This is a genomic window from Algoriphagus sp. Y33 (assembly GCF_014838715.1).
Lineage (GTDB): Bacteria > Bacteroidota > Bacteroidia > Cytophagales > Cyclobacteriaceae > Algoriphagus.
In genome coordinates this window covers 3,516,739-3,978,111 of the sequence record NZ_CP061947.1, presented here as the reverse complement: position 1 = coordinate 3,978,111, position 461,373 = coordinate 3,516,739, and the positions used below count along the sequence as shown (strand labels likewise).

Here is a 461,373-nt window from a genome sequence, read left to right as displayed (position 1 = left end):
GGGAATACTCAAGTGCCTCCTGATGCATACCTAGTTTTTCGTAAGCGCTGGATACTAGGGAGGTGGCCCGTTCTTTGTCCCAGAAGGCATTGACAAGTTCTGCATATTGATATGCTTTCAGACCATAATCCAGTGCTTCTTGTGGTCTTGTTTCGGCAAGGGCGATTAAACCCAGACCTGTGTTGGAAAAAGTCTTTTCCCAATTGTTTGGGGTCGGATTTTCCCTTATTACCTGCAGAAATAGTTTTTTAGCTTCCTCCAAATTTCCCAGATCAAACTGGATTTGACCTTGCCTGTTGAGATTCATGAACCGGGTGGGTGTTTCCGGATAAGAGGCGGTTACATGGATGCCAAGCTTGAGGCTTTCCAATGCTTCTTGGAATCTTCCGGATTCCGACAGCGAAATTCCCTTGTTCAGATAGTTGGCTCCCAGTGCTAAACTATCGCCCAGCTGACTGTTGATTTCGATACATTTTTGGAAAATCTCCACTGCTTGACCATAGCTGTGTTGACTGAGATAGATCAGACCACGGCCGTTCAGTGCTAAAACCTTCTGGGTGAGGTCATTTTCCGACTTGAGCATGGTGATCGCAAGGGTGTAATTTCTCAGAGAAGCGGCATAGTCACCTTTGATGTAATATAGTGCACCAAGCTGATTGGCGACCATGGCCAGCTGTAAGTTGGTCAAATCGGGAAGGTTTTCGGCCCGGTTGACCAGAGCCTTGGCACTGTCCCAGTTCACATATCGTAGCTGCCATGCCTTATTGATGAGGGTATCAAATACTTCTTTCCCGTTGGAATTTAATTTTTGAGAATAGATCGTGGAATTCATCCCAAGCCAGAACAAGATAGTCAGGACAAGCTGAACACGATGAAAATTGGAAATCAAGGTTAAAGCGTTTTAAGAGTCACATGAAAGATAGATGGCTATGGATTAAAATAAAAGACCTGAAAACTGTTTTTTTTTTCGGGTTATGATATTGGCAGGGGATGCTGAAAGGAGATTGGAATGAAAGACTGGAATGACTATTCCTCATTACTGCTAACTCATCCAAAGTTTAAAATTTTGGATGAGTTTACTTCTACGGGCAACTGGATTTTAGTTTATGGGACTGGACCTGATAGGTTTTCAAAACCTATCAGGTCTTTTAGTTAAGATAAAGTTGGAAAGACGCTGGGTGACCGAATTCTAGGGGAAAGTGACCGAAATCTAGGTTTTGGTTCTTTAATAATAAATTTTTGAGCAGATTTAGTTAAGCTTTTAAACAATATAATTATGGACTTAGCGAAAAAGTATGTAAAATCTATCTCTCGCAAATTTCAAAAACTTCCCATTTACTATCCGGGAACCAAAGTAGAAGTTGGGGATATAATCTCATTTGGTAAAAACATTGGAGGTGGTCCAAAAAAACCATTTGGAGAAAATGTTGGGATTTTTGGGAACGTAGTTAAAGACACAGAATTTGGTAATCAGATTGAAGTAGAGTATGGAGCATTAGATCGATTTTATCAATTTGTGTCGGAGAACGAAGTAAGTGTTCAAGCTGGAGGTACTGCTGAACTACCTGATTTAGCAAAAGGGGAGTTTAAATTTTCCTTTAATAAGGAAGGTGCAATAGTTATCATTGCCAGCGGAGTTGAATTAGTTAGGATGAGTAATTTATCTCAGCTTAAGCGAGTGATTAATGAAGCTACTGAATTGTTAAATTGGAGAGAATATTACATAGTCTCAGGAGTGGAAATAGCTGGGACTGCTATAGTTTACCAATCACAGTCTAAAAGCGGAGAGCTTGTATTAAAAGCCAATACGGAGAATATTGAACTTTTTGGCGAAGATATAGCTGGCATCGATGCAGGAATGGATATTCAAATTAAATGGAGTACTGATAACTCATTTGTTATACCTGACGCTAAGAATATGACATTATTTATGAAGCTAATCAGAGTGAAAAGCAATGGTGCGTTAGTTGGGTTTAACAAAGCCAAAGGATTAGGAGGCGTTGATGGAGGTGAATTAGAGTTAGAAGAATTCAATATAGAGGATTTGTAACTACTCAGGTACTTTTTACTTAACCACGGTTTTTAGGTGTTTCCATTTCGGAAAAGTTTAAAATCTCTATGAATTTGCCTATAGCAACTTCAAGCAAAATAGCTATTCCTGATACTTTCCAGATTGGCATCTAAATAATTCCAAGTAAAAATTGATGATATTCATATACAATATCAATCCAGAATCATGCCCCAGTCTCGGATGGGCATGGTTCATTTTTAAGATTTCCTTGACTAACTTTTCTAAAGTTCGAAACTTTGGAAAAGTTAGTCAGTTAGATAAAGACAAAAACCTGGTAGGTCTTCTTTTCAATCTTTCCCCCTAAACATCTCCTCCGTATAGTCCAACAACTCGATCCCCCCAATTTTCCCATGACCTGGTATGACTATGGCTGTTTCAGGAAATGTTGTTTTTACTTTTCTGACGGTACTCGACCAAGCAGCGACATTGGCATCTCCAAGGTAGCCATTGCCAGCGCCAAGTTCCTTGATCATACATCCGCCGAACAACACATGGTCTGAAGAAACATATGCCACGAAATTATCCTTGGTATGCCCTTCCCCTAAAAATTTGTTGATCACCGTAGTAGTTCCGGCCTGCAGCTTCATTTTCTTTTTGAAGCCATTTTCAGGAGTGGGGTACCCTGCGGTTTTTGCCAATTTAATCGTCTTGTAGGAGGCGTAGGAAGGTATTCCCTTAGCATGAAATTCATTCAGCCCGCCTAGACAGTCCCAGTGGAAGTGTGTAGCCACCACTCCTTTTACGCTTGTTTGTTGATCGTTCTCAAGCCAATCCAGCAGTTCCGCACTAGCCTCCTCATTTGCCGGAGTGTCAAAAACCAATGCTTCTCCATCATTGATAACTATCATGCCATTGCAACTCACTTTTCCAAAATCATCTGTATTCAGGTAGCTGATATGGACGAAGGTATTTGGACTGATTTGCTCGATCTGTAAAGTTTCGGAATTGTACACCAATTCAATTTCTTGGCTTAAGGCTGAGTGGTGTTGGATAGTGAAAAAAAGTAAGGTGATAAATGCAAAGGGTTTCATGGAATGTGATGTTGGAAAGAAGAGATATTAATGGTCTTTCCTTCAAAACAAAATCCCGGCCTATTTTCATAAACCGGGATTTCTAGTTGTCTTTTATTGAAAAAAATTATATGATTATCCGCTTTTCTACAAGTAAGGAAGCAAAAGCGACATAAGCTTTGGTAAACTTTAGTGATGAAGGCTACTTCGGTTATCCGTCATTGGTCTTCCAGCCAATAAAGCAAGGGAAATATGGCTACTGGAATCATTGCGGATAATCACAAATAATTATTTTCTCAACGTCTCCAGATAGCTAACCAGATCTACCAATTCAGTTTCCGATAGCGGGAATTTTGGCATCAGGGATTCATCTAGCTGGGTTACGCTTTCTACATCCACCAATTTGTAGATCTTTTGCTCGGCAGTGCCTACTAACTTCACTACGAGATCATTCTCTGTCTTGGAGTTTACGATACAGGTGAATTCAGTACCGTCTTTCATTTTTACAAGCTGAGTTTCGTAGCCAAAGCCCATGCCTTCCGATGGGTTGATGATAGCATTGAAGAGTCCTTCTTTGGAAAGTTTATCACCGATTTCAGTTAGTCCGGGTCCAAAATCAATGCCTTTGTCTCCTATCTTGTGACAGGCGAGACAGTAGCTATTCGCAAGGATAAGCCCTTTCTCCACATCTCCCTGCAGATTGAGAAGCTTAGGCAAATCAACGGTTGAGTCTTGCGTAGCATTGCCAAATTTCTCGTTTGCCTCGGCCCGGATGTTTCCATTCCAAGAAGAAAGAAGAATTTTTTGGGCAATGGGTAGCATGTCTGCGGGGATTTTATCTGCTTTTGTGAGTTCCCATAGGTAGGGCTCAGAATTGTAACCCTTAGCAGCTTCCATGGCGGCAGTTCTTACTTCCAGAGATTTGGATTCGTCCAGATAGATCCCTGACAGCGATTTTGCCATGGTTTCATTGTCAATGGTTCCAAATTTCCTGATAGCCAGAATTGATTTTTCCTGATCAGGATTCCCAAAAGATTTCTCTATGTCAGTCATCCCGTATAGGGAAGCATAGATGTTTGCGGCCATCTGGGAATACTGATTGTCTTCCGATTGGTAAACAAGCTTTTGAATTCTGTCTTTTTGGTCTACCAAACCGTATTTGCTTACGATATCCATGAAATCCCTATCATCAGCAATACTTCCTGCAGTTTGCCTTGCCAGCGAAAGTATTTGCTGATCCGGATTCTCAGGATCAAAGTTGATCTGTCTCAATATGATTAGCTGATCTTCTTCGGGAGCATTTGCCAGTAGCGATTTTAAGGTTTCATTCTTTGAAGCAGGAGATTGGAAGTCCAAAGCTCTGTAGTAAGCCTGATTGTTCCTTCCCGGTTGAGTAAGGATGATTTTGCCAAGCAATTCAGCTGTATTTGATGCACGGGATCTCCATACGATGTCTTTGGCTTCTTGCGAGCTGATCCAGTTTTGTCCTTGGGTTTCTAGGTATTTTGGCAAATACTCGTCCCAGAAGCCTTCTGCTGCAATTCCCAAAGCTTCCAAGTACCAGCGGTCTCCACTTTCGTATCCGGCTGCAAGTTTCAGCCATACTTCAGGGGTAACTTTATACCTCATAGCCAAAGCTACTTCTCTGCGAACTTGAGCCGATTCGTCACCTGCCATTTCCAGCAAGGAAGAGACATCACTCATCTTATTGTTTCTGTAAGCACGTATAGCAGCCACCCGGATATTTTCATCGGTATCAGAGGCTGCGGTTTTGATGTATTCATTGCCATTGGGCAGTTTTGTCAGTACCCAGAATGCCCTAGCTCTCATGCGGCTGTCTCCTTCAGTGTAGAGTTGTTCCAGTGCATCTTTTGCTTCGTTGCCTTTATTTACCAATGCCATAAATGCCTTGAAATGTGTGGCACGATTTGGGTTTTGAAGTAAATTGATCAAAGAAGAAATACTGGAATAATCGGGCTTGCTTGGGTTGTAATCAACCCCTTTTGGTGCAAGTCGATAAACTCTTCCCTTGTCCAGATCCCCCATCGCATGGCCACCAACTCCCGGATCATACCAGTCGGAAATAAATAAAGAGCCATCAGGAGCAACTGTAACATCGGAGGGTCTAAACCAATTGTCCCGCGGGTTTCCATCAAGAAGATTGATGATTTTCGCATTGAATCCTGCCCCAGAAGGAATCGTAGGATAAGCTCTCACGATATTTGGACCAGCGTCCGAATGGATAACTTGGTTCTGATATTCCTCAGGAAGTAATTTTCCTTCATATACTAAAATACCTGTAGGCGATCCTGCGTAAGTTTGGAGTAAGTTTGGAACTACTCCGGGATCATTCAAGTGCCAATGTTGCTCATAGACTGAGTCCTCCATGTTGATCCTTCTGGCTCTCCAGTCGGCTCCTGTCATTTCATCTTTGAAGCCATAGTTACCATAATCCATCACATAGTTGATTCTTGTACTTCGATTGCCATCGTCATCGTTGTCAGATTGCCACATTCTGCCATAGCTATCGGTTGCTACTTCGTAGTTGTTTCTAAAATTCCAAGCCAAGACTTCTGTATCCGAGCCGTCCGGATTCATGCGAAAAACCATCCCTTCACGATAGGGCTGCGTCTCACTATTTACAGGTCTGCCGAGTGGATCCAATATCGGAGATCCGTCGGCATGGCGGATGCCTTTTCCTTCATTTCCATAATTAAAATACAGTTTCCCATCCGGGCCAAAAGTAAATGCATGCATGCCGTGATCATGTTGGACTCCACCAACTCCTTCGAATAGAATTTCTTTCTTCTCGGGGATATCATCTCCATCCCTATCGGTAAATACATATACGTAAGGACTTACAGATACATATATTTTATCGCCAAAGACAGCGATACCCAATGCCGCATTGATATCATTTCCCTGATAGAAAACTTTGGATTCATCGGCAACTCCATCGCCGTCGGTGTCTTCCATGATTAGGATTCTGTCTCCTTCCGCTTTAGTGGGGTTGCGGGGGTTAAGTGATGTTCTGTAATTGTATGCTTCCACGATCCATACACGTCCCCGGTCATCTATGTCCATATTGGTAGGATTTGACATCATGGGTTCGGAGGCAAAAAGTGTAAGCTCCAGTCGATCGTCTGTTACGATTATTCCATCCAAGGCATGTTCAGGGGCTCTTTTTTGCTCATCACTGAGTTTGGCGTATTCTTCATCTGTGAGCAGTTCAGGTTTTTTCTCACAGGAAAAAAGTAAAAATCCCAGCAAACTGAGAAGCGTAAATTTCTTAAACATAGGAAGAGAGGTTAATAGGGTTTGAAAAACTAACCATCAAATTAAGAAAAAGTCTGGGAAAGTGGTGTAGATGTTGGGGGTGAAACAGGGAAATCGTCTCTAAAAATCCAATTACCCTGATCCTTCAAGAGTTCATCCCTCAGTTGTTTAGTTGGTTTATGGCCGGTTTCCTTGCGAACTATTGAAGGGTTGGAGCAGAAGTAATTTTCCTGAGCTATGAAATTGCTGGAATTGACTGGTTGCTATCCCAATAGTTAACGTGGAAGAATTGCTGGTTTCGAAGTTTTAAATGCAAAAAAAAGCAGCCTGCAGGCTGCTTTTTTTAGATTAATGTGCTGCGGCAACAGCTGGTTTTTTACCTTTCTGCCAAAAGTAGAATATCGTGAATAGCACGATTAAAATAATTGGAAACAGCATCATTTTTTGAAGAGTGTCCTGTCCTGTAGCAAGTTGTAATGCTTCGCCAGTAAGTCCTTTTGCTGTGTTTTCAATTGTCGAATTATCAATCCAGTTTCCAATAACAGGTTGGAAAAAACCAGATGAGAACATTCCTACTGCACCGATGACAGACATCCCTAATGCACTGCTCAATGGAACCCGCTGAGCAACGGCTCCGACCATGACTGGCCAGAAATAAGCATATCCCAAAGCATAGATAATGGCTGCTGCGTAGGCAACCGGCCCGGTCACTACACTGAATAAATAAATACCTAAAGCTGCAAAAATAGCTCCGAATAGTAGAACCCCTGTTTGACCAAGCCTAGAGACGACTGGTCCTGCGAAAAATCTTAAAACTGTTACCAAACCAGCTGTTAGAGCCAAAATAATCATAGGATCGGCTCCACTGCTGCCAAGAATAACTTCAACCCACTGCCCTGGACCAAACTCTGAAATAGCGGTAAGAGCCATGCAAACAATTAGGAAGACGTAAAGAGGTGACATCATCGCTTTTAGATTGCTACCCAAAGACGTTGCTTCTTTAGCACTTGGTTCTGGGAACTTTTTGCCTAGAAATAAAACAAAATAGGTGATGGCTGGAATCATAATTACGCCCATTTGAGCTTGCCATCCCAAATCCAAATTAGTCATTAACTTTGAAATTAATGCCCCCATCACAATCCCTCCAGGGAACCACATGTGGAATCTGTTAAGCATTTTATCCATCTTTTCTCCAGAAAACATATCAGCAATCATTGGGTTGCAAGCTGCTTCTGTACAGCCCGTCCCCAGACCTATGCATAACATGGAAATGAGTAGTCCCACATAGCCGCCTGCGAAAATAGTTAGTAGTACACCAAGAGTATGGGCAACGAAAGCAACCTTCATTATGTTTTTTGGGCCAATTGAATGGTAAAATAATCCCCCAATGATCATTGAAATAGGAAAACCGTAGAACCACATAGAATTTATGTGTCCAAGCTGCTCACCTGATAAATCGAATTCGGATCCAAGTTGCGAAAGAATCCCAGCTCTGATAGAGAAGGATAATCCAGTGGTAATCAATGCAAAGCAGCTTCCGTTGAAGAGCGCACTTTTGTTAATGGTTTGAGTCATATGGATAGGTTTTTGAATTTTGGGTTGTGAATGAATAATTCCAAAGGTGGAAAAATAGGAAAAATATCGCATTCAACTTTCCCGCTGATAAAAAATGTTCTGCGGAATTACCCGTTTATTCCAAAACCAAAAGGGATCCGGTGACTTTTTCATCCAAACCATATTCAGGGTTTTTCAAAATTAGAACCACAGCATAGGTTCCTTGCGGAACAGGTTTTCCGTTAATTGCTCCATCCCAGATTAGTATAGGGGATTGAAAGCCTATTTCAGTTTCTAGGTCATGATGAATCAACTCTCCTGTTGAGTTGAACACATACAGTTCGGCCTCGGATACTCCTTCACTGACAGTTACCCTAAAATCCCGGTTTTGATCACCGACTATCATTGCATTTGGAAATACGTAATCAACATCGCAAACATCATAGACCCTGAATTCCTCAGTGTAAATACATCCTTCCACAGAAAGCACGGTCAATTCATAACGTCCTGCTTGGGATGGATTGAAAGTTTGGTCAGTGCCCACTATTACATCCCCCGTAAGGTAACGCCAGGTGTAAGACTCATACTCTCCTGCGCCAATTGCAGGAATCCCGTTTCCTTTTGAACAAAATGGGTAAGAGTCTTCCATATCCGGTCTAGGGGTAGATACGCTAGCTTCAATGGGAATATGGACACGTGCGATTTCACAGCGGTCACCCGATTGCTTGTCGCGATAAAGTATCGCTTCATAAATCCCTTCACGATCATCAGATAGTTCATATAGACCGGTCCCCTCAGCCAATTTTTCATTACTCCCGTCTTCCAAAAATAAAAACCACTCAATCCATGTAACTTGATCTTCATTTTCGGAAACCTCCAGGTTTAGGAAATATACGCCGCACTCCTCTTCAGAACTCAGTTCGGCAGGCACGTTTAAAATGGGCTGGGTAAACTGAATGTCGAGCGGGGCAGGGTGACACGCAGCCATTCCCCTAGGCTGGACTGTCAACTGATATACTTCCCCAAATTCAGCCGGAAGAAATTCCTGTGAACGTCCCACAATTTCACCGGAGGAGCTGTTATACCATCGGAATATGGCATCTTCACTACTTAGGTTTTCCACTGTTGCGCTCCATCTTTGACCTCCTGCACAGTTTTCTTCTACAACTTCGTAATCAAAGATCACCTGACTGTCCAGTACATCAAGGGTGAATTCTCTGACCACAGCACAGTAATCGCTATCTGGATCTATAGGTTCAATATATAAGCTATGTAGGCCTTCTTGAGAGACAGCAAGTGATCCTCCGGAACTTGCCGTAAGGTCTGTTCCGTCTGGTTGAGTTAATGTGAAGATAAGACCTATGTCGGATTGTAAATCCAAGTCATAGGTCTCACAAATATTAATGACTTCAGGAAGGTAGAAAGGAACATCTCTTCGCCTATCTATTTGAAAGGTTTTGATCAGAGGATGGCATTCATTGCCATCATGCTCGAAATCAAAGAAATAGATTCCACCAGGGAGATCGTCGACAGTAAGGAAATCGCCATCCTCTATTCTCCCATAAATAGAAATGCCGCTATTTCCGGAAAGTATTCGATATTCTCCGGTGACATCCCCATTTGGAAAAGTGATTTCTACTTTCCCCACATTGGTGCCGTTCAAAATGCATTCTTCTTTGTAAGGTACTATTTCTGTTTCGTCAAGTGAGGCCGAAAGGTTCAATGCATGGAAAGAAAATCCCTCACATTCAGTATTAGCAGCTTCAATGGTATAGACTCCAGCTTCAAGATCAGGGACGGTGATTTCTGCTCCCGCAGGCTGTGCCCCCAAATCGAGATTTAGTTCTGAAACCCTCAAAGCGATCAAATCTTTCTCCACTATAATTTTAAAAGATCCGTCATTTGCTCCACACACTGTAGGACGTATTATGTCCGCCGTTTCTAATTTAGGGCCTTCCTTTACCCTTACTGTAGTGATCCTTTCAGAAGGGCATGAGTAATCCGGGTCGTTTGCGATAAAGCCTATTTCATAGACGCCGGACTCAGTGAATTGTGTATTGCCAAGGGTAACTGCATAGCTGCTTCCTAACTCTATTTTATCAGCCTCTCCCTGAAGTCTATACCACCATCTTCCACTGATGGGCGTATCCAGTCCTATCCTGACAGTTTCTTCTTCACAGATTTCTTCGTTGTTTTGGACAAACCGAAAATCTACCGGCGGACCAACATAAGTAGAGGCAGTTGCTTGACAAACTGCATTTGAACCCGTTGGTGTTAGTCTAACGTAATAAAATCCTTCATCATTTGGAATAAACTCATTTCCCGTACTGCCCACGCCTACCTTTACGACAGATGAAAATTCCTCATCTCTTGCCCAAGTGAATTCATATTTCCCTAGGTCAGAATCAGAAGAATCCATGGCCTGCAAAGTGGGGATGTTTTCCCCACATACAAGGTAATCAGGTTTAAGGATAATAGTTGGTCCCGAGGACACTTCTACTGCAATACTAGTTGTCGTGGGTGGGGCTGTCGGATTAAGCCGTTCTTCCAAGATTACTTGGTAGGTGCCTGTCTTAGTATATCTAATCTGAATCGTGCTTATACTGCCTGCTCCTCCCTTGGCTACGGTGGTGGTATTCCCATCAGGCTCCTGTAGTAGCCATGTATATTCTCCTGACGACGGAGAAGAGATGCTATAATCACCGATTGCTAAGCCTAGAACAAGACATAGGTCAGTAGGGCCGGTGAATTCCGCGGCGTTAATTGTAGAATAGGTAGTTTCGGGTTTAATTGGGTTTTTTACATACCCCCAGGTGAGCAGTGGGGGAAGAGTAAAGAAAATCCAACTCAAAATCATCCAAATATTCCTTTTGGGAAATTGGCAATAGGGTTTCAATGAAATCAAATTAGGGTGCGTACAAAGATAACAATACCTGTCGTCAATGGATTGGTATTAGGACGGTCGGTCAAAAAATGTTCCAAACCAGTTTGGTATTTGTCTAGGCTGCTAATCTATGATCAGTATCGAGCCAAATTCGGACTTAGAGATGTTTTTGGAATGATTCTTATAGTTCACCCGTAGTGCATAGCTTCCATTGGGGATAGTTTTTCCATTATATGTTCCATCCCAGGTACAAGTGTATTCTTCAGAGATTAGATTGCTTTGACTGCATTGGAAAATCACTTGGCCCCATTTGTTGAGTATTACCAAGTCTAGTTCATCAATAAGATAATTAGTGTAAATCAAAAATTCTTTGTCAGGATTTCCGGGCTGAACAGCATTGGGATATATTACCTTAAGGTCACATTCTTCCTCAGTGGTGAAATCCGCCTGATAAGCACAGCCTTCTTCACTGAAAACTATTAGCCGATAATCTCCCACCGAAAGTGGCTTGAACCCGGGGGCGGTAGATATAAGTTGGTTTTCAAAATACCACTCGTAGACAGAAAAAGAGCCTGGATTAATCGTGGGAGCTATTTCGTATTTAGGACAGATCTGATAGGTTTCCTCTACACTGGGACGGAGGGTGTCAGCGCTTCTTAGAAGGAGTACTTTATCCAGACCAAGGCTGCATGGGATTTGGTTGAATAAGCGTACTTCATACGTGCCTTCGTTGACGGCTGAAATTTCTTCTTTATTACGTTCTTCTACCAATTCTGATTGCCTACCCTCAGGAGAGGTATACCACCATTCTATTGTAGCGACAGAGCTGAAGTCAGCCTCGGCGCGAATATTAGCAGAGGGAGCATCCGGACATAGAGGGTCTGCTATCAATGTTACATCCACAGCAAATACAGGCGGTGCTATTTCAAAAGGAATTGGACTGATGTGACAGGGGATGACACCTGAAGGTTGCACCTCCAATGTATACACTCCCGGAATAGTTACGGTCAAAAACTCTCCACTTCCCACTTCATTTCCTTGTTCGTCTTTCCACGAAATTTCTACTTCTTCTAGGGGATAATTACTGATCGATGCTTGATATATTTTACTGCCATCGCAAAATTCTTCAGTGAGTATTGGTTGAAAATCAACAGCATCAGCCAATGTGACGGTAAGTTCTTTTTGCTCGGGACAATAAGTGGGTGGGCTATTTGTGTCAAAGGCCAGAAAAGTATAAATCCCAGCTTGGTCTAGGGTGATGGGTTGCCCTGAAGACCTTTCCAAAACATCCCCCGATGGGGTTGTTATAAAAAACTCCAGCTCCCGGTCGGTATCCGGTGTGAGCTCGTGAAAGTCGCAAATATTCAGTAACTCAGGGATATCAAAGGCAACTTTCTCAGGGGTCAGATCCAGATGGAAAGTAACTCTTCCAAGCTCACAATTCTTGTTGATAGCAGTGTTGACATTATACACTGAAGCCTCATAAATCCCTCCGATTCTTGTGGTTATTTCCCATTGGTTATCAAAATCCAATTCCACTATTTCTCCGGCGGCATTAAATCTCCGCCATTTAATAGTCGTAACTGCTTCAGGGGAAGTGGTGGTTAATTCAACAATGGCTTCAGGGCCAAATTCACAAAGCAAAGTGGATGTAATTGACGCCTCAACGGAAAGTACCGGGGGATCTACTTTAAATCCCTTAGGACTTATAGGGCATGCTTCGCTTTCTTTTGGCTGTACCTCCAATGAGAAAGTGCCTACTGAGGTAGGGGCGAGGAGCAATTGGCTTCCCGTTCCGATAAGGTCTCCCTGTTCATTTCTCCAATAATAGTTGACTGATGAGGGATCCGCATTGCTGATTTCCGCTCCGTATATCCTGTTGCCGATGATACAATCTTCGTCTTGGAGAACAGGTTCGAATAAAACCGGTTCTGTTGTTTTTATTTCAAATGTCTTTAGGCGGGGGCATATCTCATTTTGATCGGGAAGAATGCCAATTATGGTATACTCACCCGCTTCCGTAATGGTGAATGATTCTCCTGCATTTTTTATTGTTTTTTCTCCGGAAGGAGCTGTGAGTGTGAATAAAAGGTTTTCTTCAGTTTCAGGTATAAAATTGAAAGTTTGGCATATCGTCAATTCTTCAGGAACAGAAAAGTTTGTCTGGGGAATGGCAGGAATTTCTATGAAACTACTGCTGGGAAGGTCACAATCATTTTCATTTCTGATTTCAAAGAAATATTTTCCCCCGCCAAGTTCAATTGTGAAGGGGTTTTGGGAAGGCAATTCCGTATTTCTGATTTCATCACCACGCTCATTTAAGATGCGGTAAAATCCTGTGGTTGCTCCATTCAGTAGGTTTACATCAAAAAAACCGGGTTGTTTTCCGGTATCAGTACACGATTCAGGAATTATATTTTCTATAGAGAATTCCAAAGCTGATGGAGGATTTTGTAAGGGAACTACAGTTCCCATAGAGCTTACACATCCATTTAAGATGGTGGATAAGGTATACGCTCCTGACTTTAACCCGGGAATAACGATGGTTTCTCCGGAATTGTATGGACCGAAACTTAGCCCTAGACTTTCTATGCTCAGTTGTTCTATGTCGGTTTCGGCTAAGAGTGTTAATTCGCCATCAGGTACAAGGCATTCGCTCGCATTTGTGGTAGCGATTAGGGATAGTTTCGGTTCTGCATAAAAGTCAAAAAAGGCCGACAGTTCTGGAGAACAAGAAGGATTTCCGGCGTTGTTTATGATTAATGTTACTTCATAGGTTCCGTACATGCTGAGGTCCATTTGGGGAATAACGGTCAAATCAGAGCCTGTTGTTATCGGAGTTGGGTCCGTTGCTCCCGGAAATGTAAGAAACCATTGACCTGAGGTCGGTGGGACTGTCTCAAATATAATTTCACTGTCATAGCAGAGAACAGAAGAACTTTGGGAAAGTGATATAGATCCCTGAATAGATACTTCGGTGTCAAAAGAAGTTTCACATCCCCGAACCCCTTCAGAATCAGTGAAATAAAATTTCACGGTGTATTTACCTGCAGAATCTACTGTTAAATCATTGGCGGAACCGATAATATTTCCTGATTCATCTGTCCATTCAAATGTGTAACCGGAAAAATCCGGGCTGGATGGAGAAATAGCCTGTAAATCCAATGTCTGCTCACCGCAGAGCTGATAGTTCCTTTCTAAAGTAAGGATAGGGCCTTGGATTACTGCTACTTCCTTTTCAATAGATCCCTGAGAAATTCCACCCCGTTGTATCTCAAGTTGGATCTTATGAACTCCCAATAATTCGAAAGTGTACTCGATTGTCGGGAAATCTCCAAAGGCTCTTGTAAAAAGTTCGCGGCCATCAGGGGCTATGATCGTCCATTTGTAGACATCTCTTCCCGGCTCTCCTGCTCCTGAGAAAGTTCCCCTTACACTCCCAAAAACATTGCAAAGCCTATCCGGACCAATTAGATCTGGCTCATTTGGTGATAACCGCGTATCAACTGAAGTATACGTATTCCTGTAAATGTGATCCAATGATGCATCAGCAACAAAAAACACAAATAAGAACAGCATGGCTACTGCCACTGTTTTTAGTGAAGCTGGGGTCAAAATAGGCGTTATAAACTTTTATTAACTACCCCTAAGTTACAATTTTATATAGGTGAAAAAACAGTTCTTTTGTTTAAGTCCCAGTGAACAAGTGGTTTGTGCTATCACCTCACGAAAACCCAATTGTTTTCATCACTTAATTTCTCGGAATATTCATATCCGGCCTCATTGAATGTCTTTAATTGTAAAGGATCTGTAATTTTATTTTTGATGGCGAAATTGCTCATCATGCCTCTGGCTTGCTTGGCAAAGAAGCCAATTATTTTGTAGCTATCGTCTTTAAATTCCTTGAATTCGATGTTGATCAACGGAGTTTTTAAGGTTTTCAGATGAACAGCCTTGAAGTATTCTTGAGAAGCAAGGTTGATTATGGGTTGGTTATTTGCTGCCTCATTGATGGCTTTTGCGATTTTCTTATCCCAAAATTCATAGAGGTTCTTACCTTTTCTGTTTTTCAGTTTGATGCCCATTTCAAGACGGTAAGGTTGGATCAAATCCAAAGGTTTCAGCAATCCATATAAGCCTGAGAGGATTCTTAGGTGGTTCTGGGCAAAATCAAAATCCTCCTTTGAATAGGCATCTACATCAATTTTGGTATATACGTCTCCTTTGAAGGCCAAGATGGCTTGTTTTGCATTTTCGCTCGTAAAATCCTTTTGAAAATTCTTAAAGCGCTCATCATTCAACTCAGCCAAATTATCAGAGATATGCATCAGTTCACTGATTTCCTTGGCAGACTTCTTTTTCATGATTCTTACCAGCGTATGCGTGTCATTCTGGAAGTCAGGTTGGGTAGATTCTGCGAAATTTGGGGTGCTGTAATCCAGCGTTTTCGCCGGTGAAATAAGGATTAGCATGAGGAGATTTTCTTTTGAAAGTAGTTTGTGTTCGCTCGTGACTTCGTTGGGCCTAGCAAAGGAAGGAAAGTCAAGATTACGTTTTCAAGAGCATGGCGTATGACTACTGAATTACTGTAATTGCTTTGGTTAATTTCTCTCTTTTGTTTTGGTTTTCACTGGTAAACTTCACTACTACGGCATATGTTCCATTTGGCACAAATTCTCCTCTAACTTGACCATCCCAAGGACAAAAGGCTTGATTGGGTTCAATGTTTTCATGGGTACAATAGAAGATGAGCTCACCCCAGCGGTTATAGATATAGACTTCGATATCATCTATGTATTCGTTTGCATAGAGGATAAAATTCCTGTTTGGGTCATTTAATACCACACCATTCGGGAAGATGATTTTCAAGGAACAATCCTCCACCACCTCAATAGTTGAAATGTATTCGCAGCCCAAATTATCAGAAACAGTGAGTTCATAGATTCCCCCTTCATTTGGAGTGAATACAGACTCTTGTGATACTTCCACACCATTTAATTTCCAGGAATAATTATCGTAGGTACCTGGATTTATGGACTGAGTGACTCCTTCAATAGCACATATAGTGAAACCTTCAGGCACTACTGGTGGGATTATGATGGATTTGGCCACCACACCGTTGGCACGGCCAAGATCACAGCCAGCACTACTTCTCAGCAGTACTTCGTAAGTTCCTTCCTGCGACACTTCGATAATAGGCCCATTAAAAGATGGAATTCGTGTTCGCGTGCCATTTACCACAGAATACCATTCGAAATCAGCTACATTGGTCAGATCCGCATCTACCGTAATCGTCGTGCTTGTCTGATCTACGCAGAATGGAACAATATCAAGACTGACATCAACCCGCTCTGAGATGATTTCAGCTGTAAATTCCTTTTTGTCCACCGGGCATAGCCCACCCGCTAAAGGCTGAACTTCCAAGGTATAATCTCCTGCTATGCTTGGAACAAAAGTTTGTCTTCTTCCCACGATTATCCCTTGTTCATTTTTCCAAAGGAAAAGCACATCAGCAGGATCTGCGTTGTCTAGAATTGCTTCATATTGCACTCCTACCTGACAATCTACGATGGGAGGTGATACTTCGAAATCTATGGACTGTGTAATGTTTGCATTAATGATGATTTCCCGTGGGCAGTTCTCTCCGGTTGGATCCATTCCCCGTACTGTGTAAGTGTCAGATTCAGTGATGGTGAATTCTCCATTTGTATCCGGAGTAATGACAGTTCCGGAAGAATTAGCCATTGTGTAATTCAATTCATCAGGAGACGTAGGGGCAAAAGTGAAGTTTCCGCAGGCTGTAAAGTCTGTGGGCACGGAGAAGACCACCTCGAATTTCTGGGCAATGGTGTAAACCGTAGGGGCTGGAATGGCGCAGCCATTAAGATCCGTGACTTCAACAGCATATTCTCCATGAGGAAGAGCTAATTCTACCAGAATTTGGCTATCAAAATCTCTTGAGAAAACCCGTCCGTCGCCTTGTCTTATTGCAGTGAAGGTTCCCGATTGAGGAGAAGAAGTGAAGTTGATAGAAATCAACCCATCTTCTACCCCGGAAGCGCCGCATACCTCATCGGAAGTGGTGACTGTGTATTCAAATCCTGTTGGAGGATCGTTGTTTTCGACAGTTGCGGTTGCCGTATAAAAACAGCCGGTACTATTTTCTGCTTCGATCACGTAAAGACCGGGAAGTAAATCCGGGACGGATAGCACATCCCCTTGATTTACATTAGTAAAGCTTATTCCTTCGTCTAGGACAGTGACAAGACTGGCCTGCGATTGCATCGTGATTTCAAAAGATCCGTCGGCAGTTGCACAATCTTCCGCAGCATTACTTTGAACCGTGAAAAGTGGCAATTCATTGACCAGCAAATCTAATTTTTTCTCAACCGCACACCCATCCAAAATCGGATCTTCCGTAACAAAGATAATTTCATATTGTCCGGGGCCAGGCAACTCATTAATCCAAAGTTCCAATTCAAAGAACTCACCAAGAGGTACTCTATCGGGGTCGCCATTTAACTCATAGAACCATTCGCCACTGATTGGGGTGTCGGGTGCAAAGATTACTGAAGTTTCTTCATAGCACACTTCCTCGGCTGTTTGCGTAAGTTCAAATTCAAATGCAGGTCCCACAAAGATTTCTGCTGTAGCCGGACAGGTTTCGTACAATTCAGCTTCTTCTTCCGACAGACCTTCAGGAAGTCGATAGCTTACAGTTACTGTATATATACTTTCTTCATCTACTGTGATTTCATTTGAATTTTCATCACCAAAAACTTGTCCGGCGGCATTGGTCCATTCAAAATCATATAATCCCTCTGTAGGATCATATCCATCAATGGCAGTAAGGGTAACTGGATTACCCGAACAAAGTGTCGCATCATCGACTAAGGTCAGCTCAGGCGGAGCTTCTACCAAAATCTCAGTGCTTGCCTCAAAATAGGTGGCGTCACCACATCTATCCACACGAAGTTCTACAAGATAGTTGCCTGGACTATTGAAAATCTGATCTAGATTCTGGAATTCTTCTCCGGGTCCGCCAAAGTTGTTTTGGATTACTGTGCCGTCGTCTAAATTGGTAATAGTCCAGAAATAGCTGTCTATATCAGGTTCACCACCACCTTCGAGTAGTGCTCCTGCTCCCGATTCCGGATCTAGACAAAGTCTGGCAGGAGCAGCTAGACTGGGTTCCGGTATGGAGCTTCCGGAATTCTGCACAAAGGATGGAAGTCCCAAATTGGACGTTCCAGGCATGGCATCGACTCCATCCTGCGTGAAGGTACTCTCAGAATTACAACCCGACCCTACATTGATTTGCCCAATTCTATTGTCTCCAACTACGGCCACATAGATTTGACCGTCTGGGCCAATCTGTAGGGCTCCTATGTTAGTAGGGACATTGCTTAGTGTGTTTTTATTGTCGAGTATACAGGTTTCTATCTCCGCTCTGGTACTAGCGTCTTCAAAGCATGAAGGACAGACGGCTGCATCAGGGTCATCACTTTCGCTGGCTTTAATGATAAATTCTTCTATTCCAGGCCCTCCATTTATGTAAGATACCAGAACTCGCTCCCCATCCTCCGAAAACTCCAATCCGTACACTTCTCCATCACAGCCCAAGTCAAGACGGGCATATTCACTCATTTCCCCGGTAGCACTGTCAAAATCGAAGATCTCAACCTTGTTACAGCCACCTTCAGAGATCGTCACTGCCAGTTGGTCTCCATCCGAATTGAATTTCATCGCACCCACACCTGAATTAAATCCATGACCGCTGCCTACTGAGCTGAGCACGGGCTGTCCAATACCATTTTCAGAAACGGGATAAGCCCTGAAGGTATTATTACCCAATTCGTGATACATTACCCAGGTGGTGTCTCCGGCATCCAGTGCTGCAGTATGCTCAGTGGATGGACTGAAGAGGAAATTGTCCTTGGTGACCACATTGCCTACTCCTGTTGGATTTTCGGATTTGATATCAACAAGTGAATACTTAGCTTCATTGTTTCCGTTTGCAGATACTTGCGAAGTAAACAGGTAAAAGAGCGTCTCTTCTCCGGGCACGGGTACGGCGAGCACACTTTGGCTGCTTGAATTGTCTCCGCCAATGTCATTGCCATTCTCCATCAAGTTCTCATTGAGATCCCAGACAGATTGTCCGTCTGTAAAGAAAAGTACCTGTCCGTCCTGCCCGGAAATTGTCGTGGTCCCTGCGGGGATGTTTTGTGGGTGGGGAGAGGCTATAGGCCTTGGAGTAGGGGCGTCGGGGTCATCTGGATCAGGATTGAAGTCGAGCCCGGCACCATCTCCAAAGTACCATATATTATTCGTCTGGTCATCCACATCCCACATTTTTACCCGGATCTCAGCATATGCGTAGCAAGATGAGCCCGGTTCACGGACCAAAGCCCAATATAGTCCAGGGCTACAGACTTGATTTGTCCCTTTTGGTCCCCAGCCTTCATCCCGCTTGTTAGACCAGAAATATTCGTAATTGTCATCTCCTCCCTGGCCTCCACCTACACCGCCTCCACCTCCCGGAGCTCCGCCTTCACCGTCCCCACCTTGATCTTGGGCGGTGAGCAACGGGGCTATATCAAGGCAAGTTTCACAGAGTGTGGTGTCTTGGGGAGAAAAATTTGCTTCTAGATTATTTTCCGTCAACGTGATAGTTTTGTTGACGGTTTTGGTTTCGCCATCTGCAAACGTCACCGTTAAGGTTACATTGACACTTTCACCGGCAGCGGCGTCTGCCGGAATTAAAAAATGTTCCTGAAAATAATCTGCAGGAAGCGCATTCCCCGTAGAGTCAGTGAGCGGAGGATCAAATTCCCAAGCAAAGCTTACAGGTCTATAATTTTCAGGTGTTAATTCGGAAGTAAGCTGAACAGGATTATTGGCGCAAGGTTCTTCGGGAGACCATGTGAAATCGACCGTAGGGTCTATATCCGCATTTGGGGCAAAGGTGGGAAATACCGTGCCGCAGAAATCAGTTCCATTGAATGGATCTTCTTCGACTTCCAATAAATCTGCGTCTTCTTCATCCGGATTCGTAACCCTCCCCAGTAGCTGAGGTCCGCCTGCCACTTCTTCGTATAGGTAATAGAGACTTCCGTCCGGTCCGACTTTGAGGTCATGCACAACGGAAATTCCTGAAGGTGGAGTGCCTGAGCCCTCGATTGGTATTGCTTCCGGAGTGGCTGAAAGATCATCGGTTCGTACTCTAAACAAGTCATTCCCTGCCGAATAGTAGATGTATTCTCCATCCGGTGAAAATTCAGCCCCCCCATAAGCTCCTGCCCCTGTAGATTGGGCGAGGGGAGTAGGTGATCCAAATGTACCTCCACCCGTATCAAAGTCCATGACTAGAATAGGATCGCTTTCAGACTCAGGAACAATAATCAGTTGATTATTTTCTTCATTAAATACAATTTTTTTTGGTGTTCCGGAGATGGTTTGATTGTCAGTATTTGTGAAGTTACCCTCGCCTGAGCCAATACTTCTGGAAACTAAATTTCCATTATCAAAACTTATCAAATAGGAAGGTGAAGCTGAGGTTTTTACAACCAACACTACGCCGGAACCATTTCCGATCACATTGTCCTTGGAGGTGATTTCACCCAAAGGTCTTTCATTTCCGGAAGCTTGCCCGGGAGCATTCATATCCACCACAGCATACTGCAGATCCCCGCCCAAGGAAAGGTAAAAGATGTAGAAGAGTTTAACGCCATCGGGATCATATTCTAAGAATCCCGTCGCAACTTGCTGGAAACCATCGATATTTCCATTCAGCCCTGAGCCTACACCCTGAATGGGATTTTGGCTGAAATCATAAACCAGCTCTCCATTCGTGAGAAAAAAGGGCTGTCCTGTAATAGGATCAATCGCAAGAGCAGAATTGTTTTCTGTGAAGACAATCGAGCCCGGAATTGACTGGACTGTAGCGGTATTGCCTTTACCGAAGGACAGGTAATTGTTTTCAGTCGCTCCGTCACAATAGCCAAAAATCCACTCGTTGTCATTAAATCCTTGAGAATAGACCGAAGAATTAAATACAAAAGTTGTAAATAGTAGGGTAATTGTAAAAATATAGGGTAACCTTATGGAATTAGGGCTGCTTTTCATAATTTTCGAACCGCTTCTTGAACTACATACGATCTGTACCGTTAAGAAGCTACTGAATATTCAAAATTAACGAACAAATACTTGCTACGGTCTCTGGTTTACGTTGTTTTTCTTTGCGTGGTTGGACTATTTTTTGGATCCGGTGCCTATGCGCAGGATCCGCAATATAGCCAATATTATGCTGCACCCCTTTACTTAAACCCGGCTTTTGCAGGATCTGAGTTGACAGGGAGAGTTGGTTTCAATTATAGAAATCAATGGCCGAGCATAGATGCACAATTCACGACATTTTCTGCATACTATGATACGTACCTGAATGATTACAACTCTGGGATTGGGATAATGGTTATGCAAGATACCGAAGGAGCATCCAAGCTTCGCTCTACCACTATTTCAGCCATTTATTCTTACGAGTTGAAATTGGGAGAAAATGCATATTTCCGTCCCGGATTTCAGGCAAGTTATATTCGTAGAGAAATTGGTTTTTATGAAAATTTGATTTTTGCAAATCAAATCAATCCGGATGATCCCTTTGGTCCCATTTTCCCAGGCTCAGATATCCCGGGTTTGGGAGATCCTGTAAACATGCTTTCGCTTTCCTTTGGAGGATTGTTTTTCACAAAGGATTTTTGGATAGGAGGATCTGCACATCATGTGAATCAGCCCAATCAGTCTTTTATTGATGGAGACAGCCCGTTGCCGGTGAAGTTTTCAGCACATGCAGGATACAGAATTTCCTTGGGTGAGGGGGCTATGAGACAGGATTTTACCCACCAGCGTAGACAGCGTTACCTCACACCCACCGTAAACTATAAAAAGCAAGGTCCTTTTGAGCAGCTGGACGTAGGAGCTTATTTTTATGTGGAACCAATTGTTTTTGGACTTTGGTATCGTGGACTTCCTTACAAAAAGGTGGAGGAACAGAGTAACCGTGATGCTATTGTTATGATGGTGGGGCTCAACTTACTTAGTGGGCTCAATGTAGGCTATAGCTTTGACTACACTGTTTCACAGCTGGGGATTCAATCAGGAGGAGCCCATGAATTGAGTTTGTCTTGGACTTTACCAAACAACCAGCAGGGGCAGCCAAGAAGAAGAGATACCTTGCTTCCTTGTCCTAAATTTTAATATAAATCCCGCAAAGGCGCAGCGGCGCAATTGGGACTTTATTACCCCTTGATATTTTTCCGAACATCAGGGCTTTGCTGATTTAGATGTCAGAGAGACTTTAGAATTCCTTTTTGTAACTTTCTGTGCTTTTGAAAAGCTGCGCCTTAGTGACTTTGCGGGAGAAATTACCACTCCGCCCCCACCATAAATGATAACCACAAAAAAGCTGAAACGGTCTCCCATTTCAGCTCTTAACTTCAAACTTGGCGTTTTCTTACAGTGTATAAAACTCTTCCCATCCTTTTCTCGGAACTTCGCCACCTAGCAATTGGTTTGCCAGCGGGTTATTCGTGATTTGCTGAGTTTCCCTATCGAATTTCAACGTTGTATTCAACTGTTGAGCTAGGACGCCGAGACAGAAAACTTGGCTTAGAGGTCCGGCTATTTCAAATCGTGAACGGGTTTCTTCTTCACCTTTACACCCTTTTAAGAAATTTGCAAAGTGATTCGAAGGGCTTTCCGGTACTTCAGGAAGTCTGCTTTCCATGGCTTTGGCTTTTTCCTCCCCTATTATCGAAAGTGTGCTGCCATGAGACCCACCTTTAAAAGTTAGATCTTTGCCGTAAATGATTTTACCGGGATTTAGTTTTGCAGGCTGTATCTGACCCGTGCTGGCAGCAGGTATATCTGCATCCAATTCTGATACGCCGTAGTCTTCAGGCACAGGAGGGATATTGTCCACTCCGTCGTACCATGTCAATGTCAAAGCGGGCATATCTCCACGTTCAGGGAATTTGAAAGCAAGCGTAGAGGACATTGGGAAAAAGAAAGGATTGTGCCCTTTCAACATCACAGGATCTACCTCGTATGGCAATCCCAAATCTAAAAATCTATGTGCAGTATCCATTGTGTGCGCTCCCCAGTCGCCTAAAGCTCCCATTCCGAAATCATACCAGCATCTCCATTGTCCATTGATAAAATCCTTGTTATAGTCGTGCTTACTTCTCGTAGTCAGCCAAGCGTTCCAGTCCAATGTGGAAGGGATAGCTTCTGCTTTAGGAAAGCTTTGCATATTTACATCCCAACCATGCCATCTTCTGGGGCTATTCATATGTGCCGTTACTGCGGTTACATCTTTGATGATACCAGCCTCTTTCCATGCTTTGAATTGGAAATAGTTGGCTTCAGAGTGTCCCTGATTTCCCATTTGGGTGACTACATTATGTCTTTTGGCGCAGTCCATCATGAGTGAGACTTCATTGAAAGTACGGGCCATAGGTTTTTCTGTATAAACATGCTTGCCTTCTGACATCGCCAGCATGGTGATGGGAAAATGCGAGAAATCGGGCGTTCCTACGGTAATTGCTTCGAACCCATTTCCAAACTCATCAAACATTTTTCTAAAGTCCTGGAATCGCTTGGCATTCGGGAATTTGTTCATGATCTCAGTAGTATGCGGAGCTCCCATGTCCACATCACAAAGTGCCACGATATTGCAAAGACCGGTATCATAAAGTGCATTGATGATCTGAGCTCCTCTGTTTCCAATGCCACAGCATGCAAGGTTTACTTTATCACTTGGAGCAACGTGTCCCATGGATTTGCCTAAAACTGATGAGGGAATAATAGAAATCCCACTTAGCCCGAAAGCGGCAAGTGAGCCTGTTTTGAGAAAGTTTCTTCTGTCCTTTTGCATAGTATAAAGATTATTTGGGGAGTACAATTTAATTTTGAGTGATAAAGTAGGGATTTTTTATGGCTAGTCTTTTTATTTTTCTGCTAAACGGTTAAAGAATTAACGGAATCGATACCGAAAGAGAAATTTGACCACAGGACGAAAACCCTTAAAAGTTTTACTATTTTCCGCCTTCATTCTCTAACAACCATGAACAAATACTTCCTTAAGAAAACTGTATTTTTATTGATTTTGATTGTGCTAGGTTTAATCCCTTACGTTTCAGCCCAAAATGGCAAAACCTTCCTACAGTTTGTAGGTGAAGAGGGTTCCGGTAAAGGCAAGCATGTAGTGCTCATCTCCGGGGATGATGAGTATAGATCTGAAGAATCTATGCCGATGATGGCAAAACTCCTTTCAACTCATTATGGATTTAATACCACAGTATTGTTCCCCATCGAGCCGGAAACAGGCGATATTGTTCCAAGCCATCAAACCAATATTCCTGGATTGGAGTTTTTGGAAAATGCTGACTTGGTCATCATGCTGATCCGTTTTCGGGATTTGCCTTTAGAACAGATGAAATATTTGGACAATTATTTTAAATCAGGTAAACCTTTCATTGCTCTTCGTACATCGACCCATCCTTTCTCAATCAAAGACAAAAATTCTCCCTTTGCCAAATGGACTTGGAACAGTGAAGTTCCAGGTTGGGAAGGTGGATTTGGTCAGCAGATCATAGGAGAAACATGGGTAGCGCATCACGGTATCCACAAATCCGAAGGAACGCGCGCTTTGATAGACGGCGTAAACCGTGATGCCGATCATCCGATTTTGCGGGGTGTGGATGATATCTGGGCACCTACGGACGTGTATTCCATCAAAAATTTGCCTGCTGAAGCAAATGTTTTAATATATGGACAATCTACCGCCGGAATGACTCCTGAGGCTCCACTGATGTGGGATAAATCGATTATGCCTATTGCCTGGACGAAGGACTATTCGCTGGATGGTGGTAAAACAGGCAAAGTGTTGGGAAGTACCTTGGGGTCATCGATTGACTTCCAGGTGGAGGATATGCGCCGCCTGGTCGTGAATGCTTCTTTTTGGCTGCTTGATATGCCGGAGTCGGTGACAGCTGACATGAATGTGGATATTGTAGGCGAATATAAGCCTACAATGTTTGGGTTTGATAGCTTTCGAAAAGGAATGAAAGTGAGTGATTTTAAATAAAAAATTCCATAGATGAGAGTCTGCCAAACTTTGATTGGACTGTCCGTCTGTGGTCTGTGAACGAAAAAAATGAACAAAATAGGATTTAACGTGCTGGCATGGTCAGCGGAGATGTCGGAAGAGTTGTTGCCTGTTCTCGATCGCTTGAAAAAGATCGGATACGACGGAGCGGAGTTTTTTATTGGCGGGTCACCTGAGGAATCGTTCAAGTTGGTAGGCAGGCACTGTGCAGACATAGGCCTTGAAGTCACTGCGGTGACGGTGATGGGGGCTGAGCAAAACCCAATTTCTCCCGATGCAAAAATTCGGGCGGCGGCTAGGAAGCAACTTAAATGGGTGATCGACCGGGCGGCGGATTTGAATGCCCAAGTCCTTTGCGGGCCATTCCATTCGGGATTTACGGTTTTTGCATCTCGTGAACCTATGGAAGAAGAGTACAATTGGTCAGCTGAATACCTGCATACGATGGGTGATTACGCCTTGCAAGCAGGAGTTCTGTTGACTCCCGAGGCACTGAACAGATTCGAGTGCTACCTTTGCAATACCATGGAACAACTTTCTTACTTACTGGAGAAAGCAGATCACCCGAATGTCCGGGCAATGTTTGATACGCACCATGCGAATATCGAGGAGAAGAGTCTGGGTGAGGCGATTAAATTTATTGCACCGCAATTGGGACATTTCCATATCTCCGAGAATGACCGTGGGACTCCGGGGTCCGGTCATGTGAATTTTGACGAGACATTCAAAGCACTGGCTGACGTTCAATATAAAGGCTGGTTGACCATTGAAGGCTTTACCAGAAATGATCCCGCATTTGCAAATTCCATAGGTGTGTGGAGAAATTTTTCCGAACCTTGGGATATGGCAGAGAAGGGATATGGGTTGATCCGCTCAATGGGGGAGAAGTATGGATTGTAATAGACACAAGAGTATCAAGAATGGGATAAAAAGAACCATAAACATCAATACAAAAATGGTCTTTGTCCCAGGAAGACCATTTTTATTAATATATATATATCCGCTTTTTTGCCGCTAAAGAGATTAAAGCAAAAAAGGATTTGGTCATCACTAGCATTGAGGCTACTTCGGTCACCCGCCTTCGGTCATCTAACTGGATGAGCAAAGAAATTGTGGCTACTGCCATCATTGCGGATAATCATATTTATTTATCTTAATTCCATGATTACACTCACTCGCACTGATTCTTCCAATCCCGATTTTATGGCCTTGGTAAAGCTTCTGGATGCCTATTTAGCAGAAAAAGACGGGCAAGCCCACGAGTATTACAATCAATTTAATACCATTGATATGCTGAAAAATGTGGTCGTTGGCTATGAAAATGATATTCCCGTGACCTGTGGGGCAATCAAGGAATTTGATTCTGATACCATGGAAGTAAAACGCATGTTTACCAAGCCTGAGTTCAGGGGCAATGGATTGGCTTCAGGAGTGTTGTCGGAACTTGAGGATTGGGCCGCTGAACTAGGTTATGAAAAATGTATACTCGAAACTGGCAAGAGGCAAGTGGAGGCAGTCGCGTTATATAAAAAGAAAGGCTACGCTACTATCCCGAATTATGCACAATACATTGGAATTGAGAATAGTGTGTGTTTTGAAAAAGTTTTGAAATGAGCTGTTGTCCGCAGATTTTCGCAGATCTTTTAAAGAAGTGTAATCCGGATTGGATGATTGAAATCAAAATCGGCGGTAATCAGCGTGGATTTTCAGCGTAAATCAGCGGGAAATTTTTGCTTCAATCAGTGATTTACTCCAAAATCTTAATGCCCACAGCTTCGACACCGGGTAATTGATCTTGGCGCATATACTGTAGAAGCATAACGCTTTTAGTCTTAGTGTCAAATAGGAAAGGAAGTGTATCATAGCGAGTGTATGAGCTTCCAAATCCACCTCCAAGAGGTTCTCCTGATTTAGGGTCAAATAATGTAATGTTTATCAATCGGTTGTCTAAAATTACGCCTGATGAGTCTTTACTAATGATTTTTAGGTAACAGTTGGAGAAGGAGTATTCCTCATTAAACTTTATTGCTACCAGATCAGGAGAATTGATCAGTTTCACATCACTAAGGTCGAAAACAAGACTGTCGTTTATACTCCAATTGTGATTTGGCAGACTGTGAAATTCTTCATAAATCCGCCCATTTGTACATGCCCCGAATAGGAGCGGCAGTAATACAAATAGGCAGTGCTTTACCTTAATCATTTCCGGATTTATTTGGATTTGGGCCTTCGTTTTTCCGTGGCGGAAATTTCTTTTTTCCCTGAGGTTTCGGTTGAGTGTCTCCTGTATTTATATTTCCGTTATTAGTGCCATTGCCTTTTGGTTTTTGAACGTTTTGTCTTTTAGGAGAGCCATTTTGAACTTTTGGGGATTGATTCTGCGGAGAAGAAGCCTGCCCGGCATTTGCTTCTGGATTTCTTGGTTTGTTTCTGTTTTTGTTGTTTCTGCGCTTTTTCGGTTGTTCTCCCGCTGGCCTTTGATTTTGAGGAGTATTTTGCTGAGCCTCAGGTTTATTTTGTTTTTTAGCTGGTTTATTGGTGTCTTGCTGGTTTCTGTTTCCTCCTGCGTTTTTGTTTTGCGGACGAGGTTTTTTCTTACGTTTAGGGCTGGTATTGGCAAATTTCTTATCCAAAAGTTCCAATTCTCTCGTTGACTTGGCGGCCAGATCTTCAATTTCTGAAGCTTCATTATACTGCAGAGTGAAGACCTTTTGGCCTTTTTCATTGATAGCCTGAATCTCTTTCACCCGATCGCAAGTGATACTGTGCCAGTCGTTGTCGTTGTTATAGCTGAACCACATCAGCTTTCGGAAGATATCAGTTTTTTGCAGTTTGGCAGGACCGGATTCTGTCTGAAGCGGACGGTCAACGGACGGGATGTCTTTGATTGCATCCATGTAAGTGTCCAATTCATAATTAAGGCAGCATTTCAGCCTACCGCATTGTCCGCTCAGTTTTCCCGGATTTAGGGAAAGGTTCTGGTATCTGGCTGCGGAAGTACTTACATTTTTGAAGTCTACCAGCCATGTAGAACAACATAACTCTCTTCCACAAACTCCTATTCCTCCAAGTCTTCCCGCTTCTTGGCGGAGGCTGATTTGGCGCATTTCTACTCGGATTCTGAATTCTCCTGCGAGCACCTTGATCAATTCCCGGAAATCAACGCGGTCATCTGCAGAGTAATAAAAAGTAGCTTTGGAATTATCTGCCTGATATTCTATGTCAGACATTTTCATTTTAAGTCCAAGTTCATCTACAATCTGCCGGCATCTATATAGGGTAGGGATTTCTCTGTTTTGAGCCTCTCCCCATTTTTCCATATCCTTTTGATTGGCGATACGGTATATTCTCAGGATTTCATCATCGTCTCTGATTTTTCTTTTCTGCATTTGAAGACGAACGAGTTCACCTTGCAGTGATACATAGCCGATGTGATGTCCACTGGGAACATCCACCACTACGGGATCACCGGTGTTTAGGGAAAGAAAATCCACATTTCTATAGTAATCTTTTCTTCCTCCTTTGAATTTTACTTCCACAATGTCAAAGTTGTCTACCTCGGGAATTCCCATGTGAGATAGCCAGTCGAAGACATTCATTTTATTACAATCACTCGTGCCGCAAGTGCCGTTACTTTGGCAGCCTCCGGTACCTCCTGTGGAGGTCGAGCATGTGCTACATCCAGACATAATATATAGACAGGGCGAGAGCCCCGGATAGTTTTGGGTTTATTTACATTAAGTTGAGGATATCCATCCCGATATCCTTGCGGTAGTACGCTTGATCCCATTGGATCCCTTTCACGGTGGTAAAGGCATTGCTCAATGCTTCTTGCAATGATTCCCCTGTGCCGGTCACGGCGATCACCCGACCTCCTTGATTGACTAGTTCTCCATTTTCATTTCGGCCTGTTCCTGCATGGAAAATTTCAGCACCGATTGAGGAATCGGGTAAGGAAATGATTTTTCCTTTTTCATAAGATCCCGGATATCCCCCGCTGACCATCACTACTGTAGTAGCATAGCCGGGAGAGATTTTTAATTCATAAGAATCCAGTGTTCCTGTTCCTATGCCATAAAGCAACGCCAAGAAATCACTTTCAATTCTAGGAAGAACGGCTTCTGTTTCCGGATCACCCATTCGCACATTGTATTCAATTACTTGAGGTTCGCCGTCCTTATTCATCAGTCCAATGAACAAAAACCCCTTATAAGGAATGCCTTCCTTGGCTAGGCCCTCTACGGTTGGCCTCACCACCTTTTCTTCCACGTTAGCCATAAAGGCCTCATCAGCGAAAATAACGGGGCTCACAGCCCCCATTCCTCCTGTATTCAGTCCTGTGTCGCCTTCTCCTATGCGTTTATAGTCTTTCGCCTCCGGTAAAATCTTATAGTTCTTTCCATCTGTGGCTACGAAAACAGAAAGTTCGATTCCTGTCAGGAATTCTTCGATTACGACTTTGGAGGACGCTTCTCCGAATTTCTGATCCAAAAGCATTTCCTTCAAAGAAGTTTTTGCTTCTTCCAAAGTCAGGCAAATAAGCACTCCTTTACCCGCAGCAAGTCCATCTGCTTTTAATACTATTGGGAGGTTTTGGGTATCCAAATAAGCTAATCCTGCATCCAACTGATCTGCAGTGAAAGTCTCGTAAGCTGCGGTAGGAACGTTGTTCCGCTGCATAAAACGCTTAGAAAAGTCCTTGCTTCCTTCCAAGGTCGCACCAAGCTGAGATGGGCCTACAACAGGAAGATTAGCTGTTTCGGGTTGGGCTTGAAGGAAATCTACGATTCCTTTAACCAAGGGCTCTTCCGGTCCTATGACTAGCAGGTCGATGCTTTTAGAGATGATAAAGTCATGGATTGCCTCAAAATCAGTGATATTGATCCTGACATTGGTAGCGATGTTTTCTGTGCCGGCATTGCCGGGTGCTACGTATAGATGGGTACAATCTTTACTTTGTACAATTTTCCAGGCGAAAGCATGTTCTCTGCCTCCGCTTCCTAATAAGAGTATATTCATTGACTCAGTTCAAGTTAATTAGCATGCTCTGAGATGAATTTGATTCGATAGACCCGCAATTCATCTTCTGCAAAATCTTCATCCTCCAATTCTTCGAGTGCTGCTTTGATTTGATCACTAGTAGCATTCATGAAATAGTCGTGGAGCATATCCTCCCTTTCTTCATCCATGATGTTTTCTATGTAGTAATCTATATTTAGTTTTGTTCCGCTATAAATGATCTGCTCGATTTCATGAAGCAGTTCACTCATACTCATGTTGAGGTTTTCTGCTACCTCATCCAAGCCTACCTTGCGGTCGATTTGCTGGATTATAGAAATTTTTACTTTAGACCTAGTCCCTGACGATTTCACTACTACGTCTGAGGCGGTCTCGATCTCATTCTCCTCTACGTAGTTTGCAATTAATTTCAGGAATGAAGCCCCGAATTTAATGACTTTTCCCATACCCACGCCAATGATTTGCGCAAGCTCTTCCCGGGAGGTTGGATATACTGTTGCCATTTCTTCCAATGAAGGATCTTGGAAGATAACATAAGGAGGAAGTCCTTTTGAGCGGGCTACCTTTTTCCGTTCGGCTTTTAGCAGCTCAAATAGTTTTTCATCATAAGCGATACCGGTGCTAATATCTATCTCAGTCTGTCCTGTTTGTACTTCTGCGGCGAAATCGTGGTCATGATGGAGCTCAAGTTCAAACGGGGAGCTCAGAAAATCTTTACCCTTAGGCGTGATCTTGAGCACACCGTAGTTTTCGATGTCCTTATCGAGCATGTTCAGAATCATTACCTGGCGGATCACACCTATCCATGTCTTTTCCGAGGTCATTTTACCTTTCCCAAAAACCGGTAATTTATCATGGGAATAGCTCAGTACGTAATCTGTTGATTCTCCTACGATGACTTTCACCAGATGGTCTAGTCCGAAGCGTTGATTGGTTTGTTGGGCCGCTTCCAGAACAGTAAGTACCATGTCCATTCCCTTGAAGGTCTCGCGAACCCGCTTACAGTTGTCGCAAAAGCCACAATCGTCATTCATCGTCTCGCCGAAGTAATTCAGAATAAATTTCCTTCTGCACACACCTGTCTCGGAGTAGGCTGCCATTTCCTGCAAGAGAATTTTGGCATTTTCCCGTTCAGTGACCGGTTTGTCCTTATTGAACTTATCCAACTTTATGATGTCTTCATATCTGTAAAACATGAGACAATGCCCCTCTAATCCATCGCGGCCGGCACGTCCGGTTTCCTGATAGTATCCTTCCAGAGATTTTGGTACATCATAATGGATTACATAACGGACATCCGGTTTATCTATTCCCATTCCAAATGCAATAGTAGCCACAATCACATCCAGTTCTTCATTAAGAAAATCATCCTGCGTCTTGATTCTAACAGAGGAATCCAGCCCCGCATGATATGGGGCGGCATTGACTTGGTTAACCTTCAGTAGTTGTGCTATTTCTTCTACTTTTTTGCGGCTCAGGCAATAGATGATTCCGGATTTTCCCTTGTGCCCTTTGATGAACTTGATCAGATCTTTCTTCGAATCGTTCTTTACTTTCGGGCGGATCTCATAGAAAAGATTGGTTCTGTTGAAGGAGGATTTGAACAGGTCTGCCTCTTCCATCTGGAGATTGCGCTGAATGTCCTGCTGTACTTTTGGAGTAGCGGTGGCGGTCAGTGCTATTATCGGTAGATTGGGAGCGATCTGGGCAATTATCGATTTAATCCTTCTGTATTCCGGCCGGAAATCATGTCCCCATTCGGAGATGCAGTGCGCTTCATCAATTGCCACAAAGCTAAGTTCTGCGGATTTCAGGAACTCGACATTCTCTTCCTTGGTCAAAGATTCAGGTGCTACATATAGAAGTTTCGTTTTCTTGTTGAGCACTTCACTCTTCACTCTTGTAGCCTCCGATTTATTCAAGGTTGAGTTCAGAAAGTGGGCATTGATCCCAAGTGCCTGCAACTGATCCACCTGATTTTTCATCAAAGCTATTAAAGGAGAGATTACTATCGCAGTGCCATCCTTGATTACGGCAGGCAATTGATAGCATAAAGATTTGCCGGCACCCGTAGGCATTATGACGAATGTATTTCGCTTACTAAGCAAATTGTCAACGATCAACTCCTGGTTTCCCCGGAATTGACTGAATCCAAAGATTTTTTTGAGCTCTGCTTTTACTTTTTCTTCCACTTGTTAAGGGGCTAAGAGGGTAACTAAAGCCTGTAAACAGGAATGATTTATTACATTTATACCCAGGTTCAAAATTAGTTATAAACCCAGGTAAAATTGAATTTAGCTAAAAATATTAGAAATACAGCCACAAGGGTATTGCAAAACGAGGCTCAGGCCGTGTTAAATCTTGTGGATTTTTTGGATGGCGATTTTGAAGCCTGTGTAGAGCACATTTTGGTTTCCAAAGGCAGGGTGGTAATTACCGGTGTGGGCAAGAGTGCAATCATTGCCAATAAGATTGTCGCTACCTTAAATTCAACGGGGACTCCAGCATTGTTTATGCACGCAGCGGATGCAATCCACGGTGATTTGGGGATGATATTGGAAGATGATATAGTCATTTGCATTTCCAAGAGTGGCAATACGCCGGAGATTAAGGTTTTGGTTCCGCTGCTCAAAAGATTGGGATCCAAACTTGTGGCTTTGGTGAGTAATACCAAAAGCTTCTTGGCTGAGAATTCGGATTATGTATTGAATGCCACTATCAGTGAGGAGGCATGTCCCAACAATCTGGCACCCACTACAAGCACTACAGCACATTTGGCACTTGGAGATGCCTTAGCAGTTTGCCTTCTTGAAGCAAGAGGATTCACTTCTGAGGATTTTGCCAAGTACCATCCGGGCGGGTCATTGGGCAAGCAGTTGTATCTGAGAGTCGGAGATGTGCTGGGTGGGGGAGAAATACCTCTTGTGGACGAAAACGCAGGATTGGCTGAGGTGATACTTGAAATATCAGGAAAAAGACTAGGTGCTACTTCCGTGGTAGATGCGAAAGGGAAGCTGAAAGGGATTATTACGGATGGAGATTTGCGGAGAATGCTTCAAAAATCACTTGATATTCAATATCTTAAGGCTTCAGATATTATGAGCATAAATCCGAAGTCAATTTCAACCCAAGAATACGCCATTCGCGCATTAAATATGATGAAAAATCATAATATCACTCAACTAGTGGCAATGAATGGGGATAAAATCGCCGGTTTTGTCCATATTCATGAATTGATGAAAGAAGGAATCGTTTAATTTTTGGCATGCACAATAAACCCTATATTCTAATAATGGCCGGTGGTATCGGCTCTCGATTTTGGCCATATAGTCGTAGAAAACGCCCCAAGCAATTTCTGGATATACTAGGTACAGGACGCTCACTCTTGCAAATGACGTTTGATCGGTTCACCGAAATTGCCGAGCCGGAGCAGTTTGTAGTCATTACTTATCGGAAATACCTCGCCCTTGTCAAAGAGCAGCTGCCTGAGCTGAAGGATCATCAGATTCTTACCGAGCCGATGCGGAAAAATACTGCTCCCTGTATTGCATATGCTACCTATAGCATTCATTCCAAAGATCCAAACGCTGTGATTATCGTAACTCCGGCAGATCACCTGATTTTGCAGGAAAAGAAATTTACCAAGACACTTACGAAAGCTATTGAGGCTGCCGATGACGGAAAATTAATCACGCTTGGGATCAAGCCGAATAGGCCCGAGACGGGCTATGGCTACATACAGTATATAGAAACGGCCGAGACTCATGCATTCAGGGTCAAAACATTTATTGAAAAACCAAATCCAAAACTGGCAAGAACATTTTTGGAAAGCGGAGATTTTGTGTGGAATTCAGGGATGTTTGTCTGGAAAGCGGAGAGTCTGATTCAGGCTTTTGAAGAACATATGCCGGACATGGCGGAGTTGTTCGAAGAGGGGAGAGATGTTTTTGGTACAGCAGAAGAAGCCGGGTTTGTGGCCACTGCCTATGCCCAAATGAAAAATATCTCGATTGATTATGGGATCATGGAAAAATCAAGTCAGGTTTATGTGATTCTTGGGGATTTCGGATGGTCAGATTTGGGCTCATGGAATAGCCTATATGATATGAGAGATAAGGATGAAAACAACAATGTGGTGGAGGCAAATGCAATCCTCTACGACACTGAAAGTAGCTACATCAAAGTAAGCGGAAATAAGCTGGTGGTAGTTCAAGGTCTACAGAACTATCTTGTGAATGAGACGGATAATGTGCTGTTGATCTGCAAACTTGACGCTGAGAAAAAATTCCGTGAATTTGTGTCAAACGCAAAAAAGAAAGGAGAAGACTTTATATAATGGTGGCGAGTAGTCGAGAATCCATAGTCCATAGTTAAAAGGCCGCAGACCACGGGCCACCGCTCATTGGCAGTATACCCGGGACTGACCGCACACTCCTTTGGTAAGGTGCATTAAAACTTCTTGCTACCGGCCGGAAGCTTCTTTGGTGAAACACAACAACACACTAACTTGTACGACTGCAACTGACCACCAATCACTATCCGCTAACCCTACGACAACCCTTGTGTTCTCTGCCTGATCGCTTCGTAAATAGCTACACCGGCCGATACAGACACATTGAGGCTTTCAATTCTTCCTGCCATGGGGATTTTGACTTTTTCATCTACAATCCCCATCAGCTCAGTAGAAATCCCATCTTCCTCTGATCCCATTACCATAGCCACAGGAACAGATAAGTCGGTATCATACATTGTTTTGTCTGTCTTTTCGGTGATGGCTACCAAGACCAAGCCCGATTTTTGAAGATCTCTACAGGTGTAAAAAAGGTTTCTTACCCTTACCACAGGAAGGAAATTCAATGCCCCCACAGAAGTTTTGATAGCGTCAGAATTGATCTGGGCACTTCCTTTTTCCGGGATTACTATAGCATCTACGCCTGCGCATTCCGCTGTTCTGGCGATAGCTCCAAAGTTTCTTACATCAGTGATCCTGTCAAGAATCAATATTAGAGGAGCCTTTCCTAAGTTAAAGCAGCTTTCGATCACGTGATCCAAAGACGCATATTCTATGGAAGACATCTGGGCTACTACGCCCTGATGGTTTTTACGCGTGATTCTGTTGAGTTTTGCATCAGGAACGCGGACTACAGGGATTTTTTCGTCTTTGCAAAGCTTGATCAGTTCCTTGATCAAATCATTGTTGATTTCCTTCTGGACCAACACCTTGTCAATGTCTTTGCCTGCGTGGATAGATTCCATCACCGCTCTTGTGCCAAAAATAAAGTCTTTTTCGTGTTCGCCTTTTTCAATCAAAAAGCCATCTTTCCGCTTCTCCATATGGATATGTTTTTGAACCAAACCGGCTGATAAGCCCGCGAGCGGTTCAAGGTGTAATAGTGTGGGCTAAGTATGTTTTTAACCCGTGCAAAGGTAAAGCGAATTCTTGAACTCTCGTTGGTTCCTCCATAACTCCATTCTTCCCGGTCTAAATAAAAATTAACTTCCTCGGGAGGTCCCATCACCACATAGACCATGCCTTTGTCTGTTTTCCAGCCTTCTTTGAAGTCTGTAAATAAAATATTGGCGAATTCTATCTGCCGAAAATACTCGCGGATAAGCTCTTTGGCTGTATCAGGATTTCTGGTAAGCCCGATCCAATAGGCATCCAACGCTTTCTTTTTGTCTTCAGCAGACTTTAGATTTTCGTGTTCTTTTCGTGTAGAAATATAAGTAACCATGTCTACCATTTCGTCCCAGTCTCTTACTTTCGGGAAGGCTTCGTGGGTTGTCCTTAACAAAAGACCTGAGCTGGCTGCGGTATCACTCTGGATGAAATAGTACCCGATTTGGTCAAAGGATTTGGGGATGTTTTCCAAGAAATCGCCTTCATCTATGACTTGTAGCTCTCTGGGAACAGCCGCTGGCTTGGTCTCCATCGGAGGATAGGGCACTTCCAATGTGACAGGGTAATAGAAGCTATGAAGATTTGGCCCCCCGTTTGACTTAAACAGTAATGATTCTCCTACGTTGAGGTAGTTTTGATCAAAGGACACATTGTTTGCATAATAGGCACCGAAGTTTGCTTGATCGAAGATGTAGCTGCTTTTGATGTCCGTGGAATAGTAATATTCGTCACCCTGTCTGGTGTCCAAGGCTGAAAATAATGCGATGGACGTTTCGGTGTTGCCCGGTATCTCAATTGTTTTTTCGAATACCCAATGTCTGTCCGTATCATATTTCAGATCATCCGAGGTCAAAATTGTAGTATTATCTGATAAAATTTCCTCATTGTAACTGCCTAAGATGGAATAGGTAAAGCTAAAGGAATTAAAATCCGGGCTTTCTTCGATTTTTTCTGCCTGAAATTGCAGGGTAAAACTCGTCTCAGATTCTTTGATAGGGATGACTTTAAGTGAAAGTCTAGAGTATCTTGAATAGCGAAGTGTCTGATTTAGACTGCTTAGTGTTTTTTGAGCAAAGATGGGTATTGCAGTTCCTGCAAAGAGAAACAAAAAAATCAGGAGTCGGCTTGTTTTACAGTTCATCGGGTATTGATCTCGGGTTTTCAAAATTAACCTTACTTTTGCCAAAATAGTAAATTTTTGTATGGCTACCTATACAACGGAAATCGCCTCTGACAAGTTGGTCAGTGACAATCCTATTCATCAACGCTTACTGAAAGCATACATTGCTGCTCAGCCTTGGATTTCCGGAAAATTGCTGGAATTAGGCTGTGGCGAGGGCCGTGGAGTGCAGACTCTTTTGCCTTTGGCTGAAAGTTATTTGGGGGTGGATAAAATTCAGGAAGTTATCGACGGGCTGAAAGTGAGATACCCCACAGTTGATTTTCAGCAAGCAGTGATTCCACCATTTAAAGGGATAGCTGACAGCTCATTTGATACGATTGTGAGTTTTCAGGTGATTGAACATATTCCAAATGACCGATTGTTTTTGGAAGAAATCTATCGTGTGCTGAAGCCGGGCGGAAAAGCTGTGATTTCCACCCCGAATATCAACCATACACTTTCTCGAAATCCCTGGCATGAGCGTGAATACACTCCGCAGCAGTTGATTGATTTGTGTTCTTCTATTTTTGACACGGTGGAGGCAAAAGGAGTGGGAGGAAATGAAAAAGTATGGGCTTATCATGAAGCCAACAGAAAATCCGTGCAGAAAATCATGCGCTTTGACATTTTTGATCTGCAGCACAAACTGCCTGCATCAATCCTGAGAATGCCTTATGAGATTCTAAATCGTATGAACAGAAACAAGCTTCATCAGCAGCAAGGCAAAAGCGTGGTAGATATTACGCATGAAGATTACCCAATTGTTGATGATCCTGCCAAAGGGCTGGACTTGTTTTATATTCTGAGGAAGGAATAAGTGTTATGCTAAGCATGAAAAGTGCCTGAAAAACCTAGCAGGGTTTGGGTAAAACACTAAATTCTTTTATTCAAAAAATGCTGCTTTGATCCCTGAGATAATCATGTTGGTGCCGATGATGGCAATGATCAATCCCATGATCTTTCCGATCACCACAATCAGGTTTTTCCCTAATCTCTTCACAATTTGATCCCCCAATTCAAAGGCTATGTGGGTCATTAAACACAACACTGCAAACACGGCGATAACTATTATAATATTAAGGTAATTGCCCTGTGAGGCAAAATTCATCGCAGTTACTATCGTCCCCGGGCCTGCAAGGATAGGGATCGCAAGTGGTGAAATTGCGATATTCTCGTCAGTTTCAGGCTCTTTGATGTGTTTGACGCTTGATTTTTTGGATTGAAGCATCTCGAAGCCCACAAAGAAAATCAATATTCCGCCGGTGATTTTGAACGCAGGAATGGTTATGCCAAAGATTTCAAAAATAAATTTTCCCAAGACCACAAAAACCACCACAATCACAAAAGCCGTAAACGTTGCTCTTTTGCTGATGCTTCTTTTGGTGGCTTTGTCCAGATCATCTGTCAGTGAGGCAAAAATAGGCACGTTTGCAATCGGATTCATGATCGCAAAAAATCCTGTAAAAACTGATAGGGTAAAAGCTAGGAGGTTATCCATGAATAGCTATTAAGCTTTTGAATTAAAGAGGAATTGCGAAGGTATCAAAATCCTCAGCGTGAAAGAAAGGAACCGGTACTTTATCATTTTAAGAACACTCCGCAGATATATACGCTGTTTGCCGTATGGTGCGAAAATAAAGACCAGACTACTTTTGAGCGTATTATTAATCTTCAAGACGATGAAAACTTATTACACTCCGGGTTGCGCTTTGTTTTTGGGAGTAGTGCTTTTTTTTTCTGCATGTAGCTCCGATGAGGACATAGCTCCCCAGTCAACTACTCAATCCAGTCCTATGCCAAATGCTCCGGGGGATGCCAATGCTGTCTTGGCTGCAGTGATCTCTTATTCTGATTTGCCAGACGCCATGCCTAGTGTGCCTGGAGTGGTAGGTTTAGCTATAGATGTGGCTTCGGGCTCATTTTTCAATGGTGCCATAGGCAGCGATCTGGTTAATGTAGGAGAAGTAAAACTCAATTCTAAAGCACTTCAGATACCCGGAGGCAACGCATACATCAATGACCCCACTGATTTTTCTTATTCGCTGGCAGCCGGCCAAACCAACACGTGGCAAGTAGCAGGTGGGAGTGGATTTGATGGATTCACCCATGCTACAGTGAAGAAAATGCCTTCGCAGGTAAAATTTTCATCTTCGGTAGGTACCAGTTTCAGCAAAGGATCGGATGTGACGTTGACGATTGAGGCAGTGACCTCCAATACCGATAATATACTTTGGGTGATTTCTGATGGGAAAACGACCGTTACTAAAGAATCAAAAACTGCCTCTGTAACTTTTTCCTCATCAGAGTTAAGCGGTCTGAATGCAACCTCTACAGGTTTGGTACAGGCAGCAAGCTACAATGCTGAGGAAAAATCTTTTAGCGGAAAAAAAGTTTACTTTATCAACGAGACCGTCCATACTAAAATCATAGAGATTAACTAGCAAATTGTGTGATTGCATATACGGGATGGCTGGCGTGCCAAAAACACCTGAGTCTTGTGAGCTTTAAAAAAACGGTAGGAGATGTTCCACAGGCTTTTTTCTGAAAGTATCTGAGTGGTTCCGCTGACCTAAGTTGATACAGAAAAGCACGTCGATCTCCTATAATGGCTCAATTATTTCATGCCCGCCTGTGAATTCTTAATTCATTATTGGTTTTTATTTCTTCCTTTTCCTAAAAATCCGCTTAAATGGCACTATGGTCTGCCCTATAAAATCCTCAGGAAATTTTTCCTCGTCCGGCAGTCCTACGAGAAGATTTTCATCATCCGAAGGCCAGTAATTTGTCCGAAAAAGGAAATCCCAAAGACTCAGAGAAATCCCGTAATTGAATCCATGTGGGTGACTTTCAGGCAATTCTCTCGCATGGTGCCAAAGGTGCATTTGAGGTCCATTTATGATGTATTTGAAAGGGCCCAGCGGAATTTTCAGATTAGCATGGCCTAGTTGGCCGAGAACGAGCGTAAAGATGTGGACAATGAAAAAGTCCGTGATTCCAAAACCGATCATCGCCAGGGGTATGTATTCAAGTGTACGGTAAAGTATGTTTTCCATCCAGTGATAGCGGAGTAGGGCGGCGAATCCCATCTCACGGGTGCTATGATGGACTTTATGAAATTCCCACATCCACCCTACATGATGATACATGCGATGAATCGCCCACTGCATAAAGTCTCTGACTATGAATATAATCACCAGCTGAACCCATCCCGGAAGCTGATCTACTTTAACGGCAACAGTGTTTGTGATGCCGAATAAGCCAAGAAAGTCGTTGAAAGCTTCCACTGCCACCATAGACAAGGCATTATAGGCGACAAGTGCAAAAAGGAAGTAATTCCAGAAAAGATAGAAGATATCCAGCCAGAAATGCTCTCGAAGTACAGGCTGGTTTTTTCTCCACGGAAAAAGAACCTCCAGCCCATAAATTGCCAAAGAGACTCCCACAAGCCAATAGAAGTAATTGTGCCAACTTGGATTGAGGATTTCTCCAATAAAGTAATTCCAATAGCCGTAATAGCCGTCCGAAATTGCTTTGATGTATTTTTCCATGGGACAAAGATGGAGAATTAGTATTAGTGGGTTCGTGATTTTTGTCGCAATTACTAATGTAAGAAGTATGATACTTACTCTTGCCTTTTGATCAAACGTGTCGACAGGATCATAATATTTTCCAGTGGTCTATCCTGTTGATTGGTTTTGGATTCGGCTATTTTGTCCACGACATCCATACCTGAAATCACCTCGCCAAACACCGTGTAATTCTGATCCAAATGAGCAGCTCCTCCTACTGTTTTATATGCTTCCCGATGTGATTCAGGATAGCTGTATGGAACCATTTGCTTTTGCTCAATTTCTGTTAAGGAATCTAATTTACTTTTAATCCCTTTAATAGCTTCTTTATCAGTTGGATTACGATTTTTCAGTAATTCCTGATACGTAGTGAAAATTGATTTATTTGCAGGATTGTTGATGACATGATTGTAAGCGAGCATGTTATTAATGCGCTTTTCTGCGACTGCTAATGTACTATCTGTGTACGTCCGTCCCTGTACGATGTAGAACTGAATGAAACTTCCGTTTTGCTCTGGGTTCTCGTCATCGCCTTCCCTTGCTGCACCGAGTGCCCCTCTCTTATGAAAATGTGTGTCAGTGATCTCAGCAGGTACTACCTCTGGAAACTCAAGCAGCTTTCTCTTTTTCTTAAATGCGTCTATGTCATTTGCTTCCCCAGCCTGAATCATAAATTTTTCAATCACACGATGAAAAAGTATGCTGTCATTGTCATATATACCTTCTTTGACTAATTTGAGGAAATTATTGCGGCTTAGGGGCGTGTCATCATAGAGTCTCAAAACTATAGATCCCTTATTCGTGACTAGTTCTATGTCTTTCTGTAGGTCTTTTTTGCTCACGTTGGATTTGCTGAGCGAATGGCAGCTGCCCAAAAAGAGAACTAATGAAATTGTGTATAAAGTTTTCTTCATTTGAAGGTGGAATTTGATGGAAATTACTGAATTGTGGATTCGGGCAAAAGTTCACTTCATTTTTTCTAAGTAAATTCCAACTCGAATTTTAAATTAACCCAGATCATATTTTCCCAATGACCCTAGAACATTACCGTGAGTATTGCCTTGCAAAACCTGGAGTGACCGAAGACACGCCTTTTGATCAGGATGCACTTTGCTTTCGGGTAGGCAAGAAGATTTTTTCGATCTGCTCCATTTCAGAGTTTCAGTACATCAATCTCAAATGTGATCCCGAGCGGGCAGTGGAATTAAGAGAACAGTACGATGGAATAACGCCGGGCTATCATATGAACAAGAAGCAATGGAATTCGGTGAGTACAACTGGGAATGTGCCTGATCGATTGATCCTAGAATTGGTGGATCATTCTTACGAACTTATCTTTGGCAGCTTGACCAAAAAACTGCAAGCTGAAATTCGCCCATGAGTTATTTTTCCATCTCCAATGTTTCTAAATCCTACGACGATCTAGCTGCTCTGCATACCTTTTCCTTGGAATTGGCACAGGGTGAATTTCTTGCCATTGTAGGAGAAAGCGGATCAGGGAAAAGTACGCTGCTGAAAATAATGGCCGGACTGGAAGCTCAGGATGCGGGAGAAGTTTTCTTGGAAGGGAACCCTATTTTGAATCCGAACCAGAAAATTGTTTCAGGTTACGATGAAATCAGACTGATTCATCAAAACTTCCATTTGTATCCCAATTCCACTGTGGAGGAGAATATCTCGAGGCAATTGCTTCATTACGAGAAAACCTATGCGAAAAGTAGAGTAGAACACCTACTTCAGCTTCTTGGCCTGAAAGCTTTTCGAGATCGATATCCCCGTCAGCTTTCCGGAGGACAGAAACAAAAAGTGGCAATAGGAAAAGCAATGGCCGTGGAGCCTGATATTTTATTGCTAGACGAGCCCTTTTCTTCACTTGACACCATCCAGACCCATCATTTGATTTCTGAATTGAAAGAAATATTTCTGGACACAGGAACCACAGTGATTTTTGTGACACACGATTTGGACGATGCTCTGAGATTGACAGATAACCTGATTATTCTGCAAAAAGGGAAAGTTGTCCAAAAAGGTACTTCCAGACAGCTCTGTGAGAAGCCCAAAAGTAAGTATGTGGCGCAACTATTTAGCCCTATTAACAAACTTCCCGACCAAAAAAATAGCTATATCAGACCTGCAGATGTGAAGCTGAAGACGAAAGGAGGAATATTGGCCCATGTGATGGATTCCCGTTTTCTGGTACATTATAATTCTCTTCAGGTGAAGCTCAAAGAAAGTGGCATCACTTGGGAAGTAGATGATCCTCATCGAAAATATGAGAAGGGGGACCGTGTTTATCTGAGTTGGGAGGATTCAAGCGTGATGGGTTTTTAACTGCTTTTTTCCGTGTCAAAAAAAAGAAATATACCGCTGACCATTCTCTATGAAATCAAACTGACCATTAACCAGGGAGTGCTTTGGATATGGATCAAGTTGGGTTTAGTAAAGTCGTTGTTGATAATTCCATATGAGGGTTTTGGAAATGAAAAAGAAATACTTTTGGTAGGGAGGGTAATTCGGGATAACAGAATCGGCGCATCGGATCCCGAAGATACTGTCTGGCGGAATATTGGAAGAATGCGTAGGAGATTTATGAGTGTGGTGATCCCGGGAGTGAAAGTGAAAGCAGAATTTCAGGGGGAAGAATATGTTGCAACGACTGATGAAGAAGGCTATTTTGAATTTGAAATTCGACCCAAAAAGCCTATTCAAGCTCATGTCCGATGGCAGCAGGTAGCGTTGACCTTGGTAGATCGGGTGATTGGAAATCAAGGGGATGTCAAAGCTTTTGGCGATGTGTTTTTGCCGGTTGGGAATTTAGATTATGGTATTATATCCGATGTAGACGACACGATTATTCCTACGGGAGCGATGCGGATGATGGAAATGCTTAAAACCACTTTTGCGAAGAATGCTCATACCCGGGTACCATTTCCTGGAGTTGCGGCTTTTTACAAAGCACTGCAAAAAGGTACTGATGGAATCGAGAGTAATCCATTTTTTTACGTGTCCAGCAGTCCATGGAATCTATACGATTTTCTCCATGAGTTGCTTCAGATTCATCATATTCCCAAAGGACCATTGATGCTTCGTGATATCGGTTTGTCCCGGACTCAGCTTATTTCAGGAAGTCACTCTGAACATAAATTGGAACAAATCCGCCATATACTTTCCACTTATTCCGGGTTGCCGTTTATACTTATCGGAGATAGTGGACAAGAAGATCCTGCGATTTACCTTGAGGTAGTCCGTGAGTTTCCGGGAAGGATTTTGATGATTTTTATCCGGGATGTGCATGCATCTAGACATGCTTACGCAGAGAAAATAAGTGAAGAATCGAAGGAGCTGGGAGTGGAAATGCTGCTGGTGAAAGATACACTGGAAGCCTCCAGGTTTGCATTTGGCAAAGGATGGATTTTGGAAGAGGATATGGGGGGAATAGCCGAGGAAAAAGTTAAAAATGAGGCGGATAGTGAAGGAGATTTGCTCAAATTGAGTAACTAGGGCATGCCTAACCGCTGTCGTTACTGAAAGTCCTAAATAGTTTCCGCAGATTAACAAAGAAAGAGACGCGGATCTCCGCAGATTCCTTGCCCATGTAAAGGAAGTTTCCCTTTCATATTCGTTTATAAAGTCTTAATTCGTAAAAGTTTTTTTATGATAAAAGCGGTAAAGAATTAGATTCCTTACCGCTTTCACAGCTTGTTTTTCACTGGTATTTATTCCTCATGCTGTGTACCGCCCTCGCCATGAACGTGACCATGCGAAAGCTCATCTGCGGTAGCCTCCCTGACTTCTTCGACATTTCCCTCAAAATGCAAGTCAAAACCCACCAGAGGATGGTTAAAATCCAGCACGATTTCTTCCCCCAGATCTTTTATGATTTTTGCTTGCATAGGATATCCGTCTTCATCCATCAAAGGCAAAAAGTTGCCTTCTTGGAGCATTTCGGGGTTGAAACCATTTTCTCCTGAAAACTGTGACTTAGGAAGATTGACTATGAGGTCCTCATCCATTGTTCCATAAGCTTCAGCCACTGGGATCACAAAAGAAAAGTCCTCGCCCTGTTCTTTTCCAAGAAGCAATTCCTCAAATTTTCCGGGAAGATCACTTGCCCCAAAGAGAAAGTAAAAAGGATCTTCTGAATCACGGATTTCTACGCTGAATGGTGCTGATTCTATTTCATCAGCCTCTTTGCCTACTTTGAGTTCGTATGTAAGTCCGACGACTGTGTTTTCTGCTATTTTCATATTCTTTTTTATCTGTTTTTTATAATTAAAAGGGGTATCACCATACTAGTGTAGTGTTAACCAAAACCTGTCAGGTTTACACCATCGATTCTTGATGAATAAGTGGGGTTTTACGGTTCTAGTATCAAAACCTGACAGATTTATCCAGCACTTTTTACACTTAACATAACACTAGCGTTCGGTTTTGTTGAAGATTCGCACCGGTCACCTTGCCATTGATTCAAAGAAATTCAGGTTACTGCACTTATTTACGATAATTATATTACTTGGTAATTCTGTATCTTAATCTGATACCAATTCGCTCTTTCAGGATTTTCCAGTTAGTTCTCGGAGTGGATTTTAAGAGTGGTTTTATTGCTCTAAACACAAAGTACTGATAATCTTTCTCTTCGAAAAAAACCGGATAAGTATCCATTCTCTCAAGATAAAAGCCATTGGAAGTGATACTTTTTATCAGGTCACCCGAATCCAATGGCTGATCGATAACCTGTAACTTTTCAGGTTCATTTTCTACCATCCATTGCAAATATCTTGGCGCAGGGATATGGATGAGCATCACCGAGTCTTGATGGGCATGCTTGTGAATAGTGCGAAAAAGGCGGCTATACTGATCTTCAGAGAGGTGTTCCATAATATCAGGAAACACGAAAAAGTCAAAGGTTTTTCCGTGCTTATCAAAATCATACATGTCCGAAACTTCGAATTTCAGATTGGATTGGTCTTTCCAGAGTGCCTTGGCTTTTTTAATGCTTTCAGAAGAAATATCCACAGCAAGTACCTCGCCTTTCTTTACCTGATTGGCAAGCAAATGACTTAGGGTTCCTATCCCACAACCCACTTCCAGAATACTATGACCGGTGTTTAACCCAGCCTGTTTCACTTTGTCCAAGATATTTAAGTAACGGGAATTTATCCCGGACATATCCTGATTCCCGGAGAATTGATCGTAAACACTGAAGATATTATCCTTACTCTCTTCCATTCCTTTCCTTAATCGTGAAAAACACACCTGCAATCAACGACAATACGATTAGGTATTGAAAAATGATCATAGGGGTTTTGGTGGCGGTGTAGCTTTTTGGTTCGAACTTGAAAATGATCTCATGAGTTCCTTCAGGCACTATCAATCCGCGGAGCAGGTAATCTGCCCGTAAGATTTCCGTCTCCTTTCCATCTATGGTGGCAGTCCATCCCACAGGATAATAGATTTCTGAAAAGACTGCCAGCCCTTCTTTGCTTATCTCTGCGATATATTTCAATTCATTGGGAGTATAAGAGGTATGGGTTATTTGACCACTTCCGGCACTCACCTGACCAAATTCCGAAGTGTTCACAGTTGCCTGAGTTTTGGTGTCAATTCTCCCCAATTCATCCATTTCTTCTTGATTGGTCTGCACGGATACTATTTGGGAAGGAACCCAAGCTGGACCGTTGGCTTCCGGGTTTTCAAAAACTGAATTTGCGGCAGTTCCTGCGATAACATATTTTGTATTCATCATATTAATAGTCTGAATACCCTCAAAATCAAAATCGCCTTCCTGTGCTTTTTTTACAAAATCATTTAATTCAAAGTTCAATCTATTGTCCAGTAAATCCTGATACCTACGCATTTTGGCACCATGATATCCGCCAAGGCTATGGAAGCGGTAGGGGGATTTTCCGGATGCTGTCAATGACTCTGTTAGATCAAGTACCCTGAAATAACTTTTATCGTTGGCTATTTCCATGTCTGCGGGAGTTTCGGCGAAATAGCTTCGGGAAGGATTTCCCTGAAAGGAATCATCATTCAAGTAGTGCTTATTTACTGTCCATAGATCAATTGTAACCAAAGAGAAAATTCCTATTCCCAAGATGAAGTCTGAGATTTTGTCTTTCAGGGCAAAGTATATCAAGGCAAAAGATGCTGCCACAAAAGCCAGGCTTCTCCAAGCACTTGCCGAGAGCATGGATTTCCTGTCTTGGCGAATCGCATTGATCAGCCAATCAGGCAAGCCTGCATCAGCTGCTCCTTCAAATCTGAATATGCCTGCACCGATAGCAAGCAAAAACAATAATCCACCTACTACCGCACCGGATATGTAAAGCGGTTTGAAATCCTTGCTTCGATACAGTCTTTCCAAAGATATAGCCGCTAAAGCAGGAATGGCAAATAGCGTCATGCCCAGAGCCATGGACACTGCCCGAAACTTATTATACCCCGGAAGAATGTCAAAAAGCAAGTAGTTGAACCAACTCAGGTTTTTTCCCCAAGAAAGCATAAGGGAAAGAATAATGATAGCTCCGAATGTATAAAGACTCTCTTTTGGCGCAGCCCAGATTCCAATGAATGCTAGGAAAACCAAGATGACTCCCCCGTAAATCGGGCCTCCTGTAAATGGCTGATCGCCCCAATAGGTAGGAGCTCCCTGCAAGAACCCGTTGATTTGAGCCGGGTCGAGTCCATTGCTCCGCAGCGCTTTTTCGGAAGCGGTATTTTTTCCGAGTGGGGTGCTGCTTCCTCCTCCGTAGAAATTTGGAACCAAAAAAGTAAGCGTCTCCAATTTGCCGTTTGACCAGGAGAATGCATAATCCTTGTCCAAGCCTGCTGAGGCAGATTCTAATGTAGCATTGCCCCTAGTCGAATAGGGGGCATATTCCATGGCGGTAGCTATTCTTCCAATATTCCCTCCTACAGCCAATACCGCCCCCAGAATCAAGAAAGCGATCGTTTTACCCAGTTGTGCAACTGATTCTTTTTTCCAGTCAAAGACAATTCTAACAGCGACATAAATCACCGAAATAATCAAAGTGTAGTAGGTGATCTGAACGTGGTTGAATTTCAATTGTAGGAGGAGACCAAGAGCAAGTATTCCCGCTCCAAGCAACCGCTTCTTTTTGAAAGCCAAGTGTATTCCGAGCAAAATCACAGGAATAAGGTTTACTGCCCATATTTTGGCATTATGACCCGCTGCCAAACTGAGGAGATTATAAGAACTCATGGAGAAGGCGACACTGGCTATGATGGCAAATACAGGTCTGACACCAAAAGTGAGCATCAATGCATACATGGCGACCATGCCTAAGAATAGACTGTTTACAGGATGGGGAAGGCCTAGGGTGATAATAGAAAGCAACGATGTGGTGATGTCGCCTGCAAATTCCAAGCTGACAAAATAGGCCGGCATTCCGCCAAAAACACTGTTTGTCCAAAGCGCTTCTTCTCCAGTAGCTTCCCTGTAGTCCAAAGCTTCGGTGGCAGATCCTTCCCATTTTAGGATATCACCCTGCATGATCACCTGGTCCTGAAGTACTACAGGAGCGAAATAAACGACTACGATGGCATAGAAAATAGCAATTCCCACTAAATGGGGGAGTACGTCTTTTTTGAAATTCAGCTGCATGAAAAGAGTTTTTCTTTGGAAAATTGATGGGGATGCAAATTAGGGATTTATGGGCAAACCCCCATCGATAAAAATAGGGAGACTCTGGCTGGAATAGATGCAAGACTCCTTTCTATCACTGATGAAAATCATTACTTTTGCACCAAATAGCCACATAAGGAATGTTTGATAATTTAAGTTTAAAATTGGACCGGGCTTTCAAAACGCTGAAAGGAACCGGGAAAATCACGGAAATAAACGTAGCAACGACTGTCAAAGAGATCAGAAGAGCTTTGATCGATGCCGATGTTAACTATAAAGTAGCCAAAGAAGTCACTGATACCATCAAGACAGAGGCGCTTGGCCGTGATGTCTTAATCTCTGTTTCTCCCGGTCAACTACTGATAAAAATAACCCAGGAAGAGCTGACCAAGCTTATGGGGGGCAAGAAAGAGGATATCAAAATATCCGGCGACCCATCGATTATTTTGATTTCAGGTCTTCAAGGTTCCGGTAAAACCACTTTTACTGGAAAGCTTGGCGCGCACTTAAAGAAGCAAGGAAGGCAGGTATTACTGGTGGCTTGTGATATTTACAGACCTGCGGCGATCGATCAGTTGAAAGTTTTGGGTGAGCAGATCGGCGTAGAAGTATATGCTGAACCTGAGAATAAGAATGCGTTGGATATTGCCAACAATGCGATTGCTTATGCAAAAAAGACCGGCAAGAAAACGGTGGTAGTCGATACAGCAGGGCGTTTGGCGGTGGATGACGTGATGATGAATGAGATCGAGGGGCTGAAAAAAGCCTTGAATCCTTCGGAGACGCTTTTTGTGGTTGATTCCATGACCGGCCAGGATGCGGTGAATACTGCGAAGACCTTCGATGAGCGATTGGATTTTGATGGAGTGGTATTGACCAAACTTGATGGTGATACACGGGGTGGTGCTGCGATTTCTATCCGTCATGTAGTGAATAAGCCGATTAAGTTTATTTCCACTGGGGAAAAAATGGAAGATCTGGACGTGTTTCACCCGGATCGTATGGCTCAGCGAATCCTGGGAATGGGTGACGTGATTTCCTTGGTGGAGAGAGCACAGCAGTCCTTTGACGAGGATGAAGCCAAGCGGATCAATTCCAAGATCCGCTCCAATAATTTTAATTTTGATGATTTTCTTTCTCAGCTGGAACAGGTCAAGAAAATGGGGAATATCAAGGATTTGCTTGGAATGATACCCGGGATGGGCAAGGCAATGAAAGGGTTGGATATTGATGATGATTCTTTTAAACCAATCGAGGCGATCATCAGATCCATGACACCTGCTGAGCGTGAGCATCCTGATCTGATCGATGGAAGTAGAAGAAGGAGACTTGCGGCGGGTTCTGGAAGGACGATCGTGGAGGTCAACAATCTGATGAAGCAATTTGCAGATATGCGCAAGATGATGAAGCAAATGAACAAGATGGGGGGAGCCAAAGCGGCCATGGGCAAGATGCTGCCACAAGGAAAAGGAGGAAGAAGATAGAAATACGAACCCGGTCGCAAGATCGGGTTTTTTTAAGAAGTAATTAACCACGGGAGCATGCAGAATTACGTTTAAGACACAGATTGGCGATAGTTGTCAAACAATTCTTTTAAATTATGTCATCGAGATGTCAGATACTGGTAAAGAGGCTAGTCAAGTTTGGGACTGCAATCACTTTTTATTCAAGTTCGGTTTCGATTAGACCCGCTTCTCCTGAAGCTGGCTTCGGTTTAGCGTCGCCAAACATTTTTTGGAAAACATAAGTCCCTTACAGTAGCGTTTCGAAGATGCCTGACGTAGGGTTTAAGAATTAGTTTTATTCTATTGTTGTTGAAATCGTCAAAATTTTATTTTCACTTTAATTCATTTGTCCTATGAAACCAAAGCTATTACCGTTACTTGCTATTCTTTTGGTGTTTTTTAGCTGCAATGACGTAACGGAAGTCTCTCCTAACATTAGGATCTCGGGAGTATATGAATCCACAAGAGAAGCTGCATTAGGGGATGGAGAAACCAAGTATGATTTGGTGGATAAGTTGATATTCAAGGCAGATGGCACATTTACAGGCGAAAATATCACCCTAAGTGGTGGTACGGATGAAATCTTAGGGTATAGAGCCGTATACAGTGGTACTTACACAGTCTCTGAACAAAAAGTAGCGATTACCTATGAAGACCCTCTTGAAATAAATATGAGGGATATTTATTATATCCCCAAAGATGCTTTGACTCTCATGGAAGGGGTGAGCTATTCTTTGGAATATGCCGTTTCGGATAGTTATTCACGCTTATCTATCATCTGCCCTGAATTTGCTAAGTGTGCACCGCCGGTACCTTATATTAAGGTCGATTAGGCCATTTACTTCGTGTAAGGTTTCGGTTTTCTAAAGCCTGATATAAGTTACTTTTTATAACAAATTCACTTATTTTTGAAAACTAAACTACTAACAATAGTCGCTTTGGCAATACTGATTTTTAGCTTAGAGTTTGATAAGCGTGAGACTAATCAATTCATCCACCTACTCATAAACTCCAGGAAAATATCCTTGTAATTATCGCTTACAGTAATATGATTTTTGCCGATTTGAATTACATTTTTGGACACAGAGTCTATATGGTTCAGTGCCACTATATAAGAACGATGTACCCTCATAAACTTATCTGAAGGAAGCAATTCTTCCATATTTTTTAAGCTGGTCAGAGAGAGAACAGGGTTGGGTTTGGAAAGCAGATGTACCTTGACATAGTCCTTATAGGCTTCCACATAGGCAATATCCTTTAGCATTACTTTGACGAGTTGGTACTCTACCTTTAGAAATATATACTCTTGGGATGTAGGATCTACCGGTATTGGCTCAGGTTTGGTTTGGGCCTGTTTTTCGAAGTATGAAAATGCTTTGGTAGCGGCATTCAAAAAGTCTTCGTAGCTGTAAGGCTTGAGCAGGTAATCGAGGGCTTCTACCTTATATCCTTCGATTGCAAACTGATGGTAGGCTGTCGCAAAAATAATTCGGGTTTTATCGGAATTTTTCTTGCCGTCCAGCACCCTAGCGAGCTCCATCCCTGACAAGTCAGGCATCTGAATATCCATAAAGGCAAGTTGTACCTCATTTTGATTAATAAAGCCCAGAGCTTCAATGGCGTTGGAAAACTTGCCGATTAGATTTAGAAAGGAGGTTTGTTCGATGAACTTACTTAGTAGTTCCAGCGCAAGTGGCTCATCATCTATGGCAACGCAGTTGAGTTTCATGTGATTATATTTTGTCTATCAAAGGCCACATGGAATCTCGCATGCATTATAATCCTCCCAGTGTGTCCCTTGCGTCATGCTCGATTTCATTCCAGATTGATCGTAAGATTTACCCAATACTCCTGTTTGGCTTCGTCTTTACCAAATTTCAGGCGATGTTTATTTGGATAGAGCAGGCTTAGTCTTCGTTGAGTATTGATCAACCCAATCCCGTTTTCCTTTGCTTCGGGACTGTCAGAATATACAGGGAAAATATGGTTGCGAGTTTCGAAGAACACGGTTTTCCCCATGACTTCCAGTTTAATGAGAATTTCACTTTGCTGCTGACTACTTACCCCGTGTTTGAATGTGTTCTCCATAAATGGGAGCAAAAGCATAGGGGCGATCACCAGATCATCTTTTGGTTCGTCTATGTCAATATTGAGCGTGACTTTTTCGGTCAGTCTCATTTTCATCAATTCTATGTAATCATTTATGAAACTGACCTCCCGACTGAGCAGGGTCTCATTTTTCTGATTTTCATATAACACATAGCGCATCATTCGGGATAGCTTCAAAAGTGCCTCTTGCGCTTTTTTCACATCCAAATTTGTTAGTGCGTAGATGTTGTTGAGGGTGTTGAAAAAGAAATGTGGATTAATCTGGGCTTTTAGGTAGGAGAGTTCGGTGTTAATTCTTTGTTGGTCCAGTTCTCTTCTGAGTGTTTCATCTTTTTGCCATTTCTGCACGGAAGCCACCGAGGTGCTAATTCCAATGGTCAGCAGATAAAGCGTCACATTGAAGATATCGCCATAAATTCTCCGTGGCTTTGGAGTATATGGTTCATCAGGATTGAATGCTTTATGTATCAATTCAGGCAGATTTAGAAAGTTTTCGGCATACACGAGTATCCCTACAAAAAGAACTCCACCCAGAGTGATTGTCAATAGATACACGGCGAGTTTTCCCTGCAACAAGACCTTGGGTACAAACCAAAGCATATTTACATAAAATATACACATAAGCAGCACCGCCATGAATACTTGCTTTATCCAGAATTCTATCGGGATGTCAATTCTCCAAGAGAGTGGGGAAAGCAACAGAAGCACCGTGCTTAACATCGCCCAGCCAAGAATATGGACTAGAATTGAAACTCTCCTTTTGGGACTTAGATTGATCATAAATCTGATTTTCAGTATCCAAACTAACGCAAAGCACACCTTTATATGAAATTAAATCTGCGAATAGGGCGATTGTGACTACCAATGTCCTAATCCGGCTGATGTATTGACTCGCCGATCAATTGTAGGATTTAATCCGGTGAAAGAGGGGGTTTGTCGATGAAACTACCCCAGCCGTCTATTTAAGGAAAAACTGCGGAACAAACCCTGTTGCTTTGGGGTATCAAATAGCACGAGGCCTACAAATTCAAATCTGTCGGTGATCAGAAAAGTGACTTCCTGGGTTTAGTGGTCATTTTCCATTCACCAGTCCAAGAGTAACAATCTACTAAAAATGAAAAAATTATTTAACATTATCGCAGTTCTTCTCCTGATTAGCACAAGTGGCGTTATAGCCCAGCAGAATGTAGGGAAAGCGAACAGTACTGCTAAAATCGTGGGTATCGCCAAAGATATGAAGACGGGGGATCCTGTTCCTTACGCTACGGCTGCTCTCTATGTGGCTGGAAGTGACTCCAATGTTGCAGGAGGTGTAGCTGACGGCGACGGACAGTTTTTTATCACGGGAATGGAGCCTGGGACTTATGATTTGAAACTTAGTTTTTTGGGTTTCGAGACTACAGTGATAAAGGATATCCAGATTGTCAGCAAGACAGGGGAAGTTAATATTGGAGAAATCGAAATGACTGACGAGGGTCTGGCTCTGGAAGAAGTCACTGTACAGGGACAGCGTGAATTGATCGAAGAACGTGTGGATCGTACGATCTACAAAGCAGAAAATGACAAGACCACAGCCGGGGGTGACGGAACTGACGTGCTGAGAAGAGTGCCAATGCTATCTGTGGATTTGGACGGCAACGTATCCATGAGAGGGAGTAGTAATATTACCGTTTTGATTGATGGCAGGCCTTCTGCTATCGCGGCAAGCAGCATTACAGATGCTTTGAAGCAGATTCCTGCAGATGAAATTAAATCTGTAGAAGTAATTACTTCCCCTTCCGCAAAGTATGATGCTGAAGGTACCTCTGGGGTGATTAATATCATTACCAAAAAGAATAACTTACAGGGTATGTCTGCCAATATCCGTACAGGGACCGGGTTGAGAGGTTCTGATTTTGGATTAAATGCCAGTGCGAGAAAAGGTAAATTCGGGTTTACGTTGGGTGGTTTTGGGAGAGCTGGATATAATATCAAGGGAAGCTTCGAAAACAAGCAGGTAATTACAAACACAGACGGGAGTAGTTCTACTGTACTTCAGAGTTCAGACACTAAGAGTAACCAACTTTTTGGGAGGTATAATTTTGGAGCTGATTATGAAATTGATCAATACAATTTCTTGACGGCCGCGGTGAATTTTGGCATCAGAAACAGAAGTAGCTTGGAGCAGAACTTCCTTACTCAGACCCTCCGAGAGGGTACTTTATTAAGCAGTTCATTGCAGGATAGAGACACCAAAGACAATTCAAATTCCATAGATATAAGTTTGAACTACACAAAGACTTTTGAAAAGAAAGGTAAAGAGATTGCTTTGTTGACTTTGTATAGTAGAAATAATGGTGAGAACTCTTTCGTAAATACACTTTTTGAAGAAGATATGTCCACTATTGATTCCCGTTTGAAAAACGACAACCCTAGTAAAAATGAAGAATACACGGTGCAACTTGACTTTGTGGAGCCATTAGGGAAAGATGGGAATTCAATTTTGGAATACGGAGCTAAAAACATTTTAAGAAAAGCATACTCTGACTTCACCTATTTTCAGGCGGAAGGAGCAGACGGATCATATGTGGAAAATCCGGATCCTACCTTAAGCAACGAATTCAGTTATGATCAGAATGTAACTGCCGGTTATGTGTCATACACGACGACCCTATTTAAAAATTATACCATCAAGCCCGGTATCAGATACGAATACACAACGATCAACGCTGATTTCAAAACTGAGTCTGCTGTGGATATTCCTTCTTATGGCACGTTCGTTCCAAGTTTAAACTTGAGTAGAAAGCTTGCAAATGGTAATTTGATCAAAGGTTCTTATAACCGGAGAATTTCCCGTCCCTCTCTTAGATACCTGAATCCAAACCTTGATAAATCAAATGGTAATCAACTGACTCAAGGTAACCCGGAACTGGATCCTGAATATACAGATAACTATGAGTTGGGATACAGTACTTTCTTCAAAAGCACTATGATCAGCTTCAGCGGTTTCTTTAGAAATACCACAGGATCTATCCAAGCCGTGAGAACAATTCAAGAGGATGATATTATTTATACCACGTATGACAATATCGGTCATGAGCGAGCTGTGGGTACGAATATCTTTACCAATATCAGCATAAGCAATAAACTCTCATTGAACGGTAGTATGGATTTATATTATTCAATGCTGGATAACGGCCTCACGGATCCCAATTTCGCAGCCTCAAATGAGGGAGTTGTAATCAGTGGCCGTCTATTCGGTAACTATTCACTTCCTAAAGATTGGCAAGTTCAAGTGTTTACTTTTGCCAGAGGCCGCCAAGTTCAGTTACAGGGTTCTTCCGGGGGATTTGCAGCCTATGGGATGGGAATCAATAAGCAGTTTGATGAGAAAAGAGGAACCATAGGATTTGGTGCTGACAACTTCCTTTCCAAAGAGTTTAAAGTTAGAAACGAGATCATTACCCCCACAATCGTGCAGAATAGTACGAATGCAATGAGAAATATGAATTTCAAAATCAACTTCAGCTATAGAATAGGTAAGATGAGCATGGACCAAAAACCTAGAAGGAAAAAATCAGTCACTAACGATGACCTGAAAGAAGGCGGCAGTGAAGCTGAGATGCAACAAAATAAATAATTAAAGTAAATAGTAGATTGGGTTACAAGAGAAAAACCTGTCCTTGTTTGGGGACGGGCTTTTTTTATGCTTTCATTTTTCTACCACAATGATCACAGAGAGTGCTGCTTAAAATCTGCTTTACAGTATAGAATTAACGGGCTGAAAACCTTAACTATCTAAGCCCTGCCCATAATCGACAAGAGGATTCCACTGATTGCCCTGGACCGTGGACATGACACTTGGTTCTTGATTCTCGACTCGAATGTCTTGTATCTGGATACTTGCTGCTACTAATAGAAAAGCCCGGATTCATTTCAATGAATCCGGGCTTTTCTATGACTTAAGAATAATTAATCTTTATAGCAGACTTTCTTGATTGCGTCTACAGTTCTCTTCACATTAGGCAAAGTAGCCTCAATGTAAGCTGGAGAGTAGCTTAACGGAATATCCATAGAATTCACACGGATTATAGGTGAGTCTAGGTAGTCAAACGCATAGCGCTGAAAGTGATAAGTCAATTCAGAAGAAATACCTGCGATAGGATTGGCTTCTTCTACGATCACTACACGGTTGGTTTTCTTCACAGACTCCATACAAGTAGCGTAATCAATAGGTCTCACAGTTCGTAGGTCAATTACCTCAGCTTCTATGCCTTCTTTTGCCATTTCTTCGGCAGCCTGTAGAGCTACTTTCATCATTTTACCGAATGAAATAACAGTGACATCTTTTCCTTTTCTTTTTACATCCGCAACACCGATTGGCAGAAGATATTCTCCTTCAGGTACTTCACCTTTATCAGAATACATTACCTCAGATTCCATGAAGATGATCGGATCAGGATCTCGGATAGCTGCTTTCATCAGGCCTTTGGCATCGTAAGGATTAGAAGGGACGACAACTTTCAGCCCCGGGGTATTTGCAAACCAATTTTCGAAATTAGAAGAGTGGGTAGCTCCCAATTGGCCTGCATTTCCCGTAGGACCTCTGAATACGACAGGAACGCTGTACGCTCCGCCGGACATGGCAAGCATTTTCGCGGCGGAATTGATAATCTGATCTATTGCAACTAAAGAGAAGTTGAAAGTCATGAACTCGACAATGGGCTTGAGGCCGTTCATTGCGGCGCCTACAGCTAATCCGGAAAATCCGAGCTCGGCAATGGGTGTGTCATAGACACGGTCCGGTCCGAATTCATCCAACATTCCTTGGGATACTTTGTAAGCTCCATTATATTCAGCAACTTCTTCGCCCATCAGGAAAACGTCTTTATCACGTCTCATTTCTTCGGACATTGCCTCTCTTAGGGCTTCTCGAAACTGTATTTCTCTCATTAGTTTATGACAAAATTTTGGCTCGTAAAAATAGAAAGGAATTGGCCAAAACCAAAAATTAAGGCCGTTTTATCCCCAATTGATTAATCCAAATATACTGTTTTTGAATTGACGAACTCCAAAATTCCATATCTGCCCAGTTCTCTTCCGAATCCTGTTTTTTCTGTTCCCCCAAAGGGAAGATCGGGATTGGAAGCTACCATGGCATTGATAAGCACGGCTCCACACTTGATTTTCCCGGCAATTTTCTCAGTTTTCTGCATGTCTTCGGTCCAAATGGAAGCTCCTAGACCAAACTCAGAATCATTTGCCAAAGCAATTGCATCCGTTTCGTCGTTTACTCTAAAGAGCGTTGCCGCAGGGCCAATGAACCTGAGCTAAGCTTTTCTTCAATTTCATTTTCCGTTAAAGGATTGTACTCTGCAAGAATTCCCCTCAATAGGGATTGACTGATTTTATTAGTGTCATTTTTCTATGGTTTTCCCAGCTTCTATCCAAGAATCAATTCCACCCTCAAGGGAGTAAATGTGGGTAAATCCTGCCTCCTTCATCAATAGGGATGCGTCGGCGGATCTAATTCCAGCTTTGCAATAGAGCAGGTAAGTTCTGTTTTTGTCAAGTTTTGCAATTTTCCTTTTAAAATTGTCATTTTTAAAATCAATGTTTTGAGCATTTAATATGCTTCCAGCGGCTACTTCCTCCGGTGTGCGAACATCAATTATCCGTACTGCGCCTTTGTTTTTCGCCAGTTCTTCAAACTCCGTTACACTAATTGTATTTGAATCAGAAGATTGGGCTAATACGAAATCAATCTTAATCATAGCCAAACTAAATACCAGAAAAAGAATTTTTTGAAATTTCATGGTTGTGGTGTTTGATGTGAATAATAGCTAATCCATATTGGAATGAAAATTTAGCAAAATTAAGTTCAAATGCCTACCAAGATTGCCCTTATCTCTGATTCTCATAATTATGTTGACCACAAAACGCTCGCCTATCTGGAAGAAGTGGATGAAATCTGGCATGCCGGAGATATCGGAAGTTTTGAAGTGATGGAGGCTTTGCCCTCAGGTAAGCGTATACGGGCAGTTTATGGGAATATTGATGATGTGACTATGCAGCAGTCATATCCGGAATGGCAAGAGTTCACGCTGGAAGGAGTGAAGGTATTAATGACGCACATCGGAGGGAAACCTCCCCGCTACGCCACTGGCATCAAAACCAAAATTAAAGAATCAGCCCCAAATCTTTTCATCTGTGGGCATTCCCATATTTGCAAAGTGGAATTTGATAAGGCAATGAATTGCCTTTATATGAACCCGGGAGCTATCGGGCAGCATGGCTTTCATGTGATGCGGACGATGCTGTTATTTGATTTGGAAGCAGGTCAGGTAAAAAATCTCCGGGTGGTGGAGCTGGGGAAGCGGGGTAAGGTGGGTTGATTTTTACCGCTAAATAGTCAGTTTAATATCTTGTAATAGGTAGAATGTAAAAAGAGTTGCAGTTTTCAGTCTCAGGCAGATTTGGAAATGACCTAAAGGCCGTGGTTTGTGAAGACACAAACCACTTGAATTTTCGATTTTTTTGTAAAAGATTTGGGACTCCAGTGTTCAATCATGAAATCATTTCTAATGTCTTTTCTCTCATGTCTAACATCTCAAAAAACAAACAAAAAAGGCGATCAGATGACCGCCTTCAATGTTTTTACAGAGGTAAAGATTATTTCGAGAAAGACTTCTTAAGCTCTTCAACGTCCACGTTTCTGATTACAGGCTGAGCAGACAATTGCTTGATCTTAATCACACGTGTGGTCTGAGATTGTCTTTTTCTTTTAAGTTTTCTCTTCAGTGTAGTAACTGCCATGGTCGTATATTTTTTTAATAGTATTGTTTCGAAACGAGTTGCAAAAGTAAATAAACATTTCATTTTAGCCTAAATTATTTTGCGATTTAATTCTTTCACACGCACGATATCAGGATGCGTTTCCTTTTTTTTGAATAAATTTGGCAGCTAATCACCAAAAAACAAGCTATGCAAAAGCCAAGTCTGCCAAAAGGAACCCGGGATTTCGGAACTATCCAGATGGCCAGAAGGAATTATATCCTAGATACAATCAAGGACACTTTTCAACTTTTTGGCTATAATCAGATTGAGACTCCGGCGATGGAGAACCTCAGCACGCTAACCGGTAAATATGGGGATGAGGGGGATCAGTTGCTTTTTAAGATTTTGAACAGTGGGGATTTCTTGAAGAATGTAGCTGAAAATGATTTGCAGAATGGCTATAAACAAACCCTTACAAAGGTCTCGGAAAAGGGCCTACGCTATGATTTGACTGTTCCTTTTGCCCGCTTTGTGGTGATGAACAGGAATGAGTTGACTTTTCCGTTCAAGCGCTTTCAGATTCAGCCGGTTTGGCGTGCAGATAGACCTCAGAAGGGAAGATACCGCGAGTTCTATCAGTGTGATGCAGATGTGGTAGGTACAGACAGTCTACTTTGCGAAGCGGAAATTATTCTGATGATCCGATCTGTTTTTGACAAATTGAAGCTGAATGATTTCAGTATCAAGCTGAACAATCGAAAAATTCTCACAGGGATTTCTGAAGCTATAGGGGAGGCTGGGAAAGAAGGCCCTCTATGCGTCGCCATAGATAAACTGGACAAAATCGGCTGGGAGAAAGTAAAAGAAGAATTAGGAGAGCGGGGCTTCGCCTCCGATTCTGTAGAAAAACTAACTCCATTGGTTACTTTGGAAGCTGATCAACTAGGAAAGTTGGCATTTCTTAAAAAGTTCTTGGCCAACAGTGAAATCGGACTTCAGGGGGTAAGCGAACTGGAAGAGGTGCTTCAAATCTTAACGGAAATGGGAGAAGATCTGGATTTTGTAGAGCTGGATATTATGCTGGCCCGTGGATTATCCTATTATACTGGAGCGATCTTCGAAGTAAAAGTAAACCATGTGTCCATTGGATCCGTGAGTGGAGGAGGGCGATATGATAATTTGACGGGAGTTTTTGGGCTTTCGGGAATGTCAGGGGTTGGGTTCTCCTTTGGAGTAGATCGTTTGTACGATGTGCTGGAGGAGTTGGACTTGTTTCCTGAAGACAGCTTTCAGAGCACTAAAATTCTTTTGACGCATTTTGATCAGAAGGCATTTGTATATTCGTTGAGCTTGTTGAAGAAGTTCAGGGCAGTGGGAATCAAAGCGGAACTTTATCCTGATCTCAGTAAAATGAAAAAACAACTGGATTTTGCTTCTAAGAAAGCCATTCCATTTGTAGGTATTTGTGGTGATGCAGAGATTGAGTCTAATGTAATAGCCTTAAAAAATCTGGAAACAGGAGTTCAAGAATCCCTAAGTTTGGAGGAAGTAATTGCGCGTTTAAAGTAAATTAGAAAATGTGTTTGCACTTATGCCAGTAGGGATTTTAAAGCTCCAAAATAGATGGTAAACTTAAGAATTGAGGCTGTTTAGGTCTGCCGCACCTATCGTCAGGCAGGTGGCTTTGATCTCCTTTCCAATCCAGGCAAAGAAAATAACCTCAATTGTAACATCGCAGATAACCATAGTTAAAAATAAAAAGATCTTAATTCGAAATATATGTTTGATATCATGGGCATGATGGGCAAAGTGAAAGAAGCCCAGGCAAAAATTAAAGAGACACAGGCTAAACTTGTACACTTGACGGCGACTGGTGAATCGGGAGCCGGAATGGTGAAAGTTACTGTAAATGGGGATAGAAAAGTCATGAGCATTGAGTTTGATGATTCTCTGCTCTCTCCCAAAGACAAAGAAATGCTGAGCGACTTGATCGTGGCGGCCACCAATATTGCGATGACCGCAATCGAGGTGAAAATCAAAGCTGAGATGAAAGCGGCTACAGAAGGTATGATCCCGAATATCCCGGGGATGGATCTAGGCGGAATGTTTGGATGAAGGCCTGCGCCATCGTCATACTGAATTACAATGGGGAAGAAATGCTAAAGACATTTCTTCCTTCAGTTTGTACGCATAGTAGCTATGACGTCTGGGTGATAGATAATGCAAGTACTGACAGCTCAGTAGATTTTTTGAAAGAGAAATATCCTCGCATTCGGCTGATTGAACTCAGTGGGAATTTTGGCTATGCCGGAGGATACAATAGTGGACTTGCTTATATAAGAGGCGAATACAATTATTATATTCTGCTCAATTCCGATGTAGAAGTGACTGCTGGGTGGGATTCTCTTCTGATCGAATGGATGGAATCCCACCCCGATTATGCTGCGCTTCAGCCTAAGATCCTTTCTTGGAAGCAGAAGAGCTTATTTGACCATGCAGGAGCTGGAGGTGGGTTTTTGGATGCGTATGGGTACCCCTATTGCAGGGGCAGAGTCTGGGATTCTATAGAAGAAGATCTGGGAAATTACAATGATTCCATCGACGTAGATTGGGCTTCGGGTGCATGTATGGTAGTGAATGCTACAGTATTCCATGAATTGTCCGGTTTCGACTCAGCTTTTTTTGCCCATATGGAGGAAATAGACCTCTGTTGGCGGATGCGGAAATCGGGATGGAAAATAGCTTATGAAGGATCAGTGGAGGTATATCATCTCGGTGGAGCTACACTGGATAGAGCTAGTCCTAAGAAAATGTATTTGAATATCAGAAACAGTCTCAGTATGATATATAAAAACGAGACCTCCCCCGGATTTACCCGGATTTTTCTGGTCAAATCTTTGTTGGAGCATTTGGCAGCGTTGAGCTTTGTGATTCAAGGGAAAAAGGAATTTTCGAAGGCAGTATTAGACGCTTATAGAGACTTTAAATCAAAAAAGAGTTCTATTGAGAAATTCCAACCTGAAACGGATGGAAGAGTAGAGGTAAAAAGAAAAGGAAAAGTAGCCTTGGTCTTTTGGAACTGGAAAATATTGGGTAAAAAGAGCTACGATCAGCTTTAGTCAAAAAGTACAGGATTGTTCTTTTTTCTAAAGAACTTTCTGATTTTCATAGTCATTGCCATACTCACGTAGAGGATTACAGGTGAACCCATTGTAACAAAGGAGGCATAAATAAAGAATAAACGGATGCTGTCAATAGGGAAGTTGAGTTTTTCACCTAAGCGTGAGCAAACCCCAAATGCTCTTTCTTCGAAGAATATTTTCAGCTTTTCCATGGTAATAGGCGAGTTTGTTACGGTGAATTTAAGAAAAAAGTCTTTAGAATTAATAAATAATAATGGTAGACCAATTGTTTAAGAAAAAACCTGTTTTGTTTTTTGTCCTGTTATTGCCGCTTATATGCAGCTCAATAATAATGCCCGAGACTGATTTTTTGAATGATTCCAAAGTGATTCCGGGTAAGCTTGAGTTTTACAGAGATTCGGTAAGGTTCGAAGTTACAGGAAGTATTCCTGTAGAGTCAGCGTTTAGCCCGAGGAATCCGAAGATCAACCTGCTTTTAAAATCTTCGGAGAATTCAATACTCTTCGAAGATATCAAGCTGACCAAAAAAGTTGCCGCATATGAATACAAGAAATCTTTTGTGTTGGCTTATGAGCCTTGGATGGAAGGAGCATTTCTGGAGGTCCAGTTTTTCCAAGGAAGAAAAACACAGCTAGTGCCTTCACAGAAAAAGATACTTGCCAGGGGGATTATCACTACTCCTTTGCTGGCGAAAATAGGAAAAGTAAATCCGGATGAGCCGATTCCACAGGTAGGATTATTTATTTCTACAGGAGTTATGGATGCTGATCTTTCCCGAATGGGGGAATTTCTGATCAGATTTGACGAGGGGTCTTCATCTGTGAAAATGGATGCTTCGAATAAGGGGGAAATTGCTGATTTAAAAACATTTTTGACTGAAAATTCGGCTGTAATATCTTTTAGAATAACAGGTACGCAGTCTCCGGAAAGCTCAGAAGGTAAAACAAGCAAATTGGGAATGGACCGGGCAGAAGCGGTAAGGCGTATGCTTGAGGATTCTAATGTTTTACTTCGAGATAGTTTGACAGAAGTAAACTCAAGATGGAATGATTGGTTTGACCTTAGACTACAACTTCGAGAATATGAAAAACTTTCCACCCAAAGAAAAGATCAATATTATGCTGTGTTGGCAGATGGGGCCGACTATCAGTCCCAAACTCAGGCATTGAAAAAGATCCCGGGGTTCAATCAAGTAGCGCGTGATCTATTTCCTAGTCTGAGATCGGTCAAAATCGAAGTGGTGGCAAAGCCTCTCCCAGGTCTTAATCAAGCTCAGGCAGCTTTGCTTCGCCAGGCATTGAATGAAAATACTGCAAGCTCTGATCTTGATATGGCTGACTGGGCTATCGCAGGCGAGGCCTCCCCCAGGCTTGAAGATAAGGCAAAAATCTACAGTAAAATGACTGAGTTGTTTAGATCCGTGGTACCCTACAATAATCTGGCGGTGGTGAAGATGCGGATGGCTCAGCGCACACTTGATCAGGCGACCAAAGATTTGCTATGGAAGGAAGCCAATGAGTTGCTTTATCAGGCATCCAAAATAGCCACTGATCCTTATGTACTGCATAATCAAGGACAGATTCTGGTTTTACAAGGGAAAATGTGGGAGGCTTATAAGAAGCTATCTGACGCTTCTGTACTTACACGGAATCAGGATTTTTTGAAATACAATGAAAGTTTGAGAGGAGCACTGGATATCATGAGAGGTGATTACAAACTGGCAGCACTACGTTTTGATTACCCCTATTCTGAGGCAAAGGATTTTTTCAATAAAGGCTTAGCTTACTTTTTATCCAAGGACTATGCAAATGCCAGCTTGTCATTTGAGGAATCGGTAATGGCCGGAAGGAATTATGGATACGGTTTCTACGGGCTAGCGATGGTGGCTGCCGAAAGCGGCCAAACAGAGATTGCTTTATTGCAATTGGACAAGGCAATTCATGCGAGCGAATTAATTTATCAAAAAGCATTGGTAGATCCGATTTTTGAAGAAATCAGGTCATCTGATGAGTTTTTCCAAATATTTAGATCTTCTGTTAACAGAAATGAAAAATAACCCAGGATTCATTGATTTTTCAAAGAAATTTTAAAGCGAAAAATATTGGATATGAATTGTATGATTTTTGGTAAACCCGTTAATTGCACTAAATTGGCATCGTATTAATGGTTAAAGCTGTGGATTAGTGCAGTGCTTCTTGCAAAATTCGGAATTTTATTTTTGCCTTTGAATTTGAATTTTGTTTGAGAATATTTAACATTGGTGCTTTAGTGCAATTACCGTAACCCAAAATATTTGCCTATGACCTATTCTACTTAGAAGTAGTGTGCCCACCCATCCATGCAGCATCACTTACAGATGCTCTCAAACCTAAAGGTTTCTCAATTAGCTGGTTTTTGAAAAAGCCACGGTATAGTACAGAAGTATCCTGTAGATCAGGAGATTATCTTTTGCTACTAGTTTGAGTAATGTCGCAATCGATTGCGATGACACATTAAGAATGACAAGTTTTGAAATTAATCTTGTTACCCAATCTATCTATATTTATGAAAAATATTTACAAAAATCTAAGTGCATTATTTCTGCTCTTAGTCCTTACCGGTGCGGCTGCCTTTGCGCAAAAAACCGTGACCGGGACAGTGCTGGATGAGTATGATATGGGACTTCCCGGGGTTTCAGTCCTGGTGAAAGGAACTGCTACCGGTACAGCTACAGATATTGACGGGAAGTTCTCCCTCAATGTGCCGAATGATGATGCCGTTCTGGTTTTCTCATTTATCGGCTACAGCAAAATAGAGCAAGCAGTTGGAAATAGGAGCGTCGTTGATATTAAAATGGCTCCTGATGAAAGAACACTAACCGAGATGGTAGTAACGGGTTACTCCATTGACAGTAGAAGAGAGACTACAGGTGCTATAGCCACGGTAGATTCCAAAGATTTGGCAGTAATTCCCACCGGTAACGTGGAACAGGCTCTTCAAGGCCGTGTTTCTGGGGTTACGGTAATTACCAACGGTCAGCCGGGAACAACTTCAATTATTCGAGTGCGTGGTTTTGGAGCCTTTGGAGGTAACGAACCGTTATACGTTGTCGATGGAGTTCCTGTACAATCTACGGATTTCCTTAATCCGGATGACATAGAATCCACTACCGTGTTGAAAGATGCTGCGGCAGCTTCCATCTATGGAGCTAGGGCGGCAAGTGGTGTGATTATCTACACGACCAAGAGGGGTAGAAGAGGAAACCAGAAGCTCAGAGTGGATTACAATGGGATGTATGGTATTACAACGCCCGGTAAAGGAATCGATATGATGAGTCCTCAGGATCAGGCAGAATATACCTGGTTGGCAGAGAGAAATGCAGCAGCGGCTGAAGGAAGGGAAACTAAATTTGACCATCCCCAATTCGGGACTGGTGAAACGCCGGTATTGCCATATTACATTAGAGTTGGGGGAGAAGGTGGAGTTGCAGGTCCATTCTCACCAGATAGACTGGCTGAGGAGGCTGCCAAGTATAATGTAGACTATAGTAAAGGTGATATTTATCAAATAGTTAGAGCAGCTACAGGAGAAGGAACAGATTGGTTTAAAGCGATTACACGAAATGCGCCATTGAATCGCCACTCATTGGGGATCAATGGAGGTTCTGAATTCAGCAGATTCTTTGTAGGATTGGGCATTCAGGATCAGGCAGGTATTTTATTGAACAACACGCTTCGTAGAATAACTTTTAGAGCCAATTCTGAGTTTGATGTGACTAAACGAATCAGAATAGGAGAAAATTTTCAAGCTACTTATAGAAGAGCGCTTGGCATAAGTGGGGGAGTTGGTGGACAAGGTGTGTCAAGGGATGAAAACTCAATTTTAGGGGCCTTTCGTATGTCCACTATAATTCCTGTCTACGATGAGTTTGGCGGATATGCCGGTACAGCTGCCCAAGGGTTTAACAACCCAAGAAATCCAGTGGCAGAGCGTGATGCGTTGAAAGACAACAGAAATTTCAATGCGAATATTTTTGGAAACGTATACCTGGAAGCGGACATTATTGATGATTTGACTTTTAGGACTTCAATTGGAGGTCGTTATGATAACTACTATTCCTATAACTATTCGAGACACCAGTACGAGAATCTAGAGAATAATTCTGCCTTTGGGTATAATGAGGGGTCGGGATATGAGTTTGCATGGACCTTTACGAATACACTAGCTTACAAAAAGACATTTGATAAGCATGCGTTTGATTTCTTGGCTGGAATGGAATCTTTGAATGATGGTTCAGGTAGAAATATGTTGGCTTCGGGTCAGAATCCATTTAGTGAAAATCCAGACTTTATTACAATAACCAATTTACCGGTTTCTAGCAGAATCGTTAACTCAAGTCTGTATAAGGGAGTGAACTTCTATTCAATATTTGGAAGGCTAAATTATACTTACAATGACAAATACTTGTTTAGTGCGGTCGTTAGACGCGATGGATCGTCTAGATTTGGTGTGAATAATAGATACGGTGTGTTCCCTGCATTCTCGGCCGCATGGAGGATTTCGTCGGAAGGATTTATGTCCAACTTCACCTGGATGGACGAATTGAAAATTCGAGGTGGCTGGGGACAAATGGGTAACTCCAATAACGTAGATCCAAATAATCAATATACCCTTTTTGGTGGTAATGTAGGAGCATCCTCCTATGATATCACAGGATCCAATTCTGGGGCTTTGATTGGTTACAGAAGGACTAGGATTGGTAACGCTGATGCGAAATGGGAAACCGCAGTTACTCAAAACATTGGTTTTGATGGTACCTTCTTTAATGGTCGTATGGATGTGATTTTCGACTTATGGCAGAAGGATACTAAGGATTTATTGTTTCAACTTCCACTGCCTTCCACTGCAGGGTATGATGCAGCCCCTCCGGCGATAAATGTAGGTGAAATGGTAAACAAGGGAGTGGATCTTCTAGTAGCTTTTAGAGGAAATCTTACCTCAGACTTCACTTATGATGTCTCTCTTAATGGTTCATTGTTGAAGAATGAAATTGTTTCCTTGGCTCCCGATGTAACAATAATCACCTCTGCGAATCCTGATTTTAGAGGTATTCAGCCAATCCGAAATATGGTTGGTGAATCCCTTTCTTCTTTCTTTGGATATGAGGTAGAAGGGTTATTCAGTTCAGCTGAAGATGTAGCCAATCATGCTACTCAAGACGGGGCTGCTCCTGGTAGATTTAAGTATAGGGATATCAATAACGATGGTGTAATTAATGCAGAAGATAGAAAAACACTTGGTTCCCCAATTCCTACTTTCACAGGCGGAATGAACTTCACTCTTGGATACAAAGGGTTTGATCTTTCAGCTTATGTTTATACTTCTATTGGAAATGAGATTTGGAACCAGTCAAAATGGTTTACTGATTTCTATTCTACGTTTGAAGGGGCGGCAACTTCTGAACGCCTCAAAGATGCCTGGACTCCCCAGAATCTGAATGCCACTATTCCAATCGTAGAAAAGGCGGCAAACTTCTCTACTTCTAGTGTGGGTAATTCATTCTATGTAGAGGACGGTTCATATTTGAGGTTACAGAATGTGACCATCGGTTATACGCTTCCCGCTTCCTTATTAGAAAGATGGAGATTGGAACGTCTGAGAGTATTTGCCTCTGCAAATAACTTATTCACCATTACCGGTTACGAAGGGCTCGATCCTGCAGTGGGTGGTGATGCCGATTTGACCTTTGGTATCGATGTAGGAAACTATCCGGTTACCCGTGGGTATACTTTCGGTGTGAACTTAAGCTTTTAAGCTCACTCGTAGAATTAGAATCGTGTTATAGAAACTATAATTGATTAAAACACATGAAAAATATAAAAATAAAAGTCGGTGCTCTGATTGCCTCCACTATTTTGATGGTAGCGGTGAGCTGTAGCGATGATTTTCTGGAAGTTACTCCAACAGGGGAATTAACCCAACCTCAAGCAACTAGCTTGGCCGGTTTCGAGGCGTCACTAATCGCAGTGTATTCTCAGGTAAATGGTAGAGCCAATAGAATGGCTTCTCCTTCCAACTGGGTTTGGGGTAGTATTAGAGGCGGTGATGCTAATAAGGGTACTGATCCCGGGGATTTCAACACAATCAATCCAATCCAGAGATTTGAGACAGATGCGACAAACCAGAATCTCTTGGATAGCTGGAATGGTAATTATGAAGGGATCGCCCGGGCAAACAATGTGTTGAGACTAATGGCGGGGAGAGGTGATGATGTAACTGAGGAAGATGTCCAAAGGATTGCTTCCCAGACACGATTTCTTCGAGGCCATTACTATTTTCAATTGAAAAGAAATTTTGAAAACATCCCTTATGTAGATGAGACAGTAGATTACAAAGATGGATTGGAAGATGTAGTCAACAATGTAGATACATGGCCAATGATCGAGGCTGACTTCCAATTTGCTGTAGATAATTTACCTGAAACCCAGTCTGAGGTAGGCAGGGTGAACTCTTGGGCAGCCAAAGCCTATCTGGCTAAAGTTTACCTATATCAGAATAAGTTTTCTGAGGCAAAAGCTCTTTTCGATGATATTATTGCAAATGGTGTAACTAGTAGTGGTGAGAAATATGGTTTACTGGATAACTACGGGAATCTTTTTAGAGGAGAGTACGATAATAATCTGGAGTCTGTTTGGTCATATCAGTCCGCTGCGGGTACAGGTTCGGTAAACAATGCGAATCCGGAGTTTGATTTGAATAATCCATACAACTCTGCTGCACCGGGTGTCTGCTGTGGGTTCTTTGCTCCAAGTTTCACCTTTGTAAATTCCTTTAGAACAGATGCTAATGGTCTTCCATTATTGGACGGATCTTATAATTCTTCTGCTAATAGTGTGAAGAATGACATGGGGATAGCGGCAAACGCTGCCTATACCATTGATCAGGGACCAATCGATCCCAGGGTAGATCACACTGCCGGTAGAAGAGGTATTCCTTATATTGATTGGCAAGATCATCCTGGCCAATCATGGATAAGACAACAGTCTTTCTCGGGTCCTTATTCGGTGAAAAAGTTTGTTTATTCTAGAACTGAAGTAGGTTCTTTTCAGGATAACAGTAGCTGGACTCCCGGCTATACAGGGATCAACTTCAATATTATTCGTTTTGCAGATGTATTGCTCATGGCTGCTGAAGCAGAAATAGAAACCGGTGGACTCGAAAAAGCGAGAGAATATGTAAATATGGTAAGAACAAGAGCTATGAATTCCGAAGTGATGAAGTTGGATGGCTCAGGTCCTGCAGCTAATTACCAAATTGGTCTCTATACTACGCCTTGGTCAGATCCTAATGCTGCCAGAACTGCTGTTCGCTTTGAAAGAAAGCTGGAATTGGGAATGGAAGGTCATAGGTTTTATGATTTGATAAGATGGGGTATCGCTTCCGAAGAATTAAATGCCTACTTATCCTATGATGGTGCTCTTCTTCTGAATGCTCTTGGCGGTGCGACTTACACAGAGAAGCATGCAATTTTGCCTATTCCTCAGAACCAAATTGATTTGGTGGGTACTGACAAATTGATCCAGAACCCTGGGTTCTAATAAGTGGATTTTTATTGATTTAAAAGAGGCTGCTTCACTTTTGTGTAGTAGCCTCTTTTTTTAGATAGGCAGGATTAATATTCTGTAGAGTTTCGCTTGGGTGATGAGTCGGTTTTTTGAGTTAATTGCAAGTGTATCCTACATGCGTTTTTTGCCTAGAATATTATCTTCCGTTGCGATAAAAAGTCAGAAACCCACTCTCAAAGCAACTGCAAAGATCTCATTTGTAAAGAGGAACTTTAACGACCACATACGCATCTGTACTTTTAGAATTGTTGGAAAGCAAATTGGTCAAAACTGATCCAGAGCCGAATAGCACAGGACCTGTTCTCAGGCCAATTCCCCAAGCTACTCTTGAATCGTATTGTCTCACACTCAGAGGGCTGTAGATACTAATCCATCTTTTTTCAAACCGGGGAGTAAGCGTAAAGGAATTAATAAGTTTGTTGACAGGGATTTCAGCGTTGCTTTTAACAGAAACAGCTCCTTGTGCGCTTACAAAGAATTTTCCGTTGATGTTATAATCTGCAAAAAACTGAACGGAAGTGGGAAGCCTCATTTTTGTTTTTCCGGTGACTTGGGAACTACTAAAATTGTCTTCAAGGATTTCTTCAAGATTCTTGTAATCAAATTGACTGATATCGATGGAACCGTCCGTGGCATAAGTGCTCTGATTTGTTCCCCCATAGTTTATTGCACCGATATCCATTACAGATACCCCCAATTTGAATTTGTAGGGATAATAATACGTATTGACATTTTGTTCCTTGAATTCATAGGCGAGTCCTATGTCTGCACCAAACCCGGATTTGATGTCTGAGAAGGTAATGTGATCCGAGTCAAACCCTGAAGTGTAACCGTAGTTTAAGATCCCTGAGGTGGTCAAAAGATTGGATTCACTGTCAAACTGGGCATTTAGCAGTTGACTGGATCCATAAGTGCTCCCGGCTCCGACAAGATACTTTAACGTTACACCACCATTGAGCGCATGTGTATCATTAGCCATAATCAACCTGCCATAAGTGGCGCCTATCTCAGCCCATGCATGGACCAGTCCCGAGGCATCTTCCATTGTGACATTGAAGTTGGTCTTACCATTATAATCGAGGTTAACGAGCTCATAGAGATCTCCTCCAAGATTGGTAATATTGAAGAATGCCCTAGCCCGGGTAGTGAAAGCAAAGCTGTTTTTTTGATCTAAGTTAAATAAAGCGGATGGCCCCAGAATGTCTGCATTCCCAAAGAAATTATTGTGGTTGGAAGGGTTATCTCCCCTTGATTTAATCTGAAATCCATTGCTGAAACTTTCCAGATTGCGTAGATCTACACTGAGATAATCACTTCCCACAAATGCACTGGCAGAGAATAAGTTGATGTCCCATCTCATTTTTGAACCTACAGTATTGGCAGGATTGAGCAACAGGGAATGAACCCCCGCATGATTGTCAACAATACCTCCTATATAAGTTTGTCCATTAGCAGTGGTATTAATAAACCCAACAAGCAGAAGGCAGGAAAATAGATAGCTTGGGAATCTGTTCATTGTGATCTAGTCAGGTTTGAGTGCTCCATCGTCTAAAGCAGTAATAGACGGGCTAAGGATACAATGGAATCCAATTCAATTAGTATTCCAAAAGTCGGGACAGTTTCTCTTTAAACCGGTCAATGGGCAGAAACTGTTTTTCGAGAGTAGGGGCAAAAGGGACAGGGGTATCCAAACTGCCCTCCCGCATCACGGGAGCATCCAGATACTCAAAACAATGCTCCGAAATCCAAGCGCAAATCTCAGCGCCAATTCCACCCGTCAGGCAATCTTCATGAAGGAAAATCACCTTGCCTGTCTTCTTTACAGTTTCCATTACGGATTCTTTGTCCCATGGCAAAAGTGTTCTTAAGTCTAATATATCAGCTGAAATAGCCAAATCCTTCACGGCACTAACCGCCCAGTGCACGCCCATTCCATAAGTGATGATAGAAAGTTTATCCCCTACTTGGGACAAAGCCGCTTTGCCAACCTCTATCGTATAATAGTCGTCAGGAATCTCTGCTGAGATGGAGCGATACATTGCTTTATGTTCAAAATACAGATAAGGATTAGGGTCTTCGAAAGCGGCATTCAACAAGCCTTTGGCATCGTATGGATTTGAGGGATAGACGATTTTTAGTCCGGGCGTATGGAAAAACCAAGCTTCGTTGGATTGGGAATGAAAAGGTCCTGCAGCCATGCCTGCACCTGTGGGCATTCTGACCACGATGTCAGCATTTTGGCCCCAGCGATAATGAATTTTGGCTAGATTATTCACGATCTGGTTGAAGCCTATACTTACGAAGTCTGCAAACTGCATCTCGACCATGGATTTATATCCTTTGATAGAAAGTCCCAGTCCTGCTCCTAGAATAGCACTTTCACAAAGCGGGGTGTTTCGCACACGATCTGCTCCGAATTTTGCTTTGAAGCCATCTGTAATCTTAAAAACACCTCCATATTCCCCTATATCCTGACCCATTAGAATAAGGTTTGGATACTTTTCCATTGATTGCCACAAGCCGTCTGAGATTGCATCTACCATCCGTTTCTCAGCATTAATTCCATTTTCTGATGGGTGCTTTACCTGCTGCGAAAATGGCGCATAAACATCCACTTGTTCTGCTTCTATATTTGGAGAGATTACTTCTTCTGCAAAAGCAATATCCAAGGCATCATTGATGGTGTTTTTAACTTTTTTGTTTATTGCATTTTTAGTCTCTTGATCTAAAATTCCCGCTTTTTCCAAATAGTGCTCATAATTTGCCATTGGGTCTAATTTCCCCCAATTGTCCATAAGCTGCTGTGGGACGTATTTTGTTCCGGAAGCTTCCTCATGTCCCCGCATTCGAAAAGTGAGGGCTTCCACTAGAATCGGACGGGGGTTGTGACGGATATCTTCAGCCAGTTTTTTGATGGTTTCATAGACCTCCAAGACATTGTTTCCCTGAATTCGAACTGCTTCCATTCCGTATCCTGGACCTTTGTCGGTGAAATGCGTAAATGCAAACTGCTCTTTGCTGGGAGTGGAAAGTCCATAGCCGTTATGTTCCACCACAAAAATTACAGGAAGTTTCCATACAGCAGCTACATTCAAACCCTCATGGAAATCCCCTTCTGAGCTTGCTCCATCTCCTGAAAAGACGACTGTAACCTTCTTTTCTTCAGAAAGTCTGTGTGCCAACGCAATCCCGTCCGCAATTGCAAGTTGCGGTCCCAAATGCGAGATCATTCCTACTATATGGTGAGCAATGGACCCAAAATGGAAGGAGCGGTCACGGCCTTTTGTAAATCCTGAAAGTCTTCCTTGAAATTGGGAAAAAAGCCGCTCCAGTGGAATATTTCTTCCTGTGAAGATTCCCAGATTCCGATGCATTGGAAGGATAAATTCGTCTTTTTGGATGGCATGTACTACTCCAATGGAAATTGCTTCCTGTCCCCAGCCACTAAACCATTTTGAAATCCGCCCTTGACGGAGCAGAATTAGCATTTTCTCCTCTATACGACGAGGTAGTAAAAGTGATTCATACAGATCCAGCAGTGTTTTGTCAGAAAGATTCTTACGATCAAAAATGAGTGTCTGTAAGGTGGTTTCCATAGCATGGGGATTTCTATTCTAAGATACGGGAAGCGGAGAAAAAGGCAAATGTAGCTTCCTGCAAAATGGCCCCGATATGAATCGGGGCGAAAAATAAATGCAAGGAGTTAAAAAGTTTGCTGTACGTCTCAAAAGTAGAAAAAAGAGATATACACAACCCGTGAAGCGAGTTAAGCTTAGTTTAACAATGTGCTATGAGAAATGATCTTTAGATAATATTAGCTCCCATATAGGAAAAATCAGGAGACAACATATTGATTTCCAAGTATAAAATGTGTGTAATTACTGTCGGACAGGGAAATACAAAGAAATCTCAGTGCCTTTCCCTACACTGCTTTTGGCTGTGATATATCCTTTGTGGTTTACCATTATTTTTTTGCACAGTGCAAGCCCTATTCCAGATCCACTATACTCGGTGGATAGATGAAGGCGGGTGAAAACGTTGAAGATGGACTCTGAATATTTCTGATCAAATCCGATTCCGTTGTCTTTGACCGAAACCACATAGTACAGTTCATCCAGCTCGGTGGGATATGACACAGGGTGTTTTTGAGCAGAAATTTCAATTATAGGATTTTCGTGTGCTTTTGCGTATTTTATTGAATTGGAAATCAGATTTGAAAAAAGTTGCTGGAGAAAAAACGGTACCCCCATGACCTCAGGTAAGTCACCAACTTTAATTTTTGTAGATGTATTGCCTTCAGTAAGCTGATTAGCAACTTGTTTTGCCAGAGTATTCAGATCTGTACGTTTGAAGTCTTCATCAGAGTACTTCAGTCGTGTGTATTTCAAAATATCCTGAAGTAAGGTTCGCATTCTTCCAGCGGACAGATTTAAACGTTTGAGGGAGTGATGGACACTGTCGGATACATCCTCTTCAGAAAGCAAGTGAGAGGAAATCAGCTGCATTTTGCGTAGAGGCTCTTGTAAATCATGGGAACTTATCCAATTCATGTTTTCTAACTCTACATTGGCTTCTTTCAGCATTTCACTAAGCTTTCGATATTTTTTTTCCTCTTGAGTGATCCTGATAAGGCTGAGCTGTCGCTGTAGGCTATTGGCATAGGCTGCTGCAGTCTCCAGTTCGGGCTGTAGCCAAGGTTTACTGGTGCACTCTACTATTTCTTTCCACAGTTTAAATGAATTTCTCGGAGAAAGACCTTTTTTGTCCAAGATAATGGACTTGCTAGGGTCTCCTGCCCAGTTTACTTCGGTTTTGGTTTCTGGACGGTACCAGATAATGCAATCATTGCTGTCAATATCCAGAGAATGATAGATTGCTCCTGCAATTTTTTCACATAATCCCCTGTAGTCTGGCAGCATATCCATTAATTTCCCCGTCGAAAAATTAGTGCGACCCCACTTGTCTGCAAAGTGATTGGAAAGGAATTTCACTTCTTTTTTAGAAGGAGTTATTCCATTTAAATAAACCTTTCCTTCATAGACCAGTGAAACACCGCTTGCATTGCATAGTGACAATAGTTCTGGCTGCTTGACGAGCTCCGCAAATGAATTGGGATCTTCCGAAATGTTAAAGGTGTCTATCTTGTCAAAAGCTGCATTGACTTTTTTCGTTACCTCGTATTCTTCATTAGCTTGTCTTACATCGATCTGAGAAGTTATGAAATGGCCTTGCAGCTGAGCTACAAGTCTGAGTTCAGGAGTTAGGTTTTTAGGAGAATAATGGTGGCATGCGATCAGGCCCCATAGTTTCTGCTTGTAGATTAGGGAAATGGTCAGAGTAGCTCCCACCCCCATATTATGCAGGTATTTTACATGTATAGGGGAGGTGCTTCGCAAAATAGAAAGCCCTAAATCAAGGATTTTATCGTGTTGATCATCTACAGTAAAAATAGGTACGGGAGTATAATCAACATCGGTGATAATCCTAAGAAGGTTTTTCATGTAAAGATCCCTAGCCTGAGGAGGAATATCCGTATGGGGATAGTGAAGACCCAAAAAAGGCTCTAAGTCTTCCCTGCAGCTTTCGGCAAATACCTCTCCATTGTAATTATCGTCAAAGCGGTAAATCATCACACGGTCATAGCCGGTTACTTCTCTTGTTCCTTTGGCTACAAGGTTGCACAGATCCCTAAGGCTCTGTGTGGTATGCATATATGAGAGGAATTGAGAAGTATGGTCGTAGACCTCATTTGCTTCTTTGGGTTTGGTTGTTACAGGCTCGGCTTCTACAATATAAATTGAGTTGCTCTTATGCACTGTGCATAGAAAATCACGATCAAGAAGTCTGATTTTCAGTAAGAGGGAAGACAACATTTTGTCTTGGGAAATGTATTCTAGCAAATCTTTCTTCGCCTGTGCTCCAAAAATAGAATCGAAGGAGTGGCCAAGAATTTCTACGTAAGAAATGCCTATGAATTCAGTTGTGTTTGCACTGCAATAATCAATCAAAAGTGAATTTTCCTTCAAACCGATCAAAAAGCCATGAGGCTGTATGCTTCCAGGTATGTGGATAGGCTCCTGTTCACAATTGGTCAGGTTGACTATTTCCCTATTTACAATATCCTTTAACTTCATAAAATCTACCTGCCTTTGCTGATGGTAAAGTGCGTTTTGATAATGGCGAACGTATAATTGGCTCCTTCAATTATTTCATTACCGTTGTTGTGTGTTTTTTCGTAGGCTAAAAGCTCAATTAAAAAATTTTTCCAAAATAGACCGGTGAATTCTCCATATCCTGCAAAATAAGTTGCCCCCATTTCGGAAGAGTACCCTAGGGTTTTTTGGATATGCTTGCTGATTATTTTTCCGCCGATTGTAGAACCCTCAATTACGTAAAGTATTCCCATCGCAAAACCGGTTGGAATTTCCATTTTAAGATCTTTCAAAACTTTGGCATGGGTGGATTTATCAAAACCCAATGCTCTAAGATCCTGAGTAATTAAATGCCTTTTTCTACGCTTATCCAAATCCTTCACTACATGTTTGACAAGCGGAAAAATCTCTGTTTCCACGTCATTGATCACATCACACATAAGATCAAGGTATTTCAAATAATCCTTAGTTGTGACTTCGGCTTTGAGAATGGATTTAGAAATAGGGAGATTTTCCAACTCCCGGTGTAAGTGAGAGGTGTTTTGTTTTAATTTTTGTGCGAAAGAAGGAGAGGAAATAGCCAGACTCATCAAAAGAATGATTAATTGTTGTCATACAAGTAGTTACTTCGGTCTGCGATGAAACTATCCCAGTTGATTTGAAGGGTGTACTCTATAGACTTTCTTAATAGCTTGAAGTTTTCAGCTTTGGGAACATAGTAATTTGCACCCAATTCTTTGGTTTTCAATACAATGGATTCATCTCGCGTAGTGGAGAACATGACTATTGGTAAGCTGGAAAATTTTTCTGATTTCCTTAAAGTTTGTAAGACCTCCAAGCCACTCATTCCCGGCATATTGATGTCCAAGAAAACCATGTGTGGATTTGGAGGAGGATTGTTAAGTGCATGGAGCAATTGGCTTCCACTCATATGGGTGATCACTGCATAGTCCTCACTGATCATGCTGACGATTGTCTTGAAAAATTCCAAGTCATCAATGTCATCATCTGTGTAAAATATCGTCAACTTTTCGTTCATAAATAAAATTTACTGTACTCAACGCATTGTACAGTCATACAAATATATTGGAATAATTGCTGAAAATCTTTCGGGATTTGACCGATGGTTTTCTATTGGTTTTAAGATACAAGAATTAAATTCTTCTGTAAAATCTAAGGTTTATCCAAATGTTGAAAAATCTAAAATAAAAGTGAATCTTCATTGGCTTTATGATCCCTGCTTATCAGCATAGCCAAATACCTTCTGAAGCAATATGGTGCTTCTGGCGGCAGCATTTTCCCTGATTTTCAATTCTTCTTTTGCAATTTCATAGAATAAACCATCTATCGCTTTTTGAGTCACAAAGTTTGATAGATCAGCCTCAATCGGGGTCATAAGCGGTATTTTATTATATCTACCAATCACATCACTCCAGTATCTGGTAGCACCCACCTTCGTTAAACTGCTTTCAATGATGGGTTTGAATTTGCCTTCCAAAGAAGTGGTGGTTTTGTTCTGAAAGTATTTTGTGGCGGCATTATCAGAACCTAGTAGAATGTTTTTCACATCAGCAATGCTCATGTCTTTGATAGCTGCTACGAATATCGGTTTTGCCTCGATGGCGGCATCCTCTGCTGCCCGGTTTACGCTTGTGATCACTTGATCACAAAGACTCCCAAGTCCAAGAGAACGAAGTGTGCTTTCTACTTTTTTTGCCTCTTCGGGAAATACTATCTTGATAGCCAAATTTCCAAGGTATCCATCTTCTTTGGACAGACGATCTGAAGCATAGCTGGCTCCGTATTCCAAGGCTTGCTTCAATCCCGAATTGATTTCTGAATCAGTGGGCGTTCCTAGGTTCAATGAGCTTCCCAGTTGACTTAGTGTATCACAACTTCCCAGCAGTAAGGCACAGACTAAAGTAAATGTGATGGAGATTTTTTTGAATGTGCTGTTTTCTGATTTCATTGGAAACGACTTGAGTGTTTTTGAAACCAATCAACAATGGTGCCTCAATTCAGTTTCAATGGGATTTCAATGGGAGGAATTTATAGCTAAGGCTACGCTTTTTTTTCATTTTCATCAATAAAACTAGATATTTTATTGGGATATGGTAATTATTCGTTAAAATAGATGATAAAGTGTTAACGTGATGAATCTAAGACTTAATTCGGAATTCGGTACGCTCAAAGCTGTTTTGATGCATAGGCCGGGAAAGGAAATAGACAGACTTACTCCTTATAACAAGGAGTTTTTATTGTTTGATGATGTTCCTTATCTCGAAGCTTTGCAGCGGGAGCATGATGCTTTTTCCAACTTGATCAAGGAATCCACAGGGGCAAAGGTCTATCAGTTGAGGGAGTTGCTTATCCGGGTATTGTATGATCATCGTATTTTGCTTCAATTGATGAGGGAGTCACTGAAAAGATCAGGGATGGTTCATTTGGCAGAAGATATTCTGGAGCGGTATTCTACGGCTGAGTGTGCGGGGATTTTGACTGCTGGGCTTAAGGTTCACGAACTCCGGAGAAAACTACCGAAACTGGATGTGGGTGAGCTAATGGAGTTTGCCTTTGTGATATCGCCTTGTCCCAATTTATACTTTCAGCGTGATCCTATGGCTTTGACTCCGGGTGGTATTATTTTTTCAAGTATGCGGATGGAAGGCAGGCAGCGGGAGGCGGATTTGCTTCGGACTATTTTTGAAAATCACCTTGATTTCAAGGATAATATCAATCAACTTTATCCAGTACTTGGCCATGATAATCCACCAAGTATAGAAGGTGGTGATGTGATAATTTTATCCCATAAGGCGGTAGCAATAGGGAATTCGGAACGGACTGATGAAAAGGCTATCTATCATGCTGCCAAAGCAATGCTTTCCGAAGGAACAGTAGAGCGGGTGTATGAGGTTCACCTACCTCAAAAGCGCCAGTTTATGCACTTGGATACGGTATTTACGATTTTGGATGAGAATCTGGTACTGACCTATCCCGATGCTATGAATGCGGTGTTGCAGACATCGCTGTATACGCTGAAAGAGATCAAAGATGATAAAGTCCATATCAAACGGGAGGTTTTGAAAGAATCACTGCTTACCGTTCTGGAGCGGGAGATTCCGCACCTGGAGATCCTGCACACTGCCGCCGGCAATCCTGATTATGCCATGCGTGAGCAGTGGTTTGACGGTGCAAATGTCTTTGCAATTGGTCCACGAAGGGTAATCTCTTATAACAGAAATATTCACACGAATCGGGCTTTGCGAAATATGGGAGTAGAGGTATTGGAAATCCCATCCTCTGAGCTGTCCCGTGGTCTGGGGGGGCCGAGATGTATGACTATGCCTATAAGCAGGTCTAGAGTTTAGAGATTTCGGATTATGGATTTGGGATTTCGGGTTTGCGAAGCCCATACTTACCTCAAACAAGAATGGTAATTTATGGATTGAAAAAAAACTGTCTATAAGCTTATTTTAGTATAGTCTTTCACATTTCTTACACTTCTATTTTTCCTTTTATCAATTTTTATCTCCACAATCAAAACAACAAAATCAAACCATACTTAAAGCCTGGTACAAAAAATCCTCAATCCGAATTCAAAAACCTGAAATCGTGATTAGTTGTCGAAAAACGATCTTCTCCTGGATACTTTAAGATCCTGAAGAATAGTTGATTTCACACGTATATCAATATTATAAGAAGTGAATGCACCAAAAGGAACCCAATTGACATTCATCTGCCAGCAATGAAGATCTCTGGCGATACCGATCATCGTCTGGGTGAGCTTTTTCGTTTGTGCATCGAAACCTGTATTGAAATTGATTTTCCACTTTTCTGATAGGGAAAAATCCCCGTTCATACTGACTGTTTGGGTGATGTTTTGACTTCCGGATACGGGGTTGCTGTAAGAAAGCACATAACCGAATGAGACGTTCCAGGGGATGTTCCAGTCGATGTATTGGCTGGGATCGGTAGCAATTCTATTAATTTCACTTTCCACAAACTCATTCATTACTCCGCCCTGCTGCATAAATTGATTGGTGAGCTCGTCTCTTACCTCTCCTTGGTTTTGTGCGCTGTTGGGATTTATGGAGGCATTCATATTCAGTGAAGCACTTCTGATAGTCCCCAGTCCTTGTCCGTTTTTCCAAGCGAATTTATTGATCGATCTGGTTGTTTCTGTTCCGCTTGTATTGGTGTAGGCTCCCGTAGCGTAAGGATCCAGTGTAGAACTCATGTTAACGGATAATTTTCTGTTGAAAAAGCTGGTCCGTGCACTGATCCGTATCGGTGCAAGGTTAAAAGAATCGGCGGCAAAATTGTAGCTGGAATTCAAATCGATATTTTCCAAGAGTGGGATTTTCTTGGTGGAATTTTCTCCGGTAGAATCATTTTTGTCGAGAATTTTTGCTTCCAAGACGCTACGGATACTGAAACTCATAGCTCTGCTTTCCCCCAATGGAGCCCCGCTATAGGAGAAGCCTTGGTGTCTCGACATCAAACGAGTATCTCCTTCATCATTGATCTGTACCTCTTGATAATAGCCGAATGAGGATGTTGAGAAATCCGGTGAATAGTTAAAGCTTAGAGAGGGTTGTATGTGCTGGCGTATAGTTTGGATCTTCCCCTTTTTGAAATTGAAAAAACCATAGATGTTGGTGTTCATACTGAAAGAAGTAGAATAAAATGTCACGCGGTTAAATCCGTCTTCCAGAATTTTATCCACCCGCTGTTCTTCAGGATTGTAGAAATAATTGATCCTTTTGAGATACCATAGCTCAGTTAAACTGGCGGAAGCTGTTCCTGTAAAGTATTTGAACAGTTTGAAGTTAGAACTTACAGGGATTCTATTTCTCGCCCCATTGGTGGCATTTTGTAATAGATAGCCAAAGTTGGATGGTGTGAACGGAACCAAATCCGGAGCGTCAGTATTGTCTACTAAGTCAGGGTCTACACCAAACTCCTGTGTGACCTTGTTTGTGACTGAGTTTTGAAGGTCAAAATTATACGCCACATTCAGGGTTTTCAGTGGTTCGAATTTTACATTCTTAAATGGACTTTGCCTATTCATGTTTAGGCTCATTGTCGGCAAACTGAGCTGCACCTCTCCTGTCTGCACACTTTGGGAGTGTCGCATACTTGCTCCAAAGGAGAACGGAGTGCCAGTGAATGTTTTGCTATAGTTGATATTCGAAGACAAGTCTGCAGTGACGTTATTCGCAAAATTATTCGGGTTGACTATGTTGTTGAAATAACTGGTGGATCCGGCATTGACAGAAGCAGAGAATCTACTATTTCCGCGTGATTCCGGGTTGTGCGACCACTGGATTCGGAACGTATTATAGTCTACCGGATTCAGCTCTGTCTCCGGAGACCTGAATTTTTGAAAATCAATATTGAAAGAACCTCCAAATCTATAACGCTTTTTGTAGGCCGCCTGTGATTTGAGTCCCCATCCTCCGTTGGAGAAAACATCTCCTGTTACACGTGCATGGATATAATCACTGATGGCAAAATAATAGCCTAAATCACGAAGGTATAGTCCTCTTTTTTGCTCTTGGCCGTAAGAGGGAAAGATCAATCCTGACGCTTTTTCCTCAGGTGTATTGGGGATGATTCCGAACGGTAAACCTAGAGGTGTGGGAATGCCATTGAAATAAAGATTGAAAGGTCCTGAGACCACCTGTCCGCCTTCGACGGACTTGATTTTATTGGAAGAAATATGCCAGTGTGGTGTAGTAAGTTTACAGGTGGTATAGTAGCCATGATCCATATAGATGCTGCCGTCTTGGGTTTTTTTAATGGTTTCGCCCCGAAGAATACCATCTTGCTGCTCTGTGACCACATCTTTGATTATGGCTTTCTGTGTTTTGAAATTATACCGCATTTCCTTGCGGATTTCATAAGAAGAAGGGCCATCCTTGAAGAATGGATTTCCTGTCACATTTCCCAAGCTATCAGTGACCCCGGAAGCATATAGCTCGGAGTTTTTCCAGTCAATAACGATTAGATCTGCCTCCAGCCTCATAGTGCCATACTCAAACCATGCTTGGTTGTAGAGGTACACTTTGTTCTGTGTGAAATCAGAAACAATACTATCTTCACCGTAATAAGTAATATCTGTAGAAATATCACTCCTGGGCATCATTTTTGTCGAGTCAGATACCGCTAGCGAATCAGTAGGGTTTGGGATAGTATCCAAGGCTATCAATTGTTGCGAAGGAGACATCAGCGTATCCGGGAGAATTATAGGCTTTTCTCGGGGAGGACGGACAGGGTTTTGAGCAGTCGCCACCATCGGAACAACCAACAGCACCAAAAAACAAAATAAAAAGAGCCTGAATCCCTGCACTGTTGCTTACGCTTTATTTAATTTGAGTGAAATTTCGTGTAAAGTTAATTTTATTGCCCTCATGGAACGGTCCAAAAACAAAAAAATTCTTCTTAGTCTGATTTTATGCATTCCCTTTGTATTCGGCGGATTCATCACCAACGAAACAATGATGCCGAAGTTTCGGATGAAAAAAATTGTTCTTGATGCAGGACACGGTGGTAGAGATCCGGGGAATTTAGGTTCAAGATCTAAGGAAAAAGACATTAATCTAGCTGTAACTCTGTTAGTTGGAAAATACATTAAGGAAAATCTGCCGGATGTAGAAGTGGTATATACCAGAAAAGACGACAGCTTTCCAACGCTAAAAGATCGGCCAATGATTGCAAATAAAAACAAAGCAGATCTTTTTGTTTCTATTCATTCGAATTCTGCTGCAAATAAAACCGCTTATGGTACCGAAACATTTGTCATGGGAACCAAGCATTTTGAGTCCAACTTTGATATTGTAAAGCGGGAAAACTCGGTTATTCTCTTGGAGGATAATTACCAAGAAAACTACGAAGGATTCGATCCGTCTTCTCCAGAATCCTACATGATGTTCAATTTGATGTCAAAAGTTCATTTCGAAAACTCAGTATCTCTTGCTGATAATATCGAGACCCAGTTTAGAAGTCGGGTGGGCCGTAAAAGCAGGGGAGTTAAACAGGGGCCGTTCTACGTTCTCTGGACTCCATCCATGCCTTCTGTTTTGGTGGAGTTGGGTTTTCTGTCCAATACCACCGAGGAGAAATTCTTAATGAGCCAAGAAGGCAAAGAATACATGGCATCTGCCATCTATAGATCTATCCGGGATTATAAGGAATCTATCGAAGCCAACTAATTTCCGGCTTTTTAAGTAATAATGTAGCCCTTTTCCGATTCAGGAGAGGGCTTTTTTGTGGGGTAGTTACCCTGGTGATTTCAGAGCAAGCAATTATTCATCCTGTATGCCACTCAAAGGCCTCTTCAAATCGATTGCCATCTTGAGTTAAAATCGAATCTGTCTCATTCCTATCGTTTTCAAATCTATCAGAAGCAAGGTGTTGACTTGTTCAAATTGTCCCATGATCAACTGAGTCACAAAATCACACATATACAATCCCACAATTCCCGGTACATAGCCCATCACACCATTTTCCGAGCAGCTCGGCACATCTTCAGCATTTGGCGGTTCGGGGAATAAATCCCGTAAGTGCTTGCCCCCTTTATAATTAAATACCGCTACTTGCCCCTGATACCCTAAGATACTGCCATAAACCAAGGGTTTTCCCATCTTCACGCAGGTGTCGTTTACAATGTATCGTGTCAGAAAATTGTCACAGCCATCCACGATGAAGTCGTAATCACTAAAAATTTGCTTGGCATTTTCTTCCGACAGCAATTCGGGATAGGTAGTTATAGATACATAGGGATTTTGTTTTACTAATTTTTCCTTAGTGACATCCACTTTTAACCGTCCGGCATCTTCAGGCGAAAATAAAATCTGACGGTGGAGATTTGATATTTCAACTACATCAAAATCAACAATTCCTAGGGTTCCTACTCCCATCGAAGTTAAGTACTGAAGTAGTGGTGCACCCAAACCTCCGGCACCGATGACAAGTATCTTTGCTTCTTTCAGCATTGTTTGCCCAGCCAAGCCCACATCCTCCAGCATCACTTGTTTATTGTAGCGATTGAATTCTTCTCTGCTAAGCATAGTGTTCACTGAATTTTCGGTCCCAGTCTTTATGAACGGCCTCGTATCCCCTGGCTTTGATCAATTCCACTATCTCCTGAACCGGACGATCATCGGAAATCTCAAACTGCTCCAGAGATTCAGGTTCTACGGAGTAACCCCCAGGATTTGTTTTTGATCCGGCACTCATGGACGTGACTCCAAGTGGAATAATATTATTCCTGAAGTGCTCCGATTCTCTGGTAGAAATTGACAGTTCCACATCCTCGTTGAATAGGCGGTAAGCCGTCAGTAATTGCACCAAGTGTCTGTCTGTTACGATCACGTTGGGTTCAATAATTCCCTCAGCAGGACGCATTCTCGGGAAGGAAATCGAGTATTTTGTTTTCCAGAATTTCTTTTCCAGGTAATCCAAATGAGCGGCACAGTAAAAGGAATCAACCCGCCAATCTTCCAATCCTAATAATACCCCCAATCCGATTTTGTGAATTTCCGCCTCGCCGATTCTATCGGGTGTCTCCAAGCGGTAATCGAAATTCGATTTTTTTCCTTTCGTGTGGTAATTTTTGTATACTTCCTTATGATACGTTTCCTGATAAACCAACACGGAGTAAACACCGGAATCGTGTGCTTGTCTGTATTCTTCCACACTTAAGGGCTGAAATTCTATCGAAATATTGGCAAAATTGGGCTTGATAAGCTTGATCGCTTGTAAGAAATAATTGATGTTTACCGTATGGTTCGCCTCACCCGTGACCAGTAGGATATGGTTAAATCCCTCTTTCTTTATCGCTTCAATTTCCTTTTTGATTTCATCATCGGAGAGGGTCTTGCGTTTCACTTTATTGGTCAGACTGAATCCGCAGTAGGTGCAGATATTATTGCACTCGTTGCTCAAATACATGGGGGCATAGAGCTGTATCGTTTTTCCATAACGCTTCTGTGTCAGTGCACTCGATTTGGCTGCCATCTGCTCCAAATAAGGTTCTGCAGCAGGGGAGACCAATGCCTTAAAATCTTCCAACGATAATTTCGAAGCGTGCAAAGCGTGAAGCACATCTTTCTCTGTCTTGGAATAAATCGATTCCTTCACCTCATCCCAAGAGAGGGAGTTGAATATGTCTACAAAGCTACCCATTCAAAAAAGACGTTAAGGGGCTTGATGCAATCGCTGAAGATTGGATCTTTCCCAATTTCGATTCATAGGCCAATCGGCCCGCAATTACCGCCATTTTGAAAGCTGCGGCCATGTCTGTCGGATTTCCCGCTACTGCGATTGCAGTGTTTACCAGAACGGCATCCACACCCAGCTCCATGGCTTTGGCTGCATCAGAGGGAGCTCCGATTCCTGCATCCACAATCACGGGAACCCGACTTTGCCCGATTATGATTTCCAGAAAATCTATTGTTCTAAGTCCTTTATTGGTGCCAATCGGCGAACCTAAAGGCATCACTGCCGCAGTGCCTGCATCTTCCAATAGCTTGCATAAAACCGGGTCAGCATGTATGTAAGGAAGTACAATAAAGCCCAGTTTCGCCAATTCTTCCGTTGCTTTCAAGGTTTCTATCGGGTCGGGCAGCAAGTATTTTGGATCAGGATGAATTTCCAGTTTCAGCCAATTCGTCTCCAATGCTTCCCGGGCCAACTGAGCCGCAAAAATAGCTTCTTTCGCATTTCGTGCGCCGGAAGTGTTGGGCAGTAAATTGACAGACTTGGGTAAATGACCCAAAATCGAGTCAGTATCGGTTTCCAAATCAATTCTTTTCAGTGCTACTGTTACCAGTTCAGAACCTGAATTGATAATGGCATTCTGCATTTCTAAAGGTGAACCAAACTTTCCCGTTCCCAAAAAAAGGCGTGAGTTAAATTCCTTGTCTGCGATTTTAAGCGGGTTCATAGAGTATCTTATTAATGCGTTCCACAATTTCTTTTTTATGCATTGAGTTGGCTAAAATCCCCGATAAAGCAATTCCGCTGAGTCCCGTCTCTAGAATGAGGGAGATGTCTTCCAACTGAATTCCACCAATTGCCAAGATGGGCGTTTTCCTTTGCTCCTCATTCAATCGGTTGATCAGGCTTCTGTAACCTTCCAATCCGAGTATTGGACTCAGTTTTTCTTTTGTCGTGGTGAATCTGTAGGGACCTAGCCCTATGTAATTGCAGCCTTCTTCTATTCTTTGTACTACATCTTCCACTGTATTGGCGGTTCCGCCTATGATTTTGTCCTTACCTAATATCAACCGCGCTTCTATAATGGCCGTGTCTGCCAATCCCAGATGAACTCCATCAGCATTGATTTTTTTTGCGAGATTCACGTTGTCGTTCAAGATGAAAGTTGCTCCGGATTGGGCGCACAACGATTGTATTTCCAGTGCTGTTTCCTCTACAATTTCATCCGGAAAATTCTTCATGCGCAACTGAATCCATTTGCCTCCTGCAATCAATACCTCTTTGCAGTTATTGAGGTGTTCTTCAGGTGTTTGACCTTGTGATATGAATTGAAATCTATACATGATGATATCCCAATAAGGTGTGATTACTGTTCAAAACTTTTTCCAAATAGGCTTTTCCTCTCCGGCACGACTCTTCCAGAGAAAATTCCAGAGCCAGATTGGACGCTATAGCGGCAGATAAGACACATCCTGTCCCATGCTTGCTGTTTGTACTTTCCTTTGTCGGCAAAAACTCAGTGACCTGTTTGTTTTCATATAAATAATCGACGCCTTTTTTAGTTATATGATGTCCTCCTTTCAGGAAAACTGTGCAGTACTTTACCAATTCGCTTGCGGCATTTTCCTCTGTTTCCTCTCCTGATATCCATTTCACTTCTTCCAGATTTGGAGTAATCAGGTAGCATTTTTGCAAACTTTTGTAAAAGCGTTCTCTCGATGAAAAATCAAACAAGTCAAATCCTGCAGATGCTCTAAACACCGGGTCTACGACAATTCTTATCCCGGGATAATGTGTGCTCAGAAAGCTTACGATCTTACCTAAATAGTCCACATTGGGCAAAATCCCTGTCTTAATTACCGTGACGGGATACTTTGACAATAAGACCTCAAGTGCAATCAACACATCCGCTACTTTCTCCCAGCGCATAGCCAGAAAGCTGTCTTCCGTTTGTAGGGTAATTCCCGAGCAAATAGCCAGACCATACACTTTGTGCTGCTCAAACGTTTTGATGTCCGCCGTTAATCCGGCACCTCCGCTTGGGTCAAAACCTGCAATTGTCAATACATAAGGTCTATTGTTTTGCATTTTTATGAAAGTGTAATGGTTCCCGCAGATAAGTGCTGAAAAGGACGCTGATCTCAGCTGATCTTACCAATTGAAATAGCTCTTTCATCTCAGTTTGTAAAGGTTAATTCGTAGGTGTTATTCTGAAAGCCTAGTTTAAAACCGCAGTGGGCACTGTGGTTGCGCGGAGGCCACAGTTCAGGAATAATTTCCTTGGCAATGCCCAAGCTTGTCAGACTGACCTGCCAGTCTGCCGAAGGCATGAAAGTCGTAGTCTTATTTCCCAAGCCCACTTTCATCTACTTTTGAGATAGCCAAATTCCTAAGTATTTTTTCAAATGCGTCTACTTTATTCCCGCTTTGCCAGATTGTGCCGCAAAGTGCTACTCCATCAAATCCCTTTTCCAAGAGCGAAGCTGCGTTTGTTTGCGTAATTCCTCCAATTCCAATCAACTTTGCTGACCTGCATTTTCCAAAGTAAGGTTTTGTGTACTTTTCAGGTTTGTAACCGGGTTTGGAAATGCTTTCAAAAACAGGCCCGAAGAATGCGTAGCGAAATACCTGATTCAAGCTCTGAAACGCTTCCGGAGAATGTACAGAGGTGGAATAAACCAACTCCGTATTTTCCATTCTCCGATAGTCATTTGCTGTCAGTTTCATCCGATCCGATTCCTTGAAATGGATTCTATGTATGCCAAATTCTCGTGCCAACTGATGATGACTGTGAAGCACTACTCGCGGACGATATTCCTCCAAAATCGCTGTTAACATAGTTCTGAGCTCTCCTTCTCCGGCTTCTGGTTTGCGCAAATGAAATAACTTCAATCCTGCGGCAAATAATTGGTTAATTACCGCAGGTTCATTTTCGAGCATTTCAGGACTGGAGACAACTAGCAGCATTAGGAATAAATTTCCCTGCCTTTTTCCTTAAATTCTTCCGACTTCTCAAACATCCCCGCTTCTGCGTCATTACGAATCTCCTGACTGATTTTCATAGAGCAGAATTTCGGTCCGCACATCGAGCAGAAGTGGGCGACTTTTGCGCCTTCAGCAGGAAGAGTTTCATCGTGAAATTCACGTGCTGTGTCCGGATCCAACGATAGGTTGAACTGGTCTTCCCATCTGAATTCGAAGCGGGCTTTGCTCAAGGCATTATCCCGGTATTGAGCACCGGGGTGTCCTTTTGCCAAATCCGCTGCGTGCGCAGCCAGTTTATAGGTAATTACTCCAGTTTTCACATCTTCCCTGTTTGGCAAGCCTAAATGCTCTTTTGGTGTGACGTAGCACAGCATCGCAGTACCAAACCAGCCAATCATCGCAGCTCCGATTGCCGAAGTGATGTGGTCATAACCTGGTGCTATATCAGTAGTCAAAGGTCCTAAAGTGTAGAAAGGCGCTTCGTGACATTCTCTCAATTGCTTGTCCATGTTTTCTTTGATCATGTGCATCGGTACATGGCCGGGACCTTCTATCATCACCTGCACATCGTGCTTCCAAGCGATTTTTGTCAGTTCGCCCAATGTTTCCAACTCGGCAAATTGTGCCGCATCGTTTGCATCGGCGATCGAGCCCGGACGCAGACCATCTCCAAGAGAGAAAGCCACATCGTATGCCTTCATGATTTCACAAATGTCCTCGAAATGCGTGTAAAGGAAATTTTCTTTGTGATGTGAAAGACACCATTTTGCCATAATCGAACCGCCACGGGAGACGATTCCCGTCATTCGCTTGGCCGTCAATGGGATGTATCGCAAAAGCACACCCGCATGAATGGTGAAATACGATACGCCTTGCTCGGCTTGTTCGATCAACGTATCTCTGAAAATTTCCCATGTCAGGTCTTCTGCTTTACCTTTTACTTTTTCAAGTGCCTGATAAATCGGAACAGTTCCTATCGGAACGGGTGAGTTGCGGATAATCCATTCTCTTGTCTCATGAATGTTGTCCCCGGTAGACAAATCCATAATAGTGTCCGCTCCCCAGCGGCAAGCCCACACGGCCTTCTCTACTTCTTCTTCAATAGATGAAGTCACGGCACTGTTACCGATATTTGCATTTACTTTCACCAAGAAATTACGTCCTATAATCATGGGCTCACTTTCCGGGTGGTTGATGTTATTTGGGATAATGGCTCTTCCCTCTGCTATTTCATCGCGTACGAATTCAGGTGTAATGAGATTTTTAGGAGTATTCGCAGCGAAACTTTCGCCTATATGCTGCGCGCACATTGTATCGTATTCGCCGTTCCATTGCGCTTTCAAATCTTCTATCCGTTGATTTTCGCGAATGGCAATATATTCCATTTCAGGTGTGATAATTCCTTTTTTGGCATAGTGCAACTGTGACACATTTGCACCGTTTTTCGCCCGCAGAGGTTTTGCAATATGCTCAAAACGCAAATGTTCCAGCGAACTGTCGTTCAATCGTTCCTGTCCGTAATCTGAAGTGGAGGATTCCAGACGCTCCACATCCCCGCGGTCAAGAATCCACTGCTCTCGGATACGCGGCAAACCTTTTTTGATATCGATTACCGCATTTTCATCCGTATAGGGTCCACTTGCGTCATATACTGTTACCGGTGGATTCTTCATTGTTCCTCCGCTGAACAACTTCGTGGGCGAGACCGCAATTTCACGCATCGCTACTTTGATATCGTGGATTTTTCCCGGTACATACACTTTTTTAGAGCCGCTTATAGGTCCTTTTGAAATACTGCCCTGCATGGGTGATTTGTCTTTTTTGCTCATAACTTACCCTCCTTGAGTTGCTTTGATGATCAATAAATTATCGTTTGCTTTTAAGTAGGTCTTCGCCCACTCTGTCTTGGGGACAATGGTTTCATTGATTGCCACAGCAATACCATTTTGTTTTTCGCCTATCTGACGAAAAACAAAGTCTGAAACCGATGTTTCTTCCTGTACCTCCTGAGTCTGATTGTTATATGTTATCTCCATCCTGTAAAAATTATATACTTCAGGGGAGACACAGCACGTGTATCACTTAGCTTTTTCCTTCGGCAGTACTAACTGCATCAGGTTCAAAGGGTATAATCTCAGTCCTTACTGTATTCAGTGAGGACACCCCTAAAGTTTTCCCAAGCTACAAATAAATTGTGAGAGTGGGAAAAAAGAAGGGATGTTTTGTGAATCTCTAGTTCAGGTTTTTGTTGGGGAATATGGGATATCCCAGTTGCTTCGTGGACTTTCTGCAGTATGTTTTTCCGCACCTCATTACCCATAGCTTAGGGCGTACTATAGACTAATCACCAATCTTTGAATACTGTAACTGTCTATTTGTCCATAGCGACCGGTTACTCAAAATTTTTTTCCTATTACTGTAGCGAATGGGATAAGCTATCCGTCAGGGTAAAAAAGCATTATGAAGACACTTCTTCGAATCTACTTGATTTTGATATTTGCCGGTAGCGCTATGGAAGCCGGATCAGAGAATGATTCAATCAACTCGGGATTTTCGACAGAAGCATCTAATTTTGCTGCAAATTCCGGCTATAACCAGAACCAAAAAGGGACAATGACCAATTGTATTAACTTGGCTATTCCGGTAGATTACAAAGATGTGAGGGGGACTGGTGTAAAGCAAAAGCCCTGAGTAGGTTGCTTATGACGAGATGAAACATGAATAACTAACTAGTGAGAATTCCGACTCCAACATGGAAGTCGTAAACCATAGATTAATAGGTTTGAATTGAATTGGACTGATCAGGAGTTGATCGAAGGTTGCAAACGACGATCAGCTAAGCACGAAGAGGTGTTTTATAAAAAATACTATGGCTATGTCATGGGGATCAGTCTGTCCTATTCCAAGGACAGAGCACTGGCCGATGAAATCACGAACGACTCCTTTATGAAGTTTTTCGGGTCTATTAAGAAATTTGATGATTTCCAGTCTGTGAAGGCTTGGCTTCGCCGTATCACCGTAAATACCGCTATAGACTATTTCCGAAAGCAGAAGAAGTTTCAGAATCAAACCGATGTGACTGAGGATCCCGGGGTTTTCCATGAAATGAGTGCGCTTCAAGATCTGGCATTTCAGGATATTATCAATCTTATCAATCAGTTACAGGAGGATCATAAAATGGTTTTCAATCTCTATGAAATTGAAGGCTACAGCCACAAGGAAATTGGCGAGAAGCTTAGCTTGTCAGAAAGCTCATCAAGAGTCTATCTCGCCCGGGCGAAGACGCAGCTCCGTAAATTAGTCTCATTACACTTGAAAGAATATGAAGGAAGATAAGCTGGATAAAGAAATTGCTGCTTCCCTTAAAAAGAAGTTAGCAGAGGCTTCTGTGCCTTACCAATTGGGTGCATGGGAAGCTTTTCAGAAAAAACGCGCATTGCGCAAACGTAAAACTATTGCCTATTGGGCGAGCGGGGTCGCTGCGTCCCTGGTACTTTTGGCAGTGGGATTGAATTCTGTTGATTTCTCAGGAAATGAACATCCTGAGTATAGGGAAATTCAGATGGCAGAAAGTATCGGGAATGCCTCTGAAAATGAGGTAGAAGAAATTACTATAACTGAAAAAGAGGCTATTGCGGAAAATTCTCCTGTCGGGACGGAAGTAGATCAAAAGTCAAGTGAAAGTGCTTCTGATACCAAAGCAATTACTAAAGCTGAGAAAAATCAAAGCTCTCGACCTGCTCCTGCTGATACTAAAACTTTGGCTTTTGTTCCTGATCCTACACTAGAGGAAGTAGAAAAAACAGCTAAGACGGAAACGGTAAATGCATTGCCGGAATTGCAGGTGCTTTCTACCGAAAAACCGGTAGGACTGGTTCCAAAAAGCGAAATCATTCAAAATCCTCCCCTGATTGCCAAAGTGGAAGAAAAGGAACTCCTGCCATTGATTGAGAAACCCATAGAAAAGACACCGGCGGTGGTTGAAGTAGAAGAAACTGTGAAACCTATAATGCCTCTGGCTCCTCCAGAATTAGAGAAGGAAAGATTTGTCGCTGAAAATGATTTTCCTGTTATTCCAAAGGATAAAGCTACAGTTGGACTGGGTATGGGCTTATCTCCCGGTTTCGGGGCAATCCAAAGCGATAACCAAGTGGCTACGGCTTCCACGATTGGATTGGGCATGCTGGTGGATGTCAATCTTCCCGGCAAGTTTACTCTTGGATCGGGACTGGGACTAAACTACCTCAACCAAAATGCAAAGCAGGAAAGTACAGTGATGGCATTTGGAAATACATACCCCCAAACTGAGAAACTGGAAGTTCGTCAGATGCAGGTAGAGCTACCTGTATTTGTCAAGTATCCCCTGACCAGAAGCAATTCCATATCCATTCAGGCCGGATTTTCAAACTTCTATGCTTTAAACGAAACTGCCAGCCAAGAGAATACTGTAGAACGTCAGATGGCTGTGTATAATAGTGATGCATCTGGTTTTTCGTCAGTTACCCTGAAGCAGCAGGCTGTAACGGAAAGTGCTACACTTGAACCCAAGAATGGTAGATTCTATCCATTTGCCACATTGAATTTCGGATTGAATCTTCGTGTTCTGGAGACCAAAGGAGCGAACTACGTGATTATGCCTTTTTACAATTATCAGGTAAGACAAGTCTCAGGTTATGGTGATACGTATGGCTTGTTTGGAGCGAGCTTTAAGGTGAGTTTTGGAGGAGGAGAGAAGTAGGCAGGAATGGTCAGTCACAGTTATCAGCGTCCAGTCATAGTAGGCATTGATTAATTCTCGGTCAAAGTTTACAGTAGTAAGGACTCAGTGGCTGCCATTCTGAGCACTCACCCTACCGTAGATGGGGCCGAGCTTGAGGGTTGTGGTTTTTCATTTTTAGACATTGATTGTATTTGATGCTGCTTCTCCGGAAGCAGTACCGTGGTTTGTGTCTCCCAGGTCATTTTAAATAAATCAATTTTGGCGTTGCCTCCCTACAGGATCTGGCGGAGCCTTCTAGCCGGTAGAACGAAAAGATAGGAATACAGGCATCATTACAGATAACCGTAAAAGTAAAATGACAATCAGGGATATTCAAAAAATAGCTGAAGAGCATGGATTGCTTCTTATGGCTTCTTTGCAGTAGAAACACAAGATAAAACCCATATTAAGGGAGCTAAAGCGCAACTTGGAGTAGGGTCATAGTAAAAGTTGTCAGGGATATTTTTTTGATAAGTTTATGGCCTGTGTAGAGATATCCTATGGTTCGAGAAATTGGAAGATTGTTGAAAAATGGCCAAATTATACCATTAGAATCTGATACAGAACTTATAACCTCTCTTTGCCATGCTTCAAAATTCTAATGTGTTCAGCAGTTACTCCGTAAATGATATTCCAAAAGCCACATCTTTCTATCAGGATATTCTTGGTTTGGATGTGACAGAAGATGAAATGGGGTTTCTTTCTCTTCACTTTAGCGGTGGAGGTAATGTCATTATTTATCCCAAAGCCAATCATACATCTGCTACATTTACTGTGCTGAATTTCTCTGTAGATGATATTGATCAGACAGTGGATGAGCTGATTGCGAAAGGGGTAAAGTTTGAACAGTACTCAGACCCTATCCAAACCGATGATAAGGGAATCTGCCGTGAAGGTGGCGGTCCATTTATCGCTTGGTTTAAGGATCCTGCAGGGAATATTTTGTCGGTGCTTCAGGAGGAAGTGTAAGTTGATTGATCTTAGAACTGTCGTAGAAAAGCTTCATCGAGCTGTCCCGGAGTTGGGTAAAGTAGGTTTGTCTTTTGGCAGTCAAGCAAAATTGGTATAAGAGTTTGAATTAAATCCTGCGTCTCCAGAAGCAGGATAACACTTAACGGAAAAGCCATTCCAGTGACAGGTACGGCAGCGAAGGAATCACTCATCCTAAAAGTTAAACGTAGGTATCACTTTGTCATCTGCATTTCCCTTCGTGTTCCCAAGTTGCTAAAACAAAAAAAATCCCAATCTAATCAGATCGGGACTTTGCATTGTGAAAGTTGGATTACCTATTGGTTTATATCAGCTCCTTCTAAGAGTTTTATTGCAAATAATCAATAGTGTATGTAGTTGGTCAGTAATTGCAAATCAAGTTTTTTGGCATTTTCAGTTGATTCCTCATATCCTCTTAATATCAAGGTGTAAACCCTGTTGCCTCTAAGTTCTACCCTGGTAGCTGTAGCTAGGGTTTCTCCAGTGCTGGAAACAACTGTTAAATCATAAATCTGCGCATCCAAACCTTCAAACTCTGAATTGGATTTGAAAGTCAAATCATCAAAGACCGGAGTTTCGCTATCATCGATCAACAGGGATACTGCTCCCGCGTCAGGCGAAAGATTTATCATTCTGATTTGGGCTTCGTCAGAAGAGGTCTCAGACCAGTTGTCATCAACCAAAACAGCATCCAACTCACCTGCATCCTCAACCATAAACATGGAGTAAACTGAATCTACTTTGATTTCAAATTCTTTTTCCAAAAGAGAAGTTACAGAATTGCCCTGAGCAAATTTAAACAGCCTCTTTCCTGGGTAGAAGCTGGTGTAAGCCAAGGCTTCGGAATATTTCAATGGGGAGTTGTTAACCTGATTTTGGTCAGCAAAGACGACAACTCCAGCGTTGTTTGGTGCACCATTGTAAATAGAAATAACGCCTGCAGGCGGATAATTGTTCTGAAGACTGTCGTCGTTATCCAAGCATCCGGTTAATCCCAAAGTACCTGCTAGCAATGCAACAGAAGCTAGGGATTTAAGATTCTTCATTGCAAATGAATTTACACTCATCATATGTATTTGTTGGTTTTAGTTTTTAATTTTCACCAAGACGCATGACAAGATTTATTCGCTACATAGAGAATTAAAATTTCTTAACAAGAATGGTCTGAGTCACACAGACCACGGTTCCGTGTAATTAGTACTGCTCCCAGAAATTTGGAGGCGTGATTCCCAATGCACGGAGATATACATATCCCTGACCACGGTGGTGTACCTCATTGTCAATAATATAAAATAGCGTACTGTACCCTGTCCCTTCATATTGACCGAATGCTACTGTTTCCTGCTGGAATCTCTCCATAGGAATGGCTTTCCAATAATGCTCGATCTTGCCTGTAGCTTCATCCCAGGTGGCCAAAAGTGCAGCTTTTGTTGTCAGGTCAGTTTTCTCTTCGTCAAATGCTTCCCATTCATTCGTGGCCAGACCCTGTGCAGTAGGTGCCGCCATAGCCAGCATTTCTTTGATCAGCTTTGCAAAAGGACGCATGCCACCTATACTGAATTCAAAAAGATCTTTTTCGGGAAAAGCCTCTAAAACTTTTCGTGTGAGCTTGCGATGCCCTTGCCAGTGAGTCAAAAGCTGATCTTTGTTAATGATTTGAGCGGTTGTTGATGATGTTGTAGTTTCCATTGTGTTTGTGTTTTGTTTTTGAATACCCAAATAAACTTACACACAGTGTCAACCCTATGTCAGTAGGATTTTGGGATTTTAAAGTTTTTTTGAATTTTTTCAAGTTTCTTTACTTCTATATTTTTTCCTCCTGTTTCCATGAATAGAATAGACCGACTTACAGCGATTCTTACACATCTTCAATCTAAGCGGACAGTACGTGCATCAGAACTTGCAGAGCGCTTTAGCGTGAGTTTGCGCACCATATACCGGGACGTGAGGTCTCTGGAAGAATCCGGCGTGCCGGTCATCGGAGAGGCTGGACAGGGATATTCCCTGGTGGAAGGATACAGACTTCCTCCGATTATGTTCAGCAGAGAGGAAGCATTAGCTCTTTTGGTTGCTGACAAGCTGGTTGAAAAACTACTGGATGAGCAAAGCAGTAAATTCTTTAAAGAAGCCCTGATCAAAATTAAGGCTGTGTTGAAATCCACAGAGAAAGATTTATTGGTGGAAGTGCAGGATACCATCAAGATTTTGAAGTCAGGTTCTTTCCAGTCTATAAATAAATCCAGTAAGGCTTTTCAAGTAATCCTTCAGGCTATTTCGGAGAAAAAGATATTGGCAAGTACCTATATAACTTTTGATCCGCAGCGGAAATCAGATCGAGAGCTTGAGCCCATAGGCTTATATCATTCCTACGAGCAATGGTATTTATTGGCCTTTTGCCGTTTGAGAAATGATTATCGCACATTTAGACTGGATAGGTTTAGCAAACTTCACATTACGGATATTTCCTATTCTACAGTGAAGCATCCTTCTCTACAATCGTATTTGGACAAAATAGCGAGCGAACAAAAACTTCATCAAATTATTTTAGAAGTACCGGATGGCTCTTTGAAATACCTCGCCAACTCAAAATACAACAATGGATTTGTGTCGGAAGAAAGGGTTGGGGATAAGACCGAGATGACTTTTATGAATTCCTCCATTGAGGGATTTGTACGCTGGGTGATAGCACTCGGTGATATTGTGGTAGTCAAACGGCCGACGGAGCTACAACATCGATTAGCTCAGTTGCTGGAAGATATTAGAGAAATGCAGGGGTAAAGAATACTCCAAATAGCTTCAAACTAACGGGGAATTATTTCCCCATTTCACGGAAACTGGACTCATAATGGATGTATACTTGAGACTTTTTATGTTGAGACTGTTCCGGAACAGTCGTAGAAAACCTGTTGGGATAAAGAGGGGAGTTGCCTTGGGAGATTTCTCGAAAGCAGGGAAATACTAAGTTTTTGACTTTCTAAGGGGATATTTTAGGAGAAATCAATCGGGAGAATGTGCAGATTCTAAGCTGAGATGAATAACTTTATGTTCAGATTTTATCCTGATTATCGATGGAATGGCATTTGAGGCTAATAATAAAAATCACAAACATCAAAAACCGAAAATTATGAATGTAAAAATATTGAGCACAGCTGCTGCAGCATTACTGATAGCGGTAAGCTGCCAGCCGAAAAGTACCGAAAATGAAGAAGTAGTGGTGGAAGATATGGAAGTGACCGCTCCGGCCACCATTTCTATAGAGAAATTCGAAGATTCACCGGCTTATTCAAGTTCCACTTTGAAAATGACGAAACCTGCCAATACCACCATTGCAAAAGCGGGGGAAGTTGACTTTGCTTTTCAAGTGGGAGATTATGAGCTTGGAGCGCAAACTGAGAAGAACGGAGTGGCAAGCATGTTAGCCAATTCCGGTGATGGTCAGCATATTCATTTTATCTTGGATAATATGCCTTATTCTGCTCATTATGAGCCGGGATTTAAAAGAGAAATGCCTGAAGGAACACATTATCTAGTGGCATTTTTGAGTAGATCATACCATGAGTCGGTTAAAAATGAAAACTCATTCATCGCAGAAAAGATAGTCGTGGGTAACGCGACTGATGATATGAATGTGGATTTTGATCAGCCAACGATGATCTATAGTCGTCCAAAAGGTGAGTATAGCGGAAAAGACACAGAGAACTTGTTACTTGACTTCTTCTTGCTAAACACTACCCTTTCTGAAAATGGAAATAAAGTAAGGGCTACAATTAACGGTCAGGAGTTTATGATCACTGAATGGGCACCTTATGTAATCAAAGGTCTTCCGAAAGGTGAAGTGACTGTGAAATTGGAGTTGCTTGATGCTGACGGAAACTTGATCCCAGGTGGTTTTAACGATGTAACCAGAACAGTGACTTTGAAGGACTAATCAAAAAGTATTACCAATAAATTTAAAACTCCGTGTGATTGATTTCGCACGGAGTTTTTTTGTCATATTTCTCGCAGTGGTGTGGCGGTGCAACGCTTGATTTTACTAAATATTAATTTCTCATTCTCCAGAAGCGAGGCAAAGAAAATCACTTGAATTAATTAGTAGGAAAATATTCAGCAACAAGCGACTTCATTTTATCCAAAGTCTCTGGCATAGATAGCTCGCTCATACCACCTGCAGCGTTGGCATGTCCGCCTCCATCAAAATGGACAGCAGCCAATTCATTGACTGGATTTTCTTTTCCTTTCGATCTAAAGGATATTTTGATGATTCCATCTCGCTCAGAAAGCACAATTGCGGCTTTTATCCCTTTTATAGATAATGCCAGATTGGCCAGACTATCTGTATCACCTTTTTTGTAGTCGTACTTTTCCAACTCTTCTTTAGTCAGAGAAATAATAGCTACAGCATTTTCATCCAAAATCTCCATTTTCTGGCTCATGGCAAAACCTTGGAGACGAAGACGGCTGACGGTATTCGTATCATTCAGCAATTCATGAATCAAGTGATGTTTTACTCCTGCAGCAAGCAATTTTGCCAGTACCTCGTGTGTTCGGGGTTTTACTGAGTTGAATCGAAAGCTGCCTGTATCAGTGAGAATTCCCAAATATAAGGGAGTTCCTATCTTTTCATCCAACAATGCGCTGTTTCCGGATTGCCCGATCAATTCTGCAATCAACTCAGCGGTGGAGGATGCAGAAGTTTCAGAGACCGTAATTGAAGAAAAATCCTGAGGGTCAAGATGATGGTCTATCATGATTTTGGGGCAGGTGGAAGCCTCAAGCAAGCTCTGCATTTCCTTGCCGACACGGTCGGTAGAATTATAATCGAGGCAGAAGATCAGATCAGACTCCATAAAAGCTTCGGCTACTTTTTCAGGTTCCTGATCCATGACGGTGATCGGGGACAGATCCAGGAAGTCCAAAAAGTCGGGAGCTTTATCAGGATGGCAAATCATTGCCTTTTTCCCAAGTTTTTCTATAAAATGTAATAGCCCCAAGGAGGATCCGACAGAGTCACCGTCGGCAGATTTGTGAGCAGTAATGAGAATATTAGAGGCCGATAGAATGGCGGCTTCAATTTGTTTGTAAGTATTCATGAAGGGGATTTTGCTGAGAAATTATGCTTGAATCAAAAATTAATAAAATGCGAGGCGGTGATTCTAATCGCAAAGGAACAAAAGAGAATAAGTAATTAAGTTGATATTGGTTTTTAATTTATTCACTATGGTCTATAATACAGACATCGGGATTTTGTAATTACGTGAACTTTTAATCACGCAACTCCGCCCTTTTCTCCTCAATTTCTTTTGCTAAAATCGCATTTATATCAGTTTTGGTGCCAAGTAGTAAATGGATGATTGTTCCATGTTCTCTGGCATTGGGGTCGGTGATGGTTCCTATTTCTTCTGACTTTTCGAAAAATGAGATTTCCCGGTCACTGATTCCATCTGAAGGTTCGCGTACAAGAATAAGATTCTTTATTTCCCGACTTAGATCGATCCAATTGACGTAATCGGCATTCAAAGTGACTGCCCTTAATCCTGTGGTTTTGGTGTAAAAGTTGATTGCTCCCGCCTGTCCATAGTTGTCACAGATGATCAGGGTATACTCGTTTTGCGGAGCTTTTGAATAAGCCAGATCTGCTTTCTCTGCCAACTCTTTCCAGCCCAGCATATCAGCAAAATCCTGCGGGATTTCGTGATTCTTTCCATCTTCCCAACGGTTTTGCATTAGATCAGGATGGCGACTTTGGACTTCTTTGAGGTATTGAGGACTTCCGATAGGATATGTCATCGGGGCAGCGAGGATAAATAACCCTATAGGGATAATCATTGCGATCGGCTTTAGATACTTCCTCCAGTTTTTAGAAAGCAAATGAGATAAATATATTGCCCCAAATGCAAAGTGAATAGGGTAGAGACCTATGGCATAATAGTTCTTGGCCTGAAAATAAGTGAAAATTGCAAGTGTGAAAATCGTGGACCAGAAGAAAACCTGATACTTGTGGAATTGAGGAAATCTGAAGTATGAAATCAATGCCAGGACCAACACGAAACCGGATCCGAAAAAGAAGAAGAATTGGTAGGTGAGGAAATCCAAGCGATTTACATGTACCAATTGATGTTGGCTCAGCATGCGCATGTGCCATAGAACCGGAAAGCCGTTTTGCCATTGCCAGATCAGATTTGGCAGAGCGATCAGTAAAGCCAAACCAAAAGCGGCGTATAAATGAGGGTTTTTGAAAATCTTCCGCTCTGAAGTAATCAGGAGCGCAGGCAATAAGCCCAGGACTTGAAATGCAATATTGTATTTGTTTAGTATGCCAAAACCCAGCCCAACACCCAACCAATACAGCCATTTGCTTTTGCCGGACTGGATGTAACAAAGCAAAGAGAAATACACAAAAGTCCAAGCCAATATGTCAAAAGAATTGGGTTGAAAAAGGATGTTTAGTCGAGCCAGAGCCGAAAATATCAGGCAAATGGCAGCCAAGGACTGTGCATACAAATTACCGCCAAGTCTTTCTATCGCTTTCCAAACCAAGGCAATAGTCAGTGCTCCGAAAAGAGCAGGAAAGAATTTGACCCAAAATTCGGTATACCCAAGTAGATAAATCAAATAGGAGAACCAGGAAGTAACTGGCGGCACCGAGATATAACCCCAAGCCAGATGATGCACCTGATCTAGGTGGAGGTATTCATCTCTATGCAGGTCGTAGCCGGAGTCTACAAGCAGGTATTGGAGTACGAATTTGATCAGTATGAATCCGAGTAACACTAGGTTCTGTTGCTTCATTGGGATTTTCAAAAATAGGTCAGATTGATTTTATTGGTTATTGTTTTATATGTATATCCACTTTTCTACCAGTAAGCAGATAAAAGCGTCATAGGATTAAATAAAACACTAGTTTTCAATGTGCCGCTTCGGCCTGCCCTCTGTGGTGTAACATCCGTCTTCCCTCCTGTAAACCAGAGAGAATGTAGCTAATGGCATCATTACGGATAATCATATTTTTTTAATACCCTTGTCGAATTGATAGAAGTTGGGCTGTTGTATATTGAATTTGTTGTTTTGAGATGACAAAACGTGATCTGTGGAGACACAGACACACGGTGTGGGGCATGGATCTGTGCGATACAAACCAGGGTGACAGATTACGATGATGGTGCGTGGCAAGGCCTACATTTCTATTGCTTTCTTTATCCCTTTGGGTTGTTTCTTATTAAAATCAAAGAAAGTAATGCTACAATTGTTGGAATAATAAGTACCGAGGGGATCAGAGATGAAAGCCTAAATAGCCCCGCTTGGACAATATTCGAAGTTTTCATTTTCTCTAGTGTATCAGTAATTTCTTCTTGTGGTACGTTAGCTGTGGTCAGCTCTATTCCTTCAAATCCAGCACGGAGATAAACCAATCTGGATTAATGTAGTGATGGTAGACGAATAAATAAGGATCATAAATGAGATAGGAAATTGCTCCCACGAAAACGGCAATTCCAATTCTTTGAATGATCAAAACTTTGTAGGAATTCGTTTCCTGTTTAATTGCCCAAAAGATCATAGCAATAGGAAGTAGTATAATTGCCATGTCAAAGTATTGCCCAATGCTCAGATAGGTTGTATCTAATTTGGTGAGCCACATTAAGGTTGTATAGAGACAAAAAGCGAGTCCCATTAGTACTCCTTGCTTGAAGGTTGATTTGAGAAAAGAGGTGTTTTTCATGCTGTCTATATTAGCTTATATACGTTGTTATTTATTTTATTAAGGTCAAAAGGGTTCATAACCGTGGTCTTGTTCATAGGATAGGTCTGTGCGACACAGACCACGGTGGAGGAGAGTACGGAACATGACTTTATCCTTAGGGTTTGCTTAACCATGCTATACTACTTTCGGACATTTTCTTATAGTCATGCCCTACGTTTGGCACGGTGTCTATTTTCCAGTTGAAATCAAGGTTGATGGCACTGGCATATTTCTCACTGGCACTGTAAAAATTGGCTCCTCTTTCCAGTCTATTTCCTCCTTGATTCATGGCAAGGTCTGTCCTGGTGAATGTGCCTAGCTTTGGGTCGCTGTCCAGTTCCCCGGTAAGTATGATCAGTTTTTTTTCAAAAGCTTTGCGAATAAGTTCTTCCCCATCCTCCAAGTTTTTGATCCCATAAGGGTATTTCAGGTTGCTGTTTGGGAAAGTATATAAGCCGGCATTTGCAGCTATAGCGGTATGTATTCTTGAGTCGGGCATAAGTATTACCATACGATGGACGAATTGGCCTCCCGCTGAGTGACCAAAAATGTCATAGGTGCTATTGCTAATCGCATTGGTTGTTTTGATGTGGTCAAAAATATTCTCGATCACAGTGAACGCCCATTTTTCCTCCCCGTTTTTTGTCCCAAAAAATGTGAAAAGATTTCCGTCTTGATAGTCGTTGGTTGTGTAAGTTGAAAACCTATTTTCAAACTCAGGAGCAATCACAAGGAGATTGTTTTTTTCTGCCATGTCTGTCCAAGCGGCGAGGTAATCTTCCGCGTTTCTTCCGCCTCCATGCATGACAAAAACGATCTTGTCTTGATCTCTCCAGTTTTTGGGCTTATACGTCCAGACTTTGATTGACTTCTTCTTGGAGTCTTTGTGGGCATACATCACAAAGGAATCCTCCCCGTTGTTTAATGCTTTTGGTGTTGAAACCGGGGGACCTTTAGGGATCACATAGAGGTAGATGTACCCTGATAAAGAAATAAGTATGAGTAGAGCAAGACCGTAAAGTAGTGTCTTTTTTAAAGTTCTTAAGGTTTTGTTTAGTGATGGCAGTGACATGTGGAATAATTGAGATTTTATGGATCGAAGAATTGTATACTGGTTTTTTCAGATTATCCGCAATGATGCCTGTTACCTAAGTTGACTCATTGTGGTCTGTCTCCATAGGCCAATTTTGTGATTTTGTCAAAACCGGTCTCAGTATAGGTCTGTGCGGCACATATCACTTAACAGGAAAGATTATCCATTAAATATCAGCTTAAACGTGGTTCCTTCACCCTGCGTGGAGCGGACTTGGATATTGCCTTTGTGGCGACGCATGATTTGCTTGGAAAGGCTTAGCCCAATTCCCGAGCCTTTGGATTTGGTGGTAAAGAAGGGGATGAAAATTTTGCTTAAAGCTTCCTCTTCTATACCCTTTCCCGTATCTGCCACTTCCAATATTATCTTTCCTGCCTCATCGATAAAAGCGCGGAGGATTATTCGTTTTACTTTGGAATCCTCTACTGCCTGAATGGCATTTTGGGTGAGATTGATCAGAACCTGCTCGATCTGGGTTTGGTCTCCGAATAGGATAAGTTCTTTAGGATTGATTTCCTTAATCAGTTCGATTTGGAAATTTTCAAGTTGATTTTGTAGCAAAACTTCAAGCTGGTGGAAAAGTTTTGCGATAGCAATACTGCTGAACTTCGGTGCGGGAATATGTGCCAAACTTCTAAAATCTGACACAAAACTGATCAAGCCCTGACTGCGTTTTTCTATCGTACTGATCCCCATCAAATAGTCCTCCATGTCTTGTGGGCTGATTTGCTCCACATTGTCTATTTTGCTTTCTATTTCTCCTTGTATAGTTCCCGCCAGAGAAGAAATAGGCGCAATAGAATTCATGATTTCATGGGTAAGGATTTTCACGAGGTTTTGCCACGCCTCCATTTCCTTTTCCTCAAGTTCGGACTGTATATTCTGTAGGGATACCAATTTGAATTTCTCCCCACGCATCAGCAGTTCGATTACATAGACTGAAATCTGCATGATTCCGTCGGGATGGGCGATCTTGATCAGTTCACTTCCGCCTGTTCTCAGGTCATTGATTGCTAAATGCAATTCCTTGTTGATCTTTTCGATTTCCCCGATGTTTTTCAATTCTTCCACATCGAGAATCCGTTTTGCCGCGGTGTTGGCAATCTGTATGCTTCCGTCTTCGCCAAACGTAATTAGTCCTATGCTGAGGTGTTTGAATACAGATCTGAAATACTGATAGTTGGCTTCTTTTTCCGCTTGGTCTTCTTTTAGCTTTGCGAGAATCGCATTGAATTCTATATGCAGATCGTCTGTCTCTGTACCGTCAAATTTGACCGGATAAAGCTGCGAGTACTTATCCTGCTTGATATTGTCCAGGAAAACACGCACTTTTTTGAATGAACCTTCAGAATACCGCAACAGGTAAATAATTTGAAAAACCACCAAAACGAGTAGCAGGGAGATCATAAAGACTCCCCAACTGGCTATGATGGCATTGGAAAGAAGAAAGAGAGAAGCTGCCAAAAAGGCGATTCTCCCAAGTAAGCCAACTTTATAGTCCATATTTTTCCAGCCTTCTGTATAAGGAGGCTCTGGTCAGTCCGAGTTCCTTAGCTGCTTTAGAGATATTTCCTCCATTTTTGTCAATTGCCCGCTGGATCGTGTTGCGTTCCATATCATCTAGATTAAGCGTCACTGAGGTGGGGGCTTTGTCCGATGCCGGCTTGGCAGAGAGGAAGAAAAAGTCCCGTGAATCCAGCACCTCGCCTTCAGCCATAATGATTGCCCGCTCGATGGCATGCTGAAGTTCACGGATATTGCCGGGCCATGCATAATGTTGTAAAAGGTCCATGCCGGCGGTAGTGAATCCTGTGAAGTTTTTGCGATATTTCTGACTGTAGCTTTTAAGGAAATGATTTGCCAACACAGGAATGTCATCTTGTCTTTCTCGAAGAGGAGGAAGGAAAATCTCTACTGTGTTGATTCTATACAACAAATCCTGACGGAAGGTGTTGTCTGCAATGCTCTCGTGAAGTGGCATATTGGTGGCGCAGATCAGTCGAATATCTACTGGAATGGCTTTGTTTGTTCCAATTCTGGTTACTTCTCTTCTCTGAAGAACTGTCAACAGTTTTGACTGAAGAGGAAGGGATAGGTTTCCTATCTCATCCAAAAACAAAGAGCCTTTGTCAGCTATTTCAAATCTCCCCGAGCGATCATCTTTGGCATCGGTAAACGCTCCTTTTTTATGGCCAAATAGTTCAGATTCAAACAAAGTTTCTGTGATAGCACCCATATCTACCCCTACAAAAATCTCATCTTTTCGAAGCGATCTGTCATGAATAGCACGTGCGATAAGCTCTTTCCCTGTTCCATTTTCTCCCAAAATCAACACATTGGCGTCTGTCTGGGCTACTTTGTCGATGATTGAGAAGATGTTTTTCATGGAAGCACTTTGTCCGATGATGTCGGTGTAAGGCTTTTTCATGTCAGTCTGCAGCTGCTTTTGCTTCTTTTGTAGCTTGTCGACTTCATTGTAGCTTTCTTTTAGTCTGATAGCTGCAGATAGTGTGGCGATCAATTTCTCATTCTGCCATGGCTTCAGGATAAAGTCGGTAGCGCCTTCTTTCAATGCCTGCACGGCCATTTCCACGTCGCCAAAGGCGGTGATCAGGATAACTACTGCCTTGGGATCTATCTCTTTTATTTGCTTAAGCCAGTGAAAGCCTTCTTTTCCTGAGGTGGTATCCTCGCGGAAATTCATGTCCAAAAGGATTACATCGTAATTATTGTTATTGATCAAAAAAGGAATTCTACGGGGATCCTTTTCTATCATGACTTCTTTTGCGTGCTTTTTGAGAAGCATTTTGGCGGCAAAGAGTAAGTCTTCATTATCATCTATGATAAGAATCTTGCCTAAATCTTGAGTTTCCATGGTTAATTATTTGGTGTTCATAAGGGGAAAATGATGCCAACTCTAATATAGGCTCATATAATGGGTTTTGGTGTTAAAAATGTCCAATTATGTACACTTTCATATTGAAATCGGACATAATTTCACGGATTTTCATCCCTAATAGATTTTTGTACCTTTGTACTTTACTAAATAAAAAGACTATGCAAGCTAAAAAAGGAGATGCAGTTCAAGTGCATTATACCGGTAAATTAGAAGATGGAAGTGTATTTGACTCTTCGGCAAATCGCGAACCGCTAGGATTTACCTTAGGCGATGGAAATATGATTAAAGGCTTTGATACGGCTGTTGACGGAATGACCTTAGGCGACAAGGTGACAGTGACGATCCCTGCTGCTGAGGCTTATGGTGAGCGCAGAGATGATATGATGATCGAAGTGCCGATAGAGCAAGTTCCTGCTGATATCAAACCTGAAATTGGGATGACATTGACTCTTCAGGGAGGCAATGGACAGCCTATGCCGGTGGTTGTAGTGGATGTGGATGCAGAAAAGATCACATTGGATGCCAATCATCAGCTGGCAGGAAAAGATCTAATCTTTGACATTGAGTTGGTGAAAGTCAACTAATTGAACTTAACCTATATAATTCGAAGGGCTGTTTCAGAGATGGAGCAGCCTTTTTTCGTTATTGCAGTTGGCAAGATAGCATTCAATAACGTCGCCTTGAAATAATTCACTTCAAAGACTTCAGCCAAAGTGGGGTGGAGAAAAGTTTTAACTTGTCTTTAGATACAATGGCCAGCTCCTCTTGCCCGACTTGAAGGTAAGATGCTTCTGAATCATCGAGTTGGGCAAGAGTGCTGATTTCGTCAGAGGAAAGGGAGAAGGCTCTTAGCCTGTTTCCATCAAGCCAAAGCAAATGGTCTTTGTAATAGCAAAGTCTGGCAATGCCCGTCAAGTTTATTTTCCGCATCAGGTTGGCTTGATTGTCAAAGATAAAAATGCCTGTATCCGGGACATTCATAAATAGGCGATTCTTGAATTCTCTGATTTCTGTCACTTCCAGGTTGTCAGTATCCAACACCAAATTCAAGGGTTGTGACTGAATTACTAGGTTTCTACGATAGTCTATTGATTTGAGGCTTAAATCCGATTCGTCCCAAACCCATAACACATTGTTGTTTCCTAGAGTGGCAGCTTTGGCAAGGCTGACATCAGAACGTATAAAGTCGTCTTCTGCCAAAGTTTTCAAAAAACGATCCAGTATTCTATACTGCTGAAGATCTACCGAAAAGCTGAAAATATTCACCGTCCAGGCAGCTTCTAATTGGTTTAATCTTCCTTGACGGGAAGGAGAGAATAAATTGAGTTGCTTTCCTGACGGACTGAAAAGGTAAATGTCTCCGGAAGTATTGCTGATGAATAGTTGTCCCTTTGTGTCAAAGGAAACCAAGTCAAGATTGTCAAGGGAAATTTCAGTCAGGGAAGCTCCTAATTTAGCTACAGTCTGAGCGTATGTTGCTAATGGTAGAATCAAAGCCAAAAACAATCCGAATACCTTCATCCTTTGAAGGTAATTAACTCAGCCTTACGCCCGTCGAAGGCCAGGTAAGTGTTTTGCGTAACCCACTCACCAAGGTTGAAATAGGCCGAATTTTCACCTACTTCCAATTCCAGTGGGAGGTGCCTATGACCGAAAATATAGAAGTCGTGATGTTTTTTTACTTCCAGTTCCTTGCAATAAGCCCAAAGCCACTCATCATCACCAAGAAAGTGACTTTCATCTTTTTCTATGTTGGTAATACGGCTATGTCCCGACCAGGCTTTTGCGAGTTTCATTCCCAAGTCCGGATGAAACCATCGGAATAGCCATTGTGATACGGGGTTCGTAAATACTTTCTTGAGCACCTTGTAAGAATTGTCGCCGGGTCCCAGGCCATCTCCATGTCCTACCAAAATTGATTTACCTTCGACTTTCAGTTCAATAGGATGGGTATAGACAGGTATACCAAGCTCTACTGTGAAGTAGTCTTTCATCCACAGATCATGATTTCCAGTAAAAAAAACAATTGGTATACCTTGCTCTCTGAGCTGATGGATTTTTGAAATAAACGGGATAAAGCCTTTGGGTATTACCTGTCCATATTCAAACCAAAAGTCAAAGATGTCACCGACTAAAAAAATTGCAGCAGCATTCGTGGCTACGGAATCCAGCCAACGGATGATTCTTTTTTCCCTGATCTTGCTTTCTGTTTCATTTGGAGCTCCAAGATGAAAATCTGATGCGAAATAGAGTTTTTTCCCATTTAGAGGAAAATCCAGAGGGGTTGATTGCATGACTAAAGATAGATGGGCAGACAAAAATAAAAAAGCCCCGAATCATTCGGGGCTTTCATTATTAGATTTGATTATCTGAATTCGGCGCCGGAATGGGATCTACAAGCGGATCAGATGATTCAGGTTTAGTTTCTTCATCTTTGGATATCAATTCCGGTTCTTTTAACCCATCCTTTTTGTTGGTAAATGCCTGATAGGTTGTCTCTTTGTCAAAAGGTCTTTTGCCTATCAACCGTTCCAAATCAGCTTGAAATAGAATTTCTTTTTCTAAAAGCTCCTTAGCCAATATATCCAGCTCTTTGATTCGATGGGTGAGCAATTCCTTCGTTCTCTCATAGGCAGACTGAATTAGTTTTCGGACTTCTTCGTCGATTACTTCTGCAGTAGTTTCCGAATAAGGCTTGGTCATTTTATAGCCATCCCCCTTAGAATCGTAGAAGGAGACATTCCCTATTTTGTCGTTCATTCCATATACGGAAACGATGGAGTAGGCAAGTTTAGTGACGCGCTCCAGATCGCTCAAAGCTCCGGTAGAAATTTTCTTGAAGATGATTTCTTCAGCCGCACGGCCACCTAGTGTCATGCACATCTCATCCATCAGCTGCTCAGTTTGGTATAGAAACTGTTCTTTTGGAAGGTACTGTGCGTAGCCCAAGGCAGCTACCCCCCGTGGAACTATACTTACTTTGACCAATGGGTCAGCATGTTCTAAGAACCAGCCTGCTACTGCATGTCCTGCTTCATGGAAGGCTACAATCTTTTTCTCTTCAGGAGAAATTATTTTGTTTTTCTTTTCAAGGCCACCGATAACTCTATCGACTGCATCTTGGAAATCCTGCATATCTACTGCAGTCTTATTTCTTCTTGCCGCTATCAAAGCAGCCTCGTTACATACGTTCGCAATTTCAGCACCGGCGAAACCGGGGGTCTGCGCAGCACATTTTTTAGGGTCTACATCATCTGCTGTCTTGATAGGCTTTAAGTGAACTTTGAAAATTGCTTCACGGCCGTTGATATCAGGCTTGTCGATTGATATCTGTCTGTCAAAACGTCCAGGTCTAAGCAAAGCACTATCCAGAACATCCGGCCGGTTGGTGGCAGCCACTACAATTACCCCTGTGTCGGTACCGAAACCGTCCATTTCTACCAAAAGAGAGTTGAGTGTATTTTCTCTTTCGTCATTGGAACCTGGCATTTGACCCTTGCCTCTTGATCTGCCTATGGCATCGATCTCATCTATGAAAATAATACAAGGTGCTTTCTCTTTGGCTTGTTTGAAGAGATCACGGACCCTTGCTGCACCTACGCCTACAAACATTTCTACAAAATCAGAACCTGATAGGGTAAAGAAAGGCACACCTGCTTCTCCGGCTACAGCCTTTGCTAACAAAGTTTTACCGGTTCCAGGAGGGCCTACCAGCAATGCTCCTTTGGGGATTTTACCGCCAAGCTTGGTGAATTTTCCCGGGTTTTTAAGAAATTCAACAATTTCCTGGACTTCTTCTTTTGCCTCGTCAAGTCCTGCCACATTGTCAAAAGTGATTTTGACTTTGTTTTCAGCATCAAACAGTTGGGCTTTGGATTTGCCTACATTGAATATCTGTCCTCCGGGTCCTGAAGGTCCTGCCATACGGCGCATCATAAACCAGAAGAGTACAAACAGCAATATCAAGAAACCAAAACTGCTGAAGTAGCTACCCCAGTTTTCTTCTGTTGCCACGGATAATTCGATCCTGTCCTCTTGGGGCACTTGCTCTTTCAAGGTGTCAAAATCCTGCGCAAACTTGTCGACGGATGCTACCTCAAATGAATAGTGCGGACCCTGTGGGTTAAAAAAAGTGGAATTAGATTCCAGCTCCGTTTTGTATTTGTCTGTGGATAAAGCAGAAGACTTAAGGGTCACATCCACCCGTTCCATATTTTTCACCATGGTCACTTTAGAAACGTCTCCAGCCAGATACATGTCCTCAAATCTCTTTTGAGTAATATCAACGACTGCATTTCTGTTTTGCACCCAGGTAAGTCCAAGAAGAACAGCTACCGCAGCTATAATCAGCCATAGCTGAATATTGGGCTTTTGGGGTGTCTTTGGTGCAAATTTTTTGTTTTTATTCTTAATGTCGCTCATTTCTTATAAGGGTAATTTCATAAACTTAAGGTAAAACGGATAGTGAAGCTGAAAGTTCGGGGCTTTTATCCAATTTTGGTGACTTTAGCATCTCCCCACAGTTCTTCTAGTCCATAATAAGTTCTCTTTTCTCTAAGGAAAATATGCGCAACTACGTTCACGTAATCTACCAAGATCCACTGGCGGCTGCTTTTTCCTTCACTTTTCCATGGGTTTCCCTGACCGCTTTTTATCATCTCTTCTTCGATAGAATCTGCGATCGCATCGAGTTGCGTGTCAGAATTACCTGAGCAAATAACAAAAAAATCCGTTATTGTATTTTTTATGTTCCTAAGATCCATCAATACTATGTCTGAGGCTTTTTTCTCTTCCATTCCTTTGATGATTACTTTGCTCAGCTCTTCTGCTGTCATATTATTCATTTATTTTTGCAATGTCACGGATAAAAATATCCTTTTTCGACGAATTCAAAATTTATGTATAAAATTCTTGCCAATACGATTTTTTTAGGGAAAGATGTTCATTTTCTGCCAGAGTGTCACTCGACTAATGACATTGCTTTGAAATTGGTCAGGCAAAGTCAGGCATCAGAAGGCAGTGTAGTCATCTGCGGACACCAGACTAGAGGGAAAGGTCAACGAGGTAATTTGTGGTATTCGCAGGCTGGACAAAACCTGACGTTCTCCCTGGTGTTAAAACCTGATTTTTTGGATATTTCTGAGCAGTTTTATTTGAATATGGCTGTGTCAAACAGTATCAGGAGATTGCTTCAGGAGTACGTTCCAAATTTGAAGGTGAAATGGCCCAATGACTTGATTATCCCAGAGTTTGGGAAGATTGGAGGCATTTTGATCGAAAACACATTTTCGGGCAAAGAATGGGAATACGCTGTAGTGGGAATTGGATTAAATATCAATCAGCTTGATTTTGAATCGGCAACAGCCGCTTCCATCAGGTCAATCACAGGAAGTTACTTCGAATTGGAAGAGTTGTTCCGCCTCTTGATTACACAACTAGAGCAAGGGTATATTCAGTTGAAAAAAGGGAAGTGGAATGAAATCAAATCGGAATATCTGATGCATTTATACAGGATGGATTCTTGGGCAAATTATTCGGCTAAAGGAGAACAATTTTGGGGAAAAATAGTTGGAATAAGTGCAGAAGGTAAGCTGCAAGTAGAATTGGAAAAAGGTGAAATGGTGCTGTATGGCCTGAAGGAGATCGTCTTTGTGTAGTTGTTCATTATTTTAGATTCCAAATTTTATACGATACCTTTGCGGAGGTTTTTAGTGAGAAAAATATATTAACTAACAATATTATGTCAGAAACTACATCTGAAAAGTACGTTCAATACAAGGTAAAAGATATTTCTCTGGCTGAGTGGGGAAGAAAAGAAATTAAATTGGCGGAAGCTGAAATGCCGGGTCTGATGGCTCTTCGTGAAGAATACGGTACTACGCAGCCGCTGAGAGGAGCAAGAATTGCTGGATGTCTTCACATGACCATCCAAACAGCTGTTTTGATCGAGACATTGGTGGCTCTTGGAGCAGAAGTGACTTGGTCATCATGTAATATTTTTTCTACTCAGGATCATGCAGCTGCTGCTATTGCAGCTGCAGGCATTTCTGTTTACGCCTGGAAAGGATTGAATGAGAAAGATTTTGATTGGTGTATCGAGCAGACCTTGTTTTTCGGTGAAGATCGCCGGCCTTTAAACATGATCTTGGATGATGGCGGTGACTTGACCAATATGGTTTTGGATCAATATCCTGAATTGGTTGCAGGGATCAAAGGACTTTCTGAAGAGACCACTACCGGAGTTCATAGACTTTACGAAAGAATGAAAAACGGCACACTTCCTATGCCTGCCATCAACGTAAATGATTCGGTGACGAAGTCAAAATTTGATAATAAATATGGCTGTAAAGAGTCGCTCGTAGATGCAATAAGAAGAGCTACCGATGTGATGATGGCAGGTAAAGTGGCCGTAGTAGGCGGCTATGGTGACGTAGGGAAAGGTTCTGCCGCTTCTTTAAGAGGTGCCGGTGCCAGAGTAATCGTCACTGAAATCGACCCAATCTGTGCGCTTCAGGCAGCTATGGATGGCTTTGCTGTGAAGAAAATGATAGATGCTGTAAAAGAAGCCGATATTGTAGTCACTGCGACGGGCAATAAAAATATCATTACGGAGGAGCATTTTAGATTGATGAGAGACAAAACTATCGTTTGTAACATCGGACATTTCGACAATGAAATCGATATGGCTTGGTTGAATAGCGCATATGGCAATACTAAAATAGAGATTAAACCTCAGGTAGATCTTTATAACATTGACGGTAACGAGATTATCCTGCTTGCTGAAGGCCGCTTGGTGAACTTGGGTTGTGCAACAGGTCATCCATCATTTGTGATGTCAAATTCCTTTACGAACCAAACATTGGCTCAATTGGAGCTTTGGAACAACACCGACGAGTATAAGCCTGGAGTTTATGTCCTGCCAAAACATCTGGATGAAAAAGTAGCGGCTTTGCACCTTGCCAAATTGGGTGTTGACCTTGAAGAGCTTTCGCAGGAGCAAGCCGAATACATTGGAGTTACAGTGGATGGTCCATTTAAGCCTGATTATTACAGGTATTAATTGAGAGAAATATAAGCAGAGCCCCGATTTAATCGGGGCTTTTTTATTGTTATTCTGTGGGGTTTAGCAGCAATTTTTTTCCATCGGGCAAAGTTGCATTTGCAGCTACTTTACAATCCTCAACCAGCGGCTCGTAAGCTACCCTATAGGTGACCTGAGAGTTTTCCTTTCGGGATATAGACCAATTTTCCATTCCCGCACGCGGAAGGATTTCGTTTTGGGTATAGCAGGAAATAACATGCGTTATTGGCGTCTCCATTGTTATTTCAAAATCCCGTCCTGTCGCATTTATACCTTGGATCCTTCCCATAGAAGTGAGGCTTGAAAGGGACTCCACAAATACCAGGGAGTCGGCTGATAGGGAGTCAATTTCCAGCGTGTCGCTTAGAAAGGTTTTTGCATGGATGAATTTCCCTGAAAACACAGTGCTTAGCCCATTCTCTGATCTTTCTATGATTTCTGTGAATTCTTCTGAAACTTGGATTGAATCATCACTGGAATAAGTTCGTGTTCCTTCAATTGATTTGGTCCCGAAATAATAACCATCGTATTCCATGACCCATCTCTTGGCCGGACTAAGCAAGGTGGTGTCAAATTTGATGATCAGCTTTCCTTTTCTGTCATATGCTCCCGTTTGGCTGCATTCTGTGCTTGAGGAGAATTGTAAGGTGACTTCTCTGGCCGCTTCATCCAAGAAAATATCTGGACAGCTGGGCAGTCTTGCCAACCCGACTGTGTCCATTTGTAGGTATTCTTCCCAAGAGATCATTGCAAAATACAAACTCTCATTCCAATCGGTAGAAATACTGAACAGCTGAGCCGCCTCAGTGGGGAGATCTGTCTGAATTACTTTGTCTTCATCCTCACTACAACCCATCAAGATTGGTAGCAGAACGATAAGTCCGAAAATTGATTTTCTCATTAGGCAGCAGTTCAAAATAATAGCACTGGTTTGGCATTCTTCCTTCAATTACCAAGCCGAAATAACTATCTTCACAATCAACGATAGACCGCAAATTTATGATTTTAGCAGAAGGTATGTTTAAACCAGGGGCACTGAAAGGTAAAAATATTGTAATAACCGGCGGTGGGACGGGGCTGGGAAGATCGATGGGAGAATATTTTTTGGAGTTGGGGGCCAACTTGGTGATTACTTCCCGTAAACTTGATGTACTGGAAGAAACCGCAAAAGAAATGATGGCTGCGAAGGGAGGGAAGGTAATTCCACTAGCCTGTGATGTAAGAGAGATAACGCAGGTAGAAACCATGTGGAAAGATGCCACAGATCAGTTAGGGGGAATTCACGTGGTGTTGAATAACGCAGCAGGGAATTTTATCAGTCCTACCGAAAGGCTTTCTACCAATGCGTTTAATACTGTGCTGGATATTGTATTGAAAGGCACTTCTCAAGTTACACTTACGGCTGGTAAAGACTGGATTGCAAAGAAGCAGCCAGGTACTTTTCTCAATATTGTGACTACGTATGCGTGGACAGGTTCCGGGTATGTCGTTCCTTCAGCTGCTGCAAAAGCCGGCGTTTTGGCGATGACGAGATCACTGGCAGTAGAATGGGCTAAATACGGCATTCGCTCCAATGCGATTGCCCCCGGGCCATTTCCCACTGAAGGAGCGTGGAGTCGACTGTTGCCGGGAGATTTAATAAAGAAATTTGATCCTGCAAATAAGGTGCCTTTGGGCAGAGTAGGAGAGCATCAGGAGCTTGCAAATCTTGCTGCTTATCTCGTTTCGGATTATTCCGCCTATGTCAATGGAGAAGTCATGACCATAGATGGTGGAGAATGGCTTAAAGGTGCCGGAGAATTCAATAATCTGGATCAGATACCTGAAGAGATGTGGGACATGATGGAAGCTTCAAGAGGAAAAAAAGCATGAGCCCCAACCTGATTTGGGGTTATCTTAAGGCTAAATGGAAAATCAGGAAACTTTGAACCCGGATTTTGCATTAGGTTTCATTAAGAGACCATTAATTGCACTAAAATCAGGCTGTTTGGAGACTGACTCCGCCGCGGCGGATATGGTGAAGTCGAAAATTGCAACACAGTGACTGATTTTGAAGCAATTATTGGCAGCAATAACTTGTACGCCGTGATGTAGAAATGCTAATGCATAATGCGGGTTGAATCCATTTCACAAACTGGAAGTACTCTTTTCGTTCAAAAAATCATTTTCTAATGACATGTTTTTTTGAACGGATTCTTTGATGCTTTTCTTTAGTGATTGATCCAGTAATTTTGTTTCATTTTTGATTAACTGGACAAGACGGTTGGATTCGGCGTTTTGGGGTTCGCTTTCTAGGATATCTACAATTCCAAGAATATTGGCAACTCTTGCACGAAGTGTATGGGATTGCTCGAAAGCTAGTTCCTTAAGAAAATAATGATGTTCTTTCACCCAAATCTCTTGTTTTTTTCTGTCTGAAATATCCAAAATACATCCCAATATTTTGGTAGGATGACCTTCAGTTGACCATTCGATAGTTTTACCAAAACCCAAAGCCCATATGGTTTGGTCAGTTTTTCTGTTTATTCTGAATTCCCTTTTGAACGGGGTGTTGCCGGAGGACTTGAAATGATTTCCAAGGTCATGTAGCAGATAAGTATAGTCTTCAGGATGTATATGCTTATCCCATGAAATAAGCGTAGTTCCTGCCAATTCATCTTGTGTATAGCCTAAAATTTGTCCAAAACCCTGACTGATTTTGTCGCTCTTCTTAGCCAGATCAAATTCCCAAAAACCAAGTAATTTATCTTCTAATATACTGTCTATAATTTCCTTTCCTTCACTGGTGTCACTTTCAAAAAAATTACCTAAGCCTAAACTATAGGGCATTGGTGAAGGGTCCGGATGACCTATCCCTAGACAGATGTCAAATTCTTCTGTAAGAAAAAAAAACTCCCATTTGGTGTTTACTAAATCACCTTCGGAGGATGTTTTTTTTTGTAGGGACACTGTGAAAGATTTGGATGAATTTCTCCAAGCTTTAATACGTTTATTTTCATATATCTCCCAATTGGAAGCTTCAAAGCAGTCGGAGAAATAAATTGTCTTCTCTTTGTTTTCAAAGAAAGTAGGAGGTTGTCCGAAGCTTGGGTGTGGGCTAAGAATCTTACCTGTATTGTCAATAGTGACTTGCAGGTAGTAATCAGATACAACCGCTAGGTGACTTAGTGCCTGAATTGCATCATGGTAGTTCATTAGGCAAATTTAATGATATTTGTTGATTATGGCATAAAATGCATAATAGTAGATTCAAAGCACTAAAAAATAAACATGAAACCGAGTTTTTTTTAATTTATGCACAGGATAATACCTAGGCAGAAGATGTGGATAAAGAATTGTATCTATGTGAGATGTCTACTCGGATTCCACTCCACAGAATGCGTTATACTTTGACTTACAGTTCTTTCTGGGGATGGTCTTCCATAGGTATTGAATTACTATAACTTCTGACAAAGGGAAGATGTTCGGTTTGCAATAATACGGTATATGATGAAATACAGAAAGGCCGCAATTGCGGCCTTTCATTTTTCTTATTTGATGTAAGTCTATTCTTCGTTCTGAGTTACTTCCGATACAGGTCTGAAGTTGCCTTCGGGCAACTGTTCAGCTATCTCATCCCGCTCAAATGGGAATACTTCGACAATCGGGCTTTCCACTATATCAGGTACTCGGAAGCTTACCAGCATATTGCCTAGACTTTCCTGAATTCTGTCGTAAGCTTCCTTGACATCATTTGCAGTGACTATCATATATTGTGTGACTTTTTTCTCTTTTCCACTTTCTCCGTCTGCCACCATGTACGATATCTTGCACTTATGCCAGATATCGGCATCTTCATAAAAGAATACATCAACAATATTGCTTTTGCTGATACCTGTAACTTGGAAATCTCCCCTAATCTGAGAGGCAAGTCTATCATAAAGGATCGCCTCTGCTTCGGTAAAGGATACCGCATCCACTAGGTATTGCTCAGAAATATTCTTTAGCAATCCTTGTTCATTTTCTTTTGCGTACTTGACTTTGCACAAAAACCAGGTTCTCATATCTATCTATTTGAATTTCGAAGGTAAAATTTATCCTTAGAAGGACAAGCCAATTTCCGACCAAAGAAATTTATGAACTACTGCGAATAAGAGTAAGTGTCTGGTAGTCAATCTGATTTATTTGAAGATAAATTGGACTTGGAAATTGAGGTTGCCAAAGACTTCCTGAATTGTGGGGAGTAAAAGAAAAGCAGTAAATTATCGCAAAACCATTTACATGAGGGATAAAATCTGGTACAGCTTTCCGGTACAATTGTTTCTGCTTCACTTGCGAAAAAACCTGGGACTAACCCTTATTTGGATAGCTCTGATGGGGGTTATTTTGGAATATTTCGGAGTTGTATTGGGAATTCCATTTCTTTTCCTTGATCCTGAATATTTACATCAGGTTTCATGGGTTAGTTTTTTCTTGATGGGGGTTGGGTTTGCTATTTTGACCATGGGCTTTCACATGTCCACCTATATTATGGAGGGCAGACATTTTCCGTTTTTGGCTGTTCTAAACAGACCTTTCATTCATTATTGTGTGAACAATGGACTTATCCCATCGATTTTCTATGCAGTCTACATCGTTAGATTTATAAGTTTTCAGCTAGACAATAACCCTTCAAATGATTGGGAGGTGTTGGTTTATTTCCTTGGTTTTTTTGGAGGAGGAGTGATTACTTATACAGTGATATTTGGGTATTTTTCGCTGACAAACAAGGATTTTTTTATTCTTTTTGCAGGGACTGTAGATAAAAGACTCCGTAAAGTCAGGCTGACTAGAGCGAATGTGATTAGCCAATACAAGGATTTAAAAACCCAAAAATACAAGGTGCTTTACTACCTGAACATTCGCCTTCGGCCCGAGAAAGTAAGGCCGGATATTTCCCGGTTTGAAGGGACTAAGTTGCTACGGGTTTTTGATCAGAATCACTTGAACCTGTTTGTCATACAGTTAGTATTAATTCTGTTTGTCTTGTTTTTGGGGTTTTTCAAAGAGAACCCATATCTCCAGTTGCCGGCAGCGATGAGTGCCACCCTGCTGTTTGCCATTCTGGTTATGCTGGTGGGTGCGGTAAGTTTTTGGCTTAGGAGGTGGTCGACCTTCACTGTATTTGCTTTTCTGGTTTTGGCCAATTATTTCAGCAATTTCAATTTCCTTAATCGTCCTCACGGGGCCTATGGATTGGATTATACCGTTCCTCCAGCCACTTACAGTCTTGCTCGTATGGATTCTCTTTTGACTCCGGATATTGTAAACAAGGATAAGGATAATGTGCTGAATATTTTGGAAAATTGGAAAGCGAAATTTCCTGACGAGATTAAACCAAAACTAGTGATGGTTGCGGCCAGTGGAGGTGGACAGCGGGCGGCACTATGGACAGTCAAAGTTCTACAAAGTATATATACTATTGAGGATGGAGAGGTTTTAAAACACACTGAGCTTTTTACGGGGGCTTCCGGAGGAGTTTTGGGAGAAGCATTTTTCAGGGAAATCTACTTAAGGTCCCTAACGGATGCTTCGGTAAATCCTCTAGATGAAAAGTATCTTGATCAAATCTCCGCTGACAATCTCAACCCTATTATTTTCACCTTGCTGGTGAATGACTTGTTTATCCGCAATCAAAATTTTCATTACAATGGAAATAAGTATCTTAAGGATAGGGGATTTGCTTTTGAGAATCAACTGAATCAAAATACCCAAGGAGTCCTGGAAAAGCCGATTTCTGCTTATAAAGAACCGGAATTTTCAGGTAGTATTCCTTTGCTTCCCGTCACTACGTTGATTACAAATGATGGTAGAAAACTGGTGATATCTCCTCATTCGATGTCGTTTTTTGGGACTTCCATGCTAGGAAAGTTGGGTACGGATGAAAAGAAGCAAACGATAGATTTTCTTAGATTTTTTGAAGCACATGACTCCAAAAATTTACGGTTCCTTACCGCATTGAGAATGAGTGCTACTTTTCCTTTCGTTACTCCCAATATTCAGCTGCCCACCCAGCCAATTATGGAAACTATGGATACGGGTTTGTCTGATAATTTTGGGATTCAGGATGCACTGAGATTTATGTACGTGTTTCAGTCATGGATCAATGAAAATACGGCCGGAGTGGTTTTGATTACAATTAGAGATTCAGAGAAAGTGACTGAAATAGCACCGAGTTTTCCTCCTAGAATTTTCGAGAAAATTTTCACTCCATTGAAGAATATTTATGCTAACTGGGATAATGTGCAGACGATACAGAATGAGGTGCTTTTCAATTACATGGCTGAGTCTATGCCTTTCGATCTGGAGAGGATAGAGTTTGAGTATGCGCCGGAAAAGGTGCAGGTGGGAGAACTAACGGGAAGTCAAGAGACCATGCAACGTGCATCTTTGAATTGGCGACTGACTTCGAGGGAGAAAAAATCAATTCTGGAAAGCGTTTATACACTCAAAAATCAAAGTTCGCTGAGGCGATTGGAGGAGCTTTTTACCAAAAAACAGCCTATTGAAGAGGAGAGCATAATGTCAACAGAAGAAAATGCTCAATAAGTAATCCTTCGACTTCGCCCAGAGTGGCTAGGACTGAGATGTTGGATGTACCGAGTGTGAGTGACAGTAGGGAGAGGATGTAAAGTCTCAATAAGCAAAACCCCATTTTTTATAGATAAAGTGCATCAGCCAAGCAGGGCCGATCAACAGAAATTGAAGGTCTCTGAGGAAAGTGGGTTTTTTGCCTTCAATTTTATGTCCATAAAACTGCAAGACCCAAGACAGTAAAAAAATCCCGAGGCTTAACATCCAGAGCTTGCCGGGAAAATATAAGTTAATGAAATTAGCCGCAGCCAGACATAGGGAGGAGAAGAGAAACATTCCCAAGGTAAGCGGTGTGGAGAGCATGAGGTAATAGATCAATACCAAAGCCAAAACTACTGTGGCCCAATTGGCAAAATTGCCGAGGAACGGCATTAGCTCTGGAAGAGGGCCGCGAGGGATGCTGAAAATCAGTCCTACAATACTGAAGAAAATTGCAGGTACACAGAACCAGTGAATTAGCTTATTTGTCATGTTTTGATGACTTAGCCCGTATTCATGGAATAATGCGTCAATTTTTCTCATGGTATATTGGGATTATATCTCTTAAATTTATTTAAAATACTAAATCTATTTTAATTCCTTTTCAAAATTCCCTGGAAAGGGACATTCCATATGGATAAGGGCAACATCTATTTTCGACTGATTGACGCTAGACTACTTCCGGGAGGCGCGGAGAATGTGGATTTTGAAGGAGAAAAAAGCATGGAGTTTAAAGTAAATCCTAAAATAAATCTCATCTGGAAGCACTTACAAAACAGATGATCTTTCTTGGAATATCTATTGTTTGGGATACTGAATGGACTGGTATTATGGCTTTTGGCAAAATAAAATCTCCAATTATTCAGCAAGTAGGCGTTAAAACAGCGGCTGGGGTACGTCTTGGCGAAATGGGGTGTGCAATAGGTTGGCAGGTAGGGAAGGAGCTCTCAGTACTTTTGTCCAAGATGTAATTAATAATTTTTCATTAGATTCAAGTCCTTAACTCACCAAACCCCGATTAATGCAAGGTTTTAAACGTTCTCCAAAAGTTTTTGACGCACTGATTCCGTTGGTTTTTTTGATTGTACTCTTGGTATTGAATATACAAGTATTCGGTACAGATGGTCTTTCGGGCTCCAACCAGATCGTACTTATCCTTTCCTCTATGGTGGCTGCTGTGGTGGCAATATTTCGTTTAGGGTTTAATTGGGAGACACTGCAAGATGGGATTATTAAAAGCATCAGTGCGGCGATGTCCAGTATTTTGATTCTATTTCTAATTGGTGCTCTTGCGGGAACTTGGTTGCTAAGCGGTATTGTGCCGGCTATGATATATTATGGTCTTCAAATTCTTAACCCGACGATATTCTTGGTGGCGGCATGTATTGTCAGCGCTATCGTTTCCGTAGCCACAGGAAGTAGCTGGACCACCGTGGCGACGGTGGGTGTCGCTTTGTTAGGGATAGGAAAAGCATTGGGTTTTGAAGAAGGAATAATAGCGGGAGCGATTATCTCCGGGGCTTATTTTGGGGACAAAATGTCACCGCTTTCTGATACAACTAACCTTGCTCCCGCTATGGCAGGTACGGACTTGTTTACCCATATCCGTTATATGGCGAAGACTACTGTTCCTTCTATTTCTATTACGCTTATCATTTTCGTAGTGATCGGCATGAATTATGAGACAAATGGCACTGTAGATGATGTACAGGTTATTTCAGATGTAATATCGGAGAAATTCAATGTGACCGGTTGGTTATTTATTGTTCCGATACTAGTCATTGTGATGATTGTGAGGAAAGTGCCCGCTATTCCTGCTTTGCTTACAGGAGCTCTTCTGGGAGGGGTTTTTGCATTGTTTTTCCAGCCTGATATCATTCGCCTGATTGCCGATGAAAACGCATCTTATGCTTATCAGAGTTTCAAAGCTGTAATGATGTCGCTCTATGGAGAAATAAGTATTTCTACTACCAATGACGTGGTCAACGAATTGCTGGTAACCAGTGGTATGGGAGGGATGATGAATACAATTTGGCTGATCATCGCAGCAATGGTTTTTGGAGGAATTATGGAAGAAAGCGGCATGCTGAGAGTCCTTGCAGAAGCGGTGATTCAGAAAGTGCACAGTATTGGTTCATTGATAGCATCCACAGTCGCTACCTGTGTGTTTTTTAATATCACTACTTCAGATCAATACTTGGCTATTCTAGTTCCTGGTAGGATGTACGCAGATGTGTATAAAAAACGGGGGTTAGCACCTGAAAACCTCAGTAGAACTTTAGAAGATTCGGGAACAGTGACGTCGGTTTTAGTTCCTTGGAATACATGTGGTGCTACACAGGCTTCAGTGTTAGGTGTGGCTACTTTGACATACGCACCTTATTGCTTTTTTAATATTATTAGTCCCTTTATGACCATTCTCTATGGCTATTTCAAAATCGGGATTACCTATTACGACGATGTAGAAGACGAAGAAAAGTTGGTATGATTCCATTTAAGATTACAAAAGAAGAAGTAAACGCCCTTCCGCTGGGACAGTTTGAGGGAGAAATGTTTTTAATAGAGAAACTTGAGGATGTGGAGGAGGTTGCTGAATTCCTTGTCCAGCAGCGAGTAATTGGATTTGATACTGAAACTAAGCCCGCTTTTCAAAAAGGGGTAATAAACCAGGTGTCCTTACTCCAGCTTTCTACATCCACACAAGCGTTTCTCTTTCGGTTAAATAAAATTGGTTTTCCTGATTCTATTCGGAATATTCTTGAAAAAGAGAGTATAGTGAAAGTTGGTGCTGCAGTTCATGATGATATCAAAGGACTGGCAAAGCTTACGGATTCTTTCTATGCCAATTCATTTTTCGATCTGAATGATGAGCTGAAAAGAGTCGGTTTTATGAATATTGGAGTGCGAAATCTCTGTGCTATGGTTCTTGGCATCCGTATTTCCAAGTCTGAGCAAGTTTCTAACTGGGAAGCGGAAGTGTTAACCATCAAGCAGCAGCGGTACGCTGCTACCGACGCTTGGGGATGCCTGGAGATTTTCAAAAAGCTGAGAACTGAGGGCTATTTGGATGAATTGTTTATGCGTTAGTCAACTGAAGCCCCTCAATCTCTTCAAGTGAATTGACGATTAGTTCTTGAATCCCTTTTCTGAATTCCAATTGCATTTGGCAATCCAGCGTCATTTCCTGGGTAATAATCTTTAGGTCATAAGTTTTGATAAGTTTCATTACATCATTCATCACAGGATATGGGAAATGAATGGCAACTGAAGCTTTAACCTGCTCTTCAATAATCTCATTTTCCTCGATTGCCATAGCGGCAGAGGTTTTATAGGCTTGGATCAAACCGCTTATTCCGAGTTTCGTTCCACCAAAGTAGCGGACTACTACAATTAGAATATTGGTCAGGTTATTGGATCTAATCTGGCCCAAAATAGGATCTCCTGCGGAATGATTCGGTTCTCCATCATCGTTTGCTCTAAATTGCTCTCCGTCTTTCCCCAGCGTCCATGCGAAGCAATGATGCCTGGCGTCAAAGTGTTTTTTTCTTAGGCCACCCAAACGGGATTTGATTTCCTCTTCATTTCTCACCGGAAAGGAATAATAGTGAAACTTGCTGCTTCTGTCTTTGTAAAGACCTTCGCTGGTCCTGGAAACAGTAAAAAATGTGTCGTCAAGTGCAGAGAGTTCGCCGAAGTCCGGCATAGATTTGTTGGTGTTTGTTGAATAGCGAATTTAGAAAATTAACAAATGGGTAACAGTTTATCCATTCGAATTATCTTAATTTTAGCTAATGGAAATTAGAAGAAATGCCTGAATCAATTACTGCGCAAGCACCTTATATGTTTACTCTTCCCGGAAATTCCACTGAAACAGGAAATCTTCACTTTTGGGAGAATCTGATTCTTTTTCCGGATGGGATCCAGCGGTGTTTTTGGATTTCAAATGTAAAGGAAGGAGAAAGCCGGGGCAATCACGCCCACTGGAAAGAATCCCAGGTAATCGTGGCTGTAGCAGGTAAGCTTCAGCTGGAAATTCATTCTGCCTTGGGAGGTGTTTTTTATTTTGAACTTGATTCGCCGGAGAAGGGGGTTTATATTCCACCGCTAAATTGGTTAGTTGCCAGATTTTCGCCCAACTCGGTATTGCTGGGGATGTCGGATCGGGCCTTTTCAGAAGATGATTATATCAGAGACCTAGACTATTTTGGAAAGCTTCAAGAAAGATATAAGTGAACACCACGAGCTTCGGGTGGTTTCAGCCTTGAAAGAGGATAAGGACTATTTTTTGAGCAATACTCCAAGTGATGCATATCAGGATCAACTGGATTTTATTTGGGAGAAAAAGCAGAAACCTAAAGCAATAATCACTTTCGCAATTTCAAAGAGAGGTGAAGCCGTATCGCTTCCGCAATCACCTTTTGGTGGTCTTTGGATACATGACGGATTGAGCTCCGCTTCTTTGGAAGCTTTTATATTGGCGATAGTCGAAGAAATGAATCATCGCAGTGTCCACACAATTTCTATCACCCAGTCACCCAAACCTTATGAACCTCAGGTTGATTTGATAAACTATCTTTTATTTAAAAGTGGTTTTGAACATAAGAAAGTATTAAGTCATCATGTTTTTATCGGGAAAAAGAAAATTAAGAAACTTGTGCAAAAGGAGTCAATGAAGATTCAAAAGAAAAGCAAGAGTTCCGGTTTGAAAACCAGCCATTCTTCCATTTCCAACTTTGGCTTTTTGAAAGAAATAAGGTCTTGGAATGCTCAAAAGGGCTATGAGGTTGCGATTGATGAAAATAGAATTGTACAGCAAGTTTCAGAATATCCGGATAGGTATTTTTTGATTACTTTAAGTAAGGATGGTCAAGCCATTGGGTATTCTCTTTGTGTCAAGCTCACGAGCGATTCCCTTTATTATTTTCTGTCTGCGATCAATCCCAAAATCCCTGTAAAGATCGGTGGTGAGTTGATCTTAAATGAGCTTTTCCAATTAGCGGTTGAGCAAAAAGTAAGTTTTATAGACCTTGGCTCGTCAGATCTCGAGGAAGGAGCAAATCACAGCTTAATGTTCTTCAAGTCGCGTTTCTCAAATGATATCTGCAATAAGATCACTTGGGATAAGAAGCTTTAGTATGAAGTCTAACGATAGAGTTACTGTTGTTTGTATTGCTTTCAACCATGAAAAATGGATCGAGAAGGCACTGGTAAGTGTACTGTTACAAGATTACCGGCATAAGGAATTAATTATTGTAGACAATGGAAGTAAGGACCAGACTTCGTTTATCATCAAGGAATGGGTGGGAAATAATGATGATAAACTTCCTGTCAAAGCTATTTACAAGAGCGTTTCCGATCCTTATTGTCAGTTGTTTAATGAAATTCTAAATCAGGTTGACAGCCAATTTGTAGTTGATCTTTCAGGTGATGACTTTCTGTATGCCAATCATCTGTTGCTTTCGATTGAAAAACTACATCAAATCCCTGATGCAGCGTTTGTGTTCTCTGACGCTGTTATTTTGGATGAGTATGGGCAGGAGAGTATATTTTACAAACCTGCGGATTATAAGGATTTAGAAGAGAAAATTTCGACTGATAAGCTGTACGAAACGCTAATTAGGAGAAGTTGTATTTCTGCTCCTACAATGGTTTTCGAGACCGCTATTCTCAAGCAAGTAGGAGGATACGATGCTACACTTTCCTATGAGGATTTTGATATTCAATTGAGACTGGCTAGAAGTTATCGTGTAGCTTTTTCGACTCACATCGGTGTCTTAAAAAGGAAACATGGGGATTCTCTGTCTGCAAACCAATATCGCCGGTACCGGTCCCAGATGCTTCCAAGTACACTTAGAATTTGTGAGAAAATCAAAGAAATGAACAAAAGTGCGGAAGAAAATGATGCGCTTTCGGAACGTATCATTTATGAATTGAAGCATGCACTATGGTCTGCTAATTTTCAGGTGGCAAAAGGCTTTGTAAAACTTGCCAAAGAAATCAATATGAAAGGTGTTGAGTTTAGTTTGTATAAACTTTGGCTGTTTTTCCGGTTAGATATCTCTTGGCTTTATGTTAAGCTCACATGATTAGCCGATGATTACTTCAATGAACGGCGGATTTGAAAAGTATTTTTGTCCAATATGAAGCATGTCCTTTGCTGTAAATTCCTTAAGATAAGCAAGCTTCTCAGTGTAATAGTCGAAATCCATTCCTGAATGATGTACGGATTTGAACCGATCTATCAAATCAAATGCAGTGCTGAACTGTTTCAGCATCTGGCCGATCAAATAATTTCTGACCACTTCAAGCTCATCTGCATCGATTTCCACTTGAGTCAGCACTTGGATTTCGTGGTAAATTTCCTTGACTACGGAAGGATAAAATGCTTTTTGTACATCGGCAGCTATTACCCAGTAATTAGAGTCACCGATTTCGGTAAGAGAGGAGTAGATTCCGTATGTGTGACCTTTGTCTTCGCGAATATTCTTGATAAGGCGAGAACCAAAATATCCTCCTAGAATTGTGTTAAAGACACTGAGTGCAATAAAGTCAGGATGGGCTTTTGGGATAGACCAACCACCTATTCGGACACTACTTTGTACGGACTTTTCTTTGGGCTCTGTTACAGCCAAAAGCGTATTTATATCGGGTAGAAGTACGGAGTCTGAGACAGTCCTGTTGGGCAATAGGCTGAATTGTTCGCATAGATGTTCCAGCTCAGCGGAATCGAAATTCCCTGAGACGAAAATCTCCAAATCCTGCCAAAGTAATGTCTCGTAATAAGAGATCAACTGATCCCTTGTAACCGTGTCTACGTGGGTTTCGTTGATTTCCGCCCCATATGGATGGCTGGCTCCGAAAAGGCATTTTCTAAATACTTGGCTAGCTCGGGAAGATGTTTTTTCTTTTTCAAGCTGAATACTGAGCTTTCGCTGTGATTTACGCTTTTCCAGCATGTCTTCAGGAAAACTGGCTTTAGTAAATAAAGAGATAAATACTTCCAGTACCTTAGAAAGGTGTTTTTTTGTAGACAAAAGCCCAAGTCCTTCATAAGAGAACGTCAAATAGGGATAAACTTCCGCAGCATAGAAATCAAAAAACTCGGCGATTTCTCCCGCATCTTTTTCGGCTGTGCCTTCCTGTACCATTTGGAGAGTGAAGGAAGGCACAAGCGTTTTCCCTAAGGGAAGAGAAGCTCGTTGACCTTTGCAGAGCACATCGATCTTGACCGCATCCAAACCAGGTGTAGGAATGTAAAAGAACTTTGCTCCGTTTGAAAGCTTGAATTTCCAAGGAGGCAATAGTTCAAAATCCTCAGGAACGTTGAATTCCGGAGCCTTTGACCTGTCTAAAATCATGTCTAATTAGGGATATCGTACATTAAAGAGAACCGTAAAGTCTCCGCAAGGGGGTGATTTTGTGTTTGGGGAACTAAGTAGGAGAAGTCAAATCCAAGTTTTTTCAGGTCGAACCCAACACCCATGGTAAAGTACTTTCTTCCACCCTTGCTGGGGTTTTCATAAAAGTAACCTGTGCGAAGAGCAAGCTTGTCATTGTAGTTGTATTCAACACCAAAGGAGATCATGATTTCTTTTATTTCTTCAGAAAATCCACCGGGAGCATCGCCAAAAGAGCCGAACATTCCTGAAAGCAGCGGGCGATTTGGATCTTTTCCATCACCGGGTCTTATGATAGGGTTGCCGTTATCGTCTATTTCCAATGTCCCATCTTCATTTGTTGCATAGATGGGCGGGGTAGGGACGAGTAGCTTATTTAGATCTAAAGCGAACGTCAGACTATTCACTTCGTCTAAATCAATGGCATAGGCCATTCCTACTTTCAGATTCGTGGGGATGTAATCCAGATCATCTGCAGAATTATAGGTTATTTTAGGCCCAATGTTCGTGATACTCACCCCCCAGGAGAAATTTGCATCTTTCCTCCCGGCGAAAACGGGCTTGGAGTAAAAAAGGCCTATATCTGTTCCCACACTGATTCCAGGCTTTGCTTCACTACCGCCTACCGAAGAGATATTCCCTGATAGATTAGAATGTATGAACCGCGCAGAGATACCCAGCCCTAAGTAGGAAGAAAGCTTTCTGGAATAGGTTCCGCCTATCGCAATGTCGCGGGGATTAAATTCCCCCAGTGAATTTCCTCTTCCATCAGTCAGCTGAATGTCGCCCATATTAAAATACCGGAGGTCAAAACCAAATGCCGAGACTTCATCAATTCTAAAAAATCCGGTCAGATAACTCAATGACATGTCGTTGACCAGCTTCCCGAGCCAGGGGGAGTAAGAAAGGGAAAAGCCCATTTGATCTTCTACGAAGGCCAGTTTTCCGGCATTCCAATGCGCCGAACTTGCATCCGGAGAGGTTGCCACACCGGCATCCCCCATGCCTGAATGTCTGGAGTCGGGAGCGAAATTCAAAAATGGTACAGCAGTAGTGATTACTCTTCGATTCTTATCCTGACCGGAGAGAATAGTGCTGTTCTGTGCGTATGCAGATAAAGTAGCCAGGGTAAAAACCGCAACGAGTAAGTTTTTCCTATTTATTGTGGCTATTTTTTTCATTGAATCACGATTAGTCCGCTCACTGAATCTGTTGAATTATCTAGTTCTGACTGAAGCGATAATTTGTAAATATAAGTTCCTTTTGCTGGATATTTGGTTTGGTTCTGCAAAAAAAACCAAGACAAATCCCCGATGTGAGCATCAGTTTTGACTAAACGCTCCTGTTCCATAAATAGTATCTTGCCGTCTGTTTGGTAAATAGCAAGTGTAAGAAGCAAGTTTTCTCCCGACCGATTGTGCTCAAGCTCGAAATGACTTTCAATTTGGGTGGGGTTTGGATAAGTCTTGTAATTTAGTATTCTTAACTTACCGCTCCCTTTTACGGTTATTTTCTGATTGAACACGCTTCCGTTACCCAAGTTATCCCAAGCCCGTATAGTTACCAAATTCTCGCCTTCTTTTAATCCGGTTAGTCTGAAATTCACTTTCCCTGATGTGAAAGAGCTGTTTTTTGCCACAAAATAGTTGCTCAATTGAGTCAACTGGCCTCCATTTAACTGGATAGTCAAACTTTCTGATGGTAGTAAGTCGGAAACATTTATTCCACTCGAATCCGAGAAAGATGCCGCCATGGCGATCGAGGTTGAAGGAAATATAAACGGGGTTTCTTCTTTCCCTTCAAAAACAGCAGTTATTTCAGGCCCCTCCATGTCTTCTGGAGGATTATCAGAAGTTCCCCCTATAGTAGGCGTATCAAAACCAAATGCCTCCCACACCATGTCTTGGCTTTCACCCATAATTCGAACCCTGCCCTCCCCAAATTCCGGATTTAGGTTTTTTGGGATGATCATCTTACCCTTGAGCAGCCCTGAGACGATTTTTCCCGTTCCTTTGAAAAGCAGTGTTTTCTCTTCTTTAAACTCCACCGGGTTACTTTCATCACCCAAGGTTTTGCTCGATGCAGGCTTGTCAAGTAGTTCAATTGTGTAAATTCCATTGAAATTGGTTGCAACTCCCCCTGTGCTGGGGTTTATCACTTCTGCTTCGAATTCTATCACTTGAAGAGCTGAAAGCGTATCCAAGGGTTTCTCATTTTTCGAATCCTTGAATGAATTGATTTTTATTTGAAACTCAGGAGCCGCCAGTTTCATACTGGGATCAGCCAACAGACTGAAATTCCGATTAAGTGAGCCGTTTTGACTTCTATTTTTAGTATTTCTGAAAATGCTCCCAAGATCTTGGGATTGTTCATTTTGAGGTCTAAACACTTCTGCTATAAAAGCCTCATTCAAGGAAAAATTCACACTGCTGAATACAGGTCTTCCGGTGCTTAGAAGACCTATGGCGCCTTTGCTTGGGGCGATTAACAATTCCTCGGCCGCAGATCGCAAAAAAGGACTGTCATGTCGGCCAAACTCGCAAGTAGCAGTCACCCAAAGTGCCAATTGGGTTTGATCAGCCCAGTTTACAATATCTGAAACCTGAAAAACTTCTTCAGCCGTCAGAGTGGTTTCGTTTCCGTGACCGATATAGTTCAGGAGTAATGTCCCGGTGTCCAGTGTTTCCTCCAGTGCAGATTTTGCTTGCGGGGAGAACTGTCTTTCTCCCGTTTTCTCTTGTGTGTAGCTGTCTAGGTATATTTTTTTTTGCTTGTATTCTTTGTGATTATTGGTTAGGTAATTGGCATGTGCTTCTGAATCACGTAAGTGGATATTGTTGTCACCGTCATCTGCAAATAATGTTACCGTTTTTTTCCAGTCGCCTGGGCTGGAATAGCTTTCGTAGTTTATAATCTTGTCTACGACTATTCTTGCTTCTTGAGCATTGATCACGGGCAATCTCCCAACGCCGATTTGCATCTCTTCATCTCCCTCACGGTTTTCTTTCCATTCTCCTTGACCAAATTCCAGCAGGGAGAAATAGTCATCTGAACTGAAGGATGTTAAAGGGTTTAGACTGTTTCTACTGGTATAAATAGGTACAAGATTTGGTCTGCCTCCCAATATTCCTTTATAGTCAAATGTCCCTTTTCCAAGGAATAAGACATTTTGAATGTTTTTCCCTTCATGATAATGCCAGGCTATCAAATTGCGAATGGCGGTAAGGTCTGGGTTGCCATAGCCGAATGCATCGTAGATGTCTTCGAGATAGTAGACCTCTGTGTATATTCCCATTCCGATTTTATGAAGCCTAAGCCTCTCAGCAGAATTGCTTAGAAGTCGAGGAGCAACTATAAGCAATTCAGGCCATGAGGATTGGTTTCGAAGGTCAAGATTCGCCGGTTCCAATTCGCGGATTTCCATTACTTCTTCCTCGCGAAAAACAATCAACTTCTGTCCATGGAGAATTGATCCTGTACTCAAATCAAAGGCTTTTGGAGCATAAAAATCACTTACTTCCCAAGCTGACTGGCCAGCCAAAGGAGGAATGGAGATTGAAGAAAAATGACTGGACGAATAAATACCATCTTCAAGCGAATGACTAGAATAGGGAACCCCGATCCCGATGTATTCAAAGTATCCCGCATCATTGGCACTGGATGCTTGGAATGAGATTCTTAACCGTTCTATTTTATTTCCATCTGGAGAAAAGGTTTCGTTCACATTGACTTCTTCACCTTTGACCCCATAGGTACTTCCGGGTATTCCGGATATAGAACGCTCAGTGACGGTCAAGTCATCCACCGCTAAAGTGATTTTGGCAGTTGAGCTTGACCTTCCCATTAATTTTCCTGCTATTTTCCATTCATAGATCGTATTCGTCTTCAGTGGAAATGCATATCCTCGGGTTACCCCTGGCGCTACTGCCCGCGAATACCAAGCTCGTCCTGAATTAAGGATGTTGTTTTCATCCTCTTTCAGCCAATGCCATTGATATAGTATAGTTGGTGCCAAAATGCCGGATTGACCAGTGATAATTGGAATTCTCTTTGGGTTTTGGGAGGTTCCAACCAAAAAACTTATTGAGTCTACGTGTTGATGTGGATGATATTCAGTGCCGTTTTCATTAAAAGTATATCTGTGAGGAGATGAGACATAAAAATATAAGTGCCCGTCTTTTTCCAACCCCGGAATCTCCTGCAGGTTTAAATTTTCGGGTTTCAAGAGTTGAGGTAGCATTCCCGGGTATCCATAGATAGCTAGTTTACTCAGGGTATTTATACCCAGCTTTTGAGCTTGGGCCGAAGTGATTTTATAAATGCCTTCTTCGGCTACTTTGAATTTGAAAAATGAATTTTGACCAGAAGCAGATGCAATCAGCATAAAACTGAAAATAAGAGACCATAGAAGCTTGGAGGCCAGGTGTTTCATTCTGAACTGATGCTGTTTTCTACGATAGACAAGCCAAGGTATGTTAGGATTACCAAAGGGATTCCTGCCATCCCAAAAAGTAGAATTAAAAGTAGACCAATGGCTAAAAGGGCATACCGGAATTTATTTTCTATCAGGGAATAAGACTTGAATTTGAGTGCAATTAATGGAAGTTCAATTAGTAAAAGTACGGCAAATACCCAAGCAATTCCAACTAGGAAAAACGGAGAGGTAAGCCAAGTTCCTATCCAAGGCCATTGGATGGCAAGGTAGGGCAGGGTACTGATAAACAGTGCGTTTGCGGGAGTAGGCAAACCGATGAACTTATCACTTTGTCTTGTGTCCAAATTGAATTTGGCTAGGCGTACAGCAGACAATAGAGGGACAATTAAGGTGAGATACGGAAGCCATTCAATCCGGGTACCTACTTTTGCCATCTGAAAAAGTATCATCCCCGGAAGTACGCCAAAGGACACTAAATCAGCCAGTGAATCCAATTGCTTACCGATTTCACTTTGCACTTTCAATATTCTGGCCGCAAAGCCATCAATAAAATCAAAAACTGCAGCCAGAATAATGAAATAGGCACCTGAAATTATGTTTCCATTGATTACCCAAATAATTCCGACCACTCCGGAAAGCAAGTTGAGAAGGGTGACCGAATTTGGGATATGGGGTTTGATTTTCAAAGTCTTGCGTTTTTACCCACGAATGGGTTGTGAGTTTTTTCGAAGGCTATGGTAGTTTCAGGGCCATGTCCGGGGTAGACAACGGTTTCTTCCGGCAGTGTGAAAAGCTCTGATTTGATCTTGCTCAAGAGTAACTTATGGTCTCCCCCCGGTAAATCGGTTCGGCCAATACTACCTCTGAATAGGGTGTCTCCTGCTACGCATTGGTGCGAAGCCTCATGGTAAAAGACTACGTGGCCGGGTGCATGTCCCGGGACGAAGATGATTTTTAATTCCTCATCCCCGACTTTGATGTTTTCTCCTTCGACCAAATATCCGTCTGCCTCACTGGTTTCGTAGCCTACAAAACCATAATTAGGAGCATAAACTTCCACTGCTTTCAGCACAGCTGCTTCTTCTTTGTGTATGAGAAGTTCTACTCCGAAAGTTTTTTTTGCCCAGGCATTTCCCAGTACATGGTCTACATGACAGTGGGTATTGAGTAGTTGGGTAACCCATATCTTTTTTTCAGTCACAAAATCCAGGAGCTCTTTTCGCTCAGCGAGATCAAAGCAACCCGGATCAATCAAAGTCCCCGTACCTTTTTCATCATATAATAGATAGGTGTTTTCTTGAAAAGGGTTGAATGTAAAAGACTTAATATGCAGCATGGGAAATGTATGTCGGTATTGGAACAAAATAAGGAATTAAACCTTTATTTTGGACTATGGAAATTGATTTTTTGCTCATTGGACAGGGACTTGCCGGGACAGCACTGGCTTATAGGCTGAAGCAAGCTGGTAAGAAAATCAGGATAATTGATCAACCGGGTGCTAATAATTCGAGCAGAATTGCGGCGGGACTTTTTAATCCTGTGACAGGCAGGAAGATGGTGAAAACTTGGAAAGCCGATGCGCTTTTCCCTGTGATTAATCCTTTCTATCAGGAAATGGAAAGCGTTACCGGGAGCAGATTTCTAACAGAAATAGCAATATATAGACCTTTCCTGACAATAGAAGAGCAGAATGAATGGATGGGGCACAGTGCAGATCCCGGCTTTACAGCCTATATGAAAAAGATTTATTCCGAAAGTCAATCCGGCTTTCTCAAAGATCCTTATGGAGGGGTCATGCTACACAATTCAGGTTGGTTGAATATCAATAAGCTACTTGATGCGATGACTTCGTACTTTAAAGAAGAATTGATTTTGGGGAAATTTGACGAAAACTTACTTTCATGTGAGGATGATTATTGGTCTTATAGAGAACTGAAGGCGAAAGCAATAGTGTATTGTAACGGCTTGGGGGCTATGAATTCCAGATTCTTCAATTTCCTTCCGTTTGCGCCTGTGAAAGGAGAGATTTTGGAAGTTAAACAAGAATTTACTCCCGATTACATTGTGAACCGGGGTGTTTTTAGAGTTCATTTAGGTAATGGGATCCATAGGGTCGGATCCACCTACACAAAGCATGATTTGGACGTAGGCGCCACGGATTCTGCCAAAACCGAGATTTTGGAGAAGTTGACAGATTTGGTTCGGTTGCCGGTAGAAAAAATTATCAGTCACAAGACCGGGATTAGACCTGCTACTAGAGATAGAAAACCTTTTTTGGGAAAACATCCTACCGAGGAAAGCGTTTATATATTCAATGGTTTTGGAGCGAAGGGAGTGTCATTAATTCCTTATTTTAGTGAACTAATGGTGGAACATTTACTAAATGGAAATGCTATTGACTCCGAAGTGGGCATAGCTCGTTATTTTAATTATATTTAAAGACATCTTTCAGCAAATCGAATGCGATATCACCTTTTCCGAATTTTAATTTTTGCTGGCTTATGGTTGAATTCATTTTTTGCCCTTGCCCAGTTTGATCAGGAGCGTTTTGGGAAAAACAGAATTCAGCACAAGCAATTTGAATGGTATTTGTATACTTCAAATAATTTTGAGGTATACTATTATGACCGTGGAGGAGCCAATGCCAAAATGGCTATTGATTATCTGGAGAGTGAGTTCAATCGACTCACACAGATGATAGGCTATGTTGCTTATACTAAGCCTAAAATTTACATTTATAACTCTCCCGAGGAGCTCCTGCAGAGTAATATCAATCTCAATAAGGAAGAGTATAATGAGCAGGGACAAACAAATTTCAATAGGCTATTGGCTGAGGTTGCCTACAAAGGAGAGGTTGACTTATTTAAAGAAGATTTAATCTACGGTACTGTAAAGGTAATCATTGAAGAGATGCTTTATGGCTCATCTGTTTCTGATGCATTTCAGTCCAATCTAACCAATAGCTTCCCGGAATGGTACGTGGATGGTATCGCATTGTATTTGGCGAAAGGGTGGAGCCGTGAGATGGATGATTTTGTGCGGCATTATTTCGAGGAGGATCAAACTCCAAAGATCCTTAAGCTTAAGGAAAAGGAAGCTGCTTTGGCGGGGCAGTCCGTTTGGAATTACATAGCCGAAAGATATGGAAGAAGGTATGTTTCGAGTATTCTAAACCTTTCCCGAATAAATAGAAACGAGGAAAACAGCATTGCAAATACTGTTGGGCTGAATTACAAAACCTTTACAGAGGACTGGAAAAAGTTTTATTCTGACATCAATAAGCAAGTTTCATCGACCTTTAGAGATCCAAATAAAGATGCTTCCGTAGCACAAACATCCCCCAAGTTTATAGGTGCAATAAATGACATCAAGTTTAGTCCAGACGGGTTGAATTTGGCTTATGTGATTAATAATGCAGGTAAGTATAAAGTTCAGGTAAGGGAATTGAGTACGGGCAGAGAACAAACAATTTTTACAGGTGGCACTTCTCTCCAAGATCAGGAAGCTAATTTCACTTCTCCCATAATAGCGTGGAGAGATTCGGCAAACATCGCCATTGCCTCATTCAAAAGGGGATTCACTACACTGAGATTGAGGTCTCTCGATGGTTCTAATGTGGATAAGATTTTCTTAAGAAACATCACCCAGATCCTCAGTCTGGACTTTAATAGTACAGGCAAAAATATGGTGCTTTCGGCTATATCAAACGGTAAGTCTGATATTTATACGCTTAATGCCAGAGGTGCAGGAAGAAGGCTGACAAACGATTCCTTTGATGAATTGACACCTGTTTTTTTAAACGATTCTACCATTATATACTCATCAAACGCGACAAATCTACCTGATTCTCTAATGGGAAAAAATTTGGAATTGGGTTCCTTGCCCAATTACTATAACCTCTATATGGTGCAGGTGACTGATACTATAGTCACAAAGCAGCTGACCAATTCGAACAGTAAAAATATTAGACCGAGGAAGGTAAACAGCAACACAATTGTTTACCTCAGCGATCTGAGTGGGATAAATAACCTCATGCGTATGAGTATTGGAAATCAGGTCTCCAACCAAATCTCTGCCTATAATAAAAGTTTAGAAGCTTTTGATGTCAATAGCAGAATGAATAGAATGGCTTATTCTGTACGTGATGGGAGGGAAAGTTATTTGGTAGTAGAGGGGTTATCCATTTCAGATCAGTTTACGCCCAGTACTCCAAGAATACAGCTCGAGCAAGCGAAGAGCCTAAACGAAAGAATGGCCGCAAGAAGGTTGCTGGAAGAAAAAGAAGCTAAGGAAAATCTTCCGCAGGTCAATCGGGAGCAGAGCCCTTCCACCCAGCCGTTGATACAGATGGACACTACTACAGAAAATGCCACATCATCCATTGACATCAAACGACTGAGCTTTGAGTCTAAAAATGGGATCGATACCGATAATTATACCTTTGACACACTACCAAGCAATCTTAATTCTCCTGCCCCTATCACTGCTGAATCCTCTACCACTTTGCTGGAAACTTTTAGAAAGCAGAGTCTAACAAAGCGAGTTACAGGCCCTAGACAAATGGAACCGCAGTTTTTTATCAATAATATCAATACCCGGTTTGTTGTGGATCCTTTGCGAGGCTTTGGAATTGGCCTTACGGGAAAAATGACGGACTTGCTTGATAATCATTCATTTCAAGGTGGAGTAATGACTACGCTTGACTTTAGGTCAGGTGGAGACATATTTTTTGAATATGAATATCTGAAAAGCAGAGTGGACTTCAGAGGAAGGTTTGATCGCAAAACCATTCGAATTTCTGAAGGAGATATTACATTTCAGAAGTATGTGCTTACCAAGGTAGAAGCAGGATTTTCTTATCCATTGAATGCCAACGCTAGATTTTCCCTTTCGCCTTTTGTGGCAAAAACCCAGTATTTTAACCTCAATCCCGACTCTCTAATTAATGGTCAAGATCCCGATCAAAATCGTTTTGATGTCAACTATTTGGGCGGAAAAGCAGAGTTCGTTTATGATCGTACGCAGCCCTTGGGACTCTATTCACAGACTGGGTTCAAAGGAAAAATTGGTTATGTACAGTATCAGTCCTTCGGTCAGAAGGAGCGCTCATTTAGCAACCTTTATTTGGATTTGAGAGAGTACAAAACAATCCATAAGAATATTGTCCTCGCCGCACGTCTATATGCAGGATCTTTTATGGGGAACAATCCTCAGACATATATGGTGGGAGGCATGGATAATTGGCTTTTCAACGAGTTTTACCGCCCACCATCCAACAGGCCCGAGGCTTCCCCGCTCAGAAACCCTACCGGCGCAGAAAATTCCAATATTCTCTTTGCAGACTTTGTGGATCTAAGAGGATATGATTACGATGAGATCCGAGGTAGAAATGTAGTCACTTTTACGACCGAGTTAAGAATCCCTGTATTCTCTTACCTGACTAGAGGTAATATAACTTCTAATTTCATCCGAAATTTTCAATTGGTGGGTTTTTATGACATAGGGTCAGCCTGGAATGATTCGGCACCATGGGAGCGTGTAAACGATCAAAATACTGAGGTGATCAATACAGAAGGCTCTCCTTTCACTATTGTGCTAAATAATTTCAATAATCCTTGGTTACAAAGTTATGGAGCAGGGTTAAGAACAGTTTTGCTTAACTATTATGTCAAGCTTGATGTGGCTAGGCCAATCCGAAATTATGTAGCGGAAGACTTAAAGTTCTATGTAACTTTGGGCTACAATTTCTAACTATAAATTTTATTATGATCAAATCAATGACCGGCTTCGGAAATGCCGGGTTTGAAGATGAGCGGATGGTGATCCAAGTGGAGGTGCGAACACTCAATTCAAAGTTTTTGGATCTTTCCGTTCGTAGCCCCAGACAGTTTAATGATAAAGAGCAAGAAATCAGAAATCTGGTTCAGTCTATTTTAGATCGTGGTAAAGTGAGCATTTCTATTGACTTTCAATCTAAGGGATCTGCCGAAATGCCGGTTAGTATTAATGAAGATTTGTTTAACTTGTTTTACAGAAAGTACAAAGAACTTGCGGATAGTGTAAAGGATAATTCCCAGGATATTTTCAAGCTGGCTCTGCAAGCTCCAAGTGTAATCACCCAACTGACCGGTGAGCAAAGAGATGATCAGGCGGATTGGGAAGAAATCAAAAAAGTGCTTACAGTGGCACTTAATAAATGTGATTCTTTCAGACGGGATGAGGGGAATTCTCTGGAAGAAAAACTTCAGGGAAATATCAAAGCAATAGCCAGTGGTTTAAGTAAAATTGAGGCAGAGGAAGGAGCTAGAAAAGATAGAATCAAACAAAAGATCAGAAACCATTTCAGCGAGTGGCTTGACGAGAATTCATTTGATGCCAATCGCTTCGAACAGGAGTTAATCTATTATTTCGAAAAGTTGGATATTACCGAGGAGATCGTTAGGCTAGACACTCATTTGAAGTATTTCTCCACCTGCCTGAGCGAAGAAACCAGTCAAGGTAAAAAGCTGGGATTTATTAGTCAGGAAATAGGCAGGGAGATCAACACCATAGGATCTAAGGCTAATGATGCCGCTATGCAGAAACATGTGATACTGATGAAGGATGAGCTGGAAAAAGTGAAGGAACAAGCATTGAATGTTTTATAGTAAGGGGCCAAACAGCCCCTTACTTTTCAGTAGTATTGTTGCTAATTCAGACGAAAACGAATCGGCATAGTCATACGGGATCTTACTGGCTTTCCACCAATTCTTCCGGGAGTCCAGTTGGGGGAGTTTTGTATGACTTCTTTTGCTACTTCATCACATCCACCCCCAATTGTACGTACTAGCTCTATGTCCTGAATTGATCCATCTGTGTTGACTACAAAGCGGACTATCACCATTCCTTCTATCCCCAGTCTTTTTGCTTGAGAAGGATAGCTAAGGTTCTTGTTAAGGTATGCATACCAAGCATCCATCCCGCCTTTAAACGTCGCCTGAACATCTACAAAATCTTTGATCTCATCCACCGTTTCAACTATTGGAGGATTGGATATTTCTACTTCTGGGATAATAGTCACCTCTGAAGTGTTTATATCTAGTGTTGGACTTGTGAAATTGTCAATTACAATATCATCGGGCTTGATATTTATCTCGATAGGAACCTGAGGTGGAGGCGGGGGTGGGGTGTGAATGGTGATGGGAATATCAATATCGACCCAATCATCTTTCATTCTGTCGAATGTCTTAATACTACCTTGATCTTTGGCTTTCCATTCGAAAGCTAGCAAAACTGCACCGAGACTGGCTGCCAGTCCCAAGTTAAACAAAGTACCTGACCATCTTTTTAGATCAGACGTTGAACTTTTTTTGTGTTCCATGAGTGTAATGTTAGAGGTTAGAAAAAACTGCTCAAATAATTTACACTACTTAACTCATTGATACTAATGTGATAACACTATTTAACTAAGCTGAAAGTTGTTAAGAGTTGGGGCAAAAAAAAAGACCCGATTTCTCGGGTCTGTATGATTAGCCAAGTTTGAACCTAATCGGAAGTCTCATACGAGTACGTACTGCACGTCCACGTTGTTTTCCAGGTTCCCACTTAGGAGCGTTCTTCACTACTCTTATTGCCTCTTCATCGCATCCTCCACCGATTCCCCTCAAAACATCAACGTCTTGAATAGAACCATCTGTGTTTACTACGAAAACTACGATTACTGTTCCTTCAATACCCATTCTTCTTGCCTGAGTAGGATATTTTAGATTATCGCTGAGGTATTTGTTCCATCCCGACATCCCTCCCGGAGGGTTGGGCTGGGTTTCTACTACGTCAAAGATAGCATCTACTTTTTCTTCTACAGGAGCTTCAGCGATTACCACTTCTTTGATTACAGTAGTTTCTTTTACATCGACATCAAAGTTTACTTCGATTTTCTCCTCGATTTCTACTTCATCAGGAATTTCCTTGATGACAGGGAGCTCTACAGGTGGCGGCGGTGGTGGCGGTGGCTGCTCTGTGATCGGAATATCTAGCAATTCTTCGAAGTTGTCAGTTACTTGACCAAGGTCTTTCAATGAACCATCGTCAAATGATTTCCATTCGAAGGCAGCAAGGGTCGCACCTACAGCTACTGCCAAACCTAGATTCAGGAACATTCCTGACTTTTTGGTTAGATCAGCGCTGGGAGTCTTTTTTGCTTCCATGATAAGTTTGGTTTATAAAGGTTAATTTTTCTTCTACTTCAGACTAACAATTGTAATAATTAATAGGCACTAATCCAAGCCAATGTTGGTGGTAGGAATCTTAAAATATGCTAATAAACCTACAGCTCCACCTATTTCATTGACAATCATGTCTATATAGTCGAATGAACGGAAGGGGATAAACAGCTGAGCGGTTTCCAAAACTATTCCTGCGGCTACACCGAAAATCAGATAGTTCACAAGAACTCTCCCTCTCACACCCGTCACAAGGGCTCTTTTTACTCCGACTCCACACCAAAGGAAACTTAAGAGGCCGAAACACACTAAGTGAATTAGCTTATCCTCGAAATTAAATGAAGGAGCGGGAAAATTATTTCCCGGAGTCAACATAGCACCGACTATGAAAAGTAGCCACACTACTGCAAGTCCTAATCTCAAAATCGATAACTTATGCTCCTACCAACTCTGCGTATTCTGCTGCAGACAACAAATCGGAAGGGATATCACCTGTAACTTGCACTTTGATCATCCAGCCTTTTTCATAAGGTGACTCATTTACCAGTTCTGGGGAATCTTCCAAATCAGGATTCACTTCTAGAATTTCACCTGAAACAGGCATGAATAAATCAGAAACGGTCTTTACTGCTTCTACAGATCCAAAAACTTCGTTGGTATCCAGTGCTTCGCCCGTAGTCTCTACTTCTACATATACGATATCACCAAGTTCACCCGCGGCAAATTCAGTGATTCCAATAGTTGCAACATCACCGTCAAATTTAACCCATTCGTGGTCTTTGGTGTACTTTAATTCTTGAGGAAAATCCATAGTTGTGAATAGTTATATAGGAGTCAAAATTAATAGGAATCACACAAGGATAAAATCTATTGGCCTAAATTAAATCGAAGCTGGCCTCCAAAAGCCGTGGAAGTTCGCTTGTAGGCAGTTGTTACTCTTGGGTCATTGATAGTTCTGTCGAAATATAGGGTCAGATTTAGATTTTGATTAATCAGGTAGGAGACGGTTGGTCTAAAAGAAATATTCAAGTTTCCACTGGTAATGGTACTCCCTTCCTCGATCTTTCGCTGGATTTGTGTAGTGCTGACTACCTTAGAGTCCAACTTGAACTGCAAGTCATTTTTTAAAACAGTTTGTTTTCCCTGAAATTTGAAAGGGACTTTTACACCGGCTTTGGTATAACCCAGGGTTAAGCCAAAATCATTGCTTTTCTGCTCTGTTACCTGTGAGTTGGAGAAATTCAGGCCAAGATTTCGTTCTTTATTGTATAGGATGGAAATATTTAATCTGTCTTTTGTCAAGAGGTCAAGCCCTATCAATGGAGAAAATCGCTCTGTAAGCACGACCTGATTAAGGACATAAATTGGTATGTACATCCCTTCCTCATTTACTTCAGTGGGCCTGGAGATTTGCTGAAGGCTATTATATAGTTCTAAGCCTTGCCGGTATTGCAGTGAGTTGGAAAAATTGCTCACATCATATTTAGAAGTGTACATATGTGTGATGTTGATACTGCTGAAGACCTCGCTGAGGGCTTTAATCCTAGAAAGCCCACGATAATCCAAGCGCCAGTTTGGTAATGGTATTTTTGGGAAAGGATTCATGTCGAAAGTGGCTGCATCCTTTCCTCGATAGGCAGCAAGGAAGGCTGGTATCAACACATCTTGGCCATTGATGCTATATTCTCCGCCTGCATCCCTCGCATCAAGCCTACTTTTAATAATAGCTCTATTATTTTCAAAATCATTGAAAAGAGGAGAAGAATTATCAAAGCGGTCTTTGCTAAAGGTAGTCCCTATCATAATCGTGGAAATGCTATAGGAACCCAGTCTATTGGGACTTATAGACTCGTAAACCCCTGGGTTATCGATAGAATTTCTGAAAATTTCCTGATAATCGCCCACTTCCCGTTTAGTTGCGTTTAATGTGATCTTAAAGTCTTGGAATGGTTCTACCAAACTACCAAACGTCATATTTGTAACACGTGTCTGTTTGAAAGTTTGCGTGAGTTCACTGCTAGGTGCCATTATTCCTGCCTGCGCAAATTCATTTCTTATTCCCGGATCCTGGCTTCCCAATAAAAAAGCCAAACCGGGGTTGTCAAAAGCTCTATCCATTCCCAAAAGCCCTGTATTTGGCATGTATCCAGGCAGAAAAGTGCCTTCAATTTTCCCATAGTTGAAGCTGATCTCTTTTACCATCATAAGCATTTTCAGCACCTTATTGGTGAAAGGTGTCCCGATAGTGTCTTCTGCCTGTATCGATGTTCTTCCCGGAATACTTGGTCGTTTTGGGGCATTTAGCGCCGCCAGCTTTTTACTTTTATTATAGAGTCTTATCAGGTCAAATTTTCCGTTGAGAGACTGGTCACGGGTGTTTTGGATCGAATTGCCCAGCGTATCTCTTTGGCCAATCGCGCCGGTGAGCCACGTATACGTGGCAATGTATTTATACTCCGCTCTTATCCAGTCGGTAAGCGGGGATTTATCCAGCGGTAGTGTATAGTTAAGGTTAATAGAATGGTTGTAATTAGTGCGTCGACCAAATCGCCATGCGTTATACCTTACCGAATCGGATTTTTGCTCCGTATCCAGATCACCTTGGGGTTCGTCTACTACTGCCATTACACTTCCTGTATAATCAACCCGTAGATTTTTTGTCAAATCCCAGTTCACGGTATAAAAGCGATTTATAAAGAAGCTTTTCTGGAAAAGCGGATCAACGCCGGTAGTGGTTAATTGATCATTTCTGTATTGGGATCTCATGTGCTTTCGATCTACGTCCAATCTAGCCAATACTAGTGTAGGGGATAGGTTGAGGTTGAAATCCTTGATCAATTTCAAATGAGGGGAATCCAGAAATCCTGAGTTTTTAAATGGCTCAATAGTAAGCGGTTTTGGCTGAAAGCTGTATGTGACGTTGCCGCGATAGGTCTTGTAGGTGTAATCTTCGATTTGGGCACTTGTTTGACTCATTAGCCCAAAAGCATATGAGAAGGAGAAATTGCTTAAATCGTAAAAATTACTTTTTGATTCAGGGTTGGTTTTTATCTTTCGTACATTGTTGAAACTTATGTTTTTACGGTTTATTTGATCCATAGTGATTTTCCTGTAAGCATCTTTTTCATCCTGAGTGTCGAATTTCTGAAGAGCTATTTCAAAGGGCACATCGGGATTTAAAGGATCGTACTCAGGTTTGGTCGTACTGTTTTCAAGCGAGAAGTACATAGGAATACTTACGCCCAAGGCTTCAGGAAGAAGCTTGTGAATGTCCACATTGGTGGAGATATCATACTGGGTGGTTGATTCTCTCGCCCGTTGGGACAGCCTGGTTTCCAATCCTCCAAAACCTATTGAGTTGTGGCTGATGGATCCTGAGACTACAGCTACATCGGCGATTTTTACATTCATAAGTGCATTGGCTGCCCATCCGTTTGATTTGGTGAAGCCCGTCACTCTAAGTTCATTAGCCCATATACAGATGCTCCTGCTTCCACCTCCGTTTGTGCCGGGATTTCTTACCCCGATCATGGAAGATTGGGATTGATTCAATTCCGGGCGTCCGACTACAGTTACCTTGTATCGACCCACTTGTTGTGAAAATGGGATATTGAGTGATACTTTTTGGTTGTCACGGGCTACTTTTACTCCTACCACATCTTGGATTGCAATGTCGATTTCATTTGTCTCAGGCCAGATTTGATCCGGATCTCGCGTGCCTTTTGGCGTGATCATAAGAGGAACTTCGATCTCGTAATAGTTATCAGTATAGTCTGTACCTAATCGTAGGAATGCCGTGATTTCCCCATCCATTGCATCTTCACTGTCTGCGTGCAAAAACATTTTGATCCGTTCGAACTGCACCAAATCCAAAGTAACATTTTTGAAAACAGCTCTGGCATCTTTGGGTCCGAGATCTTCTACACAAACTCGAAGAGATTGCTCGTTCAGTCTCCGTTCTACTGTAGATGTATTGTCTCGATCCCGGAATATCCCCGGAGGAAGTACATATGGGCTTTCTGTAGCACTTCCCTGGCTATTCTCTTCAATACTTACCACATCTACGGTTACATTTGAATTGTCCGGTTCCGGGATTTCGAAAAGGCCTTTTTCGAAAAGGGATTCCTGAAAAACTCTCCACTGACTGCCGACCATGCGAAAGTTGGCCATTCTAAGTACTACCGGCTGTTCGAAATCAGTTAGATAGGTTCTGATCCATCGTATGGATTTGAAACCTGAGATATCTCCTTCTATACGGTCTGGCTGACGGACAGGAATACGGAATAAATACCAATCCACATTTTCTCCGCCTTCGTTGTGAGTGGTTTTGTCCACGATGTAATTTTGACCTACTACCATACTTCCCGGCTTCAATTCCATTTCGTAGGAATAGTAGTTTTCCAGTTCGTTGATGGTATTGTCATTGTTCAAGTCTTCGTTGTCAGGAGTGTTTGACCCAGAGGGAGTATATGGAAGGTTTTCATTGGCTGTCACGGGGGTGTTGCCTTCCAATCCGTTATACTTTTTATACCGCTCTAGAATTTTGACATTATTTTGATCAAACCCTTCATCTAGATAGTATTTGAATAAATCTCCGGAAACATCTTCTAGAATTTGATTTCTGGCCGTAGCGTTTACATTCAGACGATCTAAGTATCGGGAACGGAAAAAAGTAGCTTCATCTTCATTCTTCAACCCATCCAAACCGACATCTTGATTTTGTCGAGAAGTTTCCGAATTGTCAAAGGCAGGCAATAAGAATTGCTCACGGGTAATTCTTCCCCATTCATTTTGACCGGTTTCGGCAGGGTCTCCATTAGCTGGAAGCCCGTTTTCGAAGGAATGGCGACCATCTTTCATCAGATCTTCCGAAATGTCTCCCAGATTGATGAATAACTTACCTCCCGTTGTATTGTTTTGATTGAATATCCCATCGAGTACCCGTCCATTTTCTCCCTCTATAAATGGATCCATCAACCAGAATTCTAGATACTCTATATTGGTACGGTCAAAATCAACTTCTGTAGTAATCGCTCTGGTTACCCCACCGTAGTTGTTTTTTGGATTTGGAAGTAAACCGTCAGTAGTCAGATTTGTGTTATAATTGTACATGCCCCGCTCGCTGGGAAAGTAAGCCAGTTCAAAAAGAGGTTCAGGTGTGACGATCACATCCCTGTCTTGCTGTGGGAAAATTTCCTGAGGCACTACACGCCTGACATAATGGTTTCTCCTGTCCTCCCTGGTAATATTGGAGGGGACACCAGGTCCATTTTCTCTATAGAAAATATTGTCAATATTGTACCATGCCACCCGTGCTCTTCGATAAGCTGCTCCGAGGTTGTCTTCAGTCTGGTTACTCAAGTCAAATCTGTTGTCAGAGGTCTGCGGTGTAGAGGCAAGTTTCCAGTTTTGATTGGCGGCTCCTCCCAAATTGTATGGTGTAATTGCTGCCTCGAAATCATCAATATAGGAAGCTTGGTCTCCATTTACCCGATTGGATGTTCCCGGAATAAGATGTGCAAATTCCCCGCTGATCTGCACAAGGGAAGTTTCCTTGGTGCTGGTAAAGGGAAGAGCATCTGCCATTTTGGTTAGCCACCTCGATTCATCACTGAAATTCCCGTCCAATCCCCATAGGCTATTTCTTAAGGTTTCATTCCCGGTGGCAATTCGGGTGACGTTAGGCCTTTCATTTAAATAAAGGAATGTACCACCGATATTGAACTTGTCATTGAACAAATAATCAAGTCTGGTTCCCAGTAAACTTCGGGTTTGGAAGGAAACCAAATCTGCTTTTTCAAAACTCACATTGATTTGTTTCCCGGACTGGAGTATTGCATCATTGATGATGACAAGTCTCCCCACATTATAGTCTACTGTGAAGTCAACACCTTCAGTCAGTGGGATATTTCCAGCTTGAACTATCACAGAACCGGGAGAGATATTGAGTCCAGGTAATTGGATTTCGCTGGCAGAACCGGCTGTCAATCTGCCCTTAATAAAATATTTGTTGAGCCTGGTGACAAGTTCAGCATCTGCTTGGGTTGTCTTGTATAGTGTATCGTAGACGTATTTGTCTTTCAGAACTACTTCTCCGGGTTGGAAATACTTTTCAAGGTTGGACCCAAAGGGCTCTAAAACCGGGAATACCAATAGACCTCTGTTTGTGAGTATGGTGAGCCCTTCCACAAAGTCAAAATTCCCATCAGGGGCGGGATCATTTTGCGGATTGAGATTATCCAGTCCAGTGAGCCGGATCAATGGCTTGTCTTTTAGCCCTGTACCCTCCAGAAGCGAAGGGTTGTCGAGACCGGTTCTGTCATCCCTATAGATTACCTGAAGCTGAAAACCATCCCGCATAATTTGATTCGCATTCAGGTTATAGACGTTTTTCATCATCAGATCCCAAGTAGGAACCCGGGTGTTGATTCGGGCAGGCCGAAGAAGCTTCATGAAAATCATTTCATCTTCTTGTCTGTTTTGATAATCTTCTGTCAATTCTCCGACTTTATACACTTGGCCATTGTATGTGTATTCATAGGAGACGGCAAGCACTTCATCATTTTGTAGTCTTCTGAAAAGAGACAAATAGCCAAGCTGCGGGTTGAAAAAATATTCTGTTTGATCCAATTTCCTTGCCCCGTTGATTTGCTCAAAGTCAACTCCTTTTCTGAGCCCCAAGCTTGACTCCATTGACCGTGATCCGGTATCAAAAGGTCGGAAGGCAGGATTGTTGGATATGTTCGAATATAGACTATTGGCGGAGTTCCCTGCGGGAGCCGAAGGGTTTCCCGAGCCAATATTTGGGTTGGTAGGATTGTAGATCACCCTCCCCTCACCCAGATCCATGAACGCGACAAAGTTCCTAAGTGTCTCTGTGTTTGCTGCCCGGTTCATGATGTAAACCTCAATTCTAGTCACGTTCACCCCCGAAAGAACCTGTGGAAGCCCTCTCAGCCATCTTTCATAATTGTCACGGAAGAAGTGTCCAATAAAGAAATGTCGATTTTCATCATATTTCGAAGCCTGGATGTCAAATGATCTGCCCTGACCGTTGGCATCGATTGTTAGATTATCCCTTCGGCCCCGCTGGGTAGAAGCTACGGCTGTCACTCCCAATTTTCCAAATTTGAGCTGCGTTTTGACGCCAAAAAGATTCTGAGCTCCTTGTATCAACCTATTTTGTACAGGCATACTTACGTTACCGATTTCAATGGACTGGATAATGTCCTCTTCAAACCCGTTGAATTCGAGTTTCATTTGGTTTTGAAAGTCGAAAGAATTATTTGAGTCGAAATTAGCTCCGATCTTCACTTTTTCTCCCAGAGACCCGTTTACCGCCATTTGGATCTGTTGGTCAAAGTTGAACCCACCGTTTCGTTGCTGCCTTATAGGTAGAGTAGGATTGTCTACCCGCCTGAAGATAGCTCCGAAGTCAAGGTTTACGTAGCCTGATGGTGTGATATTTATCTCACTTCCTCCAAAGAGCCTATCTAGGGTGGGGCTAATAGTAAGTGGAGGAATCAAACCTCTTCCTTCTACTGCGCTTTCACCGTCGCCCCCACGGGCCCTGCTCCTCCAGTAGTCTTGTCTGACTTTGTATTCCTGAATTTTGGAGAACTCCTCAAAATCATATTCTTGCTCATTACCAACCCGTATGGTGTCTATCTGATCGACGACGTTATAGCGGAGTGTTGAGTCCACTTTTACTTTTATATTTTGGGTAATGGGATTGGCTTGGAAAAATGGTGCCTGAGACTGTAAAAAAGGATTTCGTGTAGGGAATAGAGGATTCGTCCTCAGATTTTGCCAGAGCAAATATGAGGGGGTTAGCCTCCTTCGATTCAAAGAATCAATCCGGGACTGAACACTGTCAGGATTGGTTTGTTGAGCCTCAGAAGTGGAATAGGCAAACAGAAGGCCACAAAGGATAATTAATTGAGGCCAACTATTGAGAAACCTCCTCCGAAAAAAAGTCAGTAAACTCCAAAAGTTCAATACAACTTAAAATTATGATGTCTTTAAAGATGCTTTAATTAAATCTTCTAATGAAATTTCTCCCGTGGTTTTTTTGAGGACCGTTGTTATATTTTTTTCTGCAGCGGCTTTTGGGAAACCAAGCGTAATAAGTGCTTGTAACGCCTCCTCACGTATTTTATTGTCTGATTTCAAGAAACCAAATGAGACGGTGTTCGCATCAACCCCACCTTTCCCTACTTTGTCTTTTAGCTCTAAAATAATTCTTTGGGCAGTTTTTGCTCCTATCCCTTTTACATGCTGGATAGTAGCTACATCGCCTGCAAGAATGGCTTGCTCTATTTCGGATGAACTTAGTGATGAAAGAATCATTAAGCCGGTGCTTGGTCCTACTCCGTTGATAGAAAGTAACATTAAAAATAAACGCTTTTCGTTGGCTTGCTTAAATCCAAAAAGTGTGTGTGCGTCTTCTTTGATATGAAGGAAGGTGAGGAGCTTTATCTGCTCCTCATCCTTGATTTCAGTATATGTCTGAAGAGAAATCTTCACATGATACCCTATTCCGTTTACATCTATGATGACGTAAGTAGGATCTTTGAAAACCAATTTTCCCTGTAGATAATCGATCATAAGGTGTTTGCGGATTGGGCATCTACTACAGCTACAGCTACCATGTTTACTATTTCCCGAATAGAACTACCCAGCTGAAGTATATGTACCGGCTTGTTCATTCCCAGCAAAATTGGGCCTATCGCTTCAGAGTTCCCTAATTCGGCAAGAAGCTTATATGCGATGTTGCCCGAACTCAAATCCGGGAAGATCAAAGTGTTTGCTCTTTTATTGATAAGCTTAGAGAATGGATACATTTCGCGCTGAATGTCTTCATTTATTGCAACATTTGCCTGCATTTCTCCTTCTATCACCAAATCCGGATATTTTTTCTGAGCAATAGCCGTTGCTTTGGCCATCTTGCCGGGAATATCTCCTTTTGCCGAGCCAAAGTTGGAATAGGAAAGAACAGCAATCCGGGGTTCCATATTAAAGAACCTCACCGCGTCTGCCGTCAAACCAATGATTTCTACCAATTCTTCCGCAGTGGGATTAAGGTTTACAGTGGCATCGGCAAAGAAATATGGGCCTTTTGGGGTATTCATAATGTACATACCCGCCACACGATTCACCCCTGGCTTCACTCCAATTGTTTGAAGGGAAGGCAAAATAGTTTTAGGATAATCCCGCGTAAGCCCGGAAATAAACGCATCTGCAGCGCCTGATTCCACCATCAATGCACCGAAGTAATTTCTCTGAGTGACTAATCGGGCAGCATCACCTGCGGTCATTCCTTTTCTTTGACGTTTCTGGAAAAGCATACTTGCGAATTTCTTCAGCAGGTCTTTTTCTTCCATAGGATCAATAATGATTACATTGGATAGATCCAATGCATTGTCCTTTATTAGTGATAATATCTTCTCTCTGTTACCCAGAAGTATCGGTTCTCCTATTTTTTCATCACGGATGATTTGCGCTGCCTTGAGGATTTTTCTATTATCTGCCTCCGCAAACACGACACGTTTAGGGTCTTTTTTAGCTCTGGCTATGACTACAGACATCAATCTCTGGTCAATACCAATTCTCTCTTGAAGTTCTAATTCGTAAGCGTCCCAGTCTTGTATTGGGTATTTTGCTACGCCTGAATCCATCGCAGCTTTTGCCACAGCAGGAGCTATAGTTGTTATCAGTCGGGGATCCAGAGGTTTTGGGATAAGGTATAATCTGCCAAATCCCAGCTTATCTTCACCATATGCTTTATTGACTATATCAGGAACCGGCTCTTTTGCAAGTTTGGCTATGGCTTGGGCTGCGGCGAGTTTCATCTCCTCATTGATAGCTGTAGCCCGTACGTCCAGTGCTCCACGGAAAATATAAGGGAAACCGAGCACATTGTTCACTTGATTGGGATGATCAGATCTGCCTGTGGCCATGATCAAGTCTTCCCGTGCTGCTACTGCTAAATCATACGAAATTTCAGGATCAGGATTTGCCAAGGCAAAAACAATCGGATTCGGTGCCATTAGCATAAGCTGATCCTGGGTCACTATATTGCCGGCAGAGAGCCCCAAAAAAACATCAGCGTCTTTCAAAGCATCTGTAAGGGTGTAAAGATCTCTATCAGTACAGAATTCTCTTCTGATGTCGTCTAGATCGGTTCGGTCTGATCGAAGGATTCCTACTATGTCTACCAGGACAATGTTTTCTCTTTTGATGCCGAGGGAAATATAGAAGCGGGTACAAGAAATTGCAGCGGCTCCGGCACCGTTCACTACCAATTTGATCTTGGAGATGTCTTTTCCCACCAGTTCTAGGGCATTTAACAGTGCCGCTCCTGAAATAATTGCCGTACCGTGCTGGTCATCATGCATGACCGGGATATTCATTTCCTTTTTGAGCGCAGCTTCGATTTCAAAACATTCAGGCGCTTTGATATCTTCAAGATTTATCCCGCCAAAAGTAGGCTCAAGGGATTTTATTGTCTGAATTAATTTTTTTGGATCTTTTTCATTGATCTCAATATCGAAAACGTCTATCCCTGCAAATTTCTTGAAAAGAACTCCTTTTCCTTCCATCACCGGTTTGGACGCTTCAGGTCCAATATCTCCAAGACCCAGCACTGCCGTCCCATTAGAAATCACTCCAACCAAATTTCCTTTGGCTGTGTATTTATAGACATTTTCTACATCTGTCGCAATTTCCTTGCAGGGCTCAGCTACTCCAGGAGAGTATGCAAGGGCAAGATCCATCTGACTGGAAAGCGGCTTGGTGGGATTTACTTCAATTTTGCCCGGAGAGCCCTGCGTATGATAATTAAGTGCGTCTTCCTTGCGGATTTTGATTGCCATAAAAAGCTAATATAATTTGGGTTTTAGGCCCCCTGGTCATTCTTCCAACTCACGTTAGTGTTGAGAAGAATAGTCTCGATTTCACGAAGGGCATCTCTGTGTACTTCATTTGGATAAAATACGAAGCCTTCAATGTAATAAAGTTTTCCTTTTTTCTGATCAACCATCAGGTAACCCAGATAAGATCCTCCCATGCTTGTGTTGTTGGTTTTCCAGGAACCTCTCATTTCTGTGGTAAAATTATCATTAATCACCATGTTTCTGAAAACCGGAGGGATTTGTTTTTCAGAAACCACATAAGAAGTGGGGTCTTCAGGGTCACCAAAGATATGTTGCTTTGTGATAGAGTCTCTGAGTTTGAGTATGTTCTCGGGGAAAGTTTGTTCCTCAGAAGTGTAATCTGTCTCGTAGAAAAACAAGCTGATGTCAGCTCTTTTTTCGCTTGGAGTGATCTGTCTTACCCAAAGAAAATCATCTTCTGATTTTGCTACTTGATAGGAGGCAGGCACATTTATTTCAATCTCTAGATTTTCTTTTGCTTCGAAAGCTGCCGCCGAGTTTTTTCTGGCAAGAATTACTTTCTCCAATCTGCCTCTTTCTCTTACTTCGAATAGGTTCTGTAGGCGGTTTCTGTTTTTCTTGAGATTTTCGACCAACTGACCTTCTGTGTTTCCAAATAGATACAATACTTCCTGACCGATCGCATATTCATCTTCCATTCTCAGGGAATAAATATTGGGGTCATTCATTGCCTTTTCTTTCGATTCCTTGGAGAACTGTGCGTTGATCACTTGACTGGCGGAGCCTTTGTCATCAAAAGTAGTGACATATATCAGGTTGGTAGACATTTTGAGCATACGGGTCATCGCCCTGGGATCAACGGTATTTATCTTGAATTTTGCTTCTGAGCGAATCATTCCGGGAATATCGGATTCGAAAATCTCTTTTAATTCTTCTCCGACAGGTCCTGCCCATTTTGCGGAATCTATTACAAGGATGATCTCCCCGATAGAACCTCTTGCTTTTGGCTTGGAGCTGTCCACAGCCGTTCCATCAGTTTCGCAGGAAATAAGGGTAATGCCTATAACTAAGGTTATGAGAAAGGATGAAAGCGTTTTCATTTTTGATTGTTTGGTTCTTGGATAAGGTCAAATTAATGACATAACAACACATATCCTTATTTAGGATTGAATATTGCCATTAGTTAAAAAAAATTAACAAAATGAGAATTGATCCAGTCTGAATTAGCCGATTATGAGTCTCTGGCCAGGCTTGATGTTATTCGAATTAAGATTGTTCAATCGCTTAATTTGCTCCACGGTCAGGCCTTCATGTTTTTTGGAAATAACCCACAAGGAATCTCCAGGTTGGACGATGTAAGTGGTTTGCCCGGAAGAGTTTGTTTGGGTAGAGGCAATGTTTTCTGATATTCCTGAGTTGATCCTTAGTGTTTGGCCGACTCGAATCAGATTAGAGGAGAGGTTATTCCATGATTTGATCTGAGTGACTGTGACACCATGACGACGGGCTATCGATCCCAGCACGTCTCCAGATCTTACCTTATAGGTAGTGCCATTTTGTTTGATTTCCTGTGCCAGTGCTTCTACAGACTGCACTTGTACATTTGACGCTAGCAATACAGTTGGCGCATTATTTAGGGAGTCACTTAGCCAAGCCAGATTTTTTTTGATGTAAGGCACTTTCGATTTGGGGATGCGAAGTGCCATGTTTCTATTACTTTCAGGAAGTTTTTTATTCTTTATAGCGGGATTTAAAGTTTCCAGATCTGATACACACAGGTTGGTGAGCTCTGCAAGTTTGTCCAAACTAAGTGCTCTGTCAAAACGGATTTTTTCATATTCCACCACATATGTAGGATCTTCGGGATGGAAATTATGCTCTTCAAGATGATTTAGTATATAAAGCATCGCCTGTACCTGCGGGACATAGCTTCGTGTTTCCCTTGGCAGGTAGTTGTAAATTCCCCAGAAGGTGTTTTTTCCCCCTGATCTTCGAATGGCTTTTCTTACATTACCGGGGCCGCAATTATAAGCAGCCATAGCTACTTCCCAATCTCCAAACATTCTATGAAGTGATTTCAGGTATTTTGCAGCGGCCTCCGTAGAGAGTTCGGGATCCATTCTATCATCTACCTCATTATTGGTGTTCATACCATACATCCTGCCTGTAGCGGGCATAAACTGCCAAAGCCCCATCGCCCCAACTCTTGAGCGGATTTGGGGATCAAGCCCGGATTCTATGATGGATAGATATTTGATCTCTAACGGCATATCATGCTTTGCCATAGTTTCATCAAACATGGGAAAGAACATCTCCTTACGAGCCAAGACCATTTTGGTATAGTCTCTATTTCTTACCGTGAAGTATTGGATAAAAGAAAAAATGCGGTCATTCAGCTCAAAGGACATTTCATGATCCATCGCTTTGACGCGGCGGTTAATGTCTTCATATGTGAAATCCGGAATGTATTCGTAATGATAATTTGGCAAAACTTCTTCGTCAAGCAAGGGAGCATCAGCTACCGCCCCATCATCCTGACAAAAGGCTTCGGACAGAGGAATCAGACATGTGACAAGCGCAAGTGTGAAGATTCTGTACAAAGTTCTTTTCATTGGAATAATGGGTTTTATGATGTCAATTCGGTTAGGTAATTACTGAAAGCATACAATTCGGCTTCTTTGAACGAGTTGCAGATCACTTGTAATCCTATAGGCATTCCTTGCTTATCTTTGCCGTTTGGCAATGAAATAGAAGGCACTCCTGATACCGATGCCTGTACTGTGAAGAGATCTTCCAGATACATTGCTACCGGATCGCCACTATGCTCGCCAAACTTAAACGCTGTAGATGGTGTAGTCGGCATAATAATGTAGTCAAAATCATTCAAAAGATTTTCAGTGAAGTCTTTAATTAATCTTCTGACTTTCTGTGCTTTGGTAAAATATGCATCGTAATAGCTTGCACTGAGCACAAATGTGCCAAGCATGATTCTACGCTTTACTTCCTCTCCGAATCCCTCACTTCTAGTCAGCTTATACATGCTTTCTAGGTTGTGCGCGTTTGGCGTACGGTATCCATATTTCACACCATCAAATCGGGACAAGTTAGAACTTGCTTCTGCAGTGGTCAGAATGTAATAGGTTGGGAGAATAAAGTCCAGCAATGGGAAGCTTACTTCTTCTACCGTATGACCCTCTGACTTCAATTTTTCCAAAACAGCTAATGTGTTGGCTTTAATCTCTAGCTGGAGCGCAGGAGATTCTATTGTTTCCTTAAGGTAAGCAACTTTTGCTTTTTTGTCAAAATGTAACAATTGACTATAGGGCAATACTGATTTTCTAGAGGATGTGCTGTCATATTCATCATGACCAGCCATAATTTCCATCACGAGCGCATTGTCTTTTACTGTATGGGAAAATACGCCAATACAATCAAAAGAAGAGGCATAGGCAATTAGACCCCAGCGTGAAACGCGGGAATAGGTTGGTTTCATCCCAATCACACCCGTAAAGGCAGCAGGCTGCCTGACTGATCCACCGGTGTCTGTACCCAAAGAAGTTGTGCAGAGATTTGCCTGAACTGCCACTGCTGACCCTCCGGAAGATCCTCCGGGTACTCTGGATTCATCTGCCGCATTCAGCACTTTGCCGTGGACAGAATTCTCATTGGAACTGCCCATTCCGAATTCATCACAATTTAATCTTCCGATGATGATCGCATCCTCATCCAGCAATCGTTGAATGGCAGTAGTAGTGAATTGAGATTCGAAACCTTCGAGGATTTTTGAGGAAGCGTTTGCCTCATGGCCGGTATAGCAAAGTACGTCTTTAATGCCAATTACCATCCCGGCAAGCTTACCGGCATTTCCCTTGGCCAACTTCTCGTCTATAAGATCAGCTTGAACCAATGCGGATTGCTCGTAAACTTCGACGAAGGCGTTGAGATGCGCCTTCGTCTGAATGTTTTTCAAATAATATTGGACTATCGCCCGACAGTCAGTTTCCTTCTTTTCGAGCGATTTTTTGATTTCGTCGAATGAGATGAATTTTTCCAATTTATTGGCTTAAGAGATTACTTTTTCTTGTCGTCTTTCAGTCCCTCTTCCAGGTCGTTCTGAATGTCCTTGGTAGCATCTTTGAATTCTCTGATACCACGTCCAAGGCCACGAGCCAATTCAGGTATTCTTTTAGCACCAAACAGTAGAAGGACGACCAATACGATCAGTACGATCGAGCCACCGCCCATGTTTTGAATGAAACCTAATGTAGTCATGATGGTGTGTGTTTAAGGGTAAATGAGGTTACAAAGATATAACTGTGATCCGCTTACACAAAGTTCAACGGAAAAGCAGTCCATCTTTTTTATGAATATACGCAATTCTCAACTATTTGGATGTAAGCCAGGCAGAAGGATTCATAACAGTCAGCCCTTTCCAGGTCTGAAAATGTACTTCCGCTTCGCCATTAGCTCCTGTTGCTACCTGACCAATTACGTCTTTTGCACTGACAGTCTGACCCGATTTTACAGTAATGGTTTTCAACTTACTATACATGGTATAATACTCCCCATGTTTGATAATTACCGTTCCGCCAAAACCGGGCATTGTGGTGATTTTGGTGACTGTACCATCGAATACCGCCCTCACCGAAGAGTTTGGCTGAGTTCGGATATCCAGCCCGTCACTTTCCATAGTAATCCCTTTGAGCGTAGGGTGCGGATAAGTGCCATATCCCTGTGCCACAAATCCTGTTTCCACAGGCCAAGGCAATTTACCTTTGTTGCCGGCAAATGAATTGGACAAGGCTGCTACTTCAGGAGTCATCGGCATACTACTGCCTGATGATTTGGTAGCAGTACTGTTTTCTTTTTTTGCTGCAGCTTCCGCCCGTCTAATTTCATCTTCGATTACCTGCTTGATCATTCTGTTCAGTTGATCCTGTTGCTTTTTGGTTGCGGTAATCTGTTTTTTGATGTCTTTCTCCTTGCTCGTGAGCGTATTTACCAGTCCCTCTTGCTCCCGTTTCATCTTATCCAGTTGGGCGCGTTCCTTTTGCTCCTCGACAAGTACTTTTTCTTTTTCGATTTTTTTCTCATCCAATAAAACGCGCTGATCTTTAAGTTCAATACTTAGTTTTTCGATTTGAGCAGCTTGCTGTTTGCGACTATCGGTGTATTGTTTTAGATACATTAATCTGGAATAGAGCTGGTTAAAGTTTGCCGAACTAAAAACAAATGAAACGATAGAAAGCCCTCTGTTTAGTTTGGAAGCATTGTAGATCATTCTGCCGTATTCGGCTTTCAGCTCTTTCAGCTGACTCTCCAGACTTGTGATTTTTGATTCAGTCTCCTTGATCTCTTGATTGATTAGCTTTACTTCCCTATCTAGGGTGTTGACCAGTCTTGTTTGAGTCTGGAACTGCCTTGTTACTGCGTTTAATTCACCTATTGTACTTTTCTTAGTTGCGGTGGTCTGCTTAAGAATTTTGTCGAATTCCAGTAATCTAGCCTGTACTTCAGCTTTTTCTTTCTCAAGTTGCTCTCGGGTTTTCTTAGTTTGTGCAGAAAGATCAGCTGCCGAAAAAAATATCAATCCAATCAGAAGGCTAAATGGAATAAAGTATTTGCGAAACATGCAGTTCAAAATTTGAAGGGGAAGCTGAGTGGTTCGGAGTGGGGATCTACAGCTGTCCACTCCACATGGATGATGGTATTCTGTCCACCTTCAGGTAGCTGGTAGGCCAGTTTATAGAGGACTTCAAAAGGGAAAGGATTGGAGTCCACTTCCTGAAAAGTAGCATAGCTTGCCAATAGTGATCCCCGATCATCAAGTGAATTGCTCACCAACTCGGTGACTTTTCTGTAATTGACGTCGACTTTGGAGAAGTATCGGACTTTGTCCCGAACCTGAGTCAGTTCAAATGATTTACCTACACGTACTAATCTGTCTTTGTAGTCTACTTCGTGAGGAGGGTTGGCGAAAAGTACGTTTTGAAAAGTCTCAAGGGATAATTTCAGGCCATAGATTGATTCAAATTCTTTGAATGTTAGGTTTATCTCCTCTTTGCCGATTCGGTCTTTGATTTGGATTTTATCCTCTGTGATCAAGCCGCGTACTGCCTCCATTCCCATACCGGGAGAAATAATGAACCATAGCACAGAATCTTTCTTTGCACGTAGGTTCAAGCTGCCCCTGGTGATTTTACCGGATTCTTCTTCGATGATTACTTTGGCTTTGGCACTCATAAACCCATAGTCTGTATAGACTGGTGAAAAACCCTCCATCTTTCCATCTGCCTGATAGACGACCGTCTTTTTAGAGCAGGAGAGTAGAAGGCCTAGGCCGAAGACAAGCGCGATTCCTGCAAAAAATTTATTCATGGTATTTTCCTTCTTTTATTTTTTGTGAAAGTTTATCAGAGGCTTCAGGACTTCCTTCTGCTTTTTTCCAATAACTCAACGCTTCGTTCTTTTTGCCCAGGTGAAACAAGATGTCTCCATAATGTTCAAGCATTACCCCACTAGGCTTGGTCTCGTGCTTTAATGCCAAGTCCATAAATTTCTTGGCACCTTCATAATCTTCCATCTGAAAAAGAACCCAAGCGTGTGTATCAAGGAAAGTGCCATTTTCGGGAAATCTCTTGACAACTTTATCAGACATTGTCTTTGCTTTGTCCAGATTCTTTTTTTCCAGAGAAAGGAAATAGGAATAATTGTTCAGCACTTGCTCGTCATTAGGATTAAGTTCCAGTGCTTTGTCAAAATTTAGAAAAGCTTCTTCCTTATCTCCCAAATTATACAATGAATTACCCAAAGCCCCAAAGGCTACTTGATTCAATTGTGGGTTTTTGTTTGAGTTCAGTTCTATGGCTTTTTTGAGAGAAATGACAGCTTCTTCGTCTTTCTTTTGTGCGGATTTCACTACCCCGTCGTAAAACCAGAATTCCGGGTTTTGTGGGAATTCGTCAACTCCTAGAATTGTGAATTTCTCCAGTTCTCTGAAATCTGCATCTTCTCCGAAAGACCCTAAAATCACTTGCTCGAGCATTTTGGGGTTCTTAGGGTCAAGTAAAAGTGATTTTTTGAAATATTCTATACCTTCGCTTAGGTTTTGCTCTTGCATTTTACGCTCCCCAAGAGCAGCATAAATCGTTGCATTCTCTGGACTTGTCGTAGTCATAAGCGTCTCTAGGCTATCAAGCAATGTCTCTCGTTCTCGAGTTTTTATTTCAGTTAACTGGCTGATAAAAGCCTTTGATTTGACTTCAGGATCAAGATCTGCACTGGCAAATGCCGCATAGAGATGGTGGTTTGACTCGTCGATATTTCCCTTGTCTTTTAGTAATGTGTGAGCTGCCATCTGCAATTCAGGTTGATTTGGATATTTTTTGATTTCTCCAAATACCAACTCCAATGCCTGGTCTATCCTATTGTTGTTATATAAAATCTCTACCAGATTCATTACATAGGCAGGGGTGCCCGGTCTAGCTTCCACCAGTTTTTTACCTTCTGCAATAGCTTGACTAAGGTTGTTTTTATTTAAATAAATCCGCTGTTTTTGCAGTGTGATTGGCTCCATCACTCCATAGTAATCTTCAGCTCTGTCCAGCACAATCAAAGCCTTGTCCATCTCCCCTGCATTCAGATAGATAGAGGCAAGATCCAAGTTGTACTGCTGATTGTTTTCACCATCAGCAGTTAGTTTTTCCAGTATATCAGCAGCTTTGAGTGGTTGCTTGAGATTCGTATATATCTCTGCTAGCATCAAGGAGTAGTACTTATTGTCAGCATCGAGTTCCGCTGCTTTGGTGGCAAAGGGCATCGCTTTTTCAGGTTGGTTTGCTTTGACCAGCACCTCGGCTATTTTGTAATGGATGGCAGGTTCTTCGGGGGAGAAATCCCGTGCTTTTTGAAAGTAGAAAAATGCTTTTTCTAAATCATCGAGAACGAGGTTTTTCTCACCCTCTATGAAATAACGGGACCCTTGCGATTTGTTTGATTGAGCTGTACGCTCTTTCTTCGAGAGCTTACCTTGGGCAAAACTTGCTGCGGAGCCTAGGGCGGCTACGAGAAATATAAGGAGTATTCTTTTGAATTTCACGGGAAATAGAGACTTCGGCTTGAATTCACAAACATAATGCCTTTTATGCAATAAGGCTTTGCTTGTCGATGGGAATGAGATAGAGTTATTCTTCTTGCTAACGAGAGTACGTACTAAAATGATCCCCGGTTGATGAAAATTAAGATTACATTTTTTTGCGTTTGGGCAAATAAGAAATGATTTGATCTTTTTCGAGCAAGAATATAAGTCCGAGATAAAGTAGAATAAGACTGTTTTTCAGGAAGAAATTCAGAATTGGAATCCCTAGATCAAGGTAAAATCCCAAATAGCTGAGTGCAAAGGAAATAAGTAGGTAGATAAGTCCTTTTGCTATTTTATAAGGGATAGGATAGTGTTTTTGTCCGTAAAGAAAACAAAGCACACACATCACCAGGTAACAGGTGATCGTGCTGAGAGCGCCGCCCATGTACCCCCAGATCGGTACAAATACAACGATTATCGCCACGGTGATTATTGCGCCAATTAATGTGATCCAAAAACTGTATTTGGTCTGATCCGTGATTTTAAACCAAATAGAAAGGTTGAAATAAATGCCTAGAAGTAAGTATCCCATCAAGAGTGTAGGGACAATAAACAGTCCTTCTTCGTAGCCGGCTTGTCTCAAAAACATTGGTCCCAACCAGTTCAGGTTTACCGAAATGGCAATCATAAGTACCGAGCAAAAAACAATAAATGCATGCATCACCTTTGCGTATAGCATCGGAGAATTCTTGTCGGCTGATTGCTTGAAAAAGAACGGTTCGGCAGCATATTTAAATGCCTGAATCACCAAGTTCATCAGGATGGCAAGTCTAAAGTTAGCTCCGAACACACCTCCCGCTTCCCGGGCACTAAGTCCGGCATAGAAATTTGGAGGGAGCACGTATTCAAATAGAAATCTGGAAAACAACTCATTGGTCACCCCTGCCAATCCCATAAATAGCAGTGGGACGGAATAGATCCACATGGGTTTGATGATATCAGCTTCCAGTTTGAACTGGAAGAACCCGGCTTTCCACCAAACGAATGGGATGATTAATCCATTCGCAAAAAGGTTTGAAAGTAGAATGTATTCCACTCCCCAATCTGATCTGTATCCTAGAAAATATTCTGAAATCACTCCTGTGGAAATCAAATAGGGAAACCCTATGATCAGTAGAAGGTTGAAAAATATATTCAGTAGAATGTTAAAGATTTTGGCACCGGCAAAAATCAGCGCTTTGTTTTCCAGCCGTAGCTTGGCAAATGGGATTGCCAACACTGCATCAAAAGATAGTATTAAAGCAGTCCATCTGAATAAATAGGCCTGACCAGGATAATCCAGCCATTCGGCAAGTGAAGGAGCGAGCAAATACAACCCGGAACCCAAAATCAGGGTGCTTGTAATCAATAAGGATTGGGTAGAATTGTAAACCTTTGTAGGGTCTAGGTTTTTGCCTGTGGCAAATCTGAAAAAAGCTGTCTCCATCCCGTACGTGAAGACAATATTCATAAACCCGATCAGTGCATAAATACTTGTGAATGAACCTAAAGCCTCTTTGCTGAGGTATTGGGTGTACACGATGATCAACAAAAAATTGATAGATCTACCGAGGATACTACTCAGTCCATAAACTGCGGTTTGTCCGGCTAGTTTTTTGAAATTACCCATTCAGTGAAAAGGAGGCTATTCTCCTTTGAAATGCGGCTGTCTTTTTTCCAGAAAAGCAGAAGTTCCTTCTTTATAATCTCCCGATTTCACACATCTGGCAAAGCTGTTTGCTTCCGTCTGAAATCCATTTTCGTCAGACACGTAAACAGAGTTGACGCAGTCTATAATCATACCGATAGCGAGAGGTGCCTTGCTAAGAATTTTGGCGATGATTTCTTCGGCTTTTCCCAAAGCTTCTTCTTTGGTAGGAAGCACATAATTAACAAGTCCTAAGACCTTAGCTTCTTCTGCTCCGATCATGTCACCGGTCATCATTAATTCATTGGCTTTTCCTCTGCCGATTAGGATAGTTAAGCGTTGAGTTCCCCCATAGCCGGGAATGATTCCCAGGTTGACTTCCGGCTGCCCAAATTTCGCATTGGCAGTTGCGATTCTAATATGACATGCCATAGCCAGTTCGCAGCCTCCGCCAAGCGTATAGCCATTATTCACCGCGATCACAGGCTTATGGCAATTTTCTATCATGTTGAAAATTTCCTGTCCGTTCTCAGCGAATTTTCGGGCATTAACTTCATTTAGAGAAGCTATCTCACTAATATCGGCACCAGCCACAAAAGCTTTTTCTCCAGACCCTGTGATGATTACAGCTTTAATCTCCTTATTGTCTGAAACCTCCTCAAAAATCGACTTTAACTCCTTCAACGTATCAAAATTCAGCGCATTCATTTTGTCTTCTCTATTGATGGTAAGGTGGAGCACTCCATTCTTTACATCAGTTAGGATATTTTTGAAATCAGCCATAGTTCATCGTTGAGTATAAAACAAATATACAAGCAGGGTATTCAATCCCAAACTGAGTACCCGAAAAATGATGAGCCTAAGGTAATGGATTATTGCCCCTTTTGTAATTTAAGTATGGATAATGTGGATTTTGTCCCAAGTCAAAAAACTGCTTCCACATTTTTATTTACTTTTGTTCAAAATCGAATTTCAACTAAATCCGCTATAATAATATGTCTTCCAAAAGAAAAATTACGGTTGCCTATGGTGATGGGATCGGTCCCGAAATCATGAAGGCAACTTTGGCGATCCTAGAAGCAGCCGGTGCTCAACTCGAATATGATGTAATCGAAATCGGAGAACAAGTGTATCTGAAAGGTATCAGTTCAGGAATGGAGCCGAATGCATTCGAATCGCTAAGAGAAACGAAAATTTTCCTGAAGGCACCTATCACTACTCCTCAGGGTGGTGGTTTTAAATCGCTGAATGTTACGACCCGCACTTCTTTTGGTTTGTACGCAAACGTGAGGCCTTGTAAGGCTTTTTCGCCATTCATCAAGACGCATTTTCCGAAGACAGATCTGGTGATCATCCGTGAGAATGAAGAAGATCTTTATGCAGGAATAGAGCATAGACAGACGCAAGAGGTTTTTCAGTCGTTGAAATTGATTTCAAAGCCGGGCTCTGAGAAGATTATTCGATATGCATTTGAGTACGCAAAAAAATACGGTCGTAAGAAAGTGACCTGCATGACCAAAGACAACATCATGAAGTTGGCAGATGGTCTTTTCCATAAGACATTTGATGAGATATCTAAGGAATATCCTGAAATCAAAGCTGACCATAAAATCATCGATATTGGAACTGCTCTAATAGCAGATAGACCGGAGACATTTGATGTGATCGTGACTTTGAACCTTTATGGTGATATTATTTCTGATGTGGCAGCTCAGGTTACGGGTTCTGTGGGGCTTGGCGGATCTGCCAATGTGGGTGAAGAAGTAGCGATGTTTGAAGCTATTCATGGCTCAGCTCCTGATATCACAGGGTTGGGCATTGCAAATCCATCAGGCTTGCTCAATGGAGCGATCATGATGCTTGTTCATATTGGTCAGCCGGAAGTTGCTGAGAAAATTTCCAATGCGTGGATGAAGACTTTGGAAGACGGAATCCATACAGGCGATATCTATCAGGAAGGACTTTCTACTAAGAAGGTTGGTACTGAAGAGTTTGCTAATGCAGTGATTGAAAGAATTGGTCAACTTCCTTCTACGATGGTTCCGGCTGAATTTGATAAGGACACCACTCCAATGAATGTGTTTGTATCTCCAGTGACTAAAGCTAAAAAAGAGCTAATCGGCGTGGACGTGTTTGTAGATTGGGATGAGCCGGGAAGAGATCCCCAGGTGCTGGGCGAAAAACTTCGCAAGGCGAATGCTGATGGATTGCAATTGACTTTGATCACCAACAGAGGAATTAAAGTTTTTCCTGACGGCATGCGTGAGTCTTTCTGTACGGATCACTGGAGATGTAGATTCCAGACTCCCGAGCAATCCACAATTTCACACGCTCAGATCCGTGAGTTATTGAAGCAAGTAGAAGAACTGGGATTCGATTTTATTAAGACTGAAAACTTATACTCCTTCGACGGTGTGAGAGGCTACTCACTGGCACAGGGTGAATAAGAAAATTAGAAATTGAGAAGGAGGCTGTCTCATAACTCATAATTGACACATTGAGTGAAGTCGAAATGGGTTTAATTGCACATAAAAGGCTTCGGCTTCGCTCAGTCTGACAAGAAAACATGATTATGAGACAGTCTCTTTTCATGTATAAATAGATACCACGATGGACCCGGAGTTTTATGCTATGTTATGCATAAAAATTACCGGGTAAACCTGTCAGGTTTTGCTATTAGAACCGTAATAATCTGCTTATTTATCAAAAATCAATGGTGTAAACTTGACAGGTTTTGGTTGACACTCTCTATTCAGCCCCGCTTTCCCCTTTCATCCCCTTTCTGAAGGCTCGTTAATTAATGTTCTTTTTAGAAGTTTGATTTTATGGCCGACTACTTGGTACTTTGTACTTAGTACATTGTGCCCAAATTATGTCCAAAAGAGTTCTAATCATTACCTATTATTGGCCGCCAAGCGGAGGTTCCGGCGTACAGCGCTGGCTGAAGTTTGCCAAATATCTACCTGAAGCAGGTTGGGAGCCGGTGATTTTTACACCGGAAAATCCTGATTTTGACCTTAAAGACGAAAGCCTGGAAAAGGAAATTTCTCCTAATCTGGAGGTAATGAAATTCCCGATCTGGGAACCTTATCAACTTTTGGATAGGCTCCGGGGGAAAAAAGAATCGCATCCGGGAAGGGTGCTGGAGCAAAAAAAACACAGTTTTCTAGAAAGGGCAGCAATCTGGCTGCGGGCGAATTTGCTGGTTCCTGATCCCCGGGTTTTTTGGGTCAAACCTTCAGTCAAATTCTTGACTGAATTAGTGGAAAAAGGACAGTTCCAGGCGGTAATTACTACAGGACCGCCGCACTCCATGCATTTGATTGGGAGAGAATTGAAGCGAAAAACGAATGTTTTTTGGCTTGCTGATTTTCGGGATCCCTGGTCACAATGGGAATTTTTGGATAAACTTCCCATGCAGAATCAAGTGCTGGAAAGGCATAGAAAACTAGAGATGCAGGTATTGGGTGAGGCGGATGTTGTGACCACTATTTCTCCTACATTTCAGCATGATTTAGAGCAGTTAGCTCACCGGAAAATCGAAATACTGACCAATGGCTTTGATTTGGCTGATATTCCACATGACTTTTCTGTGGAAGAAAAAAAAGCGGGCAGTCTGCATTTGGTGTATAGCGGGATCATCGATTCGATCAGAAATCCCATGCCTTTGCTGAATGCAATGAAGGAAGAGTTTTCGATGGAGAAAGGAGAAGTGCACTTTACTTTTGTAGGGCGGGTGAGTGATCAAGTGCGTGAGCAGATTGCTGCGGATTCTTGGCTTTCCTCCCATGTGATTTTGGCGGGATATGTGTCACATCAGGAGGTTTTCCGGTTTTACGAGAAAGCTGATGCCCTGGCTTTGATTCTCACCAATACTAAAAATGCAAAAGGGAACATCCCCGGAAAGCTATTCGAGTATATGGCGACCTCCTTGCCGATTCTGGCTTTGGGAGATCCTGAAGGTGATTCTGCCATGATTTTGGAAGAATCAGGAGCTGGTGAAGTTTTGTCTCATTCGGATCATGTAGCTATTCAAGTCAGCTTGAGGGAGTTGTTTGAGCGGGGAGGAAAAGCTGTTTCGGCAACTGGAATTGAGCACTATTCGCGAAGAAATTTAAGTATTCAATTGGCCAAATTGCTGGATGAGGGTTCCGTTTCTTGATTTGAAAAGAATGGATTCTGAGCTGAAAAATGCTTTGAAATCTAAGTTTTCGGAAATGCTTGACCTAGGTGTTTTTTCCGGCGGAGAGGAAGTGAAGTCACTTGAGTCTAGAATTTCAACTTACCTCAACTCTCCATTTTCTATTGCCTGTGCCAATGGTACAGATGCAATGGAGCTTGCTTTGAGGGCATTGCAAATCGGCTCAGGGGATGAGGTTATCGTTCCTGCGATGACTTGGGTATCCACTGCCGAGGCAGTAGCTATGGTGGGAGCAAAACCGATTTTCTGGGATACGGATGCGAATGGACTATTGGCTGCAGATTGGGGAGAAGCAATAACCCAGAACACGAAGGCAGTCATGCCAGTTCATCTGTACGGTAAAATGGTGGATATGGGAAATCTGATGGCTAAAGCAAAGAAGTATAAACTCTTTGTGATCGAAGACGGAGCCCAGTCTTTTGGTTCTTTTCAAAACAATAAAGCTGCGGGTACTTTTGGAGATGTGGGATGCCTGAGTTTTTATCCTACTAAAAATCTCGGTGCGTTGGGAGAAGCGGGAATGTGCCTGACAGACTCACTTGAACTCACCGAACGAATTAGACAGCTACTTAATCATGGGCAGAAAGTTCGTGATGAACATGAATTGGTAGGAAGAAATAGCAGAATCGATTCTATACAAGCAGGGTTTCTAACTGTTTATATGGACAGGTTTGTTTCATTCCAAAAGTTTCGAAAAAGGCTTGCAGGGATGTACCTTGAGGCGTTGGGGGATCTGGACGGCTTGAGATTGCCGGCCGGTATTTTGGGAAAAGATCATAATGCCCATCTCTTTGTAGTGCAAACTCCCAAAAGAAATGAATTGAAAGAGTTTTTATCCAAGCAAGGAGTAGGTACAGCCATTCATTACCCCCTCAGCTTACCAGAGATGACGGAGTTTTCCTGTCAGGGAAATTTTAGAAATGCCGGAATTCTAAGTGCTCAAGGACTTTCTTTGCCACTAAATCCTTGGATGAGAGAAGAAGAAATAGAATTTGTTAGTGGAAAAGTGAGGCAGTTCTTTCTATCGCATTAAGTGATACTGTTGGGGAAGTCTGATTTGGAGGGGTTCAAAAGCTCTCGATAAATGTTTTTTTGCCTATTTTACCCTATGACTTGGACTCAAGACCCCATTTACATTAGTGGAATGCTCTGCATGTTTGTACTGCTGTCTGTTTGGCTGGCAAAATTCAAAGGTTGGAAAATAGTGGGCATGCCTATATTGGTGATAGTAATTACGGCTATTGCAGCCAACTTCGGTATTATCCCTACTGCGACGGGAGGTAATCCTGTTTATGTGGGGATATTTAAGTGTTTGGCACCTATGGGGATTTTCATTGCCTTGCTGGAGGTAGATCTCAAAAGCCTCAAAAAAGCTGGAATGCCGATTTTGCTTATGTTTGGCATTGGTGCGGTGGGGACAATTATCGGAGTACTGGTCGCTTGGTATCTAGTGAAGCCGGCAGTAGAAATTGGGCCGATGGCAAATGCAGTAGCAGGAATGTACACCGGTACTTATATAGGTGGAAGTATCAATTTCAATGCGATCGCCTTGAGCTATCAAGTTAACGAGAATGCAGACTTGTTTGCAGCCACCACTGTGGTAGATAACCTCATAGGAACACCTTGGATTATTGCTACACTAATTTTGCCGAAGTATTTGCAGACTTTTTTGCCCAGAAAGAAATTGCTTCCGTCGGGAAATGCGGGTCAAAAAATTAAAACCAACGAATCTGTAAGTATAGCTGGCTTGGCAAGTATTTTGGGCTTGGCATTTCTGGCTATGGCAGTTTCAAAATTAACCTCGCAGTTTTTTCCGCAGATTCCCGAGATACTTACACTCACCACCATTGCGTTGATTTTGGCCCAAATACGGTTACTGAAGAAACTGGAGGGTACGCACACAATTGGTTTTTTCCTTATCTTACTTTTCCTGTCGGCTATTGGGACACTGTGTGATTTGGGTACATTGGTGGGACTGGGCGATCTTGCAGGAGTGTTGTTTTTGTTTGTTTCAGTACTGGTATTGATTCATGGACTGGTGATTTTTGGACTTGGAGCATTATTCCGGATCGATTGGGATGTTATTGCGGTGGCGTCTCAGGCAAATGTTGGAGGAAACACTACCGCATTGGCAGCAGCTGAAAGCTTGAACCGCCCTGATTTGTTGATTCCAGGAGTTTTGGTGGGAAGTTTGGGAAATGCTTTGGGAACCTACGGCGGTTTTTTTATTGCTGGTATACTGGGGTAATACTGTTTTATAATAGTTGGTTGATTGCTTCTGTGAGATATTTAAAGTAAGTTTTTGATATAATATAAAAAACTTACTACCTTAAAATCGAATTTTACAGGAATAAAATTTTGTATATGAGTAGCAAGGTTGATCTATTTATTTCAGGAAGTCCGAAAACCACTTCCGGTTCATGTTCGGACGAGAGAGCTTTGTGGCAAAGTTTGATAAAGGGCAATGATCTGGCTTTTTCCAATTTGTATCAGCGCTTTTCCAACTTGCTTTTTAATTATGGTATGCATTTTTGCTACAATCGGGAATTGGTCAAAGACTGTATTCAGGAGTTGTTTACCACTATTTGGAATAGAAGAGAATCACTGTCGGAAGTGGAGTCAGTTAAGTATTACCTGTTTAAGTCATTTCGAAATCTACTTATCCAGCATATCAATAGGGATAGAAAGCTCTTCACTGATTTGGATGAAGGTCAGGAGTCGCGGGCTTTTGAAGCGTCGATTGAAGACGGCTTGGTTTCTCTCGATTATGCAAAGGAAAATGAGAGGAAAGTCACCGATGCACTTACAAAAATTTCAAAAAGACAGCGGGAAATTGTAGTGCTCAAGTATTTCAATGAGCTGAGTTATTCAGAAATAGCGGGCCTAATGTCAATTACCCCTGCTTCTGCCCATAATCTTCTTTCAAAAGCATTACAATGTATGAGAGTTGTGATGAAAGCTTTGTCGTTAGTTTCTTTTCTCAATTATTACTTTTAATTTTTTATGTATATCCGCTTTTCTGCCAGTAAAGAGACTAAAGCATTATAGGATTTGGAAAACACTAGTGCCGAGGCCACTTCGGTCTTCTGTCATCGGTTTTCCTGTCGTTACACCAAAGAAAATGAGGCTACTGGCATCATTGCGGATAATCATATAATTTTTTATGGGTATGGGCGCAATGATGCCGGCAGGTATGTTTCTTTTACTGGGCGCATGCCTATAGGCAAGGAATGCGGAAGACCCTACCCAGGTGGGGCAGGCCGAAGTGGTGTTGATGTTTGCGTTTCCTGAACCTTACAATGCTTTATCCTAGGGGTTGGTATAAAAATGGAAACACCTATTTTTATTCAATAATACCTTGTTAATCAGAGTTTTAATTGGTTATTTTTTTGCCTTTACTTAATTTTTCCCAAAAAAGATTAAAAAAAATGATGAGGTTTTGATGCTGTGATACTCTTATAGGTATTAACCAAAAGAGTTGCAGTGAATCATCAACCTACCGATTACGATAATTTTTCGACAGATGACTTTGTCATGGATCCGTTTTTCAAAGAATGGGTGCTCTTTTCAGATCCGGTTCATGAAGAGTTTTGGACTATTTGGAAAGATGCTAACCCATCCAAAATAAAATTGCTGGAAGAAGCAAAAAGATTGGTTTTGACTCTTGAGAAGTCAAAGTTTGAAATGAATTCAGATGAATTGCATGCAGTGTGGGATGCTGTACAAGCTGATATTAAAAATCCCCGAAGGATTCTTAAACCATCATCCCGAAGGAAGAAATTTTGGCCTCTAACCTCTGTGGCTGCGTCTATTGTTTTCGCCTTCCTTGTCTGGTATTGGTATGAGTTGCCAAGGGAAATAGAATATCAAACTGCTTATGGAGAAACCAAAGAAATCATGCTGCCTGACAGTTCCATTGTAATCTTGAATTCTAATTCCAGATTGGCTTTTGTTAATGATTGGGAAGACCAAACCGCCAGAGAAATCAGGATCGAAGGAGAAGCATTTTTTAGTGTGGTTCATAAAACAGATCATCAACCTTTCAAAGTATTTAGCTCACAAAATGTGGCTATAGAAGTTCTGGGGACAGAATTTAATGTCTATAACCGATCGCAGGAGACAGAGGTGGTGCTGGCTTCCGGGCTGGTGACCCTGAGCTTTCCTGTGAAAGAAAAAGAGGGCAAAATCCTGATGAGTCCAGGAGAATTGGTAGAATTTAAAGAGAGTAAGTTTCAGCGTAAGAAAGTAAATACCACACACTACACTTCGTGGAAAGACAAAGTGTTCCACTTGGATGAGACCAGCTTGGAAGAGATTATAAAGATGGCCAGAAATAATTACGGGATTGATATTGACGTGCAAGATCATGAAGTGCTAAAACTAACAGCATCAGGCTCTATGCCGCTTAGTGATGCGGCAAGTTTTATGTCGCAGATTTCCAAAATATTCAATGTTGAAATAGTAGACGAGCACAATAAGTACCTGATTAAATAACCCAAAATGAAGTATTCCCCAAATAACCTGAACCCTGTTTACAATGAGAAAGTTTGTACTATTAGTATGTATAAGCTATTCGATTTCTTGGTTTGCATCAGCGCAAGTCGAGGGTTTGATAGCTTCGGAAAAACACCTAGATACCTCTACATCTAGATATGATAACAGGGACCTAAAAGAGGTCCTTACCCAATTCGAGAACAAATTCAATGTCTCGATAGCTTACAAGGATGAATTGGTACAATCAAAAAAGATCAAATCATCAAAATCTTCCTTTAATACAGTGGAGGAAGGGTTAAAAGTAGTTTTGAAAGAAACTGGTCTCAGCTACGAGAAGGCAGGTGAGAATTTTTATGTGATATTCCAAAATAGGTCTAACCAATCCGTTAAAGGAGCTGATTTGAGATTTATTCAAACAGCTTCGCTGGCACCATCTTCGGAAGGGAGAATTTCCACGTCTGAGGCAACTATAGCCAGAAGTGTGAATTCTATAAATGACAGACGTAGAGTTCAAATCACTGGCAAGGTGACGGATGAAAATGGCGTGGGGTTTCCGGGAGTAAATGTATTGCTGAAAGGAACTTCCGTAGGTACTGTCACCGACAACAACGGAAATTATTCCATCAACGCAGAAAATGAATCTTCCGTCTTGGTTTTTTCATTTGTAGGCTACCTCAATCAGGAAATTACAGTTGGCAACAGATCCGTGGTTGACCTGACAATGAAAGTAGATGAAAGTGACTTGGAAGAAGTAGTCGTTACCGCCTTGGGAATAGAAAAATCTGCCAAAAGCCTCGGTTATGCTACCTCCACAGTGAAATCAGATGAGCTAACTGTAAATAGAACCCCCAATGTGATGAATGCCCTTCAGGGTAAAGTAGCAGGAGTATCTATCTCTGCACTGGGTTCCGGACCCGGGGGCACTTCAAAAATCCGTATCAGGGGACAATCATCTATTTCAGGGCAAAACAACCCGTTGATAGTGGTTAATGGAGTTCCTATTGACAACACAAATTTTGGTTCCAATCCTGGCAATGGTGCTTCTGATAGCAGTATAGGAGTGCGGGGCGGAGGAGGAAACACCTCTGATGGCGGAGATGGGCTTTCCAGTATCAATCCCGATGATGTAGAATCCATGACGATTCTAAAAGGAGCTGCAGCGGCGGCATTATATGGTTCCCGTGCCAAAGACGGGGTAGTAATGATTACTACCAAAAGCAAGAATGACACGCGGGGAATCGGGATTACCTATAATCTGAATTATACAAATGAGGCACCTTTGGATTTTACCGACTATCAATATGAATACGGTCAAGGTGAACAAGGTGTAAGGCCAACCACCCCAAATCCGACTTCAGGGCAATGGTCATTCGGAGAGAGGTTCCAGCCCGGAATGACACAAATGTTGTTTGACGGCGTGACGGTTCCTTACCAGCCTGTAAGGGGAATTATCAATGATTTTTTTCGCAACGGGCAAAATGTGACAAATTCAATAACCCTGGCAACCTCTACTGAAAAAGGCGGGCTTAGTCTATCCTTTTCGGATCTAAACAGCAAGGGGATCGTACCCAACAATACCTTTAATAGAAAGACAATAAACCTGGGCTTTGGCTATGATTTGACACCTAAATTTAGCTTTAAGGGCAATTTTAACTACTCTGTAGAGGAGAACAAAAACCCGCCAAACATCGGTGAGCAAGACAATACAATTCCTGTGGCTCTTTACAGCATGGCTAATTCTATGCCGCTGAACGTACTGGATGAAAATAAGTATGATGCAAATGGGGACGAAGCTGTTTACTCAAGATTTCGTAACCGGACCAACCCATACTTTACCCTGGCAGAGCAATTTCAGAATATTAAACGGGATAGGATTTTCGGAAATATAGCTGTGAAATATGACATTCTTCCTTGGTTGTTTATCCAAGGAAGAGTGGGAGAGGATTATTGGTCACGTGATCAGGATTACAATAATTTTCCTACAGGTCAAGCTTCCAGGGCGGCTGCGCCTGCAGGATTTGTCAACGGTATGTACACTCAGGAATCCAGGCGATTCCGTGAGATCAATACGGATTTTCTTGTTAATGTGAATCATAAATTTGGTGATTATACACTGAATGCAAATTTTGGTGGAAACCATATGCAGCGTCGTTCCGATCGCAACAGTGTACAGGTTACAGATTTTGTTGTAAGGGGATTGTATACCGTGCAGAATGGAAGGGCCAAGGATCCTCTTTATGATTTGAATGAGCGTGCGGTAAATTCCCTCTATGGTTCGGCAGAATTCTCATTTAAGGATATGCTGTTTTTGACAGGGACTTTGCGAAATGATTGGTTTTCTACACTTTCCAAAGAAAACAGGAGCATTATTTATCCTTCAGTATCTGCAAGTTGGGTGTTCACGGAAAATACGGGAACAACGGGCTGGTTGAACTTCGGCAAGTTGAGGGCAGCTTACGCGGAGGTGGGAAGTGATGCAGACGTGGGAGCATACTCAAATGTGCTTTTCTATGGTATCAACAACAACCTTTTCGATGGACAGCCTGTCGGAGGTCCAAACGGCACCAACCTTCCCAACCCAAATTTGCGGCCTATGAGAATCGGAGAAGCAGAAATAGGTTTCGAGCTGAGTATGTTCCAAGGCAGAGTGAATCTTGATATGGCTGCTTATAGAAAACTTACTACAGACCAGATAGTAAGTGCTCAGATTTCAGACGCGTCGGGCTTTGTGAATACATCTATCAATAGTGGTCAAAGTGAAAATAAAGGAGTGGAAATGCTGCTCACCCTGGTACCCGTCGAAAACGAAAAGTTCACTTGGGAATTTACCACAAATGCGGCATACAATAAGACAGAGGTGCTCAGCTTATTGACAGACACTCCTGGAGAGCGAATCACAGTTGGCACACATGTTTTCAATGGGGAGCTGAGACAAATCGTGGGAATGGAAATGGGGCAAGTTGCGGGATTCGGCTTCAAGCGGGATGCGCAGGGACGTCAGGTTTTTGGTGGAAATGGTATTCCACTTCGTACAGATGACTTGGTGAATTTTGGCTCTGCATTACCTAATTGGGTGGGGGGATTCAATAACTCATTCAATTATAAAGGAGTGATGCTTTCCTTTCTGATTGACTTCAAGCTAGGAAATACCATGCTTTCCGGTACTAATTTCAATGCGACCAGACATGGTCTTCATAAGATGACTCTGGAAGGAAGAGAAGGAGGAGTGATCGGCGTAGGTGTCAATGAAGCCGGCGAGACAAACACAGTCGTAGCACCCGTCCAATCCTATTGGGAGGTCGTAAGGTCTCAAGCCTTGGTGGAGCCGGTGATTTATAATGGTGGTTATTGGAAGCTTCGGCAAATTACGCTGGGCTATGATTTTACGAAACATCTGCCCGAAAAACAGCCGTTCAAGTCGGTTAAACTAAATTTTGTGGCAAATAACGTCTTTATGATCAAGAAATGGGTTGACAATATCGATCCGGAGTCTTTCGGGTATTCTTCAGACAACTTAGTAGGCTTGGAGTCCACTGGCCTTCCGTCTACGAGAGGTTTAGGTTTCAATCTTAATGTCAAATTCTAAGCTATACAGACATGCAAAAGATCATCAATTATATATTCATACTAGTAGTATTGGTTTATTCATCGGGATGCGACAATAACTTTGATGAACTCAATACCAATAAAGTCAGTGCAACTTCAATTGATCCGGTATTTCAACTGAATGCCGCGATTGTAGGCTGTGCATACCCGAATGGAAGTTTAGTCTATGATATTGGGATTGTTCAGCAGATAGTCACCCCTAATTCAGGGCTGGTCTCAGGAGCCAATTACAACCAAGATAACAGAACCTTGACTCAGGAACTGTGGCAGGGATATTATAGAAACGTGATCAAAAATACACGTGATGTAATCAACCAGACAGAAGATAACCCTTCCCGGGCCAATCTTAAGAATATGACCAGAATTGTTCAAGCATTTGCGTTTATGGTGCTGACGGATGATTATGGGAGTATTCCGTATTTCGAAGGAGGCAAAGGCTATTCAGATCAGATTTACCTGCCTGTGTATGATTCTCAGGAAGCTATTTACGAGGATTTGATCAAAGAATTGACTGAAGCTACTGCAGCTTTGGATCTTTCCGGAACTATGGAATCTGCTGATATTCTCTACGGAGGTGATTTGAACAAATGGAAGAGTTTTGGTTATTCACTGCTTCTGAGAGCAGGGATGCGGCTGAGCAAAGTAGATCCCGTCACAGCTGCCCAAGTGGTACAGGTAGCCGTGCAGGGGGGAGTTATTTTGACAAATGACGATAACGCCAAAATCAACCATGACCCAAACTACACCAATCCCATCGGTAATTTCCTGAATGCAACTGAAGCTTCCAATTTCTACTTAACGGAACCATTTGTAGACTATCTGCGAAACAGGAATGATCCACGTCTTTCTGCAATTGCAGTAACTTATGTAGGTGCCAAATCAGGTCCGGAGCAGACAGCCGCCAATGAAACCTATGATGCAAGTATCCATGTGGGAATGCCCATGGGGAACGATAATGCAGGAGCTGTAAGTGCTGCTTCGGCATTGGGATTGGCCAGTTTTTACGAATTTGCGCAAGCAGATAGAAGACGGGTGACCAAAAATACTGCACCAAACTTTCTTGTTACTGCTTCGCAAAATTATTTGCTTATGGCAGAAGCAAGAGAAAGGGGCTGGATCAGCAGCGGATCGGTGGAAGAGTACTACAATGCCGGAGTCCGTGCCCATATGAATCAGCTTGGTACGGTGGATGAAGGATCTGTCATTTCCACTTCTGAAATAGATCAATATCTCGAGCAAAATCCCTTCGAAGCGTCTATGGCAATGGAGCAGATCAACACGCAATATTGGATCTCCAGCTTTCTGAATGGTCCAGAAGCTTTTGCTAACTTCAGGAGATCGGGCTATCCGGAATTGACTCCAAATCCATATCCTGGAAGGGACGTGGAATTTATCAATCGATTAACTTATCCGAATTCTGAAATTTCTGTGAATTCCGAAAATGTCCAAGCTGCTATTTCAGCTCAGGGAGCTGATAACCTTGAGACCAAAGTTTGGTGGGATAAATAGAAACATAACCGGGTCTGGAAAACCCAGACTCGGTTTTTTAGATTTTAGTTATATTCCAAGATGAACAAATCATATCTAACCCTATTGTTTCTATTCTTAGTTGTAATAGAATCTTTTTCTCAGCAAATTTCCAAAGAAGAAATGCTCTTTCTCACCCAAGAATGGAAAGGAGAAAGATTTGAAGATGGTCGCCCTAAAGTGTCTGATGACCTATTGAAGCGAATGAAAATCGTTACCCATGACGAAGCATGGGCAGTGATGAAAAATGCAGGCTACAAATACCAATATGCAGATGGATGGGAGATGATCAATCCTGACAGCATTATGGTGGGAAGGGCTTTGACAGCCACTTTTATGCCTGGCAGGCCAGATATCCATGGAGCCATAGATGCCCGTGGAAAAGCTGAAGGAAAGAAAGGACAGAATGTTTGGCCAGTGGATTTATTGGTAGAAGGAGATGTATATGTTGCCGACCAGTTCGGGATTCATGATGGAGGTCCTACTATCGGCGATAATGTAGGCAATGCGATTTATGCCAATTCAGGCAATGGAATAGTTTATAATGGAGCTATCAGGGATATCGCCGGACTCAAAGAAATCGGAGGCTTCACCTCCTATTACCGTACATATCATCCTTCCCATCATAACCAACCTAGAGATTTAAATACCATGCTGATCGGTATCAATAAACCTACAAAAATCGGACAAGCTACAGTGATGGCAGGTGATGTGGTTTTAGGTCGTGACGGTGCAGTTTCGTTTATCCCCGCTCATCTAGTCGAGCAGGTAGTAGTTACCTCTGAGGTAGTTCGGTTGAGGGATATGTTTGGGCATGAGCGAATCCGTGAAGGAAAATATACTGCCGGTGATATCGATACCAGGTGGTCTGATGAAATAGAAAAAGACTTTTCTCAGTGGCTTGAAGCCCATATTGACGAATTGCCTATAGCAAGGGAGCAGATTCAAGAAATACTCAAAAACAGAACCTGGTAACTAATTAAAAATCTGATAAACCTATGAAACCTAAAAATACAAGAAGATCATTTCTTCAAAAAAGTGCTGTAGCCGGACTGACCGGCGCTGGCTTATTGGGGACTTTTGGCGGTTTAAATGAAGCAGTGGCACGACAAAATCCCTACTCTAATCCTTCAGATCTAAAAATTACGGATGTAAAGTGTGCCTATGTGCGGGGTGCAGTCTATGTAAAAATATATACCGATCAGGACGTTTGGGGATGTGGTGAAGCAGTAGATGCTATCCAAGGTACCTATTACATGATTCAGCGCATGGGGAGACAGCTTAGGGGGCAAAACCCACTAAATCCCAATCGACTAGCAGAGCAAATCCGCAAAGGAGCTTTTTTTGGTGGTGCACAATCCGGAGTATTTGTGGCTGTTTTGACAGCGATTGAAACAGCCCTTTGGGATATTACCGGAAAAGTATTTAACGTTCCTGTTTACCAATTGCTGGGAGGGAAATTCAGAGATAAAATCCGGGTCTATTGCGATACAGCACTTTATACGTCTACCAATCCTACTCCGGATGATTATGCCGCTGCTGCAAAGAATGCCGTCTCCCGGGGATATAACGCAGTAAAATTTGATGTAGATGATGCAAGAGATCCTAATAAATATGACCGATACAACTGGACAGCGAGTCCGGCAGAAATAGACAGAATGTACAATGCCATAGCGGCAGTGAGGGAAGAGGTGGGACCCAATATAGATATCTGTGTAGATATGCACGGGAGATATGACGCAATAACCGGAATGAAGATGGCGAAAGCTTACGAGCCTCTGAATTTGATGTTTTTAGAAGAACCAATACCTGCTGATAATCCGGAAATGTATAAGCATATTACCCAAGAGACTAGCACTCCGATCTGTGCCGGCGAAAATATCTACCTAGCCTACGGATTTACAAAACTATTGTCGGATGGAGCCTTGAATATCATTATGCCCGATCTGCAGAAGGCAGGGGGATTAGGAGAAGGTCAGCGCATTGCCAATTTGGCCAATCTTCATTATGTGCCTTTTTCTCCTCATATGGTGGCTTCTTTTTTAGGCGCTATGGCGAGTTGCCATGTATGTGCGTCGGTGCCAAACTTCCAGATTATGGAATGGCAAATCTATATGGACACCGACGATCTCTGGAAAGATATCGTGACCTACGATGGCCCGAAAACTGAAAATAGCTTCATCACTCTTTCTGAGAAGCCTGGAATCGGAGTGGAAATCAATGAGGAAGGAATGAAAAAACACGCAGTTCCGGGGATTCCTTTTTTTGAATAATGCCGGGGTACTTCACCGTCATAAACCAGAATTAATGGTAAGGATGACCATATAACATAGAAAGAGGGTCGTTTCAATTGAAAGTCCCAACCTTATTATAACTAAAAAAACAGCACCTTGAGTAAATCGATAAACCCTGGCCAAATAACTATGAATATCTTTTATCTTGAATTTAAAGCTTTGCGTGGGACGCATGCCTTAGCGAGTATACTTGCTGTGATCCTTTTTGTAGTGGGTGGAAGTGCTACAGCACAACATGTGGGAGCTTCCCCGGAATACATCAAAGCCCTCACCGCAGATTGGACGGGGGAGCGTTTTCAAGACGGCAGACCCAAGGTCTCAGATTCCATTCTTGAACGATTGAAAAACATCTCCATCGAAGAGGCTTGGGGCGTGCTTAGAAACAAAGGCTATCAAAACCAATATGAAGGGGACTGGCAAATCATGCTTCCTGAGGAAGCAATGACCGGTCGTGTAGTTACAGCTCAATACATGCCCCTAAGACCTGATTTGGAGAAGCAAGTTAAAGACCAGGGAGTAGAAAAAGAAGGTAGATCCCCAAAAGGAGGGACTAACTCCTGGCCAATTGATATCCTTACCAATGGAGATGTATATGTGGCCGATGGGTATGGAAAGATAGTGGACGGAACTTTGATCGGTGATAATCTCGGAAATGCGATCTACGCCAAATCCCAGCGGGGAGTAATTTTCAATGGCTCGGTTCGTGATCAGGAAGGGCTCTCTGCAATCGAAGGTTTCAATGCCTGGATGAAAGGCCAAGATCCTTCCTACATCCAGCAAATGATGCTTACGTCCATTAATTCTCCGATTCGCATAGGGAGAGCAACAGTACTTCCGGGTGATGTGGTGTTGGCGAAGAAATACGGAGTGATTTTTATTCCTGCCTATCTGGTGGAGGAACTGGTGTTGACATCCGAAGTGACTGGATTAAGAGATGAATTCGGGCATCAAAGACTTCGGGAAGGAAAGTATCTGGCTGGTCAGATAGACAGTCAGTGGACAGAGGAGATCAAAAAGGATTTTCTGGACTGGTTGAATAATTACCCCGGAAAACTTCCAATGACTAAGGAAGAATTGGACGATTATCTGAAAGAAAGAAATTATTGAGGTTGGATGATAGTTCACCAAACTTATTTTCAACTAGTGTTATGTTAAGTGTAAAAAGTACCGGATAAACCTGTCAGGTTTTGCTATTTAGAACCATAAGAAGCTACTTATTCATCAAAAATCCATGGTGTAAACCTGACGGATCTTGGGTAATACTACACGAGTTATAATATGATTATTTGCGATTAAACTGATAATAAACAATAACCCAATCTACTATGAAAAGCACGCTTAAAGATCTGATAGAAAAAAACAAAACAAGAGAACAGCAGTATACCGCGCAGAGGCAAGCAGAAATTGACAATCCATTTACAAAGGACAACAGGAGGGATTTTTTGAAGAAAACAGCACTGGGAGGATTGAGTTTGACAGCACTCATGGGGCTAAGCATTGAAGATACCATGGCCGAAACGACCAAAAATTTGCGTAGAGCTTCTGCACCGTCTGATCTGAAAATTACGGATATGAGATACGCCCATACTGCGGTAATGGGAGGTACAGCCATTTTGCGTATTGATACCAATCAAGGTATTTACGGACTGGGAGAAGTACGTGACGGTGCAGATCCAACGTATGCTTTGATGCTGAAAAGCCGTATTCTTGGGGAGAATCCATGTAACGTGGAGAAAATTTTTAAGATTATCAAGCAGTTTGGCGGTCAGTCCCGCCAAGCCGGAGGGGTTTGTGGAGTAGAGATGGCGTTATGGGATCTTTGTGGAAAAGCCTATAATGTGCCAGCCTGGCAACTGCTGGGTGGGAGATATAGGGATTCTGTGAGGCTATATGCCGATACGCCGGAAGCAAGTTCTCCGGAAGAGCAAAGGAAACTTATCAAATACAGAACTGAGGAGCAGGGATATACGTGGTTGAAGATGGATGTTTCGATTGGGGAGATTATGGATATCCCAGGCTGTATTGTGAATCCTGAGATTTTCAAGCAAGGGAAAAGCCAGTGGCAGGGAGGCTATATGTCCTATGCAAATACAGCACATCCATTTACAGGTGTACAGATTACAGAAAAAGGTCTTGACGAGCTTGCAAAAATCGTGGATAATGTGAGAAGTATGGTAGGGTATGATATTCCGATATCAACAGATCACTATGGACACTTTGACTTGAACAATTGTATCCGGCTAGGCCAAGCACTTGATAAATATCGTCTGGCATGGTTGGAAGACATGGTTCCTTGGCAGATGTGGCAGCAGCACAAGACTATCACGGATGCACTGAACACTCCTACGACTACCGGTGAAGACATCTATCTACTGGAATATTTCAAAGACCTCATCGATAATCATGCTGTAGATATTGTACATCCGGATTTGGCATCCTCAGGCGGTCTTTTGGAGACAAAGAGAATCGCGGATTATGCGGAAGAAAAAGGAATTGGTATGGCTATGCACCAGGCCGGTACCCCTGTTTCATTTATGGCAAATGTGCATTGTGCAGCCGCGACACAGAATTTTCTTGCGTTAGAGCACCATTCGGTAGATATACCTTGGTGGGAGGATATGGTGACGATGACAGGTGGAGGCAAGATGATTGACAAAGGATATGCACCGGTTCCATTGGATGCTCCAGGGTTAGGAATCGAGCTGAATGAAGAAGTGGTGAAAGCGCATTTGCATAAGTCTGATAGTTCTTTTTTCGCTCCTACAGAGATGTGGAATGAAAAGCGCTCTCATGACCGAACTTACAGTTAAGACACCTATTTTACCTATTGATATACCCGAGAGCTAGTTGAAAAACCTGTTTTCGGGTTGTTTTCATTCGTCCTCACCCAAAATCCAACAATGTTTAATCCAACAATTACTAAAATACTTTCAGCTGTCACCGGTGTAATGTTCTTTGCTGCACTAGGCATTAGTCTTTTTTTAGGTATTGCACATGCAGGACTGCTATGGATTGGCTTTTTCTTTTGCTGCGCCATTACATTTTTGGGAAGTCCGAAATTAAAAGGCTATGCTTACTCCATGATGATCTTTGGGTCTGTGGCACTTGCACTTTATTTTCCGCATTATTTCATTGAGTACGGAAGCTTCAAGTTTAGTGGTTTGATAGTTCCATTGATCCAGATAATTATGTTTGGAATGGGGACTTCTATGAGCATCAAAGATTTTCTCGGAGTAGTCAAAATGCCCAAAGGGGTGCTCATAGGTGTGCTTTGCCAATTTTCCATAATGCCTTTTATTGGGTATTCGCTAGCAAATATGAGTGGCTTTTCGCCGGAAATAGCTGCCGGGATTATTCTTATCGGCTGTTCTCCAAGTGGAATGGCTTCCAATGTAATGAGCTACCTTGCTAGGGCGAATCTTGCTCTTTCTATTACCGTGACCTCAGTCACCACTTTGTTGGCACCTTTCGTCACTCCGTTTTTGATGGGATGGCTTGCGGGGGAATTTGTGGCAATTGACGTTCTGGATATGATGTTTAGCATTGTGAAAATGGTGATTATACCTATAGGTGCGGGGCTGATTTTCAATTATTTCTTGCAAGGCAAAGCCAAATGGCTGGATGATCTGATGCCGATAATTTCTATGGCAGCTATAGCCCTTATTCTTATAGTGATAGTAGCTGCCGGCAGGGATAGTTTATTGGAGATAGGCCCACTGCTGATTATTCTGGTGGTAATTCACAACCTTGCAGGATATACTCTGGGGTATTGGGCGAGCAGGTTGCTGAGGCTCAATGAAAAAGACTGTAGAACTATTGCGATAGAGGTGGGAATGCAGAATGGGGGATTGGCTTCAGGTATCGCCAAGGAAATGGGTAAAATAGCTACTGTGGGTCTGGCTCCTGCTGTTTTTGGCCCTTTGATGAATGTGACCGGTTCTTTGCTCGCTTCCTATTGGCACAAAAAGCCTATCAAGGGAGAGGATATAAAATGAATTAACTGTCTTGCTAACCCAATCATTTCTATAAAAAAAACAGACTTCCTCAATTAAGGGAAGTCTGTTTTCCGTATAACACAAACCATTATGAAACTATGAGCGGATTGATAATTGATCTTCTGCCTAGTGTAAAATCAGGAGCTATTGATAACTTCTTTTTATGCTACCAAATCAGTTTAGTTCGTAAGCAGCAGGGTTAGTTTTCTTTATTGTTTTTCTGTAATAGGGTTGCTTTTTATGAAGCAAATAATTCATCTTGGTTCGGTAGAAATCGTACCCTATCACGATCAATAAAAAGAAGCATACAATGTAAAATACGTTATAGGCGATGGTCAAATAGATGTATCCTGCACATATACCGCCTGCAAGATAGGAACCCATAATTGCAAGCAACAATTTCCACTTGCTCCGGAGTGCCGGGTTTTTCCGGTTTTCCTCTTTGGTGAAAAGCGATACAAGTATTCCCAGATCAGTAGTAAGGCCGGTGAGGTGAGTTGTCTTGACTGCTGAGTTGGAAATGGTAGCTGTAAGCCCGTTTTGAATTCCCATGGCAAAGAGCATCGTGCTCACCATCAGTTCGGTTTCCAACAGGGTCTCTTTATAATAGAATTGTATATAAGTGCCTACCGCGAGCAGACAAATTATCTCTATAACCAGGGGTAATGAATGAGCGAGGTATGCATTACGGTCTCGGAAATTGATCACAATTATGTTTGAAACGAAATTTCCGAAGAAAAAAAGAAAGATCCAGCCTAAAACCACAAGTGCCTGATACCAGTTGCCATGGGAAATTTCCTGGGCGAGAATGGCATAATGCCCGGTTACATTAGAGGTGAACGCAAAGAAAATAATCACAGAAATCACGTTTACCATGCCTGCCGAGAAGGCGGTAAGCGAGCCAAGTTGGACATTCTCTTTGTTGGTTCTATCGATATGTTTGCTAATCATGTTTTTTTAAGCATTGATTCTTTCGAATGTCATTTTCACTATACCGCGTACCTGCATGTCAAAATTGAAGAATAAGACCATTTTATCTGAACTGAGTTCTTGTATTTGGTAATGTTCAATTATGTTCTTTTCCCCGTTGAGTTGAAGTATATTTCCCCTCCCTTTAAGCGTCCAATGCAGCGATTTGGAAGAATTATTGCCTTTCATTTCCAGGGTTTCGTCTGATACAAACTTCCATATTTCGGCTTCATGGATGATCAGATTCTTACTGATTTGACCTTTGATATGGTCTGTAAGCATGTAATCGAAACGATCACTTTTGAAGCCTAACGTATCCATTTTTTCGTATTCCCATGATACTTCTTTCCACTCCCCGATGATGTTTGTTTCCGGGCTTTCCAAAAAAGAAAGAAGGGTAAAGTATACTCCTATCAATAAGGTGAACGAGATAGGATACATTAGCTTAGGTTTCATCGTTTAATGGGCGACTTGTCCGTGATTGAAGAACAATGCAGCAAGTTCATCCTGACCGCTTTCTTGGCTGATAGAGGGAACGGCTTCCCAGTTGACTTCTGTAACATTCAGCTTACTCTTGATGAAGTAAGGTGTAAGGTCAAAGCTGTTGCTGCTTTTAAGCTTGAATTTGTAGTTTTTTGAGAGGTAAATCCCTTGGACGTTGTTGGCTTCCAGATAATTTTCAAATGCATTCTGGTTGGTTCCGCTAAAAATATCGATAGACATCTTTTCAATGATACCTTCATATCTCCCTAGCAGTAATTTGCAACTAGCCTTGAAGTCCGGAGTTTCTAATTTGTCTAATAATTTGCTTTTGGAGTAGAAGAGCAAATCAGAAATGGAGCTGGACATCCAGTACCCATGTACCAGAATTAAAGTAATCCTTTCGTTGTTGTCAAGTGCTTTTTGAAGTGCTATTTTGGCTAGGTTGAGAGATTTTACTGTAAAGTCGGTTGGTATTAAAATAGTCTTCGACATAATTCCTGTTATTTGTTGTGAACAGTGGTGAAATTATATCTGACTTATTAGAATGAAGTAAGGACGAGATTAAGATGTGATTAGAATCTGTGGCCTGAGATTAGAATGTGATTAGAGAACGAAATTCCCTTTTGGCAACCGGATTTCCACGGTGGTTCCCTCATCAAGAATAGAGTTTATTCTTAATTCTCCATCGTGGATACGGACAATGTTTCTGGCAAGTGGAAGGCCAATACCATATCCCTCGTAATTTTTGGTATTAGAAGCCCTGAAATACGGATCAAAAATATATTCCTTTTCTCCGGGAGGAATACCTATTCCGTTGTCCTTTATGATCACTATGATCTCACCATCGACTACTGCCAACGCAATATTTACTTGTTTGCCATCAGAGTATTTGCAGGCATTCAGTACAATATTAGACACTGCTAAGTGGAGTAGCTGTTCATTTCCCAAGACTTTGAGCAACAGGGGGTTTTCTGGCAATAGGCTAAAGTCCAAACTGATTTTACTCTTAAATTGGATTTTTTCCACGGTTTCTTTTACATCCAAAATCAATTGGTCCATTCGTACTTTACCGAACTTCTGCCGCTTTCCGTCAAATCCGGTTTGGGCAAGCAGCAACAATGCCTGAACTTTTTTCTGGAGTTTTTCTGCTTCTCCCAATATCGCGTGAAGTGATTCTATGTATTCCTCAGGCTTTCTGAGTTTCGAAAGAGAGACATCCGCCTCGCCAATAATGGAGGTGAGCGGTGTGTTTAACTCGTGAGAGGCGTTGCTGATAAAATTTTTCTGCGTCTCAAAAGAGGTTTCCAGTCTGTTCAGCATATCGTTGAACGTTTTGGCCAGCTCCCGTACAGAGTCATTACTTTTAGGGACTTCCAGTCTCAGGTGAAGATTTTCGGAACCTATCTTTTTGGTTTTTTGGATGATGCTCTGTATTGGTTCGATGATTTTCCTCGAAAACATCACCGTGAATAATACGATCAAAAGAAAAGCAATGGCTAAGGAGGTGAAAATGAGATTCCTTAAATAAGCAATGTGGTGGGTGATGAAATAATTTTCAGCAGAGATAATAACCAGATGATTTTTTTGATCGGGAGTCATGTACAAAGTGCCATAGTAAAATGTTTCTTGATGGCTATAGGTAGCGATACCTTTTTCCACTGCTTCTACTAGAAAAGACTGGTTATACTCATTGAGCCGCGAGTCCCTGACCACGTTTTTGGTGTCAATATTTTCTAAGATTAGGAGTTTTTCATTTGCTAGAGGTTCAAGATAATCTTGTCGCAACTGTTGGACGACATCGCTGCCATTTTGTTTTTCCAGTTCGATTTTAGCTGTTGCAATAGCCCGTATTTCCAGTCTTTTATAAAAATCAGTAAATGCAAATCTTGAAATGGAATAGTAGATAAAACCACTGAACAACAGTGTGTAACCGAGAAAGGCAGTAAGCAGTATATAGATTATTTTATTTTGGAGTTTCATTAATACTCTTTTAGTACATAGCCCATTCCTATTACTGTGTGAATAAGTTTTTGATCTCCGTATTTATCCAGTTTCTTCCGTAGATAATTTACATACACATCGACTACATTAGTTCCCATGTCAAAATTAACCCCCCAGACTTCATGAAGCATATCTACTCTTGTCAGCACCTTTCGGGGGTTTTTCAAAAACATTAGCAAGAGGCGAAACTCGGTAGAAGTAAGAGAAACTTCGTTTTCATTTCGATAAACAGACTTTTCCGTATCGTCCAAAATCAGATCGGCAAACTGGTAAATGTCATGGTCTTGCCTATCGGCTTCTTCCACTTTGCCACCCCGCCTCATCAGAGTTTTGATTCGTGCCAGCAGCTCGATGAACTTAAACGGCTTCACAAGGTAATCATCAGCTCCTGATTCCAGTCCGATCACCACATTTTCTGTGCTCCCCATGGCTGTGAGAAATAAGATAGGTACGTATGTATCCTGCTCTCTGACTTGACGGCAAACTTCCAGTCCATTGACGACCGGCAGCATAATATCTAAAATCAACAAATCGAACGGATTGCTGAAAGCAAGCTGAAGGCCTGTCTTTCCATCCATTGCAACTGTGACGTCAAAGCCATTTTCACTCAACCCTTTGTTGATAAAGCTACAGACTCTCGGGTCGTCTTCTACTAATAGTATTTTTTTCAAAAGAATCTAATTTGAATGGATGGGGTTAGGGTAATTTATACGCTTGCCGTGCAATAAGTTTCCACTGTCCCTTTTCTTTTTGCCATACCAGTATTACGCCGATTTTTATGGAGTTTGAGATGCCTCCATCGAGCACATCGGCGGCTAGATTATGTCGGACTATTGCAATATCTTTCGATACTTGGATCGTTTGATCTTGAAAATCAACTGTGGCAAAATCGGATGTTCCGCTGACCAACGCTTCGATAAACTGGGCTTGGCTTTCCATTTTTCCGCTTGAGTGTCCGTAGCTAAGACTTGGTGAACTGAGCTCGCTCAGACTTTCCTCAGTGGGATCAATTAATGCCAGGCGGAGTTTTTCAACTTGGGAGGCAACTTCTTTATCTGTCTGTGCAAAGACAAAAGTAGCGCAGAGAAAAAGAGATAGAGTTAACAGGGTTTTCATGGGTTTTTTTGAGCTTTTGACCAAAAGAGAGATACCTCAGCATCTATCGCTGATGTGATTTTTAAGTTACTAAAAATGATGCATAGAAGTGCTTTCAATGTTAGAAATAAGAATAATTATCCAGAGACGGAGTTAGAATTACTACCGCCTTTTAGGCATATTCAAATTTGTATACATCCGCTTTTCTGTAAGTAAAGGAGCAAAAGCAATATAGGACTTGGTAAACTATAGATTTTGGCCGCTTCGCACTGCCTCGCCGGGGCGGGGCTCCTGCCATCCCCGCCTGTCGGGCAAGGGTCTTCTAGCCAGATTAACAAAGCAACTAAGGTAACTGGCATCATTGCTGAAAAGCATCTTCACCAAAGGAGCAGACAGCATTCTTATTTCTCCTGAATAATGGTAAAAACATTTCTTTCTTTTACACCTTTCACCTCGTGCTCCACCATCACAGGAATGTCGTAGGTGTCAAATTCTTTAAGATGCAGTGTTTCTCCATTGATGAAAAATGCTAGTTCACCTTGGAGTACGGTTAATAAAGATGGGCTATTTGCAGTATGCTTTTTTAGGATTTGGTTATGGATCAGTCCAATGGCAAAATAGTTGGTTTTGTCTGTCCGCTGGATCGGGCAGACTGATGGGCGATCATTATGGAAGGACAAGTTCTTGAGGATATTCATAATTATTTGGGTTTAAGATTTTGTAAGCTACTCATCCATAAGGTAACCAAAGTTCTAAGGAATTGCTCTTAAGATTTAAAGAAATTCAGCTCAAAAAAGCTATTTCAATGCGGGGTATTTTTCCTTTTGAGAACTTATAAAAGGAATCTTTGGAGCAAGGAGATATCCTGTCATGCATGCAAAAAGTATAGGTGTGAAGTAGTTGAAGCCGGTAAGGGTAGCCAATAAGATAGTCGTACTCATTGGGTTCAGGTGACGCATGCGTTGATTCCTGCTAGATTGGTTTGCCCAAATGGCTTAATCTTATTCAGCAGGGCTCTATGTGAATCAGTACATTACCAAGTTCGGGAATTACTTTGCAAAGTTTGTCTTTCAATTCATGAGAAATGGCGTGTCCTTCGGTCACAGTAAGTTCTCCAGGAACCAGTGCGTGCAAATCGACGTAATATTCCATTCCGGCTTTGCGGATATAGCATTTTTCTGTGCCTTTCACTCCGGGGACGGTCAAAGAAACCTGTCGGATTTGTTCTGTTAGTTCCTCATAATTGTTCTCGTCCATGACTTCGCCTAGCGCAGGACGAAAGATTTTGTAGCAGTTGAAAAGAATGAAAGCTACAGCGAATAAAGCAGCATAGTCATCTGCTGATTCAAATCCTTCTCCGCCGAAAATTGCAATCGTAATGCCTATAAAAGCGGCAACGGATGTAATGGCATCGCTGCGGTGATGCCAAGCTTCTGCCTTAAGAGAACTGCTTTTCAGTTTTTTACTCCGTGACATTACCACCTGAAAAGAGATTTCTTTCCAGGTAATGATCCCCGCAAGAACGATCAATGTAAAAGGTTTGGGTGTCTCGTGCGGAGAGATGATATGTAGAAAAGCCTGCCAAGCGATAGTACCTGCCGAGATGATTAGAAATACTACCACCAAAAATGTCATCAGCGGCTCGGCTTTTCCATGACCATAGGGATGATTATCATCAGCCGGTCTTGAAGAGTATTTCAATCCGAAGAGAACCAGCAAAGAAGCGAATACATCAACCACGGACTCTATTCCATCCGCGATCAGCGCATATGAATTGCCTAGTATGCCTGCGAGAAATTTGATCGCTGCCAGAATAACATTTCCCAGCATGCTGAAAATAACCGTTCGGATCGCAAGATTTGAATTGCTCATGGATTGCACTTGTGAGAGAATGGCAAAAGTAGGGATTATTCCTTTCCGAATGTGAAGCTAGTCAGAAGGGGGTTTCCGGTCTTTTGCCTAACTATGTAACTAATGGATCCCCTTTATCAAACATTTATATCTCTTAAGAGAAATGTGGATTATATACTTTTAGAGGTGTAAACTCATTGCCATACAGTTCTCAGGAAGATTCCCAACTCTTGTCGATCACCGGTAATCAAAATTGGACTATTGAAATAGAAGAGTCTTGGATTACTGCCAATCCAGTCTCCGGTTCTGGAAATGCTCAGATCACACTAACTGTAAAAGCAAACAGCCTGGATGAGACTCGAGCTGCTTTGATACGGGTAAGATTCGGAGCCATCGCTCAAATAATTACTGTCAATCAGTCCTGTAGTCTTAACTAAAATGAAAAGAGGCTGTCTCATAGGTAGGGACAGTCTCTGGTTTATACGGGGAGGGATCTGACTCAATTTCAGAATTTTCAATTCTCAGGTCTCTCATTTTAGTTTATAAGTTTTAGGAGGCAAAAACCTCGGTGTTTGGCTTGCGACTGATGGTACCGGGTAATTGCTGGTCCATCTTGAGCACCATAAATCCTCCAAATGCACACACACCCATTCCGATAACCATCGGTAATGCAGTGCTGGCATGAAACAAACTTACGATGGCAGTTACGATTCCTCCTATAGCCATTCTCATACTTCCTAGCATTGCAGACGCCGATCCGGCATTTCTAGAGAATGGAGCCATGGAAAGCGCAGTAGTATTGGGTCCATTTAGTCCATGTGCGGTTAGGAAAATAAACATAACCGCTATCAGTGAATACACATTGAACAGATTGAAATAAACACCCACAATTAAGAGTAATCCCATGAAGCTCTGGTAGTGCAGGGAGAAATTAATGATCTGCTGAGAAGAAAAGCGCTTTAATAGGATATGGTTCAGTTGAGTCGAACCTATCATGGCAAAGGCCAGAATAGCGAAGATCCACCCAAATTGATGCTCACTTAACCCATATAAGTTCATAAATACGTCTGCAGAACTGGCGATATAGGCAAATGGTGCGGCTCCGGCAATTCCTCCGGCAAGCATATAAACCAAGAACTGACGATTCTCAAGAACTTTGAGGTAGCTTTTCCAAACCTGTTTGGGTTTTAAAGAGACCTCCCTGTCAGGAAGTGCTCCCGCAGGAAGTATGATTACAGTAGCTATCCAAATGATAGCAGTCAAAGCAGCCAGAATAATAAAAACCCAGTGCCAGTCATACGCCGCAGTCACAAATCCACCCAAAGCAGGAGCTATCATAGGGGAAACTGCTATTACCAATACAAGCAAAGACATGGCTTGTGCGGTCTTCTCTACAGGGAAAATATCGCGGACGATTGCTTGCGCAGATACCATTCCCGCGCATCCGCCTACTGCCTGCAAAAATCTCATGAAGATAAGGTTCTCCACCGACTGCGATACCGCGCAGCCGATAGACGCTAGGATATAAATAGCCAGTCCTGCGTACAGTGGCTTTTTGCGTCCGTACTTATCCAAAAGAGGTCCATAGAAAAGTTGACCTATCGCAATGCCTACCAAATAGGCAGTTAGGGAAAGCTGGATATTCGAAATAGGAGTATTCAAGGATTTGGCCATCTCAGGAAAACCCGGAAGGTACATATCGATTGAAAATGGTGAGATTGTGCACAATGCTCCCAATACAAGGACAATCTTAAAGTATTCTGCTTTGCTGTATCTCTTTTCCACCCTAAAAATAGTTTGACCTGAAAATTCGCTATCTGGAGTAAACAGGCTTGTCTGTTAATGAGTTCGTAAATATCGGCTTAATTTTTTATGAAATAATTAGGCTACTTTAGAATGTGTTGAAGATTCATTAATAGTCTTATTTTTTATTCGAAAAGTAAATCGATTAAATCTGATGATTTTGGATGAAGGAAAAATTGCCAAAGAATAGATTTTTCGGAGTATTACGCCCTTTTTCTCTTGGAATTAAAATTCAATCTCATCAATACTTCTCAGCTGCACATGCTTTTTCATTTTCTTTTGGATGATTTTGAAGTGATGCAACTCCTCTTCAGAGACCAAAGATATCGCTTCGCCCGTTGCTCCCGCACGTCCGGTTCTACCGATTCTATGCACATAGTCTTTGGGAGATCTTGGAAGTTCATAATTGATCACCAATGGCAAAAACTTGATATCTATACCTCTTGCAGCCAAATCAGTGGCCACCAGCACCCTGGTTTTGCCGGACTTAAATCTATGCAGTGCCTCGGTTCTTGCTCCCTGACTCTTGTCACCGTGAAAAGCCAGTGCATCAATTCCGTTTTTGCCGAGCTTGGTGACGATATTATTAGCCGCCCGGATAGATGAGGCAAATACCAAAATCTGGGACCAGTCACCTGAATTAATCAAATAGCGGAGGAACGGGCCTTTTTGCTCCATAGGAACGCGGTACGCATACTGCTCTATAAGATCCGGAGAAATAGTATCAGGCTCTGCGGCAATCAGGACAGGATCGTGCAGCATTTCATTGATTAATCCTTCTACAGACTCTTCTGCAGTCGCTGAGAAAAGAATGTTTTGTCGCTTTTTGGGAAGTTTTTCCAAGATTTGGTCTACCTCTTCTTTGAATCCCATATTCAAAACCTTATCCGCTTCATCCAATACAAGGATTTCTACCTGATTTAGATTTAGGGAATTTTTGGAGAGCAAATCCAGTAATCGACCGGGAGTAGCAACCAAAATATCTGTTCCATAGATTTTCATCATCTGCGGATTGATAGAAACACCGCCATATACAGCCAAGGCTTTCACTTTTCTTGTCAGAAATCGAGCAAAATTCTCCGTTACTTCAGCCACTTGACTTGCCAGCTCACGTGTGGGCACCAACACCAAAATCGGAATCATACGTCCTTTATTTACGTCTTTTTCCTGAAGTCTCTGAAGGATGGGCAGGATGTAGGAGGCTGTCTTTCCAGAACCGGTAGGCGCTATTCCGAGTACGTCTTTCTTCTGCAAAATAGCCGGGATTGCTTCTATCTGTATAGGGTATGGACTATCGTAGTCTGCCTTTTTTATAGCATCAAGCAATTGCTTGGAAAGTCCGAGTTCTGAAAAGTTCATGCGTACGTATTTATTCGCAAAGTTAAGGCTTGGAAGTTATTATTGAACTTTTTCGGTAATCTTCATGCCAGGCGTTCCGGCATAGAAGACTATGATCTCAGCATCCTCATCGCCCATATTTCTCCCCAAATGCTTTTTATTCACCACTTCTATGATAGGATCTCCGGCTTTGAGCGTGAGTTCATTGCCATCTTCGTCGATTACAAATAATTCTCCTTTCAGCAATACGCCGGCATTGATTACCGGATGATAATGCAGTGGGAGTTCGGCATGGGCAGGGATGGTGATTTTTAGAATTGAAATTTTGGGTTTGGAATTGGGATAATGAGGCAAAGAATCTCCATTCCAGGCAAGTTCGGATTCTATGAGCGTGACGGAGGTCGGCGAAGCTGCTTCCAGCACTTCTTTTTTAAAGGCATAGAATGAGAAAAGAAGCAGAATAGCGGCAAGAAGACTGTTTTTTAGCATAAGATGATAAGTTGAATATTGCAATGAATATAGTGATTCTGAAAGCATCTACAGTTAAATGGAAAGATGGTAGAATGCTCATATTGTTAAATTCAAGTTTGTGTATAAGCCGAATATGTTTCAAATTGTACTGACCTTTTTAAGTTTGCCAAAATTGTAGTGGTTAGCTTAAGTAGAGGAAATTGCGCAAACCCAAAATTCCGAGTTATAGTATGTCGATTACCCGTAGTATTCCTTACTTTTTAATAGTAATAGTAATGGCGGCATGTGCCAAAATAGTGATCGAAGATCCATCCAATCCCTCACCAGCAAGATCAGCTGAGGAAGAATTGGAAACTTTTGAACTGGAAGAGGGATTCAAAATCCAATTGGTAGCCGCAGAACCCATGGTGCAGGATCCTGTTTTTATCACGTTCGATGAAGATGCCCGACTTTGGGTGATAGAGATGCGCGGATTTATGACTGATACATTGGGCTCTGAGGAAGATAAACCGATAGGCAGGATTTCAGTGCTGGAGGATGAAAATGGAGATGGTTTGATGGATAAAAGTACTGTCTACCTTGATAGCTTGGTGATGCCGCGGGCAATTGGGTTTTTTGCAGATGGAGTGCTTGTCTCTGAAAACAGTGCGCTGTGGATTACGAAAGATCTCAATGGAGACCTCCGTGCTGATACAAAAGTTTTGCTCGATTCGACCTATGCTTCTTCGGGAAATCCCGAACATTCCGATAATGGTTTGCTGAGAAACGTAGACAACTGGTACTACAATGCAAAGTCCAAAATCAGGTACAAATATAAGGACGGCAAATGGATTAGAGAAGAGACCGAGTTTCGTGGCCAATGGGGAATCAGTCAAGATGATCAGGGCAGATTGTATTACAATTACAATTGGTCTCAGCTTCACGCTGATCTGGTGCCTCCAAATTATCTTTCCAGAAATCCAAATCACAGTTCTTCTACAGGGATAGATTATGGAGTGGCACAGGATCGAAGAGTTTATCCAATCCACCCCACTCCGGCAGTGAATAGAGGATACATCCCCGGCGTTTTAGATGAAAGCCAAAGATTGATGGAATTCACGGCAGCCTGCTCCCCCTTGATTTTCAGAAGCACACTTTTTCCTGAAGAGTATTACGGAAATGCCTTTGTGGCAGAGCCTGCAGGCAATTTGGTCAAAAGAAATGTCTTGACAGAAAGTGGTACAACTATTTCGGGTATGGATCCAAATCCAGGAAGTGAGTTTATGGCATCCTCAGATGAGCGGTTTCGTCCTTCTGATTTTGCTGTTGGGCCTGACGGAGCTTTGTATATAGCGGATATGTATCGAGGATTGATTCAGCATAAAGAGTATCTCACTCCTTACTTGAGTGAGCAGACAGTGGGAAGAGGACTGCATATGCCGATTCACTTGGGTAGGATATGGAGGATTGTTCCTGAGGGGAAAAATACCAGAAAAACACCAAAACTTTCAAAAGCCGATAACCATGAATTGATCGCATTGCTTTCGGATGAGGACGGCTGGTATCGGGACATGGCTCAGCGTCTGTTGGTAGAACGAAATGACAAAAGCGTGAAAGATGCTCTGATACAAGTGATATCGGATCCAAAAGGGAATGAGATGGCAAGATTTCATGCGCTTTGGACGTTGGAAGGACTGGATTTGCTCACAGAGGATTTGCTTTTTTCAGTTCTCGATAATTCTTCCGGCTTGATACAAAGTACAGTACTTAGATTGGCAGAACCATTTGCCCAAAATTCTCCATCTACCCGGTCTAAGCTTGCTCAACTTATGAAAGATGCTGCTCCTGTTGCTTCGCCTAAAGAAACGCTGCAGCTTGCATTGAGCGCATATGTGCTAGAGGCTGAGGAAAATGGAAATATCCTTTCCTATATTTTCCAAAAACATGGCTCCGATCCTCTGATTCGGGATGCGATGATGAGCAGTTTGGCAGATAGGGAATACGCTTTTCTGCAAAAGCTTTGGACTTCTTCTGATTGGGAAAAGCAGGATCAGATCAAGGAGATTTTTCTGGAGACTCTAGCCACGGCAATTCTTAAAAAAGGATCTTCTCCTGAAGTCAACGGGCTTTTGACGATGGCCGATGCAAAAGAATTGGGATGGAAAGAAAACATTTTGATTTCAGGAATGTCTATTCAGGCTGCAAATCTGCAAGAGAAGGAGCCGATAGTGCTGGAAACCGAGCCTTCGCTTTTCAAACGCACCGATCTTCCCATCGATAAAAATCGCTTGGATAGGATGATGCGGATATTCTCCTGGCCGGGTTTTGTCCCTTCTAAGGTGGTAGTCTCTGAAAATCAATTGGATGATAGGGGGATGCAGCAATTTGCTCAGGGCAGACAGAAATACTTGGTAACGTGTGCGGGGTGTCACAGCTCCGATGGAGCGGGAGCTAATAGAATGGGACCGCCATTGGTGGGCTCAGAGTGGGTGCTGGGAGATGAGCGGAGGCTTGCGATGATCTTGCTGCATGGATTGGAGGGGCCGGTGGAAGTGGCTGGGAAAACTTATGATGCACCTGATATCCTTCCTGTGATGCCTGCGCATTCTACGATGGATGATGCGAGCATTGCAGCGATTTTGACTTACATCCGAAATGAATGGGGTAATCAAGCTCCACTAATATCTAGCCGTACTATCAGCAAAACACGGGTTTCAACTCAGGGAAGAGTGTATCCATGGAAAGCCGCTGAACTGAATGAGTACATAGAGTCTTTGCCGGAAGGTGAGTCACAAAAACCTTAGCCTATGAATTCGATTTTCCCTCAGCACAAAAGCATCCAAAGTCTTTCGGGAAGAAGGAGCTTTCTGAAAACAGCGGGGCTGGGAGCTCTTGCAATGACTTTTCCCTTACCTCTATTTCCTAAGAATTTGGTGGATACTCCCATGGGAATAGTAGTTCATTCCTATGCGGCGAGATGGCATTCAGATGTTCCAAGTGAAAAATATCCGGGGATCGAAAATGCGCTGGGTTTACTGGAGCATTGTAAAGAGATAGGTGCGGGAGGTGTGCAAACCGTGGTGAATGGCTGGTCTAAAGATTTTGCAAAGAAAGTTAGAGACGTGCGGGAAAAATTCGGTATGTACTTAGAAGGAAGCATTGCATTGCCTAAATCTCAAGATGAGCTTCCGAAATTTGAAACTGATGTTTTGGCTGCCCGGGAAGCAGGAGCGACAATTCTAAGGACAGCATGTCTCAGTGGACGACGCTACGTGGACTTTACTGTGCTTGAGGATTTCAATAAATTCAAACTGAATGCAATTCGATCCATTGAACTTGCAGAGCCTGTGGTGCGAAAGCATAAGATGAAGCTTGCAGTAGAAAACCATAAAGACTGGACTTCCGCAGAACTAGAATCAATTGTCTTAAATCTTGGAAGTGAATGGGTGGGAGTGACGTTGGATTTTGGGAATAATATTTCATTCTTGGAGCATCCTATGAGAGTAATAGAGACATTGGCTCCCTATGCATTTTCTACCCATGTGAAGGATATGGGGGTGAAGCATTATCAAGATGGTTTTTTGCTTTCTGAAGTTCCGCTTGGCGAGGGGATTGTGGATCTGAAATCTGCGGTTGCACTTTGCAAAAAACATAATCCCGGGATCAATTTCAGCCTAGAAATGATCACAAGGAATCCGCTGGAAATCCCCTGTATGAAGGATGGTTATTGGACTACTTTCGAGCACTTGACCGGATTGGACGTGTACAGAATGCAGCGAATGATTGAAGAAAATCTGTTCGAAGGAGAGCTGCCAAAAATCACAGGATTAAGTAAAGAAAAGCAATTGGCTTTTGAAGAACAGAACGTAGTAGCCTGTCTTGATTATAGCCGTATTTCACTTGGGTTGTAGCCATGAATTTTCCGAAAATCAAACTTTTAACCTATAAACAATCAACCTCTTAACCCCTCTAACCATGTCTGAAAAACTCCCCGGAATCAAACTTTTTGACCTGACCGGAAAAGCAGCAATAATCACAGGAGGCTCCAAAGGCCTTGGATTGGCGATGGCCGAAGGACTTGCCTCAGCCGGTGCAAGTGTGATGCTGGTAAGCAGAAATCTGTCTGAAGGCGATGAATCCGCCAAGAGAATTGCAGAAGTCTATGGAGTAAAAGCAATCGCCTTTGAGGCGGATGTAGTGAATAAAGACCAGATAGAAGCTATGGCTAAAGCAGCTTTTGATGCGTTCGGAAAGATAGATGTGCTAATCAACAGTGCAGGGATTAATATTCGCGGCGCGATCGATGAATTGCAGCTGGAAGAGTTCAGCAAAGTGATGGAAATCAACGTGACGGGAACATGGCTATGCTGTAAAGCAGTGACGCCTTATATGAAGGAAGCAGGCCGGGGAAGCATTATCAATCTGGCGAGCACGTTGGGATTGGTGGGTCTGTCCAATAGAACACCGTATGCATCCAGCAAGGGTGCAGTAGTTCAGATGACCAGAGCTTTGGGGTTGGAATTCGCTCCGTTTAATATCACGGTGAATGCGATTTGTCCGGGACCTTTTTTGACGGAAATGAACCTGCCGATAGCCGATACAGAGGAAGGGAAGAAGTTTGTGGTAGGTGCTACAGCTCTGGGCAGATGGGGAAGATTGGAAGAAATCCAGGGAGCGGCAATCTACCTGGCTTCAGATGCCGGAACTTATATGGTAGGATCCATGCTGACCGTGGATGGAGGCTGGACGGCGAGATGATTGTTATCGGGCTCTGACAAAATGGTTTTGTACGACTTTGTCTAAAAATCGGGTTGACCTGACGCATTCAAAAACCAGTTGCTGCGGCAATTCACCAAACATAGGAATGCCCGATCCCAATAACACCGGAATAGTAGTAATGATCATTTCGTCAATTAGGTCTTCTTTTAGAAAGCTTTGAATAGTTTTACCTCCATCGATATAGAGGTTGTGAAAACCTTTGCCATGAATTTGGGAAAGTACTTCCGGGATGCTTCCATTGACCGGAAATGCCTTTTCTTGTAGTTTTTCCGGAATCTCTGCAAGAGAATTACTCCAAACAAAAACAGGCTTGTTATAAAACCATTCTCCTTCAAAACCCGCTACAACTTTAAATGTGTTTCTTCCCATCAGCAGTGCATCGATGCGGGAGGTAAACTCATTAAATCCGGTATCGATATGATCAATTTCAGGAAAGGTGGAAAGCCAGTCTAGTTCATCGTTTTCCCCGGCTATGAAACCATCTAGGCTGGTGGCAATAAAAACACTGTTTTTCATGTGATTATAATTTGGTTTCCTAAAAGTATGATCAACTCACCAAAGTTTTCTTAAGCTAAAATTTTCCTGGACAATGATTGTCTGAATAGTTCTGCAGGATCTTCAAAATATTTCTTAAAGCCACACTTCATCAATTACTGACTAAATCGAAGAAATATATCTTTTCTGCAAATGTGTTTGCCGGCACTCACCAAAACAACGTAATCCTACAGAGGATTATGTATATCCGCTATTCTACCAGAAAAATCCTAAAAGCATCAAAAGATTCGGAAAACTCTAGCATTGTGCTACTTCTGTCTTCGGTCATCGGTCTTCAAGCCATTAAGTCCAAAAGATGATATAGCTACCGGTATGCGATATGAAAAAGGGGACAATCTTATTTCCTAACATGTTTAACTACCAGCTTCCTCCGCCTCCACCGCCGAAACCACCTCCGGAAAATCCACCGCCCCCGCCGCCGGAGCTTCCCGAACTTGAAGGTGAACTCACCATCGTGGATTGGGTTGATTTGATGGAGCTATTGAAGGATTTGGAGAAATGAGCCATAGTCATCATTCTCCCTGTGGAGGAGTAATACCAAGTCGGTGGCTCAATATTTAGCGAATCGAATTTTTTTGCCCATTTGTCAAACATTCCAAATGCCAATGCATAGCCCATGGTAGATTCGAAGTAGGAAGGATCTTCTTTGAGAAGCATTTTCAATTTGTTTTCTTCAGCTACTTTTATGAATTGTTTGAAACCTTTCAATTCAGACAATATCGCAGTTCCCTCCTTATTCTTCTTGATCATAAACTGATTCATTATCAATAGGAAGATCAAAGATACCCCAACTGAAATGGCAGCGATAATCCCCCATAAAAAGAGAAAGCTTGGGATCAGAATAAACATCAACAAAACCAGGCCCACTGCTGTGTAGATCATGATTTTTTTGGACTTGTTCACATAGTAGATCTGGGCGGCATCCTTGAGCGTTACTTTGGCTTTGCTCATCGTAGTATAAAACTTGTCTTTTAAGCTGCTTACCAATACTTCCGATCCGCGCCCAAACAGCCCATCGAAAAGCTGACGCTGATACAATGGGAAATCTGCATCAAGTTCTTTCAATTTGGTGAGCTTGGTGTCATCTTTAGCAAACCATCCTTTTTTATCGATTTCTTCAATTGTCATATAGCCTTGCGAAGCCCAAAATGGAATTAAAGAAATAAGGTCGTTGGTGTCGCCCGAATCGTCTATCAAGAAGCCAACCATCGCAGGATCCATCCCTTTGGGTGGGTAATAGCTGGTTGTTCTGGTGACAGGGTCGTCCTTTCCGTGCTTTTTCCAGATAGCATAAAACGTAAAGAATAGCAGTACAAGAATAATTGTCCAGCCGTAATCAGTCCAAAACGGCCAAAAAGGTTTGATTTCTTTGATGCTTCCCACAGGCAATTTCAACAGAACAGTTAAAGCTTCTCCACCGGAAGAAACCACACCGGGGTTGCTTGTCCCGGAATATAAACCTTCGAAATAAGTAGTTTGAAAGTCTGTTGTAGGGATATCTGAGCCAACAGCACCTGAATATAAGTAGTAATCTCCCTCATCTAAGGATATCCCATCCGGCAAGTGAATTTTGAAATCTATTGCATGAAAAGGAGCATGCCAGTCACTTGGCTTTATATTCCAATAGAATTGTATGGCTTCCCTTTCATGAAGGAATGCATTCTCCACTCTATACCTGATTTCATAGTATTGCGGACCTTTCAAGGTCACATTTGCATCGCCTATTTTGATCCGCACATTTGTGGACATTTTCTGACCAAATGAAGAGGGGGCTTCAAACTTATACCCGGGAACCTCAATATTGCTTAGCTTGATTTTACGCTTTTCTAGCTCTCCGTTTTCATTTTGTAAATCATAGGAAGTCCGAATGTCCCGATAGATTCCATGCTTCGGAACTTCAAAATTAAGATTGTATTTTTCTACTACGTCAAAGTATCCGTCCTGATGAATGGTAATATCCACAGAATAGGACGTGACGCTAAAATCTTGGGCAAATACCTCTAATTGCACAGAAAACAAGAAAAATAGAATTGCAATTTTTTTCATGTGTTTACGATTGATTTTTATTAGCCACTCCGATTAGTCGGAGAAGGCTATTGGATCTCGCTTGGTAATAATCATTCCTCTTCCGAAGCAAGTTCAGGACAAGTTGCGTGTTACATTTTACATGTCTGTCTGTCAGCCATGCTCGATTTCCCAATAGTTTGCAGGGCTGCAAAGCTTAGCCGGTAGTAAGGTTTTTGAATTTTCAATCAGGAAAAACTCACTTTTACATTTTCACGACTCTCCGGTTCCGCCTCGAAATAATCAAAATGTTTATAGTTGAACATTCCTGCAAAAATCACCCCGGGGAAACTCTCCCCGTAGGTATTGTTTTCTCTCACAGTACCATTATAGTAGCGTCTGGCCCGCTCTAAGTTTTCTTCGATCTCATTTAACTTATCCTGAAGTTGTAAGAAATTAGTGTTTGCTTTCAGGTCAGGATAAGCCTCGCTTAAAGCAAAGATGCTTCGGAGAGTTTGTTGTAGTTGATTTTCTGCCTGGATTTGGGAGTTGATATCATCAGAAGGCACCGCTATTGCTGCATTTCTAGCTTGGATGACGGCTTCCAGCGTTTCTTTTTCATGGCTTGCATAGCCTTTTACGGTTTCTACAAGGTTTGGGATAAGGTCATAGCGCCGCTTGAGCGCAACATCTATATTGCTCCACGCGTCTTTGACCGTGTTTTTGTTTTTTACAAAGCTGTTGAAGATACCCACTAGAATAACTCCCAGCAGCAGAATGATTCCAATAACTATGAGAAGTGCCACCATAATAAATTGTTTTTAGTGTTAGATATGGAGAATAATATCAAAAAAAGGGATTACAATCCTGTTTACTCATTTTCCAATGAATTAACATTTTCAAAATACCACCTTTTATTGAAAACTCAAGAAACCGGGAAAGTTGTCGAGAGAGAAAGCATAGATTTCCTATGGAGATTTGAGTGATATTAAGTATTTTGAAAGTTGACAGTACTCCGAAGAATTGATGTGCTCAATTGTATTTCTGAAAGAGTCATAGTTTTTATCAATAGAATTTTAGATTACATAAATAATCGTCTTCGTAATTTAGCTTTCGAGAAAAATTAAAAACAAACCCTAATCATATGGATAACAAAGAAAACGGACACGACTATACAGATTCGGTATGGGACGTGAACGAAAGTGAAGCAAAATGCCCTTTTACAAGTGGAGAAATTCACAAGACGGCAGGTGGTGGAACCAAAAACCGCGACTGGTGGCCAAACATGTTGAACCTAAATATTCTGCGCCAGAATTCCTCAAAATCCAATCCAATGGATCCTGATTTTAACTATGCAGAGGAGTTCAAAAAATTGGATTTGGCTGCAGTGAAAAAAGATCTTGCGGATTTGATGACTGATTCTCAGGATTGGTGGCCGGCTGATTTTGGCCATTACGGCCCATTTTTTATCCGAATGGCTTGGCATAGTGCAGGTACTTATCGTATCGCAGATGGTCGTGGCGGTGGAGGATCAGGATCTCAGCGTTTTGCACCGCTGAATAGCTGGCCTGATAATGCCAATTTAGATAAGGCACGATACCTACTTTGGCCAATCAAACAAAAATATGGAAGAAGGCTTTCTTGGGCGGACTTATTGATTTTGGCAGGAAATGTCTCTTTGGAAACAATGGGATTGAAAACATTCGGTTTTGCCGGCGGACGTGAGGATGTATGGGAGCCGGAAGAGGATATCTACTGGGGATCTGAGGGAGAATGGCTTGGAGATCAAGAAAGGTATGCTGGGAGTGAAGATCGGGTATTGGAGAATCCACTGGGGGCATCTCATATGGGCCTGATCTATGTGAATCCGGAGGGACCTAAGGGACAGCCTGATCCAATAGGAGCGGCACATGATATCCGTGAGACCTTTGGTCGAATGGCTATGAATGATGAAGAGACTGTGGCTCTTATAGCCGGAGGTCACACCTTCGGAAAGACTCACGGTGCAGCGGATCCCGGTGTGTACGTAGGGCATGAGCCAGAAGGAGCCGATATAGAAGAAATGGGTTTAGGCTGGAAAAACACCTTTGGAAAAGGCCATTCAGGTGATACAATTACTTCAGGACTTGAGGTGACTTGGACTTCTACTCCCACCAAATGGAGCAACGGTTTCTTTGAGAATCTATTTGGATTTGAGTGGGAACTGACCAAAAGCCCTGCGGGAGCGCATCAATGGACTCCTAAAGGCGGTGGGGGAGCAGGCACAGTTCCTGATGCTCACGATCCGGCCAAAAGACATGCTCCGGCTATGCTTACTACAGATCTTGCGCTAAAAGAAGATCCGGCTTATGCGAAGATTTCAAGACGGTTTTTTGAAAATCCTGATGAGTTCGCTGATGCTTTTTCCAGAGCATGGTTTAAATTGACTCACCGGGATATGGGGCCTATCCAGCGTTATTTGGGTCCTGAAGTGCCTACTGAGGAACTGATCTGGCAGGACCCGATTCCTGCTGTAAATCACGAATTGGTAAATGACCAAGATATTGCATCATTGAAAGCTAAGGTGTTGGATTCGGGACTTTCTGTTTCTGAATTGGTTAGCACAGCATGGGCTTCGGCTTCTACTTTCCGCGGATCTGATATGCGTGGAGGTGCTAATGGAGCTAGAATCAGGCTTTCTCCGCAGAAATATTGGGAAGTAAACAATCCGTCTCAACTTGGAAAAGTGATCGATAAACTGGAAGCTGTTCAGAAGGAATTTAACGCAGCGCAATCCGGCGGCAAGCAGATTTCTTTGGCCGATATGATTGTGTTGGCAGGATGTGCAGGAGTAGAGAAAGCTGCTAAGAATGCAGGCAAAGACATCACTGTACCTTTCACACCGGGCAGAGCTGATGCCAGTCAAGCCCAGACAGATGTGGCTTCATTTGCTGCTATGGAGCCTGCGGCTGATGGTTTCAGAAATTATTATCGACCTAAGCATAAAGCCTCAGCTGAGGAAATGCTGGTGGATCGTGCGCAATTGCTCAAGTTAACTCCTCCTGAAATGACGGTACTGGTTGGTGGATTGCGAGTATTGGAAACCAATTATGACAATTCCAAGCATGGTGTGTTCACAGCGACTCCGGGAGCCCTGACCAACGACTTCTTTGTGAATGTTTTGGATATGGGCACAACTTGGAAAGCTGCTGATAGTGGACAGCATGCATTTTTAGGGTCAGATCGAAAAACCGGTCAAGTCAAATGGACAGGAACCCGGGCTGATCTGATCTTTGGCTCTAACTCAGAACTTCGGGCTCTGTCAGAAGTTTATGCCAGTGCCGATGCTCAGGAGAAATTCCTGAAGGATTTCGTGGCAGCTTGGGATAAAGTGATGATGCTTGACCGCTACGATCTCGCTTAATCTTAAATATTCAAGTGAATTGAAAGGGTGACCCGCAGACGGGTCACCTTTTTTAATGTGTTTGAGAAGGGGTGAAATAAGTTGAATAGCTCACTTAATAGACGGTGTGTTAGGCTACTTATTCACGTGGTTTTAATTAACCTAATCCTTAAGCCATCCTGCTATGCTCCTGCGCTCACGTGTAAAGGAAGGATTCACTTCATGCTCCATCTCATCGCTTTTAAAAAACACCATTCTTCCTCCGATGGGAATAATGTCTTTTTGGGCATTTCCTTCAGGATACAAGGAAAGCATCCCTCCGTCTTCCGTTTGCCAGTCTTGGTTTAAAAAGAGTACGATGGAAAATTTTCTCCCCTTTTCATTTTTGAATTGATCCAAGTGTCTTTTATAGAAGCTCTTTTGCTCATAATTCGCATAGTGGCTTTCAAAACTCTTAATGGATGTAAAACAAGTTTTATTCAGGTGTGAAATAAAGTTGCCCACTTTTTTCAAATAGACCATTTCAAATTGATTGACACTTTTCTCGTCTATCCATTTGATTTTATCCCCGCGGATAAGGGTGTTCTGCTTATAGTCTTTCTGACTGCCTGTGCCTGCCATTTGCAGGTTTCCGGCTTGATTTGCATCCCGGATGTTTTCTCCCAGACCAGCGACAGTATTGGGGGGTACAAAATCATCACAACAGCCATATTTATTGTCTATAAGACCTTGAATCATTTCTTCGAACTGATTTTTCTCGTCTTTTTCCTCCTGATCCTTGTCCATTTTGGTAGTAAGAACCTAGCTGTAGTTATTTACCGTTAGGGTTTTACACAAGAAGATCATTCTTTGGTTCATTCTTTCATTTTATTTTTAGAGGGCAAAATTGAAAGGAGAAAAATGATTGCCAGTTTAAAAGAAAGAAGAATAAAGTCGGTTGGGATAATTGGTTTTGCCCCTATTTTATCCAGAGATCAATTGGAGAGTTTATTGTCAAAATCCGGAGTGATTAGCTTTCTGGCCTCTTTCGCGTCAATGTAATCTTCCAAACCTCTCATTGAAATGACTTTAAAGCCATTGGAGGCAAGATAGGTTAGGTACTCTTCGAAAAGTTCGGGAGGAGTATTCACCCAGGGATGTTCTAGATCAGGAACGCCATGGATAGTCAAAATGACAATTTTCCCGTTTTTAGCCTGCTCAAAGGCTGCGATTATTTCAGCTTTGTTTGTTCCATCCGTCGCCCAACTTGGAATCAGATAGGGATGGTCTCTCAACGGATCATAAGCTCTGCTTCCTCCCGCACGTGCGAAAACGTATTCTTTTTCCTCCAAAAAGTCTAAAGCTTGAGCATTCAACCCATACCCGGGATAAGCAAAGTTATGGGGTTTTGCGATTCCGAGAGAATCACACTTTTCCTCGATGTAATCGAGCTGTTCGTTAAATTCTGCTTGGGTCAATTTACTTACATTGGCATGGGTATAGGTGTGGTTTGCCACTTCAAACCCCATTTTGTCCAGGGCTTGGATCTGTCTCCAGTTCATATACAAACTACTGTCTGCGTAATTGGGCTGAAACTCACAGACAAAGAAAGTCGCACCAAAGCCGAATTTATCCAGCAAGGGAGCTGACACAGCATACTGACTTGCCGGTGCATCGTCAAAGGTGAGAACGATCAGTTTATCCGGAATCGGCTTTTTTAGGATTTGGGCAGAGGAAATGGATGAATGTAAAATTAAGCAAAGAAGTAAAACAGGAAATTTCATAAGGAATATCTTTCAATCTTGCTTTGTCTTTTGGTGATAGACAATTACCCCGCCACCAGCGTAATCAAATAAATCACAGATATCGCAGTCACTGACATGATCAGCGTGCCTATACTGTGTGTCTGATTACCTTGCTTGATGGATAGGCCCGAAAGCTGCGTGACAGCCCAGAAGAAACTGTCATTGGCATGGGAGATGGCCATGGCACCGGCACCTGTGGCCAAGACGGCAAAAACACGCATGGTTTCAGAATCCAAGCCAAGACTGCCTAACAAGGGTGCGATAATCGAAGCAGTGGTAATCATTGCTACTGTGGATGAGCCTTGGGCGGTTTTCAGTGCAAAAGCGATCAGAAAAGGAAGAAAAATCCCCCAGCTCGCACCGCTCATGCTGTTGCTGACCATGTCGCCGATCCCCGAGTTTTGCAGCATTTTCCCAAAAACTCCCCCCGCACCCGTAATCAAAATGACCGGTGCAGCAATCAAAATCGCTTCGCCGATCCAACCCGAGGAAGAAAGCAGTTTGGCATCGAATTTCTTCGGTAAGGTAAAGGCCATGAATGAGCCTAATAGCAAGGCAATCACCGGACTTCCTGCAAATTGGATAAAGGTATAAAAAGTGCCTTCGCCAAATGGTTTGGTCGGATAGTTGGAGATGGAAGCAACAATGATAAGAATCAGGGGAACGACAATCGGTAGAAAAGAGGAAAATACAGTTGGCCTATTTTGAATTTTTATTTCCTCGGTTTTAGCGGCGAATGTAGGCTTCAAAGGAATTTTATAGACAACTTTTTTGATGAAATAATAGCTTGGAATAAGGGTCGTCAAACTTACGATAAGGCCATAAAATATGATCATCCCAAGATCAGCTTCGTAGATTCCTGCTGTAGCGATGGGGCCGGGAGTAGGAGGGACAAGTGAGTGAGAAGCAGTTGCTCCCAAAGCCAATGCAATTGTGGTGGCAGCATAGGGGACTTTTCCTTTCAGCGAAAGTGATTTGCTGATCGGATTCATCATAATAAAAGTGCTGTCTCCAAAAACAGGGATAGAAAGGATGTACCCGGAAATCATCATGGCAAGTGTAACTGATTTCTCTCCGATCCAAGAAAGAATTTTCTCAGCGATGACTATGGCTCCACCGGTTTTTTCGAGAAATGTACCCATCATCACACCGAGAAGTATCAATAAGCCTATGCTGCCCAAAACTCCACCAAAACCTTCAGATATGGACTTTAAAATCAATTCTCCAGACATGCCGGATAGTAGTCCGTACAGTATGGCACCACAGAATAGTGCAAGAAAGGGGTGGATGTCGAATTTGACAATGGCAATAAGAATCAGGGCTAAGGCAAAAAAGATAATCAGTAATAGAAGCATTTTGGGTTAGGTTGGGTTTGAAAGAATAACTCGAAATAAACAACTTATCAAGTCTTCAACCTAAAAATTAGGGAAAAAAAGGGAATATTAATGCCTGAGGGTAAATTAGCTTCCCAATTGTTTGTTGAGTGGTTTTTAAACGGTTGAATATTCGGTGTTCTAGCCATTTCAAGACTCTTTGTTTCAGCTAAACTAGATGTATGCGTCTATTTTTAATATTCAGTCTGCTGATAATCTTATCGTGGTGTTAAAAACTTTTGCAAAGCTCTGAACTTTGGAAAAGTTAGTGGGTTTAATGCCTTTACTCATTAAAAAAAGGCTTCATTTCATTATGGATATTTTCACGCAGAGCTTTCAGTTTTACTGCGTATTCCTCTAGTTTCTTTTCTTGGTCAGTTTGTGGGATCCATGGTTTCACTTTCTTGGGTGATCCATTTTCATCCACGGATACGAAGATGATGATACAGTGGGTTTTCTTCTCAAATTCCTGATGTCCAAAATCTCTGGAATATACTTCCACCATGATGTGTATACTGGAGCTTCCTGTGTAAATGACTTGGGAATCTACTTTTATTACTTCCCCGATGTTGATAGGCTTGTAGAAGCGGATACCGCCTACATAGACCGTCACACAATAGCTCTCTGACCAAGTCCTAGCGCAGGTATAAGCGGCCTGATCTATCCATTTCATCACCACTCCCCCATGTACTTTTCCGCCGAAATTGATGTCGGATGGTTCGCTGATAAACTGAAATGAGGTTTTGTGTGAGGTGTCCATAGGTTTGATAAGTTTGTAAAGAATGCTAAGCTAAGGGATATTTTGGGGTTTTTGCAGGAATTGGATGAGGTTGAGATTCGATTATTAGGAATTTTGGTATTGCACCCTGATTACATTTTTACCCCCTTAATTAACCAAATGGATGTATTTTTTGCGTTCCTCATCCTTGAAGAAATCTGCTACATCTTGCTCATTTTCGAATTCCACCACGTGTATTTCATAAGGCATTTCTATATTTTGCTCGATAATGTTTTCAGAACTAGGTCTATATTTGAGTAGCAGTTTGCCCTTATGTTTTGCGATACAAAGGGATGGCAACTGCTTCAAACTCTAAAAAGCTTGCTTCCTGACCGTCCAGAATGTAAATAAGTTGAGTAAAATAAATCATAGCTACCCGGCAGTTAAGGAGTTGGTTACTTACCTATGTTTTGGCTAGATTTTAGGAGCTAGAATTGATAAATGAGCTTAATAAAAATCTCTTTTTTGGTGGAATAGCTTTGCTGCTAGAAGCAATTTTCAAGAGGTTCTGATTTTTATCTTTAGCAAAAACCAATCGGAATAAATCAGCGACGGAGAGACTTAACGTAGGTCGCTCAACTAGAATGAATTCATCATCAATGTCTACATATCCCTCTTCCAAAATACTGAGATAGGTTCCGCCAAAGCCATGTTGGATAAATTGTTTGATGACATGTTGAGTCCCAAACTTATGACCGAATTTATAGCAAGGTTCCCGGTATTGAGAAACCTGCACCAAGGTTTCGCCAACTTTATAAATGTCGCCTAAGTAAACTTCATTTTCATCAAATCCGGAAACGGTCAGATTCTCACCAAACATTCCCCAGGACCAATCCAGGTCTGGATACAGCTCTTTCCAATAAGGATATTGCTCCGCGGAAAAGATATAGCAAGCCTTATAATATCCTCCGTGATTTAGTCTGTTGGAGACTTCATCATTGATGACATCGTTTTTAGTCAAATAGATCGGTTTGCCTGTGGGCTTTTTATAAATCCCCGTTGTCTCTTCTTTTCCATTCCAGATGAAAGAAGTAGGCTTTCCAAGATTTGTAGAGATGATTTTCATGAGTTTTTCGAGCATTCTAATGAATGCTATATTTTGTGCTTATACCGAAGATTATTTCTGTTTTTCTTTTCAATTTAAGATTTTCTACAAATCACATCCTGAAATAGCTCATGATTTTGGAATTGTACTTTACTGAATTTGGAGTTGATATTTATAAATGTTGGCTTATATCTTGGCTAGATTGTCTATGTGCCGGTTAAATGCTGCCTTCCTAAAGCAACTTTGGAAAGATTCATGATTAAATGCGAAAATCTTTGGACCGGAAAATTCATCTTATAGGGTTGAATTACTTTTTAAGATACATTTCTGGAGATAGTACTGCCAGTTCACTTTTCTTATAATCCTTTATATTTCGAGTTAAAAGGATTGGAATATCTCCTTGATTTTGTGCAACACAATTTTGTAAAGCATCTTCAAAATCTTTGAATTTTGAATTTAAAGCTGCCATAACTACCTCCTTGTTCATTGTAGCGATCTCCAAAATACTTAAAAGCTGTTTCAGTTTATCTATGATTACCTCATGTTTGGCTGTTCTGCTCAGTAGGTAATAGACGTTGGAAATGATGACGGGTGTGGTGTAGCCAATTAGTTGCTTTGACTCACAAAGAACAAATATCTCCGTGGCAAATTGAGCAAATGGTTCTCGGTCAAAGAAAAAATCCAGAATCACATCCGGGTCAATAAGTACCTTGTCCATTTATAAATGCTTTTCTTCCAGGACTTTTTTCAACTCTTCTTTGTAATCAAAGTCTTCGGGCATTTTAAAAGAGCCCTTCAGAAACTTGACAATAGGTGTAAGTTTAGGTTTGTCTTCATCCCTATTTTCCTGGGTAAGGCTTTTCAAGTAATTTTCAATGATACCAGAAAGGCTACGGTTTTTCTCTTTTGCGTATTCCTTGGCTTTTTGAATTACATCCTGTTCAATGGTTAAGGTGAGTTTAGTATTCATAAGCTTTTTTTTCAAATTTAAGAAAAAACACCACACGTGTGTAATGTAAGTTTCTCATACGTGTTCCAAAAAAAATATTAGAATTGATTTTTGAGTTTATCTTATCAAACGACTGATGTGCTTGTTGCTCGGTTTTGTGGCAAGGGAAGTCCTTTCCACACTTTTAGTCCAAATAGGGTTGAGTGATTAGTTTACAATAATTCCACACTGCTTTTTCATTTTCCGGTGAATAATATTTCATACTCGGTCTTGCAATTTTTTTGTTGGAAAAGTATTTCCCTGAAATGTGTTCGACCTCCTTTGCAGTAGCTAAATAAATTGTGTTTTCAGCTCCTTTCTCAGGCGAAATGGCAAATAACATGGAAATGTTAAATAGTAGATCCACGACGAACCCTTTCTTCGCTCTTTGCCCAAAGGCTGTTTTGATCGTACCTGGATGTAAGGAATTTGCCGTGATATTGGACATTCCATTAGTTTTAAGTTCCGTTGCCAAACGTTGCGTGACCCAGATCAGGTATAATTTGGACAGTCCGTAGGCATTGCCAAATGAGTATTTTTTGGTTGATTGGATATCATCCAAATCCGGCGTTCCGCTCATGGTGTGTGCTCCAGAAGAAACGTTTATAATTCTTGCCGCTGGACTTTTGGCTAGGACTTCTAGCAGCAATTGAGTCAGGAGAAATGGTGAAAATAAATTGAGTGCCATTGTCTTTTCAAAACCTTCCTGAGTCGTTTCTCTCTCTTTACCGAAAATTGCACCTGCGTTGTTGATCAACACATCCAAACGCTTATGTTTTTTCTTGAACGATTCTGCCAGTTGGCTGACTTCCGACAGCAACAACAAATCAGCGATGACATAATCAATCGTGTCGTTGCCTGTTTCGGACTTTATTTCTTCACATATGGAGGCTGTTTTTTCCTTGTCCCGACCGTGTATGATTACGGTATGCCCTAGCTTTGCCAGAGCTTTTGCGGTTACTTTTCCTATCCCTCCCGTACTGCCTGTAATCAATATTGTTTTCCTGTCCATCCTGTAATTTAGCAGAATATTTCAGGTGATTATCCTAAGATTTTATCAAATAAATCATGTGCTTGCTTCTCAGCTTGGGCCGAAAGAGCAGTTTTCTCTGTTTTGAGCTCTTTTGCCCAATCCAGATACTTTTTGGAAACTACCTCCTTGGTGCCTAGAAAATGGGTCAGGGACTGAAGCGAAAGATGGTTGGAATACCAGGGTTTCAGATTGTTTTTCAGTGCCTCGATTTCTCCGTGTATTCCTGCCACGAATATAGAGTTGAACCCCATTTGAATCAGGGTGTTTTCCAGCATTATAATGGTGCGCAAGCCTTCAAATGTATCTTTCAACGCTTTGCTGTCCATGCTTCCTTTATGGTCTAACGCAAAGAATTCCAACTCCTCCTGAATAATCTGATTTACCGCAGTATTAATAGTCAGTGCTTTGATGCCCCGGCTGGCATTCATGGCTTTTTGATGAAATTCATCCCAACTTTTCAGCGTGCTTCCGACGATCAGATCGAACGCTTCTGCGTATAGTTTCTTTTTGTATTTGTCCAGATGAATACGATACCCGTTGTATTTGATGCCTAAAACTAATTCACGGTTATTCAGGCTTTTCTCTGCGAGTTTGAAATGGTGGATTTTGCGCAAGCTTCTCTTCATCAGCTTGAAGTCCGAGAAAATATTGAAATTCAAGCCTTCAATATCAAAATGAACTTTCGCCATCAAGTCGGCATACAGTTCCAGAAAGTCCATTTTACCGAGGAGTTCTATGGCTTTTTTTGATTTGATCTGCTTTCCCAAAGTCAGAAAAAGTGCCTTTGCCTCTTGATGTTGTGATTCAAAAAGCTGAAAGACAGGGGATACTTTTGCCTGCATAGATTAGGTGATTCTGACCAAGGTAGCACCGTAGCCCCACTGATCTTTTTGAGTATCCTGAAAGTACTTAATATTTTGGAGTTGACTGAGGCGCTTGTGAATTTCTTTGCGAAGTACTCCATTTCCAATGCCGTGGATAAACGTAATCTCATCCATCCCGGAGGCCATAGCCTGATCCAGATTTCTGTCAAATGTCTCCAGCTGCACACGAAGCATCTCCGAATTGCTCATTCCTTTGGAATCAGTCACCAGTTTTTCGATATGTAGATCGATGGATCTGGCAGGTTTTACAGCTTTGGGAACCTCAGATTTTGGGGTTATTTCTCCCAATTCCTGATTGAGAGCCCGAATGTCGAGTTCCTTGGTAGTTTGCTCCAGCGCAAAAATATAGGCGGTTTTGTCCAGTCGGGGAGCTTTGCTCAGATGCTTGAAAAACTGGGTGGGTTTCATCTTCAATTGCCGCTCAAAAGCGGGAATGGCCTTTTCCAGTTGATTGTGAATTGGGATAAACCGGAGCAGAAAAGCTGGCCACTCGTCCATTTCCTTTAGTAATCTATCATCAAATTTCTTCGCTTCCCCCGGATTGAGGGTGGTGGCAAGCAAGGTGCGATGATTGTCACCAAACACTTCTGATACATGGGACAAATATGCCTGACGGCTGTCATTGATCAAATAGAGGCTGAGACTTTGGTCGTTGATAGGAAGAAAGGTGAGGTATAGTCCTTGGTCCTTTGGCCCGGAGATGGGGATGGGCGTATCTATATCCTTTTCTTCTACAGGCTTTTCTCCAAAGTGGCTCTTCTCAGTTTGGTGAATGAGTACCACTTCTGATTTCAATGCCGGGATGATAAATCCGTCCTCGATTTCTATCTGTATTCTACCACTTGAGGAAATTTTGCGGATAATTCCCTCTTCCTTTCCGTGAAGTAGTCTTACTCGGTCTCCGATATTCATTGATTCAGGGCTGTTTTGTAGGTGTCGATTGCACGTTGCCTTGCAAATTTATGATCTACGACCGGTTTTGGGTACTTATCTGAGTTTATTTCAGGAATCCATTTTTTGATGTACTTCCAGTTCTTGTCAAATTTCTCCTGCTGGGAAGCAGGATTGAACACCCGGAAGTAGGGTTGGGCATCTGTGCCCGTGCCTGCAGCCCATTGCCAGCCTCCATTATTTGAAGCCAATTCATAGTCTAGCAGCTTCTCTGCAAAATAAGCCTCACCCCAGCGCCAGTCGATCAATAGGTGCTTGGTAAGAAAGGAAGCGACGACCATCCGAACGCGATTATGCATGTAGCCCGTAGCATTGAGCTCTCTCATACCTGCGTCTACGATAGGATAACCGGTTTTGCCTTTGCACCAAGCTGCAAATTCCTCTTCGTTGTTTCTCCATGGGATACGGTCATAGGCTGGCTTGAATGCATGATCGACTACTTGGGGATTGAATGCCAAAATCATCATGTAAAATTCCCGCCAGATTAGTTCATTGAGGAAGGTGGTGTTAAGCGCTGCTGCTTTTATCGCAAGTTTCCGGATGGAAATAGTACCAAACCGCAAATGGATTCCCAGTCGTGACGTGCCGTTTTTGGCTGGGAAATCACGGGTTTCGCTGTAGTGAGCAATGATTTCTTCGTCCGCGGTCTTGGAAGGGATAGTGATGTCGCTTTTGGCAAATCCCATTTCTTTCAATGAAGGGATTTCAAAAGGACTGCTTTGCATTAGATTCTTCCAATGCATGGGTTTAAAATCCTCCAGGTTTGAAGGATCAAACTTGCTCAGCCATACTCTGCTGAACGGGGTGAACACTTTATAGAATTCTCCTGAGCCATTTAAGATTTCGCCGGGCTCGAAGATCAGCTGGTCTTTGAACAAACGTAATGGTATATCTTGCTGATTTAATACTCTCGCTACCTTTTCATCACGGCTTTTGGCATAAGGTTCATAATCCCTGTTTGTGAAAACTGATAGGATTTTGTAAGTGTCAAGTAGTTCTTTGAAAACAGCCTCCGGATCCCCATAGCGGACTAAAATGGAAGAACTATGATCACCCAATTTTTGGTGAAGTTTGCAGACTTGCTCATGGATAAATTCCACTCTGGCATCCTGTTTATTCTCTAGTTTATCGAGTATATTTCTGTCAAAAATGAAAAGAGGTAACACATTTTCATTCTGTTTCAGTGCTTGATAAAAACCGTGATTATCATCAAACCTTAGGTCTCTTCGAAACCAAAAAATGCTGACTTTTTGCATATAACTTTTATAGAAGTAAGCTTAAAAACAGAACAATTGTTTTAAATCTCTCCTTGCTTGAGCATTTTGATTTTTCGTTCCTGATCCAGCGAGTCTAGTCTTTCTTCTATATTATCCAGCGGGATAGGCTTCCATTCCTCTTTATTTTCAAACTGGTAGCGAAGAAAATCGTCTTGATCATTTATGATCAATTTTTCATTTTTCTTTCTGGTTATTTTTTTGAAAAGCTCAGAGAATGAATTGAAAGAAACACTTTGTGACAAGGCTACCCCGTAAGTGGCGACGTTTTTGGAAAGAGAAAGCGAGGTAAAAGTGTTAAAATTATTCCTATTGAAAATCCGGATTCTATAAACTCCGTCTTCTGTAAGCATATATTCTGCCTGCCAATCACCTATGATGGAAGATGCATTGGCGGTGCCCTGATTGTCAGTAAATCCACCATCCCTTGATACGCGAAGTCGACCGTCAAGGAAAGTATAAGCTACACTCAGTTGGAACGTCTCCAGTGCATTTTGATCCAGAGTAGCCACATCCAGGTCGACTTCCAGATTTTTGTCTACCTGACCAAGAAAGCTGTTAAGCTGGGTAGAAAGCAATTGCCCCAAACTTGAAGAGATAGTGGACACGCCTGAAAATTGCCCTTCCGGCGAGAATGAACGGGTCATAATCACTGAAAAAACCTGTCTGTTCATTTCCTGCTCATCATTCGCTATTTTATTTTGGAAAGAGGAAATGGTCGTCTGGGTTTCTCCGCTGGAAGGAAATTCGGTGAAGTCAAAACCAAAATTAATTTCTGGGGAAAGCAATTGACCATCCAGATTCAGCAATACTTTGACAGGGTATCTTCGGCTGGCATTTGTACTTTGGTTGTCTGCGGTTACCGTATTCACCAACAGCGGCTGTAGGGATACACTTTCGGTGTATTCAGCCGAAATGTCCATTACTCCTGCATAGGGATCTCCATACCACGTAATTCTACCACCGGGCTTTATGCTGAATTGCTTTTTTACCACGTTATAGAGGGAGAAGTTATACTTTCCCTCCGTGATTTCGTAGGTGCCGTCTAGTGTAAAATTTCCTTGAGTATCCACATTCATGGTCAATACGCCACGACCTCTTCCTGTGATTCCTTCCTCAGTCCGTGGGTCAATAATGATTTCAGCATAAGCATCAGGGGTGATGTCAAGGACGAAATTCATTCGCACATTCTTAATTTCCAGCCTATTTACCTCCTCGGCAATTTGTTTGATTCTTACGGTGTCTTGGATGTTGATCATATGAATGAAATCCTCCTGAGCTTGGGTGTTGTCACTGCTCAGGGGAATATAAATTCTGGTGTTGGGTTGACTGGTAGCCCGGGCGTTGATATCCATATTGGTAGGGGTACCTACCACTTCTGCCGTTCCTGTGACAAAGGCAGTCCCATAAAACGTCTCATTATCCTTGTCCGTGGTGTTCATAACCTGAAGATTGGCCATGTTGGCTTTGATATCCAATCGGATGTTTTCAAATCCCTGATGAGTTATTCCGCCGGTGACAGTCGCAGTATTCCCAAAGAGATCTTTGAGTTCCATCTGCTGAAAACTGACTTGAGTGGGCCTAAAGAGAATGTCTCCATTGAGTAAATAGGTCGTTTTGAGGTAGTTTACAGTAAGCTTTCCATTGTTTAATCTTCCTGTTCCCTCTACTTTAGGTTCAGCCATTGTGCCGCCCAAATCCATTTTTCCTGAAACAGTACCGCCCATATTTGACACGTAATTAGACAAAAAAGGCTCTAGAATCACCAAGCTAGCATCGCTCAGTGCGGCATCCATATGAATCTCCTGATTTTCGTTAAGTATGTAACCGCCTAGATTGATAGTTTCTTTGCCCTCAATGACATTGATCAGAGATACTTGCAATTGTGTAGAGTCCAAATTTGCCTTCAGATTCATATCCCCGATTGGGAACTGATTTATGGAGACCTTACTTAGGTTGAAATCACCACGCATCAGAGTTTGGTCAAGCAGATGATCAAAGGAGATCAAGCCATTTGCTGTGCCGTCAAAGTTTTGGGGGAAAAGCGTATTAAGCAGGTCTACATTTACGTCGTTTACAGTCAGGTTCAGTTGATCCTCGGGCTGGTTACCGGCATTTCCCTGAAGTGAGATGGATTGATTCTCGTTGAAAAGCTTAAGACCGTCCACCTGTATCGACCCAGGAGTAATTGTGATCAGGTTCAGCGAATCAAATTTCCATTCTCTATCCAGAAGTTTCAGCGATGAAGGCTCAAAGACAAGTTGCGTGTTTTGGGGGGCAAAACGAGCCGTAGCATTGATTCTAGCTGAACTTTGGGTAGAGTCCTGATCTAGGCTAAAGTCAATATTCATATCGTCCTTGTCCCATATTGCCTCAAATCCAAAGTTGGTAAACTGAAGTGATTTGCCGATTTCCTGCGTTTTGGAATATACGTAGAAGGAAGCTAATATATCCGGACTGTTGATGAGTTTGGAGGTGTTGAAGTCAATATTGATGTTTTGAGCTGAATTACCCTGGAATTTCAGTGTGTCAATACTTGTGAAAAAGTTAAATACGGTGTTTTCCTGCGTTTGATAGAATGCACCTTCCAAAACCATGTTTTTTGAAAGGCTGAGATCCGGCTCTAAAAGTTGGACAATCGGATTGATGTTGATCAGCCGAAGGTTGAGGTCGAGATTGTAGATTTCCGAGAAATTTCTTTCAAGATCTGCTATAGGCTGTTCTTCATTTAGGATAATTGCGATATACTGTTTGGTTAGAATATTCAGATCTCTTCCCATTTGCTGGAGGTTAAACTGTCCTGAAGCGGCGGCGACCAGGTAGTCGGAATTAATAGACATGGTGCGCGTGCCCCCGGCAAAAAGAGATTGAAAATTAAAATCCCCCAGCTCCAAAAATCTGTCTTCATAGCCCACTTTGATGTTTCGGAATCTGGCTATTCCCTGAATGTCATCCAGTTCGATTCCTTTGACGTCAATATCCAGATTTCCGCTGAGGAAGGTGGCCTTATCCGTGAAATTCATCCGGTCCAGAAATGCAGTATCAATTTGCAGGCTCATTCGCACGGAATCAGTAGCTTCACGAAGGTTTAATTCTCCATTTGCATTGATTTTAAAATTCGGGTCATTTACTCTAATATTCCCTTTGAAAAGATCCCGTCCATAGGTTGCGTCAGTTTTGATGCCGGTGTAGACGTAGTTTTTTAAGCCAAATCTTGAGACGTCCGCATTTACATCGATCAGTAGGTTGTCAATAGAGTTTCCTGTTGTATTTACGCGGCCTTTTAAGCTTATTTTTTGTAATAATTCCCTTCTTTCAGCTATAATTCCCAAGTCAAGATTAGTTGTGGTTAAGTTGGAAACTGTAGTAGGTAACCCATCTACAAGGTCAAAACTCACTCTGCCACTAATGTCTCCAATGGATGTTTTGAATTCTCCATTGGTATCAAATCTGTGCAAATAGCCTGCGAAATCAGCAGTTAGACGGACGGTGTTGAATTTGTTGATTTCCTTGGAAATATTGCTTGGTAAATAAGGGGCTAGATCATTCGCAAAAATGGTCGAGTTTTTAAGAGAGAGATTAATGTACGTTTCATTGATATCGGGCAAACCATCCAGCCTAAAAGCTCCGAAGATTGCCGTTTTTTCTCCAAGTCTTATCAGAAGCTCCTCCGAACGCATATCCGATACAGGACCTGCTACTTTTCCCGATAGATAGATTTCATCGTCAATATCCGGAAGAGAAGGTGCGAAAAGCTTAAGATCTCCCAAGTCAAGCTTGGTTTCGGTTAAATTGGTAATGATTACTACTTCTTCCACGAAATTGGAAAACGCAGCAGGAGTGGCATATTCAAACCGCAGAAAATTTTTGATATGACTGTTGGCAGATTTCAGACTTAGCTTGTCAAATTCCATAAATTCACGGGCATAGGTCATATCAGTTTTGAGCTCCATGATCTCAAACCCTGAAGTCAGTTCTGTCCCTGTTAGCATTTCTACATCAGCCCCGATCTCAGAACCTTCCAGATAAAAGTCAGAGGCATTCAAAGTAATATTTGAAAAACGAAGCTTATTATAATTCAGTCCTTTGGTGATTGCGTCTGTGATCTCATTGACGATAAAGATCTCGGAATTTCTCAATTCCACCGAGTTAATCCGAAACTGAGTGGGTTTGTTGCTCTTACTTTTCGTGCTGAACATATTGGCCAATTCCTCTACCCACATATTGATATTCATGGCCGAATCACCCTCATGAGTGAGCATATGGAGCTTCGCATTCTCCATCCGCACGGCGTTTATGGTGGTGACTCCGGGAGGGAATAAAGAGAGCAATTCAAAATCAGCATGTATTTTTTTCGCCCCAATCATTAGGCTGTCCCGATGATCCCGGATGATGACATTGTCTAATTCCAAGGCATCCCACCACGTAAGTTTGATCTTTCCAATATCTGTATGAAAAGATGAATTGTTATTGAGAATACTTGTTACAGTGTTGATTACCTTATTTTGCACCCAGGTGATCTGGAGACTCAGAGCCACCACTATAAAAAACATCACCAATGAAAAGACGATCCATAGCAACACCCGAAACGCTTTGTGCAAAAAATCCGTAACTTTCGCGTTCTTTTCCAATGGGTACCAACGATATCTTTATTCTAGCAATTGAATCCTCGTGTGACGAGACCTCTGCGGCTGTTATAGCTGACGGCAAAGTACTTAATAATATTGTCGCCACGCAATCTGTTCACGAAAAATATGGAGGGGTAGTTCCTGAGCTTGCATCCCGGGCACATCAGGAAAATCTCATCCCAGTGGTGCAGGAGGCTATTTTGTCATCGGGGATTTCCAAAGACCGGCTTTCGGCAGTAGCTTTCACGCGGGGCCCCGGATTAATGGGGTCTCTTCTGGTAGGTGTAAGCTTTGCCAAGGCATTTGCATTTGCGAGAAACATTCCATTGATTGAGGTGAATCATATGAATGCGCATATTTTGGCACACTTCATAGAAGATCCGAAACCGAAGTTTCCATTTATTTGCCTGACTGTGAGCGGGGGACACACACAGTTGGTCTTGGTTCAGGATTATTTGGAAATGAAAGTGATAGGAGAGACCCAGGACGATGCCGTAGGTGAGGCTTTTGATAAAACTGCAAAACTGCTGGGTTTACCATACCCTGGAGGTCCGCTTATTGACAAATATGCCAAAGATGGTGATCCGAAAGCATTCCAATTTCCGATTACCCGGATGCCCGGATTGAATTATTCCTTTAGCGGGATAAAAACTGCGGTTCTGTATTTCCTTAGAGACGAGCTGAAGGGGAATCCGAAATTTATTGAAGAGAACCTGGCGGATCTTTGCGCAAGCATTCAGTATTCTCTTGTGGAGATGCTTTTGATCAAGCTGAAAGCCGCAGTAAAGGAGTATGGTGTGAAGGAAATTGCAATTGCGGGAGGTGTATCGGCCAACTCAGGATTAAGGGATACCCTTTCTGAACTGGCAGCTCAGAAAGGATGGAATCTGTACATTCCAAAATTCGAGTACTGCACAGACAACGCAGCCATGATCGCCATGGCAGCACATTATAAATACCTGAAAGGAGAATTCTCATCCATGGATGTCACTCCTCTCGCAAAAATGAAAATCTAAGCATGGCTAAGGATAATAAGTTTGACAAAGTCATCAACATAAAAAACAGAAAGGCAAGTTTTCAGTTTGAATTTGTAGATACTTATGTAGCAGGAATGGTGCTAAAAGGAACTGAGATCAAGTCCATCCGTGAAGCAAAAGTATCACTGACTGAAGCGTTCTGCATTTTTTTGGACGGACAACTATACGTGCGACAGATGCATATCGCCCCATATTCCATGGCAGCGAGTTATAATCATGTCGCAATTCGCGATAGAAAGTTATTGATGAGCAAGAAGGAACTCGAAAAATTGGAAACTAAGTCTCAGGAAAAAGGGCTGACTATCATTCCTGTTCGTATATTTATCAATGACCGGGGGATGGCAAAAATGGAGATAGCGCTAGGCCGGGGCAAGAAATCACACGATAAAAGACAGGATCTGAAGGAAAAAGATGCAAAAAGAGAAATCCGGCGAATGGCCTTTGATTGATGCTTTTGGGATATGTAGACAAACTATCCTTCCACTTTACCGCAGACCTACTTTTGATTCTGCACAGGTCACACAGTTACTTTTTGGAGAGTGTTATCAGACTACAGCTATGACGCCCGACCGGCAATGGTTCAAAATACTGCACGAAGATACAGGACTGCAAGGTTGGATTGCCGGCCGTGCACTCAAGGAAATTCCCCAAACTGACTATTACAAATACCTCAACACGGACTTTCAGATTGTCACCAGTCCTATAGCTGCCATAGAATACCTTGGGACAAATCTATATTTGCTTCCGGGAAGCAGGCTCCACTTCTCTGATTTGGAGCTTTTTAATTGGCAGGATAACATAGGATTCACAGGGGCTGTCCGTAGTCATGCGCTGAGAGCCGACAGGAAGGAGCTGATCGATATTGCAATCAACTATGTCAATGCACCTTTTCAGGCAGGAGGGAGAAGTATAGTGGGATTGGACGGGCGGCAAGGTTTTGAATTGATTTTTGGTATAGCGGGCTATTCTTGGAAGTCAGGCGAAATTCCGGGCAGAAAAATTGAACCCGAGCTCATATTGCCGGGTGATTTATTTATTTTCAGGGAACTGGAAAGGAAGCAGGTCAACTATGCCTTGTATCTTGGAGCTGATGAAGTATTTTGGATGGATAATAGAATTAAAGTGACGGATTTGAGTGAATGGGAAGCCTTCCTACGGAGTAGTAGGGATAAACAGGTAGAATTGGAAACCCGAATGATTATAAGTTAAACTATGGAAAAGCGGGTATTGGTGTTGAATATGGATCATTCTCCCGTGGCGGTAGTTTCGCCACAAAAAGCCATCGTCCTACTTTTAATGGAAAAGGCAAATTGCTTGTCTGTGTATGATTTACTTCAGATACGTACTGTCAGCCGCAGCTTTGAATATCCTGCTGTGATCTGCCTGAATCATTATAAAAACATTCCCTATCGTGGAGTACTTCTCAACCGGATAAATCTTTTTAGAAGAGATCATGGTGAATGTCAGTATTGTGGAAGCAAGAGACAGTTGACCATAGATCATGTGGTACCGCGGTCCAAGGGTGGAAAATCCAGCTGGACCAATTTGACCACAGCCTGTCATAGGTGCAATGTACTGAAGGGTGATAAAAGTCCGGAGCAAGTTGGGCTTACTATAAAGACTAAACCTTTTAAGCCATCTTTAGCCTATTTTTTGTCAGAATATGCCGAAAAGCAGGCAGAAGAATGGCTGCCGTTTTTGAATTCCAAGATGCTTCAGGGCTGAAGGCTCCCAAGATTAACATTTATCTTTTCCGGCAAAATAATTGCCTGAACCTGTGTATGATTCTTTCCATTATCCCTTCTCTTTTATTTGTGTTTGTTCTTCAAACCAGTCAAATCAGTTTTCAGCAACTATTAGGCTCTTGGCAACTGGTACACTTTGACGCGATGGATCAGTTGAGGAATTCTCCCCAGTACCAGAATTCAAATTCAGCCATGCGTGAGGGACTGGAATATAAAATCCAAAACCGGCTTGAAAATACCGTGTATAATTTTATTCCCGGAGACAGTCTGAGATTTACAGATTATGTGAGGCAGGAAGTAGTACAGAAGAAGGCCAAAATAGAAATCAGCAGTGATAATATAGTGACTATTCATGCGGGAGCAGAAACCAGACAAGCCAAAATTGTTCAGTTTGATGATGATCGCATGGTGCTGGAGCCAATCAGTGATAAGCCTGGAGCCGGCAAGTTGGTTTTCAAAAGGATTAAATAGAAAAGTAGCAATCAATCACCAATAGAAAATTAGCTGTCAGGCTCAACTGATGGCTTATTTTTTGCCAGTTGAGATGTAACCGGCTGTGCGTGAGAATGAAATCGCGCTTAATTTTATTGCTGGTTTTGGGGTTGACATTCCCCAAGGTAATTCTTTCATGCCACGATGGTTGTACCAAAAAGGGGGATAGGCACATTGTGGGAGGTTGGTATGGTTTTTTAGGACTAGTTACCGAACCATCAACCAATTTAATTATGTTACGCTGGATTTTAATTTTCTTAGTAATCGCACTTATTGCCGCGGTTTTGGGCTTTGGAGGAATAGCTGCCGGGGCAGCTTCTATTGCCCAAATCATCTTCTACATTTTCTTGGTTTTGCTAGTGATCTCGCTGGTAATGCATCTCTTAAAGAGAACATGATTTAGTAGGATAGCATACAGGCGATCAACAGTCACGTTAGTCGCACAGTTCTAATGAATAGGATCTGTGCGACTTTCAGAAAAAGTTTTCGTGAATTAGGGTTTCCGGTCTCGGCTAGGCAGGCTACTCTTTTGAAAAATTTGAACTTTGTCGGAAATTATTTTCAGACTGTATTTTCCTTGAAACCCTCCCTGTCCACTGTGGTTGAACCCAGATTTTGCATTAGGTTTCGTTAAGAGACCATTAATTGCAATAAAATCAGGCTGTTTGGAGACTGAGGCATAGCACCGCTATGGTGAAGTCGAAAACTGCAACGCAGTGACTGATTTTGAAGCAATTATGGTCGCAATAGAAATGCTAATGCATGATGCGGGTTAAAAACTAGACTTTAAAAAATATCTCCAGTCTCCCCATGAATAAAGAGCCTTTTCCCACAGTTGAAAGACAGTATAATTCTAAACGAGGTTTAATTTTAGACAGCTTGTTGCAGGGTTTTTTAATTCTGCTTCCACTTACCATAATTTTAATCCTTCTTTCAATTGTATTCAATTTTATTTTTGGAATTGTAGCTCCCCTAAGCGCAGCTTTGGATCCGGGTGCTGATGACCCCCATTGGTTGATCAATCTGCTTTCACTAGCTATCTTCTGTACATTTATTTTCTTGATAGGCCTACTCGTTCGTAATAAAGTAGGAAAAGTTTATTTCAAAAGTTTTGAGAAGAAATACCTTACCAGAATTCCACTTTATAATTTAATTCACCAGACAGTATATCAGTTTGTAGGTTTGAAAAAACTTCCTTTTTCTGAAGTTGTGCTTTTGGATCCATTTAGATCAGGAACCATGATGACAGGTTTTATTACAGATCAAATTGGTGAAAAACTCTACACCGTTTTTGTACCTACCGCTCCAAACCCCACAAATGGAAATATTTACCATGTACCGAAAGAGCTAATAACATTTTTGAGTGTAAGTACGCAGGATGCCATGCGGACAGTAATGGGGATGGGTACAGGCACCGCCGGGATACTGGCGGGATTGGATCTTTCGGATATTCGTGCTGATGGCAGTCTACAGGAAATAGAAAAAAGTAAACTAGTGGATGATAATATGGATGGAATGCGCCCCCTTTCCAGCTAGAAATTTTTCCGATAGCATGTACTGTTATTACATGCAAGAGAAGTCTTATCCTGCTTTTCCATAAGCTGGGGCTAATTAGAATATTCACACCTGATAGTGAGGCTCAACCATAATTTTTTTCTTGTTTCTTACAAGACTATCGGAGATAGGAAATAAGGCTTGAATGCAAAGAGACTATCCTTACGAGTAGTTAGAGTCACTTTGATTTTAGGTAAAAGTAAAAAGTGCTTAATGGGATGATACAAATTTCAACCCGATTATGGATCCAATCAATGTGGCCATAAAAAACAACCGCCAGAATTCCGCTGACTCTCTAAATACGAAAATACCCACCAAGGCTGTACCTACCGCGCCTATTCCCGTCCAGACTGCATAAGCAGTTCCAATGGGGAGAGTTTGAGTAGCTTTGATCAGTAGAAGCATGCTTATAGCCAGACAAATGATAAAGCCGGTATACCAGCCATACACTGCCGTTCCTGTGGCATGCTTTGCCTTGCCTAGACATGATGCGAATCCTACTTCAAATAATCCACCGATGATCAATAATATCCAGTTCATAGAGTTAATATCGTATTAAACCACGGAGACAACAAAATCTTCACGAAGTCCGTAATGATGTTATTTATCATGAAAGAGATTTAATATTCAATCACAAGGCTAATTTAGTCTGCTCCCTCAACAGTCGAAAACTCTTTCTGTGCCAGATGCAGTCTCCATATTCTTCAATTCCTGACCTATGAGCTTTGGTAGGATAGCCGGCATTGCGTTCCCATGCGTAATGTGGGTATTCTTCTGCCAGCTTTTCCATGAATTTGTCCCGGTGAACTTTTGCCAAAATCGAAGCTGCTGCGATACTGAAATATTTTCCATCGCCTTTGATCACGCAGGTATGTGGGATCGTTAACTGGGATTTCCACCGGTTGCCATCGATCAATAGATGTTCAGGTAATACGCCTAGACCTTGTACCGCCCGGGTCATTGCAAGAAAGGAAGCATTCAGAATGTTGATCTTGTCTATTTCCACCACACTCGCTTCAGCGATTTGCCAAGCTAAGGCTTTGTCTTTGATCTCTTCGATCAGCTCTTCCCGTTGTTTTTTGCGCAGCTTCTTTGAGTCATTGATCCAGGGGTTGGCATAGTCGGTGGGTAAAATCACTGCCGCCGCGACTACTGGGCCAGCCAGACAGCCTCGCCCAACTTCGTCACATCCGGCTTCTATTCTATTAGCTTCTAAAAAGGGTTTTAGAATCATGATCCTTGTCTTCTCTGATTTTATAAAACTTGTGAATCATCTCTGCTACTAATCCTGTCCAACCTGTCTGGTGGGATGCACCCAAGCCTGCGCCGCTGTCTCCATGAAAATACTCATAGAAGAGAATGTAATCTTTGAAGTGCGGGTCTTCCTGATATTTTTTATGACTGGCTCCGTACACAGGTCTGTTACCATTTTCGTCTTTCATGAATATCCGCATGCATCGTAGTGAGAGTTCTTTGGCGATGATATCCATCGTCATGTATTTGCCCGAACCTGTAGGATACTCGATGGAGAAATCCCCTCCATAGTAAAAGTCAAATTTCTTTAAGGATTCGATGAGCAGGAAATTTATGGGAAACCAAATTGGCCCCCGCCAGTTGGAATTTCCTCCAAACATCACCGTGTCGGATTCCCCAGGCGTGTATTTCACGGATAGTATTTCCTCCCCGATTTTCATGGAATAAGGGTTTTTCTCGTGATATTTGGAAAGCGATCTGATTCCATAATCACTTAAGAATTCGTCCGAATCCAACATTTTTTGCAGCACGCTTTTCATTCTGTGCCCTCTCAAAAGAGAAAATAATCTGCGTTTGTCGTAGCCAGGCTGGATCCAGCTAGATACAAGTGCGGCCAACTTTGGCTTTTCCCGAAGGAAAAAATCCAATCGTTTCTTAAACTCCGGGAGATTTGCAAAAAGATCTTCCCGAATTGGTTCCACGGCAAAAAGTGGAATCAAACCGACAATAGAACGCACCTTCATTTTGCTGGATTCTTTGCCCGGAATATGAAAAACATCGTAGAAGAAATTGTCCTCATCATCCCACAGAGAAATATGTTCTTCGGAGATATTGCTCATGGCACCTGCGATGTATAGGAAGTGCTCCAGAAACTTAGTGGCAGTGAATTGATAGACGGTATTGAATTCGCACAAATCCAGGGAAATTCTCAGGAGATTCAGAGAGAACATAGCCATCCATGAGGTAGCATCGGCCTGCTCTAATTTGCCGTGGTATTTCTGTGCATGGCTTCTGTCAAATACCGAAATATTATCCAGTCCCAGAAAACCTCCTTCAAAGATGTTTTTGCCATCACTATCTTTCTGATTCACCCACCAGGTAAAGTTGATCATCAATTTATGAAGAGCACGCTCGAGAAATTCATGATCACCTACACCGTTATTGGCTTTTTTGTCAATCTGGTAAATTCGCTGAACAGCATACGCGTGAACAGGGGGGTTCACATCGGAAAAATTCCACTCGTAGGCCGGAATCTGACCATTGGGATGCATATACCATTCGTTTAGTAAGACGAGAAGTTGATTCTTGGCGAACTCAGGATCTATCCTTGCAATTGGGATGGCATGAAACGCCAAATCCCATGCCGCATACCAAGGGTATTCCCACTTATCAGGCATGGAGATAATATCATAATTCTGCAAGTGTCTCCAATTGCTGTTTCTCCCTTTTTTTCGCTCTACGGGAGGTTTGTATCGACCTGGGTCACCCTCCAGCCATCGTTCCACATCATAATAATAAAATTGCTTGGACCACATCATACCTGCATAAGCCTGACGCTGTATATTCTCTAAATCCGCATCGGTGACTCTTTCCTGGATATTGGCATAGAATTCATCTGCTTCCTTTTTGCGTTGCTCCAGACAGGTGTCACAGATTTCAAGTGTGTCATCTTCTACTTGATGCTGCATTCGGAGTTTTACCTGTCTGCTTTCACCTGCTGGGATAGTGATTTCATAGATTGCGGCGGCTTTCGTGCCTTTGTTGGCAGGATTGAGATGACTGGAATCACCATGAACTACAAAGTCATTGATTGCATCTTTGAGGAATTTTTTCTCATTGCCAATGTTGTATATTCTTTCTCTGTTAGTCTCGTTATCGCAAAATTTCAGATCGGGATTTCCATCAAAAGTAATGGAATAATTGCCTGATTTTGGATTAAAAGCTTTGATAGTATTGGTGTCTGTTTTAGATAGCTTGGGCATAAATGGCTCGTGACCTGTAAACCAGGTCTTGCGGAACCATAACGTAGGCATTACCCAAATTTTAGCTTCCTCAGGGCCACGGTTATGGATCGTCGCTACCGCAATGATGTCTTCCACATCCTGCTTTGCATATTCGATGAAGATGTCAAAGTATTTATCCTCGTCAAATATCCCGGTGTCTATCAGTTCAAATTCAGGATCTAGTTTGCCTCTTCTGCTGTTTTCTTGCAAAAGATTCTGGTAGGGGAATTCTGCTTGAGGATACTTATAGAGCATCTTCATGTAGCTATGTGTGGGCGTAGAATCTAGGTAGTAATAGATTTCCTTTACATCCTCACCATGATTTCCTTGATTTCCTGTCAAGCCATAGAGGCGCTCTTTTATAAAAGGATCTTTTCCGTTCCAAAATGCCCAGGATAGACAAAATTTCTGCTTATAATCCGAAATGCCACCAATTCCTTCCTCGCCCCATCGATAAGCTTTACTCCGGGCATCGTCATGAGTCACATTTTCCCAGGCCGATCCATCGGGACTATAATCTTCTCTTACCGTTCCCCATTGTCTTTCAGTGAGATAAGGTCCCCACTTCTTCCAATGTTTGATGTGATTTCTATCTTCTTGTAATCGTATATTCTCAGCTGACATGTAATTCTATATAGGGCAATCTTCGAAATTATCAATTTCTATTAATTATAGCTCGAAAAACCGAGATCCGTTTAGAGATTCTGTGGTTAATTTTATGATTTGTTAATTAAACACCATTTCTGTTCAATTGTTGATGACTCTGTGAATCAAGGTTTTTTGAAAGTCTGAAATAATTCCTCAAGAGTCAGCGTAGAAAAGGATGCAGATCTCCAATGATCTCACCATTAAAAGTAGCCCTTTCATCTCTGTCTGTGAAGTTTTAATGCATGCAAGCTTTTTCTGGAAGTCTTTGTTGATCGCACAGAGATTTTTTACAAGGGATTCGATTTGCGCTTTTATTAGCCCTGTTTTTCTGTTTTCAGCTATCCTATTTCTATAGAGACGGGACTAGAAACGGGATTTTTGACACTTTATGATAGTTAGAGAGGACCTAGTTGAATGAATGGCTTCTTTTAATCACGTTCTAATTCACACTTGATGTTCCCGGATCTTACTGTGCTCTTCCCACAATTTACAGAAAATAACCCAAAATTTTTGATCTACACTTGTAGATGTAGTTTATTGTTCTACATTTGTAGATGTAATTTAACTCAAAGGTAATGAAACTATCTAGGGCAGAGGAAGAACTGATGAATCATTTGTGGAGAATGAAGCGGGCTTTTATGAAAGATCTGATGGATGCATATCCTAATCCTAAGCCGGCATCCACCACAATCTCCACGTTGTTGAAACGAATGCAGGATAAGGACTTTGTGGGCTATGAGGCCAGGGGGAAATTGCGGGAATATTTTCCGCTGGTTTCTAAAGAAAATTATTTTTCCAAGCATCTGAAAGGCTTGATCAAAAACTTCTTTAATGATTCACCGGCACAGTTTGCCTCCTTTTTCACCAAAAAGACAGAACTCTCTGAAGAGGAATTATTAGCTCTTAAAAATATTATTGAAGACCAGTTAAATCAGAAAAAATGATAGCCTACCTTCTGAAAGCCATAGCTTGCTTGCTTATTCTGCTTCTTGTGCACCGATTGCTTTTGCAGCGTGAAGCAATGCACAGGTTCAATAGATTTTTCCTGCTGTTTTCTGTGGTAGTGTCCTTTCTTGTTCCGGTTTTTACGATTGAAGTGCCCGAGACAGTAAAAGAAGCAATTCTGGAAGAGTCAGCTCAGGTGAATGCGGGGGAATATTACACTGAGTCTATTAGCTCCACGCACATAGAGGAAACACCAGTCTTTACTGAAAGAGAAGAAGTCCAATCTGAATTGGACCGGAAATACCTATTGATTGGTGTTTACAGTCTGATTTCGTTGATTTTTTTGTTTCGTTTTGTCCGGAATATCACCATTCTTATCAACCGGATTCAGAGAAATGTAAAGATTATTTATAGAGGGCAAACTCTAGTTTTGCTCCAAGAAGAGTCGCTCCCTTATTCCTTTCTGAAATACATTTTCGTAGCTGAGTCGGATCTTTCAAGCGGAAAGTTTACCGAGGCTATTTTCGATCACGAACGTACGCATGTAGAGGAAAAGCATAGCTGGGATATCCTATTTATTGAAGCATTGATGGTGCCGCTGTGGTTTCATCCCGGGCTTTATTGGGCGAAGGCAAGCATCAAACTCAATCATGAATTTATAGCAGATAAAGTGGCATTGCGCACTACTTCACTGGAAAAATACGAGAGCCAACTGCTGGCAATGATGCTTTCCGGCCAAAAGTATGGTTTGGTAAGCAGTTTGAATTTTTCATTAACCAAAAAACGATTTGAAATGATGAAGAGAAAAACAAAGAATTTGAATACGTGGATCAAGGTGATTGCTTTGGTTCCGGTGCTGGGAGCGTTGGTTTACGTTTTTAGTGAAAGAGTGACGGCAAAAGCTGATGGCACAATCCTGGAGAGTGAGGTTTATGTAAACAATTCAAATCTAAGTTATTTAGAAGAAATGGATTTTGACTTGACCTTTACGCTAAGACCAAATGGTGAAATTCTTTATAAAAGTGAAATGTATGATCTAGCAACTGTAAAGGAGTTGATTCTTGAGACAGAAACCTCATTGGATGCTGTAAAGATTAACTTGGTGACGGATCCAGGGATTTCAATGGGAGATCTGAGCGATTTTCAGGAAGTATTAAGGGAATTGGATATCCGTAAAATTCACTTTGTTTCCAACGATCAGGAAGTAAATGATGATTCAAAAGGTAAGTATGATGAATCCGATAGTTATCGAATAGCAGGTGCAGCCCAAGTGAATGGAAGTATAGTCGCTCAGCCTGAGGAGAAGGAAGAATATTACAGAAATGCTTCTATTTTTGTCGAAGATGAATCAGGTAATTTAAAACCAAAAGCTTACAAAGGATTGACTGAAATCGAAAAGTCTTTTTTGCATAATCCTCCAAAATCTCCGAAGAGAAACTCACCTTCATTAAGTGAATTCGAGGCATGGAAAAACTCAGATGATTTTGCCCTTTGGTTTGATGGTAAGGTTATTCCTAATTCTAAGTTGGAAGACTTGAATATTTCTGACATAGTTTTTTTTCATGATAGTTATGTACACAAAAATGCCCGTTCCGAAAGATTCCCTCAGGAGCATCAGGTGAATATATATAGTGAAGAGGCTTATGAGAGGACGTATGGTTCGAAATCCAATTTTGGCAAACCGTTCACTCCAGCTCACAAACTATATATATATCCTGCAGCTAGGAGAGTGAATGCGGGTAAGCCTTGGGCGAAAAAAGAAAAAGAGCCTATTTCTCAAATGATCAATCCCTTTGCATCGTATGATAGCTATGTAAAAGAAATGAATGACTATAAATCCAGTCTCGATCAAGGGGCACATTTCATCAGAAAAAAAGAAGATGAGCAAAACCAACTGATGTCTCGGTTTTTGGACTTATCAGGCAAATACCTTAGGCTTTCTGAGTCCGAAAAACGACAGATAGGTAAGCCAAAGCATCCTTATGCTCCTTATTTGAAGCTTGAACAGAATGGAAAGGTGATTTACAAAATGTGGGAAAACCTCACCGAATCAGAGAAATTACAATTTCCTACTCCTCATTCTATAACAGGGAGATCAAAGAAATTGTTGGCTTATGACAGGCAATTGAATGCTTACGAATTGAACAGGAACGACGGAGAGCATTATATTAACAAATCGAGCTGGAAACAGCATTTGAGCATGGACCAGTACCGGCAGGTTCAAAAGCAATATGCCCTTTTGCCCTTGGAGGAAAAACAACAGACAGCAGCCCCCACTCATCCATACTCTCCTTATGTAAGAATATCAAAAAATGGCTTGGATTCTTTCAAATTAGCCAAAGACCTTACTGAAGAAGAAAGGCAGAACTTGGGTTGCTGATTTGGTTAAAACCAACTTATGGGAGATTATTAGTAATCTTAAGAAAGTGGCAGGGTTAAGATAAAATCCCGCTCAGTTATTTTTGTTTCGGGGATTAGCTGTAGGAGTGCTTCAGGCCATGTTTCTATCCAGGGCTGAATAGAATTCCCAGTATTAAATTGCGCTTGGATTAGGTTTTCAAGCTTTGAGAAATCAAAGTTGTCCGAGGCTATTCCGGCTCCTGAATGTGCCGTGTCCACGGCATTGCAAGCCTGTTCATATTGTCCTTGTAAGGGAATTACCATTACGGGTTTTCCAAGATACATTGCTTCGCAAATGGATTCAAAACCTGCAGTACTTACAAGACCTTTGCAGGCAGCCATGTCTCGAAGAAAATTCTTGTCATGAACTCTATGGAAGCTCAGGTTTGGTAAGGGATGCTCAGTCTCAGCCGCATCTTTTTTATCCCAATATGCCCGTATTTTAAGATGGGGATTTGACTTAGCGTAAGAGAGAACTTCGGTGCCGTAGCCACTATTGACTATGTAGGTAAGGAAAAAGTCACCTGACATGGGCTTCATGTTTTTTACTTCCTCTCTCAGCAGCGGAGGCATTACGGTAATTTTGTCTGTAGACTTTAACTCATAAAATGAAAGCGCAAGTTTTTCAGTTGCTCCCAAAGCAGTTATTCGGGTATTGAGCTTGAAAAAGAACTTATTTAACCCTTTCGCAGGAGCAAATTTGAACTCAGGATGATAGATTAAATACTGATGGCCGATAACCCAATAAGTGGCACGGGGACGGAAAAAGGCGTTGTAAACACCTCCCAATAAGTCATAAAAATTCAAAATGATATCAGGAGTTTCATCCGTGACTATTTTGTCGATTTGATGAAGACTTCGCCAAAAGGTACCTGACTTTGCAAAGTTTGTTCGGATGGTTTTACTGATTAAGATTGTTTTATCATCCTTATCGCAGGCAAAATTGGGGCTGTCCACTAGATGAACCGGTACTGATATTTCTCGGGAGAAAAACTCGGGAATAGTCCTTCGTTTGCTTTTTCCCAAAATAACTCCAGCTAATTCATGACCTTGTTTTCTTAGCATTTGGGAGAATGCGATGGCTTGAGTCATATGACCGCGCCCTTCGCCTTGGACGATAAAGAGAAATTTCATATGATTAAAATTTGTTTTTCAGAGGTCATATGGAATCTCGCCATGATAATCATCCGGTGTGCGACGTTCTTCGTCATGCTCGATTTCATCTGTTTATATTTTTTTTCAATGGTCATATGGAATCTCGCATAGCAGATAATCATTCCTCCTCGTGTCGGTTATGTCATGCTCGATTTCATTGGATGGAAGTAATGGACGGCGATTCCAAATCATCAGTTGGCTTGGTAAAGGAAACCTCTCTCATACGCACCATTGTAGTCTCCTGTTTGCCGATGAAAAATTGCTGTAGACTATCGTCATAAGCTTCTTTGAAATTGATTTCATTGTAGTAGATAAGCTGCCAATTCCCTTCGTGGTCTTCTGCCAGTGCACTCATGGTCTCCACCCAGTCACCCGAATTCAAGTATTGAATACCGTCTATTACCCTGTTTTCGGGTTTGTGAATGTGTCCGCAGATGATTCCGTCACAACCCTTAGCTTTAGCCATTTTTGCCAGTTCTTCCTCATATTGGTCGATGTAGGAAACGGCGGACTTGACTTTGCCTTTAACATATTGTGAGAGAGAAAAATAAGGGAGCCCGCGTTTAATCCGATAATGGTTGACCACACTATTCAGCCATAGCAAAAAAGTATAGCCAATATCTCCCAAGTAGGCTATCCAGCGAAGGTTGGTAGTGATGCTGTCAAACACGTCACCGTGAGTGATGAAGTATTTTTTACCATGGCTTTCATAGATCATGTCTTTTTGGATCGAGAGGTTCCCCATTTGAAATGGAAGAATCTGATCCAGAAAATCATCGTGGTTGCCACGTAAGTAGTATACCTTAGTACTGTGGTTCTCAATCATTTTCAGAATTCTGTTGAAAAAGCGGGTATGCTTCCTTTTCCAGGAGCCTGACTTTTTGAGCTGCCAGCCGTCGATGATATCACCGTTCAGGATGAGATTCTCACAGTTATACTGCTTAAGAAACCGAGCGATTTCTTTGGCTTTGGAGCCTTTGGTACCCAAATGTACATCGGATACTACTATCGTTTTGAATTGGGTTTTCACAATACTGGTTTTGATGGAAAGTTAAAACCTCCATTTGAACTCATTATCAGTGCATTATTAATAAAATAGTAAAAATACCTAAGTTTTGAGTCCCAATGTAATCTCAGTGTTAAGATGATATGAAAAAGGCCGTTCTGTAGCTTTTGCTACGACTGAGAAGATGGCATCTAACCTAAAAGGGATGAAAAATACAGCATCGCATTATATTCCTTGAAGTTCAGGAGGTAGTTTTTATCTTGTAAAATCAAGCGGTTATTTAGTCGGGAAAAGAAAATATAAATCACATGGAAAATTCAAACTCAGTTTTTTGGGAACGGTATCATAAAGCACCAATTGTGGGGATTATACGGGGTCAATCGTTTGATGCAGTGCTGGAAATAGCTCAGGTATATGGGGAGGCTGGCCTGACAACATTGGAAATCACGATGAATACGGAGGGAGCAGCTTCAATGATTTCTGCCTTGAGGAGTAAATTCCCCTCACTGAATATAGGAGCAGGGACGGTATGTGATTTGGAAGATCATCGGGAAGCACTTGATGCAGGAGCGCAGTTTATCGTAACGCCTATTATTGACGAGCTGGTAATTGAGCATGCGGTACATGAGAATATTCCGATTTTTCCGGGAGCATATTCTCCTACGGAAATATATAAAGCATGGTCGCTGGGAGCTTCAGCTGTCAAGGTGTTTCCTGCCACACAATTGGGGGTGGAGTTTATCAAGGATATACTAGGCCCTTTAGATCAAATCAAATTGCTTCCTACAGGCGGAATATCCAAGTTTAATATCAGATCGTTTTTTGAGGCAGGTGCATTTGGAGTGGGGATGGGCAGCTCTTTAATAGATAAAAAAATGGTGGAAGAGGGAGATTTTATGAGTTTAAAAAAGCACTTTGGGAATATCAGGGCCGAGATAGCTGGGTTTTGCGAATAATTCTGAGAATCAGACTGTAATTATCCTAAGCATAGCTATTAGAAAGTCTGAAAAGGGAAAATAATAACATTGGCACCCCAACCGAATTGCCTTCAGAATGTAGCCACAAGATTATCATCCTCCATCTAGCTTGGGGTCTGCGTAAGCATTTTGGGGGTAATGTCAGTCAGTGGTTTTCGAAGCTCTCCGTAACGCATTATTTGCTTCCTATGGAGATACCATATAATTCTTCCTTTGTATTTTCCACCAATTCGTCTAAATGCATAATCTTCTGAACAAATTGGAGTCTGCATATTTATATAATAATCTGATAATAACAGGCTAATTAAAACTGGACCTGAATTCCAACGGCGACATGTTAGTTTTATTCTTAAACAATTTATTGAACGACTGCGGATATTCGAAGCCCAGGTGATACGCCACTTCGCTCACCTGCATATTGGTAGTTGTCAGGAGCTCTTTGGCCTTGTCAATCAATTTGGCGTGGATGTGTTGCTGGGCGGTCTGGCCGGTGATAGCGCGTAGCATATCGCTTAAATAATCCGCCGAAACGTTAAGTACCCTTGCAACGTATTGTACGGTAGGTATGCCGTTTCGTGCCAGTTGCTGATCGTTAAAATGCTTTTCCAATAAGTTTTCCAACCGTATCAATATCTCATCGTTCGCTACTTTACGGGTAATGAACTGCCTGGCGTAAAAACGGTTGGCGTATTGCAGCAGCACTTCTATCTGTGCGATCATTACATCCCTGCTAAAACCGTCAATGCTGGTCTGGTACTCCCTATCAATGTTGCTGAACAATCCTTCAATGACCGTTTCTTCATCATCCGATAAATGCAGTGCTTCATTGAGTTCATAAGAGAAAAAATGATAGGTTCTGATCTTAGCGGCAAGCGGCGTATTAGCGATAAAGTCGGGGTGAAACATGAGCGTCATCCCGCCGGGTGGTTTGGAACCGGGATTCAGCTTCATCAGCAGTTGATTAGGTGCAATGAAAGCCATCATGCCCTCATCAAAATCATAATGCCGCTGGCCATACCTAAGTTTACCGTCATAGTCCTTTTTCAGCGAGATGCAGTAAAAGTTCAGCGTGAAATGTTGCAATTCCACTAAGCTATCATAACGGGTGTGTTCATGCCTGAAAACACTAATCATCGGATGCTTTGGCTTGGGCAAACCGAGCAGCCAGTGCTGCTCGGATATAGAATTAATGAGATGCGGCTGTTTCACTTATTTGAATTTACAGGGTTTTCATATCTATGACAAAGCGGTATTTGACATCGCCTTTCTGCATGCGTTCGTAAGCGGTATGGATATCTTTGATGTCGATCAATTCAATATCAGAAACAATAGTATGCTCGGCGCAAAAATCCAGCATTTGTTGAGTTTCTGACAAGCCGCCCGCACCCGAGCCGGCAATCACCTTATTACCTACAGCCAGCGAGAACGAAGCTACTTCCCAGGGCTTCGACGGCAGGCCTACATTAATATAAACGCCGTTGGTTTTAAGCATATTGAGGTACGGATTAATGTCGCTATTGCTGGCTACAGTGTCCAGTACAAAGTCAAAGCTTTTGAATGCAGCCTTCATTTGTGCCTCATCTTTGGAGATAATGAAATGTTGTGCGCCCAGTTCTATGGCTGCGGCCTCCTTGTTTGGTGATGTGCTGATCACTGTAACTTCAGCACCTAATGTGTGACCGAATTTAACACCCATATGCCCTAAGCCGCCCAGGCCAACAACCGCCAGTTTATGCCCTTTACCTACGTTCCACTTTTTCAATGGTGAAAAGGTAGTGATACCGGCGCATAATAACGGTGCTACTGCCGCCAAGTCCAGTTTTTCCGAGATGTGGTGAACGAAATCTTCATGGGCCACTATCGAATCGGAATAGCCACCATATGCCGGCAAGCCGTCATGCCCCAAGTTGTTGTAGGTTTGTACCGGTGCTACGGTGCAAAATTGTTCCTGTCCGTTCCGGCAGTCCTCGCATTCGCGGCAGGAATCCACAATAACTCCTACACCACCAAGGTCACCCAAGCTGAACTTTGTAACGTGTGCTCCTACTGCGATGATCCTCCCGACGATCTCGTGACCGGGAACCATCGGAAAAATACCTTGAAACCATTCGTTGCGGGTTAAATGAATATCGGTATGGCAAACGCCACAATACAGGATCTCGATCTGTACATCGTGTGCACCTAAGTCGCGTCTTTCAAATTGCCAGGGTGCTAAGGGGCTTTCTGCCGATTGCGCTGCATATCCTTTTGTCAGTGTCATCATTTACATTTTTTATGGCATAAAAGTAGGCTCTTTGGTGCAAGCGGACTTATCCAAATCAGGGAATGGTGTGTCCGGTATTATTCATCACCCCTCTCACTGGCCAGCGCCAGGTCTTTCTGCGCATCAAGTGCCTCCAACCTGGAAACCAATGCTGTCCGCATATCACGGTAGGCATCACCGCCCAGTGCCAAGCGCAGTGGTGCCGGCGAAGTTTCCACGCTGTCGATCATCGCTTGTACCGACTTATCTACATCGCCTTTTATCGGGAATGTTCCTGCGGCAATGGCGCGTCTTACGTCACCGGCCGGTGTGTTCTCGTACGCTTCCATGGCAGGTGCGGTCGTCATGCCCGCGCCAAATGAGGTATGATGTGCGCCGGGTTCAACAATGGTAACACCAATGTTCAACGGTGCGAGTTCCTTGGTGATGGTGTCGCAGAAACCTTCAACAGCCCATTTGGTAGTGTGATAATATCCAAAGTTAGGATACGTAGTTTGCCCGCCTGCTGATGAAAGTTGCAGGATTCGGCCATGACCCTGCTTTCTAAAGTATGGCAATGCGGCACGGATGACCTGGATAGAGCCGATAACGTTCGTATTGATCTGATGGACAATTTGCTCGTCGCTGGCCTCTTCTACTGAGCAGAATAAGGCATATCCTGCATTGTTGACCACGACATCTATTTGTCCCAAATCTGTAAATGCCTGATTGATCACTGTTTTGATAGCCGCAGTATCAGTTACATCCAGTACGGCTACCCATAAATTTTCAGGATAGGTTTTTTTCAATTTATCCAAGGCATCGGGCTTGCGAACAGTAGCCACAACGCGATCGCCTTTTGCCAGTAACTTTTCGGTAAGTACTCTGCCCAGACCGGTAGATGTTCCGGTTATCAACCATGTTTTCATAGTGTATCGTTTAATTATTTACAATACAAAATTAGGTGCTAAAACACCTGTTTTTTTAACCATGGGCAAACCAATACCGACCTTAATCAAACAGCTGCCGCAATGAAGATGGGGACTGGCCCGAATAAGCCCGGAATGCTCTGGCAAAATGTGTGGGCTCTTCAAACCCGAGGCTATTACTGATCTGGCTGATGGCCCAGTTGGAATGGACCAGTAAGGCACGGGCCTCAAGCATCAGCCTTTCATTGATAAGTTGCGTGGTAGTCTTTCCTGTGGCTTCTTTTAATGCCCGGTTAAGGGAGTTAGTATGCACAGCCAGTTTTTCTGCAAATTGCTGCGGAGTGCGTAAGCTGACCTGCTGGTTGGGGTAAGCCAGTGGAAACTGACCAGCCAGTAAAGATTTAAAGGAATTGGCCAGGCGTGCTGATGCGGCGGAGTTTTTATTCTCTGGCTCGGGTAGCAACTTTAGTGCACCATGGATGCATTCCAGCACGTATAGGAATAAAAGGTCATACTTATATGCGTAGGTAGACGCTTGCTCGTGGAGCATTTTTTGGAACAGGCCGCTAAAATGCAATTCGTCAGATTTGTTCAGTTTAAAGACAGATTGTGTTTCTCCGTTGAATACTGCCCAATCTGCAGGGCGCAGGTGCGTGTGCAGCGGCAAGAAATCTTCCGTAAACATACAGGCGTAGCCGCTGCAAATGCCTTCATGTACCTCCCAACGGTACGGAACTTCACGGTTGGTAAAAACCAGCGCCCATTCATCTCCCTTCAACCGGTATTCTGTTCCCTGGTAAAAATAAGAGGTGTTGCCGGTTACTAAAGATATTTTGTAAAAGTCTTTCCGGCTGTAAGAAGCGGTCGCTGCCAAACTTTCCGCCGAAAATTCCTCAAGCCTTACAGCCGCAAAATAGCCTGCGGAAGGGTCTTTGGATTCCAATACATCAGGAGCGAAAATATGGATAGGTTGATTAATTATCATACTTGACGTTAATTAAGTTGTTTTGCCTTAAAGTACTAAAATAGAATTGTCTAACTATTTGTCAATAGTTAGTTTATCCGGCGTTGTATTAATTATAGTAGATACGCAGACGGTATATTCTAATGTATAAAAGTAGTCGAAAAACTTTGGTTACATTGGCGGTGGATGATACATTTAATGTTCGCAGTTAGCAGCCATTGTCATAGTAAACTAAACCTGCTCCTGTTTTCTCAGCTAGTAAAACCCGGACATTCTAAGCTGACTTTTAAGCATAAGCAATAGAGCGGAGCCTGAATGAATTTTTCTTTCAGCTTAACTAATTTACATTAGTGGAAGCAATGCGGCTTTTTAGATTGTTCGCTATCCAAGATATACCGCTTGATAAGCTTACGACATTTTTATGTAGCAGATCATGCTTAGCAGTTCGGCAAACCCGATGAACCGGCTACAGCCATTTGGTTACAAGTTCAGGCATTATAGTTACAAAATACTTGGATCCTGTCATGATCTTTGCCCTATAAATTATAAGAAATGGATACTGCTTTGATTACCTTGATCCCCAATTTGGTGATCGCAGCAAGCTCCGCCAGTACCTTTAACAAACGGATGAACAAAAAAGGTTAAGCTTATGAAGAATAATAGCAGGCCGCATTTACATATCGATTCATTAGCTGAATTACATACACAGTTAGGCTTTGCCAAACCGAAACACCCGCTGTTTACTGTTCTCCAATTTAAGGATTTTCCGGCTATCGAGCTTGAGGACGGTGTGAAGGTCAGTGCAGATTTTTATCAGATAACTTTTAAAAAGGGCTGCTGTAATAAAATGATTTAGGGCCAGTCTGAGTTCGGTTTTGACGAAGGAGTCCTGTCTTTTTTCGCCCCCAAACAACTTTTGTTAAGGCCGGTGAAGTGATCCCGCCCTAAGGGTTTTTAATGCTGGTCCATCCTGATTATATTAAGGGAACCTCGCTGCAGGCCAAGATCAGGTCGTAAAGTTTTTTTGAATATGCGGTAACGGAATCTTTGATCCTGTCTGAGGAGGAGGCATTCATAGAGCATGTTTTCAAGCAGATTGAAAAGGAGGCCTAAAGGCCTTAGACATGCATAGGCAGGAAGTGATCATTTCCAGCCTCGAATTAGTGCTGAGCTATGCTGACCGTTTTTATTCGAGGCAGTTCCTGACGGGCAAATCAAAGTACAATACCCTGCTTACCAAATTTGATAAGTACCTCGACGATCTGATACATACTGATGCCATCCCGGAGCAGGGTGTGCCTAACGTAGGGGCAATAGCAGCCAAATTCAACCTTACCCTTAAATATTTCAGCGACCTGATCAGGCAGCATACCAGCACATTCAGGATAAGCTGATCGAAGCCGCAAAAGAAAAATTATCCGGCACAGCATTATCCGTCAGCGAAATTGCCTTTCTCCCCGGCTTTGAACACTCTCAGTCATTCAGCAGGCTTTTTAAGTTAAAAACCAACTTTACACCAATAGAATATCGGGGAACGTTGAACTGATCAATGCAGTATCAGTATACGTGGTGCTATTGCGGCCTCAGATCTCCGTATGCTTTAACCCGGATTCTGCATTAGGTTTCGTTAAGAGACCATTAATTGTAATAAAATCAGGCTGTTTGAAGACTGAGTCCACCGCGGCGGATATGGTGAAGTCGAAAATTGCAACGAAGTGACTGATTTTGAAGCAATTATTGGTGGCAATAACTTGTACGCCGTGGCGTAGAAATGCTAATGCATAATGCGGGTTTAACAACAGCAGCAAAACAAAAAACGGCAGTAGCCCTTGCCACTGCCGTTACATTATATTTGCTGCGTTTATAATAATTCACCCATACCGAACACCGTCAACCCTTTGGCAAACTGTTCGGCTATGGCCTGGTTGGCGGCTTCAATGTATTGGCCGGTTATGGGGTCCACCACGGTGCGTAATGGCCGGGTTCCTTTTGAGGCACTGATCAGTTTTACAACGGCATCGGCAACATCTTGCGGGTTAGGGGTCTTAGCCTGCATCTCTCCGCCCAAAGCGGTTACCATTTTGTTAGGGATATCGGCAATGGCACCATACCCCTCAATTACCCCCTGGTCAGATGCGGGATTGTTCTTTTGCTGCATTTCGGTAGGGAAAGCACCCGGCTCAACAATAGCCACATCAATGCCCAAACGTTTCACCTCATAATGCAGGCCCTCGCTGATCCCTTCCAATGCAAACTTTGAGGCTGCATAAATGGTAGCGAACGGGAATGATACGCGCCCGAAGCCGCTGGTCACGTTAATAATCAGTCCATCGGCCTGTTTACGCATGGCGGGCAGTACCTGTTTAATCATTCGCCAAGGGGCATAAACGTTTATATCGAATGTAGTGTGCACATCGACTGTGGTAAAACTCTCGGCCACACCGGACATGGCGTAACCGGCGTTGTTCACCAGTACATCAATAGCTCCTTCTTTGGCCAAAATAGTATCGACGGCCTGCTGCACACTCTCGTCGTCGGTCAGGGCAACGTCCAAAACGGTCACGTTTGCAATGGCAGCAAGGGCTTTGGCTTTATCGGCGTTACGGCCCCCGGTATCGCGCATCGTGGCGTATACGTGGTGTCCTAAGGCGGCAACACTGTGGGCGGTAAGCCAGCCAAAACCACTATTTGTTCCGGTTATTAATACGATCTTTTTGCTCATCTTTTTTAGTTGTTTAAATGAATAAGCAAAAGTTGAAAATGGCAACAAAAAAACATTTACCAAATGGTAAAAAGCACCGTTAACGGATGTTGCGGCGTATTCGGCTGAGCGATTGCTGTGTGATGCCCAGGTATGAGGCCACGTGCGAAAGCGGGATGCGGTTGATAAGGTTAGGAAACGCCTCAATGAATGACAGGTACCGGGTAGTGGCATCTTCAGACACCAGCGGACTGCGGCGCTCCATAGCCAGTGTCAGGCACTTTTTTACCATGTTGGCCTTCATCATTTCCCACCCCACAATGGTATCGGATATATCGTCCCAGTCTTTTTTGGTAAACACGAGCACCTTGCAGTCCGTAACGGCCTGTACGTATTCGGAGGCTGCGATCTGCGATTCAAATTTTTCGTTATCCACTACAAAATTGCCTTCGTCCACAAAATAATTGGTGACCTCTCCGCCTTTGTTGTTATAATAACAGAAGCGGAAAACACCTTCCAGCACAAATGCCACGTAACGGGGCACCTTCCCGGCTTCCGAGAGGTAATCATCTTTTTTGAATTCGAGCGTTTGAACCTTGCTCAGCAAAAATTCGATCTGCTGTTTATTAAGGTCACCAAATTGCAGGATAAAATTTATAAGCCCTTCCATCACATAAAGATAGTGCACATCGTAAAACAGTCATTTACCATTTGGTAAAAATGAGGTGAGGGGGCATAAGCACTCAAAGCCCCTGAGATATTCAGGAGCTTTCTGTATGGTGCTGGGGAGATGACGTGTCTTTTAGTTATATTGGCTTAGAGAAGACGCCCGCCTTTTTGCTGTAATTCCGGCGTGATCGGTTAAAAGAAAGCAAATTGTCAGAGCAGGTTTTCCTGCACCGCCTGATGGACTGTTCTTACCGACGCCTGAAAGCCTAAATTGCGGGCCAGAGATGCATCGACATGCAGATGCCATGGGTTCACCAGAGGCTCTGAAGATGAGGTCATTGGTTCACCAACAAGCTGCAGTAGCTCGTATAGTGTCGTTGGGGCCTCATCTGCGATATTGACCATCCTGCCGTCCATAATCCCTTGCAGGGCCATCACCATAGCTGTGTATATATCGCGATGGTGGATGGTGCTCATCCGCATAGCCGGATGAAATTTAGCAACGACTACATGCTTAGGCAATTCTTCCAGGTGGCCGTCACCATCCCCATAAACAAATGGGAAGCGGAGAACCGACCAATTCAATCCGCTTTCACGTAACTCCTTTTCTGCAGCCACTTTGCTGGCCGGATAGGCATGTTGCGGGCTGAGCATATCATCCTCCCGCCCGGGATGGGGGTTGGTCGCATCATATACATTACTGGTACTTGCCAATATGAAGCGGGCATCCGGGGAGTTGCGTTTTACGGCATCAATGAGGTTTTGCGTGCCCTCCAAATTACTTTTCCAGATCAGATCCGTGTCCGGTGACCGGAACACGGCTGCCAGGTGAATGATGGCTATCGCATCTTTTACCGCTTTTTCCAGCGTTGCGGGATTAAACAAGTCCCCTTCTATAGCTGCTACTCCGGCAGGGGCTTCCTTGCCACGTACCAGTGCAGAACAATCATATCCTGCTTCAACAAGGCGGGGCAAAAGCCTTGAACCTACTAAGCCGGTTGCGCCGGTTACCAAAATTTTACCAAATTGTCTGTCCATAATTAAATTATTTTAGACAAAGGTGGTGCTAATATAATAGTATGGTTCGGACAAAAACCGCTTTTACAAGGACAAATCTTGGTAGAAGCCGGCTATCGTTTTACCGGTTACTTTTTTGAATAAACGCGAAAAATAGCCGGGGTCATTGAAACCGAGCTCAAATGCCAGTTCCTTTACAGATGTTTTTTGGTTATGATAGATTCTACGCCTTGCCTCAATGATCAATCGGTCAGTGATGAATTCCTTAGGCGAAACGCCGGAATGCTTCTTTACGATCCTATACAAACAATCCGTGCTTACGGCCAGCTTTTCTGCGATCTCCGTTATGGCAGGTTGCTCAGTAAGGTTATCTTCCACAAATAGCTTGAATCCTAAAAACTTATCAAGGCCTTCTGGCGTAGGCTTTTTATCTATTACAAAATAAGCGGCGTTTATTTCTGTAAGCAGGCTGTTCAGGTAAGCCAAGATCAGTTCCGGATTAGTATCGGCAGTACGCAGCAGGTCATTTAAGGTTTTAAATGTAGTACAAAGCCTAGGTGCAGCATCGGGCGGAAAGCTTATTTTCTGCCGGTTCAGGGGGTTGAGCAAAAATGGGAATTTTCTCGGCAATCGCGAAAGGCACTCATCGTCAAAGCCCAGTTTATAATAGTCTGCACCATGGTCGCTTCTAGCCAGTTGCCTAATCTGATGGGGTAAGGCAAAGAAAAGCTCATTTTTACCTACTCTGATAGTTTCCCCATCGATAACCTCCTGACTGTTCCCTTCCAGCAAGAAAAGAAAGAAATAATAGGGCAGCCGTTGGGAAGGACCGTATTGAGCCGTGGACTCTGGCGACACATGCCCGAACTCCGGAGAAACGATGCGTATAGAGACCCCTTTGTTTTGACTCAGATTTTCGGGAAAAGTGTTACTTCGCATAACTTTTAGCGATCATACTAAGCGAAGTTAACCAATTAGTCTTTATTTAAAAGTAAGTCTGGGACTATCCCAAACTCTTTTTTGAAGGCCACAGAAAAATGAGACAAAGATTCAAAACCGAGTTTACGATAAATGTCTGAAGGCTTCCGGTCCAGTCTTCCTCTGTATAAGGCATACTTTATATTGGAGCCAACCCCCACTGCTATTTGCCCGTGACCCGGTCGGTTATTTTTGTGATTGATATGCGAAGGCAAAAGCAAGGGCAGCGAATGGGCTACTCTTGCGTGGGGTGCTAGAAGCTTGTGAGTGCTGCGATGAGGGAGCGGAGAGATCAGGTGGAGGTGCGGGGGCACGATTAAAAAAGGGGCTGTCAACCCCTTGATTTCATTTTACCAGTTGTGATAATTTATGCTTTGCCCGGTTATTCATAAACCACTCAGGAAAGATATTGTCTAAAATAAGTTGGTTTTCTCCATCGGCAACAGGGAAAGCTTAGCATAACTTTCGTTGATTTTACTACAACGACCATTGTTTTGATTACTTCCACGCCTCATACGCTTTCCATCTTTGCTGTGTAAATAATTCATTAATTAAAAACATAAAAAAATGGACACTAAAAAAGTATGGCTTGTAACAGGAGCATCAAAAGGATTGGGATTATCCTTAGTGAAAAGACTGTTAAACGAAGGCTACAAAGTAGCTGCAACCTCCAGAACTGTTGAAAGTCTGGAAAAAGAAGTAGGGATATCTGCAAATTTTCTTCCTTTGGAAGTAAATGTAACGGATGAGCAAAGTGTGAGAAATGCCATTTCAAAAGCCATTGGGACATTTGGTGGCATTGATGTTGTCGTAAACAATGCAGGCTATGGACAGCTAGGCACTTTGGAAGAATTGAGCGACAGAGAAGCCCGCCAAAATTTTGACACCAATGTGTTTGGTTTGCTGAACGTGATGAGAAATGTACTTCCTCACTTACGCAACAAAAAATCAGGACACATTATCAATATTTCTTCCATTGCAGGATTTTTGGGTGCATTCCCGGGTTGGGGAATTTACAACGCCACAAAATTTGCCGTTGCAGGTTTAACCGAAGCATTTTCGGCAGAAGCAACATCGTTGGGAATTAAAGCAACCATTGTTTACCCGGGGTATTTCAAAACAAACTTTCTTCTACAAGGTTCACTTCGTCTTGCCGAAAATCCGATTGCTGAGTACAAAGCAGCAAGAGACCTGGAAGTGGTACACGATACACAAATTATCGGCAAGCAACCAGGCGACCCGGAAAAAGCAGCGCTTGCTTTCATTCAGTTAGCAGAAAGCGAAAATCCACCTTTACACTTCTTTATGGGTAGTGACTCCTTAGGAATGGCAAATTCCAAAATTGGCATTTTGCAAAATGAGTTGAGTGCTAATGAAGCATTAAGCAAATCAACTGATTTTTAAATTCTACAACTAAAAAGAGATAGAGTGATTAATGTTCTATCTCTTTTTTTAAATTTGAACAGGGGATGAAAAGTAAAAAGAGCATATATAAATTCGATACCATTAGTGAATTTCACAAAATGAGTGGCTTACCGAAACCCGAACACCCATTGGTGAGTTTGGTAGATTATGGTTTGGTGGAATATCGGACCGATGAAAAGGAAATCAGCTGGGTACAAAATTTTTATACAATCGGACTAAAAAGAAACATTCAAGGTAAATTCCGCTACGGGCAACAACAGTATGATTTTGATGAGGGATTATTATCATTTGTATCATCAGGTCAGTTAGTACATCTTACCGTTGAAAAGCCAAGAGTAAAACCAACGGGTTTTCTTCTACTCATTCACCCCGATTTTGTTTGGAAAACATCTTTGGCGAAGAACATAAAACAATACGATTTTTTTGGCTATGCTGTAAATGAAGCCCTTTTTCTTTCAGAAAAGGAAGAAACCGTTATAACAGACATCTTTTTGAATATCCAAAGGGAATATCATTCCAATATTGATAAATTCAGCCAAAATATTATCACAGCACAAATAGAACTGCTTCTTAATTATTGCGAACGGTTTTATCAACGCCAATTCATAACAAGAAAGAAAAGCAGTCATCAGATCCTTGAAAGAGTAGAAAATATACTTGATGATTATTTTGCCAACGACAATCTACTAGAGAAAGGGTTGCCCACCGCTCAATACATTGCAGGTTCGCTAAATGTATCGCCCAACTATTTGGGAAGCTTGCTCAAAACATTGACAGGACAAACTACACAGCAGCACATTCACAACAAACTGATTGAAAAAGCAAAAGAAAGGTTATCAACGACTGACTTGACTGTTAGTGAAATTGCATACGATTTAGGTTTTGAACACCCTCAATCATTCAGCAAGTTATTTAAGACAAAAACTAACCAAAGTCCATTAGAGTTTAGAGCTTCGTTTAACTGATAAGCATTTTTTACACAATATTCGGCTTTTTTGTTACGAGCAGCCGGCTTATCCTTTTTTCCTTTGTGAATTTAATTTTAAAAGGATAAAAATAAATTATACACTAATAACGGGTGCCAGTGTCGGCATAGGCGTAGCTACTGCCAGAGAGTTTGCAGGTAATTATTCACTCAAAACGATACGATATGAGAATACTTATGCTGCGGATGTTTCGGCTGTACTCGACCGCATGATGCAGCATAATCCCGATAAGGTTTTCTGGGGCAAAAAGCAGGGAATGGTTCGGCTGGGCCTGGGGCTGTGGCGGAAAAAGGAGGTTTGCTGTTTTTGCTGCTGGCAGTTGATAACAACAGTACAGTGGACTACCTCTCCGAAAATTGGAATTTCACCGTGCAGGACAAACGGCAGCCCAAGCGTACCGCAATAAGGAGCTTAGGTATGGATCCTGTTTCCTCAACTTCTTTTGATGGAGTACCGGGAAAATCCGCTTCCATGGCTGTCTTTGCATTCCCTGGATTCACCATATCCGATGCCAAGAAGTTCAAAATCCAGGTTTTTGAAAAGAACGGAGACCGCAATCCTGGGCTTGAGATTTCGGGAAGGGAATTGCTAAAGGCTGAACCTATACTGATTTCAAACCAAAAATAAACTCAATTATGACATTAAAGGAAAATCTTATGAAATCGAGCATGTCGAGAGCGACACACACTGGGATGATTATAAGCCATGCGAGATTCCATATGACCATTGAAAATCAACTTATAAACAGATGAAATCGAGCATGTCGAAGACGACACACAGTGGGATGATTATAAACCGTGCGAGATTCCATGTGGCCAATAGAAAACAATTATAAACACATGAAATTAGCTTACAACATCAGGTTGAGGAGTGCTTGATTTTTTTCTCATAATCGGATTCAAGGTTGAAATTTAATTTTTTTCTCAAAAATCACAAAGATTTTTATTGCTGATAATCAGTTATTTACAAATTTGATGAGATTTAGTTGAATTTTTAAGCACACCACTTTTTTCGCCGAATATATACTTAAATAATCCGTTTGAATGCCGATGAAAAATTCGGTGAGACTTGCAATACCCGATATAGGGTATTTTTTATTTAAGAATAAAAAATGTAAGATGCGCCCCATTCTTTAATTGACGTTGCATGGCAAAGGGATATTGTATTTTTGTATTGATTTTTTTCCTGTTTTTCGAAAGCTTAGCTCAGATCACACCGGAAAAGACAACAATTGGGCCAATAAAAACTGTCCCCGGCTTGTTGGATACCATTCAACCCACGCCGGAAAAAACCGACTCAACACAATCCTTTTTCGGGAAAGGGGAGTCGGCTGTCCCTGCCAAACTGCAATTCCATTTTATCCGATACCGATCAGTTCAACAAACGGATTATAGAAAAGTAATCCCTTATCCATCCAAGTATGTTGTTATATAATCGAAGGAAAAGCATTCAGCTTTTTTTAATGTTGACTTTTTTGATCCAGATAGGGTCACCCCAAGTTTTTACCCTGACAGCAGAGGCTTCTTCACCTGCCTTTGGCAGTTTTTTATCGATTGGTACCGACGCTACGTCCGATCCGTCCACTGATGGTTTTTACAATCATATCGAGCCCTTCGTTACTGCTGAATCTTTCGTCACAGTCGTGATTCCCTCGGGACCGGACGATTCTTTCCAACAGCATAACCCCTTGTCAGCAGCCTCTTCGGAACAGCAGAAAGCCGGCGGAGACGGAGACCAAGAGGAGTTGGAAGAACTGACAGGCAGGCTGATCAAAGAATTGGAAGAGAGACTTGGGGTCGATGCAGAAATACGCCCTTCAGAACACGGCAAAATCCAGCCCTCCGCATCCAAGAGCAGTACCGGATTTTCTATCAGTTCTAACGCGTTGCCAAGCCAGGCTGAATACAGTGCATTGATGGCCATCTATCAGGCTACGGGAGGTGCAAACTGGACCAACAAGGTAGGTTGGAGTACGGCAAATCCCAATGTGGTCCAGTCGGTAGACGGATGGAGTGGGGTGACTGTGGATTTTGACGGCCATGTCACGGGGATACACTTAAACGGGAACAATCTGACGGGAACACTTCCCGCAAGTATCCGGGATCTGGATTATCTGAGAACGCTGTTGTTGCCCCTAAACAATCTAAGCGGGCAATTGCCGAATGTCTTCCACGAAATGGCCAGCCTGAAAGAAATGCACCTGGACCGAAACCAACTTTCGGGAAATATTCCCCAATCCATAGGCTATTCAAGTACCCTTGAGGTTATCCAGCTTTCGGGAAATTCCCTCACAGGACAGATACCCACCTATCTGGACAACCTTACGTCACTGCGGTATTTCATTCTGCACGACAACCAGCTGACTGGTCCCATACCGAATTCTATAGGGGCACTTGTCAATCTCAGAAATTTATACCTGTACAACAACGATCTGACGGGTTCCATCCCGACCTCTATCGGAACCCTTTCCAATCTTGAACTTTTCCACGTACAGCAAAACAGGATTGCGGGCATAATTCCCTCCTCTGTCGGCAATCTTCTGCAGCTCAAATCATTCAGTGTCCATGACAACGATATAGGAGGGCCTATTCCTTCGGGAATCGGCAATCTGGTCAATCTGGAATTGTTTTTTGCCTATAACAATAAGCTGACGGGACAACTTCCCACCACGCTGGGAAATCTGAAGAAAGTCACCAATTTTTTGTTGCTGTCCAATCAACTGACAGGCCCGATTCCCACACAGGTGGGGAGCATGACAAATCTCCAGTACCTAAACCTGACAGAAAATAAAATCAGCGGCAGCATACCTACCCAGCTGGGGAATCTTACCAATATGCACACGCTCAGGCTGGATTACAATGAACTGACAGGCCAGATACCCGCCACACTTTGTTCACTTCCCAATCTGGTCTTGTTCTATGCCCAGATGAATCAATTGACGGGAGACGTGCCCCAGTGTTTGTTGACCAAAATTCCCAACCTGTTCAGGATTTCGCACAACTACTACAGTTTTACCGATCTGGGCAGTAAGACCCAGTATTGGCCACAGCCGAATTATTACTCCCCCCAGCGGTCGGATCCGGCATTGACCAGTTACAGTGTAGGGACGGGAAACATAACCCTGGCTACCACGGTGGGCAAGAATCTGGGCAGTCCTTCCAATTACCAATGGTATAAGAACGGAAATGCGTTGACGGGGGCCTCGCCTTCCAATGATTCTGTTACTGTCAACTGTCCCGCATCAGGCGGAAGCGTTGACTGTTCGGGAAATTACATCGGCGATGTCACCAATCCCGGTTACCCGACCATAGTTATTCTGGCGGCTGGAGGAGAGATAGAGGGGATAGATGACGAGGATGAAGACGATCTGGATATTACAATTTGTTCTTTATATGAACGTGATAGGGAAATAAATCTGGATACGGATAAAATCATGGTTTTTCCACCGCATTTGTTTGGTTATTCTAGCATGCCCCCTGTATTCTACCGGTAGCTGTAAGTCAATATTTCATCATCTGAGAAAAGGAAGCTGCCAACTTACCTGACTATGTGTTTGCGAAGGATTACGAAGTGATGCCTTTAACTATATCAGCAAAAATGACCATTTATGTGTCTAAAGTTTTCATAATCCTATCAAAAGGAGGGTGATAAAAGAAGTTGGTGGGAGACCGGCATAGAAGGTTGACAGGACTAGAGAGAAAAATGTAACTATATAATATTAAATAGATGTACTTGTTTTTAATTGTGGAAAGAATTACTGGGAGTAGCCATATAAAAGATGTAATGTTCAGTTATTTGAAGAAAACTGTCAGTTTATTCTTTTTCTCAATGGTGTTTTTTCACCTATATGGGCAGGAGAACAACATAAACCTTCCCCAAATCATACCCCCTTCTCCTTCAGCTTATCAACTGGGGGAGTATGGGCAGACCCCTGTAGGTTACTTTACCGGTAGTATCAACCCGGAAATTCCAATTTTTGCTTACAGCACTTCAAATTTAAGCATCCCCATTTCTTTAAATCACCATTCCGACGGGATAAAAGTGGATCAGCTAACCAGTAACGTTGGTTTAGGATGGAACATAAATTCCGGTGGGGTGATCACGAGGGTCGTCAGGGGAAGACCTGATGAAAATAGGACAACTCCCATTCCACAAAATATTATAGGGAATTACGAAAGTGGTGCTGCCATCGACTATTTTTACAACCTGGGTGCCGGCATCACTGCAGGTTCACAGCCAGATTATGAATTAGACGTTTTTGTCTATCATTTTCAGGGATACTCCGGTCAGTTTGTATTAGATCATAACAAGAATATTGTTATTTTATCGCCGAGCGGCTTGCGGGTTGATAAATACGAGAACGGATTTTTGATCACTGACACCAAAGGTATAAAGTATTATTTTCTTAATACAGAATCGTCCCAGTTTCGGTCTTATGGTGATGGGCATTCTTTATGGTCGGGTCAAGTAATCACGGGATGGCATCTAAGCAAAGTTACACATCCTAAGGGAGATGAAATATACTTAACTTATTCCCCAATCAATTACGAGTACGACATAGGAAATCATCAAAGTATAACAGTTGCAAACCCGACCTTACAGAATTCATGTGCCGGCGGGTCGGGAACGGGGCCAGCATTTACTATTAGCCCTGTAGTAACAACTATGAGTAGAATCGCGGGCTTGAAGTTGGATAGTATCACCAGTAACAGGCCTAGCCAAGGAAGAGTAGTATTTTCGTATAGAAATTTACCGGTACTTAATGCTGCTTATCTGATATCAGACATCAAATACTTTGATGCATCAGCTAAGATCATCGACGGTGCTGCACTCACTTATTTGACCACATCTAATTCAAGGACTTTCCTGACAAGTGTTACTTATAGTGATCCGAACAAGAAATACTCTTTCGAATATTACAGTCCGGAATCATTGCCAGCGAGATTGTCCTTTAGCCAAGATCATTGGGGGTATTATAATGGAAAAAATAACAACTATTTTTTTCCTAATCCATCTAAAATAGATTTTAAGCCCACTGGATTTGAAATGTTTAACATCGGGGCGGATAAAGAACCCGATCCGGTCTATTCCAAATACGGAGCCCTGAAAAAGATCATATACCCCACCAAAGGCTATACAGCCTTTGAATTTGAAGCTAACACTTATCACGGAACAAAAGAGGTGCTCCCTCCTTCGGTAAATGTTTCTTTACCAGTAGAGACCAATAGTAGTACAGCCCGGACTACTAATTCTAGAAACCTTCTTAACATTACATTCGATCAGGAAATTGAGCTAAATAAAGATGTGAGTGTTAACGATTATGTTTGCAGCCCTGATGCAGTTCCCCCGCATCATGTATTGGCAACTGTCACCATAGAAAATTTAACGACAGCTCAAACCAATATCTTTTACGAAAGAGGAGCGGGCGGAACAATAGCTTTAGGAAACAGTTTCAGTTTTGGTCCCAATAACATGCATCCCAACGCGTACATGTCATTGAAGAAGAACTCCAGCTACAGAATTTCCATATCTATTGATAGGCCCTGCTTATTCGGGGGACTATCCTTTAGTTATATACCGGGAGAGAAACAAGTTATACCCGCAGAGATACTTCAAGGAGGAGTGAGAATAAGCAAAATTGTTAAACAGGCCACTCCGACGGATCCCTTGGAAACAAAAAAGGTCTATTATGGTAAAAAAGAAACCTTAAGCCAGTCGTCCGGAATAAAAGGAAACGATCCTTGGTATTTTACTGGTAGAACTGACAGAATTCCGTGTCAGGAGAGTTTATTCCCATGTTCCTATGTAGACGTAAACTATGCAGTCTTAAATTCGTCGGGTGTACGTAATCTTTATAGCTCCAGTGTGTTGGGAGCTAGGTACAGGTATGTAACTGTAAGTTCTGGCGATGATTTTCAAAATGGAGCAGAAGAGTATGAATATTATATAGGGCAGGATATTGAAGGGAATAATATTGTGGGCGATCCCATAGAAGGGACTCTGAAGGTTAATTTAGGATGGGATGACGGCCTCCAAAAAAAGGTGTCCTATTTTAAAGTTAGAAACGGTGGCTTTGTTCCTCTTCATGAAAAAATAGATACCTATATCCGGGATTCCAGAAAAAACAACATTGTATATGGGTTTTACATTCGGAAGAAGTTTAATTTTATATGCACTCCTGAAGATCTAGGGTTAGGCAGGCTAGAAAACCTGGATATTATGGAACACAAGATGCAACAAAATTGGTTTTACAAAACGTCATCCACAGAAATACAATATGATGGTAATGGAGAAAAACCATTTAGTACTATTACCAATTATTATTACGAAAACCCTAACCATTTGCAGTTGACAAAGACAACGTCAGAAGACAGCAAAGGAAATACTTTAAGTACAAAGATTCTATATGCACATGATATTTCAGTCAGGACACCGGTAGAGGATAAATTAATCGTCCAAAACCGGGTTGGAGAACCCATACAAACGGAAACTTATCAAAATGAGGTCAGACTGTCCACCAACCGTACGGACTATAAAGAGTGGGGTAACGGGATTATATTGCCCGAGACCATCAGAACCGCAGTGAGGAATTCTGCTCTGGAGAACAGGATACGTTACCATGACTACGATGGATCAGGGAACCCTAGCATGGTGTCGAAAGAAGGAGGTTCGATTACAAGTTATTTTTGGGGCTATGATAAGCAGTACACGATTGCAAAAGCAGAAAACACCGCATCTAACCAAATTTCTTTTACCTCTTTCGAAACTTCAGACAAAGGCGGTTGGACTTACTCAGGCACTCCGACAACTATTTTTAAAACAGGCAAGAAAGGTTATAATCTAAGTTCAGGTCAGGTTACCAAGACGGGGATTGCGGCTTCCGCCTCCAGTCCTTACCGGGTCGGGTTCTGGGCGAGGAGGACATCGGGGACGGGCAATGTAAGTGTTAGCGGGCAGACGGAATCCCTTACGACGACTTGGAAGTGGGTAGAAAAGACTATTACCTCGTCGAGTCTCACGATTTCAGGCAGCAGTGTGGTTATAGATGAGCTCAGGCTTCATCCAGCAGATGCCATGATGACCTCCTATACCTATGAACCATTGGTGGGCATGACCAGCAAGACCGATCCCAGGGGATATACGCTTATTTATGAGTATGACTCGGCCAACCGTCTGAAAACCGTCAAGAACGAGGACGGCCATATATTGGAGCATTACGAATACAACTACGCCGGCAACTAACCATTTTTAAGATGAGACACTATCTGATTGCTTCACTTTTCCTGTTTTTTGTTACCTGCTCGGCAACGTTGGGACAGACTACCGAAAACTTTGTCAAGACATATAAAGCCCGGACAGGAACCACTTCAGTGACTACTGTCACAAATGGTACCCCAAGTCAGTCCTATAAGTCGTTCACCTATTTTGACGGTCTAGGTAGGCCCATGCAAAATGTAGGTAAAAAATCCACGATCAACGGTAAGGACTTAATAACCCCTATAGTGTATGATGAGTTTGGACGGCAGGAGAAGGAGTATTTGCCGTATTTTGAAACCACCGGAACCCAGGACGGTCGTTTTCGATCCAACGGAGTCACGATGCATTCCAACCGTACTGTCCCTATTTACGGGGACAGCCGCGGCTATTCGGAAAAAGATTTTGAGCCCTCCCCCCTAAACCGTGTGGACAAACAGGCGGCACCGGGAGATTCATGGCATCTGGGTTCGGGGAAAGAAGTGAAGTTTCAGAGAAGACCCAATACCCTTGCCGATGATGTGAGGATCTGGACATTGGATTCAAACGGGATGCCCGTGACATCATCTTCCTATGCGGCCAATTCGTTATGGGTAGAAATAACCTTTGACGAGGACGATATCCAAACCCTCCAATATACCGATAAACTGGGAAGGCTTATCCTAAAAAAAGTGGAAGGCTGTGACACGCCTCCGGGTGACGGACATTCGGGTTGGCTGGCTACCTACTATGTGTACGATGACTTGGGACAGTTACGGGTGGTGATACCTCCCCTTGCGGTCGATATGTTTGAGTTAAACAATGCCTGGTCCATGTCAAATGACGCTGACCTCGCTTTTGAGCAGTACTTCCGGTACACCTATGACGGCAGGGGAAGGATGACGGAAAAAAAGCAACCGGGACGGGAATCCGAATTCTTTCTGTACGATCTTCAGGACCGTATGATCGGTATGCAGGATGGGGTGCTTGAAAAAAGCCAAAAGTGGCTGTATACCAAGTATGATGCCTTGGGTAGGGAGCTTTCCACAGGTTTGACTTCAAGTAGTTTATCTCTTGACGCACTCCAGACAGAGGTGAATACTACAGGAGGACCCAACAATGCAAAGCTGGTCAACGGGGATGTTGTGGAAGGCTGGCCTTCGGCCGGGGGGGAGGTATTGACGGTGAATTATTACGATTCCTATCAGCATCTGTCAGGCTACACCTATCAGGCCAATCCCGATTTTGATGCCGCGGCAAGCACCCGTGTGCACGGATTGCAGACAGGCAAAAAAGTCAAAAACCTTGAAACAGGGGACTACTATACCACAGCGCTATTCTATGACAATAAGGGGCGGGTGATCCAATCCCTGTCCGACCACCAAATGGGCGGAGCGCTCCGCATCTCTACCAAATACAATTTTGAGAACCTGCCGATTTCCACCCTCACTTCAAGTACGGAAACAGGCGTAGGCAATATTTTGAGGACGTACAGTTACAATGCAATCGGTGAGTTGGAATCCATTGAGCATACTGTTGGGTCCGAAGCCCCCCGGACAATTGCACAATACACATACAACGATCTCGGCCAGCTGACGGCAAAATCCTTTCCCGAAATAAGCACGGGCAACCAGACGTACAGTTACAATATCCGGGGATGGCTGAAAAATCTCGGCAGCGGATTGAACGGCGGCTATACCCAGACCAATTATTACCAGGAAAGTGGGGCGGCCACGCCGAGGTATAACGGGAATATCTCACGGATCGATTGGGGCGGTGTGTCTGATCCTGAAGCGGACTATAAAACCAGAACCTACAACTATACCTATGACAATGCCAACAGACTTAAAGCCGCAAATTTTACTGCAAGCGGCGAGGTGAACCGATATACCGTTTCAGGCATCACCTATGATGCGAACGGGAATATCCATAACATGGAAAGGAGTAACCAAAAGACTGCATCAACTTATGGTCCTGTGGATGATTTGGAATATGAATACTACCCATACAGCAACAGGCTGTCGCAGGTAAAGGACAACATCACGGCACTGACGTATACGGCGAAGGATTTTAAAGAACGGGGTACGGCAGAATACGGCTATGACGAGAACGGCAACATGACCGAAAACGTGGACAAGCAGATCAGTCTGATTACGTACAATTACCTTAATCTGCCGCAGGAAATAACCTTTTCTACAGGGGCACAGTTGATATTCGCCTACGATGCGGAAGGAAACAAGCTGAGCCAAAAGGTATATAACAGCAGCGGAGCATTGATCAAGACACAGGATTACATCGGGGAGATAGTTATGCTGGACGGATCACCGGATTATCTGGTGCATGAGGAGGGAAGGTTTGTCGTCGAAGAGGATGAGTTGCACAGTGAATTTTATGTGAAGGATCATTTGGGCAATGTGCGTCAGGTACTCCGCAGCCCGAATGTCCAGGAATTTATAGCAACAATGGAAGATGGCCGTGCTGCGGCGGAGGAAATGGAGTTTTCCATGGTATCGGAATCCAGACAGACAGAGCCTGAGCACAACGTGACGCAGGGCGGAAACAAGGTAGCCTGGCTGAATGCAAACCGTGGAAGAATGGTGGGGCCCGGAAGAACCCAGGAAATCTATGCGGGAGACAGCTTAAAGCTTCAGGTCCACGGCAAATATTTGGAAGACAAAAAGCAAAAAGCCAATGCCGCAAGCTTTATGGCAGCGGGCGGCAGGGAAAGACTGGTGGCAGACCTGAATGAACTAGCGTTGAGCACCCAGCGTGCAGGCGGCGCAAATCCCATAGCCCTGTTGAATCTGGCGGATATATTAGCCAAGGATCTTCAGAAAAAAGAAGCTCCGGAGGCCTATCTGATGTATGCCCTCTACGATCAGGACAGCAACAGATATGAGGTAGGAAAGAAAGTCCTCTCTAAAAATGCTGCAAACCAACATGAAGTCTTGGAAGAGAATATGTATATTTCCAAGGACGGATATATGGAAACCTTTGTGGTAAACGAGACTTCGGAGGATGTCTGGTTTGACAATATGATGGTGATGAGTATCAGTTCGGTCATAGTACAGGAGACCCATTATGATCCATGGGGACTGGAACTGACAGGGCTGGGCTTTCAAAATGGAGGGATAAAGGCGAATAAGTATCTCTACAATGGGAAGGAACTTATTGAGGACGAAGGTCTTCAATACTATGACTACGGAGCGAGGATGTACGATGCGACGATTGGGAGATGGGGTGTTGTGGATCCGTTGGCGGATCAAAGAAGTTGGATCTCACCATATAATTATGTACAAAACAATCCTTTAAATCGTATTGATCCTGATGGAAGGCTTGACGATTACTATAACCGGGATGGACAGTTCCTATACAGGGATAGCAGGACAACGGACAATATAAGGATCATAGACCAAGGGAATTTTGATGCAATAGCGTCCTCTCATGGAAGTGATGTATTGAATGACCGTACATCTTCGGATCTCGGACTATTGAGGGATTTAGAAGATAAAAGTTTAGGAATCAATGAGGCGAATCTTTCCAGTGAAGCTATCTCAAATGTACTTACTGATATTGCAGGAAAAACGGATGGAATTGATATGGGAAAACTATACAACGGGAAGATTTCCGTTTGGGATGGGAAGTCAGTACCTGGAGGTAGTATACCTTCAGGATTTAATGATCCTGAAAGATCAAATGGACCTGCTAATACCGCTGTAAAAATGTCAGGTAATACATTTCACGGAAATGCAGCAGATGGAACAATTAAAGTCACGGCAATTTTTAAGAATAGTAGGAACTCTTATTTGTCGACGGTTTCAAATGTTCAGAATGCTTTGGGAGTTCATGAATATCAAGGCCACGGTGTAGAGAGATTTGCTTTAGGAGGAGGTCCCCATTTCAAAGCTTACGAACTGCAAAAGAGCCATTCAAGCTGGAAAAACACCACTTTATATTTTAAAAATTATATGGAGGGAAATTATAAAGATTATCTAAAGATGAATAAGTGATGAAGTTAAAGATATTTTATATGTTATTTTTGTTTGGATGTGGTAGCCATCAGGATGATAGCAAAGCAGAAAAAGTACTGAATATCTCTATTAAAACTATTGAATTGAGTCATTATGAAGATGATTCATTAAATAATATTAGACCGTATGTAATACCGCGAATATATTATGTTTTCGAATATGAAAATAATTCGACTGAAAGAGTAGATTTAAATCTTTTATCTCATTTTAACACAGAGGATAAGATGCGAGGAGAATTATTTGTGTTGTTCCAACATGACAAAGAGATTGATACTCTATATTTTACAGATTATGAAAGTGTAAATCCTGTTCCAATGGAAGCGAAAACAAATTCAGAATTTACTATTGGAATACCTATTTCAAATTTTCTAGAAAATGAGGAATTCCAATCTAAAACACCTCTGTTTTTAATGAAATTAATAGCTGAGAATGGTAAAGTAATTTATAGAAATCCAAATACGGTGGATAATAACGTTTATAAATCTCAAGTCATTAATAAGTCGAAAGATTTTAATATCTTATTTCGGAATCCTGATGATACAGCAATAGAATAGGTACAAGGAAATGCTTAAACGATAAAAAAAATATCATTTCTAGAAGAAGAAGTAATTTATAAAAATAACCTAGAATTCTACGGCATCAAGGAACGGATGTATGATGTTGACAGCTAGTCTTGTTTGAGTGTTGACCCATTGGCAGATGCGTATGTTAACTTTTCTCCATATACCTATGTTTTGAATAATCCACTAATGTTTATTGATCCAACAGGAATGTTTGCTGACTATTTCGATGGGCATGGGGAGTTTATCGGGTCAGACGGAGTAGATGATGGAGAAATTAGAGTTCTTGAACAGGACAGATATTCATTGCCAAAGAATATTTATGAAGCTGATGGAGTAACAGTTAACAAGAGAGTTGGGTCAGATAATAGTAGTTTATTACATGAAATTAAATTTAAAGGTAATGAAGGAGCTCTTGATAATATTGTAAATTATTATCTCGATAAACTGGGATTTATTTGATGAATACATTAGTCCATGAGAAATTCCATATTGATAATCATTTAAATGTTATAACCACTATTGGAAAAGGTAGTGTTGAGCACTTAAAGGCTTACAATGCTCAGATTGGGCATTCTACGTGGGAAAGGACAACCGCAGGACATCAAAAGGACATTCTGAAAAAAAATAACTCATTATATTAAGTATATTCCACAATCGGATGGAGGTATTATACAGAGTAATGTATTGAAATATTATGAAAAAAAATTAGGCGTAAATATAACATGGTAATGAAATGATTATGAATAAATCATGTTTTTTTGTTCTCGTGATTTTGATGTTTTCTTGTGATGAGAGGAAATCATATTTAGTTAATTCAGATAAATATAGCTCTATGGAGTCTGAGTTTTTAGATGAGTTAATTGAGTCAGATCTTATTATTTCAGCAGAAGGTTTTATCAACTCTAATATAATATATAGTCTATATGATACATTGTTAAGCTTTGATAATTTAGGAGTTGATGAGGACGCTATTAAATTGTTGTTAGAAGAGAATGAAGTAAAAAATTATAATTACAATCTTAAATCTAAAAGAGCGAATTTTAAGAAAGCTACAGGTTATGAAGTTAATTTGATTATGAGTGATGAACCACGGGTTGATTTTGAAAACTCGTACTATAAAATTTCTAGAGTAGGATTTAATCACTTATATACCGAAGCAATTGTTGCAATAGAGTTTGTGTGCTATGATTGCGGAGGGTTAACGTTGTATAAATTTAAATTAGATAAGAGTGGAAAATGGGTGGTTTACAGTAATATTAATATTTGGATGAGTTAAAAGTTCCTTTACACAACACAGGTAAAGCTGTTTATAGTACTAGCCGTAGCCCGCAACAATTGTAGCAAGAATTTACATCATGTAATAGGATTTATGATTCATATTGCATGAAGTGAAAATAGGTTGAGTAGATTGTGATGGTATAGATTATAATATTATGATTTAAACTTGAATGATTGTTTTATTTGAATAGACATAACAGTTATGCGTAAAGAAATCATTTTTATTTTTTGCATGCTGCTCTATCCGAGTTTTTTGAAAGCGCAAGGCTTGCCAGGCGGCATGAATTCAAAACTTCCGAAGCCTTCGATTTCAAATTCTATCCCTACTTTACCAACCAAACCTGAAACCCCTTACCTGGAAGAACTCAAACAGATCCAGTCACTGAAGAAATCCTACGATTCCCTGCGGAGAGAACTTAAAGACCTAAAGGAAATCACCACTGACAGCACCCAACGGGACAGCCTTTTTACGCTGGCCAAGGAAAGGAGCAGAGAAGTGCTGGACCGGGAAAGCAAAACACTGGAAAGCCTGGTCCAGAGCGGGGATATCCCGGGGGAGGAAATCAAAAATGCCGCAAAAAATACCCTGGATAGGGTGAATGAATCCAAAGCAAGGATAGAGGATATCCATGAGGTTGACAGGCTGGAATCTCTGGTGGATCAAAACAATGAAAACCTCAAAGCGCTGACCAATGAATGGCTTATGCCCAAAGTGGAAGAACAGCTTACGGGAGTGGTAAAAGAAGGGGCTGGTTCCACAGATGCAAAGCTCCCTGACTTCTACGGAACCAATGCGCTGGCAGAACTTACCAAAAACGGTTTGCCCTCGGAAATTCCTTTTGAACAGGCCAAGGAGCTTGCGAAGGGGAAGGCAGGACATATTTCGGATGAGTACATCCAAAAGACGGGGAAGGATTTTTCCAAACTGAAGATCGATTCTCTTGGGAATATAAAGACCATTCCGACCGAACTGAAAAACAAAAAGAAAGAATTTTTTGAGCCAAACAGGCTGAAAGAAGTGCCCGTGGTCTACCGTATTGGGATGCTTCTGTGGTATGATCCCCTTACCTCTTTTGGGGATGGACTGCTGCTGGATTACGGGCTCTCTTATTCCTTTACCCAGCAGTTTGCCTTGATGGGAGGGGGGACATGGAAAAAGCAGTTTGACGACAAGGAGAAATTGAGGAGGGAAGGTCTGGGAGTGTTTACGGGATTACGTTTCAGTAAGGGCAACTGGTTTGCACAGGGCACAGTAAACCGAAATCAAGTTACCATCACCAATCCCTCAGGCTATGAGTCTAGGGATTTTGATGGAAAAGCCTGGGCTTCCAACTTCGCGCTTGGGAGAACCATCCCGATGGGCACTACAATCCGGTCAGTGGTGATAGGATCGATTGATCCCTTTTTTGACAAGAAATCCAGTTTATATAAAAGTAGGGTCCAGCTGAAAATCGGCTTTGAGATCGGTTCATTTAAGAAAATCAGAAAAGAAGTGAAAGAGTTGGTTCCGCCGGATGGATTGGAGGAAAAGGGTAATGAGAAGGTAGAGTATTATCTGAAGGATGTAGGAGAGCTGTGATTTGTTATTTATCAAAATGGATAAAAAACAGGGTAGGGGTTTTCTTATGGTTTTTAGTTCCTTTTTGGCTAACGTACAGTCCAATCTGTTCTGATTTAAATGAAAATTTGGATCAAGAAGGATTTGAACCGCAATTTATTAAGGAGATAGATGGTGAGATGGTGGAGTTAGAGGGGGGCAAAAAGCAAGCCATGGCCAAACGGGTCATCAGTATGAAGAACAGGGAAATATAGAAAAGCAGTTCCTATTTAATTTAAACCAGTTTATATGTTGTTTATGAATAAGCATAAGAAAAGTATCGCATTTTTTCTATTGTTGATATTTACCTTACCGATGGGGTCCGGGCAATTACTTGCATTGACATCAGGCACCTCGACCCTGGAATACAGTTGGTTTTCATTGCTTAGTACAAATGAGATGGGCGGTCCATTTATGGATGATTTTTCATACAATGTTCCTCTTTTTGAATTGTCTGAACCTTATGGGGTTGATACTTTGATAAATGTAATAGCCCCCGGTGGCGGACAGGGCGAGATAATGCCTAGGGAGAATGGAGAATTGGCAGTACCACAACTTACACCGGAGCAAAAGCAGGAATTGGTGGCATTCGAGCAAATGCAGGCGGAGATAATCCAGCAGGAAAAATTACGTTTGGAACAGAGAAAGCAAGAGGAGTTGCAATCCATCCAAACGGGCATGGGCAAGACAGCAAAGCAGGAAAGCATGTCCCAAACAACGATGTCGGCCGGTCTGCCTACTCAGGCAGAGTATGATGCGCTCATGGATTTCTATCAGGCAACAAATGGGGCAAACTGGACAAATAATACCGGTTGGAGTAGTGCCAATCCAAATGTAATACAAGACGTCTCGGGCTTTTATGGGATCCATACCAATGCCAATGGAAACGTTACGGGGATTTTTATGTCCTCAAACAAGGTGTTGGGTGAAATCCCTGAAAGTATCGGCAATCTTGTCCACTTGGAGTCTTTGGACTTGTCAGTGAATAATTTATACAAATACATCCCCCAATCCATTGGAAATCTTGTGAACCTAAAGTTACTGTATCTAAACAGCAGCGTGATCAATTGGTCAACAATTCCCGAGTCTATAGTTAATTTGACAAATCTGGAATATCTGGCCCTTCATTCCAACTACCTGACAGGACCGATTCCTGCCAATATAGGGAATCTTACCAAATTGAAAGTATTGGCTTTGTTCTTCACAAAACTTGAGGGCAATCTCCCTTCCTCAATCGGAAATTTACTTGATCTGGAGTATTTGGAATTGATGGGGTCAAACTTCACTGGGCCAATCCCTGCTTCTTTCTCAAACCTTACTAATCTGTACCATTTTAGGGTATATGATAATCAGCTTACAGGACCTGTCCCTGATTATTTTTGTTCTTTTCCAAATCTTCTGATTTTAAACCTTCAAAATAATCAATTTACGGGTACTTTACCACCATGTATTTATACTTCGGGAATCAACCACGTATATTTAGCCAACAATAATTTTTCTATAGAGAGTTTTATTGATATGGCTCCCCATTTCCCCGACCAATCTCATTTTCTTCCGCAGAAGGCTTCTACAGATACTGTTTATGTTAGTGTCAGAGAAGGTGATTTTTTAGTCCTCAATACTGATTTGGGTATAAATACCCAAGGTGTTACTGAATATAGGTGGGTAAAAGATGGAGTTCCGCTATTCCCTAACTTTCAGCAGAATGCATTTGAATTTACGGACACTTCATTTTCATGCGAATATTATCCTGAGGGTAGTTCCGGTCCCACTAATTGCAATGGAGTGTATTATGTAGAAATTCAGAATTCCTTATTGCCTGCCGGCACGGTAATAAAAGGCTCTCCCATAGTAATTGAAACAATACCCGAGACTTTAAATATGACGATATGTTTATTGGAATAAGCAGTGATCTCCCAAGTTTTTTGGCCGGGGATATTTCTGTTGTTGTTAATGTATTAAAATTACTGTCATCCTGGTAAAAATCCGGCATCAATCAATCAGGCAATCGGAAGAACCATCGTGATGGGCAATACAATCAGATCAGTGGTAATGGGCTCCATAGATCCCTTTTTTGACAAGAAATCCAGCCTGTGCAAAAGCAGGGTTCAACTGAAGATCGGTTTCGAGATCGGTTCCTTCAAAAAAATCAGAAAAGAGGTAAAGGAGATAATCCCAATGGATAAACTGAAAGATAAAGGGGATGAAAAGATAGAATACTATCTGAAGGATCTTGGGGAGCTGTGATTTGCTATTTGTCAAAATGGATAAAAAAACAGAGTAGGGGTCTTCTTATGGTTTTTAGTTTTCTTTTGGCTAACGTCCAGTCCAATCTATTCTGATTTAAATGAAAATTATAATTTAATCTTAAATCCAAAAAGTTTTTTATGACTAGAAATATGTTTTTAATGTCTATAGGCTTTATAGTAAGCTGGTTTTCATTCTGGAATAATGAAGTATCCCCCAGTCCGGGTTTACTTGAAGAAACAGATGAAAATGTAGGTGTTTTTTTGCAAGAGGGGGAAATTGATAAGAACCGGCTTTATTTGGATAGCATGTTATGGGAGCAAATGATGCTCGAAGCTGAGAGGGTGTCTCCTACGGTTGCCAAGATGAATTATTCAAATTTAAGAAATGACCCCAATAAAGGGGTACCAAAAAAGGCATCTGGTGGGAATTATGTTTTCAGTAATACTTCAGGAACAGCCCCCCATGGGTCCGGTTCATCAAACAAGGAATTGGCCTCTTATTCTACGAATACGGGGTCAGCACTGCCCAGTCAGGCAGAGTATGATGCCTTGATGGACTTTTACCAGGCTATGGATGGGCCCAACTGGTATAATAATTCCGGTTGGAGTTCCGCAGATCCCAATGTAGTTCAGGATGTGAGTAATTTCCATGGGTTGACGCTTGATGCGAGCGGACATGTAAAGTGGATAATGTTTTGGCAAAACAACCTTAACGGAACCATCCCCGAAAGCTTTGGAGACTTGACATACCTGGAACATATCCAGATGGTGAGAAATCCCCACATCGGTCAGCTACCGCAAAGTTTGGGTAATCTCGATAAGGTAGTAGAACTCTTACTTTATGGAAATAATATGACAGGTACTATCCCCGGCACCATCGGGAATATGACCGCACTGGAAAATGTCCACCTATATATAAACAATCTTACCGGCAGTATTCCCCCATCCCTTACATCTTTGCCCAACCTCGAGTTTTTCAGCGTTTATGACAATAACCTGACGGGTGTTTTACCTTCCAATTTAGGTGATTTAAATAAGCTCACCCATTTTTATATCAATGGCAATGCGATTACCGGCAGTATACCCTCATCCATAGGAAGCATGTCAGCGATGAAAGAGCTTTATCTTTATTCCAATCAGCTTTCCGGATCTATTCCTACTTCGATCGGTAATCTTTCCGGCTTAACACGCCTGTATCTCAACCAAAATCAGTTGTCAGGCACTTTGCCTGCTTCACTGGGCAGTTTGGATAATCTGCAGTTTTTCTGGCTACAGGATAACAATGTTACAGGGCAGATACCGTGGGAAATGGGAGGACTGCAACTGTTGGATTCCTTTTTGGCATACAGAAATAGCTTAACAGGAAGTCTTCCTGCTGTCTTTGGAAATATAGCCTCACTGCGGCAATTAAGATTGGATGAGAACCAAATTACGGGGGAGATCCCCCCTTCCTATGGAAATCTGGTCAACATCAATACGTTGACACTCAATGATAACAAACTCATAGGGAGCATACCCTCCAGTTTTTGTTCTTTTGCTACCATCAGTCAGCTTGGATTGCATAACAACCGACTGGAAGGGGACATCCCGGATTGTCTCCTCGACAAAAATATCACTGAATTTACGGTAAGGTATAATTATTACAATTTTGAGGAACTTGCTTATTCCAAAACAAAAATCCCCAATTATTACACGTATGCCCCGCAGTACCTCAAGTTCGTCGATACGCTGTATATATCATCAAATACAACGGTTGATCTTACCTATGATGACGGTAATTACCAGGGATCTCCATCAATATATCGGTGGAAGAAGGATGGTGTATGGCTCCACGATGCATCTCCAACTAATGATGTGATCAGTATCAATTGTAGTTCTTCCGGATCACAGCCCTGTGAGGGACTTTACTATTTACTGGTTACTAATCCGGATTTTGCGGGGGCGTATTTGGGTGGAGACATATTTTATCTGAAAATGGCGCCGGGATTAGACCGGACTATATGCACTGCCGACGAATTAAACCGGACCGTTCAATTATGTATATAGAACTTTGGCTGTGTGTCTTATTCCAGAGGGATACCGGAAAATCGGGTAGTTGGGAATTTCATGCTAAGTTCAAAGTTTGATTCAACCTAAACTATTGAAAAGCAGATCGCCTATAAGCCGGAAATCACTTTTTTACGGCCAGCTGTTGTTGGCAAAAGGTAATGTTTCATTTTAAATTAAGGGAAATATGGAAAGGGTACAGTTTATACTCTTCCATGCGTAATTTTGTGAGAAAAACTGAAAATCCATCAGGGTGTAGATATGTTCTTTGTCTTTAGGATTGGGCTTTTCCAACAGCCTCAAAGGAGTGTTAGCTTATTATAAATTTCAGATTTTGTTTAATAATATTATGTTCATCTTATGAAAAGTCCATTAAATATCTAATTCTTGTTTTTTTGATTCCATTTGTTTCTCTTTCTATGGGTGGTGTAAACGTGATGGATGAATCCTCATGATCGTAGTAGATCACTCCTCCAATTTTTGTGAAGGGCATGGTGCCGTTGACCCGCAGGTGCTGAAGGGTTCCCTGGGAAATATCCAATAGCTTTCTGACTTCATGGGATTTCAGCCATTTCTTGCTTGGTTGCCCGTTCATGCTCAAAAGCAATTTTTTGATCTCCGCTTTTAACTCCGTTCCAAATTTCTCCAAGTCATTCAATGTGATGATTTCTGCTGTCATTTAAGTTTGATTTTAGTTAACTACTCACAAAATCGGACTAATATCTAACAGAAAGTCACATCACCACCCGAAGGTGGTGAATAGATTATTTCGCTTTTCCCAGTTTCCTTCTGAGCTTTTTCATATCATCACTGACTTTTTTCTCAACCACTTTAGCATAGATCTGCGTAGTTTTAATACTAGCATGTCCCAGCATTTTACTGACAGTTTCAATCGGGACACCGTTTAAAAGAGTGACGGTGGTGGCAAACGTATGCCTTGCCAAATGAAACGTCAGGTTTTTTTTAACTTTACAAAGGATTGCGATTTCCTTGAGATAGGCATTCAACTTTTGGTTGGATATCAGCGGGAAAATTTTCCCTTTGGAGTAAGGTCTTTCTCTATCCTGATAAAGTCTGATGATATCCAAAGCCTTAGGCAATAGGGGGACCTTGGACTTTTGTTGTGATTTTTGCCTGCTTATGGATATCCAGTACTCTCCATCCATGCCTAACACAATGTCATCATGCATCAGGTTCATCGTATCAATGTAGCTAAGACCGGTGTAGCAGCTGAAGACAAACAGATCCCTGATGTATTGTAACCGCTGGATATCAAATTGCTTTTCTTCTATTCTGCAGAGCTCAGCAGGATTCAGGCAAGTTCTTTCTACTTTCTGGTACCGAAAGCTGAACTTTGCAAATGGATCCTTAACCATCCATTCCATCCTTAAAGCCAGATTTATTACTTTTCTGAACCTTTCCAGGTGTTTCATGATGCCGTTATTCCCCAAAGGCTTATGATGGTCTTGTGGCTCATAGTTCACCAGATATAATTCGAACTCATTCAAAAAGCGGTAATTAATGCCCTGTAGGAAATAATCTTCTATCCCAAACTGTGACTTGGCAAAGGCCATCACATACTTTTGTGTTGTGAAGTAGTTTTTGAGGGTACCCCATGCCAAAACATTTCTATACTTTTCATTGTGGTATTCAAAGAGCATGGAAACGGTATGTTCTTTTGTTTGGGTGCCCAAAAGTTCATGCTTGATAGCATCTGCGGTAATAGTTACTTTTTTAAGCTGAAACTCCTGGTAAATCTGGATAATCCTGGCTTCTAATTCTTTCAAATAGTGGTTTAGGCATTTGGAGGATTCTTTGGATCCTTTGGCCGATCCCAGCACAGGGTTCCAATCGTAGACATTTATTTTTCTCTTTAATGAGATGTCCACCCGGGTTCCATCAACGGTTATCCTTGAATAGATAGGAGCCTCTCCGTCGTTGATAAGGTTGTTTTTGAGAAAAAACCTGATCCCAAAGGTGATAGTTGTTTTCATGACAAATGAACTGTTTTAAAGGTTTTTACATCACTTCAAAAAAGGTTACCGAATAAGACATATTTTTTCTGATATTTATTGATATGAACTAAAGGCTAAAAAACAGAAAAGCCTGTAAATCTACTGATTTACAGGCTTTTGATTTCCCTTGGAGGGGTTTTCGTCGGGGTGGCAGGATTCGAACCTACGCTTATAATCTACTGATATACAATATTTTATCTGCTAAATTTTTCTTCAGGTCACCTAATAAGGCAAAATTATTTTTAAGTAATGTAATTGATTAATTTTCAGCAAGTTAATTATATTATTTGTGGTTTTTTAGAAATGGTGCCAAAAATAGAATAAATCAATATCCTTTTTAGGAGTTCTCAAAACCGTTAGATTTAGTTAAACATCTCTCTAAACTTCTTATTCAGTTGTATTGTGATGGCTAATTAAGATTGGTGTTCTGGTTCTATTTAATGTCTCGTCAGCAGGAGCGGACAATACAGAAGCCGAACCATTTTGAAGAGGATTTGGAGCTATTGGCTAGGTTGTTTTAATCTCTTTAGAGTTTGTTTGCTCCAAGTTTCTTCTGCGTTCTTTCTAGCATACAACATCCGGGCTTCTGAAGATTTGATGGATAGTAGTTCTATAAAATGTGACCAACTCAATTGTGCCGCCACTGGCCACACAATCTCAAATTCAGAAAAGACCTCGGCAAACTGCCTTATTCTTCGCAGATTCCTAAGATCAAAGCTTTTGTCATATTTTGGTGTTAATTGATCAGATATATCTGCCACCACTGTTTTGCCATACGCTCCACGGTCACATTCGAATATATAGGTGTTTATTTTGAATCCTACTTGCCAATAAACCATAGTGATTATACTATTGACTTGAGCTGATGCTTAACTTTTTCCATGCTCAATGATCTGGGAAAGTTCATTTACAAGCAAACTTTCTGAAGGATAATTCATTTTCTAGCCAAGCCCTGTACTTACATTCTTGTGTCATGGACAGGAGAATTTTGCTCAAAAATTTTGTTCTTGTATTGGAACGCCATTCCCTTTTTCCATTTCTTCTGTTAGCAGTTCAGTAGTGTCAGTAACAACCACTTTTTTGGCTAAGCCCCTTACAGAATTCCTTAATAAATCACTTTGAGGAAATCTCAACTAAAAAGTGGCCTACAGTTTAAAGGGAGGTTAATTCAACAATCCAATATTTCTACAGATTTAAGTTGTTATTTTGAAAATATGAAGCTGTTAATTGTCGAAGATGAACAGACGCTTTTGCTGGATTTGGAAGATTTTGCTTCCAAAGAAGGGTTTACTTGTGATTCCACAACAGGCCTAGAAGCTGCTCTGGAACGTATTTCTCTGTATAACTACGATTGCATAATCCTGGACATCAATCTTCCTGATGGAAGCGGGTTTGACCTGCTTGAAACACTATATAAAGAAGGTAAGACAGACGGGGTGATCATCCTTTCAGCACGTGGCTCGTTGGATGATAAACTAAAAGGCCTGGGACTTGGGGCTGATGACTACCTCACCAAGCCATTCTATTTTTCCGAACTCAATGCACGGATAAAAGCCATCATCCGCCGAAAACAATTCAAAACCAACAAGCTTGTCCACTTTGCTAACCTGGTTATCGAACCTGATCAGTACATGATTGGGGTAAACGACCTTGAAAATCCTATTTCATTCACCAAAAAAGAGTATGCTATTCTTACGTACCTGATCAATAATCATAAACGGGTGATCACCAAAGTATCGCTGGCGGAATATATTTGGGGCGATTATGTGGATGAGGCCCAAAGTTTTGATTTTCTGTTCTCGCAGATCAGGAACCTCAAGAGAAAGCTGAAAGATGCCGGGGTACAGGTAGAAATCAACAACATCTATGGGGTAGGTTATCAAATCCAGGCATTATGAAGCTGCTTACCTACACCTCCCGCATTCAATTGATTTATTTCCTGGTTCTGATTGGATTTTTTTCCATTTTGTTTTACCTGGTATTAAGCTGGAATGTACTCCAAAATGTTGATGAAGTGTTGTACAACCGCAAAGTCAACCTGCTGGCTTATCTTGAAGAAAACCCTCAAGCTCCGTTTAAGGGAGACAACCCACTGGACGATTTTACCTTTTATCCTGTTGAAGAAGCGGTATTTCAGGAAAGCTATGAAAGCTACACCGATACTCTTATTTATGAGCGTGTTGATGATGAGTTAGATGAATACCGCAAGCTGACCACTTTTACGAAATTAGGGGGCAACCATTACCGGCTGGAAATTGTAAAGCCCCACCTGGAAGCGGCAGAAATGATCGGGACCATTGCCATTACACTCGGAGGCCTATTTCTGGGGTTAGCACTTTCTTTTTACTTATCACAGCGTACTATCTCCAAAAAAATATGGAAACCGTTTTTCGAAATACTCGAAAAGCTCCGGCTCTTTCGCTTTGATAAGCAAGATTTGCCGGAACTGCCATCTACGGATATTGATGAATTCAGGATGCTGAATGAAGCGGTGAATGAACTGACCCGGAAAAATAAGGAAGTCTTTGAAAGCCAGAAGCAATTTATTGAAAACGCTTCCCATGAAATGCAAACGCCCTTGTCTGTTATCCAGTCAAGGCTGGAAGCACTCATCGGCCAGGCTGAACTCACACAGGAGCAGGCAGTAATTGTAGAGGGCATTATCGGCTCTACACAACGTTTAAAAAAGCTGAGTAAAACCCTGTTGCTCTTATCTAAAATAGAAAACCGTCAGTTTCTCTTTTCAGAACAGGTTGATGTCAACACAATTATCAGCCGATCCATGGAATATTATGAAGAACAGAAAGCCGCCCTGAATATATCGGTGGAAATGGAAACCCAAGAGAATATGGTCGTTCAGGGTAATGTGATGCTTACTGAGATATTGATACAGAACCTGCTTAAAAATGCTTTTTTGCATAACATTGAGAATGGGTTGGTGAACGTTCAAATAAAGGGGCGGAAGCTCATAATTACCAATACAGGGTATGAAAAGCAAGAAACAGGAACTGTATTGGAAAAGGATAAATTGTTCAACCGCTTCTACAAACAATCCGGTAATCCCGATACCTGGGGGTTGGGGTTGGCAATTGCCCATAAGATTACCGAAACAAGTGGCTGGGGGCTACATTATAGAGATGAACGGGGACTACATGCTTTTGAGATAGATTTCAGTTAACCTGATTATCTTCCCATATTTCTACAGATTTGATCCTTTTTTTTGACGGAAAGATAAATTTAGTATACCCTAATCAAAATCCCCTAAGTGATGAACAGAAAGAATTTCCTTGAGGAACTCAGCAATCATAGGTGGGGTAACTATCCTGCTAAAAAATTACACGGATAACTTTTGTTGGAATATAGAATAATATCACTTGGCCGTTCCTTTGTTACCACGTATATAGACATAATATATGATCGATAAACAGGTCTCCTTTAAAGAAGCCTTCAAAGTCTGGGTCCGGGTAGCTATCAATAGCTTTGGCGGACCTGCCGGGCAGATTGCCGTGATCCATAAAATCCTGGTCGAGGAGAAAAAATGGATCAGTGAGAACCGCTTTCTGCACGCTCTCAATTACTGCATGTTATTGCCGGGGCCAGAAGCACAGCAACTGGCTACCTATATCGGCTGGTTACTCCACAGAAGCAAGGGTGGACTGGTTGCGGGGATATTGTTTGTCCTGCCCGGTTTTATCTCCATATTAATACTAAGTATTCTTTATGCGGCATACCGGGATATAGGAATTGTAGCGGCCATATTTTTTGGCATTAAACCCGCTGTTTTGGCCATCGTTATTGGTGCAGTCATCAAAATAGGGAAAAGGGCACTAAAAAATGAGGTCATGGTGACCATGGCAGTACTGGCTTTTGTCGCCATTTTTTTCTTCCAGGTCGATTTCCCCTATATCGTTGTGGTAGCCGGTTTAACAGGTTTTATAGGCGGAAAACTTTGGGAAGAAAAATTTTATGTGATCAAGGGACATGGAGAAAAAAGTGATGGAGATAGTGGCTACTTCATAGACAGCTACATACGGCCGGTAAAACCGTCCCCGGTAAAGACCCTGAAAACCGTACTCCTCTTTTTAAGTTTATGGGCACTGCCCTTAGTACTGATCGCCCTGTGGATAGGGATGGAGAACATTTTCTTTTCGGAAGGCCTGTTTTTCAGCAAAACTGCAGTGGTTACCTTTGGTGGAGCCTACTCCGTATTGGCCTATATCGCTCAGAAAGCAGTGGAAGACTATGGTTGGTTGAAAAGCGGCGAAATGCTGGACGGACTGGGTATGGCAGAAACAACACCGGGTCCACTTATCCAGGTCGTACAGTTTGTCGGGTTTATGGGTGCCTATCGTTTTGCTGGTTCCCTGGATCCCATGATGGCTGGAATCTTGGCTTCCTTACTGGTAACCTGGACTACCTTTGTTCCCAGTTTCCTGTTTATATTCACAGGGGCGCCATACATAGAATACCTCAGGGGCAATAAAAACCTGACCACTGCCTTGTCCGGAATTACAGCTGCCGTAGTAGGCGTTGTACTCAATCTTGGGGTGTGGTTCGCTATCCATACGCTTTTTGGAAAAGTAAACGAAAACCATTCCCTGGGGATAAGGTGGTTAATCCCGGAGTGGGCTACAATTGACATCCCTTCCTTGGTCATTGGACTTATTGCCGCTTTTGTTTATTTCATTCTGAAATGGGACATGCTGAAAACAATCCTGGTCAGTGTAATATGCGGGATCCTGTATCATTTCGCCTTTTCATAAGACACCTCTTCCAACTTCCTACTCAGGATTCTCCTCTTCCATCCCCATTCCCATATTTCTACAGAATCTGATCATAGGTTTGTGATGAATTGATCACAAAATTGAAAATGGTTCGAATATTCAAGATCACCCTGCTGATAGCCATTATGGCATTTGCCGGGACGGGAGTACGCTCCCAGACGGCAGTACCCATAAAACAGCTATTGGAAACGGCCACAAAAAACTATCCTGGAATTCTTGCCGCAGAGGCGCAGAAACAGGCATCGGGAGAAACGGTCAAATCAGCCCGACGTACATTGATACCCGATATCAGCGCTTCTGCCCAGGTCAACTATTCGACTTATAACAATCTTACCGGGATGTTTTATCCCGAATACATTTTACCGGTGAGCGGTCCCCCATCTACTGAGAATCTCAACGATATGGTCTGGGGATCGGCTGCCGGGTTGCTCATGAAATGGGAGCCCTACACCTTCGGACGCAGAGGCAACAAGGTAAAGGCAGCCGAAAGCAGTTATGAGGCAAGTTCAGCCCTGAACAACCTTACCCTGCTGGAACACCAGGTGCGACTATCAGGCACCTACCTGAATTATCTGCTTGCCATGCAAATCCTGGATGTACTGGAAAGTGATCAGGAAAGAGCCGAAGCAAATTATGGACAGGCCGTAAACCTGGCTGCTTCCGGATTGGTTTCGGGGGTGGATACGGCACGTTTTCATACCGAACTTTCCAAAACAACTATTAAGGTCCTGCAGCAACAGAACACTATTTATGAATACAGGGCAACGTTATCGGAACTGATTGCGGCTGATTTGCCTGAAAACCTGATGGATTCTACTTTTTTTAACGTACTGCCTCGATTAGCAGGATCTTCAGAAATGGTCCATCCGGGAGAACAAGTGGCCATGGCTGAGTGGAAAACCTCGCAATATCTGTTTAAAGCAGAAAAATTAAGCTGGATGCCCACCCTGAGTGTATGGGGTACTGCTTATGGCAGGGGTTCCGGTGTGCAGCTGGATAACAACGGCAGCACATTCGTCGAAAACCCTGCCGATGGTCTTAGCCTCAACCGGTTCAATTATGGCATTGGCGTACAACTGGCCATACCGCTGACCCAGACCATCCGCTTCAAAACCCAGTGGAAAGCAAAGGAACTGGAAGCTGAAGCCGGTAAACAGGAACTGGAAGAGGTCCGCCTGGCCCTTGATAAACAAAAATCCGTCACTGATAACACATTAAAAACGGCACTGGCCGTTGCCGGGAAAACCCCTGTCCAATTTCAGGATGCCAGGTTTGCCTATGAAGCCATACAATCCCAATACCAGGCTGGTCTCATCACCTTTACCGAGCTGATTGAAGCCCGCAATGAGCTGGTAACAGCAGAAATCGAACTCCGAAAATCCTATTGGGAAGCCTGGCAAGCATTACTGTATATGGCTGCTGTGAATGCTGACCTGGAAATCTTTTTAAACCAATTATAAGAGATGATCAAATTAATCATATCCGCATTAAGAAAACCTGTAACAGTCATGGTGGCCCTTTTGGCGATCGTATTTTTTGCTGTGCTGGCCATCAGGAACATGTCGGTCGATATATTCCCGAAGCTGGGTACGCCCACTATATATGTGGCCCAAACGTACGGAGGTTTGGCTCCCGACCAAATAGAGGGTTTTATGACCTCCTACTACGAATATCATTTCCTGTACATCAATGGTATAAAAGAAGTAGAAAGCAAAACGATCCAGGGCGTTTCCTTGATGAAGCTCACCTTTCATGAGGGGACTGATATGTCCCAGGCCCTGGCTGAAGTAGTGGCCCAGGTCAACCGGTCCAGGGCATTTATGCCTCCCGGTACAGTACCGCCATTCATCACCCGTTTTGACGGAGGGGGCGCACCGGTTGGCCAACTGGTTTTTAGCAGTGAAACCCGGTCATTGGGTGAAATACAAGATCTTGCACTCTTTAAAGTACGCCCCAAATTCGCCTCCATTCCAGGCGTGTCGGCACCGCCTCCTTTTGGTGGAAACCAACGTACCGTTCTTATTAAGGCAGATCCCTCTAAACTGCGCAGTTACAACATCAGTCCGGATGAACTGGTTATGGCCATTGCCAAGGGCAATACCATTTCTCCCTCAGGAAACATCCGGACAGCGGACAAGCTCTTGATCGCAAATCAGAATACAGTGGTTAGTGATATACAGGAGCTGGCCAATATCCCATTGAAGAAAGGCTCCGGGCCGGCTGTTTATGTCCGGGATGTTGCCGAGGTTCAAAACGGATCCGATGTGGCCTCTGGCTATGCCCTGATCAATGGCAGCCGTTCGGTGTATATCCCGGTAACCAAGCGGGCGAGCGCTTCCACCTGGGATGTGGTAAAGCAGATCAAGGCCAACCTTCCGGACATGCAGGCCGCTGTGCCTGATGATATCAAAGTGAGTTATGAATTTGATCAATCGGGCTATGTGATCAACTCGCTGAAAACCCTGTCCTTTGAAGGGGTACTGGGCGCAATGTTTACCGGCCTTATGGTATTGCTGTTCCTGGGTGACAGGCGCAGTGCACTTATAGTGATCCTCACCATACCGCTTGCCATATTATCGGCAATAGTGTGCCTTTATCTGGCCGGACAGACAATCAACATCATGACATTGGGCGGACTGGCACTGGCGATAGGTATTCTTGTAGATGAATCGACTGTGACGATTGAAAACATACACCGACATCAGGAAATGGGCAAGAAGAAAGCACGGGCCATTTTGGATGCGTGCAAGGAAATTGCCTTGCCCAAACTCCTCATCCTGATCAGTATCCTTGCTGTATTTGTTCCGTCATTTTTTATGAGTGGCACGCCCCGGGCCATGTTTTTGCCGCTTACCCTGGCGGTAGGTTTCGCCATGATTGCCTCATTCCTGCTTTCCCAGACGATGGTGCCCATTCTTACCAATTGGTTTTTAAAAGATCATGTCCCACAAAATGAGAATGGAAAGTTTCATCGGTTTCGTGATAGAATCACAGGGTATGTAAAGAATATCACAGATAAGAGAGCATGGACTGTTGGCAGCTATCTGGTAGTCATTATTGCCATGCTTGGGGCTCTCTGGCAGTTTACCGGAACAGCAATATTTCCTAAGGTCAACTCAGGACAGTTACAGGTCCGGCTAAGGCTGCCAGATGGCACCCGTATTGAAAACACCGAAGAGAAAACAAAGCAGTTCCTGGAACTCGTAAATGAGGTGGCCGGCAAAGAAAATGTAGAGATCACTTCCGCATTTGTCGGTATCCAACCGCCCAGTTATCCGGTCAATACCATTTTTTTATGGACAAGCGGTCCGCATGAAGCAGTTGTAAAGATCAAACTGAAAGAAGCAGGACAAGACTTGGACGACCTCAAGGAAAAGCTCAGAAAAAGGACGGTGGAAACCCTACCTGAAATGCGCCTGTCCTTCGAACCTGCCGATCTGGTAGATCAGGTGATGAGCCAGGGGGCAAATACGTCGGTGGAAATTGCCGTGCAGGGTAAGGACCTTTCTGAATCGCGAAAATTTGCCGAAGAAATAAAGAACAGAATTGAAGGGTTATCTTTTATGCGGGATGTTCAGTTTGGTATTCCACTGAATTACCCTTCTATTGACCTGGAGTATGACCGTGTCCGTGCCGGCCAGCTAGGAATTACCATAGAAGACATCAGCCGCTCGGTAACAGCCGCCACCTCTTCCAGTCGTTTCACTCAGCCCAACTACTGGCTGGATGCCAGTTCGGGAAATGCCTACCAGGTGCAGGTGGAGTTTCCCCAATATCTGGTAGATCAACCTGATGCTATTGAAAAGGTACCGCTTAAATCGGAAAACGGAAAAACCGTCTATGTGGGTGATGTCAGCAAATGGGAAGCATCTACCATGATCGGGGAATACGACCGTCTCAACCAGCAGCGGTTCATTACAGTTACCGGAAACATTCATGACAAAGACCTGGGTAGTGCCCTTAAGGTGCTCCGGCATGAAGTAACAGCTCTGGGAGGGCCACCGGCTGGAATGAGTGTAAAATTCAGGGGACTGGCAGAGACCCTTACCCAAACCTTCAATGAACTGAGTATCGGTCTCTTGCTGGCAGTAGCAGTGATTTTCCTGCTGCTGGCGGCCAGCTTTCAGTCGTTCCGGCTTTCCTTTGCAGTGCTTTCTACCGTACCGGCCGTAATAGTAGGTTCCTTCCTTCTTATTTGGATAAGTGGGAACACACTGAACATCCAATCTTTCATGGGGAGTATCATGGCCATAGGTGTGGCAGTGGCCAATGCCATATTATTTGTTACCATAGTGGAGCAATACAGGAAAGATCAGATACAAAACCCGCATCTGGAAGGAATAAAGGACCGGTTGAGACCCATACTGATGACCAGCATTGCCATGATAGCCGGTATGACACCCATGGCGCTTGGATTGGGTGAAGGAGGCGAGCAGACAGCTCCGCTGGGGATAGCCGTGATTGGCGGATTGCTGTTCTCCGTATTTGCTACTGTGTTTATACTGCCTGCCATTTACTGGCAACTGATCGGCCATAAACACTACAAAAGTATATCACTGGATCCGGATGATGAGCAAAGTACTTATTTCGGACAATAGCAAAAATTTATTTGATACCTGACAAAGCGTAAAAATTTAGATGCATGAAAAAATATATCCTGCCAATTTTATATGTAGCCATTATCTCAGCCTGTTCGAACACTGCTGAAAATAGGAGTACGGAAAGTAAAGAGAGGCCTACTCAAAAAGCGGAGACCATAACGCTGGGTTACGAAAATGCTCCATATGCCCTAACTCTTCCCGCAGAGCTGCATGCTTTTGAGAAAGCGCACCTTAATGCCAGAGTGCAGGGGTACGTACGCGAGGTGCTGGTAGATATTGGTGATCAAGTAGCAAATGGAACAGTCCTGGTGAAAATACAGGCACCGGAAATCGATGCTGCTTACGCTGAGGCTCAAAGCGAGGCAGCTTCTGCCCGTGCCGATTACATGGGCAGTAAAGATGTCTTTGAGCGGCTGATGAAAGCCTCCGGTAAGCCCGGGGCGGTTTCAGAATCGGATCTTATCAGGGCAATGAACAAAGCCATGGCAGACAGCACCCGGCTGGTGGCGGCAGAACATACAGCAAGGGCAAAACAGCAGTTGCTGGATTATCTTACTATCCGGGCACCTTTCAACGGAGTGATCACCCAAAGGACTACCGACCCGGGAAACCTTGTGGGAGGAAACAAGGAAGCATCTTTACTGGTGATCGAAAACAATCAAAGATTACGGTTAAAAGTACCGGTGCCGGAAGCACTGACCGGAAGTTCCCTTGCAAAGGATTCTGCTACGTTTAATGTAGAATCTTTCCCTGGGAGATGGTTCAAAGCAGATTATTATAGGAGGGCCAGGAGCATCGATCCGGGCACCCGCACGGAGATGTGGGAATTTATTGTGAACAATCAAAAAGGAGAGCTAAATGCCGGGCTTTTTGCCGAAGTACAGTTGAACGTTCAGCGTACCGATGAAAGTATATGGGTACCTCACAGCGCGGTATTGACCACCCTGCGCAGAAAAGCTGTGGGAAAGATAGTGGATGGTAAGCTGAAATGGGTAGAAGTAAAAACAGGCATGAAAAGCGAAAGCACGATAGAGGTGTTTGGCGCACTTGGTGCCGGGGATCACATCCTCTTGCAGCCCAATGAGGAAATGATTGAGGGAATGTCCATCAACTAACTCGGGTATGGTATGAGCCGTTTCCTTATCACGTTTCTAGTTTGGGCCATTTGCAATGCTACCTGCATGGCCCAGACCAGTAGACCGGATACGATTTACGCATTATTCTCAAATGAACCCATCCGTCTGGACGGTCAGCTTAATGAACCCGTCTGGCAACAGGCAATGCCGATCAGCAATTTTACCCAAAGGGAACTCAATATCGGTGAACCAGCCACCGAAAGAACAGAAGTTGCCGTTATCTATACAGCTAAAACTCTTTATATCGGTTTTTGGGGATATGACAGGGAGCCCCAAAAACTGGTGGCCCGTGAGATGAAGCGGGACTTTGATTTTGATCTGGAAGACAACTTCGAAGTGATCATTGATACCTATAATGACGACCGTAACGGATTTCTTTTTGTAATCAACCCCAATGGTGCCAGGGCCGACGTGCAGGTAATCAATAACGGGGAATCCGAAAATGAGTTCTGGAATGGGGTTTGGGATGCCAAAACCACTATTACTGACGAAGGCTGGTTTGCAGAAATAGCCATCCCTTTTTCCACTCTAAAATTCCCCACAGATACTAATAGGCACATATGGGGGATCAACTTCGAGCGGAATATCCGCAGAAAGCGTGAACAAGTGCTCTGGCAAGGCTGGTCAAGGGATTCCGAACTGGAACTGCTGAACAGGGCAGGCACGCTGGCTGGTCTGGACAGCATCGTCAGCAAGGATTTTATCGAGATAAAGCCCTATGCCATTGGCGGGAGTGAACTTGTCCCCGGTAAAACCGAAAACCAACTGAATGCCGGCGGGGACATCAACTACCTCATTACACCTACCCTCCGTATGAATCTGACCTTTAACACCGATTTTGCCCAGGTAGAGGCCGACCGCCAGCAGATCAACTTGACGCGCTTTCCCCTGTTCTTTCTGGAGCGCAGGGAGTTTTTCCTGGAGGGGCAGGACTTTTTCGATATGGGAATGGGTGATAAAATCATCCCCTTTTACAGCCGCAGAATAGGGCTGGCGGAAGACCGCTCCACCGTTCCGATAATTGCCGGAGCGAGGGTTTTGGGGAAGATAAAAAAATCTACCCTGGGAGCATTGTCTATGCAGACAGCAAGCCGTAACAGCATTCCGTCTGCCAACTATTCCGTATTGAGTTGGCGTCAGGATGTCCTGGAACAGTCATCAGTGGGCGTGCTATCAGCCAACAAATACGAAAATGGCCGACTGCACAGCACAACAGGTGCTTACGGGTTATACAGTATATCCAGACTATTCGGAGACAAAAACCTGAACATTGGGGCTGCTTTTACCCAAAATATTGATTCCAGGGATTTTGACCGTAAAGCCAATGCGCATCGCATATATCTGAGCTATCCCAACGACAAAGTGGAATTTGACATGTCCTGGCAACGAAGCGCACCCTCTTTCAACCCGGAAGTAGGATTCCTGCGCAGGGACAATTTCCAGGAGTTTTATGCTGAACTAGAATGGAAACCCCGGCCTAAAAACTTTCTGAAATGGATTCGGCAGTTCAGCTTTAAGGGGTTTGATATGAATTACTTTATCTTTGATGATACCGGAGAATTACAATCTTTTTCCTATGAGATACGGCCTTTGGGCTTTGAGACACGCAGCGGGGAATTTTTTGAGTTTAACCTGCAAAGGAAGGCAGAAGGCTTGCGAGAACCTTTTCAGATCAAAGAAGGAGTTACCATACCTGAAGGCGATTACTGGTACAACCGGATGGAAATACAAGCCGCTACATTCAGTGGACGCACCTGGTCGGTTTATACCCGCATCAACTGGGGAGATTTTTTTCTGGGTAAAAGCACAGAAAGCACCTATGAACTTTCATGGAGGACAAGCCGCTATTTTAAAATTGGCGCTAACTATGAGAAAAACTGGATTGACTTACCGGAAGGAAGTTTTGATACCGACCTGATCGGAAGCCGGATGGAATATGCAGTCAACCCGAATTTGTTTGGTTCCCTGTTCTCCCAATGGAACAGCGAAGATGAAGAAGCCATCCTCAATTTTCGCCTGCAATGGATTCCCATTATCGGGGCTGATTTCTTTTTCATAGTCAACCAGGCCTACGACACTTCAGGGAATAACTGGGAACTGGAAAGAACAACCATTTTAGGCAAACTGATATGGAGATTTGTAATTTAACAATAAAAGACATGAAACACCTGCTTGCCATAATTGTACTATTCATGCTATTGCTTACCGCATGTAACCCTTCACCTGATGAAGTAACTGTTTACTGCACCGTTGACCAGGTATTTTCGGAACCTGTGCTGAAAGATTTTGAAAAAGAGACCGGGATTAAAGTAAAAGCGGTGTATGATACCGAAGAGACCAAGTCTACCGGTGTAATGAACCGGCTGATAGCCGAAAAGGACAACCCACAGTGTGATGTGTTCTGGAGTGGCGATCCGGTGCGCAACAGCGTGTTGCAATCCAGGGATATTACGGAACCATATCAATCGGAGCAAACCCGGCTTATCCCTGATCACTTCAAAGAAAAAAATAACCATTGGATTGGTTTTTCGGCCAGGGCAAGGGTGTTGATCTATAACAAAAATCTGATTGCTTCCGATTCCCTGCCCCAATCTGTTTTTGACTTCACCAATCCTTCTTATAAAGGGGGATTTGCCATTGCCAACCCGCTATTTGGCACTACTACTTTTCACATGGCAGCACTGTTTGTTGCACATGGCGATGCTCAAGCCAAACAGTGGATGAACGATATCAAAGCAAATGGAGTGGTGGTAACTGCAAGCAACGGGGACGTCAAAAAACAGGTGATGAACGGGGAACTGGCTTTTGGGCTTACCGATACCGACGATGCTTTCGAGGCCAAAAAAGAAAGCGATGCCGTGGATTACATTTTTCTGGATCAACAGGAAAACGGCATCGGGACGCTCATCATGCCCAATGCACTTAGTCTTATCAAAGGTTCTCCAAACAGTGAAAACGGGAAAAAGTTAATGGACTACCTGTTGACACGGGAAACAGAAACGAAACTGGCCAAATCCTGTGCGCAGATGCCGCTGATCAAAGGAACGGAAGTGCCGGAGAATGTTCCCTCATTGGATAACATCAATCCGATGAAAGTTGATTTCAAAGAGACTTCTGATAAACTGGAAGCCATACAATCTTGGTTAAAAGAATGGACACTGCAATAGTCAAAAATATCAAAGGGGCCGTTCCTTTTCTTCTCCTGTTCCTGGTACTGGGATTACCGGTGCTGATGCTGCTCCTGCAATGGTGGACAACGGGAGAGGACACGGTTCTGTATTCCATTATCAACCGGGAAAATCTGCTGCTTATCGGGAAAAGTCTGCTGATGTCTGCCATAGTAGCGTTGCTGGCAACCTTTACCGGAACGATATGTGCCTTTTTGCTTTACAAGTTCCAGTTTCCATTCAGCGGATTTTACAGGTTGACATTGCTATTGCCACTGCTTATTTCTCCCTACATTTTTGCAGTGGCCTGGAAAGACGGTTTTTTTTGGCTATTGGGAAATACAGCCGCTATCTATTCGGAAGCAGGGGTGATCCTGGTACAGACCTTTGTCTTTTTTCCATTGGCGATGCTCATCATTGGAAGCGCTTTATCCCAAATTCATGCCGGATATGAGGAAGCCGGATTAATGACCGTCCCATTTAGGAAAATGATGGTGAAGATCGTATTCCCCCTCATTCGCCCTGCGCTGACCATCTCTTTTTTGCTTATCCTGATATTCAGCATGAGCGATTTTTCCGTTCCCGCCTTTTTTGGTGTACGTACCTTTACCACCGAGATATTCACACAGTTTTCCGCCCTTTATAACTTCCCGCTGGCAATCGGGCAATCGGTTATACTGCTGCTTATCTGTCTGCTGCTCATGCTGTCAGAAGCCCGTTATCTGTCGGATGCACCTTTCTTTTCCGTATCGGTAAAAGGAAGTGTTTCTAAAAAATATCATGCCGGAAAACGCAAAATAATAGTGCATGGCTTCTTCTGGGTTTTGCTGATTTCTGCCTTGCTATTGCCTGTACTTATGTTAACTGTACAATCTTTAACCGGGAGGACCTTGTTTTTTGCCCAGGCATGGGAGCTTATACGCCCCGCTGCTTTTCAATCTGTCAAACTTGCCTTTGCAGGAGCCTGTATCACCACCATCACCGGGTTATGGACGGCTTACGGAAAAGAACGCAGGAACCACAAACTACCTGATTTGTTGCTTTTGCTGACTTTCATTGTTCCTTCCACCGTGCTGGGAATAGCATTGATACGGTATTATAACCTTCCTGCCCTGAACTTCATCTATGGCACTTCGCTCATCCTGTTGATAGCGTACCTGGGAAAGTTTGGCTTTATCGCATCCAGGATAATAGGCAATGGTATCAAACAAATTCCCGTATCCTTTGAAGAAGCAGCGTCCGTAATGGGGATTTCTTCAAAGAAAACATTTCTAAAGATCAGCCTGCCTTTGCTCATACCGTCCTTGTTTACCGCATTCGTCTTGTCCTTCATCTTATGCCTGGGAGAATTGGGGGCCACGATGATGGTTTATCCTCCCGGTATGGAGCTGATGCAGGTAAAAACCTTTGCTATTAGCGCCAATGCGCCCCAGGCCCTTACCAGCAGCATGACACTGATCAACCTGTGGGTAACAGTATTTCTCCTCCTTTTGCTCTTTGTTTTTGGGAAATGGATGGTTAAAAAATTTCAGTATGTATAAGATCGCCCTCGAACATATTACGCACAGCTATGAGGATAAAGAAGTCTTGCAGGATTTCTCATTTTCTTTTGAGCAGGAAAAAATAACTTGTCTGCTGGGGCCTTCCGGCTGTGGTAAAACTACGGTACTGCGCCTTGTGGCAGGATTGGAAAAGCCATCAAAAGGTGTGGTAAAAATAAACGGGACGGTGGTAAGTGAAAATGGGACTACTCTTATTCCGCCCCACCAACGCAAAATTGGTTTCGTTTTCCAGGATCTGGCCCTTTGGCCGCATTTTACGGTGTATGATAACATTGCCTTCGGATTAAAGGAAAACAAAGAAAAGAATGTGAAAGGGAAAGTAGCTGAATGGCTGGACTTATTCGGGATAAGTGATAAAACCCGCAAATACCCGCATCAACTTTCCGGCGGGCAGAAGCAAATGGTGGCCATTGCACGCTCCCTGGCCATGCAGCCTGAAATACTTCTGATGGATGAACCACTGGCCAATATTGATACGCACTTAAAAGAGAATATTCTGAATCATCTGTCAGGGATCCACCAACGGCAAAAATTCACAATGCTTTATGTAACCCACGACTACCGTGAAGCCATAAACACAGGGGATAGGATAATTATCATGAATGCAGGAAAAGTAGAAGCAGCCGGATCAAAAGAAGAAATAAGCCATTCAGCATCAGAATTTGTAAAATCATTTATAAAAACCTAAAAAGGAGGAATTATGACAAGAGCGGTAAAATACTTAATACCCATAATCGCATCCGTTTTGATAACGGTTGCATGTACGAACTCAAAATCAGGACAGATGAGTGAAGAAATCCAGAAGTTCAATCAACGGGCACAATTTCCCGATTCCGTCAAACCGGAAGAAACAATCACATTCGATTTTGAGAATTATGCTGCCGGTCAACTCCCGGAGGACTGGTCGGAATATTATGCCGGCTCAGGCAGTACAGAATGGAAAATTGTGGAAGATATTGGAAACAAGGTAATGGCACAGTTGTACAGCGATAATCCTAACAACCATTTTAATGTTACTGTAAATAATAACATTACAGCCCAAGACATGGTACTCTCTGTCCGGCTGAAAGGCGTTACCGGTAATCACGACCAGGGAGGCGGCTTTGTATGGCGGTTTTCCGATAAGGACAACTATTATGTGGTACGTGCCAATCCGCTGGAAGATAATGTGGTATTGTACAAGGTGGAAAACGGCAAGCGCACCGATCTGCCCTTAGTTGGTAAGGGCAAAACCTATGGAGTGGATGTGGAACCGTTGGGCAATGGCTGGAATACCTTGAAATTAGTGGTAAAAGACGATCTGTTTTCGGTTTTCCTCAATAACAAAGAACTGTTTACTGTGCAGGACAACACTTTTACAGAAGCCGGTAAAGTGGGCTTTTGGACAAAAGCGGATGCAGTGACTTATTTTGATGATTTTGAAATTAAGAAATTCGATTAGCTAATGTTAAACATAAAAATTATGAAAATCATGCAAAAACTCAGCGTAAACACTATTGGTTTGGCAATGGCAATGACACTTTCAGTCATTGCGTGTAAACCTAGTGCCAAAAATGAGGCGGAACACAAAACAGAACCTGCGTCACCATCGCATCAGGAAGTAAAACTTGATCCACTGGATATCTCCGCTATTGAAAGCACCATCGGCATGCAGGGAACGGAAAATAACGGGGAATATAAAGTAGTGGTAGCCCAAAATGATCTGAAGATCACAGTCGATGGTTTTCAGATCATCCCGCCTATGGGATTGGGAAGCTGGGCGGCCTTCGCTCCCGGGAAAGGAGGGGTAATGTTGATGGGCGATATAGTGGTTACAGAGGATGACTTGTGGCCTGTGCAGCAGGAAGTGATCAGCCAGGGGCTTACAATTACAGCCATCCACAACCACTTTGTAAGGAACAACCCCAATGTGATGTACATGCACATCGGCGGGATGGGCGATGAAGCCAATCTGGCTGCCAAAGTGAAAGCCGTGTTTGATAAAGTAAAAGAGGTACGTGGAGGAAATCCGGCAGATGGGCCTAAGGCAGAAGTGACCAATACTTTAGATACAGCTATGATTGCCAAGACCCTGGGACAAAGCGGAGAAATGGGCAGAGGTGTCTATAAGGTGACGATTGGCAGACCAGACGTAGCTCTGAAAGAGCATGGCGCGCCTGTCAGCACTTTTATGGGCTTCAATACGTGGGCAAGCTGGCAGGGAACTCCTGAAAAAGCAGCTGTGGCAGGGGATTTCACGATGCTTGCCGATGAAGTAGCCCCTGTCATCAAAACGTTGGTAGAAAACGGCATTGAAGTAGTTGCTGTCCACAACCACATGGTTCATGAGGAACCACGGATATTCTTCTTGCACTATTGGGGTACAGGTCCGGTGGAAAAACTTGCAAAAGGGCTCAGGGCTGCACTTGACCATACACAAAGAAGGGAATGATCTTAATTGACAAGCAGGCATCCGGTATTGGGAAATCCCGGTAATCAGGTGCACTAAAAATGGCATGTATAATCCGGGAACCGGCAATAGGGAGGGATAATCTTATACAGTTTGGTTGAGACCATCTCTTTGCCCATATGCACCCTTATAGGTAATTATTGAAGAAGCAACCGTCCGGAATTTCCGGACGCTTGCTTCATTTATAAATGTTGAGAAGGTATTACTTCCGCTTCGTTACCAGTTCATATACACAGGGTATTACGATCAGATTTAGCAAGGTTGCGCTCAGCAATCCCCCCAAAATCACAACCGCCATTGGACTCTGAATCTCATTTCCGGCCTCACCACCTTTTAGTGCTAAAGGGATCAATGCCAACCCTGTAGTAAACGCTGTCATCAGAATTGGATTGAGCCGGTCCATAGCACCTCCAAGCAGGAGTTCGGCTCCGACTTTGCCTTCTTTTCTTAAGTCTTCATACCGCGATACGAGCAGGATACCGTTTCTGGTTGCAATACCGAACAGGCTGATAAACCCAATTGTAGCTGCGATACTGATAACACCGGATGTAAAATATACAAGCAAGATCCCCCCGATCAGCGCTAGAGGTAAGTTAAGTAACACAACCAGGGAAAGGTTGACATCCTGAAACTCGTAATACAGCAAAAGGAAAATGACAATAATAGCCATACCAGCTGTGATCAACAGTAGTTGTGAGGCTTTGGCCTCACTCTCAAACTGTCCGTCATATTCCACACGGTATCCTTCGGGAAGCTGAATCTGATCTCCGATGATTTGTTGGATATCGTTGACAACACTTCGGAGATCCCTGCCCTGAACATTTGCTGCAATCACAATTTTACGCTGCACATTCTCCCTACTTATGGAATTTGGACTGCTTACAGAGTTTACTCTTGCAAGCTGATCAAGCGGTATCTGACCTCCGTCAGGAAGTGAAATCAGTGCTTTTTCTATACTTGCCCTCGTGCTTCTGGATTCGGGTCTGAATCTTACCACCAGATCAAAATACTGTTGTCCTTCATAGATTTCACCTGCTTTTTCACCTGCAAAGGCAATGTCAACCTGTTCCATCAGGTCAGACACTGTCATTCCGTTAGCAGCCAGTAGTTGCCGATTCGGAATAATCCTCAGTTGTGGGACTTCTACCTGCTGGTCTACTGCCACATCTGCAATTCCATCAATTGACTCGATACTTGTTTCGATTTTCTTGCCTAGTTCAAACAAGCGCTGCAGGTCAGTACCAAAGACTTTGACCGCAATATTGGCACGCGTCCCGGAAAGCATATGGTCGATTCTGTGTGCGATGGGTTGACCAAGAGTAATGCTGGCGCCCGGAACTAAGCTCAGTCTGGTACGGACTTCTTCGAAAAACTCTTCTTTGGATTTATCAGAAAGCACAAAAGGAACGTCTATTTCTGCGGCATTTACTCCCTGCGCATGTTCATCCAACTCTGCCCGTCCGGTTCTTCTGGTAACGATACTTACCTCAGGCATGTCTAAGAGAAGCTGTTCTACCAACAGGCCTGTTTTGTTACTTTCCTCCAAAGACATTCCGGGAACACCCACGACGCTGATCACCAAAGAACCTTCGTTGAATTCAGGAAGAAAGCTTCGTCCGAGCTGCGAGAAAAGGAGCAGACTTACTAGGAATGCAGCACCGGTCATACCGATGATTAGTTTGGGGATCCCCAATGCTCTCCTCAGAACTGCCGAATAGTGCTTTTGCAGCCAACGTTCTACTTTGGTTCCTTCAGCTTGCTTTTCAAGTACCTTATTATTTTTCAACAAATAGGAACAAAGTACAGGAGTCACCGTCACAGCTACGATCAATGAAGTGAGGACTGAGGTGATAAATGCAATTCCCAATGGCTGCAACAGCCGTCCTTCCATACCACTTAAGAAGAAAAGTGGAATAAATGAAACGATGATAATCAGTGTGGCAATAATGATCGAGCTCCTAATTTCGACCGATGCATCCTGAACGACCTGAAGCACTGACTGGCGCTCTCCAACAGGCTTACGTACGTTTTCCCTTAATCTTTTGAAAACATTCTCCACATCGATAATTGCATCATCCACCAAAGCACCAATGGCAATGGCCATACCTCCAAGGCTCATGGTATTGATTGTATAGCCTAAAAGCTTGAGTACAATCACAGATACAAGCAGGGAAATTGGGATGGCAACTAATGAGATTACCGTAGTACGCCAGTTCATCAGGAAGATAAACAGCACAAGCACCACGAAAAATGCTCCCTCTAGTAAGGTCCGGTTCAGGTTTGAAATGGAAGCATCAATGAAATTAGACTGCCTGAAAATCTCGCTCTTGATTTCTACACCTGCCGGCAGGGTATGCTGCAAATCTGCAATTGCCTCATCAAGACTTTCAGTAAGTTCCAGGGTGTTTACATCAGGTTGCTTGGAAACAGTGAGAATTACCGCCGAAGATGCATTCAATGAACCGTCTCCGATTTTGTCTGCTGCCCCGATCTGCACGGTCGCTACATCTTTTATTTTAATGGATTGCCCATTCACCTGTTTCAATACCGCCTCTTCCAAGTCTTCCACAGCATATGCCCTGCCACTTCCCTTGATGATGTATTGATTTCCAAACTCATTCAATACGCCTCCCGGAGCATTCCTATTGGACTCTCTTACTTTTTCTAATAATTCTCCCAGCGTGACATCGTAGTATTTCAGCTTTTCAGGATTGGCGAAAACCTGGTATTGTTTGAAATCACCGCCTATCACCACCACATTTGCAACCCCGCCAATGGATTTGATACGTGGACGGACCGTCCAGTCTGCAAGGGTACGTAATTCCATGGGAGAAAGGCTGTCCGAGGTAACGCCCAACAGCATGATTTCACCCATAATAGATGAGATAGGAGCCATTGTTGGGGTACTTACTCCCTCAGGCAAGTTTTCCTGAACCATAGGGATCCGCTCACCCACAATCTGCCGGGCACGATAGATATCGGTACCCCAGTCAAATTCCACCCATACAATAGATATTCCCGCTGCCGATGAAGAACGGATTCTTCTGACATTGGGAGAACCGTTCATTGCTGTTTCAAGCTGATAGGTGACCAGCTTTTCCACTTCTTCTGATTCCATCCCATGGGCTTCTGTCAGGATCGTTACAGTAGGTGCGGTCAGATCCGGAAACACATCCACATTCATCGTCCGTGCCAGATACAAGCCTGTGATACTAAGTACTACAGCCCCAAGAAGCACCAACAATCTATTGTGAAGTGAAATGGATAATATTTTATTTAGCATAGCCCCGATCCATTAATGTTCATGGCCGTGCGCCGGTGCCTGTCCTGACATGGAAGCCATTTTCACCTGGTAAGCACCACGTGTAACTACCACTTCACCTACCTGCACTCCTTCTAAAATCTCTACTTCTTGCCCATTTCTTCTGCCTATGCTAACAGGTCTCCTGTCAAAACTCTCTCCGGAAAGCTCCACGATCACAGAGTAAATGCCGTAGTCTTCCAGCAGTGCAGACTCAGGAACAACAGCTGTTTTTTTAGGCTGGCCAAAAGCTATCTGAACCTCGGTAAAACTACCTTCAGGCATTTCCACCACATCGTTGATTTCAGCAAATACTGAAAGCAGAGGCTGATCACTTTCCACCTCTTTCCCTACAGATAATACTTTACCTGCCGTGGCTTTCAGACCAGACCAATGATCAGATCTATTTTGATAGTGGATATCGTGGATATCCTGAAGCTGAACCGCATAGGATGGGCTGACCTGGACTTCCAGAAGACTGGTTTTATGGCTTGTAATTGTCACCAGACTCGCACCTTCCGAAACAAACGATCCATTATCCACGGCTATTGATTTCACATAGCCTTCAAATGGTGTCAGGATCTGCTTTCCATCAGAGGTATAGCCGGCATTAAGAGTTTCATACGTTGACTTGGCAACCAGATACTTCTGCTCCACCTGCTCGAATTCTGACTTGGGTACAATCCTGGATTCAAACAGCTGCTTCTTACGCCCATATTCAAGGCTTGCCTGATCATAGGCCGCCTTCGCTTTTTGAATCTCTGCCGAAAGGTTATTGGAGGTCAATCCTGCACTGCTTACAGACATGAGTACCTGACCTTTTTGTACTTTCATCCCTTCGTTGAGATTGCCGCTGTTGAAATTCACTTTCCCCGAGTTTGGCGCAATAAGGGTCTGGTAATCCGAAGGAGAAACTTTCCACCTTCCTGAAGTAGGGATGGTTTGGTAGATTTCTTTTTCTACAACTTTAGCAGTCTGAAAATCTATTTTCCAAGCCTGTTCTTTAAGAAAGGTAATAGAACCATCATCTCCTTCTGCCATGCTCAGGTCACTTGCAGCATCTTCCATCGAAGCGTAAACTGTCACTCCTTCAATCACTATTTTATCTGTAATTGTAGAAGTCTTGAGTTCAAATACCAGTTGATATAGCCCCGCTTCTTTGGGTTGTAAAGAGGGTTTAAAGATTCCCGGGGAATCCGGGGAATCAACGGTATTTCTGATTCCATTTTCACCCTTGATCAGGCTGACCGTCAATGATCCCTCGCGGACTGGCCGATGCCTTTCCATTATAGTAAAGTGAGCGGCAAATCGACTGGTAGCACCTACCACCAAAGCAGGATATTCCACGAACAATTCCGTTTTATCGGTCCATACCGTGGCATCTACAGATGGGATTTCTGCTCCTTCCACTAGATGCGCACCATGTGCATCATGTGCATGATCCTCCGCTTCCTTTGCCTGACAGGAAGCAAGGATGAGTGTAACCATTAGTATTACATATCGCATAATCAATATCCTTTGAAGATATTAATGGTCAGAATGGGTAGTCCCGTCATCATGGGTATGCTCCGTAGTATCTTTCTCTACCTTGAATTCTTCCTGATGATGATCTGCATCTTCTGCTTCATGCGGATGACCGTGGGCTTCTTCTGTAGTATGCTCGTGGCCATGATCATCCACGTTTTTTTTGTTGCCACATGAAACAGAAACGACGAATAGGAATGCGAATAGAATAGTTGAAATTTTCATAATTGTTAAGTTTGAATGTTATAATTGATGTTTTAATAATTCGGCTTTGGATTGAACCAACTGGTTTTCCATTACCAGCATGGAATCCAAAGCATTTTGATAGAATTGCAATTCGATGTAGTACTGCATAAAGGAAAGTTCTCCCAATTCAAAGGCCTGAAGCAATAATTCTTCGCTGCCCAAAGATTCAAGGGTGGACTGGTATTCCTGGTATTTTTTCAGCAGCACTTGATATACCTCATATTCACCCAAGAATTCTGTGCGCAACAGATCTGTTTTAACCTGGGTAAAAGATTTTTGGTAATCATAGTTTGCCTCTGCGGCTTTTACTGTATTCCGGGTGCTCCATAAGGGAATAGAAACTCCGCCATAAACACCCGAATAGATAGACCCCGAAACACCCTGGTAATTATACCCTGCTGTTAGATTGGGAAGCGACTTGTTTTTGGAAAGCCTGATCTGCTGCTGAGCCACTTTTTCTTGTTCCAGGAGGATTTTAAATTCAGGATCAACCTGCATTTTTTCCTGCCACAGAGTTTCCGGGTCATTAATAGCCAATGATCCGATATAATCATTTGGAGCAAAGTCCAACTCAATTCCGCCATTCATATTTTTGAGACGGATCATTATTTTTTTGCGGTCTGACTCCAAAATATCCAGCTTAAACTGCTCTTGGATCCAGGCAATTTTGGCTTTGTTGAGTTCCAGGATACCGGCTTGTTCCAGCTCAAACAGCTCATTGGTCTGATCAAATATCTTCTTGGACTGCAAGACTCTGAGTTGCTCTATTTTCTCTTTTTTGGCCAAGAAAATCAATTCGTTTAATAGTTTGAAAGCCGGAAGTAATACTTCCTGCCGTTTCAGCTGGTATTCCATAGTATTCTGTGCCTCTTGCATCTCAATGAGGTCGCCACGGACACTGTATACCGATGGAAATTCGAATGACTGGGTTACCTGAAACTCGGTGTAATCCCCCGAGGCGTGATTGCCAAAAGGAAGGTAATATACCCCCGCCTGTGGATCAGGAAGATTGTTTGATGCTTTTTGCGATAGCTTTTTACTTTCTAAAAAGGAAGAAAAAGCTTTTAGTGTGGCATTGTTCTGTTCGATTTGCTGTAAAACTTCCATTGGATTAGAAGACTGGGCTACAGCAACAAACGAAAACAGGCACACGCAAAAAGCGAGTACATTGTTTTTTACCATGAAGTTGGATTTAGAATGAATCAATTGTTCTCAATGAAATTATTTCATTGACTCTGATAGGTTATCAAAGATTGATTTATCCTAAAGAAGGGGGGCCCCGTAAGGCAGTTGAAAAAAAGCAGGTGTTCTTAATTATCCCCAACAATTCAGGGACATTGGTTTTTAAGGGAGGACTTACTCCCTCAACCAATAAACGGTAAAACTCCGGAACCGTTTTTTGCTCTTTGCTTTTAGTTACATGGTTTTCGGAATGCTGTACCTGAGAAAGAGAGTGATCAGCTGGCAGTTGTGAATGTGCATGATAAGCAAAAAGTAAAGAAAGAAAGTCTAAAGAGCTCTTTTCTTCGGAATGATGATCATGCGTACTATTATTGTGATGATGATCTGAAATATCCTTTATCCCATGCTGATGATGGGAGTGGGGTGCCAATTGATGCAGCATGAACAAGCAGAACATGCTAAGTAGAAACCGGGCTATAATCGTGGATATAGGATGCACCTTATACAAAGGAATCTAAATTTTTCTTTTAATCAAATGTAGACTTGATGAAAAATATTTCGCACAGAAAATCATTGGCTCAAATTTCACATGTTCATATATCTCTAAAAATAGGGTTTTATCAAAATCCAGTGACGGTTTCAAATTACATTTTATGGCAAAGCCATAGTTATATCGAACCAATTTATGGAAGATTTTGAAAGGGTTTTGAAGCTGGATTCAGAAATAAGACTTTAGATAATTAGAGTTAATGCTTGGATTTTGGAGCTGGCAAAGCCATAGTTATATCGAACCAATTTATGGAAGATTTTGAAAGAGTTTTGAAACTGGATTCAGAAATAAGGCTTTAGATAATCCGGGTTAATGCTTGGATTTTGGACGCAACTAAAGTGTTTTCGAACCATTTAAAAGAAGATTTATGGGCATTGGGACGTTTTTATGGACCCGTAGGCTAACAAGGTAGGCTGAGACTTCTGCTTTAAGCGTTTCCACCAACCCAAAATCATTTGATTATTATGATTAATCATAATATGGCCTTAGACACCTATAAAAATAATTTTAATGTATGTGTCTCGTCAGGTGGAGTTGGCGGTGGATATTCCGCTCTATAGTACGCCACAATTCCACTACAATGTATAAAAGTCGAACTCTTTTGAGGAGGATCTGGAGCTTTTATGCAGGTTGTTCAGGTTTTTCTAAATTCGATTAATTGCTTCGAATTAGTACTTAAGAGAAATATCTGTCCATTTATTCTCACTTATCAACTTAATGATAATCAGAGGGTAGGATCCCGATGGAGTGTCGTCACTTGGGCTAGTTTGTTTTCTGCGATGGTTGTAGTAACCGAAGTATTTGGCTACCTGTGCATTTAGATCCAATCTGTCAGCCGGAGAATTTAAATAGAATTTTTTCGCACTTATGATTTCCCAGAACAGTTCGATAAATACGTTGTCATAAATTCCTATAATTAGAGATTTATCGATCCTAGGCTTAGCAATAACGGATGCTATACGCTTTGAAGATTCGTAGCGTTGAAATCGGTCTTCGGATTTTATTGACGTTGGTTTATCTATGTATATATTTAAGATTACTGGAATTTTTAAAAAGGTGAAGGGATTCTCTTACTTTGTAATGCATTGAATTGTAAAAATTCCGATGAGTTCCCGTTTTTTTGCTCCTGCTTATAATTTGTTCTTTTGGTGCTATGACATAAAACACAACATTTTTTTGCCCGGGTTATTCCCACATAATGAAGATTAATATCCTGAGTAAGATCTGAAAATAAGCTTTGATGATCTTGGATTTCCTTTTTAGGGAGTATCCACTCATACAGATCTAAGTGAAAAACTATATCAAACTCCAATCCCTTAGATTTATGCAAGGTCATTATTTGTATTTCGTTATCAGCAGCAGGCTTATATGACTCCAGCAACCTGGAATCTGATAATACTTCCTTCAATAGATCAATAGAATTAGCATTTTTTCCGGTCGGATGAAGATTTGCCGCAATGCTATCCGCTAAGCTGATAGCTGAAACCACATCAAAATGTGGAGCAGCCAATTCCGCTTCTAACCTCCTGATCTGTTTTAATACTTCTTTTACCTTAAAGCGGTTTATATCGGCACTGATATAATTTTCTACAAATGCTGTTTTCGATAGCTTTTTATCAAATACGATGGAAAGTAATTCTTTGAAAAGTCCAGACCATATTGTAAAATCTTCATCTAATGGCGTAGCTTCAAAATACTTATGAGGAAGTCTTATATTGTTATGTATCAGTGTTCCTGTTCTGCTGTTACGAACAAGGATGCCTATTTTGTTTTCCTTGTAAATATTATATTTTCTAATATACTGAGCCATTGATTTTGTTAGCCATTCAGCAATTTGAATTTCATTTCCCTGTACTTGCTTTTCAAAAACATGGATTTCTTTATACGGGAGTAGTTCAGCATCTTCGTTCAGTAAAAGGAGAGAATAGTTAATGATAGACGCATCACACCTGTGATTGTAATCAAGCGGAAAAAGCGTAAAATCTTCTTTTCTCTTTGCTAAATTGATCAGGTATTCTGAACTTTTTCCTGAAAATTTAAAAATGGATTGATTGGCATCTCCTACCGCAATTGCAGATAATCCCAGCTTCATAATTTTTAAAAAGAGCAGATGTTGCTCCTTACCTGTATCCTGATATTCATCGATGATTATGTAGGTGTACCTGGCTTTAATGTAGTTGCGGCAAGCCTTGCTATTATTAAATATGTAAATAGACAACAAGCCTACTGATTCTAACACCACTTTTCCCTGCAAAAACAACTTCTTTAAAAAGCCAATATGCTCTTGAGGCATATGCTCCGGATCAATCTCATTATCTAGCCAATTAAGTTCTTCCTTAATATCGTCTTTCAGATCACTCCTTCTTACAATACCGACTTCTATTTTGGGAATACCAAAAAGCTGTTTTGCAAACGGAATAATAATTTCGGACAAATAGAATTTGTCCATAGTTCCGAAAAATGATGCTTTAGGAGCCAGCCCTTCCTTTAAGCATCTAGTTCTTAATTCATGAGAAGCCTTGTTAGTGTACGATATCGCTATTACGCCTTTAATCTCGATTGTGCCCGGGAGTATTTTCTTTATTTTCTCAGATAGAACAAATGTTTTCCCACTACCTGGATTAGCGACAATAACTAGACTACCGGGCGCATCAATAATTTTTTCCTGTTGTGCTGTCGGCTTCATACATTTTTCTCAATACGTTTTTTACAAGCAAATAGCGGTTTGGCTAATTCTGATTTCCTCAAAAGTTTTAATTTTCCGGATTGTTTACGTAAAAACTCAAACATGAATGTTGCCTTTCTTCTCTGCATAGCTTTTAACGCTTCCTGTTTATCATCTACGCCAAGATGAGCCAGAATGCTGGCTTCAAGACTTTGACTCAACATGTCATTTTCCAAGTCTTTCTGGGAAATAAAAATATCATACCCTTCTAATTGTATTCTGAACTTATTGGCAGCATCTAAATTATTTGCTGGTGGGACTTCTATAGCAAAACCACTTAATAGCTTCTCATGAGAGACAATGAGCTTCTCAACGTTTTGAGCTTTCTTACAGTTATTCTTATAAATTGATAAAGCGCGCTGAATTCCGGCAAGCCTATATTCTGCCTTTTTAGGTATCTTAAACACATCATTATCTGTCCTGATTACCCATTCGATCTCCAAGGCGTGTAATATTTTTACAAATGTTTCAAATCCTACGCCATCTGCCATTAGAATGCTGATGTTAAGCCTGTCCAGGTCAATTCCCAATTCACGCGCTAGGACTTTATAAAATAGAATTTCAGACGGCCCTTCCACTAAAAGTACAGCATTGGCAAAAAAGGCTTCTGCCGCTATAACATTTAGTCTATAACCAAAATTGTAAACAGCTTCTTCGATGATATGGCTGCAACCTTCGCTGGCAGCTTTTGTACTCTTACCCTTCTGTAATAACCGGACAATTGAATTTGCCGAAAACTCAGATGCAATTTGCGGTGAGTGTGAGGTAATGAAAACTTGTCCTTTTAGTGTCTTAATCAGGTATTCAGCCAGTTTCCTTTGTTGGTGCGGATGCAGATGTGCTTCAGGTTCTTCAATACAGTAAAAGGTGACTTCTAAAGGGTTATCTTCCTGAATTTCATTTCTGGCTGCCCATAGTGCCAAAAAGATTTGGTTGTTGCGTCCATCTCCGCCTATTGCCAAATTTGCATTATTGACTTTTGAAGCCAGATGTAAATTTTCAACGAAACTGTTTACATCAGAACTGCCCACATCAAATATAACCTCCTGTCCTGCATGATGAAAGGATAGTTCCTGCAGCTCTGTATTGATAGCTTCGGTTGCTCTGCTAACATAGGAGAGTTTAGATACCTTTTCATTGGTAGAAAGTAACCCTTTTTCAATTTCCAACAGGCTTTTATCATCTGTTGTTACCTCTGCATCGGACCTCTTTTCCTGCGCATCTTTCAGGAGATTTCGCTTCTCTCTTTTTATATAGCTGTGTAAATCCCGGTTGCTGCTTATATATTTTATATGAAGCACTTTCCGATAGAATCTTTCCTGTATTTCTTCTAGCTGGTTTTCTTTGAACCCGGCGTAAAATTTGTACTCATGGTTTTCTTTCCATGCTTTATAGGAAAGGTATAACACACCGGCATTACTAATTTTTCCCGGAAGTTTTGAAAGAACACAATCTTCTGTTACTTCTTCAAATTTAATTGTAATGCTAAGTTCCTTCGTATCCTCATGACAATAGAAATCGGAATCCTTTGGTTCGATATCCCACTCAGAGAGGCTTCTGTCTAACAGTATGCGCATTGCATATAGCATATTGGATTTCCCAATATCGTTTGTGCCGATTATGAGTGTTTTCTCGGAAACGTTTATTGTGGAGTCTTTAAAGTTTCTAAAGCCTTTGAGCTTAATGTTGGTTATTTTCATATGCGATTACCATCGTTTTTGAATCTGGTTTACGTAAGCTGTATATCTTTACTCCTGAACGAATAATTGGTCATACAAATATTTTGTGTGCCTCTTAATATAGTTATTCAATCCACTGCCATAGCGAGCCAACTGCTTCATGTTCTCAACATGTGTACTGCCGGATTTTCTATAACTGTAAGTATAAGTGCGGGACGTTACGAAGAACTGTACCCTAATATAATCCATGTCAATTTCATACGCATAAACTCCTGAATCTCCGCTCTTATTTCCATATCTTTCCATAATTCATTTTTTTATGATTAGTTATTGTTTAATCTTTCAAATGCCGCAATAATCTGTGAATCAATCATATCTGCAGTAGATATATAACTCAAGATCATGTCTCCGGAATCTGTTCCTTTATCAGATAATAGACTATAGGTCAACGGTTCTTCAATATGAACACTTACTCTTTCTTTTAGAAGCCTTTGTAATTGTGGATAGAATTTTTCATTATTATTTGCAAAACGATTATTAGGAATAGCTTCCTTTATTGCGTTAATTTCTTCTATTGAGACTGTAATTTCCCATTGCTCTAGTCTATTATTACAAATATTTACCCATACAGCAGAGTCTATGCTATCTTCAATATCTTGTTTGCCAACAAAAAACATGTTCTCTGTAATTGCGGCTTGCCCAATTTTGTAAGACGCATCATTGTCAAACAGAAATGCTAGGTTATTTACATCTTTTCTAAAATCTCTAAAAATATTTTCCAAAATCTGCTTTGCTTCAATCCATTTATCTTTCCCCTTAATATTGATTATTTGGATATTGTCTTCTTCATGAGAGTGGCCTCTCCAGATTTTATACAGCCTAGGAATTAAATACGCTTCTGTGTCGCCTTCAATAATTAAAAACTTATTGAAGAACAAGAAATCACTATTCCTGATTTCTAAGTTTTGAAAAATGGCGTCAATGTTATCTATCCCGTAAAGCTCAGTATAGCCGTTAGTTCCTTGTATGACACCTGTAATAGAATCTAATTTGGTTTTGTCAATGAATATGGTCGAATGAGTGCTCAAAATAGTTTGAACATTTCCTGCAGAAATATTTCGCATAATTTCGAATAATTGTCTTTGAGCTGTTGGGTACAAGTGAGTTTCCGGTTCATCAAATGCCCAAATGAACTTGTTGTGTGTGTAACCTTGTTCATGAGCTGTTATGGCAGCAGCTTTGATCATTGCAAACCATATTTGTCTTTTTATTCCTTCGCCTTGAGCATCTAAATGTATATCACCGTCTGCATTAGCTTTATTTATAACGATATCAGTTATAGACTCTTTTAAGTCAATATAAACCTTTGTTTTAATAGCTGTTATACTAGGAAAATCTACCCCAATGACCGCCTGTATTTCCTGAAGCTTTTCATTAATTCCCTCTGTTACTGTTTGCGCAGTATTTCTGGCCTGTGCTTTTAGAGGAGTTAAGTGCTGTTCCACCAATCCACTCATCGCATCAGCAGCTAATGATTTTATTTCCTCTAAAGAACAATTCCAATCTAAATACCTAAATATTGGTAATAATTCTTTATCGCCTTTTTCAAATTTAAATTCTCGCCAGATTAAAACAGGTTGTCGTACTTGATATACAGCTCTGACTTTTTCGATATTTGAAAGAGGACCGGCATTGTTTTCATTTTGGAGAAGTTCTTTCGGAACTTCTAAATCAGCAACCAATTTATTTAGCTGCGCATTTGTCAATGAATATGCTTCGAGATAAGCACCCCCTGTATCAAAATCATTAAGGATGACAAATGGTTTTGAGCTATTATTGCTTGTGTCAAAGACTTTTGCGATCCATAAGAAATTTGAATTGTTTGACTCCAAAGCCCATCTTGCAGTAGGCGATAGGGTTAGGAGAAACTCTTGTGTTAATTCATTCTCCCCAACATTTAATTTACCAATCACAAAACTTTGTCGCCTATCATATGGCAAAATCGGCAGTTGATTTCCATTGATTACTTGATCAAATTCTTCCTGCGTTAACGTGGTATTTGATAAATCATTTTTAGCACTATTATCTTTTACAAAACTAAAAGTGGGTTTATCGCTAAATAAAAGATCGGCTGCTTTTAATATTGAAGACTTTCCACTATCATTAATGCCAATAAGAACATTAGGTTCTTGCTCGTCAAATTCAATTTGAACATTTTGGCAACTTCTATAATTTAGTATTATAAGCTTGGCTAAATGCATTTTTATGTATTTATATTTTTATATTAAATATTCCCCAACACCTCCACTTTACTCCTCCCGCTCTGCTGTTTACTCACTTTGATCTGCATGGGTATGCGCTCCGTCATTTCCTGCACGTGCGATATTACACCCACCTTGCGGCCCTGGTTATGTAGCCTTTCTAAAGCATCCATGGCGATGTTGAGCGTGGTGGGGTCGAGCGAACCGAAGCCCTCGTCGATGAACAGGGATTCCACCTTCATGCGACTGGACGAAAGCGAGGCCAGCCCCAATGCCAAAGCCAATGATACCAGGAAGGATTCTCCACCTGAAAGGGAATACACGGTACGCACTTCATCGCCCATGTCCTGATCCAATACCTGTAGGCCCAACGAGTTGGGGATACGCTGCAATATGTAGCGTTTACTCAGTACTTCCAGATGGACATTGGCATAGCTGAGCAATACGTCCAGGGTATATTCCTGGGCGATCTGCCGGAATTTCTTGCCATCGGCAGACCCGATGATCTCATTGAGCTTTGCCCAATTGTCCACTGCCAGTGACTGCCGCTCGATGTCCTGCAAAAGCTGGCCGATGCGCTGTTTGTTGGAGGCATCTTCCCGTAGGCGGAAGCCAATTTCATTGACGGTTTGCATGTATTGACGTAATGTGGAGGTTGCTTCATCCTGCAATGTTGTCAGTTCGTCAAGTGACCGTTCTGACAGGCGTTGCTGCATATGCTTTTCCAGTGTATGACTCCGCTCGCTCCATACTGATTTGGTCAGTGTTACCGCATCGTCCACAGTACGCAAGGCTGCCCGTTCCGCCTCTATCCAATCCTGGGTAAAATTCAATAGTAGTATTAATTCGGATTCTGTCAACGTGGTGGCATGTTGCCGGTTATGGGCATCAAGCCATTCTTTTATTTTGGCTTCAAGGTTTGTTTCCTGCTGCTTCAGGGTGGAAATATCTTTTTCTGTCTGTTCTTTTTGAGTGATGGTGCGGGTGAGCTCGGCCTGTAGTGTCTCCTTTTCTGCTCTTCGCTCATCCAATTTCTGCCGGGTCTGGGTTACCGATTCTTTCAGGTTGGCTTCCACTTTCGATATTGACTCCCCATCGAAAATGGTCTTTCGCTTTTCCGTCAGATCATTCCATTGTTCTTGTAGCTGAGACAGGTTCTGCTCTTTTAGCTTTACCGCTTCCGAAAAGTTATCCCCTTGTTCCTGTATACCCTTCAGGGTTGCGGTTAGCACACCTTGCTGCCGTACGCCTTCTTCCAGCTGTTGTTCATTGGTTATCCATTCCTCTGCAAATTTCCGGATACGTTGTATGAAGGCCTCAGGGTCGGTTTTCCAATGCCGGAACCATTGTTCGGAGGTGAAATAGGGGGACAGGCTTTGCTGTGTTTTGTCGAGGTTGGCATTGGCTAACTGTTGTTCCTGTGTATGGTTTGCAAATTGCTCCTGCAGGGATTTGAGATTTCTTTCTATGTCTTTCAGAGCATTGTCGGTTTCGGTGAGTTGCTTATCCCACGCATCCCGTTGGTTTTTCAGCGCTTCCAGTTGTTCTTTCCCGGTGCCGTAATCCCGGATTTGTTCCCGCAACTCGTGTTGCCTGTCTTTCTGTTGCTGTAGTTGTTGCCGAAGCCATGTGGCCCTATCTCCGACAGGCTGCTTCATACAAGCCGTATGGATTTTAAACAAAGTCCATGTTTCCTCCAATTGCTGAATAGCTTTTTCTTTAAAGGTCAGGTCTTTGTCCTGTGTGCCGATGGACTTTTGCAATTGCTCACAAGCTTGATTCAGGCTACTATGCGTCGTCAGGAGTTGTGTATAGTCGGTTTCTATCTCCTGGTGACTGGCTTCGAGCTGGCGGAGCACGTAATCGAGCTGCGGATTGTGCGTCGCATAGGGGTGGGTGGTGCTGCCGCAAACCGGGCAGGGTTCATCCGGCTCAAGCGTCGCACGCAGGCTTTCCACATCTTTCGCGGCGGCCAGCCGGGCTTTTTCCAGCATGCTTAGTGAAGTGTCCCGCTGTGCCCTAGTCGTTTCGAGCGACTTTGCAGTAGCAGTTAATTGATTCAGGTTGTCTTCCAGTTGCTTTTTGTTGTCTTTGAGTAGTTGTTGAAGGGTGTCTCGTTCTGTCTGCGCGCTATAAAGCAATTTCCAATGGGCCTCAGCTGCAATGGCGTCTTCCACGGAGGCATCAATGGTGGACTTTTCCTGTACCAGGGAGGCTATGGGTAGGGCGGATAATGCCGCCTGTAGGCTGTCGAAGTCCTGTTGTGCCTGTTGCAGGGATGCTTGTAAGGAAGCTTGTTCAATATCTAGCCGTTCTTTTTCCTGTTGGTTATGACCGATCTCCTTTTCGGCAGTATCCATGAGGGAAGACCGGTGCTGTAGGGTGTCCAGCAGGGTTTCGGCATCACTGAGCTTGGATATGATCCATTGGTGTTGTTCGGCAATGGGCTGGTGCGATGCATGCTTTTCTTTCCATTGGTTGAGCTGTTGTAAAGCCTTTTCCAACTGGTCTGCCTCCTGCTTGGTTTGTGTTGATTTTTCCTGGTGCTGTTGTAGCTTTTCAAGAGCGGTGTTTACTTCATCTTCTGCCTGCCGGATTTGCGTCTCCTTGTCGGTCAGTTGCGTATCCAGTTTCTTTGCGGCATCGAGCAGGGACTGGGCGGCTTCCTGCTCCTGAATCCTGGTATTCAGGTTGGATTCTGCCTGCTGCAGGGAAAGGTCGAGCGTTTCTTTTTGCTGATCCAAAGCCGCTAATCGGGTAATAAGCTGTTCTGATTGTGTTGATTTATCGGTGAGTAGACTTTGCGTGTGGTGCAGGTTGTCGACTGTTGGTCTTACAGGCTGTACCCGTATGATTTGCTGCAACCGGCGCTCTCGCGGCAAGGCTTCTTCTTTGGCAGCGGCGCCCTGCTCATATTGCAGCCGTGCGGTTTCCAGATGGGACTGTAATGTCACGTATTGTTCGTGCCAGGTGATTTCTTTGCCTAACTCAGCCACTGATTTTTCCTGTGTTTTTATCGCGGATTGGGTGGCTTCTTTTTGTACCTCCAAGGCATCCAATTCTCCGGAAGTCAGGGTGGGGATACCTTCCCGTTGTACATTGAGCTCACGAAGTTGCTGAGTCTGTTCCCGGTGTTTTTCAAAAACATGCCTTGAAATTTCGGAATAGACGTGCGTACCGGTCAGCTTCTCCAGCAAGGAAGATTTTTCGTCCCTGCCGGCTTTAAGAAAGGCGGTAAAATCACCCTGAGCCAGCAGCACCGAACGGGTAAATTGCTCGAAGTTCAATCCGACCAACCGTTCTATCTCCTGTAGTAATTCTGTTTTCCGGCCAGGGATATCCTGATTAGTACTGGTGTTTTTCAGTGCTATCTCGTAAGCCTGCAAGTTGCCATCGGCTTTGTTGCGGGCTCTTCTTACACTCCATGTAGACCGGTAGTGATAACCGTCTACACCAACAAAATCTACTCCCGCAAACCCTTCTCCTGTGCCATCACGAAGTATGCCCCGGACGTCGCCCTGAAGGATGGTGCTCCCTTGCACATCCTTGATTTCAACGCCGGTTTCGGCCAGTTTGTATCTTGGGGTTCTGGCATATAAAGCAAGGCAAAGCGCATCGAGGATGGTGGATTTGCCCGCGCCCGTTGGACCGGTGATCGCAAAGATACCGGCGGACTGTAGCGGCTCCTGCGTGAAGTCGATTTCCGTGGTTCCGTCGAGCGAAGCTAGGTTTTTGATGCGTATGGCCAATATCTTCATGCCGTTATTCGGTTTGGGAAACTTTCTGGGTTACCTGGTGAAACAATTGCAGCAGTTCTTCCGGCAGCGCATGGCCATACCGGGATTGGTAGACTTTACTAAACACATCCAGCGGTTGTAGTTCGTTCAGTTGATCCGGGCTCACCATTTCGTCTTTATTTGCCAGCGGCGATGAGGTGGTGTAACGCACATCGATTTTTGCCAGCCGTACATGTTTACCACTTAAGGCAGTCTCTACCTTATGTCGGAGTGCGGGTTCAGGGCCATCGAGCAATACGCGTACTTCAAGATACGGGGCGAATGCCGGATCGTCTCCCGTTTCGGGTAATTGTGTCAGGGCGGCAATCACCTCCGTCAGCGTGCTATGTACGGCAGGGATGCGCTGAAGCGGTATGGATACGGGTACTTCTATTGATTTGATTTTGCCGAGGGTTTCGCTATCCACGTCAAAGACGATTACTTGGTGTTTGTAATTCAGTTCTGAAAATGACATGGGTATTGGGCTACCGCAGTAGCGGACATATTCTTTTCCGCCGATTCGCTGCGCTTTATGAATATGCCCCAGTGCCACATAGCGGATATCTTCGTGAAATGCGTACGCGGAAATGCATTCCACGCCGCCCATGATGAGCCTTTCAGCTTTGTCCATTTCGCTTACCTCTGCCTGTTGGGCGTGTAGGTGTCCCATCGCAATGATGGCCTGCCCGGGTTGCTTTTTAGCCAGTGCGTATGCATACGCTTCTTTATAAAAGGTGGCGACTCCTTCCGAATAAGGATTATCACTATCCGGTATTGCCGGGTAATCTCCCATGCGCAGGAAAGGAACGGCCATGCACCAGGCTTTCACATTCCCTTGTTTGTCTTTCAGCGGAATGATTAGTTGACTATAATCAATCTCTCCGTTTTCATCTTTTTCGACCAGCCCGACAATATGGATATTGGATGACTCCAAAAGCGGTTTGGGTGATTCCAGGCGTGACGCGGAATCGTGGTTGCCTGCGGTAATAACCACCTGCAGGTCGGGGTTGACTCTTGTGGCCCTGTTAAGGAATGTGTAGAATAGCCTGATGGAAGCGGCAGAAGGATTAGACAAATCAAATACATCACCACTGATCAGCAGCACATCCACCTGTTCGTCTTGTAACGATTTTGTCAGCCAATCCAAGAATTGTTGGTGCTCATAAGTACGGTCATATTCGTGGAAGAGCTGACCAATATGCCAATCAGCGGTGTGGAGGATTTTTATCATTACATTTATTTTGATTTCCTTTAGCAATTCTGATACAATCAGGTAAGAATTGTGGTTAGCCTAACCAAAACGGATTTATAACTTCAGGACTTCCATTTTTTTAGAATATAGAATAACTACCGAATTACTACAATGAAACTTTAATAGCTCATACATTTGGATGTGTTTCTTTTCAAAGTGAAATAGTATTGCTGAAACAATTCAGGAAACATTAAACCTTCTTAAATTTGTGTATTTGATCATACGGCAGCCATTTGTTTATGAAAAATTCTAAACCTTAATTTTTTATTCTTTAATCCTTTGGGAAAATACAGAATTCCCTCCAATTCCCAATTAATTGTCCCATCCCCCTTCTGATCTCAGTGTGACCTTTTCAACCATCCCTGCCACATTTTTGAGCTTCATCAAAAACGATAATCGTTATGAATCTCGAAGCTCAGAATCTCAACTTTTCCAGAAATGTCCCGCCATCACTGGAGCAGGTACAAGCCTACTTTAACTCCCTCCAAGTTCCGGCTTCCGAAGCAGAAGTTTTCTATTTCTATTACCAGGGAATGGACTGGCGAAATGAAATGGGTTCCGCTATACGAGATTGGGTGATGGCCGCTGATGATTGGGTCTGGAATTTGGAAAACTGAGGCTTTTGCCAAGAATAATAATTTCTTACTTGATCAACTCGACCTTCTGCTGAGGGCAAGCTTGGCATTGCGTGTTTGCAATGAGCAAGATGTAGGATTGTGCCACAATCCGATCTTGCCCACCGCTGCCGGAGTTGCGGGTGGGCATAAAATTTCTCCGAAGTCGAATTTTATAGTCCTGTTGCCTATATGAAACAATCAGCTAAGGAAAAATCCATATGGCTCACGGTAAGACTGACTGCCCTTGAAAAGCAAAAGCTCAATTCCTTACTCGAAAAAGCCGCCTATTGTCAGACGATAAGTGAGCTTGTTAGAGACGTGCTTTTCAAAAGAAAACTAACCCTCAATACACGAAACGAATCCTTGGAGAACACTCTTGAAGAATTGGGACTGCTAAGAAATGAACTGAATAAAATCGGAGTGAATATCAACCAGATTACCCACTATTTTCATATGCAGGCTGATCCAAAAGAGCGTCTGTTTTTTGTGAAGGAAATGCTCCCTCACTTTGAGCGGACTAAAGCAAAAATAGAGGCGCTCCATAGCTTGATTGAAGGATTGAAAAATCTAACCTAATTGGTTGCTAAAATCATTACAGGAAAGACTATCGGAGGAGTGATCCGATACAATGAACAGAAAGTGAAAACTGAACAGGCAAAACTGGTACAGATGGGAGGATTTGCGGTTAAAAATCTTTCTGTGGCTGATAAGATCCAATCATTTGAAAAGCTGCAGAAATTGAATAAAAGGACGAAAACAAACGCCGTCCATATTTCGCTGAATTTTTCTCCAAAGGATAAAGTGGATGAGTTTATGCTTCAAAAGATTGCAGCTGATTATTTGAAAGGAATTGGATTTGAAAACCAACCTTACCTGCTATATCAGCACTTTGATGCTGCCCATCCACATATTCACCTGGTCACAACCAATATTTCAAGTTCAGGAAAACGGATTGAAACGCATAACCTCGGCAAGTTATGGTCAGAACAGACCCGGAAAGAAATTGAGGAGCGATACCATCTTGTAAAAGCGGAAGAGCAGCTGAAGCAAAAAGTAAATTTTCTTCAGTCGTTGGAGAAAGCTTCGTATAGCAAGACTGAAACAAAGGCAGCCATTTCCAATATTACAAGGGAAGTTATCAGAACCTATCGGTTTACTTCCATTCCTGAATTGAATGCAGTGTTGGGACAATTTAATGTCTGCGCTTACCGTGGGGAAAAAGAAAGTGAAATGTACAAGAATAGAGGGATAATCTATTCAGTACTGGATTCAAACGGTCATAGGATTGGGGTGCCTATTAAAGCCAGTTCTATTTATTCGAAACCCACGTTATCCAATCTGGAAAAGTGTTTTGTCAGGAATAAAGAGGAGCGAAAATCATATAAGGAGGAGCTCCGGAATACAATCTTGGAGACGGTCGATAAATGCAGTTCCCAGAAAGAGCTTTCAGACAGACTAAGAAGCAAAGGGATCCGTCCGGTATTCAGGATTAATGATGACGGCAGACTTTATGGAGTTACTTATGTTGACAATGTGAGCCGCACTGTGTTCACCGGTTCATCATTGGATAAACGGCTTTCTGCCAACGCTCTTTCTGCATATTTTTCCCGAAAAACCACCATTTCATTCAGTGCTCCTGACCTTAGGGAATTTCCTTCGGATGAATTGTTAAAGCCGCCAGTTCCTAGCAATAGGATCATTGTTAATACTTACCAACCGGATGATCCGACACCTTATGAATTGAGGCAAAAGAAAAAGAAGAGACGCAAGAAGCTGCACACTTAAACCTATGCAGACAGGGGAGAGCACGGAAGGACTTAGAAAAATCATCGACCTCACGAGGAAGTTGAGTATAGGGGTATTGTGCCTTCATTTTTATTATTACTGCTATCACTCGTTTGATAAGTGGGGTTTAACCCATGACATAGGGGAGAGACTGCTGTTAAATATCAGAAATACAGGGTTGTTCAGCGCATTTCATATTTCCAAAGCTTTTGCGCTGGGGTTATTGCTGATTTCATTGATCGGTGCAAAAGGCAAGAAGGACGATAAACTTAAACTCACTCAGGTTCTATGGCCACTCATATGTGGGGCTATTATTTACGGAACTAGCCATATTACTTTTTACCTGACTTTTACTGAGGAAAGGTTAAGTATTATCTATATGACCCTCACCGCACTGGGGTATTCCCTTATTCTGATGGGGGGATCATTGCTGAGTAGGTTGCTAAAGAACCAGCAGAATCAGGAAGTTTTTAATTATCTGAATGAGACCTTCCCTCAGGAAGAGCGGTATTTGGATAATGAATACTCGGTTAATCTTCCGGCTAGATACAGACTGAAAAGCAAGATCCGCAACTCTTGGATCAACATCATCAATCCCTTCCGTGCATTATTGGTGGCTGGTACTCCAGGTTCCGGCAAAAGTTACTTTGTGATCCGCCATGTGATCACCCAACACATCAGTAAAGGTTTTTCCATGTTTGTGTATGATTTCAAGTACGATGACCTCTCCCGAATTGCCTACAATACGCTTCAAAAGAATTTTTCTGCTTATAGCATAAAACCAGAATTCTATACGATCAATTTTGACCGCTTGTCACATACCCATCGCTGTAATCCTCTGGAACCTGATGCGATGTTGGATATTACCGATGCCTCTGAAGCCGCACGTACTATTATGTTGGGTCTTAACAGGGAGTGGATAAGAAAGCAGGGCGATTTCTTTGTGGAAAGCCCGATTAACTTCCTGACTGCGATTATCTGGTTTTTGAAGAAGCATAGGAGGGGGAGGTACTGTACGCTTCCCCATGTGATTGAGTTGATGCAGGTCGAATATGAGAAACTCTTTACGGTACTGCGTACCGAACCTGAAATCGAAGTGCTGATCAATCCCTTTGTTTCCGCATTGGTCAAAAAGGCATTTGACCAGCTGGAAGGGCAGGTGGCCAGTGCCAAGGTTACCATGGCACGATTGTCTTCCCCACAGCTTTATTTTGTGCTTTCGGAAAGTGAATTCACGCTCGATCTGAACAATCCCGATGCACCTAAAATCATCTGCATGGGAAACAATCCCCAAAAGCAGCAGGTCTATGGAGCAGTCTTATCACTATATATTTCAAGGATTGTCAAACTTGTTAACAAAAAGGGAAAACTGAAATCCAGTCTGGTTTTCGATGAGTTTCCCACGATCTATTTCAATGGAATTGATAACCTGATAGCCACTGCACGATCCAATATGGTAGCCACCTGCTTGGGGGTGCAGGATTACAGTCAGCTTAAAAAGGATTATGGACGTGAACAAGCAGAGGTAATCATGAACACGGTGGGTAATTTCATCAGTGGTCAGGTGCTGGGGGATACAGCGAAGCAACTTTCCGAACGGTTTGGAAGGATTATCCAAAACAGAGAAAGTATATCAATCAACAGTTCGGAGACATCAGTGAGTAAATCCACCCAACTGGATCAGGCGGTTCCTCCTTCTACCATCTCCTCACTTTCTTCGGGAGAATTTGTTGGCATGGTGGCGGATACGCCTGATCAGAAGATTGGGTTAAAAGCTTTTCATTCTGAAATCATCAATGATCATGCTGCCCTTAAAAAAGAAGAAGAATGTTATAAGGCCATCCCCAAAGTACGGGACATTTCTTCTGAGGAGGTTGAGGGGAATTATAGAAGAATCAAACTAGATGTCGAGGAGATAGTCAGAATGGAAATGGAGCGGGTGTTTGATACCCCTGAGTTGGGGCATTTGATTTTAAGGTGACGGAGCCTGCTGTTTTAATTTCATGTGAATGTTTCCAACCGGAAAACTATGTCACTAATTAATTTCAATTTTGCTGACTTTTTGGCTTTAAAAAAATATTATCATATCATTATTACTTGATAAAGAACTTAGTGTAATAGTTCCTTTTCTTACTGCAGGTGAAACAAACTTAAGCTATCCGGTTTTGGAGGTAAAAGATTCTACTTATTTGAAGCAACTTGTGGAAGGACTTGTTCTCGGTGATGAGGCATGCTTTAAAAATCTTTATGAGCTGTTTTCTGTAAAAGTTTACAACATCACCAGAAAAATGGGGCTTGGGCATGAGGATGCAGAAGGAGTGGTTCAGGAAGTATTTTTGAAAATATGGAAAAACAGGGCTAAACTGGATCCAGAGTTGTCTATTAATGCTTATATATTTGCGATTTTAAGGTCTAGGGTTATAAACCAGTTAAAGAAACAAGCACGTTTTTTTGCATTCCAGGAATATCAGATTCCACTTTTACAACAGGTCACGAACTTCAGCGCAGACAGTGATTTGATATACGCTGAATTTCATAATCTATCATTGGAGCTTATTGAGAAACTTCCCCCTGCGCAGCGTCAGATATTTAAGTTACGGCACCTTGAGAATAAATCAGTAGCAGAAATATCAGAAGCATTGAATCTTTCCAGACGAACTGTTGAAAACCACATATTCCGAAGCACCAAACTTTTTAAGGAAGGACTCGATAAATTAGAAATTGTTTCAAAAAGTGTTTGGATAATTGCTTTAAATGAAGTAATTGATTTGTTTTTGACGGGCTAAAACAATTCTATTTTTGGTCGAATTTAAAATTTTCCAATTTTTTTTGAATTTGTCTTGAGTATAAATTATCTGCTGAGGGTATATACTATAGAACAAAGGCAAGATGAATCATCATAAAAGAATTAAGGATTTTTTTGAAGGAAAGCTTACTAGGGAAGAAGCCCAGGAATTTCTCGACTTTTTAGAAAGTCAGGAGGCAGAGGAATTCTTATCCGCAGAGTTGATTCAGTTATGGTCCAGCAAGTTTAAGTCTAAGGAGTATAATTGGGATCATATGGCTTTGTGGGAAAAATTAAACCACAACAAGTCCAATTATGCACGTCCTTATGTTCAGCGAGATAGCAACTCAAGGAGAAATTGGCTTCCTTGGGCCAGGGCAGCAGTGGTTTTTATTGCAATTGGTCTTTCAACGCTGTTTTTTGTTAACCGGGAAAAATATAGACCTGATCAAGAACAAGAGTTGTTACTGGATACCAAACTAGTTACCCATTACAATCCAGCCGGCAAAAAAACCAAAATCACTCTTCCTGATGGATCCACTGTGTTTTTAAATTCAGCAAGTAAGTTGACTTATCCGGCTGATTTTCTTCAGGACAGGTCCATTTCATTGGAAGGGGAAGGCTTTTTTGAGGTGATCAAAGATCATGAACATCCTTTTACTGTGGAATCCAAGGGCATAGTGACGACCGCTTTAGGCACCTCCTTTAATATATCCACCTTTGGGACAGAAGATAAAGTAGCTGTCACCTTGCTTACCGGAAAGGTAGAGCTCAGACAGGAGGGTAAAGGGAATGCCATTCAGCTTGTTCCCGGAGAAGGGTCTGTTCTGTCCAGGAATGATGAACACCTGAGCAAGACAGCGATAAATGCACGGGATAGGATATTGTGGACTGAAGGGATTTTAAAATTCAAGGATACTGACTTTGATCAACTCGCTAAAATTCTCGAAAGGTGGTATGATGTGCAAATAACTCTTCAGGGAAGCGGTAAGAAGCTGGCAAGCGGGACATTTGATTCAAATGAAAGCTTAAGGAATGTCTTGGAAGTTCTGAGCGGATCCTTGGATTTCAGTTATGAATTAAAAGATAAAAAGGTAATGATAACACTAAACTGATTAGCCTATGATTAAATCCAAGTAAGGAAAAAACAGGAACGTACTACGAATACGCTCCTGCTAAAATCAAAACACATTGCCCCGTTCAGAAGCATTGCAAACTGTCGTCTGGGGAATTATCATGTTTCAACTTACCCTCAAACATATGAAAAAAATATTACCATTAATAGTCATGTCTATTAAGCTAGTGGCCAGAGGAATTTTCATGCTCTGCATATCACTCAATCCTCTTTTGGCCAATACCTCTAAAGCCCAGGTAAAAAGCATTGATGAGGTTTTTCTTAAACTGGAAAAACAACCCAAATCTTTGGTTCAATTTTTTAATGAAATTGAGAAAAAGACAGAGTTCAAATTCTTTTATACCTATGTGGCGGTCAAGTCAGACTCGGCTATTTCTTATCTTGAAGAATATGAAAGCGTAGAAAATCACCTAATTAACATTGCCTCACAAACAGAACTGAGGTTTAAACAGGTCAATAATGCGATCAGTGTGATTAGGAACCCAACTCAGGATAATTCTTTGTTGGTCAAAAGATCAGATGAAGAAAATATCACAGGAACGGTAAAAGATTCATTGGGTGAGCCCATGCCGGGTGTCTCTGTCTTGGTAAAAGGTACAAGCGAAGGGACAGTGACCGAACTGGACGGCAGTTTTTCGATAGACGCAAATCCTGGACAGACCCTCTTGTTTTCATTTATCGGATATAAACGAAAAGAAATCCTGATCGATTCTGATTTTGTATTACAGGTGATGATGGAAGAGGAGGAGAATTCCCTTGATGAATTTGTGGTGGTAGGATATGGTACGGTCAAAAAGAAAGACATCACCGGGGCCGTCAGCGCCATAGAATCTGAGGAGCTCAAGGATCAACCAATTGTCAGTATTGATCAGGCAATCGCCGGTAGATTGGCAGGTGTGGTGGTAACCCAGGCAACAGGGGCACCTGGGGGAGGGGCTTCAGTGCGTATCCGTGGTGCAGGTTCATTAAGTGCCGGAAACGAGCCTTTATACGTGGTTGATGGATTTCCGGTAACGAATGATTTTGATCAGCGGAACAACCCGCTCAACACCATTAATCCTGCGGACATTGATAATATCCAGGTGTTAAAAGACGCTTCCGCCACTGCTATTTATGGCTCTAGGGGTTCCAATGGCGTTGTGCTGATCACAACAAAATCGGGCAAGGAAGGACAGGCAAAAATTGAGTTGAATGTGAGTTCAGGGTTTCAGCAGGTAGAAAAGACATTGGATGTGCTGAATGCATCTGAGTTTGCAACTTATATCAATGAAGCCAGAAATAATGCATGGGTGAATTCTGGGCCAGGAAGATCTGCATCAGATCCCAACGCTGATAGAATCCAGAATGTCATGTACCTGATTCCTGAAGGGTTTGAAAATCCACAAAGTTTGGGGAAAGGCACAAACTGGCAAGATGCTGTTTTTCGTACCGCACGTATGAGTGATTACCGCCTTAACTTTTCGGGAGGAAATGCTAAAACCAGGTACTTTATTTCCGGAGGGTACTTGGAGCAGGAAGGTGTGATCATAAATTCGGATTTGAAACGGTATTCCTTTAGAGTAAATGTGGAATCCCAGATGAACGATCGCGTAAAAGTGGGTGTGAACATTACTCCATCGTATACTTTTTCCAATCAGTCACTGGCCGAAGGAAACTGGCAAGGGGGTGGGATAATCCAATCCGCAATTACGGCCGGCCCACATTTGACTCCCTACGATTCAGAAGGTAACTATACCAAGATAACCGGACAGGGAATTGGGACCTCGGAGGTAGATAATCCGGTAAAAATTGCCAGGGAATATTTTCATCAGCAAAAAAACCTGAGATTGCTGGGCACAGCCTTTACTGAGATTAGTCTGGTCGATAACCTTATGTTCAAAGCTTTGGTAGGCACAGATATCAGAAGCTTTAGAGAGGATATTTTCAGTTCTTCCATTATCAATCCAAACAGTGTCAATCTTACCCGGCCCGCCGTGGGATCCAATAATACGGCACAGACGGTAAACTGGCTTGGCGAATTTACGCTAAGCTATGGGAAGACGTTGGGCAAGCATACATTTGATGCCGTTCTTGGATATACGGTACAAAAAGAGAAACTAGAGGCCAGTCAGATCACTGGGACAAATTTCGCAAATGACAATATAAGAACAACAAATGCTGCAGGATTGATTACCCGGGCACTGAATACTGAGGAAGAGTGGTCCATATTGTCATATTTGGCACGATTGAATTACAATTATGATGATCGTTATCTTTTAACTGCAACTTTCCGACAGGACGGTTCGTCCAGGTTCGGATCTGATAACCGATGGGGAGCATTTCCATCCCTATCACTTGGATGGAGGCTTTCAGAAGAGAATTTCCTGAATCAGGTAAGCTGGTTGTCGGAACTTAGACTACGTGCCAGTTACGGTCTGACAGGTAATAATTTCATTTCTAACTATGGTGCAATCGGTCTGACCGCCATAGAGAATTATCCACTGGGTACCAGTATCAGCAACGGCATGAGATTGGCGAATATTCCCAACTCCACGTTGGGATGGGAGAAAAACAAACAACTCGATTTTGGGTTGGAACTAGGTGTATTTCAAAACAGGATTTACCTGGCGGCAGATTATTACATCAAACGTACTTCTGATTTATTGTTGAATGTTCCGGTGCCTACTCTTACTGGCTATACCAATGCATTGCAGAATATAGGGGAGATTAAGAATAAAGGAATTGAATTTACACTGACCAGCAGAAACCTGGTGTCTGATTTTACCTGGACAACAGATTTTAATATTGCTTTTAATCAGATTGAGGTGATGGCATTGGGGCCGGACGGGTCACCGATTATTTCCAGACAGGCAACTTCCTCCTCTTCACCAACACATATTACACAGATCGGTTCTGTCCCCGGAAGTTTTTATGGTTATCAGGTAGTCGGCGTTTATCAAAATCAGGAAGATGTTGAAAACAGTGCGGTAGTATTGAACGGCGATGGAACTGTTCAGTCCATTCCAGGGAGATTGAAATTTGCCGATGTCAATGGTGACGGGATTATCAATACCGATGACAGAACGATTTTAGGTGATCCTTTTCCTGATTTTACCTATGGAATGACAAATAGGTTCTCGTTCCGGAATGTGGATTTTTCCTTTACACTGCAGGGAGTACAGGGATTTGAGGTACTCAACTTGGCCAGAAGATATTATGGCAATTATGCCGGGTCTTACAATGTACTTCGAAGTGCGTCAAATGGATGGAAATCCGAAGCTGACCGGGGAGATGGATCTTCTCCCATGATTGACAGGAATTTCAACGCTTACGCAGGAAGCAATGTGGTAAACAATGTGACTTCGCAGTTTGTAGAGGACGGATCATTCTTAAGGATCAGAAACATTACTCTAGGATATACCTTCCCGGCAACTATCCTGGAGCGTATAAAAGTTTCCAATGCACGGTTGAATTTTACCGTTCAAAATGCCTACACCTTTACCAAATATGAGGGATTCAACCCGGAAGTTTCGGCACAGGGAGGAAACCCACTTGTGCCTGGTGTTGATGCCGGAGGATATCCGCTGGCGAGGACATACATGTTGGGTTTAACTATTGGCTTCTAAATGGATTATCTTATGAATAACATACTAAAATATAAATTGGTTGGTGCTTTGCTCATGATGGGACTTAGCGCATGCAACAGTGATTTTCTGGATTTGGCTCCTATCTCCCAGGAAAACAGTACTAATTTTTACAAGACCGCCTCTGATATGGAAAATGCCCTGACGGCAGTTTACGGGTCGCTTCAATATGGCGGAACCTACTATTCTTCCATGCACATAATCGGGGAACTCAGATCAGACAATACCGAAATTACAAACCCCAATGCTGGCGCAAACCTACAGGCTGTGGATGACTTCACCAATGATGCTGTCAATTCCATAAGCAGCACTACCTGGAATGCACATTATCAGGGGATCCAGGCCGCGAATATTGTAATAGACAAAATCGCTACTGTAGAAATGGATGCAACACTCAAAACACGCTACGTGGGCGAGGCAAAATTCCTTAGAGCTTTGCTGTATTTTAACCTGGTCAGAATATATGGGGATGTTCCTTTAGTGTTACAGATGATTTCCAGCCCTGAGCAAGGCTATACTTTTGGAAGGAATCCAAAAGAGGAAGTTTATACACAGATTATAACTGATTTGAATGATGCCGAAGCAAGTCTTCCTTTCACTTACAGCAGTGCTGAAGCAGGAAGAGCAACAAAAGGAGCGGCAATGACTTTATTGGCTAAAATTTACCTTACCAGAAAAGAATGGACTGAGGCTTCACAAAAACTCAAGGAAGTGATCGATGCCTCAGGCCAGACAGGCTATAGGCTTATGGACTCTTACGGGGATATTTTTGGGCCAACGAATGAAAATAATGCTGAATCTATCTTTGAAGTACAATTTAGTAGCAGTTCAAACGGAGAAGGAAGTCCCTTTACCAACCAGTTTGCTCCTATAGGATCAGGCACAGCGGTTGTATCTGTAGGCAATCCACTGGGACAGAATATTCCCACGGAGGATATGAATGCTGCCTACAGCGTTGGGGATGCCAGAAAAGAACTTTCAATGGCCACTTCCTATCAGCTAAACGGGAATGAAGTGGCACATAATTATATCCTAAAGTATTCGGGAACTCCTGCTGCTTACCTGGACAGTGACAATAACTGGATTGTTCTACGCTATGCCGATGTGTTACTGATGTATGCCGAAGCGCTAAATGAGATCTCCTTTCAGCCGGATGGGGAGGCCTTTTTACTGCTCAACCAGATCCGGTCAAGAGCAGGATTGCCTATGATGAGCAGTTCAGGGCCAGTCCCCGCATACGTGTTGGCCACCCAGCAGGATTTCAGAGCGGCAGTTGCCAATGAGCGAAGAGTGGAACTTGCCTTTGAAGGACATCGGTGGTTTGATCTGGTCAGGACCGATGAGGCATTGAATGTACTTTCCTCAAAAGGTATCCAAGCCCACAACTTGTTATTTCCGATACCTCAAAGTCAGATAGATATTAATCCCGGTCTGATCGTACAGAATCCGGGATATTGATCCGGAAAAACTACTATCCATATCTCTATTCTCTAGCTACCACCCCAGTTTTTTGGGGTGGCTGGGGACTCTTTGCTACCATGTGCTGATTTGAGATAAGGAAAATCAGTGAATTAAGAAAACTATCAAATGTCAACTCTACTACACAGTTCGTGGATATGCTGTCTTATTACCATCCTCCTGGTAAACACTTCACTTGCCCAATCCATAAGTACGCCCAACCGGAAGGAAACGGGGTACAGAGGGATTTGGTACAGCAATGAGCCCTCTGAAAATGAGTATGTCTATAAATATGGTGGCGGTTTAGCTACCTATCCGGCAAACCATTACCCCTTTTCAGTGTATGCAGAAGCGGTAAACAAGACTTTTTTTTGCTACGGGGGAGCAGATTCGGAGGGGAATACCCTATACCACATGGTGTCCTACTTTGACCATACAACAGGTCAGGTTCCCAGACCAACACTGGTCTTGGATAAACAAACGGATAATGCCCATGACAACCCTGTCATGAACATTGATAAGGAGGGCTATATCTGGATTTTCTCTACCTCTAATGGGACATTACGGCCTTCATATATTCACAAGAGTACTCAACCTTATGATATTTCTGAGTTTGAAGCTGTGTTGGCCACTAAAATCGAGCAGGGTGAAAAAGTCCCAATGGATAATTTTTCCTATCTCCAAAGTTGGTATCAACCCAACAAGGGATTCATCAATTTATTTACCCATTACCAGACCGGAGTGATACCCGGACAGCCGGAAAAGCCCAGAAGAACGATTGGTTTTATGACCAGTGTGGATGGGAGCTCGTATTCTGAGTGGCAGGATATTGCCAGGATTGAGGAGGGGCACTATCAGACCAGTGGACAGTCAGGAAACCTGCTGGGAACATCCTTTAATTTTCACCCTTTTGTCAAGGAGGGCAACGGGCTCAACTATAGAACAAATTTATATTACCTGCAGACAGATGACTTTGGGGAAAGCTGGACAAACGCAAGTGGTGATCGGCTAACTATTCCTCTTAAGGATGTTCAAAATAAGACATTGGTGAGGGATTATAAGTCCGAGGGTCTATTGGTTTACATCAATGACCTGGAATTTGACAGCCATAATAGGCCTGTGATTCTATACCTGACCAGTAAGGGGTATGAAGCTGGACCTGAAAATGGGCCCAGAACCTGGCATACAGCAAGATTTACAGGTAATGAGTGGGAAATCCTGCCAGTAACGTCCTCTGACAATAATTACGATATGGGATCCCTTTACATTGATGGTGAGGGTAAGTGGAGGGTAATTGGGCCCACTGACGCAGGCCCCCAAAAATTCAACACTGGAGGCGAGATGGTGCTCTGGACCAGTCTGGATCAAGGTAAAAACTGGACAAGTAGAAAGCTCACTTTTGACAGCAGTTATAATCACTCATATGCCCGAAAACCAGTGAATGCCAATGATGGTTTTTATGCATTTTGGGCCGACGGGCACGGACGGGAAAAATCAGTTTCCGCACTCTATTTTTCTGACCGTTCAGGGAATGTCTATCGGCTTCCAGCCAAAATGGACGGGCAGTTTGCAAAACCTGAACTAATCTCTGGAAACAATGGCAAGTAACAGGACTGTACTGGGGTTTTTACTGCTAGGCTTGTACATATTAACGGGCTGCAGGCAGGAAAAGGAGATTGAACTGGATCTCCTTGATATGGTCTATTTGAGTTCTTCAAGCTTGAAAGTAGAGATACTGGCCTCTGGACTGGAAGTTCCTTGGGACTTGGAAGTTGACGGACTGGGGGATTTGTGGATCGCTGAGCAAAAGGGCAAAGTATCCCGGATGAACCTAAAGACAGGTTCTTTAAAACATCTTTTGACACTCTCTGATGTTTGGCAAGAGAGGACCTCAGGCTTATTGGGGATGACTGTACATCCTGATTTTAGGGAATTTCCTTATGTATACCTTAACTATACTTTAAAGGAAAATAGTAAAATTGTTAGTCGCCTCGTCCGGTATACCTGCCAAAACGATACGCTAATCCAACCATTTGTACTATTGGAAATCGAAGGTGGGACATCTCACAATGGCTCCAGGCTGGACTTCGGCCCAGATGACAAATTGTATTGGGCTACCGGGGATATACATGATTTCTCGAATGCACAGAATCCCCAATCCCTGAACGGGAAAATCCTTAGAATCAATCAAGATGGAAGCATTCCAAAGGACAATCCTGATCCCGAAAGCTATGTGTGGGCGATGGGATTTAGGAATATGCAGGGACTGGTGTTCTCTTCCAGTGGTATGCTTTATACCTCTGAACATGGTGATGCAATTGAAGATGAGGTAAACCTCATCCAAAAGTCAGGGAATTATGGCTGGCCTGAGATTGAGGGAAAACAGGATCTTGAAGGGGAATTGGATTTTGCCCTCAAGAATAATACGGTAGAGCCCTTGCGTTCCTGGACTCCGGTAATTGCGCCTTCAGGATTGACCTATTACGGGAGCAATGCTATTCCGGAATGGACTAATTCTTTACTGTTGACAACCCTAAAGGGCAAGAGCCTCAGAATACTTTCATTGAATGAAAAAGGGGATGATATCATCTCAGAAGAAATACTGTTTGAAAACCGCTATGGTAGGCTGCGGGATATCGTGACAGGTAGTGGGGGCGAAATCTATCTGAGCACCAGTAACCTCGACTGGAATCCCCAGCCGGGGTTTCCTTTGGATGGGGATGACAAAATCTTAAAAATAAGCCGTTCGGACGAAATGTCTACGTCGCCACTCATTCCGGAGAAAGCACGACAAGGGCCAATATTGAATGGCGGTGATCTATACTTAAGTTACTGTGCTTCCTGCCATAAAGAGGATGGAAGTGGTATTCCTGAGGTATTCCCTTCCTTAAAAGACTCCCGATTGATCACAGGAGACCCTTCCGCTTTGATTGGACTGGTGCTGAAGGGTTCAGAAGCATCCGGGAGCGTGCAACAGATGCCAAGCTTTGCGTTTTTGGACAACAGGCAAGTAGCTGATATCCTTAATTATATCAGGGCTGAATGGACAGAGAATGCGCAAATAATCGATCCGGATTTTATTGAACAAAACAGATGAGCAAACAGGTAGAAATAATAATAAGCAGGCTCAAGAGTCTTGGTCCCGGTATCATCACCGCGGCCTTGGTCTTTGGGCCAAGCAAAATGACCATTACTTCAAAATTGGGTGCCTTATATGGGTATAGTACCTTATGGTTGGTCGTGGTGGCCATCTTTTTTATGCTGGTGTTTACCGATATGGGGGCAAGGATTGGTCTGAGTAGCCAGGAGACCTTACTGTCCCAGATAAGAAAAAAGTGGGGGAGGACAGTTGGGGTCATCATAGGGATGGGAGTGTTCTTGGTAACTACCTCCTTTCAGGCAGGTAACTCCATAGGAGTGGGGATCGCTGTTGCGGAAGCAACCGGAACTTCCAGCTGGGTTTGGGTTTTGGTTTTTAATCTCCTCGGGATGAGCTTGCTGTTCTTCAGGAGTTTTTATAAGACGTTGGAAAAGTTGATGATTGGTCTGGTCGGTTTGATGCTACTTTCATTCCTGACCACTGTGGTAATGATTAAACCGGATTTTGCAGCCATCGGCAGTGGATTGGTTCCTAATGTTCCTATTGGCTCGGAAGCTATTATGATTGCTTTTGTTGCTTCATGCTTTTCAATTGTAGGAGCATTTTATCAAACCTATCTCGTCCAGGAGAGAAACAAGAGCAAAGGAGGAAATACTGACAAAAATACCAGTATCACAGGAATTGTCCTGTTGGGGTTGATGAGTGCTGTGGTGATCATTTGCGCAGCCGCGGTCTTGTACCCCCAGGGAATCCAGGTCAATTCGGCGTCTGAAATGTCCAAAGCTCTGGAGCCACTGTTCGGTTCAGCTGCGGCTTATTTGTTTTTGGCAGGACTGTTCGGAGCTTCATTTTCATCACTTATTGGAAATGCCACAGTCGGGGGTAGTCTATTGGGAGACGCTGTTGGATTTGGCAGCGGGTTGAGCTCCGGCAAGGTCAGGGGATTGATCGCTCTGGTCATGGTCTGCGGAGCAGGCATCTCGTTGGCTTTTGGCAAGCTTCCGCTGGAGCTGATCATTTTTGCCCAAAGTGTGACCATTTTTCTTGTCCCTTTCATCGGGGGAGCCATGTACGTAGTAGCCAATGACAAGAAGATGATGGGTGACCGAGTGAATAACCCTTTTGTAAAGGTCTCGGGAGCAGTTGGCTTGCTGCTGCTGATCGCTTTGGCCAGCTGGAATTTCAAAGCACTTTTTATGAACTAGAATGAAAATATAAACCGATATCAATGAAAAATTTAAAGGAATTAGAAAAAGAACTGACTGTTCCATCAGAGGCACTGATTGAAGATATGGCCCGGATAGAAGGGGATATCATGTTGCTTGGGATAGGAGGAAAAATGGGGCCAAGCATGGGTAAACTTGCCAAAGATGCCATTAAAGCGGGAGGATTGGGCAAACGTGTATTTGGGGTTTCCAGGTTTTCAGATGCTGGTGCAATGAAATCATTACAGGAGGCAGGCGTTGAAACAATTTCCTGTGATCTGCTCAATGACAGTGAGCTGCAGAATTTGCCTCAGGTGGAAAATATTATTTACCTGGCTGGACATAAGTTTGGAACTACAGGAAATGAGGGGTTTACCTGGGCAATGAATGCCTATTTACCGGGAAGGGTTTCGGAAAAATTCAAAAATTCCAGACTGGTCGTGTTTTCATCAGGAAATGTGCTGCCATTTGTCCCTCTCTCTTCAGGAGGGGCAACAGAGGATACTGCACCTGAGCCCATAGGGGAGTATGCCCAGTCCTGCTTAGGGAGGGAAAGGGTTTTTGAGTACTTCTCAAAAACAAACCAGACCCCCATGTTGATCTATAGGCTTAACTATGCGGTGGACTTTAGGTATGGTATTTTACTGGAAATTGCTAAAGCTGTTTTTCACGAAAAGGAAATTGATCTGAGCACATCTAATGTGAATGTAATCTGGCAAAAAGATGCCAATGAAATAGCATTAAGAGCCCTCTTACACACCACGGCACCTGCAAAACTGCTGAATGTTACCGGGCCGGAAATCCTTTCCATTCACTGGATTGCCTCGGAATTTGGAAGAATTTTTAACAAAGAGCCTAAGTTCATCAATGAGCCTGTCGGTACAGCATTACTGAACAATGCTTCCGAATGTCACCGTTTATTCGGTTATCCTAAAACCACCCCTAGGGAGATGGTGGAAATCACTGCCAATTGGTTGCTTCAAGGGGGTGATGAGTTTGGCAAGCCTACACATTTTCAGCAGAGAGGGGGGAAGTTTTGATGAAGGAATTAAGGAAAGAACTGTATCAACACCTGCTTAATGGAACCGTAATTCCTGCACATCCACTCGCTTTGGACCAAAACCGGTCCATAGATGAGCAAAGGCAAAGGCAACTAACCAGGTATTATATGGCCAGCGGGGCAGGGGGAATCGCCGTAGGCGTGCACTCTACACAATTTGAAATACGGGATCCCAGACATAACCTGTACGAAACAGTGCTAAAATGGGCATCAGAAGAGATTGACGAAGCAAATCTGGGTCGTCCTTTCCTGAAAATTGCCGGCATCTGTGGGGATACCCTGCAGGCAGTATCTGAGGCGAAACTGGCTTTGGAAAACGGTTATGAATTAGGATTGCTCAGTATGGGAGGATTACAGGGGTGGACAGAACAGGAAATATTGGATAGGGTCAGAGAGGTAGCCGCGGTGATTCCTGTTTTTGGATTTTACCTGCAGCCTTCAGTTGGAGGAAGGGTTTTTAGTTATGGCTTCTGGAGACTGTTCGCCGAAATCAGCAATGTTGTAGCGATAAAATGCGCTTCATTCAACCGGTATCAGACCTTGGATGTGATGCGGGCTGTATGCAACAGTTCAAGGGTAGATAGCATTGCTATGTACACCGGCAATGATGATAATATCGTAGCGGATTTGTTGACCGACTATCGTTTCACCGTTGCCGGAAAGCTGGTTAAAAAAGCTTTTGTGGGAGGACTGCTGGGACATTGGGCAGTATGGACACAAAAGGCAGTCAGTCTCTTGGAGGAAGTAAAGCAATGCAAGGCCCAAGGGAGTGGAGAGGACTGGGCAAGCCTACTCTCCAAAGGAGTCGCTATTACGGATGTAAACGCGGCTATGTTTGATCCATCCCATCAGTTTCATGGCTGTATTCCGGGTATGCATACCATGCTTAAACAGCAAGACTTACTTGGGACCACACATTGTCTTAATCCAGATGAGCGATTATCTGTCGGTCAGTTGGAAGAAATCCAACGAGTCCACCAAGAATATCCCGACCTGAATGATGACTCATTTGTAAGGGAGTTTTTACTCAACGATAAATACTAGATTTATGAAATTTCTAATAAAGTTTGGGGCGGTATTTATTTTTTTGATTTCCGGTGTCCCAGGGATTGCCCAAGTGGATACAGTGCAATTCAATAATCACGGCCCCCAATTATTTGCCTCAATGATACAGGGCAGTGCTTTTTTAAAGGATGGGAATGGCAGGGAATTGATCTATACGGTGGTAAGGGGAGAACCTGCGCACCTGCTTGGTTATGATGTGGAAACCAAAGACCTACTCGTAGATCTTCCTTTGGGTGAGGCAGATGGTGCCTGGGATATGGCCCAGACTTCAGATGGTACACTTTATATCCCCGGAGCTGATGGTACGATGTTTTCCCATAAGCCGGGAAGTGCGGAAGTGATTGATCTGGGGGTGGCACTCGAAGGAGAGACTTACCTGTGGAATCTTACAGCAGGAAAAGATGCTGAGGTTTTTGGGGCTACTTACCCCGGATGTAGGGTGTTTAGATACCATCCTGCCGATGGATTTTCTGATGTAGGTAAGGGGCCTTTGGTTGAAAATGAGAATTACGTGAGGAGCATAGCTTATTATCATAAAACCGAAATGATTTATGCAGGAGTGGGTTCTAAAGCACACCTTATCGAAATCAACCCCAAAACAGGAGAAAAGAGGGACATCCTTCCTGAAAAATACCAAGGCTATGAATTTGTTTATGGGTTGGAAATTGTTCCTGGGATAGATGGAAATGACCGCTTGTTCGTCTTGCTGACCAATGGCAGTGTGACGCTGGTTTATAACCTGAAATCAGGTGAATTCGAGCAGGAAATAGAAAGGATGGATATGCGTTCTATTACTGGAGTACCTAGCGGGGATGCTGTTTATTATACTTCTGGGGGTTCTTTGAAAAGATTCGACCCTGCCTTTTCAGAAGCTAACGCTGAGGTTTTGGAGGATGAAGTTGGTACTGCCAACGCCTTCAGCATGGGAAATGAAGGTGAAGTATATGTGTTGACTTCTGGCGCAAACCTGATTAAATATGACCCGAAAAGCAGGCGGTTTGATAAAACTAAATTAAACGTACCAGGCCAACCTATACCGATCCAGTCTTTAATGTATGGTCCGGATGGAAACATTTGGTCGGGAGGTTACCTAGCAGGGGGAAATGCTACCTATAATCCCTTAACCGGAGAGCATAGATTCCTACCGGGACTTGACCAGACTGAGGGGATGTCATATCAAGAGGATAAGATATATTTTGGAGTCTATCCCAAAGGTAAATTCTATGAATATGACATCAGAATTCCATGGGATCCAAAAGGGGGAAACCCAAGAATGCTTGGACAAATCCCTAACCAAAGCAGGTCATTTGCGCAAGTTAGTATCCCTGAAAAAGAGATGGTGGTTTTTGGGATGATCCCTGAATACGGTAAACTTGGGGGTGCCTTAATCACTTACGATCTTAACAGCGACGAACTAAAAGGTCATCCAAGTCCAGTTGATTCACAGGCTATTTCAGGTCTTATCTATACAGGTGAATACGTTTTGGTAGGTACTACTATTTCCGGTGGGCTAGGAATAAAGCCTACAACTACAGAAGCGGTTTTGGTTGGATGGGATCCGGAAACTGGCAAAAAGCTTTTTCAGACTGTTCCTATTCCAGGAGCCTCAGCCTTAACAGGTTTTATTAAAGGTCCTGACGGTAATATATGGGGAATGGGAGATGGAACTCTTTTTAAATTTGACCCGATAGGCAGGAAGGTTGTCAATACGCATAAAATGTATGAATTTCCGGAGTTTAAAAGCCACATCTGGAGAAGTTCTTTTCTTATCTTACATCCAGATGGTCATGTATATGGAACAGATAACAAGAAGCTTTTCAGGATTGACCCAAAGTCAATGATCTTAACCGAGCTGTCTGATAAGGCAGGTTTACTGGTCATGGATAATCAGGGAACGCTTTTCTTCCGAAGGGGTACGGATCTTTGGTCGTTCAGGCCGTAAGTGATAAGCAAGTGGTTAATGCATATACTAATTAAGATCAGTTACTCGTATGGTACAGCATAATGACTTCATGGATTTATCCAGAAGGAGGTTTTTAAAGAAATCCGCGATTTTCGGGGTTGGAGCGGGATTGGATTTAGGTTCAATCCCCCACTTCGGCAATGCTTCTATCAGGATTGGGATCATTGGCTTGGATACTTCCCATGCAGTAGCATTCACAAAATTGTTTAATGCTGAAAATCCCCTAAAAGAATTTGAGGGATTCAAAGTGGTATCTGCTTTTCCTTATGGCAGTATGAAAATTTCATCGAGTATGGAGAGGATTCCGGAATATACAAAGGCTGTCCAGGATATGGGAGTAAGAATTTCAAATTCCATAGAGGAACTTCTGGAAGAAATAGATGTCGTTCTTCTTGAAACCAATGATGGCAACCTTCACCTAGAGCAGGCAAGAAAGGTTTTTAAAGCGAATAAACCTCTATTTATTGATAAGCCTGTGGCGGCGAATTACAAAGAAGTCAAGGCGATTTATTCCGAGGCTCAGGAGAGCGGGGTACCACTATTTTCTGCTTCTTCTCTGCGATATCAGCAAAATGTACATGCCATACGTAATGAGGACTTACTCGGCAAAATTATCGGCTGTGATACATTCAGTCCTGCTGAAATAGAACCAGGCCATAGCGACCTGTTTTGGTATGGAATTCATGGGGTGGAAATGCTTTTTACTGTGATGGGGCCCGGGTGTGAATCTGTTAAGAGGATTTATAGCCATGATGCGGACATAGTAGTAGGAAAATGGGCTGATGGAAGAATCGGGACTTTTAGGGGAATGCGTACAGGTGTACATGACTATGGTGGGACTGCCTTCGGGACAGGGGGCAATCTTACGCTGGGTTCCTTTGACGGCTATGAAGCCTTGGCAAAGCAAATTGCCCGGTTTTTCAGAACCAAGGTTTCACCGGTTGATTTTACTGAAACCTTGGAAATCTATGCCTTTATGGATGCTGCTGAAAAAAGTAAATTGCAAGGAGGAGCAGAAGTACTATGCACGATATGATAGATGAAGGCGATCTCCATTTGGGGTTTCATCTATTGGTATACTTTCCAGCAATCTGATGGCTAATAAGGTAAATGCGGTGTTTTGAAGAAATGATCTTCTGGTAATTTTTTTGTATGGGCTTCGCAGCTCACTATATACAAGTTCTGTATTTGAGGTTCATCTGGTTACGGGTGGATCACAAGATGAGTTAGACCTAGTAGAATATGATATTACTTGTATCATTTTCTTATAATAGATGATTTTAAAACAATACTATTTTTCCATTCCTTTTTCCGCCAATTTAGCCTGATCCCGTCACACGAGGCAAGAGACTACGGCATAAAGCTTGCGCTCTTGCCCTTGCTGGTTTATTCCGTTTCCTCTTGCACTTAGTGCCGGTCTCAGGCTGGCGCAGCTTCATAAGTATTTGTCAAACCAAAACACAAAAGACTATGAAAAGGCATACAAAAACGTCGCTAAGAGAAATGGGGGGTATTCCTTTTGAAGAGGAAGGGATAACTTACAAAAAGCGAAAGGATCATCCGGTATCTTCCAGAAGTTTAATGAACCGATCATTGAAGAACTCGAACAAGTGTGATTCCCCGATTATTATTGATGAAGAACAATGCAGGGTACCCGTTCACATATTAAAAGCAACAATTGGACAGAACTATTGTATAAATTCCTGCAGGAAAAGTTTGCCACAACGGATTTGCAGGTTGATTTCCCCGAATATGAATCAGTCTAATAGTGGTACAAGAGTTTTTATTCCCGTTTCCAGTTGATCTTCTGTCAACGAAGCAAAACCAAGCCTTAACCCCATTATCGGCTCCCTATAACTGTATTTGTCAGGGGTTAAAATTAAAATCCCTTTTCTTTCCAACCGGGCTGCCAGATCAAAAATATCGATCTCTTTTTTTGGTTTCAGCCAAAAGGCAAGGCCTCCGTTTGGTTTTTGGAAATCCACCCTGGTATTCAGATGTGCTGTGAGCAGATTTTCAAAGTAGTCTCTTTTTTTCAAATAAATGGCACTCACCCTTTTCAAGTGCCGCTTAATCGCCCCTTCTTTAATGAGTTCTAATACAGCCTGTTCCATCATGGAATCTCCCTGGACATCTATTATTTTACGCAGTGCCACTATTTTATCTGTCAAGGTTTGATTTGTGAATAAATATCCTATCCGCAGTGCAGGAGCGACAATTTTACTCATTGTTCCGATATAAACATAGTTGTCTATATGTGCCAAACTTCCAACAGGAAAAACCGGTCGGGCCGCAAAATGGAACTCGTGATCATAGTCATCTTCAATCAGGTAGAAATTATGGATATTACTAAGCTCAATGAGTTCATATCGTCTCTTTATACTAAGAGTTACCGTAGTGGGGAACTGATGATGTGGAGTTATATAAATAGCTTTGATGGTATGCTTTTTTAAGATCTCCCTTATTTCCTCTACCACGATGCCTTGCTCATCCACCCCGACGGGAACCAACTTTGCCCCGGCATTTTCAAAGGCTAGCCAAGCAGGTTTATAGCCCGGATTCTCAATTATCACCATATCACCTTTATCAATTATACAATGGGAAGTCAGGAACATCGCCATTTGGCTACCACGTGTAACTACAATTTGGCTTGGATCTGTAGTAAGATTTCGTTTGAAATTCAGCATTTGGCTGATGGCTTCTCTAAATGGGTAATCGCCTTGAGCCTCTGAGTATCCCATCAGTTGCCTTCTTCCTTTTCGGCTAAAAATTTCTCTGTAAGCCTTGGCTAACGCATCAATTGGGGCAAGTTTGCTATCTGGAAAACCATCGTCAAACACGATAGAAGGTTTGGGGTTTGGTCTATTCTTCTCCGTCGGATAATCAATATCCTGAGAAAAAACTCTTGAACCGGCAGGAAGGATTTCCGCTACAAAAATTCCTTTACGCTCAACCGTAGTCAACCAACCTTCGATCAAAAGTACATTAAGGGCTTGCACTACGGTGTTACGGTTAACTTTTAATAGGCTGGCAAGTTTACGGCTACCTGGCAGACAATCACCGCTTTTAAGTTTGTTCTTTTTGATGGCATCTATAATCGCATCAGCTATCTGTAAATAAACAGCTTTTGTATCCTTCAAGTCAAGGTCGATTTGGAGTTCCCAAGGTCTAAGCATCTGGACTATCTGTTTTATTTAAAACTGAGCCACTAAGATAGTCCAAATATTTCAGATTTTTGTTTCGCAATAACGCAACAACTTAAAATTTTCAGAAAATGAAACTTGAAGAAAAGCAATTCAGCTCAAAGGATTTTCATGAAACATTTGACCGTCCTAGGTATGTAAAACCCACTAAGCTCATCCACAAAAATGTGGAGCAGGCCGGCCAACATGACCAATTTTCCACCGAAAGGAAGCATCCCGTATTCTTTGTTGACTTACCGACCAAAAATGTCAGTATGACAATCGGAGGACTTTTAAATGACCAAATCACCAACCGCCACCGACACACTTACGAAACAGTTTTATATGTAATTGAAGGGGAGGGCTGGACAGAAATTGAAGGAGAAAAAGTGGAATGGCAGGCAGGTGATGCTGTATATATTCCTTCCTGGGCTTGGCACAGGCACGGAAACCGCAGCCGCAAAAAAGAAGCAAAATACATTGCATGCGAAAATGCACCACAGTTACAAAACTTGGGAGTAGCCCTTCGAGAAGAAGAAGGCCGAGACCTGTAAATTAAAAATGTCCCTTCCTGGAAAGGGACATTTTTTCAAACTAAACTGATTCATACGATGAAATCGAGTATGTCGTAAACGACACTCACAGAGATGATTATAATCCTGCGAGATTCCATCTGACCATTAAAAGAAATTATATATAGATGAAAAATATACCTTTAAAAGGAATTATTGCCTATCCGATTACACCATTCGACATAGATGAGAAAGTTGATATTCCGCTTTTTAAGACTATGGTAGAAAGGCTTATTGCCAACGGTTCACACGGCATCGCGCCTCTGGGGAGCACAGGAGTTCTTCCATATCTTACCGATGAAGAGAAAGAAGCGGTTACGGAAGCTACTATCCAACAAGTAAATGCACGTGTTCCTGTAGTGGTGGGCGTTTCCAACCTGACAACAGAACGCACCGTTTACCACGCCAGGTTTGCGGAAAAAGCAGGGGCAACTGCCTTAATGATTATTCCAATGAGTTATTGGAAATTAACCGATGATGAAATAGTTAAGCACTATGATGCTGTTGCCGAACAGGTTTCTATCCCGATCATGGCTTATAATAATCCTGCCACCGGTGGAGTGGATATGTCTCCTGCATTGCTTAAACGGTTGCTTCAGATACCCAATGTCACTATGATAAAGGAAAGTACCGGAGATGTTCAGCGGATGCACTACCTACGAAAAGAACTGGGGGAAGATGTAGCATTTTATAATGGTTCAAATCCATTAGCTCTGGCTGCATTTGCAGCAGGTGCAGCCGGGTGGTGCACAGCAGCTCCTAATCTGATACCCAAGCTGAACTTAGGACTTTATGAAGCCATGGTAAAAAGCGATTTACCATTAGCCCAAAAAATATTCTACGAGCAGATTCATTTATTAAGGTTTATTGTAAACAAAGGGTTGCCCAGATCAATTAAAGCAGGGTTAACGATTATAGGAGAAGAAGGTGGAAATTTAAGAAGTCCATTAAAACCACTTTCATCCATTGAATCACAGGAATTGAGGTCGATCCTAACTACACTCAGGTAAAATGAAGTGGGACGAAAGTCCCACTTTAATAGCCCTTTATTCAAAATTAATTCCATCCTTTTCGGTTAGCATATCGGTTTCCTTTGGGGTGAAAAGAGGCATTACGTATTGAGAAATGAAGTGATAATTTTAGTGGTTATTTCTATATCCACCACCATCCTATGATCCCAGAATCCCTGGCCAGACAATTTTTTGTGATGCACAAACATTTTTTACGTATATCGGCCATAGATGATGAGCTGGGGATAAGCGGGAAGTTATTATCTTTTACGACTTCCGGATTGGATCTGTCCTATGCATTCGGAATGCTTCAGAAATAAGCATAGTCTATAGGATAGAATTCTGAAAATTTAAGGCTATTACCCCAATGTGTATTGTCTCCAACACCCTACTTTACTTTACATTCGTTACTTTCGTAGTAAGGCAAACCGTAAAAAATATCAAGTAAGTGGGGCAACATTTTGAAAATAACGATAACATGAAACCAAAATTCATATCTATTAGTGAAGATATCATTGAGAAAATAAAATCCAGGGAATTACAACCGGGAGATAGGGTGCCCTCTGAGAATGAACTGATAAAACGATATGAAGTAAGCAATACTACAGCCCGCAAAAGTCTTCTGGAAATCGAATCTAGAGGTTGGGCCCAGCGAATAAAGGGAAAAGGGACTTTTGTTTTGAACAGGAACGAAGATCATCGCATTCTCCGCACTCTGGGGTCTATTGATTCTACCCGGAGGGGGTTCAATGAGAGTTTGAAGGCAGAAGGTTTTAATCCGAAAAATATTGTACTGGAAAAAACAATATTAAATCACGGGGTTTCCTCTGAGATCAGTGGAAAGCACTATATCATGGAAGGCCCTATTCTCAAAATCCATCAAGTGCGCTATGCCAACGATATTGTGCTGAAAGATGAAATTAAGTACATTTCTCTCAAGCTTTGTCCCAAGATTAATAAGATGTCTACCGAGATTTCATATTTCAAAATCTACGAAGACAAGTACGATCTTAAGATCTCAGATATTAAACAAAACCTTAGCACAATGATCCTGATGCCTCAAGCAGAAGGAAATAATTTTGAAGTTTCGGATCCTTTGCCTGCCTTTGTGCTTGACAGTGTAGTTCTGTGTTATTCAGATACAGTCGTTGAAATTGAGAAATCTTACTATCGTGGAGACAAATATAAATTTGCCATTGTCGCCAATCCCGAATATTATAGCGAATCGTCTACTCCAGAAACAAACCATGCAGACAAATGATTATCTATTGTGAAAAATAGCTTGGCACTGTTTTTTTTATAAATACTTTTCCTACAAATGGAATTACGTTGTTGATGCTTAGTGCGTTAATATTTTTTGTTGCCGAACGCTCTTCTGCCATCCATAAATTTCGTAAACACCTATTTAATTGATATAATTATCGGGGTTGCGCTAAAAATTGAAAATTAAATCTCGATTATTTGTTTTTAATAAATCAAACTTCTATTATTGAAAAATAATACTTAGAGCGTTAAGCTGATGAAAGCAAAAATACGATGGTTTATACTTATCCTGGTCTTCATAGCTACAGGTCTTAATTTTCTCGACAGACAGGTGCTGTCAATGACCATTATTAAGATACAGGATGAGCTGAACATTACTGATGTGCAATACGGCATAATTAATACTAGTTTCCTTATCAGCTATGCGTTGATGTTTACTATCGGTGGACGGTTGATTGATAAAATCGGAGGAAAACTTGGGCTTGCACTTTCGGTTGGGATATGGTCTACAGCAAGTGTTTTACATGGGGTGATAACCGGGTTTTATCATTTACTTGCTTTTAGGTTTCTGCTCGGAATAGGGGAAGGGGGATGCTTTCCCGGTGCTGCCAAAACGGTATATGAATGGTTTGGAAGAAAAGAACGTGCACTGGCAAACGGGATTGCCATTGGCGGTTCTGCAATCGGCGCAGTAGTGGCCCCGCCTCTTACCATTCTTATTTCTTCCACCTATGGCTGGCGTTGGACCTTCATTATTCCTGGGCTGTTCGGCATTCTATGGGTGTTGGCATGGGTAGCAATCTCATGGAGAAACAAGGGCGGCGCCACTCAGGACCAAGAAGTAAATGCCCCGGTCGAACGGGCAGAAGGAATATCATTTCGTGAGATCATAAAAAACAGATCGGCACGTGTCTTAGTCCTAATGCGTTTTTTATTGGATCCGGTGTTCTATTTTCTCATGTTTTGGGTGCCCAAGTACTTAAGTGAGGAACGTGGACTATCCTTTGATAGGATTGGAGAGCTTTTCTGGATACCGTTCATGGCGCTTGGAGTTTCCAACATCATAGGGGGATGGATATCCGATAAATTGATTGCGAACAACCTTTCGGTAAATGCTGCCCGGAAATGGGTTATGGGGTCTGCAGCCCTACTCACCCTGATTGCGCCTTTTATTTCCCGGGTTTCGTCGGTGGAACTTGCTGTTGGGTTTATGGCAATAATGATGTTTGCCCACGGATTTTGGATCACCAACTATATCACTGCCATCTCGGATATATTTGGAAAATATGCGACCTCAACGGTAGTGGGACTGTCCGGAACTGCCGGGGCATTGGCTGGAGTGCTGGTCAATCCTCTAATTGGAATGGTCGTGCAAAATTATTCCTATGGGCCGCTATGGTTGGTAGCAGGGATCATGTACCCTCTTACTTTTCTCATTATGCTCATTTTCATCCCTAACTTAAACCCTTTAGCTGTGCGAGTTCTATTAAGATAGGAGCATAAGGATTTTAGTGACATTTTACTTAGTGCGTTAACGTTGAAATTTATTATTGAAGCTATGAAACATTTCTACAAACCAATCTTTCTGATGATGTTCTTCATGTGGGCATCAGCCGGATTTGGCCAGGAAATTACCCTGAAGGGTACAGTTTCCGACGGAGAAAGCGGAGAAGGCCTTCCTGGTGTAAGTATTCTGCTAAAAGGTACCGCTGTCGGTACCGTTACGGATGTCATGGGGAACTACACAATAAAAGTACCTGATGGCCCCGGAACACTTGTATTTTCATTTATTGGGTACCGTACCCAGGAAATACCCATTGACAACCGGAAAGTCGTGGATCTGGTTATGGAGGTTGATATTACCTCTCTAACCGAGGTAGTAGTGGTTGGTTACGGGACAACGACCAAAAAAGACATGACTGGCTCCATTGAAACCGTCGATATGGAAGACGTACAAAAGGCACCGGTCAAGTCCTTTGATGAGGCACTTGCCGGAAGGGTTGCGGGAGTGACGGTTTCAGGTAATGATGGCCAGCCGGGATCCAATAACAACATCATCATCCGGGGAGTCGGTTCCATTACCGGTTCTACAGCACCGCTATATGTAGTTGACGGTTTTCCAATGGAAGATTCCTATGCCAATTCTTTGAATCTTAATGATATAGAATCAATGACGGTTCTCAAGGATGCTTCTGCAACGGCAATATATGGTGCACGTGGAGCCAACGGGGTTATTATTATAACAACCAAGAGAGGAAAGATGGGAGCTCCGGAAATTTCTTACAATATGTACTACGGGATTTCACAAAACCCAAATCCCATCAAGCTGATGGACGCTTACCAATTCGTGAAGTACCAAAGTGAGCTAAATCCTGAAGTAGCCGACAAGATTTATTTCACGAACGGAAAATCGCTGGAAGATTATCGCAACGTTGAAAGTATAGATCTGCAGGATCAGATTTACCAAAATGCCCCCGTACTTAACCATGAGCTTTCCATTCGGGGAGGAAATGGTAAAACAAACTATTCTATTTCTGGAAATATACTTAACCAAGAAGGAATAGCCATCAATTCAGGCTTCAGACGGTATTCCGGAAGGATTACCTTAGATCAGGAAATCAATAATAAAATTAAAGTGGGCGCAGATATAGCCTACAGCAGCGAGGAAACATACGGTGCTATCATGACGCAGTCTTCTTCCAATTCCCTGACTTACGGAAATCTGAGCTTGATGGCTTCGGTATGGGGATTCCGCCCGGTGGCTGGTGAAAATGAAAACGTCATGGATGAACTTTTTGACCCTACCATTCCCTCTACGGATTTCAGGGTAAACCCAATATTATCGGCAAAGAACGAACATCGTGTAACGGCAGTGAACAACCTCAGGGCCAACGGGTTCTTCGAATACTCGATCATTCCCGAACTTACCCTGAAACTGGCCGGTGGTATTAATAATATTATGGTTAGGAGGGAAGGTTTTTTCAATTCTTTGACGACCGCAGGGAACGATAGAAGAGATCAAAAGCAAAATGGGTTCATTTATTTCCGGCCGGTAAACAACTGGAACAATACCAATACACTCACCTTCAAGAAAACCTACAATAATATCCATAGCTTCAATGCTGTCATCGGAACGGCGATACAAAAGCAGGAAGATGGGAATTATGGGTTTTCTGCCATTCAGGTCTTAAATGAAGGTACAGCGGTTGATGGCCTAGATGAGGCTGCTGAGAATTTTGGGACTTCAGGCAGATCGAGCTGGGCACTGGCATCTTTTCTTGGGCGGCTTAATTATAGTTATAAATCCAAATACATGCTTACTTCATCGGCGAGGTATGACGGATCGTCAAAGTTCGCACCAGGAAATCGCTGGGGATTCTTTCCTTCGGCAGCGTTGGCATGGCGCATGTCGGAGGAGGATTTGCTGAAGGGTATCAGCTTTATCACCGATGCCAAACTGAGGCTGAGCCATGGTGCCACCGGGAACAACCGTGTATCAGATTTCGCCTATTTGTCGACACTAACCATTCCAAGGTCCGGTGGGTACTCGTTCAACAACAGTGAACCGATTAGAGGAGCATTACTTGAAAATTACGGCAACCCAAACCTTAAGTGGGAAACTACCGTGCAGACGGACATAGGTTATGACCTGTCCGTACTGGAAGGCAGGTTGGAGATTACGCTGGATGTTTATCGTAAAATGACCAAAAATGTATTGTTGAATGCTGATCTGCCTTATTCCACAGGGTTAACGAATATTTATAATTCAGCTTCCGCCTACAAGAATATCGGTAAGATCAAGAACGAGGGACTAGAGCTTACACTAAACACCGTAAACATCGCAAAAGGAGATTTTGAGTGGAGAACCAACTTCAATATCACTTTTAACCGCAATGAAGTGATAGAGCTGAACGAGGGTCAGACCTCGTTGCTTGAAAACGTGAACTTTGACCAATATTTCAGTAATACCCATCCCTATATAGCACAGGTGGGACAGCCTATCGGCCAAATGTATGGACTGATCTGGGACGGTGTGTACCAGTACGGGGATTTCGATCAGGTGTTGGGCGAGTATGTTCTGAAAGACAACATTCCCACCAATGGGCAACCCCGGGCAAATATACAACCAGGCGACATTAAATACCGTGACATCAATGGTGACCTGTTGGTGAATGAAATGGATTTCACGGTAATAGGAAGGGGCATCCCCTTCCATAGCGGCGGGTTTAACAACAGCTTAAAATATAGAGGTTTTGATATCAATGTTTTTTTCCAATGGTCTTATGGCAATGATATTATAAACGCCAACCGTTTGTTTTTCGAAGGTAACGCAAGAAACCTGATTTCCCTGAACCAGTACGCCGTCTATGAGAACCGATGGAGCCCCGAAAATCCTAGCGAGGAGTATTTCAGGACCGCAGGGAAAAAGGATACCTGGTACACCAGCAGAGTGGTCGAAGATGGCTCTTTTTTGCGGTTGAAAACGGTTTCTTTGGGTTATAGCTTCAGCGAGTTGTTTCTCAATAAGGTTTGGCTGAAAAGCATGAGGCTCTATGCGTCAGCACAAAATCTGTATACCTGGACCAACTACTCGGGTTCAAACCCTGATGTTTCGACCCGGCATTCGGCACTTACACCCGGATTTGACTTTGCCGCGTACCCGTTGGCTAGGACATTCACCGTTGGATTATCCACCACTTTCTAAACTTAAAATTGAACGGTCATGAATTTCAAATTATATACATTAATCTTTCTATTGGGAATTTTCTGCACCTCCTGCGAAGATTTCCTCAGCACAGAGCCCACCAATTTTATTGCTCCGGAATATTCCACGATTGCGGAGCTCGAAACGGGTCTGTCCGGTGTTTATGACGTGCTGGGAAGCCAGGCCACCTATGGGGATGTAATTCCCTATTGGCTAAATGTCAGCACGGACATTGAATACACCAATACCGGCCAACTTAATACCACGGCATACATTTATACACCTACAGATGCCCAGATTACCAATCTCTGGAAGACCCTTTATCAGGGTATATACAGGGCGAACCTTGTACTTGCCAAGGTGGATAATCCCGAATTGGATGAGGATGCAAGGAACAAAATCAAAGGCCAGGCGCTATTCCTCAGAGGGTATTATTACTTTTTGTTGGTAAAAAACTATGGAGGTGTGCCCATGCTACTTACCGAAAAACCGGATATCGGTAACGTCAACGTCCCGAGATCATCTATCGAAGAGGTATATGCACATATACTCCAAGATATGAAAGCAGCAGAGGGTCTGGTAGAAGAGGCGGAAAACTTGAGCGGGGGAGGGAGGATTTCCCGTTCGGCTGTCCAGGGAATCCTTGCCCGTGTGTGTTTAACCATGGCCGGTTACCCATTGGGAGATAAGCCCAAGTACGCCGAAGCGTTGGAGTGGGCTAAAAAAGTGCAGGAATCGAATTTTCATGCACTTAACCCTGACTATAAGGACATTTTTATCAAATACGCCAAGGATGAGTACGACAACAAGGAAAGTATTTGGGAAGTAGAATTCTACGGCCTGTTGTCTTCGGGATCTCAAGAGTATACCTATTACATCGGAGCGCGTGGAGGTATAAGAAGCGCAGATGAACAGATAGGCTATAGTGGAGGGTCTGTTCTGGCTACCAGATGGTTATATGACCTTTATGAAACCGGAGATGAAAATTCTGAGTCACCGGAAGAGTCACCGGATCTGCGAAGGGACTGGAACATTGCTCCTTTTACTTATATAGGCGTCCCTGCTGTACAGACTTACAATCCGGATCTTTGGAGAAGAACAATGGGTAAGTGGAGAAGAGAGTACGAAACCCTAACTCCCAAAGACAGGGTAGTGTCGGCACAAAATTTTCCTATTCTCCGGTATTCTGATGTGCTGTTGATGATCGCAGAAGCTGAAAATGAAGTGAACGGCCCAACCGGCCTTGCATATGATGCCATCAATCAGGTGAGGAGGAGAGCCTACGGCCTATTGCTTCCGGTACCCCCGAATCCGGAGGTGGACGCGGAATTACCCTCAGGAATGAGCAAAGCGGAATTTTTCCAGGCAATAATTGATGAACGCGCAAGGGAGTTTTGTTTCGAGGCCTCCAGAAGGCCTGATTACATCCGTTGGGGAACTTTTGTCGGACGGATGAAAGAATACAGAGTGTGGGCATTAGAGAATGATGCCGCCCAGGGACACGTGTTGGCTCCTACCAACATTTCTGAGAGAAATTATTTACTGCCTATTCCAACTGCGGAGATGGCTTTAAACAAAGCATTAACCCAAAACCCGGGATATTAAAACAGACAGATATGAAGTTCTTAAATACATTTATACCGTTGATGATCATTTTGTTCTCGTGTGAATACAGATTAGAGGTAGATGCTCCTGACTTTGATGTAAAATTGCAGGCGGGGCCTGTCTACAAAACAGGAGATACAGTAAGGTTCGCTTTTACCGGTTATGCCGGTAACATTACCTTTTATTCCGGTCTTCCTGGCGCAGACTATGAATTCCGGAACAGGACGGAAATCAAGGACGGCGTTCCGCAGATTGAACTGGTGACTCAGTACGGAGGTGGGGGAACCCAACTCGGTTCTCTAAGACTTATGGTGACTGCCGACCTGGCTTCCATGGATTCTGCCGGTGTGGTAAATGCTACTTGGACAGATATTACTGAGAAAGCCGATATTGCTTCTAACACCACCATAACTCCCTCGGGCGTTCTGGATCTGAGCGGGTACATTGACCCTGGAAAACCCTTGTATTTCGGATTCAAATTTATAGGTGAGACTAGTGATACTCATATTCCGGGCAACTGGATAATCCACGATTTTGTGGCAAATACGGTTATGGACGATGGCAATGCGCTGCCGGTAGTGACGATGCCTTCTGCAAGCTGGTCTACGTTTAGCATTCTCAACGATGCCTCTCAATGGATCCTCAGAAACAACAATACCCAAGCATACATCATCGGTGGAGGCTTCAATGCGCCGCAGAGTGAAGACTGGATGATCACCAAAGCACTGAACTTCACCAAGGTTCCGCCGGATACAGGCCTCCCTATTCAGAACATTGGCTCGAACGCGCTGGAAGGGTATGAATTTGTATACAATACTCCGGGAACATACACCGTGACGTTCATGGGATCAAACTACACTGTAGATGACCATAAAGAGGTGATCAGGCAGTTTACGATTACGGTTGAGTAGGAAAAACGCCAATGTACTAGCGGGTAAAGTTCTTCCGGGTAATCTTTTTGACCTATAGGAAGGGAAATTTAGAATAAGCAAACGGGGTGTTTTAAGAAAACACCATGGCTAATACGGAATTGGATTGGAATGTAGAATAATACTTAGTGCGTTAATAATATAAAAATAGCTTAAACAAAGAATTATGAATGAACTATTAAAAGGGGAACAGGTCGGCATGAACGGACAGGTGGTAAGAAGGGAGGAAACTGTTCCCAGAATAGGTGTTTTTGGGGTCGGATATTTCAAATATTGGGCGCAATTCGACGGTCTCTTGGAAGATTTGCTGGAAAAACAAAACGTATTTGTAGAGAAATTAAAGAAAAATAAAGCAGACATAATAGAATTTGGGTTGGTTGACGACGCAAAAAGCGCTTACGACCTTGTGCCAAAGCTTAAAGCAGCCAATCTGGATCTCATTTTTTGTGACATGCTCACCTACGCCACCTCCAGCACATTCGGTGTCATCATCAAGAACCTGGATGTACCCATCGTATTGGTGGCCTTACAGCCAGACAAGGCAATGGATTATTCAAAGGCCTCAACTTATATGCAACTTTACAACGATGACGTCTGCTCCTTGCCGGAGTTTACCGGTGTTGCGGTGAGAATGGGAAAAAAAGTCCCTGAAGTCATCATTGGTACGTTGCACGATGATCCTCAGTCGGAAAAGGAGATCAGAGAATATTGCAACATTGCGAGGGTTTTAAATGGATTAAAAACAGCACGCATCGGACATATAGGACATCCTATTGAAGCCATGCTCGATATGCACTCTGATTCCACCATGCTCACAGCGCATTTTGGGGTGCACGTTGTGCAGTGTGAAGCCCATGAGATCGTCACCAAATACCAGAGAGAAGTAAATGAAAATGAAATAGAAACTGAAGAGCAGCGCATACTCGCATTTTTTGATACGCCGGATCCGGTTTCTGACCCGATTTCGGAAAAACTTAAGCAGGAAGACCTGGAGGTCGCGGCGAGCGTATCGGTAGCCTTGAAAAAATTTGTGGAAGATAAGGAGCTGGACGGGCTTGCCTATTATTATAATGGAGAGGAAAACAGCGACACCCAGTTGGTAATGTCTAATCTAATCGTAGGCAACTCCCTGCTGACGAGCGCTGGTTTTCCCATGTGCGGCGAATCCGATTTGAAATGCTGTCTGGCAATGTTCATTATGGACAGGCTCAGGATCGGCGGAAGCTTCGCAGAATTTCACCCGGTTGATTTTAAGGAGAATTTTATTCTTGTAGGGCACGACGGCCCGCATAATATTTCCATTGCGGAAGGTAAACCGGTTTTGAGAAGCTTGAAGAAATATCATGGAAAGCCGGGTTTTGGTGCAGGAGTGGAATTTAAAATCAAGGAAGGCCCTATTACGATGTTGAGCATCACCTCCACTTATGAGGGCAAATTCAAATTTGTTATCGCAGAAGGAGAATCGGTGGAAGGTCCAATACCGCCAACAGGAAATACCAATACCCGGGGTTACTTTAAACCGGATGTAAGGACCTTTCTTACGAAATGGGTCAAGGAAGGACCAACCCATCATTTTGCATTGGGAGTAGGTCACCATGCGAAGACGATCAGGAAGATCGCTGAATACTTAAACATTGAAGCAGTTATAGTTGAATAGCAAATTGTGAAGACTAAAGCAATCCCTAAGGCCGGAGCAGAGCTCACCTCCAAGGAAGGCTTTGGCCTTCCTACATCAAAACATCTGAACATGAACACAGTTCGTACAATTATTTTCTTAGTCTTTATTATATTCTCCGGAAATATAGCCGCCGACGATAGCATTGCGAAAAAACCATTGCAAAAGCTGTTTTTTCTTGATTTTGAAGAAGGTTTTTCACCCTTTGCAATGGGGGGGAACGATCCGTTGAACAAAAATTTTCCGGAGTTGATCTCTGGTGTGGACGGCAAAGCTGCTTTTTTTGAAGCGGGCAAAGTATTGCAATATCCTTCGCTGAAAAATCTGGATAAAGAAAAAGGAACGATCAGCTTCTGGCTGAAGACAGGCGACAAAATGCCAGAGCAAGGGCCCCTGACGCTATTTTCAGAAAACGGTCCAAAAGATGCAGGTGAGAACAATTTTCGGATTGAGCTTTTTCCAGGCCGTTTTATTCGTTTCAGCTTGAAAGACTCCAGGGATTCCTTCATTTATTATCACAAGATCGACTCTTGGAAAGGAAATGTATGGCACCACCTGTCCATCACCTGGAATGTGAAGAAGGGCGCTTTTATCTATGTGGACGGAAAAGCCGCATCTACCGGATGGATGCCACGGTGGATTCCCAAAAGCTACGACAGCTTTTTTATAGGTGCAGGTAACGCCGGCGGAGAAGAAGCATCGCATGTTGCCATCGACGAATTTACTATTTACAACCGAGAATTCACAGAAGTAGAAGCGGGAGAAGAATTCCTTAAATACCGGCATTTCTCTGCCCAAATTTCGGTTAAAGATCCCTTTATTCCGGCAGGCAAGGAGAATATTCTGACTGCGGAACTCGTCAACCCTTCGGATCATCCGGTAGCACTAACGAACATCGTATGCACGCTCACCGATCACAATGGGGACGAACTGTTTAAGGCTGATTTGGAAGAGCAGTCGCTGAAAAAATCGAGTCATACAACCCTGCAGATTCCGGTGAAAACAGATAAAACAGGTACTTTTTCTTTCACCATCACATACCTTGAGAATAACCAAAGAAAACAAACCGTTACGCCGCTTCATGTCTTCGAAAGTAAAGAAAAGGCGGTGGCGCAGGATTGGAGCTATCAATTGGTCTCTCATGTAAAAGCTACTGAAAAAGAGCCTATTGCAGAATCCGGAGGCACCCTTGTTTGTGAAACTTCTTTTGGCAGTTATAGGGAGGCTGGAAAGCATTTCAACGACCGGTTTGCAATGGATTTTGAAGTAGATGCAGTCGGAGAGCCGCACCTGGCAATCGTCACTTATCCGGATGATAAACCGCGGACCATGGAAATTATGCTGCAGCATTTCAATGGCGCCATAGACTTCCAATCGCATACCGGTGTCTTAACCGGTGAAGAATACCCGTTGACTAATGCTGATAAAGAATTTGAGATCGTGTTTTGGCCTCGTTCGAAAAAACAGGCGTTTGTCTTTATGACAGCGGAAAAGGGGTATCCGGCGGCAGTGAAAGACATCAAAATTTATAAGATTGATAAATTTAAAGTCGCGTCCTCGGAGAGCAATTTCCACGGAAGTGTACCTTCCCGTAGCAGCGGCTTGTATTATGAAGACCCAGTGCTGTTCCACAACTTTGGGTCGGGAAGAGACCATCAGGGGTTTGTTATCGCTACCGATCGCCTTATGCAATACCTGCATTCCATGGGGCAGAAGGAGTTTGAATACCCGCTGGCGTGGTATGCAGGGCCGTTATATGGGACATCGGTAGAGCCCTTCCAGCCAGATATTGATGGCGCGCAAGGCGGACAACGCCCACATCCTGATGGTTACCCGGCATACCTCATCAAGCGTCTGGGTGAACAAAATATGAAATTTACCGCCGGCCTGCACATCCATACCCTGCCCAGATTAAATAAATATGCACTGGCTGATTGGGAAAGAATCAACAGCGGTGAAGAAACGGTCATCAACATCAACAAAGACGGAAAACTGTGGTACGGCTACTGGCATGGCAACGACCCCAACTTCAATGCTGCAGATCCGAGGGTAATGCATGCTGTCGATACTATTGTCATGGAAATTGCGGAGCGCTATGCGAAGGAACCTGCTTTTGACGGAATTTCTCTTGTAATGGCCAAGCCTAAACTCTTCACCTTTGGCTCTCTGGCTTCCGGTTATAACGATTCTAATTTACAGCGCTTTCAAGAAGCTTCCGGTATTGAAATTCCCGGGTACGTTTCCGGTGATACCAGTCGGTTTAGGAAAAGCTCTGAATGGATTATGGGAAATGCTGAAGCCAAGAAAGCCTGGATCGACTGGCGGTGCCAAATCTTATATGAGCATTATGCTGCGATGGGCAGAAAACTGGCCGCTTATCGTCCGGATTTAAAACTCAAGCTCAATGTTTTTGTTCACCTGATGCACAATCAGCGACTTGCAGACTACCTCAATGAACCTCCGGTAGAAGTAATGCGCGAAATGGGCATTGATCCCGCCCTATATAAAAACGAAAAGAACATCGTCATCAACCATACGCTGGTGCCGGCGGATCTTCGATGGAAGCGTTCACATTATCCTCCCGCCATTCCCAATATAGACCGCACGGTAATGACCGCCCCGGAGATGGTGACTTCCATGCAGGGCTTGGAAAACATTCGTGTTACGATCCATGATCGTTATTGGGAAGATGCAATAGGACGGGAAAAACCGATGGAAGGACTCACTGAAATGGGGGTAAGTGAAATGGTTTGGAGGGCATCAACTTTGAATGCCTCCGGCTTCCATAGTCTGGAGCCTTATGTTATTGCACTCAATAATCTCGATGCTGCAAGCATCGTGAAAGGAGGCTATGTGGTGGGCACTTTTGGGATGGAAAAAGAGCTGTCGGAATTTTCGAAAGCTTTTCAGGCTTTGCCGGCGACGAAATTTGAAGATATCCCCGGTCTTGCTGACCCGGTGCGGGTACGACAAAAGATTGTTGATGGAAAATTGTATTTCTACGTGCTGAATACCATTCCTGCAGCTGTGGAAATCAGCATAAGATTGAATGAAACAGGAAAAATACAGGAACCTGCGAAAAATAAGGTTTATGCAAAGTCCAAAACTTTACATCTGAAGCTCGCTCCATATGAGCTAAGAACATTTGTCAGTTCATCGGACACTCCTCAGGGTATTTCCGGCGGCAAGGTAAAAGTGGACAAAGAGTGGCTGGCTGATCTCGAGAAGTCACTGACAGCTATGGAAGACCGTGCGGTGGAAAAAGAAGAAAGCTTCCGGAAGCGCGGTCCTTATCTCGAACTGGCAAGAGAACACTGGAGCAAAAAACATTTCTGCCGAGTGTACTTTCTTTTGCAGGAGGGTTGGGGAGAATACGAGGCCACAACAGAGAAATAAAGACATTTCTAGGAGCAATTGATAGCAATATAAGTAAGGGGAAAGCAAGGGCCACAGGACTAATGACAGTGAAATGATGTGATTGGTCTTCTTCCTCTTCTTTTCTTTATTATTATATATTTAGTTTCAACTCATAATAATCTGTATATGTTTAGAAAAGCAGCCTTATTGGCCAGTCTGGCGATGCTGGTAAGCTATCACGTCTGCTGCGCCCAGAGTACAGATGAAGTAGTCTTTCAGGATGGTGATCACGTCAACTTTGTCGGCAACAGCATCACCCATTCAGGTGAATTTCACAACTTCATCATGCTCTACTACGCAACCCGGTTTCCGGAGGCAAATGTTACCTTTTATAATTCCGGGATCTGGGGAGACAATGCCAACAGTTTCCTGCGTCGCATGGATGAGGATATCCTTGACAAACCGGCCGGTTATTCGGTCGTAATGGCTGGTATGAACGATGTGAACCGGGCACTGTACTCGGAAGAAAATCAGGGAGATCCTGATATTGAAACAAAAAAGGAACGGGCGATAAGCGACTATCGGAGTTATATGGAGACGGTGATCCAACGTCTTTTGGCGGCCAATACAGAGGTGATTTTGCAGAAGCCGTCCATATACGACCAAACAGGCGACCTACCTGCCCAAAACATGTATGGTGTAAACGATGCCCTAAAGCAGTGCGCCGATGTCATCGATGAGTTGGCGACAGAATATAACCTGAAGACTGTAGATTATTGGAGTATCCTCAACACCCTGAACCAGCAGATACAGGTAGGGAACCCACAAGCTACTTTGATCAGCAACGACAGAATTCATCCCGGCACTCCCGGGAATTTTATCATGGCATACCAGTTCCTCAAGCAAACAGGTGCTCCAAGAACAGTGGGATCTATCAGAATAGATGCAGCAACATTAAAACCATGTAAAAACTGCAGTATTGAGAACTTTCAGGCTTCTGATAGTTTGATTTCTTTTTCCTACCTGGCCAACAGCCTTCCGTTTCCGGTTGCCCCGGAGGCAAGTTCAGCATTGGAGCTGGTTCCTTTTATGCAGGAACTGAATGCCGAAACTCTCAAGGTAAAAGCATTGCCCGTAGGCGAATATGCCCTGACTATTGACGATGTCTTCATCGCCAATTACTCCCATGAAGATCTGGCGACCGGCGTCAATCTGGCACTGGAAAAAAACACACCTCAATATAAACAGGCCGAGCAGGTCAGGGAACAAACGGTCTTTTTCCGGTCCCTCCAGCGAAAACTGCGGGATATAAGAAGAGTGGAGATTAACTACCTGCCTGATTCGGTGAAACACGGCACTTTTGAAGATATTGAAACCTATATTGAAACCCTGAAGAATACAAATGATCTAAAATATACGCACAATAAAAATCTTTTTGATAGCTACCTGATCAACAAACCTGCTGAAAGCACTATTGAGCAACAGTTGGTAAACGTTATAAACGAAATTTACCTCATCAATAAACCTGTCGCCCGCCAATTTCGTCTACGCACCGGAGCAATGGACGATCCCGATGTAGGCATAACCCATGTCTGGGAGTTTGAAGACCCCGTGGTGAGCAATAAGGTGGAAGGCTGGACAATTGTCAACTACGGCAATGCAGGTACAGACAATGGAATATTAAATCTCACGGGTACACAGACCTACAACCATATCCGCTACGATGTTCCTGCAGGGAATGCGATTGATCCTGCCGAAAGTAAAACAGCTATTATCCTGTTGAAGAACACTACTGCCGATACCAAGGCGCGGTTTTATTGGTGGGGAAGCCAGGCCACTGCTGCCTTTGTAGAATTTGATATATCAGCCAATGATACCATATACAAGGAATACAAAATCGATTTGAGCAGGGATACGAGATGGGAAGGGACTATCAGTGCTATCCGCTTTGACGTGCCCAGCCCGTTGTATTCCTCGTCTTACGGTAAGGTGATCGAGATCGATTACATAAAGATGTCATCAGAAGTGCTGCCGGAGCCGGAACCGGAACCTGTGCAACCCATGGCGCCTTTGTTGCCCTCGCCGTTCGGAGTAAACCTTGCCGGAGCCGAGTTTGGAGATGATATGCCGGGTGTTTATGGCTCGGATTATAGCTATCCCACAAAAGAAGAACTGGATTATTTTAAATCTAAAGGCTTGAATCTGATAAGGTTGCCCTTTAAATGGGAACGGATTCAGCAGCAGCTGAATGGGCCATTGAATGTCGTGGAGCTGAGCAGGATGAAAACTTTTGTGACCGCCGCACGGGCCAGGGGAATGTGGGTATTGCTGGATATGCACAATTACGGCCGCAGGAAAATTGATACCACCGAATATATCATCGGAGATCCTGCGTTGCCCGTGTCTGCCGTTGCCGATGTATGGGGAAAGATTGCCGGCGAATTTAAGTCGAGAGAGAACATATGGGGCTATGGCATCATGAACGAGCCCCACGGGATGTTGCACACGACTCCCTGGGCAGGCATTGCCCAGGCAATAATTACCGAGATTCGGAATGTAGATGCAGAAACGACCATAGTTGTGGCCGGAGACAGCTGGAGTTCGGCAGAAAGATGGCCTTCGGCAAGCGATAACCTTAAAAACCTGAACGACCCCTCCGACAACCTGATCTTTGAAGGGCATGTCTATTTTGACGATGATGCTTCGGGGAAATACGACCAAGACTATGACGGTGAGGGGGCCAACCCAAACATAGGCATTACCAGAACCGCACCATTTGTAAATTGGATTAAACAGAACGGTTTCAGAGGATTTATAGGAGAATATGGGGTGCCGGACGATGATCCGAGATGGCTGGTTGCGCTCGACAACATGCTGGCCTACTTGCAGGAAAATTGCATAAATGGTACCTATTGGGCGGCGGGTCCGAGGTGGGGAAGCTATAGGCTGGCGGTAGAGCCTATCAGTGGTGTTGATCGGCCGCAAATGGCCACCTTGGAGTTATATAAGACAGCTAACTCTGAATGTGAAGGGCAGGGAGATTATCAGACGCACATCTGGGAATTTGACGAAACAGTGGAAAATAACCGCATCGATGGCTGGACCATTGTGAATTATACCAATGCTAATTCAGCGGATGGAATTTTGAATTTAACCGTTTCCCAGACCTACCAACACATTAAATATGATGTGCCCGCAAGCAATGTGATCGATCCGTCCCACAGTAAATATGCTTCTATCAAGTTGAAAAATGAGACGCCGGATACCAAAGCTAGATTTTACTGGTGGGGGCCAGCTGGTGACAATGTTGCCAATTTTGTGGAGTTCGACATTTCGGCTAACGATACGGATTACCAAGAATACATTGTAGATCTAAGCGAAAATACCGATTGGACTGGAAAGACCAGTATCCGTATTATCCGTTTTGATTTGCCTGCTATGGCAAGCACCGCATCGCTAGGTGAAAACGTCCGTGTCGATCAGGTTAAATTACTCTCTTCTATTCCAGAAATCCAAGCCTACACTTGGCATTTTGAGGAGCCCGTGGTAAACAACAAGGTAGAGGGCTGGAATATTGTGAATTATACGAATGCAAGCACCTCCAACAGTGTTCTTTCGCTCACTACTGCTCAAACCTACCACAACATCCGGTATGATGTGCCAGATGCGGAACCAATAGATCCAAGTGTCTATAAATATGCCACCATTAAAATGAAAAACGTAACCGGTGACTCGAAAGCCAGATTTTATTGGTGGGGGCCGGTAGGTGACAATGTTGCCCATTTTGTCGAGTTTGATATTTTAGCTAACCATTCAGATTATAAAGAATATACCGTAGAGTTGAGCGAGGAAGCGTCGTGGACGGGAAAAAGCCATATCAGGATTATCCGGTTCGATGTGCCCAGCCCGGTGAGTCAGGCTTCTTTTGGTAATGTGGTAGAGATAGATTACATCACCTTGTCACCGGACAGCCCGCAGATAGCTCAGGACAGTGTGCTTTTGAATCCAATAATTACGGCGATGTTCAATGACAGAATGGAAAGCAAATTGACAGTTTACAAAAATGAAGGGGGACTCATGTCCATTGGAGTAGATGTCCCGGAAGACACCCGGGGCAGAATTACGGTTACTGATATGTTTGGTAAAAGGCTGGGGGATGAGTCCCGCTCATTTACAAAAGGTCTACAAGCTGTTGAAGTAAGGTTAGAAGGTACTCTTCCCGGATTTTACGTTGTCACTTTATATAACTACGGGAGTGGAGAAAAGGTAAGTAGCAAGTTCATGATCCGATTACAATAAAGCTATGTCACTAATAAAGAACAGAAAAAAAATCCTTGGATGGCAGTGGAAAACCCTTTGCTTTTCGGTATTGTCGCCATCAGGAAAATCAGTTCCATTTTCGCAGCGGAAAATCGAGGTCAATCCCGAAATGAAACAAAGCCCCTGGTATCTTCAGTGGCAAATACCATGTCTTCAACGGCTTTGACAGCCCTTGAATAAACCTTTTTTTGCAATGCAGATAAATGTAAATGTACCTATGTTAAAAGTAAAAGTATTAGTGTTGAGTATACTGCTGCTGGAGGGATTTGGCGGCCTTTCCAATAAAACCTTTGCACAGAATCCGCTTCCGCTGGTAGAGGGATCTCTAAAAGGAACTCCGTTTCACAACATTACACTGGAAGCATCCCTAAAGCCTTTCAAGCAGAACGATGAAGCCTACTTTAAAAAAGTGGCGGCGGAAATGTTTACACAGTGGCATTCTTTGCTCAGACATGCCGATACCGTTTCAGTGATGCTATGGACGTCAGATGGCTCGGAGATACTCGATTACTCTGGAGATCTTAACCAGGCGCTCGAGTGGTCGAAATATATAGGAAACCCGAACACGGTACATGAGGTTGGGTCAGGACCAAAAGAGCTGTCGCTTCACGAGCGAGCCTATTTATACATGGAAAATCCCCCGGCTTTCACCTATAAAGATCTAAAACTTATTGTCAAAACATTGAAAGAGACAGGAGAGGCAATCACCGGAAAACCCGTGAGGATCGGAGCTACCTTTGATCCGGGACCCGAATTTGCCAAATCACCTTTCAAGTATGAAAAGCATCCGGAAATACTGGAAGGTAGCGCGATGGGTCACAAGTCATTTGTGTTCAGTTATGCTACACTGAATGCCGATGACGCTGCCTATGCCGGATTTCCGGAGGGCATTCCCGAAGGTATGCCTTTTGGTACTTTCTTTGGGCGCCAAAGTCAGCATTTCCTGTCTGACCTGGACTTTGATTATATCTGGTTCAGCAATGGGTTTGGATTTGGCATGGAGCCATGGGCATCTACAGGAACAATTTTTACAGGTAACGGTTTCAATGCGGATAAGCTGGAAGATACCCGTAGAAAAATCATTGACTTCTGGAGCTTGTTTCGCAAGGAATGTCCTGATTTCAGGATCGAGACCCGCGGCACAAATCTTTCCACAGGTGTTGACCTTGCGAAAGACGGCGTAGATCTAAAGGCGATTTATGAAGGTGATTTTAACCTATTACCGCCTCCCAATTCCCCTTGGGCGGCACTTGACGGCGATTTTGGACTGGAGTTGGTAGGATACTTGTCACGGATGGCAGAGCTACCGGATGACCGTTATATTTTCCGGTACTACACGCACGATCCCTGGTGGCTCAACAGCCCTTGGCTCGATCGCTATGGCCGGGAGCCTCATGATATTTATCTGCCCATGTCGGTTGCCCGGATCAACGGTAAGGGGGAAGTGGGACTACCTACGCATTTGAACTTTTTAACAATAGATGATTCTTTTGGGAATATGCCAACTCAGGTTCCTGACGAGGTAATTTCGCATATCATGAAAGCAAGGTATGACGCACCTACGGCTCCAGGCCCCTTGGTTTGGGTATATCCCTTTGAAGAATATCATCAGTGGACACATATGCAGCCAAGCCGTCTAGCCGAAATTTACTATGGCGATTGGTTTATCCGCCAGGCCATTAACAACGGATTGCCTTTGAATACCGTGATCTCTACCGGGAATTTCAAATCCGCTCTGCAAAACCAGCCGAAGTTATTCGAAGAATCGGTTTTGATAAGCATTGTCCCGGATGCAGGATCAGAGTATGAAAAACAACTGATGGGATTTGTGAAAAACGGTGGGAAGGTAATCGTCTATGGCCCGGCGGATTTTGCCGGTCAGGAGTTTCTTTCGCTGATCAATCTAAGGAATGAAAACCCGCTCGAAGGAGAATTTGGTATTTCAGGAAATTATGAAAATGATATTCTGAAAGAGGAATTTCCGAAAATGATCCGCCACGATGCCTTGTTTTCTGGTGGCGGTTTGCGAAGCAAGATAAATGACAGCAAGGATCCGCATACGCGTGTTTTGGTAAAAATGTCGCAGGGGAGTCATTCGCGCGATGTACTCTGGGTGAGGCAGGATCCCGATTGGAAAGAAGGGAGGATCGTTTACCTGCGTGGAACCAACTCCAGCCATTTTGAAGGAGAGCGGCTGCTGAAGCCTGATGATCCGACAAAATATTTCACAGGGCCCGCTTACTTGCGGTATGTGCTCAAAGAATTCGGGTTGGAATATGCCGTTGACAAACTTAATCCTGCGATAAAGAGTCCGGTGTTGAGCATTTCACGCAGCAACAATGGTTTTTTCTTTGCCGGATATGTGCCTAACACTACCGTTGATCACCGGTTTAAATTTGGTCAGGGAGCGCCTGTATTGTTGGGCTATGATACGGAATTGGAAGATGGTTTTGCGACTTACTCTTTTCCTACGGCATGGAACCGCGAGTGCCGCGTTTTTGTGCGGCAAGAAAGCGGAATAGTATCTTGTAAAGAAATGCATTCCGGCGAAATGGGAGTTACCCGGAGGCTGCAGGTTACGGGACTCGAAAATGCCACTGTGAGGATATATCCCGACGAAGGAATCGAGGAAGATGAGATCAGTTTCTACCTGAATAGTGGGTATCCCTGGAAAACAGGCAAGATATCATCGAAAAAAGGTAAAAAAGAGTTTGGCAACAGTTATGTAGTGGAAGGTGTGACCGGCGAGCTGGTGGTATCTTGGTAAACAGTTTTAAAATGAGAACAATAATTTTCATGTTTTTGATTTTCCTGATGTCCGGATATTCTGTGTCGCAGGACCAAAAAGGGGCAGATACCGCCGCCTATCTTTCAGACCTTAAAAAGGAACTGACCACTCGCTGGCCGAACAACAGGACGATCAATCTGGTCTTTCACGGGCATTCTGTACCGGCGGGGTACTGGCACAATTCTGAGGTCCATACCCTTGATTCTTACCCTAATATTGTACTTGGGAAAGTGAAAGAAATGTATCCGCATGCAGTGGTGAACGTCATCGTGACGGCCATTGGCGGAGAGTATTCCGAGAAAGGGCAGCCGCGTGTGGCCACGGATGTGCTGCCACATAAACCTGATGTGTTGTTTATCGACTATGCGCTGAATGATCTGGGCATTGGCCTGGAAAGAGCCGAAGTGGCCTGGGGAAAAATGATAGGGGAGGCTTTGGAAGCAAACCTCAAGGTGATTCTCGTGACACCGTCGCCTGACCAGCGACACGATATCCTGGCACACGACAATCAGCTCGAACAGCATGCAGAGCAGATAAGAAAACTAGCGGCCAAATACAGCGTAGGACTGGCAGATCCCTTTGCGGAGTTTCAAAAGAAGGCTCTGGAAGAAGGAAATATCAAAGCCTACATGTCGCATGTGAATCATCCCAACCGCCGGGGACACGAACTGATTGCCGATGAAATTGTGAAATGGTTTTGAATGTACGGCGGGAAAAAAACCAGCTTTAAGAGTTGCTGCTTCCTGCCGCCATGAGCAATCAATAATCAGATATAGTATTTAATTTCCTTTCCAACTGACCAGTGACAGAGATCGACAGGTTCCTCCTAACTCCAGCCATTTCCATGGCAAATCCCTATATTGTGGATAGCTTTCTGGTTTTCGCCAAAAAACACCCTAGAACCGGTGCTTAAGATAATGTCATGGGGACACTTCTAAGGAGGGGCTGTTACGAAGCGTATCGGGAAACAGGGCTTTTGGGAAGGAATGAGGTGTGTTTATAAAAATACTCCATGGCAAATTATTTTAGTGAAGTAGCCAGCCTGCGTGATGGGATTATATAATTTTATTCCTTTCCCCTGTTCTTTATCGCCTGAGACCCTCAAGTACAGAGACTGAAAGGACCTGCGAACTGCACTAACTTTTACCATTCTTCCGGACATAGATCCGGATATGATCGATACCTTTTGATCCTGAATTAAGACTAAATGCGACAAATGGAAATTTGTTGACCGTAAACTTTTATTGCCGATAATCTATTTTATCATCTTAAAGTATGATTAAGGCTAATCCTACATTAAATATAAACTCAATAGATAAATAATATTTGATTACTATTGGTAAAACATGATGAATGGGATATGGAAGAATTATTAAATTATAATCCTGTATTATTAGCACTAGTAGCTACGTTATTCACATGGTTTGTTACAGCAGCAGGCTCATCAATGGTTTTCTTTTTCAAATCAATAAACAAAAGGGTTCTTAATTCAATGCTTGGATTTGCTGCAGGGGTAATGATTGCTGCAAGTTTTTGGTCACTTCTAAAAGAGGAGGATTTTTACGAAGACGATTTTTATTTAATAGACAAAATAAACCGCTCAGTTAATCTAAAAAAATGATTAGCGAAATCGAAAAAATTGAAATGGACAACGGAAAGCTTATACAAAAGAAAAGTTGATCCCGAAATATTTGTTGATAATCGAGTCTTAAAATTATCAGAAATGAGTTAAAAAAAGCCAGCAGGTAACAACTAGGTTTTCGTTTGGCTATTTACTAGATACTTAAAATAAAAAGGCCATAATTTGGATTTATGGCCTTTTTTTGAGATTATTATATCTAGTTAATAAACTAGATATGGGATATCCAACCAAAGTACAACTCATCAAAAGAGCAAAAAGCGAACAGTGGTATGTCAATTTTCCTGCTGCCGTTGCCCAGGCCATCGAATTTCATCAAGGAGAAGTAGTGGAGTGGATCATCGACGACCACCAGAGACTGGTTCTGCAGCGCAGTGACCAGTCCGTAGCGGACCTTAAAAAAAAACTCCCGGAGAAGATCTGAAGGGAGTACTGGAAGGGATTTTCTTAGAATGCCAATCCTGCTTCAAGCAGTTTCGCACCTGGCAAAGAGCCGCAAGGCTGGTCAACGGGGTGCTTTCCTGTATGGGGCGTTCCACCATTACAGGTTGGCTGACCGCAAGTGGTGATCAGTTTAAGGACTGGTCGGCCGCCTATCGCCTTTTCAAAGGGGACAGGATGGATATTGCCGGGATTTTCGGTGTCATCCGAAGGAAAGTTGTCACATTGGCCGATCCGGTACAGCGGTATGTTTTTGCCCACATGGATGACACCTTGTTACCAAAAAAAGGAAGAAACGTGTTTGGTGCCCGTTGGCTCAGGGATGCGCTTGGCCCACCTTTCCAGACTAATCTGGTTTGGGGGCAGCGGTTCATCCAGCTTTCATTATCCTGTTTTTCAAAAATGGGCCCGGTACAGGCCCGGGCCATCCCCGTTGATCTACATCATTGCCCCAGTGTAAAAAAGCCCGGTAAAGCGGCAGGGGAACAGGATTGGCAACTGTTCCGTGAAACCCAGAAAAAAGCCAAGCTCAGCGTCATCGGTGCCCAACGGATCAGGCTCTTGCGTGAAAATCTCGATCAGGATGGCTTTACCGACAAGGAACTGGTGGTCAGCGTGGACGGAAGCTATACCAACGAAGCGGTTCTGAAAAAGCTCCCTGCCAACACCATTCTGATCGGCAGAATCCGGAAAGACTGTAGCCTCTACCTGCCTCCAGAGCCTCCCACATCCGGTAAGGGACGGAAAAAAGTCTACGGAGAACCGCTTCCGACTCCCGAGCAAATCCGCCAGTCCGATGACTATTCCTGGGTAAAAGTCCAGGCATGGGCGGCTGGAAAAGTTCACGGGTTTCAGCTTAAAGTTATCCCGACTGTCCGCTGGAGAAAAGCCGGAAACAAAGATTTGAAACTGGTTATCATCCGTCCGGTTTCCTACCGCAAAACTCTCAAGTCACGCCTGCTCTACCGGGATCCGGCCTATCTGGTCTGTACCGAACCGGAGCTGGACCTGGGCACACTGCTGCAAGCCTATCTCTGGAGATGGGGCATAGAGGTCAACTTCAAAGACGAGAAAACTATTTTGGGATGCGGGGAAGCCCAGGTCAGAACCGAGCAGGCCTGTGAAAAAGTCCCCGCATTCCTCACCGCCGTCTATTCCATGCTTCTGCTGGCCTCAGAAACTGCAAAAACGCAAGTCCTCCCCCGTCCAAAGTGGTATAAATCAGAAAAATCGATCCGTACAACAACAGGTGACATCCTCAACCAATTCAGGGCAATAAACTGGGCCCACACTTCAAAAATCAATTTCTCCGACTTCGTAAACATCCAGAAAAAAATGCAAACCCTCAAAAAATCAGATAATCCTATCCTCTCCGCATTGTTTCATGCTAGAAATTAGCCAAACTTGAGAACTAGGTTTTCGTTGCGTGCTACGCACGCAACGAAAACCTAGTTGGTTGAACAAATCCAGCGGGAGAAACAAGTTTACCCATTCAAGGAAACACCCCCTGGCTGCTGTCAAGGAAGTGTCAGATGCGCTGATGCGAATAGAAAAAACCACACAGCGACTGGATATTGCTTTTTCCCGTGTTGAGGCTCTTGAGCATACCGTGGAAAATGCTGCCCTTTTGTTCGAAAACGGGGTCGCTAATTACCTTGAAGTTATAACAGCACAGGGCATTCTGCTCCAAAGCCAACTAGATCTAAGCCTTACGCTTCCATTGACCTCTATAGGGCTCTGGGAGGCGGTTGGCAATAATTTGTAAATAAAGGATGAGTACAGCGATATCGGGAAGGATGGGAGGAGGTAGAACAACCAACTTTTATCACCCATCCGGCCATAAACCCGGAAACCATTTAATTCTGAATCAGATAGTAAAATGATAACAGAGCCGATCACCCTCTCTCTTCAGGAGAGGGCAGGGGTGAGGTAGAAAAGCCAATTTCAAATTGATAAGGATATTAGGGTGGAATTACAAATCCCGCCCAGTTATCACAAACCATTTGACTGTAAAATAAATCACTATCAGATACCTGAATATGAAGGAGTTAACAATATTACTTCACATAAATAAATACTTTGCATAATGGGTCTTATGTAAAGTTTTACATAAAGCCCATAATCACCCGATTGGCAACTTGATGACTTCAGAACAGGACAAGCGACAGTTGTTCTCCTGATCTGGGCGGAACTGGCGGAACATCCATGACTAAACGATAGTGAAAGCCCTTATGAGGGACTGTTGGTTCAACCAAGGCATGGTCACCAATTAACGTTTCAAAATCCTGACCTTATCGGTTGGGGTTTTGCATTTCTACCAGAATCCGGGAAGGGATAAAATCACCATTTAATGCCTAGGCTTTCATGCTGCCTCCAAAAGTTAGCTACTATACGTTACTTTCTCAAAGTCTTAGAATCCGGGTTTAACATTCTCTCTTACTTCGCAACTAAACCCAAGTTTTCAACTGATAGGCGTTATCCCAAAAGTCAAACTCTAATCGGGTGGCTGTGACAAATGCTTCCATCATATCGTTTCTTGTTTTTTCCGTTGTACCGAGAGCTGCCTTGTCGCAGATAGTAATCGCTTTCATTACTGCTTGCGCAAATTCCTCCCCTCCATAGGTATCGATCCATTTTTGATAGGGATTGGTCGAGGAGGATTGATTCTCCAGAATGTAATCCCCAACTGCCTTGTAGATCCAAAAACACGGAAGAACGCTGGCCATACCTACTTCCACCGCATCAAAAGCAGCGGTGCTTTTTAAGAAATGAATGTAATGGTGACAGGCAGGCTGGGCTGCTACTTTGCCCTTGATCCCGAATTCATTAAAATAGGATTCGTGTAATGCCTTTTCTACAATAATCGCATTTTCGGCAAATCTGATGAAGGCAAGTGAATCACCAGTTTCATGGGAGCGTGCCCCTATCACTGCCAATGCCCTTCCAAAATGTTCCAGATAGTTTGAGTCCTGGGCAATGTAGAATTGGAATTTTTCTTCACCCAATGAGCCATCAATCAATTCCTGGATAAAGGGCATGTCCAGGATTCGCAGATAAATTGGCTGGATCTGCGTCCAGGCTGAATCAGACCATGTCATTTTTTATAAGTTTTTGAGGGTTGAAAAAGTGGTTGAGCGGACCGTTCCCCTTGCCGGTTACCACGTCTTTGCCGGCAAAGATGGCCTGATGAACATAGTTCTTTCCAAGTTGGATAGCTGTTGGTAAATCATTTCCCAGCGCTAAATAACCAGCGATGGCTGAGGATAAAGTACAACCCGAACCGTGCGTGTTGTTGGTTTTGAGTTTTTCATGTTCAAATGACTTCACACTGCCGTCCGCATCAAAAAACAGTGATGTGATTTTCGGGAGATTCAGGTGTCCGCCTTTGAGCAATATGGCATTGCTGCCCAGCTTCAATATCTTCTCACCTGCTAGGTACATGTCTTCTACCGTGTTTACATTCATTCCGGCCAATATCCCGGCTTCATCCATATTGGGAGTAATGAGTGTTGAAATGGGAAACAACTTTTCGACAATCACTGACTTTGTTTTCTCCTCAATCAATCTATGCCCACTCGTGGCCACCATGACAGGATCGAAAACCAGCGGTACCTTGGGGTATTTTGCCAGTATTTCAACAATCGTATCCACGAGCTCGCCCGTATGCACCATTCCTATTTTTATGGCCTGCGGGAAAATATCATCCAAGACGGCTTCCATCTGCTCCGCCACTGCCTCTATGGGAATGGGGAAAATAGACCGCACACCCTGGGTGTTTTGAACGGGTAAAGCTGTCAAAACAGAGGTAGCATAGCACCCCAGGGCAGAGATGGTCTTGATGTCAGCCTGAATACCCGCCCCTCCGCTTCCGTCAAATCCGGCAATCGCCAAAACAGAAGGATAACTGTATTTTTTCATAGTGAATTCATTAATATCCCCTTCAGTGAATAGGCAGCTTCCCGTGGGTCATCCGCAGCGCAGATCGCGGAGACCACGGCAATGGAGTCCGCTCCCGCATTCATTACTTCAGAGACGTTGCTTTGATTGAGTCCACCAATAGCAACAAGTGGTTTCGTAGTGAGTTTTCTGATGGTTTTCATTCCCTCAATGCCCCATTCTGTGATGGTGTCAATTTTCGTCGGGGTAGAGAATACCGGGCTCACCCCCAAATAGTCCGCGGCTGCGGTTTCTTTAGATTCCAATTGATTCATATACTCGATGGAGTATCCAAGACACTGACAATCTTTCCATATTTCCCGAATTACAGTTGGGGCTATATCCGAATTGCCTACATGTATCCCAAAAGCGTTGATTTTTTTCGCCACTGAGACGCTGTCATTAATGATGAGAGGGACATTATACTTATCGGTGATTTCTTTGACCTGCAAAGCTTTGGATGCATACTCTTCCGGGTTTAGTCCCTTTTCCCTATACTGTACGATGTCAACACCTCCCTGAATCGCCTGCCCAATCACATGCAAAAAGTCCTTTTTGCAAGCAGCCTCCGAGACGACCAAATACAGTTTATATGGGAATGGATTTCTATCCATTGTTTCTGATTTTCAAGACCGCGACAAATTCATCTTCTGTCAGGTGATACAACTTATCCAATAGGTTGGCCTGTAGGGTTCCCGGGCCTTTGCTTTGGTGGGCTGCCAATTCACCACTGATGCTGAACAGGGCGGTTGCTGCACAGACCGCTTCTTCCCTGTTTTCAATGACGGCGATAAATGCACCGATCACCGCAGTCGCAGAGCATCCTAAGCCGGTTACTTTTGTCATCAACCCATCACCATTACTGATGAAGGTCTGCCGGGAATTGCCCACGATGATGTCTGTTTCTCCCGATATGCAGATTATTGATCCATATTTTTGATGAACGTATTCCGCGGCGTGAATCGCTTCATCACTTTTGGCGGTGCTGTCAACCCCTTTGGTTGAGACTCGGTCAGCTTGGGCAAGTGCCATAATTTCAGAAGCATTTCCTCTTATTACCGTGGGGGAATAGGCCAAAAGTTGCATCAGAACCTCATTTCGATAAGGAGAAGCACCGGCACCAACAGGATCCAATACCCAAGGTTTGTTTAACTCATTGGCTTTTTGCGCGGCGAGAATCATGGACTTCACAAAATATTCATCCAATGTACCAATGTTGATGACCAGCGACTGACAGATATTTACCATGTCCTCAACTTCGGAATGGGCGTGAGACATAATAGGTGATGCTCCTACAGCCAATAAAGCATTGGCCGAATTATTCATGACCACGAAATTGGTGATATTGTGGACTAGGGGAGAGGTTTGCCGTACCTTCTGAATGTGTTTCCAGAGATTTTTTGCCATTGTTTTTTACTTTTGGAAAGTGAAAATGGCTAAAGGAATTCCTTTGGATAAAAAGAAAGACAGCATACCGGACGGTGCTTTGTCTGCTTTTCCCTACGCCGGTGTCAACCGGATCAGGTTCGAAGGGACTATCTCAATTCTTCTCAGAATACCCCTAAAGCCAGAGTAAATATACGTCTTATTATTATGGCAGCCAATCCTGTGGCCGATTAAAACCCGGGGAAAACAAACGGAACAGGGTCAAATAAAGATTGGTTTAGAAAGACTACAGCTGCCTATCTTGTCTCGGACATTCATGCATGGATAATTCCGATGTTCCATGGGGCATCGACGTTTTTTTATTTCCTTAGTAACAGGCCGAAAGCTACTATTCAACTCAATCCTCCCGATCTCCCTGACCCTTTCCCGATACAATTCCACCAGATCAAATTGAAGAAGATCCTTGTTTTCCAAGGAAGGGTGATGGACTGCCTCCTGAAAAGAAGGATGAGTTCCCGAAAACTGATCCTGTCTGACAATATGAAGAGGAAGAATTATCGAGTTCTGCGAATCATTTCGTTTAGTATAAATGCATGGGCCATTATCGTTCTTGGAATTTGTTGTTTATCTTTTAGGTAGGTATAAAAGTAGGGGATACTATGTGCTACAATGTCAATCAGAAAGGGGAGCAAATTGAGCTGGATTTAAGTATGGAATTCAATGCTAAGCCAAAAAAAGAAGGAGTATTGAGAAGATGGGATACCACCTGAACGGATTTGCCCATCCCCACCTGCTGGTGCTGGCAACCGACCCTTAATGTTGCTGATGCCAAGGCGTGGATTTCTCCGGATCTCAAGAAGGCGGACATTGAAAACCTGATGAAGCCTTTTGGGGCGAGTGGGATGGGTTTTCATACAGTGAGCCGCCTGCTTGCCTCCCGTACTGAGGACTCAAATGTACCCGAAGTCATTCTTAGGGAAGAATATGAGGAGCTTCCTGTTATGCCGTTGGCTGAATAGATTTCAACTGAACTTTTTTACCCCTGAATTCCTCACAAAGTTAGTCCTCTGGGCTCTGGGCGACCGTAAGCTTCCGGCATAAAGCCGCTTGCTTCGCTGCGCTTTTTATTCCTTTTCCTTCCGGTCTTTGTCGCCCAAGGCCTGATGGAGCTTCATAATTCATTGTTCCACAAAAACGAAAAAGATTATGGAGACTCAGGAAAGAAAAATTGATTTGTATGAAGTAGCTGAGATCAAGCTGGGCTACAGTGCCAAGGTAAAGTCATCCCAAAGACCTAGGGTAGCAAGTTCAAGACAGGTTCATGAAGTGTTTGCCAAAGTCTGGGATCAGGAAAGGATTGGCTTTGCTGAAGACTTCAAAGTAATGCTGCTGTCCAGAGCCAATAGGGTACTGGGAATAGTAACCATCAGCTCGGGAGGAACCGCAGGGACTGTGGTGGATGTAAAACTGGTTTTTGCAGCTGCAATCAAGGCTAATGCAAGCTCTGTAATACTGGCCCATAATCACCCGAGTGGAAACTTGATGCCTTCAGAACAGGATAAGAGATTAACTCAAAGAATTAAAGAAGCAGGCAGGATTTTAGATGTCCCTGTACTGGATCATCTGATTCTTGCTGAGGAAGGATTTTATTCCTTTGCTGATTATGGGGAGCTCGAGGGCTCTTCTTCTTTTTTTAGTTTCCATGAACTTTCCGTTTCGGAAAATCCATGGAAGCTATTCGTAGGTATTCATTATTGTAAAATCGCGATTGATTCCAGATTTCTATACATAGGTATTTCTACTAATGAGCATTTCATGATCCTCTAGCCTTTTGTATGTGATTTTTAGCCGTTGCAAATGGAATTTATACAATTCTATCATTCAGACTTTTTGAAATTTCAAATAAGCCAATAATAGGACTTATTATTTTTTCCATTCCTTCTTCCGCCAATTTAGCCTGATCCCGTCACACGAGGCAAGAGACTACGGCATAAAGCCGGCGCTCTTGCCTTTGCTGGTTTATTCCGTTTCCTCTTGCACTTAGTGCCGGTCTCAGGCTGGTGCAGCTTCATAAGTATTTGTCAAACCAAAACACAAAAGACTATGAAGACGCAAGTAAAAACATCAGCAAAGACATCCACTAAGAGAAAAGGGGGAAATGATTTTGCAAGTAACAAGGGATGCACTACACAACCCGCAAAAGGATCATCGGATATCTACCGGAAGTTTACCGATCTGATTATTGAGAAACTGGAGCAGGGAGTGATTCCCTGGAGACAACCATGGCATGAGATGGGAATGCCGGCAAATTACCTGACCAAGAAGCCTTATAGAGGGATAAATCTTTGGCTTTTACTATCCTGTGGCCATCAGTATCCTTACTACCTGACTTTCAAACAGGCAAATGGATTGGGAGGAAAAATCAAAAAAGGGGCAAAGGCACTACCCATCTGCTACTGGAACTTTGCCTTTCGGGATAAGAAGACGGGAAAGGTGATTCCAGAAGATAGGATAGGGGAATATGATCTCAAACTGGTGAGTAAATCGGGTTTTCTCAAGGAGTTCAAAGTGTTTCCCATAGAACAGATTGAGGGAATAGACTGGGAATTTCCTGAAATAAGCAAAGCTGAGCCGCTACCCGAAAATGAGCAATGCCAAAGGATTTATGAGGAAATGTTAAGGGCTCCTGAGTTGATTCATTCTGGTTCCTCGGCTTACTACCGGGCAGACCTGGATCAAATCACGATGCCGGAGAGAAACCTGTTTGACTCGGCTGAGCAATATTTTGGGGTATTGTACCATGAGCTAGTCCACAGCACAGGCCACCCTTCCAGGTTAAATAGGATAGGGGTTTCAGAACCCCAACAGTTTGCCTCTGAGTTTTACAGCAAGGAGGAGCTGATTGCTGAGATGGGCGCAGGGTATCTGAACAACCTCACGGGGATATTGGATCAGAATCTGCTGGAGAACTCGGCAGCTTACATCCAACACTGGCTGAACGAACTCCGAAACGATAAGCACTTACTGATAGAGGCTGCGAGCAAAGCTCAAAAGGCGGTGGATTACATTCTGATGGAGCCTCCATTTTAGATCTAGGGGAGAGATCCCCTTTTTTTTGTCATGGCTGTTACATTTACAGCTGCTTGTTTTATAAATTGGCACTATCAATTTAAATACACTATGAAAAAACTCTTTTCACTTCTTAGTTTACTAATGTCCTTATTTTTTTCATGTAAAAAAGAAGATGATCTTCCGGAGATTTACTTAGAGGGAGTTTATGAAAATACGCGTTTATCTAATGTTGATCCACCAAGGTACCTGCAAGTACTTGTAATGACATTTAGCAGATCGGGCAATGTGTTAATTGAGAATTTTGTCACACCGGCAGATACTGAGGAGCGGTGCCTGAGTTCTTATAACGAGGGGACATATTCTCTCCGAGGAGAAGTATTTAAAATGGTTCTCACTTCTGCTTTTGGCCCCGATCCCTCAATCGAATTGTCTGGTGACTGTTTTAGGAAGGATCAATTGATTAGTAGTAAAGATCCTTACTATCAGGAATTTACTGGTTCTTTAGTATTAGGTAAAATCAATGAATCATTCCTGTTAACGTATCCCTGTATAGATTCAATGCAAGTTTTAAGTGACTGTCTTGGTCCCGAGACTTATTTAAAAGTGCGGTAACTATCCTTATTGATGTGATGCATCTTACAATGGTTAAAAATTCCCATCAAAGCTGTAATTACCCATGTTAGATAGTTTTTCACCAATGTCAAATTGGAGACAAAACTACTGTAGTCTCCGTTCCTCAAATTTGACGGGAAATTTGAAATGTGCCTACACTGAAGAAGTAGGTAGAGCGATGGAATGAATGACAGTCCCGGATTTAATTATTAAACCAATTGATATGTTGATACCTAAGGACAATCCGGAAGGTCAAGCAACAGATTATGAAGATATCCCTGTCCTTTTGCAGTCAGTGATTTTTCGATTTCCCCGGTGACCTGTACGTTTATTTCTTCAAACTGCTCTACGATGTAGAATTCAAATGCTCCGGACATGATTCCATCCACCGCTTCCTTCACTGAAATATTCCATTTCTCACCTGTTCCGTTTACACCTCCGATATGGGTAATGTCTCCTTCAAAAGTTCCTTGGGTTAATTTTTTAGTACAGAGTATGCGTAATCTTTTCATTGTAGTTAAATCGTCCGGTAAAGATGGGTAGATAGACAGTCTTTATTTTAACAGGTTGGATTTTATTTCTCATATGGATGTTTAGCCAGTTTATTTAAGCAGAAAACTGAAGACCAGAAGCATGGATCACTTTGACGCGTCAATTGGTTAAATCTTCCAGCTTTCTGTTTATCTCAGCTATGCCCAATCCTATCTGCTGTAGCGTAAGTGTCTCTGTCGGCAATTCTTTTGAAAGTGTTGCCTCAAACTTCCAGATTTCCCGTACTTCTTCAGCATTTACTTCATAGGTTGAATAAAGCGGGTTTAATGATCTCAAAGAGAAACTTTTCTTTTCCTCACTAAAGCTCACCATCTTAAAACTGATGCCTTCATTTTCAGTTACTACCACACAGGCTGTTTCCTTGGCTAGTTTCCAGTCCATCAAAAATGATCCGATTACATATGCACCGTCAGGAATAGGAAGCATACTGTCACCTTCTGTCTGAAACATTCTGTACTTTTTGTCCTTGGGGAAAGTAGGTAGATTGAATACCGGGAGTGTACTGATAAACTCCGGGTCACCATAACCTTCCATGTACCCGGCTTTGGCTTTAACGGGTACCATTTCTATGTTGTCCTCATTGGTTAAGTTAACAGTAGTGGCAAGCACCCGCATCTTGGAACCTGCCATATAAATGTCGTTTCCCGCTTCCAGGTCACGGATTTTCAATTCGCTGAGTCTGGATAGCTCTATCCTGAGCAGCGTATCCACGCTCATTCTGAAAAAGTCCGCACACAACAATAAATCATCGATGGAGGGTGATTTAGTGTGTCCGTTTTCCAATGAATTGAGCTTCACCCGGGTCATCCCGAGTTTTTCAGCAAGCTCATCCTGGCTGAATTTTCTTCTCTTTCTGAGGAATTTGAGATTGGCAGCCCAGAAATATTTTTGACTTCTCATTTTTATTTGATACAATTAGAAGTTGACTATTGATACTAATCGTATCAAACATACTACAAATTATTGAAAATGGAAAGGCATATAGTGCATATGGATTTGGATACTTTTTTTGTATCCGTGGAGCGGTTGAAAAACAGTGCCCTGAACAATAAACCCGTCATCATCGGTGGAAGCTCGGACAGGGGGGTAGTGTCCTCCTGCAGTTATGAAGCACGAACCTTCGGGGTACATTCGGCCATGCCCATGCGGCTGGCAAGAAGGCTATGCCCCAATGCGTTTTACATCAAAGGGGATTTTGACGGCTACACCCACTACTCCCGACTGGTGACTGAAGTGATTCAGGATCAGGTTCCGCTGTTGGAGAAAGCTTCCATTGATGAGTTTTACCTGGACCTTACAGGAATGGACCGTTTTTTTGGTTGTGGCAAGTTTACCGCTGAGCTTAAAAGCAAAATCTACAACGAATCCGGGCTGCCTATTTCCTATGCACTGGCGGTAAACAAACTGGTGTCAAAAGTTGCCACCCATGATGCCAAACCCAACGGGCAGATGACCGTCCCCTTTGGTAATGAGAAGCCTTATCTGGCACCGTTGCCTATACGCAGGATGCCGGGAGTGGGGGAGAAAACCTCAGCGTTACTTGAGCGGATGGGGGTGGAAAATATCAAATTGCTTTCCGAGATCCCGCTTCGGATGATGCAGAATCTGCTTGGCAAATCTGGCATAGACCTTTCACGCAAAGCCAATGGAATTGATGAATCCCCTGTGATTCCTTATACCGAGCAGAAGAGTATAGGAACTGAGACGACCTTTGAATCGGACACGATTGATATGCAGTTCCTGCATGCCCAGCTGGTACGCATGACCGAGAAGGTCGCCTTTGAAATGAGGCAGAAACAGAAACTTTGCGGTTGTATCACCGTGAAACTCCGCTATTCGAATTTCGATACGGTAAGCAGGCAGTGTATGATTTCCTACAACAGTTCGGATGAGGTGTTGCTGCAACGTGCCAAGGAGCTTTTTACAAAGCTCTACGACAGACGGATGTTGGTACGGTTGGTAGGGGTAAAACTCAGCCATCTGGTACAGGGAAGCCAGCAGATCGATCTCTTTGAGCATACCGAGGAAGAGGTAAGCCTTTACCAGGCCATAGACTGGATTAAAAACCGCTACGGGGCACACAGTATCACCAGGGCTATCACTTTAAGCGGCATATGATATGTTTTTGAATTGCAAGACATGGTTCAGTTACCGTTACGGTACATTTTCTACCAGGGAACTGGTGTATACGGCTGCGGATTTGGGATTTCAGGCTCTGGCCCTTACCAATATCAACAGTACGGCGGATCTATGGGATTTTGTGGAGTTCTGCCGGGAAAAAAACATCAAGCCTATTGCCGGGACCGAGATCAGAAACGGGGATGAGTTTTGTTATACGCTTCTGGCAAAGAACGATGCAGGTTTGCTTGAAATCAACCGTTTCCTTTCCATGCACCTGCAGGAGGAACTTTTGTTTCCAGCTAGGCCAGACTGCTTTTTAGAGGTGTTTATCATTTATCCAGTAGGAAAATATGCAGTAGAAGAACTAAAGGATCATGAATTCATTGGTGTGCTCGCCGGCGAATTGAACCGGATTAAAAAGCAGGAACTCCAGGCATTTCCCAAGAAGTGGCTAATCCGCCACCCCGTCACGTTCCAGGACAAAACCTACTTCAATGTACACCGGCTGCTTAGGGCTATCGGTAAAAACACCCTGATCACCAAGCTGGGTGCAACTGACTTTGCCTCTCCTGATGAAATGTTCGTGCCGGAAGCGGAGCTGATGGCAGCATTCCGGAATTTCCCGGTTATGATCACCAACACCCTCCAGTTGATCGATGCCTGCTGTATCCATACAGAGTTGCATACCGACAAGAACAAGCGGTGTTTTTCAGCCTCCCCGGAGGATGACAGGATTTTACTTGAAAAACTCGCCATGGAAGGGTTGGATTACCGTTATGGGAATAACCCGGTTGCCAGGCAACGTGTCTTCAAGGAACTGAAGATCATCAATCAGCTGAATTTCAATGCCTATTTTCTGATTGTATGGGACGTGATCCGCTATGCACAGAACCGGGGATTTTACCATGTGGGTAGGGGGAGTGGAGCCAATTCCATCGTGGCCTATTGCATGAAAATCACGGATGTGGATCCGATCAAACTGGATCTGTACTTTGAACGCTTTTTAAATCCGCACCGGACTTCCCCTCCGGACTTTGATATTGATTTTTCATGGAAAGACCGGGACGAGGTGATTGATTACATCTTCAAGCGCTACGGCAAAGACCATGTATCCCTGTTGGGTATGTACAGCACATTTCAACGTAGGGCAGTGATTAGGGAACTCGGAAAGGTGTTTGGATTGCCCAAGGAGGAGATAGACCAGCTGGTCAGGGGCAAAGACCAGCCCCTAAACGAGGATAAGATCCAGCGTACCATCCTCAAGTACGGCAAGCTGTTGGAGAATTTCCCGAACCACCACAGCATCCATCCGGGGGGCATGTTGATATCAGAAAAGCCGATCTACCAATATACAGTCAATGAAATGCCACCAAAGGGATTTTGTACCGCCCAGATCGATATGTTTCTGGCTGAAAAGATCGGTCTTTTTAAACTGGACATCCTCAGCCAGCGGGGGTTGGGACATATCAAGGAGGCGATCCGCTTGGTAAAACAGAATAGGGGAATCGATATTGACATACATCGGGTGGAGCAGTTTATGGTAGACCCCAAGGTGGCTGACCAGATTAAACGGGCGGACACCATAGGATGCTTTTACATAGAAAGCCCTGCAATGCGTCAGCTGCTGACTAAGCTAAAATGTGAGGATTACCTGACGCTGGTAGCTGCCAGCTCCATTATCCGACCCGGAGTGTCCCAGTCAGGCATGATGAAGCAATACATCGAGCGGTTCCATGATCCGGAAAAGATCGTTTACCTGCATCCGAAAATGAAGGAACTGCTGGAGGAAACGTATGGGGTGATGGTGTACCAGGAGGATGTGATCAAGGTGGCCCACCATTTTGCGGGCATGGACATGGGGGAGGCGGATATACTCAGGCGTGCCATGTCCGGTAAATACCGGGGGCATGACAAATTTATACAGATCAGGGAAAAGTTCTTTGCAAACTGTAAGGGATTGGGTTATGAAGAAGCAGTGACTGCAGAAGTTTGGCGGCAGATAGAATCCTTTGGGGGCTATTCATTTTCCAAAGCACATTCAGCCTCTTTTGCGGTGGAAAGCTATCAAAGCCTGTACTTAAAGACCTATTATCCTAAAGAGTTTATGGTGGCGGTCATCAATAATTTCGGTGGATTTTACAGTACTGAGTTTTATTTCCATGAGCTTAAGCGGACAGGGGCTAAGGTTCATCCACCTTGTGTGAACAGCAGTGATTACCTCACCAATATTTCAGGGGATGATGTGTTTGTGGGGTTTATCCACGTAGAGCAACTCGAAAAATCACTCTGTGAAAGGATGCTGGATGAGCGGGCAAGATCAGGCCCTTATCTGGGACTTCATGACTTTATCGAACGTACCCATGCGGGCCCTGAAATGCTGAATATCCTGATCAGTGTAGGGGCATTTGGATTTACAGGACTGGGGAAGAAGAAACTGCTGTGGCAGGCGAACTTTCTGCAGAAAAGGCAGACAGAGCCAATGGATGCTCCAGCCCTGTTTAGAGAACCGCCAATGGAATTTGTGCTTCCAGATTTTCCGGATTATCCTCTGGAAGATGCCATTGATGAAATCAATGTGCTGGGTTTTGCCCTGACTGATATGTTCCGACTGTGTGCCGACGATGGGCGGGGAACAGTGATGGCCGCCGATCTGCCAGGGATACTAGGCAAACCTGTGGAAATGCTCGGACAGCTGGTTACCACTAAGGATGTACGTACGGTCAACAGGGAATACATGGCTTTTGGGACATTTTTGGATCCAAAAGGGGACTGGCTGGACACAGTCCATTTCCCCAATACATTAAAGCGGTTTCCTTTTCAGGGAAAGGGGTTTTATCGGTTAAAAGGCAAGGTGGTGCAGGAATTCGGGGTTTATGCCTTGGAGGTGAATTTTATGAAGAAAGTGGGATTGAAGGACAAGAAGGCGACGGTTTGAAACAGGAGGCTGGTATAGGGGAGAGAAAAAGGATTCTACCATGCTCGGAATGTGGTTTTAAATACCCCAAATGGAGTATATAATTTTGAGGTAGTTCAGGTTTTATTCCCCTGGCACAGTACCCGGGGGGATACGCAGCAACGGAATTTATTTGCATGGGTATTGTATGCGGTTAAGGATCAACCAGCTGATAGAAATCATGAACCACACCACTTCAATTCCTGAGATACATTCTCTGGGGAGATTTGTACAATTTTTGGCAGGCCCATCTGCTTTATTTACTTCATTCTCCAGGGATACTATAGTTTTTGCCCAACCTGATGAGGATGATGAGGACTTACCAATTCCTCCCACAGAGGATTTCCCATTGTTTGATGATGATGAGATCAACCCTAACAAGGAGATTCCGGAAGAGGAGGAATATCTGCCGGATGAAGAGGAAGTGCCAGTTGAAGAGCCACCAGGAGAGGTGGAAGATCCTACATTTCCGGGGGAAGGGGAAGAACTGCCTCCGGGGAAAGAAGAGGAGTTTCCCAAGACTGATCCGGTCTGAGTGTTTGCAGCATCAGTTTCACTGGATAGTAGTTGTTAGGGTATTTATGGTTTTTGGGTTTTGTTGTTTATCTTATTAATAAATATCACTTAAAAACCTTGCCATGTGCTACAATGTAAATCAGGAAGGGGAGCAACTTGAAATTGACTTTGCTGATGAATTTAAGGCGAAGAGGGGGAAGAAAACTGCCATAAAAAATACCGGATATCATCTGAATGGATTTGCCCATCCAAAGTTGGTGGTTCTGGCCAATGACAAACCGGACGAACTTCAGGAAATGGAATGGGGATTGATTCCTTTTTGGGTGAAGTCTGTGGAACAGGCAGCTGATATTGCCAATAAAACCCTCAATGCCAAATCCGAGACCATCTTTGAGCTTCCTTCCTTCAGGGCTGCGATCTTAAAGCGACGATGTATTATCCCGGTAAACGGATTTTATGAATGGAGGCATTATGAAAAAAAGACCTATCCTTATTTTATCTATCCTAAAGAAAGATCCTATTTCTGCTTAGGGGGAATATGGGAGGAATGGACGGACAAGGAATCCGGGGAAATCAAAAAGACCTGTTCCATCATTACCACTCCTGCAAATCAGCTTATGGAACAGATCCATAACACCAAAAAGCGGATGCCCTTTATCATGGATATAACAAAGGCCAAAAAGTGGATTTCACCAGAGCTGAAGAAGCAGGATATTGAAGATCTCATGAAGCCTTTCCATGCAAAAGGCATGGAGTCGCATACAGTCAGTCGCCTGCTTACTTCCAGGGTTGAGGACTCCGATGTTCCTGAAGTCATCCTAATGGAAAAATATGAAGAGCTTCCGGAGATGATGATGAATTTTTAATCTATTTCCGGCACAGGAATTTGGCTAAATAGTTAAAAGCTATCCATAGGGAAGTACAAGGTTAAGCTATGATGTTTATTACCTCTAATAAGTTTACAAAGGAAACCCTTCACGAAGCCATACATGGTTCTCTTCCTTGCGGTCAACTACCATTACATCATTGCTCAAGGTACTTTGGGCCAGCTCCCATTCATATTCGTCTGTTATGTAATCATCGAATTTTAAATACAATATTTCACCTGGCTGCGGGATTGTGACATCAGGATCCAATTGGAAACAAACTTCGGGGTCGGTAGGCATATGAATTGTTGTCATTGTCTTTTTTTTATGGTTAAGATTAAAACTATTGCTCGGAAATCAAAATATGGTAATCAAATTTCTATACAAGATAAGTGCTTGTTCTTCTATTGTTTAACAAGTTTATGGGCTAGGTATCCCACTTGTGAATTCGAAGACTGGTGAAATTCCCAATTTATAAGTATCCAGTAGGAGGCATGAATTTTTTAGCGTGATTCTCCCGATCGGTTTGGTGGCGCGGGATAGGTCATTCATAAAACCTCTTGGATAAAAGACAGTTTTTTTACCCTGAATTCCTCACAAAGTTAGTCCTCTGGGCTCTGGGCGACCGTAAGCTTCCGGCATAAAGCCGCTTGCTTCCCTGCGCTTTTTATTCCTTTTCCTTCCGGTCTTTGTCGCCCAAGGCCTGGTGGAGCTTCATAATTCATTGTTCCACAAAAACGAAAAAGATTATGGAGACTCAGGAAAGAAAAATTGATTTGTATGAAGTAGCAGAGATCAAGCTGGGCTACAGTGCCAAGGTAAAGTCATCTCAAAGACCTAGGGTAGCAAGTTCAAGACAGGTTCATGAAGTGTTTGCCAAAGTCTGGGATCAGGAAAGGATTGGCTTTGTTGAAGACTTCAAAGTAATGCTGCTGTCCAGAGCCAATAGGGTACTGGGAATAGTAACCATCAGCTCAGGAGGCACTGCAGGGACTGTGGTGGATGTTAAGCTTGTGTATGCAGCCGCAATCAAGGCTAATGCAAGCTCTGTAATACTGGCCCATAATCACCCATCGGGAAATCTAATGCCGTCTGAGCAGGATAAAAGGCTGACCCAAAGAATCAAAGAAGCCGGTAAGATTCTGGATATCCCGGTACTGGATCATTTGATTCTAGCTGAAGAAGGGTATTATTCCTTTGTGGATTATGGGGAGCTTTAGGGCTCTTTTTTTGCCTAATTACACTGTGAATATTATGAATTTACGGTGGTTTAATTATCACAGTATTGCAGTGTATCTCTGTTTTAGTGAGAAATAGCAAAAATTTTATTTTTATTATTTTTTACTAAAAATAAATTTATGGATTTTTCCTCCTCATGATAATAAAATTCCATTTTTAATAGCCTGATTTATGTAATTATTACTAGGAATAGGATGAAATATAGATTGGTGAAATTAATCGTATTTTTTCTTTTTTCGAAGTGTATTTTTTAACGATCTGTACATTAAAATGGATTTCATGACACTGATTATACGGGATGTAGCCAAATTTAATTCTGTATAATTTTATTTTTACGAATTAAAAATACCGTGTATAGGGTATTTTTTAATAGATTGATTTTCTCATCATTTGCGGGAAATATTTCAACTACAACCGATGAAATCAAAAATTTTACCCAAATCATTTCTCCTATTTCAGCTATTATCCTGGATACTCTTAACTGAAGCCTTCGGACAGCTTCCTTCTGACGTTCAGACGCAGGTAAATAGAAATTTTCCAAAGCCTATCCAGAAGTCACCAAATGCTTCAGGTATTGAACGCTATGGGAATTACCATGTCAATCTATACACTGGGGTTCCTAATATTTCCATCCCCTTATATACTGTGGAGGCAGGGCCGATCAAGTTGCCTATTTCTCTTAATTACCATTCTTCTGGAATAAAATATACCGATCAGGCAAGTTGGGCAGGGCTTGGATGGTCTGTGATTGCAGGAGGGCAAATCACACGTCAAATCCAGAGAATGAGTGATGATCTATATTTTTTTACTGCGTCAAATAATTATTCGGTTGGAAATTATTGTACAGGTGTCACGCAAACTGATAAGAATAACTGGCTCTATAAAAAGAACAGCGTGCAACCAGGGTATGATAGGGAGGCTGATATATTCTCTTACTCATTCCCGGGTAAAAGTGGGAAGTTTTATCTCAGACAGAATGGACAGGCTCCATATCTTTTCCCGGAGGCCCCCATTAAACTTGTACCTGGGGCTAGTCTTAATTTTTTTGATATCACAGATGAAAATGGGATCAGGTATAGATTTGGAAGAAATTCAGCCAATTCAAATTACACTGAATCCACAACTACTAGCGGGGGTGGAGGTAGTTCTGTTGCCGGAAGAACGGCTTGGTATCTGGTAGAGATTTTTGCCCCTAACTCTGATGATAAGGTGGAAATCACTTACCAACCCCTAGGGTCCCAATCTCTGGTGGACATAGAGCATAACATAACAGTTATTGACCAATGTAATACGACAAACCCGTCCCTTCTTCCCTGCAGAAGTGGAACCTATATCCAACAGGAAGTCAATACAAGTTCACATTCAAACAGCCTTGGCATTGATGAAATTAAATATAAAACAGGCAAGGTTAAATTTATAATCAACACCGCAAAGAGGTCTGATCTTGTCGGATTGAATGCTTTGGATAGAATAGAGATTTATAGTAAAACCGGTACAGAGTATACGCTTATAAAAACCTACCAGCTTACCAAAAGTTATTTCACAGGAGTATCACGACTAAAATTGGACGAACTTATAGAGAGGGACGGTGCCAATACAGTGATCAACAAACAGTCATTCAGTTATCATACCACTTCTTTTTCTTGGGACCAGGCAAATAATAGTAAAAGAAGGGATTGGTTTGGTTTTTATAACGGAAAGACAAATACAAGTCTCATTCCTCAGCAGACCATTCAATATCAACCCAATACTTCAACAGCCCTTTCCAATATTACAATAGGAAGTGCTAACCGTGAAAGTGACACTACTTTCCTAAAAGAAGGGATGCTCAAACGCATTACCCATCCGACAAAAGGATACACAGAATTTTTCTATGAGCCCCACAAATACCTAGACGGTACAGTTACAAAGTATGGGGGTGGATTGCGCATTAAGAAAATTACTAATACGGCTGGTTCTGTTGTATATACCAAGGAATACAGGTATGGTGAAGGGGAATCGGGTACAGGTACCAAAAATTTCACCCAGAGCCTGTTTTATTTTGTCACTGAGTCCCAGTCCAGAACAGGATGTGAAGTTACAAATTGCAGCCGCAGGGACAGGATCAGGATGTTTTACTCAAACTCTGCCATAGGTGCAGGATATGATGATAGCCCTGTGGTTTACTTAAAGGTCAGCGAATATGAAAACATTAACGGGACGAACGGAAAAACCCTATACGAATTTGACAATAATATACATATACCGGATATGTTCATGATTGTTCCTTTTTCCAATAAAACCCATCGTAATTCAAGTAGTTGGGAAAGAGGGAAGTTGACAAAAAAGACAGTTAAAAATGCCGCAGGTACTGATGTCTCCCAAACAGTTATTGCATACACTAAATTGAAAGGGCAGAATGCCGAAATAAGCCAGGCTGTCATCCAGTATATAGATTCAGGTTATACTCCTCCTTTTAACTCAACCTGCATTGATGAAAATGGGACCTCTGTGGATGTTATGACTTATCAGATCAGAAATCTGGAGCAGCAGACAGGGTTGTATGTGGAAACTTCCCGGACAGAATCAATTATCAATACAGGTGGGGCATTTACTACAACCACTCTGAAGAGCTACGATCCCACTTACCTCCAACTTACCCAGGAAGAGGTAAGGGTCAGTACAAATCCTGAAGTAGTGGTGACCCGTTTCCGATATCCATTTCAGGTGATCAATCCAGCAACTACCTATACAGGATATCCCAATATTCTGAAGCAGCTCACCTTAAAAAACATACTGAAACCTGTAGAACAATACACGCTTATCCAGAATCTAAACGGTACCAGTGCCCAAGTGGTGGGTAGCCAACTAACCTATTTTAAGACGCAGGGAAGTTACTATGTACCTGAAGCAATGTATTTTCTGGAGCTTGCTGCGCCAATTACACTTTCTTCCTTCGCTCCACTTGCGGTTTCTGGGACTTCTGCGGTAACCCGCGATTCCCGCTATCAACCAAGGTTGACATTTTCCACTTACGACACACGTGGAAACATCACTACTTTCAATAAGTCCAATGCCCAGCCAAATTCCTTTATCTGGGCATACGATGGAGCTTATCCTATTGCAGAAGCTAAAAATGCCATATTTTCCCAGATTGCCTACACTTCTTTTGAAACGAATGAAAAAGGCGGATGGAACTATAGCGGTCCAGAAACAGTGCTCCGCTGGGGTGAGGCCAGAACCGGAAGGAATGCTTACAGCCTGTCTGGAGGCGCGGTTACCCGGACAGTAACCGGGGCTTCCACTTCGAATAAATTTAAACTGAGTTTCTGGGCCAAAGTACCTACGGGATCACAGTCCTGGACGTTCATGGGAGCCACAGAAACACTGAGTACTACCTGGAAGCTTATCGAACGTGATGTAACCAGTACATCACTCTCCATCTCCGGGACTAACATCCTTATTGATGAAATCAGGATCCATCCACCCGGATCAGAAATGAATACCTATACCTACGTTCCAGGGGTGGGACAATGGTCCCAGGTGGATGCGAAAAACCATGCGGTGGTATATAAGTATGACCGATTGGGCAGGCTGGAAACCATACTCAACAACGACGGGCATATCCTTTCGCACTATGAATACAATTTTATTAAATAAGGTATGGTGACTTATCGATCATTGATTTTAACAGGGCTCATTTTTGGGATGTTCCAGTTTGGTGGATTAGCCCAATCACAAGACAGCTTGGCTGTCTCAGTTCTGACGGGGGTATGGCTTATGGATTCAGAATTCCAGATGGAGAAATCCGCTCTGGCAGGCAGGAACAGTCTCAACTCTTTAAAGGAAGAGCATCTTCAAAGCCAGCTTGAAAGTATGAGTTCGAGAATATATATATTCCATGAAGGTGGAAGGTTTGAAGCTTCTTGGAACTCACACGGGGACACGCAGTTGGTGTACGGTACATGGAACATCCGGAAAGACGGAATTCTGGAAATTCAACTCGATGATAAATGGATGTTGTCCTATTCAGTCACTTTGGATAAAAGAGGACTTCAGCTATCTCTGGATAATCCAAAGGAAACTGAAGCCCCTGGTCTTTATCTTAAAAGGGTCGAGCCATGAAATTATCCTTCGTTTTCTTGATTTATTTCGCAGTGATAACTGGGGCCTTTTCCCAGGCTATTACCCACGTTGAGATAGTAGGTCCGTCCACCGCAACCGCCGGACAGCAGACGGCTTATTCCGTACAGTTTTACAGCGGTTCAAATCTGGTGGCTCCTTTTAGTTCAGCCAGCTATTTTTGGGATATTGGATCAGCGGCCGGAACAGGTACTACAATCAGTTCTAATACTATTATCTGGGCTTCAGGCGGGTCTTTTAATATCTATTATGAATATTCAGATATAAGCGGGACTTTCTATGATTACATGACGGTGACAGTAACAGGAAGCACAGTGGATCCCTGTCCTTCGGTACTTCCTTCGGCACCTGGCGCGACCCTCACTGCAAACAGTGCAGTTACCCTGACTGCAAATTCTGCTCCTGCCGGATTTACCTATCAGTGGTATGACAGCAACCAAACAACCCTTCTTGCCAGTACGCAAAGCTATACCACGCCGACTCTGTCTGCAAGCAAAACCTATTACATAGCTTACCGCTATACTGCTACAGGTTGCATCAGCTCAAAAATGCCTGTCAGGGTGAACCGCTATGCCGAAAATCTCAACTGGACCCGGGAATATTCAGCCAGGGATACTCTCACCGGGGATTATGCCTTAAGGAACTCCTCCCAGAAAGCTTCCTATAAACAGACTTCCTATTACGACGGCTTGGGAAGGCCCAGCCAACAGGTGGCCATACAGGCTTCTGTAAACGGGTCGGATATAATCACTCCCGTTGGATATGATGCGCTGGGGAGACAATACAGGGACTATTTGCCCTTCCCAAACAATACCACCAGTCTGGGGCTTTTCAGAAGTACAGCAACTACCCTTCATAGTTCTTATTATACAGCTCAATATGCTGATCCCAATGGTTTTGCGGAGAAATCCTATGAAACCTCCCCGCTCAACCGTGTTCTTAAAATCGGGAATCCGGGCAATCCCTGGAAGCTGGGATCTACGCGGGAGCTTGAATTTTCCGAAAAAACCAACACCCTTTCACAGGGTATCCGAATCTGGACGGTGAATGGGAGTGGACTTCCTGTAACCAGTGCAGAATATCCTTTGGGCAGCCTATATGAAAAAACCTCCATCAATGAAAATGAACAGCGGGTAGTCGAATACACCGATAAGCTTGGAAGGCTTATCCTGAAAAAAGTGCAAGCCTCAGCCTCACCGTCTTCCGGACATGTGGGATGGATGTGTACGTATTATGTCTATGACACGTTTGGCAGGTTAAGAGTGGTGATGCCACCCCAGGCAGTAGAGACCCTGCGCAATAACACCAATGATTGGGCAAACTCCACGTATAGTAGTCTGCGCGATGGAATGTATTACATGTATTCTTATGACAGCAGGGGACGTATGACGGTCAAGCGCCTTCCGGGTAAAGGAATCGAGGAAATGGTCTATGACAACAATGACCGGCTTGTCGCCTGGAGGGATGCAAAACTTGCGGCGGAAGGAAAATGGAAGTTTACTAAATACGATGCCCTGAGTAGGGAGATAATGACGGGTTTGGTTACCTATTCAGGAAACAGGGACACCTTGCAGGCACTTGTCAATACATTGGAAAATAACAATGCCGTGATCAACGCTACCTCAGGCAAGACAGGAACCACAAATGCCGGAGGTTTCCCGAGAGCATCGGACGGCAATGGGGAAGGGGATGTGCTGACGGTAAATTATTATGACAATTACACGCTCAGAAAATCAACACTCACCTATGCGAAGCCTACAGGCTACCATGACAGCAGTAACAAGACCACCGGATTATTGACTGGGACCTTGGTAAAAAACCTGGGAAATAATACCCGGTATGAAACTGCGGTCTATTACGACGCTCAGGGAAGGGTTATCCAGACCATATCTGACCACCACCTGGCAGGTACAGTCAGGGTGTCCACCCAGTACGACTTTGAAAACAAACCGCTGGCAACTATTACCCAGCACACGACCCCTGGTACCTATACCATCACAAAAGGCTATGTCTATAATGCTGCAGGAGCGCTGAGCCATATTACCCATAAAATCAATTCTGGGGCAACGGTAACCCTGGCTACCCATACCTATAACCAGCTGGGTGAGCTTACTTCCAAAAGCTATCCAGACGCAGCGGATGCAGTGACCGATTTTGCCTATAACATCAGGGGCTGGCTGAAGAAAATCAACGATCCTCAGGTCAGTAATTCCGCCTCAAAGGTGTTTGCACAGGAATTGTTTTATGAATCTGGTGGTACCATAAATAATTGGAACGGGAATATTTCTAAGATTTCCTGGAAGGGTCAAAATGACGTCAAAGTAAATTATAACTATACCTATGATAAAGCTGATAGGTTGCTTGAGGCAGTATATACAGCTTCAACCGGAACTGATAGGTACACGGTGAATAATTTGACCTATGATTTTAATGGTAATATTCTGACCATGAACAGAAGAAATCAGATTACCTCTTCCAGTTATGGTTGGGTAGACCAGCTTACCTATACTTATAACTTAAATGGAAACAAATTAACCCAAGTGGCGGATGCCGTTCCTTCCACAACTCATACCTCCCAGGATTTTAAAGAAAGAAGTATAGCGGCCTATGAATACGATGTAAACGGTAACCTGACCAAGAATCTGGACAAGGAAATCACCTCTATTACCTACAACCATCTTAACCTTCCGGTTACTATCACTTTCTCCGGAACCAATAAGAAAATTGATTATTGGTATGATGCGTTGGGCGTGAAACTTCGCCAAGTCAATACAAATGGAACCACAGTTAAGACCATTGATTATCTTGGTGAAATTGTTTTTGAAAACAACGCAATATCCTATATCCTACACGAAGAGGGGAGAGCTGCCTATGAAAACACAGCTTTCCTATATGAATTCTTTGTCAAAGACCATCTGGGGAATGTGAGGCAGGTAATCCGGGCTCCGATATCCGGAGGCAGAATAGCCACGATGGAGCCTGAAAATGCTGAAGAGGAAGAGAAGTATTTCGAGAATATCAGCGCATCGAGACAGGGAGCTGGCGAGCATAACAAAACGCCCGGTGGCTACGCCACTGCATGGCTCAATGCGGATAGAAACAGGGTCCTTGGGCCTTCCCGGTCACAGGAAGTCCAACGGGGGGATAGTGTGAAACTAGGGGTATTTGGTAAATATGTGGATCCGAAGAAAATCCGCTTGTCTCCAGCCAGCTTCATACCTACAGGAATGGACAAGAAGATGATCCGGCAACTCACCGAATATGGACAGAATCTCAGTGCTGGGGGAGTGAATGAAATCGCCATTGCCAATGTGATCGCGCTGGTGATCACCGAACTGCAACAGAAACCGGTACCGGAAGCTTATATGGGATATGCCTTGTATGATTCGGATTCTGTACTATATGAGCAGGGAAAAGTAATTTTATCTAAAAAAGCCAGAAACAAGCATGAAGAACTGGTCAAAAAGATCGCCATACCTAAGGATGGGTACATAGAAACCTACTTGGTCAACGAGACTTCTGATGATGTTTGGTTTGACCAGTTCAGCATCATGAGTACCGGCCCTTTGATTGTCCAGGAGACGCATTACGATCCCTGGGGAGTGGAACTCAGTGGTTTGGGTTACCAGTATGGTGGAATCAAAATAAATCCGTATTTATACAACGGAAAAGAGGCAAACGGCCACTTGGGAGTGAATCTGTATGACTACGGAGCCAGACTCTACGATCCTGCTATTGGAAGATGGTTCGTGCTGGATCCTATGGCAGAGCAGATGCGGAGGCATTCCCCATACAATTACGCCTTCAATAATCCTCTGGGTTTTATTGATCCAGACGGCATGCGGCCGGTTAAACTTATTCAGGGGACTCCACATCACAGCGACAGTGAGGATCCTAACCAAAATGAAGTGGCTACCGGGCAAGTGGGGTCGGATAGGGATTTTCTATGGTCAGATGGGTACGGGGAGAGTAGTGCCAGAAATTCGACTGTCTCCAGTTCTTCTTTTTATGGGAGTTATCAAACTACAGGAGGAAATGTGCAAAATAATTCATTTGGGGATCCGACTATTTTTGTAAATAGATGGGTGACTCCTCAAGGATTTGATAAGGAAGATTATTACAAAACTTTAAAAAATACTCTTGTCGAAAATGGATTTAATTCCAAGTTAAAAATTCAGGATGACTCAATAATTGGGAGATTGAAAGCTTGGTGGCAGGGATCTCCTACAGCTACAATTACAATTAAGAATTTTAATCTAGCAAGGGATAGTTTTGGCGCAGGTGGATACGCTAGGTTAGGTGATCCACATTCGATTACTATATATAATGAACTAAGTATGCAGCCTAAAGGAAGAGTTGTTGATACTTGGAAATATAGTAATGCTTCCGTTCATGAGTTAGGCCATGGTCTTTTTAAGTTTGATCACGATTCTCAAGGCTATACAAGTGATCCCAATAGCATTATGGATTATAGGAGTTCGTATGTACAAGGGGCAGGGTTTAATTCAAGTCAGCAATCTGTTATTAAGAAAAGTATATGGGGAAACTAGTTAAATGTCTCGTTTTAGCAATATGTATCACGGCCTGTGGAGGAATGCTGTTTAGGTTTTTTAATGGAGGGTATAATTCGGCTATGTATAGAATTTTTCAAACCAGTACTAGAGGATATTTTTTTCATAAATTTCTTGGTATTACACCAAGTGAAATCTATGATGATTATACAATAAGTGTTTTGGACTCTTCGGGTGATTCTGAATTGATCAATATTGTTGATAATAAAAGTTCTACTAAAACAAATTTCGTAGTGCTTCGTCAGAATTCCCAGGAAAGTTTTATTAAAGCTTATCCTTGGAGTTTGTTTGGGGACAATTCCGAAAAAGTAACTGACAAAAACAACTATTTATCAAAATTAATTAATTTGGATTCATTTAATTTATATGTAAGGTTGTTTAATGTGGACGGAGAGAAGTCGATAGTTAATAAGTATTGCTATTTTATTTCAAACCCGAATAACTTTGATGATTATGTAATTATTCAGGATTTAACTGATTTAGAGGTTGTTGTTTTGAATAATCCAATAGATAAAAAAGAGACTCTAATAGGGTTAGGATTTGATATAATAGATTTAAGTACTCTTATTATTGAAGATTCTGACGGAATAGTGTATTGCTGGTACCAAAATCATGGATTGGTTAAATTTCATTTTATGTTTGATAATGGAAGCCTCGTAGATGTAAAAAGTGAAAATTTGGGATATTTGGGCAATGAGTTCCCATCCTGTTGTTAGTCTACACTGATATTCGTTTACCCTATTTTTCAGGAGTGCGTTCGAATAATTAAAGTTAAACAACTCACCGAATATGATTAAAACCTACATGCGGTGGAACCCAACAAAATAGCCATTGCCAATGTGGTAGCACTGGTGATCACAAAACTCCGACAGAAACCGGTACCGGAGGCTTATATGGGGTATGCGCTATACGATGCAGATTCTACTTTATATGAACAGGAGGGCTGAGCGTAAAGAAACAGTCCAGTGGACTGTTTTAGCAAAGAGCCAGGAGGCGTGGAGGCTGGTCTTATCCAAGCAGGCAGAAACAAGCATGAAGAACTGGTCAAAAAGATTGCCATACCTAAGGATGGGTATATAGAAACCTACTTGGTCAATGAGAGTTCTGACGATGTTTGGCCTGCCTACCGGCAAAGGCAGGTTCGACCAGTTCAGTATTATGAGCACAGGGCAATTGATTGTCCAGGAAACCCATGGAGCCTGTCCCGATAAAAGAAGCGAAGTGGAATGATATCGGGAATCCCTAGGGAGTTGAGCTTTCTGGTCTTGGCTATCAGTATGGTGAGGACGGTGCGAGGGGCCTGCTTGCAGGGCAGGAGTGAATCCATATCTTTATAATGAGGGCTGAGCGTTAAAAAATGATCCCTTAGGATCATTTTAGCGAGAGCCTGTCCCGATAGCGCAGCGTATCGGGAAGCCAGCTTGCAGTGAGGGAGGCAAACGGCCACCTAGGGGTTAACCTATATGACTTCGGAGCTAGGCTATATGATCCTGCTATTGGAAGATGGTTTGTAGCGGATCCTATGGCAGAGCAGATGAGACGGCATTTCCCATACAATTATGCATTTAATAACCCGATGAGGTTTATTGATCCGGATGGGATGGCGCCGGTTACTATTCACCAAGGAACTGCAAGTCATAGCGACAGTGAGGATCCTAACCAAAATGAAGTGGCTACCGGGCAAGTGGGGACGAATAGGGATTTTCTATGGTCAGACGGGTATGGGAAGAGAAGCGCAAGTAAATCGACTATCTCAATAGGATCATTTAGCGGGGCATATCTGAATTCACGTTGGACTCCAGAGCAATATTATAGGGCTTTAGATGGGGTATTATTGCCTAATGGGTAAAAAAAAATATAAAGTTAATTTAGGTTTGACACTTAAGTCCCATAAAGAGTTGATAAAAACATATCCTACTGCGGAAAAAGGGAATGCTCATTTTTTAGGTGAAATAGATGGTAAATTTCATGTAAATTTTAGTGTTTCTGCTTAGAAAGAGACTTTAAATAATATTCGTGCTTTAGGTGTACACGAAATTTATGGACATGGAATTTTGAAAATTGGTTTGGAGTGGTATCAAGAAAGGATTGGGTTTGTTGAAGACTTCAAAGTAATGCTACTATCCAGAGCCATTTGGGTACTGGGAATAGTAACCATCAGCTCGGGTGGAACAGCAGGGACTGTGGTGGATGTTAAGCTTGTATATGCAGCAGCAATCAAGGCTAATGCAAGCGCTGTAATACTGGCCCATAATCACCCATCGGGAAATCTAATGCCGTCTGAGCAGGATAAAAGGCTGACCCAAAGAATCAAAGAAGCCGGTAAGATCCTGGACATCCCGGTACTGGATCATTTGATTCTAGCTGAAGAAGGGTATTATTCCTTTGCGGATTATGGGGAGCTTTAGGGCTCTTTTTTAAGGTTATTTACCGGGAATTGTTTCATCCAATTTTCCATTACTCCGGATCCTGGAATTTGGAAAAAGTGATCGGCCATACATTTTGGCAAGCGATAACAACCGTTTACAAACGACTACAAACGGTTAGCTCCCGACTTAAATTCAAAGGATAAGCTATACTGGCATTAAAAAACCATGGAAAGTCCCGCTCAAATCATTATATATCAGCCCTTGCCTAAAGCAAGCCGGATAAAAATCTTTGTACCCTATTCCCTTAAACTGGAAAGGGAGCAATTGAAGCGCATCAATACCAGCTTTTACCATCCAACCCAAAAATTGTGGAGTTTAGTCAATACAAGGGAAAACTGGGAATTGCTCATGCGGTTGTATCAGGGTAAATCAGAAGTCAGGTCTGCTGAAAAAAAAGTACCTGCTCCCTCCAAAAACCTGAATAGGCAGTCCATGCAGGCATTGGCCGATCTGGAACAAAAGCTTATCCTCAAAGCATACAGTCCGTCCACGGTCAAGAACTATATTTCCTCACTGGCCAAGTTTCTGTCGTTTTTTGAAACCAGGAATATCCTTGACGTGACCAAGGAAGAAATCGAGGGGTTTGTGTACCATCAGATCACCAAATACAGGATTTCGGAAAGTGCCCAGAATACACTGATCAATGCCATTAAAGCGTATTATGAGCATGTACTGGGCAGAGAGCGTACCGTTTATGAGATCCAGCGACCTAAGAAAAGCCTAACGCTACCTAATATTCTAAGCCAAGATGAGGTGAAATCAATCCTGCAAAGCGTGGAGAACCTTAAGCACCGTGCGGTACTCATGCTGATCTACAGCGCCGGGTTAAGAATCAGTGAGGCGATCAACCTGCGGAGCCGGGATATCCACTCTGACGAAGGCTATATTTTTATCAAAGGGGCAAAAAATAAAAAGGACCGTAAAACTGTGCTTTCGCCCCTTCTTTTGGTGCTGCTAAGACAGTATTACAAGGAATACAGACCATCCTATTGGCTGTTTGAGGGACAGGACGGGGGCCAATATTCTGCTACCAGTATTCAGGCGGTGTTTCGTAGGGCAATCAAGAAAAGCAATTCCAACCCTTGGGCAACTGTCCATACCCTACGGCACAGCTTTGCGACACACTTGCTCCAACAGGGCACAAATCTTCGATATGTGCAGGCATTGCTGGGGCATGGGAGCAGTAAGACCACAGAAATCTATACCCATGTGTTGTCCATTTCCAACAAAAACATCCAGAGCCCACTTGATGGTATCGCCGAAATCCTTAATTTGGTGTCGTCAGAACCCCGAAGACCTATAGACAATGGTGATATAGACGCAATAGGGTAGGGGAATGCTGTATACACAAGTGTTATAGGGCATTTAAAAAGACGACTGTGAAACTTAAAACAAACATAATAATTGCACTGACTTTACTTCTTTTTACAGCTTGTGGACAAGGACAAATAAAAACACCAGAAAATGCAATGACAAAATTTGAAGAGTTTAAGAACAGAGAAAAATTTCTACAAGATGACAAACTATTTTATCCAGGAATAGGTGAACCAAGTCTAAAGCCAGTTTTGACAGAAAAAATCAATCTTGCAGCAGACGATCTTAAAAAACTTGCAGACAAAGGAAATGCAACAGACAAAGAATATCAAAATGCAATCAAAATCGGACTTGACAGATTTGCCGAATTATACTTACAACTTGACACTGAAGACAGAGAAAGAGTTTGTAGCTACTTTGAAGAACTAATGGACATTGTTGGACTTGAAAGTTCAGATGGACATTTAAACAACTTCATGTATGGCTTTGACCCGACAACGAAAAAATGAATGCAAGAAAATTGACAAAGCAAACCAATGGCAGAACAAAATATTATTGACATAGTAGTTGAGAAACTTAACAAGTATCCTGACATTAAATTCAATAAGAAAAATGAAAGTGAACTCGAAATATTTTGCCGTGACGACAAAGGATTTGACATTTTGTTGCAGACCGATCAACGAGAAAACACACTCCATTTCGGAACTTTTCATTGGCACTATGACAACACCGAAGAAGAGACAAATGAAATGCTTCATCAACTTGTTTTCGGTTTGACAGGAATTGCAAGGCTTAAAGAGTTTTCAAAAAATGGAAAACCATATAAGTGGACACTGCAAATTCAAGATAAAGAAGGAAATTGGTTTGACAGCGGAACAATGGGACTAATGAATTTTAATTTTTGGACAAAATCGGATATTAAATATTTACAGAATGACCTGTTGCCGAAAGATATATTGTACTCTGACGATGAAGCAGACCAATAAAACGAAAAACAGGAAAACGCCCTATAACAGCATATATACCTCAGAGGGGGTGGTCGTTGTAAGTCAGGCTGTTTCTCATTATCCTATTACGGTTCTCGGCGGATACTGAACTGCTAGAAAATCCCCCTCCGAAGTATATATAATCGTTGGTGGCAAGGCTAACTGACACTTCACAGACAGACAAATTCAAAATAAACGAAGAATGAAAATAGTTTTTATAATAATCGGACTGATAGTTTTAGCAATTGTAGTTTTTGCTGTTTACAGACTTGTAACTGTTAAACGACAGAACAACAAACTCAACGCAGAACGTTTTGATAGAGTTAAAGAACTCTACGACAAACTTGAAAGTGGACAAGAAATTACGGGAAATGATGTTTTGCCATTTGCGAAAAACATATTAACCAGACAGACAGCATTTCAACTTTTAGCAGACCACAACAAGACAAATCTTTTTCCGAAGGAGTTCAATAATTTAATTTCAGGTGCTGAAAGTAATCTTGCAAATTGGTTAGAGTTTCCGACTGAACTTGATGCTTGCCCTGACGAAATTGAACATATTAAACGTGTAACCTTTGACTTTGACGGACAAAATAACTTTGTTCACTATGAAGTTTTTAAATGCAGAGTGAGCGAACCGCATTGGGCTGCAAAAGACGGATGGTTTTTAGGTGTAGTTGGACCATATTTTGACGACAGCAAACCTTACGATTTTCCGCAAGCGACTTTTAGCAGAATAAGTAGTACGTTAGACAAAGTAACGCCAGACGAAGAAGCAAAATGGGTGCACGAAAACATATCAATGAGACGATGAAAGGAAGCCCAGCCACCAACACGGGTTTTGCGTCAGGCGGGCTGACGTGCAAAATTGGAGCCTTGTACTTCTAATGAACTTTAGTAATAAATTGAAACTTTGTGCTCCGAAACCCGCCCGAACGCAAAGCCCTAAAACGTGTGTGACTTGAATCGACCTTAAAAGTAGGTTGAATGCTTTGAAATGGATGGAGGACTATTGAGAAATCAATAGCTAGGCCCTCCGATGGCGGCTTGCCGGAGCAGCTATCAAACCACCTTACGCTGCATCTAGTGGAAGCACTGATGTGGTGAGCGGTTAAGGAAAAATGGGAACATCGATTCCTGTAGGTGAGTACTGATGGAGCTGAACGAAAGTGAACCAGTGATGAAGCTTCGATATGGCAAATTAAGATGTGAAAAATAGGTAGTTACGTTTATACCTATGACTAAGTGTGGCAGACGCCCGGAAGATACCGGCCACACCGCATCCGGGGTTAAGCTGGCAGGAACACAGTACAGGCCATTTCAAAGCCTGCCCCGATGATTTCGGGGGAACAAGTGAACTCTATACCGTCAGGCCAAATCGAAAGAGGAAACCTGCACCTGTGGTTAGGTGAGGTATAGGGGACAGACCTATTCGTAGTAGTGATGAAGTTCCTGTAACGGGAATGGAGCACGGCAAATGTCCGGGGGACATTTGAGCGAGGAGGCGGGAAGGAGGCATGTTTGGTTTCAAACCAGTTTACAACCAAGCAATTTGGGATGACAGACTATTATGAAACAAAATCGCAACCAATTACCAAACTGATGGTATGGCAAGCGTACAGGAAAGTAAAATCTAACAAAGGAAGTGCTGGTATAGACCAGATGGGTTGGGAGGACTTGGATAAAGATCTCTCATCACAACTGTATAAACTGTGGAACCGCCTGACCTCAGGGAGTTATTTTCCTTCGCCTGTCAAGCAAGTGGAGATACCTAAGAAGGATGGGGGAGTTCGCAAACTAGGCGTACCGACCCTTCTAGACCGTATTGCCCAGCAAGTAGTGCGTCAGCACTTGGAGAGACAACTGGAACCCATATTCCATGAAAGTTCTTTCGGCTATCGACCCGGACGCAGTGCCCACCAAGCGGTTAAACAATCACAGCTGAATTGTTTTGGACATGATTTTGTCGTCGACCTGGATATCAAAGGGTTCTTCGATAATATTGACCATGACCTGATGATGAAAGCCTTGAGGCATTACTGCAAGGACGAATGGGTCGCACTATACGTGTCCAGATGGCTAAAGGCAGGTATTATGGCAGAAGGAGAGTATTTGAAAACGAGTGCAGGGACACCTCAGGGAGGCGTGGTAAGTCCACTGCTTGCCAACCTCTATCTGCATGTGGCTTTAGACGAATGGATGAGAAAGTTTCATCCCGAAAAGCCCTTTGAACGGTATGCCGATGATGTAGTGGTGCATTGCAAGACAGAGAAACAGGCGAAATTTATGCTTAGGCTAATCAGCCAACGCATGAAAGCCTGCCATCTGGAACTGCATCCTGTAAAGACCAAGATAGTAAATCTTCGTGGCCGGTCAGAGACCAAGCATCCAAGGAAATATGACTTCCTGGGTTTTACTATCAAACCAACCATGCAAACCATTAAAGGGAAGGGTATGCTACTGCCGGGAACATTTGTAAGCAGCAAATCCAAAGCATCGATATTGGGAAAGTTTAGAGATATGGCAATCCACAAGTGGCGAAGGCCGTTACTGGATATTGCCAAACGTCTCAATCCAATTATCAGAGGACTGCTGAACTACTACCACAAGCTGCGGGGAGAGCCTATGCGTGAAGTATGGAATCAGCTCAACCATCGTCTGCTCAAATGGGTAAAATGGGAGAAGGGACTGTATAAGATGGCCGCAGTCAGATGGCTGAAGCGCCAGTATAAAGCCTCTCCGAGCCTGTTTGAGCATTGGAAATTGGTTCAACCTTAAGTACTTTTAGTACCAAGCGATTTATAAACATGAAGAGCCGTGTGAGGTGAGAGTCTCACGCACGGTTCTGTGGGAAGGTGAGGGTGCAATTCCCTTGCCTGACCCGATTAGCGGTCAGGCAATAAAACGACCCGAGAAACAAATCGGGTTATTTTTAAAATATTGTATTTTAGCATTTGCTTAAATAAACAAGTTGACTATCTTTGTGTTTATGGAAAACAATTCTTGCATAAGACAACAAGCGGACATTAAACAAATCAACCGTTGTAAAGACCGAGTTGCAGAACTCAACGGCTCGTTTGACTACTTATCGAACGGACTTGAATTGGCGGGTAACAACGTCAGACTGAAAATCCTGTTCCTGCTTTATGAAGAGAAACAACTTTGCGTTTGCGACCTGAGTGATGTTCTTGGAATGACCATTTCGGCAGTTTCTCAACACCTGCGAAAACTCAAAGACCGAAAACTCATTGAAACAGAAAGGCAAGCACAGACCATTTTCTATTCGCTGACAAACGAATACAAAAACTTGCTTGAACCGTTTTTCATAATACTTGACGAAAACAAAATTTTGGAGACAATATGAAAAAGGACAATAAACTAATCGGAGCAGGAATTTTAACGGCATTCGCTGCTTCTCTATGCTGTATTACACCAGTTTTGGCACTAATTGCAGGAACAAGCGGACTTGCTGCCTCTTTTTCGTGGCTTGAACCTTTCCGACCGTATTTAATTGGTTTGACAATTTTGGTTCTTGGTTTTGCTTGGTATCAAAAACTAAAACCGAAAAAGGAAATAGACTGTGATTGTGAAACTGATGAAAAGCCAAAATTCATTCAGAGTAAAAAGTTTTTAGGAATTGTTACAGCATTCGCAATTGTAATGCTTGCCTTTCCTTACTATGCACATATTTTCTACCCTAAGACAGAAAAACAAGTAATAGTAGTTGACAAATCAAATTTACAGACCGTTGAGTTTACTATCAGCGGAATGACTTGTGCAGGATGCGAAGAACACGTAAACCACGAAGTGAACAAACTTTCAGGAATAATCAAATCAACTGCTTCATACGAGAATGGAAACGCAATCGTTGAATTTGACAACTCAAAAACTAACATAGCCGAAATCGAAACAGCAATTAACGGAACAGGATATTCAGTAAGAGACAAAAAGGAAAAATAAAATGGAAATAAAATTGCAATCAACAATCACTTGCCCCAACTGCGGACACAAAAAAGAAGAAACAATGCCGACAGATGCTTGCCAATACTTTTACGAGTGCGAAAACTGCAAAACTGTATTGAAACCACAACAAGGAGACTGCTGTGTTTATTGCAGTTATGGGAGCGAGAAATGTCCACCAATTCAACAAGACGAGAAATGTTGCTGACCGAAGAAAAAAAGCCCGAACCGCTAACAATGTATATACAAAATAGGCGAAATAGCAGTAAATTCAACGGTTGTAGCTCGCTTCAACTTCATCTCGGTTTGATAAGTTTGAAGCCCGCAATCGCCTACTTTGCATATACTAAACGTTGCCAGTAATGTAAACCAAACTTTATGTTGAAAGGAATATTTAAGAAAAAAACACCAGTCGAAAAATATTTAGCTCATTTAGACAGAATTTTTCAAACTGAACCCGAATTTTTTATAGAAAAATCTGAAAAAGATGGAATTGCTGGAGTTACAACAATGGTTTATAAAGATATTCCAGAAAAAGGAATGATAACAGGAGTAACTTACGGACTATCACTCGGAAATAATCCAGATTGGAAATTCGGACGACCTGAACTGATAATTACTGTTGATTCAAAAGATATTTCTTTCGCTCAAGTTGCGGGATTTTTAGCGAATAAATTAAGAGAAAATTGCCCATTTAGTTATAGTAATACAATCAATTTTAGAGAAAGTATATCTGACGAATCTGAAATGGACGCTTTTTTAGTTTTTACACCATCAATTTTGGAAAAAAAAGATTTCTCGAATATTGACATTGGATTAAATTACAAAATTAACATTGCCGGACTTTATCCAATTTACTCATCAGAAATGGAATTTATTGAAAAAAACGGACTTGAAGCATTTTGGAAACATCCGAATTTTGACTTGTATAATGTCAATAGAAAACGAATAGCGGAATAAAAACACTACTGGCAACAATGTGTATAAGCAATAGCGGGTTTGGTGCTAAATTGAAACGAAATGAATATTAATAAAGGTAAGTGTTTAACCGAAAAGTTAGTGGTTTTTAATCCGCTACTGCTCATACACTAGACCGTGGTGTGTCTTGAATCTTACCTTTCCTTATAGGGGAATCGTGATGAATGCTGTAAACTTACATGGAAGACATTGTTCGCAAGTGCAATGAGTTGGCCTTCCGCCTACGACTGTCAAGAGTAGTTGGCAAACCGCATCATGCTGCATTGATGGAAACATTCTTTGTGGTGAACGATGATGTTAAAAACGGGGACAAAGATTCCCGAAGGTGAGCATGATGGAGCTGAATAAATTGAACCTACTATTAAGCCTCGAAAGCGCAAATTGTGATGTCGAAAGCAGTCTCTCACGTTTAGGCTGTGAAACAAGTGTAATGGACGACTTGATTACTGATTACACGGCATCCGGGGTAAAGTGGGCAGGAACATCATGTAGGGTAGTTTATGGAACAAGAGAAGTCATTGCCGTTTTGTTAACCTTCACAGGGACGCAAACATCAGGTATCAATGAGGCAATGGTGGCGGACTAAACCGTAGTAGTATTGAAGCTCCTGTAATGGGAGTGGAGCGAAGGGTTTAGCTTGTCCGGTGTTCCTAGTGAAAGACAACCAGCGATGGGAGGATCAGTACAAGGAATACAAAGTCCCGATCAGGCCGAAAGGCGTGAGGATACAAATTGTGGAAAGCCATAAGGGACTGGACAAGAAGAGCCGTGTGAAGGGAGACTTTCACGCACGGTTCTGTGGGAAGGCAGGGGCGAAATTCCCCCGCCTGACCCGACTGTGACTTGAATCGACCTTAAAAGTAAGTCGAATGCTCTGATATGGATGGGAATACCATTGATGAATTAATAGCTAGATCCTCAAACGGTGGCTTGGAGGATTGGCCTTGAAATCGCATTACTCTGAAGTCCGGCTTATTTGAACACTGGAAATTGGTTCAACCTTAAGTACTTTTAGTACAAAGTAATTTATTAACCTGAAGAGCCGCGTGAGGTGAGAGTCTCACGCACGGTTCTGTGGGAAGTTGAGGGCGGAAATTCCATCGCATGATCCGATTGTGCGTCATACTGAAAAAGCCAACGCTCGGTGAAGGTCTTTCCCAATCGGCGACAAGACAATGAACATTTACACTATGATATAGTGAACTTTTACTATCTTCGACACCGAATAAATAAAACTTAGGTTATAAATGAATCGAATTAAAGGACAAAGGAATTTCGCAGACTTGGCTCAGCCAAACAAACAGGGAAAAGCTACAACACGATTAACGAATATGCTCGTAACGTGAGACAACCGAGTTTTGAAGACTTGTACAGCTTGCGGAAATCCTAAAGTTGAAATCAAAGATTTATTAACAGAAAGACAAAAATAATGGCACAATCAATAGAGCCGAATATTGCAGATTTAGCGAACGGATGGCTAAAAAAGTATAAACTGCCTTACAAATTAGAACAGGAATCAGTTAATGCAGAAATTGATAAAGCCCTTTTTGATTACTACACCAAGAATGGTGGAGCAGGTGCAAATCGACCAGATGCCAAAATATTACTTCAAGACAAAAATTTGGACTTCTTCCCTGTTCTTATTGAGTATAAAGGCTATAAAGACAAACTCGTAAAACTTGACAAAGACGGACAAGTTGAAAACAGAACTTCTAAAAATGAATCTCACTTTAAAAACATCAACTCTTTTGCTGTAAACGGTGCTGTTCATTACGCAAATGCCTTGCTTCATCATACAAGCTACACTGATATTGTTGCTATCGGAATGACAGGTCACAAAGATGAAACAGGCAAAATTCATCACGAAATAGGCGTTTACTATGTTTCAAAAAGCAATTTAGGAGCAGGTCAGAAAATTGGCGACTACACTGACTTTTCATTTTTAGCATCTAAGAATTTTGACGCATTTATTGAGTCAATAAAAACGCTTCAACTTTCACAGGAAGAACTAGACAAGCTAAAAGAGCAACGAGAAAGAGAAATTGACCAAAGCCTTGTAAAACTCAACAACGACATTTACCAGAACGAAAAAGGCTTAGGAGAAAATGACCGTGTTTATCTGGTTGCTGCATCAATTATTGCAACGCTTGGTATTCCAGGAAAAGTTACACCGCTTGAAAAATCTGACTTAAAATCATCAACTGAGAAAGGATATAGAGATGGTGATTTAATGATTAAAAAAATAGAATCATTTTTAAGTCATAAAGAACTACCAGACGAAAAGAGAAACCTCATTGTCAGAACCCTTTCTAACACTCTTTTAACTGAGAACATCAACAAAGTTCAAGACGGGGAAAGCCAACTTAAAAGAGTGTTTGCCAAAATTGTAGATGATTTAGGTATTTACTACAAAATTGGATTGACTACCGATTTCACAGGTAAACTATTTAATGAAATGTACGGTTGGTTGGGCTTTTCGCAAGATAAGTTAAATGACGTTGTACTTACGCCTTCTTATGTTGCTTCCTTATTAGTCAAATTGGCAAGAGTGAACAAAGATTCCTACGTGTGGGATTTTGCCACAGGTTCAGCAGGTTTGTTAGTTGCGGCAATGAACGAAATGCTAATTGATGCTAAAAACACTATCAAATCGCCAGACGAACTCGCAGAAAAGGAAGTTCAAATAAAAGCCGAACAATTACTTGGTTTAGAGTTGCTTTCTAGTGTTTATATGTTGGCAATCCTCAATATGATTTTGATGGGTGACGGAAGTTCTAACATTTTAAATACAGATTCAATAAAAGATTTTGACGGTAAATATGGTTTTGGAAGAACAGATAAAAAATTCCCTGCGGATGCTTTTATATTAAATCCGCCCTATTCTGCTCCAGGTAACGGAATGAACTTTGTCGAAAAAGCCTTAGATATGATGAACAAAGGCTACGCTGCAATCATTATTCAAAACTCATCAGGTTCAGGAAAAGCCGTTGCATATAATAAAAGAATTTTATCCAAACACACGCTTTTGGCAAGTATCAAAATGCCAGTCGACATTTTCATTGGCAAATCCAGTGTGAACACCAACATTTATGTTTTCAAGGTTAATGAAAAACATCATAAAGATGATATAGTAAAGTTCATTGACTTTACAAATGATGGATACACACGTGCCAATAGAAGAAAAGCAAGTAACAACTTAAAAGATACTGACCAAGCAAAAGAGCGTTATCAAGAAGTTGTTGACATAGTTCGTTTTGGAAAAAGTAAGCTTAACATTTTTACAGAAAGGGAATACTACGAAGGAAATATTGACCCAAATAATGGAGCGGATTGGAATCAGTCTGCCCCAATCGACAGTAAACCTAATTTGGAAGATTTCAGAAGGACAATAAGTAATTATATTTCTTGGGAATTGAGTTCTCTTCTCAAAAATCAAATTTTAGGAAAACTGTTAAACACAGATAAAGCTGCGAATACAGAATCAGTCTTATTATCTAGCAATATAACTGATTACGAATTAACTAAAGAAGAAACGCAAGCGTTAGAAAATTTTGACAATCTCAAGTGGAATATATTCAACCTTGAAAAACTTTTTGGAAAATCAACACGTGGTAAACGCTTGAAGAGTGCTGATAGATTGCCAGGAGATTTACCTTTTATTACAGCGGGCGAAACAGATGAAGGGTTCTCTGCATACATTGGAAATAAAGTCGAAATTTTTCCTGCTAATACTACAACTATTGATATGTTTGGTTCAGCCAAATATAGAAACTTTAAATATGGTGGTGATGACCATATTGCGGTTATTCATGCGAACAAAATTCCAAAAAATGCATCCGTTTTTGTAACTGCTTCAATCCACAAATCATCATACAACGGACAATTTAACTACGGTAGAAATTTTTATACAAAGGACGCTGACGCATTAAATATTTCGTTACCAGTAAAAGACAACAAGCCTGACTATAAAAGTATGGAGACAATTATTTCTGCCATACATAAATTGGTTATCAAAGACGTAGTTCTTTACATAGAAGGAAAAAAGAAAGAATTAACTAAATTGCTTGAAAATACCAACGCTTAAAGCTATACACATTAGCAATTAGTGTCAGAAACTATACCTACGAGACATTTCTAATCCTTGACGAGCCTGAGTTATATTAGCTTTTTCATCCCGGAAACCCTTCTTATAAAGGTTCCAGGTATGAATAATTTAAAGACAATCTTGGGTATTATCTAAAAGAACTGGAAAAGAAAGAACTAAGCAGAGCTGTTCTATGGGAAGAAGAGTATGCGGATAAGTCTCAATCATTCCACAGCCCTTTTCCATTCACTCTGGCTTTTTCTTGAACCTTCGTAAAATCCTCAACATATCTAACATTAGGTGGATAAGTCGCTAACCTTGCCAGCCCCATTTCCAGCAGATGTGCATTCAAGAAAGTACTGTCTTCCAGATACACGTATGCCAGAGTCCTGCCATATCGATCGTACTTCTGCACGTCATATTCAAGCTAGATCAGAATTCAGGGTTGGCCATCAAAGCGCTCGGCGTTGATTCCATGAACATACTGATTAAAGGAATGCTGGATAATCATAGACTCACCTATATCATCCATAGTTACTTTTATGTGCCGGATAGCTTCATGATGGACGAGAAGATCGTCTGTTGGATATTCTGGAGTATGACCCCTCTGATCAATGGTTTTAACTCTTTAGCGAAAAATTTCGATAACCAAAAAACCTGATCTGATAATTCAGATGAAACAATCTATATTCAATCACGGATAGGGAAAAGAAATCAATCCAATCACTCGCATCACAGATCTGAAGCCTACAACCTGCTTTCTATATTCGTCCGAAAAAAGGCACAGACAGGTGCAGATAATTCCTCTGACGGACTGAAAAACACAGCAAATTCTCACAATTTCTTTTCATTCCTACAAAAAATACCCTGTACAGGGTATGTGCTGGTATCATATTATTCTTTTTATTGCAGAAGTCTTTTAGTTACTGAAAGCTATCAGTTACCGCTGCCAAGCGCCTCCTCTTCAAGGAGAGCTTGTCCCGTATGAGCAAAACGATATCGGGATGAATGGGAGAAGGTAGCCTCACCAACTTTTATCACACCCATCCGGGCTTAAATCCGGAAACAAATCGGTCACCCATTTTAATCTGGATGAAAAAGGTACTATCAGTCTTCTTCCTACTTGCTGTAGCCCAGTGGATATTTCGGTCTGACCATGCCAGTCATTTCGGTCAAACCGTGCCGCTATTCCAAAACTGGCCAGGCATTAGATCTGGCAGCACCCGCCTGCTTAGAATATAAACCTTTCTATGCAGAAGCGGGAGAATCAAAACATATATTGCGAATAATTGATAGAAAGAGTTGTGATTAATTAATAAACTTCGAAAGTATGAAGAATAAATAACCTCTAAAGGACATAAACAGTCTCTCTCCTAAACTAAAAAAAAATATGGTAAATGTTAAGAAGTTTGTTATTCATGAAATTGAAAAAGAAAAGAATGTAAATGAAGGATTTGGCCAATTTTCCACTTCTTTGAATGATGTCAATGATAATATCATCGATTTAATTACTAAACTTGACAAGGGGTTTACTAAGGATGAAAGGGTGGTTAGAACAGAGTTTGAGGATAAGTACTCTTTCGTTTTTCAAGACGAGTTGAAAAATTATATTGACAATCAGTCTGATAAAGTATTCTTTTCTTTCACTAAGAATTCCTTGACAGAGATGGTTAAAATCATTCAAAATATTCCCTTTGCAACTGGCGGTTATTTTGTTTATTCAGTATATAAAGTAAATAATAAAACCTATATAGGTGTTTTTATAGTAAGAGATTCGGAGGGGGTTATTTTTAATAAAGGAGTTAAAGGTAGGTATACTGTTAATACAACAATGGTTATTAATATCGAGAAACTTGCAATGGCTTGTAGAATATTGATAGATGGTGTTGTTAAGGGGGAAGATCGTTATTTACATTTAACTCAGCCTCGGAAAGGTACTGTTTCTGACTACTTTTCAGAAACGTGGATTGGCTCTAAGCTTGTTGAAAAAAGTATTTCAGATACAAATTCTTTTTTAGAGTTAATTAAAAAAGTAGATTTACCTATAGATCCTGAAACCAGAAAAATCTATAACATTGATTCTTTTCGTGAGGATATGCTAAAATACATAGAAGGAAATGGAGGTGTGATTAGACTTACTGATATTGGTATGAGGTTTTGGGAAAATGATGAATATTTAATCGATATAGTAGAAGATTATAATCTTAATATCAGCAACGAATTTAAAGCTTCTAGCAGTATAAAATTTTTACGAAAATACGAAGTGTCTTATGGAAAAATTAAAGTTTCATTTTCCGTTGGGGATATCAATTCGGGTCATATTAGTATTGAAGATGATGATAAGATTATTATCGAATCAAAACAATTGCGAAGCAAATTTGATAAATTAAATTTACTGGATTCAGATGAGAATATATGAAGAATTAATTAATCAGCTGCTTAATACAGATAGTTTTAGCTATGATTTTGATAATGAGACTATTACATTTGTTCTTAAACCTAACTTTGAGGGCCTAGAATTAGAGGAATCAAATAATCAATTTTTATTATCTAAAAGTGATCTCCCATTTCAAGTTTATTTCTCTCGTAAGGAATACTCTGAAAAAGTTGGTTATAGAGATTTTAAAAGTGATTTATATGTTATTGAAGGCGGGAAGTTACTGTTTCAATTAGTTGATGGCTTGGTGTCGGTGTTTTCTTCAGGACTTTCAAAGAAAGATATTGAACAATTGAAATTATACTTCCAATTTTTGGATTGTTTCACTACTGAGTATAATAAGCATGGTGATTTAATTGACTATATTGACATATCTAAAAGAGAGATTGTATTAATTTCTAATGGATTAAATCGTGTATTTAAATTAAAGTTTCAAGATAAGGGTGAGCTAAATTTGAATGAACCTTTACGATACGAACTAGTAGATTTTGAGAAGTTTAAAATAGAACTTGAAAATAATGGCAAGAATTTCAAGGTATTCCTAAAAAAATCAATAATTGACTATGTGTCAAAGAATAGTGATTCTTCCTTTATAGATGTTTTTATTAATTTTCACAAAATTCTATTTGAATCTAGACTTAATTTCGATGTTTATCTAAATGAGCTTTCAATATCAAAAATTAGAGATGAATACGAAGATTATAAGAATAAGTACTTTGAAGAACAGAATACTATACTGTCTCGCTTAACTAATCAAGTTATTTCATTACCAATTTCTTTAGCCGGTGCTGCATTTGCAATATTTAGATTAAAGGAAGATTTAGCTGCAGTAATTATTATTATTTTATCTATATTTGTTCTGGGTGCATTTTTTACATCTTTTATAAGAATGTATTTTTATGATTTAAATAGGATTGCATACTTAGTTGAGAAAGATTATAGTTTTTTAACTTCTAATAGATTTTTTATTACTTATCAAGATGAACTGAGTTATTTTAAAGAATCAAAGGATTGGATAGAAAAAAGGTCTGAGCAGATTAAAATTAGGTTAAGGTGTTTTTTCTATACTATCTGGTTGTTTAATGCTTTGATTCTAGGATATTCAATTGTTAATTTTTCTTCTATATTTCATATTTTTTTATTTATTATTTTTGCACTGCTAGTGATAATTTGTTTGGAAACATTAGTTTTTAGTGATTAATTTTTTGAGTTATTTGAATCTTTTAAATAGCAATATTATATGAATAGCAATAAATACTTTTGTTAATTTTTTTTTTTTTTTTAATTCATTATTTAATGTTGAAAGGCTGACCATTATATCCAATCTCTTTGGATTTATATGGAATCTTCGTAATACCCTCCACATACCTCGCATTCGGAGGATAGGTCGCCAACCTAGCCAGCCCCATTTCCAGCAGATGCGCATTCAAGAAAGTACGGTCTTCCAGATATACGCATGCCAGCGTTCTTCCATATCGGTCATATTTCTGAACATCATATTCAAGAAACACCTTTTTTCCCTTTTGCAGCTTCTTTATAAATGCATAAGAAAAGCTTAACTTTCTATCACCTCATTGCTCACTACTTCCCCAGTTCGGTACACCAGGATTGCTTTTCTCACTTCTTCATTAAGTTTCACCTCAATGGTGATATACTCACCGATTTGGTTTAATAGCTTTATAGAAGTACTACATCCAGGACAGGTGGTTACGCCATAAAAGTCTAAAATGTTTTTGGCCCAGGATTGGCAGATTGAGTAATCAAAGCCATCCACTGAATTTTCCCATACGGCTAAAAAGAAATCTACTTCAAAATAAAGTACTCCCAGCGGTGGAGAGTAGGGCGCTCTGCATTCCCAACGAATGCTTTCTGAAAAATCGCTGCTTATAAATTGAGTATAGGATACTCCATAGTCATTAATCTCCCCGTTATACTCTAATAAAAAACCACCTTTCCAGGGTCTTACATAATCGAGAAAGGGAAATGCATTTCTAGGGATATATTCAGTTGTGGATTTAAGCTCCCAATTATCATGGCTAATCCTTAAAAGGCTTTTAGAGCTGATAGCATCCTCATTTAGGGTCGTATTGGAAAAACCGTAAATTTCGAAGAATTCAAAGTCCCAAACCATATGGGAGTGTAGAATAGGATTATAGATTGCTTCTGAGATAAGAGAATCCGGATCCAGGTCTATTGTATATTCTGTTATTTTTTTATCTGGAGATTCAAAAATACCCAACCAGAACTCCCCATTAGTACCTCCATAGAGATAAGTATGTTTTGTGGCTCCATACTCATATAATCCTAAATAATCCAGATCCTGGACATCAATTAGGGAACCATAGATGGCAATTAAACTATCTCTTAATGCAAGTTGTGGGTCTATTGGACTGCTAGGTTCATGAGATTCCTTACATGCTGTGCAAAGTACTGCAAACGCAAAAAGGAACAGAATTTTATTGGTAAAAATCTTCATAGACCGATTTTCTCCATAACATTCACTATTCGATACTATTTCCCTGCACCTCCCTAAAAAACTCAACATACCTCACATTCGGCGGAAACGTAGCCAACCTTGCCAGCCCCATTTCCAGCAGATGCGCATTCAAGAAAGTACTGTCTTCCAGATACACGTAGGCTAAAGTCCTGCCATATCGATCGTACTTCTGCACGTCATATTCAAGCAGCACCTTCTTACCCTTTAGCATGTTCTTCACATATTCAGAGGCTTCCTTGCCTCCCGGCTGCTCTTCCGTCAGTCCTTCCCATTTCACTTCAGGTGTATCCACTCCGATCAATCGGATTTTCTCGTTTTTCCCGGCACCCATCTTCACCCAAAAAGTGTCTCCATCCACGAACTTATGAATCTTATACGGTCCATATCGTTCTTGGGCAAAGAGGAGTGTGAATGTGGAGAATAAGAAGATTAGAGCTAAAAGAAATTTTCTCATGTCAGTAAAACAGTTTGCATTAACAATTTAAGAAGAAAACTTGAATATTTTTTTGCTGTGGATCATATGGGAAAAATAAGATTCCTGTCCGGGTGGAATTTTTTGGGAGTGTTAGCTAAACTCTGTCCTTCCCTTCCCTTGGGGTACCCCAAGGGAAGGGAACTAATTAATTAATTTGTATTGATGTCCAGCTTCAGCCTCCCCTCAAATTTAATGGCCAGCTGCTGGACTGTCAAGCCCCAGTTGTGCAAAGGGGAGCTCCATTTTTTCTCGATCCGCCGGGTAGCAAGGTACACGAGCTTCAACAGTGCCATATCACTGGTAAATGCCCCTTTGGTCTTGGTGACCTTTCTCACCTGCCTGTGATACCCTTCCACGGCATTGGTGGTATAGATCATCTTTCGGATGCCCTTGGTGTATGCAAAATAAGCGCTTAGCCTTTCCCAGTTGCTGTTCCATGACCGGAGTACCACCGGATATTTCTTCCCCCATTTCTCTTCCAGATCCAGAAGGGCTGATTCTGCCAGATCTTTGGTGTCTGCCCCATACACCAGCCTGAGGTCACGGGCGAACTCCTTCTGATCCTTACTGGCCACATATTTCAGGCTGTTGCGGATCTGGTGGACGATACAGAGCTGGACCTCTGTTTTGGGGAAAACCGAATGGATCGCCTCCGGAAAGCCTACAAGGTTATCTGTACAGGCAATCAGAATATCACGGACACCACGGTGCTGTAGGTCACTGAGCACCTGTAGCCAGAAGTTGGCCCCTTCGCTTTCAGACAGGTACATTCCCAGGATTTCCTTTCTCCCGGATTTGTTGATCCCAAGCACATTGTACAGTGCCTTATGCTTCACCTTGCCTTCTTCCCGTACCTTGAAGTGCATGGCATCAAGCCATACGATGCAGTAAACCTCCTCCAACGGACGGTTCTGCCATTCCTTTACCCTGGGGATGATACGGTCGGTAATATCACTGATTACCTGGGTAGAGACCTCGGTGTCGTACATTTCCCTGATATGTGAGGAGATGTCACGAAGGCTGCTGCCCATGCCATAAAGGGCGATGATCTGATCTTCCAGATTGTCTGCCAATATCCGCTGGCGCTTTTCGATGATCTTGGGCTCAAAGCTGCTGTGACGGTCCTCCGGGGTGTCAATGGTCACTTCGCCAACGTTGCTCTTCACTGTTTTGGTACCTTTTCCGTTGCGCTTATTGCCCGAGGACCACCCTTTGTCTTCATCACGCAGATGCTCATCCATCTCTGCCTGAAGTGACTCTTCCAAAAATTCCTTCAGAATTGGTGAAAGTGCACCGTTCTTCCCGAAAAGGTTCTCTCCAGATAAAAACTGCTCTAATACTTTTTTCTTGAATGCTGATTCTTGTTCTTTCATACTGCTCTATCTTATAAACTTTAACTAAAATTCAAAGTTTTAGACAGAGTTTAGATTACAGTCTCAATTTTTTCAAGATGATTAACTTTAATTTCTTATGTATAGCTTGAAGAAGTGAGGCTATTTCTATTTTTCCCTAATTATTTTAATAAATTCTTCTCTTAGCTTTTCGAGCTGTTTTTCAAAAACTTCGATGGTTTCTTTTAACGGATTATTTATGTTCTCAACATTGGCATTGATACTTGACGCATTCACGTTGCTGTTTTCGTAAAAATTAATTGTGTTATAAAGTACTTTTTCTTCACTAAGCCCCTTGAGACCTTCGAGAGTGACCTCCAAAGCGTTCGCTATTTGTTGCAATTTTTCATCGGATATATTTTCGGATTGTTCAAGTTTAGAGACAGCTTGCTTCGTTATACCTCCAAGTCTATCACCTAATTCAGATTGGCTAAGACCTCTAAGTTTTCTTACTCTTTCAACTTTTCTCCCCTTATGAAACGACAGTTTTTCAGATACATTTTCCATTATTGTTCAGGTTTATTTTTTTTGAATAGCTCGATTTTTTCTCGTTCACTCGCCAGTAGTCTTTCATAAAGTTCTATTACTTTATCTAGTGGATTAAAGACTTGGCTGATCCCGTTTGAATTTTCTGTTATTGTAGTATTATCAATATTATTTGAAATATGATACAAGGCTGAATTTTCATCAAAATTGTCCAAGAACTCTGGTGATACACCAAGTGCTTCGGCGATTTGAGCAAACAGGTTGTCATCAATATCTTCCAGATTCTCTATCCTTGACATTTCAGATTGAGAAACATTAAGATCCTGAGCTAAAGAATCTTGCTTAATTCCCTTAAAGTTTCGGCATTTCGCCACTGTTCTTCCTCTATGCTTATTCATAAAATTTATTTTTGAATAAATGTCAACCTTTTTTGGTTAAAAATCAACCTGAATAATTTATTTTTTTCTGAGTATTGGCGCAAATTGGATGAATAATGAAAAAAGTATCAACGGAAATTGATTTTGCAAAATGCGAGTATGCCCTTTTAGAAAATTGGGGAATATTAGATTTTGTTTTTTCAATTACTCTGTTTGATTTACTATTCAGAAGAAAACCTAAGAATCCGATCTGAGGATTCATTTTTAAGACCGTGAAAGGGGAGGTGCACATCCCTGAGCAGATCGGTTACTACACACTCACGTCAGCAAGCTCAGAATAGCCGGTAGAGCTGACAGATTACATCTTATTATTAATTAATGCTGGTTGGTCGGATAGACTGAGGTGGGATTGATATGTCTGGTTTGGAGTAGCAAGTAGCAGGTATCAAGTAGCTAGAGAGTAGAGCCAAGAAGCAAGAAGCTAGAGTCAAGCTTGCCTGCCGAAGGTAGGAGGCAAGATTCAAGCGTTCGTGATAGTGCTTTCAGCTTTCAGCTCTCGCACTTCCCTTCTGAACACTGAGACTGCCTACTGCGACTGAGATTTCTCCTCGTACCTCGTCGAAATGACCTAAAGACTGCTACTGCCTACTGACCACTTTCTTCGGTCTTCCGTCTTCGGTCTTCGGTCGGTGAGCCCGTCGAACCGCCAGCTTAAAACAAAAAGCACATGAAAAAACACATACTCATCTGCTTAGTGGGACTGCTATGTCTTCCCACAAGCACACTACTGGCACAAGTTGCTGATTCACCCGGGGCGGATTTTCTTCATAGGTCTGTGCCCCAAGTCTCCCCTGAACACGGAGACACCCATCGGGGCGGGAATGCCCGTCCCGATACTTTGCCGGAGAATAGTAGTTTGGTTGATCACTTCGGCACCCAAGGGCAGGAGAGCGAAAGCTCTTCTGCTTCGGTGGGGGAGGCACTTATCTATGGGGAGATCATCAATCCTGATTCGCTGGGGCCGATCAGGCTGACTGTTACTCCCTACTATCTGGATCCCAAATCCTCTTTTATGAGAAAGGAATCAACCATAGATCCACAGAGGGGAGAATTCTTTGATGGGGTCATGAATAAGAGGACTATGAAATTTCTTGCTGAACTGTCCTTGGGTAAACGCACGGGTTATTTCACGCTGTCCATTGATGGCTGGCCGATTCTCGAAAACTACCTGGTCCATCCCGGGGATAGCCTGATGCTTAGCCTAAACCTGAGATTGATGGAAGTTCTGTTTGCCGGAAGCGATGCAGCCTTTTATGAAGCCCAATATATGATAAAACGGGAGCAGAAACGCCGTGCCTTTGCATCTCCGAGGCAGTTGGTGGCTCAGGCAGACAGCAGGATGCTGCAAGATCCTGATAACCAAGCCAAAATAGCGAAGTATAAGGGTGCTTATGGTGCCGAATTGCTCATATTTGAGCCGGGAACTGAAAGCTTGGAATATTTAATGAATACGCTAGGGCATCCAGAGGAGGCTTTACAAGCCCAGATTACGGTACTTAACGGGTTTTCCGATCAGCTCAGTAATGAGGAATTTGATCTGTTGGAGGCTAAAATCTACAGTGACTTCTATGCCGGCGGGTTTTCTACCTATCGTAAGTTTTATCATCCCCAGGTGGAAAGACAATTCAGCGAAGATGAGAGGCTGGATTTCAGAAATAGAATGCAGGTTTTTGTCGAAAAAGCTGAAGCTGAAGAATACCTGCAGCATACCCGGTTGATTTCTGATTCTTACCTCATGATGTCCCTTGAAATCTCCATTCTTAAATCCCTCTGGGAAGAGGAATCCTTTCTGGAGATCGTATCGCGGGACCATACCGGTGAAGTAGCAGACCGCCTCCGTGCCGGATATCTGTCCAATTACCTTTCAGCGCTTTCCGGACAGGAAGAAAAAATACAGAGGTTTTTGGAAGTGACTTCAGTATCCCCATGGAGAGAAAGAATTGTGAGCCTTGAAAAATCCCATGTACCGGGCGATTCTATTCTGCCGATAAGGTTATCCGATCTTCAGGGAAACAACTATACCCGTGGGGACCTGCTGGGAAAACCCACCCTTCTCTATTTCTACTTTAGCTCCTGTGCGCACAGTGCCACTTACTTTAAGGAATACCTTTTTCCGCTCTATGGGCAAACCAAAGAGCTGGGCTATGAGTTGGTCGCTGTTTCTGTGGACAGGGATAAGGAATTCTGGAAATCACACATTGATCAATACTCTGACTCCACTATTCTGAACCTCAATCTTTCCGGAAAGGATAAGCAAAGGTGGATCAGCTACTATGAGATCTATGGCTATCCCAAAACCATGCTCCTTGATGAGCAGGGTAGAATTGTCTCTTTTGATATACGCGAGCTAGGGACGGATTATCAGTCCTTTCACGACAACTTCCTAAAACTGTACCAAGAAGAAATTTCCCATTCACCTTTTTCTGTACCAAACCTATGAAGACTTTCAGTTTATTCTTAATTCTAATACTCAGTAGTTTAGTCTCATTTTCCCAGACAGAAATGAGGATAATGGAAGGGCGGATCACCGCCTCAGAAGATAAGTCGGCTCTTCCGGGGGTCACAATTATGGTGAAGGGAACCTCTAACGGCACAGTTTCCAATGAGGAGGGGAAGTTTCGCCTTTCTGTACCAGAGGGTGATGTGCTGTTGGTTTTTAGCTTTATCGGATATGAATCACTGGACTATGTGGTTTCTGCTGGACAATCCTATCTGGAGGTGGCATTGCAGGAAAAGGACATTGATTTAGAAGGGGTGACCATCGTATCAACGGGCTTCCAGGAGCTCCCTTTGGAACGTACCACCGGATCATTTGTGGGAATCAACAAGGAACTCATTGAACGCAGGGTGTCCACCAATATCATAGACCGGTTGGAGGATGTAACACCTGGACTGGTTTTTAACAGGGACAGGCCCAATCTGGCAAGTGGAGAGAGCATCTCCATCAGGGGAACTGCTACCTTGATCTCATCCAGTGAGCCGCTAATAGTAGTGGACAACCTGGCTTACGATGGACCACTTTCCAGCATCAATCCCAATGACGTGGAGAGCATTACCGTTCTCAAGGATGCGGCGGCTGCTTCTATCTGGGGAGCTAGGGCAGGAAACGGGGTCATCGTGATAACTACCAAAAAGGGTGCATTTGATAAGCCTATGAGGGTGGAGTTTAATTCAAATGTAACCTACATACAGGAACCGGATCTGTTCTATTATCCTACCATGACTATTGGGTCCTTGGTAGATAAGCAGACAGACCTTTATGAACAAGGCTACTATAACAGCCAGCTTAACAATATCCGTAATCCTGTAGTCAACCCACTGGCAGAAGCTTTTTATGCCCATGAGCAGGGGTTGATTTCAAGCGGGGAGCTGGAAGGGATTGTCGGGACGCTCAGAAATTCCGACCTACGGAGGGATAGGAAGGAATACCTGACACGTCCGGCGGTCAACCAGCAATATTCCTTGAATATTTCAGGTGGCTCAGCAGCGTATAACTATCAGGTCAGTGCTGGTTGGGATAAGAACCGGGGATCAGAAGTCACTGTGGACAATTCGAGGATTACGCTTTCGACAAGGCAGAACTGGAAAATATGGAAGGAGAGGTTGCAATTCGGAGTAGGGGGATTTTACGTTCAGTCAGGATCCAATTCCGCTGTTCCGTCAACTTCCAGTCTTAATCCATATGACCGGCTTGCTGATGAAAACGGCGATCACCTCTCTGTTTACAGTGATTACAGCATCAGGTTCAAACAACAGATGGCAGACCAGCTCGCATTGGACTGGAATTATGTTCCCCTGGATGAAATAGGACTTACACCGACAACGACCCGTTCCAAAGACCTGAGGCTTTTCCTTCAGACTGACTATAGTATCCTTGAAGGACTGGATTTATCGGTCAATTATCAGTACTGGACCAACCGTAGGACTTCGGATAATTACAATCCGGTGGAATCTTACTTAGCAAGGAATCTCATCAATTCATTGACAGAGATCGGCGAAGACAACCAGCTGATCCATCATGTGCCCATGGGTGGGATACTGAACCAAAACAATACACAGGCATACAGCCATAACCTAAGAGGACAACTAAGTTATGGTAGGACTTGGGAGAACCATCGCATCAATGCTTTTGTGGGAGGGGAATTTAAGGATCAGGAGAGTGAAAGCTATGGGATGAGATCTTACGGGTATAATGCCGAAAACGGAACCTCCCTCCCTGTTGATTATCTGACAAGAAGGACAAATATTGCTACTGGGAGAATGGAAAATGTTCCATTCACTGAGAGCTTTGGTGGAATCACGACCCGGTTTGTATCCTATTTTGGAAATCTGGGGTATAGCTACCAAGGCAGATACCTGCTGAATGCCAGTGCCAGAAAAGATGCCTCCAATCTCTTCGGAGTCAATACAAATCAAAAAAGTGTACCACTCTGGTCCGTTGGTACGGGATGGATACTTTCTGAGGAAAGCTATCTAAAGGGAGGCTTTATAGACTTTCTCAAACTTAGATTGAGTTATGGATACAATGGAAATACCAATCCAAATGCGACTGCACTAACTACCGCTAACAGCTATGCAGGGGCTCAAAACCTGTTGACTTATCTTCCATATCTGGGAATACGTACCCCTCCAAATCCGGAATTGAGGTGGGAGCGTATCAAAATAACCAATGCGGGGGTGGATTTTGAACTTTTGGGATCCCGTCTGTCGGGTTCGGTGGAATACTATGACAAGCAGGGGCTTGATCTGTTGGGGCAGATCCCTTTGTTCCCCTCTTCTGGGTTCAGTAGCGCAACATTGAATTATGCCGCCACGCATACCAAAGGCTGGGATATCGTACTGAATTCTGTCAATACCAAAGGATCACTGAGATGGGAGACTTCTTTGTTTTTAAGTTTGTTGAAAGAGGAGGTGACCGAGATTGAAAATGAACCAACCGCCACACAGCTGATTGATTATTCCCCATCATCGCCGACTCCTGCCTTGGGAAAGCCATTGTTCTCTATTTTCAGTTTTCCGTTTGCCGGGCTACAGCCTTCGGACGGGGCTCCTATGGGCATAGTAGAAGGGGTAGCCAGCACGGATTATGCGACAATTTACAGTGAGGCCACACCGGATAACATACAGTTTCATGGCAGTGGACGTCCTACCAAATTTGGGGCTATACGCAATACAATAAGCTACAAAGGATGGAGCCTGTCCGCAAATATTTCGTACAGGCTGGGTTATTATTTCCGACGTCCTTCTGTGGATTTTGACCAGATCAATAGGGGAGGGTTTGGCCATGCCGATTATGAAAGGCGCTGGCAACAGCCCGGAGACGAGCTTACCACACAGGTCCCTTCAGATCCGGCAAAAGTGGATGCCTTCAAAACACATTTCTACCTCAGCAGTAGTGCAACGGTGGAAAAGGGTGATCACATTCGGTTGCAGGATGTTAGATTGTCCTACAAGTTAGCTCCTAAAAATACCCGTACGGCACTTTTCAGGACATTTGAAGCCTACTGCTACCTCAACAACCTTGGTATTCTATGGAAAGCGAGTGATAAGGTAGAAGACCCTGATTACCTTTTAAGCCCTGCCTTGTTCTCATCAGCCATAGGCTTCCGCGCCTCATTCTAATGTTTAACCTTACGCCTAGGGATATATTGGATTTTAAGCGGGTCATTGCTTTAATCTTCCTGCTGGGAAAATATCCATGGGTTTACCATTTAAAACTAAATACTATGAAAACTCATTATATAAAAGTCCTGCTTGTGCTTTTTGGGTTCATTGCCCAATCATGCTCCGAATTTCTAGATGCCAAACCTAATCAGGCCTTGGTGGTCCCTGCCTCATTGGATGACTTCCAGGCTTTACTGGATGCTGAGCAGCGCGGAATGAACTCTTTCCCAATAATAGGAATGATAAGCTCCGATGACCTTGTTTTTGGAGAAGGACTCATCCAGAGACTTTCCTTTAATTTGACGGCTACGTATTTCTGGGAAAAAGAACTTTATATGGCGGACGATTCAGATGCGAACTGGTCATCCCCTTATAATAAAATATCTTATGCCAATGTGGTATTGGATGGATTGAACGGGTATGAGACTCAAAATCAGGTTGAAGAACAGCGCAAACTGGAACTTGAGGCATCTGCCATGTTTTACAGGGCTATGGGACATTTTGAAGTACTGCTGCATTTTGCTGAGCCTTTTGATCCTGTAATGGACGACCAGTTGGGCATACCTATCCGGTTGACCTCAGATGTGAATATTAAAGTAGGCCGATCTACCATGGTGGAATCTTTTAATCAGATTATCAGCGATCTGGAATATTCCTCACGGGTACTGAATGATAAACCTACCATTGCAACCCGTCCATCAAAATGGGCAGCATTTGCCATGTTAGGCAGGGTCTATCTGACCATGCATAATTATGAACAGGCTTACGAATACTCAAAAAAGGCTTTGCAAATTGACGATACATTGATGGATTATAAGAGCCTAGATTCAGATTTGCCTTATTCATTTGAAATTTTCAATCCTGAAGTCATTTTTTACCAGCGGCAACTTAGTTCCACATTTACCACCAATGCGGAGAACATGGTTAATCCCGATTTGGTAAGTCTTTATGACAGCAGTGATTTAAGGCTGACCTATTTTTTAATAGAAGGTAGAGAGGAGGGCGTTTATAATTTCCGGGGCAACTATACGGGGGATTTCTACAACTTTGGCGGCATTGCCACGGATGAAGTTATTCTCAATTATGCAGAGAGTGCAAACAGGTTAGGCATGGATACTGACGCATTGGAAAAATTAAACTATTTATTGGAGCACAGAATGGAGTCTGGATACAATGCTGTTGAAGGATTGTATGATGTAAATTTACTCAAGAAAATAGTGGAGGAAAGGAGGAAAGAATTGCTCTACAGAGGAATACGTTGGTGGGATTTAAAGCGACATAACAAATATCCTGAACTTGCGGTCACATTAAGGCGTGAATTCAACGAGGGGGGGGCACTATTGGAGCCGGATGATCCACGGTACACATTCATGATTCCTCCTGCGGAGATAAACCTGAACCCGATGCCGCAAAACCAAAGATGATCAGTAAAAAAAGGCATTCCTTTCAGGGGAATGCCTTGATTTCCGGATTCTTTAATTCGGAAATTATTTTACAAATGAGTCAAGTTCACCGGTAATGATGAATTCACCTTCTTCTACTGGAGTACTGTTTTTATCTGGCATTTCGAAAGAACAATCCTCGTTTTTCAATTCATCACAGACATAGGTTTCAGGACCTGGGGTTACGCCAGCCAAATTGTACCAGATCTCTGGCCCTGGGGCAGGATCTTCAGCATATCGCTCGGTGGGATCATTGGCAAAATTCATGGCCATGGCCAGGGTTGCCCCGAACACTAATCCTAGTGCTGGGAGCAGGTTTTTAAGTGATTTCATAGTCGTGTTGGTTGTGGGAGTTGCCTCCCGGGTTAACTTATTCGGTACTCAGTCCCACTGATGCGGAGTCCCTTCCGTGGACTTTTTCCTTCGTGAGGAATCCGCCCAAAGACTCCGGCTCAGCGGGTGAACCGTCCAGGTTGCCCCGGTTTGGGAGCCGGTTCCGCTCCCTGCACCGCCGAGTGTTGACTGGCATCTCTACTCCCAGTCATTAGAGATGGACGGTGCGGTAATTAGGTTTGATTTCCCAAGACCAATGGTCTTAAGGGAATTTGTTCATGCTATTTTTTACAGCCCGTGCTTTAGATCTTTGGGCTGTGGGCGGCGGCTCCACCTCCGTCGCCCTTTATTATGTTGATTTACTATGGTAAATGGATAGATTCTAGGAATGGATTATATTTGAGTAAGAGAAAATTGTGATTTCATATTTTTTGAAACTTAACAGCTAAAGAGTCCGGGGCATCTGCCTTGGACTTTTTTGTCTAGATCTGGTGAACAGCGATTGTGCTGATCGTGATTTGTAATCCCAACCCCAACCCGTAGGATTTCTAATCCGATAATTTACAAACGCTGCAGACCTCCTCGGGACAAGCTTTCTTCTTATCACTGTATCTCATGTCCGGGGCAATGGCTTTTTTATCTTTTTTTCACCGGGTTAAAACCCTGTGCAATAAAATCTGACATGCCTGCCTACCGGTCAGGCAGGCCTACGGCATTGCTCTGTTTCTGCAGGACTTTGGGAGATTATTCAATCTAAATTCTCTCCTCACTACAGGTTAACCTTTAACTATTAACATTTAACCTATCATCTGACACCCGTCATCAATCATCAATCATCGGACTTTTCTCCCGTCTTCGGTCTTCTATCATCCAACAACTCCACTAATCTTCCAATTTTTCAATCTTCAAATCTTTCAATCGAATCAACTCTTCAAATCGTAATCCCCAAATAGCTATTCCAATACAAATCATATTTAACACGAAATGCTCCGCCCAACCCAAACTGTTGAGAATTCCTGCGCAGTTGCACGGCACCCTCGGAAATGCTCCTACCCAGATCAGGCCCACATAAGTGGTAAAGACGGTGAGGAGGAGAATACTTGAGAGATATCCCCACCATCTGCTGACAGAAAAGAGTAGGAGCCCGGCGATCAGCAACTCTACAGTTGGGACTGCGTAGGCCAGCACTTCCGCCAGTTCCCCAGGAAAGGTCTGGTTGTGAAAGGCATCCCTGCTTGCCCCAAACCTTAGGAGTTTGTCCAGTCCTGTATAGATCCATAGCAGGATTAAAAGGGCTGAAGGTAATTTTGATAGCTTGTCCATTACTGTTGGGATAATTCATGCGAATTGCTGTTAATATTGTGCTCTAGTTATTTGTTAAGGTTTTTAAATAATTGAAAAACAACAGTTAAGGAGCATGTTGTTGTTTTGTTGAACTGTGATAAATGTCAGGAGAAATAGAACCATAAAGCAAGTAAGTGGCGAACATGGCAGGGTTTTGGGTGAAACTTGCAACCAACTGATGGGTTTATTCCTAATGAGTTGGTCTTGGAAGAATTTCTTTGGGTAGTTAGCCATTGAAGCGGGTTTTTTTTTTTTTGGGATAATCCTAACTGATTAATGATAAGTGGATTAAGCTGCTGCTAGAATCAAGAATTTGCTAAAAAAGTATTGTGTCATTAGTCATAATGATTATATTAGTTTGATCTAAAGTTTATTTACTTATTTGAACCAACCATTCTATTTAAAGGTGGAGCTTTTTGTGAATGGTTGTGTGGATCTATTTGAAGTAGTTTACTACCCCTGCTGGAATCAAGCTGTATAGGCAGAGAATTGTGAGCAATAAATTCTTCAAATGATTATCTACTGGGTTTTATATTTTCTTCCTTAAAAGTATAATGCAGTGTAGGTATAGCTTCTTCATGGTGTAGGATCAAAAAAAAAGACCTGCACAGTGGCAGGTCTCTTAGAACCGGGGATTTTTTAATGGTAATTACCTTAAAATATCCGGTACAGCTTGCGGACTTCATCTGAAGTCTTTCTAAACCACATCAGTTCGGACGCTCCGATTAAGCACGGGTTATGGTGGTACGGCACTCCCTGAAGAAGCTTCTTGTAGCCTTTCCTTTGTTGTTGCTTTTTTCCTGATAACTGATTTTCCTGATGGATGAGAGTGCCTTTTGACATTCCTCCAAAGTTTGTTTGTTGGTCATAACGTATAATTTTTTTGAACCATGGAAACTAGTAATTCTAAGATGATCCCTGACCAGTTAGGTGTAAAGGGCAGGGTTTTAGGTGTAATTGACATGCTGTTCAAGCCTACCCTATACCCCCTCTATTTACTTTTCCTGATATTTCTTTTGTATGCATTCGTTGATCTGGTTGCCACCTTTATAGAATTCGGTGAGGTTGACGGATGGTTGATGGCCCAATACCATTTTATAGCGGGATACCTGATTTGTTCCTTATATTTTAAACTGGTACTCCCTGAGTTTATTAACCATAAAAGAAGGATTCGTGCGGTGTTTTACTTTCTGCTACTATTTTCCAGTTTAGTAGCTGTGAAACTGCTGGTACATAATGTTTTCCTGGGTACACTTTCACTATCCAAAAGTTTCCTTGTCATTGAATTCACCCGCTTATTTCATTTTTTAATTTTAACCTCGGTGGTCTGGGCCTATTATAATAATCTTGAACTAGGGAAGAGTAAGTATGCCGTGGAAATCAATCATGAAAAGTTGAAGGTAATGCACCGGTCTATGCAACTCAGTTCCCATTTTGTCTTGAATTCTTTGAGTATCTACCAGTCTAAAATTATCAAACTGTCGCCGGACTTGGCGAGAGAATTTTCCCATTTGACTTCCTTACTCAGGTATAGTTTCAAGGAATTAGGTGAACCTAATTTCCTGAATGAAGAAGTAAAAGCAGTGGGAAAATACCTTCAAATCCAGAGCATGAGATTTCCACAGCTTTCTTTACATGCAGCTATAGATGTGCCTTCTATAGCCGACAAGCTTCCTATGCCCAAGATGTGTCTACTTACCTTGGTTGAGAACGTGTTTTTCCATGGAGATTACACAGATACGAACCATCCCTGCAAAATTGAATTCCTGCTTGTTCAGGAGGATTTAACAGCGGGTTGGGTGTTCAAAGTCAACATCACCAACAAAGTCCAAAACAGGGGGATAAAGCCCCGGTCAGGATTTGGTTCCTCCTCTGTTTTCCGTGTGTTGGGACATGAATTCGGGGATGGATTCCATTACAGGGTAGAATCAGATGAGTCGAATTATTCCTTACTACTAAGAATACATTATGGAAAAACGATACAAAGTAGGTCTGATTGACGATGAAGAACATATCTTGGATATTCTGATCCAAGAAATATCCATGCTACCCGACTTTGAGGTGGGATTTTCAACAGTAGATCCGGTGATGGGATTGGGATACCTACAGGAGGGAAAGGCGGACATCCTGATTACCGATATTTTGATGCCTGAACTGGGGGGACTTGAAATATCCAGAAAATTGATCGATTCAGGAATTCCGGTGATTATCTGTTCCGGACATTCCAGGTATGCTTCGCAGGGGTACAAAGTGGAAGCACTTGATTTTTTGGTGAAACCACCTGAAACCATTGAATTGACTGAGGCACTGGAAAAGGCAAAGAAGAAAATGGATACACTCTACTGGGTTAGAAAAGAGTTGGAAGGAAACATTCGGGTGATAAGCGATAAACTCGGCTACAGGCATCAGGTGTTTAATCCCTCACAAATCTTATACATGGAACAGCAGAATAAAATATCCATTGTAAAACTGGATGACGGAAGTGAATTTACAATGCACTATTCCTTCATGGAAAGTATGGGAAAGCTCCGCTCCAGGTATATGGTCAGGGTACACCAATCATTTGCGGTAAATATCCTCAAGATAAGAAAACTACATCCTGAGGAATGTGAGCTCGTCTCTGGGGATATGATCACTATGAGCAGAACCTACAAGGATGAGGTGAGACGGATTTTTGACAACAGAAGGATTAATTAAAAGGGACTTTTTCTGAGTATTCGGTTACCTAGCGTTTGAATAGGCTGTTGAAATGCATAGACTTGTTTCCCTATTTCCCTATAAAGCCTATAGCGGATCCTCCGCTCATAATCCTGGGTTTCCAATGGAAAGAATCTGTTGATCATCATGTGTAGGTGGTTGGACATTAGGTGGATTGCTGAATCTTCCTTGCTGTGAAAATATTCATGGGAGCTAATGAGTTCAAGGTACTTTTCTGATTCAAAACCTAGGGTTTCAAAAGTGGATGCGTATTCAAAGCAGGATTTAAATGTCTTTACCTCATCCCAAGGCATACTTTTCACATCTTCTTTGAGATGGGAGAATACTCGGGAAAGGTAGGGGGATTGGAAAAAAATGATCCTCCATAAGTGGACAACAAGGTCTTCTTTATACTTGGGTGGATAGTTCAGATATAAAATTCCTTGGAATTTGGTTGCCAGAAATATAGATTCTAGATGAAAAAGCAGGTGTGAGGTTTCTAATCCTGAATTTCCGTATTTGGCTGTTTCCGGAAAATAGGAAGCTGTTTTCCAGTTCAGGTCTTCTTGTAAAAAGAATTCAGAGAATGAGGCTAGAAGTGTCCTTTTATCAATCGGGGCTATATCCAGAAGGCGTAAGCGGATTTCTGTGGCTCCGTTTTTTCCATAGAGAAGATAATACCAGACGGGTGTCAGGGAGCTGACCTGAGGCTCTTCCATCTGATGGAGCAGGCGCTCTAAAACTTCCGGGATTTCAGTAGGGTTTATAGTGAGGGTGAAGCAAAGACAGTTTTTATGGGTATGGGTAATGGGATTGAATGACAATTTTGATCTCTTGACAAGCTGTGGTCGGGAGTGTTGGAACACAAACTGGGGATAGGCAGCTGTACTGTCTGCTGCACGGAACAGGCCTGCTGGAAACCAATTCGGGTCGCTCAGGGTAAGGGTTTGGTCACGTTGAAGTTCCTGCCAAAGTATTTTTAAATCATCCGGATTGTTGGGGTTTAGCAAAAGTTCCCTGTCAGTATGCCCAGCCAGTATATGGAAGGGAATCTCCAGATCTTCTAATTTCTGTCGGAGTTCTTTCGGTGTGGCTAATGTATCTCTGTTCAGCTTCCATTTTCTACTCTGAAGGCATAGTTGACCCCACTTCAATTGTGGGCAATAAGGGGATTGGGAAAGGATGTTGTGCTTATAAGGTAAAAATCTATACCTGTCATGGTGGGCTATTTCCCAAAGTAACCGTAGGATAGGATGGGTGATCTGCTCACCATTCAGGGGATGCATGATGACCGGGATTACTTGCTTGCCGGTATATTTATGAATCAGTTGGATACGGTTTTCCCAGATTCCAAGGTAGAGCTCATCAAAACCCAGCTGTTTTGGGGTCTTGGATTTAAATGGTGTGATTTCATAGTCAAAGACATTCTCCACATTACAGATATGCTGGATAGGTGCTGCTTCCAAAAGCTGGACATTTGCATAGAGGGTCTCAGCATCGGTATATACACTCTTTTTGATCTGCTGAGATAGGTCTTTGATGTTCGGATCCCTGTTGAATCTCCCGGTATAGACAAAGGGTCGGTTACAGACCATATTTTCTATGATTGGATTTCCCAGAGCATCTAGGCGAAAGAGAATCTGTACATCATGGATCTCCTGCTGCAGTTCTTTTTTGGCAAAGAACTTCTTCAAGTCTATGGATTTCCGCTCATGATTTCCCAGAATAGTTGGGGTAATATCCTCATCCATACCTGCTTTTTCCGGTTGAAGAAACTGCCCGGCTAGAAACTCGGTATGACTCAAGAGATCGCTGAGGCAGACGTATCGGTCATCAAATTGAGTTGTGAAAAAGTTCTTGAAATCCCTGATGTAAGAGCTTTCCTCCTTAGAAAAAATACTTCCAGCTGAATTGATGAATTCCATCAATTGTTCCCTGATGCCCTCAGGTAACTTTAATCTGTTTTTCACTACCATGTCCACCCCTGACTGCTTATTGTCAAATAAGTATTCCGGCGCTAAAAAACCGGAATCAAGGACCTGTTCCCACAGTAGCTTTGCCTGCGCTGTAGGGGGTGTGGCTAGCTGTGTGCTAAGCAACTGCTGAAACTTATTGAAGTTTATCCCCTCTTTGGAAGTTGTTTTGATCAAGGCCTCAAATAGGGGGTTGACCGGAAGCTTGCATCCTTTCCAACTACGGCTAATAGTGTCAAAAACCAAGGCATGATAGTATTTATGTCTTTTGTAGATCCCTGGAACCAGGTGGTAATTTGACAGGAACCGATCTGGGTTTGATTCAAGCTGCTTTTCAAATCCATGAGGGCTCTTTCCATTAACTTCGGATGTCTGAATAGGGAAATTTATCAATATTTCCTTTTCCCAGGTTCCAGTACCCACCCCTGCAAATCTACCGAATGGGGTAGGGCGGAAGCGGCCTCTCAACAGGTATTTTCTGAGTTTGATTCTTTGTCTATGATCCAGGTCTTTATAGACTTTTCCTTCCAATTCATTATAAAAGGCAGTTGAGGAAAGTTTGATGGCCTGGAGAATGCTGTCCCAATGTAGTGCTATGCGTGACGGATTATCATGGTCAAACTGGAAAAGCGGAAGCCGGTATAGAAATGACATAATGGATTGAAATTTTTATTCAATCCTACCTGATTTTGCGATTGATTGGGTGTTTTTGGTGTAGATGGAGGGGATTCGGGTGAAATTGACGTATATTCCTTTACATTTAAAAATTGTTTCAGCTAAACAAATACGGTGGTGTACATTCTTGGAGAAGTAGGGTTTAAATGATGGCTTAAATTATATATCCGTTTTATTTAGCAGTAAAAGGAAATGGGGTTTCGAAGGACATGATCAAAAAATGTTTTCATAAGTAGAGTTACTATTTAGCTTTTAGTGCTATGCAACAGCATACCAATAACCACCAAACCAATGCCTAATAATGCAAACATATCAGGAAGCAAAATATTGATAAATATTATTTCCCCAATGATATAAGGTGTTGATTTTAAGGGGTAACAATCAAAAAAAAATAAGCATGGATAAGAAGAGTTGGTTGATTTTATTTGTCTCACCGTCTGATCCATTCTTTGAATTTTCCTGCTCTACTCTGGCTAACTGTCACTTCTTCATGGAATGAGGGGGAAAGATGCACGAACAGTTTCCCATGCCCGTTTGACCGAAAGTCCTGACAGGAGCGGTACTGGATAATCATTTTCCTGTTTATCCTGAAGAAATCACGGGGTGGTAATTTCTGCTCCAGTTCATCCAGGGTTTCATTGATGAAATAGGTGGTTTGGTTGGATGTCACCAGATAGTTCATTCTGTCTTGGTGGTAAATGAAACGTATATTTTGCAGTTCCATGGGAATAGTTTTGGTTCCCTGTTGTACAAGCAGGATTTCCATCTCGGTTTTGGTGTATGTATTGCCTTCTCGGTTTCTTAGGATTTGGTAATAGAACAGGTAATAGATATTGAAAAGGAACACTGGCAGCGCCATGGCCGGTATAGAGTTGTTTAGTCCGGGATTTGCGGAGGATGTGGTTAGACCAAAGTACCATTGATAAAGAGACAGGAAAAAGTAATCTACTACCCCAGGTAGGAGCACTCCAAGTGTAAACTGTAAGGTGAGACGAAGGAGTGGGCTATCTTTCCAGTCATATTTTTTGTCAAGCTGAACTGTCACCCAATGGATAAATTCAATGAAAAGAAAGGCCATTAAGAAGGCCGCCAACAACTTTACGAAAAATGAATTGTTGGAGAGTGAATCCAAAAAGCGCGCCCCGGTGCCGTACATAGCCACAAGGAATGCAGCGATTACACATAAAAGTATGCGCATCACCTGATCGTTATATCGTACCGGGAGCTTCCTTTTCACCAAAACAAAAATGTTTGTTTCCCTTCCTCCATTATTGGAATCAGGAAAATTGCTGATCCTTGCTTAAACTGAGATCCTAGGTAGATAAGATAATAAACTCTTCGTTAATTTTTGAAAGGATTGGGTTATAGGTGCTCTAAATATAGTTAAATGGCACTTTTAACAGCGGTTTTATAGTAGTAAACCCTGAATAAGGCATTATTTTTCAAGCGTGTTTAGTGGCATTTCATTCCTATAATCACCTGATTCATTTTTTCAATTGAGTCTTTTTTAAAGTTTTTCCCCTAGTGATCCTATGTTTGTGGCCGGCCTATTTGGTACCCAGGCTTAAGGAAATATTTAACTCGCGGGCAGTTTTTAACCGGGATTTATTTCCCACTAACCTCTCATATTATGGATTACAATGAACAATTTAGTCATCTTTTTTTAAAGATGAAGGAGGAAATTGCAGCTATAGGATCAACTTCTTCCAACCCACTAGTAAGAACTGAACAGGCCTATCTTATTGCTTCTGATTATTGCAGCAAAGTGAAGGCTTCCGACGTTTTTGATACTCAAGAATCTGAAATAGAGTTTTTCAAGAAAATAAGACCTGGGTTTGAAGCCGAACTGATCTACTTTGGTGAGCTGTATTATTTAATCTCTTCATTGCCAGAAGGGAAAAAGAACCGGATAAAATACTTAGAAAGCCAGTATGTTCCTATAATGATGTACAGGAGACGATATCAATCATTGTATGAATACTGGTGTTTGGATCGATCGGATTTGGATCAACAACTCTTTGCCCGTCAGGGTCTGAAAGATTTTATCTTTTTTTCCCGACCCTTGCCTCACGGGGATCCTAATTCATTGCCTGTAGGTAAGGTCTTTGCTAGGTTTCGGGCTTATCAGGAACTTCATGGGTATCTGCAAAAAGAACTGGGAAAGCTAAGTAACAAAGGAGTGAACGGCATTAACCATTCTATCCGGTGGACTGCGACAAAAGCCGCATTAGTGGAGCTTGCTTATGCTTTGAAGGCCTCGGGTGCCATAAATAACGGAAATGCATCTATCAGGGATATTGCAACCCATCTGGAAAACGCCTTCCATCAGGACCTATCCCAGTTTTACCGCACTTTTCAGGAAATACGTATCCGGAAGAACAGCCGAACAACTTTCCTGGACCGTCTTAAAGACAAGCTGGAGCGCTGGATGGATAATACAGATCTAAACAGTAGGGGAGATATCTGAATTTTTTTCTCCCCCTTCGGTATTCAGTGTGGAAGATTTTTGAAATTCCGCCCCAGTTTGCATGCTCAAAATCAAGCAGATATGATGGATGCAATCTCCTGGGGCGAATTTCTACAAGGTCTGGCAACAGTATTGGTTTTTTACTACTGCTATGTACTTATTCGCTATTTCCGTCCAGAGTTTTCGGGAATATTGAATAAGATTCAAGAGAACAGTGCGACTACGCTTTCTAAGGGAACTAGTAAGCATGATGGGTTACTGATGGAAAAATTGGCCAAGCTGATCGACGAGATAGACACAGATGTCATTCCTATATGCAGCACAAGTGAAGAGCTTCTTGGCAAGCTCAGGATCAAGCTGCAGATTCTTAAGGGGGATGAGGGATTAGCTGTCCGTTCTTTGCTAGCTAGGCATATTCTCCTTTCAGCTCAGGTGCATGCGCTAGCTATATCTGAAGAAGACATTCAGGAACTGCTAGACCTTCCTCATACCGCAATTTCAACACGAACATAACTATACTACTATGAAGAAAACCACAAGATGTATCGGTACGGCTTATTTATTCCTGATAGCAGGAATTGCATCTGCCCAAGATGGGGTTGCGGGAATTACCGAGGCCTCCCAGCAGGTAAGGGGGTACTTTCAGGCAGGTACAAATCTAATGTACGCGATAGGGGCAATAGTAGGGCTGGTAGGAGCGGTAAAAGTATTCAACAAATGGAACAATGGTGAACCGGATACCGGTAAAGTGGCAGCTGCATGGTTCGGTTCCTGTGTGTTTTTGGTTGTGGTGGCTACCGTACTTCAGAGTTTCTTCGGAGTCTGATCAAGCAGGGGATATGGATCAACTCGAACTGAGAAAGAAGGGAGTTCTCCCAGTAATTGATGTCGCCGGGCATTGCTTTACGGTGGATGTCCGGCTAAATGAATTAAGGAATGTGGATTTTCCTTGGAAAAAGCTCAATCTGGATGAGATGGTAACAGGCCCAGATGGGAGACATTACCTGTTTTTCTTTGATGTGAAGAATATGTGCATTCTGCACTCCTCCCCGGATTTGGTCGCTGTACCTGACCATGTGGTTCTGGTGAAAATTCCAGATGAAATGGGGCTGGATCCTGTAGGCTTAGCAAGAAATTACGGATTGGGTGACGAGTATTTTCTTAAGATGCATCCTTTCGACCCTGTGCCCTCTGCACAAATTACTCCCTTAGAAAATTCCGGGTTGTTGGAGTTTGTAGCGGAAAACAGAAAGCGGATAAGAGAAAGTCATTTCGGATGAAAATATGCCAATAGGTAATTCCGGACTCATAATCTTTAATGAATACAAAACAGTGTGTCATTTGAAACTGAACATGATTCAATACGAGGTAAATAAAGGGATAAATAAGCCGATTGAGATTAAAGGGCTAAAGGGACAGTATATCGGATATTTGGCTGCAGGTGTGGGTATGACTTTGATAGTCTTTGCACTGTGTTATGTAGCAGGCCTTTCTATGTATGCTTGTCTGGCCATTGCTACGGTGCTCGCAGGCGCTGTCTTCTTTACAGTTTTTCATTTGAGTGCGACTTATGGGGAACATGGGCTGATGAAAAAAATGGCCAGAAAACAGGTTCCAGAAAACCTGGTAATACGTAGCCGGAATTGTTTTACAGGATTAATGGCTCAGTAACTATGGATCTGCAAAAAATGTTTCCCTTATATAAACTTGAGCACGACATGATTCTGTCCCGTCCGGGAGATATGACAGTAGTCTTTGAAGTGGGATTGCCAGAAATATTCTCACAAAGTCCTGCAGGATATGAGGCAGTTCAGCATGCCTGGAACAAAGCTATAGGTCTTTTGGAGGGAAATACTGTGTTGCATAAACAGGACTGGTTTGTTGATGATTCTTACTTTGGAAAATTCGAGGGGGCCGAACATTCCTTTCATTCACTTTCCAGCGAGCGATTCTTTGCGGAAAGACCACATCTGGCACATCGCTGTACTTTATCAATCACCAAACGTCCAAAAGGAAGTAAGCTTGGGAACTCGTCTATGTCAAACCTGTTGCGGAAATCCCTGCTTCCTCTTGAATCGTTTGAAAGTAACAGAACAGAAGAATTCCTTAATACAGTAGGACAGCTCAACCAGATTTTGGCTGATGCGGGTATTACTTTGAACCGGCTGACCGGGAGGCAAATTGCCGGAACATCCAAGAAAACTGGATTGATTGAAGAATACCTTACGCTGGGTAATCCTGAAGTCCTTCAGGATATCCAGTTCAAACCTGAATGGAGAATAGGTGAAAAATTTGTCCAGCTGTTTTCTATGGGAGATGTTGAAGATTTGCCTTCGTCTGTGAGCCCATACCGCACCTATGAGCCCTACGGCACGGATAAGACAACATTTCCTATAGGATTCGCTACATCAGTCGGATGCCTGTTGCCTTGCAACCATATATACAACCAGTTTCTTTTCATAGAGGACCATAGAAAAAGGCTCAAAGAACTGGAAGCCAAAAGACTCCGATTGGAATCACTGTCAAATTATTCCCGTGAGAATGCCATTTCAAGGGATGCTACTGCAGAGTTTCTTAATGAGGCTATCTCAACGGGAAGAAAAGCGGTCAAAGCACACTTCAATGTGATGGTGTGGACGGATGATAGGCAAGAGGTAGGAAAACTCCGCAACTTAACAGCCGGAGCTCTTGCGAAGATGAATGTGGTACCCAGGTTGGAAACGGTTGGGGCTGCCCAGATTTTCTGGGCTGGTCTGCCTGGCAATCAGGCTTCATTTCCAGTCAATGAGACGTTTGACACTTTTATCGCACAGGCCACTTGCTTCTTTAATTCAGAAACCCATTACCTCACTTCCCGCAGTCCGGTAGGAATAAGGTTTGGAGACAGGATCACGGGATATCCTATTCATGTGGATATTTCTGATGAGCCCATGAAACAGGGGCTGATCACCAACAGGAACAAGTTTGTGTTGGGGCCTTCCGGATCAGGAAAGTCCTTTCTTACCAACCATATGATGAGAACCTATTATGAGCAGGGTGCCCATGTGGTTCTGGTAGATGTAGGGCATTCCTACCGGGGGCTTTGTGAGTTGATGAAGGGCTATTACTTCGCCTATGAAGAGGAAAATCCCATCTGTTTCAATCCTTTTTACATCGAGGGAAGGAAACGTCCGGATACGGAGAAGAAAGAAAGTCTTAAGACGCTTCTTCATGCACTATGGAAGAAAGATGATGAATCTTTTCGGAGATCCGAATATGTGGCATTATCCAATGCACTTTCAGGATATTTTGAGTTGTTGGATAGAGAGCCGGAGATATTTCCATGCTTTGATACTTTCTATAGGTATGTGGGAAAGGAATTCAGGGAAACATTGAAAAATGATGGGGTAAATGCCCGGGATTTCGATGTGGAAAATTTCATGTTTGTGCTACGTCCTTATTACCGGGGAGGGGAGTTTGACTATTTGTTAAATGCACGGGATAATCTGGATTTGCTGCATCAGCGGTTCATTGTCTTTGAACTGGACAATATCAAGGACCATCCTATTCTGTTCCCTGTGGTGACCCTGATGATCATGGAGATCTTCATCTCCAAAATGAGAAAACTAAAGGGTATCAGAAAGATCATCCTTATTGAGGAAGCCTGGAAGGCTATTGCCAAAGAAGGGATGGCAGAGTACATCAAGTACCTATTTAAAACGGTAAGGAAGTTCTTCGGTGAAGCTATGGTCGTAACCCAGGATGTAGAGGATATTATCTCCAGTCCTATAATCAAAAATGCAATAATCAACAATGCTGATATAAAGATCTTGCTGGATCAGAGCAAGTATCAGAACAAGTTCAATGACATACAGGAACTTCTGGGATTGACTGACCAGGAAAAAGCAATCATCCTTTCCATGAACAAGGCCAAGGAACCCGGCAGAAATTACAAGGAAGTGTACATCAGTATCTATCAGAAGGTCTTTAGAGTTGAGGTGAGCAAGGAGGAATACCTTACATATACAACCGAGGAACGGGAAAAAATGAAGGTCGAGGAATATACCATCAAGTATGGTTCCAGGAAAAAGGCTATAGAATTACTTGCTGCAGAACATTAACACTTTAATCTTATGAAGTTAAAAATCAAAATTTTATCTATGATATTTCCATTGGCAATCGGGTTGACGGTTTTGCCAACCCAGACCACTTCTGCCGTTCCTATCACCTTGATTATGGAAGTCGTAAAAGCCGCTGTGAAAAAGGCAATTCAGGCAATTGACCTGAAAGTGCAACGCTTGCAAAACCAGACAATTTGGCTTCAGAATGCCCAGAAAGTTCTTGAAAATAAGCTCAGCAAACTTAAGCTTCAGGAGATTTATGACTGGAGTGATAAGCAGCGGGAACAGTATGAGGGATTATTCCAGGAACTATGGAAAGTCAAGAGCCTGATTTCCCAAATCAACAGGGTAAAGGAAATCGCTGACATGCAAAAACAGCTTGTAAAGGAATACCAACAAGCTTGGAGCCTGGCAAATAGCTCTTCGGTTTTGCGGTCAGAAGAGAAAGAGCTTATTGGAAAAGTGTACCAACGCATATTGAACGCCTCTTTGGAACACCTTAACCACCTCATGGGTATCATGACCTCATTTACCTCCCAGATGAATGATGCGGACAGGCTTGCCACCATCCATCTTACTGAGGATAACATCCGGAAAAACCTGGAGGAGCTGAGAAGGGTGAACGCACAGAATTATAAAATCATGCATTCCCGAACTATGAAGTCTATGAACATCATAAAGGAAAATTATGGGGTGGATTGACTATATCTTCATGCGGGTATCCTGCACGGCCATTCTGCTGATGCTTTTAGGTACAATGACGGAAGGGCAGACGCTGCAGGAATGGACTAAGCAGAAGCAACTACAGACTGCCTATAAAGTCAACCAGATTGTAGCTCTTAAAGGTTATCTGGAAGTGGCTAAAAAAGGATATGAGATCGCCAGGGTAGGATGGAATCTGGTCGACTTGGCACAAGATGGAGAGTTTACCTTGCACCGGGATTATTTTGCCTCCCTTACCAAGGTTCATCCGGTGGTGGCTAATGACCCTACTGGGAAGCATATAGTTTGGATCTACGGTCAGATTCAAAAGGAGGTGGATTGGATGGGGACTTATCTGAAGAGTAACGGGAAATGGGGGACATCGGATACCTCACACATACTTGGATTCAACCAAACCTGTCTAACAGAATCTGGGTATATGGTCCGCGAACTGGATGACTTGCTTACTTCCCTTACTTATGATATGGAAGACGGCGAGAGAATGGAGTTGATAGCAAAGTTGGACAAGGAAATTACCAGACTCTACTCTGCTCTTAAACTATACAATGGGCAGATCCGACAGCTTAATCTACACAGGAGCAAAGATGATCTCGAAAGGAATCAAATCAAAGCGCTATATAATGATTAGACACTATAGACAATTCATATTGACTGGGTTAACCTTGGTATGTCTGATGTGCCCCTTAAGCGGGAAATCCCAGGCACACGAAGCGACACAACTTATATTGAATTACGAAAAACTGACCCAAATGAAGAAAATTTTACAGAACATGTATGAGGGATATGTGATTCTGAACAATGGGTACAATAGCGTAAAGGATATAACCGAGGGCAATTTCAAGCTTCATGAGGCATTTTTAAACGGATTGTTAAGTGTGAGTCCTGAGGTGAGGAAATATTATCGGGTTGCTGAAATTATCCGGGTCCAACAGTGGATTATAAATGAATATCAATCCACTTATAAAGAGGTGAAAAAAGATATTGTCTTCACTCCAGCTGAACTGGCTTATTTGGGGGATGTCTATGCCGGACTTTTTAAAACATCCCTACAAAATCTGGATGAACTGGCAATGATCCTTACTGCGGGAGAATTACGCATGTCGGATTTTGAACGGCTGGAGGCGATAGACCGCCTTCACCTTGAGATGTCAGGTGTCCTTGTTAGTGTTCGGGAATTTAACAGTGAAATCTCTGCTGTTTATAATCGGAGGGTACGGATGAAGAAAGAACAGGAGACCATAGGGACATTAGTCGGGATAAATCCCTGAATTATGTTCTCTAAAATTGGGAGATGCCCTGAGGTTGTTATTAGGTATTTAAGTATTAGACCATACATAATCTTCTATGCATAATCGAGTATTTATTATGGTTATCAGTTTGTTGTTGTTGGATTTGACTTCAGTTCAAGCCCAGACGGTTTCAGGAAGTGTTGATGGCTTGCACCAGGTGTTGGCCAGACTATATGATGAAATGATTCCATTGGCAAGCAATCTAATCACGGTAGCACGTGCCTTGGCCGGGTTTGCGGCCATCTGGTACATTGGATACAGGGTTTGGGGGCATATAGCCAGAGCGGAACCCATCGATATGTATCCTCTGCTCCGCCCTTTTGCAATAGGCATTGCCATCATGTTGTTTCCCCAGGTGTTGGCCGTGATCAACGGAGCCATGTCCCCTATAGTCAGGGCAACCTCTGAAATGGTGGAGGGAAGCAATATCGCCATTTCCAGACACCTTGAAGAAATGGAAACGGAGGAACCGGAACCTTACCTGAATTACCTGAATGAAAGTGGGGCCCAACACCATCCGGAAAACATTAAAGAGGTGGGTATCTGGGAGAGGATGACCAACGAGCTTTTTGTGTCCAACCTCAAAGCGGTAATGAATAAAATGATCTCATTGCTTCTTCAGGTTTTATTTTTTGCGGCGGCGCTTTGTATCAATACCATCCGGACATTTCAGTTGGTTGTGCTTTCAATCTTAGGCCCGCTTGTTTTTGGTCTGTCTGTCTTTGATGGATTTCAGCATACGCTGGCCGCCTGGTTTGCGAGATATATCAATGTTTCTATGTGGCTTCCGGTAGCAAATATCTTTGGTGCTATCATCGCTAAAATCCAGCTTAACATGCTTGTGCTGGATGGGGATTTTGTCTCCTCTATAGGATACCTGGTTTTTATGGTGATTGCCATTATCGGTTATCTCACAGTGCCTAATGTAGCCTCATTTATAGTACAGCCGGGCGGGAGGGACAGCCTTTTGAATAAAACCAGCAGTGCAGCCATTTCAGGCGGGGCTGCAGGAGCTCATGCAGTTAAATACCTGATAAAATAAAATCTGATGTTCGAGAATCTAAAAAATATTGATACCGCTTTTCACCATGTGAAATACCTCTCCTTTGCCGCCGTATTGGGATCATTGAGCTTTGCGGCTTTTTTCGGAATTAAAGCCTTTCATATTACACAGGAGGCACAGGAAAGAATATATATACTCGCTGAAGGCAAAGTCTTGGAGGCTTTTTCGGAAACAAAAAAGGAAAATATACCCGTGGAGACCCGGGATCATGTAAAGATGTTCCATCACTATTTCTTTACGCTGAGTCCAGATGAACACTTTATCAGGGAACAGGTTGCAAAGAGTCTGTATCTAGCTGATGCCTCTGCGAAAAAAGTCTATGATAATCTACGTGAAAAAGGGTATTACAACGAATTGGTTTCCGCAAATATCAACCAGACCTTGATGATGGACAGTATTCAGGTTTTTCTGGATACCTACCCCTTTACCTTCCAATACTACGGAACCCAGAAGATAATACGTCCTACCTCAGTAGTGACCAGACAACTTATTACGAACGGCAGACTCAGGCACATAGACCGTACAGACCAAAACCCACATGGGTTTTTGATTGAGAATTGGGAAACGATATCAAACAAGGATATCGAAGTTGCCAAAAGATGAGGATAATGGGTGTTCATATTCATTTCCGCACTCCTGTTTGGCAGAAGGCGTCCTCTTGGATGGACAGCTTCTCGGTAAAGTTTAACCGCCTACCTGTAAAGGACAAGAAGCAAGTGGTAGTGCTCTTTGTGCTTCTTTCCACTATGATTTACTGTGGTTTGCTGCATTGGGAAACCAATAGTGTTGTATCATTTTCTAGTATACCCCCTGATTTAGAGTTTCCTTTAATTTATTATGATTCAATAAATTATATACCACTAAATGAACTACTTGATGAATCCTTTGAATGAAAAACAAAAAAGAGAACGCAAATTTCTACTGGTGCTTCCATTACTCACCCTACCATTTCTATGTTTGGCATTTTGGGCTTTGGGAGGAGGAAAGGGTTCTTCACCTATAGAATATGGATTGCAAAAAGGACTGAACCTATCCCTACCGGAAGCAAGGATAGAAGCTGTTGAATTGGATAAGCTGGAATCTTACGAGCAGGCGGAAAGAAAAGCGTTAAAGCTAAAGGAACAGCGTAGAATGGATCCTTTTGCCGAATTTCAGACTAGTGAAAAATCTGGTTCTGAAGACTTGTTTTTATCTACAGTTAAGGTTGAGAATAGTTCTTTGGAAGAAGCAGAGAATTCAGTGAGAGATAAACTCTCTGATCTGGAAAAACTCATTACCGATTCCGAACCTGCTCACTATTTTCCTACTAATAAAGCACAGGCGATTGATCCGGTGGCCACTGATCCAACTGATGATCCTGATTTGGAAAGGTTAGAGGCTATGATGGCTTCAGTTATAAATCCTGAAATGGAAGATCCAGAATTGAAACAGATTGATGCAATGCTGGAAAAGTTGCTTGATGTACAGCATCCGCAGCGTGTTCAGGAACGAATGAATGAAATAAGGGCGGTTCGAGATCCCAGAATTTTTGAGGTTAGTACAGTTCCCTTTGAGCTGGAAAATGGGGGCAAGACCACTGGATCCCCTGGTTCCTTACATAGGGTAAACAATGGGTTTTATACACTCGAAGAAGACAGGACTACGGCTTTTTCGGAAATCATGCCTGCAATTTCCGCCAAAATCACCATTGATCAGGAGGTTGTAGATGGGGCTTCCATTGACTTGGAGCTAGCCCAGCCAATCTATATTAAAGGACAGCAGCTTCCAATAGGAACTGCGCTTACAGGAATCTGCTCTTTAGATGGTGAACGGCTCAACATCCAGGTTAAGTCTATCCGTAAAGGAAATCTTATTATTCCTGTTAATCTGGAGGCAATCGATCTGGATGCACTTCCTGGTATCAGAATACCCAATGCGATCACACGGGAAGCTGTCAAGAAGGGTGCAGGTAATGGAATCCAGTCAATGAATATGATGAACATGTCAAATTCTTGGGAAGCTCAGGCTTCCATGGCAGGTATGGAAGCTGTAAAAGGAATATTCTCCAAGAAGGCTAAGCTTATCAAAGTAAAGGTTAAGGCGGGGCACCCGCTCCTTTTGGCCGACAGAACCAATCATTAATTACTTAATAACCATATAAACCATGAAAATATATATTCTCTTGATGGCGTTCGCGTTTTCGAATTTCTGCTATGCCCAACATGTCAGTGAGACAAATGTGGAAACGTACCCACTTCACATTGGATGGGATATGACCACAGTTCTTGTTTTCCCCGATGAAGTGAGCAGCGCTGATTTTGGGAGTCCGGCGGTATTGGCACAAAAAGACAAATCCTCACCCAATGTGCTTAAACTGAAGGCAGGCCAAAGAAACTTTATGACTACAAGCATGTACGTGATTACCAAGCGGGGAAAATTATATCCGTTTTCTGTCAGCTATACTGAATATCCCGATGTACGACCAATCGATATAGGTAAACAGGAAAATATAAACTATGCTGAAGTTCGACTGGATGGCATTGAAATGATGCCATCTGCAATGCATTCACTATTGGAAAGCCTGCTCTCATCCAGTGTTTCTGTAGAAAGATGGGGCACTAAACAAGGTAAAATACGCATTGGGTTGGGTGCTATAGTAGAGAAAGAAGGGCTGTTGTTTTTACAGTTTGCAGTAGAGAACAGAAGTGGGATAAATTATCAGCCTGCTAAATTGGAGTACACCGTACAAGATAAAAATACTGCAAAAAGGACTGCAAAAAGAGAAATAGTAATGAAGCCTGTTGCTTTCTCCGGATTTAAGAATGTTGCTGGAAATTCCATTTCCTATGCAGTAGCTGCTTTTCCAAGATTTACAATATCGGATACGAAAGAATTTACAATAAGGGTTTTTGAACAGAACGGAGACAGGAACCCTGTATTTTCTGTCTCAGGCAGAAATTTGCTGAAAGCAGGAACTCTTGATGATTTTCACTTAAACCAATAATACCATGACATTAAAAGATAATATACAGGAATTACAGGATAGGATGAAGTATTCAGGATTTGGGGAATCCGGGAATTCGGAGCTCGAAAAACAGATGAAAGCTGGTAAAACAGATATTGAAATTAACCTGCTAAAGGATTTGGGCGATAAAAAACTGGAATATGGGCTTCACTTCAGAAAGTCAGACGAAGGTAAGTACTATTACAATGGTTTTGATGCAAGACTTAGTACATCGGATGGTAAAGAGCTGTCCCAGCGGTTTTTCCAAAATCAAGGGATCACGGCTAAGGAAGCTTTAAATTTACTGGAAGGGAGAGCGGTATATAAAAGCCTTTTCAACAAAGAAGGGGAGCGATACAATGCCTGGATGCAACTTGATATGTCATTCATGGATGAGAAAGGTCAACATAAATTAAACCAGTACCATCAGCAATATGGTTTTGATTTGGAGAAATCTGTTGATAAGCTACAGGTTAAGGGTGTTGAGGCAACAGAACAGCTTGACCTTTTGTATTATAGCCTAAAGAAGGGCAACAGGCATCAGGTAGAAATTGAGGGGAATGAGGGAAAGTTTCAGCTGGAGGCAAATCCAAAATATAAGACGCTGAATGTTTATAATGAGCAGGGGAAACGTGTGAAGCTTGGTGATTTAAGTGTAGCTCAAAGGGAGGTGAAAATGGAAGTAAAAAAGAAAGAGCAGGTTAAAAGCAAATCAAGAGGAGCTAAGGTTTGACCAAGAAATTTACATTGAATTATTTATATAAACCCGGCGTGATTGCCGGGTTTATTGATTTAGAACTCACAGTAATTTTATATAGCGTTTTCGTAAGTTTAATTTATAATTGTCTCATTTCAAGTGAAATAAGAGATTCGAACTACCGGTACAATGGTCAATGCCAAACTGGTTTTTGCTACAACGCTAAAGGAAGCCTCCCGCCATCTGTGAGGAAACCTTATGCCCTCTAGGCAAGATAAACGATTGACAGCTAAACTAGTTAAAATAGGTAGGGCTATGGATTTACTAGTTTTAGACCATTTGATCTTAACTGAAGACTGATACTATTCCTTTGCAAATGAAGGGGGCTTTTAAAAGGGAGCTCCCTTATTTACTCGACCTAATATAGTTCCGACTTTGGTCTTCGATGTGATAATTTGAAGGTTGACTACCCTAAAATCCATATGCTTTTCCGATTTTCATATTTCTATTTTTGTGGTTTAAGTGGAGCTAATTTTATTAAATACCTTTTTTAAGTTCCCAAATCCACTGATCCAACACATGTTTCCAGTTTTTAACAGGAGCACCAGTCTTGGTTTTCCAGCCTCTCGTTTGAAAAAGATTAAAGAACTCAATGGCATCACTCTCTTGAAGATCTTGTTGGTCAAAAATAATTTTAACATGAACGAGGAGAGGAGGGACATCAATTCCAAATCCCAAGTTTGGCTTCTGGTTTAGATCATTTCTCTTATATTCCATCATCTGGAAAGCTGTTCACTCGCTTATTTTTTTCAAATAGTCTGACTATATCCTCATGGTCGTAGTAGATCACTCCTCCAATCTTGGTGAATGGCATAGTGCCGTTTACCCTAAGGTGCTGAAGCGTTCCAGGTGAAATATCCAATAATTTTCTCACTTCATGGGATTTAAGCCATTTCTTGGTCGGTTGCCCGTTCAGGCTTGAAAGCATTTTTTTTATATCTGCTTTCAATTCAGTACCGAACCTCTCCAAGTCATTTAATGTGATGATTTCTGCTGCCATTTACCTTTGATTTTGGTGAATAAGTCACAAAATCGTGCTAATACCCTACATAAAGTCACATCACCACCCGAAGGTGGTGAATGGATCATTTAGATTTGCCGAGCTTCCTTCTAAGTTTTTTCATATCATCACTGACTTTTTTCTCAACTACTTTAGCATAGATCTGTGTAGTTTTGATACTCGCATGCCCTAGCATTTTACTTACAGTTTCAATCGGGACACCGTTTAAAAGAGTAACAGTAGTGGCAAAGGTGTGCCTGGCCAAATGGAACGTCAGGTTTTTTTTGACTTTACAGATGATTGCGATTTCCTTGAGATAGGCATTCACCTTTTGGTTTGATATCAACGGGAAAATTTTCCCTTTGGAATAGGGTCTTTCCCTGTCCTGGTAAAGTCTGATGATATCCAAGGCCTGAGGCAATAGAGGGACCTTGGACTTTTGTTGTGATTTTTGTCTGCTTATGGATATCCAATATTCTCCATCCATGCCTAATACTATATCATCATGCATCAGCTTCATGGTATCTATATAGCTCAGCCCAGTGTAACAGCTGAAAACAAACAGATCCCTGATGTATTGTAACCGCTGGATATCAAATTGCTTTTCATCTATTCTACTGAGTTCAGTAGGATTGAGGCAGGTTCTTTCTACTTTTTGGTATCGGAAACTGAATTTTGCAAAGGGATCCTTTACCATCCATTCCATGCGCAAGGCTAAGTTGATTACTTTTCTAAACCTTTCCAGGTGCTTCATGATGCCGTTATTTCCAAGCGGCTTATGATGGTCCTGAGGCTCATAGTTCACCAGATATAATTCGAACTCATTTAAAAAGCGGTAATTGATGTCCTGCAGGAAATAATCTTCTATGCCATACTGAGCCTTTGAAAAGGCCATTACATACTTTTGGGTTGTGAAGTAGTTTTTGAGCGTCCCCCATGCTAAAACATTTCTGTACTTCTCATTGTGGTATTCAAAGAGCATGGAAACGGTATGTTCTTTTGTTTGGGTCCCCAAAAGCTCATGCTTGATAGCATCTGCGGTAATAGTTACTTTTTTGAGTTGAAACTCCTGATAAATCTGGATAATCCGGGCTTCTAATTCTTTCAAATAATGGTTTAAGGATTTAGAGGATTCTTTGGATCCTTTAGCCGATCCTAGGACAGGGTTCCAATCGTAGACATTTATTTTTCTCTTTAATGAGATGTCCACCCGGGTTCCGTCTACAGTGATCCTTACGTAAAGAGGGATCTCTAAATCGTCTGTAGAGTTGTTTTTTAAGAAAAACCTGATTCCAAACGTGTTAGTTGTTTTCATAATAAATGAACTGTTTTAAAGGTTTTTACATCACTTTAAAAAGGTCACCGAATAACGCACAACGAAATCGCATCAAATCGCGTCTAATTTGGTTTAATTACTTTAATACAAAAATCTGATTTACAGAAGTATAAGTTACTTTCTGTGCGTGAAATTTAAGCATTAAATTAGGTCACCGAATAACGCACATTTTTTTTGATATTCATTGATATGAACTAAAGGCTAAAAAACAGAAAAGCCTATAAATCAGTAGATTTACAGGCTTTTGATTTCCCTTGAAACAGGTTTCGTCGGGGTGGCAGGATTCGAACCTACGACCTCCACATCCCAAATGTGGCGCGATACCGGGCTACGCTACACCCCGAACTTTCAATTTCCGATCCCTGACTTGCTCTTGAATCGGATGCAAATGTAGCAAATTTTATTTATGCCAAATACTTTTTTGAAATGATTAGAGGAAAAAACAATGAATTAGTCTCCTGATGTTTTTAAGCATATTGAAAATGAGTAGGATAGGTATTTTAGCATATGGAAAAAAAGCTGTTAGAACCGAATCTCCGATAGTCCATTATTTTCAGACAGTTACTTTTTCTTGTGAGTGGTAATGCCCTATACCGAATCTTCCCTTACTGTCAGGCAGGGAATTCCGCATTACGAATAATCTCTCTCTAGGTGACTTCTTCATTATTCTAGGGAGAAGTAAGTAGCCAATCTATAAAATTTTAAAGTGGCTGCTGGGAACTGTCTTTAGGTCAAATCACTCTACGTTTGATTGAATTAAGATATTTTATAAGGTTTTAGCCCCATTTATAAAAAAATCAAAGAAGTTAAACTCTAAGTTGTAATTTTTTTAAATCGGATACGAATGGTTTTAAATGCCTTTTAATTGCAGATAGAAAGGTTAAATGGGAATTCATGGAAGTTTCAAGTGCTTTCCATTGCTTTTTGGATTGAGTCTGAATAGGTAAACCAGCAGGTTTGTAAAGAAATAATTTTGTTATTTTATAAGTAGAAAGAGCAGAGAAAGCGAATAGTTGAAACCGCCTTCTGTTTTTCCAAATTGAAACAAATCAAAAAGCAAATTCTATCTAATGAGTTTTCAAATCAAAAATTCCGGTGAAGCCTATGATGTGATTATTGTGGGTTCAGGAGCTGGAGGAGGCATGGCCTCCAAAATTCTTTCTGAGGCAGGCCTTTCTGTTGCCGTGGTAGAAGCGGGCGGCGATTTTGATCCTGCCAAAGATGAAGACCGGACACAACTTAGACCACCGTGGGAATCTCCAAGAAGAGGGGCAAGTACACGTATCCGTCCTTTTGGAGACTTTGATGCGGCTATAGGAGGATGGGATATAGAAGGAGAGCCTTATACCAGAAAAAATGGAACTGAGTTTGATTGGTTCCGGTCCAGAATGGTCGGAGGAAGAACAAATCACTGGGGACGTATTTCCCTGCGGTTTGGGCCCAATGATTTCAAACGCGCAAGCATCGACGGACTTGGTCATAACTGGCCCATCGGATACGAGGATTTAAAGCCTTACTACGATAAAGTAGACAAACTTATCGGTGTATTTGGTACCAAAGAGGGGATTTATAATGAGCCCGATGGTTTCTTTCTACCTCCTCCCAAGCCTCGCCTGCACGAGCTCTATATGAAAAAAGGCGCTGACAAAATCGGTGTTCCAATGATACCGGCGCGTCTGTCCATGCTTACCCGTCCTATCAATGAAGAAAGGGGAGTATGCTTTTTCTGTAGTCAGTGTAATAGAGCCTGTCAAGTATATGCGGATTTCTCTGCTGGTACCTGCTTGGTCCATCCTGCGATGAAAAAAGGGAAAGTGGATCTTTACACCCATTCTATGGTGAGAAAAGTCACTACGGATGATAGCGGTAAAGCCACGGGCGTCTCCTTTGTCAGTAAGGTTGACATGAAGGAGTATAAGTTGAAATCCAGCGTAGTGGTATTGGGAGCTTCTGCATGTGAGTCGGCTAGAATCATGATGAATTCCAAATCCAAAACTCACCCGAATGGTGTGGGAAACAGCTCAGGAATGGTAGGAAGATACCTGCATGATTCTACCGGAACTGACCGTATGGCTATAGTGCCAAACTTAATGGACCGTGAGCGATATAATGAAGATGGAGTAGGTGGCATGCATATGTATACACCTTGGTGGGGAGACAACAAAAAGTTGGATTTTGCCAGAGGATACCACATCGAGTACTGGGGCGGAATGAGCCAGCCGGCCTATGGAAGTGGTGGAAGTATGAATTCCATGCGCCAGTATATCAAGGATGAGTTTGGTGAGCCAAGCCAGAATGGGGGGTATGGAATAGGTATGAAAAAAGATATCCGTAGACTCTATGGCTCTACTTTGGGAATGTCGGGCAGAGGTGAAAGTGTGCCTATGTATGATAACTACTGTGAAATCGACCCAAATACAGTAGATAAGTATGGGATACCTGTATTGAGATTCAACTACAACTGGACTGACCAGGAGGTAAAACAGGCCAAACACATGCACGATACCTTTGAGGAGATTTTGACAGAAGCCGGTGGTATTCTCCTTGGATCTAAACCGGGTCCGGAAACTAAATATGGCCTATTGGCCCCGGGAAGAATTATACATGAAGTAGGAACTACACGGATGGGTGATGATCCTTCTACTTCGGTGTTGAACTCGAATTGTCAAGCTCATGACTGCGACAACCTGTTTGTAGTGGATGCGGGACCTTTTGTGTCTCAGGCGGATAAAAATCCGACATGGACAATTTTGGCCTTGGCCTGGAGAACCTCCGATTACATTGTTTCTGAATTGAAAAAGAAAAATATCTAAACCATGAACAGAAGAGAAAACCTAAAACTGCTCTTTACCGGTTCTGTCGGTACAGGTTTATTATTGACGGGCTGTTCTCCGGAGCAACAAGCATTGCCTGAGCGGGCTTTGTTATCAGGGGGTACCATAGGCGGAAGAACTGAGGAGGAAAAGCAAAGAGATCAAGAGTTGCTTTCAGAAACATTCTTCACTGAGGAGGAGCGAAAAAAGCTTAGTACTCTGGTGGACATTATACTGCCCAAAGACGATGAATCCCCTGCCGCTACAGAAGTAGGAGTGGTGGATTTTATGGAGTTTATGATGAAGGATCAGCCTGGAAATCAAACTCCGATGCGTGGAGGTTTGATGTGGTTGGATTATGAAGCAGATGAGAAATTCGGAAAATCCTTCAATGAACTAAGTGAATCAGAAGTGATCACAATTGTGGATGAGGTTGCCTGGCCGGACAAGGCAACTCCTGAATATGAAGGAGCTGTTCGTTGGTTTAATATGCTTCGCAATCTTACCTGCTCAGGTTATTTCTCCACTGAGGCTGGCTGGAAGTATATTGGCTATGTAGGAAATACCCCGAATGCTTGGGACGGTGTGCCTCAGAAAGTGATGGATAAACATGGATTCAAATTAGAGGAAAAATACATACCTCAATACCTGAAGCCCGAAGATAGAGGTACGATCATCGAATGGGATGATGATGCAAATATAATTGGATGATAAATAATCTTTTCAGATAGAAACTAAAGGCCAATGGATGAAATTTCATTGGCTTTTTTTACTCTCTTAACGAGTTTATTCTAGTTGATAAAGCATCGCGTGGTGCAGAGGGACTGCATGGCTTTTATTCCTTAAAATCCATGCAGCCTTTCCTCCGACTTTTTTCCACACAAAATCTTGTTAGGGTTAAGATTCTCTTCGGTATTACAACGAGAAGTTTGGAGGGTTAATTCTATGGGTTGGACTTTAAAAGATGTTAAGACAAAAAGCTGTATCGGTCTGTGCACCCATAGAGAGAAAGTAAATTTCGGATAGGAAATTGAACAGATGGTCTGATAGATACAGACCAGAGTGGGATAATAGGTTAATTAGCAAACCAACTTATACCCAAATCCTCTCACATTGATAATCTGGATTTGAGGATCATTCTGGAGTTTTTTACGAAGCTTAGTAATAAATACATCCATGCTACGGGCATTGAAGAAATCATCCGATCCCCAAATCTGGATGAGTATAAGGCTTCTGTCGGTGACTTGATTGGCATTTTCCAACAGGATTTCCAGCAGTTGCGACTCTCTGGCAGTGAGATGCAGTTCTTCATTTTCAAGCTTTAAAAGTTGCTTGGTCGGATGGAATTCATACTTTCCGAGTGTTAGCCAGTCGGACTGGTTTTTACGCAGCTGCTGCCGGTCCATTTGGGCTTTGATTCGTACGATCAGTTCTTCCATGCTGAAGGGCTTTCTCACATAATCGTTTGCCCCTAGCCCAAAGCCCCTGAGCACATCCTCAGTCTGGGATTTAGAGGTTAGAAAAATAATCGGGGTGTACGGATCTGTTTTCCGAATCTGCTCTGCCAGTGTAAACCCATCTTTTTTTGGCATCATCACATCCAGGACCAGCACATCGGGTTTGGAATTCTGATAGCTGTCCCAGGCCTGCTGTCCGTCGGGGCAAAGTGCCACCTGAAAGCCCCGGGTTCCCAGACTTTCTTGTATGATCATGCCTAGCGCCATTTCATCTTCTGCCAATAAAATTTTGATTATGCTCCTGGCCATATGGTGATAAAAGATGTACTTTTTGTGGAGGACTCCAATTCAATTTTCCCGGCATGCTTTTCTACTATTTTCTTCACATAGTATAGTCCTATTCCAAAGCCCTTTACGTCATGGAGATTTCCTTTCGGGATTCTATAAAACTGTTCAAAAACCCGTTCCTTTTGATCAGAACTAATATTTCCTCCATTATCCCAAATTCGGATACGGGTAGTCAAACCTTGATCTAGTGTAACTCTAACTTCTTCACCGCCGTATTTTAGCGCATTGTCCAGTAAATTGGAAATCACATTTTCGAAGTGAAAAGGATCGACTGGAATAGGTGAGACTTTGGTAGGGACCACGAGTTCGATTTCTTTGTCAGGTGACAAAGTCAGGTATTTCTGAACCAAAGATCTTAGCACAGGGATAGGATCAATGGACTCCTTTTTCAATATTAATTGCTCTGAATCCAATGTGGCGGTTTCCAACAGTTTTTCCACCATAAAATTCAATTTGAGTAGTTGCTCTTTGGATATCCCAAGGTATTTTTTGGTTTTTTCAGGATTGTTTTCAGGATTGAATTGCTCTATTCCTTCTATCGCAGATAGCGAGGTAGCAATCGGGGTTTTAAATTCATGGGTGATATTTCCGATCAGATCTTCCTTGATCTCAGCGATTTCTTTCTGGTTTTTGATGGTTTGGTAGAGATAGTAAAATGCTCCCGCTATGATCAGTAAGAAGATCACAGACAGTAGGATATCAATCATTCCACGCTTCAGGACGGTAAGTGCTGTATTTTCAAAATACATTTCCAGCTTTTGGCCGCGAGGCAAAAAAGTCGATTTGGATACGGTGGAAAAAGGCATTTCAGTCAAAGCAGGATAATTAAAAGACCCCGCTATGGTGTCACGCTCGTAATGAAGCAATCCATAATTGATCGTGATTTCTCTTCTATCCAATTCTTCTTTTACCAGTGTACTGATTTTGTCAAAATCCAGTGAATCCCTTGTGATCGAAATGATGATCTGATTGGTCAGCATTTTGAGATTGCTGATACTGTCAGCGGCATTTAAGCCCCGGAAGATATTTATGCTATGAATATCATCAGGATAGACTCCTGTATAAGAATCTAGCAGAGCAAAAGTACATCAAGGAGGAGGATTTGATGGGAAGGGGCTTTTTGGTGAATGACAGTCTGAAAACCTACGATTGGGAATTGACCGGAGAAAGCAAGCTGATCGGCGACTATACCTGTCAAAAAGCTGTCTATTCTAGAATAATCGACAGCAAGGTTTTCTCTATGGGACAGGATGAAATGGAAACAACCAAAGACACCGTGAATGTGACGGCTTGGTTTACCACGCAGATTCCCGTAAGTCATGGACCCGATGATTTCTGGGGCTTGCCGGGATTGATTCTTGAGCTGCAAAACAACGGGATGACGTATATCGCCGAACGGATTGTACTGAATCCTACTGATCCGGTGCAAATAGAAACTCCTAGAAAAGGAGAACTCATCAGTAGTAAAGATTACCAGGCACTTTCTGAGGAAAAAATGCAGGAGATGATGAAGCGGTATTCCGGTAAGCCAGGAGAAGGCAATCAGATGATAATCAAAATTGGAAATTGATCACTCAGAACACTATTCACATGGTATTTCTAAAGCGATTTGCCGTGATCGGCTTTCTTCTTCTAATTGCTTTTCCTTCTTTTTCCCAAAATAAAAATCTGATCGGCCAAGTCTTAGACAGCCTAAATCAGCCGATTGCTTATGCAAATGTGGTGGCTGTGAATCAGACTACTCAGAAGATAGGTGGCTTTAGTATCACTGATGGGGAGGGGAGATTCAAAATAGGCTTGGCACCAGGCTCGGATTATTTACTTCGGGTTTCCTTTGTAGGATACAAGCAATTTGAACTTCAACTAACCGAATGGAAAGACCGGGATCAGTTAAAAATCATTCTGAGTCAGGATGAAACTATGCTGGATCAGGTGGAGGTTATAACCGAATTGCCCATCACCATGCAGGGCGATACACTGACTTATAAAACAGATGCCTTTACTACAGGTACGGAGCGAAAGCTTAAGGATGTGTTGGAAAAGCTGCCAGGATTCGAAGTGGATGATAATGGGGAAGTGAAAGTGCAGGGCAAAAAGGTGGACAAAGTGACGGTGGACGGCAAGGATTTCTTTGACGGCGACACCAAACTTGCTACAAAAAACCTTCCTGCTAATGCGGTAGACCGGGTACAGGTGCTGAAAAACTTTAATGAAATAGCTCCAGTGCGTGGTCTGGATAATGACGAGAGTCTGGCGCTCAACATTCAGCTGAAAGATGGTAAAAAGAATTTGGTGTTTGGGGACTTGACAGCAGGGGCTGGACCGGAAGAACGGTATTTCGGTCATGCCAATACTTTTTATTACTCACCTAAGGTGAATCTCAATCTGATCGCCGATGCCAATAATGTGGGTGAGCTGGCTTTTACCCTACAGGATTATTTTAGGTTTAGTGGAGGATTGGCAGATTTGGCAGGAAAGTCGGGCTCCTCGCTGAGTGTAAGTTCGGAAGATCTTGGAATTCCAATGGCACAGCGGAATAATGCGCTGGACTTAAGAACTGACCTGGCCGCTGTGAATCTGAATTATAATCCAAATTCCAAATGGAGGCATTCTGGCTTCGTCATCGGATCTGCTTCCAAAAACAAATTGGGTTCTTCATCCCAGCGGACCTATTTGAGAACTGATGGAAATAATCAGGAAACACTCACTTCAGCGAGTGTAGTAGAAAATAAATCGGGGCTGATGAAGTATGCGGTGACATATACTCCCAAGGAAGAGACATATGTGAAATACAGTGTTTTTGGAAAGGTGGCAGATATCGCCAATCAGAACTTTCAGGATTCTGATTTTGGGCAAATCCGCCAGCAAATTACCAGCTACCAAAGTAGACAGCCTTATACCATTCAGCAGAAAGGGGAGTGGTATCATGCTCCTTCGGAAATAAGGGTCTTTTCCATTGAAGTGAATTGGGAGAAAAAATACCGGAATCCGCTCTATGAGTTGACTACTAATCAAAAGCCTTTTAATGGACTGGTATCAATGCTGGATCGTGAAATGTATCGTTTTCTTCAAAATCAGGACATCAAAACCCGAACCATAGAAGGGGCATTTAATTACTATCTGATTCTCAATCCAACCAATCATATCAACTGGAGTTTGGGATATACTGATACCCGTCAAGAGTTAGTTGGAAGTACAGAACAAGCTGATGCATCGGAAGAAGCTGATCTGGAGGAGTTTGAAAATGATTCCCGGTTTAACTTTCAGGATTTGTATCTCGGTATGACCTACAAGACCAAATGGAAGTCGGTGGTAATCAGCCCTTCGATATATCTACACAGATACGCCTGGAATGATATGCAAATGGAAGATGAATGGAGTAATGATAAACTGTTACTTCTTCCCGGGATGTATGCCAAATGGGATGTCAAATCCAATCGCTCCCTAACGTATCGATTCAGCAGCCAGGCGAATTTCATGGATATTCAGAAGCTCGCCCAAGGGTTGGTGTTTTCGGATTACAATTCGATTTTCAGAGGAAACAGGCAATTGGACAATGGTTTGTTTTTCACCCAAACTCTTGACTATACTCATTTTGACTTCTTCTCCTCACTCAATCTTTTCGGAAATCTGACTTGGTCAAGAAAGCATCATGATTTGGTCAATACCACTAATTTTATGGGAATCAATCGCCTTGTGAGCATTCAAAATATTGATCCAATTAATGAAAGCCTGACAGGCAGTTTACAGGCAGATAAAAGATTCCAATCCTTCAAAATAAGCGGGGGAGGTAATTGGAATACCTATGCTACCAACAGTCTGGTAGATCAAAATCTGATTAAGAACAGTCAGTTTGCGCATTCGTACTTCTTTAAGTTTACCAGCACATTTTTGAAAACCGTGGAAGTTGATCTGGGCTACACTTGGGATCAGAACTTCTACAAGTCCACCTATGCAAAGAATACCTTTGATACCCACAGTCCGAAAATTGAAGTTGACTGGGATATCTGGAAAGGATTGAAATTGAATGCGGATTATACCTACAATGCTTATTTCAATAAAGCAGCACAAAGCAAAAGTGAGTTTGATTTTTTCAATGCATTTATAAGTTATCAGGGCAAGTCAAGTCCATGGGAATTTAGGGTGACTGTTTGGAATATTCTGGATACAAAATCTATCCGCAGAGATAGCTTTACAGAAAATCTGATCAGTACCTATTCTTATTTAGTTCAGCCGAGATATGGGCTGTTCACAGTGAAATGGGATATTTAGAGAGTCGGGTGCGAGGTGTGTGATGACCGATAATACATCATCTATAGAGCTTTTTATAAGTTAAGTTACTTTTGTCAATAGCTAAAATCCTTATCTGATAAGACTTTAAAATAGAAAAGGCCGGGATTTCCCGGCCTTTTCTTGTAGTAATAACTCAAAGATTACTCACTCGCAACTAATTTCACGTCTAGTTCCACATCATCGTAGATCATCTTGTCTGCAAGATTTTCGAAGTAAGAGCCTGAACGGAATTTGATGTCATAATGAGTCCTGTCAAAAGTCAATTTTCCCGTAGCTGTGATCTTACCCCCACTTACGACCACTATAGCGGGAAAGCTCACCGGCTTGGTGATGCCTTTGATGGTGAGATCGCCGGTGATTTCATAATCTTTCCCATTGCCGGTTTTTGCTTCGGTGATTTTAAAGTTTGATTTGTTGTGCTTTTCCACTGAGAAAAAATCATCAGACTTTAGGTGATCGGTTAACTTTTTGTTCATACCTGTATCGGTAATATCTTCTACTGTCAGGCTTGTCATATCCATCTCAAATGTTCCGCCAAGTATTCTGTTATTTTGATAATCCAACGTAGCGGAGGTGATAGGTACTTTTCCATGATGTTGACCGGTAACTTTTTTGGCTGTCCAGGTGATGGTGCTTTCAGCAGTATTTACTGTTGCAACTTCCGGAGCAAAAGAAAATGCTGTAAATGCCAATGTAAAGAGTAAAGCAAAGATTTTCATACGTGTTGGGTTTGATAAGGAAAGTGTATAAATGAAATTTGGTTTGAAGGAAATAGGACGGAATAAAATCATATAAGGTTATGATTTGTCTTTAAATTTCAGTAATTAGTTTGGTGTTTGCTTAATTTTATTTGCCTTGGCTTAAGTCGGCTCAATTGCTTGCCATGATGCTTACCTAGGTCAAATTTGATTACAGTTGCTCATTTTTAGTATGATATCATTTAGGGATTTATTATGAAATTTACACTTGCTTCTATCCTTTGCCTTATGACATTTTCTGCCTCAGCTCAGCTCCTGCCTGTAAAATCCGGTGTTTTCAAATGGCAAGACCATAAAGTTGTTCCCAATGGAGATAGAGTAGGAAGGCCGATACTTGAAGGTGTTTCCGCACATTTTGAATACTTGGAAATGCATGCTACTACGCAGGATGTTGGTGCCAAACCTAGTACAGCACATGCAAATGAGGATATTGAAGAACTTGTCATCGTCAAAGAAGGAGTAATGGAAGTGACGATAGCGGGGAAAAGTACGATTCTGGGAACCAATGGTGTGCTTTCATTGATGCCTATGCAATTGCATTCCTTAAAAAATGTAGGCGATACCCCACTTACTTATTATGTGATTAGATTTCGTTCCAAGAAACAGATGGACGTAGCAAGAGGTACTGCATCGGGTGGATCCTTGATGATAAATGCTGATTCGCTTGCTTTCAAGCCTAGTGAAATAGGAGGGAGTAGAGCCTATTTCGATAGACCTACAGCAATGTGTGAGCGATTGGAGATGCATGTGACTACGTTGGATAAAAAAGGCCCGAGCCACGAGCCGCATGCACATGACGAGACAGAGATTATACTGATGATTTCCGGCGAGACTTCCATGACCATAGCCGGCAAAGAGTACAGTGCCACAGAAGGTGACTTTTATTTTATAGAATCCCGATTATTTCATGGTATCCGCAATTCTTTTGATCAGCCGACTTCATATTTTGCGTTTAAGTGGAAGTGAAATTTTCTTGGCATAGATAGATGCTAAAATCGTAACCAATAACATTAAGCGAGGAGGTCATTGAATTGGCCCATTCGGTAGATACTAAAGTCTTTAGGCAGTATTCAGTAAACTTGTGTAAAAATCATGTTGGGATGGGAAGATGGATCAATTTGAAAGTTTGTTGATATTTTTCAAGAGAGCTTGGTAATATTTTCGCCCAATAGGAATTTCGCTATCTTCGATTTTCACGGTAGTAGAACTGAAGGCTTCAATCTTTTTCATATTTATAATAAAAGATTTATGGATTCTTGAGAACTGATCATATGGGAGCTTCTGCATCAGATCCTTTACAGTGTTGCGCAAGGTGTACTGTTTTCCCTTGACATAAATGTGAGTGTATGTGCCTTCGGCTTTTATCCAGTGAATGTCATTGATCATGATTTTCTTGAGCCAACCATTTTCCCGGATAAATAAATCTGAAACGACATCTTTGTCCGGTTTATAAATATTAGTTGACCTGCTTTTGTGATTTTCTATTGCCAGTTCTATTGCAGTGACCAATGAGTTGGTAGTGAAAGGTTTGGAGATAAATCCTTCAGGACGAATATGTTTTACTCTATTGACCACATCAGAACCTGAGGCTGAGGTAAGAAAAACAATGGGAATATCCATGCTCAACCGTAGTTCCTCTGCCAGTTCAATCCCGGTTTTGTTGCCTTTTAGCTTGATATCCACTAATACCAAGTCCGGAGCAGCTTCTTCGATGATTACCAAGGCAGTCTCAGCTTCCTCCAATATCTCCAAGATTTCATATCCCTGAAGACTTAGGATTTCTTTGAGATTCTCAGAAAGGTTTAAATTGTCCTCAACCAATAATATTCTGGTCTTTGTAGATGTTTTAATCATATTTTGCCTGAATGAATTTAAATTAATTCAAAATACATTAAATATTGGCTTTTATTAATGTTGGGCTTCTAAAAGATAATAATCATAAGATGGGCGAGCATAAACCACAACTTACAATTTTTGAGAATGAAGATTTAGTTTTCGATATAAAATCAAGGCGGTTACTCAAAGTGAGCGACAGAATATGTAAGCGTTTTGGTAAAGATTTCACCTCTATCGCAAAAACTCTGGATGATTTTGAAAAATTCACTAAATCTAATTCTGTTGATCGAAATTACCATATATCTAGAAACTTTCACGAAAAAGGTGACCAGTTTTTTAATTATACGATCCATTGGGAGGGCAAGAACTTTCTGATAAATGAATTGAGTTGGGTAAATCATCACAATGACACCTTCCACTCCGTGCTCAATTTTTTGGACAGAAATAATATTTTTGAGGTATCCTTGCATGCTTTAGTGGAGATCATTGAGAAGATGGAAAATCCTGCTATTCTGTTTGATCAGGGACTTACACGTGCGGTGGTTGTGAATGCTGCTTTAAGGCCACTTTTAATCCAACAGGTTTCGGAATTAGTATCAGGATTTGCCGTACAAGACTTTTTCGTCCATGAATCCCAATTCAAAGAAGTGATGGAGTGGGTAATGAGTACAGGGAGCTCTACTTTTTCGATTGAGGCGAAGCTTTATTTGGGTAATAAGGCAGGTACTTGGTATGAACTGATTTTATATAAAACCATTCCGGAAAAGGAGGTATTGATCCTCTGTAACCTGAAAGATATTTCAATTCAGAAAGCTACTGAAGAGAAACTGACACGTACAAATGAATTGCTGTCCCAGGTATTGGAAATTCAGACTCATTTTTTGGCCCAATCCGAAGGAGCCAATCCCTATGACTTGTTGTTAACTAATATTCTGAATGTAATAGATGCCAAGCTTGGTTTTGTGGGCAAAGTAAATTCTGATGAGGATGATAAAAAGGTTTTAAAGATTCATGCGGCTACTGATTTTTCCCGGCAAGGGGAAGCGGCAGCTAGGTTGTACCACAATCATATAAAAGATGATTTTCTGTTCCGCCACTTAGACAATCTATTCGGAGCCTGCATAGTGGAGTCTAAAATTATTCTGGAAAATAATCCACCCTCGAATCCTCATACCAAGGGTAAGCATATTCCCGGTCACCCTACAGTCAACAATTTTCTGGGAGTCCCCATTTTCAAAGGGAAAACGGTTATAGGTTTGATTGGGCTTGGCAATAAAGCAGGAGGGTTTACGGAGCAGGATCTTTCTGACTTGAAACCATTTGTGTCTACCTATTCGGTAATAATTGAGGCCTTTAAGTCTGAGCAGGATAAGATTAGATTTGAGAAGGAGTCTATGGTAAAAGCCAGAATACTGGCTGAGGTTGCCGATCACAGCCCGGATCTGATCGTGGTAATGAACGGGCTGTCTGATTTTGAATTTATATCTCCTTCAGCTTCCCAGTTTTTTGAAGAGGGAATTAGGGCGGAGGAAATTCAACAAAAGATTAGCATCCTATTGACCAAGACAATAAGTCCGGAATTCAGATTGTCCGAGGAGCGATATAGATCTCGACTGAAGTTGGATATCAAAAAAGATGGAGAATATTGGGTGGAATCGAACGTCAATATTCTTCATGAAGGCAGCAATCAAAAGGTGATTGCGGTAATAAGGGATGTCTCTACCCAAATGGACTTCGAACAGCGGCTTATTAGATCGCTCAAGAAAGAAAAACAGTTCAATTCATTTGTTTCCGATTTTATGAATATCGTTTCCCATGAATTCAAAACGCCTTTGTCAACAATCATATCCAGTATGGAGCTTTCAAAATATTACTTGAATAATCTGCCTAGTTCTGCCAAAGTCGCCAAGATGAAGGTTCATTATGAGAAAATTGAACGTGAGCTGGAAAATCTTCACAAGCTGGTAATCCATTCTCTGGATTACGAGCGATTTGTCAATAACAGCCCTGCTTTGAAAAAGGAAAAAGTCAATTTGGCCAATTTTGTAGAAAGAGCTTTAACAGCCCATGGTTATTTCAATGAGGTCGAATTTATTTCGGAGATTGACAGTGAATTTAGCGTGGAATGGGATAAGTTTCTGATTGAAACCAGTATAATTAACTTGGTAGGCAATGCCTTGAAATACGGAGGTACTAGGCGAAGACCCATTGTACGACTATTCGACAATACCGATTCCTTTGGAATAGAAGTTCGGGATTTTGGAATAGGAATAGCTGAGGAAGAGCTTCCGTATGTTTTTACCCCGTTTTTTAGAGGATCCAATGTCAATGGCATAGAAGGTACCGGTTTTGGACTGGTGGCAGTGAAGAATTTTGTCGAAATGAACGGAGGTAAAGTCTCGGTGGATTCTAAAATTGATCAGGGTACTGCTGTACTGATCACTTTCTCTAATTAAATGGATTTCTAGTCATAGAAACCCGACTGAAAGACCAGGCTTTAAAATCAGAATCGGTGTATTCATTATAAGCTTTCTGATTTGTTTTTTGGCAATATTATGCCAACTTGAAAATCTTAGTGCCTATATACGTTCTTGTAACTATGAGTTTGCGTCCTTTTCTTCTTTCTATCTGCTTGCTGGTTTCTAATTTCATCTTTGCTGAAGCAAGAGCGAGTCAAGACTTCAAGGTGAGGTATATTGGTATTGAAATGGGATTGTCAAACAATGCTGTGACCGGTATTTACCAAGACAAGAGGGGCTTTATGTGGATTGGCACCTACGATGGATTAAACAGGTATGATGGATATAATTTTTTTGTATACCGAAACCAACCCAATGATACTACAACACTCGTCAATAATCGCATCGTAAGTATTTATGAAAACGCTGCGGGGATCTGGGTGGGGACCAAGAAAGGATTGAGTGTTTATAACTTTCAATCAGGAGCCTTTGAAAGCAGAACCTTACTTGATCATACACTTGGAAAACAAGTAAAAATCAACTTTAATATCAACCAGATAAAAGGCGATACAGATCGTCTCTTTCTTGCCACCGCAGGAAAAGGGCTGTTGATACAAAAGGACCAACAGCCACTGTTTAACCAGCTACCTCTCAAGATAGACAGTCGATTGATATGGGATTATCATGCCCAGGGTATTGATTTTGACAGGGAAGGAAATCTTTGGGTTTTTGTCCAAGGGTATGGACTTTTTAAGCTCGCCAACCAATCGGACGATCTGGAATTTGTCTCAGCCGTTACCAACAATGCCAACAGTATAATTACAGACAGGCATTCTAGAATTTGGCTGGGGATGGATAGTGGCTTGCTGATGTACTCAGCGGAAAGTAATACGCATAAATTCTTCTCCAGAGAGTTGACCGGACATAAAGTAACGGGTCTGATGTATCTCAAAGAGGAAGATGAAATCTGGGCATCGACAGACGGAAGTGGAGTTTTTATCTATGACAATGAAACAGGGGATTTTTCTTCATTAAAAGAAGGCCCTGAGGAGACGAATATTACGAGCAATTCAGTGTATGCACTCTATCAGGATAATAAAGGAGAAAAATGGATTGGAACCTTGCGGGGAGGAGTCAATGTAGTGGAAAAGGAAAATGTTCAATTTAAAACTATCAGGAAAACCCGGGAGAAAATAGTCTGGTAAGCAATTTTGTGCTTTCGTTCTGCGATTACATCGATGATAAAATATGGATCGGCACAGATGGAGGAGGTTTGAGTCTTTGGGATAGATCTACCAATTCTTTCACCAATTACCGCTATACAGGAGACCCCAATTCCCTGCAAAGTGATTTTGTAACCTCTATACTCAAGGCAGACGATGGAGCTTGGGTAGGAACTTATGGAGGAGGACTCAGCAAGTTTGACGAGAAAACAAAAACATTTAAGAAATACCGCCTTTATCATAAAGACCTTCCCACCCTACAGCAGAATATCTGGGTACTGTTTCGTGATTCTTACCAGCGTGTTTGGGCAGCAACGTCTGATGGAGAAGGGTTATATCTTTACCACCCCCAGAGGGATGAATTTGAATTTGTTGATGCCAAGGTCAACGGCATTTTGTCAATGGCTGAGGATCTTTTTGGGAATATTTGGGTAGGTACGTTTGAGCGGTTGATTAAATTGGATTTGGAGACCTATCAGCATGAAGTATTTGAAATAGGCTATCCGGTCAGATCAATTATATCGGCTTCCAATGATCACATGCTTATCGGCACTGAAAGCGGTGGCTTGTTGGAGTTCAATCCTTCGCTGGGAACATTCAATTCTTTCTCAGAGCGGCAGGGGTTACCGAATAACTCGGTGCTGAATATTTTGAGAGGAAGGGATGAGCAGTATTGGCTCAGTACATACAACGGGATTTCCCGATTTGACTACCGTACCAAAATCTTTACAAATTATTATGATTCTGACGGATTGCAGAGCAACCAGTTTAATTACAACGCAGCACTCAAACTTCCCGGTGGGGAGTTGCTCTTCGGCGGAATCAGGGGATTTAACGTCATCAATCCAGCCATTGTTAAGGCTTCCACATCTTTTCCCGAATTGTTGATCACGGGAATCAAAATAAATAACGAAGCAATTGAAAAGACAGGGAAAACGGCATTTTCACTGGATGCACTTGAGCTTCCATATGATAAATCAATGCTTACTTTCGATTTTGCCGCCTTGGAATATTCACTGCCCGGCAAGATTTTATATGCGTATTTTCTGGAAGGATGGGATAGGGAATGGCAGTACGTAGGGGATTCACGCGTGGCAAATTATTCCAAATTGGAAGATGGAACCTATACGCTCCATATCAAATCCACTAATTCAGACGGAGTCTGGAATACAGATGTTACGTCACTTCCTATTATTATATCACCGCCCTGGTACAGGACAGCTCTTGCGTACTTTCTTTATTTGTTGGGACTGGGGCTGATCATATATGCCGTGATAAGACATCAAAGGAGACAGGCTCGTTTGGATTATGAAATCTGGCTGTCCAAAGACATGGCTCAAAAGGAAAAAGAACTGAATGAGAAGAAACTTACCTTCTTTACCAATATTTCCCATGAATTCAGGTCACCCCTTACACTGATCATCAATCCGCTGAAAGATGCCATTTACGGCAAAGGTCCGGGCTTGGGGAATGGAGAGCTTGAAGTGGTCTATAGAAATTCAAGGAGATTACTCAGTTTGGTCGACCAGCTGCTGTTGTTCAGAAAGACAGAAAGTGAAATAGGAGAACTCAAAATAGTCAAGATAGATTTGGTTTCTGTTGTGAAAGAAGTCTTTGCCTGCTTCGTGCATCATGCCGAAACCAAGAATATTGCTTACCTGCTAGATACCCGAATTGAAGAGGCTTTTATCTATGCTGATCGTCAGAAAATAGAAATTTCTTTATTTAATCTTATCTCCAACGCCTTGAAATTCACCAATGAATTAGATGGGGAGGTTGTGGTGAGACTGTATTCAGACACTGAAGATGAGGTTTGCTTCACAGTCGAAGACAATGGGAGCGGAATACAGCGAAATGAGTTGGATAAGGTTTTTGATTTATTCTATCAATCCCAAAACAATCAGAAGAACCAAAAAAACGGGTTTGGGATAGGCTTGTATTTAGTAAAGCAGTTTATACAGTCGCACAGTGGCCGGGTGACGGCTTCGGTGAAATCCACAGGTGGAACGACTTTTGAAGTGAGATTATTGAAGGGAAGAGCACACCTTCAGCAATTTTTACTCCATGAGGACTTTAGTGAACGCTCCATGTTTCTGGATGAACTGCTGGGCGGACAAGAATTTTCAGTGTCCGGGAATAACCCAAATAAGGAAGTTGACATTCAGGCTACGTTGCTTGATGAGATGAAAAGTGTACTAATAGTCGATGATAATTTGCAAATCAGGCAATACCTAAACGGCATTTTAAAAGATTATTATAAAATAGTGGATGCTGAAAGTGCAGAAGAGGCTCGTCTACAATTGAAATCCCACTTGCCTGACCTGATTATTTCGGATGTAGTCATGCAGGGTGAATCCGGAGTGGACTTCTGCAAATATTTAAAAGACAGTCCAAGCTACCAACACATCCCTGTGATTCTTCTTACAGGAACAAATTCTGAGGAGATTAAACTCATGGGAATCGAGGTTGGGGCGGATGACTATATCACCAAGCCCTTCGACAAAGATTATCTAATCGCAAGAGTAAAAGGTATTCTGAAGCAGCAAAAGAAACTACAGGATCATCTGATGGATGAGGTGACACAAAAAGTTTCCGATTTTAAATTCTCCGAGGAGGATAAGATTTTTCTTGAGCAGCTGGAGTTGTTGATTGAAGAGCATCTCAATGATGATTCATTTACCATCAAATCCTTGGCTGGAGAGATGGCTATGAGCCACTCCCTATTATATAAAAAAATCAAGCATCTGACAGGCAAATCGGTAAATGAGATGATCCGCTTTATCAGACTGAGAAAAGTAGCCACTTTATTGATTACTTCAGATATGCAGGTGAATGAGGCTGCCTTTTTTACAGGCTTCAATGATCTGAAATATTTCAGAAAACAGTTTCAAGTCATGTTCAGGATGAATCCGTCAGATTTTCAGAAGAAATACAAAGGCACTTTTCAGGAGAAAAATTACAACCTGAATGGTTTGATGGATAAATAGCAGAACATATATGAATAGTGAAGAGTAATATTTTTCTATCTCTATAAAGACAATAACAGCCTCTTGCGCATATCTGCTATTCACTCCGTAACAAATTTGACATTACATCGATTAGTTAACTTCTCCTCGGGTTGGCCACTCCGGGTTACTTTGCGCAGATTTTAGAATCTGCGTTAAAAGAACGGATCTCTTTCTCCATTTACTTTAGGAAATAGGGGAAAGAGCTTATTTAACTAAATATTACTTAGATTGTTTGGCGGGGATTGGTGTTTTCCATAGGAAGTTTGTGATAGGCTCTATGTGGGGATAGTATATTTTTATTGCCTCTAGGTTACTGTTTTATTACCCCAAAATGAATTTACCCCTCCCATTGTATGAGTTTGACCCGCTCAAATACCCCTTGAAGTAGCTTATTTGGTTCACTGGTATTCAGGGGTTCGTGGTTGAATACTAGCAGGTTAATAATTCTTCAATAAACCAAATTGACATTAAATGGAAAAATCGTTACACAGGATAAGGAGGTGGTGGCTCACACTCACCCTTTTGGCTTTTTTCTTTCAGGGATTTGTGTACGCTCAGGGAAATCAAGTCAGGGAGATCAAAGGCACAGTTAAAGCAGAAGAGGATGGCATGACGCTACCCGGAGTCAATGTACTGATAAAAGGTACAGGCCGGGGAACAGTTACCGATCTGGACGGGAACTATACGATCACGGCTCCGTCAAGTGATGCTGTATTGGTGTTTTCATTCATAGGTTTTGTTTCTGTGGAAGTAGCTGCCAACAACAGAAGTATAGTAGACGTGAACTTGGTAACAGATACACAATCGTTAGATGAATTTGTTGTAGTCGGCTTTGGAGAGCAGAAGAAAGCGACCATGACCGGCGCTGTTTCCAGTGTCGGAGGGAAAGACCTGATCCAGTCTCCTGTGGCCAATATTAGTAACTCATTGGTGGGTAGGTTGCCGGGTTTGATAGCTGTGCAATCGAGTGGAGAGCCCGGGTTTGACCAGTCCAGTTTGAAAATCAGAGGTATTGCTACCCTTAATACGGGTTCAGAGTCTGATCCTTTGATCTTGGTAGACGGTGTGCAGCGCTCAAGTATCAATCTTATAGATCCCAATGAAATAGAGACGCTGAGCATATTAAAAGATGCCTCCGCTACAGCGGTTTTTGGGGTACGTGGAGCTAATGGGGTAATTCTAATTACCACTAAAACAGGCGAAAAAGGTAAGCCTACAGTAAGTTATACGGCAAATTATGGAGTGCAAAGCCCAAATAGGTTGCCTAAAATGCTGAACAGTTTTGATTATGCATCCTTACACAATGAGGCCAGTATCAATTCCGGTCAAACTCCTTATTTTTCTGATGAATCACTGGAGTTGTACAGAAATGGCTCAGATCCATATTTCCATCCGGATGTGGACTGGTTTGATATGGTATTGAAGGACTATGCAAGCCAGCAGCAGCACAATTTCAATATCAGTGGAGGAGCTGAAAATACGCGCTATTTTATTTCGCTGGGGTATTTTGGGCAAAATGGAGCATATGATGTAGAAGAATTCACGAATGATTACTCTGCCAATCCAAAATACGAACGGTACAATCTACGCTCAAATTTTGACATTGACTTTAATAAGAACTTTTCAGCTTCAGTGAAATTAGGAGCACAATTTGCCGATTCCAACTATCCCGGATTTGGTGCAGGGGAGATATTTTTCAGAATACTGAACTCCAATCCTCTAATGAATCCGGGGATAATTGATGGGAAGTTGATTTCAGGAGTAGAGGGATTGCCATCCAGCTCAGGCAATCCACTCAGTGCAATCGTGAACAATGGCTACCAGAGAAACTTCAACAGTACCCTTAATTCCAATGTTGCGCTGAAACATAAACTGGATTTTGTGACTGAAGGATTGAGTGTGCGGGGCATGGTGGCCTATGATAATTACTACCAGCATGCGGTATATAGAAATAAGCAGAATGAAACCTATCGTATAGTTAAAGACCCCAATGATCCTGCAGTGCCTGTATTTATCAGGGAAGGTTTGGATACACCATTCTCATTCGGAGAGGGCTACCAAAGAAACCGTAAAGTTTACCTGGAAAGCGCAATTGATTACGCTAGATCTTTTGGGGTACATAATGTGACGGGTATGGCGCTTTATATGCAGGAGAGATATACTGCCCCAGGCCAGGAGTATAATGTTCCCCGTGGTTACCAGGGGTTTGTGGGTAGGGTTACTTATAATTATAAGGAGAAGTATCTCACGGAATTCAATATGGGATACAATGGCTCCGAGAACTTTCCTGAAGGAAAACGGTATGGGTTTTTCCCGTCGTTTTCTCTTGGTTGGATCTTGACCGAAGAGCAATTCATGCCTAAAGGTGATATTCTTTCTTTTATGAAAATCCGGGGATCATACGGTGAAGTGGGTAATGACAAAATCGGAGATGCCAGATTCCTGTATTTGCCCTCAGTATTCTATCCTAACAGTGGTGGATATAACTTCGGGAACTACGGGACCAATTACCAATGGTATAGTGGAGCTCAAGAGGGCAGAGTGGGAAACCCGGATGTGACATGGGAGCGTGCGAAGAAATTTAATATCGGTCTTGAAACAGGCTTTTTTGAAGATAAGCTGAGATTCAACGTGGATTATTTCAATGAGAATAGAGATAATATCCTCTGGTATCTGGGAACTGTCCCTGCATTGGTCCAGGCGAATTTGCCGCCGGTAAATATCGGTAAAGTACGTAACCAGGGGTTTGAACTAGAGCTCAACTTCAATAGCAACATAGGTGAGTTTAATTATTGGGCAAAAACCAATTACTCTTTTGCCAAAAACAACATCGATTACATGGATGAGCCTACTAGGGCTTACCCATGGCTGCAGCGCACCGGCAATCCCGTCGGGCAATTTTGGGGATTGGTCAGCGATGGTTTTTATAACACTACTGCCGAGCTGGATGGCGCGCCCTCTTCTGCATTTACTTCTGAGCTTCAGCTGGGTGATATCCGCTACATTGACCAGAATAATGACGGGACCATTGATCAAAATGATGAGATTCCGATTGGATATTCAACTTTTCCCCAAGTGATATATGGACTTTCCATTGGAGGAGATTACAAGGGATTTGATTTCTCTATTCTTTTTCAAGGAGCAGAGAATGTATCCAGCTACATCGGTGAGATGGGAGCATGGGCATTTGATACCGACTGGAGAAATGCTACGGAAAAACATCTGGAAAGATGGACTCCCGAACGCTTTGAAGCGGGATTACCCATTACCTATCCTAGAGTAGAGCTTTCACCCACTTCCGGAAAGCATAACTACCGACCGTCAGACTTCTGGCTACAGGACGCGAGCTATATCCGATTGAAGAATGTGGAAGTGGCTTACCGTTTTCAGCCAGTCATTCTTAGTAGGATTGGGGTGAGCAGCCTTCGTGTATTTGTCAATGGAAACAACCTGCTTACCTGGAGCCAAATGGAGAATTTGGATCCTGAGTCTCCCACGGGACGGGGGGCTTTTTACCCACAGATGCGCGTGTATAATGTAGGTGTAAACGTCCAGTTTTAACCCCAAAATCTAAAATACGATGATAAGATCATATAAATCCCTAACAGTGATAATGTTGGGAATGACCATTCTTTTGACGTCTTGCAACGATGAGTTTCTTGGGAAACCTGAAAGTAATGACGTGACCGTTGAGGATATTTTCTCCGAAAGGGCAACTGCAGAGTCTTTTCTCTGGGAAAGCTATCGAACGAGTATGCCGCTGGGTTTTCCCATAGACTGGGGATCACATAATGGCATGTATGCCTCCATGGTGATGGCAGCCAGTGATGAAGGAGATGTGTACGATACATGGCCTTCATCCAATGACCACAATACGGGTGTTTGGGGGCCTACGGGCAACAGGGAAGATGACTTCGGTTCGCATTATAAGGGAATTCGCAATGCCAATATATTTCTGGAAAACATTGAAATGGTACCGGATATTCCACAGACTGAAAAGGAACAAATGAAAGCGGAAGCAATGGTTTTGAGAGGTTTGCAATACCATGAACTAATGAAGCGTTATGGGGCGATTCCGATTGTGGATAAGGTATTAACTGCCGCAGGAGAGATCATGCTTCCAAGAAACACCTATCAGGAATGTGTGGACTTTATCGTCCAGTCCTGTGATGCGGCAGCGGCTGTGTTGCCGGATACTTATCCATCCAGTTTCAATGGTAGGATCACAAAAGGGGTTGCTTTGGCATTGAAAGCCCGGGTATTGCTTTATGCTGCAAGCCCTCTACACAACACGACTACTCCTTATTTGCCAAGTAATCCGGAATTGACAGGATATGGCAATTACGAAGAAGGAAGATGGCTGGCTGCAGCCGATGCAAGTAAAGCAGTTCTTGACTGGGCAGCAACTTCAGGTGTCAGTCTGGTGAATTCCTCAGCTGATCCGGCAGTAAACTATCAGACCGCAGTGGAAGCCCAAGGAAGTTCCGAGATGTTGCTGTATAATCAGTCCAATGGCTGGTGGGGTGCATATAATCCGATGTTTCAGCAGTTTGCTATGCCCAGAGGTATTTATGGTGGATGGTATGGACATGGCGTGACGTATCAGCATGCACAAATGTACCATACAGCAGATGGCGAAGATCAAGTATGGGGAGATGAAGGACCGAGAAGTGAGTTTCTAGAGAAAATGCAGGCAATGGAGCCTAGATTTCAATACTCGGTATTTTATTCAGGATCAAAGTGGAACGACGAAATCGGTGTCCGCAATTTTTATAAAAACAGCAATGGTTCCTGGTCTGATGGTGCTCCTGTGAACGGGGTAGGATACATGAGAAAATTCCTTGGAAGAGCCAACTGGGGAGGAGGTCAATTTAACTGGATTGTGTTCCGACTGGCTGAGTTTTACCTGAATTACGCAGAGGCACTTAATGAGGTTTCCCCGCTGGATGCCAATGCATTTGCAGCATTGAACGCCATTCGGCAAAGGGGTGGGCTGGCTCCGATATCGTTTACTGATGATAGGTACAATACGCAAGAGAAGTTTCGCGAGGCAATTCGCAGAGAGCGAGCTGTAGAGTTGGCATTTGAGGAGCACCGGTTTTTTGATGTGAGAAGATGGAGGATCGCAGGGGAAGAAGGAGTGATGGCAGGAGAGATGTGGGGATTGAATATCTACCAGTTGGATGACGATCAATACGTCTATCGAAGAGAGCCTTTCGAAACCAGGGTATGGGATGATAAAATGTATCTGTATCCCCTTCCCCAGCAGGAAATAGATAAAGGGTATCTCATTCAAAACCCGGGGTGGTAAAGTTCTTCTGGTTCAGAAGACTACGATTGTTACAATTATGTACTGTACTTAAAATTGCTTCAAATGATCATATCTATAAACTATAAAAACAAGATGTCCAGACTAGTGCGGCAGCTGGCATGCTACGCTATGGGGGTTTTTTGCTTTGCTCAAGTCGCGCAGGCGCAATCACTTATTCCTGCAATAGCAACTGAAAAAACTGCTTCCCAAGATAGTATTAGCAGCCCGACGGTTCTCAACGGTGAACTGATGAATGTTGCTTATGGCCGACAAAGTAAAGAATCAATAACCGGGGCGATCTCCACTACCACCGGAGCGGTCATGGGTAAAACGCTAACCCCATCACTAAGTAATACGCTATTTGGAAGACTGCCGGGGTTGACCGTGATGAGCGGCTCGGGTGAGCCTGGCTTTGATGAGCCAAGCATGCTTATTCGGGGTATGGGTACTTTTAACGATGCCGGCTTCCTGGTGATGGTTGATGGTTTCGAAACTTCATTCGATAACCTGTCTGTGGAGGAAATCGAAAGCGTATCCGTCTTGAAGGATGCAGCTGCAGTGGCTCTGTACGGAATCAGGGGTGCAAACGGAGTCCTTTTGGTGACTACCAAAAGAGGATTTGACGGAGAGACACAGATTCGATTGTCAGCAAGAACAGGCTTTCAGAAACCAACACGCTTACCGGATTTTGTGGATTCCTATCAGTACGGGATGTTATATAATGAAGCCTTGGCAAACGACGGCTTACCGGTGCGCTATTCTCAATCAGATCTGGAAAACTACCGGACAGGAAGTGATCCGTACCTCTATCCAAATGTCAACTGGTACGACGAAGTACTTGCCGACAATGCTCCGATCAGTGATCTCAACCTGACGTTTTCAGGAGGCGGTAAAACGACCCGCTATTTTATCCTACTGGGATATATGCAGAATCAAGGGCTGTATGCCAATACGGATTCTAAGAGAAAAGAGAATTCCAATGCGGATTTTCGCAGAGTAAATTTCCGTTCGAACATAGATGTCGCTATTTCACCGAAAGTAAGTGCATCGCTGGATTTCGGTGGGAGGATAGAGAATAGATCTTACCCGAATTTCAATGGAGCTTCCCTGTGGCAAAATATGGCTATGTATCCTGCAAATGCTTTTCCTGTCACTAACCCGGATGGCTCCTGGGGAGGAAACTCCCTCTATCCGGACAATCCGGTAGCCTCAGTTCTCGGTCGTGGATATACGTCTTCCCATGATCGAAATATAATTACAAACCTGAAACTCTCCGAAGACTTAGGCGATTTGATTCCAGGCCTAAGATTCTCCCAGGCAATCGGTATCAATAATTGGCACAGGGGAAACTACAACAGGGTCCGCTCACTCGCATACTATGAACTAGGTGCAGGAGACTCGGGTAGCGAAGAGCCGTATCTTTATTACCAGCGAGGTCTCGACACAGGATTCAGCGTACAAGAGTGGGGAAATGATCAATGGAACCGGGTAAATATCCAGGCGGCATTGGACTATGTAAAGCAATTAGGTGATCATGGGTTGACAGGAATGCTGATGTATCATCAGGATGTGTTGAATGTGTCGGGAAACAATGTCCCTTACGCCAATCAAAGCCTGATGGGTAGATTTACCTATAACTATCAATCTCGCTTCTTTGCTGAGCTGGGATTTGCCTACAGTGGATCTGAGCGATTCCCAAAAGGAGATCGCTTCGGTTTTTTTCCATCACTTTCCGGTGCTTGGGTGATCAGCCAAGAGGGGTTTTTGAAAAACAACAGCACCATCAACTTCCTCAAAGCCCGTGCCTCCGTAGGGCTTGTGGGTAATGATAGATTTGGAGGAAGTAGATTTGCTTACACCCAGGATTTCTATTATTCCGGTGATTACCGCTTAGGGTTGGACAATGTGTCCAATGGTACCATCAACTACGGACAGCTCGGAAATTCGGATATCTCTTGGGAGAAAGACCTGAAGTTTAACCTGGGACTCGAAGCCACACTCTATGGTAAACTAGCTGTAGTTATGGATTTATTCTACAACAGAAGGTCAAATATGCCTGTGAACACAGACAATATTTTCCCGGGATATATCGGAGTACTACCTCCATATGAGAATATCGGTAAAGTAAATAACAGGGGGTTTGAGTTGGACTTGCGCTACACAGACCATATCGGTTCATTCAATTATTTCGTGGGTGCAAGCGGCTTTTTTGCCAAAAACAAGATTATAGAGATGGGAGAGATGACCCATCCTGAATCTTACATGTACAGAACAGGACATGCGATTGGTCAGCAGTTTGGCTGGGAAGCGGATGGATTTTATTCTCCGGACGATTTTGAGGCAGATGGTGAGCTAAAGCAGGGGATTCCGGTGTCATCATTTGCTGCCGTAAAGCCCGGAGATATCAAGTACATCGATCAAAATGGAGATGGGCTGATCGATCAGAATGATGAGATAGCTATTGGTAATACTTGGCAGCCGGAGTTTACCTATACGTTCAATGTAGGAGCACAGTATAAGGGATTCGATCTGGAATTATTCTTCTACGGCTTAACCAATAGATCTGTAAGCTTAAACGGTGCCTATTTCTGGGGATTACAAAATGATGCAAACCTAAGCACCAATGCACTCAACAGATGGACGCTTGAAAATCAGGAGAATGCAACCTTTCCGAGATTGACCACTTTGCCAAACGAAAATAACTTCAGACCGTCGACTTTCTGGACAACGTCAGGCAGCTTGCTTCGCTTACGGAATATAGAGTTAGGCTACACGATACCCGTCACTTGGACGCAGCAGATCAAAGTGGAGCAGCTACGTGTCTTCGTAAATGCAGTGAATCTTTTCACATGGGACAAAATGGATATGGTGGATGCTGAAGCCTACGGTGGATATCCTCCCTTGAAGTCATGGAATATGGGTGTAAGCGTACAATTTTAATCTAAGGAAAAATGAAAAAATACATCATATTGTTTATCAGCGCGGTAGTTCTTTTTTCTTCTTGTGTGGATGAGTTTCTGGACAGAAGAATGGATACCAACTATACCGGGGAGCAAGTATTTTCCTCTTATACCACTATGCGGAATTTTGGCATCGGGATCTATAGTGATCTACCTCAGGGCTTTGATAGATTCAGTGGAGGCATGTTGGCTGCAGCTACGGATGATGCTGCCCATTCAGGTAGAGACAATAGTATCCAAAAGCTTGGAAATGGAAATTGGGGTGCATTCTCAAATCCTGATGACCAGTGGTCAGCACTCTACGATGGCATCAGAAAGGCAAACCTGTTTTTGGAAAATTCGGTGGATTACCGGGCGATTATTGTGCAGGATACGGTTACTGAACAGGGGAAGCAGTCTTACCTGACCCAAAGTAATGATCTGATGTGGCTAAGAGCTGAGACTCATTTTCTCCGTGCATATTTCTACTTCGAATTGCTCAAAAGGTATGGAGGCGTACCGATCATCAGGGAGATTTTGGATGAGGAGAGTAACTTTGACTACACCCGTAATTCACTTGATGAAGTAATAAGCTATATTGAATCAGAGCTTGAACTGGCCATGCCGGATCTGAGAGATACCTGGTCAGGATTTGACGGGGATCGATTGATCGGGAGGGCTACCAAGGGAGCTGCTCTTGCTTTGAAGTCAAGAGTTTTGCTTTACGCAGCAAGTCCACTAAACAATCCCAACAATGATCAATCCAAGTGGATCAGGGCTGCAGAAGCAGCTTACGATGTGGTAGAGTTAGGTCAGTATAATTTGGTGGACAACTATCGAAACCTTTTTCGGTCTATAACGAATGGGGAAATCATTTTCGGCAGAAACTATCCTGCTTCAAACAGTTTAGAAAGAAATAACTTTCCGATTGGTTTCGCAGGGGCAGTAGGTGGGACTAATCCTAGCCAAAATTTAGTAGATGCTTATGAGACTTTAAGCGGTTTGTCTATCGATGAAGACCCGGCATACGACTCTCAAAATCCTTATGAAAATCGCGATCCAAGATTGCAGATGAGCATTATCACCAATGACTCTGATTATAAAGGGAGAAAAATAGAAACCTTTCGTGGTGGATTTGATGGGTATGGGAAAGCAAGAGCTACAAAGACAGGTTATTATTTGAAGAAGTTTATGGATGAAGGACTAGATTTACTTCAAAACAGATCCAGTGTACATACGTGGATATACTTCCGATACGCTGAAGTCCTGCTAAACTATGCCGAAGCAATGAATGAAGCTTACGGCCCTGATGCTGTTGCTGAGGGGCTTCCGATGTCAGCCAAAGAAGCGCTCAATACGGTACGACAAAGACCTGGTGTCAATATGCCGGAGGTTGAAGCAGCCTCTTCTGAAGAGTTAAGGGCAAAAATCAAGAATGAACGCAGGGTAGAGCTTGCCTTTGAAGAACATAGATTCTGGGATTTGAGACGCTGGAGGGATGCAGGGGAAGTATTATCGCAGCCTTTGAGAATAGCTGTAATCGAGCAAAATGCAGACGAAACTTTTACCTTTTCTTACCAAGATGCTGAAGAACGGATATTCTCGGAACAGATGTATCTCTATCCTATTCCTGCAGTGGAAATCAATAAGGCAGGCGGTAAACTACAGCAAAATCCAAACTGGTAGATTTATGGTGTCATATTTTAAACATTTCAATGATCACAATGAAAACTCTTTTTAGTTTTATTTTAATATTCGGGAGTGCTTGCCACTTTGTCTTGGCCCAATCAGCTTCAGAGAAGCAAGCAGTTATTCGGCCGGGAGAACTCTGGCCGGATTCGGAAGGAGTGCATATCAATGCCCACGGTGGAGGAATTCTTTTTTATGAAGGTGTCTATTATTGGTTTGGCGAGCACAAGACCGCCGGGCGAATGGGAAACCGCGCCATGGTGGGTGTAGGTTGCTACTCTTCCACCGATCTGGTCAACTGGAAAAATGAAGGTGTAGTGCTTACAGTGGATGCAGAAGGTAGCGGTTCCGATATTGAAAAAGGCAGCGTAATAGAACGTCCTAAGGTGATTTTTAATGAGAAGACAGGGAAGTTTGTCATGTGGTTTCACCTAGAACTCAAGTCTCAGGGATATGACGCTGCACGGACGGCTCTTGCGGTGAGCGATTCACCCACCGGGCCTTATGTATTTGAAAAATCCCTTCGCCCTAATCCTAAAACTTGGCCTTTAAACTTCGATAGTTCCTGGAAAGAAAAGACGATTACCGAGCATGCGCTTGAAAGCTGGTCGGACGAATGGAAAAAAGAAGTTGCTGAGGGGTTGTTTATCAGACGTGATTTTGAATCGGGTCAGATGGCCCGGGACATGACCTTGTATGTGGATGAGGATGGAAAAGCCTACCACATTTTTTCTTCTGAGGAAAATCTGACCTTACATATCGCAGAGCTGACTGATGATTACCTGGATTTTACAGGTAAATGGGCGGTGATCGAGCCCGCAGGTCATAATGAAGCTCCGGCAGTGTTTAAGCAGGATGGGAAATATTACCTCATCACCTCAGGATGTACGGGATGGGATCCTAATGCCGCCCGGTCGTTTGCGGCAGATGACTTGTTCGGGCCATGGACAGCTTTGGGAAATCCGGCTTTGGGAGAGGGGGCTGAGCTCACATTTGATTCCCAAAGTACCTTTATTGTGCCTGTACAGGGGAAAAAGGATGCCTTTATTTTTATGGCTGATCGCTGGAGACCCCAAAATGCAATAGATGGTCGCTACGTATGGCTCCCTATAAAGATGAAAGATGGGCGCCCTATTTTGGAATGGATGGAAGAGTGGGATCTGAGTTATTTTGACTAGCCGCCTGCTTACTTATCAATAATAGATGCTGTAAACCTAACAGGTACTGGTCAACACTACACTAGTTTAAAATATCTTTTTATCAATGAAAATTTCCGTTAGTTGCGCACTATTGCTAACTCTTGCAATGGGTAGTTGCGGTTCACTTAAAAAAGAGCGATCAATAACTCCCGATTTGAAGGGATACACCCTACTTTGGGCGGATGAGTTTAATACAGAGGGAATTCCCAATGCTGACTTTTGGTCTCCCGAAACCGGGTTTGTTCGAAACAATGAAATGCAGTGGTATCAACTTGAGAATGCTACTGTTTCGGAAGGCAGCTTAGTGATCGAGGGGAGAAAGGAAAGGCTCAAAAATCCTTCCTATGATCCTGCTGCTAATGACTGGAGAAAAAACCGTGAATTTGCCGAATATACCTCAGCCAGTATCAACACCCGGGGTAAAGTGGAATTCCTGTATGGCGTGGTGGAGGTGCGGGCAAAAATAGATACAGCTAGCGGCATGTGGCCTGCCATCTGGACACTGGGCGTATCAAAACCCTGGCCGGCTAATGGGGAGATTGATATCATGGAGTTCTATAAAGTTGGCGGTAATCCCACAATTTTAGCAAATGCCGCCTGGGCACATCCGGAAAAACGAGCGGCTTGGGATGAGGCGAAAATCCCTTTTGCTGAGTTTCTGGCTAAAGACCCTGAGTGGCCATCAGAATTCCACATTTGGAAGATGGATTGGACAGCTAATTATATTAAGATTTACCTGGATGGAGAATTACTGAATGAAGTGGATCTGACCCAAACAACCAATCCGGATGGATTTAACCCTTTTCATCAGCCCCATTATTTACTGCTTAACCTTGCATTGGGCTCTAATGGAGGAAGCCTAGAACAGACACTTTTTCCAAAACAGTATCAGGTTGATTATGTAAGAGTGTATCAGAAAAATTGACTTGGGCAGAAGAGTTCAATCCGATTTTTTTTCTAAAAAATGAGTTAAAAAATAAGGCAAAACCCTGAAAACAATTTATTTACAGGGTTTTGCATATTCTATTCTTTTCCGATTTACCGACTGGCTGTTCGGGTGTTAGCGCTCCAGCACGATTCCTTCATAGTCTATCAACTTACTTACCTCAAACGAGGTGTGTCCCTCTTCATAACTAAAGGCTATTTCTTCACCATCAATCATGCTCCATATTTTGCTAGGTCTAAAGTCCGTTCTGATCCTGAATTTGGTCTGATAGACCGGTAGAGGACTGAAATAGGTATTGCCACTGAATCCGGTAAGATTGACCAAGTGCAACAGCATTCCTTCCCGGCTTTCGGTTCCATAGTTTTCCGGTGTATTCAGGGCATATTCTTGTAGGATAGCCTCTACCCGTGGATGTGCGTCGGTGACGATCAGGTCATTTACCTCCGGGTAGCTGTATTCAATCAAGTCCAACAGGATGTTTTTATGTTGCTCATATCCATGTAGGTAATACAGTTTGCCCAGATTGATGGGCAAAAGAATAGCGCTGCTTTTGGCGTGCTTTTTTATACCGACTGCATAATGCCCCGAAGGTTCGTGGCCTCCGATTTTCTCGGGTGGCCCGGGTCTTCCGGGAGTGTATATGGCTAGTTTTACTTCATCTGCTGCTGTGAAATCATACAATCCCAAATTGAATTTCCAGAAAAGCAGTTGCTGCTGTCCAAATCGGCTGAAGAGCTTTTTGTCTGCCGGATTAAGGTAAAAACCGCTGCCCTCGTGATCTAGTTGTTTGATTTTGGCTCCAAAGAGGCTCTCCAGTACTTCCGGATGAGCTGACAACGAACGGTTGGTGGCGATCAGGTTGGTGCCCGATTTGTTGATTCGGCCGAGTGCATCCAGAGATTCTCCATCCAAATTTGTGATTTCGGGCAAAATAAGCAGCTTATACGCTTTCAGTTGATCTTCCAGATGCGCAATTTGGCTTTTCTCCACAATATCAAATTGGATATGGGACTCTTTGAGCATCAGCTGAACTCCCCGGTATTCCTGGGCGGCATCCCCCGACGGCCAGGATCCGGGAGCGATTACCGCTACCTTTGCGGGAGAAGTGTAGTTCCCAAAATAGGGTTCATACTTTTTGTGCAGCGCATAGATCTCTCTGTATGTATCAAAATTGCGCTCATCCTCATACTCCCGGAAATCTCCCATTATGCTCATATCCAGTCCTGAGCCATTGGCAATATTTTCGTACAGCCGAATTGCTACTTCTTCCGGCTCTACGGCATTGTACCTGGACTGAAAGGAAATCTGCTGAATACTCGCATTGCTGACGATATGATCAGGGTAGGAATGGATCGTATTGTTTACATTGTCCGAAGCATTGTATGGCCAATAAGGCAGGGAATTGGTCTGTGACTCATGGCGGATGATGTCCACAAATTTTTCAGAGTAGGTACAGATGGCAATCTGCGCGTTTTTTGATTTGACGAGTTCATGGACACGGCGGATCAGATCGTCAGAGGTATACTGCTTGAATTCTTGGTATTTCGTAAATACCGGATCGCCGTAGTCTTCCGTCAGAGGCAACTTCATCCCATCGCTATAGTCAGCAAAACGCTTGGCATCGTAGGGGTTCTGGTCGATGCCATGATATTCTCCTGTGTAAGCGTTTTTGGTGGCATAACCGGGCATATTGATAAAAATGCCGTCAATAGGATAGCGATCGATTACTTCTTCTACGATATTGAAAAGTTGTTCTTGCTCATAAGGCGCATTGATTGAGATCACATACATATCGTCATTCACGATGCGTTTGCCTTCAGGAGATAAGTAGAACCAATCGGGTTGTTTGTCAAAAATACTTTTATGTGCCCTGCTGAAATCAAATCTCACAATTACCCGAATTCCATTTTCATGGCATCTGGAGATGACATCGCCCAGCATATCATCTTTCATATACGGATTGGTGTACTGATATTCTAACCGGGTAGGATAGAAAGCCATAATTCCTCCGGCATTGATAATAAGGGTATTGGCAGAGAGGCTTTTCAGGTCAGCTATCAAGGAATCTACTTCCAGGGTTTCTGCCTCATATGCAGGCAGATTGGTCTGGATTACTCTTAGGTTATTTGCTTTCCACCAGGGTATGCTGTCTGGCCAGATGGGAGATTGGGCTTGGGTGGTCAGGGGAATCAGAAGAAAAACCAATACGTAAAGCAAGTTTAAAGGGATAGCCCGTAGAGGGAAAAGAGAAAATCGTTTCATTTGGCAATAAGCATGGGATCAATTCCTTTGGTAAATACCAACAGTTTTCCCGCAGTATAGACAATTCTATTTACTTCCACGCTTCCTTTTTTGCTCTTTTTCAAAAATATTCACTGAGGTAAAAAAAAATGTAAATACCGAAACAGTCCTTTGAATTTTCCCTCCGATACACAACAATCCCTAATAATACAACCAAAGCCATCAACTTTCTTTTTTGTAATTTAGAATTTTAACTATCAAAAGCCTTCGGAAAACACATGATTCTAGCCATACTTTCCGGATTTATCGTGGCGGCGATGATTCCCTTACTCAGCAAACTGGTCAAAGGCAAAGGTTCCATTGTGATGCCCTTTTTGCCCCTTCTCCTATTTGTGTATTTCCTTAGGTATCTCCCTCAGATCAGCGAGGGAGAAGTGGTCAGTTTGATTTACCAATGGGTTCCCAGTACAGGCATTAATCTGGCTTTCCACTTGGACGGCTTAGCTCTGCTTTTTGTATTGATGATTACAGGGATCGGTGCGCTGGTGTTTTTCTATACATTCAGCTATCTCAAAGGCCATGTTTACCTTGATAGATTTTATGGATACCTCAGCATGTTTATGGCATCCATGTTGGGTCTGGTGCTTTCGGATAATATCATTACGCTGTTTATTTTCTGGGAACTGACAAGTATCAGTTCGTTCTTTCTGATCGGATTCAATAATGAAGATCCCAAATCCAGAAAATCAGCACTACTGGCACTAAGCATCACTGGAATGGGAGGATTATCTCTATTGGCAGGCATGATTGTACTGGGAACGATAGGCGGTTCTTTCTCTTTTCAGGAGTTGCTTTCACAGCGTAGTTTGATCATTGGACATAGCAGCTATGGATGGATTATCGGGTTACTGTTCTTGGGTGCCTTTACCAAATCTGCCCAATTCCCCTTTCACTTTTGGCTTCCGGGGGCGATGAAAGCACCTACGCCGGTAAGTACCTACCTCCACTCCGCCACCATGGTGAAGGCAGGGATTTATTTGCTGGCGAGGTTTACACCACTATTGGGAAGTACACCTTGGTGGAATACGACTTTGATCATCGTGGGAGCGGTGACCATGGTTTATGCGGCCGTTCATTCTGTTTTGCGAATCGATATGAAGGGTATTTTGGCATATTCCACCATAGCTGCCTTGGGCATATTGGTTTTCCTGATTGGCCTCGGTACAGAGGAAGCACTATTGGCAGCCTCCGTGTTTATATTGGTTCATGCCCTGTATAAAGCAACGCTCTTTCTGGTAACGGGTATCGTAGACCACGAGACAGGGACCAGAGATGTGACGGCTTTGGGCGGCTTGAGAAAAGTAATGATGCCGGTAGCCATCGCCGCAGGATTGGCAGCTCTCGCCAATGCGGGGGCACCGCCTTTTCTGGGCTTTATAGGTAAAGATCTGATCTATGAGGCCACGCTTCATTGGGGGGATTGGGCATATTTGCTTACGGCTGCAGCTATACTAACTAATATCTTCCTCCTTTGTGCCGGATTGCTGGCCGGGTATAAACCATTTGCCGGAGCGCTTCCCACGCAGTTTGAAAAGACACATCTTCCTCATCCCACAATGTGGGTTCCTCCTTTGATCCTTGCCGGATTGGGATTGATATTTGGGCTGTTTCCCGGATTGATCGATCAAAGTCTGGTTCAGCCGGTTTTTAGAAGTATCTCAGGAAGTGGTTCAGGGCATCCTATCCAACTCTGGCATGGCTTTAACCTGATCTTGGGCTTGAGTGTATTGACCCTGAGTCTGGGCACCTTATTCTATTGGCTTCTGAAACCATCCGAGGGACTGGTGGGGACCACGCTGAAGTTTGAATGGCTAAGCCCTCAGTTTATTGCCACCTTGTTGGGCAGGCTTTTTACCAAGTTTGCGGGTTTGTGGACGGGCTTTTTCCAAAATGGTTACTTGAGAAACTACGTGATCACCATCTTGGGTTTTCTAACCATCCTACTTGGTCTCAGACTTTATCAGGGAGTAAGCCTTGTTATAGATGCTTCCAAACTCACGGAACTGACGATTTACGAAGTTATAGTCGTGGTGATCATGTTTGTTTCTATCATTTTCACGGTTTTCTCCAAATCCCGTCTCGTGGCAGTTGCGTCGCTCGGGGTGATCGGCTACTCAATATGCCTGATTTTCCTGTTCTATTCGGCTCCCGATCTGGCAATGACACAGTTTTCCATTGATACATTGACTGTGATTTTGTTTGTCTTGGTGATTTATAACCTGCCGAAATACAATACCTTCTCCAGCAAAAGTATTCGTCTGCGGGATGGCGTACTGTCCCTGTTTTTCGGCACGTTGATAGCGGTGCTCACCCTGGAGGTCTTGTCAGAGCCGCTCAATAGGGAAACTTCAATCTTCTACGCCGAAAGCTCCTACCTTTTGGCCAAAGGTAAAAATGTAGTCAATGTGATTCTGGTGGATTTTAGAGGGTTTGATACCATGGTGGAAATCACTGTGCTGGTCATTGCCGCCATAGGTGTATTTAGTTTGCTGAAGTTGAGGCTTAAAGGCATAGAAAAAGAATAGTATGAAATCGACACGATTAAAATCATCATTAAAATATACAGTGCTCCGCCAGCTGGCGGATTGATCGTCAAAGATTCCGTATGGCCTTTGAAAAAAAATATATGTATATCTCTTTTAAAGTATTAAAAGCAATAAAGGATGCGGCAAACCCTAGCATTGAGGTTCCTTCGGTCACCCATCATCGGTCTTCCTGCCGGCAGGCCAAAGAAAATGAGACTATCAGCATCACTGCCGATAATCATAAAAATTAAATACACATGAAATCGATCATTTTCAAATCCGCATCCACTTACCTCTTACCGCTGTTGGTTTTATTTTCGGTATTTATCCTGTTGCGTGGACATTATCTTCCGGGGGGAGGATTTGTAGGCGGACTGATTGCATCCATCGCATTTGTTATCCACTCTTTTGCCAATGGGCTGGAGACAACCAAAAGCTTGATCAAGTTTCACCCTGGGTTTCTGATGCCAATCGGTCTGAGCATTGCCCTGTTGAGCGGAATGGCACCTCTTTTAATCGGAGAAAGCTTTATGACAGGACTATGGTTTGATGAGCCTCTGCCGGTGATAGGAATGATAGGCACTGCCTTATTTTTTGACACAGGAGTTTACCTCGTGGTAATCGGCGTGACACTGACTATTATTTTCACCATTTCGGAAACTATCTAATATGGAATTACTACTCGTTATTTTGATAGGCTTATTGTACGCATCGGGAATATACATGATGCTCCGGAGGAGCATGGTCAAGTTGATTATAGGATTGATCCTACTTGGTAATGGTGCCAATATGCTCATTTTTCTATTGGGAAGAATAGTCAAAGGCAAACCGCCCATCATCGATTCGGCCTCCAAGATGTTGACCGAAATCTATGCTGACCCTGTACCCCAGGCGTTGATCCTGACAGCAATCGTCATCAGTTTTGGGCTGCAGTCATTTGCTATCATTCTGGTCAAGCGTGCCTATAAAATCACCAAGACCGATGATCTGGATGAGTTGAATACTACTGACGAAATTTATGAATAACCCTTACATAGTTTTACCTGTAATCTTCCAGCTCTTCTCAGCGGTCTTGCTGATGTTTTTTTGGTATAAGGTAAATTCACAACGATTAATCTCGATTATATGCAGCCTTATCTCGGTGGGTATAGCAGGCTGGCTGCTGCGGGAAGTCCTTCAGAACGGAATACTTACCATGCAGGCAGGGGAATGGCAGGCACCCTTCGGGATTACGTTTGTAGCTGACGCCTTCAGTGCCACCATGGTATTGTTGACGGCCATTTCCGGTATGGCAGTGACCGTTTTTTCTACAGGCGCTATCCGAAATGCACGGCTGAAATTCGGCTATTTCCCCATACTTAATTTTCTCTTAATGGGGCTGAATGGGGCTTTTCTTACAGGGGATATTTTTAACCTGTATGTGTGGTTTGAAATTATCATCATTGCTTCTTTTGTGCTGATTACCATAGGAGGGGAGAAGGCACAGATCGAAGGAGCGATCAAATATGTGACGATGAACTTGCTGGCATCGGCTATTTTCCTCACTGCCATTGCAATTCTCTATGGGATGGCCGGAAGCCTGAATATGGCTGATCTTTCCGGGCAGGTCGCACAGATAGAAAATAGAGGCCTGGTCAATGTAGTGGCCATTTTATTTCTCATAGGTTTTGGCATCAAGTCAGCTATTTTCCCACTTTACTTCTGGCTTCCTGCTTCTTACCATACCCCGCCCCCGGCGATATCAGCGATTTTCGGCGGTCTGTTGACCAAGGTAGGTGTCTATGCTCTGCTGAGAATCTTTACCCTGATATTTATCCCTGACGAGTTTCTGGGTACATTGCTGGTAAGCATAGCGGCATTGACTATACTGTCAGGGGGACTGGGGGCTATACTACAGGTGAATTTGCGAAAAATCTTCTCGTATTTGATCGTGTGCCATATTGGTTTTATGATCGCAGGATTGGGAATATATACCGAACTTGCCATCGTAGGGGTAATATTCTACCTCATCCATGATATTATAGTTAAGACCAATCTTTTCCTTGTGTCGGGCTTGATCTTCAAGCTCAAGGGAACGCTGAATATCATGAAACTAGGGGGACTGTATAAAAAATATCCGCTATTTTCCCTGCTGATGGCAATTCCTTTATTTTCTCTGGTAGGTATTCCCCCGCTTTCCGGGTTTTGGGGAAAGCTCTTTCTGATTCAAAGCGGATATAATGAAGGACACCTTATTCTTATTGGGTTTATTCTGCTGGGTAGCTTCCTGACACTCTGGGTGGCGGGAAAGATTTGGACAGAGGTTTTCTGGAAAGATGCTGTTGATCTTCCCAAGAAAATGAACGTAAAGTATTACAAAGAACTAAAGCCATTTAAGCAACGTGCCATGGTCGTTCCGATTATCTTATTGGCCGGAGTATCCTTATATATTGGGTTTGGGGCAGAACATATCATCTTGCTGAGCAAGCAAATTGCAGCTGAACTAATGGAGCCTTCCGCCTACATAGAGGCAGTGTTGGGAGCTAAACCGGTTACACCATGATCAAGACCAAATTTCTAAGTAATCTTCTTCTTTCGTTGGTGTGGATTGCAATCACCGGAACTTTCACCTTTGAGAATTTTATTTTCGGCTTTGCCGTGAGTTTTTTCTTATTGTGGATCACAGCTACCGATAGAAGGGACAATAAATATTTCAACAGGATTCCCAAGTTGATCAGTTTTGTGTTGTTTTTTCTTTA

General features: G+C 42.5%; 367 protein-coding genes, 1 tRNA gene, 1 pseudogene and 2 riboswitches (2 of these 371 cut by a window edge). Of the genes and pseudogenes, 205 read left to right on the top strand and 164 right to left on the bottom strand.

Annotation, left to right across the window (positions count from 1 at the left end; all coding sequences use genetic code 11):
- On the bottom strand, positions 1-889 hold the 5' portion of the coding sequence (locus ID165_RS15930) for a tetratricopeptide repeat-containing sensor histidine kinase (protein WP_192345899.1). 986 nt of this gene lie to the left of the window's left edge; 889 of the gene's 1,875 nt are visible here — the first part of the coding sequence; its start codon is at positions 887-889; its stop codon lies beyond the left edge, outside the window.
- Positions 890-1,276: 387 nt separating this feature from the next.
- Here ID165_RS15930 and ID165_RS15925 point away from each other — a divergent pair, with 387 nt between their 5' ends.
- A complete protein-coding gene (locus ID165_RS15925; protein WP_192345897.1) occupies positions 1,277-2,050 on the top strand; it encodes a hypothetical protein in 774 nt (257 codons plus the stop codon).
- Between the two features lie 308 nt (positions 2,051-2,358).
- On the opposite strand, the gene bla is transcribed toward ID165_RS15925, so the two are convergent.
- The 7 genes from bla to ID165_RS15890 form a co-directional block, all read right to left on the bottom strand.
- On the bottom strand, positions 2,359-3,102 hold the full coding sequence (gene bla, locus ID165_RS15920; RefSeq protein ID WP_192345895.1) for a subclass B1 metallo-beta-lactamase: 744 nt from the start codon (positions 3,100-3,102) through the stop codon (positions 2,359-2,361).
- A gap of 267 nt (positions 3,103-3,369) precedes the next feature.
- Positions 3,370-6,378, bottom strand: coding sequence for a PVC-type heme-binding CxxCH protein (locus ID165_RS15915; protein ID WP_192345893.1), 3,009 nt, complete (start codon positions 6,376-6,378; stop codon positions 3,370-3,372).
- 327 nt (positions 6,379-6,705) lie between these two features.
- Positions 6,706-7,932 (bottom strand): sugar MFS transporter, encoded by a 1,227-nt coding sequence (locus tag ID165_RS15910; protein WP_192345891.1) that lies wholly within the window; start codon positions 7,930-7,932, stop codon positions 6,706-6,708.
- Positions 7,933-8,047: 115 nt separating this feature from the next.
- Positions 8,048-10,807, bottom strand: a complete 2,760-nt coding sequence (locus ID165_RS15905; RefSeq protein WP_192345889.1) for a hypothetical protein — start codon at positions 10,805-10,807, stop codon at positions 8,048-8,050.
- Positions 10,808-10,918: 111 nt separating this feature from the next.
- The gene (locus ID165_RS15900) at positions 10,919-14,410 is read right to left on the bottom strand and encodes a gliding motility-associated C-terminal domain-containing protein (RefSeq protein WP_192345887.1); all 3,492 of its coding nucleotides are present in this window, start codon (positions 14,408-14,410) and stop codon (positions 10,919-10,921) included.
- Positions 14,411-14,514: 104 nt separating this feature from the next.
- Positions 14,515-15,267 (bottom strand): peroxide stress protein YaaA, encoded by a 753-nt coding sequence (gene yaaA / locus ID165_RS15895; protein WP_192345885.1) that lies wholly within the window; start codon positions 15,265-15,267, stop codon positions 14,515-14,517.
- Between the two features lie 103 nt (positions 15,268-15,370).
- Positions 15,371-20,923 carry a gliding motility-associated C-terminal domain-containing protein gene (locus ID165_RS15890; protein ID WP_192345883.1) on the bottom strand — a complete coding sequence of 1,851 codons (5,553 nt, stop codon included), beginning with the start codon at positions 20,921-20,923 and terminating at the stop codon, positions 15,371-15,373.
- An 81-nt stretch (positions 20,924-21,004) separates the two neighbouring features.
- Here ID165_RS15890 and ID165_RS15885 point away from each other — a divergent pair, with 81 nt between their 5' ends.
- Positions 21,005-22,051 carry a type IX secretion system membrane protein PorP/SprF gene (locus ID165_RS15885; RefSeq protein WP_192345881.1) on the top strand — a complete coding sequence of 349 codons (1,047 nt, stop codon included), beginning with the start codon at positions 21,005-21,007 and terminating at the stop codon, positions 22,049-22,051.
- Positions 22,052-22,307: 256 nt separating this feature from the next.
- Here the strand turns inward: ID165_RS15885 and ID165_RS15880 are convergent, their stop codons facing one another.
- The gene (locus ID165_RS15880; RefSeq protein WP_192345879.1) at positions 22,308-23,729 is read right to left on the bottom strand and encodes a Gfo/Idh/MocA family oxidoreductase; all 1,422 of its coding nucleotides are present in this window, start codon (positions 23,727-23,729) and stop codon (positions 22,308-22,310) included.
- 189 nt (positions 23,730-23,918) lie between these two features.
- Here ID165_RS15880 and ID165_RS15875 point away from each other — a divergent pair, with 189 nt between their 5' ends.
- The 3 genes from ID165_RS15875 to ID165_RS15865 all read left to right on the top strand — a co-directional run bounded on the left by ID165_RS15875 (position 23,919) and on the right by ID165_RS15865 (position 26,576).
- On the top strand, positions 23,919-24,941 hold the full coding sequence (locus ID165_RS15875) for a ThuA domain-containing protein (RefSeq protein ID WP_192345877.1): 1,023 nt from the start codon (positions 23,919-23,921) through the stop codon (positions 24,939-24,941).
- Positions 24,942-25,010: 69 nt separating this feature from the next.
- The gene (locus ID165_RS15870; protein ID WP_192345874.1) at positions 25,011-25,862 is read left to right on the top strand and encodes a sugar phosphate isomerase/epimerase; all 852 of its coding nucleotides are present in this window, start codon (positions 25,011-25,013) and stop codon (positions 25,860-25,862) included.
- A gap of 261 nt (positions 25,863-26,123) precedes the next feature.
- Entirely contained in the window at positions 26,124-26,576 is a 453-nt protein-coding gene (locus ID165_RS15865) for a GNAT family N-acetyltransferase (RefSeq protein ID WP_192345872.1), read from the top strand.
- Between the two features lie 133 nt (positions 26,577-26,709).
- Here the strand turns inward: ID165_RS15865 and ID165_RS15860 are convergent, their stop codons facing one another.
- From ID165_RS15860 to recQ, 4 genes are all read right to left on the bottom strand, one after another.
- Positions 26,710-27,165, bottom strand: coding sequence for a gliding motility lipoprotein GldH (locus tag ID165_RS15860; RefSeq protein WP_192345864.1), 456 nt, complete (start codon positions 27,163-27,165; stop codon positions 26,710-26,712).
- Positions 27,158-28,561, bottom strand: coding sequence for a regulatory iron-sulfur-containing complex subunit RicT (locus tag ID165_RS15855; RefSeq protein ID WP_192345862.1), 1,404 nt, complete (start codon positions 28,559-28,561; stop codon positions 27,158-27,160). The genes ID165_RS15860 and ID165_RS15855 overlap by 8 nt, the downstream gene beginning before the upstream one ends.
- A gap of 133 nt (positions 28,562-28,694) precedes the next feature.
- A complete protein-coding gene (gene purD / locus ID165_RS15850; protein WP_192345861.1) occupies positions 28,695-29,981 on the bottom strand; it encodes a phosphoribosylamine--glycine ligase in 1,287 nt (428 codons plus the stop codon).
- Positions 29,982-29,995: 14 nt separating this feature from the next.
- Entirely contained in the window at positions 29,996-32,173 is a 2,178-nt protein-coding gene (recQ, locus tag ID165_RS15845) for a DNA helicase RecQ (RefSeq protein WP_192345858.1), read from the bottom strand.
- 96 nt (positions 32,174-32,269) lie between these two features.
- Between recQ and ID165_RS15840 the strand changes: the two genes are divergently transcribed.
- Positions 32,270-33,238, top strand: coding sequence for an SIS domain-containing protein (locus ID165_RS15840; RefSeq protein ID WP_192345856.1), 969 nt, complete (start codon positions 32,270-32,272; stop codon positions 33,236-33,238).
- Between the two features lie 8 nt (positions 33,239-33,246).
- The gene (locus ID165_RS15835) at positions 33,247-34,317 is read left to right on the top strand and encodes a mannose-1-phosphate guanylyltransferase (RefSeq protein ID WP_192345854.1); all 1,071 of its coding nucleotides are present in this window, start codon (positions 33,247-33,249) and stop codon (positions 34,315-34,317) included.
- A gap of 212 nt (positions 34,318-34,529) precedes the next feature.
- Here ID165_RS15835 and rlmB read toward each other — a convergent pair whose 3' ends face one another.
- Positions 34,530-35,315, bottom strand: a complete 786-nt coding sequence (gene rlmB / locus ID165_RS15830) for a 23S rRNA (guanosine(2251)-2'-O)-methyltransferase RlmB (RefSeq protein ID WP_192345853.1) — start codon at positions 35,313-35,315, stop codon at positions 34,530-34,532.
- Positions 35,288-36,523 (bottom strand): GWxTD domain-containing protein, encoded by a 1,236-nt coding sequence (locus ID165_RS15825; protein ID WP_192345850.1) that lies wholly within the window; start codon positions 36,521-36,523, stop codon positions 35,288-35,290. Before ID165_RS15825 ends, rlmB begins: the two co-directional genes overlap by 28 nt.
- A gap of 61 nt (positions 36,524-36,584) precedes the next feature.
- Between ID165_RS15825 and ID165_RS15820 the strand changes: the two genes are divergently transcribed.
- Complete coding sequence (locus ID165_RS15820) at positions 36,585-37,361, top strand: bifunctional 2-polyprenyl-6-hydroxyphenol methylase/3-demethylubiquinol 3-O-methyltransferase UbiG (RefSeq protein WP_192345847.1); 777 nt, start codon at positions 36,585-36,587, stop codon at positions 37,359-37,361.
- Between the two features lie 66 nt (positions 37,362-37,427).
- Here ID165_RS15820 and ID165_RS15815 read toward each other — a convergent pair whose 3' ends face one another.
- Complete coding sequence (locus ID165_RS15815) at positions 37,428-38,042, bottom strand: MarC family protein (RefSeq protein ID WP_192345845.1); 615 nt, start codon at positions 38,040-38,042, stop codon at positions 37,428-37,430.
- 181 nt (positions 38,043-38,223) lie between these two features.
- Here ID165_RS15815 and ID165_RS15810 point away from each other — a divergent pair, with 181 nt between their 5' ends.
- Entirely contained in the window at positions 38,224-38,985 is a 762-nt protein-coding gene (locus tag ID165_RS15810) for a hypothetical protein (RefSeq protein ID WP_192345843.1), read from the top strand.
- Between the two features lie 216 nt (positions 38,986-39,201).
- Here the strand turns inward: ID165_RS15810 and ID165_RS15805 are convergent, their stop codons facing one another.
- Positions 39,202-40,092 carry a sterol desaturase family protein gene (locus tag ID165_RS15805; protein WP_192345841.1) on the bottom strand — a complete coding sequence of 297 codons (891 nt, stop codon included), beginning with the start codon at positions 40,090-40,092 and terminating at the stop codon, positions 39,202-39,204.
- Between the two features lie 74 nt (positions 40,093-40,166).
- Entirely contained in the window at positions 40,167-41,027 is an 861-nt protein-coding gene (locus ID165_RS15800) for a peptidylprolyl isomerase (protein WP_192345839.1), read from the bottom strand.
- 116 nt (positions 41,028-41,143) lie between these two features.
- Between ID165_RS15800 and ID165_RS15795 the strand changes: the two genes are divergently transcribed.
- From ID165_RS15795 to ID165_RS15785, 3 genes are read left to right on the top strand one after another with little or no spacing between them, the layout of a single operon-like run.
- A complete protein-coding gene (locus ID165_RS15795) occupies positions 41,144-41,494 on the top strand; it encodes an MmcQ/YjbR family DNA-binding protein (RefSeq protein ID WP_192345837.1) in 351 nt (116 codons plus the stop codon).
- Positions 41,491-42,444 (top strand): ABC transporter ATP-binding protein, encoded by a 954-nt coding sequence (locus tag ID165_RS15790; RefSeq protein ID WP_192345835.1) that lies wholly within the window; start codon positions 41,491-41,493, stop codon positions 42,442-42,444. The genes ID165_RS15795 and ID165_RS15790 overlap by 4 nt, the downstream gene beginning before the upstream one ends.
- Positions 42,445-42,456: 12 nt before the next feature.
- Positions 42,457-43,614 carry an App1 family protein gene (locus tag ID165_RS15785; RefSeq protein WP_192345833.1) on the top strand — a complete coding sequence of 386 codons (1,158 nt, stop codon included), beginning with the start codon at positions 42,457-42,459 and terminating at the stop codon, positions 43,612-43,614.
- A gap of 215 nt (positions 43,615-43,829) precedes the next feature.
- On the opposite strand, the gene ID165_RS15780 is transcribed toward ID165_RS15785, so the two are convergent.
- The 3 genes from ID165_RS15780 to ID165_RS15770 all read right to left on the bottom strand — a co-directional run bounded on the left by ID165_RS15780 (position 43,830) and on the right by ID165_RS15770 (position 47,740).
- Positions 43,830-44,360 carry a peptidylprolyl isomerase gene (locus ID165_RS15780; protein WP_192085975.1) on the bottom strand — a complete coding sequence of 177 codons (531 nt, stop codon included), beginning with the start codon at positions 44,358-44,360 and terminating at the stop codon, positions 43,830-43,832.
- A gap of 262 nt (positions 44,361-44,622) precedes the next feature.
- Positions 44,623-45,342, bottom strand: a complete 720-nt coding sequence (locus ID165_RS15775) for a bifunctional 2-polyprenyl-6-hydroxyphenol methylase/3-demethylubiquinol 3-O-methyltransferase UbiG (RefSeq protein WP_192085973.1) — start codon at positions 45,340-45,342, stop codon at positions 44,623-44,625.
- A complete protein-coding gene (locus ID165_RS15770; RefSeq protein ID WP_192085971.1) occupies positions 45,329-47,740 on the bottom strand; it encodes a YfhO family protein in 2,412 nt (803 codons plus the stop codon). Before ID165_RS15770 ends, ID165_RS15775 begins: the two co-directional genes overlap by 14 nt.
- A 161-nt stretch (positions 47,741-47,901) precedes the next feature.
- On the opposite strand from ID165_RS15770, the gene ffh reads away from it, so the two are divergent.
- A complete protein-coding gene (ffh, locus tag ID165_RS15765) occupies positions 47,902-49,245 on the top strand; it encodes a signal recognition particle protein (RefSeq protein WP_192085969.1) in 1,344 nt (447 codons plus the stop codon).
- Between the two features lie 374 nt (positions 49,246-49,619).
- A complete protein-coding gene (locus tag ID165_RS15760; RefSeq protein ID WP_192085967.1) occupies positions 49,620-50,099 on the top strand; it encodes a lipocalin family protein in 480 nt (159 codons plus the stop codon).
- Positions 50,100-50,251: 152 nt separating this feature from the next.
- Here ID165_RS15760 and ID165_RS15755 read toward each other — a convergent pair whose 3' ends face one another.
- Positions 50,252-50,995, bottom strand: a complete 744-nt coding sequence (locus ID165_RS15755; protein ID WP_192085965.1) for a LytTR family DNA-binding domain-containing protein — start codon at positions 50,993-50,995, stop codon at positions 50,252-50,254.
- Positions 50,996-51,081: 86 nt separating this feature from the next.
- Entirely contained in the window at positions 51,082-52,155 is a 1,074-nt protein-coding gene (locus ID165_RS15750) for a sensor histidine kinase (protein WP_192085963.1), read from the bottom strand.
- A gap of 334 nt (positions 52,156-52,489) precedes the next feature.
- Here ID165_RS15750 and ID165_RS15745 point away from each other — a divergent pair, with 334 nt between their 5' ends.
- On the top strand, positions 52,490-54,994 hold the full coding sequence (locus ID165_RS15745) for a TonB-dependent receptor domain-containing protein (RefSeq protein WP_192085962.1): 2,505 nt from the start codon (positions 52,490-52,492) through the stop codon (positions 54,992-54,994).
- 332 nt (positions 54,995-55,326) lie between these two features.
- Here the strand turns inward: ID165_RS15745 and ID165_RS15740 are convergent, their stop codons facing one another.
- From ID165_RS15740 to ID165_RS15730, 3 genes are all read right to left on the bottom strand, one after another.
- On the bottom strand, positions 55,327-56,307 hold the full coding sequence (locus tag ID165_RS15740) for a pyruvate dehydrogenase complex E1 component subunit beta (RefSeq protein WP_192085960.1): 981 nt from the start codon (positions 56,305-56,307) through the stop codon (positions 55,327-55,329).
- An 83-nt stretch (positions 56,308-56,390) separates the two neighbouring features.
- Entirely contained in the window at positions 56,391-56,675 is a 285-nt protein-coding gene (locus tag ID165_RS15735; RefSeq protein ID WP_192351608.1) for an aldehyde dehydrogenase family protein, read from the bottom strand.
- A 96-nt stretch (positions 56,676-56,771) separates the two neighbouring features.
- Positions 56,772-57,170 carry a rhodanese-like domain-containing protein gene (locus tag ID165_RS15730; RefSeq protein WP_192085958.1) on the bottom strand — a complete coding sequence of 133 codons (399 nt, stop codon included), beginning with the start codon at positions 57,168-57,170 and terminating at the stop codon, positions 56,772-56,774.
- Between the two features lie 69 nt (positions 57,171-57,239).
- Here ID165_RS15730 and ID165_RS15725 point away from each other — a divergent pair, with 69 nt between their 5' ends.
- Entirely contained in the window at positions 57,240-57,749 is a 510-nt protein-coding gene (locus ID165_RS15725; RefSeq protein WP_192085956.1) for a metallophosphoesterase, read from the top strand.
- Positions 57,750-58,026: 277 nt separating this feature from the next.
- Here ID165_RS15725 and ID165_RS15720 read toward each other — a convergent pair whose 3' ends face one another.
- Positions 58,027-58,170 (bottom strand): hypothetical protein, encoded by a 144-nt coding sequence (locus tag ID165_RS15720; RefSeq protein ID WP_192085954.1) that lies wholly within the window; start codon positions 58,168-58,170, stop codon positions 58,027-58,029.
- Between the two features lie 168 nt (positions 58,171-58,338).
- Here ID165_RS15720 and hisS point away from each other — a divergent pair, with 168 nt between their 5' ends.
- From hisS to ID165_RS15705, 3 genes are all read left to right on the top strand, one after another.
- Positions 58,339-59,700 carry a histidine--tRNA ligase gene (gene hisS / locus ID165_RS15715; RefSeq protein WP_192085952.1) on the top strand — a complete coding sequence of 454 codons (1,362 nt, stop codon included), beginning with the start codon at positions 58,339-58,341 and terminating at the stop codon, positions 59,698-59,700.
- Between the two features lie 210 nt (positions 59,701-59,910).
- Positions 59,911-60,246 carry a YbaB/EbfC family nucleoid-associated protein gene (locus tag ID165_RS15710; RefSeq protein ID WP_192085950.1) on the top strand — a complete coding sequence of 112 codons (336 nt, stop codon included), beginning with the start codon at positions 59,911-59,913 and terminating at the stop codon, positions 60,244-60,246.
- On the top strand, positions 60,243-61,250 hold the full coding sequence (locus ID165_RS15705; RefSeq protein ID WP_192085948.1) for a glycosyltransferase family 2 protein: 1,008 nt from the start codon (positions 60,243-60,245) through the stop codon (positions 61,248-61,250). The genes ID165_RS15710 and ID165_RS15705 overlap by 4 nt, the downstream gene beginning before the upstream one ends.
- Here ID165_RS15705 and ID165_RS15700 read toward each other — a convergent pair.
- Positions 61,247-61,465, bottom strand: a complete 219-nt coding sequence (locus tag ID165_RS15700) for a PspC domain-containing protein (protein ID WP_091695064.1) — start codon at positions 61,463-61,465, stop codon at positions 61,247-61,249. The genes ID165_RS15705 and ID165_RS15700 overlap by 4 nt on opposite strands.
- A 140-nt stretch (positions 61,466-61,605) precedes the next feature.
- Between ID165_RS15700 and ID165_RS15695 the strand changes: the two genes are divergently transcribed.
- From ID165_RS15695 to ID165_RS15685, 3 genes are all read left to right on the top strand, one after another.
- Positions 61,606-63,330, top strand: a complete 1,725-nt coding sequence (locus ID165_RS15695; RefSeq protein ID WP_192085946.1) for a tetratricopeptide repeat protein — start codon at positions 61,606-61,608, stop codon at positions 63,328-63,330.
- A 488-nt stretch (positions 63,331-63,818) separates the two neighbouring features.
- On the top strand, positions 63,819-67,067 hold the full coding sequence (locus ID165_RS15690; protein WP_192085944.1) for a TonB-dependent receptor: 3,249 nt from the start codon (positions 63,819-63,821) through the stop codon (positions 67,065-67,067).
- Positions 67,068-67,120: 53 nt separating this feature from the next.
- Complete coding sequence (locus ID165_RS15685; RefSeq protein WP_192085942.1) at positions 67,121-68,851, top strand: RagB/SusD family nutrient uptake outer membrane protein; 1,731 nt, start codon at positions 67,121-67,123, stop codon at positions 68,849-68,851.
- A 220-nt stretch (positions 68,852-69,071) separates the two neighbouring features.
- On the opposite strand, the gene ID165_RS15680 is transcribed toward ID165_RS15685, so the two are convergent.
- The 6 genes from ID165_RS15680 to ID165_RS15655 form a co-directional block, all read right to left on the bottom strand.
- Positions 69,072-70,394 carry a DUF5723 family protein gene (locus ID165_RS15680; RefSeq protein ID WP_192085940.1) on the bottom strand — a complete coding sequence of 441 codons (1,323 nt, stop codon included), beginning with the start codon at positions 70,392-70,394 and terminating at the stop codon, positions 69,072-69,074.
- Positions 70,395-70,473: 79 nt separating this feature from the next.
- Positions 70,474-72,474 carry a thiamine pyrophosphate-dependent enzyme gene (locus tag ID165_RS15675; protein ID WP_192085938.1) on the bottom strand — a complete coding sequence of 667 codons (2,001 nt, stop codon included), beginning with the start codon at positions 72,472-72,474 and terminating at the stop codon, positions 70,474-70,476.
- A gap of 282 nt (positions 72,475-72,756) precedes the next feature.
- Positions 72,757-75,012 carry an ATP-binding protein gene (locus ID165_RS15670; RefSeq protein WP_192085936.1) on the bottom strand — a complete coding sequence of 752 codons (2,256 nt, stop codon included), beginning with the start codon at positions 75,010-75,012 and terminating at the stop codon, positions 72,757-72,759.
- 5 nt (positions 75,013-75,017) lie between these two features.
- Complete coding sequence (locus ID165_RS15665; protein WP_192085934.1) at positions 75,018-75,620, bottom strand: biliverdin-producing heme oxygenase; 603 nt, start codon at positions 75,618-75,620, stop codon at positions 75,018-75,020.
- A gap of 11 nt (positions 75,621-75,631) precedes the next feature.
- Positions 75,632-76,069, bottom strand: coding sequence for a response regulator (locus ID165_RS15660; RefSeq protein WP_192085932.1), 438 nt, complete (start codon positions 76,067-76,069; stop codon positions 75,632-75,634).
- A gap of 189 nt (positions 76,070-76,258) precedes the next feature.
- Positions 76,259-76,999: a DUF4197 domain-containing protein gene (locus ID165_RS15655; protein WP_192085930.1), complete on the bottom strand. Its 741-nt coding sequence runs from the start codon at positions 76,997-76,999 to the stop codon at positions 76,259-76,261.
- 184 nt (positions 77,000-77,183) lie between these two features.
- Here ID165_RS15655 and ID165_RS15650 point away from each other — a divergent pair, with 184 nt between their 5' ends.
- A complete protein-coding gene (locus ID165_RS15650) occupies positions 77,184-78,398 on the top strand; it encodes an arginine deiminase family protein (RefSeq protein ID WP_192085928.1) in 1,215 nt (404 codons plus the stop codon).
- Positions 78,399-78,646: 248 nt separating this feature from the next.
- Here the strand turns inward: ID165_RS15650 and ID165_RS15645 are convergent, their stop codons facing one another.
- Positions 78,647-81,328, bottom strand: a complete 2,682-nt coding sequence (locus tag ID165_RS15645; RefSeq protein ID WP_192351606.1) for a putative LPS assembly protein LptD — start codon at positions 81,326-81,328, stop codon at positions 78,647-78,649.
- A gap of 115 nt (positions 81,329-81,443) precedes the next feature.
- Between ID165_RS15645 and ID165_RS15640 the strand changes: the two genes are divergently transcribed.
- Entirely contained in the window at positions 81,444-82,244 is an 801-nt protein-coding gene (locus ID165_RS15640; RefSeq protein ID WP_192085926.1) for an N-acetylmuramoyl-L-alanine amidase, read from the top strand.
- Positions 82,245-82,391: 147 nt separating this feature from the next.
- Here ID165_RS15640 and ID165_RS15635 read toward each other — a convergent pair whose 3' ends face one another.
- The 8 genes from ID165_RS15635 to thiS form a co-directional block, all read right to left on the bottom strand.
- The gene (locus tag ID165_RS15635; RefSeq protein WP_192085924.1) at positions 82,392-83,102 is read right to left on the bottom strand and encodes a HesA/MoeB/ThiF family protein; all 711 of its coding nucleotides are present in this window, start codon (positions 83,100-83,102) and stop codon (positions 82,392-82,394) included.
- On the bottom strand, positions 83,095-84,219 hold the full coding sequence (gene thiH / locus ID165_RS15630; RefSeq protein WP_192085921.1) for a 2-iminoacetate synthase ThiH: 1,125 nt from the start codon (positions 84,217-84,219) through the stop codon (positions 83,095-83,097). The genes ID165_RS15635 and thiH overlap by 8 nt, the downstream gene beginning before the upstream one ends.
- Positions 84,212-84,979: a thiazole synthase gene (locus ID165_RS15625; RefSeq protein WP_192085918.1), complete on the bottom strand. Its 768-nt coding sequence runs from the start codon at positions 84,977-84,979 to the stop codon at positions 84,212-84,214. The genes thiH and ID165_RS15625 overlap by 8 nt, the downstream gene beginning before the upstream one ends.
- A complete protein-coding gene (locus tag ID165_RS15620; protein WP_225586783.1) occupies positions 84,966-85,595 on the bottom strand; it encodes a thiamine phosphate synthase in 630 nt (209 codons plus the stop codon). Before ID165_RS15620 ends, ID165_RS15625 begins: the two co-directional genes overlap by 14 nt.
- Complete coding sequence (locus ID165_RS15615; RefSeq protein WP_192085916.1) at positions 85,588-86,340, bottom strand: hydroxymethylpyrimidine/phosphomethylpyrimidine kinase; 753 nt, start codon at positions 86,338-86,340, stop codon at positions 85,588-85,590. The genes ID165_RS15620 and ID165_RS15615 overlap by 8 nt, the downstream gene beginning before the upstream one ends.
- A 255-nt stretch (positions 86,341-86,595) precedes the next feature.
- Complete coding sequence (locus ID165_RS15610) at positions 86,596-87,219, bottom strand: thiamine phosphate synthase (RefSeq protein ID WP_192085914.1); 624 nt, start codon at positions 87,217-87,219, stop codon at positions 86,596-86,598.
- Complete coding sequence (gene thiC, locus ID165_RS15605; RefSeq protein WP_192085912.1) at positions 87,219-89,066, bottom strand: phosphomethylpyrimidine synthase ThiC; 1,848 nt, start codon at positions 89,064-89,066, stop codon at positions 87,219-87,221. Before thiC ends, ID165_RS15610 begins: the two co-directional genes overlap by 1 nt.
- Before the next feature lie 3 nt (positions 89,067-89,069).
- The gene (thiS, locus tag ID165_RS15600; protein ID WP_192085910.1) at positions 89,070-89,273 is read right to left on the bottom strand and encodes a sulfur carrier protein ThiS; all 204 of its coding nucleotides are present in this window, start codon (positions 89,271-89,273) and stop codon (positions 89,070-89,072) included.
- Positions 89,274-89,310: 37 nt separating this feature from the next.
- A riboswitch (TPP riboswitch) is annotated at positions 89,311-89,414 on the bottom strand.
- A 283-nt stretch (positions 89,415-89,697) separates the two neighbouring features.
- Here thiS and ID165_RS15595 point away from each other — a divergent pair.
- The 4 genes from ID165_RS15595 to ID165_RS15580 all read left to right on the top strand — a co-directional run bounded on the left by ID165_RS15595 (position 89,698) and on the right by ID165_RS15580 (position 92,965).
- Entirely contained in the window at positions 89,698-89,928 is a 231-nt protein-coding gene (locus tag ID165_RS15595; RefSeq protein ID WP_192085908.1) for a hypothetical protein, read from the top strand.
- A 96-nt stretch (positions 89,929-90,024) separates the two neighbouring features.
- Positions 90,025-90,573, top strand: coding sequence for an RNA polymerase sigma factor (locus tag ID165_RS15590; protein ID WP_192085906.1), 549 nt, complete (start codon positions 90,025-90,027; stop codon positions 90,571-90,573).
- Positions 90,560-91,975: an outer membrane beta-barrel protein gene (locus ID165_RS15585; RefSeq protein WP_192085904.1), complete on the top strand. Its 1,416-nt coding sequence runs from the start codon at positions 90,560-90,562 to the stop codon at positions 91,973-91,975. Before ID165_RS15590 ends, ID165_RS15585 begins: the two co-directional genes overlap by 14 nt.
- Before the next feature lie 606 nt (positions 91,976-92,581).
- Positions 92,582-92,965: a VOC family protein gene (locus tag ID165_RS15580; RefSeq protein WP_192085902.1), complete on the top strand. Its 384-nt coding sequence runs from the start codon at positions 92,582-92,584 to the stop codon at positions 92,963-92,965.
- Between the two features lie 11 nt (positions 92,966-92,976).
- Here ID165_RS15580 and ID165_RS15575 read toward each other — a convergent pair whose 3' ends face one another.
- From ID165_RS15575 to ID165_RS15565, 3 genes are all read right to left on the bottom strand, one after another.
- Positions 92,977-93,159, bottom strand: coding sequence for a hypothetical protein (locus ID165_RS15575; protein WP_192085901.1), 183 nt, complete (start codon positions 93,157-93,159; stop codon positions 92,977-92,979).
- 168 nt (positions 93,160-93,327) lie between these two features.
- On the bottom strand, positions 93,328-94,032 hold the full coding sequence (locus ID165_RS15570; protein WP_192085899.1) for a DUF4397 domain-containing protein: 705 nt from the start codon (positions 94,030-94,032) through the stop codon (positions 93,328-93,330).
- Between the two features lie 148 nt (positions 94,033-94,180).
- Entirely contained in the window at positions 94,181-94,675 is a 495-nt protein-coding gene (locus ID165_RS15565; RefSeq protein WP_192085897.1) for a DinB family protein, read from the bottom strand.
- Between the two features lie 138 nt (positions 94,676-94,813).
- Between ID165_RS15565 and ID165_RS15560 the strand changes: the two genes are divergently transcribed.
- Positions 94,814-95,764 carry a YafY family protein gene (locus tag ID165_RS15560; RefSeq protein WP_192085895.1) on the top strand — a complete coding sequence of 317 codons (951 nt, stop codon included), beginning with the start codon at positions 94,814-94,816 and terminating at the stop codon, positions 95,762-95,764.
- Between the two features lie 346 nt (positions 95,765-96,110).
- Entirely contained in the window at positions 96,111-96,914 is an 804-nt protein-coding gene (locus ID165_RS15555) for a hypothetical protein (protein WP_192085893.1), read from the top strand.
- Between the two features lie 157 nt (positions 96,915-97,071).
- Here the strand turns inward: ID165_RS15555 and ID165_RS15550 are convergent, their stop codons facing one another.
- From ID165_RS15550 to ID165_RS15525, 6 genes are all read right to left on the bottom strand, one after another.
- Positions 97,072-98,076 carry a bifunctional oligoribonuclease/PAP phosphatase NrnA gene (locus tag ID165_RS15550; RefSeq protein WP_192085891.1) on the bottom strand — a complete coding sequence of 335 codons (1,005 nt, stop codon included), beginning with the start codon at positions 98,074-98,076 and terminating at the stop codon, positions 97,072-97,074.
- 172 nt (positions 98,077-98,248) lie between these two features.
- Positions 98,249-99,775 carry a glycosyltransferase family 39 protein gene (locus tag ID165_RS15545; protein ID WP_192085888.1) on the bottom strand — a complete coding sequence of 509 codons (1,527 nt, stop codon included), beginning with the start codon at positions 99,773-99,775 and terminating at the stop codon, positions 98,249-98,251.
- A gap of 586 nt (positions 99,776-100,361) precedes the next feature.
- Positions 100,362-100,703, bottom strand: coding sequence for a hypothetical protein (locus ID165_RS15540; RefSeq protein WP_192085887.1), 342 nt, complete (start codon positions 100,701-100,703; stop codon positions 100,362-100,364).
- Positions 100,704-100,839: 136 nt separating this feature from the next.
- Entirely contained in the window at positions 100,840-101,796 is a 957-nt protein-coding gene (locus ID165_RS15535; RefSeq protein WP_192085885.1) for a hypothetical protein, read from the bottom strand.
- A gap of 180 nt (positions 101,797-101,976) precedes the next feature.
- On the bottom strand, positions 101,977-103,320 hold the full coding sequence (locus tag ID165_RS15530; protein WP_192085883.1) for a PAS domain-containing sensor histidine kinase: 1,344 nt from the start codon (positions 103,318-103,320) through the stop codon (positions 101,977-101,979).
- A complete protein-coding gene (locus ID165_RS15525) occupies positions 103,310-104,692 on the bottom strand; it encodes a sigma-54 dependent transcriptional regulator (RefSeq protein ID WP_192085881.1) in 1,383 nt (460 codons plus the stop codon). Before ID165_RS15525 ends, ID165_RS15530 begins: the two co-directional genes overlap by 11 nt.
- A 182-nt stretch (positions 104,693-104,874) precedes the next feature.
- Here ID165_RS15525 and ID165_RS15520 point away from each other — a divergent pair, with 182 nt between their 5' ends.
- Complete coding sequence (locus ID165_RS15520) at positions 104,875-105,300, top strand: peptidylprolyl isomerase (RefSeq protein WP_192085879.1); 426 nt, start codon at positions 104,875-104,877, stop codon at positions 105,298-105,300.
- 106 nt (positions 105,301-105,406) lie between these two features.
- On the opposite strand, the gene ID165_RS15515 is transcribed toward ID165_RS15520, so the two are convergent.
- The 4 genes from ID165_RS15515 to rsfS form a co-directional block, all read right to left on the bottom strand.
- Complete coding sequence (locus tag ID165_RS15515) at positions 105,407-106,237, bottom strand: hypothetical protein (protein WP_192085876.1); 831 nt, start codon at positions 106,235-106,237, stop codon at positions 105,407-105,409.
- Positions 106,234-107,010 carry a UDP-2,3-diacylglucosamine diphosphatase gene (locus ID165_RS15510; protein WP_225586781.1) on the bottom strand — a complete coding sequence of 259 codons (777 nt, stop codon included), beginning with the start codon at positions 107,008-107,010 and terminating at the stop codon, positions 106,234-106,236. The genes ID165_RS15515 and ID165_RS15510 overlap by 4 nt, the downstream gene beginning before the upstream one ends.
- 61 nt (positions 107,011-107,071) lie before the next feature.
- The gene (gene ftsH / locus ID165_RS15505) at positions 107,072-109,138 is read right to left on the bottom strand and encodes an ATP-dependent zinc metalloprotease FtsH (RefSeq protein ID WP_192085874.1); all 2,067 of its coding nucleotides are present in this window, start codon (positions 109,136-109,138) and stop codon (positions 107,072-107,074) included.
- Positions 109,139-109,203: 65 nt separating this feature from the next.
- Positions 109,204-109,551 carry a ribosome silencing factor gene (rsfS, locus tag ID165_RS15500; protein WP_192351600.1) on the bottom strand — a complete coding sequence of 116 codons (348 nt, stop codon included), beginning with the start codon at positions 109,549-109,551 and terminating at the stop codon, positions 109,204-109,206.
- Positions 109,552-109,614: 63 nt separating this feature from the next.
- Between rsfS and ID165_RS15495 the strand changes: the two genes are divergently transcribed.
- Positions 109,615-110,373, top strand: coding sequence for a biotin--[acetyl-CoA-carboxylase] ligase (locus tag ID165_RS15495; RefSeq protein WP_192085872.1), 759 nt, complete (start codon positions 109,615-109,617; stop codon positions 110,371-110,373).
- An 83-nt stretch (positions 110,374-110,456) separates the two neighbouring features.
- On the top strand, positions 110,457-111,776 hold the full coding sequence (gene ahcY, locus ID165_RS15490) for an adenosylhomocysteinase (protein ID WP_192085870.1): 1,320 nt from the start codon (positions 110,457-110,459) through the stop codon (positions 111,774-111,776).
- A 49-nt stretch (positions 111,777-111,825) separates the two neighbouring features.
- On the opposite strand, the gene ID165_RS15485 is transcribed toward ahcY, so the two are convergent.
- Positions 111,826-112,698, bottom strand: a complete 873-nt coding sequence (locus tag ID165_RS15485) for a hypothetical protein (RefSeq protein ID WP_192085868.1) — start codon at positions 112,696-112,698, stop codon at positions 111,826-111,828.
- 98 nt (positions 112,699-112,796) lie between these two features.
- Between ID165_RS15485 and ID165_RS15480 the strand changes: the two genes are divergently transcribed.
- Positions 112,797-113,669 (top strand): SDR family oxidoreductase, encoded by an 873-nt coding sequence (locus ID165_RS15480; protein ID WP_192085866.1) that lies wholly within the window; start codon positions 112,797-112,799, stop codon positions 113,667-113,669.
- 255 nt (positions 113,670-113,924) lie between these two features.
- On the opposite strand, the gene ID165_RS15475 is transcribed toward ID165_RS15480, so the two are convergent.
- Positions 113,925-114,992 carry a PAS domain-containing protein gene (locus ID165_RS15475; RefSeq protein ID WP_192085864.1) on the bottom strand — a complete coding sequence of 356 codons (1,068 nt, stop codon included), beginning with the start codon at positions 114,990-114,992 and terminating at the stop codon, positions 113,925-113,927.
- 350 nt (positions 114,993-115,342) lie between these two features.
- The gene (locus ID165_RS15470) at positions 115,343-115,840 is read right to left on the bottom strand and encodes a DUF4494 domain-containing protein (RefSeq protein WP_192085862.1); all 498 of its coding nucleotides are present in this window, start codon (positions 115,838-115,840) and stop codon (positions 115,343-115,345) included.
- Positions 115,841-116,057: 217 nt separating this feature from the next.
- On the opposite strand from ID165_RS15470, the gene ID165_RS15465 reads away from it, so the two are divergent.
- Positions 116,058-118,364, top strand: a complete 2,307-nt coding sequence (locus ID165_RS15465) for a patatin-like phospholipase family protein (protein ID WP_192085860.1) — start codon at positions 116,058-116,060, stop codon at positions 118,362-118,364.
- Between the two features lie 87 nt (positions 118,365-118,451).
- On the opposite strand, the gene ID165_RS15460 is transcribed toward ID165_RS15465, so the two are convergent.
- On the bottom strand, positions 118,452-118,931 hold the full coding sequence (locus tag ID165_RS15460) for a DUF962 domain-containing protein (RefSeq protein ID WP_192085858.1): 480 nt from the start codon (positions 118,929-118,931) through the stop codon (positions 118,452-118,454).
- A gap of 478 nt (positions 118,932-119,409) precedes the next feature.
- Here ID165_RS15460 and nhaC point away from each other — a divergent pair, with 478 nt between their 5' ends.
- Positions 119,410-120,876, top strand: a complete 1,467-nt coding sequence (nhaC, locus tag ID165_RS15455) for a Na+/H+ antiporter NhaC (RefSeq protein WP_192085856.1) — start codon at positions 119,410-119,412, stop codon at positions 120,874-120,876.
- The gene (locus tag ID165_RS15450; RefSeq protein ID WP_192085854.1) at positions 120,873-121,475 is read left to right on the top strand and encodes a 3'-5' exonuclease; all 603 of its coding nucleotides are present in this window, start codon (positions 120,873-120,875) and stop codon (positions 121,473-121,475) included. Before nhaC ends, ID165_RS15450 begins: the two co-directional genes overlap by 4 nt.
- On the opposite strand, the gene ID165_RS15445 is transcribed toward ID165_RS15450, so the two are convergent.
- Positions 121,465-122,091, bottom strand: a complete 627-nt coding sequence (locus ID165_RS15445; RefSeq protein ID WP_192085852.1) for a YigZ family protein — start codon at positions 122,089-122,091, stop codon at positions 121,465-121,467. The genes ID165_RS15450 and ID165_RS15445 overlap by 11 nt on opposite strands.
- Before the next feature lie 104 nt (positions 122,092-122,195).
- Here ID165_RS15445 and ID165_RS15440 point away from each other — a divergent pair, with 104 nt between their 5' ends.
- From ID165_RS15440 to ID165_RS15430, 3 genes are read left to right on the top strand one after another with little or no spacing between them, the layout of a single operon-like run.
- On the top strand, positions 122,196-122,621 hold the full coding sequence (locus tag ID165_RS15440; protein WP_192085850.1) for an FdtA/QdtA family cupin domain-containing protein: 426 nt from the start codon (positions 122,196-122,198) through the stop codon (positions 122,619-122,621).
- A complete protein-coding gene (locus ID165_RS15435; RefSeq protein WP_225586779.1) occupies positions 122,593-123,522 on the top strand; it encodes a hypothetical protein in 930 nt (309 codons plus the stop codon). The genes ID165_RS15440 and ID165_RS15435 overlap by 29 nt, the downstream gene beginning before the upstream one ends.
- A gap of 1 nt (position 123,523) precedes the next feature.
- Positions 123,524-124,474, top strand: a complete 951-nt coding sequence (locus ID165_RS15430; protein ID WP_192085848.1) for a glycosyltransferase — start codon at positions 123,524-123,526, stop codon at positions 124,472-124,474.
- Here ID165_RS15430 and ID165_RS15425 read toward each other — a convergent pair whose 3' ends face one another.
- Genes ID165_RS15425 through ID165_RS15405 form a run of 5 tightly spaced genes read right to left on the bottom strand, consistent with a single transcriptional unit; the run spans position 124,475 to position 131,556 of the window.
- Complete coding sequence (locus ID165_RS15425; RefSeq protein WP_192085846.1) at positions 124,475-125,746, bottom strand: pitrilysin family protein; 1,272 nt, start codon at positions 125,744-125,746, stop codon at positions 124,475-124,477.
- Positions 125,747-125,748: 2 nt separating this feature from the next.
- Positions 125,749-126,966 (bottom strand): type IX secretion system outer membrane channel protein PorV, encoded by a 1,218-nt coding sequence (gene porV, locus ID165_RS15420; protein WP_192085844.1) that lies wholly within the window; start codon positions 126,964-126,966, stop codon positions 125,749-125,751.
- On the bottom strand, positions 126,963-130,217 hold the full coding sequence (gene porU, locus ID165_RS15415; protein ID WP_192085842.1) for a type IX secretion system sortase PorU: 3,255 nt from the start codon (positions 130,215-130,217) through the stop codon (positions 126,963-126,965). Before porU ends, porV begins: the two co-directional genes overlap by 4 nt.
- Positions 130,214-130,906, bottom strand: coding sequence for a CDP-diacylglycerol--serine O-phosphatidyltransferase (gene pssA / locus ID165_RS15410; protein ID WP_192085840.1), 693 nt, complete (start codon positions 130,904-130,906; stop codon positions 130,214-130,216). The genes porU and pssA overlap by 4 nt, the downstream gene beginning before the upstream one ends.
- On the bottom strand, positions 130,903-131,556 hold the full coding sequence (locus ID165_RS15405; RefSeq protein WP_192085837.1) for an MBL fold metallo-hydrolase: 654 nt from the start codon (positions 131,554-131,556) through the stop codon (positions 130,903-130,905). Before ID165_RS15405 ends, pssA begins: the two co-directional genes overlap by 4 nt.
- A gap of 56 nt (positions 131,557-131,612) precedes the next feature.
- On the opposite strand from ID165_RS15405, the gene ID165_RS15400 reads away from it, so the two are divergent.
- From ID165_RS15400 to ID165_RS15390, 3 genes are read left to right on the top strand one after another with little or no spacing between them, the layout of a single operon-like run.
- Complete coding sequence (locus tag ID165_RS15400; protein WP_192085836.1) at positions 131,613-132,659, top strand: FAD-binding oxidoreductase; 1,047 nt, start codon at positions 131,613-131,615, stop codon at positions 132,657-132,659.
- Positions 132,660-132,680: 21 nt separating this feature from the next.
- On the top strand, positions 132,681-135,971 hold the full coding sequence (locus ID165_RS15395) for a biopolymer transporter Tol (protein WP_192085833.1): 3,291 nt from the start codon (positions 132,681-132,683) through the stop codon (positions 135,969-135,971).
- 14 nt (positions 135,972-135,985) lie between these two features.
- Positions 135,986-136,867 (top strand): YicC/YloC family endoribonuclease, encoded by an 882-nt coding sequence (locus tag ID165_RS15390; RefSeq protein ID WP_192085826.1) that lies wholly within the window; start codon positions 135,986-135,988, stop codon positions 136,865-136,867.
- Between the two features lie 41 nt (positions 136,868-136,908).
- On the opposite strand, the gene ID165_RS15385 is transcribed toward ID165_RS15390, so the two are convergent.
- The 16 genes from ID165_RS15385 to ID165_RS15310 form a co-directional block, all read right to left on the bottom strand.
- Positions 136,909-137,580, bottom strand: coding sequence for an energy transducer TonB (locus tag ID165_RS15385; protein ID WP_192085824.1), 672 nt, complete (start codon positions 137,578-137,580; stop codon positions 136,909-136,911).
- Positions 137,581-137,728: 148 nt separating this feature from the next.
- Entirely contained in the window at positions 137,729-138,406 is a 678-nt protein-coding gene (locus ID165_RS15380) for an energy transducer TonB (protein ID WP_192085822.1), read from the bottom strand.
- A gap of 69 nt (positions 138,407-138,475) precedes the next feature.
- Positions 138,476-138,844, bottom strand: coding sequence for a VanZ family protein (locus tag ID165_RS15375; protein ID WP_192085820.1), 369 nt, complete (start codon positions 138,842-138,844; stop codon positions 138,476-138,478).
- A 10-nt stretch (positions 138,845-138,854) separates the two neighbouring features.
- The gene (gene gcvH / locus ID165_RS15370; protein WP_192085817.1) at positions 138,855-139,232 is read right to left on the bottom strand and encodes a glycine cleavage system protein GcvH; all 378 of its coding nucleotides are present in this window, start codon (positions 139,230-139,232) and stop codon (positions 138,855-138,857) included.
- A 56-nt stretch (positions 139,233-139,288) separates the two neighbouring features.
- Positions 139,289-146,239, bottom strand: coding sequence for a cell surface protein SprA (gene sprA, locus ID165_RS15365; RefSeq protein ID WP_225586777.1), 6,951 nt, complete (start codon positions 146,237-146,239; stop codon positions 139,289-139,291).
- A gap of 192 nt (positions 146,240-146,431) precedes the next feature.
- On the bottom strand, positions 146,432-147,028 hold the full coding sequence (gene ruvA, locus ID165_RS15360) for a Holliday junction branch migration protein RuvA (RefSeq protein ID WP_192085812.1): 597 nt from the start codon (positions 147,026-147,028) through the stop codon (positions 146,432-146,434).
- Complete coding sequence (locus ID165_RS15355) at positions 147,025-149,295, bottom strand: NADP-dependent malic enzyme (protein ID WP_192085810.1); 2,271 nt, start codon at positions 149,293-149,295, stop codon at positions 147,025-147,027. The genes ruvA and ID165_RS15355 overlap by 4 nt, the downstream gene beginning before the upstream one ends.
- A gap of 23 nt (positions 149,296-149,318) precedes the next feature.
- Positions 149,319-150,416 (bottom strand): DUF4837 family protein, encoded by a 1,098-nt coding sequence (locus tag ID165_RS15350; protein ID WP_192085808.1) that lies wholly within the window; start codon positions 150,414-150,416, stop codon positions 149,319-149,321.
- Positions 150,417-150,539: 123 nt separating this feature from the next.
- Positions 150,540-151,928: a LysM peptidoglycan-binding domain-containing protein gene (locus ID165_RS15345; RefSeq protein WP_192085806.1), complete on the bottom strand. Its 1,389-nt coding sequence runs from the start codon at positions 151,926-151,928 to the stop codon at positions 150,540-150,542.
- Between the two features lie 14 nt (positions 151,929-151,942).
- Positions 151,943-153,370, bottom strand: coding sequence for an Asp-tRNA(Asn)/Glu-tRNA(Gln) amidotransferase subunit GatA (gatA, locus tag ID165_RS15340; protein WP_192085804.1), 1,428 nt, complete (start codon positions 153,368-153,370; stop codon positions 151,943-151,945).
- A gap of 17 nt (positions 153,371-153,387) precedes the next feature.
- Positions 153,388-153,588 (bottom strand): twin-arginine translocase TatA/TatE family subunit, encoded by a 201-nt coding sequence (locus ID165_RS15335; RefSeq protein ID WP_111322719.1) that lies wholly within the window; start codon positions 153,586-153,588, stop codon positions 153,388-153,390.
- Positions 153,589-153,700: 112 nt separating this feature from the next.
- Complete coding sequence (locus ID165_RS15330) at positions 153,701-154,948, bottom strand: murein hydrolase activator EnvC (protein WP_192085803.1); 1,248 nt, start codon at positions 154,946-154,948, stop codon at positions 153,701-153,703.
- 5 nt (positions 154,949-154,953) lie between these two features.
- Positions 154,954-155,694 carry a DUF4292 domain-containing protein gene (locus tag ID165_RS15325; RefSeq protein WP_192085802.1) on the bottom strand — a complete coding sequence of 247 codons (741 nt, stop codon included), beginning with the start codon at positions 155,692-155,694 and terminating at the stop codon, positions 154,954-154,956.
- Positions 155,687-157,414: a tetratricopeptide repeat protein gene (locus ID165_RS15320; protein WP_192085801.1), complete on the bottom strand. Its 1,728-nt coding sequence runs from the start codon at positions 157,412-157,414 to the stop codon at positions 155,687-155,689. The genes ID165_RS15325 and ID165_RS15320 overlap by 8 nt, the downstream gene beginning before the upstream one ends.
- A 145-nt stretch (positions 157,415-157,559) precedes the next feature.
- Positions 157,560-159,065, bottom strand: a complete 1,506-nt coding sequence (locus tag ID165_RS15315; protein WP_192085800.1) for a lipopolysaccharide biosynthesis protein — start codon at positions 159,063-159,065, stop codon at positions 157,560-157,562.
- Between the two features lie 15 nt (positions 159,066-159,080).
- Positions 159,081-159,866 carry an enoyl-CoA hydratase/isomerase family protein gene (locus tag ID165_RS15310; RefSeq protein WP_192085798.1) on the bottom strand — a complete coding sequence of 262 codons (786 nt, stop codon included), beginning with the start codon at positions 159,864-159,866 and terminating at the stop codon, positions 159,081-159,083.
- 212 nt (positions 159,867-160,078) lie between these two features.
- Between ID165_RS15310 and ID165_RS15305 the strand changes: the two genes are divergently transcribed.
- From ID165_RS15305 to ID165_RS15245, 13 genes are all read left to right on the top strand, one after another.
- Positions 160,079-161,530 (top strand): NADP-dependent isocitrate dehydrogenase, encoded by a 1,452-nt coding sequence (locus tag ID165_RS15305; RefSeq protein WP_192085796.1) that lies wholly within the window; start codon positions 160,079-160,081, stop codon positions 161,528-161,530.
- A 425-nt stretch (positions 161,531-161,955) separates the two neighbouring features.
- On the top strand, positions 161,956-163,245 hold the full coding sequence (locus ID165_RS15300; protein ID WP_192085794.1) for a glycosyltransferase family 4 protein: 1,290 nt from the start codon (positions 161,956-161,958) through the stop codon (positions 163,243-163,245).
- Entirely contained in the window at positions 163,226-164,317 is a 1,092-nt protein-coding gene (locus ID165_RS15295) for a DegT/DnrJ/EryC1/StrS aminotransferase family protein (protein WP_192085792.1), read from the top strand. Before ID165_RS15300 ends, ID165_RS15295 begins: the two co-directional genes overlap by 20 nt.
- Before the next feature lie 75 nt (positions 164,318-164,392).
- Entirely contained in the window at positions 164,393-165,532 is a 1,140-nt protein-coding gene (locus tag ID165_RS15290; protein WP_225586775.1) for a DUF819 domain-containing protein, read from the top strand.
- Positions 165,533-165,648: 116 nt separating this feature from the next.
- Positions 165,649-166,281, top strand: a complete 633-nt coding sequence (locus tag ID165_RS15285) for an RNA polymerase sigma factor (RefSeq protein ID WP_192085790.1) — start codon at positions 165,649-165,651, stop codon at positions 166,279-166,281.
- A gap of 486 nt (positions 166,282-166,767) precedes the next feature.
- Positions 166,768-167,778 carry a FecR family protein gene (locus ID165_RS15280; protein WP_192085788.1) on the top strand — a complete coding sequence of 337 codons (1,011 nt, stop codon included), beginning with the start codon at positions 166,768-166,770 and terminating at the stop codon, positions 167,776-167,778.
- 43 nt (positions 167,779-167,821) lie between these two features.
- Positions 167,822-171,364 carry a SusC/RagA family TonB-linked outer membrane protein gene (locus ID165_RS15275; RefSeq protein WP_225586773.1) on the top strand — a complete coding sequence of 1,181 codons (3,543 nt, stop codon included), beginning with the start codon at positions 167,822-167,824 and terminating at the stop codon, positions 171,362-171,364.
- Positions 171,365-171,375: 11 nt separating this feature from the next.
- Positions 171,376-172,893 carry a SusD/RagB family nutrient-binding outer membrane lipoprotein gene (locus tag ID165_RS15270; RefSeq protein ID WP_192085786.1) on the top strand — a complete coding sequence of 506 codons (1,518 nt, stop codon included), beginning with the start codon at positions 171,376-171,378 and terminating at the stop codon, positions 172,891-172,893.
- Positions 172,894-172,953: 60 nt separating this feature from the next.
- Complete coding sequence (locus ID165_RS15265) at positions 172,954-173,886, top strand: RraA family protein (RefSeq protein WP_192085785.1); 933 nt, start codon at positions 172,954-172,956, stop codon at positions 173,884-173,886.
- Positions 173,887-173,909: 23 nt separating this feature from the next.
- On the top strand, positions 173,910-175,184 hold the full coding sequence (locus tag ID165_RS15260) for a mandelate racemase/muconate lactonizing enzyme family protein (RefSeq protein WP_192085783.1): 1,275 nt from the start codon (positions 173,910-173,912) through the stop codon (positions 175,182-175,184).
- Between the two features lie 150 nt (positions 175,185-175,334).
- Positions 175,335-176,312, top strand: coding sequence for an RraA family protein (locus ID165_RS15255; RefSeq protein WP_225586772.1), 978 nt, complete (start codon positions 175,335-175,337; stop codon positions 176,310-176,312).
- A gap of 218 nt (positions 176,313-176,530) precedes the next feature.
- Positions 176,531-178,015 (top strand): mandelate racemase/muconate lactonizing enzyme family protein, encoded by a 1,485-nt coding sequence (locus ID165_RS15250; RefSeq protein ID WP_192085781.1) that lies wholly within the window; start codon positions 176,531-176,533, stop codon positions 178,013-178,015.
- A gap of 90 nt (positions 178,016-178,105) precedes the next feature.
- Positions 178,106-179,200 carry a bile acid:sodium symporter family protein gene (locus tag ID165_RS15245; protein ID WP_370539700.1) on the top strand — a complete coding sequence of 365 codons (1,095 nt, stop codon included), beginning with the start codon at positions 178,106-178,108 and terminating at the stop codon, positions 179,198-179,200.
- Positions 179,201-179,374: 174 nt separating this feature from the next.
- On the opposite strand, the gene ID165_RS15240 is transcribed toward ID165_RS15245, so the two are convergent.
- The 9 genes from ID165_RS15240 to ID165_RS15200 all read right to left on the bottom strand — a co-directional run bounded on the left by ID165_RS15240 (position 179,375) and on the right by ID165_RS15200 (position 185,620).
- On the bottom strand, positions 179,375-180,151 hold the full coding sequence (locus ID165_RS15240) for a YoaK family protein (RefSeq protein WP_192085779.1): 777 nt from the start codon (positions 180,149-180,151) through the stop codon (positions 179,375-179,377).
- A 6-nt stretch (positions 180,152-180,157) separates the two neighbouring features.
- Complete coding sequence (locus ID165_RS15235) at positions 180,158-180,625, bottom strand: hypothetical protein (protein WP_192085777.1); 468 nt, start codon at positions 180,623-180,625, stop codon at positions 180,158-180,160.
- A gap of 3 nt (positions 180,626-180,628) precedes the next feature.
- Positions 180,629-181,144, bottom strand: a complete 516-nt coding sequence (locus tag ID165_RS15230; protein ID WP_192085775.1) for a hypothetical protein — start codon at positions 181,142-181,144, stop codon at positions 180,629-180,631.
- 111 nt (positions 181,145-181,255) lie between these two features.
- Positions 181,256-182,632 carry a cell wall metabolism sensor histidine kinase WalK gene (locus ID165_RS15225; protein WP_192085773.1) on the bottom strand — a complete coding sequence of 459 codons (1,377 nt, stop codon included), beginning with the start codon at positions 182,630-182,632 and terminating at the stop codon, positions 181,256-181,258.
- Complete coding sequence (locus tag ID165_RS15220; RefSeq protein WP_192085771.1) at positions 182,632-183,324, bottom strand: response regulator transcription factor; 693 nt, start codon at positions 183,322-183,324, stop codon at positions 182,632-182,634. The genes ID165_RS15225 and ID165_RS15220 overlap by 1 nt, the downstream gene beginning before the upstream one ends.
- Before the next feature lie 25 nt (positions 183,325-183,349).
- Positions 183,350-183,769 (bottom strand): nuclear transport factor 2 family protein, encoded by a 420-nt coding sequence (locus ID165_RS15215; protein ID WP_192085769.1) that lies wholly within the window; start codon positions 183,767-183,769, stop codon positions 183,350-183,352.
- 380 nt (positions 183,770-184,149) lie between these two features.
- The gene (locus tag ID165_RS15210; protein WP_192085766.1) at positions 184,150-184,446 is read right to left on the bottom strand and encodes a hypothetical protein; all 297 of its coding nucleotides are present in this window, start codon (positions 184,444-184,446) and stop codon (positions 184,150-184,152) included.
- A gap of 99 nt (positions 184,447-184,545) precedes the next feature.
- Complete coding sequence (locus tag ID165_RS15205) at positions 184,546-184,689, bottom strand: hypothetical protein (protein ID WP_225586771.1); 144 nt, start codon at positions 184,687-184,689, stop codon at positions 184,546-184,548.
- Positions 184,690-184,753: 64 nt separating this feature from the next.
- Positions 184,754-185,620 carry a cation diffusion facilitator family transporter gene (locus ID165_RS15200; protein WP_192085764.1) on the bottom strand — a complete coding sequence of 289 codons (867 nt, stop codon included), beginning with the start codon at positions 185,618-185,620 and terminating at the stop codon, positions 184,754-184,756.
- Positions 185,621-185,796: 176 nt separating this feature from the next.
- Between ID165_RS15200 and ID165_RS15195 the strand changes: the two genes are divergently transcribed.
- The gene (locus ID165_RS15195; RefSeq protein ID WP_192085762.1) at positions 185,797-186,036 is read left to right on the top strand and encodes a BACON domain-containing protein; all 240 of its coding nucleotides are present in this window, start codon (positions 185,797-185,799) and stop codon (positions 186,034-186,036) included.
- A gap of 112 nt (positions 186,037-186,148) precedes the next feature.
- Here ID165_RS15195 and ID165_RS15190 read toward each other — a convergent pair whose 3' ends face one another.
- The 3 genes from ID165_RS15190 to ID165_RS15180 all read right to left on the bottom strand — a co-directional run bounded on the left by ID165_RS15190 (position 186,149) and on the right by ID165_RS15180 (position 189,229).
- Positions 186,149-187,297, bottom strand: a complete 1,149-nt coding sequence (locus ID165_RS15190) for a multidrug effflux MFS transporter (RefSeq protein WP_370539762.1) — start codon at positions 187,295-187,297, stop codon at positions 186,149-186,151.
- A gap of 330 nt (positions 187,298-187,627) precedes the next feature.
- Positions 187,628-188,761 (bottom strand): DEAD/DEAH box helicase, encoded by a 1,134-nt coding sequence (locus tag ID165_RS15185; RefSeq protein WP_192085760.1) that lies wholly within the window; start codon positions 188,759-188,761, stop codon positions 187,628-187,630.
- Between the two features lie 39 nt (positions 188,762-188,800).
- Positions 188,801-189,229, bottom strand: a complete 429-nt coding sequence (locus ID165_RS15180) for a cupin domain-containing protein (RefSeq protein ID WP_192085758.1) — start codon at positions 189,227-189,229, stop codon at positions 188,801-188,803.
- A 212-nt stretch (positions 189,230-189,441) separates the two neighbouring features.
- Between ID165_RS15180 and ID165_RS15175 the strand changes: the two genes are divergently transcribed.
- The 3 genes from ID165_RS15175 (at position 189,442) to ID165_RS15165 (ending at position 193,948) form a co-directional block, all read left to right on the top strand.
- Positions 189,442-191,994, top strand: coding sequence for a c-type cytochrome (locus ID165_RS15175; RefSeq protein ID WP_192085756.1), 2,553 nt, complete (start codon positions 189,442-189,444; stop codon positions 191,992-191,994).
- 3 nt (positions 191,995-191,997) lie between these two features.
- A complete protein-coding gene (locus ID165_RS15170) occupies positions 191,998-193,101 on the top strand; it encodes a sugar phosphate isomerase/epimerase (RefSeq protein WP_192085755.1) in 1,104 nt (367 codons plus the stop codon).
- 64 nt (positions 193,102-193,165) lie between these two features.
- Complete coding sequence (locus ID165_RS15165; protein ID WP_192085753.1) at positions 193,166-193,948, top strand: SDR family NAD(P)-dependent oxidoreductase; 783 nt, start codon at positions 193,166-193,168, stop codon at positions 193,946-193,948.
- Between the two features lie 3 nt (positions 193,949-193,951).
- Here ID165_RS15165 and ID165_RS15160 read toward each other — a convergent pair whose 3' ends face one another.
- From ID165_RS15160 to ID165_RS15150, 3 genes are all read right to left on the bottom strand, one after another.
- A complete protein-coding gene (locus ID165_RS15160) occupies positions 193,952-194,485 on the bottom strand; it encodes a dihydrofolate reductase family protein (RefSeq protein ID WP_192085751.1) in 534 nt (177 codons plus the stop codon).
- 396 nt (positions 194,486-194,881) lie between these two features.
- Positions 194,882-196,570 (bottom strand): DUF2207 domain-containing protein, encoded by a 1,689-nt coding sequence (locus ID165_RS15155; RefSeq protein WP_192085749.1) that lies wholly within the window; start codon positions 196,568-196,570, stop codon positions 194,882-194,884.
- A 206-nt stretch (positions 196,571-196,776) separates the two neighbouring features.
- Complete coding sequence (locus tag ID165_RS15150) at positions 196,777-197,337, bottom strand: LemA family protein (protein ID WP_192085747.1); 561 nt, start codon at positions 197,335-197,337, stop codon at positions 196,777-196,779.
- A gap of 335 nt (positions 197,338-197,672) precedes the next feature.
- On the opposite strand from ID165_RS15150, the gene katG reads away from it, so the two are divergent.
- Complete coding sequence (gene katG / locus ID165_RS15145; protein ID WP_192085745.1) at positions 197,673-199,931, top strand: catalase/peroxidase HPI; 2,259 nt, start codon at positions 197,673-197,675, stop codon at positions 199,929-199,931.
- 141 nt (positions 199,932-200,072) lie between these two features.
- Here katG and ID165_RS15140 read toward each other — a convergent pair whose 3' ends face one another.
- From ID165_RS15140 to ID165_RS15080, 13 genes are all read right to left on the bottom strand, one after another.
- A complete protein-coding gene (locus tag ID165_RS15140) occupies positions 200,073-200,696 on the bottom strand; it encodes a 2OG-Fe(II) oxygenase (protein WP_192085743.1) in 624 nt (207 codons plus the stop codon).
- Positions 200,697-200,884: 188 nt separating this feature from the next.
- Complete coding sequence (locus ID165_RS15135) at positions 200,885-201,673, bottom strand: polysaccharide deacetylase family protein (RefSeq protein WP_192085741.1); 789 nt, start codon at positions 201,671-201,673, stop codon at positions 200,885-200,887.
- A gap of 44 nt (positions 201,674-201,717) precedes the next feature.
- Positions 201,718-203,049 carry a GntP family permease gene (locus ID165_RS15130; protein ID WP_192085739.1) on the bottom strand — a complete coding sequence of 444 codons (1,332 nt, stop codon included), beginning with the start codon at positions 203,047-203,049 and terminating at the stop codon, positions 201,718-201,720.
- Between the two features lie 301 nt (positions 203,050-203,350).
- Positions 203,351-203,827, bottom strand: coding sequence for an acyl-CoA thioesterase (locus ID165_RS15125; protein ID WP_192085737.1), 477 nt, complete (start codon positions 203,825-203,827; stop codon positions 203,351-203,353).
- A gap of 126 nt (positions 203,828-203,953) precedes the next feature.
- A complete protein-coding gene (locus ID165_RS15120) occupies positions 203,954-204,154 on the bottom strand; it encodes a hypothetical protein (protein ID WP_225586769.1) in 201 nt (66 codons plus the stop codon).
- 112 nt (positions 204,155-204,266) lie between these two features.
- The gene (locus tag ID165_RS15115; protein WP_192085735.1) at positions 204,267-204,911 is read right to left on the bottom strand and encodes an MOSC domain-containing protein; all 645 of its coding nucleotides are present in this window, start codon (positions 204,909-204,911) and stop codon (positions 204,267-204,269) included.
- A gap of 286 nt (positions 204,912-205,197) precedes the next feature.
- A complete protein-coding gene (locus ID165_RS15110) occupies positions 205,198-205,608 on the bottom strand; it encodes a PIN domain-containing protein (protein WP_192085733.1) in 411 nt (136 codons plus the stop codon).
- Positions 205,609-205,860, bottom strand: a complete 252-nt coding sequence (locus ID165_RS15105) for a DUF6364 family protein (RefSeq protein ID WP_192085731.1) — start codon at positions 205,858-205,860, stop codon at positions 205,609-205,611.
- 163 nt (positions 205,861-206,023) lie between these two features.
- On the bottom strand, positions 206,024-206,890 hold the full coding sequence (locus tag ID165_RS15100) for an SDR family NAD(P)-dependent oxidoreductase (protein WP_192085729.1): 867 nt from the start codon (positions 206,888-206,890) through the stop codon (positions 206,024-206,026).
- A gap of 29 nt (positions 206,891-206,919) precedes the next feature.
- On the bottom strand, positions 206,920-207,753 hold the full coding sequence (locus ID165_RS15095) for a hypothetical protein (RefSeq protein ID WP_192085727.1): 834 nt from the start codon (positions 207,751-207,753) through the stop codon (positions 206,920-206,922).
- Positions 207,754-207,756: 3 nt separating this feature from the next.
- Positions 207,757-208,707 (bottom strand): Smr/MutS family protein, encoded by a 951-nt coding sequence (locus ID165_RS15090; RefSeq protein ID WP_192085725.1) that lies wholly within the window; start codon positions 208,705-208,707, stop codon positions 207,757-207,759.
- Positions 208,704-210,002 carry a deoxyribodipyrimidine photo-lyase gene (locus ID165_RS15085; protein WP_192085724.1) on the bottom strand — a complete coding sequence of 433 codons (1,299 nt, stop codon included), beginning with the start codon at positions 210,000-210,002 and terminating at the stop codon, positions 208,704-208,706. Before ID165_RS15085 ends, ID165_RS15090 begins: the two co-directional genes overlap by 4 nt.
- 41 nt (positions 210,003-210,043) lie before the next feature.
- Positions 210,044-214,621: a translocation/assembly module TamB domain-containing protein gene (locus ID165_RS15080; protein WP_225586767.1), complete on the bottom strand. Its 4,578-nt coding sequence runs from the start codon at positions 214,619-214,621 to the stop codon at positions 210,044-210,046.
- 29 nt (positions 214,622-214,650) lie between these two features.
- Here ID165_RS15080 and tsaD point away from each other — a divergent pair, with 29 nt between their 5' ends.
- From tsaD to ID165_RS15045, 7 genes are all read left to right on the top strand, one after another.
- The gene (tsaD, locus tag ID165_RS15075) at positions 214,651-215,664 is read left to right on the top strand and encodes a tRNA (adenosine(37)-N6)-threonylcarbamoyltransferase complex transferase subunit TsaD (RefSeq protein ID WP_192085723.1); all 1,014 of its coding nucleotides are present in this window, start codon (positions 214,651-214,653) and stop codon (positions 215,662-215,664) included.
- A gap of 2 nt (positions 215,665-215,666) precedes the next feature.
- Positions 215,667-216,134, top strand: coding sequence for an SsrA-binding protein SmpB (gene smpB / locus ID165_RS15070; protein WP_192085722.1), 468 nt, complete (start codon positions 215,667-215,669; stop codon positions 216,132-216,134).
- The gene (locus tag ID165_RS15065; protein WP_192085718.1) at positions 216,097-216,894 is read left to right on the top strand and encodes a hypothetical protein; all 798 of its coding nucleotides are present in this window, start codon (positions 216,097-216,099) and stop codon (positions 216,892-216,894) included. Before smpB ends, ID165_RS15065 begins: the two co-directional genes overlap by 38 nt.
- 3 nt (positions 216,895-216,897) lie before the next feature.
- The gene (locus tag ID165_RS15060) at positions 216,898-217,410 is read left to right on the top strand and encodes an HNH endonuclease (protein ID WP_192085716.1); all 513 of its coding nucleotides are present in this window, start codon (positions 216,898-216,900) and stop codon (positions 217,408-217,410) included.
- Between the two features lie 56 nt (positions 217,411-217,466).
- Positions 217,467-217,901, top strand: a complete 435-nt coding sequence (locus ID165_RS15055; RefSeq protein WP_192085714.1) for a hypothetical protein — start codon at positions 217,467-217,469, stop codon at positions 217,899-217,901.
- 254 nt (positions 217,902-218,155) lie between these two features.
- Positions 218,156-218,320 carry a DUF1328 domain-containing protein gene (locus ID165_RS15050; RefSeq protein WP_192351571.1) on the top strand — a complete coding sequence of 55 codons (165 nt, stop codon included), beginning with the start codon at positions 218,156-218,158 and terminating at the stop codon, positions 218,318-218,320.
- 412 nt (positions 218,321-218,732) lie between these two features.
- Positions 218,733-219,458: a DUF502 domain-containing protein gene (locus tag ID165_RS15045; protein ID WP_192085712.1), complete on the top strand. Its 726-nt coding sequence runs from the start codon at positions 218,733-218,735 to the stop codon at positions 219,456-219,458.
- 228 nt (positions 219,459-219,686) lie between these two features.
- Here ID165_RS15045 and ID165_RS15040 read toward each other — a convergent pair whose 3' ends face one another.
- The 3 genes from ID165_RS15040 to ID165_RS15030 all read right to left on the bottom strand — a co-directional run bounded on the left by ID165_RS15040 (position 219,687) and on the right by ID165_RS15030 (position 223,357).
- Entirely contained in the window at positions 219,687-220,016 is a 330-nt protein-coding gene (locus ID165_RS15040; protein ID WP_192085710.1) for a multidrug efflux SMR transporter, read from the bottom strand.
- Positions 220,017-220,107: 91 nt separating this feature from the next.
- Positions 220,108-220,710 (bottom strand): ribonuclease HII, encoded by a 603-nt coding sequence (locus ID165_RS15035; RefSeq protein ID WP_192085708.1) that lies wholly within the window; start codon positions 220,708-220,710, stop codon positions 220,108-220,110.
- Positions 220,682-223,357, bottom strand: coding sequence for a glucosidase (locus ID165_RS15030; protein ID WP_192085705.1), 2,676 nt, complete (start codon positions 223,355-223,357; stop codon positions 220,682-220,684). The genes ID165_RS15035 and ID165_RS15030 overlap by 29 nt, the downstream gene beginning before the upstream one ends.
- Positions 223,358-223,956: 599 nt before the next feature.
- On the opposite strand from ID165_RS15030, the gene ID165_RS15025 reads away from it, so the two are divergent.
- Both ID165_RS15025 and ID165_RS15020 read left to right on the top strand, forming a co-directional pair.
- On the top strand, positions 223,957-224,325 hold the full coding sequence (locus tag ID165_RS15025; RefSeq protein ID WP_192085703.1) for a BlaI/MecI/CopY family transcriptional regulator: 369 nt from the start codon (positions 223,957-223,959) through the stop codon (positions 224,323-224,325).
- On the top strand, positions 224,322-226,706 hold the full coding sequence (locus ID165_RS15020) for a M56 family metallopeptidase (protein WP_192085701.1): 2,385 nt from the start codon (positions 224,322-224,324) through the stop codon (positions 226,704-226,706). Before ID165_RS15025 ends, ID165_RS15020 begins: the two co-directional genes overlap by 4 nt.
- Positions 226,707-226,744: 38 nt before the next feature.
- Here the strand turns inward: ID165_RS15020 and ID165_RS15015 are convergent, their stop codons facing one another.
- Together ID165_RS15015 and ID165_RS15010 are read right to left on the bottom strand one after the other, a co-directional pair.
- Positions 226,745-227,860, bottom strand: coding sequence for a glycosyltransferase family protein (locus tag ID165_RS15015; protein ID WP_192085699.1), 1,116 nt, complete (start codon positions 227,858-227,860; stop codon positions 226,745-226,747).
- A 175-nt stretch (positions 227,861-228,035) separates the two neighbouring features.
- The gene (locus ID165_RS15010) at positions 228,036-228,911 is read right to left on the bottom strand and encodes a UDP-2,3-diacylglucosamine diphosphatase (protein ID WP_192085697.1); all 876 of its coding nucleotides are present in this window, start codon (positions 228,909-228,911) and stop codon (positions 228,036-228,038) included.
- A gap of 284 nt (positions 228,912-229,195) precedes the next feature.
- On the opposite strand from ID165_RS15010, the gene ID165_RS15005 reads away from it, so the two are divergent.
- Complete coding sequence (locus tag ID165_RS15005) at positions 229,196-229,843, top strand: bifunctional 4-hydroxy-2-oxoglutarate aldolase/2-dehydro-3-deoxy-phosphogluconate aldolase (RefSeq protein WP_192085695.1); 648 nt, start codon at positions 229,196-229,198, stop codon at positions 229,841-229,843.
- 321 nt (positions 229,844-230,164) lie between these two features.
- Here the strand turns inward: ID165_RS15005 and ID165_RS14995 are convergent, their stop codons facing one another.
- The 4 genes from ID165_RS14995 to ID165_RS14980 form a co-directional block, all read right to left on the bottom strand.
- Positions 230,165-231,073 (bottom strand): AraC family transcriptional regulator, encoded by a 909-nt coding sequence (locus ID165_RS14995; protein WP_225586765.1) that lies wholly within the window; start codon positions 231,071-231,073, stop codon positions 230,165-230,167.
- A gap of 10 nt (positions 231,074-231,083) precedes the next feature.
- Complete coding sequence (locus tag ID165_RS14990; protein WP_192351568.1) at positions 231,084-232,124, bottom strand: NAD(P)-dependent alcohol dehydrogenase; 1,041 nt, start codon at positions 232,122-232,124, stop codon at positions 231,084-231,086.
- 80 nt (positions 232,125-232,204) lie between these two features.
- Positions 232,205-233,035, bottom strand: a complete 831-nt coding sequence (locus ID165_RS14985) for an SDR family oxidoreductase (RefSeq protein WP_192085691.1) — start codon at positions 233,033-233,035, stop codon at positions 232,205-232,207.
- 82 nt (positions 233,036-233,117) lie between these two features.
- Positions 233,118-234,020, bottom strand: coding sequence for an AraC family transcriptional regulator (locus tag ID165_RS14980; protein WP_192085689.1), 903 nt, complete (start codon positions 234,018-234,020; stop codon positions 233,118-233,120).
- A 628-nt stretch (positions 234,021-234,648) separates the two neighbouring features.
- On the opposite strand from ID165_RS14980, the gene ID165_RS14975 reads away from it, so the two are divergent.
- From ID165_RS14975 to ID165_RS27130, 3 genes are all read left to right on the top strand, one after another.
- Entirely contained in the window at positions 234,649-234,855 is a 207-nt protein-coding gene (locus tag ID165_RS14975) for a hypothetical protein (RefSeq protein ID WP_192085687.1), read from the top strand.
- A 268-nt stretch (positions 234,856-235,123) separates the two neighbouring features.
- Positions 235,124-235,393 carry a hypothetical protein gene (locus ID165_RS14970; RefSeq protein WP_192085685.1) on the top strand — a complete coding sequence of 90 codons (270 nt, stop codon included), beginning with the start codon at positions 235,124-235,126 and terminating at the stop codon, positions 235,391-235,393.
- Entirely contained in the window at positions 235,342-235,545 is a 204-nt protein-coding gene (locus ID165_RS27130; protein WP_192351566.1) for a helix-turn-helix domain-containing protein, read from the top strand. The genes ID165_RS14970 and ID165_RS27130 overlap by 52 nt, the downstream gene beginning before the upstream one ends.
- 315 nt (positions 235,546-235,860) lie before the next feature.
- On the opposite strand, the gene ID165_RS14960 is transcribed toward ID165_RS27130, so the two are convergent.
- The 4 genes from ID165_RS14960 to ID165_RS14945 form a co-directional block, all read right to left on the bottom strand.
- Entirely contained in the window at positions 235,861-236,721 is an 861-nt protein-coding gene (locus tag ID165_RS14960) for an SDR family oxidoreductase (protein WP_192085683.1), read from the bottom strand.
- A 79-nt stretch (positions 236,722-236,800) separates the two neighbouring features.
- Complete coding sequence (locus ID165_RS14955) at positions 236,801-237,370, bottom strand: Crp/Fnr family transcriptional regulator (RefSeq protein WP_192085681.1); 570 nt, start codon at positions 237,368-237,370, stop codon at positions 236,801-236,803.
- Positions 237,371-237,579: 209 nt separating this feature from the next.
- A complete protein-coding gene (locus ID165_RS14950; protein WP_192085679.1) occupies positions 237,580-238,407 on the bottom strand; it encodes an NAD(P)-dependent oxidoreductase in 828 nt (275 codons plus the stop codon).
- A 63-nt stretch (positions 238,408-238,470) separates the two neighbouring features.
- On the bottom strand, positions 238,471-239,325 hold the full coding sequence (locus ID165_RS14945) for a helix-turn-helix domain-containing protein (RefSeq protein ID WP_192085677.1): 855 nt from the start codon (positions 239,323-239,325) through the stop codon (positions 238,471-238,473).
- Positions 239,326-239,931: 606 nt separating this feature from the next.
- Between ID165_RS14945 and ID165_RS14940 the strand changes: the two genes are divergently transcribed.
- The 14 genes from ID165_RS14940 to ID165_RS14875 all read left to right on the top strand — a co-directional run bounded on the left by ID165_RS14940 (position 239,932) and on the right by ID165_RS14875 (position 260,772).
- Complete coding sequence (locus ID165_RS14940) at positions 239,932-240,768, top strand: SDR family NAD(P)-dependent oxidoreductase (protein WP_192085675.1); 837 nt, start codon at positions 239,932-239,934, stop codon at positions 240,766-240,768.
- Positions 240,769-240,833: 65 nt separating this feature from the next.
- A complete protein-coding gene (locus ID165_RS14935) occupies positions 240,834-241,754 on the top strand; it encodes an AraC family transcriptional regulator (RefSeq protein WP_192085673.1) in 921 nt (306 codons plus the stop codon).
- A gap of 300 nt (positions 241,755-242,054) precedes the next feature.
- Positions 242,055-242,402: a DUF4138 domain-containing protein gene (locus ID165_RS14930; RefSeq protein WP_192085671.1), complete on the top strand. Its 348-nt coding sequence runs from the start codon at positions 242,055-242,057 to the stop codon at positions 242,400-242,402.
- 519 nt (positions 242,403-242,921) lie between these two features.
- Positions 242,922-243,209, top strand: coding sequence for a hypothetical protein (locus tag ID165_RS14925; protein WP_192085669.1), 288 nt, complete (start codon positions 242,922-242,924; stop codon positions 243,207-243,209).
- Positions 243,210-243,237: 28 nt separating this feature from the next.
- Positions 243,238-245,268 (top strand): hypothetical protein, encoded by a 2,031-nt coding sequence (locus ID165_RS14920; protein ID WP_192085667.1) that lies wholly within the window; start codon positions 243,238-243,240, stop codon positions 245,266-245,268.
- Between the two features lie 251 nt (positions 245,269-245,519).
- Positions 245,520-249,017 (top strand): RHS repeat protein, encoded by a 3,498-nt coding sequence (locus ID165_RS14915; RefSeq protein WP_192085664.1) that lies wholly within the window; start codon positions 245,520-245,522, stop codon positions 249,015-249,017.
- A gap of 11 nt (positions 249,018-249,028) precedes the next feature.
- Positions 249,029-253,018 carry a DUF6443 domain-containing protein gene (locus ID165_RS14910; RefSeq protein ID WP_192085662.1) on the top strand — a complete coding sequence of 1,330 codons (3,990 nt, stop codon included), beginning with the start codon at positions 249,029-249,031 and terminating at the stop codon, positions 253,016-253,018.
- Entirely contained in the window at positions 253,018-253,593 is a 576-nt protein-coding gene (locus ID165_RS14905) for a hypothetical protein (RefSeq protein ID WP_192085660.1), read from the top strand. Before ID165_RS14910 ends, ID165_RS14905 begins: the two co-directional genes overlap by 1 nt.
- A 123-nt stretch (positions 253,594-253,716) precedes the next feature.
- Positions 253,717-254,061, top strand: a complete 345-nt coding sequence (locus tag ID165_RS14900; RefSeq protein WP_192085658.1) for a hypothetical protein — start codon at positions 253,717-253,719, stop codon at positions 254,059-254,061.
- Positions 254,062-254,434: 373 nt separating this feature from the next.
- Positions 254,435-254,878: a hypothetical protein gene (locus tag ID165_RS14895; protein ID WP_192085656.1), complete on the top strand. Its 444-nt coding sequence runs from the start codon at positions 254,435-254,437 to the stop codon at positions 254,876-254,878.
- 204 nt (positions 254,879-255,082) lie between these two features.
- Positions 255,083-256,459 carry a hypothetical protein gene (locus tag ID165_RS14890; protein WP_192085654.1) on the top strand — a complete coding sequence of 459 codons (1,377 nt, stop codon included), beginning with the start codon at positions 255,083-255,085 and terminating at the stop codon, positions 256,457-256,459.
- 276 nt (positions 256,460-256,735) lie between these two features.
- On the top strand, positions 256,736-258,382 hold the full coding sequence (locus ID165_RS14885; protein WP_192085651.1) for a hypothetical protein: 1,647 nt from the start codon (positions 256,736-256,738) through the stop codon (positions 258,380-258,382).
- 120 nt (positions 258,383-258,502) lie between these two features.
- On the top strand, positions 258,503-258,724 hold the full coding sequence (locus ID165_RS14880; RefSeq protein WP_192085649.1) for a hypothetical protein: 222 nt from the start codon (positions 258,503-258,505) through the stop codon (positions 258,722-258,724).
- 140 nt (positions 258,725-258,864) lie between these two features.
- Positions 258,865-260,772 carry a hypothetical protein gene (locus ID165_RS14875; protein ID WP_192085647.1) on the top strand — a complete coding sequence of 636 codons (1,908 nt, stop codon included), beginning with the start codon at positions 258,865-258,867 and terminating at the stop codon, positions 260,770-260,772.
- Between the two features lie 358 nt (positions 260,773-261,130).
- Here the strand turns inward: ID165_RS14875 and ID165_RS14870 are convergent, their stop codons facing one another.
- The 3 genes and pseudogenes from ID165_RS14870 to ID165_RS14860 form a co-directional block, all read right to left on the bottom strand.
- Positions 261,131-261,451, bottom strand: coding sequence for a helix-turn-helix domain-containing protein (locus ID165_RS14870; RefSeq protein ID WP_225586762.1), 321 nt, complete (start codon positions 261,449-261,451; stop codon positions 261,131-261,133).
- A gap of 85 nt (positions 261,452-261,536) precedes the next feature.
- Positions 261,537-262,766 carry a site-specific integrase gene (locus ID165_RS14865; protein WP_192085644.1) on the bottom strand — a complete coding sequence of 410 codons (1,230 nt, stop codon included), beginning with the start codon at positions 262,764-262,766 and terminating at the stop codon, positions 261,537-261,539.
- A gap of 521 nt (positions 262,767-263,287) precedes the next feature.
- Positions 263,288-263,641, bottom strand: a pseudogene (locus ID165_RS14860) (DUF1016 N-terminal domain-containing protein); the annotation flags it as partial.
- Positions 263,642-264,001: 360 nt separating this feature from the next.
- On the opposite strand from ID165_RS14860, the gene ID165_RS14855 reads away from it, so the two are divergent.
- From ID165_RS14855 to ID165_RS14800, 12 genes are all read left to right on the top strand, one after another.
- Positions 264,002-264,685, top strand: a complete 684-nt coding sequence (locus tag ID165_RS14855; RefSeq protein ID WP_192085640.1) for a response regulator transcription factor — start codon at positions 264,002-264,004, stop codon at positions 264,683-264,685.
- A complete protein-coding gene (locus ID165_RS14850; RefSeq protein ID WP_192085638.1) occupies positions 264,682-265,965 on the top strand; it encodes a HAMP domain-containing sensor histidine kinase in 1,284 nt (427 codons plus the stop codon). Before ID165_RS14855 ends, ID165_RS14850 begins: the two co-directional genes overlap by 4 nt.
- 235 nt (positions 265,966-266,200) lie before the next feature.
- Positions 266,201-267,550, top strand: coding sequence for a chromate efflux transporter (chrA, locus tag ID165_RS14845; RefSeq protein ID WP_192085636.1), 1,350 nt, complete (start codon positions 266,201-266,203; stop codon positions 267,548-267,550).
- A 107-nt stretch (positions 267,551-267,657) separates the two neighbouring features.
- The gene (locus ID165_RS14840) at positions 267,658-269,031 is read left to right on the top strand and encodes a TolC family protein (protein WP_192085635.1); all 1,374 of its coding nucleotides are present in this window, start codon (positions 267,658-267,660) and stop codon (positions 269,029-269,031) included.
- 3 nt (positions 269,032-269,034) lie between these two features.
- Positions 269,035-272,169 carry an efflux RND transporter permease subunit gene (locus ID165_RS14835; RefSeq protein WP_192085633.1) on the top strand — a complete coding sequence of 1,045 codons (3,135 nt, stop codon included), beginning with the start codon at positions 269,035-269,037 and terminating at the stop codon, positions 272,167-272,169.
- Positions 272,170-272,213: 44 nt separating this feature from the next.
- Complete coding sequence (locus tag ID165_RS14830; protein ID WP_192085631.1) at positions 272,214-273,287, top strand: efflux RND transporter periplasmic adaptor subunit; 1,074 nt, start codon at positions 272,214-272,216, stop codon at positions 273,285-273,287.
- 12 nt (positions 273,288-273,299) lie between these two features.
- Positions 273,300-275,456 (top strand): DUF5916 domain-containing protein, encoded by a 2,157-nt coding sequence (locus ID165_RS14825; protein WP_192085629.1) that lies wholly within the window; start codon positions 273,300-273,302, stop codon positions 275,454-275,456.
- An 11-nt stretch (positions 275,457-275,467) separates the two neighbouring features.
- A complete protein-coding gene (locus ID165_RS14820; RefSeq protein ID WP_192085627.1) occupies positions 275,468-276,475 on the top strand; it encodes an extracellular solute-binding protein in 1,008 nt (335 codons plus the stop codon).
- A complete protein-coding gene (locus tag ID165_RS14815) occupies positions 276,460-278,016 on the top strand; it encodes an iron ABC transporter permease (RefSeq protein WP_192085625.1) in 1,557 nt (518 codons plus the stop codon). The genes ID165_RS14820 and ID165_RS14815 overlap by 16 nt, the downstream gene beginning before the upstream one ends.
- On the top strand, positions 278,009-278,725 hold the full coding sequence (locus ID165_RS14810) for an ABC transporter ATP-binding protein (RefSeq protein ID WP_192085623.1): 717 nt from the start codon (positions 278,009-278,011) through the stop codon (positions 278,723-278,725). The genes ID165_RS14815 and ID165_RS14810 overlap by 8 nt, the downstream gene beginning before the upstream one ends.
- 96 nt (positions 278,726-278,821) lie before the next feature.
- Positions 278,822-279,478 carry a hypothetical protein gene (locus tag ID165_RS14805; RefSeq protein WP_192085621.1) on the top strand — a complete coding sequence of 219 codons (657 nt, stop codon included), beginning with the start codon at positions 278,822-278,824 and terminating at the stop codon, positions 279,476-279,478.
- Positions 279,479-279,499: 21 nt separating this feature from the next.
- Positions 279,500-280,468, top strand: coding sequence for a DUF1259 domain-containing protein (locus ID165_RS14800; RefSeq protein ID WP_225586760.1), 969 nt, complete (start codon positions 279,500-279,502; stop codon positions 280,466-280,468).
- Positions 280,469-280,688: 220 nt separating this feature from the next.
- Here ID165_RS14800 and ID165_RS14795 read toward each other — a convergent pair whose 3' ends face one another.
- The 9 genes from ID165_RS14795 to ID165_RS14755 form a co-directional block, all read right to left on the bottom strand.
- The gene (locus ID165_RS14795; RefSeq protein ID WP_192085619.1) at positions 280,689-283,769 is read right to left on the bottom strand and encodes an efflux RND transporter permease subunit; all 3,081 of its coding nucleotides are present in this window, start codon (positions 283,767-283,769) and stop codon (positions 280,689-280,691) included.
- 12 nt (positions 283,770-283,781) lie between these two features.
- On the bottom strand, positions 283,782-285,275 hold the full coding sequence (locus tag ID165_RS14790; RefSeq protein ID WP_225586758.1) for an efflux RND transporter periplasmic adaptor subunit: 1,494 nt from the start codon (positions 285,273-285,275) through the stop codon (positions 283,782-283,784).
- 39 nt (positions 285,276-285,314) lie between these two features.
- Positions 285,315-285,536, bottom strand: coding sequence for a hypothetical protein (locus ID165_RS14785; protein WP_192085615.1), 222 nt, complete (start codon positions 285,534-285,536; stop codon positions 285,315-285,317).
- 18 nt (positions 285,537-285,554) lie between these two features.
- Positions 285,555-286,739, bottom strand: a complete 1,185-nt coding sequence (locus ID165_RS14780) for a TolC family protein (protein WP_192085613.1) — start codon at positions 286,737-286,739, stop codon at positions 285,555-285,557.
- A 1,598-nt stretch (positions 286,740-288,337) separates the two neighbouring features.
- Positions 288,338-289,975, bottom strand: coding sequence for a UvrD-helicase domain-containing protein (locus ID165_RS14775; protein WP_192085611.1), 1,638 nt, complete (start codon positions 289,973-289,975; stop codon positions 288,338-288,340).
- On the bottom strand, positions 289,972-291,714 hold the full coding sequence (locus ID165_RS14770) for an ATP-dependent endonuclease (protein WP_192085609.1): 1,743 nt from the start codon (positions 291,712-291,714) through the stop codon (positions 289,972-289,974). Before ID165_RS14770 ends, ID165_RS14775 begins: the two co-directional genes overlap by 4 nt.
- Positions 291,715-292,016: 302 nt before the next feature.
- Positions 292,017-293,954, bottom strand: coding sequence for an ATP-dependent endonuclease (locus ID165_RS14765; RefSeq protein ID WP_192085607.1), 1,938 nt, complete (start codon positions 293,952-293,954; stop codon positions 292,017-292,019).
- Positions 293,955-293,977: 23 nt separating this feature from the next.
- Positions 293,978-297,712, bottom strand: coding sequence for an AAA family ATPase (locus tag ID165_RS14760; RefSeq protein WP_192085605.1), 3,735 nt, complete (start codon positions 297,710-297,712; stop codon positions 293,978-293,980).
- Between the two features lie 4 nt (positions 297,713-297,716).
- Positions 297,717-298,961, bottom strand: a complete 1,245-nt coding sequence (locus ID165_RS14755) for an exonuclease SbcCD subunit D C-terminal domain-containing protein (protein WP_192085603.1) — start codon at positions 298,959-298,961, stop codon at positions 297,717-297,719.
- 422 nt (positions 298,962-299,383) lie between these two features.
- On the opposite strand from ID165_RS14755, the gene ID165_RS14750 reads away from it, so the two are divergent.
- The 15 genes from ID165_RS14750 to ID165_RS14680 all read left to right on the top strand — a co-directional run bounded on the left by ID165_RS14750 (position 299,384) and on the right by ID165_RS14680 (position 319,814).
- Positions 299,384-299,599 carry a hypothetical protein gene (locus ID165_RS14750; protein ID WP_192085601.1) on the top strand — a complete coding sequence of 72 codons (216 nt, stop codon included), beginning with the start codon at positions 299,384-299,386 and terminating at the stop codon, positions 299,597-299,599.
- Positions 299,600-299,788: 189 nt separating this feature from the next.
- Positions 299,789-300,175, top strand: coding sequence for a plasmid mobilization relaxosome protein MobC (gene mobC, locus ID165_RS14745; protein WP_192085599.1), 387 nt, complete (start codon positions 299,789-299,791; stop codon positions 300,173-300,175).
- On the top strand, positions 300,176-301,384 hold the full coding sequence (locus ID165_RS14740) for a relaxase/mobilization nuclease domain-containing protein (RefSeq protein ID WP_192085597.1): 1,209 nt from the start codon (positions 300,176-300,178) through the stop codon (positions 301,382-301,384). It begins immediately after the preceding gene.
- 4 nt (positions 301,385-301,388) lie between these two features.
- Positions 301,389-303,365 carry a conjugal transfer protein MobC gene (gene mobC, locus ID165_RS14735; protein ID WP_192085595.1) on the top strand — a complete coding sequence of 659 codons (1,977 nt, stop codon included), beginning with the start codon at positions 301,389-301,391 and terminating at the stop codon, positions 303,363-303,365.
- A 184-nt stretch (positions 303,366-303,549) separates the two neighbouring features.
- Positions 303,550-304,170 carry an RNA polymerase sigma factor gene (locus tag ID165_RS14730; protein WP_192085593.1) on the top strand — a complete coding sequence of 207 codons (621 nt, stop codon included), beginning with the start codon at positions 303,550-303,552 and terminating at the stop codon, positions 304,168-304,170.
- A gap of 103 nt (positions 304,171-304,273) precedes the next feature.
- The gene (locus ID165_RS14725) at positions 304,274-305,284 is read left to right on the top strand and encodes a FecR family protein (RefSeq protein ID WP_192085591.1); all 1,011 of its coding nucleotides are present in this window, start codon (positions 304,274-304,276) and stop codon (positions 305,282-305,284) included.
- 145 nt (positions 305,285-305,429) lie between these two features.
- Positions 305,430-308,909 (top strand): TonB-dependent receptor, encoded by a 3,480-nt coding sequence (locus ID165_RS14720; RefSeq protein WP_225586757.1) that lies wholly within the window; start codon positions 305,430-305,432, stop codon positions 308,907-308,909.
- Positions 308,910-308,921: 12 nt separating this feature from the next.
- A complete protein-coding gene (locus ID165_RS14715; RefSeq protein ID WP_225586755.1) occupies positions 308,922-310,385 on the top strand; it encodes a RagB/SusD family nutrient uptake outer membrane protein in 1,464 nt (487 codons plus the stop codon).
- Between the two features lie 129 nt (positions 310,386-310,514).
- The gene (locus ID165_RS14710) at positions 310,515-311,993 is read left to right on the top strand and encodes a BNR-4 repeat-containing protein (protein WP_192085587.1); all 1,479 of its coding nucleotides are present in this window, start codon (positions 310,515-310,517) and stop codon (positions 311,991-311,993) included.
- Entirely contained in the window at positions 311,983-313,482 is a 1,500-nt protein-coding gene (locus ID165_RS14705; protein ID WP_192085585.1) for a PQQ-dependent sugar dehydrogenase, read from the top strand. The genes ID165_RS14710 and ID165_RS14705 overlap by 11 nt, the downstream gene beginning before the upstream one ends.
- Entirely contained in the window at positions 313,479-314,690 is a 1,212-nt protein-coding gene (locus ID165_RS14700) for an Nramp family divalent metal transporter (protein WP_192085583.1), read from the top strand. Before ID165_RS14705 ends, ID165_RS14700 begins: the two co-directional genes overlap by 4 nt.
- Before the next feature lie 23 nt (positions 314,691-314,713).
- The gene (locus tag ID165_RS14695; protein ID WP_192085581.1) at positions 314,714-315,730 is read left to right on the top strand and encodes an NAD(P)-dependent oxidoreductase; all 1,017 of its coding nucleotides are present in this window, start codon (positions 314,714-314,716) and stop codon (positions 315,728-315,730) included.
- Entirely contained in the window at positions 315,730-316,794 is a 1,065-nt protein-coding gene (locus ID165_RS14690; RefSeq protein ID WP_192085579.1) for a dihydrodipicolinate synthase family protein, read from the top strand. Before ID165_RS14695 ends, ID165_RS14690 begins: the two co-directional genes overlap by 1 nt.
- 4 nt (positions 316,795-316,798) lie before the next feature.
- Positions 316,799-318,757, top strand: coding sequence for a hypothetical protein (locus tag ID165_RS14685; RefSeq protein ID WP_225586753.1), 1,959 nt, complete (start codon positions 316,799-316,801; stop codon positions 318,755-318,757).
- A 49-nt stretch (positions 318,758-318,806) separates the two neighbouring features.
- The gene (locus ID165_RS14680) at positions 318,807-319,814 is read left to right on the top strand and encodes a Gfo/Idh/MocA family protein (protein WP_225586751.1); all 1,008 of its coding nucleotides are present in this window, start codon (positions 318,807-318,809) and stop codon (positions 319,812-319,814) included.
- 721 nt (positions 319,815-320,535) lie between these two features.
- Here ID165_RS14680 and ID165_RS14675 read toward each other — a convergent pair.
- Entirely contained in the window at positions 320,536-321,954 is a 1,419-nt protein-coding gene (locus tag ID165_RS14675; protein WP_192085577.1) for a PLP-dependent aminotransferase family protein, read from the bottom strand.
- A 98-nt stretch (positions 321,955-322,052) separates the two neighbouring features.
- Here ID165_RS14675 and ID165_RS14670 point away from each other — a divergent pair, with 98 nt between their 5' ends.
- The 18 genes from ID165_RS14670 to ID165_RS14585 all read left to right on the top strand — a co-directional run bounded on the left by ID165_RS14670 (position 322,053) and on the right by ID165_RS14585 (position 348,029).
- Positions 322,053-322,514 carry a cupin domain-containing protein gene (locus ID165_RS14670; protein WP_192085575.1) on the top strand — a complete coding sequence of 154 codons (462 nt, stop codon included), beginning with the start codon at positions 322,053-322,055 and terminating at the stop codon, positions 322,512-322,514.
- A 146-nt stretch (positions 322,515-322,660) separates the two neighbouring features.
- Positions 322,661-323,542 carry a dihydrodipicolinate synthase family protein gene (locus tag ID165_RS14665; protein WP_192085573.1) on the top strand — a complete coding sequence of 294 codons (882 nt, stop codon included), beginning with the start codon at positions 322,661-322,663 and terminating at the stop codon, positions 323,540-323,542.
- A 161-nt stretch (positions 323,543-323,703) separates the two neighbouring features.
- On the top strand, positions 323,704-323,862 hold the full coding sequence (locus ID165_RS14660) for a hypothetical protein (protein ID WP_192085571.1): 159 nt from the start codon (positions 323,704-323,706) through the stop codon (positions 323,860-323,862).
- 158 nt (positions 323,863-324,020) lie between these two features.
- Positions 324,021-324,803 (top strand): GntR family transcriptional regulator, encoded by a 783-nt coding sequence (locus ID165_RS14655; RefSeq protein WP_192085569.1) that lies wholly within the window; start codon positions 324,021-324,023, stop codon positions 324,801-324,803.
- Between the two features lie 258 nt (positions 324,804-325,061).
- Positions 325,062-326,300: an MFS transporter gene (locus ID165_RS14650; RefSeq protein WP_192085567.1), complete on the top strand. Its 1,239-nt coding sequence runs from the start codon at positions 325,062-325,064 to the stop codon at positions 326,298-326,300.
- Between the two features lie 63 nt (positions 326,301-326,363).
- Entirely contained in the window at positions 326,364-329,510 is a 3,147-nt protein-coding gene (locus ID165_RS14645) for a TonB-dependent receptor (RefSeq protein WP_225586749.1), read from the top strand.
- An 18-nt stretch (positions 329,511-329,528) separates the two neighbouring features.
- The gene (locus tag ID165_RS14640; protein WP_192085563.1) at positions 329,529-331,115 is read left to right on the top strand and encodes a RagB/SusD family nutrient uptake outer membrane protein; all 1,587 of its coding nucleotides are present in this window, start codon (positions 329,529-329,531) and stop codon (positions 331,113-331,115) included.
- An 11-nt stretch (positions 331,116-331,126) separates the two neighbouring features.
- Positions 331,127-332,026: a DUF5017 domain-containing protein gene (locus ID165_RS14635; protein ID WP_192085561.1), complete on the top strand. Its 900-nt coding sequence runs from the start codon at positions 331,127-331,129 to the stop codon at positions 332,024-332,026.
- A 184-nt stretch (positions 332,027-332,210) separates the two neighbouring features.
- On the top strand, positions 332,211-333,701 hold the full coding sequence (locus tag ID165_RS14630; protein WP_192085560.1) for an L-fucose/L-arabinose isomerase family protein: 1,491 nt from the start codon (positions 332,211-332,213) through the stop codon (positions 333,699-333,701).
- A gap of 6 nt (positions 333,702-333,707) precedes the next feature.
- Positions 333,708-337,115, top strand: coding sequence for a LamG domain-containing protein (locus tag ID165_RS14625; RefSeq protein ID WP_192085559.1), 3,408 nt, complete (start codon positions 333,708-333,710; stop codon positions 337,113-337,115).
- A gap of 147 nt (positions 337,116-337,262) precedes the next feature.
- Entirely contained in the window at positions 337,263-341,375 is a 4,113-nt protein-coding gene (locus ID165_RS14620) for a cellulase family glycosylhydrolase (RefSeq protein ID WP_192085558.1), read from the top strand.
- A gap of 39 nt (positions 341,376-341,414) precedes the next feature.
- The gene (locus tag ID165_RS14615; protein ID WP_192085557.1) at positions 341,415-341,576 is read left to right on the top strand and encodes a hypothetical protein; all 162 of its coding nucleotides are present in this window, start codon (positions 341,415-341,417) and stop codon (positions 341,574-341,576) included.
- A gap of 13 nt (positions 341,577-341,589) precedes the next feature.
- The gene (locus ID165_RS14610; RefSeq protein WP_225586748.1) at positions 341,590-344,163 is read left to right on the top strand and encodes a hypothetical protein; all 2,574 of its coding nucleotides are present in this window, start codon (positions 341,590-341,592) and stop codon (positions 344,161-344,163) included.
- Between the two features lie 11 nt (positions 344,164-344,174).
- A complete protein-coding gene (locus ID165_RS14605; RefSeq protein ID WP_192085556.1) occupies positions 344,175-344,885 on the top strand; it encodes an SGNH/GDSL hydrolase family protein in 711 nt (236 codons plus the stop codon).
- A gap of 659 nt (positions 344,886-345,544) precedes the next feature.
- Positions 345,545-345,805 (top strand): ZIP family metal transporter, encoded by a 261-nt coding sequence (locus tag ID165_RS14600; protein WP_225586746.1) that lies wholly within the window; start codon positions 345,545-345,547, stop codon positions 345,803-345,805.
- A 235-nt stretch (positions 345,806-346,040) separates the two neighbouring features.
- A complete protein-coding gene (locus tag ID165_RS14595; RefSeq protein WP_192085555.1) occupies positions 346,041-346,247 on the top strand; it encodes a hypothetical protein in 207 nt (68 codons plus the stop codon).
- Positions 346,244-347,662: a transposase gene (locus ID165_RS14590; RefSeq protein WP_370539761.1), complete on the top strand. Its 1,419-nt coding sequence runs from the start codon at positions 346,244-346,246 to the stop codon at positions 347,660-347,662. Before ID165_RS14595 ends, ID165_RS14590 begins: the two co-directional genes overlap by 4 nt.
- A gap of 58 nt (positions 347,663-347,720) precedes the next feature.
- Entirely contained in the window at positions 347,721-348,029 is a 309-nt protein-coding gene (locus tag ID165_RS14585) for a hypothetical protein (protein ID WP_192085554.1), read from the top strand.
- 682 nt (positions 348,030-348,711) lie between these two features.
- Here ID165_RS14585 and ID165_RS14580 read toward each other — a convergent pair.
- From ID165_RS14580 to thiM, 4 genes are read right to left on the bottom strand one after another with little or no spacing between them, the layout of a single operon-like run.
- Positions 348,712-349,362 (bottom strand): TenA family protein, encoded by a 651-nt coding sequence (locus tag ID165_RS14580; protein ID WP_192085553.1) that lies wholly within the window; start codon positions 349,360-349,362, stop codon positions 348,712-348,714.
- Positions 349,349-350,182 (bottom strand): bifunctional hydroxymethylpyrimidine kinase/phosphomethylpyrimidine kinase, encoded by an 834-nt coding sequence (thiD, locus tag ID165_RS14575; protein WP_192085552.1) that lies wholly within the window; start codon positions 350,180-350,182, stop codon positions 349,349-349,351. Before thiD ends, ID165_RS14580 begins: the two co-directional genes overlap by 14 nt.
- Positions 350,179-350,814, bottom strand: a complete 636-nt coding sequence (gene thiE / locus ID165_RS14570; protein WP_192085551.1) for a thiamine phosphate synthase — start codon at positions 350,812-350,814, stop codon at positions 350,179-350,181. Before thiE ends, thiD begins: the two co-directional genes overlap by 4 nt.
- Positions 350,807-351,607 (bottom strand): hydroxyethylthiazole kinase, encoded by an 801-nt coding sequence (thiM, locus tag ID165_RS14565; RefSeq protein ID WP_192085550.1) that lies wholly within the window; start codon positions 351,605-351,607, stop codon positions 350,807-350,809. Before thiM ends, thiE begins: the two co-directional genes overlap by 8 nt.
- A gap of 73 nt (positions 351,608-351,680) precedes the next feature.
- Positions 351,681-351,773, bottom strand: a riboswitch (TPP riboswitch).
- 691 nt (positions 351,774-352,464) lie between these two features.
- Between thiM and ID165_RS14560 the strand changes: the two genes are divergently transcribed.
- The 4 genes from ID165_RS14560 to ID165_RS14545 all read left to right on the top strand — a co-directional run bounded on the left by ID165_RS14560 (position 352,465) and on the right by ID165_RS14545 (position 355,270).
- A complete protein-coding gene (locus ID165_RS14560) occupies positions 352,465-352,605 on the top strand; it encodes a hypothetical protein (RefSeq protein WP_192085549.1) in 141 nt (46 codons plus the stop codon).
- A 187-nt stretch (positions 352,606-352,792) separates the two neighbouring features.
- Positions 352,793-353,413 (top strand): RadC family protein, encoded by a 621-nt coding sequence (locus tag ID165_RS14555; RefSeq protein WP_192085548.1) that lies wholly within the window; start codon positions 352,793-352,795, stop codon positions 353,411-353,413.
- A 276-nt stretch (positions 353,414-353,689) separates the two neighbouring features.
- Entirely contained in the window at positions 353,690-354,676 is a 987-nt protein-coding gene (locus ID165_RS14550; protein WP_192085547.1) for an ArdC family protein, read from the top strand.
- Positions 354,677-354,766: 90 nt separating this feature from the next.
- Entirely contained in the window at positions 354,767-355,270 is a 504-nt protein-coding gene (locus ID165_RS14545; protein WP_192085546.1) for a hypothetical protein, read from the top strand.
- Positions 355,271-355,503: 233 nt separating this feature from the next.
- On the opposite strand, the gene ID165_RS14540 is transcribed toward ID165_RS14545, so the two are convergent.
- Positions 355,504-355,782 (bottom strand): DUF3892 domain-containing protein, encoded by a 279-nt coding sequence (locus tag ID165_RS14540; protein ID WP_192085545.1) that lies wholly within the window; start codon positions 355,780-355,782, stop codon positions 355,504-355,506.
- Positions 355,783-355,921: 139 nt separating this feature from the next.
- Positions 355,922-356,722 (bottom strand): LexA family transcriptional regulator, encoded by an 801-nt coding sequence (locus ID165_RS14535; protein WP_192085544.1) that lies wholly within the window; start codon positions 356,720-356,722, stop codon positions 355,922-355,924.
- A gap of 69 nt (positions 356,723-356,791) precedes the next feature.
- Between ID165_RS14535 and dinB the strand changes: the two genes are divergently transcribed.
- The 4 genes from dinB to ID165_RS14515 all read left to right on the top strand — a co-directional run bounded on the left by dinB (position 356,792) and on the right by ID165_RS14515 (position 362,278).
- Positions 356,792-357,940 (top strand): DNA polymerase IV, encoded by a 1,149-nt coding sequence (gene dinB / locus ID165_RS14530; protein ID WP_192085543.1) that lies wholly within the window; start codon positions 356,792-356,794, stop codon positions 357,938-357,940.
- A 1-nt stretch (position 357,941) separates the two neighbouring features.
- Positions 357,942-360,878: a DNA polymerase III subunit alpha gene (locus ID165_RS14525; RefSeq protein WP_192085542.1), complete on the top strand. Its 2,937-nt coding sequence runs from the start codon at positions 357,942-357,944 to the stop codon at positions 360,876-360,878.
- 199 nt (positions 360,879-361,077) lie between these two features.
- The gene (locus ID165_RS14520) at positions 361,078-361,431 is read left to right on the top strand and encodes a hypothetical protein (protein ID WP_192085541.1); all 354 of its coding nucleotides are present in this window, start codon (positions 361,078-361,080) and stop codon (positions 361,429-361,431) included.
- Positions 361,432-361,534: 103 nt separating this feature from the next.
- The gene (locus tag ID165_RS14515) at positions 361,535-362,278 is read left to right on the top strand and encodes an SOS response-associated peptidase (protein WP_192085540.1); all 744 of its coding nucleotides are present in this window, start codon (positions 361,535-361,537) and stop codon (positions 362,276-362,278) included.
- 93 nt (positions 362,279-362,371) lie between these two features.
- Here the strand turns inward: ID165_RS14515 and ID165_RS14510 are convergent, their stop codons facing one another.
- Positions 362,372-362,593, bottom strand: coding sequence for a hypothetical protein (locus ID165_RS14510; RefSeq protein ID WP_192085539.1), 222 nt, complete (start codon positions 362,591-362,593; stop codon positions 362,372-362,374).
- Between the two features lie 434 nt (positions 362,594-363,027).
- On the opposite strand from ID165_RS14510, the gene ID165_RS14505 reads away from it, so the two are divergent.
- The 22 genes from ID165_RS14505 (at position 363,028) to ID165_RS14410 (ending at position 385,961) form a co-directional block, all read left to right on the top strand.
- The gene (locus tag ID165_RS14505) at positions 363,028-363,498 is read left to right on the top strand and encodes a JAB domain-containing protein (protein ID WP_192085538.1); all 471 of its coding nucleotides are present in this window, start codon (positions 363,028-363,030) and stop codon (positions 363,496-363,498) included.
- Between the two features lie 436 nt (positions 363,499-363,934).
- On the top strand, positions 363,935-367,156 hold the full coding sequence (locus ID165_RS14500; RefSeq protein WP_192085537.1) for a hypothetical protein: 3,222 nt from the start codon (positions 363,935-363,937) through the stop codon (positions 367,154-367,156).
- 3 nt (positions 367,157-367,159) lie between these two features.
- Positions 367,160-367,621 carry a hypothetical protein gene (locus tag ID165_RS14495; RefSeq protein WP_192085536.1) on the top strand — a complete coding sequence of 154 codons (462 nt, stop codon included), beginning with the start codon at positions 367,160-367,162 and terminating at the stop codon, positions 367,619-367,621.
- Positions 367,618-372,189: a DUF6443 domain-containing protein gene (locus ID165_RS14490; protein ID WP_225586744.1), complete on the top strand. Its 4,572-nt coding sequence runs from the start codon at positions 367,618-367,620 to the stop codon at positions 372,187-372,189. Before ID165_RS14495 ends, ID165_RS14490 begins: the two co-directional genes overlap by 4 nt.
- Positions 372,177-372,926: a hypothetical protein gene (locus ID165_RS14485; RefSeq protein ID WP_192085535.1), complete on the top strand. Its 750-nt coding sequence runs from the start codon at positions 372,177-372,179 to the stop codon at positions 372,924-372,926. The genes ID165_RS14490 and ID165_RS14485 overlap by 13 nt, the downstream gene beginning before the upstream one ends.
- A 93-nt stretch (positions 372,927-373,019) precedes the next feature.
- Positions 373,020-373,157: a hypothetical protein gene (locus ID165_RS14480; protein ID WP_192085534.1), complete on the top strand. Its 138-nt coding sequence runs from the start codon at positions 373,020-373,022 to the stop codon at positions 373,155-373,157.
- A gap of 148 nt (positions 373,158-373,305) precedes the next feature.
- Positions 373,306-373,440 (top strand): hypothetical protein, encoded by a 135-nt coding sequence (locus ID165_RS26940; protein ID WP_255505011.1) that lies wholly within the window; start codon positions 373,306-373,308, stop codon positions 373,438-373,440.
- 196 nt (positions 373,441-373,636) lie between these two features.
- The gene (locus ID165_RS14475; protein WP_192085533.1) at positions 373,637-374,059 is read left to right on the top strand and encodes an RHS repeat-associated core domain-containing protein; all 423 of its coding nucleotides are present in this window, start codon (positions 373,637-373,639) and stop codon (positions 374,057-374,059) included.
- A 205-nt stretch (positions 374,060-374,264) separates the two neighbouring features.
- Complete coding sequence (locus tag ID165_RS14470) at positions 374,265-374,618, top strand: JAB domain-containing protein (RefSeq protein ID WP_370539699.1); 354 nt, start codon at positions 374,265-374,267, stop codon at positions 374,616-374,618.
- A 186-nt stretch (positions 374,619-374,804) separates the two neighbouring features.
- A complete protein-coding gene (locus tag ID165_RS14465; RefSeq protein WP_192085532.1) occupies positions 374,805-375,971 on the top strand; it encodes a site-specific integrase in 1,167 nt (388 codons plus the stop codon).
- A 47-nt stretch (positions 375,972-376,018) separates the two neighbouring features.
- Entirely contained in the window at positions 376,019-376,462 is a 444-nt protein-coding gene (locus tag ID165_RS14460; RefSeq protein WP_225586743.1) for a DUF4844 domain-containing protein, read from the top strand.
- 27 nt (positions 376,463-376,489) lie between these two features.
- The gene (locus tag ID165_RS14455) at positions 376,490-376,939 is read left to right on the top strand and encodes a hypothetical protein (protein WP_192085531.1); all 450 of its coding nucleotides are present in this window, start codon (positions 376,490-376,492) and stop codon (positions 376,937-376,939) included.
- 202 nt (positions 376,940-377,141) lie between these two features.
- Entirely contained in the window at positions 377,142-377,753 is a 612-nt protein-coding gene (locus ID165_RS14450) for a FeoB-associated Cys-rich membrane protein (protein WP_192085530.1), read from the top strand.
- Between the two features lie 743 nt (positions 377,754-378,496).
- Positions 378,497-379,717 carry a group II intron reverse transcriptase/maturase gene (ltrA, locus tag ID165_RS14445; RefSeq protein WP_192085529.1) on the top strand — a complete coding sequence of 407 codons (1,221 nt, stop codon included), beginning with the start codon at positions 378,497-378,499 and terminating at the stop codon, positions 379,715-379,717.
- Positions 379,718-379,928: 211 nt separating this feature from the next.
- Positions 379,929-380,303, top strand: coding sequence for a metalloregulator ArsR/SmtB family transcription factor (locus ID165_RS14440; RefSeq protein ID WP_008992945.1), 375 nt, complete (start codon positions 379,929-379,931; stop codon positions 380,301-380,303).
- Entirely contained in the window at positions 380,300-380,899 is a 600-nt protein-coding gene (merTP, locus tag ID165_RS14435) for a mercuric transport protein MerTP (protein ID WP_008992944.1), read from the top strand. Before ID165_RS14440 ends, merTP begins: the two co-directional genes overlap by 4 nt.
- Position 380,900: 1 nt before the next feature.
- Positions 380,901-381,107: a GDCCVxC domain-containing (seleno)protein gene (locus ID165_RS26770; RefSeq protein WP_008992943.1), complete on the top strand. Its 207-nt coding sequence runs from the start codon at positions 380,901-380,903 to the stop codon at positions 381,105-381,107.
- A gap of 170 nt (positions 381,108-381,277) precedes the next feature.
- Complete coding sequence (locus ID165_RS14430; protein WP_192085528.1) at positions 381,278-381,859, top strand: suppressor of fused domain protein; 582 nt, start codon at positions 381,278-381,280, stop codon at positions 381,857-381,859.
- A 197-nt stretch (positions 381,860-382,056) separates the two neighbouring features.
- The gene (locus ID165_RS14425; RefSeq protein ID WP_192085527.1) at positions 382,057-382,206 is read left to right on the top strand and encodes a hypothetical protein; all 150 of its coding nucleotides are present in this window, start codon (positions 382,057-382,059) and stop codon (positions 382,204-382,206) included.
- A 101-nt stretch (positions 382,207-382,307) separates the two neighbouring features.
- The gene (locus tag ID165_RS14420) at positions 382,308-382,463 is read left to right on the top strand and encodes a hypothetical protein (RefSeq protein WP_192085526.1); all 156 of its coding nucleotides are present in this window, start codon (positions 382,308-382,310) and stop codon (positions 382,461-382,463) included.
- 67 nt (positions 382,464-382,530) lie between these two features.
- Positions 382,531-382,719, top strand: a complete 189-nt coding sequence (locus tag ID165_RS14415) for a hypothetical protein (protein ID WP_192085525.1) — start codon at positions 382,531-382,533, stop codon at positions 382,717-382,719.
- Between the two features lie 587 nt (positions 382,720-383,306).
- Complete coding sequence (locus tag ID165_RS14410; RefSeq protein WP_192085524.1) at positions 383,307-385,961, top strand: N-6 DNA methylase; 2,655 nt, start codon at positions 383,307-383,309, stop codon at positions 385,959-385,961.
- A gap of 220 nt (positions 385,962-386,181) precedes the next feature.
- On the opposite strand, the gene ID165_RS14405 is transcribed toward ID165_RS14410, so the two are convergent.
- On the bottom strand, positions 386,182-386,376 hold the full coding sequence (locus ID165_RS14405; RefSeq protein WP_192085523.1) for a thermonuclease family protein: 195 nt from the start codon (positions 386,374-386,376) through the stop codon (positions 386,182-386,184).
- A gap of 975 nt (positions 386,377-387,351) precedes the next feature.
- On the opposite strand from ID165_RS14405, the gene ID165_RS14400 reads away from it, so the two are divergent.
- Both ID165_RS14400 and ID165_RS14395 read left to right on the top strand, forming a co-directional pair.
- Positions 387,352-388,380 carry a nucleoid-associated protein gene (locus ID165_RS14400; protein ID WP_192085522.1) on the top strand — a complete coding sequence of 343 codons (1,029 nt, stop codon included), beginning with the start codon at positions 387,352-387,354 and terminating at the stop codon, positions 388,378-388,380.
- Positions 388,367-389,599 (top strand): hypothetical protein, encoded by a 1,233-nt coding sequence (locus ID165_RS14395; protein WP_192085521.1) that lies wholly within the window; start codon positions 388,367-388,369, stop codon positions 389,597-389,599. The genes ID165_RS14400 and ID165_RS14395 overlap by 14 nt, the downstream gene beginning before the upstream one ends.
- A gap of 88 nt (positions 389,600-389,687) precedes the next feature.
- Here the strand turns inward: ID165_RS14395 and ID165_RS14390 are convergent, their stop codons facing one another.
- From ID165_RS14390 to ID165_RS14365, 6 genes are all read right to left on the bottom strand, one after another.
- The gene (locus tag ID165_RS14390) at positions 389,688-389,927 is read right to left on the bottom strand and encodes a thermonuclease family protein (RefSeq protein WP_225587147.1); all 240 of its coding nucleotides are present in this window, start codon (positions 389,925-389,927) and stop codon (positions 389,688-389,690) included.
- Between the two features lie 26 nt (positions 389,928-389,953).
- Positions 389,954-390,874 (bottom strand): hypothetical protein, encoded by a 921-nt coding sequence (locus tag ID165_RS14385; protein WP_192085520.1) that lies wholly within the window; start codon positions 390,872-390,874, stop codon positions 389,954-389,956.
- 25 nt (positions 390,875-390,899) lie between these two features.
- Positions 390,900-391,349 carry a thermonuclease family protein gene (locus ID165_RS14380; protein WP_192085519.1) on the bottom strand — a complete coding sequence of 150 codons (450 nt, stop codon included), beginning with the start codon at positions 391,347-391,349 and terminating at the stop codon, positions 390,900-390,902.
- 170 nt (positions 391,350-391,519) lie between these two features.
- Positions 391,520-392,743, bottom strand: a complete 1,224-nt coding sequence (locus ID165_RS14375; RefSeq protein WP_192085518.1) for an IS256 family transposase — start codon at positions 392,741-392,743, stop codon at positions 391,520-391,522.
- Positions 392,744-392,869: 126 nt separating this feature from the next.
- A complete protein-coding gene (locus tag ID165_RS14370) occupies positions 392,870-393,268 on the bottom strand; it encodes a helix-turn-helix domain-containing protein (protein WP_192085517.1) in 399 nt (132 codons plus the stop codon).
- Positions 393,268-393,645 (bottom strand): helix-turn-helix domain-containing protein, encoded by a 378-nt coding sequence (locus tag ID165_RS14365; RefSeq protein WP_192085516.1) that lies wholly within the window; start codon positions 393,643-393,645, stop codon positions 393,268-393,270. The genes ID165_RS14370 and ID165_RS14365 overlap by 1 nt, the downstream gene beginning before the upstream one ends.
- 706 nt (positions 393,646-394,351) lie before the next feature.
- On the opposite strand from ID165_RS14365, the gene ID165_RS14360 reads away from it, so the two are divergent.
- The 3 genes from ID165_RS14360 to ID165_RS14350 all read left to right on the top strand — a co-directional run bounded on the left by ID165_RS14360 (position 394,352) and on the right by ID165_RS14350 (position 400,772).
- Positions 394,352-396,124, top strand: coding sequence for a TlpA disulfide reductase family protein (locus ID165_RS14360; RefSeq protein WP_192085515.1), 1,773 nt, complete (start codon positions 394,352-394,354; stop codon positions 396,122-396,124).
- Complete coding sequence (locus ID165_RS14355) at positions 396,121-399,306, top strand: SusC/RagA family TonB-linked outer membrane protein (protein WP_192085514.1); 3,186 nt, start codon at positions 396,121-396,123, stop codon at positions 399,304-399,306. Before ID165_RS14360 ends, ID165_RS14355 begins: the two co-directional genes overlap by 4 nt.
- 104 nt (positions 399,307-399,410) lie before the next feature.
- The gene (locus ID165_RS14350; protein WP_192085513.1) at positions 399,411-400,772 is read left to right on the top strand and encodes a RagB/SusD family nutrient uptake outer membrane protein; all 1,362 of its coding nucleotides are present in this window, start codon (positions 399,411-399,413) and stop codon (positions 400,770-400,772) included.
- Between the two features lie 63 nt (positions 400,773-400,835).
- Here ID165_RS14350 and ID165_RS14345 read toward each other — a convergent pair whose 3' ends face one another.
- The 3 genes from ID165_RS14345 to ID165_RS14335 all read right to left on the bottom strand — a co-directional run bounded on the left by ID165_RS14345 (position 400,836) and on the right by ID165_RS14335 (position 403,336).
- The gene (locus ID165_RS14345) at positions 400,836-401,123 is read right to left on the bottom strand and encodes a DUF6520 family protein (protein WP_192085512.1); all 288 of its coding nucleotides are present in this window, start codon (positions 401,121-401,123) and stop codon (positions 400,836-400,838) included.
- Positions 401,124-402,005: 882 nt separating this feature from the next.
- Positions 402,006-402,446, bottom strand: coding sequence for a MauE/DoxX family redox-associated membrane protein (locus ID165_RS14340; protein ID WP_192085511.1), 441 nt, complete (start codon positions 402,444-402,446; stop codon positions 402,006-402,008).
- A 746-nt stretch (positions 402,447-403,192) separates the two neighbouring features.
- Positions 403,193-403,336, bottom strand: a complete 144-nt coding sequence (locus ID165_RS14335; protein ID WP_192085510.1) for a hypothetical protein — start codon at positions 403,334-403,336, stop codon at positions 403,193-403,195.
- A 21-nt stretch (positions 403,337-403,357) separates the two neighbouring features.
- Between ID165_RS14335 and ID165_RS14330 the strand changes: the two genes are divergently transcribed.
- Both ID165_RS14330 and ID165_RS14325 read left to right on the top strand, forming a co-directional pair.
- Positions 403,358-404,467 carry a histidine kinase gene (locus ID165_RS14330; protein ID WP_192085509.1) on the top strand — a complete coding sequence of 370 codons (1,110 nt, stop codon included), beginning with the start codon at positions 403,358-403,360 and terminating at the stop codon, positions 404,465-404,467.
- Complete coding sequence (locus tag ID165_RS14325) at positions 404,436-405,164, top strand: LytTR family DNA-binding domain-containing protein (RefSeq protein ID WP_192085508.1); 729 nt, start codon at positions 404,436-404,438, stop codon at positions 405,162-405,164. Before ID165_RS14330 ends, ID165_RS14325 begins: the two co-directional genes overlap by 32 nt.
- Here the strand turns inward: ID165_RS14325 and ID165_RS14320 are convergent.
- Positions 405,161-407,791, bottom strand: coding sequence for a lantibiotic dehydratase (locus ID165_RS14320; protein WP_192085507.1), 2,631 nt, complete (start codon positions 407,789-407,791; stop codon positions 405,161-405,163). The two genes, ID165_RS14325 and ID165_RS14320, sit on opposite strands and share 4 nt — an antisense overlap.
- Before the next feature lie 451 nt (positions 407,792-408,242).
- Positions 408,243-409,049, bottom strand: coding sequence for a LytTR family DNA-binding domain-containing protein (locus ID165_RS14315; protein ID WP_192085506.1), 807 nt, complete (start codon positions 409,047-409,049; stop codon positions 408,243-408,245).
- Positions 409,050-409,481: 432 nt separating this feature from the next.
- On the opposite strand from ID165_RS14315, the gene ID165_RS14310 reads away from it, so the two are divergent.
- From ID165_RS14310 to ID165_RS14240, 15 genes are all read left to right on the top strand, one after another.
- Positions 409,482-410,279, top strand: coding sequence for an RteC domain-containing protein (locus ID165_RS14310; protein WP_192085505.1), 798 nt, complete (start codon positions 409,482-409,484; stop codon positions 410,277-410,279).
- 81 nt (positions 410,280-410,360) lie between these two features.
- Entirely contained in the window at positions 410,361-410,792 is a 432-nt protein-coding gene (locus tag ID165_RS14305; protein ID WP_192085504.1) for a hypothetical protein, read from the top strand.
- 10 nt (positions 410,793-410,802) lie between these two features.
- Positions 410,803-411,105 (top strand): DUF4134 domain-containing protein, encoded by a 303-nt coding sequence (locus ID165_RS14300; RefSeq protein WP_192085503.1) that lies wholly within the window; start codon positions 410,803-410,805, stop codon positions 411,103-411,105.
- A 13-nt stretch (positions 411,106-411,118) separates the two neighbouring features.
- The gene (locus ID165_RS14295; RefSeq protein ID WP_192085502.1) at positions 411,119-411,559 is read left to right on the top strand and encodes a hypothetical protein; all 441 of its coding nucleotides are present in this window, start codon (positions 411,119-411,121) and stop codon (positions 411,557-411,559) included.
- Positions 411,560-411,620: 61 nt separating this feature from the next.
- Complete coding sequence (locus tag ID165_RS14290; protein WP_225586740.1) at positions 411,621-411,950, top strand: DUF4133 domain-containing protein; 330 nt, start codon at positions 411,621-411,623, stop codon at positions 411,948-411,950.
- A gap of 2 nt (positions 411,951-411,952) precedes the next feature.
- Positions 411,953-414,379 (top strand): TraG family conjugative transposon ATPase, encoded by a 2,427-nt coding sequence (locus tag ID165_RS14285; RefSeq protein WP_192085501.1) that lies wholly within the window; start codon positions 411,953-411,955, stop codon positions 414,377-414,379.
- Between the two features lie 12 nt (positions 414,380-414,391).
- Positions 414,392-415,081, top strand: coding sequence for a conjugal transfer protein TraI (locus ID165_RS14280; RefSeq protein ID WP_192085500.1), 690 nt, complete (start codon positions 414,392-414,394; stop codon positions 415,079-415,081).
- Positions 415,068-415,730 carry a hypothetical protein gene (locus ID165_RS14275; protein ID WP_192085499.1) on the top strand — a complete coding sequence of 221 codons (663 nt, stop codon included), beginning with the start codon at positions 415,068-415,070 and terminating at the stop codon, positions 415,728-415,730. Before ID165_RS14280 ends, ID165_RS14275 begins: the two co-directional genes overlap by 14 nt.
- Before the next feature lie 121 nt (positions 415,731-415,851).
- Entirely contained in the window at positions 415,852-416,370 is a 519-nt protein-coding gene (locus tag ID165_RS14270) for a TerB family tellurite resistance protein (RefSeq protein WP_225586739.1), read from the top strand.
- Positions 416,371-416,446: 76 nt separating this feature from the next.
- Positions 416,447-417,433: a conjugative transposon protein TraJ gene (gene traJ / locus ID165_RS14265; protein WP_225586737.1), complete on the top strand. Its 987-nt coding sequence runs from the start codon at positions 416,447-416,449 to the stop codon at positions 417,431-417,433.
- A 6-nt stretch (positions 417,434-417,439) separates the two neighbouring features.
- Positions 417,440-418,057 (top strand): conjugative transposon protein TraK, encoded by a 618-nt coding sequence (gene traK / locus ID165_RS14260; RefSeq protein WP_192085498.1) that lies wholly within the window; start codon positions 417,440-417,442, stop codon positions 418,055-418,057.
- 261 nt (positions 418,058-418,318) lie between these two features.
- The gene (gene traM / locus ID165_RS14255; RefSeq protein WP_192085497.1) at positions 418,319-419,575 is read left to right on the top strand and encodes a conjugative transposon protein TraM; all 1,257 of its coding nucleotides are present in this window, start codon (positions 418,319-418,321) and stop codon (positions 419,573-419,575) included.
- A gap of 22 nt (positions 419,576-419,597) precedes the next feature.
- Positions 419,598-420,437 (top strand): DUF4138 domain-containing protein, encoded by an 840-nt coding sequence (locus ID165_RS14250; protein WP_192085496.1) that lies wholly within the window; start codon positions 419,598-419,600, stop codon positions 420,435-420,437.
- A gap of 4 nt (positions 420,438-420,441) precedes the next feature.
- Complete coding sequence (locus ID165_RS14245) at positions 420,442-421,170, top strand: hypothetical protein (RefSeq protein WP_192085495.1); 729 nt, start codon at positions 420,442-420,444, stop codon at positions 421,168-421,170.
- A gap of 222 nt (positions 421,171-421,392) precedes the next feature.
- A complete protein-coding gene (locus ID165_RS14240; RefSeq protein WP_192085494.1) occupies positions 421,393-421,494 on the top strand; it encodes a JAB domain-containing protein in 102 nt (33 codons plus the stop codon).
- A 177-nt stretch (positions 421,495-421,671) separates the two neighbouring features.
- On the opposite strand, the gene ID165_RS14235 is transcribed toward ID165_RS14240, so the two are convergent.
- The 4 genes from ID165_RS14235 to ID165_RS14220 form a co-directional block, all read right to left on the bottom strand.
- Positions 421,672-421,872, bottom strand: a complete 201-nt coding sequence (locus ID165_RS14235) for a hypothetical protein (RefSeq protein ID WP_192085493.1) — start codon at positions 421,870-421,872, stop codon at positions 421,672-421,674.
- Positions 421,873-421,900: 28 nt separating this feature from the next.
- Complete coding sequence (locus ID165_RS14230; RefSeq protein ID WP_192085492.1) at positions 421,901-422,194, bottom strand: helix-turn-helix domain-containing protein; 294 nt, start codon at positions 422,192-422,194, stop codon at positions 421,901-421,903.
- 85 nt (positions 422,195-422,279) lie between these two features.
- The gene (locus ID165_RS14225) at positions 422,280-423,509 is read right to left on the bottom strand and encodes a site-specific integrase (protein WP_192085491.1); all 1,230 of its coding nucleotides are present in this window, start codon (positions 423,507-423,509) and stop codon (positions 422,280-422,282) included.
- 290 nt (positions 423,510-423,799) lie between these two features.
- Positions 423,800-423,873, bottom strand: a tRNA-Pro gene (locus tag ID165_RS14220).
- A gap of 727 nt (positions 423,874-424,600) precedes the next feature.
- On the opposite strand from ID165_RS14220, the gene ID165_RS14215 reads away from it, so the two are divergent.
- Both ID165_RS14215 and ID165_RS14210 read left to right on the top strand, forming a co-directional pair.
- Positions 424,601-426,343: a GMC family oxidoreductase gene (locus ID165_RS14215; RefSeq protein WP_192085490.1), complete on the top strand. Its 1,743-nt coding sequence runs from the start codon at positions 424,601-424,603 to the stop codon at positions 426,341-426,343.
- A 3-nt stretch (positions 426,344-426,346) separates the two neighbouring features.
- On the top strand, positions 426,347-427,054 hold the full coding sequence (locus ID165_RS14210) for a gluconate 2-dehydrogenase subunit 3 family protein (RefSeq protein WP_192085489.1): 708 nt from the start codon (positions 426,347-426,349) through the stop codon (positions 427,052-427,054).
- Between the two features lie 368 nt (positions 427,055-427,422).
- Here ID165_RS14210 and ID165_RS14205 read toward each other — a convergent pair whose 3' ends face one another.
- Entirely contained in the window at positions 427,423-428,109 is a 687-nt protein-coding gene (locus tag ID165_RS14205) for a response regulator transcription factor (RefSeq protein ID WP_192085488.1), read from the bottom strand.
- Positions 428,094-429,128: a sensor histidine kinase KdpD gene (locus tag ID165_RS14200; RefSeq protein WP_192085487.1), complete on the bottom strand. Its 1,035-nt coding sequence runs from the start codon at positions 429,126-429,128 to the stop codon at positions 428,094-428,096. The genes ID165_RS14205 and ID165_RS14200 overlap by 16 nt, the downstream gene beginning before the upstream one ends.
- Before the next feature lie 77 nt (positions 429,129-429,205).
- Between ID165_RS14200 and ID165_RS14195 the strand changes: the two genes are divergently transcribed.
- Both ID165_RS14195 and ID165_RS14190 read left to right on the top strand, forming a co-directional pair.
- Positions 429,206-429,718, top strand: coding sequence for a GLPGLI family protein (locus ID165_RS14195; RefSeq protein WP_192351539.1), 513 nt, complete (start codon positions 429,206-429,208; stop codon positions 429,716-429,718).
- A 20-nt stretch (positions 429,719-429,738) separates the two neighbouring features.
- Entirely contained in the window at positions 429,739-432,420 is a 2,682-nt protein-coding gene (locus ID165_RS14190) for a carboxypeptidase-like regulatory domain-containing protein (protein ID WP_192085486.1), read from the top strand.
- Positions 432,421-432,581: 161 nt separating this feature from the next.
- Here ID165_RS14190 and ID165_RS14185 read toward each other — a convergent pair whose 3' ends face one another.
- On the bottom strand, positions 432,582-433,160 hold the full coding sequence (locus tag ID165_RS14185; RefSeq protein ID WP_192085485.1) for a YceI family protein: 579 nt from the start codon (positions 433,158-433,160) through the stop codon (positions 432,582-432,584).
- Positions 433,161-433,394: 234 nt separating this feature from the next.
- Between ID165_RS14185 and ID165_RS14180 the strand changes: the two genes are divergently transcribed.
- Entirely contained in the window at positions 433,395-434,165 is a 771-nt protein-coding gene (locus tag ID165_RS14180; RefSeq protein WP_192085484.1) for a cupin domain-containing protein, read from the top strand.
- Between the two features lie 147 nt (positions 434,166-434,312).
- On the opposite strand, the gene ID165_RS14175 is transcribed toward ID165_RS14180, so the two are convergent.
- Complete coding sequence (locus ID165_RS14175; RefSeq protein WP_192085483.1) at positions 434,313-435,053, bottom strand: LytTR family DNA-binding domain-containing protein; 741 nt, start codon at positions 435,051-435,053, stop codon at positions 434,313-434,315.
- An 89-nt stretch (positions 435,054-435,142) separates the two neighbouring features.
- On the opposite strand from ID165_RS14175, the gene ID165_RS14170 reads away from it, so the two are divergent.
- The 9 genes from ID165_RS14170 (at position 435,143) to ID165_RS14130 (ending at position 453,788) form a co-directional block, all read left to right on the top strand.
- Entirely contained in the window at positions 435,143-437,491 is a 2,349-nt protein-coding gene (locus tag ID165_RS14170) for a GAF domain-containing sensor histidine kinase (protein ID WP_192085482.1), read from the top strand.
- Between the two features lie 143 nt (positions 437,492-437,634).
- Positions 437,635-438,699 (top strand): two-component regulator propeller domain-containing protein, encoded by a 1,065-nt coding sequence (locus ID165_RS14165; protein WP_192085481.1) that lies wholly within the window; start codon positions 437,635-437,637, stop codon positions 438,697-438,699.
- A gap of 8 nt (positions 438,700-438,707) precedes the next feature.
- Complete coding sequence (locus tag ID165_RS14160) at positions 438,708-441,704, top strand: response regulator (protein WP_192085480.1); 2,997 nt, start codon at positions 438,708-438,710, stop codon at positions 441,702-441,704.
- Positions 441,705-442,196: 492 nt separating this feature from the next.
- Positions 442,197-445,286 (top strand): TonB-dependent receptor, encoded by a 3,090-nt coding sequence (locus ID165_RS14155; RefSeq protein WP_192085479.1) that lies wholly within the window; start codon positions 442,197-442,199, stop codon positions 445,284-445,286.
- Between the two features lie 19 nt (positions 445,287-445,305).
- A complete protein-coding gene (locus ID165_RS14150; RefSeq protein ID WP_192085478.1) occupies positions 445,306-447,036 on the top strand; it encodes a RagB/SusD family nutrient uptake outer membrane protein in 1,731 nt (576 codons plus the stop codon).
- A 63-nt stretch (positions 447,037-447,099) separates the two neighbouring features.
- Entirely contained in the window at positions 447,100-449,976 is a 2,877-nt protein-coding gene (locus tag ID165_RS14145) for a TonB-dependent receptor (RefSeq protein ID WP_192085477.1), read from the top strand.
- Positions 449,977-449,987: 11 nt separating this feature from the next.
- Positions 449,988-451,661, top strand: coding sequence for a RagB/SusD family nutrient uptake outer membrane protein (locus ID165_RS14140; protein ID WP_192085476.1), 1,674 nt, complete (start codon positions 449,988-449,990; stop codon positions 451,659-451,661).
- Positions 451,662-451,699: 38 nt separating this feature from the next.
- Entirely contained in the window at positions 451,700-452,842 is a 1,143-nt protein-coding gene (locus ID165_RS14135) for a glycoside hydrolase family 43 protein (RefSeq protein ID WP_192085475.1), read from the top strand.
- Between the two features lie 85 nt (positions 452,843-452,927).
- Positions 452,928-453,788: a family 16 glycosylhydrolase gene (locus tag ID165_RS14130; RefSeq protein WP_192085474.1), complete on the top strand. Its 861-nt coding sequence runs from the start codon at positions 452,928-452,930 to the stop codon at positions 453,786-453,788.
- 135 nt (positions 453,789-453,923) lie between these two features.
- Here ID165_RS14130 and ID165_RS14125 read toward each other — a convergent pair whose 3' ends face one another.
- Positions 453,924-456,071, bottom strand: coding sequence for an alpha-amylase family protein (locus tag ID165_RS14125; RefSeq protein WP_192085473.1), 2,148 nt, complete (start codon positions 456,069-456,071; stop codon positions 453,924-453,926).
- Positions 456,072-456,328: 257 nt separating this feature from the next.
- Between ID165_RS14125 and ID165_RS14120 the strand changes: the two genes are divergently transcribed.
- The 6 genes from ID165_RS14120 to ID165_RS14095 all read left to right on the top strand — a co-directional run.
- Positions 456,329-458,635, top strand: coding sequence for a putative monovalent cation/H+ antiporter subunit A (locus ID165_RS14120; protein ID WP_192085472.1), 2,307 nt, complete (start codon positions 456,329-456,331; stop codon positions 458,633-458,635).
- An 80-nt stretch (positions 458,636-458,715) separates the two neighbouring features.
- The gene (locus ID165_RS14115) at positions 458,716-458,886 is read left to right on the top strand and encodes a hypothetical protein (protein ID WP_192085471.1); all 171 of its coding nucleotides are present in this window, start codon (positions 458,716-458,718) and stop codon (positions 458,884-458,886) included.
- Between the two features lie 6 nt (positions 458,887-458,892).
- Complete coding sequence (locus ID165_RS14110) at positions 458,893-459,303, top strand: Na+/H+ antiporter subunit B (protein WP_192085470.1); 411 nt, start codon at positions 458,893-458,895, stop codon at positions 459,301-459,303.
- Between the two features lies 1 nt (position 459,304).
- On the top strand, positions 459,305-459,661 hold the full coding sequence (locus ID165_RS14105) for a Na+/H+ antiporter subunit C (protein WP_192085469.1): 357 nt from the start codon (positions 459,305-459,307) through the stop codon (positions 459,659-459,661).
- Positions 459,654-461,177: a proton-conducting transporter membrane subunit gene (locus tag ID165_RS14100; protein ID WP_192085468.1), complete on the top strand. Its 1,524-nt coding sequence runs from the start codon at positions 459,654-459,656 to the stop codon at positions 461,175-461,177. The genes ID165_RS14105 and ID165_RS14100 overlap by 8 nt, the downstream gene beginning before the upstream one ends.
- Positions 461,174-461,373, top strand: the beginning of a protein-coding gene (locus tag ID165_RS14095; RefSeq protein ID WP_192085467.1) for a Na+/H+ antiporter subunit E. Its footprint extends 280 nt past the window's final position; 200 of the gene's 480 nt are visible here — the first part of the coding sequence; its start codon is at positions 461,174-461,176; its stop codon lies off the right edge, out of view. The genes ID165_RS14100 and ID165_RS14095 overlap by 4 nt, the downstream gene beginning before the upstream one ends.

Excerpts from the sequence above, each read along its gene's own strand:
- ID165_RS15190 (WP_370539762.1), bottom strand. The coding sequence starts at position 187,297 with ATGTACCTTCCGGGTTTTCCTGAGATGGCCAAATCCTTGAATACTCCT.
- ID165_RS15745 (WP_192085962.1), top strand. The coding sequence starts at position 52,490 with ATGAAAAAATTATTTAACATTATCGCAGTTCTTCTCCTGATTAGCACA.
- ID165_RS15575 (WP_192085901.1), bottom strand. The coding sequence starts at position 93,159 with ATGAGTGATTCCTTCGCTGCCGTACCTGTCACTGGAATGGCTTTTCCG.
- ID165_RS15230 (WP_192085775.1), bottom strand. The coding sequence starts at position 181,144 with ATGTCGAAGACTATTTTAATACCAACCGACTTTACAGTAAAATCTCTC.
- ID165_RS15550 (WP_192085891.1), bottom strand. The coding sequence starts at position 98,076 with ATGAATACTTACAAACAAATTGAAGCCGCCATTCTATCGGCCTCTAAT.
- ID165_RS15295 (WP_192085792.1), top strand. The coding sequence starts at position 163,226 with ATGAGGGTTCCGTTTCTTGATTTGAAAAGAATGGATTCTGAGCTGAAA.
- ID165_RS15400 (WP_192085836.1), top strand. The coding sequence starts at position 131,613 with ATGGAAATTGATTTTTTGCTCATTGGACAGGGACTTGCCGGGACAGCA.
- ID165_RS14960 (WP_192085683.1), bottom strand. The coding sequence starts at position 236,721 with ATGAGCAAAAAGATCGTATTAATAACCGGAACAAATAGTGGTTTTGGC.
- ID165_RS14330 (WP_192085509.1), top strand. The coding sequence starts at position 403,358 with ATGGAAACTAGTAATTCTAAGATGATCCCTGACCAGTTAGGTGTAAAG.
- ID165_RS15675 (WP_192085938.1), bottom strand. The coding sequence starts at position 72,474 with ATGGAAACCACCTTACAGACACTCATTTTTGATCGTAAGAATCTTTCT.
- ID165_RS14925 (WP_192085669.1), top strand. The coding sequence starts at position 242,922 with ATGGCAAAGGGATATTGTATTTTTGTATTGATTTTTTTCCTGTTTTTC.
- ID165_RS14170 (WP_192085482.1), top strand. The coding sequence starts at position 435,143 with ATGGGCGAGCATAAACCACAACTTACAATTTTTGAGAATGAAGATTTA.
- ID165_RS14770 (WP_192085609.1), bottom strand. The coding sequence starts at position 291,714 with ATGAAAATAACCAACATTAAGCTCAAAGGCTTTAGAAACTTTAAAGAC.
- porU (WP_192085842.1), bottom strand. The coding sequence starts at position 130,217 with ATGAAACACCTGGCCTCCAAGCTTCTATGGTCTCTTATTTTCAGTTTT.
- ID165_RS14755 (WP_192085603.1), bottom strand. The coding sequence starts at position 298,961 with ATGATAAAAATCCTCCACACCGCTGATTGGCATATTGGTCAGCTCTTC.
- ID165_RS14690 (WP_192085579.1), top strand. The coding sequence starts at position 315,730 with ATGAAGGAATTAAGGAAAGAACTGTATCAACACCTGCTTAATGGAACC.
- ID165_RS15285 (WP_192085790.1), top strand. The coding sequence starts at position 165,649 with ATGAGTAGCAAGGTTGATCTATTTATTTCAGGAAGTCCGAAAACCACT.
- ID165_RS15835 (WP_192345854.1), top strand. The coding sequence starts at position 33,247 with ATGCACAATAAACCCTATATTCTAATAATGGCCGGTGGTATCGGCTCT.
- ID165_RS14210 (WP_192085489.1), top strand. The coding sequence starts at position 426,347 with ATGAACAGAAGAGAAAACCTAAAACTGCTCTTTACCGGTTCTGTCGGT.
- ID165_RS14525 (WP_192085542.1), top strand. The coding sequence starts at position 357,942 with ATGTTTTTGAATTGCAAGACATGGTTCAGTTACCGTTACGGTACATTT.
- ID165_RS14550 (WP_192085547.1), top strand. The coding sequence starts at position 353,690 with ATGAAGACGCAAGTAAAAACATCAGCAAAGACATCCACTAAGAGAAAA.
- ID165_RS14705 (WP_192085585.1), top strand. The coding sequence starts at position 311,983 with ATGGCAAGTAACAGGACTGTACTGGGGTTTTTACTGCTAGGCTTGTAC.
- ID165_RS14495 (WP_192085536.1), top strand. The coding sequence starts at position 367,160 with ATGGTGACTTATCGATCATTGATTTTAACAGGGCTCATTTTTGGGATG.
- ID165_RS15445 (WP_192085852.1), bottom strand. The coding sequence starts at position 122,091 with ATGCCGGACTTCGGCGAACTCTCTGCACTTGACGACACATTTTTTACT.
- ID165_RS14370 (WP_192085517.1), bottom strand. The coding sequence starts at position 393,268 with ATGGAAAATGTATCTGAAAAACTGTCGTTTCATAAGGGGAGAAAAGTT.
- ID165_RS14245 (WP_192085495.1), top strand. The coding sequence starts at position 420,442 with ATGACATTAAAAGATAATATACAGGAATTACAGGATAGGATGAAGTAT.
- ID165_RS15910 (WP_192345891.1), bottom strand. The coding sequence starts at position 7,932 with ATGACTCAAACCATTAACAAAAGTGCGCTCTTCAACGGAAGCTGCTTT.
- ID165_RS15470 (WP_192085862.1), bottom strand. The coding sequence starts at position 115,840 with ATGAGAACCTGGTTTTTGTGCAAAGTCAAGTACGCAAAAGAAAATGAA.
- ID165_RS14820 (WP_192085627.1), top strand. The coding sequence starts at position 275,468 with ATGAAACACCTGCTTGCCATAATTGTACTATTCATGCTATTGCTTACC.
- ID165_RS15345 (WP_192085806.1), bottom strand. The coding sequence starts at position 151,928 with ATGAAAAGAACTTTGTACAGAATCTTCACACTTGCGCTTGTCACATGT.
- ID165_RS14850 (WP_192085638.1), top strand. The coding sequence starts at position 264,682 with ATGAAGCTGCTTACCTACACCTCCCGCATTCAATTGATTTATTTCCTG.
- ID165_RS15510 (WP_225586781.1), bottom strand. The coding sequence starts at position 107,010 with ATGCAATCAACCCCTCTGGATTTTCCTCTAAATGGGAAAAAACTCTAT.
- ID165_RS15110 (WP_192085733.1), bottom strand. The coding sequence starts at position 205,608 with ATGGACAAGGTACTTATTGACCCGGATGTGATTCTGGATTTTTTCTTT.
- ID165_RS15460 (WP_192085858.1), bottom strand. The coding sequence starts at position 118,931 with ATGAGAAAAATTGACGCATTATTCCATGAATACGGGCTAAGTCATCAA.
- ID165_RS14795 (WP_192085619.1), bottom strand. The coding sequence starts at position 283,769 with ATGCTAAATAAAATATTATCCATTTCACTTCACAATAGATTGTTGGTG.
- ID165_RS14335 (WP_192085510.1), bottom strand. The coding sequence starts at position 403,336 with ATGACCAACAAACAAACTTTGGAGGAATGTCAAAAGGCACTCTCATCC.
- ID165_RS15670 (WP_192085936.1), bottom strand. The coding sequence starts at position 75,012 with ATGAAGTTAAAGGATATTGTAAATAGGGAAATAGTCAACCTGACCAAT.
- ID165_RS15665 (WP_192085934.1), bottom strand. The coding sequence starts at position 75,620 with ATGAGTCTGGCTATTTCCTCTCCTTCTTTCGCACAAAAATTAAAACAA.
- ID165_RS15180 (WP_192085758.1), bottom strand. The coding sequence starts at position 189,229 with ATGCTAAAAAACAGTCTTCTTGCCGCTATTCTGCTTCTTTTCTCATTC.
- ID165_RS14185 (WP_192085485.1), bottom strand. The coding sequence starts at position 433,160 with ATGAAAATCTTTGCTTTACTCTTTACATTGGCATTTACAGCATTTTCT.
- ID165_RS15100 (WP_192085729.1), bottom strand. The coding sequence starts at position 206,890 with ATGGACAGGAAAACAATATTGATTACAGGCAGTACGGGAGGGATAGGA.
- ID165_RS15290 (WP_225586775.1), top strand. The coding sequence starts at position 164,393 with ATGACTTGGACTCAAGACCCCATTTACATTAGTGGAATGCTCTGCATG.
- traM (WP_192085497.1), top strand. The coding sequence starts at position 418,319 with ATGAACTACTTGATGAATCCTTTGAATGAAAAACAAAAAAGAGAACGC.
- ID165_RS14885 (WP_192085651.1), top strand. The coding sequence starts at position 256,736 with ATGAATAAGCATAAGAAAAGTATCGCATTTTTTCTATTGTTGATATTT.
- ID165_RS15760 (WP_192085967.1), top strand. The coding sequence starts at position 49,620 with ATGAAACCAAAGCTATTACCGTTACTTGCTATTCTTTTGGTGTTTTTT.
- ID165_RS14225 (WP_192085491.1), bottom strand. The coding sequence starts at position 423,509 with ATGAAAACAACTAACACGTTTGGAATCAGGTTTTTCTTAAAAAACAAC.
- merTP (WP_008992944.1), top strand. The coding sequence starts at position 380,300 with ATGAAAAAGGACAATAAACTAATCGGAGCAGGAATTTTAACGGCATTC.
- ID165_RS15270 (WP_192085786.1), top strand. The coding sequence starts at position 171,376 with ATGCAAAAGATCATCAATTATATATTCATACTAGTAGTATTGGTTTAT.
- ID165_RS14440 (WP_008992945.1), top strand. The coding sequence starts at position 379,929 with ATGGAAAACAATTCTTGCATAAGACAACAAGCGGACATTAAACAAATC.
- ID165_RS14150 (WP_192085478.1), top strand. The coding sequence starts at position 445,306 with ATGATAAGATCATATAAATCCCTAACAGTGATAATGTTGGGAATGACC.
- ID165_RS14360 (WP_192085515.1), top strand. The coding sequence starts at position 394,352 with ATGAAAAAACACATACTCATCTGCTTAGTGGGACTGCTATGTCTTCCC.
- ID165_RS14990 (WP_192351568.1), bottom strand. The coding sequence starts at position 232,124 with ATGACACTGACAAAAGGATATGCAGCGCAATCGGCAGAAAGCCCCTTA.
- purD (WP_192345861.1), bottom strand. The coding sequence starts at position 29,981 with ATGAATATACTCTTATTAGGAAGCGGAGGCAGAGAACATGCTTTCGCC.
- katG (WP_192085745.1), top strand. The coding sequence starts at position 197,673 with ATGGATAACAAAGAAAACGGACACGACTATACAGATTCGGTATGGGAC.
- ID165_RS15535 (WP_192085885.1), bottom strand. The coding sequence starts at position 101,796 with ATGTCACTGCCATCACTAAACAAAACCTTAAGAACTTTAAAAAAGACA.
- ID165_RS14305 (WP_192085504.1), top strand. The coding sequence starts at position 410,361 with ATGATGGATGCAATCTCCTGGGGCGAATTTCTACAAGGTCTGGCAACA.
- ID165_RS15865 (WP_192345872.1), top strand. The coding sequence starts at position 26,124 with ATGATTACACTCACTCGCACTGATTCTTCCAATCCCGATTTTATGGCC.
- ID165_RS14830 (WP_192085631.1), top strand. The coding sequence starts at position 272,214 with ATGAAAAAATATATCCTGCCAATTTTATATGTAGCCATTATCTCAGCC.
- ID165_RS14135 (WP_192085475.1), top strand. The coding sequence starts at position 451,700 with ATGAAAACTCTTTTTAGTTTTATTTTAATATTCGGGAGTGCTTGCCAC.
- ID165_RS14790 (WP_225586758.1), bottom strand. The coding sequence starts at position 285,275 with ATGGTTACACTCATCCTTGCTTCCTGTCAGGCAAAGGAAGCGGAGGAT.
- ID165_RS14840 (WP_192085635.1), top strand. The coding sequence starts at position 267,658 with ATGGTTCGAATATTCAAGATCACCCTGCTGATAGCCATTATGGCATTT.
- ID165_RS15250 (WP_192085781.1), top strand. The coding sequence starts at position 176,531 with ATGAAAAGCACGCTTAAAGATCTGATAGAAAAAAACAAAACAAGAGAA.
- ID165_RS15540 (WP_192085887.1), bottom strand. The coding sequence starts at position 100,703 with ATGAAAAACACCTCTTTTCTCAAATCAACCTTCAAGCAAGGAGTACTA.
- ID165_RS15140 (WP_192085743.1), bottom strand. The coding sequence starts at position 200,696 with ATGGACAAGGATCAGGAGGAAAAAGACGAGAAAAATCAGTTCGAAGAA.
- ltrA (WP_192085529.1), top strand. The coding sequence starts at position 378,497 with ATGACAGACTATTATGAAACAAAATCGCAACCAATTACCAAACTGATG.
- ID165_RS14775 (WP_192085611.1), bottom strand. The coding sequence starts at position 289,975 with ATGAAGCCGACAGCACAACAGGAAAAAATTATTGATGCGCCCGGTAGT.
- ID165_RS15615 (WP_192085916.1), bottom strand. The coding sequence starts at position 86,340 with ATGCAAAACAATAGACCTTATGTATTGACAATTGCAGGTTTTGACCCA.
- bla (WP_192345895.1), bottom strand. The coding sequence starts at position 3,102 with ATGAAACCCTTTGCATTTATCACCTTACTTTTTTTCACTATCCAACAC.
- ID165_RS15125 (WP_192085737.1), bottom strand. The coding sequence starts at position 203,827 with ATGGACACCTCACACAAAACCTCATTTCAGTTTATCAGCGAACCATCC.
- ID165_RS14510 (WP_192085539.1), bottom strand. The coding sequence starts at position 362,593 with ATGACAACAATTCATATGCCTACCGACCCCGAAGTTTGTTTCCAATTG.
- ID165_RS14200 (WP_192085487.1), bottom strand. The coding sequence starts at position 429,128 with ATGCTGACCAATCAGATCATCATTTCGATCACAAGGGATTCACTGGAT.
- ID165_RS15730 (WP_192085958.1), bottom strand. The coding sequence starts at position 57,170 with ATGAAATTTCAAAAAATTCTTTTTCTGGTATTTAGTTTGGCTATGATT.
- gcvH (WP_192085817.1), bottom strand. The coding sequence starts at position 139,232 with ATGGATTTTCCTCAAGAATTAAAGTACACCAAAGACCACGAATGGGTT.
- ID165_RS14120 (WP_192085472.1), top strand. The coding sequence starts at position 456,329 with ATGATTCTAGCCATACTTTCCGGATTTATCGTGGCGGCGATGATTCCC.
- ID165_RS14560 (WP_192085549.1), top strand. The coding sequence starts at position 352,465 with ATGAAGCCTTTTGGGGCGAGTGGGATGGGTTTTCATACAGTGAGCCGC.
- ID165_RS15780 (WP_192085975.1), bottom strand. The coding sequence starts at position 44,360 with ATGAAAATAGCAGAAAACACAGTCGTCGGACTTACATACGAACTCAAA.
- ahcY (WP_192085870.1), top strand. The coding sequence starts at position 110,457 with ATGTCAGAAACTACATCTGAAAAGTACGTTCAATACAAGGTAAAAGAT.
- ID165_RS15685 (WP_192085942.1), top strand. The coding sequence starts at position 67,121 with ATGAAAAATATAAAAATAAAAGTCGGTGCTCTGATTGCCTCCACTATT.
- ID165_RS14595 (WP_192085555.1), top strand. The coding sequence starts at position 346,041 with ATGGGATATCCAACCAAAGTACAACTCATCAAAAGAGCAAAAAGCGAA.
- ID165_RS15425 (WP_192085846.1), bottom strand. The coding sequence starts at position 125,746 with ATGATTTTAGACAGGTCAAAGGCTCCGGAATTCAACGTTCCTGAGGAT.
- ID165_RS15870 (WP_192345874.1), top strand. The coding sequence starts at position 25,011 with ATGAACAAAATAGGATTTAACGTGCTGGCATGGTCAGCGGAGATGTCG.
- ID165_RS15385 (WP_192085824.1), bottom strand. The coding sequence starts at position 137,580 with ATGGAACACAAAAAAAGTTCAACGTCTGATCTAAAAAGATGGTCAGGT.
- ID165_RS15305 (WP_192085796.1), top strand. The coding sequence starts at position 160,079 with ATGTCTTCCAAAAGAAAAATTACGGTTGCCTATGGTGATGGGATCGGT.
- ID165_RS15310 (WP_192085798.1), bottom strand. The coding sequence starts at position 159,866 with ATGGCTGATTTCAAAAATATCCTAACTGATGTAAAGAATGGAGTGCTC.
- ID165_RS14680 (WP_225586751.1), top strand. The coding sequence starts at position 318,807 with ATGGTACAGCATAATGACTTCATGGATTTATCCAGAAGGAGGTTTTTA.
- thiC (WP_192085912.1), bottom strand. The coding sequence starts at position 89,066 with ATGAGCAAAAAAGACAAATCACCCATGCAGGGCAGTATTTCAAAAGGA.
- ID165_RS14270 (WP_225586739.1), top strand. The coding sequence starts at position 415,852 with ATGAAGAAAATTTTACAGAACATGTATGAGGGATATGTGATTCTGAAC.
- ID165_RS15645 (WP_192351606.1), bottom strand. The coding sequence starts at position 81,328 with ATGGTGGCGACTGCTCAAAACCCTGTCCGTCCTCCCCGAGAAAAGCCT.
- ID165_RS15660 (WP_192085932.1), bottom strand. The coding sequence starts at position 76,069 with ATGAACGAAAAGTTGACGATATTTTACACAGATGATGACATTGATGAC.
- ID165_RS15525 (WP_192085881.1), bottom strand. The coding sequence starts at position 104,692 with ATGGAAACTCAAGATTTAGGCAAGATTCTTATCATAGATGATAATGAA.
- ID165_RS15095 (WP_192085727.1), bottom strand. The coding sequence starts at position 207,753 with ATGCAGGCAAAAGTATCCCCTGTCTTTCAGCTTTTTGAATCACAACAT.
- ID165_RS15260 (WP_192085783.1), top strand. The coding sequence starts at position 173,910 with ATGAAACCTAAAAATACAAGAAGATCATTTCTTCAAAAAAGTGCTGTA.
- ID165_RS15680 (WP_192085940.1), bottom strand. The coding sequence starts at position 70,394 with ATGAACAGATTCCCAAGCTATCTATTTTCCTGCCTTCTGCTTGTTGGG.
- ID165_RS14955 (WP_192085681.1), bottom strand. The coding sequence starts at position 237,370 with ATGGAAGGGCTTATAAATTTTATCCTGCAATTTGGTGACCTTAATAAA.
- ID165_RS14695 (WP_192085581.1), top strand. The coding sequence starts at position 314,714 with ATGAAAAATTTAAAGGAATTAGAAAAAGAACTGACTGTTCCATCAGAG.
- ID165_RS15050 (WP_192351571.1), top strand. The coding sequence starts at position 218,156 with ATGTTACGCTGGATTTTAATTTTCTTAGTAATCGCACTTATTGCCGCG.
- ID165_RS14240 (WP_192085494.1), top strand. The coding sequence starts at position 421,393 with ATGCCCTCTAGGCAAGATAAACGATTGACAGCTAAACTAGTTAAAATA.
- ID165_RS14875 (WP_192085647.1), top strand. The coding sequence starts at position 258,865 with ATGACTAGAAATATGTTTTTAATGTCTATAGGCTTTATAGTAAGCTGG.
- ID165_RS14675 (WP_192085577.1), bottom strand. The coding sequence starts at position 321,954 with ATGCTTAGACCTTGGGAACTCCAAATCGACCTTGACTTGAAGGATACA.
- ID165_RS14950 (WP_192085679.1), bottom strand. The coding sequence starts at position 238,407 with ATGGACAGACAATTTGGTAAAATTTTGGTAACCGGCGCAACCGGCTTA.
- ID165_RS15235 (WP_192085777.1), bottom strand. The coding sequence starts at position 180,625 with ATGAAACCTAAGCTAATGTATCCTATCTCGTTCACCTTATTGATAGGA.
- ID165_RS15225 (WP_192085773.1), bottom strand. The coding sequence starts at position 182,632 with ATGAAACTCCAAAATAAAATAATCTATATACTGCTTACTGCCTTTCTC.
- ID165_RS14540 (WP_192085545.1), bottom strand. The coding sequence starts at position 355,782 with ATGAAAAGATTACGCATACTCTGTACTAAAAAATTAACCCAAGGAACT.
- ID165_RS14685 (WP_225586753.1), top strand. The coding sequence starts at position 316,799 with ATGAAATTTCTAATAAAGTTTGGGGCGGTATTTATTTTTTTGATTTCC.
- mobC (WP_192085595.1), top strand. The coding sequence starts at position 301,389 with ATGCAGACAGGGGAGAGCACGGAAGGACTTAGAAAAATCATCGACCTC.
- ID165_RS14165 (WP_192085481.1), top strand. The coding sequence starts at position 437,635 with ATGAGTTTGCGTCCTTTTCTTCTTTCTATCTGCTTGCTGGTTTCTAAT.
- ID165_RS14115 (WP_192085471.1), top strand. The coding sequence starts at position 458,716 with ATGGCCTTTGAAAAAAAATATATGTATATCTCTTTTAAAGTATTAAAA.
- ID165_RS15015 (WP_192085699.1), bottom strand. The coding sequence starts at position 227,860 with ATGAAATTTCTCTTTATCGTCCAAGGCGAAGGGCGCGGTCATATGACT.
- ID165_RS14825 (WP_192085629.1), top strand. The coding sequence starts at position 273,300 with ATGAGCCGTTTCCTTATCACGTTTCTAGTTTGGGCCATTTGCAATGCT.
- ID165_RS15695 (WP_192085946.1), top strand. The coding sequence starts at position 61,606 with ATGCCCGAGACTGATTTTTTGAATGATTCCAAAGTGATTCCGGGTAAG.
- ID165_RS14365 (WP_192085516.1), bottom strand. The coding sequence starts at position 393,645 with ATGAATAAGCATAGAGGAAGAACAGTGGCGAAATGCCGAAACTTTAAG.
- ID165_RS14375 (WP_192085518.1), bottom strand. The coding sequence starts at position 392,743 with ATGAAAGAACAAGAATCAGCATTCAAGAAAAAAGTATTAGAGCAGTTT.
- ID165_RS14100 (WP_192085468.1), top strand. The coding sequence starts at position 459,654 with ATGAATAACCCTTACATAGTTTTACCTGTAATCTTCCAGCTCTTCTCA.
- ID165_RS14650 (WP_192085567.1), top strand. The coding sequence starts at position 325,062 with ATGAAAGCAAAAATACGATGGTTTATACTTATCCTGGTCTTCATAGCT.
- ID165_RS14420 (WP_192085526.1), top strand. The coding sequence starts at position 382,308 with ATGGACGACTTGATTACTGATTACACGGCATCCGGGGTAAAGTGGGCA.
- ID165_RS15315 (WP_192085800.1), bottom strand. The coding sequence starts at position 159,065 with ATGGGTAATTTCAAAAAACTAGCCGGACAAACCGCAGTTTATGGACTG.
- ID165_RS15055 (WP_192085714.1), top strand. The coding sequence starts at position 217,467 with ATGATTCTTTCCATTATCCCTTCTCTTTTATTTGTGTTTGTTCTTCAA.
- ID165_RS15795 (WP_192345837.1), top strand. The coding sequence starts at position 41,144 with ATGACCCTAGAACATTACCGTGAGTATTGCCTTGCAAAACCTGGAGTG.
- ID165_RS15265 (WP_192085785.1), top strand. The coding sequence starts at position 172,954 with ATGAACAAATCATATCTAACCCTATTGTTTCTATTCTTAGTTGTAATA.
- ID165_RS14980 (WP_192085689.1), bottom strand. The coding sequence starts at position 234,020 with ATGATAATTAATCAACCTATCCATATTTTCGCTCCTGATGTATTGGAA.
- ID165_RS14615 (WP_192085557.1), top strand. The coding sequence starts at position 341,415 with ATGGCAGTGGAAAACCCTTTGCTTTTCGGTATTGTCGCCATCAGGAAA.
- ID165_RS14945 (WP_192085677.1), bottom strand. The coding sequence starts at position 239,325 with ATGCGAAGTAACACTTTTCCCGAAAATCTGAGTCAAAACAAAGGGGTC.
- ID165_RS15770 (WP_192085971.1), bottom strand. The coding sequence starts at position 47,740 with ATGCAGCTGAATTTCAAAAAAGACGTACTCCCCCATTTAGTGGGAATT.
- ID165_RS14660 (WP_192085571.1), top strand. The coding sequence starts at position 323,704 with ATGATCCCAGAATCCCTGGCCAGACAATTTTTTGTGATGCACAAACAT.
- ID165_RS15610 (WP_192085914.1), bottom strand. The coding sequence starts at position 87,219 with ATGCTGCTAGTTGTCTCCAGTCCTGAAATGCTCGAAAATGAACCTGCG.
- traK (WP_192085498.1), top strand. The coding sequence starts at position 417,440 with ATGTTCGAGAATCTAAAAAATATTGATACCGCTTTTCACCATGTGAAA.
- rsfS (WP_192351600.1), bottom strand. The coding sequence starts at position 109,551 with ATGACAGCAGAAGAGCTGAGCAAAGTAATCATCAAAGGAATGGAAGAG.
- ID165_RS15170 (WP_192085755.1), top strand. The coding sequence starts at position 191,998 with ATGAATTCGATTTTCCCTCAGCACAAAAGCATCCAAAGTCTTTCGGGA.
- ID165_RS15325 (WP_192085802.1), bottom strand. The coding sequence starts at position 155,694 with ATGAATAAATTTTTTGCAGGAATCGCGCTTGTCTTCGGCCTAGGCCTT.
- ID165_RS14975 (WP_192085687.1), top strand. The coding sequence starts at position 234,649 with ATGAAGAATAATAGCAGGCCGCATTTACATATCGATTCATTAGCTGAA.
- ID165_RS15085 (WP_192085724.1), bottom strand. The coding sequence starts at position 210,002 with ATGCAAAAAGTCAGCATTTTTTGGTTTCGAAGAGACCTAAGGTTTGAT.
- ID165_RS14610 (WP_225586748.1), top strand. The coding sequence starts at position 341,590 with ATGCAGATAAATGTAAATGTACCTATGTTAAAAGTAAAAGTATTAGTG.
- ID165_RS15925 (WP_192345897.1), top strand. The coding sequence starts at position 1,277 with ATGGACTTAGCGAAAAAGTATGTAAAATCTATCTCTCGCAAATTTCAA.
- ID165_RS14295 (WP_192085502.1), top strand. The coding sequence starts at position 411,119 with ATGGATCAACTCGAACTGAGAAAGAAGGGAGTTCTCCCAGTAATTGAT.
- ID165_RS14155 (WP_192085479.1), top strand. The coding sequence starts at position 442,197 with ATGGAAAAATCGTTACACAGGATAAGGAGGTGGTGGCTCACACTCACC.
- ID165_RS15555 (WP_192085893.1), top strand. The coding sequence starts at position 96,111 with ATGAATGTAAAAATATTGAGCACAGCTGCTGCAGCATTACTGATAGCG.
- ID165_RS14780 (WP_192085613.1), bottom strand. The coding sequence starts at position 286,739 with ATGGTAAAAAACAATGTACTCGCTTTTTGCGTGTGCCTGTTTTCGTTT.
- ID165_RS15855 (WP_192345862.1), bottom strand. The coding sequence starts at position 28,561 with ATGAATGTCTTCGACTGGCTATCTCACATGGGAATTCCCGAGGTAGAC.
- ID165_RS14325 (WP_192085508.1), top strand. The coding sequence starts at position 404,436 with ATGGAAAAACGATACAAAGTAGGTCTGATTGACGATGAAGAACATATC.
- ID165_RS14285 (WP_192085501.1), top strand. The coding sequence starts at position 411,953 with ATGGATCTGCAAAAAATGTTTCCCTTATATAAACTTGAGCACGACATG.
- ID165_RS15915 (WP_192345893.1), bottom strand. The coding sequence starts at position 6,378 with ATGTTTAAGAAATTTACGCTTCTCAGTTTGCTGGGATTTTTACTTTTT.
- yaaA (WP_192345885.1), bottom strand. The coding sequence starts at position 15,267 with ATGCTAATCCTTATTTCACCGGCGAAAACGCTGGATTACAGCACCCCA.
- ID165_RS14655 (WP_192085569.1), top strand. The coding sequence starts at position 324,021 with ATGAAACCAAAATTCATATCTATTAGTGAAGATATCATTGAGAAAATA.
- ID165_RS15545 (WP_192085888.1), bottom strand. The coding sequence starts at position 99,775 with ATGAAGCAACAGAACCTAGTGTTACTCGGATTCATACTGATCAAATTC.
- ruvA (WP_192085812.1), bottom strand. The coding sequence starts at position 147,028 with ATGATCGATTATCTACAGGGAAAATTGGTTTTCAAAGATCCTACTTAC.
- ID165_RS15520 (WP_192085879.1), top strand. The coding sequence starts at position 104,875 with ATGCAAGCTAAAAAAGGAGATGCAGTTCAAGTGCATTATACCGGTAAA.
- ID165_RS15515 (WP_192085876.1), bottom strand. The coding sequence starts at position 106,237 with ATGAAGGTATTCGGATTGTTTTTGGCTTTGATTCTACCATTAGCAACA.
- ID165_RS14640 (WP_192085563.1), top strand. The coding sequence starts at position 329,529 with ATGAATTTCAAATTATATACATTAATCTTTCTATTGGGAATTTTCTGC.
- ID165_RS14485 (WP_192085535.1), top strand. The coding sequence starts at position 372,177 with ATGGGGAAACTAGTTAAATGTCTCGTTTTAGCAATATGTATCACGGCC.
- ID165_RS15130 (WP_192085739.1), bottom strand. The coding sequence starts at position 203,049 with ATGCTTCTATTACTGATTATCTTTTTTGCCTTAGCCCTGATTCTTATT.
- ID165_RS14455 (WP_192085531.1), top strand. The coding sequence starts at position 376,490 with ATGGCAGAACAAAATATTATTGACATAGTAGTTGAGAAACTTAACAAG.
- ID165_RS15160 (WP_192085751.1), bottom strand. The coding sequence starts at position 194,485 with ATGAAAAACAGTGTTTTTATTGCCACCAGCCTAGATGGTTTCATAGCC.
- ID165_RS14970 (WP_192085685.1), top strand. The coding sequence starts at position 235,124 with ATGCATAGGCAGGAAGTGATCATTTCCAGCCTCGAATTAGTGCTGAGC.
- ID165_RS14180 (WP_192085484.1), top strand. The coding sequence starts at position 433,395 with ATGAAATTTACACTTGCTTCTATCCTTTGCCTTATGACATTTTCTGCC.
- ID165_RS15825 (WP_192345850.1), bottom strand. The coding sequence starts at position 36,523 with ATGAACTGTAAAACAAGCCGACTCCTGATTTTTTTGTTTCTCTTTGCA.
- ID165_RS15640 (WP_192085926.1), top strand. The coding sequence starts at position 81,444 with ATGGAACGGTCCAAAAACAAAAAAATTCTTCTTAGTCTGATTTTATGC.
- ID165_RS15655 (WP_192085930.1), bottom strand. The coding sequence starts at position 76,999 with ATGAAATCAGAAAACAGCACATTCAAAAAAATCTCCATCACATTTACT.
- ID165_RS15480 (WP_192085866.1), top strand. The coding sequence starts at position 112,797 with ATGATTTTAGCAGAAGGTATGTTTAAACCAGGGGCACTGAAAGGTAAA.
- ID165_RS14890 (WP_192085654.1), top strand. The coding sequence starts at position 255,083 with ATGCGTAAAGAAATCATTTTTATTTTTTGCATGCTGCTCTATCCGAGT.
- ID165_RS14520 (WP_192085541.1), top strand. The coding sequence starts at position 361,078 with ATGAACCACACCACTTCAATTCCTGAGATACATTCTCTGGGGAGATTT.
- ID165_RS15755 (WP_192085965.1), bottom strand. The coding sequence starts at position 50,995 with ATGAAACTCAACTGCGTTGCCATAGATGATGAGCCACTTGCGCTGGAA.
- ID165_RS14280 (WP_192085500.1), top strand. The coding sequence starts at position 414,392 with ATGAAGTTAAAAATCAAAATTTTATCTATGATATTTCCATTGGCAATC.
- ID165_RS15025 (WP_192085703.1), top strand. The coding sequence starts at position 223,957 with ATGAAACTATCTAGGGCAGAGGAAGAACTGATGAATCATTTGTGGAGA.
- ID165_RS15810 (WP_192345843.1), top strand. The coding sequence starts at position 38,224 with ATGAAAACTTATTACACTCCGGGTTGCGCTTTGTTTTTGGGAGTAGTG.
- ID165_RS15580 (WP_192085902.1), top strand. The coding sequence starts at position 92,582 with ATGCTTCAAAATTCTAATGTGTTCAGCAGTTACTCCGTAAATGATATT.
- ID165_RS14380 (WP_192085519.1), bottom strand. The coding sequence starts at position 391,349 with ATGAGAAAATTTCTTTTAGCTCTAATCTTCTTATTCTCCACATTCACA.
- ID165_RS15330 (WP_192085803.1), bottom strand. The coding sequence starts at position 154,948 with ATGTTTCGCAAATACTTTATTCCATTTAGCCTTCTGATTGGATTGATA.
- ID165_RS14400 (WP_192085522.1), top strand. The coding sequence starts at position 387,352 with ATGGTAAATGTTAAGAAGTTTGTTATTCATGAAATTGAAAAAGAAAAG.
- ID165_RS15450 (WP_192085854.1), top strand. The coding sequence starts at position 120,873 with ATGATTCCATTTAAGATTACAAAAGAAGAAGTAAACGCCCTTCCGCTG.
- ID165_RS14105 (WP_192085469.1), top strand. The coding sequence starts at position 459,305 with ATGGAATTACTACTCGTTATTTTGATAGGCTTATTGTACGCATCGGGA.
- tsaD (WP_192085723.1), top strand. The coding sequence starts at position 214,651 with ATGGGTACCAACGATATCTTTATTCTAGCAATTGAATCCTCGTGTGAC.
- ID165_RS14355 (WP_192085514.1), top strand. The coding sequence starts at position 396,121 with ATGAAGACTTTCAGTTTATTCTTAATTCTAATACTCAGTAGTTTAGTC.
- ffh (WP_192085969.1), top strand. The coding sequence starts at position 47,902 with ATGTTTGATAATTTAAGTTTAAAATTGGACCGGGCTTTCAAAACGCTG.
- ID165_RS15090 (WP_192085725.1), bottom strand. The coding sequence starts at position 208,707 with ATGAATATCGGAGACCGAGTAAGACTACTTCACGGAAAGGAAGAGGGA.
- ID165_RS14630 (WP_192085560.1), top strand. The coding sequence starts at position 332,211 with ATGAATGAACTATTAAAAGGGGAACAGGTCGGCATGAACGGACAGGTG.
- ID165_RS15790 (WP_192345835.1), top strand. The coding sequence starts at position 41,491 with ATGAGTTATTTTTCCATCTCCAATGTTTCTAAATCCTACGACGATCTA.
- thiE (WP_192085551.1), bottom strand. The coding sequence starts at position 350,814 with ATGGATAGAAATCCATTCCCATATAAACTGTATTTGGTCGTCTCGGAG.
- ID165_RS14710 (WP_192085587.1), top strand. The coding sequence starts at position 310,515 with ATGTCAACTCTACTACACAGTTCGTGGATATGCTGTCTTATTACCATC.
- ID165_RS14905 (WP_192085660.1), top strand. The coding sequence starts at position 253,018 with ATGAAGTTAAAGATATTTTATATGTTATTTTTGTTTGGATGTGGTAGC.
- ID165_RS14425 (WP_192085527.1), top strand. The coding sequence starts at position 382,057 with ATGGAAGACATTGTTCGCAAGTGCAATGAGTTGGCCTTCCGCCTACGA.
- traJ (WP_225586737.1), top strand. The coding sequence starts at position 416,447 with ATGCATAATCGAGTATTTATTATGGTTATCAGTTTGTTGTTGTTGGAT.
- ID165_RS15255 (WP_225586772.1), top strand. The coding sequence starts at position 175,335 with ATGAATATCTTTTATCTTGAATTTAAAGCTTTGCGTGGGACGCATGCC.
- ID165_RS15700 (WP_091695064.1), bottom strand. The coding sequence starts at position 61,465 with ATGGAAAAGCTGAAAATATTCTTCGAAGAAAGAGCATTTGGGGTTTGC.
- ID165_RS14725 (WP_192085591.1), top strand. The coding sequence starts at position 304,274 with ATGAATCATCATAAAAGAATTAAGGATTTTTTTGAAGGAAAGCTTACT.
- rlmB (WP_192345853.1), bottom strand. The coding sequence starts at position 35,315 with ATGGAGAAGCGGAAAGATGGCTTTTTGATTGAAAAAGGCGAACACGAA.
- ID165_RS15380 (WP_192085822.1), bottom strand. The coding sequence starts at position 138,406 with ATGGAAGCAAAAAAGACTCCCAGCGCTGATCTAACCAAAAAGTCAGGA.
- ID165_RS14600 (WP_225586746.1), top strand. The coding sequence starts at position 345,545 with ATGGAAGAATTATTAAATTATAATCCTGTATTATTAGCACTAGTAGCT.
- ID165_RS14490 (WP_225586744.1), top strand. The coding sequence starts at position 367,618 with ATGAAATTATCCTTCGTTTTCTTGATTTATTTCGCAGTGATAACTGGG.
- porV (WP_192085844.1), bottom strand. The coding sequence starts at position 126,966 with ATGAAAAAAATAGCCACAATAAATAGGAAAAACTTACTCGTTGCGGTT.
- ID165_RS14385 (WP_192085520.1), bottom strand. The coding sequence starts at position 390,874 with ATGAAGATTTTTACCAATAAAATTCTGTTCCTTTTTGCGTTTGCAGTA.
- ID165_RS14545 (WP_192085546.1), top strand. The coding sequence starts at position 354,767 with ATGAAAAAACTCTTTTCACTTCTTAGTTTACTAATGTCCTTATTTTTT.
- ID165_RS14855 (WP_192085640.1), top strand. The coding sequence starts at position 264,002 with ATGAAGCTGTTAATTGTCGAAGATGAACAGACGCTTTTGCTGGATTTG.
- ID165_RS15045 (WP_192085712.1), top strand. The coding sequence starts at position 218,733 with ATGAATAAAGAGCCTTTTCCCACAGTTGAAAGACAGTATAATTCTAAA.
- ID165_RS15705 (WP_192085948.1), top strand. The coding sequence starts at position 60,243 with ATGAAGGCCTGCGCCATCGTCATACTGAATTACAATGGGGAAGAAATG.
- dinB (WP_192085543.1), top strand. The coding sequence starts at position 356,792 with ATGGAAAGGCATATAGTGCATATGGATTTGGATACTTTTTTTGTATCC.
- thiS (WP_192085910.1), bottom strand. The coding sequence starts at position 89,273 with ATGGAGATAACATATAACAATCAGACTCAGGAGGTACAGGAAGAAACA.
- ftsH (WP_192085874.1), bottom strand. The coding sequence starts at position 109,138 with ATGAGCGACATTAAGAATAAAAACAAAAAATTTGCACCAAAGACACCC.
- ID165_RS14505 (WP_192085538.1), top strand. The coding sequence starts at position 363,028 with ATGGAGACTCAGGAAAGAAAAATTGATTTGTATGAAGTAGCAGAGATC.
- ID165_RS15710 (WP_192085950.1), top strand. The coding sequence starts at position 59,911 with ATGTTTGATATCATGGGCATGATGGGCAAAGTGAAAGAAGCCCAGGCA.
- ID165_RS15495 (WP_192085872.1), top strand. The coding sequence starts at position 109,615 with ATGTATAAAATTCTTGCCAATACGATTTTTTTAGGGAAAGATGTTCAT.
- ID165_RS14760 (WP_192085605.1), bottom strand. The coding sequence starts at position 297,712 with ATGAAGATATTGGCCATACGCATCAAAAACCTAGCTTCGCTCGACGGA.
- ID165_RS15465 (WP_192085860.1), top strand. The coding sequence starts at position 116,058 with ATGAGGGATAAAATCTGGTACAGCTTTCCGGTACAATTGTTTCTGCTT.
- ID165_RS14450 (WP_192085530.1), top strand. The coding sequence starts at position 377,142 with ATGAAAATAGTTTTTATAATAATCGGACTGATAGTTTTAGCAATTGTA.
- ID165_RS15475 (WP_192085864.1), bottom strand. The coding sequence starts at position 114,992 with ATGAACTACCATGATGCAATTCAGGCACTAAGTCACCTAGCGGTTGTA.
- ID165_RS14215 (WP_192085490.1), top strand. The coding sequence starts at position 424,601 with ATGAGTTTTCAAATCAAAAATTCCGGTGAAGCCTATGATGTGATTATT.
- thiH (WP_192085921.1), bottom strand. The coding sequence starts at position 84,219 with ATGGGTAGCTTTGTAGACATATTCAACTCCCTCTCTTGGGATGAGGTG.
- ID165_RS14410 (WP_192085524.1), top strand. The coding sequence starts at position 383,307 with ATGGCACAATCAATAGAGCCGAATATTGCAGATTTAGCGAACGGATGG.
- ID165_RS14865 (WP_192085644.1), bottom strand. The coding sequence starts at position 262,766 with ATGAAAACAACTATCACCTTTGGGATCAGGTTTTTTCTCAAAAACAAC.
- ID165_RS15530 (WP_192085883.1), bottom strand. The coding sequence starts at position 103,320 with ATGGACTATAAAGTTGGCTTACTTGGGAGAATCGCCTTTTTGGCAGCT.
- ID165_RS14230 (WP_192085492.1), bottom strand. The coding sequence starts at position 422,194 with ATGGCAGCAGAAATCATCACATTAAATGACTTGGAGAGGTTCGGTACT.
- ID165_RS14620 (WP_192085558.1), top strand. The coding sequence starts at position 337,263 with ATGTTTAGAAAAGCAGCCTTATTGGCCAGTCTGGCGATGCTGGTAAGC.
- ID165_RS15875 (WP_192345877.1), top strand. The coding sequence starts at position 23,919 with ATGAACAAATACTTCCTTAAGAAAACTGTATTTTTATTGATTTTGATT.
- ID165_RS15005 (WP_192085695.1), top strand. The coding sequence starts at position 229,196 with ATGGAAAATTCAAACTCAGTTTTTTGGGAACGGTATCATAAAGCACCA.
- ID165_RS15860 (WP_192345864.1), bottom strand. The coding sequence starts at position 27,165 with ATGATTAAGGTAAAGCACTGCCTATTTGTATTACTGCCGCTCCTATTC.
- ID165_RS15185 (WP_192085760.1), bottom strand. The coding sequence starts at position 188,761 with ATGAACTTTTCAGAACTCGGACTTTCCAAGCAATTGCTTGATGCTATA.
- ID165_RS14935 (WP_192085673.1), top strand. The coding sequence starts at position 240,834 with ATGAAAAGTAAAAAGAGCATATATAAATTCGATACCATTAGTGAATTT.
- ID165_RS15690 (WP_192085944.1), top strand. The coding sequence starts at position 63,819 with ATGAAAAATATTTACAAAAATCTAAGTGCATTATTTCTGCTCTTAGTC.
- ID165_RS14895 (WP_192085656.1), top strand. The coding sequence starts at position 254,435 with ATGGAGTCTGAGTTTTTAGATGAGTTAATTGAGTCAGATCTTATTATT.
- ID165_RS15725 (WP_192085956.1), top strand. The coding sequence starts at position 57,240 with ATGCCTACCAAGATTGCCCTTATCTCTGATTCTCATAATTATGTTGAC.
- ID165_RS14940 (WP_192085675.1), top strand. The coding sequence starts at position 239,932 with ATGGACACTAAAAAAGTATGGCTTGTAACAGGAGCATCAAAAGGATTG.
- ID165_RS14320 (WP_192085507.1), bottom strand. The coding sequence starts at position 407,791 with ATGTCATTTCTATACCGGCTTCCGCTTTTCCAGTTTGACCATGATAAT.
- ID165_RS15560 (WP_192085895.1), top strand. The coding sequence starts at position 94,814 with ATGAATAGAATAGACCGACTTACAGCGATTCTTACACATCTTCAATCT.
- ID165_RS15355 (WP_192085810.1), bottom strand. The coding sequence starts at position 149,295 with ATGGCAATCAAAATCCGCAAGGAAGACGCACTTAATTATCATACGCAG.
- ID165_RS14275 (WP_192085499.1), top strand. The coding sequence starts at position 415,068 with ATGGGGTGGATTGACTATATCTTCATGCGGGTATCCTGCACGGCCATT.
- ID165_RS14910 (WP_192085662.1), top strand. The coding sequence starts at position 249,029 with ATGAGACACTATCTGATTGCTTCACTTTTCCTGTTTTTTGTTACCTGC.
- mobC (WP_192085599.1), top strand. The coding sequence starts at position 299,789 with ATGAAACAATCAGCTAAGGAAAAATCCATATGGCTCACGGTAAGACTG.
- ID165_RS14805 (WP_192085621.1), top strand. The coding sequence starts at position 278,822 with ATGAGTGAAGAAATCCAGAAGTTCAATCAACGGGCACAATTTCCCGAT.
- ID165_RS14250 (WP_192085496.1), top strand. The coding sequence starts at position 419,598 with ATGAAAATATATATTCTCTTGATGGCGTTCGCGTTTTCGAATTTCTGC.
- ID165_RS14580 (WP_192085553.1), bottom strand. The coding sequence starts at position 349,362 with ATGACATGGTCTGATTCAGCCTGGACGCAGATCCAGCCAATTTATCTG.
- ID165_RS15740 (WP_192085960.1), bottom strand. The coding sequence starts at position 56,307 with ATGAGAGAAATACAGTTTCGAGAAGCCCTAAGAGAGGCAATGTCCGAA.
- ID165_RS14815 (WP_192085625.1), top strand. The coding sequence starts at position 276,460 with ATGGACACTGCAATAGTCAAAAATATCAAAGGGGCCGTTCCTTTTCTT.
- ID165_RS26940 (WP_255505011.1), top strand. The coding sequence starts at position 373,306 with ATGAGAGTTCTGACGATGTTTGGCCTGCCTACCGGCAAAGGCAGGTTC.
- ID165_RS15890 (WP_192345883.1), bottom strand. The coding sequence starts at position 20,923 with ATGAAAAGCAGCCCTAATTCCATAAGGTTACCCTATATTTTTACAATT.
- ID165_RS14555 (WP_192085548.1), top strand. The coding sequence starts at position 352,793 with ATGGAGACTCAGGAAAGAAAAATTGATTTGTATGAAGTAGCTGAGATC.
- thiD (WP_192085552.1), bottom strand. The coding sequence starts at position 350,182 with ATGAAAAAATACAGTTATCCTTCTGTTTTGGCGATTGCCGGATTTGAC.
- nhaC (WP_192085856.1), top strand. The coding sequence starts at position 119,410 with ATGCAAGGTTTTAAACGTTCTCCAAAAGTTTTTGACGCACTGATTCCG.
- ID165_RS15585 (WP_192085904.1), top strand. The coding sequence starts at position 90,560 with ATGAAGGAAGATAAGCTGGATAAAGAAATTGCTGCTTCCCTTAAAAAG.
- ID165_RS15035 (WP_192085708.1), bottom strand. The coding sequence starts at position 220,710 with ATGATTCTAAAACCCTTTTTAGAAGCTAATAGAATAGAAGCCGGATGT.
- ID165_RS15175 (WP_192085756.1), top strand. The coding sequence starts at position 189,442 with ATGTCGATTACCCGTAGTATTCCTTACTTTTTAATAGTAATAGTAATG.
- ID165_RS14340 (WP_192085511.1), bottom strand. The coding sequence starts at position 402,446 with ATGGACAAGCTATCAAAATTACCTTCAGCCCTTTTAATCCTGCTATGG.
- ID165_RS15060 (WP_192085716.1), top strand. The coding sequence starts at position 216,898 with ATGGAAAAGCGGGTATTGGTGTTGAATATGGATCATTCTCCCGTGGCG.
- ID165_RS15300 (WP_192085794.1), top strand. The coding sequence starts at position 161,956 with ATGTCCAAAAGAGTTCTAATCATTACCTATTATTGGCCGCCAAGCGGA.
- ID165_RS15105 (WP_192085731.1), bottom strand. The coding sequence starts at position 205,860 with ATGAATACTAAACTCACCTTAACCATTGAACAGGATGTAATTCAAAAA.
- thiM (WP_192085550.1), bottom strand. The coding sequence starts at position 351,607 with ATGGCAAAAAATCTCTGGAAACACATTCAGAAGGTACGGCAAACCTCT.
- ID165_RS15775 (WP_192085973.1), bottom strand. The coding sequence starts at position 45,342 with ATGGAAGAGAGTAAGGATAATATCTTCAGTGTTTACGATCAATTCTCC.
- ID165_RS15440 (WP_192085850.1), top strand. The coding sequence starts at position 122,196 with ATGCCTGAATCAATTACTGCGCAAGCACCTTATATGTTTACTCTTCCC.
- ID165_RS14430 (WP_192085528.1), top strand. The coding sequence starts at position 381,278 with ATGTTGAAAGGAATATTTAAGAAAAAAACACCAGTCGAAAAATATTTA.
- ID165_RS15155 (WP_192085749.1), bottom strand. The coding sequence starts at position 196,570 with ATGAAAAAAATTGCAATTCTATTTTTCTTGTTTTCTGTGCAATTAGAG.
- ID165_RS14350 (WP_192085513.1), top strand. The coding sequence starts at position 399,411 with ATGAAAACTCATTATATAAAAGTCCTGCTTGTGCTTTTTGGGTTCATT.
- ID165_RS15650 (WP_192085928.1), top strand. The coding sequence starts at position 77,184 with ATGAATCTAAGACTTAATTCGGAATTCGGTACGCTCAAAGCTGTTTTG.
- ID165_RS15805 (WP_192345841.1), bottom strand. The coding sequence starts at position 40,092 with ATGGAAAAATACATCAAAGCAATTTCGGACGGCTATTACGGCTATTGG.
- ID165_RS15750 (WP_192085963.1), bottom strand. The coding sequence starts at position 52,155 with ATGATCAATCTAAGTCCCAAAAGGAGAGTTTCAATTCTAGTCCATATT.
- ID165_RS15245 (WP_370539700.1), top strand. The coding sequence starts at position 178,106 with ATGTTTAATCCAACAATTACTAAAATACTTTCAGCTGTCACCGGTGTA.
- ID165_RS14300 (WP_192085503.1), top strand. The coding sequence starts at position 410,803 with ATGAAGAAAACCACAAGATGTATCGGTACGGCTTATTTATTCCTGATA.
- ID165_RS14700 (WP_192085583.1), top strand. The coding sequence starts at position 313,479 with ATGAGCAAACAGGTAGAAATAATAATAAGCAGGCTCAAGAGTCTTGGT.
- ID165_RS14880 (WP_192085649.1), top strand. The coding sequence starts at position 258,503 with ATGGGCAATACAATCAGATCAGTGGTAATGGGCTCCATAGATCCCTTT.
- ID165_RS14535 (WP_192085544.1), bottom strand. The coding sequence starts at position 356,722 with ATGAGAAGTCAAAAATATTTCTGGGCTGCCAATCTCAAATTCCTCAGA.
- ID165_RS14145 (WP_192085477.1), top strand. The coding sequence starts at position 447,100 with ATGATCATATCTATAAACTATAAAAACAAGATGTCCAGACTAGTGCGG.
- ID165_RS15210 (WP_192085766.1), bottom strand. The coding sequence starts at position 184,446 with ATGAATATCCTCAAGAACTTGTCCTTCCATAATGATCGCCCATCAGTC.
- ID165_RS14175 (WP_192085483.1), bottom strand. The coding sequence starts at position 435,053 with ATGATTAAAACATCTACAAAGACCAGAATATTATTGGTTGAGGACAAT.
- smpB (WP_192085722.1), top strand. The coding sequence starts at position 215,667 with ATGGCTAAGGATAATAAGTTTGACAAAGTCATCAACATAAAAAACAGA.
- ID165_RS26770 (WP_008992943.1), top strand. The coding sequence starts at position 380,901 with ATGGAAATAAAATTGCAATCAACAATCACTTGCCCCAACTGCGGACAC.
- ID165_RS15115 (WP_192085735.1), bottom strand. The coding sequence starts at position 204,911 with ATGAAAATCATCTCTACAAATCTTGGAAAGCCTACTTCTTTCATCTGG.
- ID165_RS15430 (WP_192085848.1), top strand. The coding sequence starts at position 123,524 with ATGAAGTCTAACGATAGAGTTACTGTTGTTTGTATTGCTTTCAACCAT.
- ID165_RS15165 (WP_192085753.1), top strand. The coding sequence starts at position 193,166 with ATGTCTGAAAAACTCCCCGGAATCAAACTTTTTGACCTGACCGGAAAA.
- ID165_RS15565 (WP_192085897.1), bottom strand. The coding sequence starts at position 94,675 with ATGGAAACTACAACATCATCAACAACCGCTCAAATCATTAACAAAGAT.
- ID165_RS14645 (WP_225586749.1), top strand. The coding sequence starts at position 326,364 with ATGAAACATTTCTACAAACCAATCTTTCTGATGATGTTCTTCATGTGG.
- ID165_RS15150 (WP_192085747.1), bottom strand. The coding sequence starts at position 197,337 with ATGGTGGCACTTCTCATAGTTATTGGAATCATTCTGCTGCTGGGAGTT.
- ID165_RS14720 (WP_225586757.1), top strand. The coding sequence starts at position 305,430 with ATGAAAAAAATATTACCATTAATAGTCATGTCTATTAAGCTAGTGGCC.
- ID165_RS15350 (WP_192085808.1), bottom strand. The coding sequence starts at position 150,416 with ATGAAAACGCTTTCATCCTTTCTCATAACCTTAGTTATAGGCATTACC.
- ID165_RS14130 (WP_192085474.1), top strand. The coding sequence starts at position 452,928 with ATGAAAATTTCCGTTAGTTGCGCACTATTGCTAACTCTTGCAATGGGT.
- ID165_RS14125 (WP_192085473.1), bottom strand. The coding sequence starts at position 456,071 with ATGAAACGATTTTCTCTTTTCCCTCTACGGGCTATCCCTTTAAACTTG.
- ID165_RS15625 (WP_192085918.1), bottom strand. The coding sequence starts at position 84,979 with ATGAACCCGCTTAAAATCGCAGACAAGGAATTTAACTCACGCCTTTTT.
- ID165_RS15880 (WP_192345879.1), bottom strand. The coding sequence starts at position 23,729 with ATGCAAAAGGACAGAAGAAACTTTCTCAAAACAGGCTCACTTGCCGCT.
- ID165_RS15405 (WP_192085837.1), bottom strand. The coding sequence starts at position 131,556 with ATGCTGCATATTAAGTCTTTTACATTCAACCCTTTTCAAGAAAACACC.
- ID165_RS14920 (WP_192085667.1), top strand. The coding sequence starts at position 243,238 with ATGTTGACTTTTTTGATCCAGATAGGGTCACCCCAAGTTTTTACCCTG.
- ID165_RS14190 (WP_192085486.1), top strand. The coding sequence starts at position 429,739 with ATGGTATTTCTAAAGCGATTTGCCGTGATCGGCTTTCTTCTTCTAATT.
- ID165_RS14985 (WP_192085691.1), bottom strand. The coding sequence starts at position 233,035 with ATGAAAACATGGTTGATAACCGGAACATCTACCGGTCTGGGCAGAGTA.
- ID165_RS15635 (WP_192085924.1), bottom strand. The coding sequence starts at position 83,102 with ATGCTTAGCAGAGAAGAATTCAATCGCTACAATAAACAAGTGATGCTG.
- ID165_RS14750 (WP_192085601.1), top strand. The coding sequence starts at position 299,384 with ATGAATCTCGAAGCTCAGAATCTCAACTTTTCCAGAAATGTCCCGCCA.
- ID165_RS15030 (WP_192085705.1), bottom strand. The coding sequence starts at position 223,357 with ATGTCAGCTGAGAATATACGATTACAAGAAGATAGAAATCACATCAAA.
- ID165_RS15485 (WP_192085868.1), bottom strand. The coding sequence starts at position 112,698 with ATGAGAAAATCAATTTTCGGACTTATCGTTCTGCTACCAATCTTGATG.
- ID165_RS15240 (WP_192085779.1), bottom strand. The coding sequence starts at position 180,151 with ATGATTAGCAAACATATCGATAGAACCAACAAAGAGAATGTCCAACTT.
- ID165_RS14785 (WP_192085615.1), bottom strand. The coding sequence starts at position 285,536 with ATGAAAATTTCAACTATTCTATTCGCATTCCTATTCGTCGTTTCTGTT.
- ID165_RS14635 (WP_192085561.1), top strand. The coding sequence starts at position 331,127 with ATGAAGTTCTTAAATACATTTATACCGTTGATGATCATTTTGTTCTCG.
- ID165_RS15335 (WP_111322719.1), bottom strand. The coding sequence starts at position 153,588 with ATGACTACATTAGGTTTCATTCAAAACATGGGCGGTGGCTCGATCGTA.
- ID165_RS15620 (WP_225586783.1), bottom strand. The coding sequence starts at position 85,595 with ATGTATAGATTTCAATTCATATCACAAGGTCAAACACCTGAAGAACAC.
- ID165_RS15595 (WP_192085908.1), top strand. The coding sequence starts at position 89,698 with ATGAAGACACTTCTTCGAATCTACTTGATTTTGATATTTGCCGGTAGC.
- ID165_RS15390 (WP_192085826.1), top strand. The coding sequence starts at position 135,986 with ATGATCAAATCAATGACCGGCTTCGGAAATGCCGGGTTTGAAGATGAG.
- ID165_RS15395 (WP_192085833.1), top strand. The coding sequence starts at position 132,681 with ATGCGATATCACCTTTTCCGAATTTTAATTTTTGCTGGCTTATGGTTG.
- chrA (WP_192085636.1), top strand. The coding sequence starts at position 266,201 with ATGATCGATAAACAGGTCTCCTTTAAAGAAGCCTTCAAAGTCTGGGTC.
- ID165_RS15065 (WP_192085718.1), top strand. The coding sequence starts at position 216,097 with ATGCAAAAAGAGAAATCCGGCGAATGGCCTTTGATTGATGCTTTTGGG.
- ID165_RS15720 (WP_192085954.1), bottom strand. The coding sequence starts at position 58,170 with ATGGCAGTTACTACACTGAAGAGAAAACTTAAAAGAAAAAGACAATCT.
- ID165_RS14605 (WP_192085556.1), top strand. The coding sequence starts at position 344,175 with ATGAGAACAATAATTTTCATGTTTTTGATTTTCCTGATGTCCGGATAT.
- ID165_RS14395 (WP_192085521.1), top strand. The coding sequence starts at position 388,367 with ATGAGAATATATGAAGAATTAATTAATCAGCTGCTTAATACAGATAGT.
- ID165_RS14500 (WP_192085537.1), top strand. The coding sequence starts at position 363,935 with ATGAAATCAAAAATTTTACCCAAATCATTTCTCCTATTTCAGCTATTA.
- ID165_RS14310 (WP_192085505.1), top strand. The coding sequence starts at position 409,482 with ATGAAGGAGGAAATTGCAGCTATAGGATCAACTTCTTCCAACCCACTA.
- ID165_RS15200 (WP_192085764.1), bottom strand. The coding sequence starts at position 185,620 with ATGAGCAATTCAAATCTTGCGATCCGAACGGTTATTTTCAGCATGCTG.
- ID165_RS14670 (WP_192085575.1), top strand. The coding sequence starts at position 322,053 with ATGAAACTTGAAGAAAAGCAATTCAGCTCAAAGGATTTTCATGAAACA.
- ID165_RS14205 (WP_192085488.1), bottom strand. The coding sequence starts at position 428,109 with ATGGCCAGGAGCATAATCAAAATTTTATTGGCAGAAGATGAAATGGCG.
- ID165_RS14515 (WP_192085540.1), top strand. The coding sequence starts at position 361,535 with ATGTGCTACAATGTAAATCAGGAAGGGGAGCAACTTGAAATTGACTTT.
- ID165_RS15820 (WP_192345847.1), top strand. The coding sequence starts at position 36,585 with ATGGCTACCTATACAACGGAAATCGCCTCTGACAAGTTGGTCAGTGAC.
- ID165_RS14870 (WP_225586762.1), bottom strand. The coding sequence starts at position 261,451 with ATGACAGCAGAAATCATCACATTGAATGACTTGGAGAAATTTGGAACG.
- ID165_RS14110 (WP_192085470.1), top strand. The coding sequence starts at position 458,893 with ATGAAATCGATCATTTTCAAATCCGCATCCACTTACCTCTTACCGCTG.
- ID165_RS15815 (WP_192345845.1), bottom strand. The coding sequence starts at position 38,042 with ATGGATAACCTCCTAGCTTTTACCCTATCAGTTTTTACAGGATTTTTT.
- ID165_RS14800 (WP_225586760.1), top strand. The coding sequence starts at position 279,500 with ATGAAAATCATGCAAAAACTCAGCGTAAACACTATTGGTTTGGCAATG.
- ID165_RS14665 (WP_192085573.1), top strand. The coding sequence starts at position 322,661 with ATGAAAAATATACCTTTAAAAGGAATTATTGCCTATCCGATTACACCA.
- ID165_RS14765 (WP_192085607.1), bottom strand. The coding sequence starts at position 293,954 with ATGCATTTAGCCAAGCTTATAATACTAAATTATAGAAGTTGCCAAAAT.
- ID165_RS14715 (WP_225586755.1), top strand. The coding sequence starts at position 308,922 with ATGAATAACATACTAAAATATAAATTGGTTGGTGCTTTGCTCATGATG.
- ID165_RS15570 (WP_192085899.1), bottom strand. The coding sequence starts at position 94,032 with ATGAAGAATCTTAAATCCCTAGCTTCTGTTGCATTGCTAGCAGGTACT.
- ID165_RS14140 (WP_192085476.1), top strand. The coding sequence starts at position 449,988 with ATGAAAAAATACATCATATTGTTTATCAGCGCGGTAGTTCTTTTTTCT.
- ID165_RS15215 (WP_192085769.1), bottom strand. The coding sequence starts at position 183,769 with ATGAAAACCCTGTTAACTCTATCTCTTTTTCTCTGCGCTACTTTTGTC.
- ID165_RS14345 (WP_192085512.1), bottom strand. The coding sequence starts at position 401,123 with ATGAAATCACTTAAAAACCTGCTCCCAGCACTAGGATTAGTGTTCGGG.
- ID165_RS14465 (WP_192085532.1), top strand. The coding sequence starts at position 374,805 with ATGGAAAGTCCCGCTCAAATCATTATATATCAGCCCTTGCCTAAAGCA.
- ID165_RS15040 (WP_192085710.1), bottom strand. The coding sequence starts at position 220,016 with ATGAACTGGATATTATTGATCATCGGTGGATTATTTGAAGTAGGATTC.
- ID165_RS14835 (WP_192085633.1), top strand. The coding sequence starts at position 269,035 with ATGATCAAATTAATCATATCCGCATTAAGAAAACCTGTAACAGTCATG.
- hisS (WP_192085952.1), top strand. The coding sequence starts at position 58,339 with ATGCAAAAGCCAAGTCTGCCAAAAGGAACCCGGGATTTCGGAACTATC.
- ID165_RS15800 (WP_192345839.1), bottom strand. The coding sequence starts at position 41,027 with ATGAAGAAAACTTTATACACAATTTCATTAGTTCTCTTTTTGGGCAGC.
- ID165_RS15135 (WP_192085741.1), bottom strand. The coding sequence starts at position 201,673 with ATGAAATTTCCTGTTTTACTTCTTTGCTTAATTTTACATTCATCCATT.
- ID165_RS14810 (WP_192085623.1), top strand. The coding sequence starts at position 278,009 with ATGTATAAGATCGCCCTCGAACATATTACGCACAGCTATGAGGATAAA.
- ID165_RS15205 (WP_225586771.1), bottom strand. The coding sequence starts at position 184,689 with ATGAGTACGACTATCTTATTGGCTACCCTTACCGGCTTCAACTACTTC.
- ID165_RS15020 (WP_192085701.1), top strand. The coding sequence starts at position 224,322 with ATGATAGCCTACCTTCTGAAAGCCATAGCTTGCTTGCTTATTCTGCTT.
- ID165_RS15275 (WP_225586773.1), top strand. The coding sequence starts at position 167,822 with ATGAGAAAGTTTGTACTATTAGTATGTATAAGCTATTCGATTTCTTGG.